The sequence below is a fragment of the Bacillus sp. FSL M7-1345 genome (assembly GCF_038006985.1).
GTDB classification, from domain to species: domain Bacteria; phylum Bacillota; class Bacilli; order Bacillales; family Bacillaceae_G; genus Bacillus_A; species Bacillus_A cereus_U.
Window position 1 is genome coordinate 881886 of the sequence record NZ_JBBOWG010000001.1, and the last position, 461373, is coordinate 1343258.

Genomic DNA, 461373 nt, shown 5'->3' on the forward strand with positions numbered 1-461373 from the left:
CAAGTCCTCACGCTGATTTTGGCGTGTTATTTATGCATAATGAAGGCTGGAGTACGATGTGTGGTCATGGCATTATTGCTGTTATTACAGTTGGAATTGAAACGGGTATGTTTGAAGTGACAGGTGAAAAACAAAAATTCATTATTGATAGCCCTGCTGGGGAAGTTATTGCGTACGCAAAATATAATGGGAGCGAAGTAGAGTCAGTATCGTTTGAAAACGTTCCTTCGTTCGTATATAAGAAAGACGTTCCTATCAAAATAGATGACTATGAATTCCAAGTAGATATCGCGTTTGGCGGAGCATTCTACGCTGTTGTAGACTGTAAAGAATTTGGTTTGAAAGTAGATTTCAAAGACTTATCTGCTATTCAAACGTGGGGCGGTAAAATTAAACATTATATTGAAAGTCAAATGGAAGTAAAGCACCCACTTGAAGAAGATTTAAAAGGAATATACGGCGTTATTTTCTCAGATGAACCGAAAGAAAAAGACGCTACTTTACGAAATGTCACGATCTTTGCTGATGGGCAAGTAGACCGTTCCCCTTGTGGCACAGGAACTTCCGCAAGAATCGCAACCCTTTTTGAAAAAGATGCCTTACAAAAAGGAGAGATTTTCATCCACGAATGCATTACTGACGGCAAATTTGAGGGAGAAGTATTGTCGGTAACAGAAGTAGATAAATATGAAGCTGTCGTTCCGAAAGTAACGGGAAATGCATTTATTACAGGATTCCATCAGTTTGTTGTAGATCCGAGGGATGATTTGAATCGGGGGTTTTTGTTAGCTTAATGTTTTCTTAAGGGAGGGACCTTTGGATGAAGTGGTGGCGAAAACAAAATTTACCTGTGAAAATTTTGATAGGGGCATTAATCGGTATTGTTTTAGGTATAGCATTTGGACCGAAAGTAGCTGTTTTAAAGCCGATTGGGGATATATTTATTCGCTTATTACAAATGATTATTGTTCCTTTAACTTTTTTAAGTATCGTCTCAGGTATCGCGCAGCTTGAAAATCCGAAAATGTTAAGGGCGATTGGCGGCAGAATTTTTATTTACTATGCAGTCACAGCGGTATTAGCGACAAGCATTGGCGTAGTGATCGCTTTTATTATCAACCCTGGTAAAGGAGTAGAAGGTCTTCTTGCGAATGGGCAGAACTTTAAAGAAGAGAAGTTTAGTTTTGTAGATAATATCGTGCAATGGTTTCCTTCTAACGTCATTCAAGCAGCTTCAGAAACGAGTATGCTTCAAATTATTATCTTTGCTATTTTTGTCGGGGTGGCACTTATTCTTCTTGGGGATCAAGCGAAAGGAATTCGTAAATTAGTGCATGAAGGATCAGGAGTCATGATTAAAATTGCAGAGCTCGTTATCGGATTTGCCCCATACGGAATTATGGCGTTAATTGCTCATGTAGTTGGCACATTTGGAGCTGACATGCTTACTGCAGTCGTTAGTTATGTAGTAGCTGATTATTTATCATTGCTACTCATTGTGTTCATTATGTACCCAATTGTACTGAAAGTTTTCGGGAAGATAAGCCCAATTCATTTCTACAAACAAGTGAGTCCAGCTATGCTCGTAGCTGCTAGTACGACATCAAGTAGCGCAACGCTTCCAGTAACGATGGAAGTTGCGCAAAAAAGACTTCGTATCCCTGAATCGGTAGCTGGTTTCACCATTCCACTTGGAGCTACTGTTAATATGAACGGACTATCAGCAGCGCTCGGTGTTTTAGCGGTCTTCGCATTAAACGTATATGGTATTCCGAGTACATTTGGGCTTATTCTGCAAACTGTATTTTTAGGAATTGTCCTTGCAGCGGGCTGCGCTGGAGTAAAAGGTGCGGACGTTATTACCGCGACCATTTTACTTTCTACACTAGGGCTCCCGCTAACAATTATCCCGATCATTGCGGCGGTTTCTCCGCTCGTTGATATGGGCCACACAGTTGTAAATATTACGGGTGATTTAGTAGGAGCGCAGGTCGTGAATGAAAATATCACATCTAGTGAAGAAAAGAATTTAGAAAAGGGTGAACAAATATGCTAGTCATAAGCGCGAACGAACAAAAAAACTTAGTAAATATGAATGAAGTCATTGAATACGCGGCGCTTGCTTTAAAAGAATTTTCAGCAGAAAGAACGATTACACCAATTCGCGGCTCATTACCATTTGCGAACGAGCAAAATACCGCATTAATTATGCCTTCAGTAGCGGAAGGACTTGAAGCACTCGGCTTAAAAGTAGTAACAGTAGCTCCTCATAATAAAAAGATAGGAAAGAAAACGATAAATGGGATCGTTATGCTATCAGATTTTCAAACGGGAGAACCGCTTGCGCTTTTAGAAGGATCCTACTTAACGATGATTCGAACGGGCGCATTATCAGGTGTAGCAACAAAACATTTAGCTCGTCATAACGCGAAAAACTTATGTATTATCGGTACAGGGGAACAAGCGAAAGGAATTGCAGAAGCTGTACTCGCCGTTAGGGACATTGAAAAAATCATTTTATATAACCGAACGGAAGAAAAAGCGTATGCATTCGCACAATATATACAAGAGAAGTTCAATAAACCAGCTTACGTCTACAGGAGTCCAAATGAAGCAATAAGCGAAGCAGACATCATCGTCACAACAACGAATGCATCCACACCAGTCTTCACAGAAACATTGCAAAAAGGCGTCCACATAAACGCCGTCGGTTCATTCAGACCGAGCATGCAAGAACTACCATCCCATGCCATCGCTAACGCAAACAAAGTAGTAGTTGAATCAAAAGAAGCAGCACTAGAAGAAACGGGTGACCTTCAAGTTCCGATAAAAGAAGGCTTATTTGAGGCAAGCAACATCCACGCCGAACTTGGTCAAATCATTAGCGGGGAAAAAGCTGGTAGAGAGAACGATGAAGAGATTACTATTTTCAAATCAGTAGGTTTAGCGGTAGTAGATATTATCGTTGCGAAGTATTTGTATGAAAAAGCGGTGGAGCGTGGAGTGGGGAATAGGATTGAGTTTTGAGGCTGCCTTTTGGTGGTCTTTTTTGTGCACTGTCGGATTGGTTGGACTTTAAAAGAATTTTGGTTGTTATTTTCATAGTGTTAAGGATTAACTATATTACTTTATAAGGAAAAAATAGTATAATCATGGTACTAGAATAGAAAGACAAATTTTGTAATAGATTTTCCAAGAAAATACTAAAAGCGGACAAAAATTGTCCACCTTCCCATGGTATAGTAATCGTGTAATGAAGTGGAAGAATAAGGATAGTTTCTATAATTGAAGGAATTAATTTTAAATAGTTTTATATTACGTTTTTATAAAGGTGGATGGGAAGTTTGAATGAACGTGAGAAAAAAACAATAAGACTTTTGTCTTTATATGACCGTCTATGTAAGGGGGACGTGTTAATAAAGAAAGATGAAAAGGATAATTTTGGAGTTCATCCAAAAACGATTCAAAGAGATTTAGATGAAGTGCTGTTATATTTAGAAATGCATCACACCAATTCATTGAGTTTAGAACATGATGGAAAAAGACAAAAATTTCATTTATCACGTAATAGTGAGATATGGTTTACAAAAGAAGAAGCTTTATCATTAGGAAAAGTCCTTTTAGAAACAAGAGCTTTTTCAAAGGATGAAATGAACACGTTGCTCGATAAGATTATCAGTCAATCGGCATCGAATGTTCGTGATTTTATTAAAGAGGTTATGAGAAATGAGCGTCATCATTATGAACCGTTGCAACATCAACGTTCTTTACTTCAAATGATATGGGATGTTAGCGATGCAGTAAGAACGAAGAAAATATTAGAAATTGAATATAAAAAAGAAGCTGCAGTAGAGGCAGTTAAAAGAAAGGTAAAACCGGTAGGAATACTGTTTTCCGAGTATTATTTTTACTTAGTAGCTTTCCCAGTAGAATATGACTTCGAGTTCCCAACGATTTATCGAATGGATCGAATTGCAAACTATGAAATTCAAGAGGAACGATTCAAAGTTAATTATACAGATCGTTTCGAAGAAGGTGAATTTCGAAAGAAGATTCAATTTATGCAATCAGGACCATTGATGGATATTACATTCCGTTTTTCAGGTGCATCATTACAGGCTGTATTAGATCGCCTCCCAACTGCACGTGTCGTATCTCAAGATGACGATGGTGCAATCATTGAAGCGAAGGTATTTGGTAAAGGAATTAAAATGTGGTTACTAAGCCAAGGACCTTTTGTTGAGGTGTTGAAGCCTGTGGAGTTTCGGGAGGAGATTAGGGAGAGTTTGGAGGAGATGTTGAAAACTTACCAAAATTAAAATTGCATAAATATTATAAGAATGAGGTTGGTAAATCCAATGAATAAGTCGGAATTAAGTGAACGAATATCTCTGTTATTAAACAAATATAAAGATGATTTGTTTTTTGGGGAAGAAATTCAAGTTTTACATAGTCGAATTAACAGTATTACGAGTAGCATTGTGGCGGTCGGGCAATTTAGTGTCGGTAAATCAGAGCTGCTAAATGCTTTGTTAGGAGAAAAACTTTTAGCGTCAAGACGGATGGAATCTACAAAAGTGACGACCCGGATTCATAAGTGTATGAATGATGAAATGAGGAATATTGTTCTACACTATAAAACTGGAGAAAAGAAAGAATTACCTATAACAGATGTAAGTGTTTTAGATCAATATACAACGTTTCAAGGAAGAGGAGAGGAAGAAGAGTTAGAGTTTGTTGATGTTTATTGGCCGTTACAGTTTTTAGATAATCAGCTTTTTTTGGTCGACACACCTGGTGCTAACTCTTTAACTGAAGAGGCATTTATTGTAACGGAAAAGGAACTTGAAAAAGCTTCTTCTGTTCTCTATTTATTTAATGGACAAAAAGGGATAGATCAAACGGATTTGTCTTTACTGAAGGATTTAATGAATCGAAGAAAAAAAGTTTTTATAGTAGCAACTCATGTTGATGGATTAACTGAAGGAGAATTGGAATCTGTCATTTGTAGTGTGCAGGATAAATTGAAACAAGAAATAGATTATTCTAAGTCTATAAAAATATATTCAGTATCTTCAACTGAAGCGCTTCAAGCAAAGCAGACAGGGGATTCAAGTTTATTAGAACGATCAAATATACAAGAGTTAGAAGAAGCTTTAATGAAGTATGTGAACAATCAGGAGTATATTGCTTCAGAAATTGAGTCTATCCATTACGATTTAGAAGTACTTGAAACAAATATTTTGGAAGCTGAAGAAGATGAGCTGGAAGAAAATGCAGAAATAGAGCGCCAGAGACAATTACGTGTACAAAGAAAGCGATTGTTATTAAATCGTGAATATGACCTTGTAAGGGAATACGGGCTAGAATTATTAGGGTATCGTGAGAAAAGTGTTTTACAGGTGATAGAAGACCTAAGGCTTGAAGTAACTCAGAATAATCAAGAATATAAAAAAGAGGTTATACAGTCGTTTGGAGATTTAAGAAAAAGACTTATGCAAGATATACGTATGAATTTTGCATCTAGTGATGATTTGAAAAGAGAGTATACGCAGTACAATGAAAAAATGAATAGAAGATATGAAGAGATATTAGGAAACTTCAAGGAGATTACTACGAAATTGTATGAGCATGTTGCAAAAACAATTGAAGAAGAAGATTCGCTGTTTATTGAAAATTTAGAGGCTGGTAAATGGAGTATTGAATTGAATTGGCCGGAATTTATACAGGAGATTAAGGAAGTTAAATTTAGAAAACGAAATATTGAAGGTGATGATAGCCTTTTTATAAATTATGAACAAGAGAGAAAAGCGATAGAAGAAGAACGTATCAAGAATCAAAAGAAATTAGTACAAATAACACTTGATGAAAAGAGCATAGAGAAAGGGAATCAGGAAATTTTAAAGGATTTGCAAGAAGACTATAATAGAAACGTTCAAAATAAGGGACAAAGGCCAGAGCCTAGAGAGCAAAGGACTAAAAAAGGAATACTCTTTTGGAGAAAAGAGGTAGTTGTTGGCTATGATTATACGGACTCGGATCGCTGGGAAAAAGATATAGAAGCTTTAAGTGAAAACTATGAGAGAGCTGTCGAAGAGAAATTAAATGAGTTTGATAATATCCGACATGAAATAAAGGCAATAAAACAAAATGTGTTAAACGAAATTGATAAATTAATAATGGAACTAGAGAATCTAGAAGACACATTGTTCGATGATTTAATGGATGTTATTGATAATCAGCAAAAAGTAGCACAAAATTTTTATAGACAGCTAGAAGATGAAATAATCGCATTATGGAAGATACAAGAAAATCATATGATGCAGCAGTTTAATTATCATACTACTAATATTGAAAAGCGATTTATTCGTTTTGTTGAGAAGGCTTTACAAGAAGAGTTGCAATTAATTCGATAAAAAAGGAATGGTTACATGAATACAAGAAATGAATGGAATCAGCATGTAGAAAATCTTAACCATAGTTTTGAGAAAGCGTTAGCCCTTACAAAAGAAACTGAAGAATATTTTGGTGACTATGTAATGATGGATGAAGAGCGAGCGATATTGAATACTCAATGGAAGAATTGGAAAGATAATCGGTTTGAAATAGTGGTTGTCGGTGAGTTTTCAACAGGAAAATCAACGTTTATAAATGCGCTTTTACGAAAAAATGTTTTACCAAGTAAAGTAACTCCGACAACAGCGACTATAAATTTTATTAGGCATGTTGAACAAGGTGATGGAACAGAAAAAGCGGTAATCAACTTTTTTAATGGAAATAAAGTAGAAGCATCTTTCGATCAACTTGAAAAGTATGTAACTGAGATGAGTGAAGAGCATAATGTTGTTGAGGAAATTTCTCATGTTGATATTTTTGTTGATTCAAAATATTTAACAGAAGGTGTTGTTATAGTTGATACACCAGGGTTACAAGCTTTACATCCTGAGCATGAAAAAATAACGAAGGAGCAAATAAAAAAATCCAATGCGAGTGTTTTATTATTTAATATGGAACAGCCAGGTAAGCGATCAGAATTTATGTTTTTGAAAGATTTATCTGATTCGATTGACCGAATTTTCTTTGTTGGAAACCGAATGGATGGTGTGCCAGAAAATGAAATTTCCGATGTAGTCAATTCATTAGAATCTGCATTAAAAGTCAATGATTATCAAAGTATTCCTGAAGAGTATGCAAAAGTATTTCCAATAAGTGCATTGCAAGCGCTTAAAGGAAGAGATAAAAATACAATGACTAAGAGATGGCAGGGATGGTCAAGTGAAGAGTTGATTGAAGCTTCTCGTTTCGCGGAATTTGAATCTCGTCTAGAAGAGTATTTATTCCAAGGCGAAAAGACTAAAGATGTAATTCGTGCACCGTATAATGCATTGAGTAGTTTCTATGAGCAACTCCAAAATAAAATGAATCAAATTGAAGTACTCATTTCAGGTGAAATAAGTATAGAGGTGTTACAAAAAGAAAAGGAAAGATTAGCAGAAGAAGTTGAACTAAGAAAGTTACAATTACAAGATCAAGAGCGAAATTTAAAAAATCTATTTCAAGATGTTGTATACGAGCATGAGAAAGATTTCAATGAGCGTAAAGAGCATGAGAAAAAGTTTTTTGTTGAGCAAATTAGTGAGATGGAACTCATTGAAGACCTAGAGGATGAAGCACCTAATATAATGATTAATTTGAATAAATCATTTCAGAAGCTAGTTGATCAAGGGATAAATGATCTATCTAATCAATTAGAGATGCAAATGAGACGAGAGATTACTGATTTTGAAGTATCTATTGAAGAGTATTCCAACAATAAAATAGAATCTTTAACGAGTAAAAAAATCATGATTGAGAAAAATCTAGCAACAGCAAGTTCTCAAACGGATATTAAATTTATAAACGAGCAGTTTTCTGAAGAAGCTGCGGCTTTAGAGGAACAAAGAGAACTGTTGAAACAAAAACAAAAATTAGAGTATGAATTAGATGGCTTGAAATCCGAGGGAAATCTGGTGAAAAGTCAGTATCAAAGAAAGGATGATTTTTTAAATAAGTTACTACAAAGTACGGATGCTACTAGAAAAGAATATGGAGTGATTAAGAAAAGAAGATTTTGGCGTGATAAGAAAGGTATGGTTGATGTACCTAGTGAAGATTATGTAAGGAAGGTGAAAGAGAAACAAGAATTAATGGACAAAAATGAAGATAAAGAAAGAAAGATTTTGGCTAGTAAAAATCAATTGGAAAATGAGCTAGCATTAAATGATTCAGAGTTTGAAACAACTCAAGATTATTTTGAGGCAAGGAAAGAATTTAAAAAAAGAAAAGAAGAGGAAAGGATAAAGAGATTAGGAGAAAGGACAAAATTAGAAGAACGTCGATTATCAAGAGAGAAAAAGAAAGTGATTCGTGAAATTGAAGATGTTTTTGAGAGCCTTCGTCGTGAATATCGATCGTTATTAAGAGGGCTCGATGCATTAACTTTAGCCCGTCAAGAAATTGAAGGGTATATTCAAAATAAAGATATAGAGCTGAATATTAAATTAAAAGATCTTGATTCAAAAGAAAAATTATTGCAAGAAAATGCTCAGAAACAAGAAGTATATAGAGGAAATTTGCAAATAGTGCGTACTAAAGCTGAACAAGAAAAAGGCAATGTAGTGAGTTTGTTAGTAGAAGCACTTTAATTAGGGGGAAATTATGAAAGATTTTAAAAATGGTATAGAACAGTTAAAGTTATCACCGGAAAAAAGAGCAACATTTAATCAACTTATCTCACAATCGGAAATAGATCATGCCGTTGTTGGAGTGTTTGGATCGTTTAGCGTTGGGAAATCTGAGTTGTTAAATAAAATAATTGGAAGAGAAAAATTTTTACCGACACATACAAATGAAACTACTGCAATTGTGACTTCAATCCATTATGGAGACGAAGAGAAAATTGAATTGAAGTATATTGATGGCAGTGTAGAGAATGTCTCTATGGAAAGTTTCCATGAGTTAGTCGCAGGAGGAAATGTTAGTGGAATTGAAAAGATTAATGTTTCACTTTCAGAACCAGAATGGCTAAGACACGTAGAATTTATTGATACCCCAGGAAGAAATACGAAGTTTGCTGCTCATGTTGAGGCTTCGAAAAAAGCAATTATTGATGCGGATGCTGCTATATATGTTTTGCCATGGCAAGGCTTAACGGTAGAGGATATTATTTATTTGAAAGATTTAATGATCTATCAGCCTAACTTGTACTTTATTTTAAATAAAGTGGATCGTATTGATGAGGAACAGGGGCAAACAATTGAAGAAGTTCGAAAGCAAGTTGAAGAGAACTTAGCTGAACAATTAGGAAAGAAATATTCAGTATATGCTATATCTGCTAAAACAGGATTTAATTTTTCCGAATTTAAAGAAGACCTTATTCCACAAATAACAAGTAACATTAAGGAACTAAAGCAATCCCGTTTTATGCATGCTATTGGTGAATTAATTGAAAAGCACATACTTTCTATTCAAAATGAAATACAGGTGTTGAAGCTTACAAATTTACAAGATAAACAAGCGCTTCAAGATCAAAAACGAAAAATTGAAATGGAAAAAACTAAATTGGATGATCATGTAAAGAAAGAGCTATCTGTTCTAAAAGAAGCACTCAAACATTTACAAGTAGATGCGGATGGCTTTATTGAGGCGACATTAAGCGAAGTAATCAAAGAAATTAAGACGCGAGTGCATGAAATGTACGAGAAAAGAAATAATGGAGAAGAATTACAACAAATCATCGAATACCATTTATTGACATCTAGAAACAAAATATATCAAAGATTTGAAGAGAAGCTAAACCCTATATTAAAGGATAAAAATCATTATAAATTATCTGAACTAGAAGGGTCAGGTTTGAGTATTCAATTCCAAGAACCTAGCTTTGAAGAGTTGCAAGAGAGGTACGAAGAACGTTTACAGGAAATCACTACTCGATATGATAACAAAGAACAACGTTTGAATCATATATTAAGTGACGCGAATGAGGATGTGTCGCATGCAGAAATAGAAAAATTAAGATTAGAAATTAGCCAATTAGAGGAGCAAGTACAAGAGGAGTATGTACCACAATATATCGTAGACCAAGATTTTGATCCGGATAAAGCGAAAAAAATAATGAAGTCTATTGGATTTGTTGGTGATGTTGCTATATCCATTGCTGCAGCTTATGTCACAGCGGGAGTTTCTGCTGGGGCTCAAGTGGCTGGAAAAACAGCAGGGAAACAAGCGACTAGTCAACTGGCTAAACAAGTTACAAAAGAAGCTGGTAAAAAAGCTACTAATCAACTTACGAAACAAGTGGCAAAAGAAGCGGGTAAAAAGGTTGTTGAACAGACCGTAAAAACTGGTGGGAAAGAAATCTTTAAAAAAGTAGGATTGAAATCATTGGCAGTAATAGAGAAAGGGTTAAGTCCGTTTGAAACAGCAGCAACAGCCATTGGTACAGCTATCGATGAAAATAGGAAAGCAGATAAGGCATTGGACATTAACCATAGGCAAAAATTCTTTATGAAACAGCAGCATCTGGAAAGTCAATTTCAAAGGAAGAAAGACGAGTTAAATCAGCTGAAAGAACAACAAAAATCCAATACTACTATTGTACGAAATGTTGAAATGAAAATTGAACGAATTGAGCAAGAGAAAAATGAAGAAATACAAAAGGTAGAAAGAACAATGCGTAATAACCAAGTACAGTTTAATAAGATGAAATTTGAAGAAAGTATGCATGAGCAAATAAGTATGTTGGGTTCTAATGAGCAAGAGAAATATAAAAGTTGGATAAAACTTGAGACTGATAGAGTTTATTTAATGTTGGAAAAAATGCTTCCGTCTTATTATGAAGAGGAAATGTCTCGAGGCATCGCCCAATTAGTATCTGTTGAGGAATCAGCCCAATTGAATATGGAGAATATAAATGAGCGTTTCGATATTATGCATAATGAACTTACTATTTGTAATGATATAAAACAGGAGATTTACCATGGTCAATAAAATGGTTCCCGTTATTGAATGGATTTCGAATTGTATAGAATTAGAGAGAAATAGTAATAGTACTACTATTTCTCTTTGGAGTGAGTTGTATGAACTTGGTCAAATTGGAAAGGATTTTGATCGTAAATTGCCATCTCGACCTAAAAGTGCTGCACCGCTAGTTGTATACATAACGGGAAGAATTGATGAAATCCAGAAAAGACAAGGCCCATTTCAATATATAAAGGAACCGAAGGATATTATATTTTTAACTTTTGGTGAGTCCAATTATTTTTCGGAAATCGATGCTATATGGGGATGTCCAGATCCGTTATTGAAGTATATTACTATTTGTTATGTTCCACCTAAAATGATTAAGTTTTATCAGGAGGACCTGAAAAAATGTATTATTTTTTCATTAGGAAAACCTGAAATATGGATGCGAAGTCTATTAAAGCAAAAGAAAGTAGCAGGAATTGTTGGCTGGAATCATAGAATCGAAGATGAGTGGGAGCTTGATTGGTCCGTTTCTTATCAAGAGTTTTCATATGAACTTCTGTTGAGGGGGACTTCTAATATTTCAAATGAAATAAAAAGGTTAGTACATAGTGTACCGAAGCTACCAAAGGGTCTGAGGCTAGGTTTACAACGTGCGCTAAAAGAAGAAAATATAGGGAGTAAAGAACAGATGTGGCGGCAAACAATTGACCAAGTTGCTATGCAAATGTTAGATGAATATTGGTTGTTAAATGGTTTCTCTATACAAAAGTTTGTGCCAGTATTAGTTGAAAAGGTACATAATTATTACTATTTTGTTCGTGATGTTCCTCCGCAAGAAGAGTGTATTAAACAAGTAGAATGTTTTTTTGATACATGGTTGAAAAAAAGGAGGATGTAGATGCTTACTAGTCTTGAAGCAAATTGGCTTCACTTAGAGAAAGAATTACTAGAATATATTGAAGGAAATACTCCTGAATTAATACCCGATGTAGAAATATGGATTGAATTAATTCGTCCATTACCAATTGCAGAAAAAACATTATACTTGCTTCAATTATGTGAACTATTATTTGAAGGATTGGCAACTGCGGATGAGAAATTAAAATGGCAAGATGTAAAAGAAGTACTTGTTAAAGAGAATAAAGTTCAGGATGTTCAAGTATTAAACATTTTTGAAGAAACGATAGATAGTTGGATAAGTTTTGTTAGGAAAGAGGTTGAGTGATTTTGAAATATAAAGAGAGTATTTTATTTTCTAGTGCTATTGTTTTAATAGGAGCTTTATTTACTACATTTTTTGAAAATACCGCATGGATACAATTGGTTATTCTTTGTGGGGCGGGTGTGCTTATAGCGGTAGGTGTTTATTTTAGAGAAAAGCGCATAAGTGCAGAAAAAAATGAAATAGTAGATGTTTTAAAGGGAATGTCCAGTCAACAAAAAGAGGCTTTTACTAAGTTAGTCCAATCAAATGATGAAAAATTAAATGACATAAAAACGTCTATAGACGAGGGCGTGAAAGAGGTTCAAGTTACAATAAACACAAATCACAATAAAGAATATGAGTTGATAATTCAGCAATCAAATGATGTTATAGGGGAAATGAAATCATTACAGGCTATTGCAGAGAAACAACTTAAAGTTAATGATACTATGATTCAATCCCAGCAAAAATCATTAGAACACGTTTCGTTAACAATTGAGAAAGGAAATGAATCCTCTATTAACCTTAATGATAATTTATCGCAAGGTTTTAATAAGTTAATTGATACTATTCAAGACCTGGAGGGTCAAATAAATAGGCAGGTTAAACACGTTATTGAAGAAATAGAAAATGGAAATGATGCACGAGATGAGTTTCATGAAACAGTGGTTAATTATCAAAGTGAGTTGAACGGAGTTTCAGAAGATATTCGAAAATATCGTGATAATATAGAAGTAGATATTAGTGAACGCATGGAAGTGTTAAAAAATCTAGTTTTACAATTATCTGAAACAGTGGATCAATTAGCAGATTCTAAGCATCATGAAAGAGAGAGAGCGTTAGGGATTCAAAAAGAATTAGCGAAACAGTTTGAGCGATTAAAAGCGCGGGCTTAATCATAGAAGTGGATTTATAAATAATTAAGTAGTTATTGAAAATAGTTTCTAATTCCAAAATTAGAGACTATTTTTTTATGGGGAAATGTCAATCTAAAACAAAAAACGGACAAAATCTGTCCACCTAAATTCAGTATAATTCGATATAGAAAATAAGCGAAGAAATAGAAATATTATTTTAAAGCTGATTTTTGGTAAGTCGCTTGATTCAAATTCGATATGTATGGAGGAAATAAGATGAAAAAAGTTATGGGGAGTATTTTATTAAGTGCTACTTTACTAGCGACAGGTTGTAGTAGTGATGATGTGGACGAAGCTGTAAATAAGGCGGATAAAAAAGTGAAAGAAGAGGTTGCAGTGGCTACTACAAAAGGTCATGAATATGTACAACAAATAAAAACTGCTAAGCTACCAGGTTATGAGAAGATGGCGATAGAAGAAGCTTTTCATAAATTTTTTAAGAATCCGAAATGGAAATATTTCGTTTCTGAAGATCATGAAGATCTAGTGGAGTTTACAGGGAATTGCGTCTATCAAGAACAAGAAGTAAAAGCCAAAATTCAATTTGTTTTAAACAAAGAGGATCAAACGTTTAAATTAAAAGCAATGGCTTTAAATGATATAGCGCAAAATGAGCTTACAACAGCCGCTATGTTGCATTCTATTTATGATGGAGATAATTCAGTAGAAAATACAGAGGAAAATCAAAATAATAAAAATGAATCAAAAGAAGACGAAAAACCAGAAGGATCGGTAAAAGCAGATTCATATTTTGAAGAAGATAAGAATGTAGAAGAAAAGCCAGAAGGATCGGTAAAGGCGGATTCGTATTTTGAAGAAGATAAGGGTGTAGAAGAAAAGCCAGAAGGATCGGTAAAGGCGGATTCGTATTTTGAAGAAGATAAGGGTGTAGAAGAAAAGCCAGAAGGGTCGGTAAAGGCAGATTCGTATTTTGAGGAAGATAAGGGTGTAGAAGAAAAGCCAGAAGGATCGGTAAAGGCAGACTCGTATTTTGAGGAAGATAAGGGTGTAGAAGAAAAGCCAGAAGGGTCGGTAAAAGCAGATTCATATTTTGAAGAGGAGTAATAGTGTGAAGACTGTTCTGGTTGCCTGTTCAAACAAAAATGTACAAAAGCAAAATATATGATTTTTTCTGATGAAGGAGCACAAATCTACGCCAAGCAAAAACGGATAAAATAACAAACCCCAAAGAGAAAATTTATTTTCTCTTTGGGGTTTAATCATATAAAAGGGCTTTAGGACAGCGCTCGTTGTTTCAGTTCAAGCGCTTTTGCTCGACGGTCTTTCATACCGATAATAATACTCTGCACGTCCACGCTCAATAAGCTCGTCTATGATAGCGATCTCATTATCATAATCTTTCATTTTACGAGTTAGGTCTAGTCATTTAAGTGATTTTGAGAGGCTACCTTTTTGTTATTGATAAAGGAGAAGTTATAGGTTTCTAAGCGAAGAAAACTTGCAAATTAATTGGAAACTAGAATGGGTTAATAAGTTACTCTATTTTTTATTGTGAGATAGAAGAGGCATTGAGCTATATATTTTTACACATGAAAGTTTATTGAGATTGTGATGGTCTTTTTATTTTCTGATCCGCATAAATATATTTTATCGCAAGAATTCATTAATAGATTTCAAACTTTCTACCTATGCGAAAAAGTTTGACTTTACATACGGGTAGTGGTAATTTAAAACCTATAAGAAAACTCGGTATTAATTCCGAGTTTTCTTATAGGTGTAAATAGTCGAGAGGGGTCGAAATATGAAAAAGAAGTTGTTTGCATTACCATTTGTCCTACTATTACTTATTGCATTAGCGGCTTGCTCAGGGGAGAAAGATTCTTCGAAGCAAGCAGGAACTAGTACGCCAGGGACTCCGAAAGATGGAGGAACGTTAACAGTTGGTGTTAGTGATAATCCAGATACGATGAATCCGCTTTATGCGAATGATCGAGTGTCATTAACGATACAGCAAGCTTTATATGCACCGCTGTATCATATGGAAGACGGTAAGAAAAAGTTTGTTCTTGCTGAGAGCTTTACGCCTTCAGAGGATCAATTAACATGGACTTTAAAATTAAAGGATAATTTGAAATGGCATGATGGTAAGAAAATTACATCAGATGATATTGTATTTACATTCAAATCTATTCTAGATGAGAAGCAAAATAGTTCAAGCCGTGAAAACTTTATTTTTAAAGGAAAGCCGCTTGAGGTGAAAAAAGTGGATGAGCTAACGACTCAATTTGTATTACCACAAGTAAGTGCATCTTTCGAAGGGGTTATGAACGATTTCTTCCCAATTCCGAAACATGTATTTGAAGGTGAAGCGGATTTAGTGAAGAGTAAGAAAAACCTACAACCTGTAGGGTCAGGTCCATTTAAATTAAAAGAGTTTAAATCAGATGAATATGTTGCGCTAGAGCGATTCGATGATTATTTTGCTGGTAAAGCAAAATTAGATTCTGTCGTGTACCGCGTTGTAAAAGACCGTAATACAGCAAATGTTTCACTTCAAAATGGTCAAATCAATATGAAGATGATTGAGCCGCAAGACTTTAAGAAATTAGATAGCACTGGGAACTTCTCGATGGTGACATTCCCTGAAGGTAGATTATTCTACTTAGCTTATAACTTTAATACAGATCTTATGAAGAAAAAAGAAGTGCGCCAAGCAATTGCGCATGCATTAGATAAGAAAGAAATGATTAACTCAGCATTCGTTTCTAGTCAATTTGCAGAACCGGCAAATTCAATCTTAACGCCAGACGCTATGTATTATGCGAAAGATATTAAAGAGTATAAGTATGATCAAAAAGAAGCGAAAGATTTATTAGCAAAAGCTGGTGTGAAAGATAAAGAAAAAGTGCGCGTTATGTATGTAACGAATAATAAAATTATGGAAAGTCTAGCGCTATATACACAGCAAAAATTACAAGAAGTTGGCTTGCAAGTTGAACTGAATGCATTAGACGCTAGTGCGGCAAGTGAAAAAGGCTTAGATAAAGAAAATAAAGAATATGACATTACATTTGGTGGTTACATAATGGGACCAGAGCCAGATTCATATAAGAGCTTATTCTTAAGTAATGCGGAATACAATTATGCACGTTATAAAAATGCTGACTTCGATAAGTTATGGGAAGAAGCTGCGGTTGAAACAGATAAAACAAAACGCGCAGAGCTATACCACAAAATCCAAGATACAGCTAGAGAAGACTTACCTTATCTTCCAATCGCATATCCGAAAGCAGTTATTGCAGTAGATAAAAAGTTTGATGGATTAAAAGAAGCAAAAGCAATTCCTGTCACAATGTTTGAAGATCTATCAAAAATTTATGAAGTGAAATAAGAAACTGTAAAGAAGCTGGTGAAAATCAGCTTCTTTATCCCGCTTTAATGGGCAGTAAGATTTCCACCTCAAAACTTGGCGAATGCGAGGAAGTGAGGTGGGAGCCCTGCTGATTAAAGTTTCACTTTATCCCGCATTAACGGGCAGTAAGACTCCCACCTCGAAATTCAACTGAAGCAAAGAAGTGAGGTGGGAGATCAACTGCCCGTAAATGCCCGATTGGTTCAACTAATAATCAGCGGGGGATGAACACCCCCCACTGATTAAAGTTTCACTTTATCTTGAGGGGGGAAGTTTGTGTATAAAGTAATTGCAAAGAGGCTTTTAAATGCAATTCCGCTTTTATTTGTTATTTCTATTATTTCTTTTCTATTAATAAAACTAGCGCCGGGCGATCCCGTTCGAAACTTTGTAACGCCGAATATGAGTCCGATTGACGTCGAGCGTATTCGCAAAAGTTTAGGACTAGATCAGCCGATTTACGTGCAATATTTTTTATGGTTAAAAAATATTTTAACAGGGAATTTTGGATACTCACTTCAAAACCATCGTCCTGTTTTAGAACTTATTACAGAAAGATTACCCGCAACAATCGGGTTAATGGGATCATCTTTACTCGTCTCATTTGTAATCGCAATACCGCTTGGATTATTTACAGGTGTGAAAAAGAACTCGTTCTTTGACCGCATTGTGAACTTCATCTCCTATGTGGGAATCTCAATGCCAGTCTTTTGGTTCGCGTTACTATTAATCTACTTATTCTCTTTAAAGTTGAACATGCTTCCGAGTATGGGTATGCGCACAGTCGGTCAAGATTCCTTCTGGGATATTGTTCAGCACGGCATTTTACCTTGCATGGTGCTAGCGTTCCAAAACATCTCTGTTTATATGAGATATATTCGCTCAAGTACGATCCAGCAATTAGAGGAAGATTACGTACAAATTCAATATGCGTACGGTGCTTCACAGAAAACAGTTTTATTTAATCACGTACTTCGAAACGTATTAATACCGATCATTACAATTTTCGGATTATCTATTCCGAGTTTAGTAGGCGGAGCTTTTATTACGGAAACAGTATTCTCATGGCCGGGACTTGGTTCACTCGGGGTAAATGCCATTTTTAGATTTGATTATCCAATTATTATGGCAATCACATTATTATCATCGTTCATGTTAATTCTCGGTAATTTAATTGCTGATATTTTATATGGCGTAGTAGATCCACGCATTCGAATGAGGGGGTGATTTGGAATGAACAATAGGAGATTTCAAACGATAAAAAATAGTTTTACAAAAAATAAGTTTGTAGTAATGGGAGTTATTATACTGGGTGTTTTAACAATCGCGTCTCTTTTCGCATTCGTATCACCGTACGATCCTAGTAAAATGTCGATTCCAGATCGTTTACAAGAACCGAGTTTAAGTCATCCTTTCGGCACAGATGATTACGGAAGGGATTACTTAACGAGAGCGTTATATGGAGGGAGAGTTTCCCTTGCTGTTGGTTTTCTAGCGATGGTTGTTTCCATTACAATCGGCACCGCAGTAGGAACAATAAGTGGATATTTTGGCGGAAAGTTAGACAACTTCTTAATGCGAATTGTTGAAGTTTTAATGTCAATTCCATCATTCTTTTTAATGCTACTATTAAATGCTTATTTAAAACCAGGAATTACAACGCTTGTTCTTATTATCGGACTATTAACGTGGATGGATACCGCGCGTATCGTAAGGGCAGAAACGTTATCTGTAAAAGAGCGTGAGTACGTGTTATATGCAAAAGTATCGGGACAAAAATCACTCATGATTATTGTAAGACATATCATTCCTAACATTTTATCAACCATTATAATCGCAGCGACATTAACAATTGCGACATCTATTTTAATGGAATCATCACTTAGCTTCTTAGGATTAGGTATTAGAGAACCAGATTCTTCTTGGGGCAGCATGCTAAATAATGCGCAAGGATATATCGGTGAAGCTTGGTATTTAACACTTTTCCCAGGGTTCCTTATTTTATTAACTGTACTAAGTTTTAACGTAATCGGTGAAGCATTGAAAAAAGCTTTCGCACCAAAAGGGGCTCATCATGAGAACTAATGCTTTAAGTGAGGGGGAGTGAAAAGCGTGTCTGAAAAACTATTAGAAGTAAAAAACTTAAAGACTTCTTTTTTCATAGAAGACGGCGAAGTAGAAGCTGTCCGCGGCGTTTCATTTAGTTTGAAAAAGGGTGAAGTCGTTGGGATTGTTGGCGAATCGGGAAGCGGAAAGAGCGTTATGGCGAAATCCGTTATGGCTCTGGTTACGTCGCCAGGGAAAGTGAAAGAAGGAGAGATTCTTTTTCAAAATGAAAACGTGCTTTCTAAATCGGAGAAAGAATTACGTTCTATTAGAGGAAATCAAATTTCACTCATATCCCAAGATCCAATGTCGGCGCTAAATCCAGTTGTGAAAATTGGGAAGCAAATGACAGAAGTAATTATACGTCATCAAAAAGTGAAAAAGAAAGAAGCAGAGCACATCGCGGTCAACTTGTTAAAACAAGTCGGTCTCTCTTCACCGGAAGAAAGGGTAAAACAATATCCGCATGAACTAAGCGGCGGTATGAAGCAGCGGATTATGATCGCGATGGCAATGTCTTGTAATCCAGACCTTCTCATTGCGGATGAACCGACGACAGCGCTTGATGTAACGATACAAGCACAAATACTAGACTTAATGAAAAACTTAAAAAACGAAACGAATATGTCGTTACTTCTTATTACGCATGATCTTGGAATTGTTGCGCAAAACTGTACACGCGTCATCGTTATGTACGGCGGACTTATTATGGAAGAAGGACATGTACTTGATATTTTCCAAACGCCGAATCATCCATATACGAAAGGGCTATTAAACTCTCTGCCAAAAATATCGAACGGCGTAAAAGAAAGATTAGCGCCAATTCAAGGTGTAACGCCAAACTTACTACATCCGCCGAAAGGTTGCCCATTCGCAGAGCGTTGCCCACATAAAATGGAAATTTGTGAAAAAGAACGTCCGCCATATTTTGAAATCGGAAACGGAAGACGCTCTATGTGCTGGTTAAACGATAGGGCGGTAGGTGATTCACATGCATGAAGAAAACTTAATTGAAGTTCGGAACTTAAAAAAGTATTTTCCTATTAAAAAAGGACTATTCGGCAGAAAAACAGAGCAATTAAAGGCAGTCGATGACTTAAGCTTCACAATTAAAAAGGGTGAAACATTCGGATTAGTAGGAGAATCCGGCTGCGGAAAATCAACGACAGGAAGAAGTATCATTCGCTTACACGACGTGACTTCAGGTAACATTCTATTCGACGGAAAAGATATCGCAGATCTAAAAGAAAATGAACTAAAAGATTATCGAAAAAGAATGCAAATCATTTTCCAAGACCCGTACGCATCATTAAACCCGACAATGAATGTATTCCAAATTATTAGCGAACCGATGAACATTCACGCTTCTTACACAGCGGAAGAAAGAAAAGAAATCATTCTAGACCTTCTCAAAAAAGTAGGCCTAAAAGAAGAACACCTATATCGCTATCCGCACGAATTTAGCGGAGGCCAAAGACAGCGCATTAGCATCGCGCGCGCACTATCTGTAAAACCTGACTTCATCCTATGTGACGAACCAATCTCAGCACTCGATGTCTCAGTCCAAGCACAAGTCGTAAACATGCTGCAGGATATTCAAGAAGAAACAGGCGTCACATACTTATTCATCGCACATGACCTATCCATGGTAAGACACATATCAGATAGAATCGGAGTCATGTACTTAGGAAACATAGTAGAAATTGCCGACAGCGAAGACCTATACACAAAACCGGCACATCCATACACACAAGCACTACTCTCATCCATGCCAGAACCAGATCCAACAAACACAGGCAAAGAACGGATCATCCTAGAGGGAGAAGTACCAAGCCCACTAAACTCACCATCCGGCTGCAAATTCAGAACACGCTGCAAATTCGCTACTGAAAAATGCGCGCAGGAAGTACCAAAGATGGTTGAGATTGCGAAGGGACATGAGGTGGCTTGTCATTTGTTTTAGAGTTGAGGAAATGCACTGGGGGGACCTGGTGCTTTTTTCTTTTGTGTGGGGGTGTGGGATTAGTTGTAGACTAATGGTCAGCGACTGTCTATATTTGCATCTCCTATCATATAATTCCCCTTATTTTTTAACTATGATTTTAATGACGAACTTCTTTTTGTTGGGAAAGCACGTAAAGTAAGACAACGTATTAAAAAGCATTTTGAAGATAATGTATCACCAATTAAAAATCATCGTGATGAAGTGTATTGTATTGATGTATGTATTGTAGAAGATCCGATGGAAAGAGAAATTTACGAAACATATATGATTAACGAATTTCAAGCGAAGTATAATGTGGATAAAGTATTTTATAAATAACATCAACGTAAAACATGATCTTGGTACTACATCAAGATCATGTTTTTTATATGTAATAAAAACGATTGATTATTCTTAATCTTTCGACAAAATACAACAATTTAAGATGGTATTTTTTGTTATGATAAGTAAGGAATTTACATATCGTGTTATTGGGGGATAAAAAGAGATGTTGAAAAAATTTACTACATGTATTTTAGGTGGCGCTTTAGTATTCAATTTATCTGGTTGCGGCAATACATCCGACAAAACTTCTTCAGAATCTAAAGAAACCAATTCTAAACAAGAAGAAAAGAAAGTGCAAACAACTGATGAGGCGAAAACGAAAGAGAATACAAAGCAGAAAAATACAGAACAAACAAAAGAGAAATCAAAAATAAAAGAAAAAGAGTATGCTGTAAACAAGGATTTTCATACACCTAAATTTGATGTAACTGTAAAAAGAGTTGTAGAAAGAGATAAGGTTGGTAAAGAAAGTATAGGATTCCAAAAACCTGAAGATGGACATGTCTTTATTGTTGTAGAAGCAGAAGGGAAAAACATCACAAACGAACCGATGAAATTAGCCGTTTTACCATCAGTGGATTTAGTGGATGAAAATGATAATGCTTACCAAAGTGATGTGTGGGCAGCTAGTAGTTATGGGGTTGAAAAAGGCGAGACCTCTACTATTACTAAGGAATTAAAACCAGGGGAGGTAAGGAGAGAAAGTAAAGTTTACGTGATTAATAAAGAAAAATTTGATACAGGAAAATGGTATGTACTTGTTAACCATGAGTATAAGGAACAAATTAAATAGTGTTTATTTATTAAGAGGAGATGGCTCCTCTTTTTTTTGTTACAAGTTAACACGAAATTTCATTCTGAGGACACTATTAAATTTTTAAGTTGATGGAGATAGGACGCTACCCCTAGATGAAGAGATTACTATTTTCAAATCAGTTGGTTTGGCTGTAGTAGATATTATCGTTGCGAATTATTTGTATGAGAAAGCGGTGGATAATATTCATTCAGTAGCCCAAGAGTTTGAGAGAATGGATAATGAACTTCACAACACTTTTCGCTAATGTGACAACCTACGTAAAGGTAAAATGGTAGGAGGAATATGATGAGTCAAGATATTGAAAAACAAATTAATCAAGTAAATCAAAAGTTAAGAAGTGTATTTGAAGAACAAGGCCGAAATCAATCCGCGATTCACATTCAGGAGCAAGCGGAAGCAGATTTTTATGAATGGAGAGGTCGAAGCCATCGTTTGTTTGATCGAATTTTAGGAACTTGGCATGGTGATAGAGAAATGTCTCAGTTTTTTATGAATACATATCAAGATGCAAAACATATTGAAAGAAAAGTCACATCTGAATTGGAAAACAAAAAAGAAACGTTGCTTAAAGAAAGACGAGACCTTAGTGATTTAGAAAACGACCTTTCTTATCAACAACAAAAATTAGCAAGGGAGGTTAATGCATGAGTTTAAATATGTATTTAGGAGAAGTACAAAGCCAAACTCAAAGCATGAATGCTGTATGTATCGCTACCATTCAAGGCATGGAACAAGCGATTCAGTCAATTGACGCTTTTGCAATTGATACTGTGTTACAAGGGCTAACATATAGTAGTGCAAAAGCATTTTTTGTTCAAACCTTTCGTCCTTTAGCGCAAGGAATCATTTATTTATGTGAAGAATTAATCCGTCAGAATGATGCTTTTCCAAGTCAATTTCAATCAAAGATAGCTTCAACTGATGTCATTGAACAAGAGTTACTAGAACAAATTCGAGAAATTGACCGAATGAAAGCAAGTATGGAAGCCATCAATCAAGCTATGCCAATCCCGGGTATGGACGCTATGGCGAATCTTTTTACTGTCATGAGGAAAAAACTGCAAGAAAAATTAGAACATCTATATGAATTTAATTATACTTCTAGTAGTAATTATGATACTGCACTCCAACTAGCCGCTAGCATTGCGACAGGTTTGGCGGAAGTTCAAAGTGGAAAAGGCTTTAGTCCTGCAAGTGGTACATTTAGTACGCAAGGGTTGAATATGGAGTGGACAACTTCTATTCAAGCGATTACAGAAGAAAAAAAACATCATTCTAAAGAAACCAGTATTATAGAAGAAACGTTGTTTGATAAACTTAAAGATACTGTTGAAAATAACGTAGAAGCGATGGATCAGTTGTACGAAAAATTTATTCGCCAGATAGAAAATACTCCTATTATCGGGCAATATCATAACTACAAAAAAGGGCAAAATGAAGCGGTGTTAGATGAACTTAAAGGGATATTAAACACAATTTTACATCCAATAGATAGTGTTGAGGGCGCTGTGTATGCTCTTTCTCACATCGACGAAACATTTGCTGCTGTAGAACAAGCAATTTCTGATTCGTGGAATCAAGATGTTGTAAATGGAGATTGGAATAGCAGAGCTAAATGGGTTGGAAATGTAGAGATGCAAGTTAAATTAGCAATTGCCGAATTATTTGTAGGAACAAAAGGTGTAGATAAAATTTCAAAATTAGGTAAAGTATCAAAGTTAGGCAAAACCTCAAAACTTAGTGAAAGTGTAAACTTTATACAAGGTATTAAAAACGTAATAAATTTCGATAAGTTTAAGCAAAGTGTTGACATGCTGAATAATATTCTAATGCCAAAAAATCAATTTGCTCTTGCCGATACCAATGCATTTAATCTAAAATCTTTTGATTACAGTACTTTTAATAAAGCCAAAGATACTTTTTCATTTGCTGAAAACATAGATAGATCCAATCAATATAGTCCACGTGTATTTGATGGTGATTTAAAGAAACACGAAGATAAAGGCGGACATTTAATAGAAAGACATGTTGAAATACCTGATGAGGCATTGGCTCAACGATTAATAGATGATCAGAACATCACTGGGTCTTCATCTTTTAATGATTTAGAAAAAGCCCAAAAAGTTGCTGATGCAGTATTAACTAATCCTCAAAATATACGTAAAATAGAAAGGTGGCTAGCTGATCCCTACAGCCCACCAACTTTAGCGTTAAGGTATAGAGGTGATGAAATTATTGGTCGATCTATATTAAGAACATCTGAAGATGTTTTAGAGGTAACGAATGCTAAAATTGTCTTAAAAAAAGATGGAGAAGGAAGTTATATTAGAACAGGATTCCCCATAAGATAGAAATTTAGGAGGCTATTTATGAATGATAAAGATTATATTTATGAAGAATTAAGTGATTTTTTAGATGGAACATTCCATCAAGATATGGGAACACCAGAAAAAGCCTTACACGAATTTATAGAAGAAGCTCACAAAATTTGTATAGAAAATACTATAAATTACATAACTGCATTTTTAAACAGTGATCTATCCACGGAAAAAAAAGAAGAATTCATTGAATATTATACAGATATTTATTTTCCTGCTTTAAAACTAGCTCCCCTAGAATGGCTTGAACAAACAGGTGAAACATTAAAACAAGCATTAAAAAATACTTAGTGAAAATCGACCGCTTATAGTAGGCGGTCTTTTCTTCTTCTTAATTTACATTCACATACGTATTGCTAACTGGGGTATCGCCAAATGCCATCGAGATAAAATTTTGAAGTACCCCCAAAATGAAAATTTTCTTTCTCTAGAGTTAGTTACTTTGAAAAGTCGGCAGTTTTTTCGTTTTGGCGCTGAATTTTGCGGAATTTGTCAGTAAATCGATATGTTGTGCCGAAACGTCGATATATTCGAAGTTACGATCGATATAATTGAATAATCGTTGATATATTTTTGTAGAGAGTGGGATTGGTTGTAGACTAATGGTCAGCGACTGTCTATATTTGCATGTCTTATCATAAAATTTCCCTTATATTCAAATATAATTTTAATGACATGTTAGATTATATATTCCGTCCTTAATATATTTAAAGGGTGATTGGGTATTAAGATTAACTAATAGAATGAAAGATTTGGATTAAATGCACCTATATTATTAAATTCGGGAATAATATCTCTAACGCTGAAAAGATATTTGATTTAGGGGTTATTTTCAGTATTTTAGAAATAATCAAAGCGAGAAAAAGTAGAATGTTTCATGATTAGAATTGATTATATGCTAATATTCAATAGAAAGATTAAATATTTAAAAATTCATAATAAAATCTTAGAGTATGTTTGGTGAAATCAACCAATTCATATTTTACTCATTATGTATTTAAAGGGGAAATGAAAAAAACTTGGTCAACAGTAGCAGGGTGGTTTAATTAACATGAAAAAAAGTATAGATTTTAATAAGAAAGCTTTTGCACATTATATGGCTCTTTATCCTGTAAATGAAATAAGAGTCCACGTAATTGGTCTGGTCCTTTTGGGGGCAGACGTGTTTGTTCTTTTGCCTGCTTTTGCGAATCCTTTTCGATTACTCTATGTATATATAGTAACTCCGCCAGTTATTTTTTTAAATTTGTGGGCGATATGGATTGCTATCAATCCTCGGAAACGACAATTACAATACACTCTATTTCGAGGAGTATATGGCACCATATGTTCAGTGGGATTATTGGTTATAACTCAAAAATATGCTTATGAAGTGTTACAATTACAAACTCCCATCTATTTTATTCTTTCATTTGGTTTGTATGGTTTTGCTTTGTATCATTTTTATAAAAACCATATTGAAAAACTTCAGGAACCAAGAAAAAAATCAAAATCATCGAAAGGAACTGGTGGTGTAAAAGTAGCAGCTATTGCAGCGGGATCGGGGCAGTTAATTGCTAATATAATTCTTAGCATTGCAACACAACAGATGGGGGCAATTGTATTTATGTGTGCATGCACAGTGTTTTCGTTTGCTTTGTTTTATATGATTATAGAACTCCATAAGTATTATTATTTACGGAAGCATATAGAAGATGGGGGGAAAATACGTATAGGCTTTTAAAGAGAATTTGTTGCATTTCAAGTATATAATCGCATTCTTCTTATGGAAGCCATTCACGAGACTTATAGCAATAAAAGATGTATAAGTGGAAGATTATATTCTAGTAAAACATCTGAAGGAATGGAAATTAGGTTTGTTCTTATTAATGATAAGATTATAACTGTTTATCCAATTTATTAAGGAATGTGAGGTACTCAAAAATGAAAGTAACTACTCAGCCCATAGTTAAAAATGCAAGACAATATAGAGGTAATTGCCAAGAAGCACTCCCCCTAAGTTTCAGATGAAATTAAATGATTGAATATTTATATTTAAATAATCGACTATTTATGCTTTAATATTTCTATGTACATAACTGGGATAATTAGGAATTTGTATTTAATATGTTTTAAGAAAGGGGAATGTTTTTTTATGGAAACTCCAGAAAATCAATTTAAACGTGCACTTAATCCTTGGTTCTCCATTTGGACAAAACCACGTGATACAATGAAAGAAATTTTTATATCCAAACCTAAGAATGTGTTTTTACTCATTTTATTAGGCTCATTCGTACAGACTTTAGATCGAGCATCTTCTAAAAATGTGGCGGATTCAATAAGTAGTCCATTTTCAATAATCTCAATAGTTATATTCGGTACCTTCATTGTTTTCTTAACTTATTATTTTTTGCTACCAGCGTTATTTAATTGGGTGGCAAAAAAACTTGGTGGACAAGGTACCTTTGAAAAAACACGTTACTCAGTTGCCTATTCTTATATCCCTTACGTTTATTCTCTTATATTAGTTTGGATGCCTTCATTTTTCTTGTTTGGGATTGAAAACTTTACGAGTGAGACACCGAAAATGGATAGTAGCATAACTTTAACGATTTTGTTTCTTATTTTTGCCATAATTGATGTAGTTATTGGAATTTGGACAATCATTATTTCCTTAAAATGTTTAGGAGAAGCACACCAATTTTCAGCATGGAAAGCATTATTAACAATAATAGTGTCCTTTATGATTATCATTCTTCCTTTGGTAATAATAGTATTTCTTATAGTAGGGGTTATAACCCTGTAATAATTTATTTGCTTCTTATGAACTTAGAACTTTAATTGAAGTTTGGGGACAAGAACAAAAAATGTATAAAAATAATAACTAAAAAATTAACTTTTATAAAAACACTTAAACTAAAATGCTTCTTAAGCGTGGGTCCAATAGCTCACGCTTTTTATTTTGGGTGACTATAACATTTATTTTTAAAATTTATAATCATACTATTTGTTACGAACAAACTTTCAAAGAATCTATTGGTGCTAAAGCTAATTGAAGGCGTATTAACAATTTGAGAGTAGTTATTGATAAGAATGGAAATGTAATAGCTGTGGTTCTTGTTGAAGGAATTAATCAACCTCTTATGGTTTACGGTAGAAAACAGGGACAAGTGAATGAAAATAAAATGTGGGATTACGTGTCTTATCCATATCCTCAAGGAAAATTGTCTAAAGAATACAATGTATTTTTTAATCATAATCAAATTGCTAGTTTGTTTTTTAAAGGTTTTGAAACAGTTGAAGAGTTAGAGTTAAGAAATAAACTAGCAAAATTTTAATGAAAAGGTAGATTAATTATATGTTTTCAGGATTTCAATGGTTTCCTAAAAAATGGGGAAAAAGAAAAGTTTCAGAACAGTTTCATCAATCAAAGTTTGCTGATGAAGGTAAAGGTATTTTGATTACTATTTATGCTATAGATTTGTATTTTATATCTATTCCTTTAAAGGTAAAAAAATATAATTAGTTTTAAACATATATATATTCTTTATTTGAAGATGGGGGTAGTACCCCTAAAATTTGAATTTACAATATTAATTTGTTTCTAGTCTTAAAAATGAATAACTTTAACATTGATAAGGATTTTGAGATAAGTCATACGAGATACTTGTAAGCCTTAGCTGAAGTGTAAAATTAATTAAATATCTATCAATGGATATAATTTTTTATTATAGTTATTTTTATAAGTTTAATGGTGAAAATTTTATTGGGAATAGAAGGGGTAATGATGGTGAAAATTTTTAAAAATACGATTTTATTTGTTTTGTGTTTAGTAATTCTTAGTGGTTGTTTTACAAGAGAGGGAACTATTGTTGGTGGTAAAGTTCATGGTTCTTCAGATAGTGTATCAGGTAGTATATCTGGAGATTATAGAAAATTTACTGGATCTGCAACTCAAGATAGGAAAGTTAAAAAAGGTGAGAATTGGATTTTTTCTTTTGATGATAAAACTAAACAAGGAACTATAATTGCTTATGTTGTGGATTCAAATGATAATACAATACTAGAGTTTAATAGTGGCGAAGGCGAAAAAAATATTAAAGTGCCTAAGGATGATACATATAAGGTTAAAATTAAAACGGAAGAACATGGTGGGGAATTTCGAATATCATGGAAAAAAGAAAAATAGTTTTTTGATTGAAAAAAGCATCTAAAGATAGATGCTTTTTTTTAGTCTTTAATTAAATAGTTTTGAATCTGTATTCTGGTGAAATATATAGTAATCATGTTTTTTAAGTAGAAAATCGAGTGAGAATCAGCTCCAATTTAATTCAAAGAATTATTAAGTAATTTTTTTAAATCTGATTGTATATCAAATTTTTCTTTATGTTGATCATATATGATTAGATATAGAAATTATCTAGTATATTATCTTTTTCTTCCTTATTGATGCCAATATATTTAAGTGTAATTTATGAGGTGCTATGATTGAGTATTTCTTACAACATAGCGAAATCTTTTGTTTATTTATAGAACCAATAGCCGAAGGTTTTGCGCATGGTGTGAGTCCCAATAGATTCGATACCAGCAAAATCTTTGGCTTTTTGAAATTTTTGATAAGCCTAGATTTTATTAATGGGTGGATCTTCTTTTCGAGAAGGGAATAATATTTCACAGAAGGTGTAAAATGGGATGTTGATTTAGATGGTGATGGTGAAGATGATAGTATTAAGGATATGGTGAAAACGGGTGCGAAAAAAGCTTGGTCAACAGTAGCGGGGTGGTTTAATTAACATGAAAAAAATACAGATTTTAATAAGAAAGCTTTTGAATATTATATGGCTCTTTACGCTGTAAATGATATAAGATCGACTATAATTACTCTTGTGATTGGGATAACAGATATATTTGTGCTTTTGCCTGCTTTTGCGAATCCTGTTCAACCGATATATATGTACATAATAGTTCCACCAGTTGCTTTTTTAAATTTATGGGCAATATGGATTGCTATCAATCCTCGGAAACGACAATTACAATACACTCTATTTCGTGGGGTATTTGGCATCGTATGTCCAGTAGGATTATTAGTTATAACCCAAAAGTTTGCATATGGAATGTTAGGGTTACAAACTCCAATCTATTTTGTTTTTTCAGTGGGTTTGTATATGTTTGCTTTGAATTATTATTATAAAAATCATATTAAAAAACTTCAGGAACCAATCAAAAAATCAAAGTCATCGAAAAAAAACTCTGGTTTCGGAGTAGTGGCTTTTATAGGATTGGGTCAACTCGTTGCTAATATCAGTCTTGGTTTTGCAACACAAAAGATGGTAGCAATTGTATTAATGTGTGTATACTCAATGCTTTCGTTTATTTTGATTCATTTTATTATGGAACTCCATAGGTATTATTATTTAAGGAAGCATATAGAAGGTGGAGGTAGAACACATGAAACCTTTTAAAGAGTCTGTATTGAATTTTAAGTATATAATCGCGGTTCTCTTATAGTCAGTAAAGACTATGGAAAAGAAAAGGGAGAAGCAACATCATGAATATAGAATTACATTTAGATAAAGGAAGGATGGGGAATTATGCAATTTTCTAAAGAAAAATTTTCACCAAATGGTTCTATTGTTCTGTTAAAAGGTGGGACGAAGAAAATTGTGATTTATGGAAGAAAATAAAAACTTATGGTTAAAGAGCCTGTAATGTATGACTATATTGTCTGTTTTTATCCAGAAGGCTACATTAATCCTGATTATACATTTGTATTTAATCATGAGGATATTGAAGAAATTATATTTGTAGGTTTTATAGATGAGGAAGAAGAGGCGTTTGTAGGATTGCTTAATTGAATATGATCTAGAAATAGGTGACCTCCAAATTCCGATAAAACTAGCAATCTCTACGCCGAACTTGGTTAAATTATAAGCGGGGAAAAAGCTGGACACGAAAATGATGAAGAGATTACTATTTTCAAATCAGTTGGTTTGGCAGTAGTAGATATTATCGTTGCGAAGTATTTGTATGGGAAAGCGGTGGAGTGCGGGATGGGGAATAGGATTGAGTTTTGAGACTGCCTTTTGGTGGTCTTTTTTGCATAAAATCTTGTAAAGCAAGAAAAAGTAGAATATTTAATGATTAGAATTGAATATTCATATTCTAATATTCAATAGAAAGATAAAACGTTTAAAAGTTCAGAATAATACATTATAATACGTTTGGTGAAATTAACCAATATATATTTTGCTCATTATGTATTAAAGGTGAGATTATAATAGGCGGGTATGGTTATAGATTCCATGCAGGTGAAGAATCAGGTTTTTCCGCAACCTCACCTAACGGTTATGGCGGGGGATTTTCATTTAAGTTTGAGAAGGAAGCGAGATAATAGAATGCGAAAATTTTCAAAAATAGTTATATGTGTTGGTGCGTTAATATGGTGATAAGGCATTATGGTTTGATGCTGGTATAGGTACTACGGAAAATTTTGAAGATGATTTTGGATGTTCTGGAGAATTAGATGAAATGATAAAAAAACCTGATAAGTCAGTATCCGAAATTGAAAAAGAGGAGAAAGCAAAAAACCACGAGTAGTTCTTGCAACTACTCGTGGCTTCTGTACCCTATTTTAGAAAGAGCATATGTTAACTAGCTTTGAATATAAGGGGATTTCCAATGAAGAAAGTAATGATTTTGGTTGTATCTGTTGTGATGCTCATAGCAGGAGGGCATTTTACTATGGAATACTTAAAGAAAAAAGAAAAAGAAGAAAAGTTTTGGAAGGTACAAGAGGCACGGATAGAAAAGTATATTCGTTATAATATTGAAGATGTAAAATCTATTACGTTTACAAAAAAAGATGTAAGTCCAATGGGCGTTCCTTATTTAGAAGGCCATATAAATCATAATAAAGAATTAGATTTTATAGCTAGTATAAGTACTACAGAAAATTTCGAAGATGATTTCACACGTTCTGGAGAACTTGGAAAACTAATAAAAAAACCAGCAAAGTCTGTATCCAAAATTGAAAAAGAAGAGAAAGAAAAAAGACAAGAGTAGTCTTTGAACTACTCTTTTTTGTATCCCATTCTAAGAAAAATGCATTGGTAAGTGTTTTTTATAAGGAGAATTTCCAATGAAGAAAGTAATGATTTTAGTTGTATCTGCTGTGATACTCATAGCAGGAGGGCATTTTACTATGGAATACTTAAAACAAAAAGAAAAAGAAGAAAAGTTTTGGAAAGACCAAGAAACACGGATAGAAAAGTATATTCGTTATAATATTAAAGATGTGCAATCGATTACTTTCACAAAACATGAAGTAAATCCGATGGGAGTTCCTTCTGTGGATGGATATATAAATAATGATAAAGAATTGAATTTCTCAGCTAGTATTAGTACTACGAAGAATTTTGAAGATAAACTTTCACGTTCTGGAAAATTAGGGGAACTTGTAAAAAAACCTGAAAAATCAGTATCTGAAATTCAAAAAGAAGAGAAGAAAAAGAAACAAGAGTAGTCTTTGCGATTACTCTTTTATTTTTATTATAGAAAAATAAAAGAGTTGAAAATATGAATGTGAACTAATAATAAAAAGTTTGCTTTCATATTAGAAAAGGTTAGGCCCTCACTTCACTCCAGTTAAAAACCTCACACCCAAAAACAAAGGGGAACTCAATTGTTCAAGCTCATATAAAGTTTCAATCTTGTCTAAGCATCCATTAGGATATACAATTGATCATCTATTTTTCTTTACATAATCTCCAGATACAGTCCATATCAACTATAGATTCTTGTCTTATGCTAAATGTAATCAAAAAGCAAGTAGATAAAGATAATGACTAAAACATTAACTCTAGATACTTTTTTGATGAATATTACAAATAAACAGGAGGTAATGAAAGATGTTTAAAACATTATTAGCAGGAGCACTTTTAAGTACAGGATTGGTAGCGGGAGGTGCAGTAGGTGCAGATGATGCGAAAATGGACAATTTAAAATCAAATGAAGGTAGTTCAAATCAAGTAATTACACAGAGTGCAGATGGAACAACGTCTTTCTCACAAAACTTTGATTTACCTAAAGATGCAGTGCCAGCAACTCCTAAAGGAGACGCAAAAACTGTTGAAAGACCAGAAGGTACAGGTTCTCAAGAAGGGAAAATGGTACCAACAAAAGAAGGTACAGGTTCTCAACCTGGATTTGAAATGGGAGCCCCTGAAAAACCAGAGCATGCAAAAACTGTTGAAAGAACAGAAGGTACAGACTCTCAAGAAGGAAAAATGGTGCCAACAAAAGAAGGAAATTAAATAATATATAGTTATAACGAAGAGCATCCAAAAAGTGGTGCTCTTTTTATATTATAGGGATTAACTAGTTTTACTCAATATAGAACTGTAGGAGGAATTGAGGCTAGAACATGGGGGACTATCTCTTCAAATCATGGTGTTTGAAGCACTAGTTTTGGTGGTAACGTTACAACATAAACATTTTATTAGAGATTTTTTAAATTTACATACACTCTAGATAAACTACATATCAACTTCAGATACTTGTTTTATGATACAAGTAATCAAACAAAAGGAGGGCAATACAAAATGATTACAACAGTATTAACAGGGCACTCTTTTAAGTACAGGAGATTATTAACAGGTGGAGCAAATGTTAAAGATGTACAGACAGATCAACATATTCCATATAAACAAGATGAATTGCAGCAAACTCTAGAAAAGTACGATTCGAAGAAATTTGAGTTATAAAAAGAAAATAGATAAATATAGTGAAAATAGATAAATTGACAAGAGAAAAGCACTTTGTGTATATCACAGGTGCTTTTTATTTTCATTTTGATATAGGGCTTGAATTAAATTTTCACACTAAAATATATACGGCAAAAAGGGGGGAGTACATTGCACAAAATTATTTATGGAATATTAATTTTAATGTATACTTTGTATTCATTTTTTGTAAGTGATGGAAGTGAAGTAAGGTTTATTATGCTGTTAACTATAGTACTTATCTTTTCTGTGGTTTTAGAAAAAGGAAATGCAAACAAAACGACTGATTAAAGGTCGTTTTGTTTGCATTTTTTAGTTGGCTATTACAGTCCAGATGTTTTAGGGATAGCACCAAATTTCGTTTTTGGGACACTATTAAATTTTTAGTTGATGAAAACACCCGCCTAAAATAGAAAACTTTTAACCTATTATCATTTATTCCGTAGCTTTTAAGGTATTTAACACGACTTTGGTTGCGTCTGCAATAAGTTTATCATCGTATTTAGCATCTTCTTTATCATGATTAGAAAGTATGGCGAGAACAATCGGCTTTTTATTTGGTGGCCAAATAATTGCGATGTCATTTCTTGTTCCGTAAGATCCCGCGCCTGTTTTATCAGCTACTTCCCATCCTTTTGGTACGCCCGCACGAATCAATTTATCTCCAGTTGTATTTCTCTTCATCCAATCTACTAATAGTTCACGTTTTTCTATTGGAAGTGCAGTTCCTAATGTAAATGATTGAAGTGTCTTAGCTATCGCTTCTGGTGTACTGGTATCATGTGTTTCTCCTGGATGCACTTCATTTAATTCAGGTTCAAATCGTTCTGAAGTAGTAACAGTATCTCCTATTTCTTTCAAGATTTTTTCAAATTCAGAGGGCCCCCCTAACTGTTTAAGAATCAAATTATGTGCTGTGCTGTCACTATATCGAACAGAAGCATCTGCAAGTTCTTTTAACGTCATTCCTGTATCAACATGCTTTTCAGTAATCGGATTATAATTAGAAAGATCTTCATGAGTATACGTAATCCTTTGATCAAGAGCTTCTAATGAGTTCTTGCGTAAAAGAGCGCCCACAGCTAATGATTTAGATGTAGATGCAAATGCAAAACGATCATCTGAATGATAAGCAACAGTTTGATTCGTACCTGTGTCCAGTGCATAAATACCAAGCTTAGCATCATATTCTTTTTCAAGTTTAGCAAAAGATTGATTACCTGTATTTTCTTGTTTAATTTGATTAGCTTGATTCGTTTGTTTAGGTGGTTCAGATTGAGTGTTACTATTGGAACAGCCTATAAGTGATACACATGAAAGTAATACTACAGGCACAATCTTTTTGTAATGTAAAATGTTAAAGAACTTGTTTAAAACGAACATAAATTTTCAACCTCTTTCAAGAATATATGGATTTTGTCTAGGTATTCTAAATACCAATGCAATTAAAGATGGCATAGGGTAACAATACTACTGCAGCTAAAATTTCACAGGTTAAAGGACATCCAAAACGTTTATCCCGCTATTCGCCGGGCAGTAAGACCCCTACCTCAAAATTCAGCGGAAGCAAAGAAGTTAGGTGGGGGTCGGGCTGCCCGTAAAAGCCCGATTGGTGAAGGCTAATAATCAGTGGGGGGATGAACAAAACCCCCACTGATTAAAGTTTCACTTTATATGATTGATAAGTCACGGTTTGGATTATTTCTTTTTTATTTTCACTTGTAATGGTTCACCTGTGAAAGTATTAAACTTGTAATACTTAACCGTAGTATTACGATGCATATTTTTCACTTTTTGGGATAATAAGTCCTTTCATTTTTTTGTAATACATAAAAATAGATGTCAAACGGGATATGTTGTATCCAATTTGGACAACTCATATTAGAAATACACTTATTAGACACTCTAAGTAATAAATTTGTTCCACTTTAAGATGAGGAAGAATTTGGGGTTTGTAAAATAACAATGGAACTACGTGTTTTTTCGTCATACAAAAACCTCTACATATAAGTAGAGGTTTTTAAATTATATATGAATGAATTATGCTTTTTTAGATAAAGCAAATCGAGTTCAGGTAAAAGAAGAACATAGAAGAAACGTTGTTTGATAAACTTAAAGATACTGTTGAAAATAACGTAGAAGCGATGGATCAGTTGTACGAAAAATTTATTCGCCAGATAGAAAATACTCCTATTATCGGGCAATATCATAACTACAAAAAAGGGCAAAATGAAGCGGTGTTAGATGAACTTAAAGGAATATTAAACACAATTTTACATCCAATAGATAGTGTTGAGGGCGCTGTGTATGATCTTTCTCACATCGACGGAACATTTGCTGCTATGGAATGAAAGATTTGGATTAAATGCACCTATTATTACATTCGGAAATAATATCTCTAACGCTGAAAAGATATTTGATCTAGGTATTCTTTTCTATATTTTAGAAACAATTGAAGCAAGAAAAAGTAGAATATTTAATGATTAGAATTGATAATATTCTAATATTCAATAGAAAGATAAAATATTTAAAAGTTCAAAATAATACAGTATAATATGTTTAGTAAAATTAACCAAAATATATTTTGCTTATTATGTATTAAAGGGGAAATGAAAATGGCTGGACAAATTCGTATGTCACCAGAGGAGCTTAAATCAAAAGCGACTCGATATGGACAAGGTGCAAATCAAATTGAGGATATTTTACGTCAATTACAAAACTTACAAAATGAATTAAGAGGAGAATGGGAAGGTCGTGCTTTCGAAGGTTTTGATCAACAGTTCAATGAATTAAAGCCAAAAGTACAAAACTTTGCACAGCTATTGCAAGAAATTAATATGCAGCTTAATAAAACTGCAGAGGCTGTTGCTTCTCATGATGAAGAATTATCACGTAATTTCGGTTTGAATTAAAAACGCTTTATTCTATATAACAAGCATTTCAAATGAGCCATACAGCTTATATTGTATGGCTCATTTGATTGCGTGCCCAGCGAGTGATATTGATAGGGATATATATTTAATGAGATTTCTTTGATGCGTTTGGAAAACTTATAGAAAGGGTTTGAAAGAATGGGACAATTTCAAAGTAATTTACAAACAGCAACGCAAATTGCTACGAAAATGGGATCAGCTTCTGATAGGATTCAAGGTGCAACAACTCGTTCTATAACAAAGGCGACGCGTACAACATTATCTGTTAATTTGAAAGCACAAGAAGCGAATCAGCAAGTTTTAGACTTGACGAAACAATTTTCCACTGCCTTTCAACAAGCGGTTGATAATATTCATTTGGTATCTAATGAATTTGAGAGAATGGATAACGAACTTCACAACACTTTTCGCTAATGTAACAACCTACGTAAAGTAAAATAGTAGGAGGAAAAAGATGGATCGAGATATTGAAAACAAAATTACACAGTTAAATCAAAAGTTACGAAGTGTATTTGAAGAACAGGACCGAAATCAATCTGCGATTCAAAAACAGGAAAAAGTAGAAGAAGATTTTCATGTATGGAAGAATCAAAACCATCGTTTGTTTGATCGTATTTTAGGAACTTGGCATAAAGATAGAGAAATGTCATTGTTTTTTATGGATATGCGTCAAGAAGCACAATACATCGAACGAAAACTTACATTTGAATTGGAAAGCCAAAAAGAAACATTGTTTAAAGAGAAACGAGATCTTAGTGACTTAGAAAATGATCTTTCACATCAGCAACAACAATTAGTAAAGGAGGCTAATTCATGAGTTTAAATATGTATTTGGGAGAAGTACAGAACCAAACTCAAAGTATGAACGCTGTATGTACGGCCACCATTCAAGGTATGGAACAAGCAATTCAGTCGATTGATGCTTTTGCAACTGATACTGTGTTACAGGGGCAAACATATAGCAGTGCAAAAGCATTTTTTGTACAAACCTTTCGTCCTTTAGCGCAAGGAATTATTTACTTATGTGAAGAACTAATCCGTCAGAATAATGCCTTTCCAAGTCAATTTCAATCACAGGTAGCTTCAACTGATGTTATTGAACAAGAAGTGTTAGAACAAATTCGAGAAATTGACCGAATGAAAACAAGTATGGAAGCTGTTAATCAAGCTATGCCAATGCCGGGTATGGATGCCATGGTAAATCTTTTTATTGTTATGAGGCAAAAACTGCAAGAAAAGCTGGATCATTTGTATCAATTCAATCAGACCTCTAGTAATAATTATAGTACAGCACTTCAATTAGCAACTAGCATTGCTGCAGGTCTTGCGGAAGTTCAAAGTGGGAAAGGGTTTAGTGTTGTCAGCGGTACATTTAGTACACAAGGATTGAATATGGATTGGACGGGTCCTATTCAAAAAATTACAGAAGATAAAGCTCGTGAAGTTGAAAGGTTAAATAAGGATTCTGAATCTGGTGAAGTAGACAAAAAAGAGTCATTTTTAGGTATGACTGGCTTTGATCCGATGGTACCATTAGATGGAATGGGGAATATATTCGGAACACTTTCAGGTGCAGCTGCAGTAGGGAATACAGTTTATAAAGTAAGGAATGGTTATGAGATAAAAAAAGACTTTGATAGAAAAAACAAACGAGTTCTTGTAAGAGAGAGTTATGATTCTGTTAAAGATAATAAAAAAGTTAATGGACGGCATAGAGATCATAAGATTTACTATGTAAATGATATCGAAAAAAAAATCGAAAATGGAACAGCTACTCCTAAGATAAAAGAAATAGAAGCTATGTTAAAAAAAGGAAGCGCAGCTAAAATGGCCTTAAAGGATAGGCTTGGATGGGCTAGTGTAGCTATAGATTCATATACAGATACAAGTGATAATATTAAAGATAATGCCTCGAGTGATAAAATTGCAGGAGATATTATTGGTAATGTTGTAGTAGGAGGAGCAACAACTGTAGGGGCTGCGGTTCTGACCGTTGCCGCTTTTCCTGCTGCACCAGCTTTGGTAGTTGCAGCAGCAGGATTCGGTATTTCAGTAGGATTAACATACTTAACAGAAGGTGTAAAATGGGATGTTGATTTAGATGGTGATGGTGAAGATGATAGTATTAAGGATATGGTGAAAACTGGTGCGAAAAAAACTTGGTCAACAGTAGCAGGGTGGTTTAATTAACATGAAAAAAAATACAGATTTTAATAAAAAAGTTTTTGAATATTATATGGCTCTTTATGCTGTAAATGATATAAGATCGACTATAATTACTCTTGTGATTGGGATAGCAGATATATTTGTGCTTTTGCCTGCTTTTGCGAATCCTTTTCAACCGATATATATGTACATAATAGTTCCACCAGTTGTTTTTTTAAATTTATGGACAATATGGATTGTTATAAATCCTCGGAAACGGCAATTACAATACACTCTATTTCGTGGGGTATTTGGCATCGTATGTTCAGTAGGATTATTAGTTATAACCCAAAAGTTTGCATATGGAATGTTAGGATTACAAACTCCAATCTATTTTGTTTTTTCAGTTGGTTTGTATATGTTTGCTTTGAATCATTATTATAAAAACCATATTAAAAAACTTCAGGGACCAATCAAAAAATCAAAGTCATCGAAAAAAAATTCTGGCTTCGGAGTATTGGCTTTTGTAGGATTGGGTCAACTCATTGCTAATATCAGTCTTGGTTTTGCAACACAAAAGATGGTAGCAATTGTATTAATGTGTGTATACTCCATGCTTTCGTTTATGTTGTTTCATTTCATTATGGAACTCCATAGGTATTATTATTTAAGGAAGCATATAGAAGGTGGAGGTAGAACACATGAAACCATTTAAAGAGTCTGTATTGAATTTTAAGTATATAATCGTGGTTCTCCTATAGTCAGTAAAGACTGCGGAAAAGAAAAGGGAGAAGCAACATCATGAATATAGAATTACATTTAGATAAAGGAAGGATGGGGAATTATGCAATTTTCTAAAGAAAAGTTTTTACCAAATGGTTCTATTGTTCTATTAAAAGGTGGGACGAAGAAAATTGTGATTTATGGAAGAAAACAAAAACTTATGGTTAAAGAACCTGTGATGTATGACTATATTGGCTGTTTTTATCCAGAAGGCTACATTAATCCTGAGTATACATTTGTATTTAATCATGAGGATATTGAAGAAATTATATTTGTAGGTTTTATAGATGAGGAAGAAGAGGCATTTGTAGGATTTCTTAATTGAATATGATCTAGAAACAGATGACCTTCAAATTCCGATAAAACTAGCAATCTCCACGCCGAACTTGGACAAATCATAAGCGGGGAAAAAACCGGACGCGAAAATGATGAAGAGATTACTATTTTCAAATCAGTTGGTTTGGCAGTAGTAGATATTATCGCTGCGAAGTATTTGTATGAGAAAGCGGTGGAGTGCGGGATGGGGAATAGGATTGAGTTTTGAGACTGCCTTTTGGTGGTCTTTTTTGCATAAAATCTTGTAAAGCAAGAAAAAGTAGAATATTTAATGATTAGAATTGAATATTTATATTCTAATATTCAATAGAAAGATAAAACGTTTAAAAGTTCAGAATAATACATCATAATACGTTTGGTGAAATTAACCAATATATATTTTGCTCATTATGTATTAAAGGTGAGATTATAATAGGCCGGTATGGTTATAAATTCCATGCAGGTGAAGAATCAGGTTTTTCCGCAACCTCGCCTAACGGTTATGGCGGGGATTTTCATTTAAGTTTGAGAAGGAAGCGAGATAATAGAATGCGAAAATTTTCAAAAATAGTTATATGTGTTGGTGCGTTAATAATGATTATAATGGGCATGAATGTACATGATACATGGAAGGATAGGATTTATTTTTCTTTAGCTGTACTTTTTGTTACCGTACTTTCTTTACTATGGAATATAGTTGCTCATAATATTATGGATAAATTTAAAAAAGGAGAATAAATAGCTATGAAACTTTTACCGATTGGAACAGTAGCAGGGTGGTTTAATTAACATGAAAAAAAGTATAGATTTTAATAAGAAAGCTTTTGCACATTATATGGCTCTTTATCCTGTAAATGAAATAAGAGTCCATGTAATTGGTCTTGTCCTTTTGGGGGCAGACGTGTTTGTTCTTTTACCTGCTTTTGCGAATCCTTTTCGATTACTCTATGTATATATAGTAACTCCTCCAGTTATTTTTTTAAATTTGTGGGCGATAGGGATTGCTATCAATCCTCGGAAACGACAATTACAATACACTCTATTTCGAGGAGTATATGGCACCATATGTTCAGTCGGATTAGTGGTTATAACTCAAAAATATGCTTATGAAGTGTTACAATTACAAACTTCCATCTATTTTATTCTTTCATTTGGTTTGTATGGTTTTGCTTTGTATCATTTTTATAAAAACCATATTGAAAAACTTCAGGAACCAAGAAAAAAATCAAAATCATCGAAAGGAACTAGTGGTGTAAAAGTAGCAGCTATTGCAGTGGGATTAGGCGCAATAGGTTTGAAAGGTAGCGTTGGAAAAGAAACTGGTATAACGGTTCCTGCTTTAGAGGGTTTTACTGTGGGAAGTAGTTTAAAATTTGAAAAACCTGAGGAGAAAAAATGATATGAAAACTCCATCGTATAAACCATTATATATTTTAGTTTATGTCGTAATATCTGTATCTATTATAGGATTAATGATTACTCCATCCAACAATTTGTGGGAAAAATTGTTAGGAACTATCGTTCTCATTCTTTTGGGAGCAGGTTTAATATGTTTTTTAAAATTCGGACGGTGGGCGCAAGAGAAATTTTATGATAAATTTACAAAAAAACGGGATTAATATAAGACTGGAGTAATTAAGATATGCGTACAATAAATAGAATTCTGACTTTTACTGTATGTATTATGTTTATGTTGTTAATTGGGGCTTCTTCTACTATACGGTTAGAAGATAAACTTTTACTTATAGGTTTGTTACTAATTTGCAATGTTATTGCATACTTTACAGTAGAGTATATCTATAAACGTATAGACAATAAGAAAAAGCAGTGGATTTATAATTCGTAAAATTTATTTAATATTTAGAAGGCAAAAGTATCAATGAAACTATTACCAATTGGAACAGTAGTTAAGCTAGAAGATATGGAACAAAGCGTTATGATTATTGGAAGAATGGCTATTTCAGAAGATAAACGTGAATTTGATTATGTAGGTGTTCTTTACCCTATTGGATTTATAGGTAATGAGAATGTGTTGTGTTTTAACTACGATAAAATCACAGAAGAAATGCATAAAGGATACATGACAGATGAAGAATTAGTTTTACGTGAAAAGTTATTAGAAATGTAAATAAAGCTTTTGTTTATAAATATCCTTTTAGTAAGAATACTTTAAACGTCTTGGGAGAAATCTTTAAAAGATGACATGCTATAATTTAGCATGACTTTTTTATGAAAAAAATTCTTTTCTATCTAAATATCTGCCTTTCTGCCAATTTCATATGCTGCTCTAGATGCTTCGAATAACTTTTGATTACGTTGCTGTTTAACTTGTTTTATGATAATTGTGGCATACTGATTTAAGGTGGTTTTGGTGCGAAATTCTTGTAAGTAATCTACTAAATTTGGACATATTGATATTATTAATCTACAAAAGATGTGTGATCAGTATGGAAAAGGAAATCTATGTTGATTTTCGATAAATTTAAATAAAAAATGTATCAAGAATATTATCTTTTTCTTCTTTGTTGATACCAATGTATTTTAGTGTGATTTGTGGTGTGCTGTGATTTGAAATTTCTTGCAACATGGCTACATCTTTAGTAGGTGGGGCTAATTTCTTAACATTCGTCGCAGAAGTAGGAAGTGGTGGGTTAGCATCACCAATTGTTCTTCCATTAGATGCAGTTGCTACAGCGGCTGGTGTTGGTGCTGTTGTACATGGTGGATTGGTTTGGGATAAATCGATTCAAAATGCTAAGGCTACTCTTCAAAAATTCGAGTCTTCTCCATCTTCTGGTGAGCGTATTAATAAAGTTAAAGAGAATGGTAAACTTAATAAAGAGGAAAATGCTACTAAAGGGATGGATAATACCAGTAATAAAACCAGCGGAGATAATCCAAAAGTAATTGAGGAATTAGAGGGACCTGTTATTGATGGAAAGCGAGTTGGAAGTGGAGAAAAGATTGATAAAGTAAAACCTATTTGGGGAAGAGATGAAAAAGGAAAGCCCATCATAGTAAAAGAGTTTCCTCATGTCCCTAAGGAACATGGCTTTTCTGATATTGTTGATAATTACTCAAGATTTGCTGATGAATTTCCATTAGTAGGAGGAGATCGCATTAATAGAAGATTCTTCCAAATAGAAGGAAGCAACGGTGGTAAAAAAGGTGTCTTTGAGTGGATTGTTGAACCAAATGGAAATGTAAGTCATAGAAGATTTATTGAAAATGGTACTGTTACAGGGAAACCAAATCAAGTTCCAAAAAAGTAAAAGGAGAATTATATGGATTTAATAGATTTTAAGAACAAAGGTCTTAAGTATGATTGGAAAACTATTTATACCGGTGTAAATAAAAAATATTTCGAACCGAATGTCATTTCTGATTATGCGGTGGAACTAATGGAAGCCGGTGATGATGAAGCTTTTGTTAATGAACTAGCTTGGGGAATTGATTCTAGTGATTTAGATAAAATTTTGTTTGAAATTAAAGATTTCTACTTTCCTAATCTAGAAGAAAATAGTGAAGAATTACAGAATGAGATAAGTAAACTCAGATTCGTTTACTTATCTAAGTTAAAAGAAAAGATTACTGATGAGGATGAACTATTAAATAGAATTGCAGAGTTTTATGATAGACATGATTATCCTGAAGATATGACAAGTTTTATTACTTATATGCCCCAAGATACCCCAACTACGAAGGAAGATTTATTAAATAGGTTTTATAAATTTTTGGATTCAGAGAAAAAATTTATTGAATAGCTACTTTGCTAGATTTTGAGGGCAAGAAATGAATTTTTTGAAGAACAAGCCTTCTTTAAGATTGAATATTTCAATGAACCATGTTATCTAGCTTGGAGTAAGTGAAGAGAAAGTTACATATGGAGAAAGATCAACAAAAGAGCCCTAACATGGTCTTATCCCTGTCAAGTAGACAATATTAAAAAGACTAAGCAGCCATCGAGATTCGATATTCTATCGGAGCTCGGTGGTTGAGTCGTTTTTGGAACCGTTTATAGTTATAAAAATAAATATACTCTTCAATTGCTTGTATTAAATCTGCTTCTGTTTTAAAATGATTCAAATACAACATTTCCGATTTAAAATGGGAGAAAAATGACTCAATACAGGCATTATCATGGCAGTTTCCTTTGCGAGAGTGGCTGCCAATGATACCTAAACCTAAAAGTCGTTTGTTGTAGGCGTGAGATGTGTACTGGAATCCCTGATCTGAATGGAGAATGGTTCCACGCACATCTCTTTTTTGTGCCAACATTTCAATTGTATCTAATACAAGTTCATTATCGTTGCGCTTGGATATTTTCCAAGAAACAACTTCGTTATTATAAATATCTTGTACAACAGAAAGATACCGAAATCCCTCTTGGAATCGTAGGTAAGTAATATCTGTAACAAGCGCTTCATTTTGTTGGCGATCTTTGAATTCACGGTTTAAAACATTCGGAAAAACATTGGAATAGTTCCCTTTAAAGAAGCGACGCTTCTTTCGAATAATAGATTGAATGTTGAGCTCGCTCATTAAGCGATATACTTTTTTGTGATTTATAAAATATCCCTCTTCCTGTAAAGCGATTTTCATACGTGGATAACCATATTCCTTGTGCCTTACGTGAATAGATTGTATTACTTTTTTTAATCGTTTCTCGGATTCTAGTCGCATGTTTTTCATACTTTTTGTATGAATCCACTTATAGTAACTTGAACGATGTACACCCGCAAATTTCGTAAGCCATATAACTGGATATTTCCCCTTTAATGATTCAATGATATGATACCTCACCGTATATTTTAGTGCACCTCCATTTACAGATTCGGATACTGCTTTTTTAAATATTCAACCTGTGCCTTATAGTAGTCACGTTCCTCTTCAATCGTCTTAAAATGAACGCGTTTGCCTTTTAGAGGATTTGATATACCTTTCATTCCACCATTTTTTCCACGAGTATCTGTAATTTCACCAAATTCTTTATATTTTTTCACCCAATTTTTTAGTTGTGTAGAGCTTCTAATCTGATATTTTTCCTTTATCATATTGTAACTTCCTTCTCCGTTTAAATAACTTTGAACAGCCGCTAACTTTAATTCTTCTGAATATGTAATAAATATTGAACCTTTTTTAGTCATGAAAAATCCCCTCCAAGTAATAGTGTAACATCCATGTATGTGCATGGTCTTTTTACACTGTCTACTTAAAGGGGATAATATCAACATTTGCGGTCTCTTTTGTTGATTTAAATTAAAAAGTATCATTTAAGTGGATGCCCTTTTGTACCTTTTACTTTACATACAAATAGGCTTCAATTGCTGATACATAGTATCTTTTACCCTTGCTGTTATGTACTTTGTATTGTGGCGCTCCATTCACAGTTACCTTTACATCAATGGTAAATCCTAATCTTACCTCTAAAGCACCAACAACATCTTTACCCTGCCAAGAAGGAGATTCATCGAGTTCAGATAAACGAAGAACATAGAATACATAACTTTAACTAGATTTATTATTAGCTAATTTATCCCCACCACTAAGCTCCGCCTCAATCTGCGAAGTCTTCGATGACTCATCCATACGCCAATACGTAATAAAGCTTATCGCGATACATCCAGCTACGTAGAAATAGAATAGTGATTCCATTCCGATACTCTTTAGCCATAATGCGATAAATTCCGCTGTTCCGCCGAATATCGCAACGGTTAGTGCATAAGGTAAACCTACGCCTAGTGCGCGAATTTCAGTTGGGAAGAGTTCTGCTTTTACAATTGCGTTAATGGAAGTGTAACCAGTAACGATAATAAGGCCGACCATCATGAGTAAAAATGCTACGATTGGTTCTGTCGTTTTTTCCATAAAGAAGAAGATCGGTGCTGTTAGTAACGTTCCGAGAATACCGAAAGCCATTAAGAGTGGGCGGCGTCCAATTTTATCGGATAATAGCCCCGCAATCGGCTGAAGCACAACGAAAATAAGTAGTGCGACAAAGTTAATCCAGCTCACAACTTCTTTCGGAAGACCGACTGTGTTTACCATGAATTTTTGTAAATATGTTGTGTACGTATAAAATGCAACAGTGCCTCCTAGTGTTAGGCCGACTACTGTTAATACTGCTTTCGGGTGTTTCATAAGAGCGCGAACGGTTCCTGCGCTTTCGCGGTTTTTCGATTCCATATTTGAGAACTGCTCTGATTCATCCATTGTACGTCGAAGCCATAATACAGCTACTGCTCCCATCGCACCAATAATGAATGGAATACGCCATCCCCAAGCTTTCATATCTGGTTCGCTTAGTAATTGCTGAAGAACAATTTGAACGCCTAACGCAACCATCTGTCCAGCAACGAGCGTTACATATTGAAAACTTGAATAAAAACCACGGCGACCACTACTAGCCATTTCAGATAAATACGTTGCGGAAGTTCCGTACTCTCCGCCAAGTGATAATCCTTGCAGTAAACGGGCAAGAACTAAAATAATTGGTGCCATAATACCGATGCTTTCGTAACTCGGTGTACAGGCAATAATTAAAGAACCACCGGCCATAACCGTAATCGAAAGCGTTAATGCTGCCCGGCGTCCGTGCCGATCTGCATATCGTCCCATTAGCAAACTGCCGATAGGGCGCATTAAAAATCCGACTGCGAAAATAGCGGCTGTGTTCAGTAATTGACTCGTTGGATCTCCTTTAGGAAAGAACTCTGCTGAGAAGTAAACAGCGAAAGCAGAGTAAACGTACCAGTCATACCATTCAATTAAATTGCCGACAGAACCTTTGAAGATATTGCCGGCGACTCGGTTAGATTTTGCTTGAGCCATAATAATTCCTCCTCTTGCTTATAAATAAAATGATAATTATGAAAGCGTGTTCAATGTAGTTGAATTGTACTGTTATTTAATTAAAATCTCAATATTATGACAATTTTATTCTTTTTGTACTTTATGTACATGTAGGTTTTTATAGTTGATTCATTTGCAGTTTTGTCATAATAATAGAAAAAGGAGATTGATAGTTTTGAATATTTTATCAAAGGATATGAAGCATGAAGAAATCAAGTAAAGTATCATTGCAAACGAAAATAGTAAGCTTAATTATTACGTTAATTTTATTTGTCGTTCTTCTGTTAGCGGGGATATTTGTTTACATTCAGTCTGTTGATACGAAACGTCAAGTGGAGCAATTAGCTCTGCAAACGGCGAAGTCACTTTCTTTTATGCCAGCTATAAAAGAGGCTTTTCAATATAACGAGCATAAAAGTACCATTCAATCCATTGCGGAACAAGTTCGTGAGCAAGCTGGTGCAGATTATGTCATTATAGAAGATCGCTATGGGGTTATGTATTCACATTCTAATTCTGATTTGATTGGGACAAAGAGTAACAATCCATATAACTATGAAGCACTCACTTTTGGTGGCTATTATACACTCGAAGGAAATGGTGCAAGTGGTCCGGCTTTAATGGCGAAGGCACCTATTATTGTTCATAACGGAGACTACGATCAAGTAGTAGGCGTTGTGACAGTAGAGTTTTTAATAAAAGGTATTGAATCTAACATATTGAGCCGAACGAAAGAAATTATCCTCTTCTCCTTAGCGGTGTTACTAGCCGGAATTGTCGGTGGCATTCTTTTAGCACGTAGTATCAGGAAAGATACACTCGGTTTAGAACCGAATGAAATCGCAGCGTTATACCGGGAACGAAGCGCAATACTGCTATCTATAAAAGAGGGAATTATCGCCATTGATCAAAACGGTTTTATTACTATGATGAACACTTCGGCAGAAAAAATGCTACATGTAAATGGTGATTATGTGCAACAGCACATTTCAAAAGTTTTACCGGATTTTCATATGGAAAGAGTGCTAGAAACCGATCAAGAAATCGAGTTTCAAGATAAAGTGTTTATTTTAAACATGACACCAATACTCGAAAATAACAGTACGGTAGGTGTTGTATGTAGTTTTAGAGATAAAACAGAACTGCAAAATCTTGTTAACACAATATCTGAGGTAAGAAAGTATTCAGAGGACTTACGTGCTCAAACGCATGAATTTACAAATAAGCTTTTCGTCTTATCTGGTTTATTGCAGTTAGGGCACTACAAAGAAGCAATTGAATTTATCCAGCAGGAATCTAATATTCATCAAAGTCAAAACCATATTTTATTCCATCAAATTCATGATGCGAAAGTACAAGCTATTTTATTAGGGAAATTCGGAACGGCGTCTGAGAAGAAAATCGATTTTCATATTGAAGGAGATAGTGCGCTTCATCCGTTACCAGATCATATAAAAGTTTCGCATCTTATTACGATCCTTGGAAACATAATCGATAATGCATTTGATGCGGTGAGTGAACGAGAGGAAAAGAGTGTTTCTTTCTTTGTTACGGATATTGGGCACGATATTGTGTTTGAAGTGATAGATAGTGGAGCGGGAGTACCGACAGAAAAAATCGCAACTATTTTTCAAAAAGGATTTTCGACGAAGGGAAATAATCGTGGTTACGGGCTAGCAAACGTGAAAGAAATGGTAGATCTACTAGAAGGAACAATTGAAATTCAAAACGAGAAAAATGGGGGAGCTATTTTTACAATTTACCTTCCAAAAACATTGAGAGAAAGTACATGACAAACAGGGGGATGGGCATATGTTGAAGGTTGCAATTGCAGAAGATGATTTCCGCGTCGCGCAAATTCAAGAGGAGTTTTTATCAAAAATAAAGGACGTAAAAGTGATTGGAAAAGCATTGAACGCGAAAGAAACGATGGAACTACTACAAAGGAAAGAAATCGATTTACTTCTATTAGATAATTATTTACCAGATGGAATTGGAACAGACTTATTGCCAAAAATTCATGCTGACTTTCCAAACGTTGACGTCATTATGGTTACAGCGGCGAATGAAAACCATATGTTAGAAAAAGCAATTCGAAACGGCGTAAGCAACTACCTTATAAAACCGGTCACGTTAGAAAAATTCGTTCGCACAATTGAAGACTATAAAAGAAAGAAGCAATTATTACATAGTAACAATGAAGTGAATCAAGCACTAATCGATAACTTCTTCGGTACTTCGCAAGCAACAGATATGAAAAACTTACCGACAGGTGTAGATCCGTTAACACTACAAAAAGTGAAAGACATTATAAAAGGATTCGAAGAGGGCATTACAATAGAAGAAATGGGAGAACAAATGGGGGCCTCCAGAACAACCGCAAGAAGATATTTAGAATACTTAGTAGCGACAAACGAATGCACAGTAGAGTACACATACGGCATTATCGGACGACCAGAACGAAAGTATCGAATAGGACGGGGGTTATGAAAAAACGATTATTACTATGTATATGGATCATGACAGGAGTAATAGCTGGTTGTTCTGTAGAAAAAACGCACACGAATAAAGTGAACATAGAAGAAGTAGAAATCGTTGCGCCAAACGTTCAAGGGGCGGGATGGGACTTAACGGCACGAGCAATGCAAAAAACGCTGGCAGAAGAAAAAATCTTTACAAAACCAATCACTGTCACAAACAAAGTAGGTGGCAGCGGTGACGTCGGATGGAAATATACGAAACAAAAAGGCGGTCACGTACTTGCGATTAACTCAAGCTTACTCATAACGAACAACCTACTAGGCCATAGTAAACTAACATATAAAGACTTCACACCACTCGCAACGCTAGCGTCGGACTGGGAAGTCGTTGTCGTATCAAAAGACTCAAACATAGACAACGCAAACGAACTAATGGAACAACTAAAACAAGACAAGAAAAACTTCAAAATCGGAGTTGCCCCGGGCCTAGGAAACGACGATCACCTATCCTTCGTACAAGTAAGCAAAGCCTTCGGCATAAACCCTGCCGAACTAGAATTCTTCGTCTACGAAAACAAAGAAAAAATCATAAACGCCCTAACGAACAAACAAATTAACGCCGCAACAATGACCCTATCCGAAGCCGAAAAACAATACAAAGCCGGCAAAATAAAAATACTAGCCGTATCCGCACCAAAACGCCTAGATCGACTACCAGAAATACCAACATGGAAAGAACAAGGAATCGACGTCGTCTTCCAGCACTGGAAAGGGATTATGGGCCCGAAAGATATGACAGAGGAAGAGGTTGCTTATTGGGATAGTATTATTAAGAAGATGGTTGAGAGTGATAGTTGGAAGGGGATTTTGAGGGAGAGGGGTTGGAATTCTTATTATAAGGATAGTGGGGAGACGAGGGGGTTTTTGGAGGAGCGTAGTTTAGGATATGGTGAGTTGATAGGGGGAATTGGCTTGAGATGATGGGAGGTAGTACTTCTACAATAAGCTATGTAAAAAAACACCTTCTCACTGTATGTACTAATCATGTGAAGTGAGAAGGTGCTTTTTATGGTTATAGAAATTATAGATTAAGATTAAATTATTCGTTAACGTTATTGGCAACAACAGAAGCAATATAAGAATTATTCAACCAATAACACTGCTTTGTAATTTGCTGACCATCAGGTAAAGTGACTTTGTCAGAGCCATTACGAGCTTTTGGTCTAATATGCGCAACGCCGTTGAAATTCATTTTTGGTAGGTTATTTACTTCAACGATTTTACCACCACGTGTTTTATATTCAAGTTGAATACCTTCATTTACTACTGTATTTACTTCTTCCCAAAGTCCTCGTATTTCTTTTTCTATTATAGGGACAGGCATGTTCCAAAGTTTAATACCCTTAAAGTAGAGTTTACGGTTTGGGTTTTCTTTTTTTGTTTGGTTAAATTCAAAAATCACGAGCAAAAACTTGGTTTGATAGAAGTGTTCTCGAATTTCGCTTTCTTCCCATGATTCATTTGTCCATTGATGAAAATCGATCGTTTCAAATGACATGCTTTGTTCTGGTTTTCCGTTTGGTTCTAAACGAATTGTTTTGAATTCTATATTAGCTTTCGCAAATTCTTCAATTTTATCGAGTCGAGTTCCTTTAATACCAAGTAAAGAGCTTACTAATAATGGGACAAAGCTCTTGGTTGTAGGTTTGTAATCAATAGATAATTTTTGAGCGATTTCTTGATCGGTTAGGCCTATGTAATTCTCAAATTTTGAGTAAAGGATTTCTTCTAAAGATTTTCCTTTTAGTTCATTTGTTGTTGTAAAACTTACTAGTTCTTCGTTTAGGAGATATCTACGAACTAGTGCGGTCATATAAGAAGGTTTTAATGAAAAAGCTCTTTGCATTGCTTGAATTTCAGAACACGGTTGTGAGCGAAGTGAATTTTTATTGGATCCTTTTGTGCAAGCTCCTAAATAGTTTGTATCACCTTCAGATAATTCATGTGCTTTGCCGGCACGAATTTTATTTACGATGGTTTCCCAGTCTTGTTTAATTATTTCTAAATCAGCTTCAGGATAGGTGAATAGAAGGCTTTTTGTAATATGAAAATCTTTACGATCTACGTCAGGTACCCATTCATAGAACATTAATAGTAGCTTTTCGTTTTTCTTCCAAAAGCTTGATGTCTCAAAGTGTGTATGAACTTCTTCCATATAGTTGATAATATTTAAAACTAAGCGCTCTTTGGCTGATAATGAACCGTTTTTATTTTGTTTAAACGCTGTTACCTTTAGTTCAATACCAAGGTGTTTAAAATCAGCTTCTGCATTTGAATTTACTTCATATCCGAAAAAGCTCTCCTCAATTACTTGACCTAATCCGCCTTTTGATTTTGCGTTTGCGAGTCGGTCAGTTGTATCGATTTCACCAAATGTTTTTCCTTCAGCTTCATGTGCTTTTTGCATTAGTTCTTCTATTGTAGTGTATTCCATAATAAGCTCCTTTCCATATCTATTGCTGCGTTATATGTTCATAAAACATTGCATATAAAGTTATGCTATAATTAAAAGCTGTTTCAATTTTATATAAGTGAAATTTATAAGGAGGAAAAGGCAGTTTATTCTATTAAATAACTGTTATATTAGATTTGTTCAAGAGAAGCTGTTTCCTTTTATAATATTGATATTGCGGCGAACTGTTTTCTTAATTGTTACAACCCAAAATAAGGAATTGTAAAAAAGTATGATTCCTAAAAGGTTATAGTTGATCTTTTCCTCACTTTTTATTATAATGAAGCATAGATAAATAAAATACCGAAAGGATGTTCGTGTATTTATGGTGAAAGTAGTAGAACTTTTTGCGGGAGTAGGAGGTTTTAGATTAGGACTGGAAGCAAATGAAAACTTTGATGTTCTTTGGGGAAACCAATGGGAACCCTCAACTAAAGCACAACATGCATTTAATTGTTATGCAACTCGCTTTGAAAATAAAGGAATACATGTAAATAGAGATATAGCTGAAGCTTGGCCGGAAATACCTGAGCATGATTTATTAGTAGGGGGCTTTCCTTGTCAAGATTATTCTGTAGCACGTACTTTATCAAATGAAAAAGGAATACAAGGGAAAAAAGGTGTTCTTTTTTGGGAGATAATGAACATAGTTAATTCTCGCAAGCCAAGATTTGTTTTGTTAGAGAATGTAGATAGATTATTGAAGTCACCAGCAAAACAAAGAGGCCGTGATTTTTCTATTATGCTGGCTAGCTTTAGAGATGCAGGATATGCAGTTGAATGGAGAGTTATTAACGCTGCGGACTATGGAAATTCACAAAGAAGACGAAGAGTATTTATTTTTGCGTACTTAAAAGAATCTCATTTCGCATCTGTTCAAAATGGAATGAAGTCGTTAGAGATATTGTGTAAACATGGATTCTTCGCTCCGATTTTTAATGTGCATGAAGCACCAAAGGAAAACAAAAAAAGAGGGCAATTTGAGTTGCCGGTCGATATTATTGAGGTTTCTGATACATTTAAAGAGGAATACTATAATTCTGGTGTGATGATAGATGGACAAGTATATACTGAAGAAGTAGTTCCAGTAACTGAAAGTCCAGAGACTTTAGGTGAGGTTGTTCAGAAAGTATATGATAAATTTGGCCCTGCTGATGAATCATATTATTTGAAAATGGATAAGGTTAACAAAAAGGGAAGAACGGAATTTGAGGAACTGAAGTATCTTAAAGGTCCTAAAAAAGAAGAAAGAGTATCAAAGGCGACGGGTCATAAATACTTCTACGCTGAGGGAGGAATGGCTTTCCCGGATGATTTAGATAAGCCTGGACGTACAATGTTAACAAGTGAAGGAACATGTAATAGGAGTTCACATGTAATCGAAGATCCTTATACGAAAAAATTAAGATATTTAACACCTGCAGAATGTGAACTGTTAAATGGTTTCCCGATGGATTGGACGAATACGGGGATGCCGCAAAGAAATAGATACTTTTGTATGGGAAATGCTTTAGTGGTTGATTTGGTGGAGCGAATGGGTCAAAGGATTTTAGAGATTAACAAAGAAGAAGAGAAGATGGATAGTATTGTGCAGTTGAGTTTATTCTAAGAAATAAATAGGGCACATGCTTATTAGATATTTAAAATAATAAAGTATGGGAATAACCTGATTCTATAGCTAGCTATAGAATCAGGTTATTTTTTATGCAAGTTTTTAATTGAGAAGGGAGTAGTTAATAGGGAAATAATCAAATTTATCGCGGAGTAGCAATCCACTAATTTCCTTTGTACTTAATACCAACAATTCCTCTATAGATATTGTATAATATGGAATATATTCGAAACGTATTTTTATATTAAGAGGTGTTACATCATTGGAGAAATATACATTTGATTTTCTACAAGAGATATTCCCTGAGTTAGCGGAAATTGGTAGGGATATTGAAAATATTTTTTATCAAGATCCCCAATCGGTTTTAATTAAGGGAAGAATATTTTCAGAGTTATTATCAAAACGCATTGCGGAAGAGCATGAATTGTACGACGTACAATATTTAAAACAAGTAGATCGTATTCAAAAACTAGAAAGAGAAGATATTTTATCAAAAGAAATTTCACGTTCATTTGATACGGTTCGCTATTTAGGAAATAAAGCGGCACATGAACATATTGAAAGTGGAGTAGAGAGTGCTTTTAAAATGCATAAAAATCTATTCCAAATTGCAGTGTGGTTTATGGAGGTATACGGGAGTTATGAGTTTGTCGCTCCGAAATATAAACACCCACAGCCGAAGAGTAGTGTACATATTGTGGAGAAATTAGAAGAAAAGATATCTGCTAGTTTAGAAGAAAAGTTAAAAGTGCTAATTGAGATTGCAAGCAAACAAAATACGCCAAACCAAACCGAGGAATTAATAGAGATAAATAACCCTGAGATTGCAGTAGGATTAGAAGTTGAAGATAAACAATCTGTGGATAATGAGGAAGAAACAGACAACCATTTTGGGTATGATGATTTTATTTTTGGAGAAGGAGAGAGCTATTTACTGGCAGAAATCTCGAAGCTGAAAGAATCATCTCAAGAGGCAATCGAAAATCCTAATGAATTTAGTTCTTTTAAGGATTATTTACATGTTGAAAGAACGATACAGAACGATATGATGTTGGCTCTAACAACAGCAGCAGGAGAAAATACAAGTCAATTGATTTTCTTGTGTGGTAGCGTTGGAGATGGGAAATCACATTTATTATCGTATGTGAAAAATAAATATCCTGAATTGATGGAAGAATTTTCGGTTCATAATGATGCTACGGAAAGTTTTGATCCGCAAAAGAGTTCTCTTGATACATTAGCGGAAGTGTTAAAGCCGTACAGTGATAGTGAGATTGATAGTTCTGGATGTAAGCTAATTTTAGCTATTAATTTAGGGGTGCTGCATAACTTTATTGAATCAGATTATGCAAAAGAGCACTATCAAACTTTAACGAAATTTATTGAGGACTCAGGAATATTCGAGGCGAATGAGGTTGCTACGAATCAACAAAGCAGTAACTTTCACTTAATTAGCTTTAGTGATTATCAACCTTTTGAATTAACTAGTGAGGGGCCAAAATCAGATTACTTTTCATCTATTTTAAAGCGAATTGTAGTCGATTCAGAAAGAAATCCATTCTATCAAGCTTATTTGAAGGATAAGAAACGTGGTATAAATGGATTCTTCATGGTGAATTATGAGTTATTGCAACAGCAACAGATAAGAGATGGTGTTTTAAGCATATTAATTGAAGCAATAGTTAAGCATAAGATGCTTATTTCGACACGCTCCATGCTTAATTTTATTTATGATATTTTAGTACCTTCTCATGGGAATGAAGATTTTCTTGGGGCAGGTATGATGGAAAAAACAGAAGCTTTATTGCCGAATTTATTATTTGATGGTCAAGAAAAATCAAATCTACTAGCAGTGATTTCTAAAATGGATCCTATTCATCTTCGATCAAATAGTTTAGACCAGATGCTAATTGAGCTAAACAACTCAGTAAATATGAAGAATACTTTCCAAAAACATTTAGTTCTAGAAGGGCTTGATAAATGGGCAAATGGGCTAGAAGAGATGGGACCTTTCTTTGAGTTAAGTGATTCATCTAGGCAGGTATTCAATAAAACGTTAATACGCATGTCATTCTTTTTATCCCCAGCTTTAAATGAGATATTCGCGGATGAAAATTATAAGGAATATATGGAATATTTATATGCCTTTAATAAAGGAAATCGATCCGATTTAAGAGATATGTATAATTTAGCGAGAAAATCGATTTTCTTATGGAATGGAAGTCCGAAGTCAGATTATGTGTTTATGGATTATTCAAATGACACTACTCAGGTTGCACAATCACTTAAGGTTAAACCGGTTGTAGGACATTTGAAGGGAACAGCACTAGAGGTATTAAATCGATTTAAATTAAATATATTACTTGCCTTTTCTAACGAAGATAAAGTAAATCCCGTATATTTAGAAATAGATTATCCGCTATATGAAATGATGGTTAAACTTTCAAAAGGTTATCGTCCGAATAAAAAGGATAAAGAAGATTGTATTCAGTTTGTTGAATTTGTGGATAAGATAATGAAATTAGGAAATAGAGAAAAAGAATTATTGTTTGTTCAATCTAATGAAAATGGAATGTTTAAACTAACATACGATGAAGATTTTGAAGAATTTACGTTTAGAAGGGATTAGAAAATGATTGTAAGAGAGAATTTAGAGCATTTGAGAAGTTCTTTAAGTATTAAACCAGAAAAATTAGGATTAAAACATACAATAAATAAAAAAACGCCTCTGTTACCTTTCTCTACACGAGGAACAGAGCGGGCAAAATTTGTTAAAGGATTTCAGGGAGTATTAGGAGAATTCACACGTCTTGTTAGCGGGAATAAACTGAAAATGGAAGTTAATCTAGAAGAACTTATTGGAGAGATTAGTGAATCTGTTGATGTCTCGCAGCAAGATAGGTCGCACTTTGAACAAATATTACGTACTTTTTTACAAGATAGTGACAATACAATTAAAATTTTTCATTTGCATTTATTTCAATATTTACCGTTAAGTGAAAGTGCAGATAAAAAAGGAGAACAAGATATTGCTAGGTTTCTTTTAGATGTCTTATTAGGTGAAAAAGAAACAGTAAAAGAGATTTTTGGAAAAAGTGATTCAACAGATTTAATGTCACGTCTTGTGTTAAAGCGATTGGATCATTTAGAGAAAGATGAAAAAGAAATCCGTTATGTTAATCAAATTCCATTTATTTCGAAGATATTCAAAGAAGATTTTCAATTTTTAGCGGAGCATAAAGATTATTTTAGAAACCATTATCACTTGTTTCTTAGTTATTATTACTTCTTATATATTACTCAATTGACTTTAAAACTTTCACAAGGTGGGAAAGCGAACTTTAGTGAGAACAACGAAGTTTATTTTACACTCGACTGGGAGTCTACGAGTAAGAATAGAAAAGGTTATACTCATGGTTATCAAATGATTAAAGATACAGGTAGACATTTACTACTTCATATTAATTGCTTAGAGCATTTAAATTTCTTAATGGGAGTAGAAAAAGCAGGCGGCTATCCTGAATTGAAGGCAACATATCAGCAATTATCCGATGAGGATAAAGAAGTATTTTTAGAGATGCTTTGTGATTGGGTTATGGAATATAGAAGACATTTAGGTCTTGGGATGTATGAAGAAAATTTAGAATTAGAATATGATACGCTTGTACAATCTTTATTCCATAGTATAGAAGAAGCTTATGAAAAAGATACGATGCAAGGACCTCGACATAGATATTCTTTATCAATAGAAGAGATTGGAAAAAAATATTTCTTAAAAACTCGAGGTTCACTTGGTTATATGCTTAATATTAGTCAAGATATGTTATTGCTACTAACAGCATTAAGTTTGAAAAAGGAAAGAAAACCTTTGAAGCAAGTATTTATAGATTTAGAGGCTAGAGGTTTATTCTTTGATCGATACTCAAAAGAAGAAATTGTACAGTTATTTGATAAGCTGAATTTAATAGACAAAAAAAGTGATAGCGGTGATGCACAGTATGTTAAACCAATTTTATAATTATCTTTCAGATAAACTAATAAATTATTTAAAAGCGGAAAATCTTAGAGGTGGAGAGCGATTTTATCTTCAATTTGATAATCATGAACAAGTGAAAGCGTTTTATGACACATTAAAAGAACAAGATTTATCGCAGGCGTTTTATTATCAGCATAAGCAAGGTGCTCCATACGAAACGATTGCTATTAGGATTTCAGAGGAAATGAAGGTAGTTGTTGCGACTACATCAGAAAATGTTACTCCTGACTTTTTAGTAACACTTCGTAATGAAGTCGGTGAACAAAAGGATGTTTGGGAAAAAACAGCTTTACTTAGTATATGTCATGAGACACTAGACAGTATTAAGGGTGGTAGCAGTGATTTACAAAAAGAAGGCATGCCATTTAATGTAAAATCAATTTTGAAAACATTAAAAGAAGAAATTGAAACTTCTGATCTAAACAAAGAAGAAAAGGAAGTACTATCATTTTATTTACGTAAAAAATTAGATGATACAATTGTGCGACCATCTCTTTGGGATTATGAAGAAATTCTTGGATTTTTATCAAAGCAAGAAATTGTGAGAGAAGATTATTCTAATTTAGGCATTTTCTATGATGAAAATTTAAATCAATTTACTTCAGCTCAAATGAAAAAAAGGCTAGAAGAAAATGCTTCATTTTTTGAGAAAGTACAACATATGCAAGAGTATGAGCATTTAGAGAGTCAATTAGAAAAATTATTCGATGAGAAAGGTGTTTCCCGTCTGAAGAAAGAAGATTGGAAGCAAACGGATTATAATTTTGTTAAAGAGTCTAACGACAATTTGATTGCAACAGATCGTCCGTTAGATTACATTGAATCAACCAAGAAATATTCAAAAGAGGGTCTGTTGTACTGGGAGAAAGCACAGGCTGATACAAAGGCTGGACGACGTAAACGACATATCGTTGTTTTTAATCCTACACAAATAGAAAACATTAACATAAACTTTGAGTTTGAAGAAAAATTGAAGAAGGAATACATTCATAAAAATTCACAGGATTTTTGTGGGGTATCTGGGAAAAAACTATATGTAAATTTAGTGCATAAGCAAAATGGAACCTCATTCCATAAAGTTGTATATACACATAAAATGCAATCTAAGTCAAAGTATGAGTTTCATATTGCTGTTGTAGAATGTGAAGCCGCATTTTTACAAGCTCTCCAAACAATTTATGAAGTGAATGTGAATACGAAAAATGTAGTTATGAATAAAGCAGAAGAAAGTATTGTTTTTGGAGATATTTCTAGTGAGCCAGAAGAAATATTTATTGAAGAAGATGCACAGATTATAAATTGGCAAGGCGGAAGCTTTGAAGTCTCAGATTCTTCTCCGGCATGGAACGATGATAGCTTATCGTTTTCTATTCAGGTTGGAACATCTCTAATTCCTATTCTTATTAGAGAGCAAATTGCAAAGACTGTTCCAGTTTCAGGAGAAAGAGTGTGGAAATTAAAGAGAGAGAATCAAGAAAGCTTTGAGTATAACCGTGATACAAATAAATTAAAACAGGGTGCAAGAGAATTTTCAGCGCGAGAAGGATTTCGAAATTATTTACAAGATGAAAGAGTATGGATTGAAAATGAAATCTCTTTTGCGATTAGAGGAGTATCAGGTCTAAATAAGGTTGAATTATCAATTAATCCATCATTGAGAGATGCGTACCAAGAACTATTAAATTACTATAAATTTAATAATACGGTTCCTAGTCTTTGTTTTGTGGACAATCAATTAAGAGAGTTGTCTATAAGATACTTGAAAGCTTTTAATGAAAGTGTTGCCAATATACAAGAAAATGTAATGTTAAAAGAAGAAGAGAAAAATTTATTTAAATTGGGAGTTATTGAGGAGGAACAAAGGGTTGTATTAACGCCGTTACATCCTCTTAATGTTGCCTACCAATTAAATATTAACGATGAAATTAAAAATGAAGTAATTGAGATGCACATTTTAAATCGTCTGCATCCTAACAATCTATTGCCATATATATATGGACAGAATGAGGAATTGTATCGTCCAATTGCTCAAAATGAAGCTCCCGAGTGGATTGTCTATGAACCGCTTCATAAGGTAGCGATAGGTGAATCTAATGCATTTCTCGCTAACGTAGTTGAGGAAAAGCTTCAACAATTTGTGGAGCATTTCCAATACTTATTTTTACAAGAATCTAAATCTCCGATAAGAATCAATGTTATTAATATCAATAATGATAAAGAAGTTGTAAGAGGTTTAGTACATTTTATTAAGAAGCAAATAGATAAAAAGGGACCATCCAAAATTATACCGGTAGAGGTTGCTTTATATCATGAAAATAATATATTAAGTGCCTTTGAAAAGTTTTCTATATATGATGATGTTCAAAAGTTCGAGGAGTTCTTTGAATTATCGTTAGCATCAAAGAATCTTGATGCTGTAGATGTATTAAGATTGATTCGAGAAAATGTTTTTTATTATAAACTTATAGGTACGAAAGAATATGGTTATGCTCATATTTCGTTCTATAAAATGATTTCAAATGAGAAGCATGCAAAAAGTACAATGGAGGATATTGAGACGGGCTTATCATTAAATGGAATGTTATCCTCTCTATCATCTATTAGTACAGAAGTAGATTATCGTACAGGTTTTGGATTGAAAAATGTATTGAATGATGAACACTTGTTGATTCAAACTGCTAGCTGTATGAATGAACTGGGAAGTAATTTAAATAACGATGGTACAAACCCTTACCGTAAGAATGAAACAATTGTTACGAGAACTTCTACTTATGATGAACAAGTTCTTGAACATTTATATGAGTCTTCTTATTGGGTAACATTTATTGAGCCTAATGTTGGTTTGGATTTCTTCCAAGATTCATCACGCAATTTATTGGTCATTCATTATAGTGATCAATATTCTTCATCAAGTCAGTACGATGCAATTACAGTAACGGATAAAGCAAGACAATACCGATCAGTTATTGAACAGTATTTGGCAGAAAAAGAAATTGTTTCGACACCTGAAAAAATTAATACAGCTATTAGAGCTTTCAATAGTTTAAATGGTGAGTGGTTGCTACGAATTATTGGAAGTAAAGGACAATTCTCAAGAGAAAAGTTAAGCATCATTTCGGCTGTGAAATATATATTAAGTACTTTAGATCATGAGAATATCTTATGGATTCCTATCTCATTAGAAGAAATATTGCGTGTTGCTGGAGCGGTAAAATTAACGAAGAGTGAAGGGGTATTTTCTGCAAAAAATCTTGGTGGAAAAGGTGCACATAGTGACGATTTACTGTTAATTGGGATAGAAATGCAAGATAATAATTTATCAGTGCATTATTATCCAGTAGAAGTAAAAATCGGTTTAAATCAAGAAAGTGCCATTGCAAAAGCGAAAGAGCAAATCAATGCAACTAAGCAATTATTTGACACACAACTTTCTAAAGTAAGTGAAGATGGTTTACATGTATTTAAACATAAGTTTTTCCGGAACTTTTTTGTGCAGTTATTGCTAGCTAATGCCGAAAAGTTTATTGCAAATAACATTTGGCCAGAAAAATCTTATGAAAAAATTGAAGAACTAAAGAAAAGATTATTAAATGACGATTATGAAATGAATGGACATTTGGATAGTAAAATTGGAAAAGGTGCGATTTTATCATTCAAAAAAGAACAAGCATGGAGATCAGTTAAAATAGAAGAAGATATTCTGTTAGTGGAATTAACAGAAGAGGATGGATATGAAGGGGTCGTAGAAGAAATTGAGGTAATCAAAACGAAAATCCATTCTGGTGGAACTGATATTAATCCAGATAGATTATTGAATAAGAATCATGATTCTAATCAAGAGTTAAAAAATCCTAGCAATAAAGTCGTTCCAACTGTACCTCATTCTGAAGAAGAAAAAGAAGAAAAAGAAGAAAAAGAAGAAAAAGAAACAAAAGAAACAAAAGAAACAAAAGAAACAAAAGAATTAAAGGACATCCGCGTTTTGTTAGGAACAGTAGAGGGATCGACTCAAGAAATATATTGGGAATTTGGAAATCCAGAGCTAGCAAATAGACATATTTTAATTTCGGGTAAATCAGGGCAGGGTAAAAGCTATTTCATTCAATGTTTACTTCTTGAACTGGCGCAAAATGGAATTTCTAGTATGATATTTGACTATACAGATGGATTCAAGAATTCTAAGTTAGAACCGGAATTTAAAGAGAAACTTCAAGGTAATATTGAACAATTTTTAGTAGCAAAAGACAAATTTCCAATAAACCCATTTAAACGAAATCAAAAAGAATTGGATGAGGAAATTTATATTGATGAAGATAATACAGACATTGCTGAAAGAATCAAAAGTGTATTTGCAGCTGTATATAGAGGATTAGGTAGTCAGCAACAAAATACTATATATGAGGCGGTAATGCGTGGTTTAGTTAAATATGGTGACAATATGAATTTGGAATTTTTATTAGCAGAACTAGAAGAAGATACTTCAGGCCCTGCAAAAACAACAAAATCACTAATTAAACCATTTATCGATAAAAATCCATTTAATCATAGTGCTGTATATGATTGGGGAGAAATACTAAACCAAAAAGGTAAAGTATTTATTGTACAATTAACAGGCTTTAATAGAGATGTACAGCTCATGATTACAGAGTTTATCTTATGGGATATTTGGAATTATCAATTGCACCATGGAGATAAAAATAAACCATTCCCAGTTATATTAGATGAAGCACAAAATCTTGATCATAGAGAGAAATCACCAAGTGCCAAAATTTTAACCGAAGGAAGAAAATTTGGCTGGTCAGGTTGGTATGCAACACAATCATTAAAAGGCCAATTTACAACGGATGAAATTTCACGACTACAGAATTCAAGTCAAAAAGTGTATTTCATGCCACCAGAAAATGAAATTAGTGCCATTGCATCAAATCTTGCTCAAGATTCTGCTATACGTAAAGAGTGGGAAAAACGACTTGCAACATTGAAGAAAGGTCAATGTATCACTTCTGGACCAATGTTACAGAAAGATGGTACGTTGAAGTCGGGTAGTCCCGTAATTATTAATATTAGTGCGTTGCAGGATAGATTGAAGTAATAATTTAATAGTGATATGAAAGTTTTAGAAAACCACCTTGGACGGTATATTTGTTTGAGGTGGTTTTTGTATTTTTAAAATATGTTGAAACCTCGAAATAGTAGGAGGCCATCCTTGTCAAGTTTTTTAAAATTCTTAAGTGATTTTCATAGCGATTAAGAGGTGGAGAAATTCACAACTAGGTAAATTTTGATATTTAAAGAGCGTGTGGATAGTTGATCTTTTAATTTAGTAAGGGATATAATAAGAGAATCATAAAATTGAAAGGGGGAAATAGATGTGTATTTTATGATTCATTTGACCGGTATCTCAATTCTTTTGTTCCTTTATTGGTGTATCGCTAATCAATATATTGTAGTTAAATGGAATGTTATTGTTAAGAAGTTTAATGAGAATGTAGTGTTTGGGATATTTATTACATGTATGTTATTTTGGATGCAGTATTTATTCCAATTGCTTTATGATAGATAATCAGCTTTATTAATGAGGTAATATAAACACAATGGGGTGATAAAAGAAGCAATGAATAAGATGTAGTCCATAATCAGACAGCTCCCCATTAGTAATAAAATAGGGAAGCTGCCTTTCTATTTTATTCTTTTTTCATTGAGTATCGCCCAAATATAAGTTCTTCATCTATCCTCTTTTGTTAATTTTAATAAGTCTTCAATCAGCTTTGGTGTATCTTCGAAGACAAAGACTTGATATTTGTTATTTTCGCGATTTCGCATTGTGTGGTGTAGGTCGTGACCAGCTCGAACTAAATCCATTGCGAGACTTTTTTTATAGATGTTTTTTAATTTTGGTTTTTCTTCTTTCTGTGGTTGATCAGTTGTTTTTTCAAGCTCATTGTTAAGTGGTTCAGCGTTTTGTTGTTCCCAGCCAGAAAGGAATTTTATATATACTTTTTGCATGGCTGCTGGTGTTAAATGTGTGTAAATATAATAGTCATCTGTAACAAAGATATTTTTCTTTTTACTTCCATTTTTAGATTCAAAGAATGAAAGATTTGATGTTCGGATGCCTATAATTTCAATTGTTCTAATTGTTTTTTTTAAATCTTTTTCCAAGAAATATTGCCAAAAGTTACGGAAGATTTGCGCATGTGATTTTTCTTCCCACTTAATTTTTTCACCATCTACGTTCATTTCGAATACATGGTTGCTCATTTGAAACCGCTCCTTTATTAGTAGATATATAATGTTTATTATAACGTGTGAAAATAATCATGGGCCACGTAAGTACTGTTTGATTCCCTTAGTAGTAATCATATCGTGTAATCCTAATTATGAACGAAAATGCTATAGACAAGGTTATAAGAAATTGAATAATAAAAGGTAGTACTATTGAAGAGAAGTAAACTTAACTAATAGTTCAAATGGATTGAGATAGTTGAACTATTAGTATGAAAAGATATTTGATATTGAGTTTGATTAAGTAAAAGATAATTTAAGTCTAGATAATCGTATTTTGTTAAAAAGAATTGAATAGTTATGTTTTACTAATACTTCTATAGTTTTTGTGAACCTCAGGAAATTCAATCTTTTAGGAAGAGCCTCTAAATAATTTAGGGGGGCTCTTTTATTTCGCCGTTTAAGATATGAGTCGAGGCGATTTTATAGATCAAATTCTAAAAGAAGAGATTAAAAATATAAGTAATGCAGTTTTACGACATGTATTATAACGGGACAAAATTAGTATTCCAGCAATACTAGTAGATAAGATTGGTATCAATTAATAAAATTTAAAATAGAGTTTTGCAATAATAAAAAAGAAGAGGAATTAGGACTTAGTTGTAGGACAGTTATAAAAGTGAAAGATGTAATTAGGTATGAATAAGAATTTATAGTTTTGTATAGCCCCTCCCATACCCCTACAAAGCCCCTACCAAGTAATAAATCACTAATAAAAAACACAACAAAACAAAAACAACTACAAAGACCGTAGTAGTTGTAAAAATTTTTTTGAAATAACACGCCAAAAACCCACCCCTCCTCCCTATATATAGTACAAAGAAGAATTTTTTACTTTTGAATGAGGACGGGAGGAATTTGGATGGCGGTGTATCGTAATGTGCAGGTGAATTTTTGGCAGGATGATTTTGTTTTGGATTTGACGCCGGAGGAGCGGTATTTTTATGTTTACTTGTTAACTTGTTCGAAGACGACGCAGTGCGGGATTTTTCCGTTTCCGAAGCGGTTAGCTGAGATGGAGACTGGTTATAATCGGGAAACTGTTGATAAGCTGGTGCAGCGCTTTATTGATTATGGAAAGATTCTTTATGATGCGGAGACGCGGGAGTTATTTATTTTAAATTGGCTTCGTTATAATCCTGTGACGAATACGAATGTGGAGAAGTGTGTGCTTCGTGAGCTGAAGGGTGTGAAGAATAAGGAGTTTGTACATATGTTTCTTCGTAAGTGCGTGGAGGAGGAGCTGAATGTTCCGATGCTTTTAGCACATTTCGGTATGCCTGGCGATTTGGCTGTTCATGATATTGATCCGGTTTGTGAAGAGGCGGAGGAAGAAGAGGTCGCCCAGGAAGAAACGGGAAGTAAGGTGTTCACGTTTTATGAGCAACATTTCGGTAGTTTGTCTCCTCATACTGTGGAGGAACTGAGTGCGTGGATGGAAGATTTGTCAGAGGAGCTTGTGCTGAAGGCTCTTCAAATTGCGTTTGAGAATAATAAGCGGACGGTTGCTTATGTGAAGGGGATTTTGAGGGGCTGGCACGGGAAAGGGTTTACGAAAGTGTGTGAGGTTGAGGCGGATACGACTCAGTTTAGGAAGAAGGATTCGTCTGTTAGTACTGGGGAGACGGAGGAGTTTTTGACGAGGTGCGAGGAGTGGGAGAAGAATGCACTGTCAGAGGAAGAGTTGCAGCGGTTTTTAGCGGAACGCGGGTGGCGTCCATGAGTATTCAAAATGTGGAGGCGGAAAAGACGGTGTTAGGTTCTCTATTACTTGATGGAGAGCTTATTAAGGAGTGCCGTTTGACGGAGCATTATTTTTCTATGCCGGTGCATAAGTCTATATTTCGGTTAATGCGAAAAATTGAAGATGAAGGGCAACCAATTGATCTTGTGACGCTTGTTTCTCGGATGAATCCTAATTTTTTGGAGAATATCGGGGGAATGGAGTATTTTATAGCATTAATAGAGGGTGTACCTACGACTAGCAACTTTTCTTATTATGAGGGGCTTGTTCGAGGTGCATGGAAAATGTATCAGGCTGGCGTTCTCGGGCACAAGATGGGAGAGCGTCTTATTGCGGAGAAGAATGAGAAAATTATTGGTGAGACGATTACGGCGCTTTGTGAGTTAGAGGAAAAGGACTATGTATGTGAGTTTGATTTGAAGGATGCTTTAGTTGGGCTATATGAGGAGCTTCATCAAGATACGAAAGAGAATACTGGTATTGAGACTGGTTATACATCGCTAAATAAGATGACGTGCGGATTGCAGGAAGGTGATTTTGTCGTTCTTGGAGCGCGTCCTTCTATGGGAAAAACGGCATTTGCGTTAAATATCGCACTGCATGCGGCGAAGTCTGGAGCGGCGGTTGGGTTGTTTTCGTTAGAGATGAGTAGTAAACAATTGTTAAAAAGGCTGGCGTCTTGCGCGGGTGAAGTGTCAGGAGGTAGGCTGAAAAATCCGAAGCATCGTTTTACGATAGAGGACTGGGAAAAGGTGAGTAAGGCGTTTGCGGAAATTGGTGAGTTGCCACTTGAGATTTATGATGAGGCAGGCGTTACAATGCAGGATATTTGGATGCAGACTCGTAAGTTAAAGAGGAAGCACGGTGATAAAAAACTTTTAGTTATTGTAGATTATTTGCAGCTCATTACGGGCGATCCGAAGCATAAGGGCAATCGATTTCAAGAGATTAGTGAAATTTCACGTAAGCTTAAGTTGTTAGCGCGTGATTTAAATGTTTGTATAGTGGCGTTATCGCAATTGTCTCGTTCCGTAGAGTCACGGCAAGATAAGCGTCCTCTTTTATCTGATTTAAGAGAGACGGGACAAATTGAGCAAGATGCGGATGTCATTATGCTTATGTATCGTGAAGATTATTATGATAAGGAAACGATGCAGAAAGAGATGACGGAGATCCATGTGGCGAAGCATCGGAATGGGCCTGTGGGTAGTTTTAAGCTGAGGTTTTTGAAGGAGTTTGGGCGATTTGTGGAGATGGTGAACTAGTGGGAGGGGAAGATGTTTTGAAAATAGTATTTGTATGTGAACCAAAGTTGTAACGGCAATTTTATAAGTTATATAATAAAGAAAATGATAACTAATAGTTAAGGGGGATTAGCTATTGGCAGGGAATGATATTTCTTATCATAATAAAGATATTCTTATGAAGTTTTTAAGTGAATGTTATAAAGATAAAGGGCTTGAAGCATATGGATTAAAAGGTTTTCCAAAAATAAAAGAATTGTTGCCAAATGAATTTCCGAGAGTTCGTGCAGATCAAAGGCGCTCAGATACTTTATTTGAAATGGAAGATGGTTCAATCTTAATGTTAGAGTATGAAAGTAATAACCGTTTCCTTGAAAATCATTTGAAGTATATGGATTATGCGAATCAAATTATGTATCGTTATTATAATAAGAACAAAGAGTTAGCTGATATTCGAATCGTGGTTATTTATACAAGCGAGGTAATGAATCCAATAGAAGAAATAGATGTATGTAGCATACGTTTAAATTCCAAAGCTGTTTTATTAAGCGAATACAATGGTGATGCTATCCTTCAAAAGGTTATTAGGAAAATGGAAGAAGGAAAATCTTTGACGGATGAAGAAACCATGAAATTAATACTTGTACCACTTATGCATAGTAGAGAAAAAAGACAAATTTTAATTGAGAAGACGATAGAAGTAGCAAAATGTATCTCCGATGAGCAAGAACAAATTCAAGTTATTGCTGGAATTCTTGTAGCTACGGATAAATTTATTGATGAAGACTACGCAAAAAAGGTAAAGGAGTGGTTACGGTTGACAAAAGTTGGTCGTTTATATGAGCAAGAGAAGCAAGAAGAAATTGATAAAGCTCTTTCTGCAGCTGGAATGCTCTTTAAGGGAATGAGTATAGAAGAAGTAGCTAAGAAATTAGATGTAACAATTGAAAAGGTGAAAGAGTGGGAGAAGCGTTTATCCCATTAAAAGGGAGCAATGTTTAGTGTTGCTCCTTTTTTATTTCTTGTGACATAATGCGACAAAATTTGAGCCGTAGCTTTGTTAAGATGTGCTTGGGAATCTTAATATATATGTAATGGAAGGTAGTTGAATATAAAAAAGTTAAGGACACTTGTTTGAGGGAGTGCTGTGGTATTCAGTTTAGTAGTCTGTCATAGTAAGACAGGTGATTCTGTAACAGGGAAAGGCGGGGATACATACGAGTATACGGTTGCGGCGTTTGGAGTATGAAACTGATTGTCGCCAGTTGGATAAAAATAGCAACGGAGACTTTGGAGCAAGTATATGGGATAATGTCGCCGGAAATTTGCTGTAGGTAAAACACAAATAGGAATGAAGTAAGGAGCAGATATTCAAAATGAAACGTACAACAGAATTTGTATTAGGACTTATTGGTGGTATTTTCGGTATTTTATGCGCGTTTATTGCGTTATTTATTGGTGGGCTTGGTTCTGCTTTAGATGCGGATGGAGCGAATACACTTATCGGTTTAGGCTGGGGAAGTGTTCTTCTCTCTATAGTAGGAATTTGTGGATCTGTTGTAGTGAAGAGTAGAGCCAAGCTTGGCGGTGCGATGATGACAGTGGCTGCAGTTGGTGGATTAATTTGTATTTCTTTCTTTTATATTTTACCGGCCATTCTCCTGTTTATTGGCGGGTTAATGGGGATTTTGCGTAAAGAGAAAAAGCTAGTTTCCGCATAATGACGGTGAACTGTTACATGCAGTTCATCTAGTCTATGTAAAATAATAGGTTGAAAATCTAAATACCCGACTATTATATGAAATAATAGTCGGGTATTTGTTTTTTCTAATGAACCTAGACATGTGTGGTTACCTACTCCACATTCTTCTTATAACTAACCCGCAATAACCCCTTAAAATCCACCTCAGCAATCAACACACTTAACAATATAAGCGTCGCCCCTAAGTACCCTTTTCCTGTGAGTGTTTCACCTGTGAAGAAGAAGGCAAAGCCTGCTGAAAAGACAGGTTCTAATGAAAAGATAAGTCCTGTATGTGTGGGCGTCGTGTATTGCTGGGCGATAACTTGCACAATGAATGCGACGGCGGTGCAAAATATGCTTAAGGCTAAGATGATTAGCCATGAGTCGATAGTGCCAGGAAGTTTTGGGGTTTCCATAACTAATGAAAAAATAAGACTAAATAGGCCGACAAAACCGAGTTGTACTACCCCAAGTGCAATTGAATTTACATGTTTTGTTACGTTTCCAGTAATGATGACGTGAATCGCATAAAATAAGGCAGACAGTATGCAAAATATATCGCCGTTACCGATCTTGAATTCACTAGTTAATGTTAATAAGCCGATTCCTATTATCGTTAACACAATTCCTAATATAACTTTTTTCTCAGGAATGTGTTTTAAAAATATAGCTGATAATATTGGAATGAAAATGACTGTGAGACATAGTAAGAAACCGGCATTAGATACACTTGTATACTTTGTACCGAAAGTCGCGAAAATGTAGACGATAAATAAAACGGAAGCTAGTATAAAAGAATATTTTACAGTTTTAAGATCAATTTTGAATAAGTGTTTGTAAAATATTAAACCTGATAAAAGAAAGGCAATAATAAATCGTAATGCGATTAAATTATATTCTTCTATGCCATCAAGTCCAAGCTTTGTAAGTAGGATGGATGCACCCCAAAAAAATGTAACTAGTAGTAGCATTAAATCAGCTTTTAATTGAATTTTCATTTCTATTCCCTCGTTATGTATAATTTATGATCCCATACCCCTATCCCCATTGTTTATTTTAATATTAATTCTGAATATTTGGAACAAAAATTTATCGACGTTTTATTTCATAATAAAAAGGCTATTTTATAATCCGGTTCAATCGGTTTATAAAATAGCCTCTTTTCATTTAAAAGTTCCTATCTAGCAACAATCCAAGCTGCTTTGCAACAACTTCTGGCGGATCGGGAAGTCCTTTCATGAAATAGGTTTCGATTAATGAGTTGGTGGAGGCACTTATCCATTTTTATCGTTGTTTTTAAAAGAACAGATAAAGATGCCTTTCTACATTTCTTTCGTTATATCATACTGCAATAATTGCCGTTGATCATAAAATTTCTCAAAAACGATGCCCATTACATAGAAGAACAATAGACCAAAGCAAATGTGAATGAGTGTAAAGGTAGCTCCAAATGAAGAAAATTCATACACCATAATTGGTAATTTTGCAGTTGTCCAAACGCCTAAGAAAAATACGATGTACCTAATACTTGCGCCTTTTTTAAATAGTAGTGCTGCAATCGGAAAGGCAACATAGAGGGGACCAGCTGCAATTCCGCCTAATAATAGAGAAAATAAGATGCCATATATGCCGGACTTTTCTCCCATGTATTTCATTAGCGTTTCTTTCTTCACCCACTGATCAAGTAACCCTACAAATACTAGGACAGGGGGGAGTAGAAACAACATATCTAAAATGCTATTCCCCGTTAATTGTAATGCGCTCCATCCTAAAGATTGGTTTATAAAAGTTAATAAGAGGAGCCCAAACAGTAATATGAAAAAGAAGCGATATCTTTTTAGTTCCTTCATACCATCACCACCCAAATAATATATGAGAATAGGAGTGACATGAGTAATGCAGATGCATTACGAGCGTAAGCAAAGCTTCGTCCGAATATCTTTTGTTCCATTGGCAAGGTTGTCATTCCTACTGACATTAATGTAGACATGAGTGCCGCAACTTGAGGAAGCCCTGCGCCGTGCTGTATTAACGTATTACCAAGTGGGAACACGACAAAGCTTGGAATGAGTGCCACAGATCCGAGTATTGCTGAATAAATAATACCTAAGAATCCGGACTGTTCTCCAATGATAGAAGAGATAAAGGACGGTGTTAAGATAGAAAGTGATAGTCCGACGAAAAGCATAATGGAGAGCATGGCAGGGAGAAGGTTTTGAAATATTTTCCATGATTTTAATAGGGCAGCTTTCGTTTTATTCCGATCCTTCATAAAAGAAATCCCCGTAAGAATAATGGCCAAAGTGTAAAGGATAGCGCCATTAATCATGATAAGATTCCTTTAAGTCTTTATATTTGTCTAAGAAAAATGATAAGTTTTTCATTTTTTCCTCAATATCCATTTGAAAATCTGCTAATTGTTCTTTTCCGGCTGTAGTAATTTTGTACATCTTTCTCGGCTTATCTGGAACGGATGTACTTACATAAGATTCAATAGCACCTTCGTTTTCTAATTTCTTCAGCGTACGGTAAAGGATGGCACTATCGATTGGATTGACCGGAAGTTCTTCTTCACATTTCTGAAGTAGTTGCCCGCCATAGTTATCACCTTCTGCTAAAAATAACAAAAGAAATGCACCTGTATGTCTTCCTGTATGTTTCATGAATATACCTCCTAGAGTGAATTGGAATATATACTGTTAATGACAGTATACTGTTGTTAACAGTGTATGGTGCATGAAGTGCTATGTCAATTTTAAAATGTTGATTAGTGCAAAGAATAATCCCTGTTCTAATCTTTCTAAATAAAAAAATAAAAGCCTACTGTTTTCTTGTGACAGTGGCTTTCATAGTTGGTAAACTACTATATTACGCTTAGGGAATCTCGCCTTTTGATAGTAACACATATAGGTTAGTTGCATATTGAGAAATAAAAAAAGACACTCTCAAGAGTGCCTCTTATTAGCAGCCGATTCCGCCGCCCCAACAGCTAGCTCCAACGATGATTAATAAAATAAAGAGCACAACAAGTAAGGCGAATCCACCGCCAAAACCACAGCCTCCACCACAACTACCACCATAGCCCATATTAACTCCTCCTTCCATAAAGTCCATATATTAATGGATTTATTTCACTTTATGTTTTTACGGATAAACTTGAGCAGGTCCTTTTGAAAAATAAAAGTACTCGGTATTTTAAGAGAGTTGACGACCTTATTTTTGTCACGAGTATTACGCTTATTACATATGGTATTTTATTCTGTGCATTGGGGGAAAGGAGATCGTTATGGCTAATTCTGAGATGATATTACGTTTACTTACGGATTTAAAGATTGAGCAGCAAGCATTAAGAGAGCAGTTGGAGAAAATGCAAACAGCTTTGACTATTCTTGAAGAAAAATCAACTACTCCTGAAGAAAAACCAGCTGTTACAAAGCAGCGTGGACATTCTGGGTTTCCAACATCTTTTCGTGATTGGAGAGCATCTTCTCAAAAGAATTAAGGAATCTTGTTATAGTAAGTTATACAAAGTCACAAATGAAAAAGTACAGTTTACTGTAGTTAATACAGAGGCTGTACTTTTTGTTATGTTAGTATAAGGTGTGATAGGCGGTTTGTATTTTCTTTGACTATTCCACCTTTAACTCGATCCCTTTATCCAACATATCTCCATTAATTTTCAAAGTTAATCCTTGCGTTTTTTTCGGTACATCGAATACAATGTTCCCTTCTAAATTTTCACTAGGATTAAGAACACCAAATTTAAATGTAGCAGTATTTGCAGCTTTAAGTACTAATTGAGATTCATTAGAAATGTGATATTCTCTTCCGGTACTATCAATTAATTTAAAGTTGTTGCTATTTAGTGTAATGGGTTCCTCGTGACCATTATGTACTCTGACGTCTAATACTTTAAATACACCTTGTGCTTTAACTTCTCCATTACCTATAACATCTAATGAATCGACAGAGCCTATTGATATGTATACACCAGAAGAATCTTCATGGGTGGGAAGCTCTTTTTGAGGATCCTTGTTGCTAAGTTCATCATTTTTTGTTTCTTTAGAAGTCTCCTGTTCGTTTTTCGTGTTACTGCTAGATGTATCATGTGAACTGCAAGCTGATAATCCAAACAAGAATGTGCTACATAATAATGATGTTACTAACTTTTTGTTCATAGTTTGTTCCTCCAAAATAGAAGTACTTTTATGGGTGCCATAATGATTTGATAAATCTATATTTTTCTTTATATGTATTAAATGGTGCACCTTATTATATTGGTTTTGGAATTAAAAGGAAACTTGATGTAAATAAAAAAGACACTGTGAAGTGTCTTTTTTATTTAAGTTATGCGCATTACTTAATAAGACGTTAGTTACTCATCCTGAACATGAGTAACTATGTAGGGTGATTTAATTATAACATTTTAACCAGTAATGGGTCTATATGGAATTTGTTTGATGATTATGTTTGATTATTCGAAATTACAAATATAAAAAAGCACCGATGCTTGGAATGATGAATCGATTTACAGCCGCGATACTCGGTGCGATTATTATGTATGAAATTGAACACCATGATTTCATGTGGACATTTGCAGCTGGAATTATGGGTGGGTATTTCTTGATTATAATTAATTTAGGATATTACAGCATGAGAGATGCGAAGAAATAAAGTGCTGTGTAAATAACTAATTTGGATGACTTGAATGTATAAACCTAAAAACTTTCCTTTATAGAGAGCTTTTTATTACAAAGAAAAGACACCCATATAAGAGTGTCTTTTCCAATAGTTTTTTAGCAGAAGCAAGAAGCTCCAACAATGATCAATAAAATAAACAATACAACTAATAAAGCAAAGCCGCCACCACAACTACTACAACTACCACCAAATCCCATAATAGTTCCTCCTTTAATAAGAGGGGAAAACAAGGGTACACTCATGTATTTTAACGGATTCAAATTACTTTATGTTTTTTACGCAATAATTGAGCAGGTCCTTTTGAAAATAAAGAAAAGACACCCTAAGGTGCCTTCCTCCGACTTGAACCATCTTAATTTTAATAATATTGGACTCCCGTCCGAATATTATTTTACCATGTTAAGTTGTTTTTGGAAATATGCTATATCGATAATTACAATCATACCATTAATAAGAACCCCATAAATGATAAACCATTCCACTAACAAAAAACACTAATCCTAAAAACAAAACAATTAAAGCAAGTACTCCATTTTGATTATGTTCCATAAAACTAGCTCCTTTTAGATTTATTTTTATCCCGCTATTTGTGGGCAGTAAAACTCCCACCTCAAAATTCAGGTGGAGCAAAGAAGTTAGGTGGGAGATAAACTGCCCGTAAACGCCCGATTGGTGAAGGCTAATAATCAGTGGGGGGATGAACAAAACCCCCACTGATTAAAGTTTCACTTTATATACAAAAAAGCCTTTAGTCGTAATTATGGCTAAAGGCTTTGAGCATTATACTTGTCACTTTATAAAATCTTATGAGAAGAATTTATAATGTTTTTTTATCAAATTTGAAACTGAAAATGTACTAGCTTGATAATGAAGCCTGGCTATTAGAATTGAAAAATTTTAGTTTTATTATAATTAATAGGAATGAAAGTAGTGTGAATATAAATCCGCTCCAAATAAGCTGGTGAATACCTAGGTTTGAAATGAACCAGCCTCCAATAGTTGTTCCTAGAGTAATTCCGAGATTTGAGAACGAAACGAATAGACTATTACCAAATTCAGGTGCTTCTTTTGCTTCGCTTATTAACCATGTTTGACCAACAATTAATCCACCAGCATGTACGATTCCCCAAATGAATACGATAAAAATCATTGGAACAAGGTAGGAACCTAAATAATAAACCAATATGTAAACAACAGAATATAGAATAGGGAATGATATTACGGTATTTATTATGCTTTTTTGCAGGAGACCACCAAATAAATGATTACCTAAAATCATAACTATACCAAATATGAATAGCATGATACTGATGAGAGATCCATTCATGGAAGTTACTTTTGCAAGGTACTCGGCGAAGTAGCTGTATACGGAAAACATGGCTGCAAAAAGGAATGTGACGGTTAAAATATTTAACCATAATCCTGGTTTGCCAAGTATACGAATTTGTTTGCCGAAAGACATTTTTTCTTTAACAGGCATAGAAGGAAGTAGGATTAGTATTCCAATGAATGCAAGTGTGTTAACGAACGCTCCGAATAAGAAAGCAACTTCGAGTGAAAATTGGTCTGCAAGGTAAGAGGTTAGTGGTACACCTAAAGCAAAGCCAACAGTAATTCCCATGAAAACTTTTGTAACTGCTTGACCGCTCTTTTCTGGAGGGACAAGTTTAGCAGCTGTTACAAGAGCGATTGAAAAGAAGAGTGGATGAAGCGCTGCCGGTAAAATACGAAAAATAAGCATGATTTCAAATTGTGTTGTATAAGCGTAGATTATATTTGAAATAACAAATATGAAAATTGCTGTTAATAAAATTATTTTGCGATTAATACTAGAGACGAGCAGAATTAAAAACGGACCAGAAATAGCAACAACTAGTGCAAATATACTTACTAAAAATCCAGCTTGTGTAGTTGAAATTCCGAATTTTTGAGTGATTTGTGGTAATACGCCGACAATACCCATCTCGGTAGTAATAATTCCGAACACACCTATTGCGAGTGTCAGAATAAGTAAAGGATTTACTTTTTTCATTTATAAAACTCTCCATTCATATCAGTATTTTGAAAGTTAATTCATTAACAAAGAAGCATTATTACAAGCATGATTGGATGCCAATATTATCAGGACTATGTAATTTGAAATACAATAACAGATATCTAAATAACTAGATATGATATGTTAAAAAATTTTCTCCTTTCCATGTTTCTTGCTTTTATAGGTAGTGCAACTTTATAAAAAAGTAATTGGATACCTGTAAAAAAGCAGAATCTGTGAAAGCTAATAATCAATTGATTATTAGCTTTCATTTTATAATTCGTTTTGGACGTATTCAGAAAACTCTCGTATTGTTTTTTCATTTCGACGATAGTATGTCCATTTTCCAATTCGGTCAGATTCTAGTAAGCCTGCTTTTTTCATAGTTAATAAATAACTAGAAATAACCGATTGGGCTAAGCCAGTTTTAAGCTGGATATCTCCTACACATACTCCAACTTGAAAGTTAAGGCCTTGTTCTAGATAAGGCTTTTCATCGAAATGGTTTTCTGGATTTTTCAACCATGATAAAATTTGACATCTTGTTTCATTTGACAATGCTTTATAAATTAATAAAGGTTCCATAAGGATATTATATCTACTTTTATAGATTTGTAAATGGGTTTTGGTGATTTTAAGGGAAGAAGGTATATGTGATCCCCTTAAATAGGAATAAGGTGCTCTTGATCTGTACCCTTTGTAAAGGACATTCCAAAAAAGTTAGGCAACCTCAAGAAGATGATTTCTGTATGCTGATATGATCCCCTTATAGTAGACAGTTGAAAGAAAGTTACTTTACTGTTTATTATGGAGGGGATTTTTTATGGGGAAAATTAGAAGAACTTTTTCAATTGATTTTAAAATGAAAGCTATTGAATTGTACTTACATAGAGGAATTGGAAGTAAGCTAATTGGAAAGGAATTAGGAGTTACATATTCAGTTGTAGATAGATGGATTAAAAAATATAAAAATGAGGGTATTCTGGGCCTACAAGAAAAACGTGGAAGATCTAAACAAACAAATGAAATAAGTCAAGATGCTAGAATACAACGATTAGAAGCGGAAAATGCATACTTAAAAAAGCTATTAGATACGAAAAGGGGGATGAGATCAAAAAAAGTAAATCAGTAGAATATGAGGTCATTCATACCTTAAAACAAAATTTTTCAATTGTATTGCTTTGTGAAATTGCAGGTGTTTCAAGAAGTGGATATTATAAGTGGAAAAAAAGAATCAACAATCCCTCTGAAAAGATGAAAGAGGACCAATTTATCATGTCTAAAATAGGAGAATGCGAACGAGATCCAGATATAAATGGCAGCTATGGTTACCGAAGAATTTGTATATGGCTCAAAAAGTATTATGGTTTACAGGTAAATCACAAAAGAGTATATCGTTTAATGAGGAGAATGGGGCTACAAGCTAAGATTCGAAAGAAAAAGTGGCGGCATTTTGGTTTAAAAGAACAATGCGTCGTGTCGGAAAATCTGTTAAACAGAGAGTTTTCAACTACAAGACCAAATGAAAAATGGGTTACAGATATAACTTATCTTACCTTTAATAATAAGCGCATATATCTTTCAGTGATACTAGATCTTTACAATAACGAAGTTGTGGCCTACCAAATGAGCGAATACAACAATTTAAAATTAGTTACAGATACAGTCAATAAAGCCTTAAGAAAAAGAAAAGCCTGCGAAACAGTATTACATAGCGACCGAGGTTATCAGTATACGTCAAAAAAATATAACCAATTACTTAAAAAGCACAAAATAACTGTGAGTATGTCTAGGAAGGGAAATTGTTACGATAATGCATGTATAGAGAGCTTTTTTAGTCATTTTAAGGCAGAATGCTTTTATAGACATACCTTTTATGAAAAGGCAGAAGTTTTTAAGGCCACTAAAAGATATATAAGCTATTACAATAACAAAAGATTTCAAAAAAGATTAAACAACCTTAGTCCTATTGAATTTGGAACTAAGGCTGCTTAATGAAAAGGCACCTAATCTATTACTGTCTACTTGACAGGGGTAAGACCAAGATTGTGAAGTTACCTTATTAAACTAACGGGTGATTTTTTGGAGGGAAATATTGGGGATGTAGATTTTTTTAAACAAGTAGTAAAAAGACTTTGCAACTAATAAAATAATAAGGTTTACTTCAGTAAAATAAGGTATAGTATATTTGTTGAATAGATTCTCTTTAAAGACAAGAAAAGTAGGTGAACAAAGTGGGAAAATATCAATTGGATTACAAAGGTCAGGCAGCTGTGGCAAAGTTTCATGAAAAACAGACGCCTGCCAAATTTGATAAAAAGCAGCAACTTGAAAAATTGCGTGCGGAGTATTTGAAAAAGAAGCAAAAACAAACAGATAAATAATATGTTACGTTTTTCCCGATTTTCTGTATATGGTGCAAACACAAGAAAATAGGTAAGTTATTCATCGTTCAAATATATACAGGCTATTTTTTCAAACCTCTTACTTATGCAACTAACGCATGCGTTAGTTCATTAAGAATAACTAAAGAAGTCGATTCCTTGAGATGGAAATCGGCTTTTTTAATAAGTGACATTTCCTTAGCGTCAGGAAAATGCGGATTTACAACGTTAAGGAGTTTACAATATTAAAAAGTCCAATTTCTCGGTATTAAGAAATTGGACTTTTTTCGTTACTTTGGAAAGGCGCCCTTTTATTGAATAAGAATTTTCTTTAAATCGCAGCGTGAATGCTGTGTTATATGACGTACCCGATTTCTTCGAGTTACTTTACACTGCTTTTCTGTTTCAATTTTCACTTCAGTAATGTATATTTCATTAAAGGCTTTTTATAAAACATCACTTACTTATTTGTTACCGAGTTGTTCCGCCAAACCGATTAGAAGTCCTTCGGTTCCACGAATGTAGCAGAGACGATACGAGTCCTCGTACTGAACAACTTCGCCAACGAGCTGAGCACCATACTTAGTAATAAGTCTGGATACCATTTCGTCAATGTCTTCAACGGTGAACATGACGCGTAGATAACCGAGGGCGTTTACAGGAGCAGTCCGGTGATCTGCTATAGTAGGTGGGGTGAGAAATCGCGAAAGTTCAATTCGGCTGTGGCCATCTGGGGTAACCATCACAGCAATCTCTACGCACTGAGAACCGAGTCCCGTTACATGGCCAGCCCATTCACCTTCGACAGTGGCTCGCCCTTCGAGGTTCAAGCCAATCTCCTCGAAGAAAGAGATTGCGTCATCAAGGGATTCTACAACGATGCCGACATTGTCCATTCTTAGTAATTTGTTTTTTGCCATAGTTTTATCTCCTTATGTGTAAAAATTTATTATCTGGTCCTCTTCATAATTATTCTGTTACAAATTCCTTCCAAACAAAAAACACTTTGTCGCAATTCATGATAACAAAGAAAAGTCACAGTATAGGAAAATGTGAAATTGGGTTTTCGGGTATGTCATATAGCATCTTGTTAACGAACAACACTTCGTAAACCCTCTACTATTGGAATATTCGCGAACCTTATTTCGTGAATGCCATCATGTTCAAATAGTTTCAAAAATTCGATACCGTAGTTGCTATACGATAAAACAACTTCGACTTCCCCACAAAATATTCCTGCCCTGTACTCCATTAAATGGTCCTTTAAGGAATAAGGAATGATTATTTGTTCCCTTCCGATTTCGTTCAATTGCTGAAATTGCCTTGAAGGATTTTACCTAGTCGAACTGACACGAATATAACCGATTTTCCGCAAAATATCACCTCGTTTTGAGACAAATCTTATGAGACACTCATAACTATGATTTTATATATGCTTCATCGGTTAAAGTACTACGAGGCTGTTTTTTATGTAGTTTGCTCACTTGTAGGTGTGATGTTAATTTATTATCCAGCTGTATTTGGAAGACCTATAATCCTCCAATGAGGTGATTAAGATACTGTCAGATAATATAAATATAGCAAATTAGTTCATAAAACAATTGGAAAAGGTTATAATGGTGCATTTAATGTATGGCATTTCCGTAAAGATACAGGGCATCATTATGTGTTGTGCAAGGGTATAAAGTTCAATATGGGGCGTGCTTCTAAAAGCTATTAAGATAGGTAGGTGTAAATGTGTTACGTGTTCAATTATCTCAATACTTACTAAAAGAGTCTCAATCTGCTCTTCATACATATGGAAAACGAGTGTATATGTTAAATGATGAAGGGTTATCACCTTATCCTATCTATTTAAATCAACCTATTATGATGGGTGTGGGAACGAATTGGAATCAGCATAAAGGATTTGAAGAAATCATTAAAGGATTTATAGGCGTAATTAACAAATTTCCTATGTATATGTTATTTGAAACTTATTTGTGTAGGGACTTTATTGAAGGGTTTTTAGAAGAGAATAAATTCCCGTTTGAGCTGGTTTTTACTAATAAGAAAAGGGATACGAACTTTTTTAACGTGTTAATTACTAATAGTGATGATATAACTACACTTATGAAGTATTTCTTCCAATCAGCACAAGATTCCCTCTATACGGTATTAAGTTATTCAGCGGGCTGTAAGATTATCAGCAATAATATTGGGGAGATTGGATTAAAGGCTGACAGTTTCTATCCAAGCTTTTCATTTATGTATGATGCGCAAGAATTATTTATTATTGGTGGGGAAGAAAAATGGTCAGATATCCATTATATAAAAAAATTTTTCCATCTTGAGCAGATTACAGATGAGCTAACTATTGATTTAAGAAAATGAATTTAATGATGATGTGTGTTTTAATTATATAAGTCTTGGATCTAAGGAATTAAAGTTAGTTGAGCAACTTTGTGTAGCGGAAGGATTATGTGTATGTCACACCACACTAAAGACCGAAAGTGATAAAGTGTTGTGTAAATAACTAATTTGGATGACTTGAATGTATAAACCTAAAAACTTTCCTTTATGGAGAGCTTTTTTATTACAAAGAAAAGACACCCATATAAGAGTGTCTTTTCCGATAGTTTTTTAGCAGAAGCAAGAAGCTCCAACAATGATCAATAAAATAAACAATACTACTAATAAAGCAAATCCTCCAGAAAAACCGCAGCTTCCGCCGCAACTACCACCAAATCCCATAATAGTTCCTCCTTTAATTAAGAGGGGAAAACAAGGGTACACTCATGTATTTTAACGGATTCAAATTACTTTATGTTTTTTACGCAATAATTGAGCAGGTCCTTTTGAAAATAAAGAAAAGACACTCTAAGGTGCCTTCCTCCGACTGGATAACGACATTTCATGTATTGGATTGTGGGAACTGGTGGATAAATTGCAAATTTGTTACCAACTGCTCGCTCCAACATCCGCCTTCAACCACTTCACCCAATCCAAATCTTCTACCTTAAGCAAACTTAACGAAACACCCTTCATATCTAAAGAAGTGAGAAGGGTACCAACCTTTACGAATTTAACTTGTAAGCCTTCCAGCTCACATAAACGGCGAATGTCGTTTGCGAAAATGTATTGTTCCATTAATGGTGTCGCACCTAGTCCATTAATGAGGATGGCGAAGTTGTCGCCTTTTCTCCAGCGATAAATGCTTTTTAGTTTATTCATAAGTTCGATCGCTAATATTTCAGAAGAAGATAGTGCTTCTTTACGGTAACCTTTTTCCCCGTGGATACCAACGCCGTAAAACACTTCATCATCATTTAATGTGAATGAAGCTTTTCCTTGTACTGGATCATTTGCAGGTGAAAGAGCGACTCCTAATGTGTGTAAGTTTTGGATGACAGAACGGCCAAGTGCTGTTAGTTCTTCTAAAGAATGTCCTTCAAGAGCGGCCGCGCCTAATATTTTTTGAACGAAAATGGTGCCCGCTACGCCGCGTCTTCTTTTATTAAAAGAAGCATCATCTTCAATTGAAACGTCGTCATTTACGATGATGTGGTCAATTTGTCTTCCTTCTTCTTTGGCGATTTGTTCTGCAGCTAAAAAGTTTTCTACGTCATCTTTAAAGTTTTTAATGATGAATAAAATACTTTTATCTTTTGGTATGAGGCGAGTTGCCGCTGCAATTTGTTCGACTGTAGGCGGAGTGAAGATACTTCCGTTTACTGCCGCTGTAAGCATTTCTTTTCCTACATAACCTATATCAGCAGGTTCGTGTCCGCTACCACCGCCGCTTATAAGGACAACGTTTTGCTTCATTTTTTCGATATCTTTTACATAAATGATGTTATGTGCTTCGTCATAGTTTACTTTGTCGTTATGTTCAAAATAAAAGCCATGCAGCATATCTTGAACAATATTTTCTACATCATTCATAATCTTTTTCATTGCTTTTTCCACCCTTTAATTACTTTGCTGATTGCTCAAGTAAAAGTAGTAATTGATTGTTTATCATATTTTTCATGAGAGAAGACATAATGGATGGATCTACTTCACATTTACTTTCAATCCAATCTTTTATCGTTCCAACGAAGCCGTGACTATAAAAGGAGGCAATCGTATTTTTTGTTTCAATAGAAAGAGTTAATCTACAGCTCATAGATAGTTCATCAATAATCTTCATATATAAGTTTTTCGTATGCTCAAATAAATAGTGATTGAACGAGTTTTGTTCAATGACTTTAAAAGCATTTCGGTAAAATTTTTGATTTTCATAAAAGTAATCAAATAATAAATCGAAAATATTTTCCCATGTTTCATAATCAAGAAAGTCTATAATATTTTCTTTCGTTTCTTCTCTATAAATCCAGCTTAATAGTTCAAATTTATCTTTAAAATGATAATAAAAAGTTTGCCTACGCATTTGACAGTGTAACATAATATCGCTCACTGATATTTTATGAAACGACTCTGTTTCCATTAAATGTTTCAATGAATTCGCGATTATCTTTTTAGAAATTATAGAAGAGGTCATCTTAATCATCCCTAGAATGTTAGTAATATAAGGCTGTTTTCTCAAAGATTGTTGCTGTTAAAACTAAAAGGCAGATTTAATCTACAAAACGTGTAGAATACTTTGCTATAATCAACCCAGGATATATAATTATGGTTAATCGAAAGGAGGGATAATAATGAAACAAGTAGCTCTCCATCATTTGCACAAAGAGCATAATAAACGAATAGCAGAATTTCATAAAAACCACGAAATTGAAATTCAGCGTGGTGAAAATGGGAACGGTTTGTTAGCTAAATGGGAAAGATTTTTTTATAACAAGGTAATTTACCCTCTAAAGAATGTGAAATAATACCTACCTATTAAATGAATTGTCATCCTTGTACAGTTCATTTTGTATCGCATTTTAAGTCAAATACGCATTAATCTTTTTTTCTTATTCAACTAAACTGCTCCGTTAGTTACATAACAATAAACCACGGAATCTACCTAAAAAGCATCTGATTAATGATGCTTTTTATCTTTTCTTAATGCTTCAACTGTGAAATAGTTAGATTTTTGACAAGCTGAAATAAGCATTTGCTCTACTCGATTTTCAAATGCTAAGTTTTTATGTAACTCAAGCCAACGATACCAGTAGAGGTAACTATCCAAATAATACGTATCTCCACATTATTGAACACCTCCTGAAAATGCATTATATTCAACCGTAATCAGTATTTTCAAGAGAGCAACAATCTATACGAAAACAGCCTAATATAAAAATCCTATCCATAAATGAGAGCGGTGTCTTTAGACAGATTGTCCATTTTGTCCGTTTACTATAAAACGCTTTCATTTTAACATGAGTAGTAAGAAGAAGATTTCAAATATATCACAATATATTAAAGGAATTGAGGGAGAATCACAATGAAAAAGATTATAAATAAACCAGAAACATTAGTAATGGAAATGTGCAACGGAATGGTTATGGCTCATCCAGAACTTGAGCTTTTGAAAAAATATAAAGTGATTAAGAAGAAAGAAATGAACGAAAATAAAGTAACGTTAATTAGCGGCGGTGGTAGTGGTCATGAGCCAGCACATGCAGGATTAGTTGGAAAAGGAATGTTAGATGCGGCAGTGTGCGGAGATGTGTTTGCTTCTCCTTCACAAATTCAGGTATATCAAGCGATTAAAGAGACGGCAAGTAAAAAAGGTACGTTATTAATTATTAAAAATTATAGCGGCGATATTATGAATTTCAAAAACGGTGCGCATTTAGCGACTGAAGATGGAATTGAAGTAGACTACGTAAAAGTGGACGATGATATTGCGGTAGAAGATAGCCTTTACACAGTAGGACGCCGCGGCGTTGCGGGAGTTATTTTCGTTCATAAAATTGCCGGCGCAGCAGCGGAAGCAGGTATGGATTTAGGAGCGGTGAAAGCTGTAGCGGAAAAAGCAGCGGCTAACGTGCGCACAATCGGTTTAGCGTTAACTTCTTGTACAGTTCCGGCAAGCGGATCACCTACTTTTACACTTGCGGAAGATGAAATGGAATACGGCGTAGGTATTCACGGCGAACCAGGAATTAAACGTGAAAAAACGCTGTCAGCAGATGAATTAGCTAACCGTATGACAAATGATTTAGTAAAAGATTTAGGAGTAAAAGATGGTGAAGAAATCGCGCTTCTTGTAAATGGTTTTGGCGGAACACCACTGCAAGAACTTTACCTATTTAACAACGCAGTTACGAGAGAATTAGCTGCTAGAAACATTAAAATTAATAGAGTATTCGTCGGTAACTATATGACAAGTATCGATATGGCGGGTATGTCTTTAACAGTAATGAAATTAGATGACGAGCTAAAAACATTACTATCGAAAGAATGTAATACACCAGCGTTTAAAGTAGATGGACCAGTTGAGAGTGTAGAGTACGTGAATGTGCTTGAAGGTGTAGAAGAGAAGGAAGTTTTATTTGAACTAGAAACAGCGGAAGAGCACGCTGTTATGAAAGATAATGTAATTACATTAAACAACATGATCTATCTCGTTGATAAAATGAGTGACATCATTATTAAAAATGAAGTACCGTTCTGTGAGTTAGATACACATGCAGGTGACGGTGACTTCGGAATGAGTGTGGCAAAAGGGTTTAAGCAATTAAAACGTGAGTGGAGTTCTATTTTAGGACAAGACAATGTAACGATCGGATCGTTCCTTGACGGTTGTTCTATGATTATTATGGAACATTGCGGCGGCGCTTCAGGTCCAATTTGGGGCGGTGCGTTCCGCGCAGCTAGTAAAGCAGCAGGCGAAAGACGTGAGCTAACAGTAGGAGAGTTCGCTGAAATGTTACAAGCAGCACTTCAAGGCATACAATCTATCGGTGAAAGATCGTTCGGAAGAGGAGCGGTAGTTGGTGATAAAACACTTGTTGACGCACTTGCTCCATGTGTAGACTCTTGGTTCGATAGCGCTTCAAATGGTACAGACGTGAAAACTGCCTTTGAAAAAGGAGCAGAAGCAGCGGTTAAAGGAGCAGAGTATACGAAAGAAATCGTAGCTCGTATGGGCCGCGCTGGTACAGTTGGTGAAAGAAGCTTAGGCTATCCAGATGCAGGTGCACATGCACTTGGAGTTATCTTTACGGAGATTGCGGGTAGTTTGAAATAGAAATTAAAAGATCCCCTCTGCCTTAAGGTGGAGGGGATTTTTCTATAGTTGATTGATATATAATTTTGCTAGATGCTCTCTCCGTAAAGATATGTATGTTTATAAATACTAAGATAATAGTTTTAAAAGAAGCAACGTGAGTTCCTATAAATATGGAATTCACGTTGTTTAATTGTGTTTTGGAAAACGGCCCAATCGATAAAAATCACTTCAAAAGGTGGTATTTATTGTTTTGGGTTTCAAAATTATGGTTGGACACCTTATGAAGTGGTTTGGGAGGGATAAAGAGATTATTCCATAAGGTGTACCTTTTGAAACACTCTTGCGGAGATATCAAGGATTCTTAAATAGGAAATTACAAATATATAAAAACAAAGAATTAATTATCATTATAGGCTACATAAAAAACACTCTCGATTTTAAAATTTTTTCTCAATAAAGATTATGGATAAATTTAGAAAAAAACGGAAAGGGATTTTCGGTTTGTTTAAAGATTAAATGTGAAGGAAAAGAAATAAGAATAGTCTTTGTGATTACTATTTTATTTTTATTATAGAAAGATAAAATATTTGAAAGTTCTTAACAATGCGTTATAATATGTTTAGTAAAATTAACCAAAAAATATATTTTATTTATTATGTACTAAAGGAGAGATAAAAATGGCTGGACAAATTCGTATGTCACCAGAGGAGCTTAAATCGAAAGCCACTCGATATGGACAAGGTGCAAATCAAATTGAGGATATTTTACGTCAACTACAAAACTTACAAAATGAATTAAGAGGAGAATGGGAAGGTCGTGCATTTGAAGGTTTTGACCAACAGTTCAATGAATTAAAGCCAAAAGTACAAAACTTCGCACAGCTATTACAAGAAATTAATATGCAGCTTAATAAAACTGCAGAGGCTGTTGCTTCTCATGATGAAGAATTATCACGTAATTTCGGTTTGAAATAAAAAACGTTTTACCCTATATAACAAGAACTTTAAATGAGCCATACAATATAAGTTGTATGGCTTATTTAAATGCGTACCCAGCTTAGGTGGGCACGCATTTAAAAAGGGCGATATTGATAGGGAAATCTCATATATTTATTGAAATTTCTTCGATACGTTTGGAAAAATTATAGAAAGGGTTTGAAAGAATGGGACAATTTCAAAGTAATTTACAAACAGCAACGCAAATTGCTACGAAAATGGGATCAGCCTCTGACAGGATTCAAAGTGCAACAAGTCGTTCTATAACAAAGGCGACGCGTACAACACTATCTGTTAACTCCAAAGCACAAGAAGCTAATCAACAAGTTTTAGACTTGACGAAACAATTTTTTGTTGCCTTTCAACAAGCGGTTGATAATATTCATTCGGTAGCTAACGAGTTTGAGAGAATGGATAACGAACTTCACAACACTTTTCGCTAATGTGACAACCTACGTAAAGGTAAAATGGTAGGAGGAATATGATGAGTCAAGATATTGAAAAACAAATTAATCAAGTAAATCAAAAGTTAAGAAGTGTATTTGAAGAACAAGACCGAAATCAATCCGCGATTCACATTCAGGAGCAAGCGGAAGCAGATTTTTATGAATGGAGAGGTCGAAGCCATCGTTTGTTTGATCGAATTTTAGGAACTTGGCATGGTGATAGAGAAATGTCTCAGTTTCTTATGAATACATATCAAGATGCACAACATATTGAAAGAAAAGTCACATTTGAATTGGAAAACAAAAAAGAAACGTTGCTTAAAGAAAGACGAGACCTTAGTGATTTAGAAAACGACCTTTCCTATCAACAACAAAAATTAGCAAGGGAGGTCAATGCATGAGTTTAAATATGTATTTCGGAGAAGTACAAAGCCAAACTCAAAGCATGAATGCTGTATGTATCGCTACCATTCAAGGCATAGAACAAGCGATTCAGTCGATTGACGCTTTTGCAGTTGATACTGTGTTACAAGGGCAAACATATAGTAGTGCAAAAGCATTTTTTGTTCAAACCTTTCGTCCTTTAGCGCAAGGAATCATTTATTTATGTGAAGAATTAATCCGTCAGAATGATGCTTTTCCAAGTCAATTTCAATCAAAGGTAGCTTCAACAGATGTTATTGAACAAGAAATAAGAGAACAAATTCAAGAAATCAATCAAACGATTGCAAGTATAGAAGCAATAGAGGTACTTACACCAATGCCTGGAGTAGACGCAATTGTTGCAGTCTTAGTTGCAATGAGAAAAAAACTTGAAGAAAAACTAGAGCATCTATATGAATTCAATTATACGTCCAGTAATAACTACAGCACGGCCCTTCAACTAGCATCCAGTATTGCTGCTGGTCTTACTGAAGTTCAAAGTGGAAAAGGATTTAGTCCTGCAAGTGGCACGTTTAGTACACAAGACTTGAATATGGAGTGGACGACTTCTATTCAAACAATTACAGAAGATAGGAATCGTCAGACTGACAACCTTCTAAATAGTAGTACAATTGAAGAAGGAGCGATTGATGGTAGATCTTCATCGGAATCAGAAGAAAAAGGTTTTGATGGTAAAAAACTAGCAAGAGATATAGCTGGTGAAATAAGTGGTGAATATGATGTTCGTCGGGCTTGGGATGGTGTTGATCCATCAACTGGAGAAAAACTGTCTACTTTGGACCGATTTTTAGCTGGCGGGATGGCAGTAGCTGGTCTTACCCCTATTGGAAAACTTTCGAAAGTTGGTAAGGGTGTGAAGATGACTGCTAACGCTACTAAGGCTGTAAATAAAGCTAAAAAAGTACCTGTTGAGAAAGTCAATGGAGTTAAGGGTACAGGTGAAGTTAATAAGAAAGTCAGCAGAACTAGTGTAGGAGAAGAAAACGTTACTTATCGTAGGGTTCAAGGCGGTGATAGTAAAGAGTTAATTTTAGCTAATGATGATGGTACACTTTCCTTAAATAGTAAATGGAGGGCAGATCATAACTTAAATGTATCTACTGGAAAAGATCACTCTACATATTTCAAAAATAAACGAGCAGACTCATATATTGTGGAATTTGAAGTGCCACAGTATTTGGATAATTTAATTAAAGAAAATGCAATTTCTCAGAAGGGTTATAAAACTAATCCACTTAATCAAGGTAGAACAGCTCCTAAGATTGTTGACAAGGGTATTTTTGATAAATATGGATTTGAAGGTGTTGCATACGAATTACCTGACCCCATTAGTCGGTGGTTGGTAGAATATGGCCGAAATGCTAAACTTATTAAGTAAGAGAGGAGTACGAATTAAATGATTAAGCCTTTATATGCGGAAAATATTATAGTAGGTGTAAAATATAAAAATAAGTTCAATTGGTATATAACTGAACCGGATTTATGGTATTTAGATTATAATCAAGCTGGGTACTCTCCTAGTGAATATCCAGAAGAAAGAAAAGGTATTAGTATTTTAAATGAGACTACAATAGCTAACTTTTTAGAAAGAATAGAAAAATATGAAAGATTCACAGAAGATATTAGGTTAGAATTTTTAAGGGAACTAAGAACTAATAGAGAAGAAGCCTATTATGATTATAATCCATGTTTCCTGATAGATTTTGAGCGTTTAATTTTTTATTCTAATTATCCGGAATCAATATCTTTTGAAGAATATATTCCGAATAACTGGAGAGGTTATTTACAGCGATTTGATGAACAAGTACTCTATGAGTATAGATACTGGGAAGATAAGAATAAAAGCTATTTAGTTAGAGAGGATTAGGTCATGCAAGAAAATAAATTAATTATGATAAAAGAAACATTTAAAAATGATGAAACTGGTGAACTAACGCCAGGAGTTACTATAATACTTGATGGAAATGTAAGAAAAGTATTGGAAATAATTATGGAAAAACAAGGTTATTCGGATTATCCAGAAGCTCTAAAAGAAGTTATTTTTGAAGGGATTCATCATTTTGTGAAAAGAAATAAATAATAAACTGACATATATTCTTAAGGTAAAGGGCAATTCCGAAAGGGATATGCCCTTTTTATTTTTTAAATTTGAAATGTATCTAAGATATTATCTTTTTCTTCTTTATTGATACCAATATATTTAAGTGTAATTTGTGGTGTGCTATGATTCAAGATTTCTTGCAACATAGCTACATCTTTTGTTTGTTTATAGAACCAATAGCCGAAGGTTTTGCGCATGGTGTGGGTACCAATGGATTCTACACCGGCAAAATCTCCGGCTTTTTGCAATTGTCGATAAGCCTGGATTTTACTAATGGGTTGATCTCCTTTTCTTGAAGGGAATAACCAGATACTTTCTAGTGTTTGGGCATACAAATAGATTTCATCGAAAATAGAAGTAAGGTTAATCATGCGTTCTTTCTTTGTTTTTCCTTCTTTGATTTTAAATTCTTTTCTCTTTTTTTGTTTTAGCTTTACTATGGTTTGTGTTTCAAGTTGAAGTAGATCGCTAATACGTAATCCGGTATGAATACCGATTAGAAAGAGAATATAGTCTCGTTCTGAGCAATGACGTTTAAGAGCCCATTTCATATCTTCAATCTGATTTTTGCTACGGATGGTTTGGAGATCAATGAGATGTGTTTTTTTGTTCATGGATTTTTGACATCTTTATTTATAGTGTTTTAAATGTATACTTTTGTTATGTAAATTGAGGATATTAGGAAATTTGGTAAGAAGTCAATAATTTAGGGGAAATGAAAGTAAACTAATATTCAAAAGTTTATATTCATTTTTATTAGCTTAATATTTTCATACTTTTGTAAAATTGATTTTCACTATATGAAAATCAAACACGTTTTTAAAATATGTACCTTTTGGGAGCTTGAAATAGATTTTTAATTTTGATTTTCTGTGTGGAATTATATCGACGAAAATGACTTTTTTGAAAATTCACAAGGGGTGTTAAATGTTAGTGGAATAATGAACAATATGTCGGATATTTTTTAGGGGTACCTGATAATTTTTGAAACGGGGAATTAAACATGGAAAGAAAAAAATCCAATAATTTTCTGATGATTTAAGCGGTAATTAGAATATAAATAGAAAAGGAATTCAATAGGATTCCTTAGGTGGTAATCATTTATTTACTGCCAAAAAATAAGTGAATCGAGCCAATATGACTATTGCACTTAAAATAAATAACAGCTTTTTTGTAAAGTGAATCTGTATAAACTGATTCAGAATCTTATAAGAATCCATATGAAAAGTATTCATACAAATATCAAACAGTCCAAGTTGCAATGAGAAACTTGGGCTGTTTGATATTTCCTTTCCTAGCACTACTCTATCGCCATCGAAACAAAAGAACGAGTGATCCCACTTTATAGTTATGCGCAAAACATAAACCAGCAGAACCTTTGTATTTTGCTATCCTACGCATTTCACCCTGCACAAAAAAATATTTCTCAACATTTTATTTGTTGAAAAAGATTGAATATTCTCTATAAAGAGAATATTATGTTGCTATCGGCAAAAAAAATGATAATTCGCAGACACTGGGGAGGAAATACATTGAAAAAGAATAAGAAGTTAAAACCTTTATCAGTTTTAGCAACAGCGGCAGTACTAAGTAGTAGTTTTGCTTTTGGAAGTCATGCAGCTTATGCTGAGACACCACCAACACCATCTCTACCAATAGATGAGCATTTAATACCGGATGAGCGTTTGGCAGAAGCACTAAAACAACGGGGCGTAATTGATCAATCTGCATCACAAGCTGAGACGTCAAAGGCTGTCGAAAAATATGTTGAGAAAAAGAAAGGGGAAAACCCTGGTAAAGAAATCTTGACAGGAGATAGTCTTACGCAAGAAGCTTCTGATTTTATGAAAAAAGTAAAAGATGCAAAAATGAAGGAAAATGAACAGGCACAGCAGCCTACAGTAGGGCCAGCAGCTGGACAAGGTGCTGGATTGAATTCTAGTAAATTAAATGGAAAAGTACCTACTGCACCAGCGAAGCAAGAAGAGTACAACGGTGCTGTTCGAAAAGATAAAGTACTTGTTTTACTTGTAGAATTTAGCGATTTTAAGCATAACAATATTGATCAAGAGCCAGGATACATGTATTCTAAGGACTTTAATCGTGAACATTATCAAAAAATGTTATTTGGTGATGAACCATTTACGTTATTTGATGGATCGAAGATTAATACATTTAAACAATTTTATGAAGAACAATCTGGCGGGAGCTACACAGTTGATGGAACTGTAACGGAATGGCTTACTGTTCCAGGGAAAGCTTCAGATTACGGTTCGGATGCGGGTACTGGCCATGATAACAAAGGTCCTTTAGGGCCACGTGATTTTGTGAAAGAAGCATTAAAGGCAGCGGTAGCAAAAGGAATTAATTTAGCAGACTATGATCAATTCGATCAATATGATCAAAATGGTGATGGAAATAAAAACGAGCCAGATGGCATTATTGATCATTTAATGGTTGTACATGCTGGCGTGGGTCAAGAAGCTGGTGGCGGTAAATTGAAAGATGATGCGATTTGGTCTCATCGTTCAAAACTTGGATCAAAACCATATGCGATTGATGGCACAAAATCTTCTGTTTCAAATTGGGGCGGAAAGATGGCTGCATACGATTATACAATCGAGCCTGAGGACGGAGCAGTTGGTGTGTTTGCGCATGAGTATGGTCATGATTTAGGCTTACCAGATGAGTACGATACAAAGTATTCAGGACAAGGTGAACCTGTTGAGTCATGGTCTATTATGAGCGGCGGCAGCTGGGCTGGAAAAATTGCAGGAACAGAGCCAACAAGTTTCTCACCACAAAATAAAGAGTTTTTCCAAAAGAATATGACGGGCAACTGGGCGAATATCGTTGAGGTAGATTATGATAAACTTCGCACAGGAGTCGGTGTTGCAACATATTTAGATCAAAGTGTTACAAAATCAAAACGACCAGGAATCGTTCGTGTTAACTTGCCAGACAAAGATATCAAAAATATCGAATCGGCATTTGGTAAGAAGTTTTATTACAGTACAAAAGGAAATGACATTCATACAACACTTGAGACACCAGTATTTGATTTAACAAATGCAAAAGATGCTAAGTTCGATTATAAGGCATTCTACGAACTTGAAGCGAAGTATGATTTCCTTGATGTATATGCGATTGCAGAAGATGGAACGAAGACACGTATTGATAGAATGGGCGAAAAAGATGTAAAAGGCGGCGCGGATACAACTGATGGTAAGTGGGTTGATAAAACTTACGATTTAAGCCAATTCAAAGGGAAAAAAGTAAAACTGCAATTTGAGTATTTAACAGATATTGCAGTAGCTTATAAAGGATTTGCGTTAGATAATGCAGCATTAACTGTAGATGGCAAAGTTGTTTTCTCGGATGATGCAGAAGGCCAGCCAGCAATGACGTTAAAAGGATTTACTGTATCTAACGGATTGGAACAGAAAAAAAATAATTACTATGTAGAGTGGAGAAATTACGCTGGTTCTGACACGGCGTTACAACATGCGCGTGGCCCAGTGTTTAATACAGGAATGGTTGTATGGTATGCGGATCAAAGCTTTACAGATAACTGGGTAGGTGTTCATCCAGGTGAAGGATTCTTAGGAGTAGTAGATTCTCATCCAGAGGCAATCGTAGGAACATTAAACGGACAACCGACTGTGAAGAGCAGTACGCGCTATCAAATTGCCGATGCGGCATTCTCATTTGATCAAGCGCCAGCATGGAGAGTAGACTCGCCAACTCGCGGTATCTTTGACTATAAAGGATTACCAGGAGTTGCAAAGTTTGATGATTCTAAGCAGTACATCAACAGCGCTATTCCAGATGCAGGACGTAAGTTGCCGAAACTAGGATTGAAGTTTGAAGTAGTAGGTCAAGCTGAAGACAAGTCTGCAGGTGCAGTTTGGATTCATCGATAGAATAAGGTGAAACTATGAGGGAGCTGCCTCATAAGTCGGTGAAACCGACTTATGGACAGCTCTCTTCTTATTGTAGAAACAGGGCAGTTTAGGAACCAGTTCATAGAAAAGAAAGATACAAAATTCATTGTTTGATTTCGGCTGAGGAATTTGATTCATCTATTTTGTGTTTGCTAATAAATGTATTAATGCTTGTTTTAATGGTTTAGCTTGACGTTCTAATAATAAATTTAAATCGGTATGTGTTGATTCTAATCCTCCTTCACGAATCCCTTTTTGAGTCATTACTAACGTCTTATTACCAATAGATAGAACGTATTGAGCACAAGCGCATTTAATTGGAAGAAAATCAAACAACTTATAAGAGTCGTTCTACATTTTATCCCGCATTAACGGGCAGTAAGATCCCCACCTCAAAATTCAGCAAAAGCAAAGAAGTTAGGTGGGGGATCAACTGCCCGTAAAAGCCCGATTGGTGCGGGCTAATAATCAGTGGGGGATGAACAAAACCCCCACTGATTAAAGTTTCACTTTATTGTAGAACGGCTCTTATATTTTCACATCAAAATTAAATAACTTTATTATCATTACACAGATATGTATATGAATGTTACATTAGTATTTTTCTTCTTAATTTATATATTCGCAAGTAAAATAGCATAATATCAGTATGAATCACTATAGTAATATGAATTTTTGCATATTTTGAAATTCAGTATATCCTCCGAAAACTTTTGATTGTATAATGTGTTTTGTCATATTCTTTTAGATTTTTTTGACAAAAAATAGAAGACGTATTGGGAGAAGGCATTATGTACACAAAACTATTAAAATCAATTACATCATTATCACTAATAGGTGGTGCTTTATTATATACAAATGGCAGTGATGTGAAAGCTGCTGAAGCGGGCGTTTTTTCTGATGTGCCTACATCGCATTGGTCGTATCCGGCGATTAAAGATTTAGCGGACAAAAATATTATTTCAGGTTATGGAAATGGGATATTTGGTTTTGGAGATGTTGCGACGAGGGAGCAAGTTGCAGCTTTAATTTATCGAGTGCTAGTGCCGAATAAGCAAGGCGGTTCGTTTAGTAATGATGGAACTCGTTACGTATTAAAAGATGGCTCTACGTTTAAAAATCCTTACGGTGATATTAATCGAGATTCTACAATGTTTCCAGAAGAGGTATTAACTTTAACGAATTTAGGGGTTTTTAAAGGTGATGAAAATGGCCGATTTAGACCTAAAGCTTCTGTGAGTCGTGCGGAAATGGCACAAATTCTTACAAATGCTTTTCATCTTTCTGCTAAACAAAAACATACATTTAATGATGTTCCAAGTCCATTTTGGGCAGAAAATGCGATTAGTGCGGTGCAATCAAACGGAATCGCAGATGGTACAGGCGACGGGGAATTTGAACCATATGGTACAGTAACACGTGAACAGTATGCACAGTTTTTATATAAAACTTTGAAATCTAAAAATACTGATGTAAAGGATACAGGAGATGCGGCATTATTAACAGCATTCAAAAATGAAGTGCAAACGCGTATTAATGCGTACGAAACGAACATTACACTTCCATATAAAACGAAAAATAGTAATACAAAAGAAGTGATGAATACACTTTTCACCGCATATAAAGAAGTTGCAAGTAAAAATGAGTATACAAATTATAATAGATCGAATGTTTCATATGGACTTTCTGGATCACCTGGAAATTATACATTTACGCTACATATTACATATCGCGAAACGAAAGAACAAACGGAATATGTAATGAAACAAGCGAAAGCAATCGTTTCTTCTATTATTCAAGTCGGTATGGATGATCATGAAAAAGTGAAGGCGATTCATGATTACGTAGTAAAACATGTTTCTTACGATACGTCTTATAAAGCGTATACAGCATATGAGGCACTCGCGAATCGTTCTGCCGTTTGCCAAGGTTACACCCTATTAACCTATCAATTATTAAAAGAAGCTGGAATTGAGAATCATTTTGTAGTAGGAACTGGAGACGGTCAGCCTCATGCTTGGAATTTAGTTAAAATCAATAACAAATGGTACCATCTTGATACAACATTCGATGATCCAATACCTGATAAACAAGGGCGAGTAACATATTCTTATTTCAACTTATCAGATGAACAAATTGCAAGAAATCACGAGTGGAACCGCGGGGACTATCCGCAGGCTACAACAAATTATTATGATACACTTACAAATAAAATTGCAGCGGGTAGCTCTAAAACAACTGCATACGAGCAAATATTAAAAGATACAAAACTAAATTATTTAGCAAATGAATATGTTGCGAATAACTATAACGAATTAAAAAGTAAAATGCAGCAGCGCTATAGTGCAAAGCCTGAAAAGATTGAAATTCTGTATAAGCAATCAATGGACGGCGCACTGCAAGATGTGAAGAAGGCAATTGGCGAAATTCGTTTCCCGCAAGGCGCGAACCGTGTTTCTTATAAAGCGGAGCCGTATAATGCAAAAGAAGGATATTCTTTAGTGACGATTACGTTTATATATTGATAATAAAAAAGCATCTGTTTCAGATGCTTTTTTATTATTTTGATTCGACATAATGTGATAACGGAACATAACCGCATCTGTTATGATAACCTTTGAAATTTTACATTTCGGAGGATTAGTAATGGACCAAAAGAAGATTTTTGCTGTGTTAATAGGAATCGTGGTTTTACTTGCTTTTGTTATCCATCCAGGCGTCCCAGACAAACGTGTTCCTCTAAAAAATAAACTTGCAGTAATCCTTCCATTGATTGTTATATTCGGTTTAATTTCCTTATATATAATTAAAACAAGTACTTATCAAGTAACGTTAAAGATATCGATATAGTTAACTGGAAAAATGCATCTCACGCAATCAATGGTGAGTTCTCTAACGAAGTTAATGCCAGGATTCTTGATTTTGTAGAAAAACATTCTAATGACAACTAAGTTGAAAGTGGAAAATATGTTGTAATAACAACTTTATCTCTATATAGCTATTTAAGGGGATTTAGCTCATTTTTTATTTTGGGACATTTTAAAATCTTAGCTTGCTGGAGATAGGGTATCGCCAGCATTTCGGAAAAAAACACGCTAAGGGCATGCTTTTGGTCTTGCTCATAACGATATTAGTACAAGTGTAATGCGTGATAAATGGCCGCAAGTACTTGCGCCAAGTAAAGCTGATTTAGATGAAATTACAAGGATGTACCCATAATAATTAATAGGAGGACCTTAAAATGAAAAAATATATTCCATTTTCTATAATAACAACAGTTGTATTATTGGCTTCTGGATGTTCTCAGTTTAATAGTAAAACCGATGCAACGGTAAATAAAACTCAGATAAAAACTGCTGAGGTAGCAAATAACTCCCAGTCAAATGATTTTCCTGTAATTAATATGGGTGGAAAAATGGTGAAATACTATGACGACACATCCACTTTGGTAAATGACAGCTCCTCTGCAATTGAAGGGAATATAGTTAAAAATAAATATATTATATATAACGAAGTATATTTTACCATTTCAACAGTTGTTGTCACAGATGTATTAGAAAGTAATGATAATATTAAAGTAGGCGATAAAATAACGGTTCTTCAAACTGGTGGAGTTTTCGAATATAAGTCCGATCCAAAAAATAAAAAGACATTTGATACGGAGCAATCAATGAAAGATGGCCAACAATTTGAAGTAGTTTTTGAGAATGCTCCTGTGATAAAAGAAAATAAAAAAGTAATTCTTTTTTTGGAAAAATATAAAGGCCCAATTAGTTGCCAATATGTAACTAGTGGTGATTTCCAAGGGAGATTTCCAGTGGATGAAAATACAGATACTGTGAGTCCGCAAAATAAAGATTTTAAAGAAAAATTCATAAAAACAAATGACTTAAAAGAAAAAATTAAAAAGTTAAAAAAGGAAAAACAATAAAACGAAAATAATTAAGCTACTAAATAATAGAAACGAAACCAACTGTGCTATTTAAAATGGTACAGTTGGTTTCGTTTTGGTACTAACGCTTGCGAAGGTAAAGTTTTTTGCGATTTTGGGCATTTTTTCATGAAGAAAAGACACTCACATGAGTGTCTTTTCCGATAGTTTTTTAGCAGAAGCAAGAAGCTCCAACTATGATTAATAAAATAAATAATACAACTAATAAAGCAAAGCCGCCGCCACAACTACTACAACTACCACCAAAGCCCATAACAGTTCCTCCTTTAGATAAGAGGAGAAAACAAGAGGTCACTCATGTATTTTAACGGATTCAATTTACTTTATGTATTTACGCATGAATTGAGCAGGTCCTTTTGAAAATAAAGAAAAGAGACCCTCTAAGGTGTCTTTCTCCGATTTGAACCATCTCAAGTTTAATGATAGGGGGTCTCGCCACATACCTATCAAGCTGAAGGGAATCTTTTTTTTAGCTTTTAAAGAAATCCTCCATCATTTTAGCGCCTTCAATGTTCAATGTCACACCTTCTACTGTATCCTTCTTCTCATCTTTAGCGATCGTAATTTGCTCCGTATTATCAACCCACACAAGAAATTCTTCTTTTGAGTCATCTTTATATGTAACGGTTATAGTAGAATGCGCAGATGCCCTCTTTTTTTGATCTAGTGTGATTGTTTTAGGTGTTCCATTTTGAACTGCCGAAACGATAGATTGTATCATTTTTTCGTTATCTGTTTGAGATTTGGAACTAGTATTACTTGATGTTCTAAGCATCTCAATGTTTGTAATGTCTGCAGAGTTTAATTGAATGGTATTTTTCGTATTTTCTTGCTTAGTTTTTGGAGTATTATTTGTAGTAGAAGTGCTTGTACAACCTATTAAAGTAAAAGATAGAACACTTAGAGCACATATATAAGTGATTTTTTTCATTTTATCTCCTCCTCTAATTTAATTATAACAATATTCTGTTAATTTAGGTAGTTATTGTAATGAGGAAGGTAAAATAATATTTCACCCTTACAAAATTGTCACATTCATGTAAGGTAATTCAATAGATTCGTTACTTTTTCCATGTCATAATAAAGACATAAGAAAGCTAATCAAAAAACTATAAGTTATTAGGAGAGTGTCAGTCATGATTGTAACAACAACGTCTGGAATCCAAGGTAAAGAAATTATTGAGTATATTGATATTGTAAATGGTGAAGCTATTATGGGTGCAAATATTGTTCGTGATTTATTTGCTTCAGTTCGTGATGTTGTCGGTGGCCGTGCTGGCGCTTATGAAAGTAAGTTAAAAGAAGCTCGTGATATTGCAATGGGAGAAATGAAAGAACTTGCAAAACAAAAAGGTGCGAACGCTATCGTTGGTATTGACGTAGATTACGAAGTTGTTCGTGATGGAATGTTAATGGTTGCTGTAAGTGGTACAGCTGTACGTATATAATTAAATAAAAAACAGGCTCACCCCTTGAAGCGTATGCTTTGAGGGGCTTTTTTTGTTTTCAAGTAGTAGAAGTAAAAAGAATGAGCTTGATCCTTTAGGAAAAAGCTCATTCTTTTTATTTAAGCTATAAGATCTTTTGCTTCTACTTTCTTTTTGTTCATGACTAAAGTTAAAATGAACAAAATTAAGCTTAAAAGTGCCATTATAATAAAAACTTGCGTATAACCATCAAAATAATCACGAGCGATTCCTGCTAAGACAGGAATAAATCCGCCCATAATGTACCCTCCGGACTGCATCATAGCAGTCCATGCACTCGCATCTTCTGAAGTTTTTGTTTCATATAGCGGTAGCATGAGAGCGAGTGGGAATACGCCGCCGAGCCCGATACCTAGTAAAATAGAAGGGATCCATGGTGTAGTTAGTGGGTAAATCATAAGCGATAAACCTACGAGTACGAAGCATATACTCCCTAATAACCAAAGTGCTCGGTTTTTATAAATATCCGCTAATGTTGGAATTAAAAAGCTGCATATCATTTGAATAACTGTAAAAACAGTTATAAGAGTACCAGCTTGTTCGCTACTGACACCCATACTTTGATTTGCTGGCGCAAGCCACGTCGTAATGGAGTAAAAGATTCCTGATTGTAGTCCGAAAAAGATTGTGAACAACCATGCTTTTTTATTTCTTAAAGGTAAACTATTATTCTTTTTATCTTGTGTACTCGTATTCTTTTTTCGTTTCATAACCGGATACCAAAATATAATAGCGATAATAGTAAGTACACCCCAAAAAGCGAGTGCCATATTCCAATCGTCTTTTAATACATGTTGTAAAGGAATCGTTAATCCTGCACTTAAAGAAGCGCCAGTTCCCATGCCTACTGAATATATTCCAATCATTAAGCCGATTTTCGTAGGGAATTTTTCTTTAATAAAACCTGATAGTAACGGACCTGCAAGTGCAATTCCAATGCCGATAAATAAAGAGCTCGCGAATAATGTGGAAATGGAAGAGGTAAAAGCCCTCATACATGTAGCAAAGCCAATTAAAATAAGACAAGCCATAATTGCTTTTTCTGCCCCATATTTTTTAATTACCTTCCCAGTCAGTAAGGCGAATGTCCCCATACAAAAAACAGGAATGGCTGTTAAAAAACTAACGGAAAAATTGCTTATATTTAAGTCTTGTCGGATTGTTTCTAATAAAGGTGAAACAGATGTAATTCCGATACGTAAATTAATAGAAACAAAAAATAGTGCTAGTATATACAAATAAGTTCGTCCTTGATGTTTCAATTTAATTTTCTCCCCTCTTAAACATCAGACGTTATTCAGTATATCATCTGATGTTTGAGTGTAATATATAAGGAGCTTATTTCAGCTCCAAATTTTGAACGGCGTATGTTCGTGCCTCTTCGGCATTTTGTTTAAAAATAGCTTGGAATAACTTTTCATGAATGTCAGAGTTATCTTCATAGTTCACTGTATTTAATATTAATTGGCTTAAAATGTGGCGAAGGGCAGGTACGAAAGATTGATATAAATCAAGTAGAACTTCGTTTTTGCTCGCCTTTGCAATTGCTAGATGAAACTGAATATCTGCGTCTATGTATGCTACATAATTTCCTTCTTGAAGGGCATTTTTTCTTTTATTCAAATGTCCTTTTAAGTATAAAAGGTCCTCTTCACTTCGGCGCTGTGCCGCTAACATCGCTACTTCTTTATCCAACATATTTCGTGCTTCATATACATGATTAATATTAGCTGTTTGCAATCGTTTTTCAAATGAATCCTGTGTTGTATTTAGTGAGACAATACGAGTACCTTGTCCTTGTCGAACTTCTAAGATGCCGGCATGTACTAATATCTTTATGCTTTCTCGCAGCGTCGAACGCCCTACACCTAACTCTTCCATTAATTGCGGCTCTGTAGGGAGGCGATCACCAACTTCATACTCGCCAGAAAAGATTTTTTCTTGTAAACGTTCCAACACTTCATCGACTAATTTCCGTCGAGAAACTTTTGAAAAAGATTTCTTTTCGTTTATATTCATCTGCTCATCTCCTGTTATATTCGCTTTTATGATAACCAATTTAAGTTCTGTTGACAATGTTATTTTTTAGATAGTTGGAGCGGGAGGGGATAACGTTGATGAATAAATGAAAGGACAGCACATATTTTATATGACTCATATGTACTGTCCTCGCTTATTCCACAATTGTGTTTGTTTTTAGATTATGAAAAATCGTTTCCTGTCTTGCTATAAATTTCATAGGCAAAAAATCCAAATAAATAGCCTATTCCAGCTCCTAAACCAACTGTAAACAGTGAATAATCCGGGAAAAATATGTCGACAATTATACCGATTAAACACCCTAAAAGCATTCCCATTGGTATTAAACTATCTAATAAAACTTGAGCGTTTTTTGATTTTTTCTTACCTAAGTTACCGTTGTTATATTTATGTTTAAGCCTTCCAATTACAAATAATATAATTCCTCCGACTATTACAACAGGCGCAATTACCGTAATTAACCACATGTTAGAATCTCCTTTCGCCTTTTAATAGAATTATACCAGATACTTACAATTACATACTCCTAAACGTATATCTAATCTATTTAAAAGGTCGATCAAAAAGACTTCTTCCATTGTATTTAATCACTCGTCAAAAACACTTTCCCTTTTGTTTTTTCAGCAGACTGCACAACATCAACCGCCGTTTTCACATCTACTAAGTCATACGTAGAATGTACTGTCATGAAACGTAATTGTTTATCTTCTACTAAGCGAATTAAGTGACGAAACGTTTCTTGCCATTTATATGCGGACACTTCTTTATTCCAATGTCGTAAATGAAATATGTTAGCCTGCACCTTTGCTTTCGTGACAATCTCTGCCCAGTTTACTTGTATTCCTGATAGAAGGCCTATAGTTAAAAAGTGCCCATTTGGACGTAAGCAAAATGCTAATTCATTTCCATCCGGTCCCCCAATAGAATCAATCGCAGCATCTGCACCTATCCCGTTTGTTAACTCCATCACTGTTTCATAAAGCGGGGTAGTGGAAGTGTCTATTACATATTCGGCACCGAGCTGAAGTAATTCCTCAGTATGCTTATTGTTTCTAGTAACTGCAATTAATCGGAAGTTTAAAATTTGTGATAATTGAACAAAAAGGTGTCCAATAGCGGATCCACAAGCATTCACTAATAAAACGTCATTCTGTTTTAAGTTTAGAGTTTCTGTGCATGTGATCCACGCTGTAAGGGGATTAATATACATTTGTGATGCTGTAAAATCATCGATGGAATCGGGAATAGGGACTACAAAGTCAGCTGATGTTGTAACGAACTCTTGCCAAGTACCTTCTCCGCGTAAAGGCAAAACACGTTTGCCGATAAGGTCTCTAGAAACGAAAGGACCGACATCTTCTACAATACCAACACCTTCATAACCAGGTATGTTAGGTAAAGGGATTCTATGTGCATACGCTCCGGTTATTGGAATTAAGTCAGATGGATTAATCGGTCTAACTAGCATACGAACTAAAACTTCATTATCTTTTAATGGTTCTATATTTTTATATTCAACTTGTAACACATCTTTCGGATTGCCAAACTCATGAAATTGAATGTATTTTCCAAGCAAAATAAATGTTCCTCCTTAGTGTGATTGGATTAATTATAGCATTTTTAGCTTAATTGATTATTTCAGTAGCACTAAATAAAAGGGAACAGAAAGTCGTCGTTTATACATCTGATAAAATCGTAGAAAAAGGTACTGCTGTATGTACAAAATTTAATGAAAAGTAAGATCGACCCTTGGAGTTTATGCTTTGAGGGGATTTTTATTGTGCAAATTTCAAAAAAATACATGAATTATGTAGCATTGTATGGATTGTAAAATCGATTTCCTGAATAAGTTATTAGGTACATAGTAATATAATAAAAAGACGCCCTTGTGAGCGTCTTTTTCCAACTTGAGATAGATGTATCATTATTGTTCTGCTAGGGTACATAATTCTCGTTTAAAGCTTTCTCACACAAATGATCTGTGTATCAATTTTTTTGATATACAGATCATTTGTATGATAATTCTTATAGATAATTGCTGAATGATAACCTTACATGAATGTTTTTAAAAGTTCTTGAACCAATGGAATTACTCCACCTACGAATTTTAAAACTGCCATTGCGATTTCCATATGATTGCCTCCTTTTTTTAATAGTAAGATGTAATGAATCTTTATACCCTCATTATAGTAAGCGTTTACAAATACATCAATGCATTTCGATATGCAATATTTCATATTTGTATTCAGTAATGAGGAATCAGTAATTTATCAAAAAGTAAGGTGCATCTTGTATAGTATAATATAATGGTGGAGGTCAGATATGAAAAAAATAAGTTCAAATATAGATTTGGATACAAATGTATTGGAAGCGGTATTTATTCCAAGAAGGTTTATTATTTTATGGATCACACTCGTATATATAGCTTCAATGCTTTTAGAATTTCGTAATAATATTTTCTCTATGGATAGTTTTTTCTTTACAATAGTCATTGTTATTCATACTATTTTTCATTGGTATTCGAGTTCATTAAAAAATAGGCAATTGTTGTACTTCTTTTTTGTACAACTTTTCATTGTGTTTTTGGCTGCATTTATTGCAACAAATGCTTCGATAGCGATTTTTGTTGGATTAACTCCTATTTTAATCGCCCAAAGTTTATATGTTTATCACAATATATTTAAAGTAATGATAGTTTTTACTCTTATGTATGCAATATTTTGTGCTGCAATTAGTATTAATTATGGTGTGAATAAATTAGCTATTCTTATCTCTATGTTTCTTTTAGTGTTAGCAATTATTATTCCTTTTTCTTATATTAATAAGCAGCAATTTGATGCACGTAATCGTATACAGAGCTATATTCAAGAGTTAGAGTCTGCATATATGAGAGTGGAAGAATTGACATTGGCTAATGAAAGGCAGCGTATGGCAAGAGATTTACATGATACGTTAGCGCAAGGTGTAGCGAGCTTAATTATGCAATTGGAAGCAATAGATGCCCATATGCAAAAAGGGAATACAGGACGATCTCAAGAGATTATGAAACAAACTATGGTAAGAGCGAGACAAACTTTACATGATGCAAGGTTGGTTATTGATGATTTGCGTCATACTACTAATTCATTTAATGAAGCAGTAAAGGAAGAGGTTCAACGTTTTTCTGAAGCTACGTCTATACATGTGAGACTTACTATTCAAAGTCCACCGTATATTTCAAGCGTAGTAAAAGAGCACTGTTTATATGTAATTAGTGAATGTTTAACGAATATCGCAAAACACTCACAGGCAGCAGATGTAAATTTAAATGTTGAATATATCGATGATCTTGAAAAACTTACTATTGAAGTTGAAGATAATGGAATTGGTTTTGACACTGGATATATCGGTAAGAATCCTGGACACTATGGTTTAATTGGCTTAAATGAGCGTGTTCGATTGATTAAGGGAGAAATACATATATTGAGTGAAAAGATGAAGGGTACGAAAGTGTATATTCAAGTGCCTATAAATAAAGAAGGAGATAGCCATGAAGTATAACGTATTAATTGTGGATGATCATTTCGTTGTAAGAGAAGGTCTGAAATTAATAATAGAAACGAGTGATTCATTTCAAATTATAGGTGAGGCTGCAAACGGAGAAGAAGCCCTTTCTTTCATAGAAAAAAAGAAACCCGATGTTATTTTAATGGATTTAAATATGCCTAAAATGAGTGGTTTAGAAACGATTGAGGCTTTGAATAAAAAACAAAATCATACGCCGATTATTATATTAACTACTTATAACGAAGATGAATTAATGTTAAAGGGAATTGAGCTAGGAGCAAAAGGATATTTGCTAAAAGATACGGATCGTGAGAATTTATTTCGAACGTTGGAAGCGGCTATTCGAGGTGAGATTTTACTACAACCAAATATTATGGAAAAGATAGTGAAGTATAAAAGGAAAGAAGTACATGCTGATAAGGTTGCAGAAAATAACTTAACAGATAAAGAATTGTTTGTGTTGAAAGCTATTGCGCGCGGATATAAGAATAAAGAAATTGCATTTGATATGGGGATAGCTGAGCGAACGGTAAAAGCGCATTTAACAAATATATACAATAAATTAGGCGTTAACTCACGGTCAGAAGCAGTAGCTGTGTCTATTGAAAGGAAGTTAATTCATTTTTAAAACATTATATATGCCCAATCGTACATTATAGGCTTGCCCTTTTGTACGATTTTTTTATTTCTTCCTTATGTTATGCTTCAGAAAGTATGAGAGATCTAAGAACAGTACAATTACAGACTTTTTCTTTTATCCCAACATAGAACGTATTGCTGTAAATTCATTCAAAGATTGCAGTTGATAAGAAATGGGGGAGTTAACACAGATGTTTCTACCTATTACTACATTTGATAGGTTTAGTTGGCTGGGAAATGTTGCATTCTCTTCAGAAAAGATTAGCAGGAATCGAGCGCTTTCGAGGGCCGAAGAACTAAATGCTAATTTGTATGAAGAGAAATGTATAGATTCAGTTAGTAATATTCATGAGGAAAGAACGATAGATTTTGTGAAATATGGTGATAATTATGTATCGGGTCATGCGGAACCTTATTCAACAATTGTCATAACGAGCGGCGATATGCTTGTTGGAAGTGGACGGGTTAATGAGTATGGAGAATTTAAAATATATACGAATAATCATCTGGAAGAGTATTTGATAATAAAAGTTCAGTCGATATTAGGTGGTTTTTATCAAGAGAGTATAATAGTAAAGGTAGATTGTTAATTTATAATGATTCCAGTTTTTATTTTCTAAATAAAAATGAAAGGAAGCAACAAATTGTTGCTTCCTTTTTCTATTAAGCCGAAGCTTTCTTCATTCTCTCAAGTAAACTAGATAAAATATGCGTACGATAAGATTCTAGTTTTTTACCTTCGTAAGTACGAATACCTAATTTTTTAAGTTCTTTTACATACCAACCTTTGCTTCCGAAATACATGTGATCGCTCCCCTTCAACTTTGTTTATTTGTCCTGATTGTACTTGGAGGTACGGGCAATATAATGAAGGAAATGAATTTCGTGCGAAAATGGTTAACTTTGTTGCAAAAGACATATATACTAAGGGTAGTATATAACGAGGTGGGCAAGACGTGATTATAGAGAAGCACGAAATTCAAATTGACCAAATTACGAGCGGTAAAGTGAATATCTTTACTTTCTATAGAAATAGAAAGCAAGTTGACGATTACTTTTTACAATTGCAAGAACCATCGCTTACAGCAAACTACTTCTTCCATTTTCATTTTGATGCAGAGAGCCTTCATCTTCTGCAGGAAGAGTTTCCGAGCGTATATCCGTACGACCGTAGTGACACGATTCACGACTGGACGGAAAAGATGAAAGCGGAATTGCAACATCAGATCCAAACAGGAAAATGGAATAAGCGCATACGTATCGGTAATCGTATTCTAGATGTGGCGTTTACGTGGTGTGACGAAGATATAGTAGAGTGAAAAAGAAGCGGATGACGCTTCTTTTTTTAGCGCTGGAATAAAACGAGCTTACCTGCAGAAGATGTGCAGCGATGTGTTTTTTCATGCAATCCTTTTTCTTGTAAAATAGATTCGCCTTTTGCTTTCGCTTCTTTTTCAGTTGCTGCCTCGAATGATTCATCTAATGCTTTTGAACCATCTTTTTCAAAGACTGTTAGAACGTATACTCCCATGAAAATTCCCTCCAATAATTAAAATCAGAATCTTATAACTATTTTGTCATAAATCACTAGAATATGCAAAGAAATATATGACATTGCGTGGTAAAATAAAGTGAAACTTTAATTAGTGGGAAGTCTTTTCACTCCGCTAATTATTAGTTTTTAGCTATTTTAATATTGATAAGATGAAACTTTTGAAATATAGAAAGGATCGTTTATTTGTGAAACAAGTGAAGTTTATACATGCGGCTGATTTGCATTTGGATAGTCCGTTTAAAGGGATGGAAATGAATGTACCACAGTCTGTTTGGGAGAGAATGAAGCAAAGTACGTTTGAATCGTTCGAGCGTATTGTTGATAAAGCGATTCAAGAGCGCGTTGATTTCGTATTACTGGCTGGGGATTTGTATGATGCGGAGACGAGAAGTTTGAGAGCGCAAGTGTTTGTGCGTGAGCAAATGAAGCGACTTTCGCAGTACGATATTCCCGTTTTTATTATTCACGGTAACCACGATCATTTAGGGGGAAGCTGGGCGGCAATTGAGTTTCCAGAAAATGTTCATGTGTTTACGGAGCCTTATGTAGAAGAGAAGTCGTTTTATAAAAATGGTGAGCTGTTAGCTTCTATTTACGGTTTTAGTTATTTGCAGCAAGCGGTAACGGATAATATGACAGCGCAATATACGAAAATGAGTGATGCGCCTTTTCATATTGGAATGCTTCACGGAAGTGTGGAAGGGGATGCGGAGCATAATCGCTATGCACCGTTTCAAATTCGTGAGCTGAAAGAAAAGCAGTTTGATTATTGGGCTCTTGGCCATATACATAAACGTGAAATTTTATCGGAGGAGCCGTACATTATTTATCCAGGTAATATACAAGGGCGCCATCGGAAGGAGACGGGCGAGAAGGGTGCATACCTTATTGAACTCACGAAACAAGGATCACATTGTTCGTTTTTCCATACGGCGGATGTAGTGTGGGATGAGATAGAAGTGAGTATCGATGGACTTGAAACTGTTGATGATCTTATGACGAGCGCGTCAAGTGCGATGAATGAATGCAGAAGAGAAGAGGACGGCACGCTTTTAACTGTCGTATTTATAGGGCAGGGACCACTTTCTCCTTATTTACGTGAAGACAAGCGCGTGGAAGAGATTTTTCATATTTTAGCAGCGGGAGAAGAGCGAAAAGACTTTGTATATGCGATGAAGTGGAAAAATGAGACGGTTTCTTTTGCGGAAATTGAGCGTTTGAAAGAAGAAAATCATTTCGTCGGTAGTGTGCTAAAAGAGTTAGAAGCTTTTACAAATATGGACGGAGTGTTGCGCACGATTTGGACATCTCCTGTAGCGCGTAATAGTATTGAAGCTTTTACGGAAGAAGAGAAGAAAGAGATTCAAAAGGAAGCGGAAAATATTATTTTAGAGCAATTATTCCAGCAAGAGAGGGATAAAAAATGAGAATTGAAAAACTCCATATTTATGGCTATGGAAAACTAGAAAATGTGGAAATGGATCTTTCATTGCTGACGGTGTTGTACGGTGAAAATGAAGCGGGTAAATCGACAATTCGCTCGTTTATGAAAAGTATTCTGTTCGGTTTTCCGACGAGAGGACAGCGCCGTTATGATCCGAAAGAAGGCGGAAAGTACGGCGGAGCGATGACTGTGCAAACAGAGAAGTACGGCCGTTTGAAAATTGAACGATTGCCAAAGACGGCAGCAGGCGAGGTGACCGTTTATTTTGAAGACGGGAAAACTGGCGGCGAAGATATTTTAAACGATATATTAAGCGGTGTGAATGAAAGTTTATTTGATTCTGTTTTTTCATTTGATATGCATGGTCTTCAAAATATTCATCAGCTTGGCGAAGCGGATATCGGTAATTATTTATTTTCGGCAAGCGCAGTCGGAAGTGATGCGTTATTGCAGTTAGATAAAAAGTTAGAAAAAGAAATGAATCAGCGTTTTAAGCCGAGTGGTCGTAACCCTGAAATTAACGTGTCACTGCAAGAGATGAAGAAAATTGAGGAAAAGATGAAAGAGTGGCAAGGGAAGATTGGCACGTATGAAAAACAGGTCGAGCAGTTAAAAGAAAGTGAAGAGAAACTTGCTTCTGTTCGTGCGGAAAAAGAGTCAGCCGAAAGACGAAAGCAAGACTATGAAATATTAGCAGCGCTTGAGCCTCTCGTTATTGAAAAGAGTGCGCACGAGAAAGTGTTAGAAAACGAAAACGGGCAGTTTCCTGTAAACGGGATGGCGCGCTATGAGGCGGTAAAGGCAAAGATGGAACCGCTGCAAGTACAAGTAGATTCACTTCAAAAAAAGATAGAAACAGTGCAATCAGAAATTGATTCCACAGAAATAGATGAAGCATTTTTACAAAAAGAAAGTTACGTAGAAGAACTACGCATGCAGCATATGTCTTATGAAAATGCACGTCAAGAAATGCGTGATATGACGGGAAGTATTGCGAATATAAAAGAAGAAATCGCAGAATTAGAGCAACAAATTGGCGCTACTTTTGAACAAGAGACTGTTCTTTCATTTGATATAAGTTTAGCGACGAAAGAATTAATTACGCAAACTGTGCAAAAGGCGAGAGAGTTAGAAACGCAAAAAGCACAACTAGATGAACGTTTTAAAACGGCTCAAGAGCAATTAGAAGAGCAAGAAGAAAACATAAGACAAATAAGTCAGCAAATGTTAGCGGATGAAGAACGAAATACGTTAGTTGAGAAAGAAAAATCATTTCAGGATGCTGCATTTTTAGGTATGGGCGCAGAGAGAATGAAGCGTAAGTATGAGGAAAAAGCAGGGGCGGCTACGCAAAAGAAAAAGCAGTGGCAAAGAATTTGTCTTCTGTTACTTCTTATTAATACGGGCATTTTATTCACGAGTCTATTTATAGATAACCGCGTGCTGTTATTTATTAGTGTGATTGTTTTTGTAGGGATTGTCCTTGCTCTCGTTTTATATAAAGATTCGTCAAGTGGATTACAAGAAGAGCTCCTTACTCTTCAGCAAAGTGCTGGCGGACGTCAAAGTGAAGAAGTGATGTCGGTTCGCTATCAGTTAGAAAAAGATGAAGAGATTCGAAAATTATTTGAGCGAGAGTCGTATAAATTACAGCAAATGGAACGTACATATGATAAAGTCGTTTCATCTTATGAAGAATGGGAGAGAGAAACTTTCCGTACGGGAGAACAAGTAGATGCGTATAAAACGCGCTATATGCTCCCTGAATTTTATACGTATGCGCACATATTGCCGGCGTTTGAGCGTATTGAAAAAATGCAGTCATTATATCGTGATTTAGAGAAGCAAAGTAAGCGAAAATCTGCATTGTATGAAATGATTTCGCACTTTGAACATAAACTAGAAACTGTTATCGGTAGTAAAGAGTATAGTAATTTGCATGAGGCGCAAAGTCGTATGCAAAATGAGAAAGAAAAGCGCCGAACTTGTAAGCAGCTGAAAGAAAAGCTGGCGGAATGGCAAGAAGAATATGAGTTCATGCAAGAGCAATTAAAACAACTGCTAGTAGAACGAGATGGGTTATGGCGTATTGCAGAATCTACAGATGAAGAGATGTTTCTAGAAGCAGGAAGCTTGGCGGAAAAACGTGAAGATGCAGATAAGCAAGTGGGGCGTTTATTACCTCAAATTAATCTTTTAGAACAGCGCTTAACGAGTTTGTCATTAGCTGAGCATTATGAGGCTGACGGTTATGATGAAAAATTAAAGCAAGAAATTACAGCCGCGCAAAACTGTCTTGCACAAGAGAAAGAACTGACAGAGCGTATTGCGAAGCATCGAATAGAAATTGCGAATTTAGAAGAAGGCAGTACGTATGGTGATTTACTACATGAGTGGGAAATGAAAAAAGCGCAAGTGCGTGAACAAGTGAAGAAGTGGGCTGCATATGCGGCTGCAAAGACAGTGCTAACGAAAACGAAGCAATATTATCATGAAGTGCATCTTCCGCGTATTTTACAAAAATCCGAAGAGTATTTCGTTTATTTAACGGGCGGGAGATATAGTAAAATATTCTCACCGTCAGAAGCGGAACCTTTTATTGTGGAGCGTAATGATGGTATGCGTTTTTACAGTCATGAACTGAGCCAAGCGACAGCGGAGCAGTTATATTTATCATTGCGATTTGCGCTAGCGAAAACGTTTGAGCATGATTATCCATTTATTATTGATGATAGTTTCGTGCATTTTGATGTGGTAAGGACGAATCGAACGATTGAACTAATAAAGGAAATTGCGAAAGATAGACAAGTTATCTTCTTTACGTGCCATGCGCATCTACTCACGTATTTTACAGAAAATGAGATTATAAAATTAACACGTAAGCGTAAAGAAAATGAGTTGTAGTATGCTATACTAAAAGTAATTGATATGGTGGAGGAATTCGAATGAAAAAGAAAATTGTAGAATATGAAGTTGGTGAACAAGTCGATGTTTTCTTGTTAATTAAAACAGCGACAAAAGGTCTCGCAAGTAATGGTAAGCCGTTTTTAACAGTAATCTTACAAGATCCAAGTGGAGATATTGAAGCGAAGCTATGGGATGTATCACCAGAAGTTGAGAAGCAATATGTAGCGGAAACGATCGTTAAAGTAGCTGGAGATATTCTAAACTATAAAGGACGTATTCAATTACGTGTGAAACAAATCCGTGTTGCGAATGAGAATGAAGTAACGGACATTTCAGACTTTGTAGAAAAAGCTCCAATAAAAAAAGAAGATATGGTTGAGAAAATTACGCAATACATATTTGAAATGAGAAACCCGAACATTCAGCGTCTAACAAGACATTTGTTAAATAAGCACCAAAACGAATTTTTAGAATATCCAGCAGCGACGAAAAATCATCACGAGTTCGTATCTGGACTAGCTTATCACGTAGTATCGATGTTAGATTTAGCGAAAGCTATCTCGGCTCTATACCCATCGTTAGATAAAGACTTACTATATGCGGGCGTTATTTTACACGATCTTGGTAAAGTATTTGAGCTATCTGGCCCGATTTCTACGACGTATACGTTAGAAGGAAATTTACTTGGCCACATCTCTATCATGGTGAACGAAATTGGTAAAGCAGCAGAGGAACTACAAATCGATGCAGAAGAAGTATTAATTCTTCAGCACATCGTCCTTTCTCACCACGGAAAAGCAGAATGGGGTAGCCCAAAACCACCATTAGTAAAAGAAGCAGAAATTCTGCACTACATCGATAACTTAGATGCAAAAATGAACATGATGGACCGCGCATTAGGACGTACAAAACCAGGCGAATACACAGAACGTGTCTTTGCTCTTGATAATCGTTCGTTCTATAAACCGACGTTCCATAATTAAGATTGTAAATAGAAGGGCCTCATTAAGTGTTAAAAAACTTAATGAGGCTGTTTTTTTACTAAAAATCAAATGAAATAGCATATGGAAGACGTGTTGATGTAGCATGTTTTAATGAAAATAAATAAATTATATTTGTTGGAGTTAAAGCGCCGGATAATGATTGCCACAACGATAAAAAGTGGAAAGATTATCTAACTTATTGTGATAAATTTTATTTTTTCAGGGATGGGTCATACATGCCATCATTATATGGAACACCGTATATTTAAGCGAAGATGTAGAAATGTTAAGAAGTACGCATGGGTTTAACGAAGAACTATTACAACAGATCTCACCACTAGGATAGGAGCGTATCAAATTTTTAGGTGAGTACCGATTTAAGATGAAAGAAACTACAAAGTTAGAATCTCTTCGGCCTTTACAACAGGTCTAAAAATAAGAGCCGAATTTTTCTTAGAGTAGAAAATTCGGCTCATTTTATGTTGAAATTTGTTTAGAGTATATTTTCGTTAAAATGTGGGTGGGACTCATGCCTAACAACCTAAGAAATTGGTTATTCCCCAAAACGAGAATTTCGCGTGTTTTTAGTCTAAGAACGTTAGTTATTTGATCTTAAAAGAACAGCTTTTTCTAAATAAGGGGTAGCGTCACATCACCATCAACTTAACAAATAAAAATACCCCAAAACAAAAAAAGAATTCACTATGTAAAAATACGCATAGTGAATTCGTATTTATTAACTGCTCAAAAAGAACAGTCGTAAATATCATAGGTATAAGAAGATGATCATCTTTGATATTCTAGGGATTGTGTATAAAACGACTGTGAAGCATAGACAATCTGCCTATTAAAACGTAATTTGGTTTTATTTCACAATTTTATAATGATTTTAAGATAGGGAAGTTGACATTTTTCTCGGATAATTGGCATTATTAACCCCTTATATCAAAGTTAAAATTATTTATATAACAAAGAAGGAACCTATCATACTTCCTAATAGGTTCCTTCTTTAAATGCAAAAACTTCAAATGTATCGGGTTATGCTTCGAATCGTTTTCGTTTCCATAAAGATATTATAAAGTTGAATTTCTTGTTATATTTTAGCTGGATGATGATGAGATACCATCATCCAATTTTTTTTATGATTCAATTTAGGATGAATATTTACTGTCGTTTGATAGGCGGTGCATAATAGTTAAAAGCTAAATCCAGCAAGGCACTTGCTTCTTGACGCAGTAACAAATCCTTCGGACGGAAGATAAGGGATCCATCAGCGTTGATGGAAGTATCAGGGTCTAGAATTCCTTGGGAGGCAAGTGCCTGAATCGATTGGACTGCCCAGTCATCTGCGGCATCAAGTAATTTAACTTTAATAGCTTTATCAGGTTGAATCGTTTTCAAGTCTTGAATTTGCTTAACGTTTTGAATCATGGTTGCTGCGACCTGTCGGGTAATCGGAGTAGCACGGTTATACTCTGGAATTCCATTCATAATTTTTCCCCTTGCCTCCTTGGAGTCGTCTGGAAAACCGTTCCATCCATGAGCAAGTAACAACGTATCCGCAAACTCTCCTTGTGTCATGGTGTCCATCGGATTGAATAGATTACCTGTTTTAGCACCCATAATATTTAGGGCATGAAGATTATCAATGTGACTTCTATAGTTACTCTTTTGTGGAACGTCATCAAAAGGTGGTTTGTTGTTAATTCTCTGGGCATCTGCTACAAAATCAAGGCTTTTAGGAGAATTGTAGTGAAAATATGTGATTTCTCCAGCTGAATTCTTTTTGAAAGCAACTTTGTTGCCTTCCGAATCTTCAAATAACAACGGATGAATCATTTTGAGAACTTGTTTTCCAGTTGTACCACCCTCCATAACCAAATTCCCATTTTCATAAGTAAAATGAGTGCGAATTGCAGCGAAACGCGTCTGTTGGAATAAGCCTAAGTATTTATTAGCTTCTTTTTCCTCTAATGGGAGATAACTTGTTTTTACTTCATTCTTCTTAGCAGGGAAATAGTGATCCATGAGAGTTTCATATATGTCTATACTCATCATTGAATCATTATTGTAAGACATGAAAAATGCTGTTTTTTGTTCTGGCACTAAAATCAGCATTGATTGATGTCCAGGCATACTTCCCCCTTTCATTACAACGTGTTGACCGTTAGCAAATTCATTGAAAGGCGTTTCAAATCCAATTGTCGCAACAGGAATTGTCTTATCATCAAAAACTTGATAGGCATGCATCATATCCATGCTTTTTTTACTTACAATTTCTTTGCCTTTAAACTTTCCTTTCTGTAGCTGCATAATCATGTATTTTGACATGTCTTCTCCGGTAGATATAATACCTCCCTGTGGTGCATCCATTAGACCGTTTCCACTTGTTGGAATTGGATCGCCAGTGGGCCCATAATGTGTAGCCATTCTCTTGAGAAGATTAGGCGTAAAGCTCAAACTTGTAGATTTCATACCTAATGGTTTAAAAATATTCTTTTCCATATATTTTGAGAAAGGAGTACTAGTAACATTCTCTACTGCAAACCCTGCGAGCGCAAATGCAACGTTGTCATACGTATAAGCTTCACCAGGCGGCCGTACCACCGTTGGCATATGTTTAGAGAAAAATTCCTTCATCGGTATACTGTGATTAATATATTCAGGCCCGGTTATCGTGGTGATATCAGGTAAATCTACCCCGCTGGTATAAGTGAGCATATCAAACAGGGTAAGAGGTTTTCCTGTTTTATTAGGTATTTGTAATCCACCAAGATATTTTTGTACGTCTTGATCAAGTTTAAGCTTTCCTTTATCGACTTGCTGCATCACAGCCAAAGCAGTAAAAGTTTTCGAGACTGAAGCGATTTGAAAGACCGTGTCCTTAGTGACGGGGATTTTCTTTTCTTTATCGGCATATCCATACCCTTTATTGACAACGACCTTTCCATCATGAACGACGACAAAACTAGAACCGTTCACATTATACTTCTTCATTTTTTCTTCAAATAACGAATCAGCAAAAGATTCTATTTCTTTTATATTATTAGGTCCTTTCGTCATTTGGATATTAGTCGTGGATGCCGCTGGTTTTGATTTTCCTGCTTCTAATGATTGTTGGGAACATGCAGAAATCATGGTTGAAGAAGAAAGAAGAATTGTAACGATCCCCAGTTTGTTAATTGCTTGTTTCATTTTTGTACGCTCCTTTATTTAATTGAAATTTTTTGTTAGCACAACGAGTTAGCGGCTCGTTAGCGTATGAACAGAGTGTAGCAAGCGGCGAGTCATAGTCGATAGTGAACTTTTGTCATATTTATAAAGAACAACAAAAATTGAGTGGAATACGGCTATATTAATAGCTATGTCATAGAAATCATGACATTTTGACACTACCGTATGTGACAGAAAAACACTTAGTATCAAAGAGCAGTTTTTAACGCATTAACAATAGATGAGGAGGAGAGATTTTAATGACGAAAGCATCAGCTCAAAAAACTTTGCAAGATTTTTATTTCTTGTTATTTACCTTTGTATCCGGATTCTTTTACTTTTGTTTCTATCTGGTCAGCATTACATTTGCATTAGTAATGACTATTATCTTTTTGGGTATTCCCTTGTTGGCTTGGGTGCTACAAACAACTCACACGTTTGTTCAGTATGAACGTATTCAGACGAAGGTTTATACAGATGTATCGATAGAGTTATTCGAACCAAGAAAAAAAGAGGAGGGAGATAAATGGATTAAAGCGAGAGATACAATCCTTAATAATAGCAACTGGAGGGCTATTTTTTGGCTCATGCAGAAATTTTTTGTCGGAATAATGAGTCTTATATGTGCTGTTTTACTGTATGTAATGCCGCTAGTATGTATCGTTACACCCTTACTTTTTCGATATTTTAATATATACTTATTGGGCATTGCTGTGAATTCATGGGAGACAGCAATTTTTGTCATGATTGTTGGTTTCATTCTCATCTGGATACATAATCTTATTGGAAACTGCTTAGTTCGAATTATTGGAATGTACACGCGTTCCATGTTTAAAGCTATAAAGGAGTGATAATTTGTTTAAGACTTTGAAACTATGGTTCTGGTATGATTGGGCCTTACTTTGTATACGTTTTATTATTTGGCTATCATTGATATCAACGACTATCCAACAACAAGATCATTTGACAGTACCACTTTGGATCATAATTCTTTGGGAAATCGTTTCATTTTCAGTACCTTGGATTTGTTTAATGTTCAGTTATCGCTATTATTTGTTTACTGAAATAATATTATTTGGCGGAGTGTGTTTCTATTTAACTTTATTATTTCCGTCAGCGTATCTTACTTTTTTAATGCCAACTTTTATGATTGCGGCAAATAGCGCTCATAAATCTTACCGCTGGTCGGGTCCTATCACAATTATTTTGTTCCCGTTGCTCATTGCGATATTTTCCAAAGTAACAGATTTATGGGTAATCATCCTACAACTCAGTTTAGCTTTTGCTATGGGCTCTTTCTTTCGTTTACTGGCTATTAATTACCGTCAAAGTGAAACTATTCGGAACCAGAAACATGTATTGGAACAATACGTATCCCAAGTTGAGCGGATTACATTACTCGAGGAACGTGATAGGCTCTCAAAAGACTTACACGATACGATGGGGCATTCCTATACCTCAATTATTATGGGGATGGAAACATTACGTATGGAATTAAAGTCTAAAGAAGCAGAGCAACAGCTCGATTCATTATTACAATTGGCCCGTAACAGTATGGAAGAAGTAAGACTGTATTTACATCAATTGGATTTATCACAAGAATCGCTTCCCTTAGCTGTCACATTACAACAATTGACAGAGGAATTTAAGAAACATGCAAAAGTAAATGTACGTACTCGAATAATAGGGGAAGAGTATATGGCCTCCAAACAATCAAAAATGACACTATATCGGAGCTTGCAGGAATCACTAACAAATGCTGTTCGCCATGGGCATTCCACAGAAATCATTGTGTCACTTCACTTTGAACCACAACAGATAAGATTGGATGTACAGGATAATGGCTGTGGGGTCGAAGAGTGGAAGGATGGCTTTGGATTAACTGCAATGAAAGAGCGCGTGAGTCAGTCTCAGGGAAGGGTCATTGTTTATTCCAAAAAGGGGGAAGGGACGTTAATTTCATGTGTTTTACCGAAACAAGCACAACTGTCTAATGAACAAATCCGCCTGTGTATTGTCGATGATCATTCTTTTATTCGAGAAAGCCTTCATACAATTTTGGATGGACAGGAGGATTTACAAGTAGTGGGAATGGCTGAAGATGGAGCACGGGCTATGGAATTGTGTGAAAGACTAAAACCAGATGTAGTATTAATGGATTTAGAGATGCCCAATCTGGATGGAATTCATGCGACTAAAATGATTAAGGAAAAATGGCCGGGCATTCGTGTACTCATTCTGTCAACCTTTCAGAATACAGAAAGGGCAAAAGAAATCATACGAAATGGTGCGGATGGATATTTATTGAAGTCCATAGATTCGCGTGAACTAGCTGAATCAATTCGTCTAGTCTATCGAGGAGGCACGATGATTAATCATGACTTGTTCCATAGAATGTGGGAAGAAAATGAAGAAACAGGATCATTTGAATCACGATCAGATGGAAAAGAGTATGGATTAACGAAACGAGAACTAGAGATTTTGGAACTATTATCACAAGGAAGCCGTTATAAAACAATAGCTTCGAAACTTTACTTGTCAAACGGAACGGTAAGAAATTACGCCTCCAATCTCTATGAGAAGCTAGGAGTTAAAAATCGAGAAGAAGCCGTACAAAAGGCAAAAGAAACAGGATTACTTTCTTGACACTCTCACTTGAACTAGTTAGCTGAAGTCAATGGGGAACTTACAGATAATGCAGGGCATCACTACCCAATACTACATTTGAAACTACAATGAAAAATAAAGAGTTGGAAACCCCCTGCTTTTTTGTGAATATAGTCTAATATAATTTAGTTGTTTAAAACGGGTATTCGGATTTTCATATCGAAAAGGTAAAACACTATGGAATAAGATGTCGATGACTATAAAAATTGTAGACTATAACCGAAATTGGGAAAAGGTATAAGGTATAAGGGAGATGAATATTTTATTAAAACCTATCTTCACAGAGGACTGGTAAATAGTTTTCATATTCGCTAGTACATCGGTCCTAAATCTGAAAGTGAAATAGATATTTTGGTCAATAACATCTGTGATTTAGATGCTATTTCCCTCATTTCGAAAATATCTATTACGTTGCCATGAGTGGTTTTGGAATTGAAAGAGGTACTTCCGTAAAGTCGGGGATAATAACACTCACTAAATTCAAGCTCTCTATAAAGAGAAGAATTTAGAAACTAAAGAAATTAGTGTGATGGTGCTTTATTGTAGTCAAATATAAAATATGTCGTTTTGAGTTGAAGTAAAATGTGTAATCTAATTCTAAAATTTAAATTATATTGGAATGATGCAAAAGGGAATCCAAAACTGAAGTATCCAAGTAGGTCTGCGCAACCAGCCTGAAGATGGTCATCCCATTGTTGGATTTCATAATCCGATACGGAGTCCAATTGGATTCAATATGAAAAAGAGAACAGGTTAATATATTTCTAATCATTTAAAGGGAAGGGTATGTGATTGAGATGAATAATACATATAATGAAAAGACACATACATCGATTAAACAATTATTTAACAAGTTTTCGCCAAAAGCTCCTGGCTTTGCATATATTGCTAGTTTCGATAGCGGAGTAACTTATAAAGGTGCAGTTGGCTTAGCTTCTATAGAGGGGAATCTACCCATAACTACCAAAAACGTTTTTAATATTGCTTCAGTTTCTAAACAATTTACAGCATTTTCTATATTACTCTTAGAACAAGAGGGGAAATTGAATTTAGATGATTCAATTGTAAAGTTTGTCCCTTCTATAGGAGCATATGCTGAACCTGTAACATTGAGACACCTAATTCATCACACTGGTGGACTAGTTGATTATATGGAATTGGCTGAAGCAGCAAATATTAAATATACTGATACATTAACTGTGGAAGAATCGCTAGAACACCTTAAAAGTCATCAAATTGCAAGGTTCCCAGTTGGAACAAAATTTGAGTATAGCAATACAGGATATTTTTTATTATCACAAGTGATAGAGAAAGTAAGTGGCAAGTCTCTACGTCAGTTTAAAAAGGAGCGTATTTTTGACCCTTTAAATATGAGGGCCACAACAATTGTGGATTACTACCCAACTACTATATCAATTGCTAGCGGATATTCGAAGAATGAACAAGGAACATATAAAATCTATGAAAGCCCTTGGGAACATACAGGGGATGGGGCAGTTCATACAACAGTTGAAGACCTGATAAAATGGGGAGAGAATTTAACTATAGGTACCGTTGGTGGAAAAGACCTTGTTAAAAGAATGAGCGAAATAGGTCCGGAAATTTCTCCAACTGGAGAATCGATTATTGACAATGAAGATTATGCTTTTGGGCTGAGAGTTGCAGAAGGTTTTAATTGTCGATACCTGGAACATTCAGGAAGCTGGGCAGGTTATCGTTCACACTTCATGAGGTTTCCAAAAGAATATTTGTCTGTTGCGGTACTAAGTAACTATGATGAATTTGACTCTAAAAAATATGCTAATAAAATAGCAGGAATTGTTTTAGAAAAGTAAAAAATAGAGTGTAGAATACAGTATTTGGATTTGGTTTACCCCACGTGGTTTTATATTGTTTTAAATTTATCTTACACTTTCTCAAAATCCAATCAAACAAACGGAAATAACCGTAGAATCAGAATTGTATTTTTAATTTTCGGAATGATCATTACCATTGTTGCGGTAATATTACAAATCGAGTATCCCTGCATTCTCATTTAGGGGGTACTTTAAAATCTTAGCTAGATGGGCAGGGGGTAGCTTCAGAAAAATGCGGATTTACAACGTTAAGGAAATCCCAAAATAAAAAAGCCGAATTTCTCGATATTAAAATTAAGAAACTTGGCTTTTTTGCTCTGGAAAAGCGCCCTTTTATTGAATAAGAATTTTCTTCAAATCGAGACGGATTGGTATACAACACAACATTCACGAACCCTGTAGCGTGAATGTTGTGTTATATGACGTACCCGACTTCTTAGAATTACTTTCACACTGCTTTTCTGTTTCAATTTTACTGCAGCAATATATATTTCAGTAAAGGCTTTTTATAAAACGGCACGTCCTTATTTGTTACCGAGTTGTTCCGCCAAACCGATTAGAAGTCCTTCAGTTCCGCGAAGGAGGAGTTTATACTGTAAATAAGGAGACATACATGATGTGGTGAATCTTTACACCCTTATTATAGTAAGTGCTTATATATATATATATAATAATAATTCATTTTAATATGAAATATTGCATTTTTATACATTTAGACCTCTATTAGTCATCTCTTAATGGTATCATAGCGAGGTGAGAGTCTTCAAGGGTTCTCCTTAATAGGAGGAAACGATATATGGAAAGAGTGCAAGCGATTGACAGTAATCTGAAACTCAAGAGCTGGGGTAAACAGGTACTAGCTGTAGGCGGAATGTTAGGGTTCTGCTACTTGGTGTTATATGTTTTCAGTTTCTTAGTTGTTATATAAATACTATACAACTACACTAGTGGGGTCTTGCCTACAGAGGTAAGGCTCTTTTGTTGTACCTGAGGTAAGCATACTATACACAATACCTCTCAAGATTTTCGGATTACCCTGTATGGTGCCTTGTTCCTCAGATGGTACAAATATAGGTTGATGGGCATGTGGCGGTACCCCATATTATTAAAATTAAGATGGTTCAAGTCGCAGGAAGACACCTTAAGGTGTCTTTTTTTGCGCTTATAGGGGTAGAACCACATCGCTATCAAGCTAAGCTCATACAACGTCAATTATAGTAAAAGGTGTTTCTTTTTTCTAAAGGCTAGGTGTAGGGACTTGAAAGATTTGCATACGAAATAAACCCTAATGGGTTTCATTTTTTTGATTTAAGCCGCTTGATTATTAGACATGGTACAATTGTAAACGACACCTAATATATCAAAGACTGTTTTCTTCTCATACCTATGAGATTTTCGCCCGTTTTGCTGTAGGAGGTTGAACAAACGAATTAGAATCTTTGATAGCTCTTGGGTGTCTTTCTGTATAGCTTGGAAAAGAAGAAGAAAGTAATCTTTAATCATATATATGGCCTTATATTCACTCAGTTCTCGTTTCTTTTTCATAAGAAGTAATTGCCGCATTTGAAACATGGTAGAAGAACAGAGTAGAATGGCAATCAGTTGCCCATACAAATGGCATTCCAATCTTTCTCGTTTTATCTTTTTACAATGATGAATATGAAAGAATGATTTCCATGTTTTAAATATAATCTCGATTTGCCAACGTAAAGAGTACCAATCATGTACTTGTTCCATCGGGACAATATCTGTAGGGGTGTTTGTCATATATACATTGATACCACTGAGACGTTTACTACGAGGGGAATACTTCATTCCTTTCTTTTTCTCTCTTACAGCTTGATCTTGTAATCGTTTTTGTTGTTGTTCTTTTGTTAGCCGATGAATAATCACACGAGTTGGGACTTTATCCGTCATTCCTACATAAGCGTTGGATATTTCATATGTTTGTCCTGGTTGAAGAGAGTTCATTAAAACCTCCATATCTATCTGGATATACTCTGTACCTTTCTTGATTCTTCCATCTTGAAAATAATCAGGGGTGGGATTTTTTTGATAAATACGTGTATTTGATTTAATACGAGAGATATAGTAAGCCTTTTTATCTTGTATGTGTTGAAGATCTTTCAAATGAAAATACCCTAAATCTCGGATACATAAATCATTCGCTGTCACAGTTGGAACACACAGGGAAACGTAGGTTCGATCATGTTGTTTCCCTGGACCCGTATGAATATGAAGGAACTGTCCACTTAATAAATCATACTCAAGCTGAATCTTTACTCCTGCTGTATGGCTGCATCCCCCTGCACCTGGATAAACGGATGAAAAAGGATCTGGAAGTTGAAATGCAGTCGAATCTAAAATACGAATACGCTTGAAAACAGAAGTATATGGAGAAGAAATCGGCATAGATGAGGTCAATTTTTTGCTTAATAGTTCGGCTAGTAGGTGTTGTAAAAGTTGGACGGCCGCCTTATTAAATCGTTGATTCAGTCCCTCGGGACTGATGAGCACTTCTGTCGATGCTTCTAAACAGCTAGATAACTAAGTTAAAGACGTCGTAGCGACATTTTGATTCATCCATACACATAAAGCGACTAAATCTTTTGCTTGGTACTTACTGGTTCGTTGAACAAAACCAACATCTCTAGCAAAATCTCGTAAGATATTTGGGGATAAGAAGCTTTGAATTTCTTGAGCAAATAGTTGTAATTCATCAGATACAGAAATAGACATACAAAAACGCCATCCTTTCCTATGATTCTACAGAAAGCATAGCGTATTTTTTCATTTTAGGGGGTATTTTGTTTTGTTAGCTTGATAGTGATGTTGCGGTACCCCGTATAGCAAAGATTTTTCAAGAATTTGTGGATTTCATAGAAAACAAACGGAATATCAAGTAAAATATTATGTATTGTTTTATACATTTCAAAAGTTATTTTGATGATATTTTTGTAAGTGTATGAGTGGAAGTATCATCATGTATAGTATGGTTGAAATGGCACAAGAGAACTTTTTTAGTTCCTATCATTCTCTTTGATAAATGTTTGAAATACTTTTAAATATTGATATATCTAGGAGAATTTAGAGATTTCGATTGATTATATGCAATGAAAAATGAAAGTGTTATTTTTAGGTCTCTAACTATTATGATTCACATTAAAAGAAGTGCAAGGAGGAAGGTATATCTACTAAAATAGCGAGATATACTAAATTAAACATGAGTATTAGATTTAATAAAAAAGTAGTAGTATTAACAGCCGGACTAACCGTATTATCCTCACCGATGGTATCGATTGCAGAAGAACAACAATCGGTAAATAACCATCAATCCATAAGTGTTCAAGAACAAGCTGTAACTGCCCGACTTCAAGTATCAGACGAACAAGCTTTAAAAAGTATTGAAGAGAGTTTTGAAGGAGTAGACGGACGTGGTGGAGGTACTGTCGATAATAAGAAAGTGGACAGTCTTCAAAGTTCAGAAGGTATTTATGAAGAAACGGGTACATTAACGATCCCTAACAATTCAAATAGAACAAAACGTAGTCTTTCTTTCTCAGCACCTAAAGTTTCTAGTACTATAAATGGCGTTCCATTTACTGAATGGATTGTTCCAGAAGGAAACGATAATATTCGCCCTCAAAACCATATGATTCCAAAGTATATTACAATTCATGAAACTGATAATAAAAGTGTAGGCGCAGGGGCTAAAAACCACGCTCAATATTTATATAACCAAGCAGTAGGGAACACAGACCGGGCTGCATCATGGCACTTTACAGTAGATGATAAAGAGATTTATCAACACTTACCATTAAACGAGAACGGATGGCATGCAGGAGACGGGGATGGTTCAGGTAATAGAGAATCTATTGCAATTGAAATAGCAGTTAACAGCGATGGTGACTACAATAAGGCAGTGGATAACGCCAAGAAACTTGCAGCTTATTTAATGAAAGAAACAGGTGTACCATTAAATAATGTTGTAAAACACCAAAAATGGAGTGGTAAAAACTGTCCTGCTATTATGATTAATAGTGGGCAATGGGTTCCATTCGTAAGTGGCGTTGAAGGATATTATAATAAATTTTATCAACCAACAGACGATATAACAGGAGGTTGGTATGAGTCAGCTATTCGTGATTTGAATAGAAGAGGTATTATGGTAGGAGAAGGAAACGGTATTTTTGCACCTAATAGATCCGTAACAAGAGCTGAGTTTGCTCAATTAATCTCTAAGTCTCTAAGTCTCCCAGCTGGAGATGCAACGTTTAAAGACCTAAATGATGCAAATCCAACTTTACGAGATGGTATTAAGCGTACTGCAAGTGTAGGCATCATTTCTGGTAGAGGAGACGGTTATTTTGACCCTAACACACCTATTACAAGGGAAGAAGCAGCAAGCATTGTAAATAGAGCTTTACAGTATAAAGAAATAAATGGGCCATTGGCAAACTTACCATTTGCAGATAAAGATCAAATTATCTATAAAGAAGCTGTACAAAGATTATACGGCTTAGGTATTGTAAAAGGTATGGGGGATAATCTGTATGTCCCTAAAGGAACAACAACTCGTGGTGAAACAGCAGTATTCATTTTAAACATGCTTCAAGTAATTGAAACTGGTAGTGTTCAAAAAGGAATTGGTACGGCTGAAATTAATGGTATTGGGGTAAATGTTCGAAGCGGGGCAGGAGCTGACTACCTTGTTGTTAGAAAAGCAAGCAAAGGTGAAAAAGTTACAGTATACGAAGAAAAGAACGGTTGGTTAAGAATTGGTACAGATGAGTGGATTTATAATGAACCTAGTTACATCGTCTATAAGAAGGATGGAAATTAAATCATACACCCGGCATTTCATTTATTCTCAGGCAATGGAGAGCATTTTCCCCATTGCCTGTTTTTGTGTTGCAGCCTTTTTAATGGTTATATAGAGATTTGAAATGAAGTTGCATACATGTATTCAGTTATATATGATTGTCTTATAGGGATAGTACCCATGTCCATCAACCTCTACAAAAACATACTCAAGAACTATCAAAAATCTTACTTCGTTTGTTTAATTTTTTACAAAAAAACGGAAGGGAATCTCATCGATATGAGAAGAAAACAGTCTTTGATATATTGGGTGTCATGTACAATTGTTTTGTTACTTTCTACAAAAAGAATAGCGTTTTTTTCGTTGTAGGGATACTAATTTACATTAGCTTGATAGCGCCGTGGCATTGCTTTAATCTAGCCAAACAAACGATCTGGATTCTCTAGTATTTGTACACTAACAATCTGGTGAAAATAAATGATTCTGTTTTATAGGACGTGTTTACTTAATTTCCAGTAAAGTGGTTCAAGTCGGGGGAAGGCACCTTAGGGTGTCTTTTTTATTTATATTCGACAAAATACGACAAAAATATCATAACTAAGTCTGTTATGATATTCCAGGAAATCTTACATTTCAGTACTGGAGGATACATAATAATGAATAAAAAACTGTTCATATCCCTAACATGCGGCGCTTTACTATTAGGGATATCCGCTTGTGGATCTAGTGAAAAAGCTAGCCAAGCAATAGAAACGAAAGAAGAAGAGCAATCAAAACAAAAAATGAAGAAAGAGAATTTTAAAGAAGGAAAAACTGACCCTACTAGAGGTATCCGTTCTAACCCTATAGTAATTAACGAAATTGTAACAGTGGACGATGTTATTTCAAATAATAATAATGGTAAAAACCCACAAGAAATCAAAGCTAAAGTTGAAATTTCTATTCCAAAAGTAATTCGTGGAGATCAAGCTTATGAAATTCTAAAACAAACAGAGCCAGCTAATAGACCTGCTCCAGAAGGAAAAGAATGGGTACTAATTAAAGTGAAAGGTAAATTAGTAGACGCTGAGACACAAGACTTTATCTACTCGTTAGATGATTTACACTTTGAATTAGTATCGAAAGAAGATCAAGTATATGACGATCCTCAACACGCTATAACTCCTAATCCATTACCCAAAAAAATATATAAAGGCGCTGAGATAGACGGCTATATTTCAAAACTTGTTGATACTGGTGATGAATTCATGATTCGATATGAAACTTATCAACATAATTTCATATTCTTTGAATCTAAATAGTTACATAGAAATCGGTTGCCTATCAATCTAAGGGATTGTTGAATCAGTCATAGTTAAGAATAAAGCGAAATTTAGCAATAAGATACTAACTGTCTCTGTAATTAGTGAATTCATCTGTATCTGGGGTCCCGCCAACCAAATGACATATAACCCACGTTAAGACATTTTTTGGCATCTGACACCTTGATTTTTGTACGCTAAGGATTGTAACTAAACTGAACGCTTTTATTACAACATTGGTTTCAAGAAGCACTTTTATTGTGCATTTTTTATAATACAAAAAACACCATGAAAAAAGGGGAACAACTATGTATACAAAAGTCCAAACAGAACAGGAAAAAGTGATTTTTAACCGGATTTGGGAAGAGTGTTGGAATGAAAAAGGGTATGAATTAGAATATTTTCAAGGAACCGACCAATTTATCTTTTGGAAAGATGGTCAAGCCATTGGATGTGTAGAAATACAATATAAAAAATGAGGTATTTCCATTTTCTAAATGCGAACAGCTGAAAGGTCAATTGGAAACGGTCATGGAAGTTGATAAATTGTCAATTCTAAAAGAATTTCGAGGCAAAGGAATGTTAGAGAATATCCTCTTCTTCTTAACAGAATATATGACGGAAAAAGAATTGATGTATTTTACAACATTACTTGAACCAAAATTATATTTAACATTAAAGCGTTTTTTTCGTCTTCCTGTCGAAAAAGTAGGAAAAACGTTTCATTATAAGGGTGATGATGTCGTTCCAACTATTACAGATGTACATAAAACGATTCAAAGACAAGAAAAAATGAAGTGGTATAAAGAAATGAAAGAATGTAATTTAAAAGGTTTGCTGAAGGGCTAGTACATAAACTTAGGTTGATGGGCATGTGGCGGGACCCCTATCTAGAAAAAACAACAAGAATTGAGGAAAACTATGAAAAGAATCATTTTCACTATTATCACCGCAATGTTTATTTTATCGGGTTGTGGTGGGCCAGAGTATACCCCTGAGAATTTAGATGGTATTGTCTCCGGAATATCAAAGGATAAAGAGATTAAAAACCATCTAAAATCCGTAACATACAAAGAAACAGAAAAATCAGATCAAAATGCTGAAAATCCATATTATTATTATGACATCGTAGCTTCACTTAATGATTCATTTGATAGCTTACAACCTAAAGAACAATATGAATACTTAGCTTCTATAGGAAAAATCATCAAAAAACAGAGCGGAACACCGCAAGGTAATGATCGTGAAGGAGAGTTATTCTGTGGTAAAGGCGTAAGATGTGAATTGGGTAATGTAGTTTTAAAAACTGATAAACACGAATACTATGCAAACTATAATCTTCCTGATTTAACTGGGGATTGGCTTCACTTAGATGATAAAGACAAAAGTGCTGATGAGAAGAATATTATTTACGATGCAAGTGCTAAAGATGGAAAATATATCAAACCTGATACAATTAATAAACCTGCAAGCAGTAGCCCATCACCTTCAACTAGTACTTCTTCATCAGCTAATGAAGAAGTAGAAAAGATTAAAAGCGCCACTGGTAGAGATTGGGTTGAATTATCATTTGATGATAAATTTATATATGTTCAAACCGTAATTGAATCAATGAAATCTGCAGGTAGATCAGTAACAGCCGACGCATATTGGTTTATTGATGCATTAAACGCCTACTATGGCGGTGGAGAAGAATCCAATGCAACAGATAAAATAATTGATATTATGGCAATGACCGGAGTTTCTGGTGGTGTAATCAAGTAAATTAATAATAATGCACTCGAAAGGGTGCTTTTATTTTATTATCGTACATAAATAAATTTAGGGGTGATGTATGTGAAGAAGGGGTTTATTGGGATATTATTGGCTGCTACATGTCTTATATTCACTGGCTGTTCAGCAGATATGAAAGTTGTAGAAGAAGATGCTACGGAGAAATTACAAGATAGCAAGTTGTTTCCGTATATTGAAGAGGCTAGTTACAAAGAAGGTGGTAAAAAGGAAGATAGAACTTCAGTAAACATTAATATAAATGTAGATGAACGATTCTCTGATTTAGAAACAATGGAAAAATATGAAGTGATGCAAGATGCTGTTAATAAGCTAGATGGATCTTCAAGCCTAATTAAATGTGGGAATGACAACCGTTGCATTTATGACAATCTCCATATTTCTGATGGCAATGACCAATACACAATGGATGTTTTTTATAAAGAATTAGTAATTAATGATAATAAAAAATACACTAAGTCAGATTATAATTCTGATATGAATCAAATAAAGAAAAAAGAAGAACCTGTTAATACTACTACGAATTCCAACTCAGTTCCTTCTTCATCTGCAGGACAAGGAGCACCATCTACATATGATCCTAAAAAGGATTCGGCTAACTATGATGCTAACTGTAATTATAAACCCGTTGACCAGATGAAACCTGAAGAAATCAAAAAAGAACTAGAGGGAATGCTGGAAGATTCTTCAAAAAGATAGTTTGAACAAAATATAAATTTGATTCATACTTCTCAATGAACAACATAACTTAACATGGTAAAATAATATTTGGACGGTATTCCAATACATATTATTAAAATTAAAGTGGTTCAAGTCGGAGGAAGGCAGCTTAGGGTGTCTTTTCTTTATGCATTAAAAAGGTATCGACAGCATTCCATAGAAAAAACCACGCTAAGAGCATACAAGATTTTATACAGTTTTTCGGCTAATCCAGTAACAAATGAGAACCCGAAACCTCACACTATGATAGGAATGTATAAAAAATTGCATAGATTGATAAAAAGAAAAAAAGGCGAATCCCTTATGGAAGTAAGGGATTCGCCTTTTTCTTTGCTACCGATAATGAGACGTTATGTTAACCTAGCGTGTATATGGTATTCAAAATAGATTTCTAATTTTCCTTTTCCATCCATGATACAATTTATTAAATAATTTACTTGTTATACCTTGGAATATAGAAGGAGTTAAATCTGAATGAAAAAGGTTTTAGAACGTGAGGAATTTGTTGATATAGGTGGTTTTCAATTATATACAAAAATATTTGGAAGTGATAAAGGAACTCCAACCGTAGTAATGGACGCAGGTTATGGTGATTACTCTAAAGCTTGGAATGAAATAGTATCACAAATTGCAGAATTCACAAAAGTTCTGGTCTATGATAGAGCTGGTTTAGGAAAGAGTGATTCTAGTCCGAACAATAGAGTTAGTTCTGAGATGGTAAAAGAGCTAAGAACATTACTAAAAAAATTACAATTAACGCCTCCTTATATTTTTGTGGGGCATTCCTTTGGTGGATTAAATGTTCGTTTATACGCATCTTTATATCCAAGCGAGGTAGCAGGGCTAATACTTGTGGATTCAACCCCAGAGGACTACAGAGAACGATTTCTTCCCATCATGCCTTCAGATTTCCAAGAAGCTTATAATAAACAATTTATTTATGAAGGTACATACGATCAATTTATGAAGAGTCTAGAAGAAGTACGATTACACAGAAAAACACTTATAGATACAAACGTTATTATTCTTTCTGCAGGAAAAAAGGCTTTTTATTCCACTGATGCACAAAACTTATGGTTGCATATGCAAAAGGAATTATTGGATTTATCAACTAATAGTTCCTTAGATATAGCACCTAACAGTGGACACTATATCCAAAAGGATGAGCCACAATATGTAATAAATGCGGTCAAAAAGGTTCTTCAGATCTTATAATTAACTTCCGAGTTCGATAATTATGTAAATGAGCTGTCCATATGGGCAGCTTATTGTATTTTTTGCTTAGTATGGTTCTCTCCGAAATGCTGACGGTACCCCATGCCCATCAAGTTAAAATCTCATACCACCCCCCAGAACGAAAATTTTCTTCGTTTTGGGGAACTACCAATTTCTTAGCTTGATGGCGATGTGACGCTACCCCATATAGAAATTAACGATTCTACACCCTAAAATGTTATTTAATCAAAAAAACATCTCGAATTTGAGATATTTCGCTTGCTTTTTAATCACTTGAGATGTAAAGTGATAGTAACGAAAGCAAATGAGTCATATGAAAAACATACACTCAGTTGTTTTCGTCTTACACAGTAAAATAATTTATGAATGAATTCTATCAATGCAGCTTATTTAGTAAAAAACTATGACTAAGCTATAAAAACATAATGAGAATAAATTGAAAAGCTAAGAAGTATATTATTTTTTTAGTTATCACTTGACTAGTAAAATGAAATGGAGGAATCACCGATGTATGAAATTAAAGGGCATCATCACATTTCAATGGTTACGAAAAATGCAAATGAAAATAATCACTTTTATAAAAACGTGCTTGGTTTACGCCGTGTGAAAATGACGGTAAATCAAGATGATCCGTCAATGTATCACTTATTTTACGGAGATAAAACAGGAAGCCCAGGTACGGAATTATCATTTTTTGAAATTCCTTTAGTAGGAAAAACATATCGTGGTACAAATGCAATTACTCGAATTGGATTACTCGTTCCTTCAGAGGACAGTTTGCCTTACTGGAAAGCACGATTTGAGGAATTTGATGTGAAACATAGTGAAATGACAACATATGCAAATCGTCCTGCTTTGAAATTTGAGGATGCTGAAGGTCTTCGTTTCGTGCTACTCGTTTCAAATGGGGAAAAAGTTACGCATTGGGAAACGTGGGAGAAATCGGAAGTTCCTGCTGAACATCAAATTCAAGGAATGGGTTCTGTGGAAATGACAGTGCGTAGACTTGATAAAATGGCGAGTACACTTACAGAGATGTTTGGTTATACAGAGGTTAGCCGAAATGACGAAGAAGCAATTTTTCAGTCTATCAAAGGAGAAGCCTTTGGAGAAATAGTTGTGAAATATTTGGACGGTCCTTCTGAAAAACCGGGGCGCGGTAGTATTCACCATTTAGCAATTCGTGTGAAAAACAGTGCAGAGCTTGCCTATTGGGAAGAACAGGTGAAACAAAGAGGTTTCCATTCTTCAGGAATTATCGACCGTTTCTATTTTAAAAGCTTATATTTCCGTGAATCAAACGGAATCCTTTTTGAAATTGCGACAGATGGACCAGGATTTACAGTAGATGGAGATGTGGAGCATCTAGGAGAAAAACTTGATTTACCGCCGTTCTTAGAAGATCAGCGAGAAGAAATTGAAGCGAATTTAGCTCCGATTGAAGAGAAGTAATAGAAGAAAAAATACAACTTTAACATATAAATGAAAACTATTGGAGGAATATAAAATGAACCAATTAAAAGGAATACACCACGTTACAGCGATTACAAGTAGTGCAGAAAAGAACTATGAATTTTTCACTCATGTTTTAGGAATGCGTCTCGTTAAAAAAACAGTAAACCAAGATGATATTCAAACGTATCATTTATTCTTTGCAGATGATAAAGGTAGTGCCGGAACAGATATGACATTCTTTGACTTCCCAGGTGTTCCAAAAGGAGTACACGGTACAAATGAAATTTCAAAAACTTCATTCCGCGTTCCAACTGATGCAGCATTAGCATATTGGGTGAAACGTTTTGACCGCCTTGAAGTGGAACATACAGGAATTAAAGAGCAATTCGGTAAGAAAACTCTTTCTTTCGTTGACTTTGATGATCAACACTATCAATTAATCTCTGACGAATTGGATAAAGGGATAGAATCAGGTACACCGTGGCAAAACGGTCCAGTTCCATTAGAATATGCAATTACTGGATTAGGACCTGTATTTATTCGTATCGCGAACTTTAGTTATTTCAAAGAAGTACTAGAAAAAGTTCTATTATTTAAAGAGATTGCTCAAGAAGGAGAATTCTATTTGTTTGAAGTAAACGAAGGTGGAAATGGTGCCTCTGTCATTGTAGAACATAATACGGTTCTTCCTGAAGCACAACAAGGTTTTGGTACAGTGCACCATGCTGCATTCCGCGTAGAGGATCGAGCTGTATTAGAAGAGTGGATTGAGCGACTAAGTCGAGTTGGACTCCCTTCATCTGGTTATGTAAATCGTCACTTCTTTGAGTCATTATACGCAAGAGTTGCGCCGCAAATTTTATTCGAGTTTGCAACAGATGGCCCTGGTTTTATGGGAGATGAGCCATATGAAACGCTTGGAGAGAAATTATCTTTACCTCCGTTCTTAGAGCCAAAGCGTGAAGAAATCGAAAAATTAGTTCGTCCGATTGATACAGTGAGAAGTACTAAGGAATTTATTAAAGAGTAAAAATAGAGATAATAAGTAGAAGAGCAAGTAGTTTTAGCGAATCGCTGGAACTGCTTGTTTTTTTATCATTAAAATAATTGACTTACTTTTAATGCGTAACTATAATGGTTACATAACAACCATCGGTAATAGCAGTGAGTAATATTTTTTTAGTATAATTGTAACTATTTCAGTTACAATTAAAATTAATCATAAAACAACCAAAAAATGTAAAAACTTTAAATAGCAACATGAGAAAGGAGACGGGGATTTTGAAACGGTTTAAGTTTTATATGATTAGCGGTATTGTGCTCGTTTTTTTAGTAGTATGTAACTTCGTCGATAAGCCGATTGCGAAGGTTGAAGAAGTGAAGGATACTGTTATGATGAAGATAAATACGAAAGAGAAGATGGCGCAGATTGATGGACAGACGATTTATTTTAAGCAAATTGGTGAGGGAAAACCGCCTTTACTTATGCTTCATGGGTTTGGTGGTTCTTCAGATGGGTTTAGTGATATTTATCCGGAACTCGCGGGAGATCATACGATTATCGCTGTTGATATTTTAGGGTTTGGGCGTTCTTCTAAGCCGGTTGATTTTCAGTATTCGTTTCCTGCGCAAGTGAATTTATATTATAAGTTAATGAAGAAACTTGGATATGATCAGTTTGCGGTACTTGGTCATTCGATGGGGGGAGAGATGTCCCTTAATTTAGCGTATCTATATCCGGACGCGGTTACCCATCTCGTTTTAGCGGATTCTACAGGGATTGAATCTTTCCAGCAAAAAGAAAGTTATGAAGTGACGCCACTATCGACGGACTTACAAACTGTAACAGAGATTACGGATTATAATAAAAATGAAGTGAAAAATAGTCGCGATGATAAAAAGCATTATGATCAGCTTACGAAAATGAGAGAGCGCCGCATTGCGATGGAAGCGGATAAAATTAAGGTGCCGACTTTAATTATTTGGGGTAGGCACGATAAGAGCGTTCCTTGGAATAATGGTGAGCTGTATCATCAGTTATTTGCAAATAGTACGTTTCATATCATTGAAAAAGGATACCACGCACCGTTCCGTCAAGAGCCAATCGAGTTTATGGAATATGTACAAGCGTTCTTCGCGGAGAATCCACAATGAAATTTTAAGCATAAATCCACTTCTTTCCTCATAAAGTGAAACTAATAAGGCTTGTCTAAGGAAAGGGATGAACGAAAGTGGAAATTTTACCATGGTGGATTTATCTTGTAATCATTGGGATTGTATTGAGTGGCTACATGGTTTTATATACTTCGAAAAAAGAGCAAGAGATGGATAACGATTTTATCGAAAAAGAAGGCGAAGTATATATGAAGCGCTTAGAAGAAGAACGAGAGAAACGGAATCAGGATAGTGATAAAGATTCGGTTTTATTATAATTATGGGAGAGTGGATAACATCTTGTTATCCACTTTTTTATTTCCGGAAATATATCAACGATTCGACATGGAATATCAATTTATTGGCGCAAAAAGACAAGGAGAAACAGGCCTTTTCCCGATTCAACTCAATAGTCACAGTAACCATCCAAAGCCCAATTCATACACTATGATGGAGGCTTTTTACTTCATAATCGGATGAAAAAGGAGCGTTACGATGAAAAAACGTACTGTTAATGAAGTGGGAGGGAGTATACCACAACCAATCCGTAGTGATGGAGCAGGTGCGATTGATTCTGGGCCGCGTAATGTTATGCGGGATATTCAAAATCCGAATATGCTCGTGCCGCCTATTACGGATGCGGGATTAGTTCCTAACTTGAAATTTTCGTTCTCAGACACTTCTATGATCTTAAAACAAGGTGGGTGGTCTCGGGAGATTACTGTTCGGGAACTTCCGGTTTCGACTACGATTGCTGGGGTAAATATGAGCTTAACAGCCGGTGGGGTGCGTGAACTTCATTGGCATAAGGAAGCGGAATGGGCGTATATGCTTTTAGGACGGGCACGAATAACTGCAGTTGATCAAAATGGACGGAATTTTATTGCTGATGTTGGTCCGGGGGATCTTTGGTATTTCCCACCTGGAATTCCGCATTCCATCCAAGGATTGGAACATTGTGAATTTCTACTCGCATTCGATAATGGACACTTTTCTGATTTATCTACCTTAGCTATTTCCGACTGGTTTGCACATACGCCAAAAGAAGTTCTATCGGCTAACTTCGGAGTACCAGAGAGTGCTTTTAACTCCATTCCTTCAGATCAAGTTTATATTTATCAAGGAGAGGTGCCGGGTTCGCTTGAGAGCCAGGAAGTTCAGTCGCCAGAAGGAGAAGTTCCTTTAACGTTTAAACATGAACTGTTAAAACAAAAACCGATTAAGACACCTGGTGGTAGCGTTCGAATTGTAGATTCTACGAATTTCCCTATTTCAAAAACAATCGCAGCAGCGCTCGTTGAAATTGAGCCTGGTGGAATGAGAGAGCTTCATTGGCACCCGAATAATGATGAGTGGCAATATTATCTTACCGGGCAAGCGAGAATGACGGTGTTTCTTGGAAATGGTACAGCTCGTACATTTGATTATAGAGCTGGTGATGTCGGATATGTACCGTTTGCGACTGGACACTATATTCAAAACACAGGCAATGAAACATTATGGTTTTTAGAGATGTTTAAAAGTAACCGTTTTGAAGATGTATCGTTAAATCAATGGATGGCACTGACTCCTAAAGAAATAGTGGAAAGTAATGTACATGTTGGCCCGCAATTGATGGATTCTTTACGTAAAGAAAAGTGGCCTGTTGTGAAATATCCGGGTTTTTCTTATAAACCGAAAACGGATGAGTAAACATGGATATATGCGTTATTCTTTCTGGAGAACGATAGGAAGGAATGGCGTATTTTTTATGTCTAGTCCTGTCTTTACTAGTATTCGTTATTTGTATTATTGTTCGGGAAATTATTATAGAAGAAAAACATATGAAATCTGCATGACATAGAGTATGAAATGGCGCCATTATAAGGTGTAACGCACAAGTTGCACAGGCTATGCAACGATAACTAGCTTTACTCTTCATCATTTATTTGACCATACTAGACGTAGAGAGGTGATAAACACAGTATGATTTTTAGTGAACGTTTAAAAGAAGAAAGGGAAAAAAGAAATTGGTCGCAAAATGATTTGGCTGAAAAAATTCATGTAAGCAGGCAGTCTGTTTCGAAATGGGAGACGGGAAAGAACTATCCGAGCATTGAAATTATTATTCATTTAAGTGATCTGTTCGGTATTACAATTGATGAGTTATTGAGGAGTGATGAAGAGTTGACACAGAAGGTAATTGAAGATAGTAAACAATTAGCGTATCCAAAATGGAAGGTGTTTTTTGATAGTCTATTCATGCTGGGAGTATTTTTGTTTATTACAAAAATCGTTGTATGGATGGTAAATAAGTTTGCAGGAGCAAGCATTACAATTGTAGCAGACGCACCATATGTAATGAATTTTTTACCCCTCATATTAATGGTTATAGGTGGTACGGTTTCTGATAAGTTGAAGAAAATATATAGATAAGAGAAAGATTTGTAAGAAATCCCCTACACTAGCTGTTCTTTTCACTTAAATTGTGTACTATAAAGGATAGGATGATATAAAGAAGGGGACATTTAGAATGGAATTTCATGAACAGAAGATATTGCCGGCAGTGAGGCAAATTAAAGATTTGGAAAAGCTATTACATAGTTCGTATGAGTATATTGTTATTTTAGATATTCATGTTGGTCAATTGAAGAGTGTTGTGTCACTCGCGAAGCAGCATAATAAAAAAGTATTTTTACATGTTGATTTGATCCATGGATTACAAAGTGATGGGCATGCGACGGAGTTTTTATGCCAAGAATATAAACCGTACGGGTTATTATCGACAAAGGCGAGCGTAATTATGAAGGCGAAGCAAAAAGGTGTCGTCTCCATTCAACGCATCTTTTTAATTGATTCTAGCGCAATGGAAAAGAGCTGTAATTTACTAGAAAAGACGAAGCCGGATTATATAGAGGTGCTTCCTGGTGCGTTAACGGGTGTCATTGCTGAGGTGAAAGAGCGTACAGGTGTACCGATTTTAGCAGGTGGTTTTATTCGAACTGTAGAAGACGTTGAAAGAGCGTTAAATGCTGGTGCGACAGCAATTACGACATCGAAAAAAGAATTATGGAAACATTACCAAAAAAAGTGACGGAAATGTGAAATAATTCTGTTGACACCGCTTTCATTAGAGGTTAACATTATAGACAAGTTAATAAACGTGACGGAGAAAAGAAGAGATCCACATTTTATTGTTTCTATATATTATATAGAAGCATGTAAGCTGTGGATCTTTTTCTTTTGAAAAAAAAACGAATGGCCATTCATTTTACCTCTATCGCATTTGAAAACGTTAAAATTGATAGTGGAGGGATACTATGTCAGCATTTTTAGGAGAGTTAATAGGGACTGCGTTGTTAATCTTACTTGGTGGCGGTGTTTGCGCTGGTGTAAGTTTAAAGAAATCGTTTGCGAAAGATTCTGGTTGGATTGTAATTACAATGGGCTGGGGCTTAGCGGTAGCGATGGCAGCGTATGCAGTTGGATCAATTAGTGGGGCACATTTGAATCCGGCTTTAACGATAGGACTTGCTTTTAAGGGAGCGTTCCCATGGAGTGACGTACCTATGTATATCGCAGCACAAATGATTGGGGCAATTATCGGGGCAGTTCTCGTATATTTACATTACTTACCACACTGGAAAGAAACAGAAGATCCAGGAACAAAGTTAGGCGTATTTGCAACAGGTCCAGCAATTCCGAACACATTTACAAACCTTTTAAGTGAAATGATTGGAACATTCGTTTTAGTATTTGGTATATTAGCAATTGGAGCAAATAAATTTGCAGATGGTTTAAATCCATTTATCGTAGGTTTCTTAATTGTAAGTATTGGTTTATCATTAGGTGGAACAACAGGATACGCAATCAACCCGGCTCGTGATTTAGGCCCGCGTATTGCACACTTCTTCCTTCCGATTGCAGGAAAGGGCGGTTCAAACTGGAAGTATGCATGGATTCCAGTAGTTGGTCCGATTCTAGGTGGATCACTTGCAGGATTATTCCATCAAGTTGTATTTGAAGGAAAACAAAATTCAGCACTTATTTATGTGATTATTGCAACTGTGATTGTACTAGCAATCTCTTATATGACAAGTAAAAAAAGTGAAACTACTACAAATAGTAGAAAAGTAGCATAGGGGGAAACTGATATGAAAAAATATATTCTTTCATTAGACCAAGGAACAACAAGCTCACGCGCAATTCTTTTCAATAAAGAAGGAAAAATCGTTCATTCAGCTCAAAAAGAGTTTACGCAACATTTTCCAAAGCCAGGCTGGGTTGAGCATAATGCACAAGAAATTTGGGGATCTATTTTAGCAGTTATCGCAACTTGCTTAAGCGAAGCAGATGTGAAGCCAGAACAAATCGCTGGTATCGGTATTACGAACCAACGTGAAACAGCGGTTGTATGGGATAAAACGACTGGAAAACCAATTTATAACGCAATCGTATGGCAATCTCGTCAAACAGTTGAAATTTGTGATGAGTTAAAAGAAAAAGGTTATAGCGAGATGGTTCGCGAAAAAACAGGTCTTTTAATTGATGCATACTTCTCTGGTACGAAAGTAAAATGGATTTTAGACAACGTTGAAGGTGCAAGAGAAAAAGCGGAAAACGGCGAGTTATTATTCGGAACAATTGATACATGGCTTGTATGGAAATTGTCTGGCGGGAAAGCGCACGTAACAGATTACTCAAATGCATCACGTACATTAATGTTTAACATTCACGACTTACAGTGGGATGATAAACTTCTAGACATGTTAACAGTACCAAAGAGCATGCTTCCAGAAGTACGTCAATCATCTGAAATATATGGAGAAACAATTGATTACCACTTCTTCGGTCAAAATGTACCGATTGCAGGTGTAGCTGGTGACCAGCAAGCAGCATTATTTGGACAAGCTTGTTTCGGTGAAGGTATGGCGAAGAACACTTACGGAACTGGTTGCTTCATGTTAATGAACACAGGCGAAAAAGCAGTAGCTTCTGAGCATGGCCTATTAACAACAATTGCATGGGGTTTAGATGGTAAAGTGAATTACGCATTAGAAGGAAGTATTTTCGTAGCAGGTTCTGCAATTCAGTGGTTACGTGACGGAATGCGCATGTTTAAAGATGCGAGTGAGAGTGAAGTGTATGCTAGCCGTGTTGAATCAACTGAAGGTGTATACATAGTACCAGCATTCGTAGGATTAGGTACACCGTACTGGGATAGTGAAGTACGCGGCGCTATGTTTGGTGTAACGCGCGGTACGACGAAGGAGCATTTCATTCGTGCAACGCTAGAATCTTTAGCATACCAAACGAAAGATGTACTATGCGCGATGGAAGCAGATTCAGGTATTGAACTGAATACATTACGTGTTGATGGCGGGGCAGTTAAGAATAACTTCTTAATGCAGTTCCAAAGCGATATGTTAGACGTTCCTGTAGAGCGTCCAGTAATCAGTGAAACGACAGCATTAGGCGCAGCATACTTAGCTGGTCTTGCGGTTGGGTATTGGAAAAACCAAGATGAAATTAAAGCGCAGTGGAATATGGATAAACGCTTTACACCGGCAATGGAAGCGGAAACAAGCGAAGAGCTATATGCTGGATGGAAAAAGGCAATTGAAGCAACTAAAGCTTTCAAATAATCATAAACAGTGTTATAATGATGACAAGTTAATAATTCGGTAGGAGATTTGGAGAGACCACAACACGCTATAGAGGCGAAATCTATAGCGGAGTTCGTGGTCTCTTTTTTCGTTATCAAAGGGAGGAATTACCATGAAATTTTCAAGTAAACAACGTAAAGACGTATTAAACGGAGTAAATAAACAAGAGTTAGATGTGATCGTAATTGGTGGAGGTATTACTGGTTCTGGTATTGCATTAGATGGGGCAACACGCGGTTTATCAACAATTGTGTTTGAAATGCAGGACTTTGCAGCAGGTACATCAAGTCGTTCAACGAAACTTGTACACGGCGGTTTACGTTATTTAAAACAACTTGAAGTGAAAATGGTAGCAGAGGTGGGGAAAGAGCGTGCGATCGTATATGAGAACGGTCCCCATGTAACAACACCGGAGTGGATGTTACTTCCGTTCCATACAGGCGGCACGTTCGGGTCATTTAGTACATCAATTGGTCTTCGTGTATACGACTTCTTAGCAGGTGTAAAACGAAGCGAGCGCAGAAAGATGTTTAACCGTGAAGAAACGCTAAATAAAGAGCCTCTTGTAAAACAAGAAGGATTAAAAGGTGGCGGTTACTACGTAGAATATCGTACAGACGATGCGCGTCTTACAATTGAAGTAATGAAAGAAGCGATTGAACACGGTGCGAAAGCTGTTAACTACGCAAAAGTAGACAGTTTCTTATATAAAGATGGAAAAGTATGCGGTGTACGTGTAATCGATTTACTAGACGGAGAAGTGTACGAAGTTTACGGTAAGAAAATTGTAAATGCAGCTGGTCCTTGGGTAGATACACTTCGTGAAAAAGATAACTCTAAAAAAGGGAAAGTACTTCAATTATCAAAAGGTGTGCATTTAGTAATTGACCAAAAACGTTTCCCATTAGGGCAAGCGATTTACTTTGATACACCAGATAAACGTATGGTGTTCGCGATTCCTCGCGAAGGAAAAACGTACGTAGGTACAACAGATACGTTCTATGACAAAGACGCAGCTGTACCGCACATGACAACAGAAGATCGCACATATATCATTAATGCGATTAACTACATGTTCCCAAGCGTGAAAATTACAGAAAAAGATGTGGAGTCAAGCTGGGCTGGTGTACGTCCGTTAATTTATGAAGAAGGTAAGAATGCATCTGAAATTTCTCGTAAAGATGAAATTTGGACTTCTGAATCTGGTTTAATTACAATCGCAGGTGGTAAATTAACAGGATACCGCAAAATGGCTGAAATGGTAGTAGACTACGTAACGAATCTATTACAAAAAGAAGGTCATAGTGCATACCAGAAGAGCGATACGAAACATATGCCAATCTCTGGTGGTCATGTAAGTGGTTCACACGGATTCTCAGCATTTATCGCGAAAAAAGCAGGAGAAGGTACGAAATACGGTTTAACAACAGCTCAAGCTGAAGAATTCGCGAAATTCTACGGCTCTAACGTTGACGTACTGTTCGGCCTAGCGAAAAAACATAAAGACGAAGCGAAAGAATACAACATGCCGCTAGACGTTCTAATCCCGCTTGTATACGCAATGGATTACGAAATGACAGCAAAACCAGTTGACTTCTTCGTACGCCGCAGAGGCGCTGTATTCTTCAACATCCACTGGGTATATGAGTGGAAAGAAGCAGTAATCAACTACATGGCTGCAAAACTTGGCTGGAGCAAAGAAGAGCAAATGAAATACACAGCTGAACTAGAAAAAGCATTAACAGATGCTGTAATTCCTGTAGATCAACAAGAGCAGGCAGCTGCGTTAGCGTAAAATAGAGAACCACCTGAAGGGGAGCCTTTAGGTGGTTTTTTTATGGGCTATTCAGATGTTTGTGGATTCATTATATGACGTTTCTAGGGTGGGGCGTTTGAATCATAGCCATCTTTATAAGGGTGAAATTATTAAGAACGTAGAGATTGAATTGGATGATTATATGTGGGAATGTATCAATCCTAATATGGGCGGATGAAAATCAAACAAAAGTGTTAGTTAAATTAAAAAAGCAGTTAGCTTTTGCTAGCTGCTTCACTCCCTGGAGAGTGTCCGTTATATAATTTAGATAAAGATACTAGCTATTAAAAATACAGCTCCTATCAAAATTAGAGAATCAAATAAAATCAAGAACTGGCTTCTCTGTGGCTTTCGAAATTCCTTTATTAAGCTAAAAACCGCACTCATTCCGAAACAGATGTATAACAAAATCATTATTGTTTTTGACACACTTAACACTCCTAATATATTGATAATTTAATTATACAATGAAAAACAGATGCATGTAAGTTTTTGACAAAATTCTTATTTGGAGTGATTTTATAAATAGAATTTAATAAAAAACCCCTATCCTTAATAAGGATAGGGAAATGGTATAACAGCTTTTAGGAAGCTTATATTTAATATACTAAAAGAGTAAAAAAATGTATTTATGTAAAATTTGGTAATTGGTGTTGGTGAAATGAAAACAAAATCGTTGTTTGAGAGAAAGGCAAAATAATGGGATTAAGAGAAGTGTATGTAATGGTTATTAAGCATCAATTGGAATTATTGGTTGATGAAAAAGGATGGGATATTCCACGAGACAAATTCGATGTAATTGCGGAAGCGATGGCAAATGACCCGCAATTTACAGATAATCTACTTAATTTTACGGATGATTAATTTGAAACATTTGCAGACAACTACTGGGACGGATTTTAAAACAAAAATGCTATTTTAGTAGGAAGGGGAGAATATGAAGCCGAGAGTTAGACCATGATGGCATGTATAAAACTTGAAATAAAGGTTTAACAAATCGGTATGGACATTGCCAACCGTTTTTTTTTTTATGAATTTATAAAACTTTTCCATACAGTGCGTCGTCTAATATATGGGAAGGAGGAAATAATGTGGATGAATTAACGGTAGAAGCGTTTGAAGTAGAAGATAAGGAGGACCTTATCGATGAAATAATGAACAAGTATGGACAAGAAGTCTTACAGCTTGTGTATTCATATGTGAATAACAAAGAGGTTGCGGAGGATTTAACGCAAGATATATTTGTGAAATGCTATAAATCTCTTCATACATACAAAGGGAAATCAAATGTGAAAACGTGGTTGTGGAGAATTGCCATTAATCATTGTAAGGACTATTTAAAAAGTTGGTATAACAAAAAGGTCATCGTTACAGAAGATGAATCTACTTTTATGGGGAGTCAAAAAGAAAGTGTTGAACAAACGGTTATTCAAAATGCAGAGGACCATAGGTTGGCTTCTGCAGTAATGAATTTACCGATAAAATATCGAGAAGTCATTTATCTATTTTATTATGAAGAATTATCAATTAAAGATATTGCTATTGTAATAGAAGTGAAGGAGAACACAATAAAAACAAGACTAAAAAAAGCTAAGGAACTTTTGAAGAAAGGATTGGAGGAATAATCAAATGGAAGATCGGTTAAAAGGCTTGCGAAAATCAATGGAGAACACAACTTTTAAACATTTGAGTTTTTCTGATCAGCATCGAAAGCGGGTACGTGAAAAAATCAATCAATCGTCCGAAAAGGAAGAAGATATCCTTTTAGCAGTGTTGCAACTTCTTATGAATGAAAAAACAGGGTACGAACTGGCGCAGCTATTGCGAGGGAGAGGAATTCAAAAATTCGAAGGAAATGAAGGTTTTTTATACACCTTATTACATCGATTAGAACAGAACCGTTTTATCCAATCTAGCTGGGATCATGCAGGGGCGAAATATTATCAATTAAATGATAAAGGAAGAAAGATGCTACGAAAGGCAGAGAAAGATTCTACAAAGGCACGGTTTATATTAAAAGGCTTAGTACAGGAGTGATGCGAAATTGAATGAAAAAGGGGAGCGTTTTTTAAAAGAAGTTACTAATCATATTAAATCAAAAGAAGCAAAGAGCTTCGTAGCAACTGAACTAGATTTTCACTTAAAACAGGCGAAGAACACATGGATAGAAAGAGGATTAAGTGAGGAAGTCGCTGAAAATAAAGCTGTGGAACAAATGGGAAGTCCGATTAAACTTGGCCGGGAACTTAACAAACTGCATAAGCCAAAGGTTGATTGGTTCCTTATTATTTTATTAGTAGCTGCTATGGGGCTAGGATTTTTGCCGGTTATAGCTTTTGGATATATGAATGATCTACTAATGAATAAGGTGATATCTGTTATTCTCGGTATTGCAACAGCTGTAGGGATGATGCTGATCGATTATCGGAAGTTAGAGAGATTTGGATGGTTGTTTTATACAATTGGGGTACTGATCTTGTTAATGCTATATTGTTTTCCGAACGCTTGGATAACTGGGGAACCAATAATAAAAATTGGTCCTATTGCAATTGATCGTTTAATGGCAGTACCGTTCTTTTTTCTAGCTTGGGCTTCTTTTTTCAATAACAATAGATTGAAAGTTAGGTATCTTGTAGTGCTGTATTTATTTTCTTTGTATTTATTCTTAATTGGCGCAGCTTTTTCAGTGATTTTTATTTATATCACGATGGTATTCGTTATGCTTTGGTGGAGTAAGTTAGGAAAGAAAACGGCATTAATTATTACAATTGTACCAATTTGTTTATTGATTATAAGGGCGTCTTTTTCCTGGCCCTCAGTAAAAGGATATCATTTGGATAGATTTTTAGGGTATTTGAATCCAGAGCGTGATGCACATGGCGCAGGATTTATGTATATACGTTTAAAAGAGGTAATGTCGTCAGCAGGTTGGTTTGGTACATATGGAGATGTAAAGCTCATCCCTAATCCAGATACTGATTTTGTATTTGCAAGTTTGACTTATTATTATGGATATGTGCTTGCACTGGTCCTTGTCTTAATTCTTTCTCTTTTTGTAGCAAGATTAATGGTCATATCTTATAAAATAAATGATCGATATGGTAAATTGCTTCTCGTGGGAGGAATGATTCTTTTTGTAGTTCAGTTCATTTATAACGTGGGCATGATTCTAGGCCTATTACCGATTGCTGCTATATCCTTACCTTTTATTAGTTATGGATTAACACCAACTGTATTTCATGCACTATTAATAGGAGTCGTGTTAAGTGTTTATCGACGTAAAGATCTTTCATTTAGAAGAAAAGAAACACCTTGATGATTATATAAGTTGTTTGTAAAAGAATTCAGTAGTATGTAGAGGGTTATGAAAAATAACCCTCTTTTTATGTTGAAATAAGTGAACTCGCTTCAATAGAGGTACATAATTCAGAACGAGAAAGTGTTTCGGCTAATTGTTGTAAATATAAGTGCTCTTCCGCGTCTTTTTCGGAAGTGTTAGGATCTAATAAAGGTGAAGATAGAAGTACATCAAGCGTAAGTATGTCTGCATCATGAGAAGTGATGTTATAACCTGCAAAAACAGGTCGTTTTAAGTCTTTTACTTTTTGAATCATCTTATGGAAATTCGTAACACTTATATTGATATGGGCTAATGGAAAGCATTTTTGGTTAGGATTCTCGATGGTTTTTCTAATTTTATAGTCATAAACGTAATAGTACTTTTCTTGTTCTTCTAGTTCTTGTAACTTTCTCGTTAATAAGTGGTATTCGTCTGTAAGTCCAGTTGTGAGAGCATCGTGTTCTGTGCCAACTAATAAAGTGAATGGTCTTGGTGATGAAATTGAAATGGTGCGGACGTTTAGGTCGATAAAAGTGGGATTAGATTGTAAAATGGTATGTAATTTTTGGGCAGGAAACACGCCATCATAAATAGCGATAAAATAATGATTCATCTTTTCACTCCTTAATTTTTTCTAAAATGATATATTCTATTTTTAAGTTGTAAGTCCTGCATAAAAAAGAAACACCTTGATTTATATCAAGGTGTAATAAGTTCAAAACTTTCCAAATCAGCCCCGGTTACAAAAGGACTAACCTCACCAACGCTATAAAGCTGCAATTCATGCATCGCGCGCGTACAAGCAGTGTAGAACAATCTACGAAGGCTTGCATCACTGTACACATCTTTAGAGGCATTGTAAATAATAACAGCGTCAAATTCGATACCCTTCGCTAAATAAGCAGGAATAACGACAATGCCTTGCTCATACTCAGCAGAGTTACTTTTCACAAGTTTAATATTCTCGATATGGCTGAGTGCTTCGTAGGCAACGGCACTCTCGGCTGCGGATTTACATATAATTGCGATCGTATTGTGCTGTTGTTTTTGTAATTCAGCGACTTTGGCAGTAATATGTTCATGCAGTTCGTTGTAATCAGAAACTTTCGTTACTGTAGGTTTCTCGCCGTCACGTTCAAAGGCGTTAATGTTCTTTCCTTCCGGTACGAGATAGCGTGTAAATTCAATAATCGGTTTTGTTGAGCGATAGCTACGAGTTAAGTTGATGCCGTTTGTTTCGTCTGGCCCGTATAAGCTAGTAAGTGTATTGAAATTAACCGTTTCCCTCGCATGAGCGAATATCGCTTGGTTAAAGTCTCCGAGTACCGTCATTTTTGCTGCAGGGAAGAGACGTTTTAAAAACTCGAATTGAAACGGAGAATAATCTTGTGCTTCGTCTACGAGTACGTGTTTAATGGATCTGTTTGTTTGGAAGCCTTCAATTAATTCTTTTAAAAGTAAAAATGGAGTCGCATCCTCGTAATATAGCTTTCCTTCATCAAGCATGTTTACTGTTAATGAGCAAATGTCGTCCCATTCTTTAGGTTTTTCTCCAGTAACCCATGATGAATTTGTGAAGAGTTGTTTATATATTCCTGTGAAATTGATGAAGCGTAGCGTTTGAACGCCTTTACGCAATGGCTTTAATTTTTTGCGGACAATCATACGTCCGAGTACTTTCGTTTCTTTCTCATAATCATTAAAGGAATTGTCGTCAAACTCTCCTTTTTTCTGTAAGTATTTATAAGCCTTTTGATATTCATCTTTACTAAGTAATTCAATTTCTTCTTCTACCCAAGGTTTTTTCAGTTCTGTTTTTTCGATTGTATCTATTTGTTTATTTAGCCAATCCGTTAACTTCTCGATTCTATTATGGAAGCGGAGGGAGGAATCAGTATTATAAAATTGCTCTGTAATTTCTTTAGCAGAGGCAATCAGTTTTCCTCTAAATTTCATTCCTCTAAATAACATGCCTGAAGATTCAAGAGATTGTCTGTACGTTCTAATCATATCGAAAAATTGAGTAGATGCTTTAAATCGAATGCTCGCATTTCTAGTTTTATAGGCAGGGCTATTCGTTTCAGTTAGCATATATTCTAGTTGCTCATAAGGATCTTCAACGTCAAATGACTTGCTTAGTCTATGGTTTAAATATTCCTGGAATGTAACTTGCTGCATATTCTCTTCACCGAGTTCTGGCAATACGTTAGACACGTAGCTGTTGAACATGGAGTTAGGGGAGAAGAGAATGATTTGATCCGCTTTTAGCCATTCGCGATATTTATATAGTAAGTAGGCGATTCGCTGCAATGCAGCTGATGTTTTACCACTACCAGCAGCGCCTTGAACGATAAGTAGTCGCCCTTCATCGTGACGGATAATTTCATTTTGCTCGCGCTGGATAGTAGCAACAATACTTTGCATATGTTTGTTTGTACCTTTTCCGAGCGCTTGTTGCAGGATTTCATCTCCAATTGTGAGGCTCGTATCGAACATGGAATCAATCTCGCCATTTTGAATAATATATTGTAATTTTTTCTCCACATTGCCGTGGATTACGCCTCCTGGTGTACTGTACTCAGCTGGTCCTGGTGGATAATCGTAGTAGACACTTGAAATGGGTGCGCGCCAATCGTATATAAGAAAGTTTTCTCCGCTTGCATCGGTAAGGGTAGCCACCCCGATATAAATTTGTTCTGCACCAACTTCTCCTTCTTCTTTGAAATCGATTCGTCCGAAGTAAGGTGCTTTATGCATACGGCGTAGTGCGGCAAGTCGATTAAAGGTGTGCTTATGGGTAATTTGTGTTACGGCTAGTGACTGAGCTTGTTGTCTTAAGTTGATAACTGTTTCAAGATAATCGTCAAAAGTATCAGTGTTAACTTTTACATCATCCCAGAAGTGTTTGCGAATGTTGATTACTTCTGCCCGGCGTCTGCCAGTTTCGCTTTCCAGTTTATCAATTTGCTCCGTAATCGTTTCTATTACGGTATCCAAGCGTTTTTGCTCTTGATCAAGTTTTTTGTTCATACGGTAAGCACTCCTTTAAAAGTGAAAAATAGAGGTTGACTGAAAATAGATTTTGTTGTACAATTAAGATACGGATAAATACATTCTCTTATTTTTTTAAGAATGCGTTTCTGTACTAATTTAACATAGTTCTTGAATTTAATCAATGATAATAAGATAAACCTTGGTTCCGCATGTGGTGGAATCGAGGTTTTTTGTTGTCTTTTAAGAGGGAAGAGCGATCATTGTCAGTTTTTGTCGGTAAGTCGATATAATTGAAAAATCGCCGATATAATTGGAGTTACGGTCGATAAATTTTGAGAATCGCCGATATAATTGGAGTTGCGGTCGATATAATTGAAAAATCGCTGATATAATTAGATCCGTAGCTGATTGATCCGGAGAACGGATCATATAATTTCATTTACCGAATCTGAACGTAATGTAACGCAAGGAGAGGGCATACAAAAAAAGCTCGGGCTTAGCCCGAGCTTTTCATTATTTCTTTTCGTCTTTTTTAGCGTCAGCTTTTGGTTCTTCGAAAAGATCTTTCAAATCTTTATCGTCAACTTTTACGTCAGCTTTTTTGATTTCTTTCATCATAAGATCGTTCATGAATTGAGCATCTTGTGCTTTCTTTTGAACAAGTTCTTTTTTGATGTCGCCTTTTACTTCATCAAATGGTTTTTGTTCTTTAATATCTGTTACTTTAATGATGTGGTAACCGAATTGTGATTTTACAGGTTCGCTTACTTCATCTTTTTTCATTTTATAAGCTGCGTCTTCGAATTCTTTAACCATTTTACCAGCTGTAAAGTAGCCAAGGTCTCCGCCTTTTTCTTTTGAACCAGTATCTTCAGAGTATTGTTTCGCTAACTCTTCGAAAGATTTACCTTGTCCAAGCTCTTCTTTAACCTTTTTCGCAGTAGCTTCATCTTTTACAAGAATGTGGCTTGCTTTAATTTCAGGCTTGTAGTTTTCTTTTAGTTCTTTATCAGTGATTGTTTTTTCAATCGCTTGTTCTTGAGCCAATGAAGCGCGAACGCCATTTTTAACTGTTTCTTCTTTAAGACCTTGTTGTTTCATTAGTGTATCGAATTGGTCACCGACTTGCTTTTTCATTTCATCGTACTTTTTGTCCACTTCTTTGTCATCGACTTTGTAGTTTTTAATAAGTACTTTTTCCATAACCATGTTATTTAGTACTTGTTTACCAGCTGTTTGTTTCATTTGAGTGTAGAACTCTTCTTTAGTGATGTCACCAGCTTTAGATGTAACAACTTTGTCTGATGATGATGATGTTCCACATGCTGATAATGCGATTACACTTGTTGCGGCTAAGGCAAGCATAGCTTTCTTCATTCAATAAACACTCCTACTATTATGTATTTTTAATTTATCCCGTACAAATGAAGAAACGCCTTATGATAGGTTATTTTCGTTCATAAGAACCTGATTAAGTCTCACTGATGTCTTTGCTTTTTTAATATGTAAAAGCACGCTTAACAGGGCTTACCTAGGCTTTAGGATAAAGTTTAGATGCGTGTCGTTTATTTCATAGTATAAGCAATATGTACAAAATTTAATATATCATATTTCGACGAGTTTTCCTATTGATAAAGAAATTTTAACCAGTTTGTGTCAGATTTTGAAAGGGTACCATATTGGGCGAATGCCGCATATATAGAAAAGAGGAGGGGATGGGGGATGAATTCTCAACTTATTTTATTACTTGTACTGTTTATTTTATTGGTTATAGTAGGTATAATTTGCTTATAGAGGAAAAAAATGAGGAAGGGGCTTTCCTTCCTCACTTTCCATGAAATATAATTTCTATATAACTAGAAATTAATAGAATGGTAATACATACATTAATAACTCGAAAGACACCGGGCTGGCGGCTCGCAGATATTTGTTTTCGCTCACACAGTGTATGTGTCATGAAATTCGTGTAAAATATAACAAGAAGTGCGAATGCAACAAAAACAACGGTTATAAGAGTCATGAGGCGAGACCTCCTTTTGGCTAAAATACATATACTTTATATATTGTATCATACGATATTTTGTTCGTGTTACAAAATTCAGAAATAGAAGACTTTGTGTTAGGAAGCGAGGGAGAAAATGGACGTTGTAAGAAGACTAGAACAAGCTGAATATTACGTAGACCTACTATTTAAAATGATTGATGAAGAAAAGTGTCCATTTTATTCTTTAATCATAAAGAAAAAAGCTCGTAAAAAAGACATTGAACGTATACTAAAACTTTGTGAAAAGCTGAACGAACAATATGTAGTGGAGAAAGCAGAAGGCCTACTATTGTTTGATGCGTTATTAGATCAATTTGAAAAAGCGCTTCCACATCAGCTCGAAGTACACGAAACTGCGGAAGCGCTAGCAAAACAAGGTTTATTTAAGCCACTTATGAATGAATTCTTACGCATGATTGCGAAAAAATAAATAGATTATTTCTTAACTAACTTTTGATCGGATTCCGTAAAGTTCTCCTCGATATCTTCTAATGATTTCTCAAAAATATCGATGAAGTCTTGTCCGTAAATATTACGAAGGATTGCAATCAGTTCGATATTTTCTGGGAACTTACCGTAAAAATTACGAAGTTCAAGTGCCCCATTAAAAACAGAATTATTTTCAGGATCATACTCCTCCATTAAGCAAAGTAGTAATTCTTCCCCTTTGTCTGTAATTTCAATGTACGTATTTCGTTTATCATCTTCTTTTTTTGAGAATACAAGATAGCCGCGTTCTTCAAGCTTTTTAGAGAAGTTAAACGCTGTTGAGACGTGCATAACTCCAAATTTAGCAATCTCAGAAATAGAAGCCCCTTTTAAATGATAAGCGATGGTTAAAATGTGATGCTCATTAATGTTTAAATCGTAAGGTTTAATCCACTGTTGCCAATCTTTCTCTACGCATTTCCATAACGCTTTCGATAATTGAGCAATACGTTGGCTGAAAATCATCGCTTCTTTTACCGAGTAATTTTTTTCTCCACTTTTCATTTACTCACCCACTTTAACATTCTTTTTTCATTATTATCTATTATGCCAGTAAAATAAAAATTAATAAAGTCTTTTTGTGAGAATTGTGAAAATTTTTCGGAAAAACAACATTCTATACAAATCATGCATAACTATGGAAGCGTTTTATGAGTCAAGAATACATGTGTTTTCTTTACATGTTAAGAGATAACATATATTGTAAATGCATAAAAACACGGCATATCTATGTGATATGCCGTGTTAAGGTCAATTCGTGTGAAAAATATTTGTTATATGCAAAAAACTAAGCAGGAATATGTTTACGCTTTTTCTGGAACGGCTTCTTGTAGTTTCTCAATTGACTTTTGAATGTCTAAAATTTCTTTTTCAATATGTCGTTTGTTTTGAGAAATATCTTGTTTCCAGTTAGAAAGCGTGTCTTGCATATCGTCTTTTAGTTCTTGAAATACTTCTTTACCTTCTGAAGCAGTTTCAACGATTTGGCGCTTTAATAATTTTGTATCAGCTGTAATATCAGCTAAAGTCTTTTTAATATCAGTTCCTTTTTCTTTCAGCTTACCGCGCATAGCTTTACCAGAAGAAGGAGTTGAGAAAAGAACGGCTATTCCAGCAACTGCTCCGCCGCAAAGTACACCTGTAATAAAGGATTTAGCTTTTGACATAAAAGGAAACCTCCTTATTTTTCGTTCGTATTCATGATGTATAAAAGTGTGCATATCTTTAAGACAAGGGGAAGAAAAGTGAGTTTTCTCTCTTGTACATGCTATGCACAAAAAATCATACCTCCGGCATTCTTTGTGAAGAAACAAGCCATACAATAAATTCCAGAGGAATCGGCTTGTTATGTATTACTTCTTATTATAGTGGCACTATTTCACACTATTTGCAATTGTGCTTGCGATGTTTTGTAAATTTTCCATTGTATATTCATTTTGGTGTGATTTCCAAACAGCACCGAAACCATCGTTTTCACCGTAGCGTGGAATTAAATGAAGGTGGAAGTGGAATACAGTTTGTCCAGCTTTCTCGCCGTTATTGTTAAGTAGGTTGAAGCCAACTGGATTAAATTCTGCTTTCATTGCATTTGCGATTTTTGGAACGACAGCAAAAATATGTGATGCGATTTCTGGCGTTAACGCAAAAATGTCTTGTTTGTGAACTTTCGGAATAACAAGAGTATGTCCTTTTGTTACTTGACTAATATCTAAAAATGCAAGTACATGTTCATCTTCGTATACTTTTGAGCAAGGGATTTGCCCGTCAATGATTTTACAAAAAATACAATTGTCCGCTGTATGATTCATCGATCTCATCCTTTCAAATAGTCTTAGCCGTATTTTACCATAATTACATAGGAGAACAAACACGAAAAACAGGAAGCTGACTCAGCTTCCTGTTTTCTGAAGAGGGATTGAAAAAGCATTTTTTTATAATTTACGGTTCGCAGACACCTCATTTATATAAGAAATGCACGGTAAATCGGCTAAAGTTTCTGCCGTAGACACCCCATTTTCAAGTGAAATGAATTGCAATCTTTTTAAAAATGAAATTGTTTATTTTTTAAAACAGTATATGCTCTTTCGGAGACACCCCGTTTCGAAAATGAAACAAATTATCTGGTTATGTGTAAATTTCATTGTCCAATTTGGACACCCCATTTCATGATGACTTCACTATGTTGTTGTACTCATCAATTGGTGGTTGCTTTTTCAAGTGTGTTCCTTCTTCACTAATTATGATGTCCGCTTTCGTAAAAATATATGCGAAGAAATTTAAATTTTTTTTTAAGACATCGATACTATGTAGTACAGCGCCATTTTTGGTAAGATGAATGTAGAATGAATACTAATGAAGAAAGTGGTGTCGTATGAGCGAGTTATTGCGTGTAGAAAATGTTACAGGAGGATATACGAAACGACCTGTACTGCAAAATGTTTCGTTTTCTGTTAATAAAGGCGAACTTGTCGGCTTAATCGGTTTAAATGGAGCCGGGAAGAGTACGACAATTAAACATATCATCGGTTTAATGGAGCCGAAAAAAGGAACTGTCACAATTAACGGGAAAACAATTCGTGATGATATGACAGCGTACCGTTCTAGTTTTTCTTTCATTCCAGAAACGCCAGTATTATATGATGAGTTAACGTTAGAAGAGCATTTGAAATTAACAGCGATGGCGTACGGTGTAGATGAAAAACAGTACGAAGAACGTGTAGGACAACTATTACAAGAATTTCGCATGAAAAATCGTTTGAAATGGTTTCCGTCTCATTTCTCAAAAGGGATGAAACAAAAAGTGATGATTATGAGTGCATTTTTAGTTGAACCATCACTTTACATTGTGGACGAACCTTTCGTTGGGCTTGATCCGTTAGCGATTCAATCACTCCTTCAAATGATGGATCAAATGAAAAAGAGTGGTGCGGGCATCTTAATGAGTACACATATTTTAGCGACAGCAGAGCGCTATTGTGATTCATTCATTATTTTGCATCAAGGTGAAGTGAGAGCGAAAGGAACGTTGGCTGAATTGCAATCACAATTTAACATGCCTGGTGCAACGTTAGATGATATTTACATTGCATTAACAAAGGAAGAAGATTATGAATAGCACAGCGTTATGGAAAGAACGATTTCGGCACTTTCTAAAAGAAGTTCGTACATATAGTAAATACGTATTTAATGATCATTTGAAATTTATTTTCGTATTTATCATCGGTGCAGGAGCGTATTATTACCAGCAATGGTTACAAACGTTAACACCTTCGTTTCCGACAGCGATTGTTATGGCAGTCTTACTTGGCCTCGTATTAACAGCTGGATCCATACAAACGCTATTAAAAGAAGCGGACCTTGTGTACTTGCTGCCAGTTGAAGAAAAGTTAAAGCCTTACTTTACAAAGGCATTTCTCTTTACGTTTATGATTCAGTTATACATAATCGCAATGGTAGCCGCTGCGCTTGCCCCGTTATACTTCCAGCAAATGAAGCAAACAGGAGCGGCTTACATATGGATTGTAATCGCGTTCGTCATTGTAAAAGCGTGGAATTTATTCGTAGCGTGGGAAAAATCATTTTTAACAGATCAAAGCGTTCAAAAAGCAGATTGGTTCATTCGCTTTATCTTAAACGGCTTATTTGTGTACGTCCTTGTAGAACGTACTTCAGTCATTTTTACCGGTGTAATTGTTTTTCTTATGGCGCTATACCTTGCTGTTATGCATCAAAAGGTGAAGGGAAAGCCGCTAAACTGGGAGTATTTAATTTCTGAAGAAGGTAAAAAAATGATGCTGCTGTACCGCATTGCGAATATGTTCGTTGATGTACCAGCGTTAAAAGAGAGAGTATCACGTAGGAAATGGCTTGATTTCATTCTTTCGATAATTGGTGAGAACCGTACATATTTATACTTATATACGAGAACGTTTTTAAGATCAGGTAACTATTTCGGCTTATATATGCGTTTACTCGTTCTTGGAGGAGTCATTCTTTACTTCATCCCATTTTTATATGGACGTTTTATCGTAAGTCTTATTTTCTTATACTTAATCGGCTATCAGCTATTAACCCTTTGGAAACATCACCGCATGAAAATTTGGCTTGATTTATATCCAGTAGGGGTAGACGAGAAGAAGAACGATTTTCTTACTTTATTAAATGCGATTCTCATCATCGGTAGCGTTGTATTTACAGTTATATTTGCACTTGCGACGAAAGATTTCATAATGACCGGCATTTTATTTGTCGTAAGCATATTATTTAGTATTGGTTTCGTTTATCAATACGGTGCGAAACGCATTGAACGTTTAAACTGAAGGGAATGAACCTATGATTACATATGAAGAGAAGGTTATAAAAGAATTGGAGCAGTGGAAAGCTACATTCATGAAAGATTCTTCTATGATGACACGGTTCTCTAAAAAAGTGCAGGTAAAAGTGCAACAACTAGTGCCGGCGAAAGTGCAAAAGGTACTAACAGAAACGATTCGGATGATGGTACAAACAATTAGTGCTGGATCAAACTTCATAAAACCGAAGCTAAAAGAAACGAACTGGTCACTGCAAAGACGAGACGATGAAGTACGTAAAAAAATGGATGAGTACAAAAAAGTCGCAGCGGCAGAAGGAGCAGGAACGGGAGCAGGTGGTATTCTCCTCGGTCTTGCTGATTTTCCGCTTCTACTTACCATTAAAATAAAATTTTTATTTGATGCAGCAACATTGTACGGATTTGATACGAGTAAAAAAGAAGAGCGCCTTTTTATTCTTCACGTTTTCCAACTTGCTTTTTCGAGTGATGACCATAGAAAAGAAGTATGGAAAGCAATTGAAACGTGGGATACAGAAGAAGAAAATCATATGGACTGGGAAAAGTTTCAAACAGAATACCGAGACTATATTGATTTAGCAAAAATGCTTCAGCTTGTCCCAATCATCGGTGCCCCGGTCGGCGCGTATGCGAACTATCAATTATTGCAAAGGCTTGGGGAAGTGACGATGAATTGTTATCGTATGCGCTTGCTTAATAGAAATTAATTTGCTTTATAAAAAAGAAGGCATCCTAAATTACACATTTAGGATGCCTTCTTTTTATTTATATTTATTATTCCCTGACGAATGAAGGAATGGAGCGCAATCCCTGTAATATATTTACGGAAATCTTATTAAACCATAACAATATCTTACCACCTCTAATCAATTACTTATAAGTGGGGTCTCGCCACATCGCCATCAACTTAAGAAATTGGCATTTCCCCATATCGAAAAAAATGAGCTGAATTATTATAAATAACTCTGGAAAGATAAAATTTTCATTTTGGGGATACTTCAAAATATTAGCTTGGTGGACATAGGTATCACCACATGTCCATGGATTAAAGAAAGAGCCTATTATTAAACTGTACCCTACTCTTTGGGTCGGAAGAGGTGCTATAGATGAATGTAAAGACATATAGGGCTCAAGTGTTTTCTTGGTCTAAGGAGACCAAGGTAGAAATAGTAGAACTCATTTCCGCCGGCATAGGTATGGCCGGACCTGTTCTGTTCGCCACAGTTCTAGGCTATCCCGCTCTTGGTTTTGCTGCATCGGTCGGCAGTTTGGCAGTCAGTAGCGTGAAAGTCGGTTCGAGTTTTATAAATCACGGGAAAAAGTTGGCATCAGCGCTGCTATCAGTAGTGCTCGCTGCGATTGCTGCTGTTCTCTCTTTCGGACATGGCTATCTGACATTTGGAGTCTTGATCCTGCTGGTAAGCCTTGCTGCGTTAATTGGCGGATATAGTCGTGCCTTGGCGGTGGCAACAACACGCTTTGTCGTATTCCTGATCATCATCCTCAACATGGTCGACCAGACGGAGTACCGGATGGAACTAATTTTTTCAATCTTAGCAGGGGCGATTTGGACCGTCAGTATCAGCTTGGTGCTAGGCATCTGGGTACACCGTTGTTATAAATCATCGCTGGATGGAGATGTGAAAGGGCCAACATCGAAAAAAATCATTCTATGGCGGAATTCTCTTGCACACCTATCCGGTTGGCAATTCCCAATCAGGCTCGCATTATGTCTAAGTATAGCTGAGGGATTGCGAATACTTTGGCCCGAGCACCACTTCTATTGGATTGCAATTACCGTAGCGATCCTTACTCAGCGGAAAATAGAACTCTTTCCAATCAAAACAACACAACGAGTGCTTGGTACAGTAATCGGCGTGATTGTTGCGAGCTTGCTTCTCGCAACTAGTCTACCAATTTGGGGGTTAGTTATAAGTATCGGGCTATTCGCAGGTGTTCGACCTCTTCTAAAGGTTCGAAATTATCTTGTATACTCTGCAACCATGATCCCGCTCATTATTTTGATCATGGAAGCCGGCAAGCCGTTCCGGTTTATCATTCTGTTCGACCGTGTATTTGCAACCCTTATCGGTGCAGTCATCGTGATTGCAGTGAACTTGATATTCAGTAGAGCGATGGCGAAATCAGTGTAAAGGTGGTTATCTAGCCAAAGATGCTTTACTTGGAATAAAGTTTGATTAAATTAACTTAATAAACCTTGATAAAAGAGCAAATAAAAAAAGCGTGGTTCGAAAAAAGATTGTTCAAAACACGCTTTTTCTATATTCAATTAAATCATCCTTTTATTAAACTTTGTTTCATGGCCACAAAATGACATCTAAAAGTTAGACACGTTATTTCATTAGGAAGTTTCTTGGGCATGGGTCCGGTATTGTACGAGGGCTCATGCCTTTTAGTTTTGCCTTTGCTGTTGTGTATTTTATATTGTGGATCCATTGACAGTTACTTTTGCGTCTATAGTAAATCCTAATCTTGCATCTACAGATGCCTACAACATTATTATCCTGCCAATATGGAGAATCATAGAAACATAGGTTGTCCACTTTAGACACGACACGTTTTCCTACATTTAAATTGTTTCGTTCCAATCGACTGCAAAATGAACGAATACGTTTCTCCTTGTCTCACCAGATTTCTTGGATTTAAAGCCATTTTCCCTTTTAGGGTGATATAGTCCTTAAGATCTTGTTAAACCTGTGCAATTACGGTTGGAATTTCATGCTGTTTGACACATATCCCCAGGCTATCTGGACATGATAAAAGATGAGGTGACTGACATGAAGGATAAAATATTAGAATTAGTACCAGGATCGGTAAAAAAATTACTCCAGAAAAAAGTTAAAGATGGAAACCGATGCATCATTGATTTGGTTGTGGATGATGCAACTGCTTATGGATTTGAACCGGAGCAAGTAGTCCCCTGTATCATGGCGGGTTATTATGTTTATGAATCCACCACCTATCCCAGTGAAATGGAGGAAGAATGGAAGCTGAACTTGGTTTTTCATGCGGCCAATCGCTCGGCAATGAAGCTTCTGTCTTATGGGAAGTATAAAGCGAAACAATCTGAAAGTGGATGGATGAGATATACAAATCCATAAGGTTTACTTAACATACACTAACTAGCTTGGTGAGCATGAGGCACCGTCACATGCCCATCAACCTGAGATTTTGAAATAGCACCAAGTATTTTGGTGAAAAAAAGAAACATTTAAGTTCCTAATGACATTTTTCTAATGTAAGTTATAACATTGCCTAAACAACAACTACCTTGTGGATTGTTTACTTCACAACCACATCGGTTTTCTCTTATGTTTTCGCGAATAAGCTCTACTGGATTAGGAGTAAGTCCATTTTTCACATATTGTTTAATTTTTTTAGTTCTTGAATTTTACGTTGGATGTCCTCTAATTTAAGAACAGTGAAATCATATATGTCACCGCACTTTGCTTCATTGCGATCGACCATTTGTATCGAATGGTCTCCGTGTTAACGCCACACTTTTCAGCCAGTCCTCCAATAAGATATTGCATCTGTCGCACCTCATATAAAGTATAAACCCTGTACCATAGTACAGGGTCAAGGAAAGTATTATTTACTATATTATCGATCTACTTTCTTAAAATAAACTGTCATTATTCAATAAGTCTTATTCAACAATATGGTCCGATTGCGAAATTCTAAAACTACATTTAGAGCGATTAACCTTTATCACCACGTAACTCTTTACTACAACGTTTTACAAAAAACGCTGTTATTAAAATAATAATTCCTATACTCAAAACAAGTAATTGATCGAGTGCAATCACATCACGAAAAATCCAACGAGAAACAAAACCGAAGCTAGACATGCACACACATATAAAACCAAAATAATTTAACCATCTATGTACATTTTTCATTCTTTCCCCTCCTAAAACTACATTTTATCATTCCCTCCTGTTTTTGGGTGTGAGTGCTGGCTAGTCGTGTGGCGATACCCCATGCCCATCAAGATAAGGTCTTTAAGTACCCCCTAAACAAAATTTTTAATTTTTTTACAGTTATTTATGTGAATTCAACTCGTTTTAGGAACAATGCATTTTTTAAGTTGATGGCTATGCTCAAATTTGAGAGTCTTTTTTTGCTATTTCTATTCATATTTTTTTGTTTTTTACCAATAATATACAGATAAGGTGGATTTGTTTATAAAGCTACTTGAGCTTACTTTACTGTATTTAGGGGTGCAAATATGAAAGTATCAATATTTATTACTTGTGTTGCAGATGTTTTTTATCCAGAAGTAGGAAGAGATGTTGTGGAAATTCTTGAAGATTTAGGGTGTGAAGTGGATTTTCCTAAAACTCAAACTTGCTGCGGACAACCAGCTTATAATAGCGGGTATGTTAAAGAAACAAAAACAGCTGCAAAACATATGATTGAAGCCTTTGCTAGTTCAGAATATGTTGTGGCACCATCGGGCTCTTGCGCTATGATGGTTCACGAGTTTTCTAGCTTATTTTCTGAAAGTGAAGTGGAGTGGAAGAAAAAAGCTACTGAACTTGGAAATAAAACATATGAGTTCACACAATTTCTTGTGGAAGTATTAGGGAAAGAAGACTTAGGTGCGGAGCTTCATAAAAAAGCAACGGTTCATACATCTTGTCATATGAGCCGATTAATGGGGATTAAGGAACCACCGCAAAAATTATTAAAATGTGTAAAGGGACTGGAAGTTGTTTCACTGCCGCATAATTATGATTGCTGCGGATTTGGGGGTACATTCTCAGTGAAAATGCCAGAAATTTCTGAGCAAATGGTTGAGGAAAAAGTAAAGCATATTATGGAAACCGGTGCGGAAGTGTTAATTGGGATGGATTGTAGCTGCTTAATGAATATAAAAGGACGTTTAACACGCAATGGTTATCCAATTGATGTAAAACATATTGCTCAAGTATTAAATGAAGATCGAAAACAAGGGGGGATATAGAGATGGGAATGAAAATTGGGAACGATCCCTTTCATAAGCGTACTAAAACAGGCATTGGGGATCCATTTATGCGACAGGCTGTCAGGAAAGCGCAAGATGGTCTTAGAATCAAGAAATTAAAAGCTACTGAGAGTCTTGGAAACTGGGAAGAATGGCGAGCTTTAGGAGAAGAAATTCGAAAGCATACATTAGAAAACCTTGATTATTATTTATATGAGCTGAGTGAAAATATTGAGAAAAACGGTGGTTTTGTTTATTTTGCAAAGACTGCAGAAGACGCAAGGGAATATGTAAAAGAGATTGTAAAAAAGAAAAACGCGAAAAAAATTGTGAAATCAAAATCGATGGTAACGGAAGAAATCAGTTTAAATGAAGCGATTGAAGAAGCTGGAGCGGAAGTGTTAGAAACAGATCTTGCTGAATTTATTCTACAAGTGAACGACCACGATCCGCCGTCACATATTGTTGTTCCGTGCCTTCACAAGGATAAAGAACACATTTGTGAAATATTTAAAACAAAGTTAGATTATACGGGAACATCTGATCCGACGGAAATGGCGAGGTTTGTAAGATCGTATATACGTGATGATTTTTTTGCAGCGGATATAGGGGTGACTGGATGTAACTTTGCTGTTGCAGAGTCTGGGTCAATTTCTATCGTAGCGAACGAAGGAAATGCAAGGCTTACTACGACACTTCCGAAAACGTTGATTACAGTTATGGGGATGGAACGTATTGTTCCGACATGGGAAGAGCTTGATGTTTTAGTAACACTACTCTGCCGAAGTTCTGTAGGACAAAAGTTAACAAGTTATATTACAGGGTTAACTGAGCCTGGCGGGACAGATGGACCTGAGGAATTTCATTTAGTCATTGTTGATAATGGTCGTTCCGATATTGTAGGAACAGAATTCCAAAGTGTCCTTCAGTGCATTCGTTGCGCGGCATGTATTAATGTGTGTCCTGTATACAGGCATATTGGTGGACATGCATATGGCTCTATTTATCCAGGACCAATTGGAGCTGTGTTAACACCGCTTTTAGGGGGATATGATGAATATAAGGATTTGCCTTATGCATCTAGCCTTTGTGGTGCTTGTACAGAAGCGTGTCCAGTGAAAATCCCGTTACACGACTTATTAATTAAACATCGCAGCCGCATTGTAGAAGAAAAACAATCACCCGTAGCTTGGAACGTGGCTATGAAAGGTTTTGAAAAAGCGGTGAAGAGTCCTAGACTATTTTCTTTTGCAGCGAAGAGCGCTCCGTATGCATTAAAACCTCTCGCAAAAGGAGATAAGATTGAGCGCGGCATTGGACCGTTAAAAGCTTGGACGGACGCGAGAGATTTTCCAGTTCCGAAAAAACAACCGTTTCGAGAGTGGTTTGAAAAACACGTAAAGGAGAACGATGATGGCCATCCAAAATCGTGAGGAATTTTTACTCCAATTATCAGAAAAGCTTGGTAGAAAACGTCCAGAAGCAGTGAAAAAACCGAAATGGTCTTTTTCCCCGCAGTGGAATGTTTTTGACGGACTGGCGCAAGACGAACTTGTATTAAAGTTAATAGAGCACTGCGAAGTAATTCATACAGAAGTAAAGCGAACAACAACGGAAAATCTTGTTGAAACATTGGGGTCTTTTATAAAAGAATGGAATATCAAATCTGTTATATGTTCGAATGATGAGCGCTTTAATGAGTATGGTCTTACGCCATGTTTCAGCAATGAAGGTACAACACATTTTCGTACATGGGGATTAGATCATAAAGAAGAGGACATAGCATTTGCGAAAGCTGCCGACCTTGGCATTACGTTCAGTGATATGACTCTGGCAGAATCAGGAACCGTTGTGCTATTTAATGATGGGTTAAAAGGAAGACATGTTAGTCTGCTTCCAGAGTCATACATTGCAATTGTTCCTAAAAGTACGATTGTACCAAGATTAACCCATGCTACAAAACTGATTCATGATCAAAATAAAGCGGGAGAAAACCTGCCCGCTTGTGTGAATTTCGTTTCGGGTCCGTCAAATAGCGCGGATATTGAAATGAATCTTGTCGTAGGTGTACATGGACCAATTAGAACAGCCTATATTATTGTGGATGATCAATAATGATTTACATGTGCGACAGAGCGCGAAATATAGCTGAAGCATTATAAGAATACTGAAAATAGAAAGCGCTGGCTGTTAAATATAACCGGGGCTTTTTATTTTGTGTGCCCTTATTGGTGAAGAAACCTTAAGAAGGAAAATTTTAATCTGTTTCAGTTTTCTACGCTACTATAACTAACTGAATTGTGTCTTTTCTTAGAAGTTAAGCACACTATAACTAGCTCCAATTATAATGAATACGATAAAGAGCAGAATGAGTAATAAAAGCCCACTACTACCGCTCTTACCATCTTCACCACCGCCGCTACCACCTTTACCGCCAGATCCCATATGAAAATCCTCCTTATCGTTATACATTGTTTTTACTTTATATTTTTCTAGGTTCATCAAGAAGTTCCTTTTAAAACTCTAATTAACTTGCAAATCATTCCTTTTCATTTTACAATTTACTTACCGACCGGTAAGTAAAAATAGAAGAGGTATAGTATGACAAAAAATTTACAAACATCGCAGCACATTGTAGATGCATCATTTAAACTAATGGCAGAGCACGGCATTGAGAAGATGAGTCTTTCAATGATTGCGAAAGAAGTAGGCATATCAAAGCCAGCTATTTATTATCATTTTCCGTCTAAAGAAGCGCTAGTTGATTTTTTATTTGAAGAGATTTTTTCTGGGTATCATTTCGCAAATTACTTCGTTATAGAACAATATACGAAAGAAAACTTTGCAGAAAAGTTAATCGCAGATGGTTTACATATGTTGTCGGAGTATAGAGGTCAAGAAGGTATATTACGCGTTATAAATGAATTCATCGTAACTGCGACGCGAAATGAAAAGTACCAGAAACGCTTATTTGAAATACAAGAAGATTTCTTAAATGGATTTCACGATTTATTGAAGCAAGGTGTGGAACTTGGTGTTGTGTCACAACATGCAACTGAAGAAAATGCGCATACGTTAGCGCTCGTTATTGATAATATGAGTAATTACATATTAATAGGATTCCAGTTAAAGTATAAAGAAATTTGGATTCAAAATGTGAAAAACGTCATGAAGGGGGAATAAATAATAAATTTTCAATTTTATGTAAAGTTATGTAAAATATAGATTGAGACAATTCATATATTAGATTAATAGATTTGGAGTGGTTACATGGATCCATTGAAAAATGAAATTCATCCTGACATGGTCAAGGTGTGGAAAATTCGTGCTGTAATTGAAGAAGGGATAGGTATTCTCGTCATCTTAGTATACCTTTTCCTCATGATAAAGTTTGATTGGTGGGCGTGGATTTTGTATGTGATGGTTGGGTTAACAGTTGCGCTAGCACCATTTTCGTACTTCGTATTCCCGAAACTGCGTCAACGTTATTACAGCTACCAACTAAATGAAGAAGAGCTTGAAATTCAGCACGGTCTTTTCGTTGTAAAGCGCGTATTAGTACCGATGATTCGTGTACAGCACGTTACAATTGAACAAGGACCAATTATGAGAAAACATGGATTAGCAGAATTACATATTTCAACGGCGGCAACTTCTCATAGCATTCCTGGTTTAACAATGTATGAAGCTGAAATGTTAAAAACGAGAATCGCAGAATTAGCGAAAGTGAGTGATGAGGATGTATAAGAGGCAGCATCCAATCACGATGTTATTAGAATTAAAATTAACAGATTTTATACCATTAATTATTTTCATGTTTAGTTTAAACGGAAAGTTCCCATTTTGGTATTTAATTCCCGCTGGATTCGGTTTACTCACCGTTTTTTCAGCGTTTGAAAAATGGTATTACACAACATACTGGGTTGAAAATAACGTATTACATGTGAAACAAGGGCTCTTTGTGAAGAAGGAGAGCTACTTAAATAAAGAACGTGTCCAAACGATTAATACGAGTTCAGGCATGCTGTATCAAGTGTTAGGACTAAAGAAAATTAAAATCGAAACAGCTGGCGGAGGCGATGATGCAGAAGTTAGCTTAGCTGGTATTACAGTAGAAGAGGCGACTGAGCTTATTGCAATGCTAAATGAGCCAACGCCAGAAGTGAAAGCAGAAGAAACATCAGAAGAAGTAGTAGAAACAGAAATTATTACAGAGGAAGAACAAGCGACAGAGTACAAGTTAACGTGGAAAGAAATTTTATTAGCGTCTATTACATCTGGTCAATTTGGATTATTATTCTCTTTAATATTTGTCGTTTATAACCAAGTGGATGAGTACATTCCGAAATGGATAAAAAATAGCGTAGAGTCGTATGTAATGGATCATGATATATATGGCTGGATTTACATGGTAGCCATTTTGCTCGTCGTTTCTTGGATTATATCCACAATTGGTTACGCGTTAAAACATGGTAATTTCACAGTAAATCGAAAAAATGATGAAGTTCGTATTTCGCAAGGGTTACTTGAGAAAAAAGAACTCGTACTAAAGTTACACCGCATTCAAGGTATTACGATAAAGGAAGGTATATTACGCCAACCGTTCGGTTATTGTGCTGTGCAAGTAGAAGTCATTCAAAGTGAAGGAAAAGAAGAAAAAGTTACGCTACATCCAATTATTCGAAAAGATCGCGTGCAACAGTTACTCGCACATTTACAATTACCATACGAACTGAATACAAATATTATTTCATTACCAAAAGCAGCATTACGGCGCTATCTCATTGATAGTTTCATCTTCTTCGCAATGCTAGCAATCCCGCTGACGGGAATAAGCATATACTTTGAAAAGTATTACATCATGTGGGCGTTATTACCGCTAGCAATCCTTATCTTTACACTTGGATACGCAACATTTAAAACAAATGGTTACAGTGTAAATGGAGAACAAATTACGATTGTACATCGTAGTATTGGAAAACATACAGGACTTGTCAGAAGAAGACACGTCCAGTCAATCGAGAAAACACAATCATATTTCCAGCGCCGAGCGGATTTATGTACGTATACGTTTTCTAGTGCATCATCGAACTATAAACTAGAGCATACGAGAGTAGAAGATGCGGAGAGAATGCAGGATTGGTATAAGAAGAGAATAAGTGAGAATTAATTTGGAATGGCTTGCCTAGTATGAAAGGCAGGCCTTTTTGTTATAGAAAAATGAGTAGTTTGCAATTGGACTAGGTTTTCTTTAGTGTAATTTATATATGGGTGCAAATACAGATCACATTTCTCAATACGTATCAGAAAAAAGGTTGTATCCTTCTATTTCAGGGAAATTCGTGAAATTTTTGATATAAATGGTATACTAATATAGAAATAATAGTAGGAGGTTATATATGATAAGTCAGTTGAAAAGAGAAGCACTTGATGCATTAAAAGGAAAATGGGGATTAGCGGTAGGTGCAACCCTATTACTTGGAATCCTTATTGGAGCTGTTGAACTTCTAATCACAGGTGTTTTCTCGATGTTTTGGGGTTGGAAAGAAGCAAGTGATTCGCTTACAGTAAGTATTATTGCAATGCTTGTTATCGGTCCGTTAACAATAGGCGCCTATTATCTTGTTTTAAATGCAATCCGTGGGACTAGTGTTCGCATCGGTCATATATTTAGATGGTTTAGCGATGGAAGTAAGCTTATGAAGTCGTTTTTAACATATTTATTAATGTATGTATACTTGATTCTATGGACATTACTTCTTATTATTCCGGGTATTATTAAATCATTTTCTTATTCTATGACGTATTTTATTTTGAATGATCATCCAGAATACACAGCGAATCAAGCAATTACCGAAAGTCGCCGTATGATGAATGGACATAAAATGGATTACTTTTTACTATGCTTAAGTTTCCTGGGCTGGTTCATTTTAAGTATTCTTACGTTTGGAATCGGTTTCTTATGGTTAGCACCTTATTTCTACGCGACATCGGCAGCATTCTATGAAGAGATTTCAAAAGAATATTATAAAAAAGAAGGTACTACCTTCTAATAAAACATCTAAACCACTTATCCCCTAAAGAATATAGGGAACAGATGGTTTAGGTGTTTTGATATGTGTTCTGTTTTCGGGGTTCACTTCAGGATGAGGTATAGGTTTTTATCCCGCTATTTGTGGGCAGTTGATCTCCCACCTCAAAATTCAGGTGGAGCAAAGAAGTTAGGTGGGAGATCAACTGCCCGTAAACGCCCGATTGGTGCGGGCTGGTAATCAGTGGGGATGAACAAAACCCCCACTGATTAAAGTTTCACTTTATATAGAAATTCTTCCCTCTATGTTTTATCATAGAGGGTTATTTTTTTATGTAAAAATGATAGAAAATAATGAATAATATATGTAAAGGAAAAAGTGAGGTGAGTGAGATTGAGCAAATTTTTAGTTCCGTATTCATTTTCTATATTAAGTTTCTTTATTTCAGTAACGGTACTTGATTTATATGATAGGATGGGAAAAAATAATGAGATGACTTCGCCGAACATACTTGGAAAGGTAATTCAATCTACTTCGCAAATGGGAGTCCTTACATTGTATTTTGGAGCACCTATTATTTTAGGTGGCTGTCTTCTTGGAGAGTTATTGTTTAGATTTATCATTTTACCATTTAAATTAAGCTATATTATATCTTTACTATTATATCTGCTTTTAGCTTTTAGTATTGTTTTTATCTTTTTGTCTGTAATGGTAGGAGTTCCAGCAGCATATGAAGAAGTTCGTACTCTTCATATGATGTATTTCATGGGGATAACTATGATTTGCGCTGTTACATTTTTTGTGAACCGGAATATATGGGAGAAAAAAATAAGTTAATAATGGAGTGACAAAATGAAATACACGTGTCCATGCTGCGGATATAAAACATTAGAAGAAGAACCACCCGGCACATATGAAATTTGTAACATATGTTATTGGGAAGATGATCCCGTTCAGTTTAACGATCAGGACTATGAAGGCGGAGCAAATGAAGTTTCGCTAAGGCAAGCACAGAAAAATTTCATTGCGTTTGGTGCTTGCGAGGAATGTTGTGTGGGGTTAGTTAGAAAGCCGGCTAGCGAAGATGTGAAGGATGCTAGTTGGAAGCAAATTTGTTAAGTGGTTTATAAGTAGAAAATGTTATTACTTATAGAAAGAGAAGTAATAACATGTTTTATTTAGTGATTAAAGAATTGGCACCGTTTTACAAAATAAAAAACTAAAGATGATAAAGTAATAGGAAGGCCAGTTTCAAAAAAGGCTTCTAAACTATCTATTGGAATATTTAGGGTAAAAGGTTATAATTAACATTTATCAGTTTATGATTACGATAGATTTTGTGAAATGAATCACAAAAGGTCGAGGTACTACGATGTAGTTTAATCAGAAAGAGGAGAACGTATATAAATATGAAGATTATAAAAATCGCAACAATAAGTATGATTGCAGTAGGGTCTCTTGCTATTTCTTCAAGTTCATTAGCTGAAATTGAACATGCAGCTAATAATAAAATCGATTCTACACAATACACAGTAGAAGAGGAACGTGTTCTTTCGCAACAAAAAGAAAGTGAAATAAAAGCTCAGGAAGATCAAGTGAAAAAAGAAATTGAAGCGCAACAAGATCAGGTAAATAAAGAGAGCGATTCAAAAGTGAAAGTAGAGGAAAAGGCAGAAACAGTAGCTGAAATGCAACAAAATCAGCTGAAGAATGAAGTGGAAACGGAAGCTCCGAAAGAACAAACAAAACAAGAGAACGTGATACAGCAAGAGCAACCATCAAAAGTACAAGCAGCTCCAAATAGTTTTCCTGATGTTCCTGGTTGGGTAAAGCCATCAGTAGACTATCTTATAAATAAAAATGTATTGTCAGGTATGCCTGATGGTACGTTTTCACCAAATTTAGAGATAGATAGAGGGGCAGCCGCAACAATTATGGCTAAAATATTGGATCTTCCTATCGATCAATCGGCAAAGCCTTCTTTTGATGACTCAAAAAAGCATTGGGCAGCTCCGTATATTGCGGCTATAGAAAAAGCGGGTGTTATTAAAGGAGATGGGAACGGGAAGTTTAATCCTACTGGAAAGCTAACGAGGGGCGCAATGGCTTCTATGTTAGTAAATGCATACAAATTACAAGAGAAAGTGACAGGGAATCCTCCAACAGTATTTAACGACTTAAAAGAGCATTGGAGCGAGAAACATGTAAACATCCTAGTTGAATTAAGTATTTCAAGTGGATACGGTGATGATAATTGGAAGCCTGATCAAACGATTACTCGTGCTGAAACTGTAAGTTTAGTTGCTCGAACAGATACTTCAAAAGATAAAGAGTTCAAACGTAAACAAATTCAGATGTCCAAATCTTTCTTTGCTTATCACGATGCATCATTATCTTCAGGAATCGCTTTTGAAGGTGCCCCGCAAACTGTAACAGTGTATGAAGAAAGAGGAGATGGCTGGGTTAAAATCCATACATATCAAGGGTTCAAATGGATCTTATTAAACGAGAAAAGAATTCATATTAATAGAGAATTTTTCACATATGATTATCCAGCGGACTCGGCGAATGTACTTGTAAAATATACAGCGCAAACGGTGACAGTAGTTGAAGAGAGAGGTACGTGGTTGCGTATAAGAACTGGTTCAGGTCTACAATGGATGAATATGAATGAATCTAGAACAGTTATTGATAACTTAAAAACGATCCAAAATAATCAACAGGTCATCTTAGTTACAACAAAAGGATATAATACAAATCAAGCTCAAGTTCGTACATTTGAAAATTCAAATGGGAAATGGAGAGAGCAAAAGAATATAAGTGGATATATTGGGAAAAAAGGTTTTGCAGTTGAGATGAGTGAAAGTGGTATGAGTTCGCCAAGAGGAAAATACACAATTGGTGCAGCTTTCGGTAGACAAGGGAATCCTGGTACGAAACTTCCCTTTATTAATTTAACGCAAAATCATGTTTGGGTAGATGATTCTACATCTCCATACTATAATACTTTACAGGAAAAGCCTGTAAGAGGTAGATGGAAATCAGCTGAAAATATGTATATTCCAGCATATGATTATGGATTCGTAATTAATTATAATACTGAATCACGTACACCATACAAAGGAAGCGCAATCTTCTTCCATGTTTCTACTTCATGGACAGAAGGGTGTACAGGTGTAGATAAACAAAATGTTATTGATATGTTGAGATGGATCGATCCAGGGAAAAATCCTGTTATTATTCAAACTCCTGAACATGAACTGACAAACTATTAATTTGATAATCTTAAAAAATCTTTAGGTGTAAAATTTATACGGCATTATTTTAAGTCTACTTTAATTAGTAGGCTTTTTTTATTAGTGTACGAAATTCTCGTTTCAGAGTACTGTTTACTTTTTGACTTGATGATAATGAGGCGAGATCCATTGCATACTCTTATGAAGAATCCTTATTTACACTAAGGATTGGAATCGTATGGACGCCTTAAAATATAGATGGGGGAAAATAATGTAAAAAAACTATTGTATGTTTTAAAACCTTATGTTACATTTATATTACAAGAGAGTTACGAAACGTAACTTATGTTACAGTTTGTTTTCTTTTGTTTTTCGGTATGTTACGAATTGTAGTTCGTAGCCAATCAACCGAGAATATGTAAAATTAAAAAAATAGCAAACTAAAAATAGTTTTTCTATGTGTATAAGAGTGTGTGTAGTAAAGAGCCTGAGTGAGAGCTTTATGCACATTATTAAAATTCCTTTCTGTCTTAAAAGAAGAAGACTACCAACTATTTAGGAATTTTAAGTAATGATAGTGAATGAAATGTACTTCTTTTCCAACACAAAATGTAGTACATAGTTTACTTTCAGTCTAATTACTACACAGACTTTTATACATATGACGTTATTGTTTTAGGCATATATAGGGGGAGAGAAAATGAGAAAGTTATTAACAGTAATTGGACTTACGTTTTTAATGCTAGCGGGATGTAGTAATGGGGATTTTGAAAAAGCGATGGATGAGGGGAAGACGGCGTTAACGAATAAAGAATATAAAAATGCTTTATCATCATTTGAAAGAGCACTAGATGAGAAAAAAGATGATTCAGATGCAAAAGTGTTTGTAGAGCAAACGAAAGCAATGATTGAAGCAGTGAAGCTAAAAGAAGAAGTAAAATTAGAAGAATCGATCAAGTCACTTGAAAAAGTAGAGAGCGTGAAGAATGGAAGTAATGCGCTTATAAAACAAGCAAAGGAAGAACGAACAGCATTAGTAGCGATCTTAGAACAAAAAAAGAAGTATGAAGAGCAGCTGGTGAAAAGTGAAGAGTTAATAAGTAAGAAAAATTATGCAGAAGCGAAAGAGATGTTAAATAAGGTAGTTTCAGAAACAAAAGATAACAAGAATCTTGAAGAATATAATAAAAAAGCTTTAGGATTAATCACTAAAATTGGTGAAGAAGAAAAAAATGCAAAGAATGTAACGGCAGCAGCGAAGGCACAAAAAAATGATGCAGTAACGAGTCAAAAGGTAGCGACAGAGAAGAACCAAAAGGTAGAGGCAGAAAAGAATCAGAAGGTAGCGACAGAAAAGAACCAAAAAGCAGAGACAGAAAAAAATCAAAAGGCAGTAACAGAAAAGAACCAAAAAGCAGAGACGGAAAAGAATCAAAAGGTAGCGACAGAAAAGAACCAAAAAGTAGAGACAGAGAAGAATCAAAAGGTAGAGACAGGAAAGAATCAAGATGCATTTACTTTTGAGAAAGCTAAAGAATATATCAAAAAAGAATATAATGAAGAATATGATTACACTCTAGAGGATACTCAAGTAGAAAATGGAAAGAAATATTATAAAATTAGAGTGCGTACGACATATAAAATAGAAGGCGCAGCTGGATCAGGATTTACTGGAGTATTCAAGGTATTCGAAGATGGTACAGTTATTGAAATGCACTAAATCGATGAAGAGGATACGATGAATCTTTATATTTCTAGTAAAGATTCATGTATATTTTAGAAGTGAAAACGGCCATTTAAGTATGTACGGTGAACCGTATCATAAATAACGGTAAACTTTTGTGAAAAATATTTTGGTAGTTATAATGATTTATGAAAACAGTAGATAATAAAAGAAGCTTAATGATTAATCTGTACCCTTTGTAAGGGGCATTTTGAAAAAAGTTATGCAACAACAAGAAGATGATTTCTGTATTCTGGTCTTACCCCTGTCAAGTAGACAGTAATAGATTAGGTGCCTTTTCATTAAGCAGCCTTAGTTCCAAATTCAATAGGACTAAGGTTGTTTAATCTTTTTTGAAATCTTTTGTTATTGTAATAGCTTATATATCTTTTAGTGGCCTTAAAAACTTCTGCCTTTTCATAAAAGGTATGTCTATAAAAGCATTCTGCCTTAAAATGACTAAAAAAGCTCTCTATACATGCATTATCGTAACAATTTCCCTTCCTAGACATACTCACAGTTATTTTGTGCTTTTTAAGTAATTGGTTATATTTTTTTGACGTATACTGATAACCTCGGTCGCTATGTAATACTGTTTCGCAGGCTTTTCTTTTTCTTAAGGCTTTATTGACTGTATCTGTAACTAATTTTAAATTGTTGTATTCGCTCATTTGGTAGGCCACAACTTCGTTATTGTAAAGATCTAGTATCACTGAAAGATATATGCGCTTATTATTAAAGGTAAGATAAGTTATATCTGTAACCCATTTTTCATTTGGTCTTGTAGTTGAAAACTCTCTGTTTAACAGATTTTCCGACACGACGCATTGTTCTTTTAAACCAAAATGCCGCCACTTTTTCTTTCGAATCTTAGCTTGTAGCCCCATTCTCCTCATTAAACGATATACTCTTTTGTGATTTACCTGTAAACCATAATACTTTTTGAGCCATATACAAATTCTTCGGTAACCATAGCTGCCATTTATATCTGGATCTCGTTCGCATTCTCCTATTTTAGACATGATAAATTGGTCCTCTTTCATCTTTTCAGAGGGATTGTTGATTCTTTTTTTCCACTTATAATATCCACTTCTTGAAACACCTGCAATTTCACAAAGCAATACAATTGAAAAATTTTGTTTTAAGGTATGAATGACCTCATATTCTACTGATTTACTTTTTTTGATCTCATCCCCCTTTTCGTATCTAATAGCTTTTTTAAGTATGCATTTTCCGCTTCTAATCGTTGTATTCTAGCATCTTGACTTATTTCATTTGTTTGTTTAGATCTTCCACGTTTTTCTTGTAGGCCCAGAATACCCTCATTTTTATATTTTTTAATCCATCTATCTACAACTGAATATGTAACTCCTAATTCCTTTCCAATTAGCTTACTTCCAATTCCTCTATGTAAGTACAATTCAATAGCTTTCATTTTAAAATCAATTGAAAAAGTTCTTCTAATTTTCCCCATAAAAAATCCCCTCCATAATAAACAGTAAAGTAACTTTCTTTCAACTGTCTACTATAAGGGGATCATATCATTCAACAGAGGTCATCTTCTTTAATTCTTATAGAACTAACCATGCAGGTTAGCTCTATAAAAAAATTTCAATTTATTACAAAGTGTAGAAAAGCATAATTTTTCAAAGGCAAAGCAAGAATGGGTATATTATGGAATGGTAGACAATAAGTTTTGTGGAGCAAACTGTCATCTATGTTGCCATGAAAGAATCCGTTATGAGTTTACAATTATCAATCGACTAAACAAGCAAGAAATGGTAGTAGGTTCTGAATGTATCAAGAAGTTTACAGAAGGATTTACAGAAACTTTCTATGATACAAAAGGAAACGTAGTTACAGAGAAACGTCTAACAGAAGATAAGAATGATTATTTAAAACGATTCTTAAACCGTGAATTAGATGAGAAAATTGTACCAAAGAATAATAACTTCTATAATAGTATTGTAAAACAAATAAAGGAAGATGGTAAACTATCTCCTTTACAGATTAGTTATTTAAAAAGTTTCTACAATACATTAAATGAAACAGGTCAGCAAGCCTTTAAAATGGTAGTCAAAGTAAACTTGAAAACAAATAAACAAAAACAGCAAATGAAAGAGTTTAAATGGCATGAACTACAATTTGTAGGGCAGTTTATGAGTTCACAACAAAGAGAACGCTATAATATTATATTAAAATAAGAGAGGGGTAGAACATGCCATTCCATATAGGTAGTGCAAGAGCAGGTTTCACTAAGGTAAGTGGTACAGGAGAAGACTTAGGGGTAGGTGCATTCTATAAGTATTTAGGATACAGAGAAAACGGTAAAGATGTAATGGAACGACACGAAGCTTATGTTGAGGATATTCATGTAGAAACTGTAACGAAATACGGTAAAGTATACTGGAATACGATTGATAGTGAACTAGAATATGCAAAAAAAAAAGATTAGTGAACTAGGATATACAGAAAAGGAAACTCTTAGAGATGTATTACTTAGGGCAGATAGATGTTTGAGAGACTATGGTTACGCTATAAAATAGTAGACTTTAGGAGAAATAAATCTATTTAAAAGGGGTATCAAGGATGGGGAAATTCAAGAAAGACCAAAAAGTAGTTGCACTTACATTTGAGGGGTTAACGCCATGTACCATTGTAAGAGTTGGTTGGATTTTTATTACGGTACAGGTAGAGGAAACAAAACATTTGTATTCGATTACAAAAGGTAAGATAGTTCCTTTAGAAGAAGACAAACACTACTTATTAGAAGAGTGTATAAATGAAGAAGGTAACTTTGAAATAGGCGATGTGTTTGGTATTATTGATTCATCAAACTTAGAAAGTGTAAAGAAAGAATTTGCTAACAACGGTGAATTCGAGAAGAAAGATGGGCAATATTATACAAGACTTAAAACAGGTAGTGAGTTACTGAAACAATACTTCAACTAATAGCTCACAAAGGGGTATGCAATATGATTGAGATGAAACAGGTAAAAGTAGGGAGAGACCAAAAGGAGTCTCTTTTTGTTTTAAATGGTGAAGGTGAAATTATATTAAGTACAGAGAAAAAGTCCATCTTAAACAGTTGGTGTAATCTATTAGGGATAGAGATACCGACTAATGTAAAAATAACAGAAGTAGACAATGTACATATAACTACATATCAAGTAGAGAAGACTGTCATGTGTAAGGAATTTATAGATAAGAAAGAAGTACCTTTAGGGGTATCTCCTTGTCTAACCTTTGTACCTATGAAAGACTGTGATGAATACATGGAAGTAATTGCTTACGTACATATTGACGAGAAAGTCACAACAATCTATATACCGCATGAAACTTCAAATGCATTTGTAGAGTTGTATACAGGAGAAGTAGACACTAGTGTAAAGTTACCATTTTTAAATTATAATTTCTAATTTCTAATAGGAGCGTGTGAAATTATGGCAAATAATATTGAAGCATATTGTGAAAATTGTGGAGACGAAACGCTACATTTTGCTGATGTAGATGGTTGGTATTGTGATGAATATGACTCAGAAAATAGAAGCATTTCTGCTAATCCATATGGTGGGCAAGATTACTAAATTAATGATGGCAAAAAGACCAGAACGTCTATTATTAGATGTTCTGGTCTTTTAATTGTTACTAAAAGCAACATGAGCATAGATATCCATCGTTGTCTTCACATTGAGTGGCCTAAACGATCTTGTACTTCTTTTATCTTCGCTCCAAGCTTCAAATAATATGTTGATTTTCGGGTCCCTAGTAAAGTGAAAAATGATAGAATGAGAAAAATATTCATTAGCTTATTCCAGAATAGGGTGCGATTGTGGAACAACACAGGTAGAAAGTGAAGTAGTACGATGTAACGGAGATATGACATAGAAAAATTATTCTACAAAATGTAAAGTTATTTTTCTGAATCTACTATTAATCTGTAACTTTAGATAGTTATAAATCGCAAGTGTACTAGGCAGTGGGATTTTAACAGCAACAAAACAGAGATAATGAAAGTAAAAAGGTATCCTTCTTATTGGAGGATACCTTTTTAGCATAAAAAAAAGCATCTAGCAAAAGTACTAGATGCAAATAAAAACACAAGGGAAGATAAATGTCTTCCCTTTTCCCGTAAGTAATTATATCAAAAAAATTATAAAAAACTAGCTTTATTTTTAATATAATTGATGTGTGAGGCTATGAAATTATAAGATTACACTGTTTTCATAGTGTTTTATTGAAAAAAGGAGCTGAGTATATGATTAATTTTAAACCAGAAAATTTGAACCAACTATTAAAAGTGATGTTAATTAGTGCGAATAAGTCGTATGATGCGATTAAAGATTATGAATTTACGGGAGAAGCAGTAGTATTCCGTGTAGACTTCGAATATATTGACGTTTCTCTAATGATTGTAGATATGTTAGGAAGATCAGCTTCTAAATTCAACATTTTTCCATTTGTTGATCCGGATACGAATGAAATAGATTACATGCAGTTTCAAGTATATTCCATCAATGAAGGGGATTTTAAAGAAGTAATGGATATGATGTAGAAAACTATAATTTTACAAAACTGTATATAACAACTAATATATAATTAATAAATTCATATAATTGGAGTGATGAGATGCAGCCGTTAGAAAAGGAGATTCATTCTAATATGCTAAAAGTGTGGAGGATTCATGCTTTAATTGGGGCAGCGGTTATACTAGCAGTCGTAATAGCGTATTTCTTTTTTATGATTAATTTTAATTGGTGGGGCTGGTTGTTTGGATTGTTAGTGACAGGAGCAGTTATATACATACCACTTGATTATTTTGTATTTCCAAATTTACGTCAACGTTATTATAGTTATAGATTAAATGAAGAAGAGATTGAGATTCAAAAGGGAATGTTCGTTGTAAAACGCGTACTTATTCCGATGATCCGCGTGCAGCACGTTACAATTGAACAAGGGCCGATTATGAGAAAGTATAATTTAGCAGAATTACATATTTCAACAGCGGCAACTTCTCATAGTATTCCAGGTTTAACGAAAGAAGAAGCAGAGCAGTTGAAAAGACAAATTGGAGAGCTTGCGAAAGTGAGTGATGAGGGTGTGTAAGAGGCAACATCCAATCACGATTTTGTTAGGTATTCGAATTGCAGGTTTGTTGCCTTTTATTTTTCTTGTTCTATTTCGTTCAGACGAGAATGAACCGTGGTATTTATTTTATTTTGTTTTATTGTTCCTTTTAACTATTATGGCTATTTTCTCAGCTGTAAAATGGTATTTTAAAGTGTACTGGGTTGAAAATAATATTTTACATATAAAACATGGTGTGTTCGTGAAGAAAGAAAGCTATTTAAATAAAGACCGTGTGCAAAATATTAGTACGTCTTCTAACGTTATTTATCAATTACTTGGACTTACGAAGCTAAATATTGAAGTAGCTGGCGGCGGTACTGAGCCAGAAGTGATGTTAGCGGGTATTAAAGAAGAAGAAGCGAAGGAACTAATTGCCTTATTACATAAAGAAAGAAGCGTTGTGAGTGAAGAGACGCCTGCGGAAGAAGAAAGTAAGACGATTTATCAGTTAACAGCGAAAGAAATTTTATTCGCATCTATTACATCTGGTAGATTCGGGTTAGTATTTTCTGGACTTCTTCTTATTTACTCAGAGTTTAATCAATTTCTACCAAAATGGCTCATAAATAAAGTGGAAGCGTATGTGATGGATAACGGTGTATATGAATTAATCGTTATGGCCGCGATTTTAATGGTAATTTCGTGGGTCATTTCTACAGCTGGCTATGCGTTAAAATATGCGAACTTTAAAATTGAGCGAAACAGAAATGAAATTCGTATCGTTCAAGGGTTATTTGATAAGAAAGAGTTTGTTTTAAAATTACACCGCATTCAAGCGATTACTGTGAAAGAAGGAATTCTTCGGCAGCCTTTCGGTTATTGTTCTGTCGAAGTGGAAGTGATTCAAAGTATAGAATCCGCCGGGGATGAAGTGATGTTACATCCTTTTATGAAGAAGAAAGATGTGCAGCAGTTACTCGCATATTTACAGTTGCCGTATGAAGTAGAAGAGGAAATCGTTCATTTACCGAAGGCTGCATTGCGCCGTTACGTCGTAATGGGCTGGATTACAAGTGCTGTGCTCGCAATGCCGATCGCCGGTGCGAGTATATATTTTAAACAACATACTGCGTTGTTCGTTCTTATACCGTTATTTATTGTATTTACGTTACTTGCATACGCTAGATATAAAAGTGGTGGATATATGATACGAGAAAATCAGTTAGTAATGGTGTACCGAGGCCTTGCGAAATATACAGGGATCATGCGAAGAAGGCATGTTCAAGCAGTAGGATATAATCAGTCGCATTTTCAAAAGAAAGAAGAGTTATGTACAGCTGCCGTATCGGTAGCGGGACATGGTTATGAAGTGAAGCATATGCGAAAAGAAGACGCGCTTCGCATATATAATTGGTACAAAGAAAAAGGAAACACCAGTGTGTAATGGTGTTTCCTTTTTTGTGTCGTCATTTGTCGATAAGTCGATATATTCAAAAAATCGCTGATATAATTTGAGTTGCGGTCGATATATTCGAAAAATCGCTGATATATTTCGAGTTGCGCCGATATATTCGAAAAATCGCCGATATAATTTCACATACCGCAGGCTCCGAACTACGAAAATTAAACTAACACATCAAAAGTAGTCACGAACGACGGGCGAGAGAAAATGCTTTTTTGCTGTTCTGCATGTGGATGCGCCTGTGCTTGTCCTTCTGCTTGTGCAGGGCGTTTTTTATGAGCGTTTTCGAATGAACGTGATTCTGTCCAGTCTTTAAAGTTTTGCTCTGTTTCCCACATCGTTAAAATGACATATGTATCATTACTTAATGGGCGAAGAACGCGGATTGCTTGGAAACCAGGTTCGTTTTCGATAAGACCTGCACGGTTTTTAAAACGGTTTTCAAATACAGGGCGACCTTCGTCTGTGACAGAAATGTTGTTACAAACGATGTAGCCAGGTTGTCCTTTAAATTCTCCAACAGCGTCTAATACGTCATATTGAAGTGAGGATTCTACAGATTCTTCAGTATTTTCTTTATAAAACATATCTTTTTCGTTATTTTTTGCAGTGAAATGTGCTTGTTCTAGAGGTGTTTCGTATGAAATAATAGCCTTCATTTTAATGCCCCCTTTATAGTTTGTCTCTATTATATCAACTCTTGTGAAAAACTTCGAAGATTATATACATAAAGATAGTCCTTTTTCAAATAATAAATGTACCATCATTTGGAAAGAAGGCCGATGTATGAAGAAAGCAAAGTGGACTTTATTAGGCGGGTTAGCAACGTTTGTAGTAGCGATTGTACTTTATAAACTTATTGTGTTAGCTGGTGGCTATATGATGGATGAAAAGCAGCTTGTTTTCCACTCTTCATCACGTATCGTTGACCACAAAGGAAAAGAAATTACGAAGTTATATGTAGAAAATAGAGAGCTCGTGCCGATTGAAGAAATTCCAAAGTACGTGCAGCAAGCATTTATTGCTGTGGAAGATTCGCGTTTTTATGAGCATCAAGGAATTGATTACCCTTCTATATTTCGGGCGCTTTATAAAGACGCTTTAGTTGGAGAGAAGGTAGAAGGCGGTAGTACAATTACGCAGCAACTAGCTAAAAATGTCTTTTTAACTCGCGAAAAAACATTTACGCGTAAATTGAAAGAGGTCGCAATTTCTCTTCAATTAGAGCAAAAATATACGAAGCAGCAAATTCTTGAAATGTACATGAACCATATTTATTTTGGTCACGGGGCATATGGTATTCAAGCGGCGGCTAAATTGTATTTTAATAAAAATGTAGAAGATTTAACAGTGGAAGAGGGGGCTATGCTTGCAGGGCTTCCGAAAGCGCCAAATGGCTATTCACCGTACTTATCTCCTGAGAAGAGTAAAGAGCGCCGTGATCTTGTTTTGTCACTTATGCATAAACAAGGCTATTTAACAGCGGAAGATAGTGTTCGTTACCAAGGAAAAACAATCGCTCTTTATAAAAATGCAGATGAACGTGAACTCGCATATATGCCGTATATCGATATGGTTATAGATGAAGCAGCGCGTTTATACGGTTTATCGCATCAAGAAGTACTGCGCGGAGGATATACGTTTGTCGTACCAATGGATGAAAAAGTTCAAAAGGTAGCATATAACCAGTTTCAAGATGCGAGAAATTTCCCTGGTAAAGAAAACGGGGCGCAAGGTGCATTTTTATTAATGGATAACCAGACTGGCGGAATTAAAGCCGCGATTGGTGGAAGAGAGTATGTTCCGAGAGGGCTTAATCGTGTTTTTGCAAAGCGGCAGCCGGGTTCTGTTTTAAAGCCGCTTATCGTATATGGACCTGCACTCGAGACGAAGAAATATAATCCATATTCTTTATTAACGAATGAAAAAAGTTCGTTTGAAGGTTATGAACCTCGAAATTATAATCATGAGTATGCGAAAGAGATGACGATGTACGATGCGGTATTAGAATCAGCAAACGTGCCAGCTGTATCTTTATTAAATGAATTAGGGGTAGATGAGGGAAAGCAATATTTAGAGAAAGGGAATGTTCATATTTCGGACTCAGGTTTAAGCACAGCACTTGGCGGGCTAAAAAACGGCGTTTCTCCATTTGATCTTGTCAAAATGTACCGATCTTTTTTAGCAAACGGGAATATTATCGAACCACACGTTATCGATAAAGTATTAAATAGACACGGGGCAGTCATTGGAGAATCATCAAAAGCTGAAACGAAAGTCTTTTCAAAGCAAACGGCATGGTATATGACAAAGATGCTTGAAGGAGTTGTGAAAGAAGGTACGGCGAAAGCTGGCGTATATAATGGAGCTTTAGCTGGAAAAACAGGCACAACTTCACTGCCGAATGACGACCATGGTGCGCGCGATATGTGGTTTGTTGGATATACACCGAATTTAGTAGGTGCAGTTTGGATTGGCTATGACCGCACCGATAAAGAGCATCAATTACAAGATGGAAATGCATCGGCAACGATGTTATTTAAAAAGATTTTAACGAAAGCAAATATACAAGATAAAGCGAGTTTTCATAGGCCAAAAGGTGTTGAAACAATTGGACTGCCAATTCGTTTAGATAAGATTCAAAACGTGGAAGCAAAACTAGCATTTAGTCCTTTCGGTTTATTTGCGATGAAACTAAGCTGGACGCCGCTTCCTGATGAGAGAATTATGTACCGGATTTATAAAGTTGAAAAAGGAATTCATACTCACGTTGGGACGGTAAAAGGAACAGGGAAATATGAGGAAAAGTTTATTAATATATTCTCAAAACCAAGTTTTTACATTGTACCATATAACACACAAACGAACCGTGAAGGAGAAAAGTCAAAAGTAGCTAAACCATAGTTTTTCTCTGTGTTATAATAAGAATGTTGTGAAAATAGTAAGCGGTTTTACGAATGTTTGTGTCAATTTAATGAACAACGTACATAATGTTATGCATTTTGTTTTTACAAGCTGTATAGTAAAAAAAGATAAATATCGGAATAGAGCATATTTAAAGAAAAAGCATTGGTAAGGAAGGGAGCTAGGGTCTTGGTAAGAACTATAAATGAGACATTTTTAAAAGCATGTAGGGGGGAACGTACAGAGTATGTACCAGCATGGTATATGCGTCAAGCAGGTCGTTCACAGCCGGAATATAGAAAGATAAAAGAGAAATATTCTTTATTTGAAATTACACATAATCCAGAGTTGTGCGCTTACGTTACAAAGTTGCCAGTTGATCAATATAACGTAGACGCAGCAATTCTTTATAAAGATATTATGTCACCACTACCTGCAATTGGTGTTGATGTGGAAATTAAATCTGGTATTGGTCCAGTTATCGATAATCCAATCCGTTCTTTACAAGACGTAGAAAAATTAGGGGAAATCAATCCAGAAGATGATGTACCTTACATATTAGATACAATTCGTTTATTAACGACAGAAATGTTAGATGTACCGTTAATCGGTTTTTCAGGAGCTCCATTTACGTTAGCGAGCTATATGATTGAAGGCGGTCCTTCTCGTAACTATCATAATACGAAAGCGTTCATGTATGCAGAGCCGAAAGCTTGGTTCGCTTTAATGGATAAGCTTGCAAATATGGTTATTACATATTTAAAAGCGCAAATTAATGCAGGAGCAAAAGCGGTTCAAATTTTCGACTCTTGGGTTGGAACAGTAAATGTAGCGGATTACCGCATATTTATTAAACCAGCAATGGAACGTATTTTTGCAGAAGTTCGCACGATGGGTGTTCCAATGATTATGCACGGCGTTGGGGCAGGACACTTAGTGAATGAATGGCATGACTTACCTCTTGATGTAGTCGGTTTAGATTGGCGCTTATCAATTGAAGAAGCACGCACGCGTGGTGTTCATAAGGCGGTACAAGGAAATATGGACCCTTCATTCTTATTAGCACCTTGGTCTGTTATTGAAGAACATGTAAAAGGTATTTTAGATCAAGGGATGAAGCAGCCAGGTTACGTATTTAACTTAGGTCACGGCGTATTCCCAGAAGTAAATCCAGATACATTAAAACGTTTAACTACATTTATTCATGAGTACTCTAAAGAACAGTTAGCGAAGTAAAGGAGATTGTCTGTATGAAAAAGAAAATTGGTTTGCTTGTAATGGCATACGGAACGCCATATAAAGAAGAAGATATTGAACGTTACTATACACATATTCGCAGAGGAAGAAAGCCAAGTCCTGAAATGCTAGAAGATTTAACAGAGCGTTACCGTGCAATTGGTGGTATTTCTCCTTTAGCTACTATTACATTAGAGCAAGCTAAAAAGTTAGAGACGCGTTTAAATGAAATGCAAGATGAAGTAGAGTACTGCATGTATCTTGGTTTAAAACATATTGAACCGTTCATTGAAGATGCAGTACAAGCTATGCATAAAGATGGAATAGAAGATGCAATTGCACTCGTTCTTGCCCCTCACTATTCTACTTTTAGCGTGAAGTCGTATGTAGGACGAGCGCAAGAAGAAGCAGAAAAACTTGGAAACTTAACAATTCACGGCATTGATAGCTGGTATAAAGAACCGAAATTTATTCAGTATTGGGTCGATGCAGTGAAAGGTATATATAACGGTATGTCAGAAGCAGAACGTGAAAAAGCTGTGTTAATCGTATCGGCTCATAGCTTACCAGAGAAAATTATCGCACTCGGCGATCCATATCCAGATCAATTAAATGAAACAGCTGATTATATTGCAAGGGGCGCTGAAGTAGCGAATTATGCAGTAGGTTGGCAAAGTGCAGGCAACACGCCAGATCCTTGGATTGGTCCAGATGTACAAGATTTAACGAGAGAACTAAATGAAAAGTACGGCTACAGTTCATTCGTATATGCACCAGTTGGATTTGTAGCGGAACATTTAGAAGTTTTATATGACAATGACTTTGAGTGTAAAGTTGTAACGGATGAAATTGGCGCGAAATATTATCGTCCTGAAATGCCAAACGCATCGGATGCATTTATTGACTGTTTAGCTGATGTTGTATTAAAGAAAAAAGAATCAGTAATGTAAGTAGAAAGGGGGAGCTTACTTGAGGAAAAAAGTTGTGATCATCGGCGGTGGCATCACAGGATTAACAACAATGTATAACTTACAAAAAGAAATTCGTGAAAAAAACTTGCCGATAGATGCATTGCTTATAGAAGCGTCCGGTAAACTTGGCGGGAAAATTCAAACCGTTCAAAAAGATGGATTTACAATTGAACGTGGCCCTGATTCTTTCTTAGCAAGAAAAGAGAGCGCAGCTAAATTAGTGAAAGAATTAGGACTTGATGCTGAACTTGTAAATAATGCGACCGGTCAATCGTTCGTTCTCGTAAACAATCGGTTACATAAAATGCCGAGCGGTTCAATGATGGGAATTCCAACGCAAATTACGCCGTTTCTATTTTCCGGATTGTTCTCCCCAATTGGTAAACTAAGAGCTGGTTTTGATCTGTTAATGCCTAGATCAAAGCCAGTATCTGACCAATCACTCGGGCAGTTTTTCAGGCATCGCCTTGGAAATGAAGTCGTTGAAAATTTAATTGAGCCATTATTATCTGGTATTTATGCAGGGGATATTGATGAAATGAGTTTAATGTCAACATTCCCTCAAATTTATCAAATTGAACAGGAGCATCGTAGTATTTCACTCGGTATGCGTACGCTCGCTCCAAAGCAAGAGAAGGCTGAATTGAAAAAGGGAATCTTTAAAACTGTGAAAAACGGTTTAGAATCTATAGTAGAATCTCTTGAAGCCAAGATTCCTAATGATATGATAATGAAGGGAACTCGTATTGAAAAAGTTGCAAAACTTGGTGATAGTTATACGATTACTCTTAGTAACGGAAAAGAAATGGAAGCAGACGCGATTGTAGTTACAGCACCGCATAAAATATTGCCGTCTATGTTTGCGCAGTATAAGCAGTTTCGTTTCTTCCGTAACATTCCGTCTACATCAGTTGCAAACGTGGCACTTGCTTTCCCGAAGTCTGCAATTCAGCGTGATATTGATGGTACGGGATTTGTCGTATCAAGAAATAGTGATTACACGATTACAGCGTGTACGTGGACACATAAAAAATGGCCACATACAACGCCAGAAGGAAAGGCACTTCTTCGTTGTTACGTTGGACGACCTGGTGATGAAGCGATTGTCGAACAAACTGACGAAGAAATTGTGCAGCTTGTATTAGAGGACTTACAAAAGACAATGGATATTACAGAGGATCCAGAGTTTACAATTGTAAGCCGCTGGAAAGAAGCGATGCCTCAATATACAGTTGGCCATAAAGAGCGAATGAAAAAGCTCACAACATTTATGGAGAATGAGTTGCCAGGTGTGTATTTGGCAGGTAGTTCTTACGCTGGTTCTGGTCTTCCGGCTTGTATTGAGCAAGGTGAGTTAGCGGTGAAACGTGTGTTATCTCATTTAGACAAAGAAATGGAAACCGAATTAGTAGCACATTAAAATAGTTCAAGCAAAACGCCTTTAATTATATTGAAGGCGTTTTGTTTATTGGATAAAATACCTGTTAGTCAATAAACCTATATAAGTTATTTTGTATTATAGTTTGAAAAGTTGTAAATTAAATGAATTTTGTGTAAAAGTTGTCGAAATATAGTTCTATATAACGAATCATTTGATATGATAGAAATGTTGAGAAAATATGAAATAGGGAGAGGGAGATGGCTGTGAAGAAATTATTAAGTGTCTTTTTATCATTGATGTTATTGCTTTCATTTACTGGAACTTTAGCGCAGGCGGAAGAAACTACTTCTATGTCAGTAGAAAAAGCAATTCAAGTATTTAAGCAGCAAGGGAAAACAAAGGGGATAGTGGAAGGATATATCGTTGGATATACACAAAGTCCTTCTAAATACACGAAAGATCCGGCTAAGTTTGACGACACAAACGTGGCAATTGCCGATTCGCCAAACGAAACGAATCCAGACAAGATCATGCCTGTTCAGTTACCAAAAGGCGATGTGAGATCGGCTGTAAATGTGAAAGACCATCCTGAAAATATCGGGAAGAAAGTTAGCTTGACAGGGACGCTTGAATTATATTTTAGTAGCCCAGGTTTAAAATCAGTAACAGCTCATAAGTTTTACGGAGAAGAACAAAACCGTGTTAGCGATGTAGTGGCTTCACCAAATGGCGGGGAAGTTGCGAAAGGAACAGCGGTAACATTAACAACGAATACAGAAGGAGCAACAATCTACTATACGTTGGATGGCTCTAATCCTACAAACAAAAGCGTTCGTTATAACGGACAAATTGTAGTGAATGAAAATAGTGTAGTGAAAGCAATCGCAGAAAAAGAAGGGCTTACTTCTTCAGCGATTTCAACATTTTCATTTATTATCGTAAACAATGAACCAGTTCGTATTCATGATATTCAAGGGAAATCACATATTTCTCCTTACAATGGGAAGAAAGTAAACAATGTGGAAGGCGTTGTAACAGCGCTTGATAAAAACGGTTTTTATATAGAAGATAATCAGCCGGATAATGATCCAGCTACTTCAGAAGGTATGTACGTATACAAAAAAGATGCGAATGTAGCGGTAGGAGACCTTGTCCAAGTTGATGGAGAAGTAGAAGAATATGTTGGGCCTGGATATGCAGAACGCTTTGAAACAGACTTAACGACGACAGAAATTAAAGCGAGTCGCATTGGTGTAATCGCAAAAGATCAGACTTTACCAGAAGCGATTGTATTAGGAGAAAACGGAGTGAAAATCCCAGATCAAATTATTGATAATGATGGATTTGGTCTATTTGATCCGAACGAAGATGCAATTGATTTTTATGAGAGTGTAGAAGGCATGCGCGTTACGATGCCAACACCAAAAATTATCGCTCCTCAGAAAAATGGTAACTTATATGTAACAGTAGAAAATGGTGGGGATAAAGTTATAACGAAGTATGGCACACCGCTATTAGATAAAGAGCAATTAAACCCAGAGCGTCTTTCTGTAAAAGTACCTCGTGATTATGTCGCGAAAGTAGGAGATACGTTCACTGGTAATATAACAGGCGTAGTAGGATATGACTACGGTGCGTTCCGCATTTCGCCAGTAACGGAATTACCATCTGTAGTGGACGGTGGGTTTAAGCAAGTAGGGGCAAATATTCAGCCGCGTCTTGATAAGTTAACAGTTGCTACATATAATATTGAAAACTTTTCAGCGAATAAGAAAGAAACAACAGATGAAAAAGTAAAAGCGTTAGCGTATTCTATTAAATACAATTTAAAAATGCCAGATATTATCGGTGTAGAGGAAATGCAAGATAATAACGGATCGATTAATGACGGTACAACAGATGCTTCATTAAGCGCAAAACGTATCATTGATGCAGTGGTAGAAATTCGTGGTCCGAAGTATGAGTATGTAGAAATCGCTCCAAACAACAATCAAGACGGAGGAGCACCAGGAGCTAACATTCGCGTCGGTTTCTTCTATAACCCATCACGCGTGAAATTAGCAACAGTACCGAAGTTACTTGATAAAAATGTTGTTCGTATTGGAGATGAAAATTCATTATTTGAAAGTACACGTAAACCGTTAGCGGCAGAATTTACGTTCCAAGGACAAAACGTTGTTGTCGTTGCAAATCACTTAAACTCAAAAATAGGAGATGCAACGCCATTTGGAAAAGTACAGCCGCTCGTATTAAAGAGTGAAGAAAAACGAGTTCAATTAGCACAAGAAGTGAATCATTTCGTACAAGATATTCAGAAAAAGAATACAAATGCACCAGTTGTTGTATTAGGTGATATGAATGACTTTGAATTCTCTAAACCTTTAGAAGCACTAGAGGGAACGATATTAAAAGATATGTTAAACACAGTGCCGAAAGAGAATCGTTACACGTACATTCATGAAGGTAACGCACAAGTGCTAGATCATATTTTAGTAACAAATAACATTGTACAGCACACAATTGTAGACCCAGTACACTTAAACTCAAACATTATGAAAGAACATGGACGTGTAAGTGACCACGATCCAGTACTTGCTCAAATTGATTTGAAGAAGGCTTCTTAAAGTAGGGGAACGCTTAGGTAACTAAGCGTTCTTTTTTGTTTTTACATCGTCATATAATTATGAAGATAGAATTCCTTTTTTTGTAATATGGTGATAAAATTAATTGAATATTTAGTTTTCGAAAGAGAGGCTAAAGATGCAAGCGTTAATAAGTGGGAAATTAATGAATCAAATCGCAATCTTTTTTAGTAGTATCGTCATGATTCAGTTTATAGCCGAGATAACAGGACTTACACAGAATTTAGATATTACGTATAACCTAATAAATACAGCAAGTTCTTATATAACATTTAGTTTGGCAGTCATTTTTACTTTAATAGGAGCAAGAAGAGAATTGAGTAAATATGCAATTATTTCATTATGTTTAGTGGTAGCTATTAAAGCAATTTACTTTGCGGCTGTTGTTATTTTGTGGGGATTGGCTGGTACGCCGTAAATGAATATAAAAAACCTAATTTCCAAGATAAAATGTGGAAATTAGGTTTTTTATGCTTGAAACGCTTTTCTACACCGATCTCTTCTTTGCAGTCTTCTTCTATATTTTTTTCTATCGCGCTTTACTCCTTGTATATACATGAATAAGCTAACGAGGAGGAAGAAGGTACATTGTATTGTTAAAATATATGGTGACATGCCATGCAGCGGTTGCCTTGGATCATATAAATGAATAGGTGCCCCGCCTATTGTAGGGAATATCGTATTTAGCAGGATGTAAGGAATGGCGGTAGTTGCAAATGGAAATAGAAGCGCCATATAATCTTTTTGTGACCATGCAGATGCAGCAAGTCCTAAAAGAGCCATTAAACCTGCAAATAAAAAATTAATTCCGATATATACAGTAATGTAAGTGATGGGAGTATCGTAATATAAGTTTGCGAACATCCCGTTATCATTTATAATGCCTGAACCAGCCGTCGGTTCTCCGTCTGGAATGGTTAATTTGCAAAATAATAATGATAAGATGAATGGAAACGTATAAAGAGTTCCTCCGCAAAAAAATGTAACGATATATTTCATTACTGAATAAGGAAATATAGCAATTTCTTTACTGACAAATGGTTTAAAACCATCTGATTTATCCGAGTTGTAACTTGTACTAAAGGGAAGGCTCGCAATAACTGGCATTAATAACAAATAAACATCCATTTCATTGCCACGAAATCCAATCCATTTAATATCCGTTGATATAGGTCCATTCGCAGCATCTCCTAAATAACGAATTACATAATAATAATGATAAATACAAATAAGAACGAATCCACTAAACATAATAATTAAAGAAACACGATTACAAAAAGCTTGCTTTATATTTAAACGAAGCGCACGCATCATGACTAAAAAAGCCTCCACTATTTTGATAAACTTGTCTATTTTCTATATTACTATTAATTGTAAGGATTTTCTTGTTTTTTTATTTGTTTATTAGAAAAAGAGTAATTTTGTTGTTGTTAGGTAAGGTTTAACTGTAGAAGAAGATTGTCAGAGTGAAAGGAAAAGAGAGGACATATTGAATTCTAGTTTAGACAAAATTACGCTTTCTACGTTGAAATAAGAAAAAGGTGTTCATAAAAATTATATCTGAAGAACATCTTTTCCTTTCCCCTTTTTTTCTGATACACTATGACAGTATTATATACATTGACTGGAATGTTTTTATACTGGGAATAACTAAAAAGAGAACTTGTATAGAATGTAAGCGTGTGGTAATATCAAATATGTACCGATTGACTATATTGTCCGATTGGTCATTTTTGGAGGTGACGATGTGGCGATAGATCGAAAACGTTCTATTATTGAAGCTGCAACAAAGTCTTTTTCAGCATTCGGTTATAAGGCGACGACGATGGATCAAGTTGCGAAGTTAGCGAATGTAGGAAAAGGAACAATTTATACTTTTTTCAAAAATAAAGAAGAACTATTTGGCGAAATTATTTCTAATTTAATTACAGAAATGAAGCAAGTCGCAAAAGATGCAATTCGTTCAGATATTTCATTTTTTGAAAATGTACATAGAGCATTATATAGTATATTAGAATTTAGAAAAGAACATCAGCTCATGATTAAACTAATTCAAGAAGAGCGTGATATGGGAACGAAAGAAGTACAAGAAGTGATGCAACAAGTAGATGTGGAAATCATTTCTGTCATCCAATCTTATTTAGAGATTGCGATTGAAAAAGGTGAGATTAGCAAATGTGATCCAGAAATTACAGCATTTATTATGCTTCGCCTATACGTATCGCTTATTTTTGATTGGGAAAAAAATCATGAACCGTTAGAAAAAGAAAAGATCTCGGAATTATTCGAACTTTATTTACTAAAAGGATTGTCAAATTAAGATAATCCTTTTAATATTATAAAAAATGACTAATTGAACAAATTGGTCATTTATATGAGAAGGGTGGTTAAATAGTATAATCAAGTAGTTGAAAATGTGCATAGTATAAATTCGGGGATAAGGCATATGTATGAACAGATATAGCCTTTTTATTTGGTTAAAAATGACTAAATAGACATTTTGGTCATTTTTGAAAAGGGGGATAAATTATGAAATGGCATAAGTTGCTTAGTAAAGAATTTGCAGAGATTATAAAAAGTAAAAAAATATTAATCCCAATCATTGCGGTTTTATTTGTACCGATTTTATATGCGGGTATGTTTTTATGGGCCTTTTGGGATCCGTATGAGCAGCTAGATGACTTGCCAGTTGCGGTAGTCAATTTAGATAAAGGTGCAGAACTTGATGGGAAACCAATTGAGGTCGGGAAAGGGCTCGTTGATAACTTAAAAGATAATAAAAGTTTTAAATGGGAATTTGTAAGTGAAAAAGAAGCGAAAGAGGGAATGGAAGGCAGAAAGTATTACATGTTAGTACGTATTCCAGATGACTTCTCAAGTAACGCTACAACGTTATTACAAGACGATCCGAAACCATTAAACTTAGAATATATTCCAAATGAAAGTTTAAACTTCTTATCTTCACAAATTGGCGGAACAGCAATTGAAAAAATTAAAGGTGAAGTATCAAGCACGTTAACGAAAACATATGCAGAGAAAATGTTTGATTCCATTAAAGACGTATCAAAAGGATTAGCAGATGGAGCGGACGGAGCAAATAAGTTACATGATGGAGCTAGTGAGTTGCATGATGGATCAAGTAAAGTGACGGATGGACTCCATACACTTCAAGGGAAATCTGGGGAGATGAAAGATGGAGTTCAGAAATTAGCAGATGGATCTAATAAATTGCAAGATGGGTCCGGAAAAGTAACAGATGGTTTAAATACATTAAATAGCAAAACGGGTGAAATGCAGATAGGTATAGGGAAATTAGTAGATGGGTCCGGAAAAGTAACAGCAGGTTTAAATACGTTAAATGGAAAAACGGGTATAGGGAAATTACAAGATGGATCTGGAAAAGTAACAGATGGTTTAAATACGTTAAATGGAAAAACGGGTGAAATGCAAAAAGGAATTGGCGAATTGCGAAGTGGGTCTGAGAAAGTAACTAAAGGTTTGAACACATTAGTAAGTAAAACAGGTGAATTAAAAACAGGAACAATTGAACTATCAAATGGTATGGAAAAACTTGTTGGGGGGCAAATTCAATTAGAGAAAGGGTCTCAAGAGATTCAAAAGGGTTTACAGGAGTTAAATAGTAAAGTGCAAAATTCTGTTGCAGGCCTAGAGGAGGCGCAGTCGAAAGGTCCTTCTATATTAAATAAAGTAAACCAGAAAATAAATGGAGCTGAAGAAAACGTAAATCAGTTAAATGAAATTACCCAATCAACAGCAGGGGATGCAAAAACTGCAGCACAAGATGTAGCGAATTTACAAAAGCAAATTGAAAGTTTACCGAAAGAATATCAAGAGCAGTTACAGCCATTTATAACAAATGCGGTAAAAAGTACGGCGACAGTTCAACAGAAAGCTGCCGGAGTAGCAGGCGGAACGAGCAAATTAAATGAAGAAGTAAAACAATTAAAAGGTGAAATCAGTGAAAAGACAAGTGGAATGCAAAGCAAAATGCCGAATCCAGAAGAGGTGGAAAATTTAACGAGTGGTATTAAGAAATTAACGAATGCGCAAAACGAATTTGTAAGTAAGTTTCATGGATTAGGTGAAGGATTAGGTAATGCAAAAGCAGGTGCTGATAGATTGAAAGACGGATCAGGTCAATTAATTGATGGAGAAAAACAATTATTAGATGGATCTGGAAAGGTAACAGAAGGATTAGGTGCATTATCTGTAGGAGCAAACCAAATGGCAGGTGGAATCACTCAATTAGCAGATGGCTCAAGTCAAGTAACAGGTGGTTTAGGCACAGTATCTGTAGCAGTAAACCAATTAGAAGACGGTTCAAGCCAAGTAACAGGCGGTTTGGGTACATTATCAGTAGGAGCAAGCCAAATGACAGGTGGAATAACGCAATTAGCAGATGGCTCTGGTCAAGTAACAACTGGCTTAGGTACTCTAAATGGTGGTCTAAATAACATGGCAACTGGCTCAACCCAGCTAATCGATGGAGTAAATAAACTAACAGACGGTTCAGGAAAAGTGACAGATGGACTCGTAAAGGTAAATGATGGATCAGGTACACTTGCTGAGAAACTTGGTGAAGGCGCAGAAAAAACAGGAGAAGTAAAAGGAACGGATAAAACGTATGATATGTTTGCAAGCCCAGTAAAAGTGAAGGTGGAGAAAATAGCGGAAGTTCCAAACTACGGAACAGGATTTACACCGTATTTCTTATCGCTCGGTTTATTCGTTGGGGCATTACTATTATCTATCGTATACCCATTACGCGATACAGTAGGTGTTCCGAAATCAGGATTCAGCTGGTTTATTAGTAAGTTTGGCGTTTTATTATCAGTCGGTATTATTCAAGCAATAGTAGCAGATGTCATATTACTATTCGGATTAGGTGTAGAAGTACAAAGCATTCCATACTTCATACTCTTTAGCATTATTACAAGTTTAGCATTCATCGCATTAATTCAATGTTTAGTAACAGCATTCGGTGATGCGGGCCGTTTCATTGCAATCTTAACATTAATTATGCAGCTTACAACTAGCGCTGGAACATTCCCGCTAGAGTTGATTCCGAAGTATTTACAACCCTTTAATGCTTGGCTACCGATGACATACTCTGTATCAGGGTTTAAAGCAGTCGTATCAAGCGGTGATTTTAACTTCATGTGGCAAAATATAGGGATACTCATGATCTTTATCGTTGTATTATCACTTGGAACAATCGCTTCATTAACTTGGATGCACAAACGAAAATTTAGAAATATTGCTGAAAATCAATCACTTGAAGCGTAAATAAAAAAGCACCGAAATGGTGCTTTTTTATTTATCTTATTTTAATTAGAGGATTATCCTCCATACTTTTGCTGTAGTTCTTTATTTTTAGTGAGCACATTTTCAAATTTTTCTTCATGTCCTTTTGGGAAGAGGACGCCTAAACCGTACGAATGTGAAAATTCTAGGTGAGGGTATTGTGCTTTTAAAGTATCCCATAATAAATGTACACCAAACCCATTTTCGAAGACGGCTATATCATGAAATAAAATAATACCGTTCTTTTTAAGTTTTGGTAACCATGTAACATAATCGTGTGAGACCGCCTCAAACGTATGAAACCCATCGATATGTAATAAATCGATGCTTTCATCTTCAAATTGATTTAAAGCATCATCAAATGTAGAACGAATCGTTTTTCCGATTCCTGGATAACACGTGTCCAGCACATTTGTTACGGTTTCGAATACATTTTCTCCATAGTAACCACCGTGTGGATCTCCTTGCCAAGTATCAATTGCAGTACATTGTGTCGGGAGTTGTTCATCTTTAACAGCCTGACAAAAACTGTAGAAGGAAGATCCATAATATGTTCCTAATTCTACTAGTGTATTAGGTTTGAAAAATGTAACGAGATCGTAAGCAAACTTGTTATGCCCAGCCCATGGCGAAGAAGTTCTAACAGATGGAACGACTTGATCTACTTCAAACAAAGGATCATAATAAATCCACCGCATTCATATTCCCCCTTGACTTGTAATTCATCCATGTAAATATATGTGAAAGATCATTGGATAGAACATATCACTTTTATTTAAAAATTCCTGTAGACCTACCTAAAGGAGAGGGGAATATTAAAAAAGGGATTACAAAGATTTGAATAGAATCATATACAGAAAGAGGAGGAGCTATGAGAAAAAAATTCAACTATTATTTCATACTATATCCATGCGTCTATTTCCTCGTTTTCACCATATCACCTATTTTGTTTCGCAAAGAAGAACATACTAGCGTAAAAGATACGTTAGCATTTCTTGGATTCTACTATTTCCTTATAAGCGTAGGGTATGCACTGGACCTTTTCGGTGAAAAAGACAAGGAAAAGGATAAATAATAAGGAGGAAAATAAAATGACCGAAAGCCAAATGAAATTTCGTGATACGACCATTCGTAATTTTTTCGATAAAGAGGATCGTTTGAAATCGATTCCAGGTCAAACAAAGAAAAAGTTAGTATTGTTAGAGCATTTAATTAGCAAGTTAAATGCAGAGAATCAGTATACGGAAAAAGAAATTAATACATTCATAAAACAATATCACGAGGACTTTTGTACGATTAGACGCGAGTTTATCGTGCACGGATTTATGAATCGAGAGGATAATATGTACCGAATAAATGGGAGAGAGGTTTGGACGAAGTGGGAGGAATTAAAATAATGAATCAGCGGGGGGATTCCACTGATTATGAGTCCGCGCTAGTCGTGCATTTTCTTTGTAGTAAGTCTATGAACTCTTCAATATTTGAACTTGTAATGTATCCCAACGTTATATATTCATCTTCATAGTAAAATATTATTTTTTTATCAAAGATTCTTCTCTTCGTTTCTATAGATAGAATTTTTTCATACTCAAATTCGGCAATCAATGTATTTTTATATTGGCCCAAAAAGAGAAGTCTTCTGTTAGTAGCAAATAACATGCCTGGATACGGGACTTTATGCGTATTAATATAGTCAGTAAGTGAACATTTTAAAGTAGAGACAATAACTTCGCCTTTATGTAATAGTTGTTTTGCAGCTGTTAAAATTGGATTCATTGTATACATTCCTTTTATATAGATGTAAGAATATCATATCAAAAGTGAAAAGATTCTCAATATGTAATGTTGCATATTGAGAGTTTTGGAGATTCCTTAGTTTGATAGCTTCAGCATTATTCTTTTGAGAAAAAGGTAAGAGGTGATTTGGTGATACGATTAGCAAAAGAGGTTGATGCGGAATCAATTATGGATATTAGAAAAGAAATTATATTATCGGAAACTACTACAAAGTTTTTTGTAGTATCTCCAAATAAATTACCAAATGATATTGATTTAGAAAGAGAAAAGATACGGAAAAGTAGTGAGAAAGGTAATCTTTATATAGTTTATGAAGTAGATAGTAAGGTGGTTGGCTTTTTCGATATGAATTAGAACGCTTACGACATGCAGGTACGATAGGAATGGGGATTAGAGAGGCGTACTGTAATCAAGGTATCGGTACGAAGCTAATTGAATTTCTTATTAGCTGGGCTAAAGGGCAGAAAAATTTGGAGAAAATTTGCTTAGGCGTAGTTTCTATTAATGATAGGGCAATTAAAGTGTATAAACGTATTGGCTTTGTAGAAGAAGGAAGACAAAGAAATCAAATTAAATATGAAGATGGATCATATGGAGACGACATATTGATGGGTTTTTATATTGGCTAAAAAAGAGAAATCTTCTATTAGTAGCAAGTAACATGCCCGGATAAGGGACGTTTTGCGTAATCATATAGCCAGTAAGTGAACACTTTGAAGTAGATATAATAACTTCGTCGTTCTGTAATAGTTGTTTTGCACCTGTTAAGATTGGATTCATTGTATACATTTCTTTCATTTGGATGTATGAATGTTGTATCGAAATTGAAAAGGCTCCCAATATTGCATATTGGGAGTCTCTTTTTAGTAGAAGTGTTTACACTTAGCAAACCTTAAGCTCTAGCCGATCTTTCTGACGAAGATGGTGTGCAAAATGCATAGAAATGAGCTGGAACCACTCTGCCGCATTTAAGTAACCAAGTCCAGGGTGCTCTACTTTACAATCATTAGGAATAGAAGTAAGTGTTGGCTCAATGTCTTTAACAACTGTAATTAATTCCAGAAAACGTTCTTGTACTTCTTCTTTGTTAGTTGGATTTTCGGGTGCATATCCCGGATGATCTGGCACTTTTATTTGTATGTCAGGAAAAGCCCCCATTATATATACTTTTTCACCCATATCCGTTTTTTTGTTAGTTACAGAGGGCATTTCAGTTCTACATTTTGCGATTGCATCTAACTGCATATATGTAGCCGAAAGTAAATGATTATACATTTGACCAAGAGACCATTCTTCTGTAGAAGGTTTCGTTCTAAATTGTTCGAGAGAGTATTTTTCTAATTCCTCTATGTAATACGTTGCTAAATCCTCAAATTTGTTCATATTGTTATCCCCTTTTTAAGAAAATGTATTTGTTAATACCTACAATAAAGGAGGGCTACTGACAACATTATGTCAGTAGTAAAATAAAAAATTAAAGTTTTAACATTTTTTTTACTTCATCATATATTTTCTCAGAAAGAATTTTTGGCTCTAGTACTTGCACTTGGCTACCCCAGCTTAATATCCATTGAAAGACTTCATCTATATTTCTTGATTTCAAAAAGACATGAAAACCATTATCCTGATGCTCGTATGAATCTATAAAAAAGTATCGTGATTCAATAATTTTATGTGCAATATGGGATGGAAATAATAAATGAATCGTAACAGTACGATTGTTTTCAGGTTGATAGTCTTGTAAAGAAAAGTTCTTCGGTTTTGTAAAGAATTCTTGTTCTTGCTGTAATGTATCCATACGGTCTAAACGAAAATTACGTATTTGTTTTCGCAGTAAGCAATGAGCAACGATGTACCAAATTCCTGAAATATTGACTAAACCGTAAGGATGAACGGTCCGATTTGTTTTTGTAGTTTCTCTTGGTTTACGATAAGAAAAAGAGATAGCTTGTTCTTTTTGAATAGATTCTTGCAATAAGAAAAGTTGGTTTTCTAGTTGTTCTCGCTCGGGTTGCTGATGAGAAAATATAGGAGAAAGGAAACGGAAAGTTCCTCGCAGCTCTTCAACTTTCTTTTTTTGATCAGTAGAGAGGACAACCTCAAGTTTCTCTTTTGCCGATTGCGCATGTACAGAAAAAGAAGAATTGAAAGTTTTCTCAATATAATCACCGCCTAATAAAAGAGTAACAGCCTCTTCAGGCGTAAGTTGAATGGGTGGTAAGAAATAACCATCCATTAATGAATAACCGTGACCAGGCATTGCGAAAAGCGGGACGCCAGATTCACTAAGTGCATCCATATCTCGATAAATAGTGCGTATACTTGTCTCGAATTTTTCAGCTAAGCTTTGTGCTGTAACGGTTTGTTTTCTTTGTAATTCAATTAATATAGCTAATAAACGATCCGTCCGATTCATGAAATATCATCCTTTATTTTATAAATATTCTTATTGTGAAATTCTAAAAGTAGTGTGTAATTTCCTGCAGTTAACAGACTTTTCCCTATGTATAATATTAATATAGTAAAATCATAAGAACCTATATTGCAGTTTCCAATAATATACTATATAATCAGGATAAGAAAACGTTTTCATGCAAAGGGGGAAAATTTCGTGTCGACTATCGAGGACGTGGCGAAATTAGCGGGGTTATCAAGGACAACGGTTTCTAGGGTGATCAATAATCATCCATATGTTTCAGATGAGAAGAAGAAAAGGGTTCAATTAGCAATGAAGCATTTAGGCTTCGTTCCTAATTCTGCGGCGAGAAGGCTTCGTAAACAAAAAACAGAAACAATTGCGGTGCTTGTTCCAAGGATTACAAATCCTTTTTTTAGTAGATTTATTGAAGCAATCGAGATTGCTGCTTCTGAACATAAATATAAACTGATTATTTGTCAAACAAGATATTTACCGGAAAAAGAGATGGAGTATTTACAATTATTATCTACGAAACAAGTAGATGGGATTATTCTATGTTCACTAGAAAATCCATGGGAGAATGTGGAGCCATACTTGCAACACGGTCCAATCGTGTTATGTAATGAATATATTGAGGAAGCAAATGTTCCAACAGTGAAGTTCGATCATGCACAGGGAGCATACATAGCTGCCAATCATGTATTAGAACAGGGATATCGTAATCTTATTTTTTGCCGTGGTAACGAAACGAAAGTAGTGAGCCAACAGCGAAAAATGGGCTTTTTACGCGCTATTACTGAAAAGAGTAGAGAAGTGGAAGCAATCGATTTTCTTGAAAACGCTTTCTCTTGGGATGATGGAAAACGAATATTCCATGAAGTATTAAAGGACAAAAAAAATCCTACCGCGATTTTGGCAGGAGGCGACGAGGTTGCAGCTGGAATTATCTCAGAGGCGAAACGTCATGATTGGAGTATTCCAGAAGATCTCGCTGTTATCGGTTTTGATAATCAAATTTTAGCGCAGATTACAGAGCCAGGTATTACGACAATTGAACAGCCAATCGACGAGATGGCCCGAAAAGTTGTCGAATTAATGATGGATAAAATCCATACGAAAAATTATCGACAAAAAGAATTGTATGAGTTTGAACTAGAGCTCTTGGTGAAAGGTTCAACGATGAAGGATACGATGTTATTAGCCTAGTAGACTATGTCTGCTAGGTTTTTTTATGTTCATAAACTACTATTCTTCGTGAACGCAATCGTCACATTTGTTATGGTATGCTTCGTGTTGCTCATCAATTTCCTTCCCGCAGTGTGCACAAGTTTTCGTCGGTAAATTTCGGAAAAACTCCATTGGTTGATCAATCATGTCAATCCCTCCATTTCCATTTCTTACTATCATTGTATTAGTACAAAAAACAAAAGTCAACAACTGTTTTATAACAAAATTGAAAATTAATGAAAAAGTTTAGGAAATGGATTATAGTTAACAATGTAGGATGTAAGTAAAAAACTTTCTCAAGTACGGAGAAAAACCGCATTCCTACACGGTTTTAGAAAGGATGGATACATATGAAGATGACTGTTGTCGGCTTTTGGGGCGGCTTTCCAGAAGCGGGAGAAGCAACGTCGGGGTATTTGTTTGAACACGATGGTTTTCGTTTACTTGTAGACTGTGGTAGTGGTGTACTAGCACAGCTTCAAAAATATATAACACCATCTGATATAGATGCAGTTGTATTGTCGCACTATCATCACGATCATGTTGCAGATATTGGGGTATTGCAATATGCAAGATTAATTACGAGTGTGACAAAAGGACAACTACCGGAGTTACCAATATACGGTCATTCGTTTGATGAGAATGGATTCCATTCTTTAACGCATGAACCGCATACGAAAGGAATCGCGTACAATCCAGAAGAAACACTTCAAATTGGACCGTTCTCCATTTCATTCTTAAAAACTGTTCATCCTGTTACATGCTTTGCGATGCGTATTACAGCTGGGGATGATGCCATAGTATACAGTGCAGATTCAAGTTATATTCCTGAATTTATTCCGTTCACAAAAGATGCTGATCTTTTCATTTGTGAATGTAATATGTATGCACATCAAGAGGCTGCCAAAGCAGGGCATATGAATAGTACAGAAGTAGCAAGTATTGCGAAAACTGCGAATGTAAAAGAACTTTTATTAACGCATTTGCCACATACAGGCAATCCATCTGATTTAGTAACAGAAGCAAAACAAATTTTCAGTGGCCATATTACGCTTGCGCATAGTGGTTACGTTTGGAATTCATGAGGTGATACGATGTTATTTATTGATAATAAAGGGATTACAGATCCTACGATAAACTTAGCGATTGAAGAATATTGTGTTAAAAATTTAGATATTAACGAAACATATTTACTGTTCTACATTAATGAGCCTGCGATTATCATTGGTAAAAACCAAAACACAGTGGAAGAAATTAATGCAGATTACGTAAAAGAAAAAGGCATTCATGTCGTTCGTCGTTTATCAGGCGGAGGCGCAGTATATCATGATTTAGGAAACTTAAACTTCAGCTTTATTACGAAAGATGATGGAGACAGTTTCAGCAACTTCAAAAAATTCACAGAACCTGTAACGAAAGCGCTTGGTAAACTAGGCGTAAATGCAGAGCTAAGTGGTCGTAACGACATTTTAGCTGAAGGTAGAAAAATTTCAGGTAACGCGCAGTTTTCAACGAAAGGTCGTATGTTTAGTCACGGCACGTTATTATTTGACTCTGAAATCGATCACGTTGTATCAGCACTAAAAGTGAAAATGGATAAGATTCAATCAAAAGGAATTAAATCAATCCGTAGCCGCGTTGCGAATATTACAGAGTTCTTAAACGAAAAAATGACGACAGAAGAGTTTAGACAACTTCTGCTAGAAACAATTTTCGAAGGAGAAACAAAAATTCCAACGTACGAATTAACAGAAGCTGATTGGAAAGAGATTTATAAAATTTCTGAAGAACGTTACCGCAATTGGGACTGGAACTACGGGAAGTCTCCGAAGTTCAACTTACAACATTCACACCGCTTCCCAGTTGGACAAGTTGATGTTCGTCTTGAAGTGAAAAAAGGAACAGTAACAGAATGTAAAATTTACGGTGATTTCTTCGGATCACTAGATGTTCATGACATTGAAGAACGTCTAACAGGCGTACAATTTGATAAAGATACATTCACTGTAGCTTTAGAAGGCGTAGATATCGCGCGCTACTTTGGTAATATTACAACAGAAGATTTCTTACATTTATTCTTCTAAACAGAGGAGGCTGTCAAATGGCAGCCTCTTTCTTTTTGCGTAGATTGTCAGGTTTTGTCGGTAAGTCGATATATTTTAAAAATCGCTGATATATTTCGAGTTATAGTCGATATATTCGAAAAATCGCCGATATAATTTCACTTACCGCAAAACGTATATTTACAGGACATCTGCTCCTTATAAAGGAATATATATGATAAAAGGAGGCGAATCGAAATGAAACGTTTAGTAGCGTTGGTAAAACGCCAGATGTTGTCTTGTCGATAGATGAAGACAATAAGGGATTACCGACAGTATATGTTACAGTGTACGTTCATGAAAATAGAGCGGACGCTCTCAATTTGTATGGAGAGTATACGGCTTTAAATAAAGAGGAAGTTGAAAAACTTAGCGGAAAGATGAGTGCATATTATCCTACAATGATTTTAGCTACAGTTTAACTATATGTTTGTACCTGTTTCTTTCACATATAATTCTCGCATCTTACTAAAGTGTTCTGGAAGAAAGTGGTTGATGTATATTCGATTAATAGAATATCACTTGCTACTTTAATTTTCTTTTAATATAATTAATTTAGAATTTTTAAATATTCTAAATTTTATAAAGGTGGGATTTGTGTGAATCTCGTTCAATCTTTGGCTGAAACGGCAAAAAAGAAGGGGGATAAACCGGCGTACATATTTATGGATCAGTCGGTCTCGTATGACCAATTAAACAAAGTAGTCACTAGGTTTTCTAGCAATTTAGCAAAAATGGGCATTGGAAAAGGGGACAATGTCGCATTAGCTGTAGGCAATTCACCACATTTTTTAGTAGGTTTATACGGAACAATGAAAGCCGGAGCAACTGTCATTCCGATTAATCCAATTTATACAGCAGACGAAATACATTACATATTACAAAATGGAGATGTAAAAACAATCATCGTACTCGACGTCCTTCTACCTGTTATACAATCTCTTACAACAAGACTTCCTTCACTTGAAAATATCATCATATGCGAAACCTCATCAGATTTTAACCATATAGAAACCGAAAAAATGAAAACGTTTACTAGTTTTATAGGAAATGGAGATGTAACTTACGAAGGTCCTGAACTAGATGAAGAAGATGTAGCTGTTATTTTATACACTTCAGGTACAACTGGAAAGCCAAAAGGCGCTATGTTAACGCATAAAAATTTATATAGTAATGCTAGCGATGTTGCGTCATATTTACAATATACTGCGGATGATCGCGTCGTTGCGGCACTGCCGATGTTCCATGTGTTCTGTTTAACAGTTGCGGTAAATGCGCCGATTGTGAACGGGGCAACAATTTTAATGTTACCGAAGTTTAGTCCGAAAGAAGTATTTCGCATTTGTCGTACGTATGAACCAACGATTTTTGCGGGTGTGCCGACAATGTACAATTACTTATATTTATTTGAAGAAGCGAGCGCAGAAGATGTGAAGACACTTCGTCTCTGTATTTCAGGTGGTGCATCGATGCCTGTTGCGCTTCTGAAAAACTTTGAAAAACGTTTTGACGTGATCGTTTCAGAAGGATACGGTTTATCAGAAGCATCACCAGTTACTTGTTTTAATCCGTTAGATCGTCCTCGTAAACCAGGTTCGATTGGTACAAATATTTGGCACGTAGAAAATAAAATTGTGAACGAACTTGGGGAAGAAGTACCTGTTGGTGCAGTTGGGGAATTAATTGTTCGCGGACCTAACGTTATGAAGGGTTACTATAATGCGCCAGAAGATACTGCGGCGACAATTAAAGATGGTTGGCTATATACAGGAGACTTAGCGAAAATGGATGAAGAAGGTTACTTCTATATCGTCGATCGCAAAAAAGATATTGTTTTAGTTGGTGGTTATAACGTATATCCTCGTGAAGTAGAGGAAGTATTATATACTCATGATTCGGTAGCTGAAGTTGTCGTAATCGGTGTTCCTGATGAAAACTTAGGAGAAGCAGTGCGAGCTTACGTCGTTCTGAAACAAACGAGCGTAACAGAAGAAGAGCTTATGCATTACTGCACGTTACATTTAGCGAAATATAAAGTGCCAATGAGTATTGAGTTTTTAACAGAATTGCCGAAGAATACAACTGGTAAGTTGTTAAGAAGAGCTTTGAGAGAGAAGGCATTGCAAGTATAAAAGTAAAGATATCCATCTCTATGACTACATGTTTAGAGATGGATATCTTTTTGTCCTGCAAAAGCTCGATTGGTGTGGATGGACAAAATCCCTACTGATTAAGTTTTCATTTTATTTTTTAGAATTGGTTAAGCTATAAGCCCATATATTTAAACCGTAATATGAATAATAAGGAGGAGATATACGTGGAGCAGAAGGAATTACGCTTACGGAAAGTGCAATATCTTATTTGTGACATTATGGATGAAATGAATATGGAGAGTGAAAAGAAGAACTTAGAAACATTGCAAAAGGTAATTGATCACCTTTCAGGGGCGATTGGGGATTTAGTAGATCCATCGAGTACGTATTCGTTGGACTATTTAGAGAGAAAAGTGCATACGGCTCATTATTTATTGTTTAAAAATGACCGGAAAGCGTATTTATGTAGAAAATAAAAAAGATTGGCTTTTATTTTTCTGTTCAATTGATAATTATTATCAATATGATAGTTATGATGGATAAATGAATATAAAAGGAAATGTCATATTGATAATGATTAAAAAAGATTTATTCATATATTCGTTGTTGATGGTGAAAGGGAATAGTTAGGGATATTTGTATAAGCCCCCGAAGCGATAAAGTTAAAATTCCAAGTTGACACATATGAATTACAGAATTAAAATGAAAAGAAATCAAACAGAATACAATAGAAGCTCATCAGAGAAACTGAAGGCGCACAACGTTCACTTTTGTGAATAGGTTGTGTGCCTTTTTCTATTGTACAAACTAAGGGGGCTTTATATATGAAACAGTGGGGTAAGACAGCGTTTATGAAAAGTACAGGTGTCTTATTGTCAGCATTTGTTCTTTTGTCAGGGTGTGGCTCGGCAACATCTACTAGTAATTCTGAAGGAGGCGGGGATAAGAAGACAGTTGAACTTTTAAATGTTTCATATGACCCGACGCGTGAGTTGTATCAAGATTTCAATAAAGACTTTGCGAAGTATTGGAAAGAGAAGCATGGTCAAACAGTAAATGTAAAGCAATCACACGGGGGATCTGGAAGTCAGGCACGCTCCGTTATTGACGGTTTAGAAGCAGACGTTGTAACACTAGCGCTCGCTTATGATATTGACGCGATTAGTAAGAAGAAACAACTAGCAGAAGATTGGCAGAAGCGACTTGCGGATAATTCTACTCCGTATACATCAACGATTGTATTTCTTGTGAGAAAAGGAAACCCGAAAGGAATTAAAGATTGGGATGATTTAACGAAAAAAGGTGTGTCTGTCATTACACCAAACCCGAAAACATCTGGGGGAGCACGGTGGAACTATTTAGGGGCGTGGGGATATGCACTGAAGAAATATAACGATAGTGAAGATAAAGCGAAAGAGTTTGTCGGTCAAATTTATAAAAACGTGGAAGTACTAGATTCAGGAGCACGCGGGGCAACGACGACTTTCGTTGAAAAAGGAATTGGTGACGTGTTAATTGCTTGGGAAAATGAAGCGTTGTTATCACAAAAAGAACTTGGAAAAGATAAATTCGAAATTGTAACGCCTTCGATTAGTATACTTGCGGAACCGCCAGTAGCTGTTGTAGATAAAGTAGTTGATAAAAAAGGAACGAAAAAAGTAGCAGAAGGATATCTTGAGTATTTGTATTCAGAAAAAGGGCAAGAAATTGCGGCGAAAAACTTTTATCGCCCTCGTAATGAAAAAGTAGCAGAAAAGTACGCATCACAATTTCCGAAAGTTCAATTATTTACAGTAGATGAGTTATTTGGCGGCTGGAAAAAAGCGCAAGAAAAGCATTTTAATGATGGCGGCGTATTTGATCAAATGTATAAAAAATAAGGGGGGATGAGGTGACGTTATATGAGGAAGAAGCGTGTTTTACCAGGGTTTGGATTATCTCTTGGATTTACAATGCTGTATATGAGTTTATTCGTACTTATACCACTTTCTATCGTATTTATTCAAACTTCGCAGCTAGGCTGGAAGAAGTTCGCACAAGTTATAACGAGTGAGCGCGTTTTGCATTCGTATCAAGTGAGTTTCACAACTTCACTTGTAGCGGCAATCGTAAATGCCATTTTTGGTTTATTAATTGCTTGGGTACTCGTTCGCTGCACATTTCCAGGGAAGCGGTTATTAGACGGACTAATCGATTTACCATTCGCTCTTCCGACTGCAGTAGCTGGTATTACACTTACGACGCTTTATGCGGAAAATGGCTGGGTTGGAAAAATATTTAGTGTGTTTCATATAAAAGTAGCTTTTACCCAGCTCGGCATTATTGTGGCGCTTACGTTTATTGGCTTACCCTTTGTCGTCCGAATGGTGCAACCAGTACTACAAAGTATTGATAAAGAAGTAGAAGAAGCAGCTTCTAGTTTAGGAGCGTCGCGTTTCCAAATATTTGTGAAAATCATTTTGCCAGAAATATTTCCAGCTCTACTTGCTGGTTTTTCACTCGCCTTTGCGCGGGCATTAGGGGAATATGGATCTGTCGTGTTCATTGCTGGTAATATGCCAATGAAAACAGAAATCGCACCGCTTATGATTATGACGAAACTAGAACAATATGATTATGCAGGCGCAACAGCGGTAGCGGCTGTGATGCTTATTATTTCTCTCCTTTTCCTACTACTTATTAATATGATTCAAACTTGGAGTAGAAGGCACGAACTGAAAAGCGAATAGGAGGGGAGAAAATGGAACCAACATTATTAGAAAAGAAAATAGTAAAAAGCATGTCAGCTAAAAAAGAATCTAAGTTTGTACCAATGCTATTCATTACGATAACAATTTTATTTTTATCTCTCTTTCTATTACTGCCGCTCGTGACAATTTTTATGAAAGCATTTGAACGAGGAGTTGATGTATATATTGCCGCTGTAACAGATCAAGAAGCATTTTTGGCAATTAGGTTAACACTTCTCGTTGCATTAATTGTTGTACCGCTTAATACGATATTTGGAATAGCGGCTGCTTGGCTTATTACGAAGTTTCAGTTTAAAGGAAAGCAAGTATTATTATCTCTTATTGAACTGCCGTTTGCTGTATCACCAGTCATTGCAGGATTAGTATTCGTTTTACTTTTCACACCTCGTGCGAATCTTGGCGGATGGTTATTGGAACACGGGATAAAGCTCATCTTCTCTGTCCCTGGTATTATTATTGCGACGATATTTGTTACGTTTCCGTTCGTTGCGCGTGAATTAATCCCAGTAATGCAAGCGCAAGGGAAAAGTGAAGAAGAAGCAGCTCTATCACTTGGCGCAAGCGGCTGGAAAATGTTTTGGCGCGTCACATTACCAAATATAAAATGGGGTCTATTATACGGCATGATTTTATGTAATGCCCGCGCCATTGGTGAGTTCGGCGCCGTTTCCGTTGTGTCTGGTCACGTGCGCGGCATGACAAATACAATGCCGCTTCATATTGAAATTTTGTACAATGAATATCAATTTTCAGCAGCGTTCGCTGTGGCGACTTTAATGTCACTTATCGCAGTTGTTACGCTCGTTATAAAAAACTGGATTGAATGGAGAATGGAAAAACGACAATAAGGGGTGAGTGCGGTGAGTATTCAAATTCAAAATGTATCAAAACAATATGGTACATTTCAAGCGTTGGCAGACATTCATTTGGATATTCCAAAAGGTGAACTGGTCGCTTTATTAGGCCCATCAGGTTCTGGGAAAACGACGTTATTACGAATTATTGCAGGGCTAGAAGAAGCGGATGGAGGTTCCATTTCATTTGAGGGGGAAGATTTAACAGATATTCATGTGAAAAATCGGCAAGTTGGTTTCGTCTTCCAGCATTATGCACTTTTTAAACATATGAACGTGTTTGAAAATGTCGCTTTCGGTTTAAAAGTAAGAAAGAAAAGTGTAAGACCTTCAGCAGAGGCAATAGAAGAAAAAGTAATAGAACTATTGAAACTAGTAAAAATGGATGGTTTCGCAAAACGATACCCAGCGCAATTATCTGGCGGACAACGACAGCGTATCGCACTAGCCCGGGCACTTGCAGTCGAACCGAAAATTTTATTACTTGATGAACCGTTCGGTGCACTTGATGCGAAAGTGCGGAAAGAATTACGAAGATGGCTCCGGAAACTACATGACGAATTTCAAATTACGAGCGTATTCGTAACGCATGACCAAGAAGAAGCGTTAGACGTTGCGGACCGCATCGTTGTAATGAATGAAGGACGCATTGAACAAATGGGAACGCCGGAAGAAGTGTATGAAAATCCAGCAAGCCCGTTCGTGTACGACTTTTTAGGAAACGTAAACTTATTTCATGGCCGCGTCCATAAAGGTAAGCTAAATGTAGGATCGGTGGAACTAGAAGCACCAGAGCATAAGCATGTTTCAAACGTAGACGGAGTGGGATACGTAAGACCACATCATCTATCAATCGATCGTACGAAACAAAGTATAGATGCCATCCCGGCGAAAGTAACATACTCACATGCAGTTGGCCCTGTCGTATATGTAGAATTGAGACGCGAAGGAACAGATGAGTATTTAGAAGCAGAAATTAGTAAAGAACAGTTTAGACAGCTCAACATTCAAACGGGTGAGTTTGTATACGTACATCCGAGAGAAGTGAAGGTGTTTATTCCGGAGGATTTTGTGATTTAATAGTGGAATGCCGTACCTATACGAGTATTTGTAGGTGCGGCTTTTCTTTGTTTGCGTGAATGTTATATTTTTATATATTCCTCCTCATCAACTCCCCAACCTGCGTCGCAACATACGCAATATCACTATCAATTTCTTCTAACACGTAAGATTCCAAAATCCCCATTACAGCGGTCCCTAAAAATTTTAAAACGATGTGTTTATCAATGTTTTTATTGTGAAGATTGAAGTGCTTAATATTTACGTTAAACGTGCATAACAAGATATAATAGAAGAAATCAATAAGGAGGCTAGCAGTGAAAAATTTTCGTTATCTCAATATATTCACTATTTTAATTGTATACACAATACTTATGTTTTACATTGGCTGGAACGGCTGGGTTTGGCTCAGTACGGTATTTGGCTGGGAATCTTGGGGATATTACGCTTTCATAGTCGGATTTATTTCATATGCGTATATTCTCGTGCAAGTGTTTAAATTCCTTCCTTTCCTGCGAACTGTCGGTTCAATTTGGTTTGCGGTTATACAATATGCGCTCATGTTATTGCCATTAGCCGATATTGCAGTCTTCTTTTTACAGTTTTCTATAGAGAAAGACACGGCAATTATTTGGACAGGGGCAGTCACTTTACTCGTATTTTTCTTTATCTTCGCATACGGGGTATTTAATGCGTATAGCCCGGTTGTAAGAAAGTATGATGTACATATACCGAAAAAAGTAGAAGGACGTAAAAGTTTACGTATTGCGATGGCTTCGGATATGCATTTCGGTAAATTGTCTGGTGTTGCGCATTTAAAGAGACTTGTCCATCATGTAAATGAAATGGAGCCCGATATTATTTTACTGCCTGGTGATATTATCGACGATCATCCAGGTGTGTTCATTCAAAAAAATATGGGACCAATCATGAAACAGATGAAAGCTCCATTAGGCGTATATGGTGTGTTAGGAAACCATGAATATTACGGCCGAGCTGTTCCTGAGTTTTTACAAGAGATGGATAAGATTGATATTCGTATTCTTTTAGATGAAGTCATTACAATTGAAGATGATTTTTATCTCGTTGGAAGAAGAGATAAAACAGAGCGTGATCGTCAAAGTTTTGAAAATCTAATGAGTACGGTAGATAAATCGCTTCCTGTTATCGCAATGGATCACCAGCCATTTGAATTAAAGCAGGCAGCGGATGCCGGCGTTGATTTACTATTATCCGGTCACACGCACCGCGGACAAATGGCGCCGAACCACATTGTAACGAGAAGAATGTACGAACTAGACTGGGGATACGTACAAAAAGGTGCATTCCACGCCATTGTTTCTTCTGGATTCGGATTTTGGGGACCACCGCTTAGACTTGGAAGTAGATCTGAGATTGTGCAGGTGGAAGTTACGTTTGAATAGGTATGTGAAATAGAGAGCTGAGTGCTCTCTATTTTTTAATTTAAAGGCACAAAATATTCGAGTGAAGTTCTTTATTTACTCTCTGAAAAAAGAGATACTATAAGAAGACTCTGCTTGAAAAGGGGGATTATAAGTGATCATATCAGATATCATATACGGTGAATTTGAAGTAGATAAAGTGTTAGAAGAATTAATTTTAAGTAAACATGTGCAAAGGCTGAAAGGGGTTCATCAGGCCAGAGCAAGTTACTTAATGAATGAGAAATGGAATGTAACACGCTTTGATCATTCAGTTGGTGCTATGTTGTTAATTAAAAAACTTGGTGGTTCAGTAGAAGAACAAATTGCCGGTTTACTACATGACGTATCGCATACTGCTTTTTCTCATGTGATTGATTACGTTTTTGATAACGAAAATGAAAGTTATCATGAAGAAATATTTAGCTCTGTCGTTAAAAACTCGGAAATCCCGGCGATTCTTTCAAAACATGGTTATAACTATGAAGATATTTTATTAGATGATTCGAAGTGGACGTTACTTGAAAGATCCGCACCAGAATTATGTGCAGACCGAGTGGATTATACATTGAGAGATATGTATACATATGGATATATTTCTTTAGAAGAAGCTCAAAATTTTTTAGATGATTTAATCGAAGTTAATGGGAGAATGGTTCTTCAAAATATTGAAATTGCAGAATGGTTTACGAAGGCGTATTACAAAGAAGTAATCGATTTCTTTATGAAACCAATTAATATTTACGGAAATGATATGTTAGCTAAAACGTTAAAGTTAGCTCTTCATAAAAAGGTTATTCATGCAGATGATTTTCTTCTTGAAGATCATGAGCTTATATCGAAATTGCAACTATGTAAAGATCAAGAGGTAGATGCTTTATTAAGAAAAGTTCACCCAAGTATAGAAGTAAAAGAAGATAGAAATGAGTATGATCTACATCAGAAAAATAAAGTGCGTCTCATTGACCCGCCATTACTTCGTGAAGGAAAAATCGTTCAGTCGTCTGTCGTATCAGAAAAAATAAGACAGATGAGCGATATCGCTTATGAAAAATCGGTAAGAGGAATGTATGTGAAAGTGATTTCTAATTAATGCAGAGGTTACCTTGAAAGTAGTTATTACTAGTAAGGAAACCTTTTATTTTTAATAAAAACAACTACATACAATAAATGGAAGGTAGTATAATTTAACTTATAAGGAGGTGAGCAAGTGATCTTCTCAATTATTCTATATTTCTTCTTCCCCATAACTTTAATCGCAACGATAATCCTTTCTAAAAAATCACATCAGAAAAAAATCATTTCATTTATTCCAGCAATTATTTCAGTTGTATTAGCTACCAGTTGTTATTCTCTTTTTCTATATAATAACGGAATGGGAGAATTTATGACGGCAATTTTATTAATCGGTATTACACTAGCGAATGTAGCATTAATGTTCCTTATTAAAATTTTGAAAATTACTGTTTTCAGTTAGTAGCAAATGAAAAAAGAAGCAGCACATCATTTTTTAATGTGCTACTTCTTTTTCAGTATCAATCAAACCAATTCCAAACCTCAATATCTCCAAGAGTCGCATAACGTACGTGAGGGGAGTTTTGTAATTTTAATAACTCTTTTGACGGTCCAGTAATGACAATACCGTATACTTTTACTCCGTTATCTTTTACATATTTATAACGTTTATCTAAGTTTAGTCCGCTTTTAGGAAGCATAGCAACTGTACTTACAGTTTTTTTCTGTGTAGAAAGAATACGCATCATTTCAATTACTTTATCCTCTTGTGTTTTCAGTTTTTCTGTTTCATCATCAAGGAATCCTATATGCTCTGGAAATCCTATAAAGTCGCTGCTAGATAGGATGAAATCTTCTTCATTTATTCTTTCTTGTCCTGTGTCTAAAGCGTACCATACAGGAGTTGGTGGCATTTCTTGTGCTTCAAATACGCTATATAAAAGTGGCTCTAATTCTTGTAAAGTGTAAGCTTTGTCAAAAGAAATTGCTACTTCTGCAACTGTTCCCTCATGTACCTTTGCAAGGGTATCCCAAACCTTTTTAGATGCTTCTTTTAAATAATCACCTTGTTTTATTTTTGGGTGAACAAAGTGGATGTTCAGTTGATAGTGCATATTCACCCAAGATTGATTTGTGATATTTAAAGAAGATAAGAAGCTGCTCGTTTCTATTGTACCGAGTGGCATTTCTTTTTTACCGACGGTTTTCACTAAATCAAATTGGCTGTTTGTACGAAAGAAAGCTTCTACACTTGTTCCGCCCCCCATAACGCGGCTATTTGGGATAGTTGCTTCAAGTGCAAGAGAGGGAACATCTCTTATTTCTTTTAGCCTTTTATCATTATTAGCTTGAAAATAAAAGGCAGACAATACTCCGCCGATCATATATATAACGATACAAATTGCTAGTATAAAACCAAGCGTTTGTAAACGATGTTTCCACTTAATCCTCCAAAACGGAACTTTAAGATCTTTTGGTGGTAACTTTTTCTTAACGGGTTCTGTTTTTATTAATAATGCATCCAAATGCACTTCACACTCTTCACATGTCTCAATATGACTTTCTAATTTTTCTTGTTCGTCATGTGTGAGTGTTCCGTTTTCATATTTCTCCCACAGTTTTTTAAACTCTGCACAGCCCATCTGCATCACTCCTTTATGATTTTTGCTTCTTTTCGTCCTCGGTGTAATTCAATTTTCACCTTTGCTAACGAGAGACCGGTCATTTCTGCTATTTCCTTATAGGAGAATCCGTAGTAATCTCGTAGTAGCAATACATTTCGTCTTTCTAGCGGAAGAGAGGATATACTTTGTAACCAACTAGTAATCTCATGTTTTACGAAATAAGAGTGCTCTGTACTTGGCACGCTTGGTAAATGGAATTCTTCAATTTGCGTTGTTTTATACTTCTTTTCTTTTCGGTACCAATCGATAAAGGCGTTGTAGGCAATTGTAAATAACCAAGGCCTAATTTCTTCTCCTTTATAATAGTCAATATGGACGAGCATTCGGTAAAAAGTTTCTTGCATGAGATCTTCAGCACAGTGGGGATCTCCGGTTAGGGAGAGAAGATAGCGAAATAAATCATGCATGTGCTCTGAGTAAATGTCTTCTAATGATTGACTTTGTGTCACTACATTTCCCTCCCTTCATACATAACAACGAAATACATATAAAAAAGTTACATTTTTTATGGAATTATAGTAAAAAACGTCAAGAATTGGATAGGATTCTCTTTTATCATAATACATATAAGGCGGGTGAACAGAGTTGGAAAGCTATGAAACTCAAATTCAAAGGGCAATTGATTATATTGAAGAAGATGTAATGGAAAAGCAAACGCTACGTAATTTAGCTCGCATTGCATGTTTTTCTGAATCACATTTTCATCGCGTATTCCAGGCGTTAGTAGGCGATACAGTAATGGAGTATGTTCGGAAGAGGAGGTTAGCCCGGGCAGCTTATCAACTTTCTCATACGGATGAAAAAATTATTGATGTCGCATTTGAGCATGGCTTTCAATCTCACGAGACGTTCACGAGAGCCTTTAAAAAATTATTTCAAATGACACCAAGTGAATATCGAAAACAAGAAATTGAAACACCAATGTATTATAGAGTGAATGTAAAACAAAGAAAATTAAATCCATATTTAGGGGGCATACAAATGGAATATCGTATTGTAAATAAACCAGAATTTTTAATGGCGGGTTATGAGCTGAAGACGACAAGTAAAGAAGGGAAAAATCATCAAGATATCCCTGCCTTTTGGCAAGAGTATTTACAAAAGGATCTTGGAACGACGATTCCAAATCGTAAAGATACGAGCCAATGGGTAGAGCTTGGATTATGTACCGATTTTAATTTAGAAACAGGAGACTTCACTTATATTATTGGAATGGAAGTTACAGATTTTGAAAATGTACCAAATGCGATTGCCAAGCGTACATTCCCATCCGCAACGTATGCAGTATTTACAACACCAAAAGTTCCTCATGAAGAAATGGTATCGTCTATTCATCAAACGTGGAATGCAGTGTTCTCAGAATGGTTCCCGCATTCAGGATATGAACATTGCGGAGTTACAGAGTTTGAACAATACGATGAGCGTTGCCATGCAGATAAGAGTGAGTTCGCTCAAGTTGAGCTTTGGATACCGGTGAAGAAAAAGTAATAGATTAAGAGCGAGTCATTGAGAGATGGTTCGCTTTTTTTATAAAAGGGAAATGTATTTGTTAATAGTTTTATTTTTAATTTGTATAGTAGGGGAAGAAGACTGTTATTGTCAGTTTTTGTCGGTAAATCGATATATCTTGAAAATCGCTGATATATTTGGAGTTACGGTCGATATATTTGAAAAATCGCTGATATATTTAGAAAATCGTCGATATAATTTCATTTACCAATAAATTAACCGGAAAAGAGAAAATAAAAGACACTCAATATAAGTTTATTCACCGAATAATTACCAAAAACAGAAAAGGCGCCATATAGCACCTTTTCTATGAACTAAACGGAAACACAAGTATAATCGTCGTTCCTTTTCCGAGTTCACTATCAATGGAAATCGTTCCGTTATGGGCATGAACGAGCTGTTTTGTAATGGCGAGGCCAAGTCCAGTTCCGATGTTGCTTTCTTCTGTATTCGTTCCTCTGTAATATCGCTCGAATAGAAGCTCTTTCGTTTTATCGTCCATACCTTTTCCATCATCTGAAATAGATAGTGTAAATGAATTTGTATTTTGCGAAAGTTTTACGATTACGTTTGTTGTTTCATTATTATGTTTTACAGCGTTTGCTAATAAGTTTTCGATAATACGTTGGAACCATTTTTCTTCAATAAAATATTGGATTTTGCTTGAACTTGGCACGAATTCAATGTTTTGATTTTGTAGTGTCGGGTTATTAATAAATTGTAATAATACTTTTTGGACGAACTGATTAATTTCAACATTTACGTGTTGTGCAGGAAGAGTATCATTTTTTAATTGATATGTTAAGCTTAAGTCGTCAATTAATGTAGTCATATATTGAGATTTTTCTTTCATTACATGGCCAAATTGTTGAATGTCTTGATCAGTCCAATTATATTGCTTCGATTCTAGTAATAATGCATAGCCGTATATAGAGCTAAGCGGTGTTTTTAGATCATGCGTCAGGCCGGTAATCCACTCTTCACGTGTTTGTTGCAAAACTTTTCTCATTGCATCGTTCTTTTTCAAAGTAATAGAAAGGTGCTCTAGTGAGTTTGTAACATCTTTAAATATGCGGAACGACCATTTTTCTTTACCGGAGCGCCGGAACCGAACAGGTTTGCCTTTTTTACTAACAGGCTCTTCATATTTTCCACCAGCTATGTTTTTAAGCCAGCGCATCGTGTGTAATAGAGGCTTTCCAAACTTATTTCCATACCAAATTGAAAGAATGACTAAATAAACAAACACAATAAGGAGGATTAAGCTACATCCGATTAGAAGTTTCTTGGTAAATACATCATCTAATACATCATCTGGATAATAATGAGCGTTTGGGGCGGATACAACGACGAGATGACCGCTATTTGAATCGTAAAAACTAGATATATTTTCTTTATAATTCCACGGTTCTTTTTCATTAAGAGCCGTTTTTATAGCCGAAAATGTTTTTTTCTTCCCAGTTGGATAGGAAAAAACTTCTTCGCCATTGTTATTAAATATTTGCAGTGTTGCTTTTTCTTTAGAAAGTAATTGTTTTTCTTGTTCAGTTAATGCAAATTCATTTAATGATAAAGAAGGATGTCCTTGTTGTATCGTTTTTAGTAATGCATTACTTTTTAGTTTGGCACCGTAAATAACGAGCACTGGTTTCTTTTCTAATTTGATTTCCCAATAGTTAAGCTTATAAAGATTTTCGCTACTATTTTGTAAATATGTAAGTAAGGATGTCTTCGTGTAAGAAGTCGGAACATCGTTAGGTGTATTAAAGTTGTAAAGGGCCTTTCCATCTTCATCTACAATCTGAAGCCAATCACTCTTTTCTGTTATTAAATCTTTCACCTTAGAATTTAAAGTAATATTATTTTCTTCGGAAGAAATGTATTCGGAGATTGTAAAGGTATCATAATCAGAAATATTAGGTTCATATAAAGTACTATTAAGAAGAAAAATTAAATAAGAAAAAGAAGCAACTACTGCGATAAGTAACGTAACTAAGACAAAAACGTGTTGTAAGATAAACTGGATTATAAGTCGTTTATTAAAATTCATATCGTCACCCTACTTTGTAACGAACTTATAGCCAAGTCCACGAACCGTTTTGATGTACAATGGATTACTTGGATTTTGTTCAATTTTTTCACGTAGTTTTCGAATGTGAACCATAACAGTATTGTCATCGCCATTATAGGCTGGTGCTCCCCAAACTTTTTCGTATATTTCTTCTTTCGAAAATACGTAGTTCGGATTCTCGCAAAAGAAGAGTAGTAGTTGAAACAGTTGAGCGGAACATTCGACAACGTTCCCATCTACTGTTAGTTCCGCAGAATGTTGATCAATTTCAAATCTCCCAAATGAAATGGAGTGTGCGTTTTGTTCGTGTGGTACTGTTTGTTTCATATGTCTTCGAAGTTGTGCTTTCATACGAGCTACGACTTCTAATGGATTAAATGGCTTCGTAATATAATCATCTGCACCGTATGAAAAACCAGATATTTTATCTAAATCAGATGCCTTCGCTGATAGGAAGAAAATCGGACAATCTGTTTGTTGGCGAATAATCGGACAAATATCAAAACCAGATTGTCCAGGAAGCATGACATCTAAAATAATTAAATCGTAATTGTTTTTTTCGGTGAGAGATAAAGCTAATTCAGCTGATGTTGCAGTTGTAATATGAGAAAAACCTTCTTTTTCAAGAATGGTAGTTAGTAGTTGTAAAATTGCTGTTTCATCATCGATGAGTAATATATTTGCTTGATACATAAGAATCCCCCTTAATTTCCTCGAATATCATATCATCTTTTTGTAACATATGGAATTTTTAAGGGAAATTTAAGGTTTTCTTTCACAAAAAATTAAGAATCAAATGATATGATAAAAGTAACATAGGGGAGGAGATGAGTGTGAATCCGTTTCAAACGATGCGAGCTAGATATTTTTTAATTGTATTTGCACTATTAATTTTAGTAGCACGAAGTAGTAATGAAGTGCTAGAAAATACATTTCATATACAGAATTCATCTTTTATAAATATTCTTATATTTTATATCCTTCCAATAATATGGATTTTTTACGGATATAGAAAGCATCGTGTTTCATTTTCATTATTTATTAATAGAAACGAAACATTTAACTTGGTGCAAGTTTTGTACATCGCGATTATGCTTTGTATGTTTAGTTACGGCTATCTTATTTTGTACATGTACAGCTTTGCATGGATTACACCAGATTTTATTATGAATGCCTTGCATGAACCGATTATAGATAGTACTGGGGGATATGTATATCAATTTATTATGGTTGTATTTATCGCGCCTATTATCGGAGAATTTGTGTTTCGAGGATTTTTACTTCAGCGTTTTGCAGCAAAATGGGGTACTAGTATAGCAATGGTCGTTGTAGCACTTTTATTTGCGTGCTTACATGTTGATTTCCTTGGTGCAGTCGTGTTTAGCATCGTACTATCCATTGTATATATTCGTACGAAAAGCTTACTCATGCCAATTGCTATTCATATGTTAAACAATGCGTTTGTACTTACTTCTTCTTTTCTAGTAAGCAGAGAAAAGATAATGAGTTTTGCCGATTTTTCGAACTATACGACATTCTTTCCAGGATTAATTATTTTTATGGCAGGGTTAAACTTAGTACTCATCTTTTTATTTGTGAATCGCAAATATTGGAGTAAAGAAGTGCCTGTTATATATGAGGAGAAGGAAAAGAACTTTTCGAGTATAGTAGGGGATAAGTAAGGTAGAGAAGACGTTTGAGAAAATATTGAAGGAAATGATAGATTCCACTTCTATTAGATATAAGTACTTTTCCATCAATAATGATACAGGAAATACTGTTTTTCTTTTTAACGTGTTAGGGACATTAATAATAGTCAGCTTTATTGTAGAAGAAATGATGAAGCGTATCTTCAGACAATATGTAAAATTGAAGAGAATTATGTTAGGGCTCATAAAATGTTTGAGAAAGTAATGGGGACTTTTATTTTGTGAAAACTAAATCATCATTCATTCGAAATTTGAAAGGGGTGTATAAAATTATATGAATGAAACAATATCTTCAAATAAGTTTTTTTATTTGATTGTACTGAGTTTAGTATTGATTACGACAGTAAATGTTGTTCTTCGCTGGGAGGAAGCTTACTTTTTTATGTATTTAGCGCTCCATTTATTAGGCATTTTATGCATAACGGGCGGAGTAGTTGCTGAGAAAAAGCATGAAGAAAGTATTAATTATATGTGTGTGATGGGTCTTATTTTACTTTTAACTGTACAAGGTATTATGAAATATAGTTCTTTTTCTTTGCAAGATTTTAGTTTGTTAATAGATGTACTTCCTTAAGGCGGATTATTATAACGACGCTATTTTTTAAGGACTATGAATATATACGATATATAAAAGGCGCTTGTTTGTAAGTACATTTCTTATACTAGATTATGAGCCGAAGAAAATATTTGAAAATAGGTGAAACTCTTCTTGTAATAGAAGAGTTTTTTTATGTAAATTGAACGAGCTAGAACAATTCTCACGATTAGCTTGTTCTAATTTTGAAAGTACGAACTTACAATAATAATAGACAGGCAGCATAGAGGAGGGAATAGCGTGAGGAAAGTTATTGGGTGGTCGCTTTTTTTGTACGTTGGGTTTGCGTTATTTATATATTGGTATTTATATGGATGGAATCATGAACTCATTCCGGAGATGTATAAAGGAACGAGTGCAGATCCAGAAACTTTTATGAATGCGAAAGAGCTTACGCTAAGCCAAGATTATTCGCGCGTGAAAAATTTACTTTTCTTTTTAGCGACGCCTCTTGAATGGATTATTTTATTGTTTGTACTCGTGCTCGGTATTTCAAAAAAGTTTGAGAAATGGTCGAAGGAAACGACTAAAATAAGTGTTTTACAAGTTGCGATTTATTTCTTTTATTTATCATTACTAACAACAGTTCTTGCATTACCGATGCAATGGATTGGGCGTAAAGTGTCCGTTGATTACGGCATTTCAACGCAAAGTACACAAAGCTGGATAAAAGATCATGTCATCGGTTTTTGGGAGAGTTATGCGACTATGTTAATCGTAGTTGCGGTTCTTTTGTGGCTTATCCGTAAATTCCCGAAGAGATGGTGGTTAGCAGGATGGGCGCTCTCTGTACCATTTACAATCTTTTTAACATTCATACAGCCTGTCGTTATTGATCCGCTTTATAACGACTTCTCGACGCTGAAAAATAAAGAATTAGAAACAAAAATCTTAACGATAGCAGACAAAGCGGACATTCCTGCTAAACACGTATATGAAGTAAATATGTCAGAAAAAACGAATGCCTTAAATGCGTACGTAACAGGAATTGGCCCTAACGCCCGTATTGTAATGTGGGATACGACGCTTAAGCAATTAAAAGATAAAGAGATTTTATTTATAATGGCTCATGAAATGGGACATTACGTAATGAAACATATATATTGGGGCGTTGCGAGCTATGTCTTGCTATCGTTTATAGGTATGTATGTAATTAGTCGTATTATAAATATGTGTATTCGAAAATGGGGAGATACACTGCAAATTCCAAAATTAGCGTGTTTCTCAATTTTACCTTTATTTTTCTTAATTTCCTCTTTATTATCTTTTGCATCACAACCAGCAACAAACTATGTTTCACGTATAGAAGAACGCGCGGCAGATCAATATGCTTTAGATATGACGAAAGATGGGAAATCAGGTGTGAAAACATTTCAATATTTATCAAAAACAAGTTTAAGTCAAGTGAATCCGCCTGCATTAGTAAAATTCTTCTTATACACGCACCCACCAATTTTTGAAAGAATTCATACGTTTGAACAATATGAAAAACAAAAGAAGCAGTAGTTTACTGCTTCTTTTTATTATGGAATATTCGAGTTTTGGAAGATTATAGTGTATAATTCGTAGAATATTCAGTGAAAAGTTTAGGAGGTTAATATTTTGTTTCATTCAAAATCAATGCCGGCAATAAAAATGATACTATCGATGTCTATTTTCGGATCGATTGGATTTTTTTCAGTACAAACAGGTTTACCTTCCTTTGAATTAGTGTTTATTCGCTGTATTTGTGCGACTGTATTTTTAACATTATGTTGGTTCGTAACAGGGCAATATAAAAATGAGAAATGGAACAAAAAAGAAATGATACAAATATTAGCTTGTGGTGTATTTCTCGTTTTTAACTGGGTATTTTTATTTAAAGCATTTGAAGTCATGTCGATTACAATTGCGATTTCTGTCTATCATCTTGCTCCAATCATCGTATTAATGATTGGCAGTATCGTATTTAAAGAGAGGCTAACAGTATTTGCGGTTATATCGATCGTTATTTGTTTTATCGGTACAGTTTTAGTAGCTGGTGTAGATGGAAGTGTGTCGTTAGAAAAGCTAATGTCATCTGGAATGGTGTGGGCACTTCTTGCAGCTTTATTTTATGCTTTTACAACGTTGCTAGGAAAAGGAATTAAGCATACGAGTGCATATGCGATGACATTTGTACAAACATTTTTAGGTATATTTTTATTATTACCATTTATAGATTTCGGGAAATTTCAAGGATTAACAGAGATGAACTGGATGATGATCACAGCGACAGGTCTTATACATACTGGGTTTGTATATTACTTATTTTTTGACAGTTTAAGAGATTTATCGACGAGACTTATTTCTATATTAGTATTTTTAGATCCTGCGGTTGCAATACTATTAGATACAGTCTTTACCGGATTTAGACCGACTAGTATGCAAATAGTAGGGATTGTGCTTATATTCGTAGGGATGGCAATAACTTTTCGCAAGGGAACAGAGAAGGAACTATCGGTGAAGGAAAGTGCTATTTCTTAACAATAGAGAATGAGTGTAGAGGATATCTTTGCTTCATATAGAATTGAAAAAGACGCAAATATATATTATTTGCGTCTTTTTGTGGCAATAAAGTGAAATTTAAAAATGCGAAGGAGTTCACAAAGAGATTGTAGAATATTTTATTATATAACACCTAAGATGTGACAACTTCCTTTTGAAAAAGAAAGAAGGAGGTATAAAGCAGAAAGGTAGTCAAAATGTTTCTTTTAGAAGATGTGCATTTTATCTTACATTCACCAACAAATTAGTACTCCTGAAACAATGAAGTTCAATGCTTCGTATTATCTATTATTTTTCTATTTAACATACAATAGAAATAGGGAGAGAGGACAATGAAGAAAAAAATATTGGGTGTAATGATGATTGCGACAATGGTAGGAGGTATATTTGCAGGAACGAATGTGGCGCCTGTAAAAGCGGAAGAGTATCCGGAAATGATTGTATTTGATGATGTCCCATACGGATTTTGGGCATATGATGCTATTTTAGATTTAGCTTATAATAAAATTATAGTTGGGTATGGAAATGGAAAGTATGGTGTTGGAGATCTTACAACACGTGAGCAAGTAGCTGGGGTTATTTACAAAACACTTGAAATGAAAGAAGAAGGGGCAGTAGCAAATCCATACAAAGATATTTCTGAAAGTTCAACTAATTTTCAAAAGGAAATTTTAGCGTTAACAAAACGTGGTGTTTTTAAAGGTGATGAAAACGGGAACTTTAGACCGAAAGCACCAATTTCTCGAGCTGAAATGGCAGTAGTACTTCAAAAAGCATTTACTTTCGAAGCAAAACAAAAGCAGACATTTAAAGATGTACCAAAAGGTCATTGGGCAGAAGAGGCAATTAGTGCACTGCAATCTAATCAGGTTGTTACAGGAACTGGAAAAGGTATGTATGAATTAAATCGCTTCGTGCCTAGAGAACAATATGCTCAGTTTATAAACAATGCGCTTATTAATTATCATTTGAAAGAGGATTGGAAATAGAGTGAGAAAGCACAAATAGAAATATTTGTGCTTTTTTTGTTCGTTTACAAAAGAATTATTATACGTTTTTATGTATGTTTATCACTGTACATAAGCTTGATAATCAACCTCGTAAAAAAGAAATGATGTGTAATATGATTCACAAAACTGTCACGAAATATGTCGAAAATCATGTTGTCACTATACCATTTGTTCTGTATATTTTTTAAAAAACATATACATATTAGGGAGATAATTTGATGAGCAAAAAATTATTAAAAACAGCTACAGCATTAACAATTATGGGTGGGGTATTATTCTCAGCAGAGAGTAATAATGTAAAAGCGGAAAGTGCACCGCTACAAAATACAAATACAATTGTGTTTAAAGATGTACCAATAGGACATTGGTCATATGAGGCGATTCATAATTTAGCGGCACAAGAAATTATTTTTGGATATGGAGATGGGGTGTTCGGTTTTGGGGATGATGTAACACGTGAGCAAGTGGCAGCTTTAATTTATCGTGTGTTTGATATAGAAGAACAAGATGAATATGAGAACCCATATGGGGATATCGATGAAAATTCGACAGACTTTATCGAGGAAATATTAGCTTTAACAGAAATGGAAATTTTCATGGGGGATGAGCATGGAAACTTTAGACCGAAAGCGACGTTAACGCGTGCGGAAATGGCACAAGTTCTTACGAATGCTTTTGACTTACAGGCAAAGGGATCTCATACTTTTAATGATGTTTCAGCAGATTCATGGGCAAAAAATGCAATTAGTGCAATAAAAACAAATGATATTACAGTGGGAATCGGAGAAAATAAATTTGGTCCGTCCATGAAAGTAACAAGAGAACAATACGCACAGTTTTTATATAAAGCAATGTTGAATGATATGACACAGCAATAAAAAAAATACGTAAAGGCCGTTGTTGTATAACAGTGGCCTTTTTTGCGTGAAATAAAGTGCAAAAGAAAGGAGTTGTAAAAAAATCATTAAATTTTCAAAAAAAACTTCCTTTTCTGAAGATTTGTTATATAATATAAAACATAAAATCAAATCTGTTATAAGACAGTTTAAGAAGGGGATGCTAATATGTCGACGCAAACTTCACGGGTTACACTCGTTGGAGAAATGTTACCAGCGTACAACGAAATATTGACACCTGAGGCGCTTAGTTTTTTAAAGGAATTACATGAAAATTTCAATGAACGCCGCACGGAACTTTTACAAAAGCGTGTGGAGAAACAAAAAAGAATTGATGCAGGGGAGTTTCCTAAGTTTTTAGAAGAAACAAAGCATATACGTGAAGGGGATTGGACAATCGCTGAGCTTCCGAAAGATTTAGAGGATCGCCGCGTGGAGATTACTGGGCCGGTGGATAGAAAGATGGTCATTAACGCTTTAAATTCAGGAGCACATCTTTTTATGGCAGACTTTGAAGATTCGAATGCACCAACTTGGAGAAATGCTGTCGAAGGTCAAATTAACTTACGAGATGCGAGTAAGGGAACGATTTCACATAAAAATGAAAACGGAAAAGAATATCGTTTAAATAGTAAAACAGCTGTATTAATTGTGCGTCCGAGAGGGTGGCATTTAGAAGAAAAACATATGCAAGTTGACGGCAAGAACATGTCTGGCAGTTTAGTAGATTTTGGCTTGTACTTTTTCCATAATGCGAAGGTGCTTTTAGCAAAAGGAAGTGGCCCGTACTTTTACTTACCGAAAATGGAAAGTTACTTAGAGGCAAGATTATGGAATGATGTTTTCGTATTTGCTCAAAAGTATATCGGCATTCCGAATGGAACGATTAAAGCGACTGTGTTAATAGAAACGATTCACGCTTCATTTGAAATGGATGAAATTCTGTATGAACTAAGAGATCATTCTGCTGGTTTAAACTGCGGGCGATGGGATTATATATTTAGTTTCTTAAAGAGTTTCCGTAATCATAATACTTTTTTACTTCCGGATAGAGCGCAAGTCACGATGACAGCGCCGTTTATGCGCACGTATTCTTTGAAAGTTATTCAAACGTGTCATCGTCGTAACGCGCCAGCAATCGGAGGAATGGCAGCGCAAATTCCAATTAAAAATGATCCAGAAGCAAATGAGGCGGCTTTCGAGAAAGTGCGTGCTGATAAGGAGCGCGAAGCTTTAGACGGTCATGACGGGACTTGGGTTGCCCACCCGGGACTTGTACCGGTTGCAATGGAAGTATTTAATCACATAATGAAAACGCCAAATCAAATTTTTAGAAAGCGTGAAGAAATACGTGTAACAGAAAAGGATTTATTAGAAGTACCGATGGGAACGATTACAGAAGGTGGTCTTCGCACAAATATTAATGTCGGTATTCAATATATTGCATCTTGGTTAAGCGGGAGAGGAGCAGCTCCTATTTATAACTTAATGGAAGATGCGGCAACAGCGGAAATATCAAGAGCACAAGTATGGCAGTGGATTCGTCATGAGGGCGGGAAGCTAAGTGATGGCCGTAATATCACTTTTAAATTGATGGAAGAATTGAAAGAAGAAGAACTAGCAAAAATAGAAAGTGAGATTGGTAAGGAAGCGTTTAAGAAAGGGAGATTTGAAGAAGCTACAAAACTGTTTACAAACCTTGTTCGTAATAACGAGTTCATGCCGTTTTTAACATTACCTGGTTATGAAATTTTATAAGAAACAAGAAAAGGGGATGGAACATATGAAAAACGAAAGAATTGATAAATTGCAGGAAAGCTGGGAATTAGATACGCGCTGGAAAGGAATCACACGTCCATATACAGCTGAAGATGTAATTCGTCTGCGTGGATCGATTGATATTGAACATACGTTAGCGCGCTGCGGTGCAGAGAAGCTTTGGAAATCACTTCATACCGAAGATTATATTAATGCACTTGGGGCATTAACAGGAAACCAAGCGATGCAACAAGTGAAGGCTGGATTAAAAGCAATTTATTTAAGCGGTTGGCAAGTAGCGGCAGATGCGAATCTTTCTGGACATATGTATCCTGATCAAAGCTTATACCCAGCGAACAGTGTGCCGGCTGTTGTAAAACGAATTAACCAAACACTTCAACGTGCTGATCAAATTCAGCATATGGAAGGAAGCGGTGATACAGATTATTTCGTACCGATTGTGGCAGATGCTGAAGCTGGTTTTGGTGGACAGTTAAACGTATTTGAACTAATGAAAGGGATGATTGAAGCGGGTGCATCTGGCGTGCACTTTGAAGACCAATTATCTTCAGAGAAAAAATGCGGGCATTTAGGCGGAAAAGTATTATTACCGACACAAACAGCGGTGCGTAATTTAATTTCGGCACGTCTTGCTGCTGATGTAATGGGTGTACCAACAATTATCGTCGCAAGAACAGATGCAGATGCTGCAGATTTAATTACGAGCGATATCGATCCAGTTGATCAAGAGTTTATTACAGGTAAAAGAACGCCAGAAGGGTTTTATCGTACGAAAGCAGGTCTTGATCAAGCAATTGCACGTGGTTTAGCGTATGCGCCGTATGCAGATCTCGTTTGGTGTGAAACATCGGAGCCAAATTTAGAAGATGCAAAACGCTTTGCGGACGCAATTCATAAGAAATATCCAGGGAAGCTACTCGCTTACAACTGTTCCCCTTCATTTAACTGGAAACAAAAGTTAGATGAAAAAACGATTGCAAGCTTCCAAAAAGAAATTGCATCATACGGTTATAAATTCCAGTTCGTAACGCTTGCTGGATTCCATTCATTAAATTACGGCATGTTTGAATTAGCGCGTGGTTATAAAGAGCGCGGTATGGCAGCGTACTCTGAATTACAACAAGCAGAGTTCGCAGCAGAAAAAGATGGTTACTCTGCAACGCGCCATCAACGCGAAGTAGGAACAGGATACTTTGATGAAGTAGCACAAGTAATTACGGGCGGTACTTCATCAACGACTGCTTTAAAAGGATCTACGGAAGAAGAACAGTTTACGAAATAAAGGTATAAGTAGGTGCCCCCAAAATATTTTTGGGGCACCTTTCTTATTTATTATTACGTCGCTGACATTGTTAAACTTTGTCGGAAAGTTGATGGAATTTTATTTGTCGTCGTATTATGGGACGTTCACTTCTATTTAAAATATCCAATCCAATATAGTGAATATACCAATAATAGCAGTAAAAAGAAGGAATGCGAATAATGCTAGACAGCCCCATGTAAATAGTTTGTCTTTCCATGTTTCTTCATAATCATCAATTAGTTCTTCTACCACTTTTTTCTGCAATGGCTGTAAAGGATGTTCGGTGTATAGTCCTGTAATAATGTTATGATTTCCTTTGAATTTTAAAGCACGTACAATATGATAAGAGTCGTTTCCCATCGATTGTTCAAATTGTAGACATGCCGCGTGCATAACATCTGTTTTCTCTTTTTCAAGATACCAATACCGTCCAGCCATTTCTGGGTATTGTAATGTAAAGTAAATATCACCGAGCTTTTTTCTAAGTGCTAATTCATTCGGATAAGTAGCGATTAATCCGTGTAATCTATCTCTTGCTTTTCCAAGGTTATTATTTTCAATATCTTTTTCAATTCTCTTTAATGTTTTTTCAGGGATTATTTCTGTCATATACTCCTCCTTATTAGAATAGGTGTGGTTATCTTGTATAAGAAATACTAAAATTTAGAAATTTTATTTTTAAAAAGGATTGTACATTCTATTTTAAATATGCTATGATAATACCAGTTGAATAATTAAATTAAGCAATCCATATATTATCAAATGCCGAAAACAAACGGGGAAAAGTATGTGAGAACTAGTTTATGTTTCGAATTTGATAATGTGTGGATTCTTTTTTTATACATGAAGACTAAATAAAATGTATTTTCGTAGGAGGAAATAATTATGACAGTTACAGGACAAGTAAAATGGTTTAACAACGAAAAAGGCTTCGGTTTCATCGAAGTTCCAGGCGAAAACGATGTATTCGTACATTTCTCTGCAATCGAAACTGAAGGTTTCAAATCTTTAGAAGAAGGCCAAAAAGTTAGCTTCGAAATCGAAGAAGGCAACCGTGGACCTCAAGCTAAAAACGTAATCAAACTATAATTTTATAGTTTATTATAGAAAAAAGGATGGCTTATGCCATCCTTTTTTTTGTTGAATATGAAGAATAATGAACTGGATAATCAGTATGTAAAAAGGCTTTCCGTAAAGGAAGGCCTTTTAGTGTTCTTTCACAGCTTTTTTCTTTTCACGTTTCTTACATTCTGGACATTTAGATTTACGAAAAGGCTTCGCGAAGAACAGTAAAATAAAAAATAAACCGAATATAATACTCGCTGAATTTTTTACGATAACAATGCTACTATTTTTCATTTGAATTGTTGGATGATCTTGTTTTTCTTCCATGAGAGACCTCCGTATATTTGATTTATCCCGCTATTTGCCGGGCAGTAAAACTCCCACCTCAAAATTCAGGTGGAGCAAAGAAGTTAGGTGGAAGCCCTGCTGCCCGTAAAAGCCCGATTGGTGAGGGCTGATTAAAGTTTCACTTTATATTTTAATTATAGCAAAATTAATTACTGTAATTATATGGAAAACACAATGTGTTAAACATATTACAAATAATATAAATTCTTTTTTCGTATATAGAATCCTCTTTTTATATAATTCACTTCTTTATTATTCTTATATTATTATTAATTGATTTGTAGTGTGGTTGATTTATTATAAGTATTTGTAAAGAATCGTAGAATGTAAACCATTTCCTTTTCGTAGATGCTACTATAAAAGGGAAATGAAGAAGGGAAATTAAATAGCGATCGAAAATTTTAAAAAGAGAGGTGAAAAATCTGTTACTAACAAAAGAGTGAATATAGATAAAAATATTCTTAGCGTGCAAAAACTACATATTCTAAGGATATACATTTGTCTATATTTTTAGTAGCAGATAGTAGACTATGGAAAGTAAAGTAGAACGTTATGTCGAAAACTATGTTATAAGCAAAAATACAATGGCCTTACTTCCTGTTGTTCTAGGGGAAAAGAAAGTTGTTACGCGAATTATTGAAATGGAAGATTCTTTTTTCGTATTTCAAAAGCCTCTTGATATTATAGAGAGAAGTTGCCGGAAACATGGTTCTAGTTTCTTTGGAAGAAAAGAAGGAACGAAGGAGTTAACTCGTATTACACATAAAGCTCCTATCGCAATTAGCCCGACAGATCAACTTTATTTTTTCCCTACGTATTCTTATTCTCGAAAAGAGTGTGCGTGGTTGTCTCATTTTCATATTGAAGGTAATAAAGAATTAAAAGATGGAAATCTTATTATTAGATTTATAAATGGTTTCGCTGTGAAACTAGAAATGTCAAAAAGTAGCTTTGAAAATCAGCAAAATCGTACAGCGAAATTGCGGACAGAATATGAAGATCGTAAGAAAAAACAAGGGAATCCTTGCTTTAAAGAGATTGATAAAAATGAAGAATCTAAATTAACACCAGCATATGAGAAAGTGTATTTTGTGAAGGAAGGCGAAGTGTAAGAGGGAAAGGATGGGGAGACTCATCCTTTTTGATTTCGTTATATATACTATTTACACGGTAAGATTCATAAATAAAACAAGGTTAATTTCCTGAATTTTCGTTCTCTAATAACTTAAGATAATATACAATTACAATATAAGGGTTATTTTCCTAAATATACTTAATGTAGTGTGATTATATATCATTTTATATTCGCGGTATACAGGATAGTTCTTTCCTTATTATATAAAAAAGGAGGTTGGTATTTTGCAAAGAAACATTTTATTTTGGTCGCAATATATCCTTGTTTTGCCTATATTGTTTATTACATTTATATTTACTGGAGTCGTTGGTAGTCAGTTAATGATAAGTGATGCTAAAGAGAATTTTGTTTTTACGCCTCAAAGTGTAACAGATTATAGTCGAATTTATGAAATTGATAAATTGCTATTTTCTTTTTCAATTCAACCGTTTGTCACTATAGTTTTTCTACTGTTGATAGTATACTTATTGACACTTATTGTCTTTCAAATTATTGAATGTAAGAAGCAAAGAAAGGTATTACATAGCGTTCAATATATGATTCTGATACCGATTTTTCTTTATTTGTGGCTAGGGATGATGCAATTTTCTGCAGTTGATTTAGCCTGGATTGATAATTGGAAAGACTACCTTATATTCACTCCTACTACTATAACGAGTGAGCAAGATATATATATGATCGATCGTTTTCTATACAAATTTCGAATTTTTCCTATTCAGAGTACAGTATTAATACTATCTTTCTTATATCTATTAATACTTATCATGATTGATAGTATACGTTTGCTAAAAAAGTTACGTGTAAGAACTGGTCATTAAAAAAGGTGAATTGTTTGAATGTACAACAATTATCAGTCACTACTCATTTCTATATAGGTAGAAATAACCTTACGCGCAGTAAGGTTATTTTTTGAAAAATATTGATTATCACTTTCTATGTATTCTTCTTTTTCATAATATGTAACCGTTAAGTAATAATTTAGGTATAGTATCTAAATTAACTTCAAATCCTGTCGAATATTGATAGATTATCATAGCATAATAATGAAGGAATTCTAACGAAAGATATGGAAGCTTTAATAAATGCATCTCCATATGTCGTATCTACCATTTCCTCTTTCATTTAAGCAATGATACAGTAGAGGTAGTAATTAGAGTAAAGGGGTAAAGTGTAGAATGGATTTTCAAACGATCAAAGAATATTTTTCACCAGAAAATATGGATCATATTGTTGAAAGTTATCGTGCGTTCGGACCGCTTCTCGGTATTGGCTTACCGATGATAGAGGCGCTTATTCCGGCATTGCCACTCATTGTTTTTGTGTTGGCGAATGCTGTTGCATTTGGCTTTTGGTTCGGTTTTCTTTATTCATGGCTTGGGTCAGTAATTGGTGCAATGCTTGTATTTTTCATTATTCGCAGCTTTGGACGAAGTCGTTTCTTTTCTTTTGTAAATAAGCATGAGAGAGTACGAAAAGCGATGGGATGGATTGAAAGAAAAGGATTCGCGCCAATCTTTGTTATATTTTGTTTTCCGTTTACACCATCTGCGCTTATAAACGTTGTAGCTGGTTTGTCTCGCGTTAGCGTAAAACAGTTTGGACTAGCATTAGCATTCGGAAAGCTTGTGATGATCTTTATTTTAACTTATATCGGTCATGATTTAGTGTCATTTATTCATAAGCCGGTGAAATCGGTTATTGTTGGCGTTGTTATTTTTATTTTATGGTATGTCGGTAAAAAAATTGAAGTAAAGTTAGAACTACATTAGGAAAAGTCTTCTTTGTAAAGAAAAGCTTCATTATTAAAGGGCGAGGGGAGAAGCGAATGAAGAAAACTTTGAAAAAAGAAGGGCTAGAGTGGATAAGAACAATTTTAATTGGTGTACTATTAGCTGTATTTTTTCGAACGTTTTTCTTTTCAACGTACGTTGTAGAGGGGAAGTCAATGATGCCGACATTGCAAGATGGAAATATGCTCGTTGTGAATAAGGTGAGTTATCAAGTAGGGGACTTGAATCGATTTGATGTTGTCGTTTTTCATGCGAATAAAAAAGAGGACTATGTAAAGCGAATTGTCGGTTTACCTGGGGATCATATCGAATATAAGCAGGATAAACTATATATAAACGGACAATTCGTGGAGGAACCTTATTTAGAGACGTATAAGAAAGAGACAAATGGACGGCAATTAACAGGTGATTTTAAACTAGAAGAGTTAACGAAAGAAAAGTTTGTACCACCTGGTTCTATTTTTGTAGTTGGTGACAACCGCCTTGGTAGCTGGGATAGTAGGCACTTCGGTTTTGTAAAAGCTGATACAGTTGTCGGTAAAGTTGATTTGCGATATTGGCCGATTCGAGAGGTGCAAACGAATTTTTCAAAAGGCTGATATAATAAAATGAAGTATAAGGAAAAGACAAACAGCTCAGTTTGTCTTTTTTCGTGTCCTATAATACAATTATGGTAGCAAACTAACGTTCGTTATGTAAGTGAAAGGTGGGGTTACATGTCACTTCGATTTGTGATTGGTAGAGCTGGAAGTGGAAAAAGTACACTTTGTTTACACGAAGTGCAAGAAGAGTTAAAGCAGCGCCCAAGAGGGAAAACAATATTATATCTTGTGCCAGAACAGATGACATTCCAAACGCAGCAGGCGTTAATTGGGAGCGAAGATGTAAGAGGTTCTATTCGGGCACAAGTTTTTAGTTTTTCGCGATTAGCGTGGAAGGTGCTGCAAGAAGTTGGCGGAGCGAGTCGTCTTCATATTGATGAAGCTGGTGTACATATGTTGCTTCGTAAAATTGTAGAATCTCGTAAAGATGGACTATCTGTGTTTCAAAAAGCAGCGGAGCAAAATGGCTTCTTTGAACATCTTGGTAGTATGATTGCGGAGTTTAAACGTTACAATGTGACGCCGTCTAACGTATATGAAATGTGGCAACAATTAGATACGCATAGCAGTAGTGCAGAACAAAAGCTACTAGCGAATAAAGTGTATGATTTACAGTTACTATATGATGATTTTGAACGTGCTTTAATCGGAAAATATTTAGATTCAGAAGACTACTTACAATTATTAATTGAGAAGCTTTCAGACTCTGAGTATGTAAAAGGCGCGGAAATTTATATAGATGGATTCCATTCATTTTCTCCTCAAGAGCTAGAAATCGTTAGAGGGCTAATGAGATTAGGAACTAGAGTAACAATAACATTAACGATAGATGAAAAAACGTTAGCGCAGCCAGTGAATGAACTGGATTTATTTTATGAAACGACGTTAACGTATGAAAGAATAAAACAAGTAGCGCGTGAAGAGAAAATAGAGGTTGAAAAAACAATTCCACTTATGAAACAGCCGCGTTTTCATTCGCAAGCATTAGCACATTTAGAAATGCATTACGAAGCGCGTCCAAATGAAAAGTTTCACGGTGAAGCGAGTGTGACAATTAGTACAGCAGCTAATTTACGAGCTGAAGTAGAAGGTGTTGCTCGTGAAATTCGAAGACTTGTGGCGACTGAAGACTATCGTTACCGAGATATCGCAGTCCTTCTTCGTAACGGAGAAAGTTATTACGATGTAATGCGAACGTTATTTACGGATTATAATATCCCGCATTTCATCGATGAAAAACGCCCGATGTCACATCATCCGCTAGTAGAATGTATTCGTTCGGCTTTAGAGATTATTAGCGGGAATTGGCGTTATGATGCAGTGTTCCGCTGTGTGAAAACAGAACTTTTATATCCACTAGACGTAAGAAAAGAAGCGATGCGCGAAGAGATGGATGAGTTCGAAAACTACTGTTTAGCGTACGGTGTACAAGGGAAGAGATGGACTTCTGAAGATCCGTGGATGTATCGTCGTTATCGTTCTCTTGATGATGCGAGCGAAATGATAACAGACAGTGAGCGTGAAATGGAAGAGAAAATAAATCGACTTCGCGACGTTGTAAGAACGCCAGTTATTCGTATGCAGAAAAGACTGAAGCGTGCTGGAACAGTTATGCAAATGTGCGAAGCGGTATATTTATTTTTAGAGGAGCTTGACGTTCCAAAAAAACTAGAGGCATTACGTATTCGTGCAGAAGAAAGCGGAGATTTCTTATTTGCGACAGACCATGAGCAAGTATGGGAAGAAGTGATGAGCCTTCTTGATACGTTCGTTGAGATGCTTGGCGAAGAGAAGATGTCCCTGTCTATGTTTACTGATGTAATGACGACAGGTCTTGAGGCGCTTCAATTTGCGAACATTCCGCCGTCACTAGATCAAGTGTTAGTTGCTAATATTGATCATTCTAGATTATCAGATGTTAAAGCGACGTTCATTATTGGCGTAAATGAAGGAGTGATTCCAGCAGCGCCTATGGATGAAGGTATGCTTTCTGATGAGGAAAGAAATGTTCTCACCGCTGCAGGTATCGAATTAGCACCAACGACGAGACAAACTTTATTAGAAGAACAGTTCGTTATGTATCAAATGGTGACGAGAGCATCTGAGAAGTTATACATTTCCTGTCCGCTTGCGGATGAAGAAGGAAAGACGTTACTGGCTTCTAGTTTTATTAAGAAAATAAAAAGAATGTTCCCTGATGTGAAAGAATCGTTTATTACGAATGATGTAAATGACTTATCGCGTTCGGAACAAATCTCATATGTAGCAACGCCAGAAGTAACGTTGTCTTATGTCATGCAGCAACTGCAAACGTGGAAGCGTTACGGATTTGAAGGCAATTTAGACTTTTGGTGGGACGTATATAACTTCTACGTTACTTCAGATGAATGGAAGCAAAAAAGTAGCCGCGTGTTATCGAGTTTATTCTACCGAAATCGTGCACAGAAACTAAGCACAGATGTAAGTAGGGATTTATATGGAGATACAATTAAGGGAAGCGTTTCTCGTATGGAACTATTTAATCGCTGTGCGTACGCTCATTTTGCTCAGCACGGTTTATCGCTAAGAGAGCGTGATATTTTCAAACTTGATGCGCCAGATATCGGTGAACTATTCCATGCAGCGCTGAAGAGAATTGCAGACAAGCTATTACGTGAAAATCGTACTTGGGCAGATTTATCAATAAAAGAGTGTGAGCACCTTTCTGCTTTAGTAATAGAAGAAATTGCACCATTATTACAAAGACAAATTTTATTAAGTTCAAACCGTCATTTCTATTTAAAACAAAAACTACAACAAATCATTTTCCGTACATCACTTATTCTTCGTGAACATGCGAAGTCGAGTGGCTTTGTACCAGTTGATTTAGAAGTACCGTTCGGTATGGGTGGTACTGGATCGCTTCCGCCAATGGAATTTGCGTTGCCAAATGGCGTGAAGATGGAAGTAGTTGGCCGTATTGACCGTGTTGATAAGGCGGAAGATGAGAGTGGTACGTTCCTTCGTATTATTGATTATAAATCGAGTTCGAAAGCGTTAGATTTAACAGAAGTGTATTACGGACTCGCACTTCAAATGTTAACGTATTTAGATGTTGTTACTTCAAATGCACATACGTGGATGAAAAAGGGCAGTACTGCATCACCGGCGGGTGTATTGTATTTCCATATTCATAACCCGATTGTTGAGATGAAAGGCGATGCATCTGAAGAAGAAATTGAGAAAGAAATTTTAAAGAAATTTAAAATGAAAGGGCTCGTACTAGGAGATGCTGATGTTGTTCGTTTAATGGATAATAAACTTTCAACAGGAAGCTCTGATATTATTTCTGCTGGTTTGAAAAAAGATGGTAGTTTTAGTGCGCGTTCTAGCATTGCAAGTGAACAAGAGTTTAACGTACTTCAAAAATATGTACACCACTCGTTTGAAAATATCGGAAAAGACATTACAGAAGGTGTTATCGATATTGCTCCTTACAAAAAGGGGAATAAAGCGGCATGTACGTTCTGTAACTTCAAATCTGTTTGTCAATTTGATGAATCACTTGAAGATAATCAATTCCGTACGTTAAAAGATATGAAAGATAGCGAAGCGATGGAGAAAATTAGAGAGGAGGTTGGCGGAGAATGATAGAAATTTGGCCTCAGAAACCAGAAGGTAGTCAATGGACAGATGACCAGTGGAAAGCGGTTGTAGCGAACGGACGTGATATTTTAGTCGCAGCGGCAGCTGGGTCAGGGAAAACAGCGGTATTAGTTGAACGTATTATTAAAAAGATTATAAGTGAGGAAAATCCAGTCGATGTCGACCGCCTGCTCGTTGTAACATTTACGAATGCAGCGGCGCAAGAAATGAAAAATCGAATTGGGGAAGCGTTAGAAAAAGTATTAATTGATGGGCCAGGTTCACAGCATATAAGAAAGCAGCTTAGCTTATTAAATAAAGCTTCCATTTCTACCATTCATTCATTTTGTTTACAAGTTATTAGAGGATATTATTACATGCTTGATGTCGATCCTCGTTTTCGTATTGGGAACCAAACAGAAAATGAGTTATTAAAAGAAGAAGTGCTAGATGACATATTAGAAGAAGAATATGGAATCGAAGATAATAGTATTTTCTTTGAATTAGTTGATCGTTATACGAGTGACCGTAGTGACGATGACTTACAACGAATGATTTTAGCGCTTCATACAGAATCAAGAGCGCATCCAAATCCGGAGAAGTGGCTTGATAAATTAGTAGAAGCATACGACGTTGAAGGAAAGACGATTGAAGATTTAGTGTACGCTTCTTACTTATTAGAAGATGTGAAGTTTCAGCTTGAAACAGCGGAAGAGCATATTCGTAAAGCGACTGAACTCGCAATGCTTCCTGATGGTCCAGCGCCTCGCGTTGAAACGTTACAAGCGGATGTAGCTTTACTTGGAATGTTATCCTCAGCAGCTCGCGGGTCGTGGACAAGCGTTTATGAAGCGATGCAAAATGTATCGTGGCAAACATTAAAGCGTATTAAGAAAAGTGATTACAACGAAGATGTTGTAAAACAAGTAGATTCTCTTCGTAATAAAGCGAAAGATGAAGTAAAGAAATTACAAGAAGAGCTATTTAGCCGCAGACCTGAAAGTTTCTTACGAGATTTTCAAGATATGCACCCTGTATTAGAAAAACTCGTGAAGCTTGTAAAAGTATTTACAGAGCGTTTCCAAGCGATTAAGCGAGATAAAGGAATGGTCGATTTCACAGATTTAGAGCATTTCTGTTTGCAAATTTTAAGTGAGCAAAGTGAAGATGGTGAAATGAAGCCGTCAGCAGTAGCACTTCAATATCGTAATAAATTTGCTGAAGTACTAGTCGATGAATATCAAGATACGAATTTCGTACAGGAATCAATTATTAAATTTGTAACGAAAGATTCCGAGAGTGAAGGAAACTTGTTCATGGTTGGTGACGTAAAACAGTCAATCTATCGTTTCCGACTAGCAGAGCCTGGTTTATTCTTAGGAAAATATAAACGTTTCACACAAGAAGGATTAGACGGCGGAATGAAGATTGACTTAGCGAAAAACTTCCGTAGCCGTCATGAAGTGCTAGCAGGTACGAACTTTATCTTCAAACAAATTATGGGCGAAGAAGTCGGAGAAATCGATTATGATGCTGACGCTGAATTAAAGCTAGGTGCTAGCTATCCAGAAGGTGAAGATGTAGCGGCAGAACTACTATGCATTCAGCAAACGGAAGAAGAAGTAATAGATGGTGAAGAAGGTGCAGAAGTAGAAAAAGCGCAGCTTGAAGCTCGTCTTATGGCGCAGCGTATTAAAGCGATGGTTGATTCAGATTATGAAGTGTATGATCGTAAAACTGATAGTATGCGCCCTGTACAATACCGTGATTTCGTTATTTTACTTCGCTCCATGCCATGGGCGCCGCAAATTATGGAAGAGTTAAAATTACAAGGAATTCCGGTATATGCTGACCTTGCGACTGGTTACTTTGAAGCGACAGAAGTAAATATTATGATGAACGTATTCCGCGTTATTGATAATCCGATGCAAGATATTCCGCTTGCAGCTGTACTTCGTTCACCGATCGTTGGACTAAATGACGAAGAACTTGCGACGCTTCGTGCTCATGGAAAGAAAGGCTCGTTTTATGAAGTAATGAGTTCATTCTTAAAGGGAGCGCCGCTTGAAGAAGAACAAGAACTGCATGATAAATTAGAGTGGTTTTATAAATTACTGCAAGGATGGCGTGAATTTGCGCGTCAACAATCACTTTCCGATTTAATTTGGAAAGTGTACGGTGAGACAGGCTATTACGACTTTGTCGGCGGTTTACCAGCCGGAAAGCAAAGACAGGCAAACTTACGCGTATTATATGACCGCGCAAGACAATATGAAGCAACATCGTTTAGAGGATTATTCCGATTCTTACGCTTTATTGAGCGTATTTTAGAACGCGGTGATGACATGGGAACGGCGAGAGCTCTTGGTGAACAAGAAGACGTTGTTCGCATTATGACGATTCATAAAAGTAAAGGGCTAGAGTTCCCAGTCGTATTTGTAGCTGGACTTGGTCGCCGTTTTAATACACAAGATTTAATGAAGCGTTTCTTACTTCATAAAGATTTCGGTTTCGGTTCACAATTTATCGATCCTCGTAAACGAATTAAATATACGACATTATCGCAACTAGCGATTAAGCGTAAAATGAAGATGGAATTAATTGCGGAAGAAATGCGCGTATTATACGTAGCGTTAACGCGTGCAAAAGAGAAGTTAATTTTAATTGGAACAGTTAAGGATGCCAATAAAGAAATGGAAAAATGGCTCGATGCAAGAGAGCATAGTGAATGGTTATTACCAGATCATATACGTGCCGGAGCGTCATGTTATTTAGATTGGATTGCACCTTCCTTATATAGACACCGTGATAGTGAAATGCTTCTTGAATTAGGACAAGGGAATATTCCAGGCGAAATTTATGAATATAGTGCTAGCTGGAAAGTAGAAGTTGTTGAAGGAAAAGATCTACTTGCACCAGAACCAGTTCAAGAAGAGAAACAAGAGTTATTAGAAGCGCTTCGCGATAAAAAAGCTGTTCCGTTAGAAAGTGAACGGAAAGAAGAAGTGTACGACAGATTAATGTGGAAATACGGGTATGAGGACGCAACATCTCACCGTGCGAAACAGTCTGTTACAGAAATAAAGAGAAATTATCAATCTGAAGAAGGTAGCGATAACGCCTTTATTAAGAAACTCCGTGCACCAATTAAAACACGTCCGCGCTTTATGGAGAAAAAAGGGCTAACATACGCAGAGCGAGGGACAGCAGTCCATGCCGTTATGCAGCATGTAGATTTGAAGAAACCAATTACGATTGAAGTTCTTCAAGAGCAAATTGCAAGAATGGTAAATAAAGAACTATTAACATTTGAACAAGCTGAAGAAATAGCGATTGAAAAAGTAATTTCATTCTTTGACAGTGACTTAGGTAAAAGGGTATTAGCAGCAAAAAGTGTTGAACGTGAAGTACCATTTACGATGATGCTTTCAGCAGAAGAAGCATATCAAGATTGGCAAGGGAAGAAAGGCGAATCGATACTTGTCCAAGGGGTTATCGACTGCATGATCGAAGAGGGAGATGGAATTACTTTAATCGACTTTAAAACAGATACGATTGAAGGAAAGTTCCCAGGCGGATTTGATCAAGCGAAACCAACTTTAGAAGACCGATACAAAGTGCAGCTTTCACTATATGCAAAAGCACTCGAGAAAAGCTTAAAACATCCTGTGAAAGAGAAATGTTTATACTTCTTTGATGGGAATCATGTTGTAAATATTGAGGAATAGAGCTTAGAGAGGGGTTATGGAGTATGGCGGCGTTAAGAACTTGTGATCAAGGACACGAGTACTACAAAAGTAGCGATTGTCCAACTTGCCCAACCTGTGAGAAAGAGAGAAAGCCAAAAGAAGGCTTTCTTTCTCTTCTTTCAGCACCAGCAAGACGAGCGTTAGAGCACCATGGAATTCATACTTTAGAAGAACTTTCAAAGTATAGTGAAAAGGAAATTTTGAAACTGCACGGTATAGGGCCAGCATCTTTACCTAAATTGAGAATGGCTTTAGCAGATAAGGGATTATCATTTAAATAAAAAAACTAATCATTAGTGGGGAGTAGCATCTTCACTAATGATTAGTTTATATAATCGGTATTAATTAGCTGGATAAACGCGTATAACGAAATCTCATTTTGAAAGTCGTAAATCGATGGACAAAACGCTTTACAAGATGAATTTATGAAGTGTAGAGAACTTGATAAAGAAGATAAGTGAATTGATTATAATATTAAGGAAGGAAGTGCAACACGATGGATTTTGAAACAGTAATGCAAGAGCTTGAAACTCTCGGTAAGGAACGAACTAAAAAAATATACATATCTAATGGTGCAAAGGATCCACTTTTTGGCGTAGCTACAGGTGCTATGAAACCAATCGCAAAGAAAATAAAGATAAATCAAAGTTTAGCTGAAGAGCTGTATGCCACAGGTAACTACGATGCAATGTACTTTGCAGGCATTATTGCAGACCCAAAAGCTATGAATGAATCGGATTTTGATCGTTGGATGGATGGGGCGTACTTTTATATGCTGTCCGATTATGTGGTGGCAGTAACTTTATCAGAATCAGATTTTGCCCAAGACGTGGCTGATAAATGGATTGCAAGTGGTGACGAACTAAGAATGTCAGCGGGCTGGAGTTGCTACTGCTGGCTTTTAGGGAATCGAAAAGACAATGAATTTTCCGAAGGTAAGATTGCCAATATGCTAGAAGTTGTGAAAAATACAATTCACGATGCGCCAGAACGAACGAAATCCGCTATGAATAACTTTCTAAACACTGTGGGGATTTCATATGTGCCGCTACATGAAAAGGCAGTTGAAACCGCAAAGGAAGTAGGCATAGTAGAACTAAAACGGGACAACAAGAAAAGCAGTTTTCTAAATGCTTACGAAAGTATTCATAAAGAACTTGATAGAGGAAGACTGGGATTCAAACGTAAATATGTAAGATGTTAAAAAACAGAAGGAAAAGCATTAGCTCTATACAAGAAGAGCTAATGCTTTTTTTACGCTGTTCCAATCTGATCTTGGTCTGCAACATCCGAATCGAATGTATTTGTTGCACTAACGCCGCTAAAAGTGTTAACGACAAATCCGACATTGGAAGCCCCAGACCCGTTATAAGCTTTCGTATTTTCTTTCGGAGACACGTTATAAAAATCTCCTAAGTTGAAAGAGCCGTTACTGTTTTGAACGACGAGATTTCCTACAACCGAAGGCATACCATCCACCTACTTTGCTAAGCTTTTTAATTACTATATGAATTATTTAGAGGAAGGTTCATCAGTAATAAATTGGCGGATTTGTAGCGTACGAGAATTATTAAAAACATAGTCAACATTGCCGATTTGGAAGCACGCGGAATTTAAAATTGTTCGCAAGTGAACATCATTTACTTCAATAAAAGGGCACTCATTTACAATATTCATTTTTACATCTGTTGTTCGCTTTGGAATTGTAATGTATTCATCTGTAAAGATTTCAAACGCATCAAAACGACCTTCACCTTTTATATAACAAGGGATTTCTCGGTGAACGATAAGCGCTCTATTTTTTAATTCTATTTGATTAGCATCCCCGACCTGGAAGACGGCTGCAACCCCCATAGAAACGATAGAAACATTTTGTACAATTGAAGTATGACGGAGCATAATTTTTCCTCTCCTCAACCTGGAGTCGGAGGGACATCTGTTACTAATGGTACAAATGGCCCCTCTGTAACGGATTCGAATGGCGTATCAAGAATAGAAGAAAGGATGAGAAGGTTAGCATCTCCAATTAAAAATAATGCGGAAGAAGAAACCCCGTTCATTTTAATCTGTCCTACTTTTAACTCACGGTTCACAACATTTAAATTCATACATACTTACTCCTTTCGGAAATTGCCCGGTATGTGTTGAATAAAGGAAAGGAAGGCTTTGTCAATATCTTGTTTCATCGCTTGAATAATGACGTCTCGTAAATAATCGGGATCTGTGGAAATACCCTCATACGATTGAACTTGTGACAAATAATACGGAAGTCTATGTTCCATCTGTTTTTTTATGTCATCCACCATCATTTGTCGATACATCTCATCAAGCGGCGTTCTCTCTTCTTGTTCAAAATGGAGAATTCGACTATATGCTTCTTCATCTAAATAGCGATGCATTTCTTGAAGGATACCTTGATAAAAGTCTGGATTTATTTCTGTTTCAGGATTTACTTTTAGTGTTTCTGTATCTACTTGAAAATCTTCAATTTGTTGCTCTTTTGTTGAAAATGGATTCAAGCCAATATTTAAAGTGCCGTTTAAATTCTCTACTTTTAATTGATCAAATTTATATTCCACTTTTCCTATAGAAGAGGAGGGACGACTTTTTAACTCATTAAGCTCTTCTTGTAGTAGGCGAACTTGCTCTTCAAGATTTAGAATAGTTTGCTGCTGTATTTGGAGAGCTTGCTGAAGTTGGTGTAGGTAAGTGTATATATCTTGATTCATTTTGTGAAACCTCCTTTTCAATAGGGAGGGTATATTAATGCTATATATTTATGATAAGGATGGTCTAAGAAGAACTAGTTGAAGGTTTAATAGAAATAATTTGTCCTTTCGCATGTAAAGGGCGAAGAGGTTCTGTAAATCCGCCAGAATTTGAGAATTTAGAAAGAGCCTTAATACTACCTGCAGTTCCAATTTGAAAAACGGAAGAGGTCGTAATGCTATCGATTCTAATGCTGTTAATGATGATACTTTGGTTCACATAAAAATTCAATGCAATCGCCTCCTTTAGCTCGAACCGATTATTGCTTGATCAATTACATCTGAATCATTGACAGTCGTTGAGCTTTGATAATTGTAGACAGAGACGTTATCCCCAACGTTAAATGAACCGGCTCCGGCAAAAGCGCGTGAATAACTAATAGGCCTAATCGCAAATACATCTCCAATATGAAAAATACCACTTGATCCAATATTAACGATACGAATATGTCCGACCATAGCTGGCATACAAAACACCTTTCATTTTTAAAATTTTCTTTTCTACTATTGTATGGGCGTTTTCAATAAAATGTGTCCTTTTTTGAAATAAAAGAAACACATACGTTATTGCGTATGTGTTTCGAACATTTGAGTGTGTGTGCAATCTGTATGTATAGGCCAAACAACATTTAAGAGCCTGTCCAGTTCTTGGCTACAATCTACTGTTTTTTGAGAAGTCATTCCGTAGCGTTCAGCAAAATAGATCATTTTTTCGCGTTTTTTTTCGATAGCTTGCTCAAACATTGAAATCGGCTCCATCTCTCAATAAATTTTATGTATATATGTAGTACATATTATACAAAAATTCCATAAAAAAGAAACACCTTCGCCAAAAAAAGTATAATTTCTACATTTTATGTCAAATGAAGGGTGAGGAACGAATGTAAGAAGGGAGGAATATTGTAAAAATTAGCGTGCGTGAGAAGGTTTTTTTCTTAAGGATGCGAATACAATTAAAGGGTATGAGTTTTAGGATGGAGAGTGGGAATGTTGCGTTTTGTAACGGCGAAGAAAGAAGAAAAGGTATTTGTAGGTATTGTGGATGAAGAGGAAGAAAAGGTATTACATTTAAGAGAAGCGCAAAGACAAAAAGGGGAAAAGGTTACTATCCCAATTACCATGTTAGAGTGTATTGAAAGAGGAAGCGAATGTCTTGAGAAAGTGTGCGACATTGTAAATTGGGCGAAGGAAAATGCGGGATCGGCGTATTATCCGTTAGCAGAGGTGAAAATATTAGCACCGATTCCAAGGCCGAGAAAAAATATTCTTTGTGTTGGAAAGAACTATCGTGAGCATGCGGTAGAAATGGGCGGAGTAGAGTCTATCCCTGAAAATATAATGATTTTTACAAAGGCGCCAACAACAGTTATCGGAATTGATGAGCAAATTAATGGTCACCCTCACGCAACGAATGAACTTGATTACGAAGGTGAACTAGCAATCGTTATCGGTAAGCGAGGGAAACAAATAAAAATAGAAAAAGCTCTTGACCATGTTTTTGGATATACAGTTATAAATGATGTAACTGCTCGGGATATTCAAAGAAAACATAAACAATTTTTCCTAGGGAAAAGTTTCGATACATTTTGTCCAATGGGACCGTATTTAATTCATAAATCGATGGTTAGAACGCCGAATGCATTACACATTGAAACAGTGGTAAATGGAGAAGTAAGGCAAACTTCAAATACGAGAGAAATGATTTTTTCAGTAGAAGAAATTATTTCAACTATAAGTAAAGGTATGACATTAGAACCAGGAGATATCATTGCAACAGGGACACCAGCTGGTGTTGGTAAAGGTTTTACACCACCGAAGTTTTTGCATGCTGGTGATGAAGTTGTTGTTACAGTAGAGGGAATTGGTACGCTAAGAAATATAGTGAAATGAGAAAAAGAGCTATCTTGTGAAAAGATAGCTCTTTTCTATGGGCGTGGATTAACGGAGTAATCTATAATGGCGAAAATATACAATCCGATTAATGCTAAAGTGCAAATTCCAATTAGCATAACTGCAAGTGCGCTTCTTTCGCGGCCAAAACCGATAATTGTAAGGAAAACAGCAGCCCAAAATGATGTTTTAAGTAGTGTGAATGTATTAGGAGTTGAATAGTGATTGAGTAACGTTGTAGATAATATGAAGCCGATGAATGTCATAGAAATAAAAATTGTAGCTAAATAGTTAATGTGTTTACCGTATTTCAAAAGCATACAGTGCCCCCCTTTTTAACAAAAACAGAATATTCAATTTTATTTTACGGTAAATTACTAAAAAAGGAAAGAGGTTGTCCTATATTTAGGACAACCTCACTATGATTAAGATAGTACAGCTTTAATTTTTTGGAATGCCCACTCTAAATCTTCTTCAGAGATTACTAGAGGTGGTGCAATACGAATTACGTTTTCGTGTGTTTCTTTACATAATAGCCCAGCTGCTTTTAGTTGTTCACAGTAAGGACGAGCTGCCTCGTTTAATTCGATACCGATGAATAAACCTTTACCGCGAATGTCAGTAATCATTGGGTTATCAATTTCTTTTAATTGCCCAACTAGTTTTTCTCCTAATTGAAGAGAACGCTCTGTTAATTTTTCTTCTTCTAATACTTCAAGAGCTGCGATAGAAACAGCACATGCAAGTGGGTTACCACCGAATGTAGAACCGTGAGAACCTGGCTCGAATACGCCTAAAATGTCGCTGTTTGCTGCAACACAAGAGATTGGGAATACGCCGCCGCCAAGTGCTTTACCAAGTATGTACATGTCAGGAGTTACATTGTCCCAGTCGCAAGCAAATACTTTACCAGTACGGCCTAAGCCTGTTTGGATTTCATCTGCTACGAATAAAACGTTTTCTTTTTTACATACTTCAAAAGCTTCTTGTAAGAAACCAGCTGGTGGAATGTTAATTCCTGCTTCACCTTGGATTGGCTCTAAAATGAATGCAGCTGTATTTGGTGTAATCGCAGCTTTTAACGCTTCTAAATCACCGTAAGGAATTACAATAATGCCAGGAAGCATTGGACCGAAGCCGCGCTTGTACTCTTCGTTTGATGACATAGAAACAGCACCCATTGTACGTCCGTGGAAGTTATCTTCACAAACGATGATTTCTGCACGGTTTGCCTCTACCTTTTTCACATCGTAAGCCCAGCGACGAGCTGTTTTAATTGCAGTTTCAACAGCCTCTGCGCCTGTATTCATAGGAAGTACCATATTTTTATTTGTTAGTTTCGCAACTTTTTCGTACCAAGGACCTAATTGATCGCTATGGAAAGCACGAGAAGTTAACGTAACTCGATTAGCTTGGTCAATTAAAGCGTTAATGATTTTTGGATGACGATGACCTTGGTTTACTGCAGAATATGCACTTAGTAAGTCCATATAGCGGTTTCCTTCAGGATCTTCTACCCAAACGCCTTCTGCTTTAGAAATAACGATTGGAAGTGGATGGTAGTTATTTGCCCCGTATGTGTCTGTAAGTTCGATAATATCTTTAGTTTGAATCATGATTGTTCCCCCTTTTGTTATTACAAGAAGTTTGTAAATACTCTAAATATTATATCATTTAAATATAAAAAAGCGAAACATTTCCTGAAAATAAATGAACATGTTATCATATAGAGTGAAAAAGTGTGAAAAGAGGAGGCAGGGATACGATGGTACATATGCATATTACAGCATGGGCGTTAGGATTAATTTTATTCTTCGTTGCGTATTCACTTTATTCAGCAGGAAGAAAAGGTAAAGGTGTACATATGGGGCTTCGCCTTATGTATATCATCATTATTGTGACAGGTTTCATGTTGTACATGAGTATTGTGAAGACGGCAACAGGTAGCATGCACATGTGGTACGGCATGAAAATGTTAGCTGGTATTTTAGTTATCGGTGGTATGGAAATGGTTCTTGTAAAAATGAGCAAGAACAAGGCAACAGGGGCAGTTTGGGGATTATTTATTGTCGCGCTAGTAGCGGTATTTTATCTTGGATTGAAATTACCAATTGGCTGGAAAGTATTTTAATTAAAAATAAAACCACCTTATGATCTCAAGTGTTTGGGAGATAAGGTGTTTTTTTTATTTTATGTCGCTATTTGCCGGGCAGTAAAACCTCCACCTCAAAATTCGGCTGGAGCAAAGAAGTTAGGTGGGAGATCAACTGCCCGTAAACGCCCGATTGGTGAAGGCTAATAATCAGTGGGGATGAACAAAACCCCCACTGATTAAAGTTTCACTTTATGTTGCATCGAGATGCAACTCTTCTCCGTTTACTTTCGTAAATCGTAAAATATTTTTATTAGAGGAAGAGTGGCGTACGAAATGATGCTGCAATGTACAAATCATTTCGTCGTTATCGAACAAAAGAATATTTACTCCTTCGCATGCTTCATCTTTCGGTAAGAATGATAAATAATTATGACAATACATGCAATCATATAAAGAGTAATTAAGCGATTGCAATGATTCGGTTAATAATGTAAAGACAGAGTCAGGTAACTCTTCAAGCCATTCATGATAGCTAAGAAGTAATTTTTTTCGAATTCGTATCATTTCCCCGTTTTGGAGAGAATGTTGTTCATTTGCAATTTGTAATATGTCTTGTTCATAAAAACGAGCTGGTAGCCAATTGTTGTTATATAAAATTTCAAAACCATCTTCGGCAATATCTTCTAATAGAAAAGCCTCATCATTTTCATCATCAAAGAATACCCATTCATTGTTTATATATTCGACATTACCGACTGTATGAGCGCGCGGTTGGTTATACAAAATATGTTTGCGTTGTACCATAGTTCATTTCTCCTTTTATAGAAATAGTTATTCTTGTTATGGACAGTTCGTACGTTCTTTATAACTAGACACACCTAAAGAGAGATGGGCATACAATAAAACACGCTTTACACTGTGAAACTGCTATTCCATATATGGATAGTTAGTTATCGTCAAGTTTGTTGTTTTTATGTATCCGCACTCATAGGGTGGGGATTACTGCATGTTCAGAAACAGATATTAGATTAGGAAGGATGATTTTATGTGCGGGATTACAGGATGGGTGGATTATAAACGCTCATTAGAAGGGGAAAGGGACATCGTGACGAAGATGGCGGAAACGCTAGCGAAACGCGGTCCAGATGATAATAAAGTTTGGATTAAAGGGAACGTCGCATTTGGGCATAAACGGTTAATCGTTGTAGATCCTGAAGGTGGTAAACAACCCATGACTTGTTTGAAAGATGAAACTAGTTATGCGATTTGCTATAACGGAGAGCTCTACAATACAGAAGATATTCGCAAAGAGTTATTAAGAAGAGGTTATACATTTAAAGGGCATTCCGATACAGAAGTACTATTGGCCTCTTATATTGAATGGAAAGAAGAATGTGTTGATCATTTAAACGGCATATATGCGTTTGCAGTATGGGATGAGAAAAATGAACGAGTCTTTATTGCGAGAGATAGATTAGGTGTAAAACCGCTTTTTTATAAATATGATAGCGGACGATTATTATTTGGTTCAGAATTAAAAGCGATACTAGCGCATCCAGATGTGAAGGCGGAAGTAACGTTAGAAGGATTATCGGAAATATTCGGCCTTGGCCCATCTAGAACACCTGGTCACGGTATATATGCTGGTATTCAAGAACTGCGCCCGGGTCATGCAATGACGTTCTCAAAAGACGGTTTATGTATATGGAGATATTGGAATGTGGAAAGTAAAAAACATGAAGATTCATTTGAAGAAACAGTAGAGAAAACTCGTTTTTTATTACAAGATGCGATTACGAGACAATTAGTTTCTGACGTACCACTATGCACTTTTTTATCAGGCGGTGTAGATTCAAGTGCTATAACAGCAATAGCTGCAAAAGAGTATGAAAGATCAGGAAAAGGGCAATTACACACGTATTCTGTTGACTATGAAGATAACGAAAAATACTTTAAAGCGAATGCGTTTCAGCCGAATTCAGATGCTCCATTTATTAATTTAATGACAGAGACATTTCAAACAATCCACCATCGCTGCGTCATTTCTAATGAACAACTAGCACAGTATTTAACAGAAGCAGTACTCGTTCGTGATTTGCCTGGTATGGCAGATATTGATTCGTCATTATTATGGTTTTGCCGTGAAATAAAACAAGATTTTGTCGTCGGATTATCTGGAGAATGTGCAGATGAAATATTCGGTGGTTATCCGTGGTTTTATAGAGAAGATGATTTACAGTCAAGTGCATTTCCGTGGATGCGTTCTACAGAAGCGCGTGAACAACTTCTAAAGAAAGAATGGAGAAATAAATTAAATTTACAACAATATGTGCAACAACGCTATGAAGAATCCATTCAAGAAGTTCCTATTTTAGAGGGAGAAAGCCCATTAGAAGCGAAGAGACGACAATTATTTTATTTAAACATGGTATGGTTTATGACAACATTATTAGACAGAAAAGACCGTATGAGTATGGGGGCAAGCTTAGAAGTACGCGTTCCATTTGCGGACCACCGACTTGTCGAATATGCGTGGAATATTCCTTGGGAAATGAAAATGTATAAAAACCGCGAAAAAGGTCTATTGCGTAAGGCGTTAGAAGGATTACTTCCAAATGATATATTGTATCGAAAGAAAAGCCCGTATCCGAAAACACATAATCCGTACTATACGAAAGCAGTCACAGTATGGCTCCAAGATTTATTAACTGATAAAGGCTCAATTTTGCATGAATTGTTCGATAAGGAGCAATTGAGCGGGTTGATTGAGTCGGGCGGAAGTGCATTCCGAACGCCATGGTTTGGTCAATTAATGACAGGGCCGCAACTTTTAGCTCATTTAGCACAAATTCATGTTTGGTTTAAAGAGTATGGGGTAAATATTAAAGAATAGGGGAAAGGGCGGCTTACAACATATATGTAAGTCGCTTTTTTATTAAATAAATTGTCACATAAAATTAAAAATCATATTAGAAATAATACTTATTTAGAATTATTATTTTGACGTATTTATTATTACTTGTTATACTTGGAAACAAATGTTCTTGAAAAAGATTCTCATTTCCAAAATTGAGGTGTTATATAGAGGGCGAAGAAGAAAATAGGTTTGCTTGTGATGGCGTATGGAACGCCAGAGTCATTAGATGATGTAGAGGCCGATTATACTCACATTCGTCACGGGCGTAAATCATCTGAAGAAGCGCTCAAAATGTATAAAGCAATTGGAGGAATTTCACCGCTTGCGAAAATAACGAAAGAGCAGGCGCATAAATTAACAGATTCAATGAATAAAATGTTTATAGAGTATGAATTTTTTTGTTACTTAGGTTTAAAACACATTGCTCGATTTAGAAGTTTTATATGACACCGATTATGAATGTAAAGTTGTAACTGATGAATTAAATATGGCATATTTCAGACCAAATATGCCGCATGCACAATCTGTATTTATCGATTGTTTAACTGGAATTGTTTCCAAAAAAATGAAGGAAATAGTTGACAAGGATTTAGTTTTGAATAATAATTAGTTTATAATAATTTTAAATAAATAATAATTACTGTTAAAGAAAGAGGAGGATCCCCCTAGATGAATCCAAATAATCGCTTAACAACAAACCAAGGTGCTCCAGTTGGAGACAACCAAAATTCTCGTACAGCTGGTCGCCGTGGACCGGTATTGTTAGAAGACTATCATTTAGTAGAAAAACTTGCTCACTTTGATCGTGAACGTATTCCAGAGCGTGTTGTGCATGCGCGTGGTGCAGGTGCTCACGGTGTATTCGTAACGAAAAACAGCATGAAACAATATACGAAAGCAGCGTTTTTACAAAATGAAGGAACTGAAACGCCTGTATTTGTTCGTTTTTCAACGGTTATTCATGGCCAAGGTTCTCCGGAAACAGCTCGTGATCCGCGCGGGTTCGCTGTTAAATTTTATACAGAAGAAGGAAACTACGATATCGTAGGTAACCATTTACCAGTTTTCTTCATTCGTGACGCAATTAAATTCCCTGACATGGTGCATTCTTTAAAGCCAGCACCTGATACAAATGTTCAAACACCAGATCGTTACTGGGATTTCATGACGTTAACACCAGAATCTACACATATGATGACATGGGTATTTTCTGATTATGGTACACCGGCAAACTACCGTGAAATGGAAGGTTTCGGCGTACATTCATTTAAATGGATTAATGCAGAAGGTAAAATCGTTTACATTAAATACCACTGGAAACCACAGCAAGGCGTACGTAATTTAAGTGCAAAAGAAGTGGAGCAAGTACAAGGAAAAGACTTCAACCATGCAACTCGTGACTTATTTGATGCAATCGAAAAAGGAAACTATCCGAAATGGGATTTACACGTACAAGTAATGCAACTAGATGAAACGGACTCTTTAGACTTCGATCCATTAGATCCAACGAAAGTATGGCCAGAAGATCGCTTCCCGTTAATTGAAGTAGGGACAATGACGTTAAATCGTAACCCGAAGAATTTCTTTGCGGAAGTAGAACAAGCGGCGTTTACTCCAAGTGCAACTGTAAATGGTATTGAACCATCTGAAGATAAATTATTACAAGGTCGTTTATTCTCTTACCCAGATACGCAGCGTTATCGCCTTGGTGCAAATTATTTGCAAATTCCTGTAAACTGCCCGTACGCAGCTGTTCGTAACCAACAACGTGATGGTGCGATGCAAGTGGATCAAAACCCATCTACAATAAACTATGAACCGAGTCGCCATACTGAAAATCCGGTTGAAGATCCAGCTTACCGCGATTCAACTATGAAAGTAGAAGGCTACGTATCTCGTGAAAAAATTGAGAAACCAAATGACTTCAAACAAGCGGGTGAGCGTTACCGTTCATTCTCTAAAGAAGAGCAAGATAACTTAATTGCAAACTTAACAAATGATCTAAAAGACGTAAATGAACGTACGAAATTATTAGCTGTTTGTAACTTCTTCCGTGCAGATCAAGAGTACGGCATGCGTTTAGCGCAGGCATTAAATGTTGATATTACGCAATATGTAGGAAATACTCCGAAATAAATAGGAAAAGACGACTAGAAGAATTTTCGGTCGTCTTTTTATTTTACTTGTAGCGTTAGGGGGTATTCTTCGCTTCTGCCATGTCGGAATTTGTTGGTAAATCGATATGTTGTGTCGAAACGTCGATATATTGAAAGAATCGCTGATATATTTAAAAAATCGTCGATATATCCGAAGAATCGCTGATATATTTATATTGATACAGGTCGGGGTATACAGCCAACAAGTACGATAAAAAGAGATGCAATCTATCAGTAGTAGATTGCATCTCTTTTTTAGTTCACTCGCTCAGTATAATCGTAAGCTTTCTCACCGTGCATCGAAATATCAAGCCCCATTTGTTCTTCATGCTCATCGACGCGAACAGGGAGGAAAAAGTTAATGGTTTTAATAATGGCGTACGTCATTATGATCGTGAATGCATATGTTGCGCCGATTGCTACAAGTTGTTTGAAAAGAAGTGCAGCATTCCCGTAAAATAATCCGTTAGCGCCATCACCGTTTACAGTAGTAGTTGCAAATAGTCCAGTTGCAATACCGCCCCAAGTTCCGCCGATGCCGTGGCATCCAAAGGCATCGAGTGTATCATCGTATCCGAATTTGTTTTTTAAGAAGAAGACAGCACCGAAACATAATATACCACCAATTGCTCCGATAAGAAGAGCGGAGAAAGGTGTAACGAATCCGCAAGCTGGCGTAATTGCGACTAAACCAGAAACAACTCCGCAAGCAGCACCCATCGCAGTCGGCTTCGATTGGAAGAACCATTCAGAAAGCATCCAAGTTAGAGCTGAGGCAGCCGCGGCTATATTTGTATTAATAAATGCAGTTAAAGCTACGTCATTTAAAGATAATGCACTACCGACGTTAAAACCGAACCAGCCGAACCAGAGTAAGCCTGCGCCTAACATTGTAAATGGTAAATGATGAGGAGAGGTACCGCTTATGTTTTTTCGTTTTCCTAGGAAGATAGCTAATACGAGACCGGCAACGCCAGATGTGATATGAACGACATTACCGCCAGCGAAGTCTAATGCGCCGAGTTCTCTCAGCCATCCGCCAACGCCCCATACCCAATGAGCGACAGGATTGTAAACGATTGTTGTCCAAAGAAGGATAAAAATAAGAAAGGCAGAAAATCGCATTCTTTCAGCGAATGCACCTGAAATTAAAGCGGGAGTTAAAATAGCGAACATGAGTTGGAACATCATAAATAAATTGTGAGGAATAGTAGATGAGTAGTCTGGGTTTGGTGCGTAGGTAACGCCGTTTAAACCGAACCAATCGAGATTGCCGATAAGTCCGTGCCAATCTGGTCCGAATGATAAAGAATAACCGATAACAATCCATTGAATCGAAACGATAGCCATTGCGCTATAACTGTGCATGGTCGTGCTGAGTACGTTTTTACTGCGAACCATACCTCCATAAAAAAGTGCCAATCCTGGTGTCATCAACATAACCATTACTGTCGTTACAAAAATAAAAACTGTATCTCCCGTATTCATTCTCTCTCCTCCTATGATGTTAGAAAATATAACATCTATTCGTTATGTTTCATATCATATTCGAAATAAAAAGAAAAATCAACTAAAAATTCAGAAAACTTTTTAAGTCATGTTAGAAAACCTAACATTAGGTATTTTGGAGGAATAAAATCAACGTATGCGATTTGTTCTGAAAATTGGTATAATATTCTTACAATTGGAAGTTTGGGGGATGCGTGTGAAAAAAATATGGACTAAGGAACTATTCATTTGTTTTTGTTTAGCTGTTATTTTGTTTGTACCAGTACATACTTTTGCGGAAGAAAAAAGGGAATGGCGAGATGAAGTTATATATTCCATTATGATTGATCGCTTCAATAACGGAGAACCGAAAAATGACAAACAGTTAGACGTTGGTAATTTAGAAGGGTATCAGGGCGGAGATATAAGAGGGATTATAAAAAGATTGGACTACATAAAAAAAATGGGATTTACTACTATTATGCTTTCTCCGCTTTTTGAAAGTGAAAAGTATGATGGATTAGGCGTTCGAAACTTTCAAAAAGTAAATGAACATTTCGGAACAGAAAATGATGTGAAAGAACTTGTAAATGAGGCTCACAAAAAAGGAATAAAAGTTGTCTTTCAATTTCCGTATGAAGAAAATGAACAACAATTAATAGACTCGATGAAATGGTGGATAAAAGAAGTCGATTTAGACGGAAGTTATGTGATACATAGTGAAAAAAAGCCACGTGCTTTTTGGGATGAAGTGCAAAAGGATTTGCAGAAGGTAAAGAAAGATTTTCACATTATGACAAAGGAAGATAATGATTACTATAAAAAAATAGTAGAGTCATTTTCAAAAGCAGATATGTCTGTGAAACCGTTATATGATGTGAGCGGAAAAGAAGAGGAATTCGCTACGTTTTTAGATAATCAAGAAACAAAGCGATTTGCGCGTATTGCAAAAGAAAACATGTATTACCCGCCGTCTCGTTTAAAACTAGCGATCACTTACTTATTAACATCCCCGGGGATACCGAATTTTTATTACGGAACTGAAATCGCATTAGATGGGGGGGATGCTCCAGATAATAGACGATTAATGGATTTTAAATCGGATGAAAAGTTTATGCAGCATATAACGAAGCTAGGTGAACTTAGACAAGCGAGACCATCTTTACGACGCGGTACGTTTGAACTTCTATATGATAAAGATGGAATGAGTATACTAAAAAGAAAGTATAAAGACGAAGTAACATTAGTAGCGATTAATAATACGAAAGAAACGCAAAAGGTTTCCTTACCTGTAAGTACAATTGGTGATAAACAAGAGTTAAGAGGATTGTTAGAAGACGAAATTATAAGAGAAGAAAACGGAAAATTTCACCTTATTTTAAAGCGCGAAGAATCGAATGTGTATAAAGTTAGCGAAGAAACTGGTGTGAATTGGTTATTTATCTCCTTAATAGTTGGTGTGAACGTATTATTTATTACTTTTTTAATTACGGTTAAAAAGAAACGGAAATGAGTAACTCTTCTTTTGGGTAGTCTGTTTACAGTTCAAGATGAGGTGAGATATTTGAGGAGAAAGAAGTTGTTCGCTCTATGTTTTTGTCTTCTTATCGTATTCGTAAGTTTGTATTTTTGGGCCAACGGTGACGATGGGGAATTTGTTCAGTGGGGCGATAGTGTTCATTCTGTCGATACAGCGGTTCTTAAGAGAAATAATATTAAATACAAAATTGAAAATGATAAAGTGTATATTCCAGAAAAATCATTTGATAAAGCAATATATTGTTGCTCGTAATAAGTATAAAACCTCCTCTGAATAGAGGAGGTTTCTTTTTAGCGGTAGTTAATGAACTGTACGTCGATTGGCAAGTCAACGCTGCGAACGGCTGCGATTACTGCTTGTAAGTCATCACGGCTTTTTGCTGTTACGCGTACTTGGTCATCTTGAACTTGTGTTTTCACTTTTAATTTCATTTCTTTAATGATGTTGTTGATTTTTTTCGCGTTATCTTTATCGATACCTTGTTGCAGAGTTGCACGTTGGCGAACAGTGTTACCAGATGCAGTTTCAACTTTTCCGTAGTCCAAGTTTTTAATTGGAACGTTACGTTTTACAAGTTTAGAAATTAGAACATCTTTTACTTGGTCTAATTTGAACTCGTCATCAGAAGTTAAAACAAGTACTTCTTTTTCTAATTTAATATCACTTTTACTACCTTTAAAGTCATATCGGTTTTGGATTTCCTTTAATGCGATGTTAATTGCGTTTGTTACTTCAGGTAATTCTACTTTCGAAACGATGTCAAAAGAACTCTCTTTTGCCATAGTTAGCACCTCCAAATAAATTTCTATCTTTTAATGCACCTAAATAGGCTATGTAATATACATATTAAAGTATAGCGGAAAATACATCGATTAGATAGAGTGTTGCAACTTAAGTGTTTTGACGGATCATCCGTAGGGTAATATAGTCCTATAGATAAAGTCTTTATTTAATTATAGTGAATTTTGGGCAGTTGGACAAATAAAGGAAAAATCGTGTTATAATTAACTTTTGTTTGGAATGATAAAAAAGATAACTTTATATATATAGAAGGGAATTAAAAAATATGTATTTGCAATTAGGATCGATTGAACAGGTAACTGTTTTACGCGAAACGGAAATCGGATATATGGTTGGAAACGAAGAGGAAGAAATCTTCCTACATAAAAACGAATTAGCTGGAGAAATTGCAGAAGGCGATACGATTGATGTATTCTTATACCTTGATCACCAAAATCGTATTTCAGCAACAATGAAGGAACCAATTATTACAACACATGATTGGAATTGGGTAAAGGTTGTAGAAGTTATTCCTAGTTTAGGTGTGTTTGTTGATATTGGTGTATCAAAAGATATACTAATTCCACTTGATGAGTTTCCAATTTATATGCCAGTTTGGCCTCAAGAAGGCGACGAATTATATTGTACGTTAAAATTAACGAATCGTGATCGTTTAATTGCTCTTCCGGCAAGAGACAGTGATATGCAAGAAATTATCGTAGATGCAACGCCATCTATGCGTAATAAAAACGTAAATGGACGTGTGTATCGCTCACTTCAAGTTGGTTCATTCATACTAACTGACGAGCATTTCCGTGCTTTCTTACACCATACAGAAAGAAAAGAACAAGTCCGCATCGGTGAGCGCGTAACAGGCCGTATCATTGACGTAAAAGATGACGGTACAATTAACATTTCACTTCTTCCTCGTAAAGAAGAAGGAATGGAAGATGATGCAGCAGTACTTTATGCATATATGGAAGAACGAGGCGGAGCGATGCCGTTTTGGGATAAGAGCAACCCAGAAGACATTAAAGAACGTTTCAATATGAGTAAAGCTGCCTTTAAGCGTGCACTTGGTAAACTGATGAAAGAAGAAAAGATTTACCAAGAAGAAGGCTGGACTTACTTTAAAAAATAAATTGGATTAAAAAGAATTATCTTTTCTTTAAGTTTATTAAGGGAGGGATAGTTCTTTTTGCGTTCAGCAAAATAAAGATGACTTAATAGATATATTAATTGAAGTAGAGATAGAACTAGATCACATCAATTGGCATTATAAAAGTCTGAAGAAAAAGCTGAAAGTATTAATGAAAGAATAAAAAGCACGACCTTATTTAAAAAAATAAGATCGTGCTTTATTTTAGTTCCCTTTCCCAAAAAGATGAGAAAATGTATCTTTCAAATCATTATCGTTTATTTTAATATTCGCCTTCTTTAATTCATCTTGTAATAATTTTTGACCGAAGGAAGGGTCGGCAATACGTTCTTCTTCTAAGTCTTTACGTATAGAGTCTTTCACTTTATCGTAAGGTTTTAAATCTTTTTTATCAGTTAGTTTAATAATGTGATAGCCGTTTGGTGATTTAACGGGATTGCTAATTTGTCCAACCTTTAATTTGTAGGCAGCTTTTTCAAATTCAGGTGTCATTTTGCCTGCCCCGAAGTATCCGAGGTCTCCGCCATTATCTTTTGATAATATATCTTGAGACTCTTGTTTCGCTAATTCTTCAAATGAAGTGCCGGTATCTAATTTCTTCTTTATTTCTTTCGCTTCATTTTCGTCACTTACTAAAATGTGACTAGCTTTAATTTCTGGTTTATAGTGGTCTTTCACATCTTTTTCTGTAACGCTTTGTTTAATCGCTTCATTTAATGAAAGTTTGAATCTAATTTGATTTTTGAAATCTTCTTCATCTTTTAAACGATTATTTTCTAGTGTTGCTTTGAATTGTTCTCCATATTGATCTTTTGCTTTTTCTACTTCTTTATCTACTGCATCATTAGATACTTTATATTTTTTAGTAATAACATCTTGTGCTACCATTTCGTATAGCATGTCTTTTCCATATCGATCTTTCAATTGTTTTTCGAAATCGCTCTTCGCAATGGTTGAGTTTGTTGTTGTAGCGATTGTGGCCGAGTCATTTTTTTGTCCGCAAGCAGATAGCATTAATATACTTATTAGTGCAGTGATAATGAATGTATTTTTTCCTTTCATGCTAACACCTCATCCGAATATGTTATCGCTATTGTAGAATATAGAAGTGAACATGAAGTGAATTTTTAATGTTTTTTCCCTGTAAAATGTAAAAAAAGTACATCAACATTAACGTTGATGTACGATGTAATCAAAGGTGATCGGTTTTCTTAGAATATGCACGTTTTCCTTGCTGAATATTTTTTTGCTCTTGTTCATTTTTTTGAGTGCGCTTTGCATTATTGTCGCGTGCTTTTTTGTCGTTATCGCTCGTATGTGGCATATGTATCAACTCCATTTCTAAACGTTGTATGTTTATCATTTCCTTTTTCGTAAAGACTATGTATAGCGGTGCATTCATGAATACTAAAGGTGGATTAGAAATGGATTTGAAGCTGAATTATACTGAACTTATTAAGAAGTTAGTCGTTGTAATTATTGCAGGTTTATTAAATGCGATTGGGATGAATTTATTTTTAACACCAGCGAAAGTATATGCGAGTGGCTTTGCTGGATTGTCTCAATTATTATCGCAAGTATTAGGTGACTTTTTATCCATTCATATATCTACGGGTGTATTGTTTAGTTTATTTAATATTCCCGTCGTTATTTTAGCATGGAAAAAGGTTGGAAAGGCTTTTACGTTTTTTAGTTTTCTCTGTGTTATATTTATGACTTTGTTTTTAGAAATTATCCCAGTTAGAGCGGTTTCGAATGATATTATATTGAATGCGATTTTTGGTGGTATTATTTCAGCGATTGGGGTAGGAGTTGCTTTAAAGTGGGGTGCTTCTACAGGTGGCCTAGATATTATCGCCATGATTTTATCAAAGATAAAAGATAAGCCTATCGGCACGTATTTTTTCTTCTTTAATGCACTTATCATTATCGCTGCTGGCTATGTGTATGGATGGGAAAAAGCATTATATACTTTAGTCACTTTGTATATATCAACGAGAATTATTGATGCGATTCATACCCGTCATGTGAAGATTACGGCATTAATTGTTACAAAGAACGGGGCAGATGTGCGAAAAGCGATTCACTCTCGCTTAGTGAGAGGGATTACAACTATACCAGCAACAGGTGCTTATACAAATGAAAATAAAGAAATGTTAATGATTGTTATTACTCGTTACGAGCTGTACGAATTAGAGAGGGTTATTAAACAAGTGGACCCAGGTGCATTTACAAATATACTGCAAACGGTCGGAGTGTTTGGGTTATTTCGAAAAGATTAAAGAGGACCAAAGCTGGTCCTCTTTTTTAATGCGAATTCGTAATGTTTTGCAATTGCTCCTGCATTTCACGTAGCTGAACTTTTTCAGCAGTTGAAGAGTTTGCATAAGCAGAGTGCAAAGAGTTTTTTGCTCTATAAACGAGTTCCTGTTGTTCAGCGCCACTTGAACAAGAAACGGCACTTGAAACAGCGTCTCTAGCTTGTTGGAATAGTAAGTTTCCCAATTAAACCCCTCCAAACGAAGAGTTACTTCTCGCTTTTTCTGCCTCAGCTAATGTACCTCTGTACGGGAATCTTGCATCATGCTTCATAACAGCATCGGCTCCTTGCTGGATAAAACGTTTTGATTTGTTCTTTTTACCCATTCGAAAAACCCCCTTTATTTAGCTGAAAACAATTGACGCGCTGACTTTTGCGTCTAATAATAGTATGAGCGTTTGGCGAGAAACTATAAGCAGGGAATTTTTAGATTACAATCCAAGAACCTCTTCTAAATATAGAGCGATACCATCTTCTTCATTCGTTAATGTCGTATGATTTGCGAGTGATTTTAATTCAGGAATTGCATTACCCATTGCGACTCCATGACCAGCAAATTCGATCATTTCAAAGTCGTTATCCTCATCACCAAAAGCGATAATTCGCTCTTTAGGAATATTATAATGGCCTGAAATTTTTTGTAATCCGACAGCTTTATTTAATCCGCTTTTTACAATTTCAATAATTGGCCAAGGTGCACCCCATTTTCTATGGTCGATGACTTCAGCATGCATATCTGTTAAATGTTGGCGAATTGCAGCAGAGTGCTCGTCATGTGCATCGATTAATAAGCAAGTTGGGTGGTCGTTTAAAATATTTAATAAATCTCCTGTGAAAATCTTTGGAGAACCGAATTCAAAAATATGTTTTTTATCTTCATCAATTTCACGGACATACACATCATCGATGACTTCAGCATAGACATTTTTCACGCCGAAATCAAAGCAAGCTCGGACGATTTCTTGCGCTGTTGAAAGTTCAAGAGGAGAGTGATGTGTTCCCCAACTTGAATCAAGAGGGTGATGCACGTAAGCTCCATTAAAGTTTACGATTGGTGTGTTAAGGCTAAGCTCTTTATAATAATCGTAACTAGCGCGGAATGGACGCCCTGTTGAAATAACAACAATATGTCCTTGTTCTTTTGCTTTTGCAATTGTGTTTTTCGTTCTTGGAGAAATTATTTTGTTGTCTGTTAATAAAGTTCCGTCTAAGTCTAATGCGATTAAATGTTGTTTATTCATAATTTCACCTCTTATAATAATTTTTTTGTTTCTATCTGTATTTCCGTTTTTAATATGCAGAAATAAGAGGTTAGACTGGGTGAAACTACTGTAGATGAAAGTTTCACTATATATCCATCTTACGTCGCGAAGCGCTGTGGTGTCTACTATTTCTCATTGGAAATCAGGGGAAAGTCAATATCTTTTTAGAAAGTTCAAACAATGTTTCTTTCATTATGTACAATTTGTGAAAAGGGTTACATTGTTTGAATGATGCGACTTATAATGAACATGTAATCTTCTCGTATATGTTTGACTCTCCTTTGGAACTGGCCTAAACTTAGGTTGGTTTCTTTTTTTTCAACAAATATACCAATAATTCCTGCTTAAGGTTGTGTAATTATATATATGTACATGGATAAACGGTAGTACTGTTTCCTAAACATGACAGAAAAGCTTTCTTTTAAAATGGATATACTAATGAGGCAAGACGTCATGGAAGGAGAATGGAAATGGGACAAAATCGCAGGTTTCGTTCAGGGCAAAAGGCGCCAAATGATGGCATTTACGTAGAAATTGGTGAAACGGGAAGTATGGTGAAAGATCCACAAATGGTGAAATTAACTGCCGGGGAAAGGTTTCCAGAGAACGCAAATCATAACCGTCAGTGGACATATAAAAGGAAACCGTAACAGAAGCCGCAATCGTTATTGCGGCTTTTTTGATTAGGAAAATGAATGTTACTTTTTTCTTTTTCCAATAATAAGTTGGAACTACATAAGCAAAATTATTGTATAAAAAAGTCAGTTGGCGTATAATCAAATCAAAGGTCAAAGAAAGTCAAACATTTGGAGGGCTGTAAAGATGGACTTAAATCAAATGACAACGAAAACACAGGAAGCGATTATGAGTGCTCAATCTTTAGCGGTATCTCATCATCATCAAGAAGTAGATACTGTTCATCTATTGCTTACGTTATTAGAGCAGCAAGACGGATTAACAGTACGTATTTTTCAAAAAATGAATGTCGATATAGAAGCGTTAAAGCAAGGTGTAGAAAGTTTAATTAAGAAAAAGCCTTCTGTAACTGGAAGCGGGGCAGAGGCAGGGAAATTATATGTAACAGGTGCTTTGCAACAACTGCTTGTAAGAGCAGGAAAAGAAGCGGAGAAATTGCAAGATGACTACATTTCAGTTGAACATGTATTACTTGCTTTTTCTGAAGAAAAAGGCGATATAAATCAATTATTTGCAAAATTTCATATTACGAAAGATAACTTATTACAGTCTTTAATGACAGTTCGGGGGAATCAAAGAGTGACTAGTCAAAATCCAGAAGCAACTTATGAAGCGTTAGAAAAATATGGCCGTGATTTAGTGGCGGAAGTAAGAGCGGGGAAAATTGATCCTGTAATTGGTAGAGATAGTGAAATTCGCCGCGTGATCCGTATTCTTTCACGTAAAACGAAAAATAACCCCGTTTTAATCGGGGAACCAGGTGTTGGTAAAACAGCAATCGTTGAAGGATTAGCACAGCGTATTGTAAAAAAAGATGTCCCAGAAGGATTAAAAGATCGAACAATTTTCGCTTTAGATATGAGTGCACTTGTGGCCGGAGCGAAATTCCGCGGTGAGTTTGAAGAGCGCCTGCAAGCTGTATTAAATGAAATTAAAAAGAGTGAAGGCCGCATTTTATTATTCATTGATGAACTTCATACAATCGTCGGTGCTGGTAAAACAGAAGGAGCGATGGATGCAGGAAATATGTTAAAACCGATGCTAGCGCGTGGTGAACTGCATTGTATCGGGGCAACGACATTAGATGAATACCGTAAATATATTGAGAAAGATCCAGCATTAGAAAGACGTTTCCAACAAGTATTAGCAGAAGAGCCAACTGTTGAGGATACAATTTCCATTTTACGTGGTTTAAAAGAGCGTTTTGAAATTTATCACGGTGTAAATATTCATGACCGCGCGATTGTAGCAGCATCTGTTTTATCAGATCGATATATTTCAGATCGTTTTTTGCCCGATAAAGCAATTGATCTTGTTGATGAAGCTTGTGCAACAATTCGAACAGAAATTGATTCTATGCCAACAGAATTAGATGAAGTAACGCGCCGCATTATGCAGCTGGAAATTGAAGAAGCTGCTCTTGGGAAAGAAAAGGACTTAGGCAGTCAAGAGCGCCTAAAAACATTGCAACGTGAATTATCGGATTTAAAAGAAGTTGCAAGTAGTATGAGAGCGAAATGGGAGAAAGAAAAAGAAGACATTCATAAGGTGCGTGACTTACGTGAACATTTAGAGCGTTTGCGCCGTGAGTTAGAAGAAGCAGAAGGAAATTACGATTTAAATAAAGCAGCTGAGCTTCGCCATGGGAAAATTCCAGCTATCGAAAGAGAGTTAAAAGAAGCGGAAGAGATGGGTGCACATAATAAACAAGAGAATCGTTTATTACGCGAAGAAGTAAGTGAAGAAGAAATTGCAGACATTGTTTCAAGGTGGACTGGTATTCCTGTCGCAAAACTCGTTGAAGGTGAACGTGAGAAATTATTACGTCTTGAACAAATTTTATCAGAGCGTGTTATCGGTCAAGAGGAAGCGGTAAGCCTTGTATCAGACGCAGTTCTTCGTGCTCGCGCTGGCATTAAAGATCCAAATCGTCCAATTGGTTCATTCATTTTCTTAGGCCCTACAGGTGTTGGTAAAACTGAGCTTGCAAAAACGTTAGCACAAACGTTATTTGACAGTGAAGAGCAAATGATTCGTATCGATATGTCTGAGTATATGGAGAAACACGCAGTGTCACGCTTAATTGGTGCGCCTCCTGGATATGTTGGATATGAAGAAGGCGGACAATTAACAGAAGCAGTAAGACGTAAACCGTATTCTGTTATTTTGTTAGATGAAATCGAAAAAGCACATCCGGAAGTATTCAACATTTTATTACAAATGTTAGACGATGGACGCATTACAGATTCACAAGGACGTACAGTAGACTTTAAAAACACAGTTATTATTATGACTTCAAATATTGGATCGGCTCACTTATTAGAAGGGCTAGAAGAAGATGGTTCTATTAAAGAAGAGTCAAGAGAACTTGTAATGGGACAATTAAGAGGACATTTCCGACCAGAATTTTTAAACCGTGTCGATGAAATTATTTTATTTAAACCTCTTACAAGGAATGAAATTAAAGGTATTGTTGATAAGATTGTACAAGAATTACAAGGGCGTTTAGCAGATCGCCACATATCATTAGAATTGACGGAATCTGCAAAAGAATTTGTTGTAGAAGCTGGGTTCGATCCGATGTACGGAGCTCGTCCGTTAAAACGATACGTACAGCGTCAAGTTGAAACGAAATTAGCGAGAGAATTGATTGCAGGAGTGATTACTGACAATAGTCACGTAGTTGTTGATGTTGAGAATAATGAATTAGTCGTTCATGTAAACTAAAAAAAGAGTTCGGATAAAATCCGGACTCTTTTTAGTGTTGTTCTACTGGCTCGTTTGGAATCGCAGCTGCAATCGCTAATACTAATACCGCAAGAACAACTGAGAAAATAGACGCTTGGTTAAAATCGTATGTACCGCCAGTCATAGAGCCGATTACGTAGCTCATCATATGTACAAGCGCGAACGACCAAATTAATGCCCAAATGAAACGCATATTTTACACCTCTATTCGTTCAATCTGTCCTTATTGTAACACAATTGAAAAAAGAATATAGAAAAATATTTGTAGATTTTTCAACGCAAATTTGTATTCTGTTCATACATTATAAAAGAGTACTTTTATACGTTTAGAAAATAAGGCGGGGGAAAAATGAGTATTACAGAACGTTTTTTTTACTTAGAAAAAGAACCATGTGTAATTTATTTACCGGAAAAGCCAAATGGATTTTCTGTTATGCTCCTAGGAGATTATAACTATTTTATTGAGAATGGTACAAGTTTATGGACACAGCATGCAGGGAGAGCTTATTTTTTACAGGGCCTTATTGAAAAAGGCTACACAGTCTTTTCGTCTAACTTATACGGAAGGCATTGGGGGAACGACCGAGCTGTTCGTTTAGCAAAACGTTTGTATGATGTCGTTCTAAGAAAAGAGACATTGAATACGAAAATGCACATTATGGCAGATGGTATGGGAGCGCTTGTAGCACTGGAGATGATGAACAAATACCCTGAATGTATACGTTCTGTCGTTATGTTAAATCCGTGTTTAGATTTACCAGAATATGTGGAGTTTGAGAAAGAGCATAAGTTTTTTTACAAAAGATTAGTGAAGGAATTAAGTTTGGCGTATGATTCCAAAGAAGAAGAATTAGAATCAAAAATAAATAAGAAATCATTTGCACTTCTTCCGTCTTGTGTACCTGTTAAAATTTTTGTCTCAACACAGGAAAAAAGAGGAAGAAAACAATTGTTACGTAAATACGAGAAAATGAGGCAATTCAATCAATGCGATACTTCTGTTTTATTCCATCTGCAAGATGTGAAATATAAAATGGTTAGACAAACGTGTGATTTCTTTGGAAAATATGAAGAAGAATTGTGAAGCTCCCATATACATAAATGAGGAGCTATTTGTTTCAAGGGGAAAGGGTTGGTGGTATGAAACGCGTGCTGATTATAGGTGCACTTACGTTTGTAGGTTATCACCTTGTAAATAAAATGATTGCAGAAGAAATAGAAGTGTATGGTCTTGATTTTGATGAATTTGATAGTATGACAAAAATTAATGAAGAGAAATTATTGTTGATTGGGCGAAATGCGTTATTTACGTACTATTCTATAAGGGATGAAGACGGATGGCGATCGGTAGAGGAAGAGAGTTTCGATACAGTTTATTTTTGTTTGTATGAGCCGAATCAGCAAAGTGGATTTCGGAATGAAAGGGTCATATTACAATATTTAAAACGAATCGTAAGGATGTGTGAAAAAAATAACGTAAAGTTAAATCTAATTTCTTCTATTGAAATAGGAAGCACTGAAGAATCCGAAAACAAACGTCTATTTTCGAAGGTGGAAGAAGGGTTGAAAAAAGGCGAATTACAATATAGTGCATATCGAGTTCCTACATTATATGGGCCGTGGCAACCGTCGTTTATGATGTATCATCAGCTTATTTTATCAGAACTTGATGAAAAAGAGTGCCGTTGTATAAATGGAGAAATAGGAAGCGATTTACTTTACGTTGAAGATGTATGTGAATATTTATGGGAACATGGAATGAATGTAAAGCACCTCGGTGTATATAATTTACTTAGCGGAAAAGAAGAGTTATGGGAAAAAGGTATGACCTTGCTGCATGCAGATGATAAAGTAAATAAAAAAAATGTGGAAGTAAGAGATGAAGCTGTAGAGGTTATTTCTATTCAAAAAAATACACCAGTAGAATTCGGTTTAAATAAACAATTGGCACATATGAAAAAATATAAAGAGTTATACGAAGGGTAGCGCACGTGTTAAACTATTGTATGGATAATTGATTGAAAAGCCTTAATGGAGAGGAAGAGATTACATGAACGAAAAAAGTATGCAATTTTTACAAATCGCAATGAAGCATTTACCAGAAGCTAAGGCAATTTTAGATTCTAATGGAATTGCGCTTGATATGGAGAAAGCACAGCCGGTGTTAGAGCTATTGATGAAAGTAATGGGCGAAGCATATGAGCTTGGGAAAGCGGATAAAGAATAAAACTGAAAAACAAAACCTTCTTTTGGGGAGGGGAGAGGGGCTCGAGCCGTGAGTAGAAGCGGTAAGGGCCTTTTTTAGTCTCGAGCGAGATAAGAACAGAGGGATGATGAGGTTAAAGGAGAACGCCTTAGTTTTGAAGGAAAGCGGATAAAGAATAAAAAATCTTCTTTTTGATGGGAGAGAGGCTCGAACCATGGATAGAAGCGGTTGGGGCTTTTTTTAGTCTCGAGCGGAGTAAGGGTAAGTGTATGGAATAATTTGTATTTTGAAAGGGCAGGAATTTTTCTGTTTCTTTTAATGAAAAATAAAGTTAGTAATACGCTGTCTTTATTTTTTTAGCTGAAATATATTCTAGACAAAAGTACATTTATGTTTTAAAATTAGTACCAAGTCATAATAATTGATATAAAATGGAGGGCTGCGATGTGAACGTGGGCATTTTAGGGGTCGGAAGATATGTGCCAGAAAAAGTAGTCACAAATCACGATTTAGAGAAAATCGTAGATACATCTGATGAATGGATTCGTACGAGAACGGGAATTGCAGAAAGACGCATTGCCGATGATACAATAGATACTTCATATATGGCGGTAGAGGCTTCTAAAAAAGCACTTGAAGATGCAGGGATTAGCGGAGAGGATATCGATCTTATTTTAGTGGCAACAGTAACGCCAGATCGCGCATTCCCAGCAGTAGCCTGTGTAATCCAAGAAGCAATTGGCGCAAAACACGCAGCCGCGATGGATTTAAGTGCAGCATGTGCTGGCTTTATGTACGGAATGATTACAGCACAGCAATTTATTCAAACGGGAACTTATAAAAATGTATTAGTAGTTGGTAGTGACAAACTATCTAAAATTGTAGACTGGAACGATCGAAATACAGCAGTACTATTTGGGGACGGAGCAGGTGCTATCGTAATGGGAGCTGTTTCGGAAGGAAAAGGTGTACTTTCCTTTGAATTAGGAGCGGACGGAAGTGGCGGTAAGCATCTTTATCAAGACGAGTATGTTATGATGAACGGCAGAGAAGTCTTTAAATTTGCTGTTCGCCAACTGGGTGATTCCTGTCTTCGCGTGTTAGAAAAAGCGGGACTTACGAAAGAGGATGTGGACTTCTTAGTACCACATCAAGCGAATATTCGTATTATGGAATCTGCAAGAGAAAGATTAAATTTACCGAAAGAAAAAATGAGTATGACAATTGAAAAGTTCGGTAATACATCGGCTTCTTCAATTCCAATTGCAATGGTAGAGGAATTGCAAAATGGACGTATTCAAGATGGTGATTTAATTATACTAGTCGGTTTTGGCGGCGGGTTAACATGGGGAGCAGTAGCTCTTCGTTGGGGTAAATAAGGACTGAGAGAAAAAAAGGAGTGTATTTTGTATGGAAAAAAAGAGGGTCGTAATTACAGGGCTAGGAGCTGTTACACCGATCGGCACAGATGTTGAAACAGCTTGGGAAAACATTAAAAACGGTGTATCCGGAATCGGAAGACTTACAAGAATAGATTCAGAACAAATTCCTGCAAAAGTAGCAGCAGAAATTAACGACTTTGAAGTCGAAAAATATATAGATAAAAAAGAAGCGCGCCGTATGGACCGCTTTACGCAATATGCAGTAGCAGCAGCGAAAATGGCAGTTGCAGATGCGAAGCTTGAAATTACAGAAGAAAATGCACCACGCATTGGTGTGTGGGTTGGTTCTGGTATTGGTGGTATGGAAACATACGAAGAACAATTTAAGATTTTTACTGAAAAAGGTCCGCGCCGCGTGAGCCCATTCTTCGTACCAATGATGATTCCAGATATGGCAGCAGGTCAAGTGTCAATCGCTACAGGAGCGAAAGGGATTAATACTTGCTCTGTAACAGCTTGTGCATCTGGAGCAAATTCAATTGGTGATGCGTTTAAAGTAATTCAGCGCGGTGATGCTGATGCGATGATAACAGGCGGAGCAGAAGCGCCGTTAACAAGCATGGCATTCGCTGGGTTTAGTTCAGCGAAAGCATTAACATTCAATGAAGATCCAGCAACGGCTTGCCGCCCATTTGATAAAAACCGTAGTGGTTTCGTAATGGGTGAAGGATCAGGAATTCTTATTCTTGAAGAATTAGAGCACGCATTAGCACGTGGTGCTCACATTTATGCGGAAATTGCTGGTTATGGTGCAACTGGTGATGCGTTCCATATTACAATGCCTGCTCCTGGCGGTGAAGGCGGAGTTCGTGCGATGCGTCAAGCTTTAGCTGATGCAGGTCTAGAGCCAGAAGATATTGATTACATTAATGCACATGGTACAAGTACAGATGCAAATGAAAAGTATGAAACGATGGCAATTAAAGAAACTTTCGGTGAGCATGCATATAAAGTAGCGATTAGTTCAACGAAATCAATGACAGGTCATTTATTAGGAGCAGCTGGTGCTGTTGAAGCGATCTTCTCTATTAAATCAATTACAGACGGAGTAATTCCTCCGACGATTAACTATGAAACACCAGATCCAGAATGTGATTTAGATTACGTACCAAATACAGCGAGACATCAAGAAGTGCGGGCTGTATTAAGTAATTCATTAGGATTCGGTGGTCATAACGCAGTATTAGTATTTAAAGCATATAAGTAATATGTACAATAAGGTGTCTTTTCGTAAAGTACTACGAAAAGACACCTTATTTATTTTTTATCACCTTTACGTTCCTTTCTTTTTTTGCATATACATAAGAAAAGGAGGGATGAAGGGTGGGGGTTGTTGAAACGGCAGAATGGTTACATCTGTATTATGGACGCCCAGAAAAGCTTTGTGAGAAATTTACAAAGTATATTCCATTGCCAAAAGAGAGGCTGTATCGTTTTTTAATCTCTAAAGGTATGTATCGCCCAGTAATGCGGGGGGAGCAGGAAATTAAAGAGTTAGAGAAGAAGGAAATTTGGAAAGAACTTAGCATGGAGTATGAAAAATTGAAAAGTTGGCTAAAAGGTCCAGATGTCCCTATCTTTATTTTATTATCAGATTCATATAATCGAACGGTACAAGAGGAATATAACGGGAAGGCTGGTTTATCTATGCGTCACGTTATTTTCTTATTCGTATGTGGACGTAATTCAGTAGAGGAACTAAAAGCTTTATTAACGCATGAATACCACCATATATGTAGATTACATCAAATTGAGACGAAGGAAACAGAGTATACATTACTTGATACGATGATTATGGAAGGGTTAGCTGAGCAAGCTGTGTATGAAAGGTATACAGAAAAAAGATGTGCACCATGGACTACTTACATTTCAAAAGAAGATGCTATTTATTATTGGAGAAATTCAATACAAGAACGAATAGATGTAAAGAGAGGTACGAGGGAGCATGATGTTTTATTAAATGGACTGCACTCGTATCCGAAAATGCTTGGCTATGCACTTGGATTTCATATTGTGAAAGACTGTGTAGCATTTGAAGGAGAAAATACACTGTCTTTATTATCTATAGATGCGAAAGAAATATTGAATAAAGCAAATACATTTCATATTTCATAAAAAAAACAGGAGCGTTACCTCCTGTTTTTTATATTATAGAAGAAAAAATAATAATTAGAATATATTTCCTTAAGTGGAATAAAGTTAAGCAAAAATGAACATAATGATTGGTACAAACAGTAGTGAAGTGAGGGGTAGTGAATGTTATATCTACATGATGTATGGGTAAATTGGTTTGAAGGTGAAGAGAATGGGTATAACGTTTGTCATTTTTACGAATGGCGGAAAGATGATACGATTGAGCTATTAGATCAAGTGCCATTATTAAAAGTAGATGCCACATTATATCATTACATCGAGAACGAATTATTAGAGCTTCCGCAAAAATTATTGGAAGACGTATATCATAAGGCTTATATTCGTAAAAATCACGAACGTTTGCAACAAGAATATTGTTTTGTAGTTACAGATGGAAAAGGAATTATTGCGATTGATTCAATCGGCTATAATGTGCCAATTAGAAAAAGTAGGCTTATACCTCGTCAAGAGCAGATGGTATATGAGATGGTAGAAAGTGTGCAAGCAGAAAAGTATGAGTTCCAAGTAGAAGAGATTGAAAAAGAACATCATATTTTATCACCATCACCGTTCATTATGAATGGCCTGACTCGTAAAGAAAGACAGCTAAAACAATTATTATTTATGGCGTTAGATCAATTACATACAACGAAAAATCCAGCTGAAATTCGCTATTGGTTCACAGAGTGGGATCCATCAGCGTACGGAATAGTCCAACATATGGAGTTTGAAGATGTTTGGGCTAGACTTTATGATGAAGCGAAAACTGGATGGTCTGAGAAGCACGAGCAATTATGTGAGCGCCTTGTAAAAGGACAGCCGTTTTTTGAAAAGTTATGGGAAATGGAAAATGAGCAGAAGGTAAATTAAAAAAACCGCCAATTGGCGGTTTTTTTTAATGGAGGTGGCAAGAATGTTCGGTGGCTTCGCGCCTTCCTGCGAGGCAAAAAGCGCCTCTACGTCAGGAGCTCCATCCTCCTCACATTCTGAACGAGCCGCTTCCGCTTTTTATGTTACCTACGTTTTCTGCTTAGTCCCATTGCGTTTTCTACTTTGCGTAGTTGTTTGAATGCAACGCGGTTTGCTTTTTCGGCACCTTTGTCTAGAATTTCGTCTAGTTCTGGGGAGTTGATTAGTTCGTTATATTTGTCTTGGATTGGACGAATTGCTTCTACGACTACTTGTGCTAGGTCACCTTTGAAGTCGCCGTATCCTTTTCCTTCGTACATTGCTTCTATTTCTTCTACTGTTTTTCCTGAGAATGAAGAGTAAATTGTTAATAAGTTAGAGATTCCAGGTTTGTTCTCTTTATCAAATTTAACGATGCCTTCAGAGTCAGTTACGGCACTTTTTATTTTCTTTTCGATTGTTTTTGGCTCATCAAGCATACTGATCATTGATTTTGGATTTGGATCAGATTTACTCATTTTTTTCGTAGGTTCTGTTAATGACATAACGCGAGCTCCTACTTTTGGAATACGAATTTCAGGAACTATGAACACTTCACGGAAGCGTTTGTTGAAACGCTCTGCTAGATCACGTGTTAATTCCATATGTTGCTTTTGGTCATCACCAACAGGCACGATTTCTGTGTTGTAAAGTAAAATATCAGCAGCCATTAATGGTGGATATGTAAGTAATCCAGCTGGAACTGAATCTCTTCCTGAAGCTTTGTCTTTATATTGTGTCATACGTTCTAATTCTCCAACGTAAGCAACGGATTGCATAATCCATCCTAGTTGAGCGTGTGCTGGTACTTCTGATTGTACAAATAAAGTAGCTTTTTCAGGATCGATGCCGCATGCAACGTATAGCGCAGCAAGACTGCGGATGTTTTTGCGAAGCCCTACAGGGTCTTGAGGTACTGTAATCGCATGTTGGTTTACAATACAGAAATAACAGTCGTGTTCGTTTTGAAGCTCTGTAAATTGCTTCATAGCTCCTAAATAGTTTCCAAGTGTAATTGTTCCACTTGGCTGAATACCAGAAAAGATAACTGACATAAGTAATTCCTCCTAAAATTGAATGTGCGATGGGGAAGAGAAGGCATACAAAAAAGCCCATTCATCCCAAATTACATAGGGACGAATGGACCGCGGTACCACCCTAATTATTTCACAGCTGTGAAATCTCTCAAGATCCATAATAACGTCTGGATATAACGCCAAAGCCTACTACTTTCGGTTCGGTTTGGTGCTCAAAAGCCCATTCCATATTGTACAATTACTTGTTCACACCAGCCACAAGCTCTCTGAAATTGCCCCAATATGTACTCTTCTTTATCATCGCATACATATAAATTTATTGTTAACTGAGTCCTTTTAATATGAAAGAACTAAAGTTTTATAACAAAATGTTTTGCTGATTATTATATCATATGGAGCAGTGTTTGCAAACTACATCAAAATAGTAAAGCTAATGAGGATCGAGAACAACCCAAGTACGATACCGGTAATACAAATCGGATACGTCCATTTGAATGAATATGTTTTATAAATACGTTCTTTCTTATCGATAGGTTCCTCTGCTTCTTCAATTAAAGAGTCAATTTTTTTATTCGTACCAAATACTCTTTGGAATGCGTAAATTGTTACGTTAAAAAATCCATTTTGAAATATGAATAAAAAACCACCTATAAGAATAAAAATCAATGCAATATAGAATGAGATGTTGACAAAATTCAACAAAAACTGAGATGAAACGAGGAATGCGCCCACACTAGAAGCGATTATCGCAACCAAAAATAGTATACAAGTATGAAAAAAAACTTTATTCAAAATATTCCCCTCCGTCAAAATATTACTAGAATTATTATACTATAAAAGCTATAATAAGTAATATAAATAATTTTTTGAAAATTATACGCAATTGTGGTTCTAATTTCAAGATGATGGTAGCAATGTTAACCTATCCCTTTACGAAAAATTAAAAATATAAACATTTTATTAAAAATTTTAACAAAAAAATAAAAAACTATATTCACAATCGTCATATTATATGTATAATGAAAATTGTAGAAACTTGGAGATTATTCTTTCAATTCTGTTTTTCTACAAGTGAGGGTACAGGAAGTGCAATTAGGGGAGGCAACACTACATGAAGAAAAAGATACCGCTATTGCTTGCATCGACGTTGACAGTAAGTGTGCTAGGAGCCTGTAGTTATCAAAAAGATGATAATAAGGCAAGCGCGAAAGGATCCAGTACTTCAAATAAGCAAGTATTGAATCTAACAGAAACTGCTGAGATACCAACAATGGATACGACGTTATCAACGGATGCAGCATCTTCTAACATTATGAATAATACAATGGAAGGATTGTATCGTCTGGGGAAAGACGATAAACTTGTTCCGGGAGTCGCTAAATCTTATGAGAAATCAGAAGATGGTAAAAAGTATGTATTTAAATTACGTGAAGATGCGAAATGGTCGAATGGTGAACCTGTAACAGCTAAAGACTTCGTTTATTCTTGGAGAAGAGCTATAGATTCAAATACGGGTGCCAAGTTTGCTTACATACTATTTGATGTTAAAAATGCGGAGAAAATTAACAAAAAAGAGTTACCAGTTGAAGAACTTGGTGTAAAGGCCATTGATGATCACACATTTGAAGTGGAATTAGACAACCCTGTTCCTTATTTTGTAAGTTTAACAGTCTATCCAACATTTTATCCTTTGAATGAGAAGTTTGTAAAAGAACAAGGAGATAAATTCGGATTAGAATCCAATACGACACTTTACAATGGACCATTCGTTTTAAATGAATGGAAGCATGAACAAAGTTTCAAATTGACGAAGAACCCGACGTATTGGGAAAATAAAGAAGTAAAACTTGAGGAAATAAACTTCAATATTGTTAAGGATCGTTCAACGGCTATAAATTTATATGAAACAAAAGCGATTGATCGTGTAGTATTAACATCAGAGTTTGTAGATAAATACAAATCAGATGCTGATTTTAAAACAATTAAGAGACCATCTACACAATTCATTCGTTTAAATGAAAAAAATAAATTTTTAGCAAATAAAAATATCCGAAAAGCAATTGCGATGTCCTTTGAACGTGAAAATATCGGGAAAGTTATCTTAAACGATGGTTCAGAAGGAATGTATGGTTTTGTTCCGAAGGGTTTGGCAAAAGGACCTAACGGAAAAGACTTCCGTGAAGAGAACGGAAAGCTTATAAAAGAGGATGTTAAAGAAGCTCAAAAATATTGGGAAGCTGGTAAAAAAGAACTTGGTGTAGACAAAGTAGAGTTAGAGTTATTAAACTTTGATACTGATGATGCCAAAAAAATCGGAGAGTATTTAAAGGGACAATTCGAAAAGAACTTACCAGGTTTAACAGTTTCAACAAAAATGCAGCCATTTGCACAAAAATTAAAACTTGAAGCAAGTGGAGATTATGCGATGTCATATGCGGGATGGAGTCCAGATTATATGGATCCAATGTCATTCCTTGAAATGTATACAACAGGCAATTCACAAAATAAAGTGAATTACGCAAATCCAGCTTATGATGCACTAATTAAGAAAGCCAAAACAGAAGTAGATGTACAAGCTCGTTGGGATGCTCTATTAAAAGCAGAACAACAACTGCTTGAAGATGCAGCGATTGCTCCAGTATATCAACCTGGAAAGGCATATTTACAACGTAGTTCAATTACAGGCCTATTAGAACATAAATATGGCGGAGAATTTAGCTATAAGTGGGTTCAACTCAAAAACTAAAAATGGTTTCCATCATGAATAAGGGTATATGCCTATGATGGGCATGTGCTCTTATTTTAAAAAAATAAAAGTAAGAATATTTCAAACTATCTTATTGCTTTTGAGAAAAACGGGGAGGTGCTTGACTATGGGACGTTATGTATTAAAACGTTTCGTGTACATGGCTTTGACATTATTTTTAATTACTACACTGACTTTCTTTTTGATGAAATTACTACCGGGTTCTCCACTTAAAAACCAGGAGAAACTATCACCGGCACAAAAAGAAATCATTCTTGAAAAATATGGTTTAAATGATCCAGTACCAGTTCAATATGCGCGTTACTTAGGTAACTTAGCAAAAGGTGATTTAGGGGTATCATTCCAATATGATAACCGCCCAGTAACAGACATGATTGTGGATCGCATTGGACCATCAGCACAACTTGGTTTACAAGCGATTATATTAGGAACATTTATCGGTTTACTTTTAGGAATTGTTGCGGCACTTCGTAATAATACATGGGTCGATTATAGTGCAACGGTTATTTCGGTACTCGGGATGTCGGTACCATCGTTCGTATTCGCCGCATTACTACAATATTTCGTAGGGGTAAAACTTGGCTGGTTCCCAGTAGCGTTCTGGAAAGGACCAGAGTTTACAGTAATGCCTACAATTGCATTATCGATGGGAGTTATCGCAACAATCGCACGTTTCTCTCGTGCAGAATTAATTGAAGTTATGCAGTCTGATTATATTTTAACAGCGAAAGCAAAAGGAATTAGTCAAGGCGTTATCATTGTCAAACACGCACTTCGTAACGCGTTAATTCCAGTTGTAACAATTTTAGGACCAATGGTTGCTGCATTAATTACAGGGACACTTGTTATCGAGCAAATTTATGCTGTACCAGGACTTGGGGAACAGTTCGTTAAATCTATTACAGTGAATGACTATACAGTTATTATGGGAACTACAATTTTCTATAGTGCGATCTTCATCTTAGTTATTTTCATTGTCGATATTTTATACGGAATTATTGATCCTCGTATTCGTTTAGCGGGAGGGAAAAAATGATGAAAGATGTACAAAAATTATCTCCAGATTTATTTCAACAAGCCAATCAAAATAATGTTGATAATGAAGTCATTGCCCGTCCAAGCTTAACGTTTTGGCAAGATGTACGAAGACGCTTGTTCCAACATAAAGGCGCGATGTTGGGTTTAGTATTATTGAGCATTATTGTACTACTAGCAATTTTTGGACCGATGGTAAGTAAACATTCTTATAAAGAGCAGGATTTAGGTCGTGCGAAAATGCCACCGAAAATTCCAGTGATTGAAAATATTCATTGGTTACCATTTGACGGCACAGATCAATATGGTGTTGACCAATATGAAAAACGTGATATTAAAGAGTACTTCTGGTTTGGTACAGATGATCTTGGCCGTGACTTATGGACAAGAACATGGGAAGGTACACGCGTATCATTATATATCGCTCTTTTAGCAGCAGCAATTGACCTAGTAATTGGGGTTGCATACGGGGGTATTTCAGCATTCTACGGCGGTAGAGTAGATAATATTATGCAACGTATTATGGAGATTATTAATGGTATTCCATACTTAATCATCGTTATTTTAATGGTAATCATTATGGGATCTGGTATTTGGTCAATCACACTCGCAATGGCGATTACAGGTTGGATAGGGATGTCGCGGATTGTTCGTGGACAAATCTTAAAGTTAAAAAACCAAGAGTATGTATTAGCGTCTCGTACATTAGGTGCAACAAATACACAATTAATTGTGAAACACTTAATTCCAAACGTTATGGGACCAATTATCGTAATGACAATGTTTACAATTCCATCAGCGGTGTTTGGTGAGGCATTCTTAAGCTTCATCGGTTTAGGAATTCAGCCACCATTCGCATCACTTGGTTCTCTTGTAAATGATGGATATAAATCAATTCAAACGTATCCACACATGATGTTCATCCCTGCGGTTGTCATCAGTATGTTAATTCTAGCATTCAACTTAATGGCAGATGGATTACGCGATGCGTTAGATCCAAAAATGCGTAAGTAAACGAGGAGGGAGAAGTAAAAATGAAAACATTGTTAGAGGTAAAAGATTTACAAGTCTCCTTTGATACACATGCAGGTGAAGTACAAGCAGTGCGCGGAGTTACTTTTGATTTGAAAAAAGGGGAAACATTAGCGATTGTAGGAGAGTCTGGTTCTGGGAAATCAGTTACTTCTAAAGCGCTAATGGGATTAATCCCGAATCCTCCAGGCCGTATTAAAAATGGAGAGATTGTATTTGACGGTCGTGATTTAACGAAATTAACGGAAAAAGAAATGCAGCAAGTACGCGGTAAAGATATTGCGATGATTTTCCAAGATCCAATGACATCGTTAAATCCAACGATGACAATTGGTAATCAGATTATGGAAGGTCTTATTAAACACCAAGGGATGAGTAAAGCGGATGCACGTAAAGTCGCTTTAGAATTAATTGACCTTGTAGGTATTCCAAATCCAGAAGCTCGTTTAAAACAATATCCTCACCAATTCTCAGGTGGTATGAGACAGCGTGTAGTTATTGCTATGGCGTTAGCTTGTAATCCGAAATTATTAATTGCCGATGAGCCGACAACGGCTCTAGACGTTACAATTCAGGCGCAAATTTTAGAGCTTATGAAGGACATTCAGCAAAAAACAGAAGCAGCAATCATTTTCATTACGCATGACTTAGGTGTAGTGGCAAACGTTGCAGACCGAGTTGCGGTTATGTACGCTGGTAAAGTTGTTGAAATTGGAACTGTTGATGAAATTTTCTACAATCCACAACATCCATACACATGGGGCTTAATCGCATCTATGCCAAGCTTAGATGGTTCAGAGGACGAGCTATATGCGATTCCAGGAACGCCTCCAGACTTATTAAAACCGCCAAAGGGTGATGCTTTTGCACCACGTAACCCACAGGCACTGAAAATTGATTTTGAAATGGAACCACCTTTATTTAAAGTAAGTGATACACATTATGCGGCAACTTGGTTACTTCATGAGCAAGCGCCAGAAGTAAAACCACCAGCAGTTGTTGAAAAACGTATTCTTCAAATGAAAGCAGGTGAACAACATGACTAAACAACGTGAGAAATTAATTGAAGTAAAAAATGTGAAACAACACTTTGATGTGAGTGGTGGTGTTGTTAAAGCAGTTAATGATATTTCATTTGATATTTACCGCGGTGAAACATTTGGACTTGTAGGAGAATCTGGTTGTGGTAAGTCAACAACTGGAAGAACGATCATTCGTTTATACGATGCAACTGCCGGTGAAGTGTTGTTCGATGGTGAAAATGTACATGGGAAAAAATCACGCGCAGAACTTAAGAAGTTCAACCGTAAAATGCAAATGATTTTCCAAGATCCATATGCATCATTAAATCCTCGTATGACAGTAGGGGATATTATCGCAGAAGGTGTTGATATTCACGGACTAGCAAAAGGTAAAAAAGAGCGTATGGACCGTGTTCACGAGCTGTTAAATACAGTTGGTTTAAATAAAGAGCACGCGAATCGTTTCCCGCATGAATTCTCAGGCGGACAACGTCAACGTATCGGTATCGCTCGTGCGCTAGCTGTAGAACCTGAATTTATCATTGCTGATGAACCAATCTCAGCACTTGACGTATCGATTCAGGCGCAAGTTGTAAACTTACTGAAACAGTTACAAAGAGAAAAAGGTTTAACATACTTATTCATCGCCCATGATTTATCGATGGTAAAATACATTAGTGATCGCATTGGTGTAATGTACCGTGGTCAAATCGTTGAGCTGACAACAAGTGAAGAGTTATATGCGAATCCAATGCATCCATATACAAAATCACTACTATCAGCAATTCCACTTCCAGATCCAGATTATGAGCGCAATCGTAAACGTATCGTATACGACCCATCGCAGCATGATTATGGTAGTGAAGTGCCAACAATGCGCGAAATTCGCCCAGGACATTTTGTATTATGTTCTGAAGCAGAGTATAAGAAATATAAAGAAATCTATCAATAAAAAAGTAGAGCCATTCTTCTATTACAGAAGGATGGCTCTATTTTTTTATACTAGTTAAACTTAAGTTAGTATAAAGCGATTTTATCCAAGTTCTTTTTCTGTTTAAAGACAGCGAAGTAAGAGTTTCCGAGAATGAAGAAAAAGGCGACTGAAATCAGCCGCCTTTTTCTTCATTTAGAAACACTTTTATTTTATTGCGCTTGAACAGAAACGCTCTTATCTTGCTCATCAGGTTTAACAAGTGCATAACTTTCCCACGATCTACTTCTCCATCGGAAGAACATAATAATCGCCCGCGTCCATTCATCGATAGCGATCGCTAGCCAGATACCAACGAGACCCATATCTAAATGGAAGGTGAAAAAGTAACCGAGTGGTAAGCTCATTAACACCATGGAGAATGCTCCGATTAAAACAGGATATTTGGCATCTCCAGCCGCACGAAGTGAATTAATGATGACGATGTTCATCGTCCGTCCTGTTTCCAGTAGTACACTTAGTAAAAGAACGCTTGCTCCTAGAGAGATAATATGAGGATTATCCGTAAATAGTCCCATTAATTGTGTTCGGAATGTAACAACGAGAATGACCATAAATAGAGTTACACCAATCGCCCATTGTACACTTTTCCATACACGTGTGTACGCTTCATCTTTTTCATTTCCGCCAACTAGGCGTCCAACGATAATAGCTGTTCCCATACCGATAGCAATGGCGAATAAATAAGTGAACATGGAAATGTTAGTAGCGTATTGTCTTGCTGCTAATGATTCCGTACCTAAGTATGTTGCGTAATATAAGAAGACAATTTGACAAGCTTGATACATGACTTGCTCGAATGCCGATGGAATGCCGATCTTTAAAATTTTGCCAACGTATTCTTTTGATAAAGTGAAGTAATATTGTAATTTCACACGGTATTCCATAACGCGATACAGTAACCAGAAGAAAACGATAAGTGCGATTAACCGGCTGACAGCAGAAGAAATAGCAGCCCCTTGCACACCAAGTTCAGGGAAACCGAATTTCCCGAAAATAAGTACGTAGTTTCCGGCGATATGAATAATATTCATTCCAAGCGAAACAAACATCGCTTGCTTTGTAAAGCCGTGAACGCGGATAATTGCGGCTAATGAGTTAATAATAGCTTGAAGGAAAATAGCTCCTCCGACGATGGATAGATAGCTTTGTGCATACGTTAATACATCGCCTTGTAAGTTCATTGCCATCATCATATGTTTTGAGAATAAAAGAAAACCGGCGCTTATAACGAGCCCGACTCCTAAATTTAATGTTACTGCTAATGCTGATATTTTTGATGCTTCCATAAAGCGTTTAGAACCGAGGTATTGGGATACAACGATAGCTGCACCATTCCCGATGACTTCTAGTACTAAAATCGCGATATGAAGGTATTGATTCGCTGCACCAACCCCAGATACAGCATCGTCTGATAATGCACTTAACATGAAAGTATCAGCGATCCCCATCAGCATAAAAAGAAAAACTTCTAGAAAAATAGGCCATGTTAATAAGAATAAACTTAATTTCTCTGTTGGCCCGTTTTTTGAGCGAATTGCTGTCATGTCCGTCCCCTCTTTACCGATATCTATTTTTAGCAAAGTGTATCGTAACACACTTTCATATCCTTTGCACTTATTTTAGCCTACATATTTTCAATATGAATAAACCTTCATTTTATGACAAAAAAGGAAGAATAATTATACGTAAGATATTATAGGATATAAAATTTGTTTTTCTCTGATAATTTAGAAAAGTATAAAATTTGATATTTTTAACACTTTAGTCCAATAAATACGCAGTATGAAACGTTTACAAATATACTGAACGTTAACAGAAAATTTTAATAAAATAGAAATATAAATATACAAAGAATATATTTGTGTGTATAATATGAATTATTAGAACATATATATATTTCTTTCTGTTTGAAAATGAAAGGGCTAACATTTTTTTAGAGGGGTGGAAGTATGAAAAAAAAGATACCAGTTTTTGTAGCATCAACAGTAGCAATGAGCATGATTTTAGGGGCATGTGGCTACCAAAAAGATGAACCGCAAGCAAACGCAAAAGGGGATAGCGGGAAAAGCGGTGCGAAGCAAGTTATTAACTTAATTGAAACACAAGAAATTCCAACGATGGACCCAGCGTTATCAGCTGATGCAGTTTCTTCAAAAGTAATGAACAATACGATGGAAGGTCTATACCGCCTTGGGAAAGATGATAAATTAGTTCCAGGTGTAGCGAAAGAATTCCAAAAGTCAGAAGACGGTAAAAAGTATACATTTAAATTACGTGAAGATGCAAAATGGTCAAATGGTGACCCTGTAACGGCGAAAGATTTCGTGTATGCATGGCAAAGAGCGATTAATCCAGATACAGCTGCGAAATCGGCGTACATTATGTACGATATAAAAAATGCTGAGAAAATTAATAAAAAAGAGATGAGTCCAGATCAATTAGGCGTGAAAGCGATTGATGATCATACATTAGAAGTAGAATTGGATAATTCTATTCCATATCTTGTTGATTTAATGGTCTATCCGATCTTCTATCCTGTTAATGAAAAGTATGTGAAAGAGCAAGGTGTGAAGTTTGGTTTAGAAGCAAATACAACACTCTATAACGGACCATTTACATTAAGTGATTGGCAACATGAACGTAGCTTCAAAATGACAAAGAGCCCATCATATTGGGACAATAAAGAAGTGAAGCTTGAGGAAGTAAACTTTAATATTGTAAAAGATACATCTACGCCAATTAATTTATATGAAACAAACGCAGTCGATCGAGCGACGTTATTAGCAGAGTTCATCGATAAATATAAAGGAAAACCAGATTTCAAAACGGTAGAAGATACTTCTGTATTCTTCCTTCGCTTAAATCAAAAAGACCCAGCTTTAGCAAATAAAAATATTCGTAAAGCAATTTCTCTTGGTTTTGACCGTAAACCATTCGTTGATACATTATTAAATAACGGTTCTAAGCCAGCGACGGGATTAATTCCTGACAATTTCATTAAAGGACCGGATAAACAAGATTTCCGTGCTGAAAATGGAGATATTGTAAAACCAAATGTAAAAGAAGCGAAAAAGTATTGGGAAGCTGGTAAAAAAGAGCTTGGTAAAAACGAAATTGAATTAGAGTTATTAAATGAAGATGTTGAATTATCGAAGAAAACTGGTGAATATTTAAAAGGTGAGTTAGAAAAGAATTTACCAGGATTAACAGTGAAAATTAAACAACAACCATTCGCGCAAAAACTGAAATTAGAAGATGCTGGCGATTATGTAATGTCCTTCTCTGGATGGAGTGCAGACTTCCCGGATCCAGTTACATATCTTGATATGTTTGTAACTGATGGAGCGCAAAACAAAATGAAGTATTCTAATCCGAAGTACGATGAGATTATTATGAAAGCGAAAAAAGACGGAAGCGATGTAAATGCTCGCTGGAAAAACTTATTAGAAGCAGAAAAAATGTTACTTGATGATGCTGCGATTGTTCCAGTATATCAACGTGGTAGAGCATATTTACAAAGAGAAACAATTAAAGATATGTACAACCATAAGTATGGTGGCGAAGTAAGCTTCAAATGGGCATCAGTAGAGAAATAACAAAAAAAGCAGGTGACTACCTGCTTTTTTTAGTACGTACGTTTTTTATAAATGCCTTTTCCGCCAACTTGGTTCCAGCCAGATTGTACATCTAAACTTTTGTTAACAAACTTCATTTTTTCTTTCCCACCAAAGAGTTTTTCACCGATGCTATTTGTAATGACACCAATCAATGCTGTTATTCCGATGATGAGGGTAGCAACAATGATAAAATCAGTAAAAAAAGCGATCATATGCACATTCCCCCTTTGCCTGTCTTTATTTTTATTGTATGAGATAAATGGTAAAAAAGAAAGAAATGTCAGAAAAATATTCGATTTACTTTAGAAAGCATATAGACATGAGCGGGGAGATTTGTTAAAATAAGAACAAGTGTTCCTTTTGTTTCTAATCTTTAGAGTCTTACATTTCTCAATTGTTTTGTCGGGAAAAGGTAAGAAAACGTTCTCTTTTTAATGGGGAAGAGTATGAAACTGTAATTGTATATCAAGTGAAAATTATTGTAGAAAGCAAGTATCAAAAGGGTTGAAGGCCGTTGTTAAAGGACAGTTTTTATGAGTGTAATCATGTTACATAGCAGTGGAGTACACGGAGGATTTTTCTCAACTAGCAGTAAATTCACTGTATATTTCTTGCAAAAACTATTGTATAATGATTATAGAAGTTACTTATTAAAAGTAATTGTTGTTGCTTACATGAATTGCGATTTTTTACTTTGCTATAAGACAAGTTATCGCGAAAAATTGCGGAAGTTAGAAATTTAAACTGTAATTAGTACAGAATTTGTACTCTTTAAGGAGAGTGAGCTTTGTATGGTAACATTATATAGTTCTCCAAGCTGTACGTCTTGTAGAAAGGCGAAATTATGGCTAGAGGAAAATCATATTCCTTATACAGAACGTAATATTTTCTCAGATCCATTAACGATTGATGAGATTAAAGAGATTTTACGTATGACAGAAAGCGGAACGGATGAGATTATTTCTACTCGTTCAAAAGTTTTCCAAGAATTGAATGTGAACTTAGAGTCTTTACCACTTCAAGATTTATATAAGATGATTCGTGACTATCCAGGTATTTTACGTCGTCCAATTATGATTGACGAAAAACGCCTTCAAGTAGGTTACAACGAAGACGAAATCCGTCGTTTCTTACCACGTACAGTAAGAACGTTCCAATTACGTGAAGCACAGCGTCTTGTAAATTAATTATAATAATATGAAAACCTTCTACCTATTATAGAGTAGAAGGTTTTTTTTTACTGTTTAACATTACGTAATCGCACTTGTTGAACGATAAAGCCTATGCATAAAATCGTGAAAATGAACAAATAAGGGATACTTGCGGTAAAACTAGGATTATGATGAAAAAACGTTGCAAGTCTGTCTTCATGTGTAATCATTTTTCCTGCTGTATAGGCGAGAACTGCTGCTCCGCAATAAATGAGAAATGGAAAGCGTTCCATGAGTATTAAAATAAGTTTGCTTCCCCAAATGATAATCGGGATAGAAATGAATAAACCGATAATTACGAGTGAAAGTCTTCCGTGAGCTGCTCCTGCAATGGCAATAACATTGTCAAACCCCATAACGAGATCCGCGAATACAATTGTACGCACAGCTTGAAATAAAGTTGTTTTTCCTTTGATAGAAGAAAGATCGTTGTTATTATCAGTGAGTAAATTTACCGCAATTAATGTGAGTAAGATTCCGCCGATGAGTTGTAAAAATGGGATATCAAGTAAATAGACAGCTAGTATTGTGAGGAGAATTCGTAGCACAATTGCTAAAATAGTACCAATCAAAATGGCTTTATTTCGTTTTGCTTCAGGTAAATTTCGGCTAGCTAGTGCGATGACAATTGCGTTATCGCCACCTAGTACAACATCGATACCGACAATCATTAGTACAGATGTTAAAAACTCTAAGTCCATTCGTCTGCCTCCATTTATGATGTTTTAATAAGCGAAATATATGTATGTGGTGAAGAAAGTTTGTCTAGTTTTGATCCCGCGCCCCCCGGGGACAAAATAATCACCTATAATAGAAGTTTCACTTTATTACAGTGTACGGGGGAATATGGGAATGTATGTCCAAATTTTTTGTGAACAGTGAATTGGTATAATGGTATATTTATCCCGATTAGTGCGAGCTAATAATCAGTGGAGGATGAAAAAAATGCTGATTAATGTTTCACTTTATGTAAACGGTCGAATACAGATAGGTATATAACTATTTTTGTAAAATAAATCGATTTTATTTCCATTCTGGAGAATCTTATCATAAAATGAGAGTACAAGAATCTATTGTTTTGTCATATGAGTGGGGAATCCCTTCATAATAATTCTGAGCAGGAAGGGAGAGTTGTATTTTGGATATTGAAAGAATTAATGACCATACGATGAAATTTTTTATTACGTACATTGATATAGAGGACAGAGGGTTTAACCGTGAAGAAATTTGGTATGATCGCGAACGAAGTGAAGAGCTCTTTTGGGAGATGATGGACGAAGCTCGTGATCATGATGATTTCTTTGTCGATGGACCGTTATGGATTCAAGTGCAAGCAGTCGATAAGGGGATTGAAGTACTTGTAACGAAAGCGGAGCTTTCAAAGGATGGACAAAAGCTGGAACTACCAATAGGTGTGGATAAAATTATAGACATTCCTCTAGATGAAGGCATCGAATCATTATTCCAGCAAGAATTAGTGGAAGAGGTAGAAGAACAAGTAGGAACAAACTTTAATGAAGATGGTACGTTTGGCTTTTTAATTAAGTTTAATGATTTTGAAGATGTCATTTCATTAAGTCATCGTCTTATCTTTGAAGATATAAAAGATGAATTGCATTCATTTGAGGACCGCTATTATGTATATGTGGAATTTGATGAAGTGCTACATGATGAAGAAGAGATTGATCGTATTTTAAGTATTGTTTTAGAATATGGAGAAGAATCTACTTTAACGATTCACCGTGTAAGTGAGTATGGGAAACAGGTTGTGAAAGAGCGTGCGCTTGAGACAATTCGCAACAATTTCCCTCCTAAAATGTAGGCCGATTTCTATAGTATGAAATCGGCTTTTTTTATGAAGAATAGGAAGGCTTTCTTATTTAGGGGGTAAGAGATGAAAAATACACTAAAACTACTTTTCTTTTTTCTACTACTGTTCGCATTATTTGTTTCATTACGCATGTTTATTGATGTAGCATTTTATTCGGATGTCATGGGGATAAAGGATGTTTCGATTTTAGGTATTATTAGTATTTTATTTACGGTTTCCGCATTTTTAATTGGATGTGTTATTTTCTTAGAAAACCGCCATCCGTCAAAAACACTTACGTGGTTAATCGTACTAGGTATTTTTCCAGTGTTCGGTTTCTTTGCTTATCTTTTATTTGGACAAAACTTTCGCAGAAAAAGAATGTTCCAAAAGAAGGCATTACTCGATGAACAGGCGTTTTTACAATATAAGGGACACGAAGATTACGAAGAACGGATTTTACGAAATCATAAGCATCAAGAATTGTTATTTCGTTTAGCAGATCGACTCGGTGCTTTAAATATTTCATTTCAAACTGAAACGAGGACATTAACAAATGGAGACGAAACGTTTCAGGCAATTTTAGATGGGTTAAATCGAGCGAAACACCACATTCATATGGAGTATTACATTGTGCGTGATGACAAGCTCGGTACAGAAATTAAAGATATTTTAATAAAAAAATCAAAAGAAGGCGTTGTCGTTCGTTTTTTATACGACGCGGTTGGAAGCTTTAAATTATCAAATTCGTATATTGAAGAATTGAATGATGCAGGAGTAGAAATGATTCCATTTTTCCCTGTGCGTTTTCCGATTTTAAACGATAAAATTAATTATCGAAACCACCGAAAAATCGTTATTATAGATGGAAATGAAGGGTTTGTAGGTGGATTAAATATTGGTGATGAGTATTTAGGGAAGGATAAATATTTCGGTTTTTGGCGAGACACGCATTTATATTTACGCGGTGAAGCAGTTCAAAGTTTACAGCTGATTTTCCTTCAAGACTGGTTTTATATGACTGGTGAGGCGGTATTAGCACCTGAATATTTACAAGCGGAAGCAGTTGAGGGTGATCATTGGGGCGGCGTCCAACTTGTTGGAGGTGGACCAGATAATAAATGGGAAACAATTAAACATTTATATTTTGCAATGATTGCTTCAGCTAGGAAATCGATTTGGATTGCAACACCATACTTTATTCCAGATGATGATATTTTATCTGCATTAAAAGTAGCTGCACTTGCTGGTATTGATGTTCGCTTGTTAATGCCAAGTAAGCCGGATAAGCGCACTGTCTTTTATGCATCAAGATCGTACTTTCCGGAGTTATTAGATGCAGGAGTAAAAATATATGAATATGAAAAAGGTTTTCTTCATAGTAAAGTCGTTATCGTGGATTCTGATCTCGCATCAATTGGGACAGCTAATATGGATATGAGAAGTTTTCATTTAAACTTTGAAGTAAATGCCTTTTTATATGATACAGATAGCATTCGAAAGCTCGTTCAAGATTTTAAAGAAGATTTAGAAGAATCAAGTGAAATTCATGTTGACCGATTTCATAAGAGACGTCTTCATAGGCGGATTGTTGAATCGACGTATCGGTTATTATCACCCTTATTATAGAAAGAGATGTCCTAATTTAGGACATCTCTTTTTTTGAAAGGAATTTGTAGTAAATTGTAGAATACAAGGAGTTGAAAGGGTGTGATTGTGATGTTTATTGCAAGGAGAGAAAACGGAGAAAAAATTCATCTATTATATAATCGGGATGAAGAGCGTTTACGCGAAATGCGTAAACGAGAAAAATTCTTTTGTACAGCTTGTGGAAAAGAAGTGCAAATGAAATTAGGAAAACAGAAGAGCTGGCATTTTGCTCATAAGAAAGTGGATTCATGTCTTACCTTTTATGAAGCAGAATCTATGTATCATATGCACGGTAAAGAATTGTTATATAGGTGGTTAAAACGTCAAGATTTTCATGTAGATATAGAACATTATCTACCAGTAATCAAGCAACGGCCAGATATTTACGTAGAGAGAGCGGATAGAAAAATTGCGATTGAATATCAATGTGCAAATCTCTCCGTAGAGCAGCTTTATAAGCGAACATATTCGTATTGGCAAGCTAGTATACAAGTCATCTGGATAATCGGTGGAAATCAGTTGAAAAAGCAATCCGCCTATTGGATGACATTCTCCTCCCTTATGGCGTTCTCCTTACAACCTTATCCTCAGCCATTTCTTATTTTCTTTTGTCCGAAACAAAAATCATTTATGAAATGCGCGTTTATCACTCCGTTTTCTACAAATGTTTCTTTCTCACATACTATTTATTTACCAACCGATACGACTACTATTGACATGCTCTTTTCTCCCGTTCCTTTCCGGAAAGAGTTATTAGGACAAGAATGGAAGAGAAAAAAGAACCATTTTCGGCAAAACGCTCTATCCATCTGGAATTATAATCATAAGTCACTACTTCGCCTCTTATATCAATATAAATGTACTCCAGCGAGTTTTCCTTCTGAAATCGGTGTTCCGCTCCCATCCTCATTTGCTTTTCAAACAAATCCATTTATATGGCAAGCTTCTCTTTATATGAAGTGTATAGGTATGCTTAAGGTAGGGGAGTATATTTCTCTGCAATACGTATGTAACTATGTAGCAAAGTATACGAAGAGGCGTCTACTTCCGTATTTTGCACAACATATATGGAAGGTAGCAGTTGCGGAGTATATGACATTTTTATGTTATGTAGGTGTATTAATAAAAATAGGTATTAATAAGTATCGGAAAATAAGAGATATTGTATTGGTAAAAACAGAGGAAGAAATTATGAAATATGATGAAATTTGCTTAGCGCATGCACTATCTCTATTTGAGACAAAGTACAACATGAGAGAGGGAAAAGGGGATATAATAAAGACTGATCGTGAAGGAATTACATAAGAAAAATCGAATTGTACTTAAGTAGAGATATTATAAGGAGGGCTTAAAGAATGGCTGAAAAAAATACAGTAAAATCATTACCAAATCGCAATGAGATTGAAGAAGCAAACACATGGCGATTAGAAGATATTTTCCAAACAGATGCAGAATGGGAAAAAGAATTCCAAGCTATTAAAGAGCTATTGCCAAAGTTAACTGAATTTAAAGGGAAGCTTGGCGACTCTGCAGACAATTTGCTTGAGGCATTGCAATATGAAGATGAAATTTCAATGCGATTAGGTAAGCTATATACATATGCACATATGCGTTACGATCAAGATACAACAAACTCTGTGTATCAAGCATTAAATGATCGCGCAACAAATTTATACTCACAAGTATCTAGTAGCACAGCTTATATCGTACCTGAAATTTTATCTATTTCAGAAGATACATTGCAAACTTTCTTACAAGAAAATCGAGAACTAAGTGTATATGAGCATGCATTAGAAGAAATTACACGTCAACGCCCGCACGTATTATCTGAGGCAGAAGAAGCGTTATTAGCAGAAGCATCTGAAGTGATGAGTGCATCAAGTAATACATTCGGTATGTTGAATAATGCGGATTTGAAATTCCCATCTATTAAAGGTGAGGATGGAGAAGAGGTAGAAATAACACATGGTCGTTACATTCAATTTTTAGAAAGTGATGATCGTCGTGTACGCGAAGATGCATTCAAAACTGTACATGAAACATACGGGAAATATAAGAACACATTTGCAAGTACGCTAAGCGGGGCTGTGAAACGTAATAATTTCAATGCGCGCGTTCGTAAATACGATTCTGCACGTCAAGCTGCATTAAGTAATAATAATATTCCTGAGGCGGTGTATGATCAACTTATTGAATCGGTAAATGATAATTTACACTTACTACATCGATACATTGATATTCGTAAGCGTGCTCTAGGTCTTGATGAGCTTCATATGTACGATTTATATACACCACTTGTACCAGAAGTGAAAATGAATGTGAAGTATGAAGAAGCGCAAGAAATGTTATTGAAATCTTTAAATGTACTTGGTGATGAATATGTTGAAATTTTAAAAGAAGCATATGAAAATCGCTGGGTAGATGTATATGAGAATAAAGGAAAACGAAGCGGAGCATATTCATCTGGTGCATACGGAACAAATCCGTATATTTTAATGAACTGGCATGATAATGTAAATAATTTATTTACACTTGCTCATGAGTTTGGTCATTCAGTGCATAGTTACTATACAAGGAAGACACAACCGCACGTATATGGTGATTATTCAATCTTCGTTGCAGAAGTAGCTTCAACTTGTAATGAAGCGCTTCTAAATGATTACTTATTGAAGACGACAGAAGATAAGAAAGAGCGTCTATATTTATTAAATCACTATTTAGAAGGATTCCGTGGTACTGTATTCCGTCAAACAATGTTTGCAGAGTTCGAGCATATCATTCATAAAAAAGTACAAGAAGGACATGCTGTTACGCCAGATATGTTAACGGAGATTTACTACGATTTAAATAAGAAATATTTCGGGGACGCTTTAGTAATTGATAAAGAAATCGGTTTAGAATGGTCTCGTATTCCGCACTTCTATTACAACTATTACGTATATCAATACGCAACAGGATTTAGTGCAGCGACAGCTTTGTCAAAACAAATTTTAGAAGAGGGACAACCAGCAGTAGAACGTTACATTAACGAATTCTTAAAAGCTGGAAGCTCTGATTACCCAATTGAAGTGTTGAAAAAAGCAGGAGTAGATATGGCATCGCCAGAACCTGTAAAAGAAGCATTACAAGTATTTGAAGAGAAGTTAAATGAATTAGAAGCACTATTGTTTGAAGAGAAATAATGAGAAAAGACGAGGGATTTTATCCTCGTCTTTTTTGTTTGGAACATTTTCTCAAAAGTATACCGTGTCGATATTTGTCGAATAATTAAGGTGATTTTCTTTACTTTTTCTACATTAGAAGGAATTTTTACGACTTATTTTTGTAGTTAAAATCCTTTAAATCGTTTTCTATAGTTAAAATAAGAGACAGCGATGACGATAACTCCGAATAAAAGAGGGAAGGCAATAATTTTAGGAAAAGCTTGTAATAGAGAGAGGATATACAAGAAAAAAGAAACAATAACACATAGAAAGATAAGAAATATATGAGACTTTTTCATAAGGAAACCTCCTAAATTGCTTTTTTTATAGCTTATTCAAGAATGAAAACGTTTAGAATGTGACAAAAGTGTGAAATTCGACAAAAGGGGTTGTCATCTGACGTCGAATCTTGTAATATAATAAGCGTGAACGAATTCACATACAAACATATACCCCTTTGTTTGAACGTGAAAATTTCTCCCATCCCCTTTAATATTTTTATAAGCCGTAAAGAAGAAGACCTGGTGTTTACACCAGGTCTTTTTCTTTTGCTATCCATTTCCAATAACGCTCGCACTTCACTTCAATCATTTGTACTTTTCGTTTTAGTTGTAATTTCTTTAGTTCACGCTCTATCTCTTGTTGAGGACAGTCATATATAAATGAGATTTCCTTTGAAGAAATAAATTGTGTTGCTTCTAGTAATACTTCTAAAGGAGGTAATGGCTCTGGCTCAATCTCGCATTTTACAAGTTCTTTTAATAGCTGTACGTATACATCATAGGAATAAATTCCCGCGATTTTAATACCTTCCTCATCTGAATTTGCATGGAAAAATAGGAGGGAAGGTATTTCTGTAATATGCATCTCATTTGTGAATTTTAGGTCGCATTGGAAAGCTTTTTTTGCGCTAACTGAGTGTAGGTCTTTTTTAAATTCCTCTACATCAATGCCACTATCTTTAGCGCATGTCAGCAATAATTCACAGTCAGGGTTTGATACATTTTCAAGAAGAATGTATTCTTGGAGTTTTCGCAAAAATTTCGAACCTGCTTTTCGGCCTTGCAACTCCGCCGCCTTAATTGCCATCGAAACTAAATATGGTGTTGACGATGCCTCTTGCATATGTACTTTTCCATCACATGAAAACCCTTGTAAACTTGTTGTTTTTTCCCACACAAATCGAATATTAGCAGGTTTATTCCATTTGTGTGAGGAAGCGTTTGCTCCGTCCACTTTTCCTGTTACGATATGACGAATAGAGAAGTATTTCCCATACTCAAGCCATAGTTTAATAATAAATGGCTCGATATCCCAGCAATCTTTACAAAGTGGATCAATAAATAAATATGCTTCTACAGATTTATGCTCGCATGTGGAAGGAGAAGGCATATTTATATGCTTTGCTTCCTGCTTATCCATTACACTTCACCTGTTTCATTTGGAGTATTGACCATATGTTGAGCAGTTAATGCTAAACGTTCAAAAACAAACTCTCTTATATGACCGTGCACTCCTGTATCATCCATTGCTTGCTCCATACATGATAGCCAAGCTTCTGCACGTTTTGGAGTAATCTCAAACGGAAGATGGCGTGCTCTTAGCATAGGATGACCATGTTCTTCAGTGTATAAATTAGGACCACCTAAATATTGTGTTAAAAATTGTTTCTGCTTCCTAGCAGTTTCTGTTAAATCATCCGGGAAGATCGGAGATAAGTCAGGGTGTTCACTGACATAGGAATAAAATGTATCCACTAATGTTGCAATGCATTGTTCACCGCCAATTGCTTCAAATGGTGTCATCGGTTGCTTGCTCATCCTTTATAAACTCCTTTTTCCATGAAATGTATATCTATTGTAGCAATGGAATGTTATGAAGGGCAACTAAACAGCCTTCATAACATTCTTTGCTTATTCTATATGTTGCTAATAAATCTGCACTTTCCAAAAAGGTGAAACATGGCCACCAGTAAATCACTTCTGCACTGATGGAAATTTTACTTTAGCGCTCTTCGTTTTGTTTGGCAAGGAAAAAGCGTTTTACTTTGTTGTTTGTATGACGAACTGGTACGTTATGTTGCTGTAATAACCTTATAAATGCTGCTTTACCGGTCTTTTCATCTTGCACTTCGTATTCAATTTCATAATCATCGTGATTGTAATAGAAACTATGATCAAAGACAAGCGTTCCGCCTTCAAATAATGTTTCAGCTCTTTCTGTTGTTAAACTACCCATATAAGTTAAAGAGGAAACGGGAATTTGTAATTTGTGTAGCTGATCCATTACAGTTCCTTGAATGAGTGCGTTTGTTTCCATCATAAGTTTTGCTTCTTTTTCTGTTACAGACTGATGAGTTTCTAATAAACCAATTTCAGCAGGTTGTTTTAATGTTAATGTATAAGTTCCATCTTTATGACGAATACGAAGTGCAGAGCCTGCATCTTTTAAAGAGAAGTGAGGTGTTTCAAAGTAGTGATTCACTTGTTTTGTAAATGCTTCAATAGAAAAAGATTTGCATAATGTTTGGAATTCTTCCTCTGTAACCATATTTTTAAATTCAATTTCAATTTCTTGTGTCATTTTATGCGCTCCTTTTGAAAAATAATTCTTTCCACATTATCGCTTTTTCGCAAATTTGGTTCAATGTTTTATTTGTTTGCGTCCATGTTATGATACAATAATACTGTTAAGTAAGACAGGAAGTTGAGATGGAGGAGTTTGAGCATGCAAAATAAAATTCAAGTTAAGAGCGTAGAAATGAGAGAGAATGCGCTTATTTTTTGTGCGGAAAATACTGAAATAGAGGTAAAGGAGTTAAGTGCGCGTAATCACGTACTTGTAGACTCAGACAATTTATCATTTTTATATATCTTAGAAAATGAATCATCTTTCATTTATGTAAGTATTCCGCATACATGCTGGGAAGCAATGCATGAAGCGATGAATAAAGATACAGCGATGTTTATTCGCGTGAATGATGTTGAAATAGAATTAGAGGGATTAAAAGAAGAAGTAGAATATTTAGTTGAAAATATTGAAGGTAATGCAAATTACGGAGAAGAACTAGTAACTGCTGTAGAAAAAGTGTTTCTATAAGTAAATGGATTGATTTTGGTGGTGGTTGAAATGAATCGTAATTGGGAAGAATTTTTAGCGCCTTATCACCAAGCGGTGGCGGAGCTGAAAGTGAAACTAAAAGGAATGCGTACTCAATTTGCAATGTTAACGGAGCATTCTCCAATTGAGTTTGTAACAGGAAGGGTAAAGTCGGTTGCAAGTATTATTGATAAAGCGGAGAAGAGAAGTGTACCGCTAGACCGAATTAGAGAAGATATGCAGGACATCGCGGGCCTTCGAATGATGTGTCAATTTGTTGATGAGATTAAGCCTGTTGTAGAATATCTTCGAAAACGAAATGATTTTGAAATTGTGGAAGAACGTGATTATGTAACGCAAAAGAAAGATAGCGGCTATCGCTCTTACCACGTTGTCATTAGTTATCCTGTTCAAACGATACAGGGAGAAAAAAAAGTGTTAGTGGAAATTCAAATTCGCACGTTAGCAATGAATTTTTGGGCAACGATTGAGCATTCTTTAAATTACAAATATAGTGGACGTTTTCCTGAAGATATTAAAATACGCTTACAACGTGCAGCGGAAGCGGCGTTTTTATTAGATGAAGAAATGTCTTCCATTCGTCTTGAAATTCAAGAAGCGCAAAAGGTCTTTTCACGAAAGCAGGAAACGAAAGATTCTGAATCATAAACTAAAGGGTGTTGGGCGATGAAATTTACAATTATGTCAAAGGGAGATCAATCATCAGATACACTAGCAAGTACGATGAAAGAATACTTGCTAGATTTTGGGTTTACAATGGATGAAAAGGAACCTGATATTGTAATTTCTGTTGGCGGAGATGGAACGCTTTTATATGCATTCCATCGTTACTATAATCGATTAGATGAAACCGCATTTGTTGGTGTACATACAGGACATTTAGGTTTCTATGCAGATTGGTTACCAACGGAAGTAGAGAAGTTGGTGATTGCAATCGCTAAAACACCGTTCCAAGTGGTTGAATATCCACTTTTAGAAGTGATTATTCGCTATGTGAATGGTAGTAAAGAGTCGCAGTATTTGGCGATGAATGAAGCGACTGTAAAAAGTGCAGAAGGTACATTAGTAACAGAAGTGGAAATACGCGGAGAGTATTTCGAAACGTTTCGCGGAGATGGTCTTTGTATTTCTACTCCTTCAGGAAGTACCGCGTATAATAAGGCGCTTGGCGGAGCAATTATTCACCCTTCTATTGAAGCGATTCAAATTGCAGAAATGGCATCTATCAACAATCGTGTATTTCGTACGGTAGGTTCGCCGCTCGTGCTGCCGAAGCATCATACATGCGTTTTAAAGCCGGCTGCAGGAATGAACTTGCAAATTACGGTGGATCATTTGACGATGGTTCATCAAGATGTGAAATCAATTCAGTATCGCGTTGCAAACGAGAAAGTACGATTTGTTCGTTTCCGTCCGTTCCCATTCTGGAAACGTGTTCGTGACTCGTTTGTTGCAGATAAATAGAGAGGGTTTATATATTTGAACAGATTTACATTGAAATGGGATATAGGGCTGGCTGAAGAAGGAACTTTAGTTAGAGAATTTTTGAAAACAAAAGGGATTTCGAAAGCCGCTTTAACGGATATAAAGTTCCGTGGCGGAGCAATTGAAGTAAACGGTCAACACACGAGTGTTCGTCACAAGTTACAAGCTGGTGAAGAGTTACAAGTCTTTTTTCCAGTGGAGGAAAGAAGTGAAGGGATGGAAGTGGAAGAGATCCCTTTATGTATCGTATATGAAGATGACGCGGTTCTTGTTATAAATAAAGAAGCAAATATGTCGACAATTCCGTCTAGGGAGCACCCGTCAGGAAGTGTTGCGAACGCTATTTTACATCATTATGATAAACAAAATCTTGCAAGTACGGTGCACATTGTGACGAGGTTAGACCGTGATACTTCAGGGCTTATGTTAATTGCGAAAAATAGATTCGTTCACCACCTTTTATCGAAGCAGCATCAACAAAAAGGGGTGAAACGAACGTATGAGGCAATCGTTCATGGGACTATTTTAGAAGAAGTAGGAACGATTGACGCGCCAATCGGACGAAAAGCGGATAGTATTATCGAGCGAACTGTCTGTGAAGATGGTCAAAGAGCTGTTACTCATTTTAGAGTGATGGAGAGTTATTCAGATAAGACGCATGTAGCGCTTGAGCTCGAGACGGGAAGAACACATCAAATTCGTGTACATATGGCATATATAGGACATCCGCTACTTGGGGATGATTTATACGGCGGCCGAAGAGATGTGATAAAACGTCAAGCGCTTCATAGTACATCTTTGACGTTTTATCATCCTATTTTAGAAAAGGGAATGACTTTTACCGTAAGTATCCCAGAGGATATGCAATACGCTTTACATAACAATTAAAAGGGAACAAAATTCTTATCATAAAAAGAATTTTGTTCCCTTTTTTTTAGCGGAATAATATTAAAATTTGATGTTCACCAGTACGCTTTATAACGAAAAAGCCACTTTCAGCTTTTGTAGCAATGCCATCATCATTTGGACGACAATATCCGTGTGTTTCGCAAGTACCGTCATCACGTACTAACATTTGTCCAATTAATCCGACAGGAAGCCACTCAGTACGGTCTCTTCTTGATAGATACTTACAAGCTGGATTCCATTCTGTATTTAAAAGAGGTTGTATTTCTTGCGTATCCGTACGCGTATATTGACGTTTTCCGAAGCGGTCTGTTTTATAGCGTTTTTGCCAACTTAAAGCACCGCTATTTCCTATGAGAGCAGGAGTAGCGCTAGATATGCCTAATATGAATGTATCATTTGAAGTAGCTTTTCGAATTTTTTCTTCGTTACTAAATGTAATGAAATAACCGACATCAATAGGGCTATGATCTGCTGCCTCAAACATTTGTGCAAAATCAGTACCACCTGCATTGTAAGAAGCACCATCGATATACATTTCTCCGTTATGGGCAAGCCATTTGGCACCTATATTATAATCAGTGTCATTTGTCCCATTTGCAATAAACCAGGAATAAGCTTCTTCTGCTGTACCAAATTTCCCCATAATATGGCTGCCTGCAAAATTAGCTGTTGATGTATGATTTCCTTCCGCATGAGATGAGAATCCGTTAGCGATAGTTGCGGTTCCTTCTGCATGTGCTGCTTCGCCGAAAGCAATTGTATGCTTTCCTTCCGCGTGAGAATAAGGACCGCCTGCTGTCGTTTCGCTTCCTTCACTATGCGAACTATGTCCAGTTGCCTTTGTTTTTGAACCTTCTGCATGAGAAAAGGCACCCTCTGTATGAGTAAGAAATCCTTCTGCATGTGAGGCTATCCCGTCAGCCGTAGAGTGAAGGCCCTCCTTATATGCGTATCTGGCTACTTTTTCATTCTCAGCAGGAGTAGGTGAAAGTATAGGGGGCTGAGTGATAGTAGAATCCTCTTTTTTTATTTCATTGGTTAAAGTTAATCCCTCTTTTATTTTTGTTACTTGCTGTATAATATTGGTGGGAATTTCAGCTTGGGCTTTTTCTTTAATTGCTTTAGGAATTTCAGCCTGTGCTTTTTCTTTAATTGCTTTAGGAATTTCAGCTTGGGCTTTTTCTTTAGTTGTTTTAGGAATTTCAGCTTGGACCTTTTCTTTAATTGTTTCAGGAATTTCTTTGTTTATATTCTCCTGTAAATTCTTTGACTCAAGTATAGGCTCATTGTTATGAGAAAGGCGTTTCTTTTTTTGTAGTGCCTTTATTTTTCTGTTATCTATAATTCGTTTCATAACAGCATGTTCTAAAGAAATATATGTTCCTCTCGTTTTCCCTGTTTTTGTTTCCACACGTTCTTCTATCTCTTCAATAGCCGCAGCTCGTATGCTACACCAGTTGTTAATTCCATATATGGGATGATATAAAGGAGAGAAATTTCTTTTTTGTTTCGATCGTTTTTTCTTCATTCCGTCACCTCCTGCGACAGTATATGCCGCATAGTAAAAAAAAGATGCACTTCATAGCATCTTTTTTTACTGTATGACCGATTTTTAACGAGGAATTCGCCTAGAAATCATTCTTTATACGTACTCGGAATGAATTGTACAAAGGTAAATGTAATTATGAAATTGGGCGGAACTTCTCAGTGACAAAAGGTAGGGAAGAAGGAACGGAAATGGCCTCCATTTCAGGATAACGAAGTCCAGTTAGTTTGCCGCCAAATACAGCGCCGGTATCAATATTGATTGTATGATTCACAAAGCGAGGCTCGTTGACAGGTGTATGTCCATATATAATCCATGTTTCCCCCTTATACTCTTTCGCCCAATCTCGGCGTACAGGTGAGCCGTCAGGATGCTTTTCTCCTGTAATATCACCATATAATACAAATGTTTGCACTTTTTTATCATTTCTTTCTATGTAATCCTGACGAATGCCAGCATGGCATACGATTAATTTCTTGTTATCCAGTATGTGATACAGGGGGGACTGCTCGTAAAGCGTAATGAACTTTTCTTTTATGATTTGTTGTTTATTAGAAGGTAATGCTTCATATTCGGCAACAGTTGTTTCGAGTCCATGAGCGATTGAAACATTACGCCCAAGGAAAAAACGATACAGTTTATTACAGTGATTCCCAGGCGCATAATAAGCTTCTTTTCTATTTATTACGAGCTCCCATACGATTTCAATCATACGTAATGAATGAGGGCCTCGGTCTGTAATATCACCAACGAACGCCAGCTTTCGTTTGGCGTTATGTATAGGGAGACCACTAGCCCAGCTGTATCCTAGTTTCGTTGTTAAATCTCGAAACTCTTGGAAGCATCCGTGAATATCACCTATAATGTCATACTTCATATGTAAACCTCCAGTTCATCTTTTCATTAGTATATCTAAAATGAATATAGAAAAAAACATACCGGTTTTCCGATATGGTTCATTTAAACATAAAGATTTGTGTTCTTGAACGTACGTTTAAAATAAATCCAATAGCAATCATGTATGTGAGTAGTGAACTCCCGCCATAGCTCATAAGAGGTAATGTTATTCCTGTAATAGGGAGTAAACCGATTGTCATCCCAATATTTTGGAATACTTGGAAGGTGAACATTCCGATTGTACCAGCGCAAATATAACTACCGAAAGGTTCATTGCTTTCTAAAGCGATATGGATCATTCGGTAAATGAGTAAGAAAAAAAGTGAAATAATAACATTTGCTCCTAAAAAACCGAATTGTTCAGCGACATTTGTGAAAATAAAATCTGTATGTGGCTCTGGAAAATATACTTGTCCATTTTCCCATCCTTTTCCTTGCATTTCTCCTGATCCGGTAGCTAAAAATGCCTGTCTTAATTGGTATCCTTGTGAGTCATATTCGTAAGGGGATAGCCAGCCATAGAAGCGGTTTAATTGATACTCTTTTAAAATATGCTCTTTAAAGAACTCTGTATGAGTGAAATAAATATATATTAAGGTAGAGCCTATGACGAAAATGACGGAGGTTAATCCGAGGATAAGGCGCCAATGTATACCAGAAACTAAAATCATTGCTGCAAGCATCGCAGAGATTACCATAGTGTTTCCTAAATCAGGTTCTTTTGCGATTAAAAGTAGTGGAGGTAAACTAGCTGCGAATATTTTTCCAAGTAAAATAAAATCTTCACGAGTTGTCCGGAAAAAGTACTTTTCATTATGATTTGCTATAATTCGTCCAATGATGATAATTAAAAATAATTTCATAATTTCAGAAGGTTGAAAGTTTCCGATGCCTGGAAGTCTATACCATGCGGTAGCCCCTTTAATCGTAACGGCACCCGGAACTTGAAGTTCTAGACCAATAAGAAGTATGAGGGCAAAGCTATACAAATACCAAGCAATTTGTTTATATCGATCGAAATCAATAATCATAATAACGCCAATGGCCACAAATCCAATGACATACCATTGGATTTGTTTTAATGCAAAATTTATGTGTTGTAAAAATGGTGGTAAAGAAGCTTGTGCACTTGCAATAGCAAAGCAGCTAACAGTCCCAATGGCAAATAAAATAAAGATTAGTATGTAGTCTATTTGATATTGAGAGTTCGTATCTTTCACGGTATGTATTCCTTTCTATCGCCTAGTAAGTGTGATGATGACGTGATTGCAAAAAAATAATATGCAAGTAGACTGTTCATACATTTATTCCACTATTAATGGAAAGTCATACATAATAGGAAGGAATATCTCTTTTGTAATTATATTCAAGTTATAGGGGAGATGTACATCCGCATTTAGAATGAGGTTGGGATGTTATCGATAAAATTGGGAAAGCAGTAAAACTGGTCCAGTTTTACTGCTAAGGAAACAATTATGTAATTTTTTCAATAATAATTGATGCCCCCGTACCAACAGCTAGTGATAATACCGCCTCTATACCAATTACTTCAACTGATACTGGAGCTGTTGTAATTTGTGCAATCGCTTGGATAACGATAGGTGTTCCAAGTGAAACTAAGTTTCTTACAGCACCTGGTACTGTTACGCCATTCACTTGAATTTCAATGCCACCCAGTAAACCTGATGTTGCGGTATATACGATAACAGTAATTTTATATAATCCATTTTGGTGTATGGTGAAAGTATCGCTATCTAATTGAGTAATCGCTGTACCGAGCTGTGACCCAGCGGTATTAAATGGTACAGGCGTGTTAATCCCAACGTTGATGCTACTCGCAGCGGAGTTAAATGCGTACAATCCTGCTGGAAGTCCTAATCTAGATGGTCCAGTAGCACCAGTAGGTCCGGTAGTACCAGATGGTCCAGTAGCACCAGTAGGTCCGGTAGTACCAGTAGGTCCAGTAGCACCAGTAGGTCCGGTAGTACCAGATGGTCCAGTAGCACCAGATGGTCCGGTAGTGCCAGATGGTCCAGTAGCACCAGTAGACCCGATAGCGCCAGTCGGCCCAGTATCGCCGATTGGTCCAGTAGCACCAGTAGACCCGATAGCGCCAGATGGTCCAGTATCGCCGATTGGTCCAGTAGCACCAGTAGGTCCGGTAGTGCCAGATGGTCCAGTGTTGCCAGTCGGCCCAGTATCGCCGATCGGTCCAGTAGCACCAGTCGGCCCAGTGTTGCCAGTCTGTCCAGTGGCACCAATCGGTCCGGTAGTACCAGATGGCCCAGTCGGTCCAGGTGTCAAAGAAAATTGTGGAAATGCAGGGTCAGATGTGCTGGAAGATAAAGAGTCAACTGGATTTAAGCTGTTTGAATCATTATGATTGGACATAAATTCACCTCCGTAAATCTCTCGTTATATAATAGGTGAAAATTAATGAGAAAATGACATAGATATTTGTATACTTGAAAAGAAACTTTAATTATATGGAACAATATAAAAAAATGGAAAGTTTTGTGTGCATATAACATATGATTGAGATGGAACAGAGTAAGTATATGGAACATTATAAAGATGTACTATCTCCATCATAAGGGAGAGATGCATAATGAAAGGGATTATTTTAGCGGGCGGAACTGGATCGAGACTATATCCAATAACGAAAGTAACGAATAAACATCTACTTCCCGTTGGGCGGTATCCGATGATTTATCATGCAGTATATAAACTGAAACAATGTGAGATTACAGATATTATGATTATTACAGGTAAAGAGCATATGGGAGATGTTGTTAGCTTTTTAGGAAGTGGTCACGAATTTGGTGTGTCCTTTACGTATCGTGTGCAAGATAAGGCAGGCGGAATTGCGCAAGCGTTAGGGCTTTGTGAGGATTTCATCGGGAATAATCGTATGGTAGTTATATTAGGAGATAATATCTTTTCAGATGATATTCGTCCATATGTTGAAGAATTCACAAATCAAAAAGAAGGTGCTAAAGTGCTGCTTCAATCTGTAGAAGATCCTGAAAGATTTGGTGTGGCACATATTCAGGACCGAAAAATAATTGAAATTGAAGAAAAGCCGAAGAAACCGAAAAGTTCTTATGCTGTTACAGGAATTTATTTGTATGATTCGAAAGTCTTTTCTTATATAAAAGAATTAAAACCTTCCGCAAGGGGAGAACTTGAAATTACGGATATAAATAATTGGTATTTAAAACGAGGGGTACTTACTTATAATGAAATGAGCGGCTGGTGGACAGATGCAGGAACTCATGCTTCTCTTCAAAGGGCGAATACGTTAGCGCGGGATATAAACTTTGGGAAACAGTTTAATGGAGAATAGGTGAGAATATGAAAGTTGTAGACACAAATTTTACCGATGCGAAATTGTTAGAACCGAAGTTATTTGAAGACGATCGAGGTTTCTTTATAGAAAGTTATAATAAGAGGGTGCTAGAAACATTAGGAATTACGGATTCATTTGTACAGGATAACGTATCTTATTCAGCTAAAGCGGGAACGATTCGAGGACTACACTTCCAGAAAAAACCGAAAGCACAAACGAAACTCATTCAAGTTGTTCAAGGGGCAATTTATGATGTTATCGTAGATTTAAGAAAAGATTCACCAACCTTTAAACAGTGGAAAGGGTATATTTTAAGCGCGGATAATCACCGGCAATTATTAGTGCCAAAGGGATTTGCTCATGGTTTTTGTACGCTTGTACCTCATACAATTGTTATGTATAAAGTAGATGAGTATTATAGTGCTGAGCATGATTCAGGGTTGCTTTGGGAAGATAAAGAACTAGCAATTCCATGGCCGGTAACAAACCCTATTTTGTCGGATAAGGACCGCATATTACCATTACTTCAGGGATATGAAGATAGTTTTTAAGTAGGAGAGTTGTTTATGAATATACTAGTAACAGGTGGAGCAGGATTTATTGGAAGTAATTTCATTCACTATATGTTAAAAAACTATGAAACATATAAAATTATTAATTACGATGCATTAACATATAGCGGGAATTTAAATAATGTAAAGTCAATTCAAGACAATCCTAACTATTCATTCATAAAGGGGAAGATCCAAAATGGAGAGCTGCTGGAGCATATTATTAATGAACGTGACGTGCAAATAATTGTAAATTTTGCAGCGGAATCACATGTGGATCGTAGCATTGAAAATCCTATTCCTTTTTATGATACGAATGTAATCGGGACAGTCATCTTATTAGAGTTAGTGAAAAAATATCCACGTATTAAACTCGTGCAAGTATCAACAGATGAAGTGTACGGGTCTTTAGGGAAAACAGGGAAGTTTACCGAGGAAACCAAGTTAGCTCCAAATAGTCCATACTCTTCCAGTAAGGCGAGCGCGGACATGATAGCTTTATCTTATTATAAAACATATCAATTACCAGTCATAGTGACGCGTTGTTCCAATAACTATGGGCCGTATCAATATCCTGAGAAGTTAATTCCGTTAATGGTTACGAATGCGCTGGAAGGGAAAAAACTACCGTTATATGGTGATGGATTAAATGTAAGAGATTGGTTACATGTAACGGATCATTGTAGCGCGATTGATGTTGTTTTGCATCAGGGGCATTTAGGAGAAGTATATAATATAGGCGGAAATAATGAAAAAACAAATGTGGATGTTGTGGAACAAATTATTAATCTCTTAGGAAAAACGAAAAAAGATATTGAATTTGTTACAGACCGTTTAGGTCACGATCGTCGTTATGCGATTGATGCACAAAAGATGAAGAATGAGTTTGATTGGGAACCGAAGTATACGTTTGAACAAGGGTTAAAAGAAACGGTGGAATGGTATGAAAACAATACGGAATGGTGGAGACGACTAAAAGAAAAGTAAGGGGCATGTAAATGAAAGAGCGGGTTATCATAACAGGAGCAAATGGTCAATTGGGAAAACAACTACAAGAAGAGTTGAATCCTGAAGAATATGATATATATCCATTTGATAAAAAGTTACTAGATGTAACAAATATATCCCGAATTCAGCAAGTGGTACAAGAAATAAGGCCACATATAATCATTCATTGTGCAGCGTATACGAAGGTTGATCATGCTGAGAAAGAACAAGATCTTGCTTATTTAATAAATGCGATAGGAGCTCGAAATGTAGCGGTTGCTTCACAATTAGTAGGGGCTAAGTTAGTTTATATTAGTACCGATTATGTATTTCAAGGGGACAGACCGGATGGATATGATGAATTTCATAATCCAGCGCCGATAAATATATACGGGGCCTCTAAGTTTGCGGGGGAGCAGTTCGTTAAAGAGCTACATAATAAATATTTTATCGTTCGTACATCGTGGCTATATGGTAAGTATGGAAATAATTTTGTGAAAATGATGATGCGATTAGGAAAAGAAAGAGAAGAAATATCTGTTGTAGCGGATCAAATCGGCTCTCCTACGTATGTGGCGGATTTAAATATGATTATTAATAAGCTCATTCATACTTCTTTATACGGTACGTATCACGTATCAAATAGAGGCTCATGTTCTTGGTTTGAATTTGCTCAAAAAATATTTTCATATGCAAATATGAAAGTGAATGTATTACCTGTTTCAACCGAAGAATTCGGATCGGCGGCAGCGAGACCGAAATATTCTATCTTTCAACATAACATGCTACGATTAAATGGTTTTTTAGAAATGCCTTCTTGGGAAGAAGGATTAGAGCGGTTTTTTATAGAAACAAAAAGTCATTAACGAATTTAAGTTAATGACTTTTTTGTTTGCCTTTAAGAGGTTTTATGGTACTATTATTATAGTATCAGGTACTAATAACAAGTATAAGTATTTCTGGGAGGATATATCATGGAACTATTACAAGGGAAAACATTTGTTGTTATGGGCGTTGCGAACCAAAGAAGTATTGCATGGGGAATTGCTCGCTCTTTGCATAATGCAGGTGCAAAATTAATATTCACATTTGCAGGAGAACGTTTAGAAAGAAACGTTCGTGAATTAGCGGATACATTAGAAGGGCAAGAATCACTTGTATTACCTTGTGACGTAACGAATGATGAAGAACTTACAGCTTGCTTTGAAACGATTAAGCAAGAAGTTGGTACAATTCATGGTGTAGCACATTGTATTGCTTTTGCAAATCGTGACGATTTAAAAGGCGAATTTGTAGATACTTCTCGCGATGGATTTTTACTTGCACAAAATATTAGTGCATTCTCTTTAACAGCTGTAGCAAGAGAAGCGAAGAAAGTAATGACAGAAGGCGGAAATATTTTAACGTTAACATACCTTGGCGGCGAGCGTGTTGTGAAAAACTATAACGTTATGGGTGTTGCGAAAGCTTCATTAGAAGCTAGCGTGAAATATTTAGCGAATGATTTAGGACAACATGGCATCCGCGTTAACGCTATTTCTGCAGGACCAATTCGTACGTTATCTGCGAAAGGTGTAGGCGACTTTAACTCAATCTTAAGAGAAATAGAGGAGCGCGCACCACTTCGTCGCACAACGACTCCAGAAGAAGTTGGAGATACAGCAGTATTCTTATTCAGTGATTTAGCACGCGGAGTAACAGGTGAGAATATTCATGTTGATTCAGGATATCATATTCTAGGATAAATATAATATTTATTATAGTTTGTTAAAGGGCAGTCTCTAAATATTGAGGCTGTCCTTTTTAATTGTTCTCGGAAAGAACGATTTTTAACGAAAGTTCTTGCCGCGTGATGAATATAACTATAATAGTACACGATTTATCCAGCTACGTATGGAAGTGGGAGGGACGAGTGTGAAGAATAAAAGCTCAACAGTTGGAAAACCGTTGTTATATATTGCACAAGTAAATTTAGAACTTGCTGCACCGAAAATAAAAAGAATTATCCTTACAAACTTTGAAAATGAGGATAGAAAAGAGAAAAGTGATAGAAATGAAACTAGTGTAAGTAGTGAGGTGGAAGAGACAGTAGAAAAAGAAAAGCTTGAGAAAGAGGAGCAGCAAGTGGAGGAAGAAGTAGAAGAGGAACAAGAAGAGCAAGAGCAGGTGAGAACGGTCCCGCACAATAAATCATTTAAGGATATGAACAATGAAGAAAAAATTCATTTCTTATTAAACCGCCCTCATTACATTCCGAAAGTAAGATGTAGAATAAAAACAGCGACAGTCTCATATGTAGGATCTATTATTTCATATCGAAATGGTGTTGTATCAATTATGCCGCCAAATAGTATGAGAGATATTCGAGTATCTATAGAAGAGATAAAATCAATTGATATGGCTGTTTTTTAAATTATGTAAAGGTGGTAGATCAATTCTACCACCCAAATAGTTTTTTAGTTTACTTATTAAATAGTAACATCACGTAAGCACTGAATAGCGCAGAAACAGCTTAAGTCAACGGTAATACAAGTATTTGTACCGCGTAAAGTTGAAGTTGGTACATTTAAAAACGTACAAATTGGCTTGTCACCAGGTGCAAGAGAATCTCCGCCGATAGTTACAGTTAATACACGTAATACAGCACAGCTATCATCATCTACGCTCTCGACACGGAAAATCGGAGATGTACAGCTAGTAAGACTTCCTGATGGTGCAAATGCTTCAAAAACTTCTCCATTTTTTTTGTATAAAATAAAAGGACGTGTATTTGCTACTGATGAACTGCTGTGTGCTCCTAAAAATGGAATTTCGCAACCAGATCCGCATGTTGTAGTAGAACAATCTTGTAATTCATTGATAAATTTTACAACATCAGCTACGCAATGAGAAGAGCTATGGTGTTTATTTTCGTTACAACTCATTAATGTCACTCCTTATCTTCTTGTTTGTATTTACATTAATAAGATATTGGAGCGGAAGGGAATCGGTCACACTCTAAAGCGCTTTTTTTTTAAATAGGCTAAAGAAGGTAAGGGAAGGTGAAAGTATGCTATTTACAAGTTGGCTTTTATTTTTTATTTTCGCATTAGCTACTTTTCGATTAACACGCCTTATCGTTTATGATAAAATTACTGGCTTTTTGCGAAGACCGTTTATTGATGAGTTAGAGATTACAGAGCCAGATGGAAGTGTATCGACTTTTACAAAAGTGAAAGGTAAAGGTCTAAGAAAATGGATTGGAGAATTATTAAGTTGCTATTGGTGTACAGGTGTATGGGTTAGTGCTTTTTTATTAGTCTTATATAATTGGATACCTATCGTCGCGGAGCCGCTACTTGCATTATTAGCTATTGCAGGAGCAGCGGCGATTATTGAAACAATTACTGGATATTTTATGGGAGAATAATAAAGTGGAACTTTAACTATCGAGCTCTCTATTTCATACCGGCCTAACGTCCATGTTTTCTTTGCGTGTTGAGGTAGGAGATGCAAATAGCAGGATGAATTTTCATATTGAAAAAGCGGAGTTTAGGGGAGTGAGGGAACAAAAATAAGGAGTTGTTCATACAGTAAATAGACAGAATTGACAGTAGAGGAGATGTTTGCTGTGAGCAATAATCCAAGGCCAAATTCATATGATCTTCAGCAGTGGTACTACCTACAGCAACAGAAACAACAACAGGCATATCAAGAACAATTACAGCAACAAGGCTTTGTGAAGAAAAAGGGATGTAATTGTGGCAAGAAGAAAAATACAATAAAACAATATGAAGAATGAAACACTCATGTTAATGTGAGTGTTTTTCATTTAATAATTAAAAGTGGTATCTCAAATAAGAAATACCACTTGTAGTTAATCAATTTGTACGACTGTTAATGCAGCAGCGCGAATATCTACAATACCTTCTAATTCAACCGGTACGATTTGAATGAAATTACCAGGGTTTAAGTTAATGAGAACAGTACCACTGGAAACTTCTACTTCACCAGCACCAATAACGTTAGAGCGTACTGCTGTACCAGATCCAGGAATAACATTCTGCGGCGTATTTAATGATAAGAAAAAACGAGCCGCTGATGGTATAAAATTAGGATCATTAAAGTTTATTGATAATGTATAGCTGATTTGATAAATACCAGTTCTTTGGATTTTAATGCCATTTCCTACACTTACTGTATCATTTATTACTGGAACAGTGAGATCTGGATTTGAACTTGTACTAGGTAATAATAGTGGTGTGAATAATGAAGCGAATTGAGGGGCGAGAGCGTTGAATGCAAAGCCGAAAGCTGGCAAGGTACTAACGGCTTTTGCGTTGCAATCAATTTTATTAAATTTATATTTATCAGAAGAGAGCATGTTTTTCACTCCTTTATTTCTTCTACTTTTATTCAATGAAAGGGATAAGTTCTTTGTTCTAGACAAGTTCCTAATTTTATAAAAAATATATTAGTACCTTTTAAGCATGGATTGGGTGACAGAAATTTCTGCCACCCAATCCATGCTTAAATCATTATTCAGTTTTAAATCGTAACATCACGTAAGCATTGAATAGCGCAGAAACAGCTTAAATCAACAGTAATACAAGAATTCGTTCCCCTTAAAGTTGCAGTTGGAACATTTAAAAACGTGCAAATTGGATTATCGCCAGGTGATATAGGATCTCCGCCTATAGTTACGGTTAGTACACGTAATACAGCACAGCCATCATCATCTATGCTTTCAACTCGGAAAATAGGAGAGGTACAACTAGTAAGGCTTCCTGAAGGCGCAAATGCTTCAAAAAGTGTTCCAGCTTTTGTGTATAAAATAAAAGGACGTGTATTCGCTACTGATGCGCTGTTATGTGCTCCTAAAAATGGAACTTCGCAACCCGATCCACATGTTGTGGTTGCACATTCTTGTAGTTCATGTATAAAACGAACGACATTAGATACACAGTTGAAATCACAATCATGGTGATGATGATCTTCATTACAATTGCAGCTCATTATGTTCACTCCTTATCGTGAGTTCTGACATACACTATTACAATATGAACGGGATATGGTTGATATTACGTTAATTCTCAGGATAGAAACAGGGAATTTATATAGAGGGGATGTACATATCGTGATATGGAAAAAAAGACATCCTTATTTAGCGGATGTCTTTTCAGGTAAATCTTTTCGCGTAGTATATAAAAAACGAGATATATCTAGTTTCTTTCCTCTGAAAAATTGCGGGGAGGAAATATAAAGTTCTTCTTTAGCACGCGTAATTGCGACATAGAGTAATCGTCGTTCTTCTTCTAATGCTTCAGAAGTCTCCGTCACACGGTCATTGGCATCTTTTAAAGAAGAAGTATGCGGCAGTATGCCATCGCTTGCTCCGAGTAAAAAGACGCATGGAAACTCAAGGCCTTTCGCGTTATGAATCGACATAAGCGATACGGCATCTTTTTGCGGCATTGTTTTTAATGCTTCCATTTCTTTTTGACCTTGAATGGCCTCATTAATAAATTGTAAGTAAGCTGAAATATCCGTAAAGCGAGTTGCTGATTCCATTAATTCTTCTAACATCTCTTCTTGTATGTCCTTATGCATCGTAAAGGAAGAACGATCATTACTTTGTAAGTACTCTAAATACTTTCCTTTACCATGAATAATTTCTTTCAATGCTTTTTTCGGTTCAAGTTCTTTTATAAACTTAATAAAATCGATTCGCTCATTTACTTTTTTAACTTGAAAAGGTTTCAAGCTTGGGTTTAGTAATAGAAAATGAAGAAGAGAAGGGAAACGGCCCTCACCATATTTCCATTGTTCACGTTCAATAAATGAAATGCACTCATCACGGCCAATATACATTGTTGGTAATATATTTGAAAGTGATTCGAGGCGGAACGGTTCTAGCACGAGTCGTAAGTGATCTAATACGGGCCTAATTAAAGAATGCTCGTAGAACGATTGGCTCGCTCCATGTTTAATAAATGGAATCTTATGAATTGTAAGCTGATCAAGTAAAGAACGGCTTACAGAATGTGTACGATATAATAAACAAAAATCTTTATAATTTCGTTCACCACTATCTACTTTTTCCTGAATGAGTTGCAAAATTTGATTTGCTTCATCAAGAGTTGTCGCAGGTCGTGCATAAAACGGCTGCATGCCATCGTTACGAACAGAATATAGCTCTTTATCAAAACGTTCTTGATTGAGCTTAATAACTTCATTTCCAAGTCCGACGATAAATGGATTAGATCGATAATTCGTATTAAGTGCGATAATCGTTGTATTATCAAATTCCTTTGGAAAAGATAAAATAATTTGGTGACTTGCCCCTCGCCAGCCGTAAATCGCTTGATCGTCATCACCTGCGATAAATAAATTATTTCTTGGCGTGGCTAACAATTTTACAATTTCATATTGTGCATACGACGTATCTTGAAACTCATCTACTTCAATGTAATGAAAACGCTCTTGTAATTGAGTAAGCAGGGGAGCGTTATTTTCTAACAGATAATACATTTCTAATAAGATGTCGTCAAAATCGATATAATTGTACCGTTGTTTTACCTCTTCGAAACGTTCGTATACTTCTTTGAACTCTTGTTCAACCGGTGTTTTCGCTTTTACATCTTTCGGACGATTCAATTTGTTTTTCTCAAGTGAAATCATAGCGAGTATCGTTTCGGCATCATAAGCGTCTTTTAAGCGTAATTCTTTCAAAATTTTCTTTATCATAATTTGTTTATGTTTTTCATTTGCTAAAATTTGCTGATTATATCCTTGACTACGAAGCAATTTTAAAAAGACAGAGTGGAATGTACCAGCAACGACATAGCTACTTGCGGCATGATTCATACCAGGTAAATTCGCTACACGGCTTCGAATTTCTTCAGCTGCTTTTTGTGTAAACGTCAGCAGCAAAATATTTCGTGGATGAACATGTTTTACATTAACTAAATAACCAACGCGAGTTGTTAAAACAGATGTTTTACCACTTCCAGCACCAGCTAGTGTAAGGACAGGTCCTTCTGTCGTTTGCACTGCTTCTAACTGTTTTTCATTTAAATAAACACCTTGCTGTTCTAAAGCGCGGAAATACGCCGCATCTGCATCTTCTTCCATAATTAAATGGGTAGATGTTTTCGGAATATGATACGTCGCTTGCGGAATACCAGCGTGTGTTAACGGTTTTTGTGAAAATTTTTCTTGTGTCATATATTCACCTTCAAAACTATAGCATCAACATTTAACTTTAGCGGAAGAAAAAGAAAATAGCAATGTAAAAAACAGGAGGGGCTACCTCCTGCTACAAAATTACAATTCTTTTATCATTACGACGTGCGGGATATTTGCTTCCATAAATACATCAGAAGCCGTCACGTATCCTAGCTTTTTATAGAAAACTTCAGCATGTGTTTGAGCATGGAGTTTCAATTTCGGTAGAGACTCTTCTTTTGCATGCGCTTCAAGTGCATCCATAATGATTTTGCCAATACCTTTTTTGCGATGGGAGGCCAGTACGCAAATGCGTTCCATTTTTCCAACTCCATCAACAATGCGAAAGCGGCCCGCACCGACTGAAATGTCATTGTCATATACAACAACGTGCACCGAAGTATCTTCAAATTCATCATATTCTTCTTCAGAAGAAACACGTTGTTCTTCTACAAAAACCTGTTTACGTACAGAGAATGCATCACTTAGCTGCTCGTCTGTTTGTACGATTTGTGCGTGCAAATTAGTTGCTCCCCTTTCCAAGGTGGAATGTTTCATGTACAGTCCATGTTCCGTTTTCTAATTGATATAGAAGGTGGAAACGATCGATTGGTTGCTCATAATAGAAATCTTTCATACGTAATCGACCTAATACATCAGCGTGCTCTGCATCTGACAGGCTTTGACCGATTGTTAAATGAGGTACGAAAGAGTACTCGCGCTCTTGTGTAAAGAATCCATTATGCATTTCTTCATTTAAGAAAGTAAGTTCAGGTGTTTTTTCTACTTTAAAATAAAGAACATTATTAACAGGTGCGAATGAACCAACTTTTCCAACATGAAGGGTGAAAGGGTTCGTTTTGTTTGCGATTGTATGTAACTCATTCACAATCGATTCTAATTGTTCATCTTGCGTTTCAAAGGGTGTTTTCAATGTAATATGTGGCGGAACTAATGCGTAATGTGGATCATAACGTTTACGCAATCCGTTTGCTTTATCTTGAATCATTTTTGATGGGAAAATTACAATTCCTAATTTCATGTTCCAATTCCTCCCTTTGCAAGTCTAGTTAGATTTTGAGAATAAATCTCTTTATCTATTATATCAAATTATTCTGAATATCGCTCTCTATTATTTCATTGATAGAATATGAGAAAATGCTTTCGGTAAATCTGCTTGCCAATATTTCCATGTGTGATTCCCTTCAAACTCTTCATAATGCGTGATGAAATTTCTATCTGTAAGAAGAGTATTTAGCTCACGGTTCGGTTCTACGAAATCAGATACTTGTCCATCTGTGCGCTTGACAGCTGTTTCTTCTGTCCCAATGACGTGATAAAGTTCTAACGCCCCCGGATTTTTAAAGTCTCTTGCTAAGTTCATCACTGTTTCATCAACAAATGGTGACTGCATAACGACTTTACCGAATGTATGCGGATACATAAGTGCGGTCATGAAGGAAACTGTACCGCCAAGAGAATCTCCAATTAAAACGCGTCCTTTACCCATTTGATACGTTGGATAATTTTCATCAATATATGGAGCAAGCTCATGAGCAAGGAAACGAATGTAAGCAGCATTCTTTACATCGCTCGGGAAATATTTTTCCTTACGATCGTGTACATTTTTATATGGAATGCCGACAATAATTGTACGGTCGATTTCTTCAGTTTCACGAAGACGCTCAATTACACGGTGCGCTTTACCAAGCTGAAAATAATCTCTACCATCTTGTGCAATAACAACCGTATGCTTATGGAGAGGTGTGTAATTTACTGGTAAATAAACAAGAAGTGTAAGTTCCTCTTGAAGTGATGTACTAAAAAATGAAATTTCTTCAATTCTCCCTATTGTTTGATTCATGTAGATCCCCCTAAATAAAAATTTACTGTAATGATTGTAAGAGCGACGCTTGTAGTGAAAAGGAAAGAAATAATCACTAATAGGTGCCTTAATTTCTATTTTACCATAATGGTACGAAGAATCTAAAAAATTAGTATTTAAGTTATGAAAGAAAACGGATATAATGAAGTGGGATTTTTTACAGGTGAGAGGGGAGACAGGATTTGAAACAAGAAAGATCAATCGCACTACCATTAGCAATTTCCATTATAGCCATTTCATTCGCAGCTGTTTTTGTAAAGATGTCCTCAGCACCATCTTCAATTTTAAGTATGTATCGATTATGGATTATCGTACTTATTATGCTGCCTATCGTTTGGAAAAAACGGGAAGAGTTTAGTAAGATTCAAATAAAGGATTGGGGATTTTTAATTGGATCTGGTTTCTTTTTAGCACTTCATTTTCTTTTATGGTTTGAATCCTTAAAGCATACGACAGTAGCAAGTTCGACGATTATTTTAGCGCTGCAACCTATCGTATCTTTAGTTGGAGGTTTTTTTCTATTTAAAGAAAGAACAACCTATTCAGCAATTGCGACGATGGGAATTGCGATACTAGGCGTAATGTGTATTGGCTGGGGAGATTTAGGGCTAAGTGAGCAAGCAATTTATGGGGATATATTATCCTTTTTAAGTGTAATAGCAGTTGTCGGTTATTTATTTATCGGACAAACGACAGTAAAGAAAGTATCGCATTGGATTTATAGTTTCACTGTATTTGCCTTCGCTGGTATATTTATAGCGATTTATAACGTTATACTTCAAGTGCCATTTACAGGCTATACGAAGTGGGATTGGAGTATTTTTCTTTTACTTGCGATTGTACCGACAGTGTCACACGTCATTAATAATTGGTTATTAAACTACGTAAATGCAACAACAATTTCAATGAGTATTCTAGGGGAACCAGTTGGGGCATCTATACTAGCGTTCTTCTTACTTGGAGAAAAATTAAACGCAATGCAAATTATCGGTAGCATGCTCGTATTGTTTGGTGTATCTGTTTTCTTACTACAGCAACAAAAGCGAACAGCAAAAAATGTGGTGAACAAACCGGTGTATACACAGGAATTATAATGTTAGGGGAGAAAAGAGAAGTTGTGATACTTCTCTTTTTGTTTTATAGAAATTTAAGTGAAGAAGGGGGAGAGAAATGGAAGAGATATTAAAGAAGTATATGAAGAGTTTTACAACATTAAGTGAAGAAGAGCAGCAACTGATCCTCAGTGAATTACAAATTGAAGAATATAAAAAAGGAACAGTGCTCCTAAGACAAGGAGATGTTCCGTCTAAATGTTATTTTGTATTAAAAAGATGCGTGAGGCAGCACTGTATAGATGAAGCAGGGAGAGAGGTTACATCAAATTTTTATACAGAAGAACAAGCAATCGCAAATTTCAATCATCATAAACAAGATAAATCATCCCCGCATACGTTAACGTGTTTAGAAGACTGTATAGTAGTAGTTGGCGATCTGTATAGTGAAAAGGACATGTATAAGAAATATTCACAGTTAGAAGAAATGACGCGCCAAATGATTGAATACAATTTTGGTGAAGTACAAGAAGAACTTACATTATTTATTGCATCGACACCAGAAGAGCGCTACAAATCATTATTACAAAAACGCCCGCATTTAATTCATCGTGTTCCTCAATATCAATTGGCAAGTTATCTAGGTATTACGCCAGAATCATTAAGCAGAATTAAGAAACGACTCAAACAGTAGAGTTTTTTCCACCTCTAAGCAATAGCCATATACTAAATCCTAGTTCACCTGTGATCATCGGTAGTTGAAAGACAACGTTAAGAATGGAAATAATCGCATCATATTGTGAAAACATCGTATTCATTACGTTAATGATGATATAGCCGATTGCAGCAATGAGCAGTAATATACTAATAGTCTTCGGTATGTTTGTAGATTGAAAGGTTACGTATCCTAAGGTGAGAAGATGTAAGCCGAAAATGATTAATCCTACAGACCAAATGTATTCAAAAGCTTCTAGAAATAACGTTGTATATGCTTCTGAATTAGCAACTGTGCTTTTTGAAAGAAGTAATACAAATGTTAAATTGAATATAGCAATACCAAGTATAGCTGTATACATAAGACGAAGACAGGCAGCTAGTAATGAGAGGCTAGTATAGATAGGTTTTAGAAAGAAATAAAGAGCCCACGAGGCGATAATATCCGTAATGAAAATGATAATCCATCCGAAAATTTCTGCTTTGAAAAGTGAACTTGAAGTTTGAATATTATGGAGTGTCGTGCTCGCATCTCCTTGTACAACGAGATTTCCGTGAACAAAACTGTAAGAAAAAAATGCAGCGAATGCCATAATGAGAAGAGAAGTACCAGCAAATAAGGCAAACTTTCGTTCATTCATATGTCGTCCTCCTATTTCAATATTACTTTTATTTTAATAAGAGAAGGAGGGGAATTCATTGACTTAAATCAAGAGAGGAGGGAGCGTAATGGAATTTCCATCAAAAAAAGATGCGTGGTTATATCCAATCTTTTTCATTGTTTTAGGCACATGTTTCGCTCTAATTTTTGCAGGGAGAGAATACTTTCTCTTATTTTTTACAATTCCATTAGCTATACTGTTTAGTTGGAGTTGGTTTTCAACAAAATATATTGTAGGGGAAGAAGAGATTACTATTAGATCTGGTTTCGTTAAAAAACGTATTCTTATAAGGGATATAAAGCGAATTTCAGATACGAAAAATCCAATCGCAGCTCATGCACTATCATTCGATCGATTTGAAATTCTATACGGATCATATGAAACAGAACTTATTTCTCCAAGAAATAAAGAAGAATTTATTTTGTTGTTAAAAAGAAAAAATCCTGGAATTGAAATAAATAAAGAGAGTGGATTCATATCCACTCTCTTTATTTCACTTTGGATTTGTCATATAAGGTTGTACGTGAACGACACATAAGTCGCGGAATTTTCCTTCAGCAGTTGTGACAATTACGACTGCTCTTCCTGCACTTTTTCCAGTAATCGTTACCGTATCACCTTTTGGATAGATTGTGATGACATCAGAATTCATATTTGTCCAAATAAGCTCTTGGTTCGTCGCTTGCATTGGCAAAACGGAAGCTGATAACTCAGTACTTTGCCCAGTTTTTATTTTTAACTTATTTTTTCCCATATGAACACCGATAACTGAAATAACAGAAGGAGCAATTGAAATTTTGGGCGGATTAGGTTGTATGTTTAAACGAGAAGTAGAAGTATTTGTGATAGGTGAAAATTTTCTTATATGCTTTTGCTGGAAAGCTGCTAACATTGGTGGAGTCCCCTTTCTGTATAAGTGCTGATACTCATACTATAAAGGAGTAGTGTTATGTTAAATTTAACGAAACATAAAGAATTTGTTAAATTTGAGAAGAAGATTGTCGAACTGTAATAAAAAAAGCTCTGCTGTTACGATAACAGCAAAGCTTTTTTATAGACTATGACTATGTTGTTTTTCGAAATCCTCAAATTGCTCTTCAACTTCTTTTGAAGGTTGTGTTAGTAAACTAACGATTATGATTGCTAGTAAACTAATTGTGAAACCAGGAATCATTTCATATAAGAAGTTTGTTAAGAATTTAAATTGAGTCCATATAATAACAGTCGCGGCACCAGAAATCATACCAGCAAGCGCGCCCCATTTCGTCATACGTTTCCAATATAGACTTAATAAAATAGCTGGTCCGAATGAAGAACCAAATCCAGCCCAAGCGTATCCAACAAGAGCCAAAATCGTATCATTTTGTTTAAGCGCTAATGCACACCCAATTAAAGCAATACCAAGAACAGCCATACGACCGACAAATACAAGTTCTTTATCAGAAGCATCGCGCTTAAAGAATGTTCTATATAAGTCTTCTGTTACTGCACTTGAAGTAACGAGAAGTTGAGAAGAGATTGTACTCATAATAGCTGCTAAAATAGCCGCTAATAAAAATCCAGTAATAAGCGGATGGAATAAAATACTGCCAAGTTCAACGAAAATCGTTTCTGGGTCAGAAAGTTTTAAACCCGCTTTTGAATAGTATGCGATACCGATAAGACCAGTAAACATAGCTCCGACAACAGAGAAAATCATCCAGCTCATACCGATTCGGCGTGCGCTTTTAATTTCTTTTACAGACGAAATTGCCATAAAGCGTACGATAATATGAGGTTGTCCAACATAACCAAGGCCCCATGCGAATAATGAAATAATGCCTAATACAGAAGTGCCTTTAAAAATATCTAATAATGTTGGATCGATAGATCTAATAGTGTCAAATGCTGGACCAAGTCCGTTTACATGCATAATTGTTACGATTGGAACAAGAATAAGAGCGACTACCATAATGATTCCTTGTACGAAGTCTGTCCAACTTACAGCTAAAAATCCACCAAATAATGTGTAAGCTACGACAACACTTCCAACGATAAGAAGGCCAACATGGTAATTGAGTCCAAATGAATTTTCGAATAATACAGCGCCGGAAACAAATCCTGAAGCTACATAAAATGTGAAAAAAATCATAATAACAAGTCCAGATACGAGGCGTAGCATATGAGATTTGTCGTGGAAACGGTGTTCTAAAAATTCTGGAATAGTAATAGAGTTGTTTGCAATTTCTGAGTAGGTACGTAAGCGAGGAGCGACATAGATCCAGTTTGCGTATGCGCCAAGTGTTAGGCCAATCGCAATCCAGCTACTACTTAATCCAACGCTAAACATTGCACCGGGTAAGCCCATTAAAAGCCAACCGCTCATATCAGCTGCTCCAGCACTTAATGCTGTTACTGCGGGGCCTAGTGTACGCCCGCCAAGCATATAATCTGTTAAGTTGGACGTTCGTTTATAGGCAAAATAGCCGATAACTAGCATCCCGAGCATGTAAATAGAGATAGAAGTTAAAATTAACATCTGCGTACTCATGTAGTTCCCCTTCCTTTTGTCATGTCTTTTGATGCATTTTGCATATTTATAATCTATCATGATTATTCAGAAAAATCCATGCGCAAATAAGAATTTTCTGAAATTTAAGCGTTTTTTGACATCTTTTTACTTTTGGGATATATAACTTTCTGGCAAAAAACCTTAATTTTAATAGAGTATTTACTATTTTTACATAAAAACAGGTTGTTTTGTCAATATAATATCGAACGAAGAAATAATATTTTTTTCGGAAAAAGTATTGACTTATTAGAAATGTGAGGAATATAATGAGTGCAACTTAAAAAAATGCAAGCGTTGATGAAGAAGAGTACACATGATGAACATGTCAGAGAGCTGATGGTTGGTGCGAATCAGTATGGGATTGATGTGGAATGGGCTTCGGAGCTTCCAAACCGAAACGAAAGAAGTAGGCTTTGGCGACATGATCTCATCGATACAAGAGACACGTATTATTTTTTGATACGGCAAAGTGCGTTACATTCGTAACGAATTAAGGTGGCACCACGGGAGTACCCGTCCTTTCTATAGGATGAGTACTCCCTTTTTGTGTATAAAAAATTAAATAAATTAAATCGTTTAAGTAAGAAGAGTACGTATAATGGAGACGTTACAGAGAGCCGGGAATAGGTGGGAGCCCGGTGCGGTGCCATATACGGAATGGGCTTACGAGAGGTATGCTGAACAATTTCTATTCAGTAGGCAACCCGGGTTCCGCCGTTACAAGGATAAGGTATATATTTTGTACCTGAATAAAGCGGGATGCTTTTGCATCCAACCTGAGGTGGTACCACGGTAAATTTATCGTCCTCTACATATTTCGATATGTAGGGGACTTTTTTATTTTTCAGAGTGAGGTGAAAGGCATGATGACGAAAGAAGAATTTATGAAGCAAAAAGAACAAGGAAAAACATTTTTAGTAATCGCTGAAGAAGAAGGAGATAGCATTACGCCAATTTCTTTATATAGACGTATGAAAGGGAAGAAGAAGTTTTTACTAGAAAGCTCACAGCTTCATCAAGATAAAGGACGCTATTCTTGCTTAGGATGTAATCCGTATGGTGAAGTGAAAAGTGTTGGTACGGAAGTGGAACGAACGATTTACAGCCAAACAGAAAAGCTGCAAGGTAACGTACTGCAAGTGTTAGAAGAGGTAATCGCACCATCGCTAGTAGAAAGTCCATTCCCATTTTGCGGAGGAGCAGTTGGTTATATCGGCTATGACGTAATTCGGCAGTATGAAAATATAGGAGTAGACTTACATGATCCATTAAATATTCCAGAAGTACACCTTTTACTGTATAGCGAGTTTATCGTTTACGATCATTTACGCCAAAAACTATCGTTTGTATATGTATGCAAGGAAGATGAATCAGCTTCTTATGAGGAAGTATACGAGAGATTGCAACGATACAAAGAAGAAGTGCTAAACGGAGAAGAAGAGAAGGTGAGTGAAGTAATATCATCTTTATCATTCACTTCTTCAGTAACTGAAAAAGAATTTTGTGAAATGGTAGAAACAGCGAAAGAATACATTCGGGCAGGAGATATTTTTCAAGTTGTATTATCCCAGCGTTTGCAAAGTGAATGTAAAGGAGATCCATTTGCATTATACCGGAAACTTCGAATTGCAAATCCATCACCATATATGTTCTATATCGATTTTCAAGATTATGTTGTGCTTGGCTCTTCGCCAGAAAGTTTACTATCAGTAAGAGACGATAAGGTGATGACAAACCCAATTGCCGGTACGAGGCCGAGAGGGAAAACGAAGCAGGAAGATGAGGAAATCGAAAAAGAACTGTTAGGAAATGAGAAAGAGCGGGCGGAGCATATGATGCTTGTGGATCTAGGCCGAAATGATATTGGCAGAGTAAGTGAAATTGGCTCTGTGACAATAGATAAATATATGAAAGTAGAGAAATACTCTCACGTTATGCACATTGTATCTGAAGTTTACGGAACATTGCGAAAACAAATGAGTGGATTTGATGCATTAGCGTATTGTTTACCAGCTGGCACAGTATCAGGTGCTCCGAAAATAAGGGCGATGGAAATTATTAATACGTTAGAGCATGAAAAAAGAAATGTATACGCCGGAGCAGTTGGATATATTTCATTCTCAGGAAATCTTGATATGGCGCTAGCAATTCGAACGATGGTTGTGAAAGATGAGAAAGCGTACGTTCAGGCAGGAGCGGGTATCGTCTACGATTCAGACCCTGTAGCTGAATATGAAGAAACATTAAATAAAGCGAGAGCGCTTTTGGAGGTTATGAAATGATTGTACTGATCGATAATTATGATTCATTCACATATAACTTGTATCAACTATTAGGCGAGTACGAGGAAGAAATTGTTGTAGTAAGAAATGATCAAATAACAATTGAACAATTAGAGGAGATGAAGCCGAAAGGAATTGTGCTATCACCAGGACCTGGAAAACCAGAAGATGCTGGAATTTGTATCGATGTTATTCGTCACTTTTATAAGAACGTTCCCATCTTAGGAATTTGCCTTGGCCATCAAGCAATCATATCCGCATTTGGAGGAGAAATTGTTAGAGCAGAGCGTATTAAACACGGAAAAACATCGCGTGTGAAACATAACGGAACGTCAATCTTTTCGTACGTTACGCAGCCGCTAACAGCGATGCGTTACCATTCACTCGTCGCAGCGCAAAATGGTTTGCCGCAGTGTTTTGACATACTCGCGACAGCGATGGATGACGGAGAAATCATGGCAGTTCGTCACAACTATTATCCGCTCTTCGGATTACAGTTTCACCCAGAATCAATTGCAACAGAAGAAGGCGGAAAGTTAATACGTGCCTTTTTAGCAGAAGTGAAAGAGGAGGAGAGAGTATGAACAGTTATCTTCGAAAGTTAGTAGAGGGACAACATTTAACAGAAGAGGAAATGTATGAAGCGGGACTTCTTTTATTAAGTGACAACATATTGGAAAGTGAAGTTGCAGCTTTCTTAGTATTGCTGAAAGCGAAAGGCGAAACAGCAGAAGAAATATACGGTCTCGTTCGTGCTCTTCGCGAAAAGGCATTACCGTTTTCAAATCATATAAAAGGCGCGATGGACAATTGCGGAACGGGTGGTGACGGTGCGCAAACATTCAATATTAGTACAACATCGGCATTTGTACTTGCCGGAGCTGGTGTAAAGGTTGCGAAACATGGAAACCGCGCTGTTTCTAGTAAAACAGGAAGTGCTGATTTATTAGAAGAACTCGGTGTAAACATTAGTTGTACGCCAGGTGAGATTGACTACTTATTAGAAAATGTAGGGATTGCCTTCTTATTTGCACCAGCGATGCATCCAGCATTAAGACGCATTATGAAAATAAGAAAAGAATTAAACGTTCCGACGATCTTTAACTTAATTGGACCGCTGACGAGTCCGGTTAATTTAGAAACACAATTTGTCGGTATTTATAAACGAGATATGTTATTGCCGGTAGCGGAAGTATTGCAGAAACTAGGCAGAAAACAAGCGCTCGTCGTAAACGGAAGTGGATTTTTAGATGAAGCATCATTACAAGGAGAAAACTGCGTCGCTATTTTAAAAGACAATGAAATAATTGAAATGAGTATTGCACCAGAAAACTACGGTTTTTCAAGAGTGAAAAATGAGGAAATTAGAGGCGGAAATTCAAAAGAAAACGCAAAAATTACGCTCGGAGTATTGAGCGGAGAAAAAAGTGTATACCGCGATACCGTTTTACTAAATGCAGGGCTTGCTCTTTTCGCAAACGGAAAAGCGGAAACGATTGAAGAAGGAATTAAACTAGCGGCACATAGCATTGACTCCGGAAAAGCATTAGAAAAATTAAACTTATTAATTACAGCAAGCCATGAAAAATTAGAAAGGGTGAATTAAAGTGGGGACGATTTTAGACAAAATTGTAGAGCAGAAGAAAGTAGAAGTTGCGGAGTTATATGAAACATATTCACCAGTGAAAGAAAAAAGGAAAACACACTCACTTGTAAAAGCTTTAGAGCAGTTTACTGTAATCGCCGAGGTAAAGCGAGCGTCTCCATCAAAAGGCGATATTAATTTACACGTTGATGTACCAAAACAAGTTAAAACATATGAAGAATGCGGCGCTGGAGCGGTTTCTGTTTTAACAGACGGTCAATTTTTTAAAGGATCGTTTCACGACTTACAAACTGCAAGAGCAGAAAGTAACATTCCGCTTTTATGTAAAGATTTTATAATTGATAAGATTCAAATTGATAGAGCTTATGAAGCTGGTGCAGATCTTATTTTATTAATCGTTGCAGCATTGTCAAAAGAGAAATTAAAAGAGCTTTATAACTACGTACTAGAAATGGGATTAGAAGCGATAGTTGAAGTTCATGATGAACAGGAATTAGAAATTGCAACCCGATTAAATCCGCACGTTATCGGAATTAATAACCGTAATTTAAAAACGTTTGAAGTAGATTTAAGCCAAACTGAAAAACTCGGAAAACGACTGAATGAGGAAAATCTGCTTTGGATTAGTGAAAGTGGTATTCATTCAAAAGAAGATATTATTCGCGTCAAACGAGCTGGTGCAAAAGGTGTATTAGTTGGTGAAGCACTTATGACAACGTCTTCTATTAGTAGCTTTTTCGATGAATGCAAGGTGAAAATATGAAAGTGAAGATTTGCGGTATTACTGATGTTGAAACAGCGAAAAGAGCTTGCGAATACGGAGCAGATGCAATCGGATTCGTTTTTGCAGAAAGTAAACGCCAAATCACTCCAGGGCAAGCGAAAGAAATTATTGGGGAAATTCCAGCACACGTTTTCAAGGTCGGTGTTTTCGTAAATGAATCGGTAGAAGTGATCCAGAAAATTGCAGAGGAGTGCGGGTTAACGCATGTGCAACTACATGGGGATGAAGACAACCATCAAATCAGGAGATTGAATATTCCGTCTATAAAAGCGTTAGGAGTAGCTTTAGAGAAAGATATTGAACATGCGAAAAAATACGAAACAGATTATCTGTTATTTGATAGCCCGAAAGAAAAGTTTTACGGAGGAAATGGAAGGACATTCTCATGGGAATTACTTGAGCATATGCCAAACGAGTTGCGAGAGAAAACGATATTAGCTGGCGGATTAAACGTCATTAATATAGAAGAAGCCATTCAAACCGTTCAGCCATATATGGTCGATGTGAGTAGCGGGGTAGAGACAGAAGGAAAGAAAGATTTGGAGAAAATAAAACAATTTATTAAAAAAGCGAAGGAGTGTTCCAAATGAACTATGCATATCCAGATGAAAAAGGTCATTACGGTATATACGGAGGACGATACGTTCCAGAAACGTTAATGCAATCCGTACTAGAGCTAGAAGAAGCGTATAAAGAAGCGATGCAAGACGAAGCGTTTCAAAAGGAATTAAATCATTATTTACAAACGTATGTTGGAAGAGAAACACCGCTTTATTTCGCTGAAAATATGACGAAGTATTGCGGCGGAGCAAAGATTTATTTAAAGCGTGAAGATTTGAACCATACGGGAGCTCATAAAATTAACAATACAATCGGTCAGGCACTTCTTGCGGTAAGAATGGGTAAGAAGAAAGTTGTCGCTGAAACAGGAGCAGGACAACACGGAGTTGCAACAGCTACTGTATGTGCCCTTCTCGGTTTAGAATGCGTCATCTTTATGGGAGAAGAAGATGTGAGACGACAAAAATTAAACGTGTTCCGAATGGAATTACTCGGAGCAAAAGTAGAAAGCGTAGCGGCAGGTAGCGGCACGTTAAAAGATGCGGTGAACGAGGCGCTTCGTTACTGGGTTTCACATGTACACGATACGCACTACATTATGGGATCAGTTCTCGGACCACATCCATTTCCGCAAATTGTTCGTGATTTCCAAAGTGTAATTGGGAAAGAAACGAAAAAGCAATACGAAGCGTTAGAAGGAAAATTACCAGAAGCAGTCGTTGCTTGTATTGGTGGTGGTAGTAATGCAATGGGAATGTTTTATCCGTTCGTACACGATGAAGAAGTTGCCCTTTACGGCGTAGAAGCAGCTGGAAAAGGTGTTCATACAGAAAAGCACGCGGCGACTTTAACGAAAGGAAGCGTCGGTGTTTTACACGGATCGATGATGTATCTTCTGCAAAATGAAGAAGGACAAATTCAAGAAGCACACTCTATTTCAGCTGGACTAGATTATCCAGGTGTTGGGCCGGAACATAGTTTACTAAAAGATATTGGACGCGTTTCTTATCATTCAATCACAGATGACGAAGCGTTAGACGCGTTTCAATTATTAACGAAAAAAGAAGGGATTATCCCGGCATTAGAAAGCTCACATGCTGTCGCATACGCTTTAAAATTAGCGCCGAAAATGAAGAAAGACGAAGGTCTTGTCATTTGCTTATCTGGCCGCGGTGATAAAGATGTAGAGAGTATAAAACGTTATATGGGAGAGGTGTAAAAAATGGGAGTAGAAAAAATTAAAGCAGCGTTTGAAAATGGCAAGAAAGCATTTATTCCGTACGTAATGGGCGGAGATGGTGGACTTGAAAAGTTAAAAGAAAGAATCCGTTTTCTAGATGAAGCAGGAGCAAGCATCGTTGAAATCGGTATTCCGTTTTCAGATCCAGTCGCAGACGGTCCAACTATTCAAAGAGCAGGAAAACGTGCGCTAGATAGCGGTGTAACATTAAAAGGGATTTTTCATGCATTAGCAGAAGTGAGGCAAGAAGTTCAAATTCCATTTGTACTCATGACATATTTAAATCCAGTACTAGCATTCGGAAAAGAACGTTTCATCGAGAGCTGTCTTGAAGCAGGTGTGGATGGCATTATCGTCCCAGACTTACCGTATGAAGAACAACATATTATTGCGCCGCTTCTACGTGAGGCGAAAATAGCTTTAATTCCACTCGTAACTGTAACAAGCCCAATTGAACGAATCAAGAAAATTACGAGTGAATCACAAGGATTCGTTTACGCCGTTACAGTAGCGGGCGTAACAGGAGTACGTCAAAACTTTAAAAACGAAATTCATAGTTACTTAGAAAAAGTAAAATCACACGTTCACTTACCAGTTGTTGCAGGATTCGGTATTTCAACACGAGAGCAAATAGAAGAAATGATTACAATATGTGACGGTGTTGTCGTTGGAAGTAAAGTCATTGAGCTATTAGAAAATGAAAAGCACGAAGAAATATGTGAGTTAATACATGCAGTAAAAGAAACAGAAGAGGCATAAGTCTCTTCTGTTTCTTTTATGTGAAAAGTGTTAAAATATACAGAAAACACTTATAATTTAGAGGTGAGAAGGCATGCTAAGACGGAAACTATTATATCTTCTTTTAACCGTACCACTATACGCTTGGCTCATTAGCATGACGAAAATAGAATTACTAGCTCTGTTTCTAGGGTACTTATTCATCTTCTCTAACCTAAATCGGATTCAAGAGCAATCTATTTTCGAAGTATGTATATTTTCGGTTAGTATAGAATTATTTAGTATCGTTTCGATTGTATTATTAAATGAATTATTCCAATGGATCCATTCATTTGAATTAATAAAACTTGGGAATATTGTATTGCAAGTAATATGTGCTTATATTGTGTTTGTTGTGTTAGACAAAATAATCGGACAGCAGACGGTTTTTCAGGATAAAAGAAAATGGGATTGATCCAAAAAAAGAGCTGTTTGGCTCTTTTTTTAATCTGTTTTAAAAATAATTGAAAATCGTGTTATCTGTTATATAATAGTTAAAAATTGTATTTTTAACGAAATGAGATGATAACATGGCCATATTGTTGGCACTTATCCCAATTATGATGATTTTCATTTGTTTATTTTTATTTAAACAAACGTCATTAAGATCCTCATTAATTTCTTATGCCGTTTCTGTTGGAATTGTTTTACTCTCGCCAACATTTCGGTTAGGGATAAGTGAAACTGTACATGCAACGATTAAAGGTTGGTTAATTTGTTTTATTGTTGGATACGTTTTGTTTTTCGGTATTTTTTTATTTCACCTCATGAACAAAATGGGATACATCGATCAAGTAGCGAGATTTCTAGAACAAGTCACGCGCGATCGATTATTACAAATGCTTCTTATGTGTTTTGGAATTTGTCCACTTATTGAATCAGTAAGTGGGTTCGGAATTGGTTTTATGGTCGCAGCACCTATTTTTCTTTCTCTCGGTTACAAACCTTTTCAAGCTGTACTACTTTCGTTTATCGGTTTACTTGCAAGTTCATGGGGCGCGATGGCAACGGGTACGATTATCGGTTCTCAGCTTATTAACATGCCACTCACGACTCTTGGCACAAATACAGCATTATTAAGCATCCCGATTTTCGCATACTTTATCATCCTTTCTTTATACGTTGTCGGTGGCTTTCAGGCAGTTATAGAAAAGTGGAAGGAAGGGATAGGATTCTTTCTATTATTTTCTCTTGGAATCTATCTTTCTAACGCATACGTAAGTGTTGAACTAGCAGGGATATTAAGTTCTATCGTTACCATTACATTTGGTTTTTTAATTATTAAATTAAAAGGAAAAGATGAGCAAAACCTTTTAACAGAACATGCGGCGGCTACGGAGAGAGAAGTATCCATTATAAAAATTATTAGCCCTTATATTTTTTTAACGGTTTGTATTTTACTTTCTCGCCTCGTTCCAGCATTACATGATCTGCTCAGGTCATATGCAGTTCTCGATTTAAAATCATATTCTTACAAACTAGAGCTACTATATTCGCCAGGGTTTTGGCTCGCCATGACTTGTTTATTTACAATCATTTTCTTCCGTATTCCATCTAATATTATTAAACAATCACTCTCGCAAACGATAAAACAATGGATTCCATTCGCAATTACAACGACAATGTTTATTGCGATTTCAGAGCTAATGGGGGCATCTGGTATGCATTCATTGCTCGCAAAGACAGCTGGTGAAACATTTGGCACCTTTTTCGTTTTCGTTGCTCCATTCATTGGCGGAATTGGCGGCTTTTTAACAGGTAGTAATGCAGGATCAAATGCGATGTTTATTAAACTCCAAATGCAAACAGCACAAAACGTAGCACTTCCGTGGCAATACGTCACAACACTTCAAAACACCGCATCATCAGTAGCGACAATTGCTTGCCCATCACGGATTACACTTGGTGCTTATTTATGTAATATTCCGTATCGTGAAAACGAACTACTAAAGAAGACGACGTTAATGATTTTTGGTGCGGTGTTACTTGTAGTGGTAGAGGTGATTTTTTGGTATATGTTGATAAAGTGAAACTTTAATTAGTGGGGAGTGTTTTTCATCCCCACTAATTATTAGCTTCACCAATCGGGCTTTTATGGGCAGTTAGGCTCCAGTTAGATTTTTTGGTGGGAGTCTTACTGCCCGTTAATGCGGGGAAAAATAAAAAATCCTCCTGGCAAAGGAGGATTTTCTTTTTATATGGATAATGCCTTAAGTATGAACAGCTTCTACTAAATGAATAGGAGATGAAAGGTATGCCCTTAAAAAACTACGGTGTATTAAAAGGTACAGTTATACAATCTAAGATTGGAAAAGGCAAAACACCTCATTATCAAGTTCATTTACAAGATGAAGCAGGAGTAGATTATCGCATTGCAATTAACGTGAAATCGCAAAGCTATCCGTCGGAAGTTTTATATTTTGCGAGTAACAATATTCGGTCAGAGGCGATTCATATTTTACCGACATTACCGTTTGGGTTTACAGAAGTGAAAAATAACGATCCGAAAGTGGCTTTAGATTATGTAAGAGGTAATTTATTTGATTCGAAGCAAATGATTCCTTTACCTGCTGAAAAAGCAGGAGTTGATAATGATTTAAATGAAATGATTGAACGTTATATAAAACGAGCAAAAGAGGAAAAAGCGATTATTTATGCGTTTGGCGAAAGATGGGGACCAGAAGAAAATACACCCGATTCTTACTTTCATTTCAAACCTGGAAACGGTATACACGATATTCATATGAATCAAGGGAATGTAGAGAAATGGAAAGGTGATGATGGCAAATGGCAAGACGGTGGGATATTGATTCACTTTGAGAAGAAGGAAGAGTGGATTGGTATTTTTCTTGCCTTTCAGTCACAGTCATGGTGTACCGATGAAGAAGGGCATGCTCGTGTGCCGGTTGAGCGTTGTGATTATAAGAGAAATAACTGATGAGAAGAGCTAGTTCAAAATGGACTAGCTCTTCTCATTGTATACAAGATATATAGTGATGAAATTATGTTTGTAATATTAAAAAATGGTGATAGGGTTATTGATTTTTATTCGTATTAGAAAGTAGGTACCCAATTAGCAGGACAAGGAGGTCTACCTTTGAAGATAACGGAAGAAAATGTTGTGCAACAAATTAAAAAGCGTAATGAGAAAAGCGTTACGTTTATTATTCAAACATACGGCGGTTTACTAAGCGTGATTATTAAAAGATATGTACAGAGTAATCAGCAAGATTATGAAGAATGCTTAGATGATGTATTATTAGCCATTTGGTTTCATATCGATTCATTTGATTCAAGTAAAAATACGTTTAAACAATGGATAGCAGCCATTGCTAAATATCGAGCAATTGATTATCAGCGGAAAAATGCGAGAAATCAGCAACAAACTGTCTGTACAGAGATTAATGATCGTCTGTATCAAGAACAAAGAAAACAAAATGACTTCTTAGACGTACAGGAATTGCTTAGTGAGTTGTCAGCAACAGAGCGTAACATTTTTGAAAAGTATTATTTAGAAGGTGTACCGTCTCGTGAAATTGCATCCCACCTTAATGTGAAAGAGTCATGGATTCATAACAAACTGTCACGCGGACGAAAAAAGCTCAAACAGATTTTTATTTTTAAAAATGGAGTGTGAGGGCATGTCTATTTATAAAGAGTTAAATGATATTCAGTTGGACATCACAGAGTTTGAGGAGACTCCCTTAACCAAAATAGAGGAAAAGCAGTGGGAAAAACGTGTGAAAAATAAGCTACGCAAAAATAAAAAAACAAAAAAATGGTTCGGAGTCGCAGCAGCTTGCATGTTAATTGTCAGTATTACAGTGCCACTTGGACAAACATCTTTAGCAAATATGCCATTTATTGCGGGATTGATTGAAAAATATATTGATAAACAGCAACCACTTGACTATTCTCCCTATAAAACGGCTATTGGGAAAACTGCTGAAAATAAATACGGTAAACTGACGTTAAATGAGGTATTAGTGGATGACAATAAATTATTCATCAGTTCAACATTTGAGCCAGCGAAGGGTGTGAAATTTGATTATCAAACATATTTAATTCCACAGGTACGAATAAATGGGCGTGACTTTTCTAATACAAAGGATGCACAATCAATTGCAGTAAATGATTCTATGTTTACAATTTACGGTGGTATCGAGTTAAGTGAAATGCCACAAACTGATGCACTTCAAATCGAAATTACTTATGATACATTCAACAGGGATACTGTAATTGAGCAACCATGGATATTTGCTATTGAAGTATCACAAGCTCAGTTGATGAAAGAGAAGCGGACGTTTGATTTAAATGAAACAATTGCTTTATACGATGGCAATAAAGTAACTGTTAACAAAGTAGTTTCTACGCCGATTTCCACAACGATTTATTATGATGTGACACAAAGTACAAATGAAGATATTTATTTTAAAATCGAATCAGAATCTGGGGAAGCACATACATTTAAAGAGGTGGTTATATCGAATGAAGATGGCGGTATTTCTTTTAGTAGATTTGATGGAATAAATGTAGCGGTGGGAAAATATTCACTTGTACCGTATTCGGGGAAAGAAAACAAAAAAATTGGACCACCTATTCCGATTCAATAACTTATTAAAGCTGATAAATAATTATTTAAGGAGAGAAGAGGACGTTCACAACGAACGTCCTCCTCTCATTTTATAAAACCCAAAACTCACAAGTGTAGAAATACAAGAGAAAAGTAGCGCCACACTAGAAAATGCAATGAGATACATATTATATTTCATCATTTTGCCGATGAGTTGGTTACTGTCGTACTGAAAAAGTCCTGCAATTATATTGAATAAAAATAACATGATAAACATTACGATGACGCCGTCTATTGATCCTTTAATGTCTGGTTTACTTAAAGCAATATGTGCGGAAATACAAATAGCTATAAATAAAAATAACCAAAAAGAAGGGGTTAATAAATTGCTCATTGTAAACAAGCTCTTTAATAAAAAGAATGTTGATAAAAACATGTTTTGGATCATGTCTAAGTTAATAGAAGTCGCTGCAATTGTTGTTTCAAGAGTCGTATTAAATAAAGAATATGACTCTGGTACGAAATAGCGCATTAAAAGTATTAAGGCAGTAATACCAGAAATAATAGGGCCGATGCCGATAAAGAAATTACCGATTCGTTGATATATGCTTTTTTGATTGTATTGATGTTGTACGTAACCTAAAGCTCCCTGACTTGTATCTGTTGGGAAGAACTGCGTTGCTACAATTTTATGACGAAATAATAGACACATAATTGCATGTCCAAGTTCATGAATAGGGACACCAATCCATGCAGTCAAAAGAAAGCCTTTCCTTCCGAAAGCTCTCGACCAATACGTTCGTGTGAGAGATTCTAAATAACCTAATATAAATCCAATTACAATGATGACACCAATTAAAGAAAATAATTGGATCACGCTTGTAAGGAGTGTTTGAAAAATCGAGTTTACAAATTCCACTGTCTTCATCCAATCTGTTAAAAATGTTAGTTGCTCTGTTTCATAATAACATTATTTTTCTATATTACTAGCACGCATAGTTTCGTTTAAAAGAAGGATTTCATATTCTTTTTCTTGTAGTCATGTTTTATGTACAAAGTCATATATTGAATTTGTAACACCCTATAAGGTATATGCTTAAGGAGGGATGAGAGAATGAAATGTACGGCGTGTCAAACAGAAAATGCAGCGGAAGCAAAGTTTTGCGGGAATTGTGGACATTCGTTATCGGAAGAAGTAGTAGTAAGTGGTGTGCAGGAAGAAGGGCAACTATCGAGCGCGGCACAAGTAAAGGAAACTCGCCCAAATGAAACAGTAGAGCAAGCGAAACAATTTGCAAGTGGCTATTTTCAGTTCTTTAAAAATGCTTTTAAATCACCATCGGCCATTATGGAAAGTGGAAATATTGAAGTGCGAAATGGAATTGTAAGTCTTGTGCTTATTTGCTTTTTAGGAGCATGTATTTTTTATAGAATGATGAGCACAGCGGCGACTGTTACGAGGACATTAGTGCCAGATGTATCTACTCCTACTTTCTTTGGAGAATCTGTAATGGTCTTTTTCTTTTTATTAATTTTAACTTTATTTGTCGGATTTATTATTTTTGTAAGTGGTAAGATGATGAAATCATCTTTTTCTTTTCTTGAAGCATTCGGCATATGGGGGACGATAGCGACGCCAGCTATTGCTATACTAGTTCTTTCTTTTCTTTTTAGTTTCTTATTAATCTTTTTCTTACCAATATTACTATGGATAGCTACAACGTATATGGTAATTAGTATAATTGTAGCTATATTAAAACTAGACAACGGCGGATTAGATCCTGTTTACACACTTATTATCGCAAATTTTTTAATCGGAATTGCAACGTTTATTGTGTTTTGGTCTTACATTAACACGATAATTCAAACCTTTACTGGGGGATTAACTGGCTTCTAACGAAAAGGTGGTTGAACGGATGAATGTATGCACAAAGTGCGGGACTCATTTTGAAGACGGTGTGCAATTTTGTCAAAATTGCGGGACGAAGAGGGGGAACCCTGTAGTAAAGAAGAAAATGAGTGGCGGTACAAAAGTCGGCATTACACTTTTAGCACTACTTGTTATAGCTATTATTGGATTGTATTTGTATGGATCATCGTATTATAAGCAGGCGGCACAAGTAGACCGGATGATTACTGTTTTACAAGAGAAGGACGGGGAGAAATTAGCCGAGATCATCAGGGCAGATGATCCAGCCGTTATTGTAACGAGAGAGAGTTTAACGCCTCTATTTTCATATATAAAAGAAAATCCATCTTACGTGAATGAATTGAAAGAATATTTGAGGCAAGGTGAAAAACAAGGGGACGGAATTGAAAGAGCAGATTTTTCTTTAACGAAAGACGGGAAGTATTTCTTTATATTTGATCGGTATATATTGAAAGCGAAGACGTATTATACGACTCTGCTTACAAATGAAAAAGGCACATTTTTAAAAATGAACGGGAAAGAAATTGATAAGACAAATGACAAAAAGTTTGAGAAGCAATATGGACCGTTTCTTCCAGGAACTCAAGTATTTCAAGCGGAATATAAAAATGACTATGTAAAACTATCACGTGAGGAAAAGGTTGTACTTATGAAACAAAGTCAAAATAATGTAACGATAGATTTAACACTGCAAGGGCAATATATTACAGTTCAAACGAATGCGCCTGGTGCAACATTGTACGTGAATCAAAAGCCAGTTACTGCGTTGACCGGAGAAGGAATTATGTGGGGACCGGTAGCGACTGATGGAAGTGCGGCGATTTATTTAGAACGAAATGGAGAAAACGGAAGGGAAACGACCAAGGTAGAAACGGTAACGGCACTGTCGGCTTATAATCTTCCATTTCAAAAGAAAAGTGTAGAAAAAACAGTTGTTTACAATGTTACTCCGCCGCCTACTACTCATTATGTATATAATGGTTTCATCTTCCCTGATAGTGATATTCGAAAATTAACGAGTGCGGATTTAACATATTTATCGAAAGAACAGTTGAAAATTGCTAGAAATGAAATATACGCAAGACATGGACATATTTTTCAAATGAAAGATATGCAAGCGTACTTTTCAAAACAGTCTTGGTATAGAGAAAATCCGTATTTTACGGGAACGTTAACGAGTGTGGAATCTTATAATGTTGAACTGATTAAATCAAGAGAATAGAGTGCATGAAAAAGGTACAGTGTATATTACTGTACCTTTTCTATGGTTGTTTAGCTGGACCGGGATCCCTTGAGAAAAAGATGTGAAAGAGGAATGTGACTTTACTTGCTCCTCCTGATGTACTAGCTTGCACATCAGATAATGCACTAGATGTTAAAACACCTTCAGAACGAGGCGGTACGACTATTTTGAGGGCATCATCTGATTCTGATGATGCAGTAACTGTTATTGTATCATCAGATAAGTTCAAAATTTTAACAGTACCGATTGGTAAGATGGACTTGCCAGCGTGTGATGCTGAAGCGAAGCGAGAGCCTTTCCAAATAGTTTGTGCGAAAGTCTCATCATTAGATAACCAAGCGCGAGCACTATAAAGTGTTGCGTTAATGGAAAATTCTTGGTCAAGTGGCATGGCGGCTTTCGGTTCTTGCGGTTCCTCTGGAAGCTGGGCGAGAAGGCCTGCGCACATGTATATTTCACCTACTTTCAATTATAACTGTTATAGCATATTAAACATCTTGTTTATAAGACACGACGGATACCTAGTAACACATAGTCTTGTGTACCAAATTTGTAGATTAAATTCTCTTTCTTTACAATGGAAGTAGGTGTTATTTCTATAAAATATGGAAATCGTAAAGAGTATGTAAAAAAGAAGGAGTGGTAAAGTGAACTATGTCATTATTGGCGGAGATGCAGCAGGTATGAGTGCAGCAATGCAAATTGTTAGAAACGATGAAACTGCAAATGTTGTAACGTTAGAAAAAGGTGAAATCTATTCATACGCTCAGTGCGGATTACCGTATGTGATTAGTGGTGTTATCGCCTCTACTGAAAAGTTAATTGCACGCGATGTAAAAACGTTTCGTGATAAATATGGAATTGATGCGAAAGTGCGTCATGAAGTAACGAAAGTAGACACAGAAAAGAAAATTGTATATGCAGTACATACGAAGACGAAAGATGTATTTGAATTTTCATATGACCGTTTATTAATTGCGACTGGCGTACGCCCTGTTATGCCGGATTGGGAAGGTAAAGATTTACAAGGTGTTCATCTTTTAAAAACAATTCCGGATGCTGAGCGTATAGTAGACACATTACAAACAAATAGCGTTGAGCACGTAACGATTATTGGCGGTGGTGCGATTGGTCTAGAGATGGCAGAAACATTCGTCGAACTTGGTAAGAAAGTAAGAATGATTGAGCGAAACGATCATATTGGCACAATTTATGATGCTGATATGGCGGAATATATACATAAAGAAGCAGACAAACATAATATTGAAATTTTAACAAATGAGAATGTAAAAGCGTTTAAAGGAAAAGAAAGAGTCGAACAAATTGAAACAGATAAAGGTACGTATAAAACAGATCTCGTTTTAGTATCTGTCGGTGTACAGTCAAATACTGATTTTCTTGAAGGGACAAATATACGTAAAAATCCTAAAGGTGCAATTGAAGTAAATGCTTATATGCAAACGAATGTACAAGACGTATATGCAGCAGGGGATTGTGCAACGCATTACCATGTAATAAAGGAAATGCATGACCATATCCCGCTTGGAACGACTGCGAATAAACAAGGGCGACTTGCCGGACTCAATATGGTTGATAAACGAAGAGCATTTAAAGGTACGTTAGGTACAGGCATTATTAAATTTATGAATCTGACGCTCGCAAGAACAGGCTTAAATGAAAAAGAAGCGAAAGGGCTAAACATCCCGTATAAGACGGTCAAAGTAGATTCAACAAATATGGCGGGCTATTATCCAAGTGCTTCGCCACTTCACTTGAAATTACTATATCACGCCGATACGAAACAATTATTAGGCGGACAAGTAATTGGAGAAGAAGGTGTAGATAAACGTATTGATGTTATCGCAATGGCACTTTTCAATAAAATGAGCATTCACGATTTAGAAGATGTTGATTTAAGTTACGCACCACCATATAACAGCGTTTGGGATCCAATTCAACAAGCAGCAAGGCGAGCGGAATAGCACTTTTTAAGTGCTATTTTTTTCGTTAAAGGGGAATAAATAAAGTTTCACTTTATTTCGAATATACCGTTCACCCTTGAAAACATAGTACGTATCGCTTATATTGTCATATAGTATTTATTTTTTAATAAAGCAATGAACGAACCAGGGGGCACAGTATGGCAATTAACATGAATACAATCGAAGAATGGATTGCTGAATCAAATACAAGAAACGAAGAAGACTTAGGAAACGTTGTTGAAGAGATGAAAGAAGTCTGTGTCGGACTTGATAACGCGACATTAATTTATACGAAAAATGTATTTTGTTTCGGTAAGAAAGTAGAAGTATTGTTCTTCTTTCAAGATCACGTCGTTATCGGAGAAGAGAAGGAAGAGTATATTGAGATTGGAAAATTAAAGTATGATGATATTACAAATAGTAACTTAAAAACAAATGATAAAAATACAACGTTAGAATTAAAGTTTGCTAACGGACAATCTATCAGTTTAGATAGTCTGAATGATAACTACGGCACGAAAAATTGGTTATTTGCAAGACAAATTAAGAGTATTTTTAAATTAATCTAGTAAAAAGCAGACCCCTAATGGTCTGCTTTTTTACTTATTTCCTATTACGCAAAGGCACCCTCTTTCTTCGTAACATTTCACGCTTGTAAATCCCGTCTTATAAAAAAGGTTTACTAATTCTTCGGTCGTCTTAAATTTATCCATATGATATTGAATTTTGAAAGTTTCAGCGACTAGTAAAAAGGATCCGTTCGGTTTTAAGACGCGAAATACTTCTTTCATATCATTCTCAACATCAGGCCAAAAGTAATGAGTTTGAAAGGCAGTAATGAGATCGAAGAAGTTTGTAGTGTATGGAATCGAGGACACGCTTGCCTGATGAATGATTATTTTTTCTGTTTTTACATCCTTCATATTGGTTTTCTTTGAGTTTTCAACAGCTTGTTCTGAATAGTCAATGCCGTATATTTTTCCGTGGGGAGTTAGTCTTGAAAGGCTATGTATTGTTTTCCCACCTCCGCAACCGATATCTAAAATAACTGCATCTTCACGTATATGTATTTTTTGTAAAGCCCAATTTGTTAGTCTCGTATGCGCAGCATTCATAATGCAAAGCATAGAGGAACCAATTGTCCCGCGAGGATTTTTCGCTTGCTCGATTAATTGTTGTAAAATACTCAATTCAAACTCTCCTTTTATATAAGAATATGTATTTATTTCGCTTTTAATAATTTAACTCCTCTAAAAAAAGCACGCCGTCTACCGGCGTGCTTCTAATTATGCAAGGACCCTTTTAGCCAATTTCGCGCTCGATACGCCCCAACCGGAATTTGAATGAGTGAAGTTTCATTTCCGGCATCAATCCCGTACAATTGATCGCATGAATTTGTATCAAAACTTAGTAACGGATGCCCACCCATCCCCATAGCGGTCGCAGCTAAAACGAGTCTATGAACGAGCATGCCAGCTTCCATTTGATGAATTCGATATCCTCTATAACCTAATTTACTTTTATAGTAATCTTTATTTCCGATTACATGTAGACAAAGTGGTACTTGAAAAAGATTGACGTTATCCATCGTCATACTAGATTGAAGCGGATAACGAAGGTCTCCGTACCGAAGTGGCTGTATGGAATGTGTCCTACTGTTATAAGCGTAAGCGCCGTTTTCTATGTCTTTTACGTTATAAAAACATCCATATAATGAGACTCGTGCGCTTTCATTTAAAGAATTTCCATCAAGATCGTTGTAATAAGGGAAGGAGAGGCTCGCTGCTTGGAGTAGAGTAGCGAGCTCGGCTGCATCCCATTTCGTTAAAATAAAGTCAGAATCAGGTGAATATCGTTTTTTACAAAGTTGTAAAAAATCATATGATAAACGTTCCACTTTAGGTAGCTGTACAGCATGTGGACTATATTGTTGTCGTTCTTCACAGGTAAATGTTTGGAAGTGTTCTGTCGATTCAATCATAGATGCCGCGTTTATTTTTTTTATCATCGGATAGTCATCTACATGTTTTGAACGAACGAAATGCTCATGTGTTAACGGCGGGATTTGCTGCAGTAAGTCATGAGAAGTAACGGTTTTATTTTCACGATGATCGTCGTGAAACCAATCTGTATTCGGTTCTGTACGTAAAGGAATAACAGCATACACACTTTCTGCACCTTCTGACAGTCCAAGTAAATGATTCATTGCCCGGTCTAGAAACTGAAAATATACACCATTTGTATAACCAAATTGTTTTGCACATTCAAGTAATTGACCGATGAGAACACCGCTATCTAATCCTTGCAGACGATACGAAAAGTTATTGTATTTAAAGAAGTTTTTCCAAAACATAGTGGATACGAATGCAGCACCAAAACAAGAATGAATGTTACAACGATTGCCGAGTGCTTCTGTAAGATAAGAATCGAAATTTCCTTCGCGAAGTAAGATAAGACGGTGATGTGCGGCGTCGTAATGGTAAATGCCATCTGGATAATGATCAATTTTTAAATACATATATAATTCATTTGGATATAAAGCACCCCCAGAAGGGATGAATCTTCGAAATAGAGTCGTTGTTTTATTATTTTCTAGGTTAGTGGTAGGCTGACATAATTGTGTTAAACCAAATGAGTACCAAAGATAATGACCGATTTCCTCTAAGTTAGGTTTAGTAGAAGAATTCCGCAAAGTTAATGGGATTTCTAAAGAGAGAGGGATGACTGGTAAATTTCGATATAATTTATAAGGAAGTGGTGCGTCTTCCCAATCAATCTCTTTATCGGACGACATAATTTCATTAATAGAAAAATGGAGATGATGTAAAAAAGTATCCAGTTGCATCAAATTTCCCCCTCACTATGAATTATGGAAACGGATGCGGATGTGGATTTAAACTTTCATTCGTTAAAGGCTCAGCCCTATATCCAAGTGTCATCGGTACGGTATACACTCTATCTAGTCCTGTAACCCGAGTGAGATGGTGACCGAACGTCATCGGTAACATGCCTGGAATAATGACTTTTACACAATGTAAGCCGTTCTTTTCTATAAGGGGGACCGTTTGATCTACAACGATTACTTCAAGTCTAGATTGATGTAGCCGGTTTAAAAGTTGATGAAGATCAGATGTTAAATCCATATCAAATGATTGTAATGCATTCATTTCTTGGAACGTTTGCACCGGAGCATCTTCACGTAAAAGGAAGTGAAGACGTTCTTCCGCTTCTTTCAATCCGTACAGCATACTATGATCTTCCATTTTATTAACGAGGTAAGGATCTTGTAAGCAGTTTTCGTAATACTCTCTTTTTTGATCGAGCTCTTCGTCTGCTATAAGTAACATGCCTGCTATTTCATGAATTGCACTCTTTAGAGCTCGGATTGGGTCTAAATGAGAGCCTCCTGCACAAACAACGTTCATTCCATTTTCACGCGTATTTTTTGCGATGACCCATAGGCTAGGGATGCCGTGTTCCATCGTTGCGTTAAAAACATGTAATTCATACCCGGTGATCGTGCGTAACCGCTGGATCATTAATTGTAATTCCGTATCCTCTGCTGAACTAAGATCAAGGCGGGGAAGAGGTAATTCGGCATACCAAGTGAGCAAAAAGGCGTCACGCTCTACAATTTCTAAAATGCCGTGAAAAATTGCCTCTTCTAAACTACCACCAATTGCACATCCATTTGATGTTTCATATACGAAAGCATCTCGATGACCGAGGCTATAATAAGCGATTGATTCTGGAACTAAAAGTGGCTGGCTTTGTGATAAAGAGTATCCCCATACCCAGTTTTGCTCATAATCAGGATCAAACGGCTTAAATGGACAAGTATCACGATTGTAATGTTCAATTGTATGCACACCGAGTGTGAGGGGGTTCAGTGCAATATGCTCTAGCTCATGAAAACTACCATGCACATTTGACTTTTTCCCGCGCGGCGACATACCGCAATATCTTTCTAAACCTTCTAAAATAGCAGTTGCTTCACTAAGTGCGAATGAATGAGTTCGGCCCGCGACACCTTCATTGCCGAACAGTAATGGCATGTTTATAATAACATCAGAAAACGGTAATAAAGAATGTTGCATTTGGCCGTTTAAAATACCAGTCCGGTAATCTAAATAGTCTCTCGTTAAAAATGTGTTTAGCTCATGAATGGAACGACAGCGATACGTTTCAGTACTCGTTTTCAAACTTGGTTGTAAAGAAATTTGCGCTGCATCTGCTGTATCGTCAGACAAATTGCTGCATACCGGACAAAGAGGGTCTGGAAGAAACGAATGCCGGGTACATTGTAACGTTTGTAAGTCCAATAAAATGAGTTCATTGTCTATAGAAGAATGTTTGTTAGTTAATATCTTCTCTGTTTCAGCATGAATGAGCTGGCACATTTGTAACATTCCATTTTGGGTGGCGCGTACATCACGCCTCGTCACGTTATCTGCTTTTAATGCATATTTCCGTTGTAGTTCCCACATTTCTTTTTGATCAAAGCCAGCTATAAACCGGCGTCCATCAGCGCAGTGGGAACATCCAGTTGTAAGAGGCTGAACGTAAGGACCGATAATACCTTCACCAAACGAAGTAAACGCGCGAAGCCACGGAATATTATTTGAGCGAAAGATAAGCTCAGCATCATGATGTACGGAAGAAGGAGACCCGTCATGTAAGACGAGAGCAAGATGAATGTTTTCAGGGAGAATTTCTGGAATGGTATGCTGGCGGATGAGTGAATATTGCTTACACAATTGCTCATGTACATAGTCTGTGAGTAGGCCATCTCCTATAAGTAATATGTTTTGAGTCATTGGTCATCCTCCTTTGCAATTAATACCCCATATACACCGTCTAAGTTGTCTCTTAAAAATGACTCAATAGCTAAATCAAAAACGAATGGATAAAAGTTGTTTTCCGTTAAATTTTGCAAAGCAACTTGTAAAGACTGTACGCCCGGAATTTCTTCCTCTTCTTGTATTGCTACTCTAACAGAATCCGTACTATATAAAACAATGGATGATTCCGGTAACATATTAGCTTTATAAGGAATCTCTTCATTTTGAATATGAAGGAGTGCTTGTTGCAGGGCATTTCTTAACGCGAGTGTTATATTAATATTTGCCGCACCATACCATCTATCATTAATACCGATCCAAACGACAGGAAAACCAAGTAATTCCTCACTCATTCCTACTTTAGGTATTTCATGAATTGCAGAGAGAGCATCGTAATAAAACCTACAATGTTTATCATGAATTCCGGTTAAATCAAGCTCTGTAATCTCTTCTAGCATATGTGATTGGCGTTCACATAACTTATTATTTAAATGTTTTTGTAGTGCTCGGTATACACCTTCTGTCATCGTTTCCCCAGCACCAATACCGATATCAGTATGTTCGGGGATAAGACGATGAATCATTTCAGCTACATATGTTTCAACTCCTGTTAAACCAGCTTCGCGGCGTGCTTCATTATGAGTTAATCCACCGCAAGTTATAGTAGGAAGGGGAGAGGTAGGTCCATCTGATAATGGGTTTGCAACTTGAATATAGCACTGTGATAAAGGCAATTGGTGTAAATCTTGTTCATCCCACATGTGGAATATGCCAGTTTCTTTAGAAGTTAACGTATCAAAAAAACGAAAAAGTTCAGTTGAAGTATATTGTCCGGAACGGTGGGCAAGGTTTTCTTGAAGATTTTGCACTGTGTCAATTGTAAAGATTTCATCGGTTGCGAGAAGATGTTTTATGAAAGGGTGCCACTTTCCTTCAAGTGTTTCCAAGTTTAATAAAAAGAATTGAGGATTATGCTGCCTGTGTGAACCTTCAGCGACATGTTTAAATAACTCAAAAACGATAACATTTGCTAACATAGCAGATGCAATTGGTGAGAAAGGTTCAGGTGGATTTTCACTTTGTAAAGTAGTTTCGTGTAGACGATGCCAAGCTGATTCCCAGCATTCTTCACGGTCTGCGGTTACGACGGGTCCAGCTAAACCAATTCTTGATAAGCAAATAGCTGGTATGAAATTTTTCCTAAACTCTCTACAAATAGTATGGATTGCTCTTAAACTCTCAATATCTCCATTTTGGGAAACGTATAAAATCCAGTCGAAAGGCTCGAATACTTCATGCAAAGGGCGATCAATTGCAATATCTATTTCTTGAATAAGTACATTGTCATCATTTGCATATGCACGTTCGCTTAGTTCATGAATTCGATCGTAGTTTGTTTCAGCACGATCTGTAACAAGATAATGAAATGTAGGTAAACCAGATTCTAATAAAGAAGAAACTAGGGAAGTAAGCATATCGCCAGAACCAATTATAAGCACATTTGCTGCGCGGTACCTTTCGAATTTTAAAGCGCCTGAATGGGAATCAGCTTCTAAAAACTCAATTTGCGAAGCGTATCTGTCGAGTAATGCACTGTTTAATTCGTGGGGAGCATCTTGGCTTACATCACGAACGAAACCATTTTCATATAAAATCTCTCCAATTTCAAATACTCGATTTTGATAGGGGAGAGGGAGACCATCAGTTATTTCTGTCAAAGAATGATTACCGTTAAACATAGGCATTAATTTCTCAATCCAGTCATAAATTCCATCACCATCCATACGGAATGAACTGGAGTTATTTCGAAAGTAAACACCCCCGTTTGAATCGGGGAGGAAGAAAGTATCCTTATTTGCTTTAAGCTTTGCATGAGCTGGAAGGTTATTCATGTTTATCCCCCTTACGCTTTAGGCATACATTATTAGTCTATGTGGTGTGATTTGTCCCGTATGAATACAATAAAAAAAGGCTGTAGAATGTTTCATTCTACAGCCTTTAATAGATTAATAATCTATCAACCTTCTAATAATAATGATTTTGGATCTTCAAGCATATCTTTAACAGCAACAAGGAAGCTAACCGCTTCTTTACCATCAACAATACGGTGATCGTAAGATAGTGCAAGGTACATCATTGGGCGGTTTTCCATACGCTCGTTATCGATCGCAACTGGACGTACTTGGATTTTATGCATTCCTAGAATACCTACTTGTGGGCTATTTAGGATTGGTGTAGACATTAGAGAACCGAACACGCCACCGTTTGTAATCGTAAATGTACCACCTTGTAGCTCTTTTAATGAAAGTTTATTATCGCGTGCTTTCAGACCTAAATTACGAATCTCGCTTTCAATTTCAGCGAAGTTCAATTGGTTAGCATCGCGTACAACTGGAACAACTAATCCATCTGGAGCTGCTACTGCAATACCGATATCATAGAATTTTTTAATGATAAGCTCATCGCCTTGAATTTCAGCATTTAATAATGGGAATTGTTTTAATGCTGCAACAACTGCTTTTGTGAAGAATGACATAAAGCCAAGACGTACATCATGTTTTTTCTCGAAAGCATCTTTGCGTTCTTTACGTAATTCCATGATTGCACTCATATCAACTTCGTTAAATGTAGTTAACATTGCAGATGTTTGTTGAACTTCTACAAGACGTTTTGCAATTGTTTGACGGCGGCGGGACATTTTCACACGCTCAACTGGTTTTTCGAATTCAGTTTTTGCAACTGGAGCCGGACTTTGTTTTGGAGCAGCTGGTGCTTCTTTTGGAGCTGCAGCGTGAGCTTGTACATCATGTGGTCTCACACGTCCAAGTAGATCTGTACTACGTACGTCGTTTAAGTCGATTCCTAATTCACGAGCCATTTTGCGAGCAGCTGGTGATGCGATAGGACGATTTGTATTTGGTAAACCTTGCAACGCTTTATTTTGTTCAGCACTTGGAGCTGCTGCTTTCGGTGCTTCAGTAGTTTCTTGTTTTGGTTGCTCATTAGCCGGAGCAGGTGTGCTTACTGCAACTGCTGCGCCGTTTGCATCTAAAATTGCGATAGTAGCGCCAACTTCAACTGTATCTCCAGGTTCGCCTAGTAACTTCGATACAATACCTGAATCTTCTGCAATGATTTCTACATTGACTTTGTCAGTCTCAAGCTCAACAACGCTGCCACCTTTCTCAACTTTGTCGCCTACGTTGATAAGCCATTGTGAGATAGTTCCTTCTGAAATAGATTCTGCAAGCTCAGGTACTTTAATTTCGATCATTTTAAATGTCCTCCCCTTATTTGCCTAACGGTGTGTTTTGTCTTCTTTAATCTTCGGTAATCTCCATTTGTTAGCCCGGCTGTGGCAGACTATCTGCCACAGCTGAGCCTGAAAAACTCATTGTTACTTTCAGTTGCTGAAAACTTCAATTTCTTGTTTATCTTGACGGAAGTTGTACTTCACATCTAAAGCGTGTGCAACGATTAATTCTTGCTCAGCTTTGTGAGCGAATGGATCGCCACCAGATGGGCTAGAACGATCTGGGCGTCCAATGTAACCTGTTTTCACTTTATCCCCAGCTAGTTCAAACAGAATTGGAGCCATGTAATGCCAAGCGCCCATATTACGAGGTTCTTCTTGAACCCAAATGATTTCTTCTAAGTTTTTAAAGCGTTTAATAATAGATTGAACTTTTTCAGCAGGGAATGGGTACAACTGCTCGATACGAACCATATGAACTTCATCTAAGTTGTACTCATGCTTACCACTTTCGATTTCTGCTGCTAAGTCAATTGCCATTTTACCTGTACTTAAAACAAGGCGTTTTACTTTGTTTGGTTTTGCACCAAGGTTTCCTTGTTCTAAAGCAGGTTGGAAACGTCCTTCACTTAACTCACTACCTGTAGAAAGTGTAAGTGGGTGACGTAATAAGCTTTTCGGCGTCATAATTACTAATGGTCGAACAGCCTCTGTTCCTAAGATAGATGCTTGACGGCGCAAGATATGGAAGTATTGTGCCGCGCTCGTTAAGTTTGCAACTGTCCAGTTGTTCTCCGCAGCTAATTGTAAGAAACGTTCTGGACGTGCACTAGAATGCTCCGGTCCTTGACCTTCATAACCGTGTGGTAATAGAAGAACTAGACCTGATTTTTGACCCCATTTCGCTCTTCCTGCTGAAACATATTGATCAAATAATGCTTGCGCAGTATTTGAGAAGTCACCATATTGCGCTTCCCACATCACAAGAGTTTCTGGAGCAAATACGTTGTAACCATATTCGTAACCAACAACAGCAGCTTCTGATAACGGACTGTTATGAACAGAGAATGATGCGTTAATGTTCGGTAAGCGATGTAATGGTGAATATGTTTCGTTTGTATCAGTATCGTGTAATACGATATGACGATGCGCAAATGTACCACGCTGTGAATCTTGACCAGTTAAACGAATTGGCGTACCTTCTTGTAAAATAGAAGCGAATGCTAACGATTCAGCAAGTGCCCATTCAATTTTACCGTTTTCTTCAAGAGCATCTTTACGGCGCTCAAGAATTTTCTTCACTTTTGGATATACGTTAAAGCCTTCAGGCCAAGATAATAGTCCTTCATTAATTGCACGAAGTGAGTCAATTGAAACACCAGTGTCAATCGGTTGAATTCCTTTTGCAACAACTTCTGGAACTTTAACGTGAATTGTTGCAGCACTCGTATCAGCTGGTGGCACTTGTGCGTATTCAGCCTTTAATTCCTCTTGTATAAACTGAGCAATTGTTTCAACCTCATCTGCATTCAGAACGCCAGCAGATTGTAATTGATCTGCATAAATTGCTCTTACAGTTGGGTGGTTTTTAATTTTTTTGTACACTTGTGGTTGCGTAACTGCTGGATCATCCATTTCGTTATGACCATATCGGCGGTAACCGATTAAATCGATTAAGAAGTCCTTTTTGAACAGCGTACGATATTGGATCGCAAGGTTTGCAGCAGCAAGACAAGCTTCCGGATCATCAGCATTCACGTGAACAATCGGAATATCGAAACCTTTTGCAAGGTCGCTTGAATATTTAGTAGAACGAGAATCATAGCTATCAGTCGTAAAGCCGACTGCATTATTTGCGATAACATGGATAGTTCCGCCAGTTTGGTATGCATTCAATCTACTTAAGTTCAATGTTTCAGACACAACACCTTGACCAGGGAATGCAGCATCACCATGAACTAAAATTACGAATGATTTTGTAGTATCTTGTTCTGGAAGACCAGATTTTTTACGATTCTCTTGAGCTGCGCGTGCGAAACCTTCAACAACAGGGTTAACGAACTCAAGATGACTCGGATTATTTGCTAATGTAACACGAGTGCTAACTTCTTCATTACCAACGACTTGTTCTCTACCTAAATGGTATTTCACGTCGCCAGTCCAGCCAGCATTTGTCTTTACACCTTCTATTTTTGCATGTTTGAACTCAGCAAACATGTGACCATATGGCTTTTCTAATACGTGAGCGAGTACGCTTAGACGACCACGGTGAGCCATACCAATCATGACATCTTCAACGCCGCCTTTAGCACCTTCTGAAACAATTTCATCTAGTACAGGTACAAGCATATCAACGCCCTCTATTGAGAAACGTTTTTGACCAACGAATGTTTTATGCAAGAATTGCTCGAAACCTTCAACAGCAGTTAAACGTTTTAAAAGAGCAGTTCGTTTTTTATTTGATAATGGTTGACGCAATGAATTTGATTCCACCATTTGATGCAACCACACGCGTTCTTCACTATCTTGTATATGTGAGAATTCATAAGCTAAAGATTTTGTATAAACGTCTTTCAATCTATGAATTACATCAAGTGCAGTGTGAATACCCTCTGGTGCATCTTGCCATACTGTTTTAGCTGGAATCGCTTTCAAATCCGCATCGCTCAGTTCGTTCATTGTTTTCTCGATAAGAGATTGCCCATTTGCAGCATCTTCCATCGGATTAATGTGAGCCAATGTATGCCCGAAAGAACGAATCTGTTCAACAAGTTGAACGACTTTAAGAATCTTTTCAATGTTCCCTGTGTTTTGAGGAGAAAAATGTGTTGCTGTGTTGTCCCCTGTTACGACATCATCTTGAAACGAAGGAGCTCCAAAAATTTCAAAAAGCTCTTGTAATTCCGGATCAACAGAACCTGCTCCAGTTACGTAAAGATCATACTGTTCAATAACATAACCAAGGTTCGGACCATGGAACTTGGCCCAAGGGTTTGTCGTTGTATTCTTCCTCGTCATTTGTTTAAACCTCCCAATGCATATAATCCTTTTCCTATACAAAAGGTGCATTTTGCTCTTTTTCAATAATTGATGAACTAATAATTAATGTAAATGTTATCTTTACTCTTATGTTATTACAATAATTTACATAATACCAAACACTATTACTTATCTGTTTTGTAAAAAAACATTCACAATTACTTATCACCCAAGTTAATCTTTCATGTTATAAAGTAATTTTACAGAAAAATGGGGTGGATATATTTGGTATACCTACATTAATAACTATAATTGTTGCATTTAAATATAAGTATAACTATCAGAATGTTTTGATAAAACTTAGTTCGAATTATGTATATTGAAATAATAAGCGCTTTCATTGATATTATACAACAATACAACGGAATATAGTATAAAAAATAAAAAATTATGAATTTACCATAAACTTTATATCGATAGTGTTAAATATTGAAAGGAAAATGAAGGATTTCTACAAAAAAAGTGGCTATACATAAAAAATGCTTCATAAACCGTTAGTTTCTATAAATATGGCGAAAAACAACGTAAAAACAATAGCGCACATCACCCAATAAGGAGAAGAATGAAATATTTTAAAAGGATAAAACAAATATGGAGATATTAAATTTTCACAAAAGCGGGGAGGAGATATAGTAACGGCTATATACATTGTTCCATGTTTCATTTCAAAATAGACGTGCTGAATTTGAAAAAGTTTCTTCTATATAAATAGAATGCAAAATAATCTAAATGAATGTAAAGGAACCTTGACGTAAAGTTTCCTTTACCTATATACTCGGTATAAGGAAGGAGGGAGAAATTTCCTTGGAAAATAAAATGGTCGAATACCGAAAAAAATTTGGACTATCTCAAGAAAAATTGGCTGAGAAACTTGGGGTTTCCAGACAAACCATCATTTCAATTGAAAAAGGGAAATATGATCCATCACTTCCATTAGCATTTGAAATTGCAAAAGCATTTCAGACAACGATAGAACATGTATTTATTTATGAGGGAAAAGAAGAGGAGGAATAGAGGTGAATTATTCACAAAAGTACTTTGTTATTATGGGAATTATTTTTCTGTTTATGAGTGGATTTATGGTACTAACGGGCGTAATGACGCATTCCGCACCGCCGGCTATAACTTATCCATTGCTTGCAATGATGATTATGAGTTTCTGCCTAAGCTACTTGCACCCGCAATTTAAAGAAAAAGATGAGCGAATGAAACTCATTCGTTATAAAGGAATGTTCGTGACATTTTTTGCATTAACAGCATACTATCTTCTTTTCTCGATTGGCTTAAACTTAAAAGTAATTACACTATCTGCGGTTGAACTATTGAACATATTAATGGCACTTACGATGAGTACAGTCTTTATCTCGTTTGTTGTTTTATCGAAAAGATATTAAGATGTAAGAGAGAAAGGAAGATTAACATATGCAAATGATGTACGCTTTTGGCATGGGGCTTGTTTTATTTTTAGCGGTGTTCCTATTTATTCGTAAAGACGTTCAAGGTGGGACGTTAACGAAAAGAGGATTTTATAAAATGATCGGCTGTTTAGTTGTTATGTTTATAGCGATTATCGTAATGATCGTTTTAATTAATAAAACATTATAGAATTTAAAAACGGAACCTTACTTTATAGTAAGGTTTTTCTATTTGAAATTAATACTAAAAATCACCATAAAAACCATTTACTAACTATATTTCCTATTATATAATCCAATAAAATGATAGAAAGGAGAATAGTATATGAACAAAAAAGCTATCTTCTTTTTATTAACATGTCTACTACTTATAGCTAGTATTACTTATATAATATGTAACAAACGAGAACATGTACCACCTATATTAGTATGGGAGGGCCAGGAATACTACATTACGAATGAACCTGCCAAAGCAGAAGAAGTCGGACAAAAACTTGGCGAAGTAACAAAGAAAATTGAAACGAGCAAACAGCCTACTAAAGATAGCGAATCCAACATATTACAAGAAAAAACAGAAGTATTTGAAATGATTTTAGAAGAAGAGGATGAAAGGCGCCCCATACTCGTAAAAGAACCTAATAGTGAAGAATATAGAGTAGCAAGGCCGATGTTAAAACAAGTACTATAATGAAAAGGAGATTCATATGCAGACAGTAACTTCATATCCGTGGTCTTTAAGAAAAATATTTGTCTTTTTCCTTTGCTTTATTCTGCCTCCTATCGGTGCCATTTACATTTTGATGAATAGAGAGGCATTACAAAAAAGAGATATCATTTCATACCTATTATTTGCGGCTACTAATATATCACTTTGGTTATCGCTTATGGTTTTTGATCGGAGCATATGGATGGTAGCAGGACATTATGTACTTGGAGTAATTATTATTGTTTTTTCAAATATGAATAAGAGATAAACCAGCAATCTTAAAGTTGCTGGTTTTTATTTTATAAAGAAGGCCTTGTAAAAATACTACAAGGCTCTTTGTCTTTTGGGAAAGAATAGAAAACAAATCATATAAATGATATACTAAAAAATGTTTGTAATGTAAGTTTCATACTATTGTATAGTGATGACTTACTAGAAAAGATAAGAGGAGAATGAACGTGAAAAAGGTAAAGAAATTATTGCTGCTAATGATGGTAATAGGATTAACAGTTGGTGTTCTAGCAGGATGTGCAAACCCGAAAGATACTGCTGAAGAATTTTTAACAGCGATACAAAAAGGTGACCTAGAAAAGGCTCGCACATTTGTTGAAAGTGATAAAGAGTTTAGTAAACTAAATGAAAAAACAGACGATGCTGACGGAAAAGCAATGCTGAGCGCAATTACGAAAAGCTTTAAATTTGAAAAGCTAGAAGAAGTATCAAAAAAGGATGACAAAGCAGAAGTGAAAGTGAAAGTTACATCTGTTGATCTATCTATTGCCGTAACAAAAGCAATGGGAGAAGTTATGCCAATGGCCTTCGCTAGTGCCTTTAGCGAAGACAAAGAGCAATCCGAAAAAGCAATAGAAAAAACGATGACATCAACTATCATCAAAAACTTAGCGGATAAAGAGGCAGCAATGGCAACTCGCGAAGTTACATTGAACTTAAAGAAAGACAAAGATGGCGACTACAAAATCGTTGCTGATGACAACCTACAAGAAGTGTTGTTTGCTAATGCGAAGTCTTTGGAGAAGATGTTTGGTGGGAAGTAATTGACCTAGATAAAGAAGAGACACCATATCACGTAGTAGGTTGATATGGTGTCTCTTTTTTATGACCCCGGAGAGGTTCGAACTCACGACCTCCACCCTGTCAAGGTGGCGCTCTCCCTGCTGAGCTACGGGATCTTCAAAAATGCTTATGTAATAGCATCTTTAATAATTATGCTAAAGCAATTATATATAATTAACTGAAATTTTACAATATTTTTATAGTAATCTGTTAAAGGTAAAGTATTTGGAATCACGCTAGTAGTGTATTAAGGAATAGATAAGAAGAGCATCTAATTGAAAGTGGATTTTGAATAAACCGGTTATATTATGATTTCCGATACCAATCCAAAGGACTGTTATCACTTAAATCAACAAGAAAAGGAAATAAGAAGTGTAAAGGTAAGCTTATAAGTTCAGGCATAGCGTTCAATGTTTTCTTTGATAGATATTGCCGTCCGAAACAATACGGACAATCTTTTTCAAATGTTATGAGAAGCGACCATACATCTTTTACTTTCCACTTCGTGTTACAATACGTGCAACGCGCCATGGAGTTCCTCCTCATTTTAAAGTGTTTTCTAATATATCCCATTTTATTGTGCTAAAGTCAAGTGTATTTGGTGTGATAGAATGTAAGTTGGTTTGTTTTTTTATATGGATGTATTCCGTAATTTATGACTAAATGAATGTAGTGTGAGGATTATATAGTAAGAGATTTTCATTTTTAATATGCAAATTGGCCAATATATCCTTTTTACAATTTTCAAGAAATCATGTATAAAAGAAGTACAAGATATTTATAAATATTCAGGAGTAGAGGGAGAATAATTGTAATGGTAAGAAAAACGTTCAAGATACGTGTGTCTAGAAATAGAACGATTTCGATTGATGGTTCGATTCTTGATGTGGATGTGACGCATGATGAGTTTTTGCAAGAGTTCGTTGAGTGGGTCGATTCTAAAGGTTGGTCGTTTATGGGTATGACGGATGAGATTACAGCTGAGGAAGCTGGGCAAAAGTTAATAGATTCGTTGATTGATGAGAAGGATAAGAAAGAGTAATTCCTTCTTATTTTTTATTGTATATTTATGTTCCTCATCGTAAAAGTGTGATATAGTAAAAAATAGTGAATATTCTTCCAATTTAATACAAATTACATATAGATTGGCAGAGTTATTTTATAGAATGTGAAAGTAAAGTGAAAAGGGAGAGTCATATGGTAAATTTTAAGAAAATTTCGGTTTTTATTATGGTTATTTGTTTATTTTTTTTGACACCTATGACGTTATATGCTGAGACGAATATTGGAGTAAACCCGGAGCAAGTGGCACCTCCACCTGCGGAAGGGCCGAATGTTTTTAGTCAGTTTGCGACTACGATTGATGCGAAAACAGGAGATATGTTGTACGACAAAAATGCACATCATCGTGCGTTCCCTGCTAGTATGACGAAGGTGTTAACGGCGATTTTACTGATGGAGCATACGAAGCCAGAGGATCAATTTACGTTTTCACAATTAGCATTAGATCAAGAGAAGAGTAATTATCAAATTGAGTTTCAACCTGGTGAGACTATTAATAGAAATACCGCACTTATGATTTTAATGGTGCTGAGTGCGAATGATGTGTCGTATGCGATTGCGGAGCGTATTGGAGGAAGTGTTGAAAATTTCGCTAATATGATGAATGAAAAGGCGAAGCAATTAGGGGCTAAAGATAGCCATTTTGTAACGCCAAATGGATTGCATGATCCAAATCATTATACGACGCCATATGATATGGCCATGATTACGAGAGGTGTGCAAAAGTATCCTGAAATTTTACAAGCGATGAATACGAAAAGAACGACGGTTACGACATCTACGCAAACAGTGTCTATTTTTAATAAGTCTACTTATTTTGAAAATCCATATAGCATTGGTGGTAAGACAGGATTTACGAATGAAGCGCGCAATACGCTCGTTTTATTAAATGAGAAGGATGGAAATCGTATTATAAATGTAGTAATGGCTTCTCAAAGACCTGAAATTTATGAAGATTTGAAGCAGATGGCGGAATATTCTTTTGGGCAATTTACGAAGCAAACGGTACTAGATAAACATAGTTGGCATCAAAAGACAACGTATTTAAATAAAGATGTTGATTCTGAATTGGAAAAAAGTGCTGAGCTTATGCTAAAGAAAGATGAAGGGAAAAATGTAAAAACGGCTTTTCGGATTAATTCAGTGGATAAAGAATCTTTGTATCAAAAAGGAATTCATCGCGGTGAAGTAGTTGGTGCGGTAGATATTATAAAAAATAATCAAACGATTGCGACTATAAATGTTCTTTCAAAAGAAGATGTTACGTTTGCGATGCCTAAAAAAGATACAGTTGCACCTGAAGTAGAGGAATCCAATGTGAAAGTGATAAGTGTTGGGATAGGTGCGATTGTATTATTTGGAGCCATTTTATATGTAGTGCTGCGCCGAAATAGACAAGGAATGAAATCAGAAGAGAAATAAATTGTTAGTATAGAGACTGTGATGAGGTTTTGTCACGGTCTTTTTGTATGCATTTTAAAAATGATTTAACTAATAATTGTAAATTTTCTTATTGCATTTCTGTATTGTTCGTTATATTATTTACTTGTGTTCTTGTTAAAGAACTAAAGTGGATATTACATATTTCAAATAATATAAAACAACAGAGAGGGAGAGAGACGATGAAATTCGTTTGGAAGATTATTAGCAACGTTATCTCATTTGTTTTATTTGCATTGATGGTTTTTTTAGCTTTTGTAGTTGTTTCGTCAAAAGCGAGTGGCGGGGATCCAACTGTGATGGGATATCAATTTAAATCAGTGTTATCAGGATCGATGGAACCGACATTTTTAACAGGATCAATCATTGCAATAGAGCCAACGAAAGATGGCTCTAAATATAAAAAAGGCGATGTTATTACGTTTAAAGAGAAAAATGACAAAATTATCACTCACCGTATTATCGGTGTGAAAGATACAAATGGAAAAGTAATGTATGAAACAAAAGGGGATAACAACAACGGACCAGATTTAGCACCAGTACTTGCAGAGAATGTAATCGGAAAGTATGCAGATATTACAGTTCCATACGTTGGTTATGGACTGAATTATGCGAGTTCAAAAGCGGGAGCAGCATTACTTCTTATTATTCCAGGAGTCTTTTTACTTGGTTATTCCGCGATTTCTATTTTTGGCGCTATTCGTAGCATCGACGGAGAAAAGAAAGATAAAAAAGTAGAACAATCCGTATAGTTAGTTTGGTTATATCTTCCTATTAGGAAGTTAACAAATATATATTATGGGGGATTTGGACATGACTTTAAAGAAAAAATTAGGAATGGGTATCGCATCAGCAGTACTAGGAGCAGCATTAGTTGGTGGAGGAACATTTGCATTCTTTAGCGACAAAGAAGTGTCAAACAATACATTTGCGGCTGGTACACTTGATTTAGCGGCAAACCCATCGACAGTTGTTGATGTATCGAATTTAAAGCCTGGCGATACAATTAAAAGAGATTTTAAACTAGAAAATAAAGGCTCTTTAGACATTAAAAAAGTTTTACTAAAAACAGATTACAAAGTAAGCGATGCGAAGGGCGACAATAAAGATGATTTTGGTAAACATATTAAAGTAACATTCTTAAAGAATGTAGATAAGCATGAAACAATTGTAAAAGAAACAACGCTAGATAAATTGAAGGGTGACACACTTACAGCGGTAGATAATGATTTATCTGCTTGGTTCTGGGATGAAAAAGGTATTTCTGCAGGTAAGTCTGATAAATTCGCAGTGAAATTCGAGTTTGTTGATAATAAAAAAGACCAAAATGAATTCCAAGGCGATAAACTAAATTTAACTTGGACGTTTGATGCACAACAAACAGAAGGTGAAGCAAGATAATAATAAAAAAGGGCTATCACATGGATAGCCCTTTTTCTATTTTTCTAGCATATGGCTATCATTTTGTATAGTTCTTTATTATAATAAAGATAATGTTCTGTATAAAGAACGCATTGTTCGATGGGAGAGATTAAGATGCTGAAAAGACCGCGTAATTTAAAAAAGATGCTTATATTGCCGTGTGTGTGCTCTATTACGTTTTATTTAGGATCTCAAGTCATGACGCATACAGAAGCGGCATTTATTCATGAAACGAAAGTAGAAGCGACGCTTTCTACAGCAATTATATTTCCGAAAACAGTTAATACGTTAAAAGAGCAAGCTGAGCAACATAAACAGTTTATTGAGCATGAGTATGGAACAATGAAGGGGAAATTGAAAGCAACTTCTATTGAAGAAATAGAACAGGCAATTGTAGTATGGCAGCAAGGACGTGAGAAAATTACTTCTGAGAAGGAAGCTTTACAAAATGTATATACTGCAATAGAAACTCCTTATAATCAAATACAAGAAGAATTAAAGGGAAATAAAGATGAGTCGATTCAGCAAGTAGCTTTATATGTGAATGAAGGCTTTCGCAGTATAAAAGAGAAGCGCGATTATATTGAGAAAGAAGTTAGCTTGCAAGCTATTGATGAACAGATCCAGGCTCTCCAGCAACAATTAAATGTTGCAATTGAAGCGGAAGGGCAAAAGAAAGTAGAAGAACAGAAGAAAGCAGAAGAACAGAAGACAGCAGAAGAACAAAAGAAAGTAGAAGAACAGAAGAAGATAGAAGAACAGAAGAAGCTAGAAGAACAGAATGAAACAGAAGAACAGAAGAAGCTAGAAGAACAAAAGAAAGCAGAAGAACAGAAGAAGCTAGAAGAACAAAAGAAAGCAGAAGAACAAAAGGAAGTAGAAGAGCAGAAGAAAGTAGAAGAACAAAAGAAAGCAGAAGAGAAAAAGAAGGTAGAAGAACAGAAACAAACAGAAACAGCTAAGTAGCCTGAGCAAGTGATTTAATGAGAATGCTACTTCAACTAACCAATAATATTGTGGCTAGCACGACTTAGTGATCGTCATGAAAGAGAATAATGTATATAAGTGTGAGGGAGTATTTATCCTCGCACTTATTGTCTTGCTCTCGTGTGCTTCTAATAGAAAATGTGTTGGATGAGCTGAAAAAACTGAAAAATCAAAACAATATTGAGAAATAAAAATAATTGAAAATACTAAAAAAATATGGTTGTATTTATATAGGTTTGTTCGTTATAATGAACTTAAGGTTTTTAGAAAAGAACAAATATTAGCTAAGCTAATATAGTTTTAGTTACACCTCTTATTTTGAAATAAGAGATAAAAATACAAAAAACAGCTAGGGGGAATTGATTGTGAGTCTGAAAAAGAAATTAGGTATGGGAGTTGCATCAGCAGCATTGGGGTTATCTTTAATTGGTGGAGGAACATTTGCATTCTTTAGTGATAAAGAAGTATCGAACAATACATTTGCAGCTGGGACGTTAGATCTTACATTAAACCCTAAAACGCTTGTAGATATTAAAGATTTAAAACCAGGGGATACTATTAAGAAAGAGTTCTTATTAAAGAACGATGGTAATTTAACAATTAAAGATGTTAAATTAGCGACAAAGTATACTGTTAAAGATGCAAAAGGTGATAATGCTGGTGAAGACTTTGGTAAGCATATTAAAGTGAAATTCCTTTGGAACTGGGATAAGCAAAGTGAGGCTGTATATGAAACAACTTTAGCGGATTTACAAAATGTAGATCCAGATCTTTTAGCTAAAGATATCTTTGCTCCTGAGTGGGGAGAAAAGGGTGGATTAGAGGCTGGCACAGAGGATTACCTATGGGTACAGTTTGAATTCGTAGACAATGGAAAAGAGCAAAATATTTTCCAAGGTGATTCATTGAATTTAGAGTGGACATTCAATGCTAACCAAGAAGCTGGAGAAGAAAAATAATAAAGCAAAAAGCGGGGATTTCCCCGCTTTTTTTTATAAAGAAAAAAAGAAGTGCCCGTTTTAAGCACTCTTTCATATGTATTATTGTTGATTTTTCTTCCATTGTGTAAATTCAAGAAATTCACGAAACTGTTCTTTTGAGACACCGGAGCTCATCGCATCTTTAACGAGTTGTGTCCATTCGGAGTCTAGATGACTTTCTGTTGTTGTTTCATCGTGAAGTAACGTATCAACTGGAATTTGTAGAACAGCTGAAATTTTTTCGAGAAACTGAATGGAAGGGTTTTTTTGTAAATTTCGTTCTATAGAACTAATGTAAGATTTAGCTACACCAGCTTTTTCGGCGAGTTCTGTTAGTGAAATGCCCTTTTGTAAACGAAGGCGTTTTATACGTTCTCCTATCATATTTGCGCACCTTTCTATCAATATGTAGTCGTCTTATGATGTGATTATTATAACATAAACTTCGTTAAAAAGAACGAGGCTATTGAGCCTGGCTCGTATGCTTCATACGTTGGAAAAAGTGTTCAATATCTTGCAGGGCAATGCCAGCATCTAGAGCTTCAAGTATTAAATCAATCCATTCTTGATCTAGTGAGTCAGCCTTATCTTTGTACAAATGTAATTCCTCCCTAATTATTGGTCATAATTGCTGCTACATAGTAGACGATAATTAATCGAATTTTATATTTTATGTATCAAATTATCGAATATTGTGTAGATGAAACAAAGATAAAATCCCCATTAAATTCTCTCTATGGAAATTATAAGGTTTCTGCCAAAAATTTTCAATATTTTCTGAAAACATTGTTGAATTGTGATATATTCGTATACTAACTATGAAATTTTTACAAATATATTAAAAAAATTACATAATATAACTAAATATTGAAAATATATTGAATTTTTAATAATATAGAGTATGTAATACATATTTTATATTAGGGGAGGCAATAAGGGATGAACAAGAAACCATTTAAAGTGTTATCATCAATTGCTTTGACAGCTGTTCTAGGCTTGTCGTTTGGTGCTGGAAGCCAGTCTGTATATGCTGAAACGCCGGAGAACAAGACAGCTACAAGCCCAGTTGATGATCACTTAATCCCAGAAGAGAGATTAGCAAATGCGCTAAAAGAACGTGGGGTAATTGATTCGTCGGCTTCAGAGACAGAAACAAAGAAAGCTGTCGAAAAGTATGTAGAGAAGAAAAAGGGTGAAAATCCTGGAAAAGAAGCGACAAATGGGGACCAACTTACGAAAGATGCATCTGACTTTTTAAAGAAAGTGAAAGATGCGAAAGCAGAAACGAAAGAAAAATCAGAGCAACCAGCAAACGGGACTGCAGCAGGAACAGGTCCAGTTAAAGGGGGCTTAAATGGTAAAGTACCAACTTCACCAGCAAAACAAAAAGGATATAACGGTGAAGTTCGTAAAGATAAAGTACTCGTTTTACTTGTAGAGTATGCTGATTTCAAGCATAACAATATTGATAAAGAGCCTGGCTACATGTATTCTAACGATTTTAACAAAGAACATTATGAAAAAATGTTATTCGGTAATGAGCCATTCGCGTTAGAGGATGGGAGCAAAATCGAAACGTTTAAACAATATTACGAAGAGCAATCAGGTGGTAGTTACACAGTGGACGGAACAGTCACAAAATGGTTAACAGTTCCAGGTAAAGCTGCTGATTACGGTGCAGATGCTGGTACAGGTCATGATAATAAAGGACCAAAAGGACCACGTGATCTAGTAAAAGATGCATTAAAAGCTGCTGTAGATAGCGGACTTGATTTATCACAGTTTGATCAGTTCGATCAATATGATGTAAATGAAGATGGGAATCAAAATCAACCGGACGGTTTAATCGATCACTTAATGATTATTCATGCGGGCGTTGGACAAGAAGCAGGCGGTGGTAAATTAGGTGATGATGCAATTTGGTCACATCGCTGGACAGTTGGACCAAAACCATTCGCAATTGAAGGTACAAAAGCGAAAGTTCCATATTGGGGCGGAAATATGGCAGCATTCGACTACACAATTGAACCAGAAGATGGCGCGGTTGGTGTATTCGCACATGAATATGGCCATGATTTAGGTCTTCCAGATGAGTATGATACACAGTATAGCGGTCAGGGTGAACCGGTTGAAGCTTGGTCTATTATGAGTGGCGGAAGCTGGGCTGGTAAAATCGCAGGAACAACGCCAACGAGTTTATCACCACAAAATAAAGAGTTTTTCCAAAAAACAATCGGTGGTAACTGGGCGAACATCGTAGAAGTAGATTACGAGAAATTAAATAAAGGTATCGGTCTTGCAACATACTTAGACCAAAGTGTTACGAAGTCAGATCGTCCAGGTCTGATTCGTGTTAACTTACCAGATAAAGATGTAAAAGGAATTCAGCCTGCATTTGGTAAACAGTATTACTACAGCACAAAAGGTGATGACCTTCATACAACGATGGAAACGCCACTATTCGATTTAACGAAAGCAACGACTGCAAAATTCGATTATAAGTCATTGTATGAAATCGAGGCAGAGTACGATTTCCTTGAAGTACACGCTGTAACAGAAGATGGACAAAAAACGTTGATTGAAAGAATTGGTGAGAAAGCAAATAGTGGAAATGCAGCTACGACAAATGGAAAATGGGTTGATAAATCATATGATTTAAGTCAATTCAAAGGTAAGAAAGTGAAACTAGTATTTGAATATATTACAGACGGTGGATTGGCGTTAAATGGATTTACACTTGATAATGCGTCACTAACTGTAGATGGAAATGTTGCATTCTCTGATGATGCAGAAGGTACACCACAATTCAAATTGGACGGTTTCGTTGCATCTAACGGAATGGATAAGAAAAAGCATAACTACTATGTAGAGTGGAGAAACTATGCGGGTTCAGATAACGCATTGAAATTTGCTCGCGGTCCAGTATATAACACTGGTATGGTTGTATGGTATGCGGATTCAGCTTACACAGATAACTGGGTTGGTATACATCCAGGACATGGTTTCCTTGGTGTAGTTGACTCTCATCCAGAAGCAATTGCAGGAACTTTAAATGGCAAACCAACATTTAAAAGCAGTACGCGATTCCAAATTGCTGATTCGGCGTTCTCATTCGACAAAACGCCAGCTTGGAAAGTGGTATCTCCAACGCGTGGAACATTCGTATACGATGGATTACCAGGAGTACCGAAGTTTGATGACTCTAAAAAGTATATTAATGAGCAAATTCCAGATGCAGGACGTATTTTACCGAAGCTTGGTCTGAAGTTTGAAGTAGTAGGACAAGCTGATGATAACTCTGCAGGTGCTGTTCGTTTATATCGTTAATACAGTAAAACTACCGGGAGATTTTCTTTCGGTAGTTTTTTTGTGAGCAATGAATTTTATATAAAGGGAAAAGTTATATATAATGTAACTTTAAGAATAGAAATTTGTTACATATGAAGTCTATATAAATAATGAAAGAATTGGATAAAAATAGTGGGAGAAGGTGAGTGCATGAGTATTTCCTCTATTGTAAATAAACAAAAGGAATATTTTTATAAAGGACATACGAGAAGTGTAGAGACGAGAAAGAATAATTTGAAGAAGCTTTATGATGGAATTCAGCGTTTTGAGGATGAGATTTTTCAAGCGTTGAAATTAGATTTGAATAAATCAGTTCACGAATCATTTACAACAGAAATTGGATATGTACTAAAAGAGATTTCTTTTCAAGTGAAGTATATTTCATCTTGGAGTAAACCAACGCGTGTTCGCACAGCTCTTACTCATTTTGGATCGAAGGGGAAAGTAGTGCCAGAACCGTATGGTGTGACGCTTATTATCGCACCGTGGAACTATCCGTTTCAATTAGCAATTGCCCCACTCGTAGGAGCATTGGCAGCCGGAAATACAGTCGTTTTAAAGCCATCAGAGTTAACGCCAAACGTTTCAAAAGTGCTTACGAGAATGCTAGAAGAATTATTCCCAGAAGAGCTTGTATCGGTAGTAGAAGGCGGTGTTGAGGAAAGCACTGCACTTTTAAAGGAACCGTTTGACTATATTTTCTTTACAGGTAGTGTTGGTGTTGGAAAAGTTGTGATGGAAGCAGCGGCGAAAAAATTAACGCCTCTTACGTTAGAGCTTGGCGGGAAAAGCCCATGTATTGTACATAAAGATGCAAAGCTAGATGTAACCGCAAGGCGTATCGTTTGGGGCAAGTTTTTGAATGCTGGGCAGACGTGTGTAGCGCCTGATTATATGTACGTTCATTCTTCAGTGAAAGAGCAGTTAATCGAGGCATTACGACATGAAATCGCAGAGCAATATGGAAAAGATGCTTTGCAAAATGACAATTATGTGCGAATTGTGAGTGAGCGTCATTTTGAACGTCTATGTACATTTTTGCAAGACGGTAAACCTGTGATTGGCGGGAATTATACGAAAGAAACATTACACATAGAGCCTACAGTGTTAACGAATGTTACATGGCAAAGTGCTGTTATGGAAGATGAAATTTTTGGACCTATTTTACCAATTATAGAATACGACAAAATAGAAGAGGTAATTGAAACGATTCAGCACCATCCAAAGCCGTTAGCACTATATGTATTTTCTGAAGATAGAAAAGTGCAAGAGAAAGTGACGAGTAATATTTCATATGGCGGAGGATGTATAAATGATGTCGTATATCATCTTGCAACGCCATATTTACCTTTTGGGGGCGTTGGAAGTAGTGGGTTAGGCAGCTATCACGGTGAACAAAGTTTTCGGACTTTTTCACATTATAAAAGCATTTTGTCCCAATCTACAGCATTTGACATGAAAATTCGTTACTCTTCTACAAAAAGTGCTTTAAAATTCATACGAAAGTTGTTAAAATGATGATGGTGTTTATCAGTAGGCGTAGCCGTATGATAAAAACCCCTTCGCAACTGAAGGGGTTTTTCTGTTCGACATATGTATCATGCGAAAATGAATCAAACATACTACATAAAGAATAGAAGAGAACGCTGCTAAACAACCATTTTTGTTTGGATCGAAACAAAAAATAGTCTATAGAACATAAATATTTATTCATGAATATAAAAATTAAAATTTAAGGTAGATAGGACGGGAAAATGAAAAAGATTATTAAAGTTGAAGCAGTAGAAAAACATTTTGGAAATCAAGTGATTATCCCCCCTCTTTCTTTAGATATTAAAGAAGGAGAATTTTTAACAATTTTAGGACCGAGTGGTTGCGGGAAAACGACTTTACTTCGTATGATCGCAGGATTTGAAACGCCAACTAAAGGGAATCTTTTATTAGATGATGAAAAGATTAACGATTTGCCGCCATACAAGCGTCATATGAATTTAGTGTTCCAACATTACGCACTATTCCCACATATGAATGTTGAAAAAAATATTTGTTTCGGTATGAAAATGCAAAAAGTATCAGCAACAGAACAGAAAGAACGTGCGGAAGAGGCAATGCGTTTAACGCAGTTACTTGAGTTCCGTAATCGTAAACCGTCGAAGCTTTCTGGTGGACAGCAACAGCGTGTAGCAATTGCAAGAGCAATTGTAAACAACCCACGTGTATTACTATTAGATGAGCCACTGGGAGCGCTTGACTTTAAGTTAAGAAAAGATTTGCAACGTGAATTGAAAAACTTACAACGTAATTTAGGAATTACGTTCATATATGTAACGCACGATCAAGAAGAAGCAATGAGTATGAGTGATCGTATTGTCGTTATGAATAAAGGGCATATCGAACAAGTCGGCACGCCTAAAGAAATTTACAATCAACCGAAAACATTGTTTGTTGCAACGTTCATCGGTGAAAATAATATCGTGAAAAATGGGGAAAACTACGTAGCAGTTCGCCCTGAAAATGTAAAAGTTCGCTCGGTTGAAGAGCCAATTTTAAAAGAATACCACCTTGGGCATATTGAAGATATTGAATTTGTTGGAAATATGGAAAAGCTATATGTACGTGAGGAGAAAACATCGGAATTACTAATGGCATATCAAACTGCTGAAGAAGCAACGCAGTGGAGCATTGGAGATAATGTATATGTAGGCTGGGAGCAAGAGGACGAGGTGACCTTAAATTGAAGAAAGGGAAATTACTCGCATTACCTACAGTCGTATGGCTGTTACTCTTCTTCCTAATTCCACTTCTGTTCGTATTAGCATTTGCCTTCATGCAGCGCGGAGCATACGGGACAGTGGAAATGAAATTTACATTAGATAACATAGCGCGTGTGTTTGATCCATTATATATGGGGACGTTATGGGAAACAGTGAAAATTGCGGTTATTACGACAGTACTATGTTTATTAATCGGTTATCCATTTGCCTATACAATTACAATTGTTGATCGTAAATATCGTTCTATCCTTTTATTATTGGCAACGATCCCGTTCTGGATTAACTTCCTTGTTCGTTCATACGCATGGATTGTTATTTTACGTTCACAAGGTCTTGTAAACACATTGCTATTGAAACTAGGTATTATTAGTGAACCTTTAAATCTGTTATACAATACACCTTCTGTAATACTCGGAATGGTATATTCTTTATTACCATTTATGATTTTACCAGTGTATGCAGCAATTGAGCAGCTTGATAAGCGTAAGCTAGAGGCAGCTTATGATTTAGGCGCAACACCAGTAAAGGCATTTTGGAATGTAACAGTACCGATGACGATGTCAGGGATTACAACTGGTTCTATTTTAGTATTCGTTTCTTCTATCGGAATGTTTGTTGTATCAGACGTTATGGGTGGATCGAAAGTAGCATTAATCGGAAACGTAATTCAAAACCAATTCTTAGGTTCACGTGACTGGCCGTTTGGCTCCGCGTTATCTATGATTGTTGTTCTATTCTCTGTTCTGTTAATTTACTTATATTATCGTGCAACGAAAGTATATAAATATGATGGAAACGGAGGGGAATAGGCAAAAATGAAGAAGTTTTTAGTTTCTTATTCTTGGTTAATCTTATTGTTTTTGTATTTTCCAATGATGGTTTTAATGGTATATTCCTTCAACGATTCTCGCATTAATGCGGAATGGGAGGGCTTTACACTCCATTGGTATACAGATTTATTTCAAAAACAAGATGTTATTGATGCGTTTGTAAATAGTATTACGATTGCTCTTATAACGACAATTGTGACGACAGTTCTTGGTGTGATTTTTGCTATTGCATTACACCGTTACAAATATCGTTTTGAAGGGGCCATTAACGGTCTTGTATATTTACCAATTTTAATTCCTGATATTTTAATGGGGTTATCTTTACTTATCCTATTTAGTCAATTAGGTATGGAACTTGGAAAAACAACAATTATTATTGCACACATTACATTCAGTATTTCATTTGTTGTTGTTATTTTAGCGGCACGTCTTTCTGGTATGGGACGTGATTTAGAAGAGGCTGCAAACGATTTAGGAGCAACGCCGTGGCAAACGTTTCGTTATGTAACGTTTCCAGCAATTGCACCAGGAGTTATTTCAGCCGCATTATTAACATTCACATTATCGATTGATGATTTTGTAATTAGTTTCTTCGTATCAGGACCAGGATCAACAACATTGCCATTATACATTTATAGTATGGTTAAGCGCGGAGTATCACCTGAAATTAATGCTCTTTCTACAATATTAATTGTTGTAATTGTAGGATTAATGGTGCTATCGGAAGTCTTCCGTAATAAAGGTGCAGACGGTGAAGAGAACTCTGGAGGACACCTTCCTTTATAATACGAATGATATAGAAAGAACGAGGAGGTAATAAACCGATGAAATTAGTGAAGAGATTAGCTGGTATAGCAATTAGCTTCAGTCTTGCTGCAGGTGTACTTGCTGGTTGTGGTGAGAAAAAAGAAGAATTAAACATTTATAGCTGGGCTGACAATTTTGATGAGCAAGTTTTAAAAGATTTTGAAAAGAAATATAACGTGAAAATTAACTATGATAAATATGCAAGTAATGAAGAAATGCTTGCGAAATTACAAGCTGGTGGCGCGACATATGATTTAATTCAGCCATCTGATTACATGGTGAAAACGATGGCGAAGATGGACTTATTAGCGCCTTTAGATAAGAAGAACATCCCGAACATCGAGAACCTTGTTTCTAACTTTAAAACACCTGCATTTGATCCAGAGAATAAGTATTCTCTAGTATATACTTGGGGTGTAACAGGAATTGCATACAATAAAAAGTATGTGAAAGAAACACCTACAAGCTGGAATGATTTATGGAACGAGAAATATAAAGGACATGTTACTTTATTAAACGATTCTCGTGAAGTATTAGGAATGGGACTTAAGAAAAATGGTTTCTCTAATAGCACGAAAGAGGATGCACAGTTAAAGACAGCGTCTAATGATTTACAGAAGCTACTTCCAAACTTATTAGCATTTGATACAGATAATATTAAACAAAAATTCATTACAGAAGATGCGTGGATCGGGACAGTTTGGTCTGGAGACGCAGCATTTATTGCGAAAGATAACAAAGATGTAGGATACGTTGTACCAAAAGAAGGAGGCACAATTTGGGCTGACACGTTAGCGATTCCAAAAGGTGCGAAACATAAAGAACTTGCAGAGAAGTTTATGAACTACTTATTAGATGAAAAAGTAAGTGTGAAAAACTACGAGTCAATTGGTTACAGTAATCCAAATGAAAAAGCTCATCCTCTTCATAGTAAAGAATATCGTGATAATCACATGATCTTCTTAACAAAAGAAGAATTAGATCGTACAGAGTGGCTTGTTGATGTAGACGATAAGTTAAAAGACTACGATCGCTACTGGACAGAGCTGAAAACAAAAGGTAAATAAGTAAGAAAATGCGGTTTCTAAAGTAGAAATCGCATTTTTTCATAGTAGGAGGAAATCGATTGAAGAAAAAGTTACATCAGTATGAATTAATGTGTATCATTTTGTTGTTTGTTCTATTTAGCATCATCGCTTGGAGGGTACATGTAGGTGGTGTTACAATGATGGATACATACGTACGTGATATGGTGAAAGGATTACAAACGGAAAGCTCACTTACATTCTTCACATACTTTACAAAGTTAGGATCTGCAATTGGAGTTATAACGACACTAATTATAAGCTTGTTCGTTTTTTGGAAAAAGCGTTATTATGCTGCTATGATTGTGTATCCAATGGCTATATTAACGACACATCTTGTTAATAAAGGGATAAAAGAAATTGCAAAAAGAGACCGCCCATCATTAAATGAGGCACTTGACGCACTTGGGTATAGCTTCCCAAGTGGACATGCAATGCTATCTATCATAACATTCGGTTTTCTTGCCTATATCATTGCTGCGAATGTGAAAAGTATAGCTGGAAAATGTGGTATTACGATTTCGATGGGCATATTAATTATATTGATTGGATTAAGTAGAGTCATTTTAAATGTACATTATCCAACCGATATTTTAGCAGGTTACTGCGCAGGTGGCATTTTGTTAATCATCGCAATTTATTGTCATCGTTTACTTACCGAGAGATTGGGACTTAATAACGAAAGATAGAAAAACGTCTAGAAAAACTAGTATTATAGTTTTTCTAGACGTTTTTTGTTTATGGGGAGATGTGATACAGTATAAATGATAAGTGAATTATATAAAGTAGGTGAAAATGTGTGAAGACAAATGTACATAAAATTGATAAGTGGGGGAAGTTAGGAACTTTTTTGTATCAATTTCGTTATACAGTAATTGTAGCATTACTACTACTTGCGATAGTGCTCGGTATTTTTGCTCCAAAACTTCCAGGAGTATTGGGCGGTGATGGTTTCCAAACAGAAGGAGATTATCAAAAGACGAAAGAAATTTTAGATAAAGATTTTAAGCAGTCTCAAGATACACTTTTACTCGTTTTTGAAAAGGAAAAAAATACTTCGCATGAGGATTTCCAAAAGCGTATAGAGGGGATAATAAATCAAATTCAAGAGAAGGAAACATACGAATCTTTCCATCATCCCATGCAAAATAAAGAGATGTTACAAGATGATATCGGTTATGCGACGATTTTATTTTCCGGGAAAACAAATAAAGAACGAATGGAAAAGACATTACAATTCGCCGAAAAAATCGAGAAGGAAAGTAATAGCGTATTAAAAGTAACACCGACAGGATATCCGAAAATTAATCAAGAGATTAATGAAAGAACGCAAAATGATTTAAAAGTAGCAGAGATGATTGGATTACCTATTGCTTTTCTCGTACTATTATTCTCATTTGGTAGTCTGATTGCGTCTATTTTACCGATTGTAAATGGCGCGCTTAGTGTCATTAGTACGATGGGGATTTTATATTTTATAGGTAGTGATAAAGAGCTATCTATTTTCGTGTTAAATGTTGCGCCGATGATTGGGCTCGCATTATCAATTGATTTCGCACTGTTATTTGTAAATCGTTTCCGAGAGGAAGTTGCGAAGAGAACAGTGAAAGAAGCGATAGCGATTACGTATCAAACGGCAGGACGCGCTATCGTATTTTCAGGGTTATGTGTATTCGTCGGTTTATCAGGCTTATTTTTCTTTAAGATAGATTATATTCAGTCTGTTGCTATTAGCGGGATGATTGTCGTTATTATGAGTATTTTGTTTTCGCTCACACTTCTTCCAGCACTATTATCTTTAATTGGTAAAAGGATATTAAAAAAGAATCAGGCGGCGCCTACGCCATCAAAGGTCTGGCGTAAATTTGCACAGTTTGTAATGAAACATCCAATCGTCATGATTATTGTTGTTATAACATTTATTGTTATTTGTTTATTACCGCTACGTACAGCTAACTTGCAGTTTCCTGGTGTTGAAGCGTTACCTGAAAAGAGTGATACGAGAATTGCATTTGAGAAGTATGAAGAAGCCTTTAATAAGACTGTCAAAACACACGCCGATGTTACTTTAGTAGTAGAGACGAAGGATGATATAACAGAAAAAGAAAGCTTACAAAAGGTAGAAGATGTCGTTCAAAAGTTAAAAGATGACAAGCAAGTATATAAGGTGACAAGTGTATATGACGGGCTAAATGGAATGAAAGCAGATCAAGTTGCGGGAATGTTACAATCACCAGAAGCGGCGAAAATAGCTCCTGTATTTGAAGCGTATACGAAAGGAAATAAAACAACAATGGAAGTCTTTTTGGATACGAAGCCAAGTACAGAAACTGCAAAACAATGGGTTCGTGATTTCAAAAAGAATTATAAAGAAAACGATGTTACTTATTATTTAGGCGGGATGACAACGTTCCAACAAGAGTTGGAAGATGAAATTAAAGATAAAGTTGCAATTGGTATGTCTGTTATATTTGGGTCAACCTTTGTTATTTTATTATTCGCATTCCGCTCGATACTCATTCCAATAAAGGCGATTATTATGAATGTACTTAGTTTAAGTGCAACAATTGGAATTGTTATTTGGTTATTTGAAGGTGGTCATTTCGGATTAGATGAGAGTTCAGTTTTATTTGTATTACCAATCTTTATTTTCGGCCTCGTATTTGGGCTTAGCATGGATTATGAAGTATTTCTTATTTCACGAATCCATGAGTTATATGAGGAAACTGGAGATAACGATCAAGCAACGCTAGAAGGGCTTGTCTCGACAAGCCGCATCATTACATCCGCTGCTTTAATTATGATTGTTGTTACCGGTGCGTTCGCCTTTACTGATATTTTGCCAGTAAAGCAGATGGGTATTGGAGTCGCATTAGCGATATTTCTTGATGCAACAATTATTCGACTTATGCTTGTACCAAGTTTAATGAAATTGTTTGGAGATTGGAACTGGTGGTTACCATTTCGAAAGAAAAGAGAAAAATCATCGTAAAAAATGCTCATCTATAAGATGAGTATTTTTTTATGAATAGCGAGGCCTATATTTTGTAAATAGTATGTGATAAGAACAATACATACAAGTAGGTGAAGGCAATGTTTCGTTATTTTAAGTTTAAGCTAAATGATACAGTACAATTTGCTGAAAACGATGGACATTTGTATCGCATTGTCGGCTATCGGTTAGAAAAAGGGTTTTATCCAAAAGATGAATGGACTCATATCATTTATGAACTACTTAGAGAATTCGACGGTTATACGATGGATGCGGAAGAAGAAGAAATTGTAAAGGTCATTCAAGTAGAGGATGAGTATTACAAGATACAAGAAGTATCGGGGTATCGTTATCCAGTAAAAATGAAGCAAAAACAGCAAGTTATGAAAGGGGAGAAAATAGACGACTTATTAGATACGTACAACGACTATAAACGATTGGCGGATTTCTTTAAAGATTTATTGTATGAACAAAAAGCTGAAGAAGTGTTGCAGGAGATGAAAAGGCTTAGAGCGTGAGGGGACAGTCGATTATAAGACTGTCCTCTATTTTTGACGGTGCATCAAAGTATGTTTTCCGTTACAATGAGAGAATCAATAGAAATAAGGTGATTATAGTATGGAAACAAAGAAAAAGGGCGAATGGTGTGAAATTACGGTTCCAGCGACGTGGAATGGTATAAGTATTGAGTCGTTGTTAAAAGTAGAATGGGAAGTACCAAAAAAGTTATTACATCAGCTTCGTATGGAAAAAGGTGTTACGGTTAACGGAGAACAGAGGAGATGGAATGAACTTTTAAAAGAAGGAGATAAGTTACAAGTTCATATGTTTATGGAGGAGGAGTACGGCGTAGAGCCGGAATATGGTGAATTAAATGTAGTGTTTGAAGACGATCACGTACTCATTGTAAATAAGCCTGAGCAAATGGATACACATCCTTCTGAAAAAAATGGGATGGGAACACTTGCCAATCTTGTTGCTTTTCATTTTCAAATGCAAGGTTTAGAGACGAAGGTTCGTCATATCCATAGGTTAGATAAAGATACGACAGGTGGTGTTGTATTCGCAAAACATAGAATTGCGGGTGCAATTATGGATCGTTTATTAATGGAACGGAAAATTAAAAGAACGTATACGGCACTTGTTGAAGGAAGAGTAAAAAAGAAGCAGGGGACAATTGACGCGGCCGTCGGAAGAGATCGACATCATGCTACAAGGCGCCGTGTTTCTCCAAAGGGAGACCAAGCTATAACGTATTATAAAGTAGAGAAATATTTTAAAAAACAAAATACGACGCTCGTAACGTTACAGTTAGAAACCGGTAGAACGCATCAAATTCGCGTTCATATGAGCTATAATGGAAATCCATTAGTTGGGGATGTATTATATGGTGGGCAAACAAAATATATGTCCGGGCAAGCGTTACATGCGATGAAGATTAATTTTTTGCATCCGATTACGAAAGAAGAGATCGTGGTTGACGTACCTTTCCCTACAAATTTAAACGACACAATGAAAAAATTTGAAAGAGAAAATGGGTAAAGTGTAAGCTTAAAGTTGAAAAAGGTAGATTTTTGCAGGGATTTCTCTAAAAGAGGCGAAGCCGTTAAGAGAAAAGAGAGGTGAGAATTACTTGATCAAATATAAATATATGCTAGGGATATTTTTCGCTTGTCTTTTACTTACTCTATGTATTTATCCATATTTACCAACTCGTATGGCAGTGCATTGGAACGAGAATGGTGGAGCGAACGAGTTTATGAGTAAACAAGTTGTCGTATTATGTATTCCTGTCCTTATTATTATTTTACATGGATTAGTATATGTTATTTCACATAATATATATAAGTTTAATGAAGGAGAGCATTTCATTATAAGTGGATTTATAAAGAGTATTACTTTATTTATGATGTTTGTCCATCTACTAATTCTCTTTATTAATTTGGGAAGTATTATATCCTTTCAGACAGGACTAACGATTGGAATTAGTATGTTTCTTTTTATGTTTAGTAAAGTGTTTAAAAAGGTGAAGGATAGAGAGAAAGAACCGATCAAATTACAAAAAATCCGTTTAGTTAGTAGGCGGATCTTTCAAGTGATGGCATGCAGCATATTATTTTCATTGCTTTTGAGCCTGAAGTGGGGATTTTATTTGTTAATTAGTGTAATAAGCTGCGGGTCTATTTTGTTTATGTTCTACATTTTATACGCATACATATTAGAAAGCTATGAAACATAAAAAAGAGTCTTCTCATCATGAGAAGACTCTTTTAATCTATTTACTTCGTAATAAATTGTTGTGTCCAGTAGTTGCCGCTTTCTACATAACCAACACCGATATGAGTGAAGCCGCTATTTAAAATGTTTGCACGGTGTCCAGTACTGTTCATCCAAGCTTGTACAACTTCTTCTGGTGTACGTTGGCCTTGTGCGATGTTTTCACCTGCAGATGTATAAGAAATACCAAATTTCTTCATCATGTCGAACGGAGACCCGTATGTAGGGCTGTTATGATCAAAGTAGTTATTCTTTTGCATATCTTCAGATTTAGCGCGTGCAACTTTGCTTAATTCAGTATCAATTTGTAATGCTGGTAAGCCTTGTTTTGTACGCTCAGCGTTTGTTAATTCAACAACGCGTTGTTCGAATTCGCTTAAAGATTTTGCTTCTTCAGCAGGCTTTTGCTCAGCAGGTTTTTGTGTTTCATTTTGAGTATTGTTGTTTTCAACTGGTTTTTGAGCTTCTGGTTTAGCAACTTCTTCAGCAGGCTTTTGTTCCGCTGGTTTTTGAGTTTCCTCAGCAGGCTTTTGAGCTTCTGGCTTAGCTGTTGGTTGTTCAGTTACAACATTTTCAGTAGGCTGTTGACCAGGAATGAAGCAATCTTGTTGGAATTGACCTTGATTCCATTGTGCTAATGACTCAACTCCCATAGATTGTAAGAATGCTTGTAATTCTTGTTGGCTCATTTGTTTCATCATTACTTTTGAATGCTGAATATTTTGAACCTTTATGTTAGATGGTTGTACTGTTGCAGCTTGTGCATCTAAAGATGATACTCCTAAAGTAAGAGCTGTTGCAGCAGCTACAGATAATAAAAGACGCTTTTTCATGATGTGTGTCCTCCTATATAAAGTTTTAATTTGTTTTCACACGATTTGTTTTTGACAGCCTGTCTGACTGACAAATCCATCGTAGCATACAATTTACAAGAAAAAAGATGGGAAAAAATTCATAGACTTTGAAATTACCTAATTTATCCTAAGAGAAGAAAAGGGAAGAAATAAGAGAAACATAGAGTATAAAAGGAATTTTTAGCATTTTTATACTTGGTTTTAAGAGAGGGTTTTTGGATAGATTTACCTAAATGGAAAATAAAGAATCCTATTGTATCAATGGTTTGAACATTTTTTTGAGGAATATACTGGATTGATTTTTACAAAACTGTAATGTTTCTGTTGTTCTTTTTTATAATAAAGTAACATATTTTTAATGTTGTAGCAGACAAAAAAGCGGCTATCTCTTTACATAGACGAAGGAGATAGCCGTTTTCCTATTATTACGTATGTTACGAGTTATTACGAGTTGGTTTCAATTGCTTCTAATAATAAATCTACAATGTGAATTCCTCTCATTTTATGAGAAAGATCTTCTCGTTCAATACCTAATTTCATTTGTAATAGACAACCTGGATTTGCAGTAACAATTGTCGCCGCGTCTGTTTCATGCACACGGTCCGCATCTTTCATTTCGCGATATGTTGCACCTTGGATGGCTTCTAGTAACATACGAGGTTCAGAAGATGTTCGCATAACATTGCGTAAATGACAAGAGTCTTGATACGTAATGATTTGCGGCGTGAGTCGTAAGTCATTACGTTTATGGAAATCTAGTTCTACTAGTATAGCAGTAATATCTTTAATTTTAGAAACAAATTGCTTTGCGCGCTCAGCCCATTCTGGATCATCCTTTAAAAGGTAATCATAGTCTACGAGGTAAGCTCCGCAACCACCTGCATTCGTAATAATATAATCGATGTTTAAATCTTCGAATGCTTTTATATTTCGTTTTGCTAATTCTTTTGCTCCACTCTTTTCACCAGCATGCCCATGTAATGCCCCGCAGCAACTTTGTGTTTTCGGAATAACGATATCACAACCAGCTAACTGAAGAAGTTTCATCGTTGCGTTATTTGTTTCTAAAAACATCGTATCCATTAAACAACCTGTGAAGAATGCAACTTGTTTTTTCTTTGCCACCTCAGCAGGTAAAAATTCAGGACGATCTTTCATTGCTTTCATTTTAGGGACTTTTGGCAAAACGAGATCTATCGTTGCAAGTGTTTCAGGGAATAACTTCATAATACCAGTTTTATGTGTTAGCGTTTGTAAACCAGAACGCTGGTAAAATCCGATTAGCCCTGTTAATGTTCTCATTCGGTTTTGATGCGGGAATAGTCCTTCAAAAACGACTTTACGAACAGCTCTCACGGGCACTGAGAATTTTTTATTTTGATTAATAATATCACGAGCTTCTTCTAATAAATGTCCATAATTCACACCAGACGGACAAACAGGTTCACAAGCACGACAGCCAAGGCAGACGTTTAATGTATTTTCAACATCTTCATCTGGCTCAATTAAACCATCAGCGACGGCTTTCATTAAGGCGATACGCCCGCGCGGCGAATGTGATTCTTTATACCCGGATTGAATGTAAGTAGGACAAGTCGGTAAACAAAAACCGCATCGCATACAATTTAATAGTTCATCTTCACTTAATCGTTCTTTAAATTCCTTTTGAATGTTTTCTTTATTTAATGTGGTCATCGCTCAACCACCACTCTTTTACGAGAGTCTTTCGCGAACATCTTTCCAGGATTCATAATGTTGTTTGGATCGAAGGCTTGTTTAATCCCTTGCATAGCAGCGATACCTTCTTTACCTAATTTCATTTCTAAATACGGAGCTTTCATCGCACCAACACCATGTTCACCAGTAATCGTACCACCAAGCTCAATCGCTTTTGCAAATATTTCAGCAAAAGCTTGTTCAGCACGGTGCATTTCTTCTTCATTACGGGCATCTGTCATACAAGTTGGGTGCAAATTACCATCACCAGCATGACCAAAAGTACAAATAGGAATATTATATTTCTTTGCAATTGCATTAATTGCTTCAACCATTGGAGCGATTTGTGAACGTGGTACAGTTGCATCCTCTAATATTGTTGTCGGTTTTAGTCTTGCAAGTGCTGATAGTGCACTACGGCGTGCTGTACGAAGCGCATCTGCTTCGGCTTCATCTTTTGCAACGCGAACATCGACCGCATTCATAGCACGGCAAACGTTAGCCATTTTTTCGATATCTCGATTGACAACCTCAGGTGGACCGTCTTGTTCAATTAATAAAATTGCTTTAACGTCAGTTGGTAAACCGATTTGTGCAAACTCTTCTACAACTTCAATTGTTGGTTGGTCTAAAAACTCAAGTGTCGCTGGAATAATTTTATTTGCAATAATAGCAGAAACAGCTCGAGCAGCTTCGTTAATATCTTCATATAGCGCAAGCATCGTTTTCTTCGTTTCAGGCATAGGGACAAGTTTTAATATAGCTTCCGTAACAACACCAAGTGTTCCTTCAGAACCAATAAATAAACGAGTTAAATCATAACCAGCTACATCTTTTGCTAATTTACCGCCAGTGCGAATGATATCGCCGTTCGGTAAGACAATTTCTAGCCCCATTACATAATCACGTGTTACGCCATATTTTAAACCACGTAATCCGCCGGAGTTTTCATTAATGTTACCGCCGATTGTAGAAATTTTCATAGAGCTTGGATCTGGTGGATAAAATAAACCTTTTTCTTCTACTGCTTTAATAATATCAAGTGTAATAACACCAGCTTGTACAGTAATTGTTAAATTCTCTTCGTCAATTTCTAAAATATTGTTCATATGGCGGAAAATAAGGACGATACCACCTTCAAGTGGACACGTACCAGCGCAAAGATTTGTTCCAGACCCGCGAACATATACCGGGATTTTATGAGTGTTACACACTTTTAACACGTCTGCTACTTCATTTGTATTACGAGGAGCAATGACTGCATCAGGCATCGCTTGGAAGTTTGGAGTGGCATCATAACTATAAGTTAAACGCCCCATATTGGATGTATCTACATTATCTTCGCCAACAATAGATACGAATGAATCAATAATTTGCTTTTCTAACATTGGAAATCCCCCTCAAACTGTTAACGTATTTAGTAATAATAAAAAACGTTGTAACAGTGCTTTCATTATAATGATAAAAAAGTAGGGGGATTCTTTCTATATACAATCATCTAAAGATTAATCTATTTTATCGTTATTTTTTGTATGATTATCTAATAAGAGGAGTGCGAAGTATAAAAAATTTAAATCTTTGAATTGTTTCGGGTCAAGTCCTGTATGTTCTTCAATCTTTTTTAGCCTGTAATGCAGTGTGTTAATGTGTATATGTAATTGCTCAGCTGTTTGCTTATAAGATTGGTTATAATCGATAAATAAACGTAGAGTGTGCATAAGCTCAGGAGATGATACTAAGTTTTCAATAGTACGCTCTAGAAACTGTTCCCGGGTTTCAGTAGAAATATCTTGTAAGCACATTTCTAAACGTAAATCTTCATTAAATACAATTTTTTTCGTTTCAAGTGATACTGAAAGGGCGCGTAGTGCTTGTTCGTACGATAAGTTCATATTGCTTGGCATAACTGTTTGTCCAATCCCGATATATAAAGTAATAGAAAATAAAGTTGCACAGTCTTGTTTTAAACGTTTTAAAAATTGAAAGGTTTGCTCTTTGGAGTGCATTGTTGTAAACAAAATAAACCGATCATTTCCCCAGCGAACAAATAAATTTTCTTTTGCTAAAATGTTGCGCAGATGTTGCCAAATTTTACGCTGGAGCATCGTATTATCTTGGGCGATTGATAATAAAATAAGTTGTTTCTTCTTATATAAATCAATGCCAAGCGTTTTTGCACGATCGAGAAAACTTGGAGACCAGTCTGTATTTTGAAGCCAATCAAAGACAAATGCTTCATAAGAACGGTGCTCAAGTTCTAGTTGTTCTAAAAAGTAGTTTTCATGAATTAATAATTCGGTCATCTTACGTAATATTTCTCCGTATTGTGAAATATTTTCAGGTTCTCCTGTAATTCCAATCACGCCGATTACTTCGTCATGGAATAGTAAAGGAAGATTCATCCCAGCTTTTACACCTTGCAGTCGTCGTTCATCATCTTTTGTAATAATGACAGTATTCTTTTGTTTCGCACAGCGGAGTGCCCCTTCATGAAATTGACCGATTCTTTCCGCATCTGTACTTGCGATAATAATGCCTTGTATATTAATAATAATAATGTTTTCAGTAATTAATCTGCGTACTTCACGTACAATTTTATTCGCTAAATCAGAAAAAAGCATAATTTGCACACCTCAAATTCTATTTGTTGTACATTATATATGTAAGTTTATTAATAAAGGAAGATTTCACATTTTCCACACATTTATTTGTTACTTTACAATTATAACGAAATCATCCGAAGATGGAGGGAATCTTTTGAGAAAGTATGTTTTTCTTCTCTGTTTTTTATTTCTATTAGTAGGGTGTCAAGGAAGTTCGTATACACCGATTGCTAAAGATAAAAGTGTTATTATAACAACGAATATAAAGGAAGGTAGTATTAGTTTTATTGATAAAAAAACAAAGAAGCTATTAACAACATGGGAATTAAATGAGCCGATTGCGGGGGTTACGCTACTTCCAAATGGCGAGGAAATACTCGTTTATGGTAAGCAATTAGAATATATGTATGTATATTCACTAGCAGAAGGAAGACAAGTGGACAAATATAAGACTGGAAAAGGAATTGCTAATGTTATCGCATCAGATGATGGAAAACAATTATTTGCTGCCGATCAAAATGAACAAAAGGTAAGGTTCTTTACGATAAAAGGAAAAGAGACAGGGAGTGTTTCAACAGGAAAAGGGCCGATAACGATGGTAGAGCATCATAACCAGTTATCTGTACTCAACTTTTATGATACGAAACTAACGACCATTGATACAAAGAAAAAAGAAGTGATACAGTCCTTTATGATTCCGCCAGCATCAACAGGAGCGACGGTTAGCGCTGATGGGAAAGAAATATGGATTGGTGGACATGGTGATGGAAGTCAAGTGAATGAGAAAGTATTAGTGTATTCTTTACAGAGCGGAGAGATGATACGTTCTTTACATGCTCCGTTTATGCCTGTGAATATAACAAAGGATGATAAGTATGTATATGCGCTAAGTCACGGTTCAAATACGCTTAGAAAGTTTGATGCAAGTACGTATCAAGAGGTAGGATTTGCAGAAGTAGGATCTAATCCATTTGCATTTTTGAAAAGCGGTGCAGAAGGATATGTAGCTAGTTATGATAGCGATGAAGTATGCGTAATGGATATGAAGAATATGAAAATAAAACAAACAATTAAAGTCGGTAAAGGACCGTTTCAACTCATAGAGAGAGAAGGGGAAGGGCAATGAGTAAATATAAAGTGCTAGTCGTAGATGACGAAAGTGATATGAGGCAACTTGTCGGAATGTACTTAGATAACTTCGGATACGAGTGGGGAGAAGCTGAAAATGGAAAAGAGGCACTTCGAAAATTAGAGACGGATCATTACGATTTCGTTGTACTAGACATTATGATGCCTGAGATGGATGGGCTTTCAGTTTGTAAAGAGATTCGAAAAACGTCGGATGTACCTATTATATTTTTAACAGCAAAAGGTGAAGAGTGGAATAGGGTGAACGGCTTACGTATGGGAGCAGATGATTATATTGTAAAGCCATTTAGTCCTGGGGAACTAATTGCTCGTATGGAAGCTGTTTTAAGACGATATACAAAGCAAGAACAGCAAGAAGAGATTCAATTTGGACCGATTCTTATTAATGAAAAAAGTAGGAGGGTCGAGACGAATGGTGAGACGATTCCTCTTACGGTAAAAGAGTTCGATTTACTATATTTTCTTTGCCAACATAATGGACAAGTATTTAGCCGGGAACAATTGCTTGAAAAGGTGTGGGGATATGATTATGCAGGAAGTACAAGAACGGTAGATACGCATGTGAAAACGATGCGTCTAAAGCTAGGAGAAAGTGGAAACTACATTCAAACCGTTTGGGGTGTAGGTTATAAATTTGAGGTGTAACGTATGTTTACGATGGTACAAAAGCTTTGGCTTACAGTAGTATGTGCAGTATGTGTAACAGTTTCCTTTCTTTATTTTGTATCTTTATACTCATATGAAAAGTTATACGTTGATAATTTAAAAGATTCATTAGTAATGGAAGGGAAACGTCTTGCCACGCAATATGATAAACGTGAAGGAGTATCCACTTTTGAAGAGAAAGTAAGGGCATATGATCAAATATCTAGTTCAGATGTCCTTTTCGTATACAATCCGCGTGATTTAAGCGCATGTTTGCCTTTTGATGTTCACCATCATTCTCTTATAAGTGAAGGGGATAGACAGGCGCTATTAGATGGGAAAACTGTGACAAAGATAGGGTATGAAGAACATTTTGATCGTAATATTATGGGTGTTGTCATCCCTGTTTTAGATAATAAAAAATTAGTTGGTATTGTATACTCTTATATTCCTTTAAAAAGTATAAAAGACTTAATATTTGATATGGGTCTTATTTTAGCGCCGTTAGCACTTGCAATGATTTTAATTACAATATGGATTGGTAGAAAAATTATTATCGCTATTACGAGACCGCTTTCGCAAATGGAACGAGTTGCAAATCATTTGGCTACTGGAGATTTCTCAGAGCGGATTACAATTTCTTCAGAAGATGAAATTGGACGATTGGGAAAAGCTTTTAATAAAATGGCAAATTCTTTAGAAACAGAAGATGTAAAGCGTAAGGAATTTTTAGCTAATGTTTCGCATGAACTTAGAACACCGCTTAGTTATATTAAAGGATATAGTGAAGCTATTTTAGACGGTGTAGCGAAGGGGCCGCAGCAGGAAAAAGTAACGCAACTTATTCATAAAGAGGCAGGTCGCATGCAGCGCCTCGTTCATGATTTATTAGATCTAGCGCAGCTAGAAGGTGAACACTTTCCCCTAAAGAAACAACCTATCGTTTTTTCACAGCTTATTGAAGATGTACTAGATACGTACGAGTTACAGTTTATAGAAAAAACCCTTCGTATTTCAACGAATTTAAATCCTGAAATTATCGTAATGATTGATGAGGATCGTATGCAACAAGTACTTCATAATGTGTTAGATAATGCGATACGTTATACAAATCAAAACGGGGATATCATAATAACATTAAAGCAAATCGATGATTATTGTGAATTGCACATAAAAGATACAGGAATAGGTATTGATAGAGAGCATTTAGAAAATCTCGGGGAACGCTTTTACCGAGTAGATAAAGCGAGAAGTCGTCAACACGGTGGAACAGGTTTAGGTCTTGCAATTGTAAGGCAAATTGTTCATATACATGATGGTGAGTGGAGAATAGAAAGTGAAAAAGGTAAGGGAACGACAGTTATTATTAAATTAAAAGCACAAGATGAGGAGAGCATATTCTAACTTTTGGAATATGCTCTTCATATTGAAGGTAAATAGTTACGCGTAAATGTATTAATTAATATCAAACAAATATCAAAAAATTGACTATTTTATGAACAAAACATTTGTACTTCTTACTAATTCGTTCTAAAATAGTTATGGATGCTAAGTTCTTATAAAACGTTACAATTGTTGTTTGGAAGATACTGAGGTGATTTAACTGGAGTACAAATCTATTAAACCGAAAAAAATTTACGAAGAAGTATCTGAAGCTATTTTAACAATGATTAAAAATGGTACGTTAAAACCTGGTGACAAACTACTTCCTGTTCATCAATTAGCTGAGCAGTTTCAAGTTGGCAGATCTGCTGTTCGTGAAGCGCTAAGTGCGCTAAGAGCAATGGGCTTAATTGAAATGAAACAAGGAGAAGGTACATATGTAAGGAATTTCGATCCTTCTTCATTAACGAAATCACTAAATAACAAGTTATTAATGAAGAAAGAGGATATTTTGAATTTATTAGAAGTACGGAAGGTGCTCGAAGTGGGGGCAGTTCGAGCGGCAGCGGCAAAACGTACGGAAGCTAATTTACAAAATATGAAGCATTGGTTAGATGAAATGGCAAAGAGCATTGGAGATGAAAAGGCTGGCGAAAAAGCAGACTTTCAGTTCCATATGGGAATTGCAGAGTCTTCGCATAATAACATCTTACTTGAGCTCATGAATCATGTTTCAGAGATGATTGCTGAAACGATTGGTGAATCAAGACGCATTATTTTATATGGTGAACAAACAACATCAGAACGACTTTTAGAAGAGCATCAATCTATATATAATGCGGTGTTAAAGCAAGATGTGGAATTAGCGCAGCAAGCAATGCTAAATCATTTAACAAATGTAGAACATATTGTCACAGGTAAAAGCGATATAAATTCGTAATTTAATCTTTTATTTTTCTAATTTTCTGATAAAATAGAGAGAGAGATTAAGTAAACGTTTTCTTTAGAAGAGGGAGAGGATAGGCCATGGTTGAGCCTACTTCTTCTAATCTTAGTCATCTGATGACCATATGATTGTTGGCGAAGTTGTAATGAGGGGGAATTATAGTTATGAAAGTCACTTTATTTGTTACTTGTATAGTCGATATGTTTGAAACAAACGTCGGCAAAGCAACAGTTGAAGTATTGGAGCGTTTAGGTTGTGAAATTGAATTTCCAGAAGCACAAGTTTGTTGTGGTCAGCCTGCTTATAATAGCGGCCATGTAGAAGCAGCAAAAGAAGCGATGAAACATATGATTGAAACTTTCGAAGATGCAGAATATATCGTTACGCCATCTGGCTCTTGTGCGACAATGTTTCATGAGTATCCGCATGTTTTTAAAGATGATCCGAAGTGGGCTAAACGTGCACAAAAGGTTGCTGATAAAACATATGAATTCACACAATTTATTGTAGATGTTTTAAAAGTTACAGATGTTGGTGCAAGTTTACCAGGAATAGCTACTATTCATAAATCTTGTCATATGACACGCCTGCTTGGAGTAAAAGAGGCACCAGGAATTTTATTATCAAACGTAAAAGGATTAACTGTGAGAGAACTGCCAAACGTGCAAAATTGTTGTGGGTTTGGGGGAACGTTTTCAGTTAAGATGACTCCAATTTCTGAGCAAATGGTAGATGAAAAAGTAGATAGTGTAATGGAAACAGGTGCTGATTATTTAATCGGTGCAGATTGTGGGTGTTTGTTAAACATTGGCGGACGTATTGAGCGTTTAGGAAAAGAAGTAAAAGTAATGCATATTGCTGAGGTCTTGAATAGTCGCTCATGAAGGGGGAACATAAGCTATGTCTATGAAAATCAGTGAGAAAAAATTTAATGATCGCGTTGGCGATGGAATTCAAGATTCGTTTATGCGCGGAGCAGTATCTTCTGCACAAACGCGTTTATATACAAATCGATTGAAAGCAGCTGAAGAGTTAGGAAACTGGGAAGAGTGGCGTGAACTAGGTGAACAAATTCGTCAACATACGTTAGAAAATCTTGATTATTACTTAATGCAGTTAAGTGAAAATGTATCAAAAAGAGGCGGTCACGTTTACTTTGCGAAAACGAAAGAGGATGCAGCAAAGTACATTCAAGACGTTGCAAAAAAGAAACAAGCGAAGAAAGTTGTAAAATCAAAATCAATGGTAACTGAAGAAATTAGTATGAATCATGCCCTTGAAGAGATTGGTTGTGAAGTGTTAGAGAGTGACTTAGGAGAGTATATCTTACAAGTAGATAACGATCCACCATCACATATTATTGCGCCTGCACTTCATAAAAACAGAACGCAAATTCGTGATGTATTTAAAGAAAAACTTGGATATGAAAATTCTGATGATCCATACGAAATGACAAAGTTTGTTCGTAAACAACTTCGTGAGAAATTTATGGATGCAGAAATTGGTGTGACAGGTTGTAACTTCGCTGTTGCAAATACGGGCTCTCTTTGTTTAGTAACGAACGAAGGTAATGCCGATCTTGTTATGTCGATTCCGAAAACACAAATTGCAGTAATGGGTATGGAACGTATGGTTCCGACAATGGAAGAATTAGATGTTTTAGTTGGTTTACTATGTCGTAGTGCAGTAGGTCAAAAGCTAACAAGTTATGTAACAGTAGCAGGACCAATTCAAGAGGAAGAGGTAGATGGACCAGAAGAGTTTCATTTAGTCGTTGTTGATAATGGCCGCTCTCAAATCCTTGGATCGGAATTCCGTTCAGTATTGCAATGTATTCGTTGTGCTGCTTGTGTCAATGTATGTCCTGTGTATCGTCACGTTGGTGGACATTCATATGGTTCTATTTATTCAGGACCAATTGGTGCAGTGTTAACACCACTTTTAGGTGGATATGATGATTATAAAGAACTTCCTTATGCATCTAGTTTATGCGGAGCGTGTACGGAAGCTTGTCCAGTAAAGATTCCGTTACATGATTTATTATTAAAACATCGTCAAGTTATCGTTGAGCAAGAAGGACGTGCCCCACTTGCAGAGAAATTAGCAATGAAAATGTTTAGTATGGGCGCATCTTCAGCAGCTTTATATAAAATGGGATCAAAAATAGCACCGGCAGCAATGAGTCCATTTACATCTGGCAATCGTGTATCAAAAGGTGTTGGTCCACTTAAAAACTGGACGGATATTCGTGAATTCCCGGCTCCAAGTAAAGAACGATTCCGTGATTGGTATAAAGATCATAAGAAAGGCGGGGACAAATAATGACAGGATTAATTCAAAACCGTGAGTCCTTTCTAGATAATATCGCAAAAGAACTTGGGCGCGCGCGTAAAACAGAAGGCGTAGAACGTCCAGCATGGAAAAGTAATGTGAATGAAGAAACGTTAAAAGATTATTCACAAGAAGAATTGTTAGAAGTATTTAAAAATCAATGTACAAACATTCATACAACTGTTGTGGAAACGACAAACGACCGTTTACGTGAAGATATTCAAAAAGTAATCGTTGAAAACGGCGGAGGACCTATTATATTATCAGCAGATGAACGTTTTGATTCCTATGGATTGACTTCTTTATTTAAAGAAGAGCTTCCAAAGCAAAATGTTGAGGTAAATGTATGGGATCCTGAGAAAAAAGAAGAGAATATGCGTATAGCGGAAAAAGCGAATATCGGTATTGCATTTAGTGATTATACATTAGCTGAATCTGGTACGATTGTTGTACAAAGTCATAAAGGACAAGGGCGTTCTTTACACTTTTTACCGACTGTATACTTTGCTATTATTCCACGTGAAACACTTGTACCTCGCATTACACAAGCAGTTCAACATATGAACTCTCGTGTGGAAAAAGGTGAAGCAGTCGCATCTTGTATTAACTTTATTACAGGACCAAGTAACTCTGCGGATATTGAAATGAATCTTGTTGTCGGAGTACACGGACCATTAAAAGCAGTATATTTCATCGTATAAAATAGGGGAAAGCAGGCCGGAAAACGGCCTGCTTTTTTAATAGAATAAAGATAATATGAAGTAGAAGTTCTCTCCTTTTTTTGTTATGTTCTTTTGGAAAGGAGAGGAAGGGATGTTCACTTATTTATATGCATTGTTAATGGGTATGGTGTTTGGTTCTTTTTTTATGGTGATTGCGATGAGAGTTCCAGTAGGGGAATCTATTATTACACCGCGTTCGTACTGTTATTACTGCAAGTATACGTTAAAGCCGAAAGAACTGATTCCAATCATTTCATTTTGTATACAAAAAGGGCGTTGTACGAATTGTAAGAGGAAAATCTCAAGTTTGTACATAGTATTTGAATTTGTTACAGGTAGTTTATTTTTTCTTACTGTATATGTAATTGGAATAGAACGAGAGCTCATCATCACTTTATCGCTCTTTTCTTTACTTCTTATTATTTCAGTTACAGATTTAGTATATATGCTAATACCTAATCGTATTTTAATTTGGTTTGCGCTTTTGCTTATTTTAGAATGTATTTTTGTACCGTTAGTTACTTGGATAGATAGTTTAGCTGGTAGTGGAACTATATTCATTTTGTTATATTGCATGCAAAGGATTTATCCAGATGGTCTTGGCGGAGGTGATGTAAAATTACTTTCGTTACTCGGATTTATAGTGGGAGTGAAAGGGGTTTTTATAACTTTATTTTTAGCATCTTGCTTTAGTCTTTGTTTTTTCGGAATAGGTATAGCGTTAAAACGTATAAAAATAAGAACCCCAATTCCGTTTGGACCTTTTATTAGCCTTGGAGCAATATGTTATGTGTTGGTCACATATGCAAAATAGAGAGGAGATAGAAAATGAATGTATATATGGATGATCAAAGAAGTTGCCCGTACGGATATGTTTTGGCAACTACAGTAGAATCTGCATTACAATTTGTTCGGAGTAATAAGGTAAACATCCTCTCTCTTGATTTTAACATGGGATGGAGGCAAAAGAATGGGTTAGATTTTGTAGAAGTCTTTTGTACAGAAGGTCTATATGTTAATGAAATTCACCTTCATACAAATGATGTCATCGGTATGCATCAGATGAAACAGAGAATAGAGAGAGGGAAGGAAGAAGGGGAAATTAATCCTTGTATTGCCTTGAAATATGTAGGGAGCTAAAACCTCCAAAGTGAAACTTAAACAGACTATAATAAGAAGAGGATAATATGTCCAATATGAGGACGTAGTATCCTCTTTTTTCTTGCATTGTATATTATATAAACAGAGATTAAACATAGTTTATTATGTATACAATGAATTTTAAAAGAGCCGAAAATAAAAAGAACCACTTTCTGTTAGAGAGTGGCTTTGTATAAGTACGATTACTACATCTTATAGAGCGCGTATGTAAGTAATTACTTAAATGCATATCGTCTTATTTACTGGAAGAATAACCCATGTTATATTACTTTCTAATCAGTCTCGTTAAAGCCATCCCAAGAAATCCAGCACCCATTCCTATTAGCCATCCAGTTTGGGTATTTCCTAACATAGATCCCACTCCTCCACCAAGAAACATGCAGCCAACGAATACTAATCCTCCAATTCCCCAGTTCGGCCGATCCATAATTCAATCACACCCTTTCAATAAAACATATGCTATTAGCTACCTAAACTTTCTTGCATAGAATATGTTAATTATTTTGCTAGAGATGGTGTAGTTATTCGGCTTAAATTTAGCAACTTTCAGGGAATTCAAAAGACGTGGAGATTGACCGATTTGAAGGAATTGCAGGAGGAGAATTTTATTTTTTGTATTATAATAACTTAAGGGTTGTGGAACAAATTCTTCTTCAACTAACTAGCTAATAAAGGTCTGGTGATTTTCGACAATCGGGCGCTTTAATGGAATAAAAGGAGAGCATATATTAGTCATGTATAATATGTGCTTTCCTTTATTTTTAGAGATTTTTATAATTTAAGTCTTGATAAGTGATACTTTGGAGTTTTTAGTGTTTCATATGTGCTTGTAAAGGAATAATTTCCTCTGTTTGAGCTGCTACTAATTCAGTTTCTTCTTGTTTAGCAACAGGTGCTTTCTTTGTTAAGTAATGATATACCATACCGACAAATACCGATCCGCCAATAATGTTACCGATTGTAACTGGAATTAAGTTATGAATAGCCCCAGCGAAAGTAATTGTATCAGGATGTGGTGAAACTAAAGATAAGGCAAACAATGATAAGTTTGCAATGCTATGCTCATAGCCAGATAAGAAGAATGTGAAAACGAGCATCATTATCATCAATATTTTTGCTGTATCACCTTTTACTTGAGAAGGTAAGAAGCAGGCAAGACATACGAGCCAGTTGCATAAAATCGCTTTAAAGAATAATTGCATTGTAGGTGTGTTCATTTTTCCTTCAACGACTGTATTCATTAAATGACCGTGATCGATTGCTCCGAAAATGCCAGTTGCGTAAAATAGTAAGGCAAAGAATAAAGCGCCAGCTAAGTTACCTGCATAACAAGCAACCCAGTTGCGAAGTGTATCAGAAATAGTTGTTTCTTTTCTTAAAGTTGCCACTGTGAAGTACATTGTATTGCCAGTAAATAATTCAGCACCGCCATATATAATAAGTATCAGAGCAATTCCGAAAAACATGGAGGAAGCTAAATATGTTGCTGGTGAATCAACAACATGAAAAAAGTTACCTAATTTAAAACATAGTACAATAATAAAACCGATATAAATGCCAGCAAGTGCAGCGCGAATGAAATATTGCATTGGATTTGTATCTAGCATTTGCTTTTTGCTCTTAGCCAGTTTTACAACGTAATCTAATCCTTGTTCTAGCATGAGTAATACGCTCCTTTAGTACATCGTCTATAAATACTCCTTATATGAATAAAGTACATGGATTTGTTCTCATTTTCAATAAGTTTGTTCAATGTTTCACAAAAAGGACATACATCTGGAAAGGAAGCGTTTACAAAAGGTAGTATAATGGAATTTTTTCTAAAAATAGAGAGGGATTGAAACGAGGGGAAAAGAAAAAGCGCTGTAATTACAGCGCTTTTTCGTCTAAATTCTTTTCTACTTTTACTTCTACTTCTTTCGAGAAGAACCAACCGCCAACTGCGATTCCAATTAATACAATCCAGAATGTAAGCTTCCACGGAGTAGATTCTGGGAATGAATGCGGAAGGACACCTAAAGCAGGGTGTGCTAGCGTATAAATCGCTAATTTTACACCAACCCAACCTACAATTAAGAATGCTGCAGTTTCAAGTCCTGGTTTACGTTTTAATATTTGTACGAAAGCAGTTGCTGCAAATCGCATTATAACTAATCCGATAAGTCCACCTGTAAAGATAACGATAAATTGACCTGTATCAAGACTACCAATCGTACCTAATCCTGTTTTCGGTAAAGTCACTGCTAATGCAACAGCAGCTAAAATTGAATCAACAGCGAAGGCGATATCAGCAACTTCGACTTTAAATACAGTCCACCAAAAGTTTTCTTGTTTTTTCTTTGCTTCTTTTTCTTCTGTTTCTTCATGTGAATTCTTTTTAACATACGTTTTAAATAAGTGATTCCCCGCGATAAACATAAGATAAATCGCACCAATTGCTTGCACTTGCCATACATCTACTAGGAACGAAATCATAAATAGTGATCCGAAGCGGAAAACGAACGCTCCTGCTAATCCATAAAATAGTGCTTTCTTTCGTTTTTCTTCTGGTAAATGTTTTACCATGATTGCGAGAACGAGAGCGTTATCAGCCGCTAAAATCCCCTCTAGTGCAATTAGGATGAGTAATACCCAACCATACTCCAATAATAATGATACATCCATGTACATTCTCCTCTCATTTCTATAAAGACTAAACAAGTGAAGAAGTTCCCCACTGTTTAGTTTCCCCATACTCCTGCGTATCAACGGTGGAAGGAATTTGAAAACAAAAAAGACCTCTGCCGTTGATAGGCAAAGGTCTTGCTAGACATATGTAATGAAAATGCCAACAAAGCCGGAAGAACTAAGTTCTACGTAATGACGACTTTGTTTCCAAGAAATAGTTCTTGGACGCTACTCCCCTTTGGAGATATGCTATTGTATTCTCATTATATGGATAATTTATACGGTTGTCAACCTGTTAAAATATCTTCGTTGGGATATTTTATTTTTCTTTGTTTTTTACGTGCAAATGAAAAGGCTAATGTTAAAGGCCCCATCTTTCCAAAAAACATCATAAAGATAATAATTGTTTTGCCAATGATTGTTAAGTGTGGCGTCAAATTCATGCTAAGGCCGACAGTTCCAAATGCTGAAAATACTTCAAAAGCACTCATTAATAAAGGAACTTTTTCAGTGATGCTTAAAATTAAAATGGAAAGAAAAATAAACGAAATTGAAATAATAGTAATCGTTAATGATTTGACAATGAGCGTATCTTTAATGGATTTTTTAAATACGACAATATCATCTTGTTCTTGCAAAAATTTAAATACGCCTAAAAACATAATTAAAAAAGTTGTTAACTTAATCCCGCCACCAGTAGAAGCACTGCCAGCACCAATAAACATAAGAAGCATCATTAATAAAAGAGAAGGTTTTGATAATGCAGAGATATCAACAGTATTAAACCCGGCAGTACGCGTTGAAATCGCTTGAAAATAAGCAGCCATACCCTCTTCAAATGGTGTAAAACCTCTCATGGAAATTGAATTATGAAACTCGAATATAAAAATGAAAACTGTAGCAATAATATTGACGATAAGAGTAGAAGAGAGCATAAGCTTTGAGTGCAAAGTAAGGTTTTTAAAGTTTTTCTTTCTTTTTACATCTACGATAACTGTAAAACCAATCCCACCTAAAATAATGAGGGAAGAAATAACGAGATTGACGAGAATGCTATGGGAGTGTGACATTAAATTATCGCTCCACACAGAAAACCCAGCATTGTTAAAGGCTGAGATAGAATGAAAAAAGCTGTAATATATCCCTTTGGCAATCCCGTATTTTGGTACCCATTCAAAGGAGAGAAATAAAGTAGCGATACATTCTACAGTAAAAGAAAATAAAAATAATGCTTTTGCAAGACGAATGATTCCGCCGACATTTGTTTGGTTTAATGCTTGTTGTAATAAAATCCGGTTTTGAAGGCCGATTTTTCTGCCGAGCATAATTGCGATTAAAACAGCAAAGCTCATAATGCCAAGCCCGCCAACTTGTATAAGTGTTAAAATGACACATTGGCCAAATAAGGTAAATACTTTACCAGTGTCCACAACACCAAGCCCTGTAACCGTACAAGCAGAAACCGTTGTAAATAAGGCATCGAGCCATGAAATAGACGTTGTTGTAGCAATTGGCAATTTCAATAGGCATGTACCGATAATCGATAGCATAATAAAAGATACAGTAAGAACACGGGGAGGACTCATGCTAATGTTAATCCGTTTCATTTCACATATCGTTCCTTTCGATTTGCTCTTACTAGTATGTGAAGAAGCACTATTATGTATGTTAAAAAAGAAAGAGGCAGAGAATATCTGCCTCTAAGCCATAGGTTATATAGTTATCCGCGTAATTGTTGTTGAGCTAAAGCAACAAGACGTTTCGTTACTTCACCGCCAACTGATCCGTTAGAACGAGAAGCTGTATTAGATCCTAAGCTTACACCGAATTCTTGTGCGATTTCATATTTGAATTGTTCAAGTGCTTGCTCTGCACCCGGAACTAGTAATTTGTTTGTTTTCACCATGTTGATACACATCCTTAAAGAGTAATCCAGTTTAGCTAAGTGCTATCTGGTAATGTTATTTTATGTGTAAACGACGTACTCATACACGGAAGTAAACGGTGTGATTAGAAGTTCTTGGATAGAAAAAAGAGTAGCAAATTTGCTACTCTTTTTTCAGTATTGTCGCTGTACCTTCTACGACAATATCATCAGATTGATTATATATGTTTGTTTGCAATGTGATGATTTTTTTATCGTCCCGCTTTTTAATAACTTCTGCCACAACGCGAAGTGTATCACCGATTTTGACAGGAGCACGGAATGAAACGTTTTGTGATAAATAAATCGTATTTTTGCCAGGGAGTTTCGTTCCAAGAATGGTAGAAATAAAACTTGAAACGAGCATGCCATGGGCAATACGTTCTTTGAACATTGTCGTTTTTGCAAAAGAGTCTAGAATGTGAATAGGATTTACATCTCCAGTCAATTTTGCAAAATTGATAACGTCCTCATCCGTAATTTTTTTTGTAAGTGATGCTTGATCACCGACTTGAATCTCATCGTAACGAAGCTCTGGAACAGTTTGTGCTTCTTGAAATGGATTCATTTTGTCCTCCTTCTTTTCCATATCGAAAAATGTAAGCCATCTTGATGTAGTAGGAGGAAGAAAGAGTTTTGTTTGTGCTGCAGTTAGTTGCCACATTTTTCTTATTTGATGGAAGTAAATAGATTTTTTGAGTTTTCCTCGAACTGCTTTGCGAGTTCTAGTTGTTTGGACTTGAACTCTCCCAAAAAAACTTCTAACTGTTTTTGAACCTCTTCACGCTGCGACTGTTGCTGTTCGATAAAGTGTTTTGTTGTTTCTTCAAATTGGCCGCTAGTTTGAGTAAGAATAGACAAAGATGTTTTCGTAGGCGAAACAGTAAGTTGGTGCATTTGATTAGAAAGCTCATTCCACTTTTCTTGCCACTCGTTAATTTGATCATTTAAGGAGTTTCCAGTTAATTGCTTCACATAGTCTGTATATTGGTTATTGAACTGAGCAGTGAATTGGTGTAGTTCTTTTTCTAGTTCATCTACTCCTGATGTTAATTTATGCAAAGCGTCTTGTTGTTGTTTTAACGTTTCTAAAGTAAGTTGCTCTAATTGTTTCCCAGCTGAAGAGAAGAGGGAAAGAGATTGAGACCAGTTTTTCCAAAATGCATCGACTAATTCGTATGGCTTAGTTTCCATTGTGTGACCTCCAAATGTTTTTTTGAATATTATGAACGCAGATTACTCTGCTGTACCACCAGGTGAAGATGAAGAATCCTTTTCATCCTTTTCTGGAGAAGTAGAAAATGGAAAGAATGCATTGGTGTATAACGTGAAAAACGTCCGCAACATATTTTGATAATGTTCAAAAGAAGTCGCACATGTTGTTAAATATTGCTCTCCATATTCTGTTAAAGAATAAATTCGTTTCGCTGGCCCGCCTTCGCTTGTATCCCAAGTAGAAGAAATAAGATTTTCTTTTTCTAATTTGCGTAGTGTCCTATACACATTACCTTGGTCAACAGAAGAAAAGCCGATGTCCATTAGCATTTGAATAAGTTTGTAACCATGAAGACTCCAGTCTTTTAGACAGAGAAGTAAGAAAGGAACTAAGAAGTTTTTTGGCATGGAGTTTGGTTGTTTCGCTTGGTTTTTTTCCAAACTTTCTGGGTGTTCTGGTTCATTATGTAGCATGATTGTGCATCACCTCATGAATCAGTTAGATGGAATTTTTTGCTTATAAGTGCAATTTACACCTATCTGTTTTTAATGTCAATACATTTGTTGGAAAATAAAGAAAAATAAAATATATACTTGAATTTCTATTCAGAATATTAGAAAATAGTGAATAGGTTGAATTGTTTCAAAAACGAAAAAGGGAGTGTAGTCGAAGTGATTGATCAAAAATTCGATCCATTGCAAGCATGGAAAAATGCTTATGAACAAACCGAAACATTTTGGGGAAAAGCGCTCAATGAAACAATTAAAACAGAAGAATATTCTGCTTGGATGGGCAGCGTTCTAGATTTGAATTTGTTTTATCAAAAAGCATTAAATGATACGACAAAAAATTATTTAGAACAGGTGAATGTGCCGACGAGAGAGGATATCGCTAGAGTAGCTACGCTTGTTATTAACTTAGAAAATAAAGTTGATAACATCGAGGAAATTCTAGAAGAGAAAGTGGATTCATTAGGACAAGCTCCTACATTAAAGCGTGATGTTACGAAAGTAAAACAAGATATGCGCACGTTGGAAACGAAAGTTGATCAAATTTTAGAATTGCTAGAAAAGCAAAATGCAGTACTAGCTAAACTACAAGTACCTGTAAAAGAAGAAGTAAAGCCTGTAAATAAGCCAGAAAATAAAAAATGATAATCACGTTTGTTTATAACGTGTAAAAGAGAGAGGGAGAATCTCTTTTCATGTATAAACAACGAAACATAATTAATATATGGACTCAATTAGTATGAGTACCAAAATGATTCATAACAATCGTTCACAAATTCATTTAAGGGGGAAAAGAAATGGTTCAATTAAATGGCAAAGTAGCAATCGTAACAGGTGGGGCAAAAGGAATTGGAAAAGCAATTACAGTAGCATTAGCAGAAGAGGGAGCAAAAGTAGTTATTAACTATAACAGCAGTAAAGAAGCAGCTGAAAACTTAGTAAATGAATTAGGAAAAGAAGGACATGATGTTTATGCAGTTCAAGCGGATGTTTCTAAAGTAGAAGATGCAAACAGACTTGTAGAAGAAGCTGTGAATCATTTTGGTAAAGTTGATATCCTTGTTAATAATGCTGGTATTACAAGAGATCGTACATTCAAAAAGTTAAATCGTGAAGATTGGGAGCGCGTAATTGACGTGAACTTAAGCAGTGTATTTAATACGACAAGCGCTGTACTTCCATACATATCGGAAGCAGAAGAAGGTAGAATCATTAGTATTTCGTCTATTATTGGCCAAGCAGGTGGATTTGGACAAACAAACTACTCAGCAGCAAAAGCAGGTATGTTAGGATTTACAAAATCATTAGCGTTAGAACTTGCAAGAACAAATGTAACTGTAAACGCAATTTGCCCAGGATTTATTGATACTGAAATGGTAGCAGAAGTACCAGAAGAAGTGCGTCAAAAAATCGTTGCGAAAATCCCGAAAAAACGTTTTGGTCAAGCTGATGAAATTGCAAAAGGTGTAGTATATCTATGCCGTGACGGTGCGTATATCACAGGTCAGCAATTAAACATTAACGGCGGATTATACATGTAATGAAGTAAGAAAAAAAGTGCATATCCATAGCAGGAATGCACTTCTTTTTTTAGAAAGAAATTGACCAAAAAGGAGATAGAAAAAATGACTACATTCGTAACGGAATGGGAAAAGCAATTGGAGTTGTACCCAGAAGAATATCGTAAAGCATATCGCCGTGTGAAAAGAGCGAGCGAAGTTTTATTACGCGAACCAGAACCACAAGTTGGTTTAACGCCGAAAGAGGTTATTTGGACGAAGAATAAAACGAAGCTTTATCGTTACATTCCAAAACAAGAAAAAACACAGAGAGTTCCAATCTTATTAATATACGCTCTTATTAATAAACCGTATATTATGGATTTAACTCCAGGTAATAGTTTAGTGGAATATTTAGTAGATCGTGGTTTTGATGTGTATATGCTTGATTGGGGCACATTTGGTTTAGAAGATAGTCATTTGAAATTTGATGATTTCGTGTTCGATTATATTGCAAAAGCAGTGAAAAAGGTAATGAGAACTGCAAAATCGGACGAGATTTCTTTACTTGGTTATTGCATGGGTGGAACGTTAACATCTATTTATGCAGCGCTTCATCCGGACATGCCAATTCGTAACTTGATTTTTATGACAAGTCCTTTTGATTTCTCTGAAACAGGATTATACGGTCCTTTATTAGATGAGAAATATTTCAATTTAGATAAAGCGGTTGATACATTCGGAAATATTCCGCCAGAAATGATTGATTTCGGAAATAAGATGTTAAAACCAATTACAAACTTTGTCGGCCCATATGTTGCTTTAGTCGATCGTTCAGAAAATGAGCGCTTCGTCGAAAGTTGGAAATTAGTTCAAAAGTGGGTAGGCGATGGTATTCCGTTCCCAGGTGAATCTTATAGACAATGGATTCGTGATTTTTATCAAAATAATAAATTAGTGAAGGGTGAACTCGTTATTCGCGGACAAAAGGTAGACCTTGCAAATATTAAGGCGAATGTCTTAAATATTTCTGCGAAACGTGATCACATTGCTCTGCCATGTCAAGTAGAAGCTTTACTTGATCATATTTCTAGCACAGATAAAGAGTATGTATGTTTGCCGACAGGACATATGTCTATCGTGTATGGTGGAACGGCTGTAAAGCAAACATATCCGACGGTTGGGAATTGGCTTGAAGAGCGTTCTAATTAAAGAGAAGAAATCCAACTAGCGTATGTTAGTTGGATTTTTTTATGGGAAATGACGAAACATAGGAAGGAGAAAAATACATTGTAGGAGTATAATTATGAAGCTTATGACTGGTAAGTTGTTTTGGAGTACTGGAGTTTCTGTACCTTGTTATCCAACATTAGAAAATGATATGATATGTGATGTGCTAGTAATTGGAAGTGGAGAAGCAGGTGCTCATATAGCGTATTCATTAGCTAAAATTGGAATGCGTGTTATGCTCATTGAAAAAAGAGCAATTGCATGTGGTAGCACAGCTGCAAATACAGGATTATTACAATTTGTTAATGATAAATCGTTAACCTCTCTTATTTATACATTTGGTGAAGAGAAAGGGGTACGAGCATATAGACTTTGTTATGAAGCGCTGCAAACAATGGAGAAGGTTGTGCCAACTCTCGATATTGATCCCCATTTTATTCCGCGAAATAGTTTGTATTATGCAAGTAGAGATGAGGATATTTCATTTTTACAAGAAGAATATAATACGTTACGCCATTATGGATTTCCGGTTGAATATTTTACAGAGTCTGATATTAAGAAACGTTATTCATTTGCAAAACAAGCAGCGTTATATACAAGCGGTGATGCAGAAGTGAATCCGTATTTATTAGCGCATAGTCTTTTGCATAAAGCGAAACAAATGGGCGCTACTATATATGAACATACAGAGGCATTACATATTAAACAAATCCAAAATGATTTAATTTGTTACACGAATACAGGAAATAAAATCGTAGCAAAGAATGTTATTATGGCGACAGGTTATGAAGCAATTTTTGGAAAGAAAGAAAAAAATACAACAGTAGAAACGTCTTATGCCGTTGTGACAAATAAGATAGATCATTTTGAAGGCTGGCATGAGCAATCATTAATTTGGGAAACAGCACGTCCGTATTTGTATTGTCGAACGTATCAAAACCGCATTATTGTAGGCGGATTAGATGAGGCGCTGAAAATTCAAAAAATCGGCGATACGAAATTATTGCATAAGCGTAATCTCCTTATTAACATTGTAAAAGATATGTTCCCACAGTATAAAAATATACAGGCAGAGTACTATTGGGCAGCAGCATTTGGTGGCAGTCATGACGGTCTTCCTATTTTAAAAGAAGATAAAAACATACATAATTTATATTACGCACTGCCGTATGGGGGAAATGGAACTGTATATGGAATGGTATTTGCGAAATTATTTCAGCAGTTATTTACAAATGAAGAAAGTGATGATTTTTCTTTATTTAATCGATAGAAAAAAGGTAGCGAAGTGATGGAATGAGAGATATAAAAAAGTTTTTACAAAAGTTACGTCCCGTGCAACTTATCGTTGTATTTTATTTACTAGCGGTAGTTGTATCGGTAATTTTACTTAGTTTACCATTTGTTACGAAGCCTGGCGTGAAATGGACATTTATAGATGCGCTGTTTACATCTGTTAGTGCTGTAAGCGTTACAGGACTGTCTGTTGTGACTATTTCAGATACGTTTACAACAGCAGGAATTATTGTTTTAGCCCTGATTTTACAATTAGGCGGATTAGGAATTATGGCACTTGGTACATTCGTTTGGATTATAACGGGTAAAAAGATTGGTTTGCAGCGAAGAAGGTTAATTATGGCAGATCATAACCAAGGAAATTTATCGGGCCTTGTAGAATTGATGCGTTCTATTTTAATTGTAATTATTTCGATAGAACTCATTGGAGCAATACTATTAGGTACAAGATTTTTACTATATTTCCCGACTTGGCAAGAAGCTTATTTTCACGGTTTCTTTGCCGCTGTGAGTGCAACAACGAACGGAGGATTTGATTTAACAGGACAATCACTTATTCCGTACAAAAAAGATTATATTGTTCAAATGATTCATATGTTGCTTATTATTTTAGGAGCTATCGGTTTCCCAGTGCTAATGGAAGTAAAGCAATTCCTTAGTAAAAGGCGACAACAACTATTTCGCTTTTCATTATTTACAAAATTGACGACAATGACATTTTTTGCACTCGTTATTGTCGGAACAATTATGATTTTTCTATTAGAACGAAATCATTTTTTAGTAGGAAAGTCATGGCATGAAACTGTATTTTATACACTATTCCAATCTGTGACGACGCGAAGTGGTGGACTCGCTACAATGGATATACGTGAATTATCACAACCAACGCTTTTATTTATGAGTATATTAATGTTCATTGGAGCATCTCCAAGTTCAGTTGGGGGCGGAATACGTACAACAACATTTGCTGTTAGTATATTATCGCTATATACATTTGCAAGGGGCGGGAGAACAGTCCGTATTTTCAAACGTCAGCTACATGAAGAGGACGTGTTGAAAGCATCTGTCGTTATGACAATGGGGATTTTATTATGTGCCTCAGCGCTATTTATTTTATCCATTACGGAAAATGTACCACTTATGAGTTTAATAGTTGAAGTTTGTTCTGCTTTCGGGACGACTGGACTATCAACAGGTATTACTCCAGAGTTAACAAATGTTGGTAAACTTGTACTCATTGTACTTATGTTTATCGGACGCGTCGGTATTTTAACATTTATATTAGCTAGTGGTGGAAGAGAACAACCACCTCGCTATAAATATCCGAAAGAGAGAATTATTATTGGATAGTATGAAACCATTCTACCTACGTTAGGTAGAATGGTTTTTTTAATCGTTAATTCCAAATTGAGGGTGCATAAAAGCATCATTTTTGTTATCAACTTCGTTTTTTAGTAGTTCTTGATTTTCTTCTGAGATCCATCCGATATCATTTGTAGGATGGATCCATTCTTCTCCAGCCATAACGGCAGGATCTATTTCATCACTCCAATTATTAAGAGGACTGTTAGTGGAATCGTATTTACTGTCTCCAATTACAACATCGTATTGATTAATAAAAGGTTGTTGCATTTGTTTTCCTGTGCCTTTAAATGATGGGAAATTCATTTGATGCGGGAGCGTCTCGTCTAAAATTGGCGATTGTATCGTTTCTTTTTCTTTCAAAGTAATCGCTCCTTTTTGTAATGGCTTGTTCGTATGTAGTATTTCCATCTATAAGCTCTTCTGTACTTGTTAACACTTCCCAGTAATAATTACTGTAAGTTGTTTCAAACTAGAATAGAAAGTTATTTCGTGAGAGCAGGTGAGTATGTTGGTAAAAAGAAAAGTAAAACAAAATGCAGCAATTAATAATAATAAAACTCCGAAAGAAAGCTTACCAGATGCAGAATTTGCATTAGAGTATGAAGGAGAAAATAGTGCGAAATACGCAAATCGTAATTCAAAAAAAGGTAAACAAAAATGAGGCGTTTTTTACAAACGCCTCATTTTTTTGTGGGATTATAAAGATTTTTTTAATTATTTGTAAATTTCAGGTTTGATATTAGCGGAAAAATGAGAAAAAACATAGAAGTAGCAACGTATTACACAAAAACAAACAACAAACAAAAGATTAATGTTGGTTTAATACTGCTTTTACACTAGTTGTTTATATTTGAGTTGTACATAAGATTTGTAAAAGGAGAGAGAGACAGTGAAAAAAACAATCTTTAAGGCTGTAGCAACTGGAATGGTATTTTCGTTATTAATGGGGTGTGGTGCAAAGAAAGAAGAAAGTGCTGGAGCAAAAGTGAAAGATGATAAATTATCTGGATCATTAACTATTTACACAGCGATTGAAGAAGAGCTTGTACCGATTTATCTTGATTCTTTTAAACAGAAGTACCCAGACGTGAAGTTGAACATTGTTCGTGATTCAACTGGAGTTATTACAGCGAAATTGCTAGCTGAAGGAAAAAATACACAAGCAGATGTTGTATGGGGAACTGCAGCGTCTAGTCTATTAGCTTTAGATAAAAAAGATATGTTAAAAGGATACTCTCCAAAAGGAGCAAATCGTGTTCTTCCGCAATTTAAAGATGATAAGCAACCAGAAAAATGGGTAGGTAATACGGCATTTATGACGGGGATTGCTGTAAATAAAGAAGAATTAAAGAAGAAAAATTTACCGATGCCAGAATCATATGAAGATTTAACGAAACCAGAATATAAAGGAACGCTAGTTATGCCGCATCCAGCTTCTTCTGGAACAGGATTTTTAACAGTTTCTGCATGGCTACAAATTATGGGAGAAGATAAGGGCTGGGATTACATGAAGAAACTTCATGATAATATGGCAACTTATACGCATTCAGGTTCAAAACCAGCGAAATTAGCAGGGGCAGGTGAATATCCAGTTGGTGTATCAATGGTTTATAGTGCTTTGAAAGAGAAACAAAAAGGTGCACCAGTTGAAGTTGTACTGCCGAAAGAAGGATTAGGTTGGGAAGTAGAAGCGAACGCACTTATTAAAAAAGATAATGCAAAAAATGATAAATTAGCACAAGCATTTTTAGATTGGGCAATTACAGATGATGTAATGAAGTTATACTTCGAGAAAAATGGATTTGCGACAATTAAAAATGATTATAAACTTCCAGATGGATTCCCTAAAGATGTGACAGAAAAGTTATATAAAAAGAATGACTTTAAATGGGCAGCAGAAAATCGTGACAAAATTTTAGAAAAATGGGAAAAAGAGTTTGGCCAAAAAGCAGAACCGAAAAAGTAAGTGAGTGGGAGAGAGAAAAATGAGCGAATATTTATCAATTCAACACATTCAAAAACAGTTTGATGCATTTACAGCGTTAAAAGATATTTCTTTTACTGTGAAAAAAAATGAGTTTGTTTGTTTATTAGGCCCAAGTGGCTGTGGGAAAACGACGTTGCTCAGAATTTTAGCAGGACTAGAAGAGGCAACAACAGGTAGTATTGCTGTGAATGGAAAAGATATTACAGCATTACCACCTGGAAAGAGGAACTTCGGAATGGTTTTTCAATCGTATGCATTATTTCCGAATTTAACTGCACTTGAAAACATTGAATACGGCTTAAAGACAAAAAAATATGGAAAAGCAGAAGTAAAAGAGAAAGCGCTATCGGCGTTAGAACTTGTTGATTTGATGAATGTAAAAGATAAATATCCTGCTCAAATGTCCGGTGGACAACAGCAGCGAGTAGCACTTGCACGTGCGCTCGCTCTGTCTCCCGATATTTTGTTACTTGATGAGCCGTTATCTGCTTTAGATGCAAAAGTGCGTGAAAAGTTGCGTAGAGAAATGCGTGATTTGCAAGAAAAAGTGGGAGTAACAACTATTATGGTAACGCATGATCAAGAAGAGGCATTAACGATGGCTGATAAAATTGTTGTAATGAATCATGCGGAAATTATGCAGATTGGAACACCAGAGGAGATTTATCAAAGACCAGCCAATCCGTTTGTGGCAGATTTTATTGGTTCTATTAATTTCTTTTCGAAAAATAACGAAGAACATGCAATTCGTCCGGAACATGTAACTATTGTACAAAATAATGGTATTAAAACAGTTGTAGAAAGCATGGAATTTCGCGGATCTGTATACCGGACGGAAGTGCGGGTCATAGAAGAGAAAACACACCTTTATAATGAGAAAATTGTAGTGGATATATTGGCATCAGAAGTAGAGGAAACTGCTATTAGAAAAGGAAAGCCAATTCAAATCTCTTTCTCAGAAAATCATATGTTGTCATATGGAAAGAAGGTCATTGTATAGATGGAGATGTTAGAAAACTTTAAGGCAGAAAGTACAAAAAAAAAGATTAAGAGACGTATCGGTAAAGATGAGTGGATACAAAGACTATTAATTATTGGTATGCTTCTTTCATTTTTTATCATGCTTGTATTGCCTTTATTACAACTGTTTACACAAGCCTTTTATGATAAAGATGGAGCTTTTGTTGGTGTTGCGAATTTCAGTAAATATTTCACAACACCAACGCTAGTTCAATCACTACAAAATACGATATGGATTTCGGGCGCTGCAACCATTATTTCGGTTACACTCGCTTTCGCTTACGCATATGCGATCGCTCGTACAAATGTTTTTGGAAAGCGCGTATTTCAATACATAGCATTATTACCATTATTCGCACCGACGATGATGCACGGTATTGCGCTTACATATTTATTTGGTAATCAAGGGTTAATAACAAAAGGGATGTTTGGTTTATTTGAAGGAATACAAATACCGTTATACGGACCAGTAGGAATTGTAATAGCTGAAGTTATGTATACATTTCCGCAAGCATTCCTTATTTTATTAATTGCTCTCCAAGGTTCTGATTATCGTTTATATGAAGCTTCTAATATGTTAGGTGCAAGTAAAGTGAAACAGTTTCTTACGGTTACTTTACCTAGTGTGAAATACGGATTAATTAGTGCGATGTTCGTTGTATTTACACTTAGTTTCACTGATTTTGGGGCACCTAAAATTGTTGGAGGACAATATAACGTACTTGCTACTGACGTATATAAGCAAGTAATTGGACAGCAAAATATGTCCATGGGCGCAACTGTCGGAATGATTTTATTAATCCCAGCTATTTTCGCATTTGCAGTTGATCGTATTACGCAAAGAAAACAGGCGAATCTCTTATCTTCAAAAGCAGTACCTTACAGAATAATAAATAATAAGAAAAGAGATGTTATTTCATTCGTATATTGTAGCGTAGTCACATTTATGATCATTCTTTTATTTGTGGCAGTTGGTATTGCTGCAAGTGTGAAAGTATGGCCATATAATATGAGTTTTACACTTGAGCATTTTAATTTTTCAAGTTTGACAGGAGACGGAATTGAAGCATTTAAAAATAGTGTAATTGTCTCAGCTATTACGGCAGTTATCGGGGCGATTTTAACATTTGTGTTCGCTTATGCGATTGAAAAAATAGAACAGCTACATGTTTTCAGAAAAGTAGGTTACTTTTTCTCTATTGTACCGTTAGCGATTCCTGGATTAGTACTTGGATTAGGATATGTCTTTTTCTTCAGTCAACCAACAATTCAAATTCTAGGACTTTCAGTAACAAATCCGTTTCATTCCTTATATGGCACAATTGCTGTTTTAATATTAGTAAATATCATTCATTTTTACTCTGTAACGTTTGTTACCGCAACGACTGCTTTAAAGAAACTGGACCGAGAGTTTGAACTTGTTTCACAGTCGATGAGTGTACCATTCTATAAAACTTTCTTTCGAGTAACAGTACCGATGTGTTTACCAGCTATTTTAGAAATGGTTATGTACTATTTCGTAAATTCAATGGTAACTGTATCGGCAGTAGTGTTCTTATATGCGGCTGATTTTAAACTAGCTGCTGTATCAATTGTAAATATGGATGATGCAGGAAATGTAGCACCAGCAGCTGCAATGAGTGTACTTATTGTTGTTACAAATATTGTAGTGAGAGTTGTATATGAATGGGGAACGAAAGCACTTCGTAACCGAACGTCACAATGGCAAAAAAGATAAGTAAGAAGGGTGATGGATAGAATGAAAATTGAAGCAGTTATTTTTGATTGGGCAGGTACGACAGTTGATTACGGATGTTTTGCACCATTAGAAGTATTCATGAAGATTTTTCATAAACGCGGTGTTGAAATTACAGCAGAAGAAGCACGTAAGCCAATGGGATTATTAAAAATAGATCATGTAAGGGCACTAACAGAAATGCCTCGTATTGCAAATGAGTGGAAGCGTGTTTTCGGACAATTACCAACAGAAGCAGACATTAATGAGATGTATGAAGAATTTGAAGAAATTCTCTTTGCTAATTTACCGTACTATGCCACGCCAATTGATGGAGTAAAAGAAGTGGTTTCTTCACTACGTGAAAGAGGTATTAAAATTGGATCAACAACTGGTTATACGAGAGAAATGATGGACATTGTTGCAAAAGAAGCAGAAATACAAGGGTATAAACCTGATTTTCTTGTGACGCCAAATGATGTTCCAGCAGGTCGTCCATATCCGTGGATGTGTTATAAAAATGCGATGGAATTAGGTGTATATCCAATGAATCATATGATAAAAGTTGGAGACACCGTGTCAGATATGAAAGAGGGTAGAAATGCTGGAATGTGGACAGTTGGTGTAATCCTCGGTAGTAGTGAGCTCGGTTTAATGGAAGAGGAAGTTGAGAATATGGATCCGTTAGAGCTTCGTGAAAAAATAGAAGTAGTTCGTAATCGTTTCATTGAAAATGGGGCTCATTTTACAATTGAAACGATGCAGGAGCTCGAAAGCGTAATTGAACATATCGAGAAACAAGAACTTATTATTTCATAAAGGGGGCATAGGGTCATGAATGAAAATCACTATTTATTATTAACGCCAGGACCATTAACGACAACAAAAACGGTAAAAGAAGTTATGCTATACGATTGGTGTACGTGGGATGTTGAATATAACACGATGGTGCAAGATGTAAGAAATAGGCTTGTATCGTTAGCGACAAAGGAAGCAGAAAAGTACACAACGGTTTTAATGCAGGGAAGCGGTACGTTTTCGGTTGAAGCAGTAATTGGTTCTGTTATTCCTAGAAACGGAAAGCTGCTAGTTTGTACAAATGGTGCGTACGGAAAGCGGATTGTACAAATGGCAGAGATGTTACATATAAATGTGGTGGTCAGTCAAACAGAAGAGTGGGAGCCTACTAATATTGCAGAAGTAGAACAATTATTGCAACAAGATAAAAAGATTACGCATATAGCAGTTGTTCATTGTGAAACAACGACAGGTATTATTAATCCAATTGTAGATGTATGTGAATTAGGAAAACAATACGGAAAAGTTACACTGGTTGATGCGATGAGTAGTTTCGGTGGTATTGAAATAGATATCGCTGAGTTGCAAATTGACTTTCTAATTAGTAGTGCGAATAAATGTATTCAAGGTGTTCCCGGATTCGGTTTTGTCATCGCAAATCGTGATGAATTATTGAAATGCAAAGGGCAAGCCCGTTCTTTATCATTAGATTTATATGATCAATGGGAAACGATGGAAGAGCAAAATGGGAAATGGCGTTTTACTTCACCTACACATGTTGTACACGCTTTTTATCAGGCATTGCTTGAATTAGAAGAAGAAGGCGGGGTAAGAGCCCGTTACAATCGATATTATAATAATCAAAAATTATTAGTGAACAAAATGAAAGAAATAGGCTTCAAGCCATTAGTAGATGAAAAATATCAATCTCCTATTATTACATCTTTCATTTATCCAGAAGCAGGATTTGAATTTTTGCAGCTGTATAATGAATTAAAGCGATATGGATTTGTTATTTATCCTGGTAAAATTTCGAAAGTAGATACGTTCCGCATTGGAAATATCGGTGATGTACATGAAGACGATATTAATCGCTTAGTTGATAGTATTGCTAAAGGGGTTGTTATAGGGTGAAAGTATTTTGCTTAGGTGGAGCAGGTAAAATTTGTCGTGAAGCAATTTTAGATTTAGTTCAATTTTCATCTTTTGAGACGATTACGGTAGCCGATTTTAATGAAGAGGAAGGCCGAAAAGTAGTAGAGTGGTTAAATGATCCTCGTGTTGATTTTGTAAAAGTCGATGTGACAAATCATGAGGATACGGTCGCAAAAATGAAGGGCTATGACATTGTAATGGATGGCACGACGATAAAGTTAAATGGCTTGTCTACTCGCTGTATTGCAGATGCCGGCTGTCACGGTGTGAACTTGAATGGATTTGGTGAAGAAAATAAATCCCATTCTATATTTGTTCAAAACGGAAAAGCATGTTTACCTGGGTTTGGTATGACGCCAGGTGTAACGCAAATGATGGCTATGTATGCAGCAAATCAGCTAGATACTGTAGAGTCAGTTAGAGTAAGTCATGGCTCATATCGTCCAATTGCTTTTTCTGCATCAATTACAGAAACAACGACATATGAATATGATCCACATTTACCGTCGCGTACAGTGTATGAAGATGGTGAATTTAAGCAAGTACCTCCGTTTGCGCGCCCGAGAGAAATTGAATTACCAGCGCCTTACGGAAAAACAATGCAGTATATCATCCCGCACTCAGAAACGATTACGTTAGCGAAGGCACTGGAGGATAAAGGTGTTGGGCTGATAGAAACGAGAGGTACTTGGCCAGAGCAAAATATGCAGCTCGTTCGTGCTTTATATGATTATGGTATATTGCGTAATGATCAAATTGAAATAAACGGTAAAGAAATTGGTATTATGGATTGTATTTCGAAGTATCTATTACAATCGAAAGAAGGGCAAGCAACAGAGCTTTATGGTTATGCACTTCATGTAGAAGTAGTAGGTATGAAAAATAATCAAAAACAGCGACATGTATTATACAATACACATCCGCTATCTGACGGTTCTGTAGTAGGTTGGGAGAAATTAAGAGCCTATACAAGAAATGTTGGTATCCCATTTGGAGTTGCTACAGAGTTAATTGCAAAAGGAGTAGTTAATAAAGTCGGTGTTATTACTCCTGAAGAAGCTTTTGAAAATCCAAAAATTATTTTTGATGAATTGGAAAAGCGTGGTATTTATATTCATGAAGAAATTTTCACTGAAAAAGAAAATTATAACTTTGTATAAGTAAGGCAGTTTATGAGGTAGATATAAATGGGGTGAGGCTATGTCGGTAGTAGGTGAAGAGAGAAAGAGGACAATTCTTGAGAAGGTAGAGTTTAAAGGGAAAGTAAAAGTTTCAGAATTAGCGAGAGAGTTCGCAGTATCAACAGAGACGATTCGTCGGTATTTAGAAGAATTAGATCGTGAAAAAAAATTGAAGAAAGTGTATGGTGGAGCTGTTCAACTTCCGGGAGCTGGGATAGAGGCACCGATGTTAGAACGAGAGATGCTGCATATAGAAGAGAAGAAAAGAATTGGGTATAAAGCAGCAACGTTTGTGGAAGATGGGGATGTTATTGCGATTGATGATGGAAGTACACCACTTCAAATGGTGCCATATCTTGTTCATCGTAAAAATTTAACGATTGTTACGAGCTCTTTTCCAGTAGCGACACAATTAATATCTTCTATTAATAAAAAGATGTTTCACGGTGAAGTTTTATTTATTGGTGGAAAGGTATCTCCAAAACATTCACGTGTGTCGGGTTCTATTTCGCAGCAAGTAATTCATCAATTTCATTTTCATAAAGCATTCGTTTCGATTGATGGATTGTTACCTAGCTTTGGGGTTTCCAGCTTTGAATTAGAAAAAGCGAAACTGTCAGAAGCGATGATTAAATTATCGGAGAAAACGTATATTTTATGCGATCATACAAAGGTAGGCGTAAAAGGGAACTACCGAATATCAGGATTTTCTCGTATTCAACATGTTATTTGTGATAAGAAAATGCCATATAGTTTTGAAGAAGAAGTTAAAAAGCATAATATTCAATGGACAGTTTGCTAGTAAGCGGCGGGAGGTTCCATCTCTCGTTAATTATTAGCAAGGACTAGCCACTCAAGCTTTTATGGATAGTTGGACTTACTTAACAAAAATTTTGATATGCTCTCGAATAGTGAGATAAAAGATTTGCATTCGTGCAAAAAGTGGACACATTTTCTCATTTCCTTCATATAATTTACCAATAGAAAAAAAGTTGGCTGAAGGAAAGAGGGGACGGGAATGTCGGAACGGGTATATAATAAGCTTGTATTGTACGCGAATGTTTTGCAAAAACTCGGTGTTATTAATGAAAAAGAAAAAAGTGAAATCCTTCATACAATAGGTAAAAAAGCCCTTTGAATAAAGGGTTTTTTTATTTTTTATCGTCGGAAATATAATTTTAATGTAATATTCTCGTTGACAACGATAATGAGATTCATTATCATTTATTTGTAGGTAATTGATAAAAGTTATCAATTACTAAAAATTATATAAGACAAGGGGATATTATTTTGAAAAAAAATTATATTAAGGCACTAGTAGTAGCAACAACATTAGCAATTCCATTTGCTGCGTATTCTACTCCAGCATTAGCAGCAATAAAAATTGAAGCAAATCAGTCGGTAGCAGCAGCGAGTGATCGTACGTATGATACTGAGATTAAAATTTATAAGGATCAAAAAGACGAGCCATCTATGGTTTCTCAATACATAAAAAATCCTAAAGTAGCGATTGAAGACGGGAAAAAAATTGTTACTGTAGCTGTACAAGATAGCGATTATTTTCAATACCTTAGAATAGAAGATAGAAACCAGCCGGGTGTATTTCATGATGTGAAAGTTTTGTCAGAAGATAAGAGAAAAAATGGGACGAAAGTAGTTCAATTTGAAATTGGTGAATTTGAGAAGAAGCATAATATGCAAATGCATATACTTATACCGGCTATTGGATATGATCATAAATATCAAGTTCAATTTGAAATTAAAGATCCGACTTTAGGCGAGAAAGAAACAGGGAAACCAGATGATGATTCTAATTCAGGCAATACGGAAACGGATACTCCAGTTGATAGTCAAAACATGATAACAGATAAGAAACTACGAGAACTTGTTAATAAAAAAGTATTTAATAGAAAAGATTTAAATACACCAATTACGAAAGAAGAGTTATTACAAGTAAATGATTTGTTTTTAAATACGAATGAGATTCTTGATTATAGTGCATTAAAATATATGCCAAATTTAAAATCTTTAACAGTTGCGAATGCGAAGATAAAAGATCCGTCGTTCTTTACGAACTTAAAGCAATTGAAACATTTGGCTTTACGCGCTAATGAAATTGTAGATGTAACACCACTTGTTAAGATGGATAATTTAGAATCTCTTGATTTAAGTAATAATAAAATTACGAACGTTGCACCACTAACGGAAATGAAAAATGTAACAAGTTTATATTTAGCAGGAAATCAAATTGAGGATGTAGCACCATTAGCGAAAATGGAACAATTAGATTACTTGAATGTGGCAAACAATAAAATTTCAAACGTTGCTCCGTTAAGTAAGTTGAAAAATGTAACATACTTATCTTTAGCAGGAAATCAAATTGAAGATATTACACCGCTGTATACGTTACCGTTAAAAGATTTAGTATTAACGCGTAATAAAGTTAAAGATTTATCAGGAATTGATCAATTGAATCAATTACAAGAGTTATGGATTGGGAAAAATGAAATAAAAGATGTTACTCCTCTAAGTAAGATGACACAGTTGAAAGTTTTAAACTTACCTAATAATGAGTTAAAGGATATTACTCCATTATCAAGTCTAGTAAACTTACAAAAACTTGATTTGGAAGCAAATTACATTTCAGACTTAACACCAGTTAGCAATTTGAAAAAGTTAGTATTTCTAAGTTTTGTTGCAAATGAAATCCGTGATGTTCGACCAGTTGTAGAACTAAGTAAAACGGCTTACATCAATGTTCAAAATCAAAAAGTATTTTTAGAGGAAACAGAAGTAAATAAAGAAGTGAAAGTACCTGTATACGAAAAAGATGGTAAAATCTCTACAAAAATTCGTTTGAAGAGTGAAGGTGGTACGTATAGTAACGATGTGGTTAAGTGGAGTACACCAGGTGAGAAAGTATATGAATTTGGTGTGAAAGATCCATTTGCGGATACAGGAATCTTCTTCACAGGGTCTGTTATTCAAAATGTTGTAAATGAAAAAGTAGCGGAAGAAGTAATTGAATTTAAAGATGTGCCAAAGGGTCATTGGTCAGAGAAAGCAATTAACTATTTAGCGAAAGAAAAGTTATTTATAGGCTATGTAAATGGGCAATTTGGATTTGGTGACAACATTACTCGTGGTCAAGTAGCAGTTTTAATACAAAAGTACTTGAAGTTGGAGCAAAATGTAGAACAGAAAACGAAGTTCACAGATACGAAAGGAAATATGTATGAAGGGGCTATTGAGGCAGTTACACAAGCCGGAATTATGACGGGCGATGGTAATGGTACGTTCCGTCCAAATGGAGTATTAACTCGATATGAAATGTCAGTAGTACTACAAAAAGTATTCCAGTTAAAGGCAAATGAAAATAGTGTAGAGAGCTTTAAAGATGTACCAAAGGGTCATTGGGCAGAGGGATATGTGAAAGCTTTAGCGGACAATAATATATCAAAAGGTGACGGCAAAGGTGATTTTTCAGGTGATGATTTCGTAACACGTGAACAATACGCACAATTTTTATATAACGCAATAATTAAATAATAAATGAGAAAAATACGTTATTCTTTAATAAGAAGAATAACGTATTTTTTATATGTACAAAATCAGGTGCGAAATAGACAGGAGTGCTTATATGTGATATGCCTATTTTTCCGATAGGTGCTGAAACCGTATTGACAAAAAGGTATTCTCGTGTGATAATTCAATTAAATTTTTAGAATAATCAAAAAACATTCCTTTTACATAGAAAGGATTTGAACATTATATTAATATTACGCCGGGGGTGACGAAATGTTATTTTTTCTGAAGAAATGGAACGAATTAAAAGATGTGAAAGCAGAATTGGCACTTCGCGATTGGTTTTATGGTACAAAAATTAGTTTATCGCTGTGTACGTCAAAAGAGCCATTAACATTTTTAGTGAATGTAGAGGGAAGAGATAAAGGGGTATTTTCTGAAGAAGATTTTATTGTCGTAAATTGCATGTGTGAGCCAGTATTTGAAAACGAAGAAAAACCAGCTACAGAGTCATTTATGCATGCGGATATTTATAAAAAAAGTAGTGCAGAATGTATTTTACAAGTGCAAACTGTAGATAGTCATTTAATGTCAGAGCTATATGGGAAAGAAGGAGAAGTAACATTCGAAAAACGCAGTGTGGAACGTGTTTTTGGAAAAGATGGTATTACAGAAATGACAATTCCAATTGTAGAAGATGAAAAGAAATTCGCTAATTTATTAGAAAATAATGTTCCGAATTTTGTTGAAGGTGGAGGAGTAGTCCTTGTTCATAATTACGGAATGATCGTGTGGGGGAAAACCCCAGAAGAAGCGAAAAAATGGTTGGAAGGTATAGAGTATTTAATGAACTATCACGTAAAGCTTTTAATGATAAAAGGGGCAAAAAGTTCTGTTATATAAGGATGTATTCACAAATATTATCATTCTATAAAAATGAAAGCGTTTTAAAAAGAAATTTCACTCATAAAATATAGGTCTCCTTATTATATATAGATTACATGTTGACATGTAAGGAGGAACATATTTTGCGAGTTAAATATCATTTTCTGCCAAAACAGCAGGTGACATTTTGCAAAACGAATGATTCTGGTGAAAAGGCGTTACAAATTATGAATGAAACGGGATTCCGCGCAATCCCTGTATTAGCAGAAAATGAGAAGGAATTCACGGGGATTATTTATAAAGTAGATCTTTTAGAAAAGAAGTGTAATAGCAGATTAGAGGATGTAAGTACAGAAGATGTACTGGAAAATCCAAATTCGTTTATTTTTGAAAAGGATTCTTTTTTTAGAGCTTTTTACGTTATTCGCCGTCTCCCGTTTTTAGCGGTTTTAAATGAGTATAATGAATTTGTCGGCATTTTAACACATTCTAATGTATTTGATGTCATTGAGGATTCGTTCGGTATGCGGACGGGTGGTTATATATTAACAATTGCAACACAAGATTGTAAGGGAACAATTAAAGAGCTTGGGACATTATTAAAAGCATATAATATTGGTGGACTGTTTACGCTTGATAACGGTGATCAATATATTCGCCGTGTTATCGTAAATATATCGGATGAGTTAAATGAAAAAAAATTAAAGCAATTAATTGAAAAGATAGAAAAAAAGGGATTTAGGGTGAGTCATGTAGATTATATTTAAGTTAAACAAGGTACCTATCTGCTATACGTAGATAGGTACCTTGTTTAGTGTGAGAAATGAATCTTATTTTGAAACAGAAGGTGGAGACAATGCTAAATCAGATAAAAAAATAAAGTCTGCATGCTCACGAATTTTAGGAATAGAAGTTTCTATAACACGTGATGTAATTTCACCTGGAGCCCCAACGTGTCCGATAGCTACCATAATGGGTTTGTCTTGGATTTTTTTTATAAGTAATTGTGCTTGTTTTGAAATGTGACTTACCGTATATACATCATCAAAAAATAATTGGTTTTCAATAATAGGCACGCCTAATTCTTTCCCGATTTTTGGGACAACACTATTAGGGTTTGTTTTACTATCTAAATAAAATAAACCGTGTTTTTTACAGGCAGAAAGTATAAGACGTACAATCCTTTCATCAGCGGTTACTTTTGATCCCATATGATTGTTCATACCTATTGCATGAGGTATTTCTTGAATTGCTTGTTCGAGTCGGTTGTTTATTTCTTCATCGCTTAAATCTGTTGTAATCGCTTTTGGTCCAAGCCACTCTTTTTTTCCTCTAATTGGTTCCATTGGCATATGTATAATAACTTCATGCCCTTTTTTATGGGCAGCTATTGCATCTTGTTTAGTAGAAGGAAGAAATGGCATAACAGCAACAGTGAGTGGAATTGGAAGTGATAACATCTTATCTGTGCCTTTCATATTATTGCCGAAATCATCGATGACAATAGCAACCTTATTCGTATGAGCATTTGCTTGAATAGGAAATAGGAAGAAGGGTATGAACAAGGTGAAGACGAGAAATGTAATAGTATATTTACGCATATAAATATTTCCTTTCTATTTTATTCCGCTATTTGCGGGCAGTAAGACTCCCACCTCAAAATTCGGCTGGAGCAAAGAAGTTAGGTGGGGGATTCATTGCCCGTAAACGCCCGATTGGTGAGGGCTAATAATCAGTGGGGATGAACAAAACCCCTACTGATTAAAGTTTCACTTTATCAATCATCATTATGTTTTGCGTTTTTATATAAATTAAACAAAAAATGTCGAAGAAAAGTATATGGAAAATAGAGAATCCGCAGTTTACTTGGTATTTGCTAAAAAAGAAGATGAAAAAAATGTCTATTATTGCGAATGTATTTACAAAGATAGAATAATTTGTAATAATTCTCAAAGTGAGGGTAAAGATTTGTAAATTACAGGGGGAAAATGTTTAATTTTCTGATTCTTCAAATTCAAATAGGATTAAGTGTTTAAAGGGCTAAAGTAGAAGAGACGTTGAGAGTATGGAAGAAAAATAAGGGGGATATGGATGTTTACTGTAAAAAGGAAGTACACATTAGAAAAGCTTTCGCATGATATTCATATGAAACGTGAAGAAATGATTCATTTAGGATTAACAAGTGGATTAAATAGTATGGAGACAATTCAAGTTAGTCAAGAATTGGACAAGCTTATCGTACAGTATCAGCGTTACAAAGAAAAACAAACACCGAAATGGTTTTCAATTATAAAGGTTCCTATTTTTCAAATTGGGTATGAAGGGAAATCGAGCAATTTTTGGAGAATGTTTGTGGCTGGTTTTATGAAATAAGTATAATTACCCTTTTAGGATAAGGATAATTATACTATGTGTAATGGAATCTCTATATGAACTGTCGTTCCTTTGTTTTCTTTACTATCAATAAATATATGCCCATTGTACATCTCTACAATTCGTTTACATATAACAAGCCCAAGACCTGTTCCAGTATCTTTATTAGTAAAGAACGGATGAAAGAGGTGTTTTTGAATATGTTTTGGAATCCCTTTTCCAGTATCAATAATTTGCAATTGTGCGTGTTTTTCGTTGTTTGTTACTACAATGGTTAATGTATCACCAGAAGCCATGGCTTCAATTGCATTTTTTGTAATGTTTAAAACCACTTGTTTCATATGGTCTTTTGAGCAACGTATATGAACAGGGTGGTCTGGCAAATGTAAATGAAATACAATGTTATGTAGATTCGCCTCGGATTGAATAATTAATGCTACCTCATTAAGAATCGTTCTTACATCATATGTTTGTTCAATGATAGCAGTTGGCTTTCCAAGAATAAGAAATTCGCTTACAATTTCATTAATACGTTCTATTTCTTGTTCAATCACTGAAAAATAAAACTGATCCTGTTCATCTTTATATTTTTCTTTTAACAGAGCAACGAGTCCTTTAATTCCAGTAAGAGGGTTACGGATTTCATGGGCTGTACTAGCTGCAAAAGTTCCAACCAATTCAATTTTTTGCAGTTCATTTTGTTGTCTTTCTAGTTTTGTTTGACGTTTTAATAACATATATTGAGCAAGTAAAAATAAAATAGACATTAAAAATAAAGTAGCTATACACTCTATTGAAACCCACTGGTATAAAGTTTTTTGATGAATAGGTAACGGAGAAACAGAGACTTTCCAATTTAATCTTTGGAGTGGGGTAGTAAGCATATTAGAATGCCCATCGCTTGTTTCGTTATTATCATCGGTTAGAAAAACTACATCATGTTTATCAGTCACTTCGAAATGATATTGTGGTTTAATAGCATTTAAAGAATATGAAATGTAGTCAAAGCGTAAACTTGCTAATAATAAGCCTGAGAGTTCCTTTTGTCTATTAAATATTGGCGAGGCAATCATAATAGCTTGATGCCCAAGAACACGATCTGTAATAACTGATGATACAGTTGTTTTCTTAGATTGCAATGCATCTTGGATGTATTGGCGGTCAGAAACGTCAATAGGCGGCGAATCGCCTTCGGATGCGATTGTAATCATCCCATCTGTTGTAGCGTAATATAGACCGGAAAAACGTTCATCATTTCCATCGGTATCATGTACAATTTGTTTAATCCCATTGATGTTTCCATTTTCGGTCCCTACGACTTTTGCGAGCATTTCTAAGGCAGATATAGCTTCACCAAGGTGATGGTCTAAATAGTCTCTATATAAGAAGAGAACAGTGTGAGCAGATAGTTTGTTTGCCTGTTGCATTTGATAAGTGTGATACGAAAAAAATGTGGCACCAATCCCTATCGTTGGCAGTATAACAAGCAGTATGTAAAAAACTATGCTTTGTAATTTGACTTTCAAATTTGGTACTCCTTCTTTTTTTATTATCATTATATATAAACTATGTTAAAATTGTCATGTTTTTATTCAAGAATCATTTGCATTACATTAGGGAAAGGAAAAGGGATGAGTGAATATTCATTCGGCAGTTGTAATGAAGCGCTACGTTGCTTTTCTTTTTGTTGCGGAGAATTTAAGTGAAGGGTTGAAATGGTATGACATCAAATAATGAGCGAGAAGACATTTCTCAATCTTTAAAAGTATTTATTGCACTATCCCGTGTACATCGTTCTGTTATGGATACTACAAATAAATCCATACAAAGTAACGGATTAAATCCAACTGAGTTTGCTGTATTAGAATTACTATATCATAAAGGAGGCCAACCACTTCAGCAAATCGGTGAGCGTATTTTAATAGCTAGTGGTAGCATTACATACGTTGTAGATAAGCTAGAGAAAAAAGGGCTTGTAAAACGAATTCCATGCCCAAATGATAGGCGTGTTATTTATGCGCAATTAACGGAGTCTGGAGAGAGCTTTATTGCTTCTATTTTTCCAGGTCATGAGCAAGTTATACATCAGTCTTTTGAAATGTTAACGAAGGATGAGAAGGATGAATTACTTGATCTATTAAAAAAAATTGGAAAGTATGAAAAATGATGATATGTTCCAAAGAAGCTTTGGATAAAGAAATCCAAGGCTTTTTTGTGTGCATATATTCATGACATCATCTACCGCATTTTGCTGAAGAATAAGAGGAGATTTGTAAGTAAGCATTGAATTATAGTAATGATGCATATAATGGAGAGGGGGCTCGTTCATGTCATTTAAAGACTATGAATATAAACGGCCAAATATTGAAGAATTAAAAGAGAAGTTTATTGTTGCTTTAGAAAAGTTCGATAAGGCAAAAACGCTTGAAGAACAACAACAAGTAATTAATTCAATTAATGAAATTCGTAATGATTTTGGTACAATGGGGAACCTTTGTTACATTCGCCATTCTGTTGATACGACAGATGCTTTTTATAAGGAAGAGCAAGATTTCTTTGATGAATACTCACCAGTTGTGCAAGGCTATGGAACAAAATATTATAAGGCGTTAATTAATTCTCCATTCCGTGAAGAATTAGAAGCGTATTATGGAAAGCAATTATTTGCTCTAGCTGAATGTGATTTAAAAACATATTCAGATGAAGTAGTGAAAGATTTACAATTAGAGAATAAATTGTCGTCACAATATACACAGTTATTAGCATCTGCAAAAATTGATTTTGCAGGAGAAGAGAGAACATTATCGCAACTTATTCCGTTTATGCAAGGAAAAGAAAGAAGCGAACGTAAAGCAGCAAGTGAAGCATACTACGGATTTTTAGCTGAGAATGAGGAAGAGCTAGATCGTATTTATGATGAGCTTGTTAATGTGAGAACGAAAATCGCAAAAACACTTGGTTTTAAAAACTTTGTTGAATTAGGATATGCAAGAATGTATCGTACAGATTATAATGCTGAAATGGTAGCGAACTATCGTCAGCAAGTATTAGATTATATCGTTCCGGTTGCAACAGAGTTAAGAAATAGACAAAAAGCACGCATTGGTGTAGAAAAGCTCGCTTATTATGATGAAAACTTTGAGTTTGCTACAGGTAATCCAACTCCAAAAGGCGATGCCGATTGGATTATTAATCACGGGAAAACGATGTATAAAGAATTATCAGCTGAAACAGATGAATTTTTTAATTTCATGCTCGATAATGATTTATTAGATTTAGTTGCGAAAAAAGGAAAAGCTGGTGGTGGATATTGTACATATATCGAGAATTATAAAGCGCCATTCATCTTCTCAAACTTTAATGGAACGTCTGGTGATATTGATGTATTAACACATGAAGCTGGTCATGCTTTCCAAGTATATGAAAGTCGTAAGTATGAAATTCCAGAATATAATTGGCCAACATATGAAGCGTGTGAAATTCATTCAATGAGTATGGAATTCTTTACATGGCCATGGATGAAGTTATTCTTTGAAGAAGATGCGGATAAATATTACTTCTCACACTTAAGTTCAGCACTTCTATTTTTACCGTACGGTGTATCTGTAGATGAATATCAACATTATGTATATGAAAATCCAGAAGCATCGCCAGCAGAACGTAAGTCAGCATGGCGTAACATAGAGAAGAAGTATTTACCACATCGTGATTATGAAGATAATGATTATTTAGAGCGTGGTGGTTTCTGGCAACGTCAAGGCCATATTTATAGCTCACCGTTCTATTATATTGACTACACGTTAGCTCAAATTTGTGCACTGCAATTTTGGAAACGTGCAAGAGATAATAGACAAGAGGCTTGGGAAGATTATGTGAATCTTTGTCAGCAAGGTGGAAGTAAATCATTCTTAGAATTAGTAGAAGTTGCAAATTTAACATCACCATTCGCTGAAGGGTGTGTAAAAAGTGTAATTACAGAAATTGAAGAGTGGTTACGTGCTGTTGACGACACAAAATTGTAAAAAACATGCACTTTTTTCACATGTTTAACATCGACATAATGGAAAAATGATGAGATAATAAAAGAAAATTCAGAATTATTTCAGGGGGTGTTTCTAATGGGGAGCACCCCTTTTCACCAACAAAAAGGGGGAAAGCACTATGCTTCAATCTAATATGGATGTTAGTTTAGAAACTTTAGTCCACTCATTACAGTCTACACGAAGCACGCTGTTATCAGAAATTGAAATGTTAAATGATACGGAGGTGAATGTAAAGCCACGCCGTGATAAATGGAGTATTATTCAAATTTTGCATCATTTGCATTTAGTTGAACAGTCTGTCACATCTGCCCTTGTATATGCTTTGCAAAAAAAAGAAAGAAAACTTGCTCCATTTAAAGACCTCCAACTTACGCTTGATCGCACACATAAACGAGAAGCTCCTCAACAAATGAAACCAACAGAAACATTAATGAAAAAACTGCAAGGAATTCAATTACTAGAACATTCACGACAAGAATTGTTTCATGCACTTCATAGTGTGATAGATGAAAAAGAATTATTTGAAAATGGATTAAAACATCCTATTTTTAATGATTTGAATTTATATCAATGGGTTCAATTTCTGGATTTACACGAACAAAGACATCTTACACAGCTAAAAGAAGCGAAACATGCAATTTTACAGCGGTAAAGTGAAACTTTAATCAAGGGGCATATCACTGATTATTAGTCCGCAACAATCGGGCTGTCATCAAATAGCGGGAAAAAGGAAAAGAAGCGGCGAACCGCTTCTTTTTCCTTTTTTACTCATGCATAGTTTTATTTCTTATTTTGGAATACTACATGAGGAAGAGAAAAGGAGTTGAAAAGTATGTCAAAGAAAAAGAGAGAAGAAGAGCGCGCTTGGAAAGCTCGGAAAGAAAATCAAAAGCCGCATGGAAAGGTGAAAGCTTTTGCAGAATTAGTTGAAGGAACAGAAAAAACGTGATGAACTTCATCACGTTTTTTGTATGATCGGGAAAGTTAATAAAAATGTTGTACCTGTTCCTTTTTCACTCATAATGTCAACCTTTCCATTCATTGCTTGAATAACACTGAAGACGACCATCATCCCCAGTCCGGTCCCTTTTTCTTTCGTCGAGTAGAAAGGTGACCCGAGGCGTTTTACTTGTTCTTGATCCATACCAATACCTGTATCTTTTATATATAATTGTATATGTTTATGATCTGGAACTAATGTAAGAATAAGGTCACCACCGTTAGGCATAGCCTCAATACAGTTTTTTAAAATATTTAATAGGCATTGGTTCAGCTTTTGCTTTTCACCAGCTATAAAGAAGGATGTACTTTGTTTTATGTAATGTATACGAACATTTGTTAAATTGGCGAGAGGTGTAATTAAAGATAACGCATGGAGTAATTCTTCCTCTACTTGTAATTGTTGTTCTTTTTCAATACTCGGTTTTGCAAAAGTTAAGTAGTCTGTAAGAACATGATTTGCTTGTTCGATACCATTAATGGCTATGTCGATATATAATTTTCGGTCCTTCTCAGAACATGTATCTGACTGTAAAAGTTGCAAAAATCCTTTCGTTGAAGTTAAAGGGTTGCGAATTTCATGAGAGATAGAAGCTGCCATTTCACCGATTAAATGAAATTTTTCAGCATTCATAAGTTCATTTTGGAGACGAACTTGCGTTTGTAATATGTGTAGCAAATATAAAATAAGGATTGTACCAAGCATCGTACATAGTTCGTACACGATAATATGTGGTATATAATCTGCCGTATTTGTAACCTCTGAAAGGAAAAATGGTATCCAGCCAAATCCGAATATGAGGCTGTAAAAGATAGCGAGTGCTATTTTTATACGATTAGAACTTCGGTTAAACAGTTTGTATGTTAATAGTAGAACAATGAATAGTAGAACCGAAGCTATAAAGGATGGGAAAACACCTATCCCTCCTAATAAAAAGCGATATATGTTTAATACAGCTAAGATGGAAGCACCGGCAATAGGACCTCCTGTTAATGTACCGACAATTAATACGATATGACGCATATCAAATTGAAATCCATAGTTTGTTTTTGCTGCGAAAGTGATACATAGTATGGTAGCGAGGCAACATAATACAATAAACATAGCTGAATTTAATTTAGGAGAGCGTTTCCCTTTTTGATTCCAAAATAAATGATATAAAAGCATTGTAACAAGGATGGATAATATATTTAAAAAGAGATAAATAATAAAGAGTTTCAGTGGGATGTCTCCTCTCTTCTAACATTAAATTAATCATACTATAAAATGAAAGAAATGAAATGTGAAATAGCGGAAAAAATCAGAAATTTTTTCTGGTAGTATACAATATGTTACAATAATCTTTGTCAATGAAAGAAGAAATTCCGTGCACTGCATGGGAGAGGTTCGCGAACTCCCTCTATAAAAAACTATGGAAACAACAATATCATTAGGTATTGTTTTGTTTTTTTATTGTGACAGTTCAAGAACGTTCTTTCTTCTTATTCGTAGTAGAGAAGGAGAATGAGTGAAATGAAAAAAGAAAAAGCAGTTGTTGTTTTTAGTGGTGGACAAGATAGTACAACATGTTTATTTTGGGCAATACAACAGTTTGCAGAAGTGGAAGCTGTAACGTTTAATTACAATCAACGTCATAAGTTAGAAATTGATTGTGCAGTGGAAATTGCGAAAGAGTTAGGAATTAAACATACGGTACTAGATATGAGTTTATTAAATCAACTTGCTCCAAATGCGTTAACGAGAACGGATATGGAGATTACACATGAAGAAGGTGAATTACCATCAACATTTGTAGATGGACGAAATTTACTGTTTTTATCATTTGCGGCTGTATTAGCAAAACAAGTTGGAGCACGTCATATTGTAACGGGGGTATGTGAAACTGATTTCAGTGGTTATCCAGATTGTCGTGACGTGTTTGTGAAATCATTAAACGTTACATTAAATTTATCTATGGATTATCCGTTTGTTATTCATACACCACTTATGTGGATTGATAAAGCAGAGACATGGAAATTATCTGATGAACTTGGAGCATTTGAGTTTGTTAGAGAAAAAACATTAACATGTTATAACGGAATCATTGGTGATGGTTGCGGTGAATGTCCAGCATGTCAACTTCGTAAAGCAGGATTAGATACGTATCTACAAGAACGCGAAGGAGCGAGCAACTAATGGATAACTTTTTTGGATTTCGCATCGTAGAAAATTTGCAAAAAATGGACAAGGATATTCAGCGTGAACAACTCAAATATCATAATAAAAGAGTAATGGTCAGCAAGGAATTTACATTTGATGCAGCGCACCATTTACACTGCTATGAAGGGAAATGTAAAAATTTACATGGACACACATATAAAGTCGTATTTGGAATTAGCGGATATGTAAATGAAATAGGCCTTGCAATTGACTTTGGCGATATAAAAGAGATTTGGAAAAATGAAATAGAAATTTATTTAGATCATCGTTATTTAAACGAAACATTGCCAGAAATGAATACGACTGCTGAAAATATGGTCGTTTGGATTTATGAAAAGATGGCAGAAGCATTAACGAAAGATAATCGTGCGAACGAATACAAGGGAGCTCGTGTTGAATTTGTTCGTCTTTTTGAGACGCCGACTAGTTATGCGGAAGTAAGACGGGAGTGGATGCTCGATGAGTAAAATCCCCGTCTTAGAAATATTTGGTCCGACCATTCAAGGAGAAGGGATGGTTGTAGGACAAAAGACAATGTTTATCCGTACAGCGGGCTGTGATTATAGCTGTGCTTGGTGTGATTCTGCTTTTACATGGGATGGATCGGCCAAAGATCAAATTAAACAAATGACACCGGAAGACATTTGGAATGAGCTTGTAGAAATTGGTGGAGAAAATTTTTCTCATGTTACGATTTCGGGTGGAAATCCTGTTTTGCTGAAAAATATGCAATTTCTTCTTTCTATATTAAAGGAGAATGGAATGCGAACAGCGGTAGAAACGCAAGGGAGTAAATGGCAAGATTGGTTGCTTCAAATTGATGAGGTAACGATTTCTCCAAAACCACCAAGTTCAACTATGCAAACAGATTTTCAGATGTTAGATTCTGTTATTCATAAACTAGCAGAGAAAGATTTTAGTTTAAAAGTAGTAGTATTCGATGATCAAGATTTTGAATATGCAGTTAAGATGCACGAGCGTTATCCGAATGTACCATTCTTCTTACAAGTAGGAAATGATGATACGAAAACAGTGGATGATGCGGTGCTTATAAAAAAACTATTAGAAAAATATGAGTGGCTTATTGAAAAAGCTGTGAATTGTAAAGAAATGAATGATGCGAAAGTACTGCCTCAGCTTCATGCGTTAGTATGGGGAAATAAACGAGGGGTATAATGAGAAGGGATGTTTAAAATGGCAGGAAGATTAGATGAAGATTTAAAAGATGTAACATTATTAGGAAATCAAAATACAAAATATTTATTTGAATATAGCCCGGGAATTTTAGAGGTATTTGATAATAACCATCCAAACCGTGATTACTTTGTAAAATTCAATTGTCCTGAATTTACAAGTTTATGTCCGAAAACAGGACAACCAGATTTTGCAACAATTTATATTAGCTACATTCCAGAACAAAGAATGGTAGAGAGTAAATCTTTAAAGCTATATTTATTTAGCTTCCGAAATCATGGTGACTTCCACGAAGATTGCATGAACGTTATTATGAATGATTTAATTAAATTAATGGATCCACGCTATATTGAGGTATGGGGGAAATTTACACCACGTGGTGGTATTTCAATCGATCCTTACTGTAACTACGGCCGCCCAGGAACTAAGTATGAGAAAATGGCAGACTACCGTATGATGAATCACGATTTATATCCAGAAAAGATCGATAATCGTTAATATAGAAAGAAAGGATCTGTATGATATACAGATCCTTTCTTTCTATTATATTATGCATGTTGATTAATGACAGTATAGTTTTTATGGCTTACAACTGTAAGAGGTTCCATATCTAGTTCTCTAAAATTCTCCATAATTGTTATATCAACAATAACGGAGTTTTGATTTACCTTTTGAACACGGCCTTGCATTCCACCTTTAAATTCAATGATATCTCCAGTTTCTGCGATCTGCATAAGCAACTCTCCTTGTTCCAGTTTTCCCAAAAAAAGAATAATTTGGGCTTTTTTATTTCCTCTTATTTTGAACTATATTTACTACTTTGTAAATGTTTCCAAAGTAAAAATTCGAAAAATATTCACTTTTTGTAAGGAAATATGTAAAAAATATTGTTTAGGAGAGGAATGATGAAAGTGCATACATCTTTATATAGGAGTATAATGAAAGATACAATAACCTACTAAAGTGGGAGAAATTAGGGGCGGTAAAATGATGTTTGAAGTTGTGGGGAGCTTTATAGCGATTTTATTATTTTTATTTTCTTATATGCAGTTGAAGAAAGTGCGTCATCATGAAACAACTACATATTTTGATGGACTGGATGGTGTGCACACATCGATAACATATGATAGTGGTGGGGATATATAACTTTCTTTTTATGCATGGTATGATGGCAATAAGAAATAGTACGTAATATAGTTCGTAAGTGATGAATGGGGAGTGGAAAGAATGCGAATTTCTTTTATTCGTCATGGTCGTTTGGAAAGTACTATAGAGCCAATGACAATTATTTCATTTCGTGAATGGATGAAGCAATATGATTTAGGGACTACAGTAAAAAAAACTCCTATACCAATTGAAACAATTGAGATGATTGAATCAGCGAATTTGGTCGTAACGAGTGATCAGAGGCGTGCTGCACGATCAACAGCCGAATTAACGGATTCTTTATCTTTTGTGCAAAATCCTCTTTTTAGGGAAGCTGAAGTTCCAACGAGTTTTTATGCTCCAAAATGGTTGAAATGTAAGCCTAATGTATGGATGTTTATTGGACGTACACGATGGATAGTTGGTTATAGTAAAGATGTTGAGTCTTATAGGGAAGTACGAGAAAGAGCAAGGCAAGCTGCTAATATGTTGCACCGCTATGCGCTCGTACATGGACGTATTGCCCTTGTAGGTCATAGTTATTTTAATCCGATGATTGGGACTGAACTGAGGGCAATGGGGTGGTCTGGTTCGCCTATTTTCCATAGGAAGCCATGGGGATGTACAACGTATACATTTCATGAGGCGATGGATGGAAATGTATTAAATACAAAATTAACTTAAAAGAGGCTGTCCCTTTGGCAGCCTCTTTCTCTACATAACAAGCAAAAAAGAATTGTCTTTTTAAGATATAGAAACCAATGACCGTAATGGTTTTATTAGATGGGCATACGGTTCGCCAACGAGCATAACGGTTGTATCTTTTTTATAACCAAGTTTTTCATATAGTGAAAAAGCACGTTTGTTTTCTAAATTAACAAGTAAGGCAATTTTTTCATGACCTTTTTCAGTTGCATGAAGTTCAGCGGCATCGATTAATTTAGAGCCAATGCCACGTCCACTGTACATATTTGAAACTGACAACGTGTCAATATAATACTCATCAAGTTCAGCTTCTTTTTCTAACGTAATGGATTCATCTTCATGTAGTTCTCTTAAGTGGTGTACGATTGGTGCATCAAGTTGCTCAGCGTCACTACCGTGATAAACGACAATAACTCCAACTACTTTTCCATCTTGTTCAGCCACTAAACAGTTTTCATAGCTCAATCGATTATTTTCTTTTGCGAACCATGTTTCAAGTCCTAGTATTACTTTTGCTTCAATTGTGCTACCTGTGATTTTTTCAGCAATTTCGTGCAGAGCGTCATACAGTAAAGGTGCTACTCCTACCGCATCTGTCTTTTTTGCTTTCCGAATCATAGTATCCCTCCTAGTTCTATGTATATATTGTAGCATAAAATAAAATAACAAACAGTGGCTTGGAACTTTGTTATACAGAGCGTCAAAAAGTTTGATATAGAGAAGTAGCTATGTTAGTATATGATATTTAGTGCGAATATAATAAAGTGATATAGCTATAAAAATAATGAAAGTGAATTACATAATAGCAACGGGATAATTTTACCGTTGTCGACCTATAGAAGATGCGATAAAATAAACTATTGCAGAGAGGTGAAATACATGGATAAACAATTAGCAAATGCAATTTTGGATCAGCTGAAAAATGGTGAAATAAAGGAGTATGTTGCGACGAAAGATGTATTTTATACGTTCAGGGAAGTTGTTGTAAATCGAGAAGATTTTAAACATATTATCGGGAACGCACAGCGCGGTGGACAGGTAATTTATACATATTCAGAAACACCACGTTCATAAATAGAAGATAAAGGAGAGGAGAATTATGGGGGATTTTAAACAAGGCATCTTGCCACATTGGGATTACATGTGGAAAGATAGAGCTGGGAATAGGTTTATGGGAATGGTTATGTATCCAGAGAAACGAAAATGTTCAGCAAAAATGCTTCAGAAAATAAAAAGAGCACATGAGCAAGCAATAGAAATTAAAGTAACTGTACAAGTTCAACATACATATCAGTACGTAGAAGGAATGATTGTATACTTTGATGAAGAAGCTCCTGTATGCACAATGCTTGATAAAGATGAGAATCCACATCATATATTTGTAAAAGATATTTTGCGTATTGAGCACCCTGAATAATTTTTTTCATAAATAAATTGAAGTTCCATAATAATAATCTTTTTCTATAATAGTTATCTTTTAGTATGTAACGAGGAACGAAAGAGTATGTATAAATATTTAATAAAGTAAAGTTGATAAATGTAATCGTTTTTTGGAACAGATTATCGTTTAAGGTCTGTTCTTTTTTGCGTGATGCTGGAGAAATATATTACTCCAGCATTTACTGTTTTATGACAAAAAATATTGTTAACTTTTTTAAAAATAAGGTTAAATTCGTTGACAACTTTTTTGAAAAGCACTTTATTGACATGAGTTTTAGAATGTTGTTTCATAGTCTTTGTATTGAAAAAAATCGACGGTCATGTCGAAAAGTAAAAGTTAAAAAAAGAAAGAATTTATACATATATCTTGTGTCTTATTTTGAAACGTAATACAATATATAGAGAAATCAAGAAACGACATACAGAGAATATAGATTGGAGAGGGAGGGTCGGAAATGTTAGTTGCATATGATTCTATGACAGGAAACGTGAAGCGTTTCATCCACAAATTAAATATGCCGGCCGTTCAAATTGATGAAGCTCTAGTATTAGATGAAGACTTTATTCTTATTACGTATACAACAGGTTTTGGAAATGTACCGGAACGTGTTTTAGACTTTTTAGAACGCAATAATGAAAAATTAAAAGGCGTATCTGCAAGTGGCAATCGTAATTGGGGAGACATGTTTGGTGCAAGTGCTGACAAAATTTCTACTAAATATGAAGTGCCTATTGTATCAAAATTTGAGTTATCTGGAACAAATAATGATGTAGAATATTTTAAAGAAAGGGTGCGGGAGATTGCGACACATTGAACTGAATAATGAAATCACGCAAATGCAGGACGGTTTTTATCAGCTTCATAAAGATAAAGAGGCATTAGAAGTCTTTATGGAAGAAGCTAGAGAGAATACCGTTCATTTTAATAGCGTGGCAGAGCGAATGGAGTATATGAAAGAACATGATTACTATTACAACGTTCTGGACGAGTATAGCTTGGAGGAAGTAGAAGGAGTTTATAACATCGCTTATGGTGAAAACTTCGAGTTCCAATCTTATATGGCAGCATCTAAGTTCTATAAAGATTATGCGTTAAAAACGAATGATCAAAAACAATACTTAGAAAGCTATGAAGATCGTGTAGCAATTGTGTCATTATACTTAGGACGCGGTGATGTTGCGAAGGCAAAACAATTCGCAAGCATGATTGTAAAACAAAACTACCAACCAGCGACACCAACCTTTTTAAATGCGGGAAGAAGCAGAAGAGGAGAAATGGTGTCTTGTTTCTTGTTAGAGATGGACGATAGCTTAAATTCAATCGGTTTTAACATTAATACTGCGATGCAATTATCGAAAATCGGTGGTGGAGTAGCTTTAAACTTATCTAAGCTACGCGCACGTGGTGAGCAAATTAAAGGTATTGATAACGCCGCAAGTGGTGTAGTGCCTGTTATGAAATTGCTTGAAGATTCGTTTTCATATGCGAATCAACTTGGCCAACGAAAAGGTGCCGGCGCTGTATACTTAAACATTTTCCATTGGGATATTATAGAATTCCTTGATACAAAAAAAATAAATGCCGATGAGAAGAGCCGTATTCAGTCTCTATCAATCGGAATTATCATTCCAAGTAAGTTCTTTGAGCTTGCTAAGAAAAACGAACCTTTCCATGTTTTCGCGCCTTATACAGTATTTAAAGAGTACGGAAAACATTTAGATGATATAGATATCGACGAAATGTACGATGAATTAATGAGCAATCCGAAAGTGAAGAAGAAGCCACTAGATATTAGTGCGCGTGATATGCTTATTAAAATTGCTATGATTCAGCTTGAGTCTGGTTACCCATACTTAATGTTTAAATCAAATGCAAATAACCAGCATCCACTGAAGGATATTGGAACTGTGAAGATGTCGAACTTGTGTTAAATATGTAGCACCTTCTAGCAGAAATGCTAGTCGAAAACTCCGTTAAACGGGGAAAGCCTCAAGTTTGAGGTAACCTACCGTGCTAAATCTTATCTTAGAATGAAAATATAAAAGTTCAGAATGTATCTTATTATTTTGTATAGCAGAGTTATTGAACAACATAAAGTAATAAGAGACTTTCTGAAAGATTAAGATAAGTAAAAGCCTAACGACTATCCCATTTGGGAGTAGAGCGCAAGCGATTGGCGCTCGAAAAGCGGAGCACCTAACCAGGTAATGCTGTAGGTGATGATATAGTCTGTCCTGTATGGTGACATACAGCAGTTGCATAAGCAACGGACTGAGGAGTAGCGAACTCGGTTGAACATTCGAGACAGAAATCTTCCAGCTACAAGAAACTTCTGAAATAAATGATTACGGTACAGAAGACATTATCCGTCGTGATATTAACTGTAACTTAGGATCGTTAAATATCGTAAACGTAATGGAAAATAAAGAAATTCGTGAAGCAGTTCATGCGGGAATGGAAGCTTTAACAGCTGTTTCTGATATGACGATCATTCCGAATGCCCCAACTGTGAAAAAAGCAAATGATGAGCTTCATTCAGTTGGACTTGGAGCAATGAACTTACACGGATATTTAGCAAAAAATAAAATCGCTTATGAAAGTGCAGAAGCGAAAGAATTCGCTCGTACATTCTTTATGATGTTAAATTACTACTCGATTGAGAAAAGTATGGAAATCGCTAAAGAAAAAGGCGAGACATTTAAAGACTTCGATAAGTCTGATTATGCAAACGGCACATACTTTGAAAAGTATGAAACGACAGATTACAGCCCAGTAACTGAAAAAGTTCAGCAATTATTTGAAGGAATTCATATTCCAACAAAAGAAGATTGGACAAGTTTAAAAGAGCAAGTACAGAAGAATGGTTTATACAACTCATATCGTCTTGCAATCGCTCCGACACAATCGATCAGTTACGTTCAAAATGCAACTTCAAGCGTAATGCCAATCGTAAGTCAAATTGAATCAAGAACGTATGCGAATGCGACAACATATTATCCAATGCCGTATTTATCAAAAGATACGTTCTGGTACTATAAATCTTCTTACGATATGAATCAGTTTAAATTAATTGATTTAATTGCAGAGGTTCAAGAACATATTGACCAAGGAATTAGTACCATTCTTTATGTTAATAGTGATATTTCAACACGTGAGTTAGCACGTTACTACATTTATGCACATAAAAAAGGCTTGAAGAGTCTTTATTATACGAGAACACGTAAATTAAGCGTGGAAGAGTGCGTGGCTTGTACCGTTTAATATAAAAAGTGAGACATTATGAGCAGGGTTTTTCTGAACCCTGCTCATGCTTAGTTATCAATTTTTTATGTTTATTTAGAGAAGGGGCGATTTAATGCGTGCGGTAAACTGGAACAAAAAAGAAGATGATTTTAGTTTAATGTTTTGGAAGCAAAACATCGCTCAGTTTTGGACAGAAGAAGAAATCGCAGTGTCTTCTGACAAAAATACTTGGGCACAATTATCAAAAGAAGAGCAAATTGCTTATAAGCGTGTATTAGGTGGTTTAACACTTTTAGATACGAAACAAGGCGGCGAAGGGATGCCGCTTGTACTTGTTCATCTTGAAAATTTACAAGCGAAAAGTGTATTAGCTTTCATGGGCGCTATGGAAGAAGTACATGCGAAGAGTTACAGCCATATTTTCACAACGTTAGCTACTGAAGAAGAAATTGATGATATTTTTGAATGGGTAGATAACCATCCATTACTTGAGAAAAAAGCTGGTATTGTTACTAGTTACTATCGTCGCTTATTAAAGCCTGAAGTAACGAAAAAAGAGTTATACATGGCAATGGTAGCAAGTGTGTTCTTAGAAAGTTACTTATTCTATAGTGGATTCTTCTATCCACTTTACTTAGCGGGTCAAGGTAAATTGACGGCAAGTGGTGAGATTATTAACCTAATAATTCGTGACGAGTCAATTCACGGCGTATTCGTTGGTATTTTAGCACAACAAATCTTCACAGAACTTTCTGCAGAAGAGCAACAAGAAGTACAAACGGAAACGCAAGAGTTATTAATGGAACTGTATGAAATTGAATTGGCATATACAGAAGAAATTTACACTTCTATCGGTCTTGTAGAGGATGTAAATCGTTTCGTTCGTTACAATGCGAATAAAGGACTTATGAACTTAGGACTTGAGCCGAAGTTTGAGGAAGAAGAAATTAACCCAATCGTTTTAAATGGTTTACGTACAGATACGAAAAACCATGACTTCTTCTCTGTAAAAGGAAATGGTTACGTAAAAGCAACGAATGTTGAAAAGTTAGCAGACGATGACTTCGTATTCAATTTTTAATATAGTGTTATAGAAAAAGCTGTCTTTATAGAAAAGACAGCTTTTTTGCTATGAATAGTTTACATAATGTTATTATTTCATGGAAATATTTTAATCTTGTAAAAGCCCAATTTTTGAGGAAGTGGGAATAAAAAAACAAGGATTAAAGTTTTATTTTTCATATTTAGTCGTATGAGAGATTGAATAACTTATGCCAAAATGAATAAAAAAGGAGAAGAAATGAGACCAAACTCCACCTATACGTTCTTTTTACTATTGAATTTTTAAATGCTAGAAATTTTGGCTTAAAAATTGCATGAATATTTAAAAAGTAAAGAAAAGGGAGGTAATATCCGGTGTGATATACAGTTATTTGAAAACGCTTCCTTTTAACTGTCGATTTTTAAATGGAAATTAGATAGAGAAAGTAGGGGGAATGATAGGTGGGAAAAGTAGTTGGTTTAAAACGTTCATTAGGGCTTTGGTCAATTGTTATGCTAGGGGTCGGGTATATGACACCGATGGTTGGGTTTGATACATTTGGAATCGTTTCTGAAAAAACGGGTGGTCATGTTCCAGGAGCTTATCTTATTGCATTAGCGGGGATGTTGTTTACCGCTGCAAGCTACGGCAAAATGGTAAAGGCTTTTCCTACCGCAGGATCTGCTTATACGTATACACAGAAGACAATTAGTGCAAGGCTTGGGTTTCTTGTTGGATGGTCCGCGTTATTGGATTATTTGTTTCTACCAATGGTGAATGCACTATTAACGAGAATTTATATGTCAGCATTTTTCCCAAGTGTTCCTAGTTGGGTATGGGTCATTGGCTTTGTTCTCCTTGTTACATTAATAAATATGATTAGCGTAAATGTTACTGCTAATTTCAATACGTTCTTAGTAATATTTCAAGTGTTAGTAATGGCCGTATTTGTTTTTCTAGTTATAAAAGGCTTATTAGCGGGAGAGGGAACAGGAGAAGTTTTTTCCATTCAGCCGTTTTTTCAATCAGATATACAAATATCACCGTTAGTTGCAGGTGCAACAATTCTTTGTTTCTCATTTTTAGGTTTTGATGCAGTAACTACATTTTCAGAAGAGACACCAAACGCCAAGAAAACAATTCCTCGAGCTATTTTTCTTACTGCTTTAATCGGCGGAGTTTTATTCATTACTACAACGTATTTTACACAATCTATGTTTCCAGATACATCTGTATTTAAAAATCAAGAATCAGCATCTCCAGAAATTGCGCTATATGTTGGTGGGAAATTATTTCAAGCTTTCTTTTTAGTAGGAACCCTTATGGGGACACTTGCGTCTGGTTTAGCTTCTCATACAAGTGTATCCAGGTTATTATACGTAATGGGGCGAGATAATGTAATTCCGAAGAAAATATTCGGGTACATTCATCCTCGCTGGCGAACTCCAGTATATAATATTATTTTTGTAGGAATTATTTCGCTCTTCGCTATATTCATTGATTTAGAAACAGCAGCATCTCTTATTAACTTTGGAGCGCTTATTGCATTTACATTTGTTAATTTATCTGTGATTTCTTACTATATAATCAAGAAAAAAAGATATAAAACGATAAAAGATTTCTTAAATTACCTAGTTATGCCTATTTTGGGTGCTGCTACTGTAGCAGTACTATGGTTTAACCTCAATATCCATTCACTTATTTTGGGACTTTGCTGGGCTGCTATTGGAATTGGATACCTTCTATATATTACGAACATGTTTCGTTCAGCTCCTCCGCAAATGCATTTTGAAGAAGTACAGGAAATATAAAGTGAAACTATAATCAGTGGGGGTTTTGTTCATCCCCCACTGATTATTAGCCCTCACCAATCGGGCGTTTACGGGCAGTTGATCTCCACCTAAATTCTTTGCTCCAGCCGAATTTTGAGGTGGGAGTTTTACTGCCCACAAATAGCGGGATAAAAAAGCAAAAGACATCGGGAATGGATCCGATGTTTTTTGCTTTGAAGATCATGTAACCAATGCAGTATTGCATAATTCATTCAACGATTCATAAGGAAGAGGGGCAAGTCTAGGGAGGATGGCTGATAAATGATGGTCAACATGGTATTTTCATTTGGCACAATTATTGCTTTGTACAATTAGTAAAAATATAAAAGCGGGGTGTTTTCAGTAACAAAGGTTAGAAGAACAATATTAATAGAATAAAAGAAAGGGATGATTGATTGTGTATTATGATATTATTACGAGCCCATGTTATGGAATAATTGAAAAAGTGTCTATTAATAAGGATTCTCGAATTTATGAATGGGAGCCATTATTCTCTATTAAAGATATGAATGGTAAACTGGAAGTAATTAAGATGGGATGTAGTGGAGAAGTTCAATCTTTAGAAGTAGAGGCAGGAGATAAAGTAATTCCAGGCATGGTATTAGCTTATATTCAAGAAGATCTTTTCGTTAATGGTAGTGATTAATAATAGAACAATGAGGAAGATGGAGGCGTTCATCTTCCTTTTTTTATTAAGTAAAGGAAAAAACGTTTTATTTTCAGATTAATTAAAAAAATCTGTTTTTAATGTTACAATACAAATTAAATAGTTCAAAGGAGGAATAGCAACATGTTTTCCATTGCTCATAAAAAAATTAGACCTATTGTTTCTCTACCTATCGATCAATCTGAAAAGGAATGGAATATAGATGTTAAAAATATAAAAGAATCTTTTCTATTTTTAAAAAGAGAGGAGAAATTATTTGCATACGTTCATGTGAAGGATCTGCTATCAAATAGTAAGGGATTAACTTCTAAGGTATTGCTTTCAAATGCTGTTTCACTAGATACAATATGTCATCTTAGTAAAGATATTTCTTTAACAGCTCTTTTTCAAATTATTGGAGCGCCGATTGCGATAGTAAAAAATGAAATGGATGAGCTAACAGGATATTTAAGAAGAGAGGATGTTTTTGCAGAACTATTTAAACAAGAAAATCAGAGTGTTGATATATTGAAAATTATTTTAACGTCTATTCCAATGGGGATTTTTGTAGTAGATCGTGAAAAGAAAATTGTAAATTGCAATGAGTCTGGTTTGAAGATGATTAAATCGACTCCTGAAAAAGTTATGAATGTACCAGCAGAACTGATTTTTAATGAAGAGCACATTAATAACGTATTTACAACGGGAAAAACGATCTTGAATCAATTACAAATCACAAATGAGATGGGTGTATTAGTTGACTATAGTCCGATTCCAAACTTTGATCAAAGTATTGAAGGAATGGTTATTATTGTGCAAGATTTGCCGATGGTCGAGGACATGGCGATGGAAATTGAATATATAAAGGATTTAAATAAAGATTTACATGCAATCTTGTCTAGTATTTATGATGAAATATTAGTTGTTAATCATAAAGGGGAATTAATTCGTTATAGTGAAACGGTTATCAATGATTTTTGGGGGAGGAATTTGAAAGACCTTTTAGGAAAAAATCTTTTAGACTTAGAAAAGAAAGGATTATTTAGTCCATCTGTTACGCGATTAGTGTTGGAAAAACAAAAAAAGGTATCAATTGTACAAGAAACAAAAAGCGGAAGAAAAATATTAGCAGTTGGAAACCCTGTATTTAATGAAAACGGAGAGCTTCATCGTATTATTATTGCCTCAAGGGATATTACCGAAGCAACGAGATTGAAGACGGAATTACATGAAATAAAGAAGATATCAGAGCAATATAAGAAGGAGCTAGATGACTTTAAAAATAAAGATCGTTTTCTTAAGAAGCTTATTTACTGTAGTCCGAAAATGGAGCAAATTATTAACCAAGCTAAAAAAATAGCAGATTTTTCTTCCAATGTTCTTATTTCTGGAGAATCTGGCGTGGGAAAAGAAGTAATTGCTCAGGCAATTCATCAACTTGGAAACCGATCTTCAAAGCCATTTTTAAAATTAAATTGTGGTGCAATTCCAGAAACTTTGTTAGAAAGTGAACTATTTGGTTATACGAAAGGTGCTTTTACAGGAGCCGATAAAAATGGAAAAGAAGGATATTTTAAGCGGGCTGATCAAGGTATTTTATTTTTAGATGAAATTGGAGAAATGCCTTTACATTTGCAAGTGAAATTGCTTAGAGTCTTGCAAGAACAAGAAGTAATTCCTATTGGAAGTACAGTACCTACGAAAATAAATGTACAAATTATTGCTGCTACAAATAAGAGTCTTGAAAAGATGGTGGAATCTGGAACATTCCGTGAAGATTTGTTTTATCGCCTTAATGTAATTCCGTTGCGAGTTCCTCCTCTACGAGAGCGAATGGAAGATGTTCCGGTACTTGCCTTTCATTTTTTGCAACAGTTAAATGAAAAATATAATAAAAATTATCATTTAACTCCAGATGCGCTTAGCTTACTAGAGTTTTACTCATGGCCAGGAAATGTACGTGAATTACAAAATATGATTGAACGTTTAGTAGTATCAGCAGACGATCCAGTAATTGAAGCGGAGTTTGTTAGTAAGTTTTTAACCCCTGGTTATGACTTTAAAAAATCAAAACCAGTTATTACAAGAGTATTACCATTACAAGAAGCACTACATTCTGTAGAAGAACAATTGATTTTACTTGCAATGAAGCAGTATAAAACAACGACTAAGGCTGCAAAAGCTCTTGGAATCAGCCAATCTTCAGTGAGTCGTAAATATCAAAAAATTGTTAGTGAAAAAGGGATAGCGGCTGATATCATCTCTTATTCCTAAAAAAGGAGAAGGTCACATAGACTTCTCCTTTTTGTGTGCGCCCAGCATGTACATATTCTCTAGGGTTCAAGTCCGGGGTCATGAAGGCGGTAGCGGAAATGATTAACGTTCTGTTTTATGCAAAATGGAATAGCGTATGCAGGGGTGCATAAATTGTTTGTTGTTTTTAAGAAAATAGTCAGTTTATCCCGCTATTTGTGGGCAGTAAAACTCCCACCTCAAAATTCAGGTGGAGCAAAGAAGTTAGGTGGGAGCCCTGCTGCCTGTAAACGCCCGATTGGTGAGGGCTAATAATCAGTGGGGGATGAACAAAACCCCCACTGATTAAAGTTTCACTTTATGTATGATTCCTTTGAATTTTAAATATTGGCATGAAATTTGCTTATAAATATATAAACGATCGATAAAGGAGGATTCAATATAGTGCTAGATTTAAAAATGTATGTAAACGGTGAATGGAGAGACTCTAGTAATCAAGAGAAACGAACGATTATTAACCCTGCGAATGGCAAGGGTATAGCATATGCACCTGAGGGAACGATTGAGGATGCAAAATACGCGATAGAAGTGGCAAGAGCGGCTTTCGATAGCGGAATTTGGTCAGAGACATCCACTGCTGAAAGGGCATCATATTTATTTAAAATAGCAGATGAAATTGATAAAAATATGGAAGAATTAGTATACCTTGAAACAATGGATAATGGAAAAACGTACCGTGAGGCAGAAGGAGATATTGGAGATGCAGCGGCTTGTTTTCGCTATTATGCCGGATTGATTACAAAGCCAGATGGTCAAACATATCATGTAGCCGATCCGATGCAAGCGATGGTTGTAAGAGAGCCAGTTGGTGTTTGTGGATTAATTGTTCCATGGAATTATCCGCTATTGATGAGTGTATGGAAAATTGCACCTGCTTTAGCAGCTGGAAATACAATTGTGTTTAAACCTTCTGAAGTGACACCAATCACTGCAACAAAGCTATTCGAAATCCTTGAAAAAGTAGGGATACCAAAAGGTGTTGCCAATATGGTAATGGGGGCCGGTCCAATAGTAGGAAATGAAATTGCAGCGAGTAATAAAGTGGACATGATTTCCTTTACAGGTGGAACAAAAACAGGTAAGCACATTATGAGAACAGCGGCAGATAATATGAAAAAGATTTCGTTAGAACTTGGAGGGAAATCTCCAAATATTATTTTTGCAGATGCAGATTTTGAGACCGCTATTGATTATGCTCTATTCGGTATTTATGCAGGTAGCGGACAAGTATGTTCAGCAGGATCAAGAATCCTTGTAGAAGAAAAGATTTATGATAAATTTGTTAATAGTTTTGTAGAGCGAGCACAGCAAATTAACGTTGGGCCTGGTGATAATCCAGAATCAGAAATGGGGCCACTTGTAAGTCAAGAACATATGGAAAAAGTATTACGTTATATTGAAATTGGGAAAGACGAAGGTGCAAACGTTGCTTGCGGAGGTAGACGAATAATGGAGGATGGAAAAGGTGATGGTTTCTTTATTGAACCAACAGTCTTTGTCAATGTAAAACCTGATATGCGTATTGTCCAGGAAGAAATCTTCGGTCCTGTTGTAGTAATTCAAAAGTTTAAAGACGAACAGGAAGCAATTGAGTTGGCAAACGGTACAGACTATGGTTTGGCTGGAGGGGTATTTACAGTTGATGGTGCAAAAGCAATGCGTGTGATTCGCAAACTTCGCGCAGGAATTACGTGGATTAATAGCTATCATCCAACATACAATGAGGCACCTTGGGGCGGATATAAGCAAAGTGGTATAGGTCGTAGTCTAGGAACGTTTGGTTTAGAAGAATTTCAAGAAATTAAGCAGATTAATATAAATCTAGAAGTAGAACCAATAGGCTGGTTTGCAAATAAAAAAAATGTAGGAGTGAAATAGATGGGAACGAACGTAGAAAATAAATTGAATGAGAAAGATGTAAAAGGTTCAAATGTAAATGAGTATATTACGAAAGTACTACAGTTAATTGAAAAAGAAAAGGTTACTGAAGAAGAGGCGAACTGGATTCAAAAAGAAACAGTAGATGGATTTAGAGAGCATGTAAACCCTGGTTTTCTTGCTTATAGAAAAACAGTAACAAAAGATGGACAATTTGCAGCAGTAGAATGGTCAGATGAAGGATCTTGTTTCATGGATATTAACGGTAAAAGGTATATTGACTGTTTAGGTGGATTTGGAATTTATAATGTTGGTCACCGTAATCCGAAAGTGGTAAAAGCTGTGACAGATCAATTAAAACGTCAAGCATTGCACAGTCAGGATTTACTGGATCCACTTCGAGCAATGCTTGCAAAGATTTTAGCGGATATTACACCGGGTGATTTGAAATATTCCTTCTTTACAAACAGTGGTACAGAAAGTGTGGAGGCAGCATTAAAACTAGCAAAAATGTATAGTGAACGAACAACTTTCATTGCTACAACTCGTGCCTTCCATGGTAAGAGTCTTGGTTCCTTATCAGGAACGGCAAAAGGAATGTTCCGTAAGCCATTCTTACCATTGATTCCGGGTTTTCGTCACGTTCCATTTGGCGACATTGATATGATGAGAAAAACATTTGAGACATGTGCATTAGTAGGAGAAGATGTTGCAGCAGTTATTTTAGAACCAATTCAAGGAGAGGGCGGTATTATTTTACCTCCAGAAAATTATTTGAAACAAGTACGAGAGCTTTGTGATGAGTTTGGATCACTCCTTATTTTTGATGAAGTACAAACTGGAATGGGACGTACAGGAAAAATGTTTGCTGCAGAATTATATGATGTAGTGCCGGATATTATTTGTCTTGCGAAGGCGTTTGGTGGAGGTGTAATGCCGGCGGGAGCTATTGTTGCGAAAGAAGATGTATTCAAAAGTTGGTTTGAAAATCCATTTATGCATACAACAACATTTGGAGGAAATCCTCTTGCATGTGCTGCTGCAATTGCAACAATTCATGTATTATTGGAAGAGAAATTACCGGAACGAGCTATGGAAGTTGGGGAGTATTTCTTAAATGGATTGAAACAAGCAGCAGAAGGGCACGAAGATAAAATCTTTGAAATTCGTGGTCAAGGTTTAATGATTGGGATTGAATTCCATAAAGACGAGATTGGTTATGAAGTGTCAAAGGCGATGTTTGATCAAGGAATTCTTGTTGCGGGTACATTAATTAACTCAAAAACAATTCGTATTGAACCATCCCTTACAATTAGTTATGAAGAAGTAGATACAGTGATTAATACGTTTAAATCTGTGCTAAATCAAGTAAAAGTAAAATGAATTTAAATTCAAACGAGTAATATATTTATATGTTATTACAGAAAGGCAGTGTAACGAAAAGTTACACTGCCTTTTTATTACATTTTTAATTGGAAGTATTTACATGAAGTTTGTCTTAGTGTACTATTTAACTAACACACTAAGACAGGAGGGGAGAAATGAAAATCGAGTTTTCTCCAAACACACCAATTTACATTCAAGTAATGGAATACGTAAAAAAGGAAATTGTAACAGGACATTTATTGTCTGGTGATAAAATTCCCTCCGTACGTGAATTAGCGAGTGAATTGCAAGTAAATCCAAATACGATTCAGCGTACATTTCAAGAATTAGAGCGAGATGGAGTTGTTGTAACACGTAGAGGAATGGGGCGATATGTAACGAATGAAGGGGAGAAAATTATGGATCTGCGAAAAGATATGGCGAAAGAATTACTTCATTCTTTTATAGATGGAATGGACAATTTAGGTTTTTCAGAAGAAGAAATTCTTTCAATTCTTCGTTCTTCATTACATGAGACAAGGGAGGAGAACGAATGACAGAGCTATTAAAAATAGAAAATCTATGGAAGCGATATGGATTGAAAGCAGTAATCCGGAAATTAAACATAGAGATTACAGAAGGGAAAATTGTTGGGCTTGTTGGGGATAACGGGAGCGGGAAAACGACGTTATTGAAAATGATTGCAGGCCTGCAGCATCCTTCAGAAGGTAGTATAGCAATTAACGGTAAAAAAGTAGGGTTAGAGACGAAAGAAATCGTTTCATTTATGTCTGATAAGCCAGTCTTTGATGATTGGATGACGGTAAAAGATTCTTTATTTTTCTATCGAGATTTTTATAAAGACTTCGACATTCAAAAAGCGGTAGATACGATTGCGGAATTTAAAATACCGTTAGAAGAAAAAATTACAGCTTTATCAAAAGGTATGGTTGAAAAGCTACAAATTATTTTAACATTTTCGAGGAAAGCGAAGTTATACGTACTAGATGAACCGCTTGGCGGGATTGATCTCGTTTCTAGAGAGCACGTATTGGATCTCATTCTACAATTTTATAGAGAAGATTGTACGATACTAATCTCAACTCATTTAATAAATGAAGTTGAAAATATTTTTGATGAAGTAATCTTTTTAAAAGATGGAGAAATTGTATTGTATGAAAATGTGGAAGAGCTACGTTTTCAGAGAGGGAAAGCAGTTCATGAATTGTTTAAGGAGGTGTTTAGTAAGTGAAGTCGTTACTTTCTTATTTATGGAATGTGAATAAGAAAAAATATATTGTTACTTTTTTAATTTTTGTGTTAATTGAAGCGATTTTATTTTCACAAATGATTGTAAAAAAGAGTGAAACAGCTGTGATAAAACAAGAAGCGATATTCGGATTTATTATTATGATCTTCATATTTTATGTATTGTATATGTTTTTACAAACGATGAAGTCGTGTTCACGTTTACTAACAAATCCATTGCTACGGGTTACAGCGATATCTGGGAAACAATATGTTTTTTCTATCCTTATCTTCTTTTTTATTGTAATGGCTATATGGCATGGAATATGTGGAATTCTTTTCTATGTGGGTTATGTATTAGCATTTCCTACGACGTATGTATATATAGATGCAAAAGAGGTTATGCAAGCAGGTATAATAAATAATTTAATATACACAATGAGTGATTTGTTTGAATTTTCATTTGCGGTGTTACAAATTTTATTAGCAGTTACTCTCGTTAAATTGCTTACTAAGAAGAAGAAGATACAAAATATAATGATTGTCATTATTTCTCTAATAGTAAGTATATCGATTACTTTAGTGACAACATTGCTAGGAAAATTAGCTCCAGCTTTCCAAGGGTTGCGAAGAGTAGAATATCGTAGTGAAAGTGACAATCTGTTTATTGATATGTTTCAAGAAAATGGATTTAATATGTTTAATATAAGTTTTATGATAATTGTTAGTGCCTTACTAGTATATGTAATTGCTTATATCATCGACAAAAAACTAGAAGTCTAAAGGAGGAGTCAGCATTGGGAAACGTAGTAGTGAAATTAGAAAATGTTCGAAAAAAGATTGGTCAGACAGAAATTATTCGGGGCTTATCATTTGAGGTTCAAGAAGGAGAAGTATACGGGTTCCTTGGACCGAACGGTAGTGGTAAGACGATGACAATTCGTATGATGACAGGTCTTATTTCGATGACAGAAGGTGATATTACAATTTGTGGCCATAGTATTCGCACAGAGCGTGAAAAGGCGCTAGAGCAAATTGGAGCGATTGTAGAAAATCCCGAGCTATATGATTATATGACAGGAATGCAAAACTTAAAGCAGTTTGCAAACATGGCAATTACCCCAATTAGTAAAGAGCGTATCGCTGAAATTATAAAGCTTGTTGATTTAGAGCATGCCATTCATAAAAAGGTGAAAACATATTCACTTGGAATGAAACAACGCCTAGGAATCGCACAAGCGTTACTTCATCAGCCAAAAATATTAATTTTAGATGAACCGACAAATGGATTAGATCCAGCTGGTATTCGCCAAATTCGTGACTATTTACAACGATTAGCGAAGGAAGAAAATATTGCAGTCATTGTATCAAGTCATTTATTAAGTGAAATTGAATTAATGTGTGACCGCGTCGTTATTATAAAGCAAGGTGAGTTTGTGCAAGAGTATAACTTACATGAACAAGCGAAGCATGATGAAACGGTAGTTGTAGCGTTTGAAGTAGATCAAGTTCAGAAAGCAAATGAAATCATTAAAGGTAAGGAACAAGGGAATGTAATTGTGACACCTATAATGAAAGAAGAGATTCCGCAAATTGTAAAAGAGCTAGTAAATGCTGATGTACTCGTATATGGTGTTACTGTTCAAAATAAAACGTTAGAGGATGAATTCTTAGCGATTACAGGGGGAGTGAAAGCGTAATGTTTAAATTAATTCAAAATGAATTTTTGAAGTTACATGCGAAAAAAGGTATGTATATTTTAATAGGTGTAATTGCAGCATTGGAGATTTTGGGAGTTTTAGCGATGCTGAAATGGGGCGGAGGACATGAGTTTAAAGGATCATATTTAGATTTTGTAAGTTCAGAGATTGGTTTAATTACCTTGTTTGCAACAATTTTTGGAATTACGATTGCTTCTCGTACAATTACTGATGAGTTTCAAAAAGGTACAATTAAGCAGTTATTAATCCGTCCTAGAAAACGAATTACAGTTTTGTTCTCTAAATATATTACAGTGTTACTTACTATATTATTTATCATATTTGCTAGCACGTTAATCGCAATGATTATTGGTGGGATTGTAATGGATGGTAGTAAAACAGAATTAACGTTAGGAATCATAATGAAGTCCATTTTATATCAAGTACTTTCACCGTTCTTCTTTGCAACTCTTGCCTTTTTCTTGGCAAACGTATTTAGAAAGTCTGTATTACCATTAATTATTACGTTGTTCCTATTTTTCTTGCAAGGAGCAATTAATATGGTGCTAATAATGTTTGCTAAAGGTGTAGCGAAATTTGTTGTGTTCTTCCATTTAAATTTAAGTGTTTACGACAGCAATAAATTAGTAAGTGGCGGAGTAGAACCACCATTTACAGAATTTACGTTTACAACTTCATTGTTACTTGTAGTTGCATACTTTGCAGTATTACTTGTAGCATCAAGTGTATTATTCAAAAAACGTGACGTATTATAATAGAAAAAATCCCCGTGTTAACGGGGATTTTTATTAACCAAATTTTTTTGATTTATATAGTTTTTAAGTGTGGCAAATACATATTTACTTAGGAATATAATTGTAACTAAGTTGAAGAACATCGATATCGTATATCAAATAAGGTCGTTATTATATAATTTAATAGATATGTTGTCCGAAATTATTTGAGAAAAATAGGAAGATTTTCAACTAATAATCAGTGGGGGATGAACAAAACCCCCACTGATTAAAGTTTCATTTTATATCATCTCTGGAGGTGTTCAATATGCAATATGCATTTTCACGTATAAGGCTACGTAGTTTTTTTGGATGGATGATTATAGGGATGTTCCTGACGATGATTCCATTAAGATTATCAGGTGCTTCTGACAATACGATAGAGTTCCTGTCACAAATATCAATCTTTTTCGCAGTTCCACTATTGTGGCTATATTTAAAAACAAGTAAAAATAATGTTGTTTTTAAAAGTTTTTTTGATAAACCCGGACGTTTACATTGGGGTTTAATTGTATTAGCAACGATAATGGGAATAATTTTTTCAGTCGGTATATCTCAAATTCAATTTTATATTTTAGCACATACTGTACCAAATTTCTTAGTTACTATGTTAGAAGATGGAAATGTAATTAATACGAGTAACATATACATGACGATATTTACTTTCATTTCAGCATGTGTATTAGCCCCAATAATGGAAGAGGTTATTTTTAGAGGTTTTTTCTTACAACGAATGGCTTACAAATGGGGGATTAAACGTGCAGTTATTATATCCTCTCTTATTTTTGGACTAGGCCATTTTGATGTTATCGGTGCTTTCATGTTCGGTGTTATTATGTGCCTTCTATACATAAAGACAAAAAATATATGGACGAATATTGCTGTGCATGCTCTAAATAATTTGATTGCAACGAGTATGCAATTTGTAGGTGGAGATGGAAGTGACGCAATTTCGATTACTGAATTACAAGCACAAAGTAATTTATGGATCGGCATTGGTCTTGCGATTATCGGTTTATTATGGTTAATTCCTTTTACTTGGAAACAATGGCGTACTGTAAAAGAAGTAGGTGTGCCACCGCTTCGCTTAATAAATGAAGAAAAAGTGATGAATTCATCACGTGAAAATGAAATGTATAGCCAAGTTATACTAACGAATAGATTGATGGCGGTGGAACTGCCAGATGAGGTTGTCAACCAGCTCAAGTTAGAAGAAAATGAGTATGTAACAATAGCTGTAGAAGAAGATAAGATTATTATAAAAAAGGCGGATTATAGGCCATGAAAAAGTAGCTCTCCAGTATGAAAAGGAGAGCTACTTTTTAATTTGTAATAATCTCTACCCGGAAGTTATTTCCGTTTTTCACGTATTTAATATCTGTAACGATCCGAACGGTTTTTAGAAGTTCAACTTTTTCACCAATTCGAGGGATGGTCGGAACATTGTCCCAAATACCAAGCAAGTCATCTAATTGTGCCGTTTTTTCATAAAACCAGATTTTCAATGTAAAGCCCCTTTCTCGAACTTTGTGTATTTTAATACATGATATATCATTTTTATTCTCAATGTAAGAGGTTTTTACTCTTTTTTGTGAATAAAGATGAATTAATCTTCTGGGAAGATATGTTCAATATCCGGAGTAAGAGCTACTTCTGATAATACGATATGAGAAACTGTCGTTGCATATGAAGAAACATCATTGATAAATTCTTCAAGTTCAACGAGTGAAGGAACAGAGATTTTTACAATGTAGCATAAGCTTCCTGTTACTCGGTAACAAAAACTCGCAGATGGATAAGACTGAATAAACTGTTGCATACGTGTTGTATCACCATTTTTTAAAGTGATTTCTAAAATACAATCTAAAACAAGTCCTGCTTTTTTATAATTGATATCGATTGTGTATTTTTGAATAATTCCTTCACTTTCAAGTTTACGAACACGCTCTGTAGTAGACGGAGCGGATAAGTTTACTCGTTTTGCCAATTCGCGCATCGAAAGGCGACTATCATTATATAATTCATTTAAAATTTTTCGATCAACACGGTCTAATTGCATTTGTAAATATACCTCCAGTAAAATGATAATTTTTGTAAAGGAAAATTATAAATTAAGATTCATATGAAATGTAAAGTGAGCTTTATTTATTTATTTTACAATAAAAAAGAGGGAAATAGGAGGGGAAATGATGGAGAGAATTATATTATCAAATATAGGAGATACAAAGTTTCAAAAATTATTAGGGCATAATCCGGATATATTAAATTCGTGGAGTACGTTAGAGAATACACTGTATAGTACAGGGACCCTTTCCGCAGAGTTAAAGGAGCAAGTAAGAAGAACATTAGCGTTTGGGAATGAATGTCCGTACTGTATGGCAAAGGGAAAGCCGGATGCTATACAAAAGATAGAAGAAATTAGCGTAGCCGTTACTTTTGCACATGCATTTGTTCATAACCAAAAGGCGATAGATGATAATATGTTTCATGTATTAAAACAATATTGGACTGAAAAAGAAATTGTAGAGCTTTGTGCCTATATTTGTTTTATTACTGCGTCACAGCAACTTGGTTTTCTGTTTCAATTACAGCCCAATTAACTAGGAGGATAATATGCTTAATCACGCAGCACTTATAATCATTGATGTACAGGAAGCATTTAACTTACCGTACTGGGGCACAAGGAATAACCTTTTTGCGGAAGAAAATATGAAAATTTTGTTAGAAGAATGGAGAAAAAGAGAATTACTAGTTATTCATATTCAGCATGTGAATAAAGAAAATGTGGAGTCAATGTTTCATCTAGATGCAGAAACAGTACGTTTTAAAAAAGAAGTGAGGCCATTACCAGGTGAGATTATTATTCAAAAGGTTGTTAACAGTGCGTTCATTGGGACAAATTTAGAAGAGATATTACGAGTAAAAGATTATACTTCTTTAGTAGTTGTAGGATTAACGACAAATCATTGTGTAGAGACGACAACACGGATGTCAGGTAATTTAGGATTTACAACGTATGTAGTGAGTGACGCGACGGCTACTTTTAACCGCATCGGTCCAGATGGCACAGAGTATAGCGCAGAGGATATTCACAATATGACGCTTGTAAACTTGCATGATGAATTTGCTGCTATTGTGACGGCGAAAGAAATATTAAAAACTATTTCGATAAAATAATTGCAGAATTATGTAGAAAAAAATAAGAATATTTCGTATAATCTAAGTATAATCATTTTGAAAATAGGGGTGTCATCATATGGAGCAAATTCCAGTAAAGAAAATAGAAGAAGTACTCGTTTTAGCAGGAGATGATAAACAAAAGCAAAAGGAATTTTATGAATTGCTCTTAACAACGGAGTTTTATGTTGCTGGTTCATTAGAAGCAGAGGACGGGGCAACAGAAGGCACACTTCGTTTACGTCATTTCCAAGGAGAGGGTAGATGGATTGTTCCATTCTTTACACAATTGGAATTTGTAAAAGCTGTGTTGCCAGAAGGGACACCCCTTATTACGATACGTGGAAAAGAATTATTGGGTAGCATCGAGAAAGATGCTACAGCTGTATTAAATGTTGGAACAGATGTGAGTAAAACATTTATTCCAGAAGAAATTGCAGAGATAGCATCAGGACGAATCTTTAATTATTATAAGTAAAAGGAAAAGCTTAGCAGCTTTTCCTTTTTAATTTGAACATGGAGTGGCTATACCAGAAGAAATAGAAACAGTTTTGTTAGTTGTATTTATTGTTGCTGTAGCTCCGAGGGGAATACCGATATTTGGACTTATATGTCCAATCGGTAAACCGAATAACACAGGTATATTATATGGCATGAAATATTCATATAATATTGTTTGCAATGATTGAGATGGCTTAGAAGGGTTGCAGTCGTGACAACTTGTAAAAATAACGCCACTGCATTCATTAAACTGTCCAGATAAAAGTAGTTGATTTAACATCCGGTCAATGCGGTACGGTTCTTCACCAATATCTTCAAGCAATAAAAGTCTATTTGACGTATTTATCTCATAGGGCGAGCCAATTATACTTGTTAACACAGTTAAATTCCCTCCAACTAATGTGCCTGTAACTGTACATGGAGAGGTAGGTACGATACATTCTGATGCATATAAGATAGATGAATACGGATGGAATAGTTGATTGAAAGAAGATAAAGAGAGAGAATCTATACCTTTTCCTAATTCTTCAATCATTGGACCATGAAAAGTTATAAGCTCTGCATAACGTGAAAAGGCAGTATGTAAAGCCGTAATATCGCTATATCCCCAAAAAATCTTTGGGTTCCGTTGAATGATTTCATATTGAATGTAAGGGAGGAGACGAGCGCTGCCGTAACCACCTCGTGCACAAAAGACTGCTTTGACCTCAGTATTTGTAAATGCTTCATGTATATCATCAAGACGAACTTGATCACTTCCAGCTAAATATCCATACTTTTCATAAACGCTCTTTCCAATTATTACGAATAAACCCATCTCTTGTAATACGTTGACACCTTTTAATACATTCTCAAGTGTTGGTGGGCCAGACGGTGCAATAATCATTACTGTATCACCTTTTTGTAACGCATTTGGATAAATCATTGTTCTCAGCCTCCTTCTCTTTCAATATATTCGCTTGAGCGAAAGTTCAATCCTTGTAAAAGAAGGGGAAAGCATGTCATATAAAGAAGGTATAGGGAAAGTAGGAGGGAAAATGATGTTTACAAGTCGAGTAATAGATATATTACAAATTAAGTATCCGATCATTCAAGCAGGTATGGCAGGAGCGATTACAACGCCAGAACTTGTTGCAGCTGTGAGTAATAGCGGAGGATTAGGTACGCTTGGAGCAGGATATATGAGCCCAGAACAAATCCGTGAAGCGATTTATAAAATAAGGGAACTAACAAATAAGCCTTTCGGTGTTAATTTACTTTTAACGAAAGAGATACAGATAGAAGAAGAGAAGGTAAACGAGGCGAAAGTATTACTTAGTGGAGTGAATAGAGAATTAGGTATAGAAGAAGAAAAGACTTTAAAACTTCCAAAAAGCTATAAAGAACAATTACAAGTATTATTAGAGGAAAAGGTACCAGTCGTTAGTTTTGCATTTCAAACGTTAGAAAAAGAAGAAATAGATGATTTGAAAAAGGAAGGGATAAAAGTTATCGGAACAGCTACCCATGTAGCGGAAGCGAAAGCACTTGCTAAGTTAGGGGTAGATATTATCGTCGGGCAAGGTAGTGAGGCAGGAGGGCATAGAGGAACGTTTATTGGGAAAGAACAAGATGCGATGATTGGTACATTTGCATTAATCCCGCAATTAGTAGCGGAGGTACCTCATATCCCGATTGTTGCAGCAGGTGGTGTAATGAATGGGCAAGGGCTTGTTGCGGCATTTGCGTTAGGGGCAGAAGCCGTTCAAATGGGATCAGCCTTTTTAACGAGTGAAGAAAGTATTACGCATGACGTGTATAAAGAGGCGATTTTACATAGTACAGATACGAGTACAACGGTAACCCGTGCGTTTTCCGGGAAATATGCACGGGGTATTCGTAATGAATTTATAGAGAAACATGAAGGAAGAGAAGAGAATTTACCGATGTATCCAGTGCAAAACGTATTAACTTCAAAAATACGTCAAGAAGCAGCGAAGCAAAATAAGGAAGAGTATATGTCGCTTTGGGCGGGACAAGCATCATCATTAGCACGAACGGAATCAGCTCAGCATGTAGTGAAACGTGTCGTGAAAGAAGCAGAGAGCGTAATTGAACAATTACAAGATGTATATAGAAAAAGACCACTTGAATAATTCAAGTGGTCTTTTCGTTAGTTTGCTTTATAAAATTGTTGGATAGCTTCGTCGATGTAAACCCAGCCTTTCCAACCTAAGTGCATATGATCTTTTAAGAAGTACTTATCATATTCATGATTTGAGAAATCAGCAATTGGATAGCCAGCTTGCTTAATTTGCTCATGAACTTTATTGTAGTATAATTCGCGTTTTTCTTTCGGGAAGCCAGCGTAATCATACCAAGGACCTTTTACAGGAACAGAAATGAAGAGCGGTTTTGCGCCAGATTGTTTTAATAAATCAAGTACAATTTGTAAATCTTCATATTCTGGTGATTGGTCATAAGCATCATTTTTTAAGTAACCTTCACGTTGCTTTAATTTCTTCTTAATTTTGCTATTGAAGTAATCATCTTCGATACCGTATTCGTTAGAGCCTGATTCTACTGCACCTGTTTGATCAGCATGTTTACGAGCTTCTTCCCAGTTCATTTGTTTCAATGATGGGTCAAGCTTTTCTTTATGCGGCTTAATATTAAACATAACTGTAAATAAATCTTTACGATCTAGAATGTTACGATAAATATAAGCGAAAGGTTTAGCAGCAAGTGCTTTTACTTTATACTTTGTATCATCGTAGGCGATACCTTCAAGCGAAATTTTTAATAAAGTTTCTTTTTTAACAATCTCAAAGTTTAATAAGCGTTTTGCAATTTGTTTTTTCATTTCAGGTTTTAAATCATCGTTGAAAATGAAGTGGTAACCTTGTTGTTTTGAAAAGTTAGGTGCAAAGTGTGTCTCATCAATACCTTGTGGTACAAACCATTGCGGAGAAAGAACGAATATCATTTTCTTATCTTTCAATTGATCCATTGTAGATGCGAAGTTTAATACATGTACAAGGTCTTGTGTTCCGCCGCGTCCAAGTAGGAATGGTGTGAATCCTTCAGGCTTTACTTTGAAATAATTCGATGGATGAAAAGCATCCATACGTGCGAATTCCGATGAACCGTACATCGGAAGGTATTTCGGGTCTGCTAACATCTTTTGCTGCAAAATCATACTTTGAATCTTTTCTTCTTTTAAAGAAGTCGCAGCTTGTTCTACTTTCTCATCACTTAAAAGTGGGAGTAGGAAGCGCGTAGGAATAAGTAAGAATACAGCAAAAAGGGCCAATGCTAAAAGCATCGGACCAAATTTTACTTTGTTCATCGGATTTCTTCCAACTTTTTAATAACCATATTTGGTGTAGCCCACTCATCGCGGTCAAAATCAGAAATAGAAACTTCAATCTCTAAACGCTCTTGGAATTCTACTAATAAAGATACTACAGCGAAAGAATCAAGAATACCTTCTTCAAATAATTGAACATCTAAGTTTTCTTTCACAATATCGTTTTCACATACTTCTTCTAAAATATCTAATACTTGCTCTTTGAATTCTGCCATTTTTAAAATCTCCTTCATATCCGAATATATTATATGTGCAACTTCTTAATAGAATAAGAAGGGTGCATTAAAAGTATCTGTTAAGGTGTCCAGAGAAAATAAGGAAACCGAAACATACAACGTGGAACGTAATTACAATCGCAAGGACGTGTGTAAATTTATTGTTTGGCCAAAACTTATGCTTCTTGTTTTTTCGTTCGAAAATATCGAATAAGATAAACAAGGCAGCGTGATAAAGACCATAAATAATGTATTGATACACATGCTCACCAGTAATATGCCATATTCCCATGATGAAAAAGTTTAAAAATGCACCGATATACGAAATTGTGTAACGGTTTTTAATTAACTTTTTCTTCGTTGCGAAAAAGACGAAACGCATGTAAATAAAGTCACGGAACCAGAATGATAAACTCATGTGCCAGCGATTCCAGAAGTCTTTAATGTTACGACTAATGAATGGTTTATTAAAGTTTTCTGGAGTTTTAATCCCCATCATATAACTTACACCAATTACAAATGAGCTATAACCAGCAAAGTCAAAGAATAAATATAAGCTATAGCTATACATGTAAATCATATTTGATAGGATTGTATCTTGCTGAGCGAATGCCGGATCCATAAAATATTGCTTTATTAAGTAAGCAATAATAAATTTATACAAGAAACCTTGGAAAATACGGTTTAGCCCTGTATATAGTAAATTTTGATATTCTTCTGCACTAGGTGGCTTTTGAATATCTTTTTGGAATCTGCGGTAACGATCGATAGGTCCCGTTGAGATAGCCGGGAAGAATAAAATGAATTCCCAAAAATTAAAGAAGGAAAGTTCTTTAATTAAGTTATCACGAACTTCAAATACCATTTGTACTGCTCTAAATGTTACATAGGACATTCCTAAAAATACAACAAACTTTAGCTCAGGTACAAACGGTGCGATTTTTGCCAAAATAAGCGGTAAAATCGATAAAATAACAGCTATACAAAACGTGAATGTACTATTATTTTGTTTTCTTAACATTAAATAGCCTTTAATAAGGACATATTGCCAAATAATAAATGCGGCTAACATGATTGCTTGCTTCGGTTTATCAGAGAAGATAATAACAAGCATTACTAATGTTAAAAAGGCATTATATTTACGCAACATTTTACCTTTAAATCCAGCTATGATAGTAGGTATTAATAAAATGCCTACTATAGCGAAAAAATAAAATGATCCATATGCGGTCATGCTGTAACCTCACTCAATAATTTTTTGCGATCTACCTTTCCATTTGGTGTCATTGGAATAGAAGATTGATACATGAATTTACGTGGAATCATGTAGTTTGGTAATCGCTCATTGAGTTCTTTTTTAATTGCAGATGTTAATTTGAATTCTTTTTCAAATGAATGCTCTCCAGGAACAACAACCGCTAATAAATAATCGTATTTTTCACCTTTTTTAATTGGAACAATAACTGCTCCTTCTACGTAAGAACACGCACGAAGGTGATGCTCAATTTCTTCTAATTCCATTCGATAACCATGAAGCTTAATTTGGAAATCAAGACGACCATTATAGAATAGAAGACCATTTTCTACATAGCCAGCATCGCCTGTTTTATAGGCGCGCTCACCATCAATCATGGTAAATGCTTTTTCTGTTAATTCAGGGCTTCCTAAATATCCAACGCTTACGCTTGGACCAACAATTACGATTTCACCCTTTTCACCATCAGGTGCAAGTGTGCCGTCTTCTTTCATAATAAGAAGGCGACAGTCTGATTTACAGTAGCCGACTGGAAGTGATTTGTATTGATCAAGCACTTCTTCTGTAACATGAATACCTGTTACAGCGACAGTAGCTTCTGTTGGACCGTACGTATTCATAATTGTAGCTTTCGGGAACCGCTCAATTAATTTTCTAGCCACTTCATTTGGTAACACCTCACCGCAGAATAAGAATGTTTTCATGTTTGGTAGCATACTTTCAGAGAAAGAGGCTTCCATTAAACACATTTCTGCGAAAGATGGTGTCGAAGTCCATACTTGTATATCCGATTGCTCTAAAGAAGCAAACAAGTCTTTTGGACGTGCAATCATGTCTTTATCGATTGCCCAAAGTGTACCACCTGTTACTAATGATGGGTAAATATCCATTACAGATAAATCGAATGAGAAAGGTGCTTGGTTTAAGAATACTTGCCCTGTTTGTAAGTTGAAATCTTCTACAGCCCATTTTGTAAAGCTAACAAGACAGTTATAAGTAATCTGAACCCCTTTCGGATTACCTGTACTTCCTGATGTGTAAATAATGTAGAAGTTCTCATCACCTTTTACCGCATGTTCAGGATTTGGAATGTTCCCTTTATGAGTAAAGAAAATATCTTTTAAGTTGTCTTCACTTACGATACGAACTGGTAAATCAGTTACAGTTACTTCTGTTCCTGATAAAAGTAATTTCGCACCAGAATTTTCAGCGATACGTTGTACGCGATCAGCTGGGATAGATAAATCTACAGGAATGTAAGCATGTCCAGCTTTTACACAACCTAAAAAGTTAATAATCATTTCAGGTTGCATATGGCCATAAACCATAATTGGTGAACGATCATCTGGATACTCAGAAGAAATCCAATGTGCTAACGCATCAGAATCTTCCTTTAATTGTTTGTACGTAATTTTCGCATCTCGCCAAACAAAAGCGGTTTGATCAGGCGTTTCTACAGCCCACTTTTCAATTTGTTCTAATAACTTCATAACGTTCCCACCCTAGAATTCATTGTAAATAAATGTACTTGTGTTTGTATCATGGAATCCATACAACCAAAGTAATGCAAATAAAATTGCAAGGTAATAAACCGTCTTTGCAACCCATTGTGTGAGTGGTTGAGACCATATCTCTTTTAATCTTTCCATGTCTTTCCCTCGCTTAATGAAATAATAGCTCTTTGTAGGTATCATGTCCTACATTATTGTGAAAAAAACAAAATCCCACATTTTAGGTAAAAATAAGTCAAAAGGCTCTTTTCTGATATTAGCACTAAATACTAAAAAAGAAAATCCCTAACTTAGCAATTATATTACATTCAGCATGAATTTGTAATGGGTTTGACATGTAAATAGAAAGTGGATTGTGTGAATACATAAAAGTGGACTATAAGAATACGTGAAAATATAATATTTGTTTTTTATTAATCGGTAGAGACTGAGCAAACTTTAAATTACTAGATCTTTTTAAAAGGAGGAAATTATCATGAATAGAGTGTGGAAGAGTCTTATTTCAGAAGAAAATATTATGGAATGGAGACGGCATTTCCATAAGTATCCGGAATTATCGTTTCATGAAAAAGAAACTTCGCAATTTATATATGATACATTATGCTCATTTTCTTCTTTTGAAGTAACGAGACCAACGAAGTACAGTGTACTAGCAATTAAAAGAGGAACGGAACAAGGGAAAGTAGTTGCGATTCGAGCGGATATAGATGCTTTACCAATTCAAGAGGAGACAAGGAAATCTTATGCGTCTGTGAATAAAGGGATGATGCATGCATGTGGGCATGATGCTCATGCAGCTATTTTGTTAAGTACAGCAGAAGCGCTATCAAATATGAAGGAAGATTTTGCAGGCGAAATCCGTCTGTTCTTTCAACACGCAGAGGAAGTGTATCCCGGTGGCGGACAAGAAATGGTGGAGGCCGGTGTTATGGACGGCGTCGATTATGTAATAGGTTTGCACGTTATGTCTGGATTAGAAAGTGGGAAGGTAGGAATTGTATATGGCCCTATGATGGCAGCACCAGATGTATTTACAATTGAAATTTTAGGAAAGGGCGGTCATGCGGCACGACCAGAAGAAACGATAGATCCTATTGCTATCGGAGCACAAATTATTACAAATTTACAACATATCGTATCAAGAAATACAAGTGCTTTTATGCATAGAGTAGTGTCAGTTACACAATTTCATGGGGGGATTGCCGATAATATCATTCCAAATACAGCAGCTTTAATGGGAACTGTGCGATCTTTTAATCAAACATTAAGAGAGGAAGCAAAAGAGAAAATTGAGCAAATTGTGAAAGGAATTACAGAAGCGCATGGAGGGGATTATACATATACGTATCGTTACGGATATGATCCAGTTGTTAATAATGAGTACATTACGAAAATAGTAGAAAAAAGTGCGATAAAATTGTTCGGAAATCCGCGTATTGTGCATCTTGAACCTTCTATGGGAGGAGAAGATTTTTCAGCGTATTTAAGAAAAGCACCTGGTTGTTTCATTAAATTAGGAACAGGGAATAAAAATATTGATACTTGTTATCCACATCATCATCCGAAATTTGATGTAGATGAATCAGCTTTAATTTATGGAGTAGAATTATTTTTAGAAACAACGATAAGGTTACTAAAATCATAGAAAAGTATAAAAAAAGGCAACTGCGCTCTATCGCAGTTGCTTCTATTTCTTCCGTCAGAGAGGGCTGAGAAAGAACTATGCTCATTTATAGTATATGAATAGCTAACGGACAAGCTTGTACATTTTAACTATTTTTTTAAAAATAGTTATTGACTTTGATAATCAATTTCAATTAATCTAATGATATAATTGAAATTGATAATTATTATCAATGAAGTAGATGAGGAACCTTAATGAGAAAAACATTTCACCTTTTACGAAGGGGATTAAAAAATAAAGATGTTGATAAGCATATTGAATGGCAACGAAATATAATTCGTTCTGAATATGTAGATGAGAAGAGTACACTTCCAACAGAAAAAGAGATACAAGGTAAAAGGAGAGGTTCAGTTGAGTAAGTTAGTAATGATTTTTGCAAGTATGAGTGGAAATACGGAGGAAATGGCTGATCATATTGCGGGTGCAATTCGTGAAACAGAAAATGAAATTGAAGTCATTGATATTATGGATTCACCAGAAGCTTCTATATTAGAGCAATATGACGGTATTATTTTAGGTGCTTATACTTGGGGAGATGGTGATCTTCCGGATGATTTTTTAGATTTTTATGACGCAATGGATTCTATTGATTTAACTGGGAAAAAAGCGGCAGTATTCGGGTCATGTGATTCAGGTTATCCAAAATACGGGGTAGCGGTTGATATTTTAATAGAAAAGCTGCAGGAGCGCGGGGCAGCAGTTGTGTTAGACGGATTGAAAGTAGAATTAACGCCAGAAGATGAAGATGTAGAAAAATGTTTACAGTTTGGAGCTGAATTTGTAAAACACCTTTCTTAATGGCAGAAGGGAGATGAAGAGCAATTGCATGAAAAAATCGCAATCAAAACGATGACAGATTACCATTTGTATGATTTTATGCGTTGTCCACACAAATTTTATTTCCGTCATATAAAAAGAAGAGAACCATCTTCATTTGAATGGCAACAAATAGCACAAATGATTGTGAATCAAATTATTAATGAATATTACACGCTACCTGCGGGCCAACAAACGAAAATTGTACTTTTAATATTAATAGAAAAGTATTGGAAAAAAGTAAGGGTTAATATGTTTGCTTCAAAGGCGGAGTATTATATTGTTTTAGCGAAGCTAACAGATCACTTATTACAGTTTGTTGAAAGAGATGAGAGTCAGGCGCCGCCGTTATTTTTATATGAGAAGTTTCAAACATATTTGGAAGAGTTAGGCGTTCATATTTCATTGACATTTGAAGTTGGTGAGTGGAGTACAGAATCATTTACAATTAAAAAGTATGTTGTTGATGCAAATGAAGAAATGCTAGCTCTTTGTCAGAAGTTAATGACTGTGTTTAGTTATAAATCTTTCGGTATTCTTCCAGGGAAAATTGAAGTTATTAATTTAATAGAAGGAACTAAGTATGAGTACATTCCGAAACAGGAAGATATTATAACTGGAATGGATGATTTATTTAGAATGAAAGAAATGTTACAGCAACCTGAGCACTACACAGAGCGTCATTTTCGTTCTGAGTGCATGAGTTGTGCTTTTCGTGGTGAGTGCCAAGTGGAAGAGGAAAAAGAGGAAACGTTGCAGAAGAAAAATATCGTACATTAAAGGATGCAATTTTGCATCCTTTTTATTATTGACATGAAAAGCTTTTCATCATTTACGGTATATGAGTAGCAGATTTTAATAAGGGGAGGAATAATCAATGAAAGATGAAACAAAAGTATTTCAATGGTTAAAAGAACAGAATGCTCCTTTTGGAATTCAACTGCAAATTTTACAGGCGTTTCAATTGTATAAAGTTATTGTTGAAATGGATAAAAAGTTAATGATGTATGAAGAGAGAGAGTATAGGGAGAGAATTTAATCTCGTCCCTGTAATATTGCCTTCAATTGTTCTTTACTCTTGTTTAATTCTATTTCGTTATTTGTTTCAATGTTATAAATGAGGTTATGTAGTAAAGGGCTGTATTGATAAAAGGTAGTGATGCGGTGAATGAGTAATGGATCGCGGTGAGAAACAAGTGCACTGTAGTGTTTATATACAGATGTAGTAAACTCATGACCGAAATCATAATATAGCCCAGCAAAATCAAAAGCGGGATCGCCAATTTGAGCATCTCCAAAATCGATAACACCTGAAATGGTTTTGTTCAGGTTGTTAAATAAAATGTGATGATGTGTAAAGTCAGCATGAATGATTGTATTTTGAAAGGTAGATTTAGCTATATAGGCAAAGAAATTTTCGAATAAACGATTTAAGGCTGACTTCTGTAATGAAGTAAGACTGTTAGTAAGATATTGATTTAATTTTGTGTGTAGTTCTTTCCAGTAGGTAAGTGTTTTTTCGATAGGGAATCCTAACGTTTCAGCATGCTTTAAAGGAATGCCATGTAAAGCCGCAAGGAAAGTGGCTAATTGTGTAATAATTACTTCAAGTTCTTTTTTCTCTAACTGGGCAACTATTTCAGTTTTTAACGGTTTACCATGAATGAGAGGATAATAGCTACAAAAATGGAACAGTATCACAATTATTCTTATACAATACGCGATACTTAGGGACTTCGATTCTTTGTAATGAATGAGAAAGAATGGTACACAGCTCCTTTTCTAACGGAATTCGCTTTGCATATTCAAGTTTTCTCGGAAAACGAAACAGTAGCTCGTCATTTATAATCACCGCTATATTATCCCAGCCCTCTTCATTTTGCGCATATGAATGTATAGAAAGACCGGGCAGAGCTTCGTTTATATATTGTTTGTAAGAGTCCATAATTGTTCCTCGTTTCTAAGTTAAAGGTAGGTTATTCTACTTCATGATATCAGAATTTTCTTTCTATACGTTAAAATATAACTATCATTATGGAGGAGGGTGGGGTGTATTACGAAGAAAAGAATAGTAATCATTTCTCTATGTATCGTTTTTGGATTGTTTTGGTCATATAAAGAGACTGTTTTTGCCACCTTTAAACCGATAGATCGCTACGAGTTAAATAAGGAATTAAAGAACAAAAGTATAGAAACTTTAACTCATAAAGAAAAGAAAAAGGTAGGAGAACACTTTGTGACAGCGCAACTAGCAGTGTTTGAGTTTAATAATAAAGAAGATGTGAAACGAAAAGGTGAAGAAATATTTGTAAATAGAGGGTATGAACAGTTAATAGAAAATTATTACCCAAACCGTTTTCGGGATTTAGAGTATAAATTTACAAACGAGGAGATACGTGAAGAGACAGATGAAAGTTTTCGCTATCATGCTGTAGCGTACGTTGCTGGTACTGAAAATGGTAAGAGAAGTGAAATGAAATTAAATTAAATTATGACATGAAAATTGTAAAGGTTAATAATATATTTAGGGTGTTAGATCAAAAGCAGTACGTACAATGAAAAATCCCTCAAGGAGAAGAGGGATTTTAAAGATTTTCATTTTGTTGCCCAAGTTCTTTTTGAGCAATGTATAAATTTCCTTGCTCAACTTGTTTCAGTGTATGAACAGAATCTCCTGCATATCCTTTTTCTGTTTTAACAGTTCTTTTTGAACGATTTGAATCTTGTTTCTTCATATAATAGACCACCTTTCCTTAAAAATAGACGAAAATGATGAGCACGAGTAATACAGCTGCGAAAATGGTAATGCCCATTAAAAAAGAAGTATTTTTATATTTAGGTGGCTTATGTACATCTTGCCGATATCCAGGTGAAATTTCAGGGGCGAATTCTTCGTCGAATGATTGTTTCTTTTGTTTTTCGTCCATATGTATCCACCTTTCTTTTTCATTATGTTACACGTTACAAGAAAAAATATGCATGAAGAAAACAGCCGCTATATCATTAGCGGCTGCTTTGCGTTGTATATTTTCTTTGTACTTGGAAGAGACGGATAAGCAGGAAGATTGCTCCAAATGCTAGACCGATAATAAGACCGATCCAATACCCTTTTGCTGCCCAGTCAGTATAAGTTGCTAACATGTAGCCAAGAGGTAGACCTATTACCCAATAAGCTATTAATGTCATAATTAAGGCAACATTTACGTCTTTATAACCACGAAGTGCTCCTTGTACTGGAGTTGCAATCGCATCTGAAATTTGAAATAAAATCGCGAATATAAGAAATTCTTTAGCTAAATGATGGACATTTGCATTTGTCGTATAAATAGAAGCAATTTCATCATCAAAGAAATAAAGAAGGATTGAATATAAAAGAGCGAAAGCAAGGGCTAATCCAATTCCGATAAATCCATATTGTTTCGCATTATTGTATCGTTTTGCTCCAACTTCAAATCCAACTGCTATCGTCATTGCCATTGCTAAACTTAAAGGAGTCATATATAACAAGGAAGCAAAGTTCATAGCTGCTTGATGTGCTGCTATTGTTGTCGTACTAAAATTGCTCATCATAAGTGTTACCGCAGCGAAAATACTCGTCTCAAAAAAGATAGCAAATCCGATAGGGACACCAAGTTTCAGGAATTCCTTCCAGCTCGTAAAGGAAGGGCGGTATAACTGTTTAAAGATATTGAAAGAAGCGAAAGGCTCTTTCGTACGAATAATAATGACGGTAATAATTAAAATACACCAATATGTTGCTGCAGAAGCGATTGCCGCACCAACACCACCGAGTTTTGGAAAGCCAAAGTGACCAAAAATTAATAAGTAATTTAATACTACGTTAATTGGTAATGATAGTAATGTAATAATCATCGTTGTTCGAGTTTTTCCTAATGCATCAATAAATCCACGTAAGACGGTGTAAGTAAATAAAGGGATAATTCCAATCGCGATAATACTTAAAAATTGTGCTGCAATACGTTCCACAGGTTCTTCTAATTGCATGCCATTTAAAATAGGTGAAACAGCGAAGAATCCGATAAGGATAACAACGAAACTAGCACAAATTGCTAAATATACTGCTTGTATGACAATGTGGGGAACGTCCTCCTTTTTCTTTGATCCAACGAGCTGTGCAACAATAGGAGTAGTAGCCATTAAAATTCCTGTTAAGCCGGTACTAACGGGAAGCCATATACTTGTCCCGATAGCAACACCCGCTAAATCAATAGGACTTGCATGTCCTGACATTGTCGTATCAAAAAAGCTCATCGAAAATAATGACATTTGCGTTACAAAAATCGGGAAAAAGAGTAATAAAAATTGCTTTAACTTTTGTGAGAATGAAGTAGTTTCTTTCATAAAATCCCCTTTCAACGTAAAAAACAAACTCTTATTATCATACAATTTAATCAAAAAATAGAAAAGAAATAAGCGTATACAACAAATGAAATCAATAAAAAAAGGATGCACTTTGAAAAGGGATAAGGTATTATGATAAGGTGTGAAAAAATTACATATTCGTTATTAAGGAGGCACTACTTGTGGCTGATTGGTTAATTGGATTAATCATGGGTGCTGTTGAAGGTTTAACAGAGTTTCTACCAGTTTCATCAACAGGACATATGATTTTAACAGGTCATTTACTTGGATTCGACGATGAGAGAGCGAAAGTTTTCGAAGTTGTTATTCAGTTGGGATCGATTTTAGCAGTTGTTGTTATATTTTGGAAACGTTTATGGTCATTAGTTGGAATAGGGAAAGTAACTGATGGACCATCTTTAAATTTATTACATATTATTATCGGGATGATTCCTGCCGGCATACTCGGCGTATTATTCCATAGTGCAATTAAAGAAGTTTTATTCGGTCCAGGACCGGTTGTTATTAGCTTAGTAGCTGGTGGTATTTTAATGATTGTTGCTGAGAAGTTTTCAAAACCAAGTACAGCAAGAACGTTAGATGAAATCACATATAAGCAAGCATTTACAATCGGAATGTTCCAATGTTTAGCACTTTGGCCAGGATTTTCTCGTTCGGGTTCTACAATAAGTGGTGGTTTATTAGCACGTGTTTCGCATACAGCGGCAGCGGAATATACATTTATTTTAGCGGTGCCAATGATGGTAGCTGCAAGTGCCTTAGATTTAATTAAAAGCTGGGATATATTAAGCGTAGCTGATATACCGTTATTTGCAACTGGATTTATTACAGCATTCGTTGTTGCGATGCTTGCAATTGTTTCATTCTTAAAATTATTAGGTCGTGTAAAACTAACACCGTTCGCTTATTACCGTTTCATTTTAGCTGCGGTATTCTATTTCTTCATTATGTAATAAAAAAACCTGCCGAAATCGGCAGGTTTTTTTATTTTACTACTTTCTCAATCATGCTTTCCATTACATGTTCCCAAAGAGAAGTATCATCAGCTAATGTAGCACGGAAATTAGCGTACATTTCTTTTTGTTTTTCCTCGAATGTTGGATCTTCTTTTTCAGGCAATGTAGCACGCATGGAAGTTACTAATTCTTGTACTTTTGGAGCGCGTGGTCCCCAAACGGCTTGTTCATTTCCATCTTTATCAATGAAAATAAAGATTGGAATCGCACGTGCAGTTCCGTTTGTTAAGTATTGATCCATTAATTCTAAGTTTTCATCACGAATTAATAATCGCATATCGATATTTGCAACTTCAGAAATTCGTTTCATAACAGGTACGCATAAAAGAGCGTCACCACACCAATCAGCTGTTAATACGATAACGCGCCAGCCATCATTTTGGCGTTCTTCTAATACAGGAAGTAATTCATTTGGAATTAAAAAGTTATTGTAAATGTGTAGTAGCTCGTATTGGTTTACTTTCATTTCATTCACATATGTATCAAAGGACATACCTTTATCAGCCCATTGTTGTAAGTTCATAAGTAACACCTCTTTAGTATGATTTGTTTTTATTGTACCAATTTTTATATAGAAAAGCTTGTATTCTTACTCTTTCTTATCACTTAATAATTTATTTAGTGTGAAAAGGAATAGTGCGACATATAATTCAGCTGTATTTGACATTTGTAAGCTCTCTATCCAGTCGTCAGCGGTATGAATGACGAACCAATCTAACGTAATTTCAATAATGGAGAGAAGAGCAATCGAGAGCCAATTAGGCATACTTGTCATCATTGGATGTAGGAGTACTTTAAAGAAAATGAATATAAAATATGTAATACCATTTAAGAAAAGGATAAGTAAAAAAAAGAGTAGTAGAGCTGTTCGTGATGAATATTCTATACCTGTGATTTGAAAGATTCCTACATATACAAAGAATATAAATGCAAAGAATATAATGAGAATAAGAATAACAAAACCAATAATAATAGTCTTATCTTTTAGATTGAGATTAGAAAACTTGTCTTCTTCACTCACTATTCCAACTCCTTTTTCTGGAAATTAACTTCATTGTAACATGAAATGTATATTAAAAAAGTACGAATTATGGGAAAATAAGGTGACAAAAAGTAAGATTTCATGTAAAATTATTAATAAGGTTTTTATTTAACTAAATGAAATAAAAGGGGCTGTCAAAGTTGTCTCAAAATAGAGAGCAATTAATGGAAGAACTATCGACAAATGTTTTTTCTATGTTTCGCACGTTGCGTAATGATATTGGAAAAATATTTGGTGGTTACATACCGTGGAATGAGTTCATTGTCCTTAGAATATTGAACCGCACGAATAAAGAAATGGTATCACGTGTAGCTAATGAGTTAAATGTGTCGAATAGTCATATTACAGCCGTTACAGAAAAATTAATTAATAAAGGCTTTGTAACTCGTTCACGTTCTACATCAGATCGCCGAGTTGTATATTTAGAGATTACAGAACAAGGGAAAGAGTTAGTTGCGAAAATGGAAGGTGAGAAAAAGAAATATTTACAAGAAAGATTCTCCTCACTTTCAGAAGAAGAAATGAATGTAATGATATCTATTTCTAAAAAACTTATTTAAGTAGTTATAAACAAGAAAACGCTTACTTAACACAGAAGAAGACCTTCCTCATATATGGAAGGTCTTCTTCTGTGTGTAATAGATGATAAAAAATAAAATGTGTATGAAAAAAGATAGAGCGCCATACTACTAATAAAGGAAGGAGGGGGAAATATGACGAATCGTAATGGTAGTCAAGGAAGTGGAAATCAAGGTTCACCAAAATCAGGGCAATTCCAGCAGGAGTTTAGTGCTGAATTTGAAACAGGTAATGATAACAAAGGAAAAGAATATCGTTCGAAAAAAGGAAGCAAATCAAAAAAGGAGTGAATCATTTCACTCCTTTTTGATTTAAGATGCTGCAGATTGATCCGTATTATATTTTTCTTCTGATTTTGAAACAATCATTGCACAAATTGCATCGCCAGAAATATTGACCGCATTCTAGACATGTCTAGAATGCGGTCAATACCGATAATTAAAGCAATACCCTCTATTGGTAGATTTACTTGATTTAAAACCATCGTAAGCATTACTAGTCCAACACCTGGTACACCTGCAGTACCGATACTAGCTAGTACAGCAGTTAATACAACCATAGCTAATTGCTGAAATAAGCGAAGAGAGTTAAATTATGTATTTGGAAAATAAAATAGACCATCACATGATGGTCTATAGGGAAGGGGACAATTTATGTCAATTTAATTAGGGATGGAAAGCTGTTCAAGACACTGGGGAATGTCTTATAAATTAGGGAGGAACAGCTCCGATACATATACTATAAAAGATAGATGTGACCTAGATGTGAACATAGAGTGAAAGAGAGAGGGAGTTTTAAGTAAGAAGAAAGAGAGAATAAAAAAATAAGACCATCACATATAGGATGGTCAAGGGAAGGGGACAATTTATGTCAATTTAATTAGGGATGGAAGCTATTCAAAGACACTGGGGAATGTCTTATAAATTAGGGAGGAATAGCTCCGATACGTATACTATAAAAGGTAGATGTGACCTAGATGTGAACATGGAGTGAAAGAGAGAGGGAGTTTTAAGTAAGAAGAAAGAGAGAATAAAAAAATAAGACCATCACATATAGGATGGTCCAGGAAGGGGACAATTTATGTCAATTTAATTAGGGATGGAAGCTATTCAAAGACACTGGGGAATGTCTTATAAATTAGGGAGGAATAGCTCCGATACGTATACTATAAAAGGTGGATGTGACCTAGATGTGAACATGGAGTGAAAGAGAGAGGGAGTTTCAAATAAAAGATAGAAAGAACAAAAAAATAAGACCATCTCATATAGGATGGTCAAGGAAGGGGACAATTTATGTCAATTTAATTAGGGATGGAAAGCTGTTCAAGACACTGGGGAATGTCTTATAAATTAGGGAGGAACAGCTCCGATACGTATACTATAAAAGGTAGATGTGACCCTCGTGTGAACTTGGAGTGAAAGATATAGGAATTTGAAAAGGGATAAAATAGTTGTTGTTGTTGTAAGAGTTATAGTATAAGTGGAGATATAATAGAAAATATTCTTTTGTAAAACGATAGGAGTCTGAATATAAATAAAAGTTGAAATCTATGAAAAAAAGGATTATGCTCAACTATATTATAAGAATATAAGGTTTATTCCGCTACTTGTAGGCTCTTAAAGAGTCTTTATTTATGAGGGGATAAAAGCTTCACTTGATAAAGGGAGTTAGTGATATGGAAGTAGCAAAAAAACAAGGGTTGTATAATCGCTTTATACGATTAAATCCACCACAAATTTTAGCATTAGGATTTTTTTGTTTAATTGTGGTCGGAGGATTGTTATTAAAGTTACCGTTTGCAACGAAAGTACATATTAGTTGGGTAGATGCTTTCTTTACAGCTACGTCGGCAGCGACTGTAACCGGTTTAGGTGTTGTAGATACTGCAAGTACGTTTACGATGTTTGGTGAAATTGTTATTATGTTTTTAATTCAAACGGGTGGTCTCGGTCTTATGACGATTGCCATTTTAATAGTTTGGGTATTAGGTAAAAAAATCGGTTTACGCCACCGGTTATTAATTGGAGAAGCATTTAATCAAACAAATATTGGTGGTCTTGTGAAATTAGTGAAACGTGTCTTTATTTTTTCTATTTGTATTGAGCTAATTGGAGTTATCTTTTTATCGATTCGCTTTATTCCAGAGTTTGGTTTTGGAAAAGGTTTATACTATAGTATTTTTCACGTTATTGCGTCATATAATAATGCTGGCTTTGCGCTTTGGCCAGATAATTTAACAAGATATGTAGGAGATCCTATTATTAATATTGGGATTTGTTCTTTAATTGTAATAGGAGGATTAGGGTTTACGGTATTAATTGATATATGGTATAGCCGTAGTTTCCGAAAATTATCACTGCACTCCAAAATCATGATTGTTGGAACGATAGCACTTAATGTTATTGCGATGATTGTGATTTTTGTATTGGAATATAATAATGTGAAGACTTTGGGACACTTATCTTTAAATGAAAAGTTATGGGCTTCGTTCTTCCAAGGAATTACACCTCGTACAGCCGGTTTTAACACGGTAGATTATGGGGGGATGGAAGAGTCATCGATACTATTTACGATGGTATTAATGTTTATTGGTGCGGGAAGTGTATCGACAGGCGGTGGGATTAAGTTAACGACATTTGTTATTTTAATTACATCAGTTCTTTCTTTCTTTAGAAAGAAAGAGAATTTTGTTTTATTTCAGCGTACTATTAAAATGTCGACAGTAACGAGAGCATTAGCAATTGTCGTTGCTAGTCAAATACTTATTTTTACAGCGGTATTTGTATTAATGCTTACAGAAGATTTCAGTTTTATTCAGTTATTATTTGAGACAATTTCAGCGTTTGGCACAGTAGGGTTAACGATGGGGATTACTGCGAAGCTATCGGCGTTTGGAAAATGTATTATTATGTTTGTTATGTTTTGTGGATTAATCGGACCGTTAACACTTGTGTTCTCTTTGGCTCGACCAGCGAAACAAAAAATTAAATATCCATCAGAAGATGTATTTACAGGATAAGGTATCCCGCATAAAGCGAGATACCTTTTTCTTTTTAAAAAAGAGAGAACAATAAACCAATAAGCGCCACTCGGAATAAAATCGCAATGAGTGCAGCGATACCGCCAATAATCGCTGCGGTGCCACCAGTTACAGTAGCCCCGCGATTATAAGCGTAAATACCGAGTAAAACAGACACAAGACCAAATAGTGTTGGGAATGTGAATAGTGATAATATTGCTAAAGCAAGAGCGATAAAACCAGCAGTCGATCCAGCTGCAGATGATCTTACATCATTGTTATCTTTATCATCATAATCAATACGCTGTGGTGCAACTTCAGCTGCGTATTCTTCTTTATAGTCACTATAATCACTATCTATTCGATCTCTTTTTTTATATTCATCAAATTTCTCAGTCAAAGTAAGGACTCCTTTCATAACAAGGTTCAATAGTAGTATGTTTCTCTTTACTGTTTTTATCCGAATTTGTACAGGGAGTAATATCCAATCGGAAAGTGAAAAATGTTTTTTCAAAATAGGAAAACTTAGTATGACTTCCTCTATTTTGGAAAGTATAAAAAAGAATAATGAGGAAAGGGTGTAGTACATAATGGAACATCCAATTGAAAATTTAATGAAAACAGCAATGACAAATTTAAAAGAGATGGTAGATGTAAATACGATTGTTGGAAGTCCGGTTTCAACAGCTGACGGAAATGTAGTATTAACAGTATCTCAAGTGGCTTTTGGTTTTGGAGCTGGTGGAAGTGACTTTAAAGGGGATTTTATTTCTGAAAAACATAATGGCGGACAAGGGCAGCATAAAGAGAACAAGCAAAGTCATCCATTCGGAGGCGGAAGCGGGGCTGGGGTTTCTATTAGCCCAGTTGCTTTTTTAGTAGTTGGTTCTAACGGTGTACAGGTATTACACCTCAATAGTAGTACACATTTAATTGAAAAAGCGTTAAATACTGTACCAAGCACTGTAGATAAATTTGTAAATGGTCGCCAAAAGTGAACTTGCATTTTTTAGGAATTATGATATATTAGAAAAAGTGCGCTTTAGGATGATCGGAATAATTGAACTGTAAATATATATGATGTGTGGAATAAGGGAGAGGAATTTATGATTAATATCAAAAACTTAGTAGTTGGCTTATGTATGTTAGTAAGCGGTTTTGTTGTATATGTAATAAAAGAAAAAGCTCCATTCTAAAACAGACAAACCGTTAATGTCTGTTTTAAATTTGTGAAAAATGTTGACAAGTTATTGTATTGGTGTTAAAATTTTAATTCGTGTCTCGGTTAAAGCTAGTGTAAAGTAAATAAATCTTATGAATATAATACGAAAAGTTTGCGAAAGATCGGGTAGTCTTACCAACAACTTTTGTGAACAAACCCTATAAATTGTATATGTAAGCTTTATATGTATACTAGTGAATCAAGGAGCGGTCAGTGGAACCGTAATGATGAGAGAGAGGTAGGGCTTTCATCCAGTATATGTTACTTTCCCGTTAGGTGAATATAAAAAAGAGGGCTCCTTTTCAAAAGGAGCCCTCTTTCTATAGATAAATTGAAACTATAATCAGTGGGACCATTCCCTTTACATGTTAGCTCGCAAATAACGTGATAAAAATGATTAAGTGCGGTGTTCAACTTGTTGACAAATTTCATCTGTTGTTAAACCATGTGCTTTAATTACAGATCCTTTTATCGATGCATCTGCAATGCCCATCATATTAGAATCTTGCCCGGTTACAACGCAACAATCACACCCATGTGCATCATTTTCAGAGTTAAGTGAAACGACTTCATGTCCTTGTTGCTGAAGAGCTTGTTGAACATCTGTTAAAGAGTTCTCAACACCAATTCTAGCCATAATTTTCACCTCCTACCACCTAGTTGCTAGTATGCTCAAGTCCATAGCATATATTTATGAAAAGATGGTAGGAAGAGAATATTTGTTTAGTCGTTATATACACCAGTAAGCATTTGACTAACGAATTGATCATTTAATGTATCTTGTGCTGAACTGTTATTGGATTGAATATCGATTGAAGCTGTATAGTTGTTATGTTTCCTGCTATTTGGTTCTACTTCAACGTAATTATCGAATTTACAAAATCCTTTCGTATCCATTAGATCAAATAGTTGTAGCATTTCTACTACCTCTTGTCTTGTTCCTTTAATTTGTACACACGCCATTGTTATTTCCTCCTCAATTTGACAAATTGTTTTTTAAAAATAGGATTATGATTACTAAATGAAAAATATGAATGTTATTTTTAGACAGCGTTATTTTTGTTATTTTCCCCCTTTTTCACCAAAAGTCGTCGTATATTCCCGAATTTATAAAATCGGACGTCCGTTTATTGAATACAATAGATTCGTATCAATTGGCGAAAACCCTTCTTTTAAACAAATATTTTTTTAGTAGAATTTGACGAAAAAATTTTTTTGACTTTTTGTAAACGTTAACAATGTTGTTAAATCAATATAATCAAAGATGTACGTACGATTAAAAATTAAAAATTTTCTAAAAATTCACTTGATTTATTTGAAAAGGAGAGTAAACTAGGAAACAATAAAAAACTCATAGAACATAGGGGGCGCTTTCAAGTGAACGAGCAGTGGATTTTCTTAAATGGAGAATTTGTTCCAAAAGACGAAGCAAAGGTTTCAGTATATGATCATGGCTATTTATATGGCGATGGAGTGTTCGAAGGAATTAGGGTATATAGTGGTAATGTTTTCCGTTTGAGAGAGCATCTTGTCCGGTTATATGAATCAGCGAAATCCATCATGTTAGAAATTCCATATACGTTAGAAGAAGCAACGAAAATCGTTGTTGAAACGATTCGACAAAACAAACTATCTAATGGATATATCCGCCTCGTTGTATCAAGAGGACCTGGGAATTTGGGATTAGATCCCGATTCTTGTACGAAACCAAATGTAGTAGTAATTGCAGAGCAATTATCTTTATTTCCACAAGAATATTATGAAAAAGGGATTCCGATTATAACAGTTGCAACGCGTCGTAATCGCCCGGATGTTTTATCGCCTCAAGTAAAATCTTTAAATTACTTAAATAATATTTTAGTTCGCATTGAGGCGAAACTAGCTGGAGTACAAGAAGCACTTATGTTAAATGACCAAGGATATGTAGCTGAAGGCTCTGGAGATAACGTATTTATTGTGAAGGGAAATAAATTAATTACACCACCAAGTTCTGCTGGAGCGTTAGAAGGTATTACACGAAACGCGATTTTAGAAATCGGCGAAAAACTTGGATATGACGTAAGAGAAGAATTATTTACAAGGCACGATGTATATGTAGCTGATGAAGTGTTTTTAACAGGAACAGCTGCTGAAGTAATTGCTGTTACGACAGTAGATGGAAGAACGATTGGTTTAGGGAGAACAGGGCCACATACGAATCGTTTATTAGAAGAATTCCGTAAATTAGTTGTAGAAGATGGAGAGAAAATTTACGAAGAAAATAAAGTTGGATAATAGCTCTTTATGACATGATAAAGCGTTGATAGGGAGGAGTAGTTGACTGTGAAGCCTCACAGAGAGTCGGTGGTTGCTGGAAACCGATGGTTCACGTCGACGAACATCACCCTTGAGTGCTAAGCTGAAGTGTTTGTTTAGGCTTAGACGGTAGCTCCGTTATTAGCTAGACTCATATCCCGAGTCACTGAGGCAAGAGTAATCTTGCAAAGAAGGGTGGTACCGCGAAATCTTTCGTCCCTTCAGCACATAGCTGGAGTGTGGACGTAGGATTTTTTTATTTTATAAATGGTTTAAAAAAGGGGGCTTATAAGAAAAATGTCTTCAAAAACGGAAGAGAAACTGGCAACTGGTGCACAGCTATTGTTAGAAGCGCTAGAAAAGGAAGAAGTAGAAGTGATTTTCGGGTATCCAGGTGGTGCGGTTTTACCTCTATATGATGCGCTTTATGATTGTGAAATTCCGCATATTTTAACGAGGCATGAGCAAGGTGCAATTCATGCTGCTGAAGGATATGCAAGAATTACAGGGAATCCAGGAGTGGTAATTGCAACAAGTGGACCGGGTGCTACAAATGTTATTACTGGTTTAGCTGACGCGATGATTGATTCATTACCGCTTGTTGTATTTACAGGGCAAGTAGCAACAACGTTAATCGGAAGTGATGCTTTCCAAGAAGCAGATATTATGGGGCTTACGATGCCGGTGACAAAACATAATTATCAAGTGCGAAAAGCATCGGATTTACCCCGAATTATTAAAGAAGCATTTCATATCGCTAGAACAGGAAGACCGGGCCCAGTCGTAATTGACCTTCCGAAAGATATGGTAGTAGAGCAAGGCGAGAGATGTAGCGACGTACAAATGGATTTACCAGGATACCAGCCTAATTATGAACCGAATCTACTACAAATAAACAAATTATTACAAGCGATTGAGGTCTCAAAAAAGCCATTAATTTTAGCTGGAGCAGGTGTATTGCATGCGAAAGCATCGAAAGAATTAACAAGCTTTGCTCGCAAATATCATATTCCAGTTGTTCATACATTACTTGGTCTTGGCGGGTTTCCGCCAGATGATGAACTATTTCTAGGGATGGGAGGAATGCACGGTTCATACACCGCAAATATGGCGTTATATGAATGTGACTTACTTATTAATATAGGTGCAAGATTTGATGATCGTCTTACTGGGAATTTAGCTTATTTTGCTAAAGAAGCGATTGTCGCACATATAGATATTGATCCAGCGGAAATTGGGAAAAATGTGCCGACTGAAATCCCTATTGTTGCGAGTGCGAAGCAAGCATTAGAAGCTATACTCACTTTTAAAGAAGGGGAAGTAGATTACAATGATTGGCTTTCGTTATTGAATAGTAGAAAAGAAAAATATCCTCTTTCTTACAAAGAACATGCAGAACGTATTAAACCTCAATATGCAATTGATATGCTATACGAAATTACGAAAGGAGAAGCGATTGTAACAACAGATGTTGGGCAACATCAAATGTGGGCAGCTCAATATTATCCATTGAAAAACCCAGATAGATGGGTAACTTCTGGGGGATTGGGAACAATGGGCTTCGGGTTTCCAGCAGCAATAGGTGCACAAATCGCAAAGCCTGAAGAACTAGTTATTGCAATTGTCGGTGATGCTGGATTTCAAATGACCTTGCAAGAACTTAGTGTGTTGAAAGAGCATTCTTTACCGGTTAAAGTTTTTATTTTAAATAATGAAGCTTTAGGGATGGTAAGACAATGGCAAGAGGAATTTTATAATAGGCGATATTCGCACTCCTTACTTTCATGCCAACCAGATTTTGTCGCACTTGCCAATGCATATGGCATAAAAGGTGTTCGTATTGAAGACCCACTTCTTGCAAAGCAACAATTACAGTATGCAATTGAATTAAGAGAGCCAGTCGTAATTGATTGCCGCGTACTTCAATCTGAAAAGGTTATGCCGATGGTTGCACCAGGGAAAGGGGTTCACCAAATGGAGGGGGTGGAGAAAAGGTGAAGAGAATTGTAACAGCGACAGTTCGAAATCAAAGCGGTGTGTTAAATCGAATTACAGGTGTTATGACACGTAGACATTTTAATATTGAAAGTATTTCAGTAGGTCATACGGAATCATCGGATATTTCGAGAATGACGATTGTTGTACACGTTGAAAATGAACAGCAAGTTGAGCAGTTAATTAAACAACTTCATAAGCAAATCGACGTACTGAAAGTATCAGATATTACAGAAGAAGCGATGATCGCTAGAGAACTTGCACTTATTAAAGTAGCAACGTCTGTAGCAAGAGCAGAATTATATAGTTTAATTGAACCATTTCGAGCCACTGTAATAGATGTTGGGAAGGATTCTATAGTGGTGCAAGTAACAGGTACTCAGGAGAAAGTAGAAGCGTTAATTGAATTACTTCGTCCATACGGTTTGAAAGAAATTGCTAGAACAGGTGTAACAGCATTTACACGTAGTATGAAAAAACAAGATAAACAAGTTATGTTAATTCAATAATTATTTAAAAAATAGGGGGAAATGAAAATGGCGAAAGTTTATTATGAAAAAGACGTAACGGTAAATGTATTAAAGGAAAAGAAAGTAGCAATCATCGGATATGGATCGCAAGGCCATGCGCATGCACAAAACTTACGTGATAACGGATTTGATGTAGTAGTTGGACTGAGGAAAGGGAAGTCATGGGATAAGGCGAAAGAAGACGGATTTTCTGTATATACAGTAGCGGAAGCAGCAGAAAAAGCGGATGTAGTAATGATTCTACTACCTGATGAATTACAGCCAGAAGTATATGAAGCTGAAATTGCACCAAACTTACAGGCAGGTAATTCTCTTGTGTTCGCACATGGCTTTAATGTTCACTTTGATCAAGTAAAACCGCCAGCTAATGTAGACGTATTTCTAGTAGCACCGAAAGGTCCAGGACATCTAGTACGTCGTACGTTTGCAGAAGGGGGAGCTGTTCCTGCATTATTTGCAGTATATCAAGATGCAACAGGAGTTGCGACTGAAAAGGCACTTTCATATGCAGATGGAATTGGAGCGACGAGAGCAGGTGTATTAGAAACAACGTTTAAAGAAGAAACAGAAACAGATTTATTCGGAGAGCAAGCTGTACTTTGCGGCGGAGTGACTGCACTTGTAAAAGCGGGATTTGAAACGCTAGTTGATGCTGGCTATCAACCTGAACTTGCATATTTTGAATGTTTACATGAACTGAAATTAATTGTTGACCTTATGTATGAAGGCGGACTTGAAAATATGAGATACTCAGTTTCAGATACAGCGCAGTGGGGTGACTTCGTATCAGGGCCACGTGTTGTTACTGAAGATACGAAGAAAGCGATGGGGGAAGTATTGGCAGAAATTCAAGATGGTACATTTGCAAGAGGCTGGATTGCAGAGCATAAAGCAGGAAGACCAAATTTCCAGGCGACAAATGAGAAAGAAAATGAACATGAAATCGAAGTAGTTGGACGTAAATTACGTGAAATGATGCCTTTTGTACAGCCGCGAGTAAAGGTAGGGATTAAATAATATGAAGCAGATTTTGTTCATGGATACGACGCTTCGTGATGGCGAACAATCACCAGGAGTTAATTTAAATGAACAAGAGAAATTACAAATTGCGAGGCAACTAGAGAGACTTGGTATTAATGTAATGGAAGCTGGATTCGCAGCGGCTTCTGAAGGTGATTTTCAATCGGTAAAACGTATCGCAAATACCATTCAAAATGCTACTGTTATGAGTTTAGCTAGAGCAAAGGAAAGCGATATTCGAAGAGCATATGACGCAGTGAAAGGTGCTGTCTCTCCTCGATTACACGTATTTTTAGCTACGAGTGATATTCATATGAAATATAAGCTGTGTATGTCGAAAGAAGATGTATTAGATAGTATTCATCGCTCGGTTACACTTGGAAAATCATTATTTCCAACAGTGCAATTTTCAGCAGAAGATGCGACAAGAACATCGAGAGCATTTTTAGCTGAAGCAGTAGAAGTAGCGATTCGTGCAGGAGCGAATGTAATCAATATTCCTGATACAGTTGGATATACGAATCCAGAAGAATATTATTCTCTTTTTAAATACTTAAAAGAATCCGTTCCTTCGTATGAAAAAGCAATTTTCTCTTGTCATTGTCACGATGATCTTGGGATGGCAGTAGCGAACTCGTTAGCTGCAGTTGAAGGCGGAGCGTTACAAGTAGAAGGAACGATTAATGGAATTGGAGAAAGAGCAGGAAATGCAGCCTTAGAAGAAGTCGCAGTTGCTCTCCATATTAGAAAAGATTTCTATGAAGCAGAGTCCTCTATGACGTTAAAAGAAATTAAAGCGACAAGTACATTAGTAAGTCGTTTAACAGGTATGGTTGTACCGAAAAATAAAGCGATTGTTGGAGCAAATGCGTTCGCTCATGAATCAGGTATTCATCAAGATGGTGTTTTAAAAGAAGTGACGACATATGAAATTATTGAACCGGCGCTTATAGGTGAATCTCAAAATCTATTTGTACTTGGAAAACATTCTGGACGTCACGCATTTACGGAAAAAATGAAAGAATTAGGCTACGAATTTACAAACGAAGAACGAGATGCGGTGTTTGCAGCATTTAAAAAATTAGCTGATCGAAAAAAGGAAATTACAGAAGAAGATTTACGTGCGCTTATGCTTGGTGAAGCAGCATTTTCGGCACAACAATATAGCATTACACAATTGCAAGTACACTTCGTATCAAATAGTACACAGTGTGCAACGGTTGTACTAAAAGATGAGGAAGGGAATATGTACGAAGATGCAGCAACTGGTTCTGGAAGTATTGAAGCAATCTATAATGCAATTCAAAGAATTTTAGGATTAGAATGTGACTTAGCGGATTATCGCATACAATCTATAACGCAAGGTCAAGATGCACTTGCACATGTTCATGTTGAATTAAAAGAAGGAACTCATCAAGTATCAGGTTTTGGTGTTGCGCAAGACGTATTAGAAGCATCGGCGAGAGCGTACGTTCATGCGGCGGGAAAATTAAAATCTTTTATTACTCTTGTGAAGTAACTGTTTGATAAGTGAGGGACTCGTCCCTTACTTATCAAAATATATTTCTGAAAATTCAGATAAAAAGGAGTGTTTTAATTGGAAAAACGTATCGTTTGTTTAGCGGGTGATGGTGTTGGTCCGGAAGTTATGGAAAGCGCGAAGGAAGTATTGCATATGGTAGAGAGGTTATATGGACATCATTTTCATTTACAAGATGAGTACTTTGGCGGAGCTGCTATCGATTTAACTGGGCAACCATTACCACAGCGAACACTTGCCGCTTGTTTAGCGAGTGATGCGGTTTTACTTGGAGCGGTTGGTGGACCTCGGTGGGATGATACGAAAGAAAGGCCAGAGAAAGGATTATTAGCTTTAAGAAAAGGACTTGGTGTATTTGCAAATGTTCGCCCTGTAACAGTAGAAAGCGCAACTGCACATTTATCGCCATTAAAAAACGCAGATGAAATTGACTTCGTTGTCGTTCGTGAACTAACAGGTGGTATTTATTTCTCTTATCCAAAAGAAAGAACGGAAGAATCGGCAACTGATACACTTACGTACCATCGTCATGAAATTGAACGTATCGTGTCGTATGCTTTTCAATTAGCGAGTAAGAGAGAGAAAAAAGTAACGTCTATTGATAAAGCGAATGTTTTAGAATCTAGTAAACTGTGGAGAGCTGTTACGGAAGAAGTAGCTCTTCGTTATCCTCATGTTGAATTAGAGCACATTTTAGTAGATGCAGCTGCTATGGAGTTAATTCGGAATCCAGGACGTTTTGATGTAATTGTAACCGAAAATTTATTTGGTGACATTTTAAGTGACGAGGCCTCTGTATTGGCAGGTTCATTAGGAATGCTTCCATCAGCGAGTCATGCGGAAAATGGGCCGTCTTTATATGAACCTATTCACGGATCAGCACCAGATATTGCAGGGAAAAATAAAGCGAATCCAATTGCGATGATGCGTTCAGTTGCGATGATGCTCGGACAATCATTTGGATTAACGAGAGAAGGATATGCAATTGAATCCGCGATATCTGCAGTTCTTAAATCTGGAAAATGTACAGCTGATATTGGGGGAGATGAGACGACAACTTCATTTACGAAAGCGGTTATTCAAGAAATGG

General features: G+C 35.7%; 463 protein-coding genes, 1 tRNA gene, 32 pseudogenes, 2 riboswitches and 4 other annotated features (2 of these 502 running past the window's edge). Of the genes and pseudogenes, 343 read left to right on the forward strand and 153 right to left on the reverse strand.

The annotated features are described in order from the left end of the window. From MHB76_RS04525 to MHB76_RS04655, 27 genes and pseudogenes are all read left to right on the forward strand, one after another. Positions 1-794, forward strand: the 3' portion of a protein-coding gene (locus MHB76_RS04525) for a proline racemase family protein (RefSeq protein ID WP_340985795.1). The gene continues 211 nt to the left of window position 1, outside the view; only the last 794 of its 1005 coding nucleotides appear in the window; the start codon falls outside the window, past its left edge; the stop codon is at positions 792-794. A gap of 26 nt (positions 795-820) precedes the next feature. Then, positions 821-2056: a dicarboxylate/amino acid:cation symporter gene (locus MHB76_RS04530; RefSeq protein WP_340985797.1), complete on the forward strand. Its 1236-nt coding sequence runs from the start codon at positions 821-823 to the stop codon at positions 2054-2056. Next, positions 2050-3027: an ornithine cyclodeaminase family protein gene (locus MHB76_RS04535; RefSeq protein WP_199709790.1), complete on the forward strand. Its 978-nt coding sequence runs from the start codon at positions 2050-2052 to the stop codon at positions 3025-3027. Before MHB76_RS04530 ends, MHB76_RS04535 begins: the two co-directional genes overlap by 7 nt. 308 nt (positions 3028-3335) lie before the next feature. Further along, positions 3336-4319, forward strand: coding sequence for a helix-turn-helix transcriptional regulator (locus MHB76_RS04540; protein ID WP_340985799.1), 984 nt, complete (start codon positions 3336-3338; stop codon positions 4317-4319). A 39-nt stretch (positions 4320-4358) separates the two neighbouring features. Further along, the gene (locus tag MHB76_RS04545; RefSeq protein WP_340985801.1) at positions 4359-6416 is read left to right on the forward strand and encodes a dynamin family protein; all 2058 of its coding nucleotides are present in this window, start codon (positions 4359-4361) and stop codon (positions 6414-6416) included. Positions 6417-6431: 15 nt separating this feature from the next. Then, entirely contained in the window at positions 6432-8684 is a 2253-nt protein-coding gene (locus tag MHB76_RS04550; RefSeq protein WP_340985803.1) for a dynamin family protein, read from the forward strand. A gap of 13 nt (positions 8685-8697) precedes the next feature. After that, positions 8698-11028 carry a dynamin family protein gene (locus MHB76_RS04555; protein WP_340985805.1) on the forward strand — a complete coding sequence of 777 codons (2331 nt, stop codon included), beginning with the start codon at positions 8698-8700 and terminating at the stop codon, positions 11026-11028. Next, positions 11018-11905, forward strand: a complete 888-nt coding sequence (locus MHB76_RS04560) for a hypothetical protein (protein ID WP_340985807.1) — start codon at positions 11018-11020, stop codon at positions 11903-11905. The genes MHB76_RS04555 and MHB76_RS04560 overlap by 11 nt, the downstream gene beginning before the upstream one ends. Further along, the gene (locus MHB76_RS04565; protein ID WP_340985809.1) at positions 11906-12232 is read left to right on the forward strand and encodes a hypothetical protein; all 327 of its coding nucleotides are present in this window, start codon (positions 11906-11908) and stop codon (positions 12230-12232) included. Next, complete coding sequence (locus tag MHB76_RS04570) at positions 12229-13107, forward strand: hypothetical protein (protein ID WP_340985810.1); 879 nt, start codon at positions 12229-12231, stop codon at positions 13105-13107. Before MHB76_RS04565 ends, MHB76_RS04570 begins: the two co-directional genes overlap by 4 nt. Before the next feature lie 237 nt (positions 13108-13344). Continuing rightward, complete coding sequence (locus tag MHB76_RS04575) at positions 13345-14193, forward strand: hypothetical protein (RefSeq protein ID WP_340985811.1); 849 nt, start codon at positions 13345-13347, stop codon at positions 14191-14193. A 697-nt stretch (positions 14194-14890) separates the two neighbouring features. Continuing rightward, the gene (locus MHB76_RS04580; RefSeq protein WP_340985813.1) at positions 14891-16480 is read left to right on the forward strand and encodes an ABC transporter substrate-binding protein; all 1590 of its coding nucleotides are present in this window, start codon (positions 14891-14893) and stop codon (positions 16478-16480) included. 297 nt (positions 16481-16777) lie between these two features. Further along, entirely contained in the window at positions 16778-17728 is a 951-nt protein-coding gene (locus MHB76_RS04585; protein ID WP_002035186.1) for an ABC transporter permease, read from the forward strand. 6 nt (positions 17729-17734) lie between these two features. Then, positions 17735-18586, forward strand: coding sequence for an ABC transporter permease (locus MHB76_RS04590; protein WP_002186601.1), 852 nt, complete (start codon positions 17735-17737; stop codon positions 18584-18586). Between the two features lie 27 nt (positions 18587-18613). After that, entirely contained in the window at positions 18614-19606 is a 993-nt protein-coding gene (locus MHB76_RS04595) for an ABC transporter ATP-binding protein (protein WP_340985814.1), read from the forward strand. Then, complete coding sequence (locus MHB76_RS04600) at positions 19599-20570, forward strand: ABC transporter ATP-binding protein (RefSeq protein ID WP_340985817.1); 972 nt, start codon at positions 19599-19601, stop codon at positions 20568-20570. The genes MHB76_RS04595 and MHB76_RS04600 overlap by 8 nt, the downstream gene beginning before the upstream one ends. A 138-nt stretch (positions 20571-20708) precedes the next feature. After that, positions 20709-20930, forward strand: a pseudogene (locus MHB76_RS04605) (nucleotide excision repair endonuclease); the annotation flags it as partial. 169 nt (positions 20931-21099) lie between these two features. Continuing rightward, entirely contained in the window at positions 21100-21729 is a 630-nt protein-coding gene (locus tag MHB76_RS04610; RefSeq protein ID WP_002069205.1) for a hypothetical protein, read from the forward strand. Positions 21730-21853: 124 nt separating this feature from the next. Next, positions 21854-21997 (forward strand): TIGR04197 family type VII secretion effector, encoded by a 144-nt coding sequence (locus tag MHB76_RS04615; protein ID WP_176107997.1) that lies wholly within the window; start codon positions 21854-21856, stop codon positions 21995-21997. Between the two features lie 41 nt (positions 21998-22038). Beyond that, positions 22039-22401: a DUF3958 family protein gene (locus MHB76_RS04620; protein ID WP_340822194.1), complete on the forward strand. Its 363-nt coding sequence runs from the start codon at positions 22039-22041 to the stop codon at positions 22399-22401. Continuing rightward, on the forward strand, positions 22398-24104 hold the full coding sequence (locus MHB76_RS04625; protein WP_340822196.1) for an RNase A-like domain-containing protein: 1707 nt from the start codon (positions 22398-22400) through the stop codon (positions 24102-24104). Before MHB76_RS04620 ends, MHB76_RS04625 begins: the two co-directional genes overlap by 4 nt. An 18-nt stretch (positions 24105-24122) precedes the next feature. After that, positions 24123-24422, forward strand: coding sequence for a contact-dependent growth inhibition system immunity protein (locus MHB76_RS04630; protein WP_016101713.1), 300 nt, complete (start codon positions 24123-24125; stop codon positions 24420-24422). A 760-nt stretch (positions 24423-25182) separates the two neighbouring features. Further along, positions 25183-25854 carry a hypothetical protein gene (locus MHB76_RS04635; protein ID WP_002114720.1) on the forward strand — a complete coding sequence of 224 codons (672 nt, stop codon included), beginning with the start codon at positions 25183-25185 and terminating at the stop codon, positions 25852-25854. Between the two features lie 411 nt (positions 25855-26265). Next, the gene (locus tag MHB76_RS04640) at positions 26266-26916 is read left to right on the forward strand and encodes a Yip1 family protein (protein WP_002114719.1); all 651 of its coding nucleotides are present in this window, start codon (positions 26266-26268) and stop codon (positions 26914-26916) included. Between the two features lie 265 nt (positions 26917-27181). Next, positions 27182-27448, forward strand: a complete 267-nt coding sequence (locus MHB76_RS04645) for a DUF4176 domain-containing protein (RefSeq protein WP_002114713.1) — start codon at positions 27182-27184, stop codon at positions 27446-27448. A gap of 20 nt (positions 27449-27468) precedes the next feature. Continuing rightward, the gene (locus tag MHB76_RS04650) at positions 27469-27636 is read left to right on the forward strand and encodes a hypothetical protein (protein ID WP_000490950.1); all 168 of its coding nucleotides are present in this window, start codon (positions 27469-27471) and stop codon (positions 27634-27636) included. Between the two features lie 261 nt (positions 27637-27897). Then, positions 27898-28299, forward strand: coding sequence for a hypothetical protein (locus MHB76_RS04655; RefSeq protein ID WP_002202960.1), 402 nt, complete (start codon positions 27898-27900; stop codon positions 28297-28299). A 214-nt stretch (positions 28300-28513) separates the two neighbouring features. Here the strand turns inward: MHB76_RS04655 and MHB76_RS04660 are convergent. Continuing rightward, a pseudogene (locus MHB76_RS04660) lies at positions 28514-28777 on the reverse strand (tyrosine-type recombinase/integrase); the annotation flags it as partial. A gap of 171 nt (positions 28778-28948) precedes the next feature. On the opposite strand from MHB76_RS04660, the gene MHB76_RS04665 reads away from it, so the two are divergent. From MHB76_RS04665 to MHB76_RS04705, 9 genes and pseudogenes are all read left to right on the forward strand, one after another. Beyond that, positions 28949-29572 (forward strand): hypothetical protein, encoded by a 624-nt coding sequence (locus MHB76_RS04665; RefSeq protein ID WP_078175221.1) that lies wholly within the window; start codon positions 28949-28951, stop codon positions 29570-29572. A 129-nt stretch (positions 29573-29701) separates the two neighbouring features. Beyond that, a pseudogene (locus tag MHB76_RS04670) lies at positions 29702-29965 on the forward strand (DUF4176 domain-containing protein). A gap of 48 nt (positions 29966-30013) precedes the next feature. Further along, positions 30014-30184 (forward strand): annotated as a pseudogene (locus MHB76_RS04675) (ornithine cyclodeaminase family protein); the annotation flags it as partial. A 370-nt stretch (positions 30185-30554) separates the two neighbouring features. Beyond that, positions 30555-30707 (forward strand): annotated as a pseudogene (locus MHB76_RS04680) (DUF1433 domain-containing protein); the annotation flags it as partial. A gap of 81 nt (positions 30708-30788) precedes the next feature. Next, positions 30789-31172, forward strand: a complete 384-nt coding sequence (locus tag MHB76_RS04685; protein ID WP_078175222.1) for a DUF1433 domain-containing protein — start codon at positions 30789-30791, stop codon at positions 31170-31172. A gap of 76 nt (positions 31173-31248) precedes the next feature. Then, entirely contained in the window at positions 31249-31632 is a 384-nt protein-coding gene (locus MHB76_RS04690) for a DUF1433 domain-containing protein (protein WP_078175223.1), read from the forward strand. A 385-nt stretch (positions 31633-32017) separates the two neighbouring features. Next, on the forward strand, positions 32018-32422 hold the full coding sequence (locus MHB76_RS04695; protein WP_078175224.1) for an alpha-ketoglutarate permease: 405 nt from the start codon (positions 32018-32020) through the stop codon (positions 32420-32422). 288 nt (positions 32423-32710) lie between these two features. After that, the gene (locus MHB76_RS04700) at positions 32711-32872 is read left to right on the forward strand and encodes a hypothetical protein (protein ID WP_340822208.1); all 162 of its coding nucleotides are present in this window, start codon (positions 32711-32713) and stop codon (positions 32870-32872) included. Positions 32873-33022: 150 nt separating this feature from the next. Further along, positions 33023-33181, forward strand: a complete 159-nt coding sequence (locus tag MHB76_RS04705; RefSeq protein ID WP_002159080.1) for a hypothetical protein — start codon at positions 33023-33025, stop codon at positions 33179-33181. Between the two features lie 144 nt (positions 33182-33325). Here MHB76_RS04705 and blaIII read toward each other — a convergent pair whose 3' ends face one another. Continuing rightward, a complete protein-coding gene (gene blaIII / locus MHB76_RS04710; RefSeq protein ID WP_078175225.1) occupies positions 33326-34273 on the reverse strand; it encodes a class A beta-lactamase BlaIII in 948 nt (315 codons plus the stop codon). Positions 34274-34977: 704 nt separating this feature from the next. Between blaIII and MHB76_RS04715 the strand changes: the two are divergent. The 12 genes and pseudogenes from MHB76_RS04715 to MHB76_RS04770 form a co-directional block, all read left to right on the forward strand. After that, a pseudogene (locus tag MHB76_RS04715) lies at positions 34978-35238 on the forward strand (hypothetical protein); the annotation flags it as partial. Between the two features lie 267 nt (positions 35239-35505). Next, entirely contained in the window at positions 35506-35802 is a 297-nt protein-coding gene (locus tag MHB76_RS04720) for a WXG100 family type VII secretion target (protein WP_000918597.1), read from the forward strand. 159 nt (positions 35803-35961) lie between these two features. Continuing rightward, positions 35962-36237, forward strand: coding sequence for a TIGR04197 family type VII secretion effector (locus MHB76_RS04725; protein WP_078175282.1), 276 nt, complete (start codon positions 35962-35964; stop codon positions 36235-36237). Between the two features lie 40 nt (positions 36238-36277). Continuing rightward, the gene (locus MHB76_RS04730; protein WP_078175281.1) at positions 36278-36640 is read left to right on the forward strand and encodes a DUF3958 family protein; all 363 of its coding nucleotides are present in this window, start codon (positions 36278-36280) and stop codon (positions 36638-36640) included. Beyond that, a complete protein-coding gene (locus MHB76_RS04735; RefSeq protein WP_078175280.1) occupies positions 36637-38013 on the forward strand; it encodes a T7SS effector LXG polymorphic toxin in 1377 nt (458 codons plus the stop codon). The genes MHB76_RS04730 and MHB76_RS04735 overlap by 4 nt, the downstream gene beginning before the upstream one ends. A 1-nt stretch (position 38014) precedes the next feature. Next, on the forward strand, positions 38015-38683 hold the full coding sequence (locus MHB76_RS04740; RefSeq protein ID WP_340985823.1) for a hypothetical protein: 669 nt from the start codon (positions 38015-38017) through the stop codon (positions 38681-38683). Between the two features lie 129 nt (positions 38684-38812). Further along, the gene (locus MHB76_RS04745) at positions 38813-39076 is read left to right on the forward strand and encodes a DUF4176 domain-containing protein (protein ID WP_070146215.1); all 264 of its coding nucleotides are present in this window, start codon (positions 38813-38815) and stop codon (positions 39074-39076) included. A 10-nt stretch (positions 39077-39086) separates the two neighbouring features. Next, positions 39087-39295: pseudogene (locus MHB76_RS04750) on the forward strand (ornithine cyclodeaminase family protein); the annotation flags it as partial. Between the two features lie 561 nt (positions 39296-39856). Further along, a pseudogene (locus tag MHB76_RS04755) lies at positions 39857-40357 on the forward strand (hypothetical protein); the annotation flags it as partial. A gap of 109 nt (positions 40358-40466) precedes the next feature. Continuing rightward, a complete protein-coding gene (locus tag MHB76_RS04760; protein WP_000856860.1) occupies positions 40467-40685 on the forward strand; it encodes a hypothetical protein in 219 nt (72 codons plus the stop codon). Positions 40686-40708: 23 nt separating this feature from the next. Then, positions 40709-40912 carry a hypothetical protein gene (locus MHB76_RS04765; protein ID WP_078175158.1) on the forward strand — a complete coding sequence of 68 codons (204 nt, stop codon included), beginning with the start codon at positions 40709-40711 and terminating at the stop codon, positions 40910-40912. A 33-nt stretch (positions 40913-40945) separates the two neighbouring features. Further along, a complete protein-coding gene (locus MHB76_RS04770; protein WP_000771621.1) occupies positions 40946-41194 on the forward strand; it encodes a DUF4176 domain-containing protein in 249 nt (82 codons plus the stop codon). Between the two features lie 354 nt (positions 41195-41548). Here the strand turns inward: MHB76_RS04770 and MHB76_RS04775 are convergent. Further along, a pseudogene (locus MHB76_RS04775) lies at positions 41549-41668 on the reverse strand (tyrosine-type recombinase/integrase); the annotation flags it as partial. Here MHB76_RS04775 and MHB76_RS04780 point away from each other — a divergent pair. Together MHB76_RS04780 and MHB76_RS04785 are read left to right on the forward strand one after the other, a co-directional pair. Next, positions 41661-42338 (forward strand): annotated as a pseudogene (locus MHB76_RS04780) (hypothetical protein); the annotation flags it as partial. The pseudogenes MHB76_RS04775 and MHB76_RS04780 overlap by 8 nt on opposite strands. 12 nt (positions 42339-42350) lie before the next feature. Continuing rightward, entirely contained in the window at positions 42351-42830 is a 480-nt protein-coding gene (locus MHB76_RS04785; protein ID WP_144507748.1) for a DUF2247 family protein, read from the forward strand. A gap of 187 nt (positions 42831-43017) precedes the next feature. On the opposite strand, the gene MHB76_RS04790 is transcribed toward MHB76_RS04785, so the two are convergent. The 4 genes and pseudogenes from MHB76_RS04790 to MHB76_RS04800 all read right to left on the reverse strand — a co-directional run bounded on the left by MHB76_RS04790 (position 43018) and on the right by MHB76_RS04800 (position 45897). Next, positions 43018-43869: an IS3 family transposase gene (locus MHB76_RS04790; protein ID WP_016103639.1), complete on the reverse strand. Its 852-nt coding sequence runs from the start codon at positions 43867-43869 to the stop codon at positions 43018-43020. Positions 43870-43892: 23 nt separating this feature from the next. After that, complete coding sequence (locus MHB76_RS26265; RefSeq protein ID WP_016103355.1) at positions 43893-44213, reverse strand: transposase; 321 nt, start codon at positions 44211-44213, stop codon at positions 43893-43895. A gap of 151 nt (positions 44214-44364) precedes the next feature. Further along, positions 44365-44535: pseudogene (locus tag MHB76_RS04795) on the reverse strand (N-acetylmuramoyl-L-alanine amidase); the annotation flags it as partial. A gap of 39 nt (positions 44536-44574) precedes the next feature. After that, on the reverse strand, positions 44575-45897 hold the full coding sequence (locus MHB76_RS04800; RefSeq protein WP_078175154.1) for an MFS transporter: 1323 nt from the start codon (positions 45895-45897) through the stop codon (positions 44575-44577). Positions 45898-46121: 224 nt separating this feature from the next. Between MHB76_RS04800 and MHB76_RS04805 the strand changes: the two genes are divergently transcribed. From MHB76_RS04805 to MHB76_RS04815, 3 genes are read left to right on the forward strand one after another with little or no spacing between them, the layout of a single operon-like run. Beyond that, the gene (locus MHB76_RS04805; protein ID WP_340985828.1) at positions 46122-47711 is read left to right on the forward strand and encodes a sensor histidine kinase; all 1590 of its coding nucleotides are present in this window, start codon (positions 46122-46124) and stop codon (positions 47709-47711) included. 19 nt (positions 47712-47730) lie between these two features. Further along, positions 47731-48408 (forward strand): response regulator, encoded by a 678-nt coding sequence (locus MHB76_RS04810; protein WP_340985830.1) that lies wholly within the window; start codon positions 47731-47733, stop codon positions 48406-48408. Further along, entirely contained in the window at positions 48405-49379 is a 975-nt protein-coding gene (locus MHB76_RS04815; RefSeq protein ID WP_340985832.1) for a tripartite tricarboxylate transporter substrate binding protein, read from the forward strand. The genes MHB76_RS04810 and MHB76_RS04815 overlap by 4 nt, the downstream gene beginning before the upstream one ends. A 118-nt stretch (positions 49380-49497) precedes the next feature. On the opposite strand, the gene MHB76_RS04820 is transcribed toward MHB76_RS04815, so the two are convergent. Continuing rightward, positions 49498-50892, reverse strand: a complete 1395-nt coding sequence (locus tag MHB76_RS04820) for a Sau3AI family type II restriction endonuclease (RefSeq protein WP_340985834.1) — start codon at positions 50890-50892, stop codon at positions 49498-49500. A 343-nt stretch (positions 50893-51235) separates the two neighbouring features. On the opposite strand from MHB76_RS04820, the gene dcm reads away from it, so the two are divergent. The 4 genes from dcm to dptH all read left to right on the forward strand — a co-directional run bounded on the left by dcm (position 51236) and on the right by dptH (position 61650). Beyond that, positions 51236-52519, forward strand: a complete 1284-nt coding sequence (gene dcm, locus MHB76_RS04825; RefSeq protein WP_340985836.1) for a DNA (cytosine-5-)-methyltransferase — start codon at positions 51236-51238, stop codon at positions 52517-52519. Positions 52520-52784: 265 nt separating this feature from the next. Next, a complete protein-coding gene (dptF, locus tag MHB76_RS04830; protein ID WP_340985838.1) occupies positions 52785-55151 on the forward strand; it encodes a DNA phosphorothioation-dependent restriction protein DptF in 2367 nt (788 codons plus the stop codon). 3 nt (positions 55152-55154) lie between these two features. After that, entirely contained in the window at positions 55155-56540 is a 1386-nt protein-coding gene (gene dptG, locus MHB76_RS04835) for a DNA phosphorothioation-dependent restriction protein DptG (protein ID WP_002030094.1), read from the forward strand. Next, the gene (gene dptH / locus MHB76_RS04840; protein WP_340985840.1) at positions 56521-61650 is read left to right on the forward strand and encodes a DNA phosphorothioation-dependent restriction protein DptH; all 5130 of its coding nucleotides are present in this window, start codon (positions 56521-56523) and stop codon (positions 61648-61650) included. Before dptG ends, dptH begins: the two co-directional genes overlap by 20 nt. Before the next feature lie 632 nt (positions 61651-62282). Here the strand turns inward: dptH and MHB76_RS04845 are convergent. Continuing rightward, a complete protein-coding gene (locus MHB76_RS04845) occupies positions 62283-62819 on the reverse strand; it encodes a hypothetical protein (protein WP_204208889.1) in 537 nt (178 codons plus the stop codon). 886 nt (positions 62820-63705) lie between these two features. Between MHB76_RS04845 and MHB76_RS04850 the strand changes: the two genes are divergently transcribed. The 4 genes from MHB76_RS04850 to MHB76_RS04865 all read left to right on the forward strand — a co-directional run bounded on the left by MHB76_RS04850 (position 63706) and on the right by MHB76_RS04865 (position 67552). Continuing rightward, positions 63706-64566, forward strand: a complete 861-nt coding sequence (locus MHB76_RS04850) for a DnaD domain-containing protein (protein WP_078175148.1) — start codon at positions 63706-63708, stop codon at positions 64564-64566. After that, complete coding sequence (gene dnaB / locus MHB76_RS04855; RefSeq protein WP_340985842.1) at positions 64563-65852, forward strand: replicative DNA helicase; 1290 nt, start codon at positions 64563-64565, stop codon at positions 65850-65852. The genes MHB76_RS04850 and dnaB overlap by 4 nt, the downstream gene beginning before the upstream one ends. A 115-nt stretch (positions 65853-65967) precedes the next feature. Beyond that, positions 65968-66816, forward strand: coding sequence for a transcriptional regulator (locus MHB76_RS04860; RefSeq protein WP_078175146.1), 849 nt, complete (start codon positions 65968-65970; stop codon positions 66814-66816). Between the two features lie 391 nt (positions 66817-67207). Continuing rightward, positions 67208-67552, forward strand: coding sequence for a DUF4064 domain-containing protein (locus MHB76_RS04865; protein WP_078175145.1), 345 nt, complete (start codon positions 67208-67210; stop codon positions 67550-67552). 133 nt (positions 67553-67685) lie between these two features. Here the strand turns inward: MHB76_RS04865 and MHB76_RS04870 are convergent, their stop codons facing one another. From MHB76_RS04870 to MHB76_RS04890, 5 genes are all read right to left on the reverse strand, one after another. Beyond that, the gene (locus tag MHB76_RS04870; protein WP_078175144.1) at positions 67686-68573 is read right to left on the reverse strand and encodes a DMT family transporter; all 888 of its coding nucleotides are present in this window, start codon (positions 68571-68573) and stop codon (positions 67686-67688) included. Between the two features lie 324 nt (positions 68574-68897). After that, complete coding sequence (locus MHB76_RS04875) at positions 68898-69425, reverse strand: permease (protein ID WP_340985844.1); 528 nt, start codon at positions 69423-69425, stop codon at positions 68898-68900. Further along, a complete protein-coding gene (locus MHB76_RS04880) occupies positions 69422-69904 on the reverse strand; it encodes a hypothetical protein (RefSeq protein WP_078175142.1) in 483 nt (160 codons plus the stop codon). Before MHB76_RS04880 ends, MHB76_RS04875 begins: the two co-directional genes overlap by 4 nt. Then, positions 69897-70238: a PadR family transcriptional regulator gene (locus MHB76_RS04885; RefSeq protein ID WP_002202937.1), complete on the reverse strand. Its 342-nt coding sequence runs from the start codon at positions 70236-70238 to the stop codon at positions 69897-69899. Before MHB76_RS04885 ends, MHB76_RS04880 begins: the two co-directional genes overlap by 8 nt. A gap of 298 nt (positions 70239-70536) precedes the next feature. Further along, positions 70537-70662, reverse strand: coding sequence for a YjcZ family sporulation protein (locus tag MHB76_RS04890; protein ID WP_000540378.1), 126 nt, complete (start codon positions 70660-70662; stop codon positions 70537-70539). A gap of 199 nt (positions 70663-70861) precedes the next feature. On the opposite strand from MHB76_RS04890, the gene MHB76_RS04895 reads away from it, so the two are divergent. Next, positions 70862-71077 carry a hypothetical protein gene (locus MHB76_RS04895; RefSeq protein WP_002159059.1) on the forward strand — a complete coding sequence of 72 codons (216 nt, stop codon included), beginning with the start codon at positions 70862-70864 and terminating at the stop codon, positions 71075-71077. Between the two features lie 127 nt (positions 71078-71204). On the opposite strand, the gene MHB76_RS04900 is transcribed toward MHB76_RS04895, so the two are convergent. Beyond that, entirely contained in the window at positions 71205-71753 is a 549-nt protein-coding gene (locus MHB76_RS04900) for a DUF4352 domain-containing protein (protein ID WP_078175141.1), read from the reverse strand. Positions 71754-72063: 310 nt separating this feature from the next. On the opposite strand from MHB76_RS04900, the pseudogene MHB76_RS04905 reads away from it, so the two are divergent. Continuing rightward, positions 72064-72249 (forward strand): annotated as a pseudogene (locus tag MHB76_RS04905) (ATP synthase I); the annotation flags it as partial. Between the two features lie 122 nt (positions 72250-72371). Here the strand turns inward: MHB76_RS04905 and MHB76_RS04910 are convergent. From MHB76_RS04910 to MHB76_RS04920, 3 genes are all read right to left on the reverse strand, one after another. Next, positions 72372-72473 carry a YjcZ family sporulation protein gene (locus tag MHB76_RS04910; protein WP_000505688.1) on the reverse strand — a complete coding sequence of 34 codons (102 nt, stop codon included), beginning with the start codon at positions 72471-72473 and terminating at the stop codon, positions 72372-72374. 659 nt (positions 72474-73132) lie between these two features. Then, on the reverse strand, positions 73133-74308 hold the full coding sequence (locus tag MHB76_RS04915) for an MFS transporter (RefSeq protein ID WP_340822259.1): 1176 nt from the start codon (positions 74306-74308) through the stop codon (positions 73133-73135). 276 nt (positions 74309-74584) lie between these two features. Then, positions 74585-74896 (reverse strand): ArsR/SmtB family transcription factor, encoded by a 312-nt coding sequence (locus MHB76_RS04920; protein ID WP_002159054.1) that lies wholly within the window; start codon positions 74894-74896, stop codon positions 74585-74587. 238 nt (positions 74897-75134) lie between these two features. Here MHB76_RS04920 and MHB76_RS04925 point away from each other — a divergent pair, with 238 nt between their 5' ends. The 3 genes from MHB76_RS04925 (at position 75135) to MHB76_RS04935 (ending at position 76695) form a co-directional block, all read left to right on the forward strand. After that, positions 75135-75443, forward strand: a complete 309-nt coding sequence (locus MHB76_RS04925; RefSeq protein WP_078175295.1) for a helix-turn-helix domain-containing protein — start codon at positions 75135-75137, stop codon at positions 75441-75443. Then, complete coding sequence (locus tag MHB76_RS04930; protein ID WP_254866035.1) at positions 75422-76306, forward strand: IS3 family transposase; 885 nt, start codon at positions 75422-75424, stop codon at positions 76304-76306. Before MHB76_RS04925 ends, MHB76_RS04930 begins: the two co-directional genes overlap by 22 nt. Positions 76307-76545: 239 nt before the next feature. Further along, complete coding sequence (locus MHB76_RS04935; RefSeq protein ID WP_002069316.1) at positions 76546-76695, forward strand: hypothetical protein; 150 nt, start codon at positions 76546-76548, stop codon at positions 76693-76695. A 464-nt stretch (positions 76696-77159) separates the two neighbouring features. On the opposite strand, the gene MHB76_RS04940 is transcribed toward MHB76_RS04935, so the two are convergent. Then, complete coding sequence (locus tag MHB76_RS04940; protein WP_002159053.1) at positions 77160-77615, reverse strand: VOC family protein; 456 nt, start codon at positions 77613-77615, stop codon at positions 77160-77162. 533 nt (positions 77616-78148) lie between these two features. Between MHB76_RS04940 and MHB76_RS04945 the strand changes: the two are divergent. Next, positions 78149-78241, forward strand: a pseudogene (locus MHB76_RS04945) (VanZ family protein); the annotation flags it as partial. A 191-nt stretch (positions 78242-78432) separates the two neighbouring features. Further along, on the forward strand, positions 78433-79068 hold the full coding sequence (locus MHB76_RS04950) for a hypothetical protein (RefSeq protein WP_078175208.1): 636 nt from the start codon (positions 78433-78435) through the stop codon (positions 79066-79068). A gap of 249 nt (positions 79069-79317) precedes the next feature. On the opposite strand, the gene MHB76_RS04955 is transcribed toward MHB76_RS04950, so the two are convergent. The 3 genes from MHB76_RS04955 to dhaS form a co-directional block, all read right to left on the reverse strand. Further along, positions 79318-79428, reverse strand: coding sequence for a YjcZ family sporulation protein (locus MHB76_RS04955; RefSeq protein ID WP_000505686.1), 111 nt, complete (start codon positions 79426-79428; stop codon positions 79318-79320). Positions 79429-79632: 204 nt separating this feature from the next. Beyond that, positions 79633-80631 carry a DhaKLM operon coactivator DhaQ gene (gene dhaQ, locus MHB76_RS04960; RefSeq protein WP_078175207.1) on the reverse strand — a complete coding sequence of 333 codons (999 nt, stop codon included), beginning with the start codon at positions 80629-80631 and terminating at the stop codon, positions 79633-79635. A 19-nt stretch (positions 80632-80650) separates the two neighbouring features. Beyond that, positions 80651-81217, reverse strand: coding sequence for a dihydroxyacetone kinase transcriptional activator DhaS (dhaS, locus tag MHB76_RS04965; protein ID WP_002202924.1), 567 nt, complete (start codon positions 81215-81217; stop codon positions 80651-80653). Between the two features lie 157 nt (positions 81218-81374). Between dhaS and MHB76_RS04970 the strand changes: the two genes are divergently transcribed. Then, entirely contained in the window at positions 81375-81548 is a 174-nt protein-coding gene (locus MHB76_RS04970) for a hypothetical protein (RefSeq protein ID WP_171902546.1), read from the forward strand. A gap of 152 nt (positions 81549-81700) precedes the next feature. Here the strand turns inward: MHB76_RS04970 and MHB76_RS04975 are convergent. After that, positions 81701-81859 (reverse strand): annotated as a pseudogene (locus tag MHB76_RS04975) (IS1595 family transposase); the annotation flags it as partial. Between the two features lie 246 nt (positions 81860-82105). On the opposite strand from MHB76_RS04975, the gene dhaK reads away from it, so the two are divergent. From dhaK to MHB76_RS05010, 7 genes are all read left to right on the forward strand, one after another. Then, positions 82106-83857, forward strand: coding sequence for a dihydroxyacetone kinase subunit DhaK (dhaK, locus tag MHB76_RS04980; protein ID WP_340985851.1), 1752 nt, complete (start codon positions 82106-82108; stop codon positions 83855-83857). A gap of 659 nt (positions 83858-84516) precedes the next feature. After that, on the forward strand, positions 84517-84813 hold the full coding sequence (locus tag MHB76_RS04985; RefSeq protein ID WP_000918596.1) for a WXG100 family type VII secretion target: 297 nt from the start codon (positions 84517-84519) through the stop codon (positions 84811-84813). A 188-nt stretch (positions 84814-85001) separates the two neighbouring features. Then, positions 85002-85277 carry a TIGR04197 family type VII secretion effector gene (locus MHB76_RS04990; RefSeq protein WP_340985855.1) on the forward strand — a complete coding sequence of 92 codons (276 nt, stop codon included), beginning with the start codon at positions 85002-85004 and terminating at the stop codon, positions 85275-85277. 41 nt (positions 85278-85318) lie between these two features. Then, positions 85319-85681, forward strand: a complete 363-nt coding sequence (locus tag MHB76_RS04995) for a DUF3958 family protein (RefSeq protein ID WP_340988128.1) — start codon at positions 85319-85321, stop codon at positions 85679-85681. Next, positions 85678-87102 carry a pre-toxin TG domain-containing protein gene (locus MHB76_RS05000; protein ID WP_340985857.1) on the forward strand — a complete coding sequence of 475 codons (1425 nt, stop codon included), beginning with the start codon at positions 85678-85680 and terminating at the stop codon, positions 87100-87102. Before MHB76_RS04995 ends, MHB76_RS05000 begins: the two co-directional genes overlap by 4 nt. Before the next feature lie 18 nt (positions 87103-87120). Then, the gene (locus MHB76_RS05005) at positions 87121-87591 is read left to right on the forward strand and encodes a hypothetical protein (RefSeq protein WP_078174824.1); all 471 of its coding nucleotides are present in this window, start codon (positions 87121-87123) and stop codon (positions 87589-87591) included. 3 nt (positions 87592-87594) lie between these two features. Further along, positions 87595-87804, forward strand: a complete 210-nt coding sequence (locus tag MHB76_RS05010) for a hypothetical protein (RefSeq protein WP_078174823.1) — start codon at positions 87595-87597, stop codon at positions 87802-87804. 62 nt (positions 87805-87866) lie between these two features. Here the strand turns inward: MHB76_RS05010 and MHB76_RS05015 are convergent, their stop codons facing one another. Then, positions 87867-88439: a tyrosine-type recombinase/integrase gene (locus MHB76_RS05015; protein ID WP_078174822.1), complete on the reverse strand. Its 573-nt coding sequence runs from the start codon at positions 88437-88439 to the stop codon at positions 87867-87869. Between the two features lie 918 nt (positions 88440-89357). Here MHB76_RS05015 and MHB76_RS05020 point away from each other — a divergent pair. Next, a complete protein-coding gene (locus tag MHB76_RS05020; RefSeq protein WP_340985863.1) occupies positions 89358-91748 on the forward strand; it encodes an immune inhibitor A domain-containing protein in 2391 nt (796 codons plus the stop codon). Between the two features lie 159 nt (positions 91749-91907). Here the strand turns inward: MHB76_RS05020 and MHB76_RS05025 are convergent. After that, a pseudogene (locus MHB76_RS05025) lies at positions 91908-92039 on the reverse strand (SDR family NAD(P)-dependent oxidoreductase); the annotation flags it as partial. Positions 92040-92560: 521 nt separating this feature from the next. Between MHB76_RS05025 and MHB76_RS05030 the strand changes: the two are divergent. Then, positions 92561-94294 carry an S-layer homology domain-containing protein gene (locus MHB76_RS05030; protein WP_078174819.1) on the forward strand — a complete coding sequence of 578 codons (1734 nt, stop codon included), beginning with the start codon at positions 92561-92563 and terminating at the stop codon, positions 94292-94294. Here MHB76_RS05030 and MHB76_RS05035 read toward each other — a convergent pair. Then, positions 94268-94498 (reverse strand): hypothetical protein, encoded by a 231-nt coding sequence (locus MHB76_RS05035; RefSeq protein WP_176108035.1) that lies wholly within the window; start codon positions 94496-94498, stop codon positions 94268-94270. The two genes, MHB76_RS05030 and MHB76_RS05035, sit on opposite strands and share 27 nt — an antisense overlap. A 102-nt stretch (positions 94499-94600) precedes the next feature. Here MHB76_RS05035 and MHB76_RS05040 point away from each other — a divergent pair. Both MHB76_RS05040 and MHB76_RS05045 read left to right on the forward strand, forming a co-directional pair. Beyond that, positions 94601-94720: pseudogene (locus MHB76_RS05040) on the forward strand (alpha/beta fold hydrolase); the annotation flags it as partial. 290 nt (positions 94721-95010) lie between these two features. Next, the gene (locus MHB76_RS05045; protein ID WP_070146251.1) at positions 95011-95700 is read left to right on the forward strand and encodes a hypothetical protein; all 690 of its coding nucleotides are present in this window, start codon (positions 95011-95013) and stop codon (positions 95698-95700) included. Positions 95701-95872: 172 nt separating this feature from the next. On the opposite strand, the gene MHB76_RS05050 is transcribed toward MHB76_RS05045, so the two are convergent. Together MHB76_RS05050 and MHB76_RS05055 are read right to left on the reverse strand one after the other, a co-directional pair. Then, complete coding sequence (locus tag MHB76_RS05050; protein ID WP_000505688.1) at positions 95873-95974, reverse strand: YjcZ family sporulation protein; 102 nt, start codon at positions 95972-95974, stop codon at positions 95873-95875. 216 nt (positions 95975-96190) lie between these two features. Continuing rightward, on the reverse strand, positions 96191-96652 hold the full coding sequence (locus MHB76_RS05055; protein ID WP_070128058.1) for a hypothetical protein: 462 nt from the start codon (positions 96650-96652) through the stop codon (positions 96191-96193). A 205-nt stretch (positions 96653-96857) separates the two neighbouring features. On the opposite strand from MHB76_RS05055, the gene MHB76_RS05060 reads away from it, so the two are divergent. Continuing rightward, complete coding sequence (locus tag MHB76_RS05060; protein WP_000637508.1) at positions 96858-97169, forward strand: heavy metal-binding domain-containing protein; 312 nt, start codon at positions 96858-96860, stop codon at positions 97167-97169. 119 nt (positions 97170-97288) lie between these two features. On the opposite strand, the gene MHB76_RS05065 is transcribed toward MHB76_RS05060, so the two are convergent. The 5 genes from MHB76_RS05065 to MHB76_RS05085 all read right to left on the reverse strand — a co-directional run bounded on the left by MHB76_RS05065 (position 97289) and on the right by MHB76_RS05085 (position 101485). Then, positions 97289-98476 (reverse strand): MFS transporter, encoded by a 1188-nt coding sequence (locus MHB76_RS05065; protein ID WP_078174817.1) that lies wholly within the window; start codon positions 98474-98476, stop codon positions 97289-97291. Between the two features lie 70 nt (positions 98477-98546). Next, positions 98547-99227 (reverse strand): FadR/GntR family transcriptional regulator, encoded by a 681-nt coding sequence (locus MHB76_RS05070; RefSeq protein ID WP_002201513.1) that lies wholly within the window; start codon positions 99225-99227, stop codon positions 98547-98549. Between the two features lie 182 nt (positions 99228-99409). Further along, the gene (locus MHB76_RS05075) at positions 99410-99715 is read right to left on the reverse strand and encodes a hypothetical protein (RefSeq protein WP_078174816.1); all 306 of its coding nucleotides are present in this window, start codon (positions 99713-99715) and stop codon (positions 99410-99412) included. A gap of 116 nt (positions 99716-99831) precedes the next feature. Beyond that, positions 99832-100824, reverse strand: coding sequence for a zinc-dependent alcohol dehydrogenase family protein (locus MHB76_RS05080; protein ID WP_078174815.1), 993 nt, complete (start codon positions 100822-100824; stop codon positions 99832-99834). 475 nt (positions 100825-101299) lie between these two features. Then, a complete protein-coding gene (locus tag MHB76_RS05085; RefSeq protein ID WP_078174814.1) occupies positions 101300-101485 on the reverse strand; it encodes a hypothetical protein in 186 nt (61 codons plus the stop codon). A gap of 85 nt (positions 101486-101570) precedes the next feature. Between MHB76_RS05085 and MHB76_RS05090 the strand changes: the two genes are divergently transcribed. From MHB76_RS05090 to MHB76_RS05100, 3 genes are all read left to right on the forward strand, one after another. Continuing rightward, positions 101571-102788, forward strand: a complete 1218-nt coding sequence (locus tag MHB76_RS05090) for a sensor histidine kinase (RefSeq protein ID WP_016103944.1) — start codon at positions 101571-101573, stop codon at positions 102786-102788. Further along, on the forward strand, positions 102778-103422 hold the full coding sequence (locus tag MHB76_RS05095; protein ID WP_016103945.1) for a response regulator: 645 nt from the start codon (positions 102778-102780) through the stop codon (positions 103420-103422). The genes MHB76_RS05090 and MHB76_RS05095 overlap by 11 nt, the downstream gene beginning before the upstream one ends. A gap of 202 nt (positions 103423-103624) precedes the next feature. After that, positions 103625-104023 carry an Ig-like domain-containing protein gene (locus MHB76_RS05100; protein ID WP_078174813.1) on the forward strand — a complete coding sequence of 133 codons (399 nt, stop codon included), beginning with the start codon at positions 103625-103627 and terminating at the stop codon, positions 104021-104023. Between the two features lie 73 nt (positions 104024-104096). Here the strand turns inward: MHB76_RS05100 and MHB76_RS05105 are convergent, their stop codons facing one another. Next, positions 104097-104237 carry a YflJ family protein gene (locus MHB76_RS05105; protein ID WP_000273535.1) on the reverse strand — a complete coding sequence of 47 codons (141 nt, stop codon included), beginning with the start codon at positions 104235-104237 and terminating at the stop codon, positions 104097-104099. A 152-nt stretch (positions 104238-104389) separates the two neighbouring features. Between MHB76_RS05105 and MHB76_RS05110 the strand changes: the two genes are divergently transcribed. Then, on the forward strand, positions 104390-104752 hold the full coding sequence (locus MHB76_RS05110) for a hypothetical protein (RefSeq protein ID WP_078174812.1): 363 nt from the start codon (positions 104390-104392) through the stop codon (positions 104750-104752). Between the two features lie 26 nt (positions 104753-104778). Here MHB76_RS05110 and MHB76_RS05115 read toward each other — a convergent pair whose 3' ends face one another. Next, a complete protein-coding gene (locus MHB76_RS05115) occupies positions 104779-104964 on the reverse strand; it encodes a YhzD family protein (RefSeq protein ID WP_000539550.1) in 186 nt (61 codons plus the stop codon). 209 nt (positions 104965-105173) lie between these two features. Here MHB76_RS05115 and MHB76_RS05120 point away from each other — a divergent pair, with 209 nt between their 5' ends. The 5 genes and pseudogenes from MHB76_RS05120 to MHB76_RS26270 form a co-directional block, all read left to right on the forward strand. Further along, entirely contained in the window at positions 105174-106415 is a 1242-nt protein-coding gene (locus MHB76_RS05120; protein ID WP_078174832.1) for a metallophosphoesterase family protein, read from the forward strand. After that, on the forward strand, positions 106412-109336 hold the full coding sequence (locus tag MHB76_RS05125; RefSeq protein ID WP_340985872.1) for an ATP-binding protein: 2925 nt from the start codon (positions 106412-106414) through the stop codon (positions 109334-109336). Before MHB76_RS05120 ends, MHB76_RS05125 begins: the two co-directional genes overlap by 4 nt. A 41-nt stretch (positions 109337-109377) precedes the next feature. Next, positions 109378-110322 (forward strand): 3'-5' exoribonuclease YhaM, encoded by a 945-nt coding sequence (gene yhaM, locus MHB76_RS05130; protein WP_002030183.1) that lies wholly within the window; start codon positions 109378-109380, stop codon positions 110320-110322. Positions 110323-110450: 128 nt separating this feature from the next. After that, on the forward strand, positions 110451-110591 hold the full coding sequence (locus tag MHB76_RS05135) for an MmcB family DNA repair protein (RefSeq protein ID WP_303047233.1): 141 nt from the start codon (positions 110451-110453) through the stop codon (positions 110589-110591). Then, positions 110552-110755: pseudogene (locus MHB76_RS26270) on the forward strand (Tn3 family transposase); the annotation flags it as partial. The gene MHB76_RS05135 and the pseudogene MHB76_RS26270, both read left to right, overlap by 40 nt. 731 nt (positions 110756-111486) lie before the next feature. Here MHB76_RS26270 and MHB76_RS05145 read toward each other — a convergent pair. After that, positions 111487-113517, reverse strand: a complete 2031-nt coding sequence (locus MHB76_RS05145; protein ID WP_340985874.1) for a serine hydrolase — start codon at positions 113515-113517, stop codon at positions 111487-111489. A gap of 278 nt (positions 113518-113795) precedes the next feature. Here MHB76_RS05145 and MHB76_RS05150 point away from each other — a divergent pair, with 278 nt between their 5' ends. The 3 genes from MHB76_RS05150 (at position 113796) to MHB76_RS05160 (ending at position 118037) form a co-directional block, all read left to right on the forward strand. Beyond that, positions 113796-114386, forward strand: coding sequence for a sensor domain-containing protein (locus MHB76_RS05150; protein WP_016103951.1), 591 nt, complete (start codon positions 113796-113798; stop codon positions 114384-114386). Positions 114387-114390: 4 nt separating this feature from the next. Continuing rightward, on the forward strand, positions 114391-116181 hold the full coding sequence (locus tag MHB76_RS05155; RefSeq protein WP_078174809.1) for a helix-turn-helix transcriptional regulator: 1791 nt from the start codon (positions 114391-114393) through the stop codon (positions 116179-116181). A gap of 818 nt (positions 116182-116999) precedes the next feature. Beyond that, a complete protein-coding gene (locus tag MHB76_RS05160; RefSeq protein WP_078174830.1) occupies positions 117000-118037 on the forward strand; it encodes a serine hydrolase domain-containing protein in 1038 nt (345 codons plus the stop codon). Between the two features lie 1329 nt (positions 118038-119366). Here MHB76_RS05160 and MHB76_RS05165 read toward each other — a convergent pair. Continuing rightward, positions 119367-120797, reverse strand: a pseudogene (locus MHB76_RS05165) (IS4 family transposase). Between the two features lie 484 nt (positions 120798-121281). Between MHB76_RS05165 and MHB76_RS05170 the strand changes: the two are divergent. The 21 genes from MHB76_RS05170 to MHB76_RS05275 all read left to right on the forward strand — a co-directional run bounded on the left by MHB76_RS05170 (position 121282) and on the right by MHB76_RS05275 (position 142314). Continuing rightward, positions 121282-122901, forward strand: coding sequence for an S-layer homology domain-containing protein (locus MHB76_RS05170; protein WP_078174808.1), 1620 nt, complete (start codon positions 121282-121284; stop codon positions 122899-122901). A gap of 635 nt (positions 122902-123536) precedes the next feature. Next, on the forward strand, positions 123537-124181 hold the full coding sequence (locus MHB76_RS05180; protein ID WP_078174806.1) for a hypothetical protein: 645 nt from the start codon (positions 123537-123539) through the stop codon (positions 124179-124181). 308 nt (positions 124182-124489) lie between these two features. Beyond that, positions 124490-124660 (forward strand): hypothetical protein, encoded by a 171-nt coding sequence (locus tag MHB76_RS05185; protein ID WP_176108033.1) that lies wholly within the window; start codon positions 124490-124492, stop codon positions 124658-124660. A gap of 100 nt (positions 124661-124760) precedes the next feature. Then, complete coding sequence (locus MHB76_RS05190) at positions 124761-125030, forward strand: hypothetical protein (RefSeq protein WP_139358344.1); 270 nt, start codon at positions 124761-124763, stop codon at positions 125028-125030. Between the two features lie 72 nt (positions 125031-125102). Next, entirely contained in the window at positions 125103-125945 is an 843-nt protein-coding gene (locus tag MHB76_RS05195) for a membrane lipoprotein lipid attachment site-containing protein (protein WP_078174804.1), read from the forward strand. A 66-nt stretch (positions 125946-126011) separates the two neighbouring features. Then, the gene (locus tag MHB76_RS05200; protein ID WP_340985880.1) at positions 126012-126671 is read left to right on the forward strand and encodes a hypothetical protein; all 660 of its coding nucleotides are present in this window, start codon (positions 126012-126014) and stop codon (positions 126669-126671) included. Between the two features lie 495 nt (positions 126672-127166). Next, a complete protein-coding gene (locus MHB76_RS05205; protein WP_340985881.1) occupies positions 127167-127907 on the forward strand; it encodes an alpha/beta fold hydrolase in 741 nt (246 codons plus the stop codon). A gap of 528 nt (positions 127908-128435) precedes the next feature. Then, the gene (locus tag MHB76_RS05210) at positions 128436-129380 is read left to right on the forward strand and encodes a ring-cleaving dioxygenase (protein ID WP_078174802.1); all 945 of its coding nucleotides are present in this window, start codon (positions 128436-128438) and stop codon (positions 129378-129380) included. Positions 129381-129435: 55 nt separating this feature from the next. Then, positions 129436-130413 carry a ring-cleaving dioxygenase gene (locus MHB76_RS05215; RefSeq protein WP_002159024.1) on the forward strand — a complete coding sequence of 326 codons (978 nt, stop codon included), beginning with the start codon at positions 129436-129438 and terminating at the stop codon, positions 130411-130413. Between the two features lie 251 nt (positions 130414-130664). After that, complete coding sequence (locus MHB76_RS05220; protein ID WP_016104075.1) at positions 130665-131537, forward strand: alpha/beta fold hydrolase; 873 nt, start codon at positions 130665-130667, stop codon at positions 131535-131537. Positions 131538-131614: 77 nt separating this feature from the next. Next, entirely contained in the window at positions 131615-131815 is a 201-nt protein-coding gene (locus MHB76_RS05225) for a sporulation YhaL family protein (RefSeq protein ID WP_002064098.1), read from the forward strand. Between the two features lie 217 nt (positions 131816-132032). Beyond that, a complete protein-coding gene (locus MHB76_RS05230) occupies positions 132033-133229 on the forward strand; it encodes an oxalate decarboxylase family bicupin (RefSeq protein WP_078174801.1) in 1197 nt (398 codons plus the stop codon). A gap of 273 nt (positions 133230-133502) precedes the next feature. Further along, positions 133503-133952 carry a helix-turn-helix domain-containing protein gene (locus MHB76_RS05235; protein ID WP_078174800.1) on the forward strand — a complete coding sequence of 150 codons (450 nt, stop codon included), beginning with the start codon at positions 133503-133505 and terminating at the stop codon, positions 133950-133952. 97 nt (positions 133953-134049) lie between these two features. Continuing rightward, positions 134050-134610: a glycerol uptake operon antiterminator GlpP gene (gene glpP, locus MHB76_RS05240; protein ID WP_000394293.1), complete on the forward strand. Its 561-nt coding sequence runs from the start codon at positions 134050-134052 to the stop codon at positions 134608-134610. Between the two features lie 226 nt (positions 134611-134836). Then, positions 134837-135658 carry a glycerol uptake facilitator protein GlpF gene (gene glpF, locus MHB76_RS05245; protein WP_002159020.1) on the forward strand — a complete coding sequence of 274 codons (822 nt, stop codon included), beginning with the start codon at positions 134837-134839 and terminating at the stop codon, positions 135656-135658. A gap of 12 nt (positions 135659-135670) precedes the next feature. Next, entirely contained in the window at positions 135671-137161 is a 1491-nt protein-coding gene (gene glpK, locus MHB76_RS05250) for a glycerol kinase GlpK (RefSeq protein ID WP_002159019.1), read from the forward strand. Between the two features lie 133 nt (positions 137162-137294). Then, the gene (gene glpD, locus MHB76_RS05255; protein ID WP_078174799.1) at positions 137295-138977 is read left to right on the forward strand and encodes an aerobic glycerol-3-phosphate dehydrogenase; all 1683 of its coding nucleotides are present in this window, start codon (positions 137295-137297) and stop codon (positions 138975-138977) included. A gap of 720 nt (positions 138978-139697) precedes the next feature. Continuing rightward, complete coding sequence (locus MHB76_RS05260; protein ID WP_176108031.1) at positions 139698-139862, forward strand: hypothetical protein; 165 nt, start codon at positions 139698-139700, stop codon at positions 139860-139862. 227 nt (positions 139863-140089) lie between these two features. Beyond that, the gene (locus tag MHB76_RS05265; protein WP_078174798.1) at positions 140090-140623 is read left to right on the forward strand and encodes a sigma-70 family RNA polymerase sigma factor; all 534 of its coding nucleotides are present in this window, start codon (positions 140090-140092) and stop codon (positions 140621-140623) included. 4 nt (positions 140624-140627) lie between these two features. Beyond that, the gene (locus MHB76_RS05270) at positions 140628-141035 is read left to right on the forward strand and encodes a PadR family transcriptional regulator (RefSeq protein ID WP_078174797.1); all 408 of its coding nucleotides are present in this window, start codon (positions 140628-140630) and stop codon (positions 141033-141035) included. 7 nt (positions 141036-141042) lie between these two features. Then, on the forward strand, positions 141043-142314 hold the full coding sequence (locus MHB76_RS05275) for an FtsW/RodA/SpoVE family cell cycle protein (RefSeq protein WP_078174796.1): 1272 nt from the start codon (positions 141043-141045) through the stop codon (positions 142312-142314). Positions 142315-142381: 67 nt separating this feature from the next. Here the strand turns inward: MHB76_RS05275 and MHB76_RS05280 are convergent, their stop codons facing one another. The 4 genes from MHB76_RS05280 to MHB76_RS05295 form a co-directional block, all read right to left on the reverse strand. Further along, positions 142382-142951: a hypothetical protein gene (locus MHB76_RS05280; RefSeq protein ID WP_016104084.1), complete on the reverse strand. Its 570-nt coding sequence runs from the start codon at positions 142949-142951 to the stop codon at positions 142382-142384. Positions 142952-143037: 86 nt separating this feature from the next. Beyond that, positions 143038-145368, reverse strand: coding sequence for an RNA polymerase recycling motor HelD (helD, locus tag MHB76_RS05285; RefSeq protein ID WP_078174795.1), 2331 nt, complete (start codon positions 145366-145368; stop codon positions 143038-143040). 477 nt (positions 145369-145845) lie between these two features. Beyond that, positions 145846-146709, reverse strand: a complete 864-nt coding sequence (prsA, locus tag MHB76_RS05290; protein ID WP_002159010.1) for a peptidylprolyl isomerase PrsA — start codon at positions 146707-146709, stop codon at positions 145846-145848. Between the two features lie 448 nt (positions 146710-147157). Beyond that, entirely contained in the window at positions 147158-147352 is a 195-nt protein-coding gene (locus tag MHB76_RS05295; protein WP_000172692.1) for a hypothetical protein, read from the reverse strand. A gap of 118 nt (positions 147353-147470) precedes the next feature. Between MHB76_RS05295 and MHB76_RS05300 the strand changes: the two genes are divergently transcribed. Then, positions 147471-147806 (forward strand): DUF1878 family protein, encoded by a 336-nt coding sequence (locus MHB76_RS05300; protein WP_002150076.1) that lies wholly within the window; start codon positions 147471-147473, stop codon positions 147804-147806. A 5-nt stretch (positions 147807-147811) separates the two neighbouring features. Here MHB76_RS05300 and MHB76_RS05305 read toward each other — a convergent pair whose 3' ends face one another. From MHB76_RS05305 to MHB76_RS05315, 3 genes are all read right to left on the reverse strand, one after another. Next, complete coding sequence (locus MHB76_RS05305; protein ID WP_002159009.1) at positions 147812-148369, reverse strand: HTH-type transcriptional regulator Hpr; 558 nt, start codon at positions 148367-148369, stop codon at positions 147812-147814. A gap of 299 nt (positions 148370-148668) precedes the next feature. Continuing rightward, complete coding sequence (locus MHB76_RS05310; protein WP_002159008.1) at positions 148669-149031, reverse strand: YtxH domain-containing protein; 363 nt, start codon at positions 149029-149031, stop codon at positions 148669-148671. 207 nt (positions 149032-149238) lie between these two features. Beyond that, on the reverse strand, positions 149239-149673 hold the full coding sequence (locus MHB76_RS05315) for an HIT family protein (protein ID WP_001016832.1): 435 nt from the start codon (positions 149671-149673) through the stop codon (positions 149239-149241). A 563-nt stretch (positions 149674-150236) separates the two neighbouring features. Between MHB76_RS05315 and ecsA the strand changes: the two genes are divergently transcribed. From ecsA to MHB76_RS05335, 4 genes are all read left to right on the forward strand, one after another. After that, positions 150237-150980, forward strand: coding sequence for an ABC transporter ATP-binding protein EcsA (gene ecsA, locus MHB76_RS05320; protein ID WP_033710448.1), 744 nt, complete (start codon positions 150237-150239; stop codon positions 150978-150980). Then, positions 150973-152184, forward strand: a complete 1212-nt coding sequence (locus tag MHB76_RS05325; protein WP_078174794.1) for an ABC transporter permease — start codon at positions 150973-150975, stop codon at positions 152182-152184. The genes ecsA and MHB76_RS05325 overlap by 8 nt, the downstream gene beginning before the upstream one ends. Before the next feature lie 13 nt (positions 152185-152197). Further along, on the forward strand, positions 152198-152905 hold the full coding sequence (gene ecsC, locus MHB76_RS05330) for an ecs operon protein EcsC (protein ID WP_002030211.1): 708 nt from the start codon (positions 152198-152200) through the stop codon (positions 152903-152905). Between the two features lie 399 nt (positions 152906-153304). Beyond that, positions 153305-154351: an FUSC family protein gene (locus MHB76_RS05335; RefSeq protein WP_340985893.1), complete on the forward strand. Its 1047-nt coding sequence runs from the start codon at positions 153305-153307 to the stop codon at positions 154349-154351. 142 nt (positions 154352-154493) lie between these two features. On the opposite strand, the pseudogene MHB76_RS05340 reads toward MHB76_RS05335, so the two are convergent. Continuing rightward, positions 154494-154786, reverse strand: a pseudogene (locus MHB76_RS05340) (hypothetical protein); the annotation flags it as partial. Positions 154787-154996: 210 nt separating this feature from the next. Between MHB76_RS05340 and MHB76_RS05345 the strand changes: the two are divergent. Then, positions 154997-155320 carry a hypothetical protein gene (locus MHB76_RS05345; protein WP_002146752.1) on the forward strand — a complete coding sequence of 108 codons (324 nt, stop codon included), beginning with the start codon at positions 154997-154999 and terminating at the stop codon, positions 155318-155320. A gap of 600 nt (positions 155321-155920) precedes the next feature. On the opposite strand, the gene MHB76_RS05350 is transcribed toward MHB76_RS05345, so the two are convergent. Further along, positions 155921-156121 (reverse strand): hypothetical protein, encoded by a 201-nt coding sequence (locus tag MHB76_RS05350; RefSeq protein ID WP_002158997.1) that lies wholly within the window; start codon positions 156119-156121, stop codon positions 155921-155923. 329 nt (positions 156122-156450) lie between these two features. On the opposite strand from MHB76_RS05350, the gene MHB76_RS05355 reads away from it, so the two are divergent. From MHB76_RS05355 to MHB76_RS05365, 3 genes are read left to right on the forward strand one after another with little or no spacing between them, the layout of a single operon-like run. After that, complete coding sequence (locus MHB76_RS05355; RefSeq protein ID WP_199710024.1) at positions 156451-157188, forward strand: heterodisulfide reductase-related iron-sulfur binding cluster; 738 nt, start codon at positions 156451-156453, stop codon at positions 157186-157188. 2 nt (positions 157189-157190) lie between these two features. Next, on the forward strand, positions 157191-158621 hold the full coding sequence (locus MHB76_RS05360; protein WP_340985896.1) for a LutB/LldF family L-lactate oxidation iron-sulfur protein: 1431 nt from the start codon (positions 157191-157193) through the stop codon (positions 158619-158621). Further along, complete coding sequence (locus MHB76_RS05365) at positions 158602-159303, forward strand: LutC/YkgG family protein (RefSeq protein ID WP_078174790.1); 702 nt, start codon at positions 158602-158604, stop codon at positions 159301-159303. Before MHB76_RS05360 ends, MHB76_RS05365 begins: the two co-directional genes overlap by 20 nt. Before the next feature lie 195 nt (positions 159304-159498). Here the strand turns inward: MHB76_RS05365 and MHB76_RS05370 are convergent, their stop codons facing one another. After that, positions 159499-159633 (reverse strand): sporulation protein YjcZ, encoded by a 135-nt coding sequence (locus MHB76_RS05370; protein ID WP_139358341.1) that lies wholly within the window; start codon positions 159631-159633, stop codon positions 159499-159501. Between the two features lie 156 nt (positions 159634-159789). Between MHB76_RS05370 and MHB76_RS05375 the strand changes: the two genes are divergently transcribed. The 8 genes from MHB76_RS05375 to MHB76_RS05410 all read left to right on the forward strand — a co-directional run bounded on the left by MHB76_RS05375 (position 159790) and on the right by MHB76_RS05410 (position 168176). Further along, positions 159790-160371, forward strand: coding sequence for a TetR family transcriptional regulator (locus MHB76_RS05375; RefSeq protein WP_199710026.1), 582 nt, complete (start codon positions 159790-159792; stop codon positions 160369-160371). Positions 160372-160458: 87 nt separating this feature from the next. Next, complete coding sequence (locus tag MHB76_RS05380; protein ID WP_000371347.1) at positions 160459-160935, forward strand: PH domain-containing protein; 477 nt, start codon at positions 160459-160461, stop codon at positions 160933-160935. Beyond that, the gene (locus MHB76_RS05385; RefSeq protein ID WP_078174787.1) at positions 160928-162358 is read left to right on the forward strand and encodes a PH domain-containing protein; all 1431 of its coding nucleotides are present in this window, start codon (positions 160928-160930) and stop codon (positions 162356-162358) included. Before MHB76_RS05380 ends, MHB76_RS05385 begins: the two co-directional genes overlap by 8 nt. Positions 162359-162587: 229 nt before the next feature. After that, on the forward strand, positions 162588-163241 hold the full coding sequence (locus MHB76_RS05390; protein ID WP_078174786.1) for a DUF975 family protein: 654 nt from the start codon (positions 162588-162590) through the stop codon (positions 163239-163241). Positions 163242-163607: 366 nt separating this feature from the next. Then, on the forward strand, positions 163608-164057 hold the full coding sequence (locus tag MHB76_RS05395) for a hypothetical protein (protein ID WP_439823137.1): 450 nt from the start codon (positions 163608-163610) through the stop codon (positions 164055-164057). A gap of 15 nt (positions 164058-164072) precedes the next feature. Then, positions 164073-164339, forward strand: a complete 267-nt coding sequence (locus MHB76_RS05400; protein WP_078174785.1) for a CPCC family cysteine-rich protein — start codon at positions 164073-164075, stop codon at positions 164337-164339. Positions 164340-164908: 569 nt separating this feature from the next. After that, complete coding sequence (locus MHB76_RS05405; RefSeq protein ID WP_078174827.1) at positions 164909-166495, forward strand: S-layer homology domain-containing protein; 1587 nt, start codon at positions 164909-164911, stop codon at positions 166493-166495. A 661-nt stretch (positions 166496-167156) separates the two neighbouring features. Next, a complete protein-coding gene (locus MHB76_RS05410; protein WP_078174784.1) occupies positions 167157-168176 on the forward strand; it encodes a hypothetical protein in 1020 nt (339 codons plus the stop codon). Positions 168177-168481: 305 nt separating this feature from the next. Here the strand turns inward: MHB76_RS05410 and MHB76_RS05415 are convergent, their stop codons facing one another. Together MHB76_RS05415 and MHB76_RS05420 are read right to left on the reverse strand one after the other, a co-directional pair. Then, the gene (locus MHB76_RS05415; RefSeq protein ID WP_139358357.1) at positions 168482-169423 is read right to left on the reverse strand and encodes an IS3 family transposase; all 942 of its coding nucleotides are present in this window, start codon (positions 169421-169423) and stop codon (positions 168482-168484) included. Next, positions 169345-169653, reverse strand: a complete 309-nt coding sequence (locus tag MHB76_RS05420; RefSeq protein WP_078175295.1) for a helix-turn-helix domain-containing protein — start codon at positions 169651-169653, stop codon at positions 169345-169347. The genes MHB76_RS05415 and MHB76_RS05420 overlap by 79 nt, the downstream gene beginning before the upstream one ends. 205 nt (positions 169654-169858) lie before the next feature. Here MHB76_RS05420 and MHB76_RS05425 point away from each other — a divergent pair, with 205 nt between their 5' ends. The 8 genes and pseudogenes from MHB76_RS05425 (at position 169859) to MHB76_RS05460 (ending at position 174693) form a co-directional block, all read left to right on the forward strand. Further along, entirely contained in the window at positions 169859-170383 is a 525-nt protein-coding gene (locus MHB76_RS05425) for a hypothetical protein (protein ID WP_078173360.1), read from the forward strand. Positions 170384-170397: 14 nt separating this feature from the next. Further along, a pseudogene (locus MHB76_RS05430) lies at positions 170398-170725 on the forward strand (hypothetical protein). Between the two features lie 43 nt (positions 170726-170768). Continuing rightward, on the forward strand, positions 170769-171131 hold the full coding sequence (locus tag MHB76_RS05435) for a hypothetical protein (protein WP_016104102.1): 363 nt from the start codon (positions 170769-170771) through the stop codon (positions 171129-171131). Between the two features lie 23 nt (positions 171132-171154). Further along, on the forward strand, positions 171155-171598 hold the full coding sequence (locus MHB76_RS05440) for a hypothetical protein (RefSeq protein WP_002202867.1): 444 nt from the start codon (positions 171155-171157) through the stop codon (positions 171596-171598). Positions 171599-171622: 24 nt separating this feature from the next. Further along, positions 171623-171766, forward strand: a complete 144-nt coding sequence (locus MHB76_RS05445) for a hypothetical protein (protein WP_016104104.1) — start codon at positions 171623-171625, stop codon at positions 171764-171766. A 671-nt stretch (positions 171767-172437) separates the two neighbouring features. Further along, positions 172438-172734, forward strand: coding sequence for a protoporphyrinogen oxidase (locus MHB76_RS05450; protein ID WP_340985907.1), 297 nt, complete (start codon positions 172438-172440; stop codon positions 172732-172734). A 74-nt stretch (positions 172735-172808) separates the two neighbouring features. Continuing rightward, the gene (locus MHB76_RS05455; protein WP_088031239.1) at positions 172809-173285 is read left to right on the forward strand and encodes a PH domain-containing protein; all 477 of its coding nucleotides are present in this window, start codon (positions 172809-172811) and stop codon (positions 173283-173285) included. Next, the gene (locus MHB76_RS05460) at positions 173278-174693 is read left to right on the forward strand and encodes a PH domain-containing protein (protein ID WP_340985909.1); all 1416 of its coding nucleotides are present in this window, start codon (positions 173278-173280) and stop codon (positions 174691-174693) included. The genes MHB76_RS05455 and MHB76_RS05460 overlap by 8 nt, the downstream gene beginning before the upstream one ends. A 179-nt stretch (positions 174694-174872) precedes the next feature. Here the strand turns inward: MHB76_RS05460 and hmoB are convergent, their stop codons facing one another. Further along, complete coding sequence (hmoB, locus tag MHB76_RS05465; RefSeq protein ID WP_016104107.1) at positions 174873-175370, reverse strand: heme-degrading monooxygenase HmoB; 498 nt, start codon at positions 175368-175370, stop codon at positions 174873-174875. 127 nt (positions 175371-175497) lie between these two features. Between hmoB and MHB76_RS05470 the strand changes: the two genes are divergently transcribed. From MHB76_RS05470 to MHB76_RS05495, 6 genes are all read left to right on the forward strand, one after another. Continuing rightward, positions 175498-177615: a transglycosylase domain-containing protein gene (locus MHB76_RS05470; RefSeq protein ID WP_340985911.1), complete on the forward strand. Its 2118-nt coding sequence runs from the start codon at positions 175498-175500 to the stop codon at positions 177613-177615. 189 nt (positions 177616-177804) lie between these two features. Further along, positions 177805-178851 carry a uroporphyrinogen decarboxylase gene (gene hemE, locus MHB76_RS05475; RefSeq protein WP_070128077.1) on the forward strand — a complete coding sequence of 349 codons (1047 nt, stop codon included), beginning with the start codon at positions 177805-177807 and terminating at the stop codon, positions 178849-178851. Positions 178852-178865: 14 nt separating this feature from the next. Beyond that, complete coding sequence (gene hemH, locus MHB76_RS05480) at positions 178866-179801, forward strand: ferrochelatase (protein ID WP_340985914.1); 936 nt, start codon at positions 178866-178868, stop codon at positions 179799-179801. A gap of 19 nt (positions 179802-179820) precedes the next feature. Next, positions 179821-181242, forward strand: coding sequence for a protoporphyrinogen oxidase (gene hemY, locus MHB76_RS05485; protein WP_078173353.1), 1422 nt, complete (start codon positions 179821-179823; stop codon positions 181240-181242). A gap of 218 nt (positions 181243-181460) precedes the next feature. After that, positions 181461-183827, forward strand: a complete 2367-nt coding sequence (locus MHB76_RS05490; protein ID WP_078173352.1) for a DUF6359 domain-containing protein — start codon at positions 181461-181463, stop codon at positions 183825-183827. Between the two features lie 136 nt (positions 183828-183963). After that, complete coding sequence (locus MHB76_RS05495) at positions 183964-184263, forward strand: hypothetical protein (protein WP_002116837.1); 300 nt, start codon at positions 183964-183966, stop codon at positions 184261-184263. 50 nt (positions 184264-184313) lie between these two features. On the opposite strand, the gene MHB76_RS05500 is transcribed toward MHB76_RS05495, so the two are convergent. Further along, a complete protein-coding gene (locus MHB76_RS05500; RefSeq protein WP_078173351.1) occupies positions 184314-185159 on the reverse strand; it encodes a hypothetical protein in 846 nt (281 codons plus the stop codon). A gap of 433 nt (positions 185160-185592) precedes the next feature. Between MHB76_RS05500 and MHB76_RS05505 the strand changes: the two genes are divergently transcribed. Together MHB76_RS05505 and MHB76_RS05510 are read left to right on the forward strand one after the other, a co-directional pair. Next, on the forward strand, positions 185593-186165 hold the full coding sequence (locus tag MHB76_RS05505) for a TetR/AcrR family transcriptional regulator (RefSeq protein WP_002116844.1): 573 nt from the start codon (positions 185593-185595) through the stop codon (positions 186163-186165). 209 nt (positions 186166-186374) lie between these two features. Further along, positions 186375-189152: a YhgE/Pip domain-containing protein gene (locus tag MHB76_RS05510; protein ID WP_078173350.1), complete on the forward strand. Its 2778-nt coding sequence runs from the start codon at positions 186375-186377 to the stop codon at positions 189150-189152. Between the two features lie 53 nt (positions 189153-189205). Here the strand turns inward: MHB76_RS05510 and MHB76_RS05515 are convergent, their stop codons facing one another. Further along, positions 189206-189868: a class I SAM-dependent methyltransferase gene (locus MHB76_RS05515; RefSeq protein WP_002158968.1), complete on the reverse strand. Its 663-nt coding sequence runs from the start codon at positions 189866-189868 to the stop codon at positions 189206-189208. A 173-nt stretch (positions 189869-190041) separates the two neighbouring features. Here MHB76_RS05515 and MHB76_RS05520 point away from each other — a divergent pair, with 173 nt between their 5' ends. Both MHB76_RS05520 and MHB76_RS05525 read left to right on the forward strand, forming a co-directional pair. Further along, positions 190042-190245 carry a hypothetical protein gene (locus MHB76_RS05520; protein ID WP_002201454.1) on the forward strand — a complete coding sequence of 68 codons (204 nt, stop codon included), beginning with the start codon at positions 190042-190044 and terminating at the stop codon, positions 190243-190245. Positions 190246-190261: 16 nt separating this feature from the next. Continuing rightward, on the forward strand, positions 190262-190567 hold the full coding sequence (locus MHB76_RS05525; protein WP_078173349.1) for a DUF2087 domain-containing protein: 306 nt from the start codon (positions 190262-190264) through the stop codon (positions 190565-190567). A gap of 25 nt (positions 190568-190592) precedes the next feature. On the opposite strand, the gene MHB76_RS05530 is transcribed toward MHB76_RS05525, so the two are convergent. Then, entirely contained in the window at positions 190593-190946 is a 354-nt protein-coding gene (locus MHB76_RS05530) for a PH domain-containing protein (RefSeq protein ID WP_002201452.1), read from the reverse strand. Positions 190947-191096: 150 nt separating this feature from the next. On the opposite strand from MHB76_RS05530, the pseudogene MHB76_RS05535 reads away from it, so the two are divergent. Continuing rightward, positions 191097-191596 (forward strand): annotated as a pseudogene (locus tag MHB76_RS05535) (GNAT family N-acetyltransferase). Here the strand turns inward: MHB76_RS05535 and MHB76_RS05540 are convergent. The 3 genes and pseudogenes from MHB76_RS05540 to MHB76_RS05550 all read right to left on the reverse strand — a co-directional run. Continuing rightward, positions 191571-191756, reverse strand: a pseudogene (locus MHB76_RS05540) (PH domain-containing protein); the annotation flags it as partial. The pseudogenes MHB76_RS05535 and MHB76_RS05540 sit on opposite strands and share 26 nt — an antisense overlap. Before the next feature lie 93 nt (positions 191757-191849). Further along, positions 191850-192350 carry a DinB family protein gene (locus MHB76_RS05545; protein ID WP_016104117.1) on the reverse strand — a complete coding sequence of 167 codons (501 nt, stop codon included), beginning with the start codon at positions 192348-192350 and terminating at the stop codon, positions 191850-191852. A gap of 91 nt (positions 192351-192441) precedes the next feature. After that, the gene (locus MHB76_RS05550) at positions 192442-193383 is read right to left on the reverse strand and encodes a helix-turn-helix transcriptional regulator (protein WP_078173347.1); all 942 of its coding nucleotides are present in this window, start codon (positions 193381-193383) and stop codon (positions 192442-192444) included. Between the two features lie 195 nt (positions 193384-193578). Here MHB76_RS05550 and MHB76_RS05555 point away from each other — a divergent pair, with 195 nt between their 5' ends. Further along, a complete protein-coding gene (locus tag MHB76_RS05555) occupies positions 193579-194592 on the forward strand; it encodes a LacI family DNA-binding transcriptional regulator (protein WP_002158960.1) in 1014 nt (337 codons plus the stop codon). 39 nt (positions 194593-194631) lie between these two features. Here MHB76_RS05555 and yhfH read toward each other — a convergent pair whose 3' ends face one another. Then, the gene (yhfH, locus tag MHB76_RS05560) at positions 194632-194760 is read right to left on the reverse strand and encodes a protein YhfH (RefSeq protein WP_000567010.1); all 129 of its coding nucleotides are present in this window, start codon (positions 194758-194760) and stop codon (positions 194632-194634) included. A gap of 203 nt (positions 194761-194963) precedes the next feature. Here yhfH and MHB76_RS05565 point away from each other — a divergent pair, with 203 nt between their 5' ends. The 9 genes and pseudogenes from MHB76_RS05565 (at position 194964) to MHB76_RS05605 (ending at position 203492) form a co-directional block, all read left to right on the forward strand. Then, positions 194964-195698 carry an MBL fold metallo-hydrolase gene (locus MHB76_RS05565; protein WP_002158959.1) on the forward strand — a complete coding sequence of 245 codons (735 nt, stop codon included), beginning with the start codon at positions 194964-194966 and terminating at the stop codon, positions 195696-195698. Positions 195699-195707: 9 nt separating this feature from the next. Beyond that, a complete protein-coding gene (locus MHB76_RS05570) occupies positions 195708-196697 on the forward strand; it encodes a lipoate--protein ligase (RefSeq protein ID WP_078173346.1) in 990 nt (329 codons plus the stop codon). Positions 196698-196897: 200 nt separating this feature from the next. After that, positions 196898-197137: pseudogene (locus tag MHB76_RS05575) on the forward strand (hypothetical protein); the annotation flags it as partial. Between the two features lie 177 nt (positions 197138-197314). Then, positions 197315-198847 carry a fatty acid--CoA ligase family protein gene (locus MHB76_RS05580; RefSeq protein WP_078173345.1) on the forward strand — a complete coding sequence of 511 codons (1533 nt, stop codon included), beginning with the start codon at positions 197315-197317 and terminating at the stop codon, positions 198845-198847. Between the two features lie 185 nt (positions 198848-199032). Then, complete coding sequence (locus MHB76_RS05585; protein ID WP_002149996.1) at positions 199033-199284, forward strand: hypothetical protein; 252 nt, start codon at positions 199033-199035, stop codon at positions 199282-199284. A gap of 348 nt (positions 199285-199632) precedes the next feature. Next, positions 199633-200688, forward strand: coding sequence for a sulfate ABC transporter substrate-binding protein (locus MHB76_RS05590; protein ID WP_002202842.1), 1056 nt, complete (start codon positions 199633-199635; stop codon positions 200686-200688). A gap of 21 nt (positions 200689-200709) precedes the next feature. Next, a complete protein-coding gene (cysT, locus tag MHB76_RS05595; protein ID WP_340985927.1) occupies positions 200710-201537 on the forward strand; it encodes a sulfate ABC transporter permease subunit CysT in 828 nt (275 codons plus the stop codon). Positions 201538-201548: 11 nt separating this feature from the next. Further along, the gene (cysW, locus tag MHB76_RS05600; protein WP_016104127.1) at positions 201549-202406 is read left to right on the forward strand and encodes a sulfate ABC transporter permease subunit CysW; all 858 of its coding nucleotides are present in this window, start codon (positions 201549-201551) and stop codon (positions 202404-202406) included. Between the two features lie 12 nt (positions 202407-202418). Then, the gene (locus MHB76_RS05605; protein WP_199710052.1) at positions 202419-203492 is read left to right on the forward strand and encodes a sulfate/molybdate ABC transporter ATP-binding protein; all 1074 of its coding nucleotides are present in this window, start codon (positions 202419-202421) and stop codon (positions 203490-203492) included. A 70-nt stretch (positions 203493-203562) separates the two neighbouring features. Here MHB76_RS05605 and MHB76_RS05610 read toward each other — a convergent pair whose 3' ends face one another. Further along, complete coding sequence (locus tag MHB76_RS05610) at positions 203563-203754, reverse strand: hypothetical protein (RefSeq protein ID WP_050567187.1); 192 nt, start codon at positions 203752-203754, stop codon at positions 203563-203565. Positions 203755-203788: 34 nt separating this feature from the next. Between MHB76_RS05610 and MHB76_RS05615 the strand changes: the two genes are divergently transcribed. The 3 genes from MHB76_RS05615 to MHB76_RS05625 all read left to right on the forward strand — a co-directional run bounded on the left by MHB76_RS05615 (position 203789) and on the right by MHB76_RS05625 (position 206390). Next, the gene (locus tag MHB76_RS05615; protein ID WP_078173343.1) at positions 203789-204895 is read left to right on the forward strand and encodes a metallophosphoesterase; all 1107 of its coding nucleotides are present in this window, start codon (positions 203789-203791) and stop codon (positions 204893-204895) included. Positions 204896-205028: 133 nt separating this feature from the next. After that, positions 205029-206006 (forward strand): HD domain-containing protein, encoded by a 978-nt coding sequence (locus tag MHB76_RS05620; RefSeq protein ID WP_340985934.1) that lies wholly within the window; start codon positions 205029-205031, stop codon positions 206004-206006. A 117-nt stretch (positions 206007-206123) separates the two neighbouring features. Continuing rightward, positions 206124-206390 carry a hypothetical protein gene (locus MHB76_RS05625; protein WP_016104132.1) on the forward strand — a complete coding sequence of 89 codons (267 nt, stop codon included), beginning with the start codon at positions 206124-206126 and terminating at the stop codon, positions 206388-206390. Positions 206391-206448: 58 nt separating this feature from the next. Here MHB76_RS05625 and MHB76_RS05630 read toward each other — a convergent pair whose 3' ends face one another. Together MHB76_RS05630 and MHB76_RS05635 are read right to left on the reverse strand one after the other, a co-directional pair. After that, on the reverse strand, positions 206449-207570 hold the full coding sequence (locus MHB76_RS05630) for an anti-sigma factor (protein WP_078173342.1): 1122 nt from the start codon (positions 207568-207570) through the stop codon (positions 206449-206451). A 5-nt stretch (positions 207571-207575) separates the two neighbouring features. After that, on the reverse strand, positions 207576-208061 hold the full coding sequence (locus MHB76_RS05635) for an RNA polymerase sigma factor (RefSeq protein WP_078173341.1): 486 nt from the start codon (positions 208059-208061) through the stop codon (positions 207576-207578). Between the two features lie 136 nt (positions 208062-208197). On the opposite strand from MHB76_RS05635, the gene MHB76_RS05640 reads away from it, so the two are divergent. Further along, complete coding sequence (locus MHB76_RS05640; RefSeq protein WP_078173340.1) at positions 208198-209100, forward strand: AraC family transcriptional regulator; 903 nt, start codon at positions 208198-208200, stop codon at positions 209098-209100. 328 nt (positions 209101-209428) lie between these two features. Here MHB76_RS05640 and MHB76_RS05645 read toward each other — a convergent pair whose 3' ends face one another. Beyond that, complete coding sequence (locus MHB76_RS05645) at positions 209429-211171, reverse strand: ATP-binding protein (protein WP_199710051.1); 1743 nt, start codon at positions 211169-211171, stop codon at positions 209429-209431. Between the two features lie 9 nt (positions 211172-211180). Beyond that, the gene (locus tag MHB76_RS05650) at positions 211181-211885 is read right to left on the reverse strand and encodes a response regulator transcription factor (RefSeq protein WP_002158935.1); all 705 of its coding nucleotides are present in this window, start codon (positions 211883-211885) and stop codon (positions 211181-211183) included. A 140-nt stretch (positions 211886-212025) separates the two neighbouring features. Here MHB76_RS05650 and MHB76_RS05655 point away from each other — a divergent pair, with 140 nt between their 5' ends. The 9 genes and pseudogenes from MHB76_RS05655 (at position 212026) to aceA (ending at position 220989) form a co-directional block, all read left to right on the forward strand. Continuing rightward, on the forward strand, positions 212026-212874 hold the full coding sequence (locus tag MHB76_RS05655) for a CPBP family intramembrane glutamic endopeptidase (protein WP_078173338.1): 849 nt from the start codon (positions 212026-212028) through the stop codon (positions 212872-212874). A gap of 34 nt (positions 212875-212908) precedes the next feature. Beyond that, positions 212909-213126: pseudogene (locus MHB76_RS05660) on the forward strand (malate synthase). A 49-nt stretch (positions 213127-213175) separates the two neighbouring features. Then, on the forward strand, positions 213176-213475 hold the full coding sequence (locus MHB76_RS05665; RefSeq protein ID WP_001006056.1) for a hypothetical protein: 300 nt from the start codon (positions 213176-213178) through the stop codon (positions 213473-213475). Positions 213476-213736: 261 nt separating this feature from the next. After that, positions 213737-215002 (forward strand): M48 family metallopeptidase, encoded by a 1266-nt coding sequence (locus MHB76_RS05670; protein ID WP_016104140.1) that lies wholly within the window; start codon positions 213737-213739, stop codon positions 215000-215002. A 96-nt stretch (positions 215003-215098) separates the two neighbouring features. Then, on the forward strand, positions 215099-216001 hold the full coding sequence (locus MHB76_RS05675; protein WP_078173337.1) for a DMT family transporter: 903 nt from the start codon (positions 215099-215101) through the stop codon (positions 215999-216001). 353 nt (positions 216002-216354) lie between these two features. Next, on the forward strand, positions 216355-217011 hold the full coding sequence (locus MHB76_RS05680) for an S-layer homology domain-containing protein (protein ID WP_078173336.1): 657 nt from the start codon (positions 216355-216357) through the stop codon (positions 217009-217011). Positions 217012-217250: 239 nt separating this feature from the next. Beyond that, positions 217251-217910 carry an S-layer homology domain-containing protein gene (locus MHB76_RS05685; protein ID WP_016104143.1) on the forward strand — a complete coding sequence of 220 codons (660 nt, stop codon included), beginning with the start codon at positions 217251-217253 and terminating at the stop codon, positions 217908-217910. Positions 217911-218096: 186 nt separating this feature from the next. Beyond that, a complete protein-coding gene (gene aceB, locus MHB76_RS05690; protein ID WP_078173335.1) occupies positions 218097-219686 on the forward strand; it encodes a malate synthase A in 1590 nt (529 codons plus the stop codon). A 25-nt stretch (positions 219687-219711) separates the two neighbouring features. Continuing rightward, a complete protein-coding gene (gene aceA, locus MHB76_RS05695) occupies positions 219712-220989 on the forward strand; it encodes an isocitrate lyase (RefSeq protein WP_078173334.1) in 1278 nt (425 codons plus the stop codon). 135 nt (positions 220990-221124) lie between these two features. Here aceA and MHB76_RS05700 read toward each other — a convergent pair whose 3' ends face one another. Further along, a complete protein-coding gene (locus tag MHB76_RS05700) occupies positions 221125-221619 on the reverse strand; it encodes a DUF6584 family protein (RefSeq protein ID WP_078173333.1) in 495 nt (164 codons plus the stop codon). A 276-nt stretch (positions 221620-221895) separates the two neighbouring features. Here MHB76_RS05700 and cspA point away from each other — a divergent pair, with 276 nt between their 5' ends. Beyond that, on the forward strand, positions 221896-222099 hold the full coding sequence (gene cspA / locus MHB76_RS05705; protein WP_000218989.1) for an RNA chaperone/antiterminator CspA: 204 nt from the start codon (positions 221896-221898) through the stop codon (positions 222097-222099). Between the two features lie 117 nt (positions 222100-222216). On the opposite strand, the gene MHB76_RS05710 is transcribed toward cspA, so the two are convergent. Further along, on the reverse strand, positions 222217-222402 hold the full coding sequence (locus tag MHB76_RS05710) for a hypothetical protein (RefSeq protein WP_002011281.1): 186 nt from the start codon (positions 222400-222402) through the stop codon (positions 222217-222219). 415 nt (positions 222403-222817) lie between these two features. On the opposite strand from MHB76_RS05710, the pseudogene MHB76_RS05715 reads away from it, so the two are divergent. From MHB76_RS05715 to MHB76_RS05755, 9 genes and pseudogenes are all read left to right on the forward strand, one after another. Continuing rightward, positions 222818-222904: pseudogene (locus MHB76_RS05715) on the forward strand (RNA-guided endonuclease TnpB family protein); the annotation flags it as partial. Positions 222905-222953: 49 nt separating this feature from the next. Further along, positions 222954-223535 carry a competence protein ComK gene (locus MHB76_RS05720; protein ID WP_002158927.1) on the forward strand — a complete coding sequence of 194 codons (582 nt, stop codon included), beginning with the start codon at positions 222954-222956 and terminating at the stop codon, positions 223533-223535. Between the two features lie 244 nt (positions 223536-223779). Next, complete coding sequence (locus tag MHB76_RS05725; RefSeq protein ID WP_340988131.1) at positions 223780-224376, forward strand: DUF4306 domain-containing protein; 597 nt, start codon at positions 223780-223782, stop codon at positions 224374-224376. Positions 224377-224733: 357 nt separating this feature from the next. Further along, a complete protein-coding gene (locus MHB76_RS05730; RefSeq protein WP_002158925.1) occupies positions 224734-225327 on the forward strand; it encodes a TVP38/TMEM64 family protein in 594 nt (197 codons plus the stop codon). A 56-nt stretch (positions 225328-225383) separates the two neighbouring features. Further along, positions 225384-225947 carry a signal peptidase I gene (gene lepB / locus MHB76_RS05735; RefSeq protein WP_016104147.1) on the forward strand — a complete coding sequence of 188 codons (564 nt, stop codon included), beginning with the start codon at positions 225384-225386 and terminating at the stop codon, positions 225945-225947. Between the two features lie 117 nt (positions 225948-226064). Next, entirely contained in the window at positions 226065-229580 is a 3516-nt protein-coding gene (gene addB / locus MHB76_RS05740) for a helicase-exonuclease AddAB subunit AddB (RefSeq protein WP_078173331.1), read from the forward strand. Beyond that, a complete protein-coding gene (gene addA, locus MHB76_RS05745) occupies positions 229577-233302 on the forward strand; it encodes a helicase-exonuclease AddAB subunit AddA (RefSeq protein ID WP_340985950.1) in 3726 nt (1241 codons plus the stop codon). Before addB ends, addA begins: the two co-directional genes overlap by 4 nt. A 23-nt stretch (positions 233303-233325) precedes the next feature. Continuing rightward, the gene (locus tag MHB76_RS05750) at positions 233326-233604 is read left to right on the forward strand and encodes an RNA polymerase alpha subunit C-terminal domain-containing protein (RefSeq protein WP_340985951.1); all 279 of its coding nucleotides are present in this window, start codon (positions 233326-233328) and stop codon (positions 233602-233604) included. A gap of 215 nt (positions 233605-233819) precedes the next feature. Next, on the forward strand, positions 233820-234527 hold the full coding sequence (locus tag MHB76_RS05755) for a DNA alkylation repair protein (RefSeq protein WP_078180001.1): 708 nt from the start codon (positions 233820-233822) through the stop codon (positions 234525-234527). A gap of 50 nt (positions 234528-234577) precedes the next feature. Here the strand turns inward: MHB76_RS05755 and gerPF are convergent, their stop codons facing one another. The 7 genes from gerPF to MHB76_RS05790 all read right to left on the reverse strand — a co-directional run bounded on the left by gerPF (position 234578) and on the right by MHB76_RS05790 (position 236835). Then, a complete protein-coding gene (gene gerPF / locus MHB76_RS05760) occupies positions 234578-234793 on the reverse strand; it encodes a spore germination protein GerPF (RefSeq protein WP_001141570.1) in 216 nt (71 codons plus the stop codon). Between the two features lie 42 nt (positions 234794-234835). After that, positions 234836-235222: a spore germination protein GerPE gene (locus MHB76_RS05765; protein WP_002140807.1), complete on the reverse strand. Its 387-nt coding sequence runs from the start codon at positions 235220-235222 to the stop codon at positions 234836-234838. Between the two features lie 14 nt (positions 235223-235236). Next, positions 235237-235431, reverse strand: coding sequence for a spore germination protein GerPD (gene gerPD, locus MHB76_RS05770; RefSeq protein WP_001052805.1), 195 nt, complete (start codon positions 235429-235431; stop codon positions 235237-235239). A gap of 6 nt (positions 235432-235437) precedes the next feature. Then, positions 235438-236052 carry a spore germination protein GerPC gene (locus tag MHB76_RS05775; RefSeq protein WP_002158914.1) on the reverse strand — a complete coding sequence of 205 codons (615 nt, stop codon included), beginning with the start codon at positions 236050-236052 and terminating at the stop codon, positions 235438-235440. A 64-nt stretch (positions 236053-236116) separates the two neighbouring features. Next, positions 236117-236323 carry a spore germination protein GerPB gene (gerPB, locus tag MHB76_RS05780; RefSeq protein ID WP_002158913.1) on the reverse strand — a complete coding sequence of 69 codons (207 nt, stop codon included), beginning with the start codon at positions 236321-236323 and terminating at the stop codon, positions 236117-236119. 14 nt (positions 236324-236337) lie between these two features. Further along, positions 236338-236559: a spore germination protein GerPA gene (gene gerPA / locus MHB76_RS05785; protein ID WP_002158912.1), complete on the reverse strand. Its 222-nt coding sequence runs from the start codon at positions 236557-236559 to the stop codon at positions 236338-236340. A 96-nt stretch (positions 236560-236655) separates the two neighbouring features. Then, positions 236656-236835, reverse strand: coding sequence for an aspartyl-phosphate phosphatase Spo0E family protein (locus MHB76_RS05790; RefSeq protein ID WP_002087032.1), 180 nt, complete (start codon positions 236833-236835; stop codon positions 236656-236658). A 243-nt stretch (positions 236836-237078) separates the two neighbouring features. Here MHB76_RS05790 and MHB76_RS05795 point away from each other — a divergent pair, with 243 nt between their 5' ends. After that, positions 237079-237981 (forward strand): fumarylacetoacetate hydrolase family protein, encoded by a 903-nt coding sequence (locus tag MHB76_RS05795; protein ID WP_002158910.1) that lies wholly within the window; start codon positions 237079-237081, stop codon positions 237979-237981. Positions 237982-238016: 35 nt separating this feature from the next. On the opposite strand, the gene MHB76_RS05800 is transcribed toward MHB76_RS05795, so the two are convergent. Together MHB76_RS05800 and rocD are read right to left on the reverse strand one after the other, a co-directional pair. Beyond that, positions 238017-238301, reverse strand: a complete 285-nt coding sequence (locus tag MHB76_RS05800; RefSeq protein ID WP_078173327.1) for a hypothetical protein — start codon at positions 238299-238301, stop codon at positions 238017-238019. Positions 238302-238406: 105 nt separating this feature from the next. Then, a complete protein-coding gene (gene rocD, locus MHB76_RS05805; protein ID WP_002149886.1) occupies positions 238407-239597 on the reverse strand; it encodes an ornithine aminotransferase in 1191 nt (396 codons plus the stop codon). A 149-nt stretch (positions 239598-239746) separates the two neighbouring features. Here rocD and MHB76_RS05810 point away from each other — a divergent pair, with 149 nt between their 5' ends. Beyond that, positions 239747-240112 (forward strand): YisL family protein, encoded by a 366-nt coding sequence (locus tag MHB76_RS05810; RefSeq protein ID WP_002201404.1) that lies wholly within the window; start codon positions 239747-239749, stop codon positions 240110-240112. Between the two features lie 213 nt (positions 240113-240325). Here the strand turns inward: MHB76_RS05810 and MHB76_RS05815 are convergent, their stop codons facing one another. Then, a complete protein-coding gene (locus MHB76_RS05815) occupies positions 240326-240880 on the reverse strand; it encodes a DUF2777 domain-containing protein (RefSeq protein WP_002202804.1) in 555 nt (184 codons plus the stop codon). Positions 240881-241121: 241 nt separating this feature from the next. Here MHB76_RS05815 and asnB point away from each other — a divergent pair, with 241 nt between their 5' ends. The 3 genes and pseudogenes from asnB (at position 241122) to katB (ending at position 245129) form a co-directional block, all read left to right on the forward strand. Further along, on the forward strand, positions 241122-242969 hold the full coding sequence (gene asnB / locus MHB76_RS05820) for an asparagine synthase (glutamine-hydrolyzing) (RefSeq protein WP_340985959.1): 1848 nt from the start codon (positions 241122-241124) through the stop codon (positions 242967-242969). Positions 242970-243191: 222 nt separating this feature from the next. Then, positions 243192-243603: pseudogene (locus MHB76_RS05825) on the forward strand (ferrochelatase). A 59-nt stretch (positions 243604-243662) separates the two neighbouring features. Next, positions 243663-245129 carry a catalase KatB gene (katB, locus tag MHB76_RS05830; RefSeq protein ID WP_078173326.1) on the forward strand — a complete coding sequence of 489 codons (1467 nt, stop codon included), beginning with the start codon at positions 243663-243665 and terminating at the stop codon, positions 245127-245129. Between the two features lie 275 nt (positions 245130-245404). Here katB and MHB76_RS05835 read toward each other — a convergent pair whose 3' ends face one another. Beyond that, the gene (locus MHB76_RS05835; protein WP_078173325.1) at positions 245405-246637 is read right to left on the reverse strand and encodes an ammonium transporter; all 1233 of its coding nucleotides are present in this window, start codon (positions 246635-246637) and stop codon (positions 245405-245407) included. Between the two features lie 157 nt (positions 246638-246794). Here MHB76_RS05835 and MHB76_RS05840 point away from each other — a divergent pair, with 157 nt between their 5' ends. Continuing rightward, complete coding sequence (locus tag MHB76_RS05840) at positions 246795-248150, forward strand: alpha-amylase family glycosyl hydrolase (protein ID WP_340985962.1); 1356 nt, start codon at positions 246795-246797, stop codon at positions 248148-248150. Between the two features lie 51 nt (positions 248151-248201). Further along, on the forward strand, positions 248202-248429 hold the full coding sequence (locus MHB76_RS05845) for a hypothetical protein (protein ID WP_033714674.1): 228 nt from the start codon (positions 248202-248204) through the stop codon (positions 248427-248429). A gap of 38 nt (positions 248430-248467) precedes the next feature. Here the strand turns inward: MHB76_RS05845 and MHB76_RS05850 are convergent, their stop codons facing one another. Next, positions 248468-248959 (reverse strand): YajQ family cyclic di-GMP-binding protein, encoded by a 492-nt coding sequence (locus MHB76_RS05850; protein WP_002030284.1) that lies wholly within the window; start codon positions 248957-248959, stop codon positions 248468-248470. A 284-nt stretch (positions 248960-249243) separates the two neighbouring features. Here MHB76_RS05850 and MHB76_RS05855 point away from each other — a divergent pair, with 284 nt between their 5' ends. Next, positions 249244-250098 carry a CvfB family protein gene (locus tag MHB76_RS05855; RefSeq protein ID WP_002011240.1) on the forward strand — a complete coding sequence of 285 codons (855 nt, stop codon included), beginning with the start codon at positions 249244-249246 and terminating at the stop codon, positions 250096-250098. Positions 250099-250320: 222 nt separating this feature from the next. Here the strand turns inward: MHB76_RS05855 and prsA (MHB76_RS05860) are convergent, their stop codons facing one another. Beyond that, a complete protein-coding gene (gene prsA / locus MHB76_RS05860) occupies positions 250321-251178 on the reverse strand; it encodes a peptidylprolyl isomerase PrsA (RefSeq protein ID WP_078173323.1) in 858 nt (285 codons plus the stop codon). A 130-nt stretch (positions 251179-251308) separates the two neighbouring features. After that, positions 251309-251440: a DUF3941 domain-containing protein gene (locus MHB76_RS05865; protein ID WP_001120851.1), complete on the reverse strand. Its 132-nt coding sequence runs from the start codon at positions 251438-251440 to the stop codon at positions 251309-251311. A 100-nt stretch (positions 251441-251540) separates the two neighbouring features. Here MHB76_RS05865 and MHB76_RS05870 point away from each other — a divergent pair, with 100 nt between their 5' ends. Then, positions 251541-252398, forward strand: coding sequence for a YitT family protein (locus MHB76_RS05870; RefSeq protein ID WP_078173322.1), 858 nt, complete (start codon positions 251541-251543; stop codon positions 252396-252398). A gap of 25 nt (positions 252399-252423) precedes the next feature. Here the strand turns inward: MHB76_RS05870 and MHB76_RS05875 are convergent, their stop codons facing one another. The 3 genes from MHB76_RS05875 to MHB76_RS05885 form a co-directional block, all read right to left on the reverse strand. Next, entirely contained in the window at positions 252424-252621 is a 198-nt protein-coding gene (locus tag MHB76_RS05875; RefSeq protein WP_002011309.1) for a DUF3813 domain-containing protein, read from the reverse strand. After that, a complete protein-coding gene (locus MHB76_RS05880) occupies positions 252622-252762 on the reverse strand; it encodes a hypothetical protein (protein ID WP_000516816.1) in 141 nt (46 codons plus the stop codon). A gap of 105 nt (positions 252763-252867) precedes the next feature. Beyond that, positions 252868-253677, reverse strand: a complete 810-nt coding sequence (locus MHB76_RS05885; protein ID WP_002158898.1) for a Cof-type HAD-IIB family hydrolase — start codon at positions 253675-253677, stop codon at positions 252868-252870. A 491-nt stretch (positions 253678-254168) separates the two neighbouring features. Here MHB76_RS05885 and MHB76_RS05890 point away from each other — a divergent pair, with 491 nt between their 5' ends. Both MHB76_RS05890 and clpB read left to right on the forward strand, forming a co-directional pair. After that, complete coding sequence (locus MHB76_RS05890) at positions 254169-254348, forward strand: YjzC family protein (RefSeq protein ID WP_002117000.1); 180 nt, start codon at positions 254169-254171, stop codon at positions 254346-254348. Between the two features lie 172 nt (positions 254349-254520). Continuing rightward, positions 254521-257121, forward strand: coding sequence for an ATP-dependent chaperone ClpB (gene clpB / locus MHB76_RS05895; protein ID WP_078173321.1), 2601 nt, complete (start codon positions 254521-254523; stop codon positions 257119-257121). A 31-nt stretch (positions 257122-257152) separates the two neighbouring features. On the opposite strand, the gene MHB76_RS05900 is transcribed toward clpB, so the two are convergent. Continuing rightward, on the reverse strand, positions 257153-257335 hold the full coding sequence (locus tag MHB76_RS05900) for a YjzD family protein (protein WP_001211111.1): 183 nt from the start codon (positions 257333-257335) through the stop codon (positions 257153-257155). Positions 257336-257491: 156 nt separating this feature from the next. On the opposite strand from MHB76_RS05900, the gene MHB76_RS05905 reads away from it, so the two are divergent. The 7 genes from MHB76_RS05905 (at position 257492) to MHB76_RS05935 (ending at position 263793) form a co-directional block, all read left to right on the forward strand. Then, positions 257492-258226 (forward strand): hydrolase, encoded by a 735-nt coding sequence (locus MHB76_RS05905; RefSeq protein ID WP_016104172.1) that lies wholly within the window; start codon positions 257492-257494, stop codon positions 258224-258226. Between the two features lie 29 nt (positions 258227-258255). Continuing rightward, a complete protein-coding gene (locus MHB76_RS05910) occupies positions 258256-259128 on the forward strand; it encodes an NAD-dependent epimerase/dehydratase family protein (RefSeq protein WP_070146318.1) in 873 nt (290 codons plus the stop codon). A gap of 64 nt (positions 259129-259192) precedes the next feature. After that, positions 259193-259369 carry a ComZ family protein gene (locus tag MHB76_RS05915; RefSeq protein ID WP_002011319.1) on the forward strand — a complete coding sequence of 59 codons (177 nt, stop codon included), beginning with the start codon at positions 259193-259195 and terminating at the stop codon, positions 259367-259369. 425 nt (positions 259370-259794) lie between these two features. Beyond that, a complete protein-coding gene (fabH, locus tag MHB76_RS05920) occupies positions 259795-260727 on the forward strand; it encodes a beta-ketoacyl-ACP synthase III (protein WP_002149840.1) in 933 nt (310 codons plus the stop codon). Between the two features lie 31 nt (positions 260728-260758). Next, entirely contained in the window at positions 260759-261997 is a 1239-nt protein-coding gene (gene fabF, locus MHB76_RS05925; RefSeq protein WP_002011323.1) for a beta-ketoacyl-ACP synthase II, read from the forward strand. 116 nt (positions 261998-262113) lie between these two features. Further along, entirely contained in the window at positions 262114-262905 is a 792-nt protein-coding gene (locus MHB76_RS05930; RefSeq protein ID WP_215580906.1) for a DUF2268 domain-containing protein, read from the forward strand. A gap of 141 nt (positions 262906-263046) precedes the next feature. Continuing rightward, positions 263047-263793: a YjbA family protein gene (locus MHB76_RS05935; RefSeq protein ID WP_078173319.1), complete on the forward strand. Its 747-nt coding sequence runs from the start codon at positions 263047-263049 to the stop codon at positions 263791-263793. 143 nt (positions 263794-263936) lie between these two features. Here MHB76_RS05935 and trpS read toward each other — a convergent pair whose 3' ends face one another. Beyond that, positions 263937-264926, reverse strand: coding sequence for a tryptophan--tRNA ligase (trpS, locus tag MHB76_RS05940; RefSeq protein WP_002158892.1), 990 nt, complete (start codon positions 264924-264926; stop codon positions 263937-263939). A gap of 74 nt (positions 264927-265000) precedes the next feature. Continuing rightward, positions 265001-265218: a binding site (T-box leader), on the reverse strand. 101 nt (positions 265219-265319) lie between these two features. Then, the gene (locus tag MHB76_RS05945) at positions 265320-265700 is read right to left on the reverse strand and encodes a DUF3899 domain-containing protein (RefSeq protein WP_002158891.1); all 381 of its coding nucleotides are present in this window, start codon (positions 265698-265700) and stop codon (positions 265320-265322) included. A 110-nt stretch (positions 265701-265810) separates the two neighbouring features. Here MHB76_RS05945 and MHB76_RS05950 point away from each other — a divergent pair. The 6 genes and pseudogenes from MHB76_RS05950 to MHB76_RS05975 all read left to right on the forward strand — a co-directional run bounded on the left by MHB76_RS05950 (position 265811) and on the right by MHB76_RS05975 (position 271716). Beyond that, positions 265811-266023: pseudogene (locus MHB76_RS05950) on the forward strand (hypothetical protein). Beyond that, positions 266020-267654 (forward strand): peptide ABC transporter substrate-binding protein, encoded by a 1635-nt coding sequence (locus tag MHB76_RS05955; protein ID WP_340985969.1) that lies wholly within the window; start codon positions 266020-266022, stop codon positions 267652-267654. The pseudogene MHB76_RS05950 and the gene MHB76_RS05955 overlap by 4 nt, the downstream one beginning before the upstream one ends. A gap of 127 nt (positions 267655-267781) precedes the next feature. Further along, positions 267782-268711 (forward strand): oligopeptide ABC transporter permease, encoded by a 930-nt coding sequence (opp3b, locus tag MHB76_RS05960; RefSeq protein ID WP_002158889.1) that lies wholly within the window; start codon positions 267782-267784, stop codon positions 268709-268711. Next, entirely contained in the window at positions 268708-269724 is a 1017-nt protein-coding gene (opp3C, locus tag MHB76_RS05965) for an oligopeptide ABC transporter permease (protein ID WP_002202773.1), read from the forward strand. Before opp3b ends, opp3C begins: the two co-directional genes overlap by 4 nt. Before the next feature lie 20 nt (positions 269725-269744). Beyond that, positions 269745-270788, forward strand: coding sequence for an ABC transporter ATP-binding protein (locus MHB76_RS05970; RefSeq protein ID WP_002125928.1), 1044 nt, complete (start codon positions 269745-269747; stop codon positions 270786-270788). Next, the gene (locus tag MHB76_RS05975) at positions 270781-271716 is read left to right on the forward strand and encodes an ABC transporter ATP-binding protein (RefSeq protein WP_078173317.1); all 936 of its coding nucleotides are present in this window, start codon (positions 270781-270783) and stop codon (positions 271714-271716) included. The genes MHB76_RS05970 and MHB76_RS05975 overlap by 8 nt, the downstream gene beginning before the upstream one ends. Positions 271717-271907: 191 nt before the next feature. Here MHB76_RS05975 and MHB76_RS05980 read toward each other — a convergent pair whose 3' ends face one another. Further along, positions 271908-273353: an MATE family efflux transporter gene (locus MHB76_RS05980; protein ID WP_002158888.1), complete on the reverse strand. Its 1446-nt coding sequence runs from the start codon at positions 273351-273353 to the stop codon at positions 271908-271910. A gap of 354 nt (positions 273354-273707) precedes the next feature. Between MHB76_RS05980 and MHB76_RS05985 the strand changes: the two genes are divergently transcribed. Continuing rightward, positions 273708-275354, forward strand: coding sequence for a peptide ABC transporter substrate-binding protein (locus MHB76_RS05985; RefSeq protein WP_002158887.1), 1647 nt, complete (start codon positions 273708-273710; stop codon positions 275352-275354). Between the two features lie 29 nt (positions 275355-275383). On the opposite strand, the gene MHB76_RS05990 is transcribed toward MHB76_RS05985, so the two are convergent. After that, complete coding sequence (locus MHB76_RS05990; protein WP_000559981.1) at positions 275384-275587, reverse strand: hypothetical protein; 204 nt, start codon at positions 275585-275587, stop codon at positions 275384-275386. Positions 275588-275908: 321 nt separating this feature from the next. Here MHB76_RS05990 and MHB76_RS05995 point away from each other — a divergent pair, with 321 nt between their 5' ends. Together MHB76_RS05995 and spx are read left to right on the forward strand one after the other, a co-directional pair. After that, positions 275909-276118, forward strand: coding sequence for a hypothetical protein (locus MHB76_RS05995; RefSeq protein WP_078173315.1), 210 nt, complete (start codon positions 275909-275911; stop codon positions 276116-276118). Between the two features lie 48 nt (positions 276119-276166). Next, on the forward strand, positions 276167-276562 hold the full coding sequence (gene spx / locus MHB76_RS06000; RefSeq protein WP_002011348.1) for a transcriptional regulator Spx: 396 nt from the start codon (positions 276167-276169) through the stop codon (positions 276560-276562). Positions 276563-276612: 50 nt separating this feature from the next. On the opposite strand, the gene MHB76_RS06005 is transcribed toward spx, so the two are convergent. After that, entirely contained in the window at positions 276613-277287 is a 675-nt protein-coding gene (locus tag MHB76_RS06005) for a TerC family protein (RefSeq protein WP_002158886.1), read from the reverse strand. Positions 277288-277724: 437 nt separating this feature from the next. Between MHB76_RS06005 and mecA the strand changes: the two genes are divergently transcribed. The 4 genes from mecA (at position 277725) to pepF (ending at position 283228) form a co-directional block, all read left to right on the forward strand. Continuing rightward, positions 277725-278408 carry an adaptor protein MecA gene (gene mecA, locus MHB76_RS06010; protein WP_002201376.1) on the forward strand — a complete coding sequence of 228 codons (684 nt, stop codon included), beginning with the start codon at positions 277725-277727 and terminating at the stop codon, positions 278406-278408. Between the two features lie 72 nt (positions 278409-278480). Continuing rightward, positions 278481-280025, forward strand: a complete 1545-nt coding sequence (locus tag MHB76_RS06015) for a cardiolipin synthase (protein ID WP_340985975.1) — start codon at positions 278481-278483, stop codon at positions 280023-280025. Positions 280026-280115: 90 nt separating this feature from the next. Continuing rightward, complete coding sequence (locus tag MHB76_RS06020; RefSeq protein WP_078173363.1) at positions 280116-281351, forward strand: competence protein CoiA; 1236 nt, start codon at positions 280116-280118, stop codon at positions 281349-281351. A gap of 50 nt (positions 281352-281401) precedes the next feature. Next, a complete protein-coding gene (pepF, locus tag MHB76_RS06025) occupies positions 281402-283228 on the forward strand; it encodes an oligoendopeptidase F (protein ID WP_002158883.1) in 1827 nt (608 codons plus the stop codon). Between the two features lie 146 nt (positions 283229-283374). Here the strand turns inward: pepF and MHB76_RS06030 are convergent, their stop codons facing one another. The 4 genes from MHB76_RS06030 to MHB76_RS06045 all read right to left on the reverse strand — a co-directional run bounded on the left by MHB76_RS06030 (position 283375) and on the right by MHB76_RS06045 (position 285832). Continuing rightward, positions 283375-283548 (reverse strand): hypothetical protein, encoded by a 174-nt coding sequence (locus tag MHB76_RS06030; protein WP_000748141.1) that lies wholly within the window; start codon positions 283546-283548, stop codon positions 283375-283377. Positions 283549-283777: 229 nt separating this feature from the next. Continuing rightward, complete coding sequence (locus tag MHB76_RS06035) at positions 283778-284671, reverse strand: ClpXP adapter SpxH family protein (RefSeq protein WP_002158882.1); 894 nt, start codon at positions 284669-284671, stop codon at positions 283778-283780. Next, entirely contained in the window at positions 284671-285069 is a 399-nt protein-coding gene (locus MHB76_RS06040; protein WP_000043388.1) for a globin domain-containing protein, read from the reverse strand. The genes MHB76_RS06035 and MHB76_RS06040 overlap by 1 nt, the downstream gene beginning before the upstream one ends. Before the next feature lie 184 nt (positions 285070-285253). After that, positions 285254-285832, reverse strand: a complete 579-nt coding sequence (locus MHB76_RS06045; protein ID WP_340985979.1) for a CYTH domain-containing protein — start codon at positions 285830-285832, stop codon at positions 285254-285256. A gap of 144 nt (positions 285833-285976) precedes the next feature. Here MHB76_RS06045 and MHB76_RS06050 point away from each other — a divergent pair, with 144 nt between their 5' ends. Genes MHB76_RS06050 through MHB76_RS06065 form a run of 4 tightly spaced genes read left to right on the forward strand, consistent with a single transcriptional unit; the run spans position 285977 to position 288742 of the window. Further along, complete coding sequence (locus tag MHB76_RS06050) at positions 285977-286348, forward strand: UPF0738 family protein (RefSeq protein ID WP_002149812.1); 372 nt, start codon at positions 285977-285979, stop codon at positions 286346-286348. A 30-nt stretch (positions 286349-286378) separates the two neighbouring features. Next, complete coding sequence (locus MHB76_RS06055) at positions 286379-287017, forward strand: GTP pyrophosphokinase (RefSeq protein WP_002158880.1); 639 nt, start codon at positions 286379-286381, stop codon at positions 287015-287017. Positions 287018-287035: 18 nt separating this feature from the next. Continuing rightward, positions 287036-287833 carry an NAD kinase gene (locus MHB76_RS06060; RefSeq protein ID WP_000673196.1) on the forward strand — a complete coding sequence of 266 codons (798 nt, stop codon included), beginning with the start codon at positions 287036-287038 and terminating at the stop codon, positions 287831-287833. Positions 287834-287848: 15 nt separating this feature from the next. Further along, positions 287849-288742 carry an RluA family pseudouridine synthase gene (locus tag MHB76_RS06065; protein WP_002202767.1) on the forward strand — a complete coding sequence of 298 codons (894 nt, stop codon included), beginning with the start codon at positions 287849-287851 and terminating at the stop codon, positions 288740-288742. 46 nt (positions 288743-288788) lie between these two features. Here MHB76_RS06065 and MHB76_RS06070 read toward each other — a convergent pair whose 3' ends face one another. The 4 genes from MHB76_RS06070 to MHB76_RS06085 form a co-directional block, all read right to left on the reverse strand. Continuing rightward, positions 288789-290291: a peptidase G2 autoproteolytic cleavage domain-containing protein gene (locus MHB76_RS06070; RefSeq protein WP_078173313.1), complete on the reverse strand. Its 1503-nt coding sequence runs from the start codon at positions 290289-290291 to the stop codon at positions 288789-288791. Positions 290292-290445: 154 nt separating this feature from the next. Then, positions 290446-291186: a bis(5'-nucleosyl)-tetraphosphatase PrpE gene (gene prpE / locus MHB76_RS06075; RefSeq protein WP_078173312.1), complete on the reverse strand. Its 741-nt coding sequence runs from the start codon at positions 291184-291186 to the stop codon at positions 290446-290448. Positions 291187-291265: 79 nt separating this feature from the next. Continuing rightward, positions 291266-292426, reverse strand: a complete 1161-nt coding sequence (locus tag MHB76_RS06080) for an FtsW/RodA/SpoVE family cell cycle protein (RefSeq protein WP_088098801.1) — start codon at positions 292424-292426, stop codon at positions 291266-291268. A gap of 253 nt (positions 292427-292679) precedes the next feature. Beyond that, entirely contained in the window at positions 292680-293597 is a 918-nt protein-coding gene (locus MHB76_RS06085; RefSeq protein ID WP_340985984.1) for a BclA C-terminal domain-containing protein, read from the reverse strand. 217 nt (positions 293598-293814) lie between these two features. On the opposite strand from MHB76_RS06085, the gene MHB76_RS06090 reads away from it, so the two are divergent. From MHB76_RS06090 to MHB76_RS06115, 6 genes are all read left to right on the forward strand, one after another. Next, a complete protein-coding gene (locus MHB76_RS06090) occupies positions 293815-294552 on the forward strand; it encodes a sugar phosphate nucleotidyltransferase (RefSeq protein WP_002158873.1) in 738 nt (245 codons plus the stop codon). An 8-nt stretch (positions 294553-294560) separates the two neighbouring features. Then, a complete protein-coding gene (rfbC, locus tag MHB76_RS06095; RefSeq protein ID WP_002202762.1) occupies positions 294561-295106 on the forward strand; it encodes a dTDP-4-dehydrorhamnose 3,5-epimerase in 546 nt (181 codons plus the stop codon). Positions 295107-295121: 15 nt separating this feature from the next. Beyond that, positions 295122-296093, forward strand: coding sequence for a dTDP-glucose 4,6-dehydratase (rfbB, locus tag MHB76_RS06100; RefSeq protein WP_340985987.1), 972 nt, complete (start codon positions 295122-295124; stop codon positions 296091-296093). Between the two features lie 11 nt (positions 296094-296104). Continuing rightward, a complete protein-coding gene (gene rfbD, locus MHB76_RS06105; RefSeq protein ID WP_078173308.1) occupies positions 296105-296959 on the forward strand; it encodes a dTDP-4-dehydrorhamnose reductase in 855 nt (284 codons plus the stop codon). A 108-nt stretch (positions 296960-297067) separates the two neighbouring features. Next, on the forward strand, positions 297068-297838 hold the full coding sequence (fabI, locus tag MHB76_RS06110) for an enoyl-ACP reductase FabI (RefSeq protein ID WP_002158869.1): 771 nt from the start codon (positions 297068-297070) through the stop codon (positions 297836-297838). 148 nt (positions 297839-297986) lie between these two features. Further along, positions 297987-298505 (forward strand): CotO family spore coat protein, encoded by a 519-nt coding sequence (locus MHB76_RS06115; protein WP_033714251.1) that lies wholly within the window; start codon positions 297987-297989, stop codon positions 298503-298505. A gap of 56 nt (positions 298506-298561) precedes the next feature. Here MHB76_RS06115 and MHB76_RS06120 read toward each other — a convergent pair whose 3' ends face one another. Next, entirely contained in the window at positions 298562-299017 is a 456-nt protein-coding gene (locus MHB76_RS06120; protein WP_078173307.1) for a CotY/CotZ family spore coat protein, read from the reverse strand. 125 nt (positions 299018-299142) lie between these two features. On the opposite strand from MHB76_RS06120, the gene MHB76_RS06125 reads away from it, so the two are divergent. Then, positions 299143-299502, forward strand: coding sequence for a DUF1360 domain-containing protein (locus MHB76_RS06125; RefSeq protein WP_002202757.1), 360 nt, complete (start codon positions 299143-299145; stop codon positions 299500-299502). 192 nt (positions 299503-299694) lie between these two features. Beyond that, positions 299695-299874 (forward strand): cytochrome C oxidase subunit III, encoded by a 180-nt coding sequence (locus MHB76_RS06130; RefSeq protein WP_078173362.1) that lies wholly within the window; start codon positions 299695-299697, stop codon positions 299872-299874. A gap of 75 nt (positions 299875-299949) precedes the next feature. Here the strand turns inward: MHB76_RS06130 and exsF are convergent, their stop codons facing one another. The 6 genes from exsF to MHB76_RS06160 all read right to left on the reverse strand — a co-directional run bounded on the left by exsF (position 299950) and on the right by MHB76_RS06160 (position 305163). Then, entirely contained in the window at positions 299950-300456 is a 507-nt protein-coding gene (gene exsF, locus MHB76_RS06135; RefSeq protein WP_002158865.1) for an exosporium protein ExsF, read from the reverse strand. Between the two features lie 164 nt (positions 300457-300620). Then, positions 300621-301088 carry a CotY/CotZ family spore coat protein gene (locus tag MHB76_RS06140; RefSeq protein ID WP_002202755.1) on the reverse strand — a complete coding sequence of 156 codons (468 nt, stop codon included), beginning with the start codon at positions 301086-301088 and terminating at the stop codon, positions 300621-300623. 144 nt (positions 301089-301232) lie between these two features. Beyond that, positions 301233-303299 carry an ATP-dependent helicase gene (locus tag MHB76_RS06145; protein WP_002201354.1) on the reverse strand — a complete coding sequence of 689 codons (2067 nt, stop codon included), beginning with the start codon at positions 303297-303299 and terminating at the stop codon, positions 301233-301235. Positions 303300-303398: 99 nt separating this feature from the next. Further along, on the reverse strand, positions 303399-303821 hold the full coding sequence (locus tag MHB76_RS06150) for a GNAT family N-acetyltransferase (RefSeq protein ID WP_078173306.1): 423 nt from the start codon (positions 303819-303821) through the stop codon (positions 303399-303401). A gap of 1 nt (position 303822) precedes the next feature. Beyond that, a complete protein-coding gene (locus MHB76_RS06155; protein ID WP_002201352.1) occupies positions 303823-304341 on the reverse strand; it encodes a YjcG family protein in 519 nt (172 codons plus the stop codon). 90 nt (positions 304342-304431) lie between these two features. Beyond that, positions 304432-305163 carry an alpha/beta hydrolase gene (locus MHB76_RS06160; RefSeq protein ID WP_002158859.1) on the reverse strand — a complete coding sequence of 244 codons (732 nt, stop codon included), beginning with the start codon at positions 305161-305163 and terminating at the stop codon, positions 304432-304434. Between the two features lie 203 nt (positions 305164-305366). Here MHB76_RS06160 and MHB76_RS06165 point away from each other — a divergent pair, with 203 nt between their 5' ends. Both MHB76_RS06165 and MHB76_RS06170 read left to right on the forward strand, forming a co-directional pair. Then, complete coding sequence (locus MHB76_RS06165; protein WP_002158858.1) at positions 305367-306278, forward strand: DMT family transporter; 912 nt, start codon at positions 305367-305369, stop codon at positions 306276-306278. A gap of 76 nt (positions 306279-306354) precedes the next feature. Next, positions 306355-306930: a Crp/Fnr family transcriptional regulator gene (locus MHB76_RS06170; protein WP_078173305.1), complete on the forward strand. Its 576-nt coding sequence runs from the start codon at positions 306355-306357 to the stop codon at positions 306928-306930. Here the strand turns inward: MHB76_RS06170 and MHB76_RS06175 are convergent. Continuing rightward, on the reverse strand, positions 306920-307591 hold the full coding sequence (locus MHB76_RS06175) for a DUF4386 domain-containing protein (RefSeq protein ID WP_078173304.1): 672 nt from the start codon (positions 307589-307591) through the stop codon (positions 306920-306922). The genes MHB76_RS06170 and MHB76_RS06175 overlap by 11 nt on opposite strands. 88 nt (positions 307592-307679) lie before the next feature. Between MHB76_RS06175 and MHB76_RS06180 the strand changes: the two are divergent. Continuing rightward, positions 307680-308069, forward strand: a pseudogene (locus MHB76_RS06180) (PH domain-containing protein); the annotation flags it as partial. Between the two features lie 36 nt (positions 308070-308105). Here MHB76_RS06180 and MHB76_RS06185 read toward each other — a convergent pair. Then, positions 308106-308504 (reverse strand): Ig-like domain-containing protein, encoded by a 399-nt coding sequence (locus tag MHB76_RS06185; RefSeq protein WP_002201348.1) that lies wholly within the window; start codon positions 308502-308504, stop codon positions 308106-308108. A gap of 159 nt (positions 308505-308663) precedes the next feature. Beyond that, a complete protein-coding gene (gene putP, locus MHB76_RS06190; protein WP_078173303.1) occupies positions 308664-310142 on the reverse strand; it encodes a sodium/proline symporter PutP in 1479 nt (492 codons plus the stop codon). A 306-nt stretch (positions 310143-310448) separates the two neighbouring features. Then, positions 310449-310687 (forward strand) — a binding site (T-box leader). Positions 310688-310729: 42 nt separating this feature from the next. Beyond that, positions 310730-310975, forward strand: a binding site (T-box leader). A 51-nt stretch (positions 310976-311026) separates the two neighbouring features. Here putP and trpE point away from each other — a divergent pair. The 12 genes from trpE to MHB76_RS06250 all read left to right on the forward strand — a co-directional run bounded on the left by trpE (position 311027) and on the right by MHB76_RS06250 (position 322026). Further along, positions 311027-312445: an anthranilate synthase component I gene (trpE, locus tag MHB76_RS06195; RefSeq protein ID WP_016104196.1), complete on the forward strand. Its 1419-nt coding sequence runs from the start codon at positions 311027-311029 to the stop codon at positions 312443-312445. After that, the gene (locus MHB76_RS06200; protein WP_002158848.1) at positions 312442-313029 is read left to right on the forward strand and encodes an aminodeoxychorismate/anthranilate synthase component II; all 588 of its coding nucleotides are present in this window, start codon (positions 312442-312444) and stop codon (positions 313027-313029) included. The genes trpE and MHB76_RS06200 overlap by 4 nt, the downstream gene beginning before the upstream one ends. After that, the gene (trpD, locus tag MHB76_RS06205; RefSeq protein ID WP_340986000.1) at positions 313026-314051 is read left to right on the forward strand and encodes an anthranilate phosphoribosyltransferase; all 1026 of its coding nucleotides are present in this window, start codon (positions 313026-313028) and stop codon (positions 314049-314051) included. Before MHB76_RS06200 ends, trpD begins: the two co-directional genes overlap by 4 nt. A 1-nt stretch (position 314052) precedes the next feature. Then, the gene (gene trpC / locus MHB76_RS06210; protein WP_078173301.1) at positions 314053-314814 is read left to right on the forward strand and encodes an indole-3-glycerol phosphate synthase TrpC; all 762 of its coding nucleotides are present in this window, start codon (positions 314053-314055) and stop codon (positions 314812-314814) included. After that, positions 314811-315425, forward strand: coding sequence for a phosphoribosylanthranilate isomerase (locus MHB76_RS06215; protein WP_078173300.1), 615 nt, complete (start codon positions 314811-314813; stop codon positions 315423-315425). The genes trpC and MHB76_RS06215 overlap by 4 nt, the downstream gene beginning before the upstream one ends. Beyond that, positions 315422-316615 (forward strand): tryptophan synthase subunit beta, encoded by a 1194-nt coding sequence (gene trpB / locus MHB76_RS06220; protein ID WP_002158844.1) that lies wholly within the window; start codon positions 315422-315424, stop codon positions 316613-316615. Before MHB76_RS06215 ends, trpB begins: the two co-directional genes overlap by 4 nt. Before the next feature lie 3 nt (positions 316616-316618). Further along, positions 316619-317395, forward strand: a complete 777-nt coding sequence (gene trpA, locus MHB76_RS06225) for a tryptophan synthase subunit alpha (protein ID WP_078173298.1) — start codon at positions 316619-316621, stop codon at positions 317393-317395. Between the two features lie 73 nt (positions 317396-317468). Continuing rightward, complete coding sequence (locus tag MHB76_RS06230; protein WP_078173297.1) at positions 317469-317828, forward strand: DUF4029 domain-containing protein; 360 nt, start codon at positions 317469-317471, stop codon at positions 317826-317828. Positions 317829-317943: 115 nt separating this feature from the next. Further along, positions 317944-319443, forward strand: coding sequence for an L-lactate permease (locus tag MHB76_RS06235; RefSeq protein ID WP_002158841.1), 1500 nt, complete (start codon positions 317944-317946; stop codon positions 319441-319443). A 224-nt stretch (positions 319444-319667) separates the two neighbouring features. Further along, entirely contained in the window at positions 319668-320351 is a 684-nt protein-coding gene (locus MHB76_RS06240; RefSeq protein ID WP_078173296.1) for a DUF2278 family protein, read from the forward strand. A gap of 159 nt (positions 320352-320510) precedes the next feature. Then, positions 320511-321050 carry a sigma-70 family RNA polymerase sigma factor gene (locus tag MHB76_RS06245; protein ID WP_002202739.1) on the forward strand — a complete coding sequence of 180 codons (540 nt, stop codon included), beginning with the start codon at positions 320511-320513 and terminating at the stop codon, positions 321048-321050. A gap of 4 nt (positions 321051-321054) precedes the next feature. Beyond that, positions 321055-322026, forward strand: coding sequence for a DUF4179 domain-containing protein (locus MHB76_RS06250; protein WP_078173295.1), 972 nt, complete (start codon positions 321055-321057; stop codon positions 322024-322026). Positions 322027-322071: 45 nt separating this feature from the next. On the opposite strand, the gene MHB76_RS06255 is transcribed toward MHB76_RS06250, so the two are convergent. Further along, positions 322072-322905 (reverse strand): hypothetical protein, encoded by an 834-nt coding sequence (locus MHB76_RS06255; RefSeq protein WP_078173294.1) that lies wholly within the window; start codon positions 322903-322905, stop codon positions 322072-322074. A 195-nt stretch (positions 322906-323100) separates the two neighbouring features. Between MHB76_RS06255 and MHB76_RS06260 the strand changes: the two genes are divergently transcribed. Beyond that, complete coding sequence (locus tag MHB76_RS06260) at positions 323101-323883, forward strand: zinc ribbon domain-containing protein (RefSeq protein WP_078173293.1); 783 nt, start codon at positions 323101-323103, stop codon at positions 323881-323883. Positions 323884-323902: 19 nt separating this feature from the next. After that, positions 323903-325138 (forward strand): TcaA 3rd/4th domain-containing protein, encoded by a 1236-nt coding sequence (locus tag MHB76_RS06265; protein ID WP_078173292.1) that lies wholly within the window; start codon positions 323903-323905, stop codon positions 325136-325138. Between the two features lie 40 nt (positions 325139-325178). Here the strand turns inward: MHB76_RS06265 and MHB76_RS06270 are convergent, their stop codons facing one another. Further along, a complete protein-coding gene (locus tag MHB76_RS06270; protein WP_078173291.1) occupies positions 325179-325607 on the reverse strand; it encodes a hypothetical protein in 429 nt (142 codons plus the stop codon). Between the two features lie 199 nt (positions 325608-325806). Between MHB76_RS06270 and MHB76_RS06275 the strand changes: the two genes are divergently transcribed. After that, on the forward strand, positions 325807-327141 hold the full coding sequence (locus tag MHB76_RS06275) for an FAD-dependent oxidoreductase (RefSeq protein ID WP_016104210.1): 1335 nt from the start codon (positions 325807-325809) through the stop codon (positions 327139-327141). Positions 327142-327299: 158 nt separating this feature from the next. Continuing rightward, positions 327300-327710, forward strand: coding sequence for a DUF3908 family protein (locus MHB76_RS06280; protein WP_078173290.1), 411 nt, complete (start codon positions 327300-327302; stop codon positions 327708-327710). Positions 327711-327740: 30 nt separating this feature from the next. Here the strand turns inward: MHB76_RS06280 and MHB76_RS06285 are convergent, their stop codons facing one another. The 6 genes from MHB76_RS06285 to odhA form a co-directional block, all read right to left on the reverse strand. Then, on the reverse strand, positions 327741-328331 hold the full coding sequence (locus MHB76_RS06285) for a class I SAM-dependent methyltransferase (RefSeq protein WP_002158829.1): 591 nt from the start codon (positions 328329-328331) through the stop codon (positions 327741-327743). Between the two features lie 92 nt (positions 328332-328423). Continuing rightward, entirely contained in the window at positions 328424-329986 is a 1563-nt protein-coding gene (locus MHB76_RS06290; RefSeq protein WP_078173289.1) for a SagB family peptide dehydrogenase, read from the reverse strand. 22 nt (positions 329987-330008) lie between these two features. After that, positions 330009-331958 carry a TOMM precursor leader peptide-binding protein gene (locus MHB76_RS06295; RefSeq protein WP_002158825.1) on the reverse strand — a complete coding sequence of 650 codons (1950 nt, stop codon included), beginning with the start codon at positions 331956-331958 and terminating at the stop codon, positions 330009-330011. Beyond that, on the reverse strand, positions 331955-333874 hold the full coding sequence (locus MHB76_RS06300) for a putative thiazole-containing bacteriocin maturation protein (RefSeq protein WP_078173288.1): 1920 nt from the start codon (positions 333872-333874) through the stop codon (positions 331955-331957). Before MHB76_RS06300 ends, MHB76_RS06295 begins: the two co-directional genes overlap by 4 nt. A 125-nt stretch (positions 333875-333999) precedes the next feature. Then, a complete protein-coding gene (odhB, locus tag MHB76_RS06305) occupies positions 334000-335256 on the reverse strand; it encodes a 2-oxoglutarate dehydrogenase complex dihydrolipoyllysine-residue succinyltransferase (RefSeq protein WP_002201328.1) in 1257 nt (418 codons plus the stop codon). A gap of 129 nt (positions 335257-335385) precedes the next feature. Then, positions 335386-338253 carry a 2-oxoglutarate dehydrogenase E1 component gene (gene odhA, locus MHB76_RS06310; RefSeq protein ID WP_078173287.1) on the reverse strand — a complete coding sequence of 956 codons (2868 nt, stop codon included), beginning with the start codon at positions 338251-338253 and terminating at the stop codon, positions 335386-335388. A gap of 825 nt (positions 338254-339078) precedes the next feature. On the opposite strand from odhA, the gene MHB76_RS06315 reads away from it, so the two are divergent. The 6 genes from MHB76_RS06315 to MHB76_RS06340 all read left to right on the forward strand — a co-directional run bounded on the left by MHB76_RS06315 (position 339079) and on the right by MHB76_RS06340 (position 341450). After that, positions 339079-339288 (forward strand): helix-turn-helix transcriptional regulator, encoded by a 210-nt coding sequence (locus MHB76_RS06315; protein ID WP_002158820.1) that lies wholly within the window; start codon positions 339079-339081, stop codon positions 339286-339288. 2 nt (positions 339289-339290) lie between these two features. Then, positions 339291-339668, forward strand: coding sequence for a hypothetical protein (locus MHB76_RS06320; protein ID WP_002149719.1), 378 nt, complete (start codon positions 339291-339293; stop codon positions 339666-339668). 28 nt (positions 339669-339696) lie between these two features. Continuing rightward, a complete protein-coding gene (locus MHB76_RS06325; RefSeq protein ID WP_002011459.1) occupies positions 339697-339879 on the forward strand; it encodes a DUF3976 domain-containing protein in 183 nt (60 codons plus the stop codon). A 135-nt stretch (positions 339880-340014) separates the two neighbouring features. Further along, positions 340015-340377: a hypothetical protein gene (locus MHB76_RS06330; RefSeq protein WP_078173286.1), complete on the forward strand. Its 363-nt coding sequence runs from the start codon at positions 340015-340017 to the stop codon at positions 340375-340377. Positions 340378-340393: 16 nt separating this feature from the next. After that, positions 340394-340663 carry a hypothetical protein gene (locus MHB76_RS06335; RefSeq protein WP_078173285.1) on the forward strand — a complete coding sequence of 90 codons (270 nt, stop codon included), beginning with the start codon at positions 340394-340396 and terminating at the stop codon, positions 340661-340663. A gap of 190 nt (positions 340664-340853) precedes the next feature. Beyond that, on the forward strand, positions 340854-341450 hold the full coding sequence (locus tag MHB76_RS06340) for a hypothetical protein (RefSeq protein ID WP_078173284.1): 597 nt from the start codon (positions 340854-340856) through the stop codon (positions 341448-341450). A 62-nt stretch (positions 341451-341512) separates the two neighbouring features. Here the strand turns inward: MHB76_RS06340 and MHB76_RS06345 are convergent. Both MHB76_RS06345 and MHB76_RS06350 read right to left on the reverse strand, forming a co-directional pair. Further along, positions 341513-341585: transfer RNA gene (locus MHB76_RS06345), tRNA-Val, on the reverse strand. 190 nt (positions 341586-341775) lie between these two features. Next, a complete protein-coding gene (locus MHB76_RS06350; RefSeq protein ID WP_078173283.1) occupies positions 341776-342000 on the reverse strand; it encodes a hypothetical protein in 225 nt (74 codons plus the stop codon). Between the two features lie 283 nt (positions 342001-342283). On the opposite strand from MHB76_RS06350, the gene MHB76_RS06355 reads away from it, so the two are divergent. From MHB76_RS06355 to calY, 6 genes are all read left to right on the forward strand, one after another. After that, the gene (locus MHB76_RS06355; protein ID WP_340986013.1) at positions 342284-342511 is read left to right on the forward strand and encodes a hypothetical protein; all 228 of its coding nucleotides are present in this window, start codon (positions 342284-342286) and stop codon (positions 342509-342511) included. Between the two features lie 155 nt (positions 342512-342666). Beyond that, the gene (locus MHB76_RS06360; RefSeq protein ID WP_199709449.1) at positions 342667-343953 is read left to right on the forward strand and encodes a serine hydrolase; all 1287 of its coding nucleotides are present in this window, start codon (positions 342667-342669) and stop codon (positions 343951-343953) included. Positions 343954-344153: 200 nt separating this feature from the next. Beyond that, on the forward strand, positions 344154-344723 hold the full coding sequence (gene sipW, locus MHB76_RS06365; RefSeq protein ID WP_078173281.1) for a signal peptidase I SipW: 570 nt from the start codon (positions 344154-344156) through the stop codon (positions 344721-344723). Between the two features lie 61 nt (positions 344724-344784). Further along, on the forward strand, positions 344785-345372 hold the full coding sequence (locus tag MHB76_RS06370; RefSeq protein ID WP_002201286.1) for a CalY family protein: 588 nt from the start codon (positions 344785-344787) through the stop codon (positions 345370-345372). Positions 345373-345507: 135 nt separating this feature from the next. Beyond that, a complete protein-coding gene (locus MHB76_RS06375; protein WP_078173279.1) occupies positions 345508-346359 on the forward strand; it encodes a DUF4047 domain-containing protein in 852 nt (283 codons plus the stop codon). 386 nt (positions 346360-346745) lie between these two features. Then, positions 346746-347339: a biofilm matrix protein CalY gene (calY, locus tag MHB76_RS06380; RefSeq protein WP_078173278.1), complete on the forward strand. Its 594-nt coding sequence runs from the start codon at positions 346746-346748 to the stop codon at positions 347337-347339. Between the two features lie 81 nt (positions 347340-347420). Here calY and MHB76_RS06385 read toward each other — a convergent pair whose 3' ends face one another. Together MHB76_RS06385 and MHB76_RS06390 are read right to left on the reverse strand one after the other, a co-directional pair. After that, the gene (locus tag MHB76_RS06385) at positions 347421-347744 is read right to left on the reverse strand and encodes a helix-turn-helix domain-containing protein (protein ID WP_002064339.1); all 324 of its coding nucleotides are present in this window, start codon (positions 347742-347744) and stop codon (positions 347421-347423) included. Between the two features lie 79 nt (positions 347745-347823). After that, positions 347824-347958 (reverse strand): anti-repressor SinI family protein, encoded by a 135-nt coding sequence (locus MHB76_RS06390; protein ID WP_002011474.1) that lies wholly within the window; start codon positions 347956-347958, stop codon positions 347824-347826. 341 nt (positions 347959-348299) lie between these two features. Between MHB76_RS06390 and inhA1 the strand changes: the two genes are divergently transcribed. The 11 genes from inhA1 to MHB76_RS06445 all read left to right on the forward strand — a co-directional run bounded on the left by inhA1 (position 348300) and on the right by MHB76_RS06445 (position 361435). After that, positions 348300-350687, forward strand: a complete 2388-nt coding sequence (gene inhA1, locus MHB76_RS06395) for a M6 family metalloprotease immune inhibitor InhA1 (protein ID WP_340986020.1) — start codon at positions 348300-348302, stop codon at positions 350685-350687. A gap of 171 nt (positions 350688-350858) precedes the next feature. Continuing rightward, positions 350859-352226 carry an aldehyde dehydrogenase gene (locus MHB76_RS06400; protein WP_078173276.1) on the forward strand — a complete coding sequence of 456 codons (1368 nt, stop codon included), beginning with the start codon at positions 350859-350861 and terminating at the stop codon, positions 352224-352226. 236 nt (positions 352227-352462) lie between these two features. Further along, positions 352463-353446, forward strand: a complete 984-nt coding sequence (gene potA, locus MHB76_RS06405) for a spermidine/putrescine ABC transporter ATP-binding protein PotA (protein ID WP_002011479.1) — start codon at positions 352463-352465, stop codon at positions 353444-353446. Continuing rightward, positions 353443-354291: a spermidine/putrescine ABC transporter permease PotB gene (gene potB / locus MHB76_RS06410; protein WP_002126118.1), complete on the forward strand. Its 849-nt coding sequence runs from the start codon at positions 353443-353445 to the stop codon at positions 354289-354291. The genes potA and potB overlap by 4 nt, the downstream gene beginning before the upstream one ends. Positions 354292-354297: 6 nt before the next feature. Further along, the gene (gene potC, locus MHB76_RS06415) at positions 354298-355098 is read left to right on the forward strand and encodes a spermidine/putrescine ABC transporter permease PotC (RefSeq protein ID WP_078173274.1); all 801 of its coding nucleotides are present in this window, start codon (positions 354298-354300) and stop codon (positions 355096-355098) included. Between the two features lie 38 nt (positions 355099-355136). Continuing rightward, entirely contained in the window at positions 355137-356186 is a 1050-nt protein-coding gene (gene potD / locus MHB76_RS06420; RefSeq protein ID WP_078173273.1) for a spermidine/putrescine ABC transporter substrate-binding protein PotD, read from the forward strand. Positions 356187-356245: 59 nt separating this feature from the next. Continuing rightward, the gene (locus MHB76_RS06425; RefSeq protein WP_002158770.1) at positions 356246-356893 is read left to right on the forward strand and encodes a phosphatase PAP2 family protein; all 648 of its coding nucleotides are present in this window, start codon (positions 356246-356248) and stop codon (positions 356891-356893) included. Between the two features lie 110 nt (positions 356894-357003). Beyond that, positions 357004-359196 carry an MMPL family transporter gene (locus MHB76_RS06430; protein WP_002202712.1) on the forward strand — a complete coding sequence of 731 codons (2193 nt, stop codon included), beginning with the start codon at positions 357004-357006 and terminating at the stop codon, positions 359194-359196. A 101-nt stretch (positions 359197-359297) separates the two neighbouring features. Beyond that, positions 359298-359714 carry a histidinol dehydrogenase gene (locus MHB76_RS06435; RefSeq protein ID WP_078173272.1) on the forward strand — a complete coding sequence of 139 codons (417 nt, stop codon included), beginning with the start codon at positions 359298-359300 and terminating at the stop codon, positions 359712-359714. A 100-nt stretch (positions 359715-359814) separates the two neighbouring features. Then, positions 359815-360738, forward strand: a complete 924-nt coding sequence (locus MHB76_RS06440; protein WP_078173271.1) for an RluA family pseudouridine synthase — start codon at positions 359815-359817, stop codon at positions 360736-360738. A 91-nt stretch (positions 360739-360829) separates the two neighbouring features. Next, the gene (locus MHB76_RS06445) at positions 360830-361435 is read left to right on the forward strand and encodes a DUF1648 domain-containing protein (protein WP_078173270.1); all 606 of its coding nucleotides are present in this window, start codon (positions 360830-360832) and stop codon (positions 361433-361435) included. Positions 361436-361475: 40 nt separating this feature from the next. Here MHB76_RS06445 and MHB76_RS06450 read toward each other — a convergent pair whose 3' ends face one another. The 4 genes from MHB76_RS06450 to MHB76_RS06465 form a co-directional block, all read right to left on the reverse strand. Next, positions 361476-362306, reverse strand: a complete 831-nt coding sequence (locus tag MHB76_RS06450; RefSeq protein ID WP_340986026.1) for a CAP domain-containing protein — start codon at positions 362304-362306, stop codon at positions 361476-361478. A gap of 465 nt (positions 362307-362771) precedes the next feature. Further along, positions 362772-364022 (reverse strand): (Fe-S)-binding protein, encoded by a 1251-nt coding sequence (locus tag MHB76_RS06455; RefSeq protein WP_078173268.1) that lies wholly within the window; start codon positions 364020-364022, stop codon positions 362772-362774. Next, entirely contained in the window at positions 364019-365431 is a 1413-nt protein-coding gene (gene glcD, locus MHB76_RS06460) for a glycolate oxidase subunit GlcD (RefSeq protein ID WP_002158763.1), read from the reverse strand. The genes MHB76_RS06455 and glcD overlap by 4 nt, the downstream gene beginning before the upstream one ends. A gap of 117 nt (positions 365432-365548) precedes the next feature. Continuing rightward, entirely contained in the window at positions 365549-366664 is a 1116-nt protein-coding gene (locus tag MHB76_RS06465; RefSeq protein ID WP_078173267.1) for a CdaR family transcriptional regulator, read from the reverse strand. A 136-nt stretch (positions 366665-366800) separates the two neighbouring features. Here MHB76_RS06465 and MHB76_RS06470 point away from each other — a divergent pair, with 136 nt between their 5' ends. The 9 genes from MHB76_RS06470 to MHB76_RS06510 all read left to right on the forward strand — a co-directional run bounded on the left by MHB76_RS06470 (position 366801) and on the right by MHB76_RS06510 (position 374962). Then, on the forward strand, positions 366801-367772 hold the full coding sequence (locus MHB76_RS06470; protein ID WP_002201269.1) for a hypothetical protein: 972 nt from the start codon (positions 366801-366803) through the stop codon (positions 367770-367772). Further along, positions 367769-368440 (forward strand): response regulator transcription factor, encoded by a 672-nt coding sequence (locus MHB76_RS06475; RefSeq protein ID WP_002158760.1) that lies wholly within the window; start codon positions 367769-367771, stop codon positions 368438-368440. The genes MHB76_RS06470 and MHB76_RS06475 overlap by 4 nt, the downstream gene beginning before the upstream one ends. A gap of 3 nt (positions 368441-368443) precedes the next feature. Beyond that, positions 368444-369844: a sensor histidine kinase gene (locus MHB76_RS06480; RefSeq protein ID WP_002158759.1), complete on the forward strand. Its 1401-nt coding sequence runs from the start codon at positions 368444-368446 to the stop codon at positions 369842-369844. A 229-nt stretch (positions 369845-370073) separates the two neighbouring features. Next, complete coding sequence (locus tag MHB76_RS06485) at positions 370074-370763, forward strand: FadR/GntR family transcriptional regulator (RefSeq protein WP_256416076.1); 690 nt, start codon at positions 370074-370076, stop codon at positions 370761-370763. 170 nt (positions 370764-370933) lie between these two features. Then, positions 370934-371653, forward strand: coding sequence for a (Fe-S)-binding protein (locus MHB76_RS06490; protein ID WP_002149679.1), 720 nt, complete (start codon positions 370934-370936; stop codon positions 371651-371653). Positions 371654-371669: 16 nt separating this feature from the next. Next, positions 371670-373091: a LutB/LldF family L-lactate oxidation iron-sulfur protein gene (locus MHB76_RS06495; RefSeq protein ID WP_002149674.1), complete on the forward strand. Its 1422-nt coding sequence runs from the start codon at positions 371670-371672 to the stop codon at positions 373089-373091. After that, positions 373091-373801, forward strand: coding sequence for a LutC/YkgG family protein (locus MHB76_RS06500; protein WP_078173265.1), 711 nt, complete (start codon positions 373091-373093; stop codon positions 373799-373801). The genes MHB76_RS06495 and MHB76_RS06500 overlap by 1 nt, the downstream gene beginning before the upstream one ends. Before the next feature lie 112 nt (positions 373802-373913). After that, on the forward strand, positions 373914-374636 hold the full coding sequence (locus MHB76_RS06505) for a prepilin peptidase (protein ID WP_002158755.1): 723 nt from the start codon (positions 373914-373916) through the stop codon (positions 374634-374636). Between the two features lie 14 nt (positions 374637-374650). Beyond that, complete coding sequence (locus MHB76_RS06510) at positions 374651-374962, forward strand: cyclic-phosphate processing receiver domain-containing protein (RefSeq protein WP_002158754.1); 312 nt, start codon at positions 374651-374653, stop codon at positions 374960-374962. Between the two features lie 286 nt (positions 374963-375248). Here the strand turns inward: MHB76_RS06510 and MHB76_RS06515 are convergent, their stop codons facing one another. From MHB76_RS06515 to phaQ, 8 genes are all read right to left on the reverse strand, one after another. Beyond that, positions 375249-375410 (reverse strand): hypothetical protein, encoded by a 162-nt coding sequence (locus MHB76_RS06515; protein ID WP_016100337.1) that lies wholly within the window; start codon positions 375408-375410, stop codon positions 375249-375251. A 382-nt stretch (positions 375411-375792) separates the two neighbouring features. Continuing rightward, the gene (locus MHB76_RS06520) at positions 375793-376644 is read right to left on the reverse strand and encodes a formate/nitrite transporter family protein (RefSeq protein ID WP_002158753.1); all 852 of its coding nucleotides are present in this window, start codon (positions 376642-376644) and stop codon (positions 375793-375795) included. A 208-nt stretch (positions 376645-376852) separates the two neighbouring features. Further along, positions 376853-377647, reverse strand: coding sequence for a TerC family protein (locus MHB76_RS06525; protein ID WP_002158752.1), 795 nt, complete (start codon positions 377645-377647; stop codon positions 376853-376855). A 79-nt stretch (positions 377648-377726) separates the two neighbouring features. Further along, positions 377727-377899, reverse strand: a riboswitch (yybP-ykoY riboswitch). A 38-nt stretch (positions 377900-377937) separates the two neighbouring features. Continuing rightward, complete coding sequence (locus MHB76_RS06530; RefSeq protein WP_078173264.1) at positions 377938-379257, reverse strand: TrkH family potassium uptake protein; 1320 nt, start codon at positions 379255-379257, stop codon at positions 377938-377940. A 113-nt stretch (positions 379258-379370) separates the two neighbouring features. Continuing rightward, a complete protein-coding gene (locus tag MHB76_RS06535; protein ID WP_000241212.1) occupies positions 379371-379556 on the reverse strand; it encodes an alpha/beta-type small acid-soluble spore protein in 186 nt (61 codons plus the stop codon). Positions 379557-379698: 142 nt separating this feature from the next. Next, positions 379699-380142 (reverse strand): MaoC family dehydratase, encoded by a 444-nt coding sequence (locus MHB76_RS06540; RefSeq protein WP_001067911.1) that lies wholly within the window; start codon positions 380140-380142, stop codon positions 379699-379701. Between the two features lie 101 nt (positions 380143-380243). Next, positions 380244-380768 carry a polyhydroxyalkanoic acid inclusion protein PhaP gene (gene phaP, locus MHB76_RS06545; protein ID WP_002011575.1) on the reverse strand — a complete coding sequence of 175 codons (525 nt, stop codon included), beginning with the start codon at positions 380766-380768 and terminating at the stop codon, positions 380244-380246. A gap of 42 nt (positions 380769-380810) precedes the next feature. Beyond that, the gene (gene phaQ / locus MHB76_RS06550; protein WP_000903018.1) at positions 380811-381263 is read right to left on the reverse strand and encodes a poly-beta-hydroxybutyrate-responsive repressor; all 453 of its coding nucleotides are present in this window, start codon (positions 381261-381263) and stop codon (positions 380811-380813) included. Positions 381264-381461: 198 nt separating this feature from the next. Here phaQ and phaR point away from each other — a divergent pair, with 198 nt between their 5' ends. From phaR to MHB76_RS06575, 5 genes are all read left to right on the forward strand, one after another. Then, positions 381462-381944: a polyhydroxyalkanoic acid synthase subunit PhaR gene (phaR, locus tag MHB76_RS06555; protein ID WP_000566956.1), complete on the forward strand. Its 483-nt coding sequence runs from the start codon at positions 381462-381464 to the stop codon at positions 381942-381944. A gap of 152 nt (positions 381945-382096) precedes the next feature. Then, a complete protein-coding gene (locus MHB76_RS06560; RefSeq protein ID WP_000250406.1) occupies positions 382097-382840 on the forward strand; it encodes an acetoacetyl-CoA reductase in 744 nt (247 codons plus the stop codon). Between the two features lie 84 nt (positions 382841-382924). After that, positions 382925-384010: a class III poly(R)-hydroxyalkanoic acid synthase subunit PhaC gene (phaC, locus tag MHB76_RS06565; RefSeq protein ID WP_002011573.1), complete on the forward strand. Its 1086-nt coding sequence runs from the start codon at positions 382925-382927 to the stop codon at positions 384008-384010. 94 nt (positions 384011-384104) lie between these two features. Then, positions 384105-385298, forward strand: coding sequence for an NAD(P)/FAD-dependent oxidoreductase (locus MHB76_RS06570; RefSeq protein ID WP_340986033.1), 1194 nt, complete (start codon positions 384105-384107; stop codon positions 385296-385298). Between the two features lie 23 nt (positions 385299-385321). Next, positions 385322-386671: a TrkH family potassium uptake protein gene (locus tag MHB76_RS06575; protein WP_078173262.1), complete on the forward strand. Its 1350-nt coding sequence runs from the start codon at positions 385322-385324 to the stop codon at positions 386669-386671. 39 nt (positions 386672-386710) lie between these two features. Here the strand turns inward: MHB76_RS06575 and MHB76_RS06580 are convergent, their stop codons facing one another. Beyond that, positions 386711-387094 (reverse strand): DUF3905 domain-containing protein, encoded by a 384-nt coding sequence (locus MHB76_RS06580; RefSeq protein ID WP_002158745.1) that lies wholly within the window; start codon positions 387092-387094, stop codon positions 386711-386713. A gap of 97 nt (positions 387095-387191) precedes the next feature. Here MHB76_RS06580 and MHB76_RS06585 point away from each other — a divergent pair, with 97 nt between their 5' ends. The 11 genes from MHB76_RS06585 to cbpA all read left to right on the forward strand — a co-directional run bounded on the left by MHB76_RS06585 (position 387192) and on the right by cbpA (position 399739). Beyond that, positions 387192-387347 (forward strand): hypothetical protein, encoded by a 156-nt coding sequence (locus tag MHB76_RS06585; protein ID WP_002011566.1) that lies wholly within the window; start codon positions 387192-387194, stop codon positions 387345-387347. 228 nt (positions 387348-387575) lie between these two features. Continuing rightward, complete coding sequence (locus tag MHB76_RS06590) at positions 387576-388652, forward strand: putative 2-aminoethylphosphonate ABC transporter substrate-binding protein (protein WP_016104247.1); 1077 nt, start codon at positions 387576-387578, stop codon at positions 388650-388652. Between the two features lie 19 nt (positions 388653-388671). Then, positions 388672-389673, forward strand: coding sequence for a putative 2-aminoethylphosphonate ABC transporter ATP-binding protein (locus tag MHB76_RS06595; RefSeq protein ID WP_078173261.1), 1002 nt, complete (start codon positions 388672-388674; stop codon positions 389671-389673). After that, a complete protein-coding gene (locus MHB76_RS06600) occupies positions 389674-391431 on the forward strand; it encodes a putative 2-aminoethylphosphonate ABC transporter permease subunit (RefSeq protein ID WP_078173260.1) in 1758 nt (585 codons plus the stop codon). Positions 391432-391452: 21 nt separating this feature from the next. Continuing rightward, the gene (gene phnX, locus MHB76_RS06605; protein WP_078173259.1) at positions 391453-392247 is read left to right on the forward strand and encodes a phosphonoacetaldehyde hydrolase; all 795 of its coding nucleotides are present in this window, start codon (positions 391453-391455) and stop codon (positions 392245-392247) included. Between the two features lie 15 nt (positions 392248-392262). Beyond that, a complete protein-coding gene (gene phnW, locus MHB76_RS06610) occupies positions 392263-393360 on the forward strand; it encodes a 2-aminoethylphosphonate--pyruvate transaminase (RefSeq protein ID WP_078173258.1) in 1098 nt (365 codons plus the stop codon). Continuing rightward, complete coding sequence (locus MHB76_RS06615; protein ID WP_078173257.1) at positions 393357-394541, forward strand: saccharopine dehydrogenase family protein; 1185 nt, start codon at positions 393357-393359, stop codon at positions 394539-394541. Before phnW ends, MHB76_RS06615 begins: the two co-directional genes overlap by 4 nt. A gap of 40 nt (positions 394542-394581) precedes the next feature. After that, positions 394582-395364, forward strand: a complete 783-nt coding sequence (locus tag MHB76_RS06620) for a DeoR/GlpR family DNA-binding transcription regulator (RefSeq protein WP_002158735.1) — start codon at positions 394582-394584, stop codon at positions 395362-395364. 488 nt (positions 395365-395852) lie between these two features. Then, positions 395853-398111, forward strand: coding sequence for an NEAT domain-containing leucine-rich repeat protein (locus MHB76_RS06625; RefSeq protein ID WP_340986040.1), 2259 nt, complete (start codon positions 395853-395855; stop codon positions 398109-398111). 249 nt (positions 398112-398360) lie between these two features. Continuing rightward, positions 398361-398990, forward strand: a complete 630-nt coding sequence (locus MHB76_RS06630) for a class II aldolase/adducin family protein (RefSeq protein WP_016104255.1) — start codon at positions 398361-398363, stop codon at positions 398988-398990. Positions 398991-399115: 125 nt separating this feature from the next. Further along, positions 399116-399739, forward strand: coding sequence for a cyclic di-AMP binding protein CbpA (gene cbpA / locus MHB76_RS06635; protein WP_002140932.1), 624 nt, complete (start codon positions 399116-399118; stop codon positions 399737-399739). A 63-nt stretch (positions 399740-399802) separates the two neighbouring features. Here the strand turns inward: cbpA and MHB76_RS06640 are convergent, their stop codons facing one another. Then, entirely contained in the window at positions 399803-400573 is a 771-nt protein-coding gene (locus tag MHB76_RS06640; RefSeq protein WP_002158732.1) for a divergent polysaccharide deacetylase family protein, read from the reverse strand. A gap of 490 nt (positions 400574-401063) precedes the next feature. Between MHB76_RS06640 and MHB76_RS06645 the strand changes: the two genes are divergently transcribed. Then, complete coding sequence (locus MHB76_RS06645; RefSeq protein WP_002149628.1) at positions 401064-401345, forward strand: aspartyl-phosphate phosphatase Spo0E family protein; 282 nt, start codon at positions 401064-401066, stop codon at positions 401343-401345. A gap of 29 nt (positions 401346-401374) precedes the next feature. Here MHB76_RS06645 and MHB76_RS06650 read toward each other — a convergent pair whose 3' ends face one another. Further along, positions 401375-402871 (reverse strand): DUF3149 domain-containing protein, encoded by a 1497-nt coding sequence (locus MHB76_RS06650; protein WP_078173255.1) that lies wholly within the window; start codon positions 402869-402871, stop codon positions 401375-401377. Positions 402872-403065: 194 nt separating this feature from the next. On the opposite strand from MHB76_RS06650, the gene MHB76_RS06655 reads away from it, so the two are divergent. The 4 genes from MHB76_RS06655 to MHB76_RS06670 all read left to right on the forward strand — a co-directional run bounded on the left by MHB76_RS06655 (position 403066) and on the right by MHB76_RS06670 (position 406337). Beyond that, positions 403066-403512, forward strand: a complete 447-nt coding sequence (locus MHB76_RS06655) for a MarR family winged helix-turn-helix transcriptional regulator (protein ID WP_000203343.1) — start codon at positions 403066-403068, stop codon at positions 403510-403512. Between the two features lie 160 nt (positions 403513-403672). Then, the gene (locus MHB76_RS06660; RefSeq protein ID WP_078173254.1) at positions 403673-405367 is read left to right on the forward strand and encodes a M3 family oligoendopeptidase; all 1695 of its coding nucleotides are present in this window, start codon (positions 403673-403675) and stop codon (positions 405365-405367) included. Between the two features lie 139 nt (positions 405368-405506). After that, the gene (locus MHB76_RS06665; RefSeq protein WP_002149622.1) at positions 405507-406040 is read left to right on the forward strand and encodes a DinB family protein; all 534 of its coding nucleotides are present in this window, start codon (positions 405507-405509) and stop codon (positions 406038-406040) included. A gap of 180 nt (positions 406041-406220) precedes the next feature. Continuing rightward, entirely contained in the window at positions 406221-406337 is a 117-nt protein-coding gene (locus MHB76_RS06670; protein ID WP_000038354.1) for a DUF6254 family protein, read from the forward strand. Positions 406338-406346: 9 nt separating this feature from the next. On the opposite strand, the gene MHB76_RS06675 is transcribed toward MHB76_RS06670, so the two are convergent. Beyond that, complete coding sequence (locus MHB76_RS06675; RefSeq protein WP_078173253.1) at positions 406347-407555, reverse strand: ATP-binding protein; 1209 nt, start codon at positions 407553-407555, stop codon at positions 406347-406349. 208 nt (positions 407556-407763) lie between these two features. After that, a riboswitch (PreQ1 riboswitch) is annotated at positions 407764-407807 on the forward strand. A gap of 93 nt (positions 407808-407900) precedes the next feature. Between MHB76_RS06675 and queC the strand changes: the two genes are divergently transcribed. The 4 genes from queC to queF are packed head-to-tail and all read left to right on the forward strand — an operon-like array spanning position 407901 to position 410279. Continuing rightward, positions 407901-408563, forward strand: coding sequence for a 7-cyano-7-deazaguanine synthase QueC (gene queC, locus MHB76_RS06680; RefSeq protein ID WP_002158728.1), 663 nt, complete (start codon positions 407901-407903; stop codon positions 408561-408563). After that, positions 408563-409054: a 6-carboxytetrahydropterin synthase QueD gene (queD, locus tag MHB76_RS06685; protein ID WP_002011526.1), complete on the forward strand. Its 492-nt coding sequence runs from the start codon at positions 408563-408565 to the stop codon at positions 409052-409054. Before queC ends, queD begins: the two co-directional genes overlap by 1 nt. Next, positions 409047-409763 carry a 7-carboxy-7-deazaguanine synthase QueE gene (gene queE, locus MHB76_RS06690; protein WP_078173252.1) on the forward strand — a complete coding sequence of 239 codons (717 nt, stop codon included), beginning with the start codon at positions 409047-409049 and terminating at the stop codon, positions 409761-409763. The genes queD and queE overlap by 8 nt, the downstream gene beginning before the upstream one ends. A gap of 18 nt (positions 409764-409781) precedes the next feature. Then, positions 409782-410279, forward strand: coding sequence for a preQ(1) synthase (queF, locus tag MHB76_RS06695; protein ID WP_002158726.1), 498 nt, complete (start codon positions 409782-409784; stop codon positions 410277-410279). Between the two features lie 50 nt (positions 410280-410329). On the opposite strand, the gene MHB76_RS06700 is transcribed toward queF, so the two are convergent. Beyond that, entirely contained in the window at positions 410330-410515 is a 186-nt protein-coding gene (locus MHB76_RS06700) for a YkvS family protein (protein ID WP_002064385.1), read from the reverse strand. 253 nt (positions 410516-410768) lie between these two features. On the opposite strand from MHB76_RS06700, the gene MHB76_RS06705 reads away from it, so the two are divergent. Both MHB76_RS06705 and MHB76_RS06710 read left to right on the forward strand, forming a co-directional pair. After that, on the forward strand, positions 410769-410927 hold the full coding sequence (locus MHB76_RS06705; RefSeq protein ID WP_033710437.1) for a hypothetical protein: 159 nt from the start codon (positions 410769-410771) through the stop codon (positions 410925-410927). Between the two features lie 81 nt (positions 410928-411008). Beyond that, positions 411009-411611, forward strand: a complete 603-nt coding sequence (locus tag MHB76_RS06710; protein WP_078173251.1) for a histidine phosphatase family protein — start codon at positions 411009-411011, stop codon at positions 411609-411611. Between the two features lie 60 nt (positions 411612-411671). On the opposite strand, the gene MHB76_RS06715 is transcribed toward MHB76_RS06710, so the two are convergent. Then, on the reverse strand, positions 411672-412250 hold the full coding sequence (locus MHB76_RS06715; protein WP_002158723.1) for a GNAT family N-acetyltransferase: 579 nt from the start codon (positions 412248-412250) through the stop codon (positions 411672-411674). Between the two features lie 261 nt (positions 412251-412511). Here MHB76_RS06715 and MHB76_RS06720 point away from each other — a divergent pair, with 261 nt between their 5' ends. From MHB76_RS06720 to MHB76_RS06800, 17 genes and pseudogenes are all read left to right on the forward strand, one after another. Next, complete coding sequence (locus MHB76_RS06720) at positions 412512-412706, forward strand: hypothetical protein (RefSeq protein WP_002149609.1); 195 nt, start codon at positions 412512-412514, stop codon at positions 412704-412706. Between the two features lie 25 nt (positions 412707-412731). Continuing rightward, positions 412732-413049, forward strand: coding sequence for a hypothetical protein (locus MHB76_RS06725; RefSeq protein WP_078173250.1), 318 nt, complete (start codon positions 412732-412734; stop codon positions 413047-413049). A gap of 478 nt (positions 413050-413527) precedes the next feature. After that, a complete protein-coding gene (gene nrdI, locus MHB76_RS06730) occupies positions 413528-413887 on the forward strand; it encodes a class Ib ribonucleoside-diphosphate reductase assembly flavoprotein NrdI (protein WP_000959445.1) in 360 nt (119 codons plus the stop codon). Further along, positions 413874-415001: pseudogene (locus MHB76_RS06735) on the forward strand (ribonucleotide reductase N-terminal alpha domain-containing protein); the annotation flags it as partial. The gene nrdI and the pseudogene MHB76_RS06735, both read left to right, overlap by 14 nt. 382 nt (positions 415002-415383) lie before the next feature. Then, on the forward strand, positions 415384-416334 hold the full coding sequence (locus MHB76_RS06740) for a ribonucleotide reductase (RefSeq protein WP_307838605.1): 951 nt from the start codon (positions 415384-415386) through the stop codon (positions 416332-416334). A gap of 94 nt (positions 416335-416428) precedes the next feature. Continuing rightward, on the forward strand, positions 416429-417397 hold the full coding sequence (gene nrdF, locus MHB76_RS06745; RefSeq protein ID WP_002011508.1) for a class 1b ribonucleoside-diphosphate reductase subunit beta: 969 nt from the start codon (positions 416429-416431) through the stop codon (positions 417395-417397). A 422-nt stretch (positions 417398-417819) separates the two neighbouring features. Next, positions 417820-419169, forward strand: a complete 1350-nt coding sequence (locus tag MHB76_RS06750) for an APC family permease (RefSeq protein ID WP_078173248.1) — start codon at positions 417820-417822, stop codon at positions 419167-419169. Positions 419170-419587: 418 nt separating this feature from the next. After that, entirely contained in the window at positions 419588-419836 is a 249-nt protein-coding gene (locus MHB76_RS06755) for a hypothetical protein (protein WP_078173247.1), read from the forward strand. A 144-nt stretch (positions 419837-419980) separates the two neighbouring features. Next, positions 419981-422110 carry a sigma 54-interacting transcriptional regulator gene (locus tag MHB76_RS06760; RefSeq protein ID WP_078173246.1) on the forward strand — a complete coding sequence of 710 codons (2130 nt, stop codon included), beginning with the start codon at positions 419981-419983 and terminating at the stop codon, positions 422108-422110. Positions 422111-422533: 423 nt separating this feature from the next. Further along, a complete protein-coding gene (locus MHB76_RS06765) occupies positions 422534-424027 on the forward strand; it encodes an aldehyde dehydrogenase family protein (protein ID WP_078173245.1) in 1494 nt (497 codons plus the stop codon). Further along, positions 424028-425410 carry a putrescine aminotransferase gene (locus tag MHB76_RS06770; RefSeq protein WP_078173244.1) on the forward strand — a complete coding sequence of 461 codons (1383 nt, stop codon included), beginning with the start codon at positions 424028-424030 and terminating at the stop codon, positions 425408-425410. Positions 425411-425568: 158 nt separating this feature from the next. Next, positions 425569-425949 (forward strand): GntR family transcriptional regulator, encoded by a 381-nt coding sequence (locus tag MHB76_RS06775; RefSeq protein ID WP_078173243.1) that lies wholly within the window; start codon positions 425569-425571, stop codon positions 425947-425949. Further along, positions 425946-426644 carry an ABC transporter ATP-binding protein gene (locus MHB76_RS06780; protein WP_078173242.1) on the forward strand — a complete coding sequence of 233 codons (699 nt, stop codon included), beginning with the start codon at positions 425946-425948 and terminating at the stop codon, positions 426642-426644. Before MHB76_RS06775 ends, MHB76_RS06780 begins: the two co-directional genes overlap by 4 nt. Further along, positions 426641-427423 carry an ABC transporter permease gene (locus tag MHB76_RS06785; protein ID WP_078173241.1) on the forward strand — a complete coding sequence of 261 codons (783 nt, stop codon included), beginning with the start codon at positions 426641-426643 and terminating at the stop codon, positions 427421-427423. The genes MHB76_RS06780 and MHB76_RS06785 overlap by 4 nt, the downstream gene beginning before the upstream one ends. A 14-nt stretch (positions 427424-427437) precedes the next feature. After that, the gene (locus MHB76_RS06790) at positions 427438-428340 is read left to right on the forward strand and encodes an ABC transporter ATP-binding protein (protein WP_340986052.1); all 903 of its coding nucleotides are present in this window, start codon (positions 427438-427440) and stop codon (positions 428338-428340) included. Then, the gene (locus MHB76_RS06795; RefSeq protein ID WP_199710329.1) at positions 428340-429116 is read left to right on the forward strand and encodes an ABC transporter permease; all 777 of its coding nucleotides are present in this window, start codon (positions 428340-428342) and stop codon (positions 429114-429116) included. Before MHB76_RS06790 ends, MHB76_RS06795 begins: the two co-directional genes overlap by 1 nt. A 286-nt stretch (positions 429117-429402) precedes the next feature. Continuing rightward, the gene (locus tag MHB76_RS06800) at positions 429403-430419 is read left to right on the forward strand and encodes a CPBP family glutamic-type intramembrane protease (protein ID WP_199710327.1); all 1017 of its coding nucleotides are present in this window, start codon (positions 429403-429405) and stop codon (positions 430417-430419) included. 37 nt (positions 430420-430456) lie between these two features. Here MHB76_RS06800 and MHB76_RS06805 read toward each other — a convergent pair whose 3' ends face one another. After that, complete coding sequence (locus MHB76_RS06805; protein ID WP_000707108.1) at positions 430457-430639, reverse strand: DUF3913 family protein; 183 nt, start codon at positions 430637-430639, stop codon at positions 430457-430459. 101 nt (positions 430640-430740) lie between these two features. Then, positions 430741-431193, reverse strand: a complete 453-nt coding sequence (locus tag MHB76_RS06810) for an Lrp/AsnC family transcriptional regulator (protein ID WP_002011610.1) — start codon at positions 431191-431193, stop codon at positions 430741-430743. Positions 431194-431323: 130 nt separating this feature from the next. Between MHB76_RS06810 and MHB76_RS06815 the strand changes: the two genes are divergently transcribed. The 3 genes from MHB76_RS06815 to MHB76_RS06825 all read left to right on the forward strand — a co-directional run bounded on the left by MHB76_RS06815 (position 431324) and on the right by MHB76_RS06825 (position 432789). After that, positions 431324-431734: a carboxymuconolactone decarboxylase family protein gene (locus MHB76_RS06815; protein WP_078173238.1), complete on the forward strand. Its 411-nt coding sequence runs from the start codon at positions 431324-431326 to the stop codon at positions 431732-431734. Positions 431735-431747: 13 nt separating this feature from the next. After that, positions 431748-432311 carry a cysteine hydrolase family protein gene (locus MHB76_RS06820; RefSeq protein ID WP_002201224.1) on the forward strand — a complete coding sequence of 188 codons (564 nt, stop codon included), beginning with the start codon at positions 431748-431750 and terminating at the stop codon, positions 432309-432311. 79 nt (positions 432312-432390) lie between these two features. After that, positions 432391-432789: an SseB family protein gene (locus MHB76_RS06825; protein WP_078173237.1), complete on the forward strand. Its 399-nt coding sequence runs from the start codon at positions 432391-432393 to the stop codon at positions 432787-432789. A gap of 27 nt (positions 432790-432816) precedes the next feature. Here the strand turns inward: MHB76_RS06825 and MHB76_RS06830 are convergent, their stop codons facing one another. Continuing rightward, on the reverse strand, positions 432817-433737 hold the full coding sequence (locus tag MHB76_RS06830) for a S66 peptidase family protein (protein WP_078173236.1): 921 nt from the start codon (positions 433735-433737) through the stop codon (positions 432817-432819). A 73-nt stretch (positions 433738-433810) separates the two neighbouring features. Between MHB76_RS06830 and MHB76_RS06835 the strand changes: the two genes are divergently transcribed. Continuing rightward, complete coding sequence (locus MHB76_RS06835) at positions 433811-434947, forward strand: NAD(P)H-dependent flavin oxidoreductase (RefSeq protein ID WP_078173235.1); 1137 nt, start codon at positions 433811-433813, stop codon at positions 434945-434947. Positions 434948-434964: 17 nt separating this feature from the next. Here MHB76_RS06835 and dltD read toward each other — a convergent pair whose 3' ends face one another. The 5 genes from dltD to MHB76_RS06860 form a co-directional block, all read right to left on the reverse strand. Next, positions 434965-436140, reverse strand: coding sequence for a D-alanyl-lipoteichoic acid biosynthesis protein DltD (dltD, locus tag MHB76_RS06840; protein WP_002158703.1), 1176 nt, complete (start codon positions 436138-436140; stop codon positions 434965-434967). Continuing rightward, on the reverse strand, positions 436137-436376 hold the full coding sequence (gene dltC, locus MHB76_RS06845) for a D-alanine--poly(phosphoribitol) ligase subunit DltC (RefSeq protein WP_002011622.1): 240 nt from the start codon (positions 436374-436376) through the stop codon (positions 436137-436139). Before dltC ends, dltD begins: the two co-directional genes overlap by 4 nt. Before the next feature lie 67 nt (positions 436377-436443). Further along, the gene (gene dltB, locus MHB76_RS06850) at positions 436444-437610 is read right to left on the reverse strand and encodes a D-alanyl-lipoteichoic acid biosynthesis protein DltB (protein ID WP_002158702.1); all 1167 of its coding nucleotides are present in this window, start codon (positions 437608-437610) and stop codon (positions 436444-436446) included. Beyond that, positions 437607-439121: a D-alanine--poly(phosphoribitol) ligase subunit DltA gene (dltA, locus tag MHB76_RS06855; RefSeq protein ID WP_002158701.1), complete on the reverse strand. Its 1515-nt coding sequence runs from the start codon at positions 439119-439121 to the stop codon at positions 437607-437609. Before dltA ends, dltB begins: the two co-directional genes overlap by 4 nt. 12 nt (positions 439122-439133) lie before the next feature. Further along, a complete protein-coding gene (locus MHB76_RS06860) occupies positions 439134-439280 on the reverse strand; it encodes a teichoic acid D-Ala incorporation-associated protein DltX (protein WP_002011626.1) in 147 nt (48 codons plus the stop codon). A 337-nt stretch (positions 439281-439617) separates the two neighbouring features. On the opposite strand from MHB76_RS06860, the gene MHB76_RS06865 reads away from it, so the two are divergent. The 5 genes from MHB76_RS06865 (at position 439618) to MHB76_RS06885 (ending at position 442681) form a co-directional block, all read left to right on the forward strand. Continuing rightward, the gene (locus MHB76_RS06865; RefSeq protein ID WP_340986058.1) at positions 439618-440787 is read left to right on the forward strand and encodes an amidohydrolase; all 1170 of its coding nucleotides are present in this window, start codon (positions 439618-439620) and stop codon (positions 440785-440787) included. A gap of 233 nt (positions 440788-441020) precedes the next feature. Beyond that, positions 441021-441185 (forward strand): hypothetical protein, encoded by a 165-nt coding sequence (locus MHB76_RS06870; protein ID WP_002158699.1) that lies wholly within the window; start codon positions 441021-441023, stop codon positions 441183-441185. Next, entirely contained in the window at positions 441178-441624 is a 447-nt protein-coding gene (locus MHB76_RS06875; RefSeq protein WP_071151091.1) for a flavodoxin, read from the forward strand. The genes MHB76_RS06870 and MHB76_RS06875 overlap by 8 nt, the downstream gene beginning before the upstream one ends. A 24-nt stretch (positions 441625-441648) precedes the next feature. Then, entirely contained in the window at positions 441649-442422 is a 774-nt protein-coding gene (locus tag MHB76_RS06880; RefSeq protein ID WP_340986062.1) for a hypothetical protein, read from the forward strand. A gap of 97 nt (positions 442423-442519) precedes the next feature. Then, positions 442520-442681, forward strand: a complete 162-nt coding sequence (locus MHB76_RS06885) for a hypothetical protein (RefSeq protein ID WP_002149564.1) — start codon at positions 442520-442522, stop codon at positions 442679-442681. On the opposite strand, the pseudogene MHB76_RS06890 reads toward MHB76_RS06885, so the two are convergent. Then, positions 442678-443587 (reverse strand): annotated as a pseudogene (locus tag MHB76_RS06890) (aminoglycoside phosphotransferase family protein). The gene MHB76_RS06885 and the pseudogene MHB76_RS06890 overlap by 4 nt on opposite strands. A 99-nt stretch (positions 443588-443686) precedes the next feature. On the opposite strand from MHB76_RS06890, the pseudogene MHB76_RS06895 reads away from it, so the two are divergent. Then, positions 443687-444201: pseudogene (locus MHB76_RS06895) on the forward strand (biotin transporter BioY). A 26-nt stretch (positions 444202-444227) separates the two neighbouring features. Here the strand turns inward: MHB76_RS06895 and MHB76_RS06900 are convergent. The 3 genes from MHB76_RS06900 to MHB76_RS06910 all read right to left on the reverse strand — a co-directional run bounded on the left by MHB76_RS06900 (position 444228) and on the right by MHB76_RS06910 (position 446004). Then, positions 444228-444377 carry a hypothetical protein gene (locus MHB76_RS06900; RefSeq protein ID WP_000743737.1) on the reverse strand — a complete coding sequence of 50 codons (150 nt, stop codon included), beginning with the start codon at positions 444375-444377 and terminating at the stop codon, positions 444228-444230. Between the two features lie 18 nt (positions 444378-444395). Continuing rightward, positions 444396-444569: a hypothetical protein gene (locus MHB76_RS06905; protein WP_000343684.1), complete on the reverse strand. Its 174-nt coding sequence runs from the start codon at positions 444567-444569 to the stop codon at positions 444396-444398. A 76-nt stretch (positions 444570-444645) separates the two neighbouring features. After that, the gene (locus MHB76_RS06910) at positions 444646-446004 is read right to left on the reverse strand and encodes an MATE family efflux transporter (protein WP_002158693.1); all 1359 of its coding nucleotides are present in this window, start codon (positions 446002-446004) and stop codon (positions 444646-444648) included. Positions 446005-446186: 182 nt separating this feature from the next. On the opposite strand from MHB76_RS06910, the gene uppP reads away from it, so the two are divergent. After that, positions 446187-446978 carry a bacitracin resistance undecaprenyl-diphosphatase gene (uppP, locus tag MHB76_RS06915; RefSeq protein ID WP_002158692.1) on the forward strand — a complete coding sequence of 264 codons (792 nt, stop codon included), beginning with the start codon at positions 446187-446189 and terminating at the stop codon, positions 446976-446978. Positions 446979-447009: 31 nt separating this feature from the next. Here uppP and MHB76_RS06920 read toward each other — a convergent pair whose 3' ends face one another. Together MHB76_RS06920 and MHB76_RS06925 are read right to left on the reverse strand one after the other, a co-directional pair. Next, positions 447010-447597, reverse strand: a complete 588-nt coding sequence (locus MHB76_RS06920) for a thioredoxin family protein (RefSeq protein ID WP_078173230.1) — start codon at positions 447595-447597, stop codon at positions 447010-447012. Between the two features lie 33 nt (positions 447598-447630). Beyond that, complete coding sequence (locus MHB76_RS06925; RefSeq protein ID WP_078173229.1) at positions 447631-448062, reverse strand: YrvL family regulatory protein; 432 nt, start codon at positions 448060-448062, stop codon at positions 447631-447633. 161 nt (positions 448063-448223) lie between these two features. Between MHB76_RS06925 and MHB76_RS06930 the strand changes: the two genes are divergently transcribed. Both MHB76_RS06930 and MHB76_RS06935 read left to right on the forward strand, forming a co-directional pair. Continuing rightward, on the forward strand, positions 448224-448643 hold the full coding sequence (locus tag MHB76_RS06930) for a MarR family winged helix-turn-helix transcriptional regulator (protein ID WP_002158687.1): 420 nt from the start codon (positions 448224-448226) through the stop codon (positions 448641-448643). 153 nt (positions 448644-448796) lie between these two features. Beyond that, on the forward strand, positions 448797-448952 hold the full coding sequence (locus MHB76_RS06935) for a hypothetical protein (RefSeq protein WP_002149538.1): 156 nt from the start codon (positions 448797-448799) through the stop codon (positions 448950-448952). 21 nt (positions 448953-448973) lie between these two features. On the opposite strand, the pseudogene MHB76_RS06940 reads toward MHB76_RS06935, so the two are convergent. Then, positions 448974-449230, reverse strand: a pseudogene (locus MHB76_RS06940) (dicarboxylate/amino acid:cation symporter); the annotation flags it as partial. A 1107-nt stretch (positions 449231-450337) separates the two neighbouring features. Here MHB76_RS06940 and MHB76_RS06945 point away from each other — a divergent pair. Next, positions 450338-451681, forward strand: a complete 1344-nt coding sequence (locus MHB76_RS06945; RefSeq protein WP_044437938.1) for a TrkH family potassium uptake protein — start codon at positions 450338-450340, stop codon at positions 451679-451681. 34 nt (positions 451682-451715) lie between these two features. On the opposite strand, the gene MHB76_RS06950 is transcribed toward MHB76_RS06945, so the two are convergent. Then, positions 451716-452081: an imidazole glycerol phosphate synthase gene (locus MHB76_RS06950; RefSeq protein ID WP_078174454.1), complete on the reverse strand. Its 366-nt coding sequence runs from the start codon at positions 452079-452081 to the stop codon at positions 451716-451718. Positions 452082-452271: 190 nt separating this feature from the next. On the opposite strand from MHB76_RS06950, the gene ytfJ reads away from it, so the two are divergent. Then, complete coding sequence (gene ytfJ / locus MHB76_RS06955) at positions 452272-452679, forward strand: GerW family sporulation protein (protein ID WP_002030645.1); 408 nt, start codon at positions 452272-452274, stop codon at positions 452677-452679. Between the two features lie 108 nt (positions 452680-452787). Then, the gene (locus MHB76_RS06960; protein ID WP_000608225.1) at positions 452788-452877 is read left to right on the forward strand and encodes a hypothetical protein; all 90 of its coding nucleotides are present in this window, start codon (positions 452788-452790) and stop codon (positions 452875-452877) included. Between the two features lie 423 nt (positions 452878-453300). Here the strand turns inward: MHB76_RS06960 and MHB76_RS06965 are convergent, their stop codons facing one another. Then, positions 453301-453540: a YkuS family protein gene (locus MHB76_RS06965; protein WP_078174453.1), complete on the reverse strand. Its 240-nt coding sequence runs from the start codon at positions 453538-453540 to the stop codon at positions 453301-453303. Positions 453541-453626: 86 nt separating this feature from the next. Continuing rightward, positions 453627-453866: a DUF3911 family protein gene (locus MHB76_RS06970; protein WP_002011724.1), complete on the reverse strand. Its 240-nt coding sequence runs from the start codon at positions 453864-453866 to the stop codon at positions 453627-453629. 414 nt (positions 453867-454280) lie between these two features. Here MHB76_RS06970 and ilvE point away from each other — a divergent pair, with 414 nt between their 5' ends. From ilvE to leuB, 6 genes are all read left to right on the forward strand, one after another. Continuing rightward, positions 454281-455177 (forward strand): branched-chain-amino-acid transaminase, encoded by an 897-nt coding sequence (ilvE, locus tag MHB76_RS06975; RefSeq protein ID WP_002011723.1) that lies wholly within the window; start codon positions 454281-454283, stop codon positions 455175-455177. A gap of 16 nt (positions 455178-455193) precedes the next feature. Beyond that, positions 455194-455422, forward strand: a binding site (T-box leader). A 73-nt stretch (positions 455423-455495) separates the two neighbouring features. After that, positions 455496-457196: an acetolactate synthase large subunit gene (gene ilvB, locus MHB76_RS06980; protein WP_002158679.1), complete on the forward strand. Its 1701-nt coding sequence runs from the start codon at positions 455496-455498 to the stop codon at positions 457194-457196. After that, entirely contained in the window at positions 457193-457702 is a 510-nt protein-coding gene (gene ilvN / locus MHB76_RS06985) for an acetolactate synthase small subunit (protein ID WP_000822949.1), read from the forward strand. The genes ilvB and ilvN overlap by 4 nt, the downstream gene beginning before the upstream one ends. A gap of 27 nt (positions 457703-457729) precedes the next feature. Beyond that, positions 457730-458740, forward strand: coding sequence for a ketol-acid reductoisomerase (ilvC, locus tag MHB76_RS06990; RefSeq protein WP_002158678.1), 1011 nt, complete (start codon positions 457730-457732; stop codon positions 458738-458740). Position 458741: 1 nt separating this feature from the next. Further along, positions 458742-460262 (forward strand): 2-isopropylmalate synthase, encoded by a 1521-nt coding sequence (leuA, locus tag MHB76_RS06995; RefSeq protein WP_002158677.1) that lies wholly within the window; start codon positions 458742-458744, stop codon positions 460260-460262. A 78-nt stretch (positions 460263-460340) separates the two neighbouring features. Beyond that, positions 460341-461373 carry the 5' portion of a 3-isopropylmalate dehydrogenase gene (leuB, locus tag MHB76_RS07000; protein WP_078174452.1) on the forward strand. 32 nt of this gene lie beyond the right edge of the window, so only the first 1033 of its 1065 coding nucleotides appear in the window; the start codon lies at positions 460341-460343; the stop codon falls past the right edge of the window.

Excerpts from the sequence above, each read along its gene's own strand:
- MHB76_RS04530 (WP_340985797.1), top strand. The coding sequence starts at position 821 with ATGAAGTGGTGGCGAAAACAAAATTTACCTGTGAAAATTTTGATAGGG.
- MHB76_RS04535 (WP_199709790.1), top strand. The coding sequence starts at position 2,050 with ATGCTAGTCATAAGCGCGAACGAACAAAAAAACTTAGTAAATATGAAT.
- MHB76_RS04540 (WP_340985799.1), top strand. The coding sequence starts at position 3,336 with ATGGGAAGTTTGAATGAACGTGAGAAAAAAACAATAAGACTTTTGTCT.
- MHB76_RS04545 (WP_340985801.1), top strand. The coding sequence starts at position 4,359 with ATGAATAAGTCGGAATTAAGTGAACGAATATCTCTGTTATTAAACAAA.
- MHB76_RS04550 (WP_340985803.1), top strand. The coding sequence starts at position 6,432 with ATGAATACAAGAAATGAATGGAATCAGCATGTAGAAAATCTTAACCAT.
- MHB76_RS04555 (WP_340985805.1), top strand. The coding sequence starts at position 8,698 with ATGAAAGATTTTAAAAATGGTATAGAACAGTTAAAGTTATCACCGGAA.
- MHB76_RS04560 (WP_340985807.1), top strand. The coding sequence starts at position 11,018 with ATGGTCAATAAAATGGTTCCCGTTATTGAATGGATTTCGAATTGTATA.
- MHB76_RS04565 (WP_340985809.1), top strand. The coding sequence starts at position 11,906 with ATGCTTACTAGTCTTGAAGCAAATTGGCTTCACTTAGAGAAAGAATTA.
- MHB76_RS04575 (WP_340985811.1), top strand. The coding sequence starts at position 13,345 with ATGAAAAAAGTTATGGGGAGTATTTTATTAAGTGCTACTTTACTAGCG.
- MHB76_RS04580 (WP_340985813.1), top strand. The coding sequence starts at position 14,891 with ATGAAAAAGAAGTTGTTTGCATTACCATTTGTCCTACTATTACTTATT.
- MHB76_RS04590 (WP_002186601.1), top strand. The coding sequence starts at position 17,735 with ATGAACAATAGGAGATTTCAAACGATAAAAAATAGTTTTACAAAAAAT.
- MHB76_RS04600 (WP_340985817.1), top strand. The coding sequence starts at position 19,599 with ATGCATGAAGAAAACTTAATTGAAGTTCGGAACTTAAAAAAGTATTTT.
- MHB76_RS04610 (WP_002069205.1), top strand. The coding sequence starts at position 21,100 with ATGTTGAAAAAATTTACTACATGTATTTTAGGTGGCGCTTTAGTATTC.
- MHB76_RS04620 (WP_340822194.1), top strand. The coding sequence starts at position 22,039 with ATGAGTCAAGATATTGAAAAACAAATTAATCAAGTAAATCAAAAGTTA.
- MHB76_RS04625 (WP_340822196.1), top strand. The coding sequence starts at position 22,398 with ATGAGTTTAAATATGTATTTAGGAGAAGTACAAAGCCAAACTCAAAGC.
- MHB76_RS04630 (WP_016101713.1), top strand. The coding sequence starts at position 24,123 with ATGAATGATAAAGATTATATTTATGAAGAATTAAGTGATTTTTTAGAT.
- MHB76_RS04635 (WP_002114720.1), top strand. The coding sequence starts at position 25,183 with ATGAAAAAAAGTATAGATTTTAATAAGAAAGCTTTTGCACATTATATG.
- MHB76_RS04640 (WP_002114719.1), top strand. The coding sequence starts at position 26,266 with ATGGAAACTCCAGAAAATCAATTTAAACGTGCACTTAATCCTTGGTTC.
- MHB76_RS04650 (WP_000490950.1), top strand. The coding sequence starts at position 27,469 with ATGTTTTCAGGATTTCAATGGTTTCCTAAAAAATGGGGAAAAAGAAAA.
- MHB76_RS04655 (WP_002202960.1), top strand. The coding sequence starts at position 27,898 with ATGGTGAAAATTTTTAAAAATACGATTTTATTTGTTTTGTGTTTAGTA.
- MHB76_RS04665 (WP_078175221.1), top strand. The coding sequence starts at position 28,949 with ATGGCTCTTTACGCTGTAAATGATATAAGATCGACTATAATTACTCTT.
- MHB76_RS04685 (WP_078175222.1), top strand. The coding sequence starts at position 30,789 with ATGAAGAAAGTAATGATTTTGGTTGTATCTGTTGTGATGCTCATAGCA.
- MHB76_RS04690 (WP_078175223.1), top strand. The coding sequence starts at position 31,249 with ATGAAGAAAGTAATGATTTTAGTTGTATCTGCTGTGATACTCATAGCA.
- MHB76_RS04695 (WP_078175224.1), top strand. The coding sequence starts at position 32,018 with ATGTTTAAAACATTATTAGCAGGAGCACTTTTAAGTACAGGATTGGTA.
- MHB76_RS04700 (WP_340822208.1), top strand. The coding sequence starts at position 32,711 with ATGATTACAACAGTATTAACAGGGCACTCTTTTAAGTACAGGAGATTA.
- blaIII (WP_078175225.1), bottom strand. The coding sequence starts at position 34,273 with ATGTTCGTTTTAAACAAGTTCTTTAACATTTTACATTACAAAAAGATT.
- MHB76_RS04720 (WP_000918597.1), top strand. The coding sequence starts at position 35,506 with ATGGCTGGACAAATTCGTATGTCACCAGAGGAGCTTAAATCAAAAGCG.
- MHB76_RS04725 (WP_078175282.1), top strand. The coding sequence starts at position 35,962 with ATGGGACAATTTCAAAGTAATTTACAAACAGCAACGCAAATTGCTACG.
- MHB76_RS04730 (WP_078175281.1), top strand. The coding sequence starts at position 36,278 with ATGGATCGAGATATTGAAAACAAAATTACACAGTTAAATCAAAAGTTA.
- MHB76_RS04735 (WP_078175280.1), top strand. The coding sequence starts at position 36,637 with ATGAGTTTAAATATGTATTTGGGAGAAGTACAGAACCAAACTCAAAGT.
- MHB76_RS04740 (WP_340985823.1), top strand. The coding sequence starts at position 38,015 with ATGAAAAAAAATACAGATTTTAATAAAAAAGTTTTTGAATATTATATG.
- MHB76_RS04745 (WP_070146215.1), top strand. The coding sequence starts at position 38,813 with ATGCAATTTTCTAAAGAAAAGTTTTTACCAAATGGTTCTATTGTTCTA.
- MHB76_RS04760 (WP_000856860.1), top strand. The coding sequence starts at position 40,467 with ATGAAAACTCCATCGTATAAACCATTATATATTTTAGTTTATGTCGTA.
- MHB76_RS04765 (WP_078175158.1), top strand. The coding sequence starts at position 40,709 with ATGCGTACAATAAATAGAATTCTGACTTTTACTGTATGTATTATGTTT.
- MHB76_RS04770 (WP_000771621.1), top strand. The coding sequence starts at position 40,946 with ATGAAACTATTACCAATTGGAACAGTAGTTAAGCTAGAAGATATGGAA.
- MHB76_RS04785 (WP_144507748.1), top strand. The coding sequence starts at position 42,351 with ATGGATTTAATAGATTTTAAGAACAAAGGTCTTAAGTATGATTGGAAA.
- MHB76_RS26265 (WP_016103355.1), bottom strand. The coding sequence starts at position 44,213 with ATGACTAAAAAAGGTTCAATATTTATTACATATTCAGAAGAATTAAAG.
- MHB76_RS04800 (WP_078175154.1), bottom strand. The coding sequence starts at position 45,897 with ATGGCTCAAGCAAAATCTAACCGAGTCGCCGGCAATATCTTCAAAGGT.
- MHB76_RS04805 (WP_340985828.1), top strand. The coding sequence starts at position 46,122 with ATGAAGAAATCAAGTAAAGTATCATTGCAAACGAAAATAGTAAGCTTA.
- MHB76_RS04810 (WP_340985830.1), top strand. The coding sequence starts at position 47,731 with ATGTTGAAGGTTGCAATTGCAGAAGATGATTTCCGCGTCGCGCAAATT.
- MHB76_RS04815 (WP_340985832.1), top strand. The coding sequence starts at position 48,405 with ATGAAAAAACGATTATTACTATGTATATGGATCATGACAGGAGTAATA.
- MHB76_RS04820 (WP_340985834.1), bottom strand. The coding sequence starts at position 50,892 with ATGGAATACACTACAATAGAAGAACTAATGCAAAAAGCACATGAAGCT.
- dcm (WP_340985836.1), top strand. The coding sequence starts at position 51,236 with ATGGTGAAAGTAGTAGAACTTTTTGCGGGAGTAGGAGGTTTTAGATTA.
- dptG (WP_002030094.1), top strand. The coding sequence starts at position 55,155 with ATGATTGTAAGAGAGAATTTAGAGCATTTGAGAAGTTCTTTAAGTATT.
- dptH (WP_340985840.1), top strand. The coding sequence starts at position 56,521 with ATGTTAAACCAATTTTATAATTATCTTTCAGATAAACTAATAAATTAT.
- MHB76_RS04845 (WP_204208889.1), bottom strand. The coding sequence starts at position 62,819 with ATGAGCAACCATGTATTCGAAATGAACGTAGATGGTGAAAAAATTAAG.
- MHB76_RS04850 (WP_078175148.1), top strand. The coding sequence starts at position 63,706 with ATGGCGGTGTATCGTAATGTGCAGGTGAATTTTTGGCAGGATGATTTT.
- dnaB (WP_340985842.1), top strand. The coding sequence starts at position 64,563 with ATGAGTATTCAAAATGTGGAGGCGGAAAAGACGGTGTTAGGTTCTCTA.
- MHB76_RS04865 (WP_078175145.1), top strand. The coding sequence starts at position 67,208 with ATGAAACGTACAACAGAATTTGTATTAGGACTTATTGGTGGTATTTTC.
- MHB76_RS04870 (WP_078175144.1), bottom strand. The coding sequence starts at position 68,573 with ATGAAAATTCAATTAAAAGCTGATTTAATGCTACTACTAGTTACATTT.
- MHB76_RS04875 (WP_340985844.1), bottom strand. The coding sequence starts at position 69,425 with ATGAAGGAACTAAAAAGATATCGCTTCTTTTTCATATTACTGTTTGGG.
- MHB76_RS04880 (WP_078175142.1), bottom strand. The coding sequence starts at position 69,904 with ATGATTAATGGCGCTATCCTTTACACTTTGGCCATTATTCTTACGGGG.
- MHB76_RS04885 (WP_002202937.1), bottom strand. The coding sequence starts at position 70,238 with ATGAAACATACAGGAAGACATACAGGTGCATTTCTTTTGTTATTTTTA.
- MHB76_RS04890 (WP_000540378.1), bottom strand. The coding sequence starts at position 70,662 with ATGGGCTATGGTGGTAGTTGTGGTGGAGGCTGTGGTTTTGGCGGTGGA.
- MHB76_RS04895 (WP_002159059.1), top strand. The coding sequence starts at position 70,862 with ATGGCTAATTCTGAGATGATATTACGTTTACTTACGGATTTAAAGATT.
- MHB76_RS04900 (WP_078175141.1), bottom strand. The coding sequence starts at position 71,753 with ATGAACAAAAAGTTAGTAACATCATTATTATGTAGCACATTCTTGTTT.
- MHB76_RS04910 (WP_000505688.1), bottom strand. The coding sequence starts at position 72,473 with ATGGGATTTGGTGGTAGTTGTAGTAGTTGTGGTGGCGGCTTTGCTTTA.
- MHB76_RS04915 (WP_340822259.1), bottom strand. The coding sequence starts at position 74,308 with ATGAAAAAAGTAAATCCTTTACTTATTCTGACACTCGCAATAGGTGTG.
- MHB76_RS04920 (WP_002159054.1), bottom strand. The coding sequence starts at position 74,896 with ATGGAACCTTTATTAATTTATAAAGCATTGTCAAATGAAACAAGATGT.
- MHB76_RS04925 (WP_078175295.1), top strand. The coding sequence starts at position 75,135 with ATGGGGAAAATTAGAAGAACTTTTTCAATTGATTTTAAAATGAAAGCT.
- MHB76_RS04940 (WP_002159053.1), bottom strand. The coding sequence starts at position 77,615 with ATGGCAAAAAACAAATTACTAAGAATGGACAATGTCGGCATCGTTGTA.
- MHB76_RS04955 (WP_000505686.1), bottom strand. The coding sequence starts at position 79,428 with ATGGGATTTGGTGGTAGTTGCGGCGGAAGCTGCGGTTTTTCTGGAGGA.
- dhaQ (WP_078175207.1), bottom strand. The coding sequence starts at position 80,631 with ATGAAAAAGATTATGAATGATGTAGAAAATATTGTTCAAGATATGCTG.
- dhaS (WP_002202924.1), bottom strand. The coding sequence starts at position 81,217 with ATGACCTCTTCTATAATTTCTAAAAAGATAATCGCGAATTCATTGAAA.
- MHB76_RS04970 (WP_171902546.1), top strand. The coding sequence starts at position 81,375 with ATGAAACAAGTAGCTCTCCATCATTTGCACAAAGAGCATAATAAACGA.
- dhaK (WP_340985851.1), top strand. The coding sequence starts at position 82,106 with ATGAAAAAGATTATAAATAAACCAGAAACATTAGTAATGGAAATGTGC.
- MHB76_RS04985 (WP_000918596.1), top strand. The coding sequence starts at position 84,517 with ATGGCTGGACAAATTCGTATGTCACCAGAGGAGCTTAAATCGAAAGCC.
- MHB76_RS04990 (WP_340985855.1), top strand. The coding sequence starts at position 85,002 with ATGGGACAATTTCAAAGTAATTTACAAACAGCAACGCAAATTGCTACG.
- MHB76_RS04995 (WP_340988128.1), top strand. The coding sequence starts at position 85,319 with ATGAGTCAAGATATTGAAAAACAAATTAATCAAGTAAATCAAAAGTTA.
- MHB76_RS05000 (WP_340985857.1), top strand. The coding sequence starts at position 85,678 with ATGAGTTTAAATATGTATTTCGGAGAAGTACAAAGCCAAACTCAAAGC.
- MHB76_RS05005 (WP_078174824.1), top strand. The coding sequence starts at position 87,121 with ATGATTAAGCCTTTATATGCGGAAAATATTATAGTAGGTGTAAAATAT.
- MHB76_RS05010 (WP_078174823.1), top strand. The coding sequence starts at position 87,595 with ATGCAAGAAAATAAATTAATTATGATAAAAGAAACATTTAAAAATGAT.
- MHB76_RS05015 (WP_078174822.1), bottom strand. The coding sequence starts at position 88,439 with ATGAACAAAAAAACACATCTCATTGATCTCCAAACCATCCGTAGCAAA.
- MHB76_RS05030 (WP_078174819.1), top strand. The coding sequence starts at position 92,561 with ATGTACACAAAACTATTAAAATCAATTACATCATTATCACTAATAGGT.
- MHB76_RS05045 (WP_070146251.1), top strand. The coding sequence starts at position 95,011 with ATGAAAAAATATATTCCATTTTCTATAATAACAACAGTTGTATTATTG.
- MHB76_RS05050 (WP_000505688.1), bottom strand. The coding sequence starts at position 95,974 with ATGGGCTTTGGTGGTAGTTGTAGTAGTTGTGGCGGCGGCTTTGCTTTA.
- MHB76_RS05055 (WP_070128058.1), bottom strand. The coding sequence starts at position 96,652 with ATGAAAAAAATCACTTATATATGTGCTCTAAGTGTTCTATCTTTTACT.
- MHB76_RS05060 (WP_000637508.1), top strand. The coding sequence starts at position 96,858 with ATGATTGTAACAACAACGTCTGGAATCCAAGGTAAAGAAATTATTGAG.
- MHB76_RS05070 (WP_002201513.1), bottom strand. The coding sequence starts at position 99,227 with ATGAATATAAACGAAAAGAAATCTTTTTCAAAAGTTTCTCGACGGAAA.
- MHB76_RS05075 (WP_078174816.1), bottom strand. The coding sequence starts at position 99,715 with ATGTGGTTAATTACGGTAATTGCGCCTGTTGTAATAGTCGGAGGAATT.
- MHB76_RS05085 (WP_078174814.1), bottom strand. The coding sequence starts at position 101,485 with ATGAAATATTGCATATCGAAATGCATTGATGTATTTGTAAACGCTTAC.
- MHB76_RS05090 (WP_016103944.1), top strand. The coding sequence starts at position 101,571 with ATGAAAAAAATAAGTTCAAATATAGATTTGGATACAAATGTATTGGAA.
- MHB76_RS05095 (WP_016103945.1), top strand. The coding sequence starts at position 102,778 with ATGAAGTATAACGTATTAATTGTGGATGATCATTTCGTTGTAAGAGAA.
- MHB76_RS05100 (WP_078174813.1), top strand. The coding sequence starts at position 103,625 with ATGTTTCTACCTATTACTACATTTGATAGGTTTAGTTGGCTGGGAAAT.
- MHB76_RS05105 (WP_000273535.1), bottom strand. The coding sequence starts at position 104,237 with ATGTATTTCGGAAGCAAAGGTTGGTATGTAAAAGAACTTAAAAAATTA.
- MHB76_RS05115 (WP_000539550.1), bottom strand. The coding sequence starts at position 104,964 with ATGGGAGTATACGTTCTAACAGTCTTTGAAAAAGATGGTTCAAAAGCA.
- MHB76_RS05125 (WP_340985872.1), top strand. The coding sequence starts at position 106,412 with ATGAGAATTGAAAAACTCCATATTTATGGCTATGGAAAACTAGAAAAT.
- yhaM (WP_002030183.1), top strand. The coding sequence starts at position 109,378 with ATGAAAAAGAAAATTGTAGAATATGAAGTTGGTGAACAAGTCGATGTT.
- MHB76_RS05145 (WP_340985874.1), bottom strand. The coding sequence starts at position 113,517 with ATGAAACAAGCAATTAACAAACTGGGGATCGTTACAATTCTTCTTTCT.
- MHB76_RS05150 (WP_016103951.1), top strand. The coding sequence starts at position 113,796 with ATGACGAAAGCATCAGCTCAAAAAACTTTGCAAGATTTTTATTTCTTG.
- MHB76_RS05160 (WP_078174830.1), top strand. The coding sequence starts at position 117,000 with ATGAATAATACATATAATGAAAAGACACATACATCGATTAAACAATTA.
- MHB76_RS05170 (WP_078174808.1), top strand. The coding sequence starts at position 121,282 with ATGAGTATTAGATTTAATAAAAAAGTAGTAGTATTAACAGCCGGACTA.
- MHB76_RS05180 (WP_078174806.1), top strand. The coding sequence starts at position 123,537 with ATGAATAAAAAACTGTTCATATCCCTAACATGCGGCGCTTTACTATTA.
- MHB76_RS05185 (WP_176108033.1), top strand. The coding sequence starts at position 124,490 with ATGTATACAAAAGTCCAAACAGAACAGGAAAAAGTGATTTTTAACCGG.
- MHB76_RS05190 (WP_139358344.1), top strand. The coding sequence starts at position 124,761 with ATGTTAGAGAATATCCTCTTCTTCTTAACAGAATATATGACGGAAAAA.
- MHB76_RS05195 (WP_078174804.1), top strand. The coding sequence starts at position 125,103 with ATGAAAAGAATCATTTTCACTATTATCACCGCAATGTTTATTTTATCG.
- MHB76_RS05200 (WP_340985880.1), top strand. The coding sequence starts at position 126,012 with ATGTATGTGAAGAAGGGGTTTATTGGGATATTATTGGCTGCTACATGT.
- MHB76_RS05205 (WP_340985881.1), top strand. The coding sequence starts at position 127,167 with ATGAAAAAGGTTTTAGAACGTGAGGAATTTGTTGATATAGGTGGTTTT.
- MHB76_RS05210 (WP_078174802.1), top strand. The coding sequence starts at position 128,436 with ATGTATGAAATTAAAGGGCATCATCACATTTCAATGGTTACGAAAAAT.
- MHB76_RS05215 (WP_002159024.1), top strand. The coding sequence starts at position 129,436 with ATGAACCAATTAAAAGGAATACACCACGTTACAGCGATTACAAGTAGT.
- MHB76_RS05230 (WP_078174801.1), top strand. The coding sequence starts at position 132,033 with ATGAAAAAACGTACTGTTAATGAAGTGGGAGGGAGTATACCACAACCA.
- MHB76_RS05235 (WP_078174800.1), top strand. The coding sequence starts at position 133,503 with ATGATTTTTAGTGAACGTTTAAAAGAAGAAAGGGAAAAAAGAAATTGG.
- glpP (WP_000394293.1), top strand. The coding sequence starts at position 134,050 with ATGGAATTTCATGAACAGAAGATATTGCCGGCAGTGAGGCAAATTAAA.
- glpF (WP_002159020.1), top strand. The coding sequence starts at position 134,837 with ATGTCAGCATTTTTAGGAGAGTTAATAGGGACTGCGTTGTTAATCTTA.
- glpK (WP_002159019.1), top strand. The coding sequence starts at position 135,671 with ATGAAAAAATATATTCTTTCATTAGACCAAGGAACAACAAGCTCACGC.
- glpD (WP_078174799.1), top strand. The coding sequence starts at position 137,295 with ATGAAATTTTCAAGTAAACAACGTAAAGACGTATTAAACGGAGTAAAT.
- MHB76_RS05260 (WP_176108031.1), top strand. The coding sequence starts at position 139,698 with ATGGGATTAAGAGAAGTGTATGTAATGGTTATTAAGCATCAATTGGAA.
- MHB76_RS05270 (WP_078174797.1), top strand. The coding sequence starts at position 140,628 with ATGGAAGATCGGTTAAAAGGCTTGCGAAAATCAATGGAGAACACAACT.
- MHB76_RS05280 (WP_016104084.1), bottom strand. The coding sequence starts at position 142,951 with ATGAATCATTATTTTATCGCTATTTATGATGGCGTGTTTCCTGCCCAA.
- helD (WP_078174795.1), bottom strand. The coding sequence starts at position 145,368 with ATGAACAAAAAACTTGATCAAGAGCAAAAACGCTTGGATACCGTAATA.
- prsA (WP_002159010.1), bottom strand. The coding sequence starts at position 146,709 with ATGAAGAAAGCTATGCTTGCCTTAGCCGCAACAAGTGTAATCGCATTA.
- MHB76_RS05295 (WP_000172692.1), bottom strand. The coding sequence starts at position 147,352 with ATGACTCTTATAACCGTTGTTTTTGTTGCATTCGCACTTCTTGTTATA.
- MHB76_RS05300 (WP_002150076.1), top strand. The coding sequence starts at position 147,471 with ATGGACGTTGTAAGAAGACTAGAACAAGCTGAATATTACGTAGACCTA.
- MHB76_RS05305 (WP_002159009.1), bottom strand. The coding sequence starts at position 148,369 with ATGAAAAGTGGAGAAAAAAATTACTCGGTAAAAGAAGCGATGATTTTC.
- MHB76_RS05310 (WP_002159008.1), bottom strand. The coding sequence starts at position 149,031 with ATGTCAAAAGCTAAATCCTTTATTACAGGTGTACTTTGCGGCGGAGCA.
- MHB76_RS05315 (WP_001016832.1), bottom strand. The coding sequence starts at position 149,673 with ATGAATCATACAGCGGACAATTGTATTTTTTGTAAAATCATTGACGGG.
- ecsA (WP_033710448.1), top strand. The coding sequence starts at position 150,237 with ATGAGCGAGTTATTGCGTGTAGAAAATGTTACAGGAGGATATACGAAA.
- MHB76_RS05325 (WP_078174794.1), top strand. The coding sequence starts at position 150,973 with ATGAATAGCACAGCGTTATGGAAAGAACGATTTCGGCACTTTCTAAAA.
- ecsC (WP_002030211.1), top strand. The coding sequence starts at position 152,198 with ATGATTACATATGAAGAGAAGGTTATAAAAGAATTGGAGCAGTGGAAA.
- MHB76_RS05335 (WP_340985893.1), top strand. The coding sequence starts at position 153,305 with ATGAATGTAAAGACATATAGGGCTCAAGTGTTTTCTTGGTCTAAGGAG.
- MHB76_RS05345 (WP_002146752.1), top strand. The coding sequence starts at position 154,997 with ATGAAGGATAAAATATTAGAATTAGTACCAGGATCGGTAAAAAAATTA.
- MHB76_RS05350 (WP_002158997.1), bottom strand. The coding sequence starts at position 156,121 with ATGAAAAATGTACATAGATGGTTAAATTATTTTGGTTTTATATGTGTG.
- MHB76_RS05355 (WP_199710024.1), top strand. The coding sequence starts at position 156,451 with ATGAAAGTATCAATATTTATTACTTGTGTTGCAGATGTTTTTTATCCA.
- MHB76_RS05360 (WP_340985896.1), top strand. The coding sequence starts at position 157,191 with ATGGGAATGAAAATTGGGAACGATCCCTTTCATAAGCGTACTAAAACA.
- MHB76_RS05365 (WP_078174790.1), top strand. The coding sequence starts at position 158,602 with ATGGCCATCCAAAATCGTGAGGAATTTTTACTCCAATTATCAGAAAAG.
- MHB76_RS05370 (WP_139358341.1), bottom strand. The coding sequence starts at position 159,633 with ATGGGATCTGGCGGTAAAGGTGGTAGCGGCGGTGGTGAAGATGGTAAG.
- MHB76_RS05375 (WP_199710026.1), top strand. The coding sequence starts at position 159,790 with ATGACAAAAAATTTACAAACATCGCAGCACATTGTAGATGCATCATTT.
- MHB76_RS05380 (WP_000371347.1), top strand. The coding sequence starts at position 160,459 with ATGGATCCATTGAAAAATGAAATTCATCCTGACATGGTCAAGGTGTGG.
- MHB76_RS05385 (WP_078174787.1), top strand. The coding sequence starts at position 160,928 with ATGTATAAGAGGCAGCATCCAATCACGATGTTATTAGAATTAAAATTA.
- MHB76_RS05390 (WP_078174786.1), top strand. The coding sequence starts at position 162,588 with ATGATAAGTCAGTTGAAAAGAGAAGCACTTGATGCATTAAAAGGAAAA.
- MHB76_RS05400 (WP_078174785.1), top strand. The coding sequence starts at position 164,073 with ATGAAATACACGTGTCCATGCTGCGGATATAAAACATTAGAAGAAGAA.
- MHB76_RS05405 (WP_078174827.1), top strand. The coding sequence starts at position 164,909 with ATGCAACAAAATCAGCTGAAGAATGAAGTGGAAACGGAAGCTCCGAAA.
- MHB76_RS05410 (WP_078174784.1), top strand. The coding sequence starts at position 167,157 with ATGAGAAAGTTATTAACAGTAATTGGACTTACGTTTTTAATGCTAGCG.
- MHB76_RS05420 (WP_078175295.1), bottom strand. The coding sequence starts at position 169,653 with ATGGGGAAAATTAGAAGAACTTTTTCAATTGATTTTAAAATGAAAGCT.
- MHB76_RS05425 (WP_078173360.1), top strand. The coding sequence starts at position 169,859 with ATGGTAGACAATAAGTTTTGTGGAGCAAACTGTCATCTATGTTGCCAT.
- MHB76_RS05435 (WP_016104102.1), top strand. The coding sequence starts at position 170,769 with ATGGGGAAATTCAAGAAAGACCAAAAAGTAGTTGCACTTACATTTGAG.
- MHB76_RS05440 (WP_002202867.1), top strand. The coding sequence starts at position 171,155 with ATGATTGAGATGAAACAGGTAAAAGTAGGGAGAGACCAAAAGGAGTCT.
- MHB76_RS05445 (WP_016104104.1), top strand. The coding sequence starts at position 171,623 with ATGGCAAATAATATTGAAGCATATTGTGAAAATTGTGGAGACGAAACG.
- MHB76_RS05450 (WP_340985907.1), top strand. The coding sequence starts at position 172,438 with ATGATTAATTTTAAACCAGAAAATTTGAACCAACTATTAAAAGTGATG.
- MHB76_RS05455 (WP_088031239.1), top strand. The coding sequence starts at position 172,809 with ATGCAGCCGTTAGAAAAGGAGATTCATTCTAATATGCTAAAAGTGTGG.
- hmoB (WP_016104107.1), bottom strand. The coding sequence starts at position 175,370 with ATGAAGGCTATTATTTCATACGAAACACCTCTAGAACAAGCACATTTC.
- MHB76_RS05470 (WP_340985911.1), top strand. The coding sequence starts at position 175,498 with ATGAAGAAAGCAAAGTGGACTTTATTAGGCGGGTTAGCAACGTTTGTA.
- hemH (WP_340985914.1), top strand. The coding sequence starts at position 178,866 with ATGAAAAAGAAAATTGGTTTGCTTGTAATGGCATACGGAACGCCATAT.
- MHB76_RS05490 (WP_078173352.1), top strand. The coding sequence starts at position 181,461 with ATGGCTGTGAAGAAATTATTAAGTGTCTTTTTATCATTGATGTTATTG.
- MHB76_RS05495 (WP_002116837.1), top strand. The coding sequence starts at position 183,964 with ATGCAAGCGTTAATAAGTGGGAAATTAATGAATCAAATCGCAATCTTT.
- MHB76_RS05500 (WP_078173351.1), bottom strand. The coding sequence starts at position 185,159 with ATGATGCGTGCGCTTCGTTTAAATATAAAGCAAGCTTTTTGTAATCGT.
- MHB76_RS05510 (WP_078173350.1), top strand. The coding sequence starts at position 186,375 with ATGAAATGGCATAAGTTGCTTAGTAAAGAATTTGCAGAGATTATAAAA.
- MHB76_RS05515 (WP_002158968.1), bottom strand. The coding sequence starts at position 189,868 with ATGCGGTGGATTTATTATGATCCTTTGTTTGAAGTAGATCAAGTCGTT.
- MHB76_RS05520 (WP_002201454.1), top strand. The coding sequence starts at position 190,042 with ATGAGAAAAAAATTCAACTATTATTTCATACTATATCCATGCGTCTAT.
- MHB76_RS05525 (WP_078173349.1), top strand. The coding sequence starts at position 190,262 with ATGACCGAAAGCCAAATGAAATTTCGTGATACGACCATTCGTAATTTT.
- MHB76_RS05530 (WP_002201452.1), bottom strand. The coding sequence starts at position 190,946 with ATGAATCCAATTTTAACAGCTGCAAAACAACTATTACATAAAGGCGAA.
- MHB76_RS05545 (WP_016104117.1), bottom strand. The coding sequence starts at position 192,350 with ATGAACAAATTTGAGGATTTAGCAACGTATTACATAGAGGAATTAGAA.
- MHB76_RS05550 (WP_078173347.1), bottom strand. The coding sequence starts at position 193,383 with ATGAATCGGACGGATCGTTTATTAGCTATATTAATTGAATTACAAAGA.
- yhfH (WP_000567010.1), bottom strand. The coding sequence starts at position 194,760 with ATGATTGATCAACCAATGGAGTTTTTCCGAAATTTACCGACGAAAACT.
- MHB76_RS05565 (WP_002158959.1), top strand. The coding sequence starts at position 194,964 with ATGAAGATGACTGTTGTCGGCTTTTGGGGCGGCTTTCCAGAAGCGGGA.
- MHB76_RS05570 (WP_078173346.1), top strand. The coding sequence starts at position 195,708 with ATGTTATTTATTGATAATAAAGGGATTACAGATCCTACGATAAACTTA.
- MHB76_RS05590 (WP_002202842.1), top strand. The coding sequence starts at position 199,633 with ATGAAACAGTGGGGTAAGACAGCGTTTATGAAAAGTACAGGTGTCTTA.
- cysT (WP_340985927.1), top strand. The coding sequence starts at position 200,710 with ATGAGGAAGAAGCGTGTTTTACCAGGGTTTGGATTATCTCTTGGATTT.
- cysW (WP_016104127.1), top strand. The coding sequence starts at position 201,549 with ATGGAACCAACATTATTAGAAAAGAAAATAGTAAAAAGCATGTCAGCT.
- MHB76_RS05630 (WP_078173342.1), bottom strand. The coding sequence starts at position 207,570 with ATGGGCTGTGCAGAGTTTAAAAAACTGTGGGAGAAATATGAAAACGGA.
- MHB76_RS05645 (WP_199710051.1), bottom strand. The coding sequence starts at position 211,171 with ATGAATTTTAATAAACGACTTATAATCCAGTTTATCTTACAACACGTT.
- MHB76_RS05650 (WP_002158935.1), bottom strand. The coding sequence starts at position 211,885 with ATGTATCAAGCAAATATATTACTCATCGATGATGAAACAGCAATTTTA.
- MHB76_RS05665 (WP_001006056.1), top strand. The coding sequence starts at position 213,176 with ATGAATGAAACAATATCTTCAAATAAGTTTTTTTATTTGATTGTACTG.
- MHB76_RS05680 (WP_078173336.1), top strand. The coding sequence starts at position 216,355 with ATGAAGAAAAAAATATTGGGTGTAATGATGATTGCGACAATGGTAGGA.
- MHB76_RS05685 (WP_016104143.1), top strand. The coding sequence starts at position 217,251 with ATGAGCAAAAAATTATTAAAAACAGCTACAGCATTAACAATTATGGGT.
- aceB (WP_078173335.1), top strand. The coding sequence starts at position 218,097 with ATGTCGACGCAAACTTCACGGGTTACACTCGTTGGAGAAATGTTACCA.
- aceA (WP_078173334.1), top strand. The coding sequence starts at position 219,712 with ATGAAAAACGAAAGAATTGATAAATTGCAGGAAAGCTGGGAATTAGAT.
- MHB76_RS05700 (WP_078173333.1), bottom strand. The coding sequence starts at position 221,619 with ATGACAGAAATAATCCCTGAAAAAACATTAAAGAGAATTGAAAAAGAT.
- cspA (WP_000218989.1), top strand. The coding sequence starts at position 221,896 with ATGACAGTTACAGGACAAGTAAAATGGTTTAACAACGAAAAAGGCTTC.
- MHB76_RS05710 (WP_002011281.1), bottom strand. The coding sequence starts at position 222,402 with ATGGAAGAAAAACAAGATCATCCAACAATTCAAATGAAAAATAGTAGC.
- MHB76_RS05720 (WP_002158927.1), top strand. The coding sequence starts at position 222,954 with ATGGAAAGTAAAGTAGAACGTTATGTCGAAAACTATGTTATAAGCAAA.
- MHB76_RS05730 (WP_002158925.1), top strand. The coding sequence starts at position 224,734 with ATGGATTTTCAAACGATCAAAGAATATTTTTCACCAGAAAATATGGAT.
- lepB (WP_016104147.1), top strand. The coding sequence starts at position 225,384 with ATGAAGAAAACTTTGAAAAAAGAAGGGCTAGAGTGGATAAGAACAATT.
- addB (WP_078173331.1), top strand. The coding sequence starts at position 226,065 with ATGTCACTTCGATTTGTGATTGGTAGAGCTGGAAGTGGAAAAAGTACA.
- addA (WP_340985950.1), top strand. The coding sequence starts at position 229,577 with ATGATAGAAATTTGGCCTCAGAAACCAGAAGGTAGTCAATGGACAGAT.
- MHB76_RS05750 (WP_340985951.1), top strand. The coding sequence starts at position 233,326 with ATGGCGGCGTTAAGAACTTGTGATCAAGGACACGAGTACTACAAAAGT.
- MHB76_RS05755 (WP_078180001.1), top strand. The coding sequence starts at position 233,820 with ATGGATTTTGAAACAGTAATGCAAGAGCTTGAAACTCTCGGTAAGGAA.
- gerPF (WP_001141570.1), bottom strand. The coding sequence starts at position 234,793 with ATGCCTTCGGTTGTAGGAAATCTCGTCGTTCAAAACAGTAACGGCTCT.
- MHB76_RS05765 (WP_002140807.1), bottom strand. The coding sequence starts at position 235,222 with ATGCTCCGTCATACTTCAATTGTACAAAATGTTTCTATCGTTTCTATG.
- gerPD (WP_001052805.1), bottom strand. The coding sequence starts at position 235,431 with ATGAATTTAAATGTTGTGAACCGTGAGTTAAAAGTAGGACAGATTAAA.
- MHB76_RS05775 (WP_002158914.1), bottom strand. The coding sequence starts at position 236,052 with ATGAATCAAGATATATACACTTACCTACACCAACTTCAGCAAGCTCTC.
- gerPA (WP_002158912.1), bottom strand. The coding sequence starts at position 236,559 with ATGCCAGCTATGGTCGGACATATTCGTATCGTTAATATTGGATCAAGT.
- MHB76_RS05790 (WP_002087032.1), bottom strand. The coding sequence starts at position 236,835 with ATGTTTGAGCAAGCTATCGAAAAAAAACGCGAAAAAATGATCTATTTT.
- MHB76_RS05795 (WP_002158910.1), top strand. The coding sequence starts at position 237,079 with ATGTTGCGTTTTGTAACGGCGAAGAAAGAAGAAAAGGTATTTGTAGGT.
- MHB76_RS05800 (WP_078173327.1), bottom strand. The coding sequence starts at position 238,301 with ATGCTTTTGAAATACGGTAAACACATTAACTATTTAGCTACAATTTTT.
- rocD (WP_002149886.1), bottom strand. The coding sequence starts at position 239,597 with ATGATTCAAACTAAAGATATTATCGAACTTACAGACACATACGGGGCA.
- MHB76_RS05810 (WP_002201404.1), top strand. The coding sequence starts at position 239,747 with ATGGTACATATGCATATTACAGCATGGGCGTTAGGATTAATTTTATTC.
- MHB76_RS05815 (WP_002202804.1), bottom strand. The coding sequence starts at position 240,880 with ATGGTACAACGCAAACATATTTTGTATAACCAACCGCGCGCTCATACA.
- asnB (WP_340985959.1), top strand. The coding sequence starts at position 241,122 with ATGTGCGGGATTACAGGATGGGTGGATTATAAACGCTCATTAGAAGGG.
- katB (WP_078173326.1), top strand. The coding sequence starts at position 243,663 with ATGAATCCAAATAATCGCTTAACAACAAACCAAGGTGCTCCAGTTGGA.
- MHB76_RS05835 (WP_078173325.1), bottom strand. The coding sequence starts at position 246,637 with ATGAATACGGGAGATACAGTTTTTATTTTTGTAACGACAGTAATGGTT.
- MHB76_RS05840 (WP_340985962.1), top strand. The coding sequence starts at position 246,795 with ATGCGATTTGTTCTGAAAATTGGTATAATATTCTTACAATTGGAAGTT.
- MHB76_RS05850 (WP_002030284.1), bottom strand. The coding sequence starts at position 248,959 with ATGGCAAAAGAGAGTTCTTTTGACATCGTTTCGAAAGTAGAATTACCT.
- MHB76_RS05855 (WP_002011240.1), top strand. The coding sequence starts at position 249,244 with ATGTATTTGCAATTAGGATCGATTGAACAGGTAACTGTTTTACGCGAA.
- prsA (WP_078173323.1), bottom strand. The coding sequence starts at position 251,178 with ATGAAAGGAAAAAATACATTCATTATCACTGCACTAATAAGTATATTA.
- MHB76_RS05865 (WP_001120851.1), bottom strand. The coding sequence starts at position 251,440 with ATGCCACATACGAGCGATAACGACAAAAAAGCACGCGACAATAATGCA.
- MHB76_RS05870 (WP_078173322.1), top strand. The coding sequence starts at position 251,541 with ATGGATTTGAAGCTGAATTATACTGAACTTATTAAGAAGTTAGTCGTT.
- MHB76_RS05880 (WP_000516816.1), bottom strand. The coding sequence starts at position 252,762 with ATGGGTAAAAAGAACAAATCAAAACGTTTTATCCAGCAAGGAGCCGAT.
- MHB76_RS05885 (WP_002158898.1), bottom strand. The coding sequence starts at position 253,677 with ATGAATAAACAACATTTAATCGCATTAGACTTAGACGGAACTTTATTA.
- MHB76_RS05890 (WP_002117000.1), top strand. The coding sequence starts at position 254,169 with ATGGGACAAAATCGCAGGTTTCGTTCAGGGCAAAAGGCGCCAAATGAT.
- clpB (WP_078173321.1), top strand. The coding sequence starts at position 254,521 with ATGGACTTAAATCAAATGACAACGAAAACACAGGAAGCGATTATGAGT.
- MHB76_RS05900 (WP_001211111.1), bottom strand. The coding sequence starts at position 257,335 with ATGCGTTTCATTTGGGCATTAATTTGGTCGTTCGCGCTTGTACATATG.
- MHB76_RS05905 (WP_016104172.1), top strand. The coding sequence starts at position 257,492 with ATGAGTATTACAGAACGTTTTTTTTACTTAGAAAAAGAACCATGTGTA.
- MHB76_RS05915 (WP_002011319.1), top strand. The coding sequence starts at position 259,193 with ATGAACGAAAAAAGTATGCAATTTTTACAAATCGCAATGAAGCATTTA.
- fabF (WP_002011323.1), top strand. The coding sequence starts at position 260,759 with ATGGAAAAAAAGAGGGTCGTAATTACAGGGCTAGGAGCTGTTACACCG.
- MHB76_RS05935 (WP_078173319.1), top strand. The coding sequence starts at position 263,047 with ATGTTATATCTACATGATGTATGGGTAAATTGGTTTGAAGGTGAAGAG.
- trpS (WP_002158892.1), bottom strand. The coding sequence starts at position 264,926 with ATGTCAGTTATCTTTTCTGGTATTCAGCCAAGTGGAACAATTACACTT.
- MHB76_RS05955 (WP_340985969.1), top strand. The coding sequence starts at position 266,020 with ATGAAGAAAAAGATACCGCTATTGCTTGCATCGACGTTGACAGTAAGT.
- opp3b (WP_002158889.1), top strand. The coding sequence starts at position 267,782 with ATGGGACGTTATGTATTAAAACGTTTCGTGTACATGGCTTTGACATTA.
- opp3C (WP_002202773.1), top strand. The coding sequence starts at position 268,708 with ATGATGAAAGATGTACAAAAATTATCTCCAGATTTATTTCAACAAGCC.
- MHB76_RS05970 (WP_002125928.1), top strand. The coding sequence starts at position 269,745 with ATGAAAACATTGTTAGAGGTAAAAGATTTACAAGTCTCCTTTGATACA.
- MHB76_RS05975 (WP_078173317.1), top strand. The coding sequence starts at position 270,781 with ATGACTAAACAACGTGAGAAATTAATTGAAGTAAAAAATGTGAAACAA.
- MHB76_RS05985 (WP_002158887.1), top strand. The coding sequence starts at position 273,708 with ATGAAAAAAAAGATACCAGTTTTTGTAGCATCAACAGTAGCAATGAGC.
- MHB76_RS05990 (WP_000559981.1), bottom strand. The coding sequence starts at position 275,587 with ATGATCGCTTTTTTTACTGATTTTATCATTGTTGCTACCCTCATCATC.
- MHB76_RS05995 (WP_078173315.1), top strand. The coding sequence starts at position 275,909 with ATGAGTGTAATCATGTTACATAGCAGTGGAGTACACGGAGGATTTTTC.
- spx (WP_002011348.1), top strand. The coding sequence starts at position 276,167 with ATGGTAACATTATATAGTTCTCCAAGCTGTACGTCTTGTAGAAAGGCG.
- MHB76_RS06005 (WP_002158886.1), bottom strand. The coding sequence starts at position 277,287 with ATGGACTTAGAGTTTTTAACATCTGTACTAATGATTGTCGGTATCGAT.
- MHB76_RS06015 (WP_340985975.1), top strand. The coding sequence starts at position 278,481 with ATGAAAAATACACTAAAACTACTTTTCTTTTTTCTACTACTGTTCGCA.
- MHB76_RS06020 (WP_078173363.1), top strand. The coding sequence starts at position 280,116 with ATGTTTATTGCAAGGAGAGAAAACGGAGAAAAAATTCATCTATTATAT.
- pepF (WP_002158883.1), top strand. The coding sequence starts at position 281,402 with ATGGCTGAAAAAAATACAGTAAAATCATTACCAAATCGCAATGAGATT.
- MHB76_RS06030 (WP_000748141.1), bottom strand. The coding sequence starts at position 283,548 with ATGAAAAAGTCTCATATATTTCTTATCTTTCTATGTGTTATTGTTTCT.
- MHB76_RS06035 (WP_002158882.1), bottom strand. The coding sequence starts at position 284,671 with ATGGATAAGCAGGAAGCAAAGCATATAAATATGCCTTCTCCTTCCACA.
- MHB76_RS06040 (WP_000043388.1), bottom strand. The coding sequence starts at position 285,069 with ATGAGCAAGCAACCGATGACACCATTTGAAGCAATTGGCGGTGAACAA.
- MHB76_RS06045 (WP_340985979.1), bottom strand. The coding sequence starts at position 285,832 with ATGACACAAGAAATTGAAATTGAATTTAAAAATATGGTTACAGAGGAA.
- MHB76_RS06050 (WP_002149812.1), top strand. The coding sequence starts at position 285,977 with ATGCAAAATAAAATTCAAGTTAAGAGCGTAGAAATGAGAGAGAATGCG.
- MHB76_RS06055 (WP_002158880.1), top strand. The coding sequence starts at position 286,379 with ATGAATCGTAATTGGGAAGAATTTTTAGCGCCTTATCACCAAGCGGTG.
- MHB76_RS06060 (WP_000673196.1), top strand. The coding sequence starts at position 287,036 with ATGAAATTTACAATTATGTCAAAGGGAGATCAATCATCAGATACACTA.
- MHB76_RS06070 (WP_078173313.1), bottom strand. The coding sequence starts at position 290,291 with ATGAAGAAAAAACGATCGAAACAAAAAAGAAATTTCTCTCCTTTATAT.
- prpE (WP_078173312.1), bottom strand. The coding sequence starts at position 291,186 with ATGAAGTATGACATTATAGGTGATATTCACGGATGCTTCCAAGAGTTT.
- MHB76_RS06085 (WP_340985984.1), bottom strand. The coding sequence starts at position 293,597 with ATGTCCAATCATAATGATTCAAACAGCTTAAATCCAGTTGACTCTTTA.
- MHB76_RS06090 (WP_002158873.1), top strand. The coding sequence starts at position 293,815 with ATGAAAGGGATTATTTTAGCGGGCGGAACTGGATCGAGACTATATCCA.
- rfbC (WP_002202762.1), top strand. The coding sequence starts at position 294,561 with ATGAAAGTTGTAGACACAAATTTTACCGATGCGAAATTGTTAGAACCG.
- rfbB (WP_340985987.1), top strand. The coding sequence starts at position 295,122 with ATGAATATACTAGTAACAGGTGGAGCAGGATTTATTGGAAGTAATTTC.
- rfbD (WP_078173308.1), top strand. The coding sequence starts at position 296,105 with ATGAAAGAGCGGGTTATCATAACAGGAGCAAATGGTCAATTGGGAAAA.
- fabI (WP_002158869.1), top strand. The coding sequence starts at position 297,068 with ATGGAACTATTACAAGGGAAAACATTTGTTGTTATGGGCGTTGCGAAC.
- MHB76_RS06115 (WP_033714251.1), top strand. The coding sequence starts at position 297,987 with ATGGAAGTGGGAGGGACGAGTGTGAAGAATAAAAGCTCAACAGTTGGA.
- MHB76_RS06120 (WP_078173307.1), bottom strand. The coding sequence starts at position 299,017 with ATGAGTTGTAACGAAAATAAACACCATAGCTCTTCTCATTGCGTAGCT.
- MHB76_RS06125 (WP_002202757.1), top strand. The coding sequence starts at position 299,143 with ATGCTATTTACAAGTTGGCTTTTATTTTTTATTTTCGCATTAGCTACT.
- MHB76_RS06130 (WP_078173362.1), top strand. The coding sequence starts at position 299,695 with ATGTTTGCTGTGAGCAATAATCCAAGGCCAAATTCATATGATCTTCAG.
- exsF (WP_002158865.1), bottom strand. The coding sequence starts at position 300,456 with ATGCTCTCTTCTGATAAATATAAATTTAATAAAATTGATTGCAACGCA.
- MHB76_RS06140 (WP_002202755.1), bottom strand. The coding sequence starts at position 301,088 with ATGAGCTGCAATTGTAATGAAGATCATCATCACCATGATTGTGATTTC.
- MHB76_RS06145 (WP_002201354.1), bottom strand. The coding sequence starts at position 303,299 with ATGACACAAGAAAAATTTTCACAAAAACCGTTAACACACGCTGGTATT.
- MHB76_RS06155 (WP_002201352.1), bottom strand. The coding sequence starts at position 304,341 with ATGAAATTAGGAATTGTAATTTTCCCATCAAAAATGATTCAAGATAAA.
- MHB76_RS06160 (WP_002158859.1), bottom strand. The coding sequence starts at position 305,163 with ATGAATCAAACAATAGGGAGAATTGAAGAAATTTCATTTTTTAGTACA.
- MHB76_RS06170 (WP_078173305.1), top strand. The coding sequence starts at position 306,355 with ATGGAAGAGATATTAAAGAAGTATATGAAGAGTTTTACAACATTAAGT.
- MHB76_RS06175 (WP_078173304.1), bottom strand. The coding sequence starts at position 307,591 with ATGAATGAACGAAAGTTTGCCTTATTTGCTGGTACTTCTCTTCTCATT.
- MHB76_RS06185 (WP_002201348.1), bottom strand. The coding sequence starts at position 308,504 with ATGTTAGCAGCTTTCCAGCAAAAGCATATAAGAAAATTTTCACCTATC.
- putP (WP_078173303.1), bottom strand. The coding sequence starts at position 310,142 with ATGAGTACGCAGATGTTAATTTTAACTTCTATCTCTATTTACATGCTC.
- trpE (WP_016104196.1), top strand. The coding sequence starts at position 311,027 with ATGATGACGAAAGAAGAATTTATGAAGCAAAAAGAACAAGGAAAAACA.
- MHB76_RS06200 (WP_002158848.1), top strand. The coding sequence starts at position 312,442 with ATGATTGTACTGATCGATAATTATGATTCATTCACATATAACTTGTAT.
- trpD (WP_340986000.1), top strand. The coding sequence starts at position 313,026 with ATGAACAGTTATCTTCGAAAGTTAGTAGAGGGACAACATTTAACAGAA.
- MHB76_RS06215 (WP_078173300.1), top strand. The coding sequence starts at position 314,811 with ATGAAAGTGAAGATTTGCGGTATTACTGATGTTGAAACAGCGAAAAGA.
- trpB (WP_002158844.1), top strand. The coding sequence starts at position 315,422 with ATGAACTATGCATATCCAGATGAAAAAGGTCATTACGGTATATACGGA.
- trpA (WP_078173298.1), top strand. The coding sequence starts at position 316,619 with ATGGGAGTAGAAAAAATTAAAGCAGCGTTTGAAAATGGCAAGAAAGCA.
- MHB76_RS06230 (WP_078173297.1), top strand. The coding sequence starts at position 317,469 with ATGCTAAGACGGAAACTATTATATCTTCTTTTAACCGTACCACTATAC.
- MHB76_RS06235 (WP_002158841.1), top strand. The coding sequence starts at position 317,944 with ATGGCCATATTGTTGGCACTTATCCCAATTATGATGATTTTCATTTGT.
- MHB76_RS06240 (WP_078173296.1), top strand. The coding sequence starts at position 319,668 with ATGCCCTTAAAAAACTACGGTGTATTAAAAGGTACAGTTATACAATCT.
- MHB76_RS06250 (WP_078173295.1), top strand. The coding sequence starts at position 321,055 with ATGTCTATTTATAAAGAGTTAAATGATATTCAGTTGGACATCACAGAG.
- MHB76_RS06260 (WP_078173293.1), top strand. The coding sequence starts at position 323,101 with ATGAAATGTACGGCGTGTCAAACAGAAAATGCAGCGGAAGCAAAGTTT.
- MHB76_RS06265 (WP_078173292.1), top strand. The coding sequence starts at position 323,903 with ATGAATGTATGCACAAAGTGCGGGACTCATTTTGAAGACGGTGTGCAA.
- MHB76_RS06270 (WP_078173291.1), bottom strand. The coding sequence starts at position 325,607 with ATGTGCGCAGGCCTTCTCGCCCAGCTTCCAGAGGAACCGCAAGAACCG.
- MHB76_RS06280 (WP_078173290.1), top strand. The coding sequence starts at position 327,300 with ATGGCAATTAACATGAATACAATCGAAGAATGGATTGCTGAATCAAAT.
- MHB76_RS06290 (WP_078173289.1), bottom strand. The coding sequence starts at position 329,986 with ATGCAACTGGATACTTTTTTACATCATCTCCATTTTTCTATTAATGAA.
- MHB76_RS06295 (WP_002158825.1), bottom strand. The coding sequence starts at position 331,958 with ATGACTCAAAACATATTACTTATAGGAGATGGCCTACTCACAGACTAT.
- MHB76_RS06300 (WP_078173288.1), bottom strand. The coding sequence starts at position 333,874 with ATGAATAACCTTCCAGCTCATGCAAAGCTTAAAGCAAATAAGGATACT.
- odhB (WP_002201328.1), bottom strand. The coding sequence starts at position 335,256 with ATGATCGAAATTAAAGTACCTGAGCTTGCAGAATCTATTTCAGAAGGA.
- odhA (WP_078173287.1), bottom strand. The coding sequence starts at position 338,253 with ATGACGAGGAAGAATACAACGACAAACCCTTGGGCCAAGTTCCATGGT.
- MHB76_RS06325 (WP_002011459.1), top strand. The coding sequence starts at position 339,697 with ATGCAAATGATGTACGCTTTTGGCATGGGGCTTGTTTTATTTTTAGCG.
- MHB76_RS06330 (WP_078173286.1), top strand. The coding sequence starts at position 340,015 with ATGAACAAAAAAGCTATCTTCTTTTTATTAACATGTCTACTACTTATA.
- MHB76_RS06335 (WP_078173285.1), top strand. The coding sequence starts at position 340,394 with ATGCAGACAGTAACTTCATATCCGTGGTCTTTAAGAAAAATATTTGTC.
- MHB76_RS06350 (WP_078173283.1), bottom strand. The coding sequence starts at position 342,000 with ATGGCGCGTTGCACGTATTGTAACACGAAGTGGAAAGTAAAAGATGTA.
- MHB76_RS06355 (WP_340986013.1), top strand. The coding sequence starts at position 342,284 with ATGGTAAGAAAAACGTTCAAGATACGTGTGTCTAGAAATAGAACGATT.
- MHB76_RS06360 (WP_199709449.1), top strand. The coding sequence starts at position 342,667 with ATGGTAAATTTTAAGAAAATTTCGGTTTTTATTATGGTTATTTGTTTA.
- sipW (WP_078173281.1), top strand. The coding sequence starts at position 344,154 with ATGAAATTCGTTTGGAAGATTATTAGCAACGTTATCTCATTTGTTTTA.
- MHB76_RS06370 (WP_002201286.1), top strand. The coding sequence starts at position 344,785 with ATGACTTTAAAGAAAAAATTAGGAATGGGTATCGCATCAGCAGTACTA.
- MHB76_RS06375 (WP_078173279.1), top strand. The coding sequence starts at position 345,508 with ATGCTGAAAAGACCGCGTAATTTAAAAAAGATGCTTATATTGCCGTGT.
- MHB76_RS06385 (WP_002064339.1), bottom strand. The coding sequence starts at position 347,744 with ATGATAGGAGAACGTATAAAACGCCTTCGTTTACAAAAGGGCATTTCA.
- inhA1 (WP_340986020.1), top strand. The coding sequence starts at position 348,300 with ATGAACAAGAAACCATTTAAAGTGTTATCATCAATTGCTTTGACAGCT.
- MHB76_RS06400 (WP_078173276.1), top strand. The coding sequence starts at position 350,859 with ATGAGTATTTCCTCTATTGTAAATAAACAAAAGGAATATTTTTATAAA.
- potA (WP_002011479.1), top strand. The coding sequence starts at position 352,463 with ATGAAAAAGATTATTAAAGTTGAAGCAGTAGAAAAACATTTTGGAAAT.
- potC (WP_078173274.1), top strand. The coding sequence starts at position 354,298 with ATGAAGAAGTTTTTAGTTTCTTATTCTTGGTTAATCTTATTGTTTTTG.
- potD (WP_078173273.1), top strand. The coding sequence starts at position 355,137 with ATGAAATTAGTGAAGAGATTAGCTGGTATAGCAATTAGCTTCAGTCTT.
- MHB76_RS06435 (WP_078173272.1), top strand. The coding sequence starts at position 359,298 with ATGTTTCGTTATTTTAAGTTTAAGCTAAATGATACAGTACAATTTGCT.
- MHB76_RS06440 (WP_078173271.1), top strand. The coding sequence starts at position 359,815 with ATGGAAACAAAGAAAAAGGGCGAATGGTGTGAAATTACGGTTCCAGCG.
- MHB76_RS06450 (WP_340986026.1), bottom strand. The coding sequence starts at position 362,306 with ATGAAAAAGCGTCTTTTATTATCTGTAGCTGCTGCAACAGCTCTTACT.
- MHB76_RS06455 (WP_078173268.1), bottom strand. The coding sequence starts at position 364,022 with ATGACCACATTAAATAAAGAAAACATTCAAAAGGAATTTAAAGAACGA.
- glcD (WP_002158763.1), bottom strand. The coding sequence starts at position 365,431 with ATGTTAGAAAAGCAAATTATTGATTCATTCGTATCTATTGTTGGCGAA.
- MHB76_RS06465 (WP_078173267.1), bottom strand. The coding sequence starts at position 366,664 with ATGCTTTTTTCTGATTTAGCGAATAAAATTGTACGTGAAGTACGCAGA.
- MHB76_RS06475 (WP_002158760.1), top strand. The coding sequence starts at position 367,769 with ATGAGTAAATATAAAGTGCTAGTCGTAGATGACGAAAGTGATATGAGG.
- MHB76_RS06480 (WP_002158759.1), top strand. The coding sequence starts at position 368,444 with ATGTTTACGATGGTACAAAAGCTTTGGCTTACAGTAGTATGTGCAGTA.
- MHB76_RS06490 (WP_002149679.1), top strand. The coding sequence starts at position 370,934 with ATGAAAGTCACTTTATTTGTTACTTGTATAGTCGATATGTTTGAAACA.
- MHB76_RS06495 (WP_002149674.1), top strand. The coding sequence starts at position 371,670 with ATGTCTATGAAAATCAGTGAGAAAAAATTTAATGATCGCGTTGGCGAT.
- MHB76_RS06500 (WP_078173265.1), top strand. The coding sequence starts at position 373,091 with ATGACAGGATTAATTCAAAACCGTGAGTCCTTTCTAGATAATATCGCA.
- MHB76_RS06505 (WP_002158755.1), top strand. The coding sequence starts at position 373,914 with ATGTTCACTTATTTATATGCATTGTTAATGGGTATGGTGTTTGGTTCT.
- MHB76_RS06510 (WP_002158754.1), top strand. The coding sequence starts at position 374,651 with ATGAATGTATATATGGATGATCAAAGAAGTTGCCCGTACGGATATGTT.
- MHB76_RS06515 (WP_016100337.1), bottom strand. The coding sequence starts at position 375,410 with ATGGATCGGCCGAACTGGGGAATTGGAGGATTAGTATTCGTTGGCTGC.
- MHB76_RS06520 (WP_002158753.1), bottom strand. The coding sequence starts at position 376,644 with ATGCTAGAACAAGGATTAGATTACGTTGTAAAACTGGCTAAGAGCAAA.
- MHB76_RS06525 (WP_002158752.1), bottom strand. The coding sequence starts at position 377,647 with ATGGATGTATCATTATTATTGGAGTATGGTTGGGTATTACTCATCCTA.
- MHB76_RS06530 (WP_078173264.1), bottom strand. The coding sequence starts at position 379,257 with ATGAAACGGATTAACATTAGCATGAGTCCTCCCCGTGTTCTTACTGTA.
- MHB76_RS06535 (WP_000241212.1), bottom strand. The coding sequence starts at position 379,556 with ATGGTGAAAACAAACAAATTACTAGTTCCGGGTGCAGAGCAAGCACTT.
- MHB76_RS06540 (WP_001067911.1), bottom strand. The coding sequence starts at position 380,142 with ATGAATCCATTTCAAGAAGCACAAACTGTTCCAGAGCTTCGTTACGAT.
- phaP (WP_002011575.1), bottom strand. The coding sequence starts at position 380,768 with ATGGAAACTAAGCCATACGAATTAGTCGATGCATTTTGGAAAAACTGG.
- phaQ (WP_000903018.1), bottom strand. The coding sequence starts at position 381,263 with ATGCTACATAATGAACCAGAACACCCAGAAAGTTTGGAAAAAAACCAA.
- MHB76_RS06560 (WP_000250406.1), top strand. The coding sequence starts at position 382,097 with ATGGTTCAATTAAATGGCAAAGTAGCAATCGTAACAGGTGGGGCAAAA.
- phaC (WP_002011573.1), top strand. The coding sequence starts at position 382,925 with ATGACTACATTCGTAACGGAATGGGAAAAGCAATTGGAGTTGTACCCA.
- MHB76_RS06570 (WP_340986033.1), top strand. The coding sequence starts at position 384,105 with ATGAAGCTTATGACTGGTAAGTTGTTTTGGAGTACTGGAGTTTCTGTA.
- MHB76_RS06575 (WP_078173262.1), top strand. The coding sequence starts at position 385,322 with ATGAGAGATATAAAAAAGTTTTTACAAAAGTTACGTCCCGTGCAACTT.
- MHB76_RS06580 (WP_002158745.1), bottom strand. The coding sequence starts at position 387,094 with ATGGAAATACTACATACGAACAAGCCATTACAAAAAGGAGCGATTACT.
- MHB76_RS06585 (WP_002011566.1), top strand. The coding sequence starts at position 387,192 with ATGTTGGTAAAAAGAAAAGTAAAACAAAATGCAGCAATTAATAATAAT.
- MHB76_RS06595 (WP_078173261.1), top strand. The coding sequence starts at position 388,672 with ATGAGCGAATATTTATCAATTCAACACATTCAAAAACAGTTTGATGCA.
- MHB76_RS06600 (WP_078173260.1), top strand. The coding sequence starts at position 389,674 with ATGGAGATGTTAGAAAACTTTAAGGCAGAAAGTACAAAAAAAAAGATT.
- phnX (WP_078173259.1), top strand. The coding sequence starts at position 391,453 with ATGAAAATTGAAGCAGTTATTTTTGATTGGGCAGGTACGACAGTTGAT.
- phnW (WP_078173258.1), top strand. The coding sequence starts at position 392,263 with ATGAATGAAAATCACTATTTATTATTAACGCCAGGACCATTAACGACA.
- MHB76_RS06620 (WP_002158735.1), top strand. The coding sequence starts at position 394,582 with ATGTCGGTAGTAGGTGAAGAGAGAAAGAGGACAATTCTTGAGAAGGTA.
- MHB76_RS06630 (WP_016104255.1), top strand. The coding sequence starts at position 398,361 with ATGTTATTTTTTCTGAAGAAATGGAACGAATTAAAAGATGTGAAAGCA.
- MHB76_RS06640 (WP_002158732.1), bottom strand. The coding sequence starts at position 400,573 with ATGCGTAAATATACTATTACATTTCTCGTCTTCACCTTGTTCATACCC.
- MHB76_RS06645 (WP_002149628.1), top strand. The coding sequence starts at position 401,064 with ATGTTTACTGTAAAAAGGAAGTACACATTAGAAAAGCTTTCGCATGAT.
- MHB76_RS06655 (WP_000203343.1), top strand. The coding sequence starts at position 403,066 with ATGACATCAAATAATGAGCGAGAAGACATTTCTCAATCTTTAAAAGTA.
- MHB76_RS06660 (WP_078173254.1), top strand. The coding sequence starts at position 403,673 with ATGTCATTTAAAGACTATGAATATAAACGGCCAAATATTGAAGAATTA.
- MHB76_RS06665 (WP_002149622.1), top strand. The coding sequence starts at position 405,507 with ATGCTTCAATCTAATATGGATGTTAGTTTAGAAACTTTAGTCCACTCA.
- MHB76_RS06670 (WP_000038354.1), top strand. The coding sequence starts at position 406,221 with ATGTCAAAGAAAAAGAGAGAAGAAGAGCGCGCTTGGAAAGCTCGGAAA.
- MHB76_RS06675 (WP_078173253.1), bottom strand. The coding sequence starts at position 407,555 with ATGCTTTTATATCATTTATTTTGGAATCAAAAAGGGAAACGCTCTCCT.
- queC (WP_002158728.1), top strand. The coding sequence starts at position 407,901 with ATGAAAAAAGAAAAAGCAGTTGTTGTTTTTAGTGGTGGACAAGATAGT.
- queD (WP_002011526.1), top strand. The coding sequence starts at position 408,563 with ATGGATAACTTTTTTGGATTTCGCATCGTAGAAAATTTGCAAAAAATG.
- queE (WP_078173252.1), top strand. The coding sequence starts at position 409,047 with ATGAGTAAAATCCCCGTCTTAGAAATATTTGGTCCGACCATTCAAGGA.
- queF (WP_002158726.1), top strand. The coding sequence starts at position 409,782 with ATGGCAGGAAGATTAGATGAAGATTTAAAAGATGTAACATTATTAGGA.
- MHB76_RS06700 (WP_002064385.1), bottom strand. The coding sequence starts at position 410,515 with ATGCAGATCGCAGAAACTGGAGATATCATTGAATTTAAAGGTGGAATG.
- MHB76_RS06705 (WP_033710437.1), top strand. The coding sequence starts at position 410,769 with ATGATGTTTGAAGTTGTGGGGAGCTTTATAGCGATTTTATTATTTTTA.
- MHB76_RS06710 (WP_078173251.1), top strand. The coding sequence starts at position 411,009 with ATGCGAATTTCTTTTATTCGTCATGGTCGTTTGGAAAGTACTATAGAG.
- MHB76_RS06715 (WP_002158723.1), bottom strand. The coding sequence starts at position 412,250 with ATGATTCGGAAAGCAAAAAAGACAGATGCGGTAGGAGTAGCACCTTTA.
- MHB76_RS06720 (WP_002149609.1), top strand. The coding sequence starts at position 412,512 with ATGGATAAACAATTAGCAAATGCAATTTTGGATCAGCTGAAAAATGGT.
- MHB76_RS06725 (WP_078173250.1), top strand. The coding sequence starts at position 412,732 with ATGGGGGATTTTAAACAAGGCATCTTGCCACATTGGGATTACATGTGG.
- nrdI (WP_000959445.1), top strand. The coding sequence starts at position 413,528 with ATGTTAGTTGCATATGATTCTATGACAGGAAACGTGAAGCGTTTCATC.
- nrdF (WP_002011508.1), top strand. The coding sequence starts at position 416,429 with ATGCGTGCGGTAAACTGGAACAAAAAAGAAGATGATTTTAGTTTAATG.
- MHB76_RS06760 (WP_078173246.1), top strand. The coding sequence starts at position 419,981 with ATGTTTTCCATTGCTCATAAAAAAATTAGACCTATTGTTTCTCTACCT.
- MHB76_RS06770 (WP_078173244.1), top strand. The coding sequence starts at position 424,028 with ATGGGAACGAACGTAGAAAATAAATTGAATGAGAAAGATGTAAAAGGT.
- MHB76_RS06775 (WP_078173243.1), top strand. The coding sequence starts at position 425,569 with ATGAAAATCGAGTTTTCTCCAAACACACCAATTTACATTCAAGTAATG.
- MHB76_RS06780 (WP_078173242.1), top strand. The coding sequence starts at position 425,946 with ATGACAGAGCTATTAAAAATAGAAAATCTATGGAAGCGATATGGATTG.
- MHB76_RS06795 (WP_199710329.1), top strand. The coding sequence starts at position 428,340 with ATGTTTAAATTAATTCAAAATGAATTTTTGAAGTTACATGCGAAAAAA.
- MHB76_RS06800 (WP_199710327.1), top strand. The coding sequence starts at position 429,403 with ATGCAATATGCATTTTCACGTATAAGGCTACGTAGTTTTTTTGGATGG.
- MHB76_RS06810 (WP_002011610.1), bottom strand. The coding sequence starts at position 431,193 with ATGCAATTAGACCGTGTTGATCGAAAAATTTTAAATGAATTATATAAT.
- MHB76_RS06815 (WP_078173238.1), top strand. The coding sequence starts at position 431,324 with ATGGAGAGAATTATATTATCAAATATAGGAGATACAAAGTTTCAAAAA.
- MHB76_RS06820 (WP_002201224.1), top strand. The coding sequence starts at position 431,748 with ATGCTTAATCACGCAGCACTTATAATCATTGATGTACAGGAAGCATTT.
- MHB76_RS06825 (WP_078173237.1), top strand. The coding sequence starts at position 432,391 with ATGGAGCAAATTCCAGTAAAGAAAATAGAAGAAGTACTCGTTTTAGCA.
- MHB76_RS06830 (WP_078173236.1), bottom strand. The coding sequence starts at position 433,737 with ATGATTTATCCAAATGCGTTACAAAAAGGTGATACAGTAATGATTATT.
- MHB76_RS06835 (WP_078173235.1), top strand. The coding sequence starts at position 433,811 with ATGTCATATAAAGAAGGTATAGGGAAAGTAGGAGGGAAAATGATGTTT.
- dltD (WP_002158703.1), bottom strand. The coding sequence starts at position 436,140 with ATGAACAAAGTAAAATTTGGTCCGATGCTTTTAGCATTGGCCCTTTTT.
- dltC (WP_002011622.1), bottom strand. The coding sequence starts at position 436,376 with ATGGCAGAATTCAAAGAGCAAGTATTAGATATTTTAGAAGAAGTATGT.
- dltB (WP_002158702.1), bottom strand. The coding sequence starts at position 437,610 with ATGACCGCATATGGATCATTTTATTTTTTCGCTATAGTAGGCATTTTA.
- dltA (WP_002158701.1), bottom strand. The coding sequence starts at position 439,121 with ATGAAGTTATTAGAACAAATTGAAAAGTGGGCTGTAGAAACGCCTGAT.
- MHB76_RS06860 (WP_002011626.1), bottom strand. The coding sequence starts at position 439,280 with ATGGAAAGATTAAAAGAGATATGGTCTCAACCACTCACACAATGGGTT.
- MHB76_RS06865 (WP_340986058.1), top strand. The coding sequence starts at position 439,618 with ATGAATAGAGTGTGGAAGAGTCTTATTTCAGAAGAAAATATTATGGAA.
- MHB76_RS06870 (WP_002158699.1), top strand. The coding sequence starts at position 441,021 with ATGAGAAAAACATTTCACCTTTTACGAAGGGGATTAAAAAATAAAGAT.
- MHB76_RS06885 (WP_002149564.1), top strand. The coding sequence starts at position 442,520 with ATGAAAGATGAAACAAAAGTATTTCAATGGTTAAAAGAACAGAATGCT.
- MHB76_RS06900 (WP_000743737.1), bottom strand. The coding sequence starts at position 444,377 with ATGAAGAAACAAGATTCAAATCGTTCAAAAAGAACTGTTAAAACAGAA.
- MHB76_RS06905 (WP_000343684.1), bottom strand. The coding sequence starts at position 444,569 with ATGGACGAAAAACAAAAGAAACAATCATTCGACGAAGAATTCGCCCCT.
- MHB76_RS06910 (WP_002158693.1), bottom strand. The coding sequence starts at position 446,004 with ATGAAAGAAACTACTTCATTCTCACAAAAGTTAAAGCAATTTTTATTA.
- MHB76_RS06935 (WP_002149538.1), top strand. The coding sequence starts at position 448,797 with ATGACGAATCGTAATGGTAGTCAAGGAAGTGGAAATCAAGGTTCACCA.
- MHB76_RS06945 (WP_044437938.1), top strand. The coding sequence starts at position 450,338 with ATGGAAGTAGCAAAAAAACAAGGGTTGTATAATCGCTTTATACGATTA.
- ytfJ (WP_002030645.1), top strand. The coding sequence starts at position 452,272 with ATGGAACATCCAATTGAAAATTTAATGAAAACAGCAATGACAAATTTA.
- MHB76_RS06960 (WP_000608225.1), top strand. The coding sequence starts at position 452,788 with ATGATTAATATCAAAAACTTAGTAGTTGGCTTATGTATGTTAGTAAGC.
- MHB76_RS06965 (WP_078174453.1), bottom strand. The coding sequence starts at position 453,540 with ATGGCTAGAATTGGTGTTGAGAACTCTTTAACAGATGTTCAACAAGCT.
- MHB76_RS06970 (WP_002011724.1), bottom strand. The coding sequence starts at position 453,866 with ATGGCGTGTGTACAAATTAAAGGAACAAGACAAGAGGTAGTAGAAATG.
- ilvB (WP_002158679.1), top strand. The coding sequence starts at position 455,496 with ATGTCTTCAAAAACGGAAGAGAAACTGGCAACTGGTGCACAGCTATTG.
- ilvC (WP_002158678.1), top strand. The coding sequence starts at position 457,730 with ATGGCGAAAGTTTATTATGAAAAAGACGTAACGGTAAATGTATTAAAG.
- leuA (WP_002158677.1), top strand. The coding sequence starts at position 458,742 with ATGAAGCAGATTTTGTTCATGGATACGACGCTTCGTGATGGCGAACAA.